The 461373-nt window shown below is 35.8% G+C and carries 323 protein-coding genes, 7 tRNA genes and 2 riboswitches (2 of these 332 only partly in view); of the genes, 118 read left to right on the plus strand and 212 right to left on the minus strand.

The window, feature by feature from the left end:
- From ACO05S_RS01635 to ACO05S_RS01695, 13 genes are all read right to left on the minus strand, one after another.
- On the minus strand, positions 1-1101 hold the 5' portion of the coding sequence (locus tag ACO05S_RS01635) for a glycosyltransferase family 2 protein (RefSeq protein ID WP_421919805.1). It extends 87 nt beyond the left edge of the window; the window shows 1101 of its 1188 coding nt (coding positions 1-1101); the start codon lies at positions 1099-1101; its stop codon lies off the left edge, out of view.
- A gap of 55 nt (positions 1102-1156) precedes the next feature.
- Positions 1157-2299 (minus strand): glycosyltransferase family 4 protein, encoded by a 1143-nt coding sequence (locus ACO05S_RS01640; RefSeq protein ID WP_421919806.1) that lies wholly within the window; start codon positions 2297-2299, stop codon positions 1157-1159.
- A gap of 50 nt (positions 2300-2349) precedes the next feature.
- Positions 2350-3555, minus strand: a complete 1206-nt coding sequence (locus ACO05S_RS01645) for a glycosyltransferase (protein ID WP_421919807.1) — start codon at positions 3553-3555, stop codon at positions 2350-2352.
- A 26-nt stretch (positions 3556-3581) separates the two neighbouring features.
- A complete protein-coding gene (locus ACO05S_RS01650; protein ID WP_421919808.1) occupies positions 3582-4769 on the minus strand; it encodes a glycosyltransferase in 1188 nt (395 codons plus the stop codon).
- 47 nt (positions 4770-4816) lie between these two features.
- Positions 4817-5752, minus strand: a complete 936-nt coding sequence (locus ACO05S_RS01655) for a phosphoribosyltransferase family protein (protein WP_421919809.1) — start codon at positions 5750-5752, stop codon at positions 4817-4819.
- Between the two features lie 106 nt (positions 5753-5858).
- On the minus strand, positions 5859-7343 hold the full coding sequence (locus tag ACO05S_RS01660; RefSeq protein WP_421921269.1) for an O-antigen ligase family protein: 1485 nt from the start codon (positions 7341-7343) through the stop codon (positions 5859-5861).
- Between the two features lie 22 nt (positions 7344-7365).
- The gene (locus ACO05S_RS01665) at positions 7366-8511 is read right to left on the minus strand and encodes a polysaccharide pyruvyl transferase family protein (protein ID WP_421919810.1); all 1146 of its coding nucleotides are present in this window, start codon (positions 8509-8511) and stop codon (positions 7366-7368) included.
- A gap of 31 nt (positions 8512-8542) precedes the next feature.
- Positions 8543-9541 (minus strand): nitroreductase family protein, encoded by a 999-nt coding sequence (locus ACO05S_RS01670; protein WP_421919811.1) that lies wholly within the window; start codon positions 9539-9541, stop codon positions 8543-8545.
- A gap of 44 nt (positions 9542-9585) precedes the next feature.
- Positions 9586-11118 (minus strand): oligosaccharide flippase family protein, encoded by a 1533-nt coding sequence (locus tag ACO05S_RS01675; protein ID WP_421919812.1) that lies wholly within the window; start codon positions 11116-11118, stop codon positions 9586-9588.
- Between the two features lie 20 nt (positions 11119-11138).
- Positions 11139-13355 carry a GumC family protein gene (locus ACO05S_RS01680; RefSeq protein ID WP_421919813.1) on the minus strand — a complete coding sequence of 739 codons (2217 nt, stop codon included), beginning with the start codon at positions 13353-13355 and terminating at the stop codon, positions 11139-11141.
- A gap of 5 nt (positions 13356-13360) precedes the next feature.
- Positions 13361-14107 (minus strand): TolC family protein, encoded by a 747-nt coding sequence (locus ACO05S_RS01685; protein WP_421919814.1) that lies wholly within the window; start codon positions 14105-14107, stop codon positions 13361-13363.
- 9 nt (positions 14108-14116) lie between these two features.
- Positions 14117-15307, minus strand: coding sequence for a sugar transferase (locus ACO05S_RS01690; protein WP_421919815.1), 1191 nt, complete (start codon positions 15305-15307; stop codon positions 14117-14119).
- Positions 15308-15314: 7 nt separating this feature from the next.
- On the minus strand, positions 15315-15677 hold the full coding sequence (locus ACO05S_RS01695; RefSeq protein ID WP_421919816.1) for a response regulator: 363 nt from the start codon (positions 15675-15677) through the stop codon (positions 15315-15317).
- Positions 15678-16146: 469 nt separating this feature from the next.
- On the opposite strand from ACO05S_RS01695, the gene ACO05S_RS01700 reads away from it, so the two are divergent.
- The 4 genes from ACO05S_RS01700 (at position 16147) to ACO05S_RS01715 (ending at position 24498) form a co-directional block, all read left to right on the plus strand.
- A complete protein-coding gene (locus tag ACO05S_RS01700; protein WP_421919817.1) occupies positions 16147-16650 on the plus strand; it encodes a hypothetical protein in 504 nt (167 codons plus the stop codon).
- Between the two features lie 1957 nt (positions 16651-18607).
- A complete protein-coding gene (locus ACO05S_RS01705) occupies positions 18608-21049 on the plus strand; it encodes a tellurite resistance TerB C-terminal domain-containing protein (RefSeq protein WP_421919818.1) in 2442 nt (813 codons plus the stop codon).
- Between the two features lie 3 nt (positions 21050-21052).
- Positions 21053-22366: an ATP-binding protein gene (locus ACO05S_RS01710; protein ID WP_421919819.1), complete on the plus strand. Its 1314-nt coding sequence runs from the start codon at positions 21053-21055 to the stop codon at positions 22364-22366.
- Positions 22366-24498: a DEAD/DEAH box helicase gene (locus ACO05S_RS01715; protein ID WP_421919820.1), complete on the plus strand. Its 2133-nt coding sequence runs from the start codon at positions 22366-22368 to the stop codon at positions 24496-24498. The genes ACO05S_RS01710 and ACO05S_RS01715 overlap by 1 nt, the downstream gene beginning before the upstream one ends.
- A gap of 248 nt (positions 24499-24746) precedes the next feature.
- On the opposite strand, the gene ltrA (ACO05S_RS01720) is transcribed toward ACO05S_RS01715, so the two are convergent.
- Complete coding sequence (gene ltrA / locus ACO05S_RS01720; RefSeq protein ID WP_421919640.1) at positions 24747-26063, minus strand: group II intron reverse transcriptase/maturase; 1317 nt, start codon at positions 26061-26063, stop codon at positions 24747-24749.
- 729 nt (positions 26064-26792) lie between these two features.
- Here ltrA (ACO05S_RS01720) and ACO05S_RS01725 point away from each other — a divergent pair.
- The 5 genes from ACO05S_RS01725 (at position 26793) to ACO05S_RS01745 (ending at position 34035) form a co-directional block, all read left to right on the plus strand.
- A complete protein-coding gene (locus ACO05S_RS01725) occupies positions 26793-27308 on the plus strand; it encodes an RDD family protein (RefSeq protein ID WP_421919821.1) in 516 nt (171 codons plus the stop codon).
- A 944-nt stretch (positions 27309-28252) separates the two neighbouring features.
- A complete protein-coding gene (locus ACO05S_RS01730; protein WP_421919822.1) occupies positions 28253-28618 on the plus strand; it encodes a hypothetical protein in 366 nt (121 codons plus the stop codon).
- A gap of 808 nt (positions 28619-29426) precedes the next feature.
- Complete coding sequence (locus ACO05S_RS01735) at positions 29427-30713, plus strand: CPBP family intramembrane glutamic endopeptidase (protein WP_421919823.1); 1287 nt, start codon at positions 29427-29429, stop codon at positions 30711-30713.
- 1017 nt (positions 30714-31730) lie between these two features.
- On the plus strand, positions 31731-32324 hold the full coding sequence (locus tag ACO05S_RS01740; RefSeq protein ID WP_421919824.1) for a hypothetical protein: 594 nt from the start codon (positions 31731-31733) through the stop codon (positions 32322-32324).
- Between the two features lie 829 nt (positions 32325-33153).
- A complete protein-coding gene (locus ACO05S_RS01745) occupies positions 33154-34035 on the plus strand; it encodes a hypothetical protein (protein ID WP_421919825.1) in 882 nt (293 codons plus the stop codon).
- A gap of 57 nt (positions 34036-34092) precedes the next feature.
- Here ACO05S_RS01745 and ltrA (ACO05S_RS01750) read toward each other — a convergent pair whose 3' ends face one another.
- Entirely contained in the window at positions 34093-35409 is a 1317-nt protein-coding gene (ltrA, locus tag ACO05S_RS01750) for a group II intron reverse transcriptase/maturase (RefSeq protein ID WP_421919826.1), read from the minus strand.
- Positions 35410-36103: 694 nt separating this feature from the next.
- Here ltrA (ACO05S_RS01750) and ACO05S_RS01755 point away from each other — a divergent pair.
- Complete coding sequence (locus tag ACO05S_RS01755; protein ID WP_421919827.1) at positions 36104-36514, plus strand: hypothetical protein; 411 nt, start codon at positions 36104-36106, stop codon at positions 36512-36514.
- A gap of 115 nt (positions 36515-36629) precedes the next feature.
- Here the strand turns inward: ACO05S_RS01755 and ltrA (ACO05S_RS01760) are convergent, their stop codons facing one another.
- Positions 36630-37946 (minus strand): group II intron reverse transcriptase/maturase, encoded by a 1317-nt coding sequence (ltrA, locus tag ACO05S_RS01760; protein WP_421919828.1) that lies wholly within the window; start codon positions 37944-37946, stop codon positions 36630-36632.
- A 764-nt stretch (positions 37947-38710) separates the two neighbouring features.
- Here ltrA (ACO05S_RS01760) and ACO05S_RS01765 point away from each other — a divergent pair.
- From ACO05S_RS01765 to ACO05S_RS01775, 3 genes are all read left to right on the plus strand, one after another.
- Positions 38711-39271, plus strand: a complete 561-nt coding sequence (locus ACO05S_RS01765) for a GNAT family N-acetyltransferase (protein WP_421919829.1) — start codon at positions 38711-38713, stop codon at positions 39269-39271.
- Positions 39272-40158: 887 nt separating this feature from the next.
- Entirely contained in the window at positions 40159-41031 is an 873-nt protein-coding gene (locus tag ACO05S_RS01770; protein WP_421919830.1) for a KilA-N domain-containing protein, read from the plus strand.
- A 307-nt stretch (positions 41032-41338) separates the two neighbouring features.
- Positions 41339-42367 (plus strand): hypothetical protein, encoded by a 1029-nt coding sequence (locus ACO05S_RS01775; RefSeq protein WP_421919831.1) that lies wholly within the window; start codon positions 41339-41341, stop codon positions 42365-42367.
- 277 nt (positions 42368-42644) lie between these two features.
- Here the strand turns inward: ACO05S_RS01775 and ACO05S_RS01780 are convergent, their stop codons facing one another.
- Positions 42645-42935 carry a tetratricopeptide repeat protein gene (locus tag ACO05S_RS01780; RefSeq protein WP_421919832.1) on the minus strand — a complete coding sequence of 97 codons (291 nt, stop codon included), beginning with the start codon at positions 42933-42935 and terminating at the stop codon, positions 42645-42647.
- 329 nt (positions 42936-43264) lie between these two features.
- On the opposite strand from ACO05S_RS01780, the gene ACO05S_RS01785 reads away from it, so the two are divergent.
- Positions 43265-43858, plus strand: a complete 594-nt coding sequence (locus ACO05S_RS01785; RefSeq protein WP_421919833.1) for a flavin reductase family protein — start codon at positions 43265-43267, stop codon at positions 43856-43858.
- Between the two features lie 56 nt (positions 43859-43914).
- Here the strand turns inward: ACO05S_RS01785 and ACO05S_RS01790 are convergent, their stop codons facing one another.
- The 3 genes from ACO05S_RS01790 to ACO05S_RS01800 form a co-directional block, all read right to left on the minus strand.
- Positions 43915-44376, minus strand: coding sequence for a DUF4293 domain-containing protein (locus tag ACO05S_RS01790; protein ID WP_421919834.1), 462 nt, complete (start codon positions 44374-44376; stop codon positions 43915-43917).
- Positions 44377-44574: 198 nt separating this feature from the next.
- On the minus strand, positions 44575-47010 hold the full coding sequence (locus ACO05S_RS01795; RefSeq protein ID WP_421919835.1) for a DUF5916 domain-containing protein: 2436 nt from the start codon (positions 47008-47010) through the stop codon (positions 44575-44577).
- A 223-nt stretch (positions 47011-47233) separates the two neighbouring features.
- The gene (locus ACO05S_RS01800; RefSeq protein ID WP_421919836.1) at positions 47234-48046 is read right to left on the minus strand and encodes a prohibitin family protein; all 813 of its coding nucleotides are present in this window, start codon (positions 48044-48046) and stop codon (positions 47234-47236) included.
- Between the two features lie 327 nt (positions 48047-48373).
- Here ACO05S_RS01800 and ACO05S_RS01805 point away from each other — a divergent pair, with 327 nt between their 5' ends.
- Positions 48374-49246, plus strand: coding sequence for a nucleoside phosphorylase (locus tag ACO05S_RS01805; RefSeq protein ID WP_421919837.1), 873 nt, complete (start codon positions 48374-48376; stop codon positions 49244-49246).
- Between the two features lie 92 nt (positions 49247-49338).
- A complete protein-coding gene (locus ACO05S_RS01810) occupies positions 49339-50190 on the plus strand; it encodes a transglutaminase family protein (RefSeq protein WP_421919838.1) in 852 nt (283 codons plus the stop codon).
- 104 nt (positions 50191-50294) lie between these two features.
- Here ACO05S_RS01810 and rny read toward each other — a convergent pair whose 3' ends face one another.
- The 3 genes from rny to ACO05S_RS01825 all read right to left on the minus strand — a co-directional run bounded on the left by rny (position 50295) and on the right by ACO05S_RS01825 (position 52595).
- Complete coding sequence (gene rny, locus ACO05S_RS01815; RefSeq protein ID WP_421919839.1) at positions 50295-51827, minus strand: ribonuclease Y; 1533 nt, start codon at positions 51825-51827, stop codon at positions 50295-50297.
- A gap of 174 nt (positions 51828-52001) precedes the next feature.
- The gene (locus ACO05S_RS01820; RefSeq protein WP_421919840.1) at positions 52002-52292 is read right to left on the minus strand and encodes a cell division protein ZapA; all 291 of its coding nucleotides are present in this window, start codon (positions 52290-52292) and stop codon (positions 52002-52004) included.
- 9 nt (positions 52293-52301) lie between these two features.
- A complete protein-coding gene (locus tag ACO05S_RS01825; protein ID WP_421919841.1) occupies positions 52302-52595 on the minus strand; it encodes a hypothetical protein in 294 nt (97 codons plus the stop codon).
- A gap of 137 nt (positions 52596-52732) precedes the next feature.
- Between ACO05S_RS01825 and ACO05S_RS01830 the strand changes: the two genes are divergently transcribed.
- The 3 genes from ACO05S_RS01830 to rplS all read left to right on the plus strand — a co-directional run bounded on the left by ACO05S_RS01830 (position 52733) and on the right by rplS (position 56886).
- Positions 52733-54460, plus strand: coding sequence for a M23 family metallopeptidase (locus ACO05S_RS01830; protein ID WP_421919842.1), 1728 nt, complete (start codon positions 52733-52735; stop codon positions 54458-54460).
- A 139-nt stretch (positions 54461-54599) separates the two neighbouring features.
- Positions 54600-56318, plus strand: a complete 1719-nt coding sequence (locus tag ACO05S_RS01835) for a dipeptidase (protein WP_421919843.1) — start codon at positions 54600-54602, stop codon at positions 56316-56318.
- Between the two features lie 220 nt (positions 56319-56538).
- Entirely contained in the window at positions 56539-56886 is a 348-nt protein-coding gene (rplS, locus tag ACO05S_RS01840; RefSeq protein ID WP_421919844.1) for a 50S ribosomal protein L19, read from the plus strand.
- 106 nt (positions 56887-56992) lie between these two features.
- Here the strand turns inward: rplS and ACO05S_RS01845 are convergent, their stop codons facing one another.
- The 16 genes from ACO05S_RS01845 to folP form a co-directional block, all read right to left on the minus strand.
- On the minus strand, positions 56993-58513 hold the full coding sequence (locus tag ACO05S_RS01845) for a carboxypeptidase regulatory-like domain-containing protein (protein WP_421919845.1): 1521 nt from the start codon (positions 58511-58513) through the stop codon (positions 56993-56995).
- Positions 58514-58528: 15 nt separating this feature from the next.
- Positions 58529-58930, minus strand: a complete 402-nt coding sequence (locus ACO05S_RS01850) for a hypothetical protein (RefSeq protein ID WP_421919846.1) — start codon at positions 58928-58930, stop codon at positions 58529-58531.
- A gap of 758 nt (positions 58931-59688) precedes the next feature.
- Positions 59689-61329: a hypothetical protein gene (locus ACO05S_RS01855; protein WP_421919847.1), complete on the minus strand. Its 1641-nt coding sequence runs from the start codon at positions 61327-61329 to the stop codon at positions 59689-59691.
- Positions 61330-61677: 348 nt separating this feature from the next.
- Positions 61678-63318: a hypothetical protein gene (locus ACO05S_RS01860; protein ID WP_421919848.1), complete on the minus strand. Its 1641-nt coding sequence runs from the start codon at positions 63316-63318 to the stop codon at positions 61678-61680.
- Positions 63319-63695: 377 nt separating this feature from the next.
- Positions 63696-65132 carry a CsgG/HfaB family protein gene (locus ACO05S_RS01865; RefSeq protein ID WP_421919849.1) on the minus strand — a complete coding sequence of 479 codons (1437 nt, stop codon included), beginning with the start codon at positions 65130-65132 and terminating at the stop codon, positions 63696-63698.
- A 46-nt stretch (positions 65133-65178) separates the two neighbouring features.
- A complete protein-coding gene (locus tag ACO05S_RS01870) occupies positions 65179-65601 on the minus strand; it encodes a curli production assembly/transport component CsgF (protein WP_421919850.1) in 423 nt (140 codons plus the stop codon).
- Positions 65602-65617: 16 nt separating this feature from the next.
- A complete protein-coding gene (locus ACO05S_RS01875; protein WP_421919851.1) occupies positions 65618-66196 on the minus strand; it encodes a CsgE family curli-type amyloid fiber assembly protein in 579 nt (192 codons plus the stop codon).
- A gap of 112 nt (positions 66197-66308) precedes the next feature.
- Positions 66309-67328, minus strand: coding sequence for a PorP/SprF family type IX secretion system membrane protein (locus tag ACO05S_RS01880; protein WP_421919852.1), 1020 nt, complete (start codon positions 67326-67328; stop codon positions 66309-66311).
- A gap of 1 nt (position 67329) precedes the next feature.
- Entirely contained in the window at positions 67330-72060 is a 4731-nt protein-coding gene (locus ACO05S_RS01885) for a gliding motility-associated C-terminal domain-containing protein (RefSeq protein WP_421919853.1), read from the minus strand.
- Positions 72061-72287: 227 nt separating this feature from the next.
- Positions 72288-72476, minus strand: a complete 189-nt coding sequence (locus ACO05S_RS01890) for a helix-turn-helix domain-containing protein (RefSeq protein WP_054720643.1) — start codon at positions 72474-72476, stop codon at positions 72288-72290.
- Between the two features lie 153 nt (positions 72477-72629).
- Entirely contained in the window at positions 72630-72995 is a 366-nt protein-coding gene (locus tag ACO05S_RS01895; protein ID WP_421919854.1) for a hypothetical protein, read from the minus strand.
- A 396-nt stretch (positions 72996-73391) separates the two neighbouring features.
- Positions 73392-74780 (minus strand): sigma-54-dependent transcriptional regulator, encoded by a 1389-nt coding sequence (locus tag ACO05S_RS01900; RefSeq protein WP_421919855.1) that lies wholly within the window; start codon positions 74778-74780, stop codon positions 73392-73394.
- 35 nt (positions 74781-74815) lie between these two features.
- Positions 74816-77263: a response regulator gene (locus ACO05S_RS01905; RefSeq protein WP_421919856.1), complete on the minus strand. Its 2448-nt coding sequence runs from the start codon at positions 77261-77263 to the stop codon at positions 74816-74818.
- A gap of 217 nt (positions 77264-77480) precedes the next feature.
- Positions 77481-78335, minus strand: a complete 855-nt coding sequence (locus ACO05S_RS01910; protein WP_421919857.1) for a TIGR01777 family oxidoreductase — start codon at positions 78333-78335, stop codon at positions 77481-77483.
- A 103-nt stretch (positions 78336-78438) separates the two neighbouring features.
- On the minus strand, positions 78439-79230 hold the full coding sequence (gene cdaA / locus ACO05S_RS01915; protein WP_421919858.1) for a diadenylate cyclase CdaA: 792 nt from the start codon (positions 79228-79230) through the stop codon (positions 78439-78441).
- A 35-nt stretch (positions 79231-79265) separates the two neighbouring features.
- On the minus strand, positions 79266-80108 hold the full coding sequence (gene folP, locus ACO05S_RS01920) for a dihydropteroate synthase (RefSeq protein WP_421919859.1): 843 nt from the start codon (positions 80106-80108) through the stop codon (positions 79266-79268).
- A 139-nt stretch (positions 80109-80247) separates the two neighbouring features.
- Between folP and ACO05S_RS01925 the strand changes: the two genes are divergently transcribed.
- The 5 genes from ACO05S_RS01925 to ACO05S_RS01945 all read left to right on the plus strand — a co-directional run bounded on the left by ACO05S_RS01925 (position 80248) and on the right by ACO05S_RS01945 (position 88550).
- Complete coding sequence (locus tag ACO05S_RS01925) at positions 80248-80790, plus strand: DUF1599 domain-containing protein (protein WP_421919860.1); 543 nt, start codon at positions 80248-80250, stop codon at positions 80788-80790.
- Between the two features lie 12 nt (positions 80791-80802).
- On the plus strand, positions 80803-82041 hold the full coding sequence (locus tag ACO05S_RS01930) for a BT_3928 family protein (RefSeq protein ID WP_421919861.1): 1239 nt from the start codon (positions 80803-80805) through the stop codon (positions 82039-82041).
- 8 nt (positions 82042-82049) lie between these two features.
- Positions 82050-82805 (plus strand): triose-phosphate isomerase, encoded by a 756-nt coding sequence (tpiA, locus tag ACO05S_RS01935; RefSeq protein WP_421919862.1) that lies wholly within the window; start codon positions 82050-82052, stop codon positions 82803-82805.
- Between the two features lie 265 nt (positions 82806-83070).
- Positions 83071-83907, plus strand: coding sequence for a 50S ribosomal protein L11 methyltransferase (gene prmA / locus ACO05S_RS01940; RefSeq protein WP_421919863.1), 837 nt, complete (start codon positions 83071-83073; stop codon positions 83905-83907).
- 167 nt (positions 83908-84074) lie between these two features.
- On the plus strand, positions 84075-88550 hold the full coding sequence (locus tag ACO05S_RS01945) for a hypothetical protein (RefSeq protein WP_421919864.1): 4476 nt from the start codon (positions 84075-84077) through the stop codon (positions 88548-88550).
- Positions 88551-89208: 658 nt separating this feature from the next.
- Here the strand turns inward: ACO05S_RS01945 and ACO05S_RS01950 are convergent.
- Positions 89209-89514, minus strand: coding sequence for a YwbE family protein (locus ACO05S_RS01950; RefSeq protein ID WP_421919865.1), 306 nt, complete (start codon positions 89512-89514; stop codon positions 89209-89211).
- A 163-nt stretch (positions 89515-89677) separates the two neighbouring features.
- Here ACO05S_RS01950 and ACO05S_RS01955 point away from each other — a divergent pair, with 163 nt between their 5' ends.
- On the plus strand, positions 89678-90331 hold the full coding sequence (locus ACO05S_RS01955; protein ID WP_421919866.1) for a hypothetical protein: 654 nt from the start codon (positions 89678-89680) through the stop codon (positions 90329-90331).
- Between the two features lie 48 nt (positions 90332-90379).
- Positions 90380-93745 (plus strand): hypothetical protein, encoded by a 3366-nt coding sequence (locus tag ACO05S_RS01960; RefSeq protein WP_421919867.1) that lies wholly within the window; start codon positions 90380-90382, stop codon positions 93743-93745.
- Between the two features lie 306 nt (positions 93746-94051).
- Here ACO05S_RS01960 and ACO05S_RS01965 read toward each other — a convergent pair whose 3' ends face one another.
- On the minus strand, positions 94052-94438 hold the full coding sequence (locus tag ACO05S_RS01965; protein ID WP_421919868.1) for a hypothetical protein: 387 nt from the start codon (positions 94436-94438) through the stop codon (positions 94052-94054).
- A 2250-nt stretch (positions 94439-96688) separates the two neighbouring features.
- Between ACO05S_RS01965 and ACO05S_RS01970 the strand changes: the two genes are divergently transcribed.
- From ACO05S_RS01970 to ACO05S_RS01980, 3 genes are all read left to right on the plus strand, one after another.
- Positions 96689-96931, plus strand: a complete 243-nt coding sequence (locus ACO05S_RS01970) for a putative signal transducing protein (RefSeq protein ID WP_421919869.1) — start codon at positions 96689-96691, stop codon at positions 96929-96931.
- 244 nt (positions 96932-97175) lie between these two features.
- Positions 97176-99272: a polyphosphate kinase 1 gene (gene ppk1 / locus ACO05S_RS01975; RefSeq protein WP_421919870.1), complete on the plus strand. Its 2097-nt coding sequence runs from the start codon at positions 97176-97178 to the stop codon at positions 99270-99272.
- A 29-nt stretch (positions 99273-99301) separates the two neighbouring features.
- Positions 99302-99802: a SixA phosphatase family protein gene (locus tag ACO05S_RS01980; protein WP_421919871.1), complete on the plus strand. Its 501-nt coding sequence runs from the start codon at positions 99302-99304 to the stop codon at positions 99800-99802.
- 210 nt (positions 99803-100012) lie between these two features.
- Here ACO05S_RS01980 and ACO05S_RS01985 read toward each other — a convergent pair whose 3' ends face one another.
- From ACO05S_RS01985 to ACO05S_RS01995, 3 genes are all read right to left on the minus strand, one after another.
- Positions 100013-102376, minus strand: a complete 2364-nt coding sequence (locus ACO05S_RS01985) for a DNA topoisomerase 3 (RefSeq protein WP_421919872.1) — start codon at positions 102374-102376, stop codon at positions 100013-100015.
- 218 nt (positions 102377-102594) lie between these two features.
- Positions 102595-106209, minus strand: coding sequence for a BamA/TamA family outer membrane protein (locus ACO05S_RS01990; RefSeq protein WP_421919873.1), 3615 nt, complete (start codon positions 106207-106209; stop codon positions 102595-102597).
- A gap of 89 nt (positions 106210-106298) precedes the next feature.
- Positions 106299-107234 (minus strand): SdiA-regulated domain-containing protein, encoded by a 936-nt coding sequence (locus ACO05S_RS01995; RefSeq protein ID WP_421919874.1) that lies wholly within the window; start codon positions 107232-107234, stop codon positions 106299-106301.
- A 172-nt stretch (positions 107235-107406) separates the two neighbouring features.
- Between ACO05S_RS01995 and ACO05S_RS02000 the strand changes: the two genes are divergently transcribed.
- The 5 genes from ACO05S_RS02000 to ACO05S_RS02020 all read left to right on the plus strand — a co-directional run bounded on the left by ACO05S_RS02000 (position 107407) and on the right by ACO05S_RS02020 (position 112555).
- Positions 107407-108600, plus strand: a complete 1194-nt coding sequence (locus ACO05S_RS02000) for a Pycsar system effector family protein (protein WP_421919875.1) — start codon at positions 107407-107409, stop codon at positions 108598-108600.
- Between the two features lie 187 nt (positions 108601-108787).
- Positions 108788-109489, plus strand: a complete 702-nt coding sequence (locus ACO05S_RS02005; RefSeq protein ID WP_421919876.1) for a 16S rRNA (uracil(1498)-N(3))-methyltransferase — start codon at positions 108788-108790, stop codon at positions 109487-109489.
- Position 109490: 1 nt separating this feature from the next.
- Positions 109491-110153 (plus strand): DUF4159 domain-containing protein, encoded by a 663-nt coding sequence (locus tag ACO05S_RS02010; RefSeq protein ID WP_421919877.1) that lies wholly within the window; start codon positions 109491-109493, stop codon positions 110151-110153.
- Between the two features lie 399 nt (positions 110154-110552).
- Positions 110553-111755 (plus strand): 6-phosphofructokinase, encoded by a 1203-nt coding sequence (locus ACO05S_RS02015; protein ID WP_421919878.1) that lies wholly within the window; start codon positions 110553-110555, stop codon positions 111753-111755.
- A gap of 164 nt (positions 111756-111919) precedes the next feature.
- Entirely contained in the window at positions 111920-112555 is a 636-nt protein-coding gene (locus ACO05S_RS02020) for a hypothetical protein (RefSeq protein ID WP_421919879.1), read from the plus strand.
- A gap of 1049 nt (positions 112556-113604) precedes the next feature.
- On the opposite strand, the gene ACO05S_RS02025 is transcribed toward ACO05S_RS02020, so the two are convergent.
- The 6 genes from ACO05S_RS02025 to ACO05S_RS02050 all read right to left on the minus strand — a co-directional run bounded on the left by ACO05S_RS02025 (position 113605) and on the right by ACO05S_RS02050 (position 121909).
- On the minus strand, positions 113605-115017 hold the full coding sequence (locus ACO05S_RS02025; RefSeq protein ID WP_421919880.1) for a cadherin-like domain-containing protein: 1413 nt from the start codon (positions 115015-115017) through the stop codon (positions 113605-113607).
- An 11-nt stretch (positions 115018-115028) separates the two neighbouring features.
- The gene (locus ACO05S_RS02030) at positions 115029-116897 is read right to left on the minus strand and encodes a TonB-dependent receptor (protein ID WP_421919881.1); all 1869 of its coding nucleotides are present in this window, start codon (positions 116895-116897) and stop codon (positions 115029-115031) included.
- Positions 116898-116991: 94 nt separating this feature from the next.
- Positions 116992-117199, minus strand: a riboswitch (cobalamin riboswitch).
- A gap of 133 nt (positions 117200-117332) precedes the next feature.
- On the minus strand, positions 117333-118382 hold the full coding sequence (locus tag ACO05S_RS02035; RefSeq protein ID WP_421919882.1) for an ABC transporter ATP-binding protein: 1050 nt from the start codon (positions 118380-118382) through the stop codon (positions 117333-117335).
- Positions 118375-119427, minus strand: a complete 1053-nt coding sequence (locus tag ACO05S_RS02040; RefSeq protein ID WP_421919883.1) for an iron chelate uptake ABC transporter family permease subunit — start codon at positions 119425-119427, stop codon at positions 118375-118377. The genes ACO05S_RS02035 and ACO05S_RS02040 overlap by 8 nt, the downstream gene beginning before the upstream one ends.
- Before the next feature lie 3 nt (positions 119428-119430).
- A complete protein-coding gene (locus ACO05S_RS02045) occupies positions 119431-120612 on the minus strand; it encodes an ABC transporter substrate-binding protein (RefSeq protein WP_421919884.1) in 1182 nt (393 codons plus the stop codon).
- 87 nt (positions 120613-120699) lie between these two features.
- Positions 120700-120836: riboswitch (cobalamin riboswitch) on the minus strand.
- 59 nt (positions 120837-120895) lie between these two features.
- Positions 120896-121909 carry a hypothetical protein gene (locus tag ACO05S_RS02050; protein WP_421919885.1) on the minus strand — a complete coding sequence of 338 codons (1014 nt, stop codon included), beginning with the start codon at positions 121907-121909 and terminating at the stop codon, positions 120896-120898.
- Positions 121910-122272: 363 nt separating this feature from the next.
- Here ACO05S_RS02050 and ACO05S_RS02055 point away from each other — a divergent pair, with 363 nt between their 5' ends.
- The gene (locus ACO05S_RS02055) at positions 122273-122872 is read left to right on the plus strand and encodes a T9SS C-terminal target domain-containing protein (protein ID WP_421919886.1); all 600 of its coding nucleotides are present in this window, start codon (positions 122273-122275) and stop codon (positions 122870-122872) included.
- A 205-nt stretch (positions 122873-123077) separates the two neighbouring features.
- Positions 123078-123431 carry a hypothetical protein gene (locus tag ACO05S_RS02060; protein ID WP_421919887.1) on the plus strand — a complete coding sequence of 118 codons (354 nt, stop codon included), beginning with the start codon at positions 123078-123080 and terminating at the stop codon, positions 123429-123431.
- Positions 123432-123989: 558 nt separating this feature from the next.
- Here ACO05S_RS02060 and ACO05S_RS02065 read toward each other — a convergent pair.
- The 3 genes from ACO05S_RS02065 to ACO05S_RS02075 all read right to left on the minus strand — a co-directional run bounded on the left by ACO05S_RS02065 (position 123990) and on the right by ACO05S_RS02075 (position 129528).
- A complete protein-coding gene (locus ACO05S_RS02065; RefSeq protein WP_421919888.1) occupies positions 123990-124616 on the minus strand; it encodes a hypothetical protein in 627 nt (208 codons plus the stop codon).
- A 180-nt stretch (positions 124617-124796) separates the two neighbouring features.
- The gene (locus ACO05S_RS02070; RefSeq protein ID WP_421919889.1) at positions 124797-126890 is read right to left on the minus strand and encodes an LruC domain-containing protein; all 2094 of its coding nucleotides are present in this window, start codon (positions 126888-126890) and stop codon (positions 124797-124799) included.
- A gap of 157 nt (positions 126891-127047) precedes the next feature.
- Positions 127048-129528, minus strand: coding sequence for an AsmA-like C-terminal region-containing protein (locus ACO05S_RS02075; RefSeq protein ID WP_421919890.1), 2481 nt, complete (start codon positions 129526-129528; stop codon positions 127048-127050).
- 251 nt (positions 129529-129779) lie between these two features.
- On the opposite strand from ACO05S_RS02075, the gene ACO05S_RS02080 reads away from it, so the two are divergent.
- Together ACO05S_RS02080 and ACO05S_RS02085 are read left to right on the plus strand one after the other, a co-directional pair.
- Positions 129780-129853 (plus strand) — tRNA-Arg (locus ACO05S_RS02080).
- 795 nt (positions 129854-130648) lie between these two features.
- Positions 130649-130722 (plus strand) — tRNA-Arg (locus ACO05S_RS02085).
- A gap of 1010 nt (positions 130723-131732) precedes the next feature.
- Here the strand turns inward: ACO05S_RS02085 and ACO05S_RS02090 are convergent.
- From ACO05S_RS02090 to ACO05S_RS02165, 16 genes are all read right to left on the minus strand, one after another.
- Positions 131733-133130, minus strand: coding sequence for a RagB/SusD family nutrient uptake outer membrane protein (locus ACO05S_RS02090; protein ID WP_421919891.1), 1398 nt, complete (start codon positions 133128-133130; stop codon positions 131733-131735).
- 12 nt (positions 133131-133142) lie between these two features.
- Complete coding sequence (locus tag ACO05S_RS02095) at positions 133143-136751, minus strand: SusC/RagA family TonB-linked outer membrane protein (RefSeq protein WP_421919892.1); 3609 nt, start codon at positions 136749-136751, stop codon at positions 133143-133145.
- A 131-nt stretch (positions 136752-136882) separates the two neighbouring features.
- Complete coding sequence (locus ACO05S_RS02100) at positions 136883-138070, minus strand: FecR family protein (protein ID WP_421919893.1); 1188 nt, start codon at positions 138068-138070, stop codon at positions 136883-136885.
- Positions 138071-138328: 258 nt separating this feature from the next.
- Entirely contained in the window at positions 138329-138880 is a 552-nt protein-coding gene (locus tag ACO05S_RS02105) for an RNA polymerase sigma factor (RefSeq protein ID WP_421919894.1), read from the minus strand.
- A gap of 1174 nt (positions 138881-140054) precedes the next feature.
- The gene (locus tag ACO05S_RS02110) at positions 140055-141233 is read right to left on the minus strand and encodes a thioredoxin-like domain-containing protein (RefSeq protein WP_421919895.1); all 1179 of its coding nucleotides are present in this window, start codon (positions 141231-141233) and stop codon (positions 140055-140057) included.
- A 136-nt stretch (positions 141234-141369) separates the two neighbouring features.
- Complete coding sequence (locus ACO05S_RS02115; protein ID WP_421919896.1) at positions 141370-142953, minus strand: hypothetical protein; 1584 nt, start codon at positions 142951-142953, stop codon at positions 141370-141372.
- Between the two features lie 463 nt (positions 142954-143416).
- Positions 143417-145978, minus strand: a complete 2562-nt coding sequence (locus ACO05S_RS02120) for a thioredoxin domain-containing protein (RefSeq protein ID WP_421919897.1) — start codon at positions 145976-145978, stop codon at positions 143417-143419.
- Between the two features lie 145 nt (positions 145979-146123).
- Positions 146124-147524: a TlpA family protein disulfide reductase gene (locus tag ACO05S_RS02125; RefSeq protein WP_421919898.1), complete on the minus strand. Its 1401-nt coding sequence runs from the start codon at positions 147522-147524 to the stop codon at positions 146124-146126.
- Between the two features lie 243 nt (positions 147525-147767).
- On the minus strand, positions 147768-149420 hold the full coding sequence (locus ACO05S_RS02130) for a DUF4369 domain-containing protein (protein WP_421919899.1): 1653 nt from the start codon (positions 149418-149420) through the stop codon (positions 147768-147770).
- A gap of 191 nt (positions 149421-149611) precedes the next feature.
- On the minus strand, positions 149612-151954 hold the full coding sequence (locus tag ACO05S_RS02135; RefSeq protein WP_421919900.1) for a Gldg family protein: 2343 nt from the start codon (positions 151952-151954) through the stop codon (positions 149612-149614).
- Positions 151955-152052: 98 nt separating this feature from the next.
- Positions 152053-152982, minus strand: a complete 930-nt coding sequence (locus ACO05S_RS02140; protein WP_421918811.1) for an ABC transporter ATP-binding protein — start codon at positions 152980-152982, stop codon at positions 152053-152055.
- A 120-nt stretch (positions 152983-153102) separates the two neighbouring features.
- Complete coding sequence (locus ACO05S_RS02145) at positions 153103-155361, minus strand: Gldg family protein (protein WP_421919901.1); 2259 nt, start codon at positions 155359-155361, stop codon at positions 153103-153105.
- A 276-nt stretch (positions 155362-155637) separates the two neighbouring features.
- Entirely contained in the window at positions 155638-157026 is a 1389-nt protein-coding gene (locus ACO05S_RS02150) for a RagB/SusD family nutrient uptake outer membrane protein (protein WP_421919902.1), read from the minus strand.
- An 11-nt stretch (positions 157027-157037) separates the two neighbouring features.
- Positions 157038-160664 carry a SusC/RagA family TonB-linked outer membrane protein gene (locus tag ACO05S_RS02155; RefSeq protein ID WP_421919903.1) on the minus strand — a complete coding sequence of 1209 codons (3627 nt, stop codon included), beginning with the start codon at positions 160662-160664 and terminating at the stop codon, positions 157038-157040.
- A gap of 212 nt (positions 160665-160876) precedes the next feature.
- Entirely contained in the window at positions 160877-162031 is a 1155-nt protein-coding gene (locus ACO05S_RS02160) for a FecR family protein (RefSeq protein WP_421919904.1), read from the minus strand.
- Between the two features lie 346 nt (positions 162032-162377).
- Positions 162378-162929, minus strand: coding sequence for an RNA polymerase sigma-70 factor (locus tag ACO05S_RS02165; RefSeq protein WP_421919905.1), 552 nt, complete (start codon positions 162927-162929; stop codon positions 162378-162380).
- Positions 162930-163707: 778 nt separating this feature from the next.
- Here ACO05S_RS02165 and ACO05S_RS02170 point away from each other — a divergent pair.
- Positions 163708-164406 carry a DNA-binding domain-containing protein gene (locus ACO05S_RS02170; protein WP_421919906.1) on the plus strand — a complete coding sequence of 233 codons (699 nt, stop codon included), beginning with the start codon at positions 163708-163710 and terminating at the stop codon, positions 164404-164406.
- Positions 164407-165007: 601 nt separating this feature from the next.
- On the plus strand, positions 165008-168271 hold the full coding sequence (locus tag ACO05S_RS02175; protein WP_421919907.1) for a S41 family peptidase: 3264 nt from the start codon (positions 165008-165010) through the stop codon (positions 168269-168271).
- A 217-nt stretch (positions 168272-168488) separates the two neighbouring features.
- On the opposite strand, the gene ACO05S_RS02180 is transcribed toward ACO05S_RS02175, so the two are convergent.
- From ACO05S_RS02180 to ACO05S_RS02190, 3 genes are read right to left on the minus strand one after another with little or no spacing between them, the layout of a single operon-like run.
- Complete coding sequence (locus tag ACO05S_RS02180) at positions 168489-170624, minus strand: OmpA family protein (protein ID WP_421919908.1); 2136 nt, start codon at positions 170622-170624, stop codon at positions 168489-168491.
- Between the two features lie 19 nt (positions 170625-170643).
- Positions 170644-171588 (minus strand): type IX secretion system membrane protein PorP/SprF, encoded by a 945-nt coding sequence (locus ACO05S_RS02185; RefSeq protein ID WP_421919909.1) that lies wholly within the window; start codon positions 171586-171588, stop codon positions 170644-170646.
- An 11-nt stretch (positions 171589-171599) separates the two neighbouring features.
- Positions 171600-188075, minus strand: a complete 16476-nt coding sequence (locus tag ACO05S_RS02190) for an Ig-like domain-containing protein (RefSeq protein ID WP_421919910.1) — start codon at positions 188073-188075, stop codon at positions 171600-171602.
- 734 nt (positions 188076-188809) lie between these two features.
- Here ACO05S_RS02190 and ACO05S_RS02195 point away from each other — a divergent pair.
- Complete coding sequence (locus ACO05S_RS02195; protein ID WP_421919911.1) at positions 188810-190300, plus strand: acyl-CoA dehydrogenase family protein; 1491 nt, start codon at positions 188810-188812, stop codon at positions 190298-190300.
- Between the two features lie 666 nt (positions 190301-190966).
- Here ACO05S_RS02195 and ACO05S_RS02200 read toward each other — a convergent pair.
- Both ACO05S_RS02200 and ACO05S_RS02205 read right to left on the minus strand, forming a co-directional pair.
- Complete coding sequence (locus tag ACO05S_RS02200; RefSeq protein WP_421919912.1) at positions 190967-192310, minus strand: hypothetical protein; 1344 nt, start codon at positions 192308-192310, stop codon at positions 190967-190969.
- The gene (locus ACO05S_RS02205; RefSeq protein WP_421919913.1) at positions 192304-192867 is read right to left on the minus strand and encodes an RNA polymerase sigma factor; all 564 of its coding nucleotides are present in this window, start codon (positions 192865-192867) and stop codon (positions 192304-192306) included. The genes ACO05S_RS02200 and ACO05S_RS02205 overlap by 7 nt, the downstream gene beginning before the upstream one ends.
- Positions 192868-193160: 293 nt before the next feature.
- On the opposite strand from ACO05S_RS02205, the gene ACO05S_RS02210 reads away from it, so the two are divergent.
- Positions 193161-193880, plus strand: coding sequence for a hypothetical protein (locus ACO05S_RS02210; protein WP_421919914.1), 720 nt, complete (start codon positions 193161-193163; stop codon positions 193878-193880).
- Between the two features lie 165 nt (positions 193881-194045).
- On the opposite strand, the gene ACO05S_RS02215 is transcribed toward ACO05S_RS02210, so the two are convergent.
- From ACO05S_RS02215 to ACO05S_RS02250, 8 genes are all read right to left on the minus strand, one after another.
- On the minus strand, positions 194046-196202 hold the full coding sequence (locus ACO05S_RS02215) for a DUF748 domain-containing protein (RefSeq protein WP_421919915.1): 2157 nt from the start codon (positions 196200-196202) through the stop codon (positions 194046-194048).
- 185 nt (positions 196203-196387) lie between these two features.
- Complete coding sequence (locus ACO05S_RS02220; RefSeq protein ID WP_421921270.1) at positions 196388-197665, minus strand: IS4 family transposase; 1278 nt, start codon at positions 197663-197665, stop codon at positions 196388-196390.
- 161 nt (positions 197666-197826) lie between these two features.
- Positions 197827-198648, minus strand: coding sequence for a mechanosensitive ion channel family protein (locus ACO05S_RS02225; RefSeq protein WP_421919916.1), 822 nt, complete (start codon positions 198646-198648; stop codon positions 197827-197829).
- A gap of 343 nt (positions 198649-198991) precedes the next feature.
- A complete protein-coding gene (locus ACO05S_RS02230; RefSeq protein WP_421919917.1) occupies positions 198992-200758 on the minus strand; it encodes a DEAD/DEAH box helicase in 1767 nt (588 codons plus the stop codon).
- Positions 200759-201060: 302 nt separating this feature from the next.
- Positions 201061-201723 (minus strand): hypothetical protein, encoded by a 663-nt coding sequence (locus ACO05S_RS02235; RefSeq protein WP_421919918.1) that lies wholly within the window; start codon positions 201721-201723, stop codon positions 201061-201063.
- Positions 201724-201967: 244 nt separating this feature from the next.
- Positions 201968-203104, minus strand: a complete 1137-nt coding sequence (locus ACO05S_RS02240) for a helix-turn-helix domain-containing protein (RefSeq protein WP_421919919.1) — start codon at positions 203102-203104, stop codon at positions 201968-201970.
- A 323-nt stretch (positions 203105-203427) separates the two neighbouring features.
- Positions 203428-203820 (minus strand): hypothetical protein, encoded by a 393-nt coding sequence (locus ACO05S_RS02245; RefSeq protein ID WP_421919920.1) that lies wholly within the window; start codon positions 203818-203820, stop codon positions 203428-203430.
- A 156-nt stretch (positions 203821-203976) separates the two neighbouring features.
- Positions 203977-204666: a hypothetical protein gene (locus tag ACO05S_RS02250; protein ID WP_421919921.1), complete on the minus strand. Its 690-nt coding sequence runs from the start codon at positions 204664-204666 to the stop codon at positions 203977-203979.
- Between the two features lie 386 nt (positions 204667-205052).
- Between ACO05S_RS02250 and ACO05S_RS02255 the strand changes: the two genes are divergently transcribed.
- Positions 205053-206279 (plus strand): carboxypeptidase-like regulatory domain-containing protein, encoded by a 1227-nt coding sequence (locus ACO05S_RS02255; protein WP_421919922.1) that lies wholly within the window; start codon positions 205053-205055, stop codon positions 206277-206279.
- A 276-nt stretch (positions 206280-206555) separates the two neighbouring features.
- Here the strand turns inward: ACO05S_RS02255 and ACO05S_RS02260 are convergent, their stop codons facing one another.
- From ACO05S_RS02260 to nusB, 8 genes are all read right to left on the minus strand, one after another.
- Positions 206556-206939, minus strand: coding sequence for a GNAT family N-acetyltransferase (locus ACO05S_RS02260; protein ID WP_421919923.1), 384 nt, complete (start codon positions 206937-206939; stop codon positions 206556-206558).
- A gap of 116 nt (positions 206940-207055) precedes the next feature.
- A complete protein-coding gene (locus tag ACO05S_RS02265) occupies positions 207056-207472 on the minus strand; it encodes a DUF5606 domain-containing protein (protein ID WP_421919924.1) in 417 nt (138 codons plus the stop codon).
- 91 nt (positions 207473-207563) lie between these two features.
- Positions 207564-208283 (minus strand): TerB family tellurite resistance protein, encoded by a 720-nt coding sequence (locus ACO05S_RS02270; protein WP_421919925.1) that lies wholly within the window; start codon positions 208281-208283, stop codon positions 207564-207566.
- Positions 208284-208415: 132 nt separating this feature from the next.
- The gene (gene coaE / locus ACO05S_RS02275) at positions 208416-209000 is read right to left on the minus strand and encodes a dephospho-CoA kinase (protein WP_421919926.1); all 585 of its coding nucleotides are present in this window, start codon (positions 208998-209000) and stop codon (positions 208416-208418) included.
- Between the two features lie 9 nt (positions 209001-209009).
- Entirely contained in the window at positions 209010-210023 is a 1014-nt protein-coding gene (locus ACO05S_RS02280) for a CdaR family protein (protein WP_421919927.1), read from the minus strand.
- A gap of 51 nt (positions 210024-210074) precedes the next feature.
- The gene (gene yajC / locus ACO05S_RS02285; protein WP_421919928.1) at positions 210075-210392 is read right to left on the minus strand and encodes a preprotein translocase subunit YajC; all 318 of its coding nucleotides are present in this window, start codon (positions 210390-210392) and stop codon (positions 210075-210077) included.
- Positions 210393-210455: 63 nt separating this feature from the next.
- Complete coding sequence (locus ACO05S_RS02290; protein ID WP_421919929.1) at positions 210456-210911, minus strand: DUF1573 domain-containing protein; 456 nt, start codon at positions 210909-210911, stop codon at positions 210456-210458.
- 122 nt (positions 210912-211033) lie between these two features.
- Positions 211034-211984, minus strand: coding sequence for a transcription antitermination factor NusB (gene nusB / locus ACO05S_RS02295; protein WP_421919930.1), 951 nt, complete (start codon positions 211982-211984; stop codon positions 211034-211036).
- A 286-nt stretch (positions 211985-212270) separates the two neighbouring features.
- On the opposite strand from nusB, the gene ACO05S_RS02300 reads away from it, so the two are divergent.
- From ACO05S_RS02300 to ACO05S_RS02310, 3 genes are all read left to right on the plus strand, one after another.
- Positions 212271-212666 (plus strand): DUF3276 family protein, encoded by a 396-nt coding sequence (locus ACO05S_RS02300; RefSeq protein WP_421919931.1) that lies wholly within the window; start codon positions 212271-212273, stop codon positions 212664-212666.
- Between the two features lie 355 nt (positions 212667-213021).
- Positions 213022-215532 (plus strand): ferrous iron transport protein B, encoded by a 2511-nt coding sequence (feoB, locus tag ACO05S_RS02305; protein WP_421919932.1) that lies wholly within the window; start codon positions 213022-213024, stop codon positions 215530-215532.
- Positions 215529-215732, plus strand: coding sequence for a FeoB-associated Cys-rich membrane protein (locus ACO05S_RS02310; protein WP_421919933.1), 204 nt, complete (start codon positions 215529-215531; stop codon positions 215730-215732). The genes feoB and ACO05S_RS02310 overlap by 4 nt, the downstream gene beginning before the upstream one ends.
- Positions 215733-215843: 111 nt before the next feature.
- On the opposite strand, the gene ACO05S_RS02315 is transcribed toward ACO05S_RS02310, so the two are convergent.
- Positions 215844-216845 carry an ornithine carbamoyltransferase gene (locus tag ACO05S_RS02315; RefSeq protein ID WP_421919934.1) on the minus strand — a complete coding sequence of 334 codons (1002 nt, stop codon included), beginning with the start codon at positions 216843-216845 and terminating at the stop codon, positions 215844-215846.
- 94 nt (positions 216846-216939) lie between these two features.
- Positions 216940-217896: a carbamate kinase gene (gene arcC, locus ACO05S_RS02320; RefSeq protein WP_421919935.1), complete on the minus strand. Its 957-nt coding sequence runs from the start codon at positions 217894-217896 to the stop codon at positions 216940-216942.
- Between the two features lie 433 nt (positions 217897-218329).
- On the opposite strand from arcC, the gene ACO05S_RS02325 reads away from it, so the two are divergent.
- The 6 genes from ACO05S_RS02325 to ACO05S_RS02350 all read left to right on the plus strand — a co-directional run bounded on the left by ACO05S_RS02325 (position 218330) and on the right by ACO05S_RS02350 (position 225201).
- Positions 218330-219010: a hypothetical protein gene (locus ACO05S_RS02325; protein ID WP_421919936.1), complete on the plus strand. Its 681-nt coding sequence runs from the start codon at positions 218330-218332 to the stop codon at positions 219008-219010.
- Positions 219011-219138: 128 nt separating this feature from the next.
- Positions 219139-221538 (plus strand): DNA translocase FtsK 4TM domain-containing protein, encoded by a 2400-nt coding sequence (locus tag ACO05S_RS02330; RefSeq protein WP_421919937.1) that lies wholly within the window; start codon positions 219139-219141, stop codon positions 221536-221538.
- 52 nt (positions 221539-221590) lie between these two features.
- On the plus strand, positions 221591-222232 hold the full coding sequence (locus ACO05S_RS02335; protein WP_421919938.1) for a LolA family protein: 642 nt from the start codon (positions 221591-221593) through the stop codon (positions 222230-222232).
- A gap of 454 nt (positions 222233-222686) precedes the next feature.
- Complete coding sequence (locus tag ACO05S_RS02340) at positions 222687-223871, plus strand: DUF4105 domain-containing protein (RefSeq protein ID WP_421919939.1); 1185 nt, start codon at positions 222687-222689, stop codon at positions 223869-223871.
- Entirely contained in the window at positions 223871-224626 is a 756-nt protein-coding gene (locus tag ACO05S_RS02345) for an acyl-[acyl-carrier-protein] thioesterase (protein ID WP_421919940.1), read from the plus strand. Before ACO05S_RS02340 ends, ACO05S_RS02345 begins: the two co-directional genes overlap by 1 nt.
- Before the next feature lie 11 nt (positions 224627-224637).
- Positions 224638-225201, plus strand: a complete 564-nt coding sequence (locus ACO05S_RS02350) for a hypothetical protein (protein WP_421919941.1) — start codon at positions 224638-224640, stop codon at positions 225199-225201.
- A 51-nt stretch (positions 225202-225252) separates the two neighbouring features.
- On the opposite strand, the gene pyk is transcribed toward ACO05S_RS02350, so the two are convergent.
- Together pyk and aroQ are read right to left on the minus strand one after the other, a co-directional pair.
- Entirely contained in the window at positions 225253-226668 is a 1416-nt protein-coding gene (gene pyk, locus ACO05S_RS02355) for a pyruvate kinase (protein WP_421919942.1), read from the minus strand.
- 126 nt (positions 226669-226794) lie between these two features.
- Entirely contained in the window at positions 226795-227220 is a 426-nt protein-coding gene (aroQ, locus tag ACO05S_RS02360; RefSeq protein WP_421919943.1) for a type II 3-dehydroquinate dehydratase, read from the minus strand.
- 185 nt (positions 227221-227405) lie between these two features.
- Between aroQ and xerD the strand changes: the two genes are divergently transcribed.
- Both xerD and ACO05S_RS02370 read left to right on the plus strand, forming a co-directional pair.
- Positions 227406-228311, plus strand: a complete 906-nt coding sequence (gene xerD / locus ACO05S_RS02365; RefSeq protein ID WP_421919944.1) for a site-specific tyrosine recombinase XerD — start codon at positions 227406-227408, stop codon at positions 228309-228311.
- 405 nt (positions 228312-228716) lie between these two features.
- A complete protein-coding gene (locus tag ACO05S_RS02370; RefSeq protein WP_421919945.1) occupies positions 228717-230375 on the plus strand; it encodes a phosphoenolpyruvate carboxykinase (ATP) in 1659 nt (552 codons plus the stop codon).
- 33 nt (positions 230376-230408) lie between these two features.
- Here ACO05S_RS02370 and ACO05S_RS02375 read toward each other — a convergent pair whose 3' ends face one another.
- Together ACO05S_RS02375 and ACO05S_RS02380 are read right to left on the minus strand one after the other, a co-directional pair.
- Complete coding sequence (locus tag ACO05S_RS02375) at positions 230409-231134, minus strand: NRDE family protein (RefSeq protein ID WP_421919946.1); 726 nt, start codon at positions 231132-231134, stop codon at positions 230409-230411.
- Positions 231122-231643: a hypothetical protein gene (locus ACO05S_RS02380; RefSeq protein WP_421919947.1), complete on the minus strand. Its 522-nt coding sequence runs from the start codon at positions 231641-231643 to the stop codon at positions 231122-231124. Before ACO05S_RS02380 ends, ACO05S_RS02375 begins: the two co-directional genes overlap by 13 nt.
- A gap of 151 nt (positions 231644-231794) precedes the next feature.
- On the opposite strand from ACO05S_RS02380, the gene ACO05S_RS02385 reads away from it, so the two are divergent.
- A complete protein-coding gene (locus tag ACO05S_RS02385) occupies positions 231795-232829 on the plus strand; it encodes a hypothetical protein (RefSeq protein ID WP_421919948.1) in 1035 nt (344 codons plus the stop codon).
- A gap of 62 nt (positions 232830-232891) precedes the next feature.
- On the opposite strand, the gene ACO05S_RS02390 is transcribed toward ACO05S_RS02385, so the two are convergent.
- The 7 genes from ACO05S_RS02390 to ACO05S_RS02420 form a co-directional block, all read right to left on the minus strand.
- Positions 232892-233512 (minus strand): rhodanese-like domain-containing protein, encoded by a 621-nt coding sequence (locus ACO05S_RS02390; protein ID WP_421919949.1) that lies wholly within the window; start codon positions 233510-233512, stop codon positions 232892-232894.
- 27 nt (positions 233513-233539) lie between these two features.
- The gene (locus tag ACO05S_RS02395; RefSeq protein ID WP_421919950.1) at positions 233540-234130 is read right to left on the minus strand and encodes a YeeE/YedE thiosulfate transporter family protein; all 591 of its coding nucleotides are present in this window, start codon (positions 234128-234130) and stop codon (positions 233540-233542) included.
- Positions 234131-234208: 78 nt separating this feature from the next.
- Positions 234209-234730 carry a YeeE/YedE thiosulfate transporter family protein gene (locus ACO05S_RS02400; RefSeq protein WP_421919951.1) on the minus strand — a complete coding sequence of 174 codons (522 nt, stop codon included), beginning with the start codon at positions 234728-234730 and terminating at the stop codon, positions 234209-234211.
- 36 nt (positions 234731-234766) lie between these two features.
- Positions 234767-235708, minus strand: a complete 942-nt coding sequence (gene nrfD / locus ACO05S_RS02405) for an NrfD/PsrC family molybdoenzyme membrane anchor subunit (protein ID WP_421919952.1) — start codon at positions 235706-235708, stop codon at positions 234767-234769.
- 13 nt (positions 235709-235721) lie between these two features.
- On the minus strand, positions 235722-236255 hold the full coding sequence (locus ACO05S_RS02410) for a 4Fe-4S dicluster domain-containing protein (protein ID WP_421919953.1): 534 nt from the start codon (positions 236253-236255) through the stop codon (positions 235722-235724).
- A 3-nt stretch (positions 236256-236258) separates the two neighbouring features.
- Positions 236259-238496 carry a molybdopterin-containing oxidoreductase family protein gene (locus ACO05S_RS02415; RefSeq protein ID WP_421919954.1) on the minus strand — a complete coding sequence of 746 codons (2238 nt, stop codon included), beginning with the start codon at positions 238494-238496 and terminating at the stop codon, positions 236259-236261.
- 586 nt (positions 238497-239082) lie between these two features.
- Positions 239083-239661 (minus strand): molybdenum cofactor guanylyltransferase, encoded by a 579-nt coding sequence (locus ACO05S_RS02420; protein WP_421919955.1) that lies wholly within the window; start codon positions 239659-239661, stop codon positions 239083-239085.
- Positions 239662-239778: 117 nt separating this feature from the next.
- On the opposite strand from ACO05S_RS02420, the gene msrA reads away from it, so the two are divergent.
- Together msrA and ACO05S_RS02430 are read left to right on the plus strand one after the other, a co-directional pair.
- Positions 239779-240396, plus strand: a complete 618-nt coding sequence (msrA, locus tag ACO05S_RS02425; RefSeq protein WP_421919956.1) for a peptide-methionine (S)-S-oxide reductase MsrA — start codon at positions 239779-239781, stop codon at positions 240394-240396.
- A 254-nt stretch (positions 240397-240650) separates the two neighbouring features.
- Complete coding sequence (locus tag ACO05S_RS02430; RefSeq protein ID WP_421919957.1) at positions 240651-241328, plus strand: hypothetical protein; 678 nt, start codon at positions 240651-240653, stop codon at positions 241326-241328.
- On the opposite strand, the gene ACO05S_RS02435 is transcribed toward ACO05S_RS02430, so the two are convergent.
- The 4 genes from ACO05S_RS02435 to ACO05S_RS02450 all read right to left on the minus strand — a co-directional run bounded on the left by ACO05S_RS02435 (position 241286) and on the right by ACO05S_RS02450 (position 244869).
- Entirely contained in the window at positions 241286-242362 is a 1077-nt protein-coding gene (locus ACO05S_RS02435; RefSeq protein WP_421919958.1) for an AMP-binding protein, read from the minus strand. The genes ACO05S_RS02430 and ACO05S_RS02435 overlap by 43 nt on opposite strands.
- Complete coding sequence (locus tag ACO05S_RS02440) at positions 242362-243405, minus strand: o-succinylbenzoate synthase (protein ID WP_421919959.1); 1044 nt, start codon at positions 243403-243405, stop codon at positions 242362-242364. The genes ACO05S_RS02435 and ACO05S_RS02440 overlap by 1 nt, the downstream gene beginning before the upstream one ends.
- Before the next feature lie 20 nt (positions 243406-243425).
- Complete coding sequence (locus ACO05S_RS02445; protein ID WP_421919960.1) at positions 243426-244328, minus strand: 1,4-dihydroxy-2-naphthoate polyprenyltransferase; 903 nt, start codon at positions 244326-244328, stop codon at positions 243426-243428.
- Positions 244329-244500: 172 nt separating this feature from the next.
- The gene (locus ACO05S_RS02450) at positions 244501-244869 is read right to left on the minus strand and encodes a twin-arginine translocation signal domain-containing protein (RefSeq protein ID WP_421919961.1); all 369 of its coding nucleotides are present in this window, start codon (positions 244867-244869) and stop codon (positions 244501-244503) included.
- A gap of 461 nt (positions 244870-245330) precedes the next feature.
- Between ACO05S_RS02450 and ACO05S_RS02455 the strand changes: the two genes are divergently transcribed.
- The 3 genes from ACO05S_RS02455 (at position 245331) to ACO05S_RS02465 (ending at position 248039) form a co-directional block, all read left to right on the plus strand.
- Positions 245331-245906, plus strand: coding sequence for an HD domain-containing protein (locus tag ACO05S_RS02455; RefSeq protein ID WP_421919962.1), 576 nt, complete (start codon positions 245331-245333; stop codon positions 245904-245906).
- Between the two features lie 58 nt (positions 245907-245964).
- The gene (locus ACO05S_RS02460; RefSeq protein WP_421919963.1) at positions 245965-246426 is read left to right on the plus strand and encodes a hypothetical protein; all 462 of its coding nucleotides are present in this window, start codon (positions 245965-245967) and stop codon (positions 246424-246426) included.
- Between the two features lie 851 nt (positions 246427-247277).
- Positions 247278-248039, plus strand: a complete 762-nt coding sequence (locus ACO05S_RS02465) for a hypothetical protein (protein WP_421919964.1) — start codon at positions 247278-247280, stop codon at positions 248037-248039.
- Positions 248040-248115: 76 nt separating this feature from the next.
- Here the strand turns inward: ACO05S_RS02465 and ACO05S_RS02470 are convergent, their stop codons facing one another.
- From ACO05S_RS02470 to ACO05S_RS02500, 7 genes are all read right to left on the minus strand, one after another.
- The gene (locus ACO05S_RS02470; protein WP_421919965.1) at positions 248116-248310 is read right to left on the minus strand and encodes a hypothetical protein; all 195 of its coding nucleotides are present in this window, start codon (positions 248308-248310) and stop codon (positions 248116-248118) included.
- Positions 248311-248412: 102 nt separating this feature from the next.
- Positions 248413-248904, minus strand: coding sequence for a GNAT family N-acetyltransferase (locus tag ACO05S_RS02475; protein WP_421919966.1), 492 nt, complete (start codon positions 248902-248904; stop codon positions 248413-248415).
- A gap of 89 nt (positions 248905-248993) precedes the next feature.
- Entirely contained in the window at positions 248994-249818 is an 825-nt protein-coding gene (gene menB / locus ACO05S_RS02480) for a 1,4-dihydroxy-2-naphthoyl-CoA synthase (protein WP_421919967.1), read from the minus strand.
- Complete coding sequence (gene menD, locus ACO05S_RS02485) at positions 249815-251512, minus strand: 2-succinyl-5-enolpyruvyl-6-hydroxy-3-cyclohexene-1-carboxylic-acid synthase (RefSeq protein ID WP_421919968.1); 1698 nt, start codon at positions 251510-251512, stop codon at positions 249815-249817. Before menD ends, menB begins: the two co-directional genes overlap by 4 nt.
- A gap of 426 nt (positions 251513-251938) precedes the next feature.
- Complete coding sequence (locus tag ACO05S_RS02490) at positions 251939-253042, minus strand: isochorismate synthase (protein ID WP_421919969.1); 1104 nt, start codon at positions 253040-253042, stop codon at positions 251939-251941.
- A 3-nt stretch (positions 253043-253045) separates the two neighbouring features.
- Positions 253046-253462: a PaaI family thioesterase gene (locus tag ACO05S_RS02495; RefSeq protein WP_421919970.1), complete on the minus strand. Its 417-nt coding sequence runs from the start codon at positions 253460-253462 to the stop codon at positions 253046-253048.
- A 317-nt stretch (positions 253463-253779) separates the two neighbouring features.
- Positions 253780-253971 (minus strand): cold-shock protein, encoded by a 192-nt coding sequence (locus tag ACO05S_RS02500; RefSeq protein ID WP_421919971.1) that lies wholly within the window; start codon positions 253969-253971, stop codon positions 253780-253782.
- A 465-nt stretch (positions 253972-254436) separates the two neighbouring features.
- Between ACO05S_RS02500 and ACO05S_RS02505 the strand changes: the two genes are divergently transcribed.
- Complete coding sequence (locus ACO05S_RS02505) at positions 254437-254808, plus strand: DUF3795 domain-containing protein (protein ID WP_421919972.1); 372 nt, start codon at positions 254437-254439, stop codon at positions 254806-254808.
- Positions 254809-254887: 79 nt separating this feature from the next.
- Here ACO05S_RS02505 and ACO05S_RS02510 read toward each other — a convergent pair whose 3' ends face one another.
- Both ACO05S_RS02510 and ACO05S_RS02515 read right to left on the minus strand, forming a co-directional pair.
- Entirely contained in the window at positions 254888-256237 is a 1350-nt protein-coding gene (locus tag ACO05S_RS02510; RefSeq protein WP_421919973.1) for a sensor histidine kinase, read from the minus strand.
- A complete protein-coding gene (locus ACO05S_RS02515) occupies positions 256227-257597 on the minus strand; it encodes a sigma-54-dependent transcriptional regulator (protein WP_421919974.1) in 1371 nt (456 codons plus the stop codon). Before ACO05S_RS02515 ends, ACO05S_RS02510 begins: the two co-directional genes overlap by 11 nt.
- A 174-nt stretch (positions 257598-257771) precedes the next feature.
- Here ACO05S_RS02515 and ACO05S_RS02520 point away from each other — a divergent pair, with 174 nt between their 5' ends.
- The 3 genes from ACO05S_RS02520 to ACO05S_RS02530 are packed head-to-tail and all read left to right on the plus strand — an operon-like array spanning position 257772 to position 263238.
- Complete coding sequence (locus ACO05S_RS02520; RefSeq protein ID WP_421919975.1) at positions 257772-258482, plus strand: ABC transporter ATP-binding protein; 711 nt, start codon at positions 257772-257774, stop codon at positions 258480-258482.
- A 32-nt stretch (positions 258483-258514) separates the two neighbouring features.
- Positions 258515-260872: an ABC transporter permease gene (locus tag ACO05S_RS02525; RefSeq protein ID WP_421919976.1), complete on the plus strand. Its 2358-nt coding sequence runs from the start codon at positions 258515-258517 to the stop codon at positions 260870-260872.
- An 11-nt stretch (positions 260873-260883) separates the two neighbouring features.
- On the plus strand, positions 260884-263238 hold the full coding sequence (locus tag ACO05S_RS02530; protein WP_421919977.1) for an ABC transporter permease: 2355 nt from the start codon (positions 260884-260886) through the stop codon (positions 263236-263238).
- Positions 263239-263287: 49 nt separating this feature from the next.
- On the opposite strand, the gene ACO05S_RS02535 is transcribed toward ACO05S_RS02530, so the two are convergent.
- Positions 263288-264448, minus strand: a complete 1161-nt coding sequence (locus ACO05S_RS02535; protein ID WP_421919978.1) for an adenylate kinase — start codon at positions 264446-264448, stop codon at positions 263288-263290.
- 291 nt (positions 264449-264739) lie between these two features.
- Here ACO05S_RS02535 and ACO05S_RS02540 point away from each other — a divergent pair, with 291 nt between their 5' ends.
- Both ACO05S_RS02540 and pdxH read left to right on the plus strand, forming a co-directional pair.
- Entirely contained in the window at positions 264740-265138 is a 399-nt protein-coding gene (locus tag ACO05S_RS02540; RefSeq protein WP_421919979.1) for a hypothetical protein, read from the plus strand.
- Between the two features lie 10 nt (positions 265139-265148).
- Entirely contained in the window at positions 265149-265793 is a 645-nt protein-coding gene (pdxH, locus tag ACO05S_RS02545) for a pyridoxamine 5'-phosphate oxidase (protein ID WP_421919980.1), read from the plus strand.
- 107 nt (positions 265794-265900) lie between these two features.
- On the opposite strand, the gene ACO05S_RS02550 is transcribed toward pdxH, so the two are convergent.
- A complete protein-coding gene (locus ACO05S_RS02550; RefSeq protein WP_421919981.1) occupies positions 265901-266899 on the minus strand; it encodes a carbohydrate kinase family protein in 999 nt (332 codons plus the stop codon).
- Between the two features lie 515 nt (positions 266900-267414).
- Here ACO05S_RS02550 and ACO05S_RS02555 point away from each other — a divergent pair.
- A complete protein-coding gene (locus tag ACO05S_RS02555) occupies positions 267415-270903 on the plus strand; it encodes a hypothetical protein (protein WP_421919982.1) in 3489 nt (1162 codons plus the stop codon).
- Positions 270904-271735: 832 nt separating this feature from the next.
- Here the strand turns inward: ACO05S_RS02555 and ACO05S_RS02560 are convergent.
- Positions 271736-274627 (minus strand): FAD-binding and (Fe-S)-binding domain-containing protein, encoded by a 2892-nt coding sequence (locus ACO05S_RS02560; protein ID WP_421919983.1) that lies wholly within the window; start codon positions 274625-274627, stop codon positions 271736-271738.
- A gap of 880 nt (positions 274628-275507) precedes the next feature.
- On the opposite strand from ACO05S_RS02560, the gene ACO05S_RS02565 reads away from it, so the two are divergent.
- From ACO05S_RS02565 to ACO05S_RS02575, 3 genes are all read left to right on the plus strand, one after another.
- The gene (locus ACO05S_RS02565; RefSeq protein ID WP_421919984.1) at positions 275508-275711 is read left to right on the plus strand and encodes a hypothetical protein; all 204 of its coding nucleotides are present in this window, start codon (positions 275508-275510) and stop codon (positions 275709-275711) included.
- Positions 275712-275717: 6 nt separating this feature from the next.
- The gene (locus ACO05S_RS02570; RefSeq protein ID WP_421919985.1) at positions 275718-276254 is read left to right on the plus strand and encodes a hypothetical protein; all 537 of its coding nucleotides are present in this window, start codon (positions 275718-275720) and stop codon (positions 276252-276254) included.
- Between the two features lie 499 nt (positions 276255-276753).
- Positions 276754-277350, plus strand: a complete 597-nt coding sequence (locus ACO05S_RS02575) for a rubredoxin-like domain-containing protein (RefSeq protein WP_421919986.1) — start codon at positions 276754-276756, stop codon at positions 277348-277350.
- A 329-nt stretch (positions 277351-277679) separates the two neighbouring features.
- On the opposite strand, the gene ACO05S_RS02580 is transcribed toward ACO05S_RS02575, so the two are convergent.
- The 5 genes from ACO05S_RS02580 to ACO05S_RS02600 all read right to left on the minus strand — a co-directional run bounded on the left by ACO05S_RS02580 (position 277680) and on the right by ACO05S_RS02600 (position 283485).
- On the minus strand, positions 277680-278195 hold the full coding sequence (locus ACO05S_RS02580) for an LUD domain-containing protein (protein ID WP_421919987.1): 516 nt from the start codon (positions 278193-278195) through the stop codon (positions 277680-277682).
- Between the two features lie 314 nt (positions 278196-278509).
- Positions 278510-279682, minus strand: coding sequence for an ATP-binding protein (locus ACO05S_RS02585; RefSeq protein WP_421919988.1), 1173 nt, complete (start codon positions 279680-279682; stop codon positions 278510-278512).
- A 126-nt stretch (positions 279683-279808) separates the two neighbouring features.
- Positions 279809-280453 (minus strand): porin family protein, encoded by a 645-nt coding sequence (locus ACO05S_RS02590; RefSeq protein ID WP_421919989.1) that lies wholly within the window; start codon positions 280451-280453, stop codon positions 279809-279811.
- Positions 280454-280832: 379 nt separating this feature from the next.
- Positions 280833-282038, minus strand: a complete 1206-nt coding sequence (locus ACO05S_RS02595; protein WP_421919990.1) for an aminopeptidase C — start codon at positions 282036-282038, stop codon at positions 280833-280835.
- A gap of 736 nt (positions 282039-282774) precedes the next feature.
- A complete protein-coding gene (locus tag ACO05S_RS02600; RefSeq protein WP_421919991.1) occupies positions 282775-283485 on the minus strand; it encodes an AAA family ATPase in 711 nt (236 codons plus the stop codon).
- A gap of 168 nt (positions 283486-283653) precedes the next feature.
- On the opposite strand from ACO05S_RS02600, the gene ACO05S_RS02605 reads away from it, so the two are divergent.
- The 3 genes from ACO05S_RS02605 to kdsA are packed head-to-tail and all read left to right on the plus strand — an operon-like array spanning position 283654 to position 287780.
- Positions 283654-285639: a tetratricopeptide repeat protein gene (locus tag ACO05S_RS02605; protein ID WP_421919992.1), complete on the plus strand. Its 1986-nt coding sequence runs from the start codon at positions 283654-283656 to the stop codon at positions 285637-285639.
- Between the two features lie 12 nt (positions 285640-285651).
- Positions 285652-286926 (plus strand): replication-associated recombination protein A, encoded by a 1275-nt coding sequence (locus tag ACO05S_RS02610; RefSeq protein WP_421919993.1) that lies wholly within the window; start codon positions 285652-285654, stop codon positions 286924-286926.
- Between the two features lie 35 nt (positions 286927-286961).
- Positions 286962-287780, plus strand: coding sequence for a 3-deoxy-8-phosphooctulonate synthase (gene kdsA / locus ACO05S_RS02615; RefSeq protein ID WP_421919994.1), 819 nt, complete (start codon positions 286962-286964; stop codon positions 287778-287780).
- Positions 287781-288281: 501 nt separating this feature from the next.
- Here kdsA and ACO05S_RS02620 read toward each other — a convergent pair.
- The 25 genes from ACO05S_RS02620 to ACO05S_RS02740 all read right to left on the minus strand — a co-directional run bounded on the left by ACO05S_RS02620 (position 288282) and on the right by ACO05S_RS02740 (position 320879).
- Positions 288282-290072 carry an NADH-dependent [FeFe] hydrogenase, group A6 gene (locus ACO05S_RS02620; RefSeq protein WP_421919995.1) on the minus strand — a complete coding sequence of 597 codons (1791 nt, stop codon included), beginning with the start codon at positions 290070-290072 and terminating at the stop codon, positions 288282-288284.
- Between the two features lie 46 nt (positions 290073-290118).
- On the minus strand, positions 290119-291306 hold the full coding sequence (locus ACO05S_RS02625) for an NADH-ubiquinone oxidoreductase-F iron-sulfur binding region domain-containing protein (RefSeq protein ID WP_421919996.1): 1188 nt from the start codon (positions 291304-291306) through the stop codon (positions 290119-290121).
- A 38-nt stretch (positions 291307-291344) separates the two neighbouring features.
- Entirely contained in the window at positions 291345-291812 is a 468-nt protein-coding gene (gene nuoE, locus ACO05S_RS02630) for an NADH-quinone oxidoreductase subunit NuoE (RefSeq protein ID WP_421919997.1), read from the minus strand.
- A 367-nt stretch (positions 291813-292179) separates the two neighbouring features.
- Complete coding sequence (locus ACO05S_RS02635) at positions 292180-292674, minus strand: threonine/serine exporter family protein (protein ID WP_421919998.1); 495 nt, start codon at positions 292672-292674, stop codon at positions 292180-292182.
- Positions 292675-292677: 3 nt separating this feature from the next.
- The gene (locus ACO05S_RS02640) at positions 292678-293451 is read right to left on the minus strand and encodes a threonine/serine ThrE exporter family protein (protein WP_421919999.1); all 774 of its coding nucleotides are present in this window, start codon (positions 293449-293451) and stop codon (positions 292678-292680) included.
- 839 nt (positions 293452-294290) lie between these two features.
- A complete protein-coding gene (locus tag ACO05S_RS02645; protein ID WP_421920000.1) occupies positions 294291-295853 on the minus strand; it encodes a S41 family peptidase in 1563 nt (520 codons plus the stop codon).
- Between the two features lie 324 nt (positions 295854-296177).
- Positions 296178-296942, minus strand: a complete 765-nt coding sequence (locus ACO05S_RS02650) for a peroxiredoxin-like family protein (protein WP_421920001.1) — start codon at positions 296940-296942, stop codon at positions 296178-296180.
- 631 nt (positions 296943-297573) lie between these two features.
- Positions 297574-298650, minus strand: coding sequence for a butyrate kinase (gene buk / locus ACO05S_RS02655; RefSeq protein WP_421920002.1), 1077 nt, complete (start codon positions 298648-298650; stop codon positions 297574-297576).
- 202 nt (positions 298651-298852) lie between these two features.
- A complete protein-coding gene (locus ACO05S_RS02660; protein ID WP_421920003.1) occupies positions 298853-300190 on the minus strand; it encodes a serine hydrolase domain-containing protein in 1338 nt (445 codons plus the stop codon).
- Between the two features lie 548 nt (positions 300191-300738).
- Entirely contained in the window at positions 300739-302046 is a 1308-nt protein-coding gene (locus ACO05S_RS02665) for an adenylate/guanylate cyclase domain-containing protein (protein ID WP_421920004.1), read from the minus strand.
- A gap of 11 nt (positions 302047-302057) precedes the next feature.
- On the minus strand, positions 302058-303347 hold the full coding sequence (locus ACO05S_RS02670; RefSeq protein WP_421920005.1) for a cyclic nucleotide-gated ion channel: 1290 nt from the start codon (positions 303345-303347) through the stop codon (positions 302058-302060).
- A 107-nt stretch (positions 303348-303454) separates the two neighbouring features.
- Positions 303455-304576 carry an ABC transporter permease gene (locus ACO05S_RS02675; protein ID WP_421920006.1) on the minus strand — a complete coding sequence of 374 codons (1122 nt, stop codon included), beginning with the start codon at positions 304574-304576 and terminating at the stop codon, positions 303455-303457.
- A 12-nt stretch (positions 304577-304588) separates the two neighbouring features.
- A complete protein-coding gene (locus tag ACO05S_RS02680; RefSeq protein WP_421920007.1) occupies positions 304589-305695 on the minus strand; it encodes an ABC transporter permease in 1107 nt (368 codons plus the stop codon).
- 17 nt (positions 305696-305712) lie between these two features.
- A complete protein-coding gene (locus tag ACO05S_RS02685) occupies positions 305713-306459 on the minus strand; it encodes an ABC transporter ATP-binding protein (RefSeq protein ID WP_421920008.1) in 747 nt (248 codons plus the stop codon).
- Positions 306452-307399 (minus strand): ABC transporter ATP-binding protein, encoded by a 948-nt coding sequence (locus tag ACO05S_RS02690; protein WP_421920009.1) that lies wholly within the window; start codon positions 307397-307399, stop codon positions 306452-306454. The genes ACO05S_RS02685 and ACO05S_RS02690 overlap by 8 nt, the downstream gene beginning before the upstream one ends.
- A complete protein-coding gene (locus ACO05S_RS02695; protein WP_421920010.1) occupies positions 307383-308267 on the minus strand; it encodes an HlyD family secretion protein in 885 nt (294 codons plus the stop codon). Before ACO05S_RS02695 ends, ACO05S_RS02690 begins: the two co-directional genes overlap by 17 nt.
- Before the next feature lie 5 nt (positions 308268-308272).
- Positions 308273-309574 (minus strand): TolC family protein, encoded by a 1302-nt coding sequence (locus ACO05S_RS02700; RefSeq protein WP_421920011.1) that lies wholly within the window; start codon positions 309572-309574, stop codon positions 308273-308275.
- 5 nt (positions 309575-309579) lie between these two features.
- The gene (locus tag ACO05S_RS02705) at positions 309580-310188 is read right to left on the minus strand and encodes a TetR/AcrR family transcriptional regulator (protein WP_421920012.1); all 609 of its coding nucleotides are present in this window, start codon (positions 310186-310188) and stop codon (positions 309580-309582) included.
- A 163-nt stretch (positions 310189-310351) separates the two neighbouring features.
- Positions 310352-312775, minus strand: coding sequence for an ABC transporter permease (locus ACO05S_RS02710; protein ID WP_421920013.1), 2424 nt, complete (start codon positions 312773-312775; stop codon positions 310352-310354).
- A 274-nt stretch (positions 312776-313049) separates the two neighbouring features.
- Positions 313050-314243 (minus strand): DUF1015 domain-containing protein, encoded by a 1194-nt coding sequence (locus ACO05S_RS02715; protein ID WP_421920014.1) that lies wholly within the window; start codon positions 314241-314243, stop codon positions 313050-313052.
- Between the two features lie 74 nt (positions 314244-314317).
- Positions 314318-314506 carry a four helix bundle protein gene (locus tag ACO05S_RS02720; protein ID WP_421920015.1) on the minus strand — a complete coding sequence of 63 codons (189 nt, stop codon included), beginning with the start codon at positions 314504-314506 and terminating at the stop codon, positions 314318-314320.
- A 62-nt stretch (positions 314507-314568) separates the two neighbouring features.
- Complete coding sequence (locus tag ACO05S_RS02725) at positions 314569-315489, minus strand: 3-phosphoglycerate dehydrogenase (protein ID WP_421920016.1); 921 nt, start codon at positions 315487-315489, stop codon at positions 314569-314571.
- A 174-nt stretch (positions 315490-315663) separates the two neighbouring features.
- Positions 315664-316740, minus strand: a complete 1077-nt coding sequence (serC, locus tag ACO05S_RS02730) for a 3-phosphoserine/phosphohydroxythreonine transaminase (RefSeq protein ID WP_421920017.1) — start codon at positions 316738-316740, stop codon at positions 315664-315666.
- A 1131-nt stretch (positions 316741-317871) separates the two neighbouring features.
- Positions 317872-318975 carry a glycine cleavage system aminomethyltransferase GcvT gene (gene gcvT, locus ACO05S_RS02735; protein WP_421920018.1) on the minus strand — a complete coding sequence of 368 codons (1104 nt, stop codon included), beginning with the start codon at positions 318973-318975 and terminating at the stop codon, positions 317872-317874.
- Positions 318976-319121: 146 nt separating this feature from the next.
- Entirely contained in the window at positions 319122-320879 is a 1758-nt protein-coding gene (locus tag ACO05S_RS02740; RefSeq protein WP_421920019.1) for a hypothetical protein, read from the minus strand.
- 282 nt (positions 320880-321161) lie between these two features.
- Here ACO05S_RS02740 and ACO05S_RS02745 point away from each other — a divergent pair, with 282 nt between their 5' ends.
- From ACO05S_RS02745 to ACO05S_RS02755, 3 genes are read left to right on the plus strand one after another with little or no spacing between them, the layout of a single operon-like run.
- Positions 321162-321617, plus strand: a complete 456-nt coding sequence (locus ACO05S_RS02745) for an Hpt domain-containing protein (RefSeq protein ID WP_421920020.1) — start codon at positions 321162-321164, stop codon at positions 321615-321617.
- Positions 321618-321632: 15 nt separating this feature from the next.
- On the plus strand, positions 321633-321980 hold the full coding sequence (locus ACO05S_RS02750; RefSeq protein WP_421920021.1) for an STAS domain-containing protein: 348 nt from the start codon (positions 321633-321635) through the stop codon (positions 321978-321980).
- Positions 321981-321989: 9 nt separating this feature from the next.
- Complete coding sequence (locus tag ACO05S_RS02755; RefSeq protein WP_421920022.1) at positions 321990-323552, plus strand: response regulator; 1563 nt, start codon at positions 321990-321992, stop codon at positions 323550-323552.
- Positions 323553-324201: 649 nt separating this feature from the next.
- On the opposite strand, the gene ACO05S_RS02760 is transcribed toward ACO05S_RS02755, so the two are convergent.
- The 8 genes from ACO05S_RS02760 to clpB form a co-directional block, all read right to left on the minus strand.
- The gene (locus ACO05S_RS02760) at positions 324202-325275 is read right to left on the minus strand and encodes a [citrate (pro-3S)-lyase] ligase (protein ID WP_421920023.1); all 1074 of its coding nucleotides are present in this window, start codon (positions 325273-325275) and stop codon (positions 324202-324204) included.
- A gap of 181 nt (positions 325276-325456) precedes the next feature.
- Positions 325457-326842 (minus strand): triphosphoribosyl-dephospho-CoA synthase, encoded by a 1386-nt coding sequence (locus ACO05S_RS02765; RefSeq protein ID WP_421920024.1) that lies wholly within the window; start codon positions 326840-326842, stop codon positions 325457-325459.
- Positions 326843-326928: 86 nt separating this feature from the next.
- A complete protein-coding gene (citF, locus tag ACO05S_RS02770) occupies positions 326929-328488 on the minus strand; it encodes a citrate lyase subunit alpha (RefSeq protein ID WP_421920025.1) in 1560 nt (519 codons plus the stop codon).
- Positions 328489-328556: 68 nt separating this feature from the next.
- The gene (locus tag ACO05S_RS02775) at positions 328557-329456 is read right to left on the minus strand and encodes an HpcH/HpaI aldolase/citrate lyase family protein (RefSeq protein ID WP_421920026.1); all 900 of its coding nucleotides are present in this window, start codon (positions 329454-329456) and stop codon (positions 328557-328559) included.
- A complete protein-coding gene (citD, locus tag ACO05S_RS02780) occupies positions 329456-329743 on the minus strand; it encodes a citrate lyase acyl carrier protein (RefSeq protein ID WP_421920027.1) in 288 nt (95 codons plus the stop codon). Before citD ends, ACO05S_RS02775 begins: the two co-directional genes overlap by 1 nt.
- 1368 nt (positions 329744-331111) lie before the next feature.
- The gene (locus ACO05S_RS02785) at positions 331112-332545 is read right to left on the minus strand and encodes an ADP-dependent glucokinase/phosphofructokinase (protein ID WP_421920028.1); all 1434 of its coding nucleotides are present in this window, start codon (positions 332543-332545) and stop codon (positions 331112-331114) included.
- 366 nt (positions 332546-332911) lie between these two features.
- Positions 332912-334222 (minus strand): SPFH domain-containing protein, encoded by a 1311-nt coding sequence (locus ACO05S_RS02790; RefSeq protein ID WP_421920029.1) that lies wholly within the window; start codon positions 334220-334222, stop codon positions 332912-332914.
- 192 nt (positions 334223-334414) lie between these two features.
- Complete coding sequence (gene clpB / locus ACO05S_RS02795) at positions 334415-337006, minus strand: ATP-dependent chaperone ClpB (RefSeq protein ID WP_421920030.1); 2592 nt, start codon at positions 337004-337006, stop codon at positions 334415-334417.
- 539 nt (positions 337007-337545) lie between these two features.
- Between clpB and ACO05S_RS02800 the strand changes: the two genes are divergently transcribed.
- On the plus strand, positions 337546-337959 hold the full coding sequence (locus ACO05S_RS02800; protein ID WP_421920031.1) for an OsmC family protein: 414 nt from the start codon (positions 337546-337548) through the stop codon (positions 337957-337959).
- A 174-nt stretch (positions 337960-338133) separates the two neighbouring features.
- Positions 338134-338715: a peroxiredoxin-like family protein gene (locus tag ACO05S_RS02805; protein ID WP_421920032.1), complete on the plus strand. Its 582-nt coding sequence runs from the start codon at positions 338134-338136 to the stop codon at positions 338713-338715.
- A gap of 262 nt (positions 338716-338977) precedes the next feature.
- Here ACO05S_RS02805 and ACO05S_RS02810 read toward each other — a convergent pair whose 3' ends face one another.
- From ACO05S_RS02810 to ACO05S_RS02845, 8 genes are all read right to left on the minus strand, one after another.
- The gene (locus ACO05S_RS02810) at positions 338978-340408 is read right to left on the minus strand and encodes a glycoside hydrolase family 47 protein (protein ID WP_421920033.1); all 1431 of its coding nucleotides are present in this window, start codon (positions 340406-340408) and stop codon (positions 338978-338980) included.
- 187 nt (positions 340409-340595) lie between these two features.
- The gene (locus tag ACO05S_RS02815) at positions 340596-343613 is read right to left on the minus strand and encodes a GH92 family glycosyl hydrolase (RefSeq protein ID WP_421920034.1); all 3018 of its coding nucleotides are present in this window, start codon (positions 343611-343613) and stop codon (positions 340596-340598) included.
- 285 nt (positions 343614-343898) lie between these two features.
- A complete protein-coding gene (locus ACO05S_RS02820; RefSeq protein WP_421920035.1) occupies positions 343899-346967 on the minus strand; it encodes an ATP-binding cassette domain-containing protein in 3069 nt (1022 codons plus the stop codon).
- 880 nt (positions 346968-347847) lie between these two features.
- Positions 347848-348654 (minus strand): hypothetical protein, encoded by an 807-nt coding sequence (locus ACO05S_RS02825; RefSeq protein ID WP_421920036.1) that lies wholly within the window; start codon positions 348652-348654, stop codon positions 347848-347850.
- Between the two features lie 145 nt (positions 348655-348799).
- Positions 348800-349408 carry a hypothetical protein gene (locus ACO05S_RS02830; protein ID WP_421920037.1) on the minus strand — a complete coding sequence of 203 codons (609 nt, stop codon included), beginning with the start codon at positions 349406-349408 and terminating at the stop codon, positions 348800-348802.
- A gap of 163 nt (positions 349409-349571) precedes the next feature.
- On the minus strand, positions 349572-349880 hold the full coding sequence (locus ACO05S_RS02835) for a hypothetical protein (RefSeq protein ID WP_421920038.1): 309 nt from the start codon (positions 349878-349880) through the stop codon (positions 349572-349574).
- A 30-nt stretch (positions 349881-349910) separates the two neighbouring features.
- Positions 349911-351077: a tetratricopeptide repeat protein gene (locus ACO05S_RS02840; RefSeq protein WP_421920039.1), complete on the minus strand. Its 1167-nt coding sequence runs from the start codon at positions 351075-351077 to the stop codon at positions 349911-349913.
- Positions 351078-351564: 487 nt separating this feature from the next.
- The gene (locus ACO05S_RS02845; protein ID WP_421920040.1) at positions 351565-352311 is read right to left on the minus strand and encodes a hypothetical protein; all 747 of its coding nucleotides are present in this window, start codon (positions 352309-352311) and stop codon (positions 351565-351567) included.
- Positions 352312-352792: 481 nt separating this feature from the next.
- Between ACO05S_RS02845 and ACO05S_RS02850 the strand changes: the two genes are divergently transcribed.
- From ACO05S_RS02850 to ACO05S_RS02880, 7 genes are all read left to right on the plus strand, one after another.
- A complete protein-coding gene (locus ACO05S_RS02850) occupies positions 352793-353617 on the plus strand; it encodes an FKBP-type peptidyl-prolyl cis-trans isomerase (RefSeq protein ID WP_421920041.1) in 825 nt (274 codons plus the stop codon).
- 288 nt (positions 353618-353905) lie between these two features.
- A complete protein-coding gene (locus ACO05S_RS02855) occupies positions 353906-354295 on the plus strand; it encodes a BlaI/MecI/CopY family transcriptional regulator (RefSeq protein ID WP_421920042.1) in 390 nt (129 codons plus the stop codon).
- 2 nt (positions 354296-354297) lie between these two features.
- Entirely contained in the window at positions 354298-356214 is a 1917-nt protein-coding gene (locus tag ACO05S_RS02860; RefSeq protein WP_421920043.1) for a M56 family metallopeptidase, read from the plus strand.
- Between the two features lie 315 nt (positions 356215-356529).
- Positions 356530-357816 (plus strand): cytochrome b N-terminal domain-containing protein, encoded by a 1287-nt coding sequence (locus tag ACO05S_RS02865; protein WP_421920044.1) that lies wholly within the window; start codon positions 356530-356532, stop codon positions 357814-357816.
- 17 nt (positions 357817-357833) lie between these two features.
- A complete protein-coding gene (locus tag ACO05S_RS02870; protein WP_421920045.1) occupies positions 357834-358292 on the plus strand; it encodes a ubiquinol-cytochrome c reductase iron-sulfur subunit in 459 nt (152 codons plus the stop codon).
- Positions 358293-360587: a multiheme c-type cytochrome gene (locus tag ACO05S_RS02875; RefSeq protein ID WP_421920046.1), complete on the plus strand. Its 2295-nt coding sequence runs from the start codon at positions 358293-358295 to the stop codon at positions 360585-360587.
- 11 nt (positions 360588-360598) lie between these two features.
- Positions 360599-361171: a DNA-3-methyladenine glycosylase I gene (locus ACO05S_RS02880; RefSeq protein ID WP_421920047.1), complete on the plus strand. Its 573-nt coding sequence runs from the start codon at positions 360599-360601 to the stop codon at positions 361169-361171.
- 89 nt (positions 361172-361260) lie between these two features.
- Here ACO05S_RS02880 and ACO05S_RS02885 read toward each other — a convergent pair whose 3' ends face one another.
- Positions 361261-363186 carry a TonB family protein gene (locus tag ACO05S_RS02885; protein WP_421920048.1) on the minus strand — a complete coding sequence of 642 codons (1926 nt, stop codon included), beginning with the start codon at positions 363184-363186 and terminating at the stop codon, positions 361261-361263.
- A 2-nt stretch (positions 363187-363188) separates the two neighbouring features.
- On the minus strand, positions 363189-363560 hold the full coding sequence (locus tag ACO05S_RS02890; protein ID WP_421920049.1) for a BlaI/MecI/CopY family transcriptional regulator: 372 nt from the start codon (positions 363558-363560) through the stop codon (positions 363189-363191).
- A 462-nt stretch (positions 363561-364022) separates the two neighbouring features.
- Here ACO05S_RS02890 and ACO05S_RS02895 point away from each other — a divergent pair, with 462 nt between their 5' ends.
- Both ACO05S_RS02895 and ACO05S_RS02900 read left to right on the plus strand, forming a co-directional pair.
- Positions 364023-364529 carry a hypothetical protein gene (locus ACO05S_RS02895; protein ID WP_421920050.1) on the plus strand — a complete coding sequence of 169 codons (507 nt, stop codon included), beginning with the start codon at positions 364023-364025 and terminating at the stop codon, positions 364527-364529.
- 142 nt (positions 364530-364671) lie between these two features.
- Positions 364672-366579 (plus strand): hypothetical protein, encoded by a 1908-nt coding sequence (locus ACO05S_RS02900; RefSeq protein WP_421920051.1) that lies wholly within the window; start codon positions 364672-364674, stop codon positions 366577-366579.
- A 48-nt stretch (positions 366580-366627) separates the two neighbouring features.
- Here the strand turns inward: ACO05S_RS02900 and ACO05S_RS02905 are convergent, their stop codons facing one another.
- Positions 366628-367959 (minus strand): MATE family efflux transporter, encoded by a 1332-nt coding sequence (locus ACO05S_RS02905; protein WP_421920052.1) that lies wholly within the window; start codon positions 367957-367959, stop codon positions 366628-366630.
- A gap of 57 nt (positions 367960-368016) precedes the next feature.
- The gene (locus ACO05S_RS02910; protein WP_421920053.1) at positions 368017-370089 is read right to left on the minus strand and encodes a DPP IV N-terminal domain-containing protein; all 2073 of its coding nucleotides are present in this window, start codon (positions 370087-370089) and stop codon (positions 368017-368019) included.
- Between the two features lie 328 nt (positions 370090-370417).
- Between ACO05S_RS02910 and ACO05S_RS02915 the strand changes: the two genes are divergently transcribed.
- From ACO05S_RS02915 to ACO05S_RS02925, 3 genes are read left to right on the plus strand one after another with little or no spacing between them, the layout of a single operon-like run.
- Positions 370418-371350, plus strand: coding sequence for a hypothetical protein (locus tag ACO05S_RS02915; RefSeq protein ID WP_421920054.1), 933 nt, complete (start codon positions 370418-370420; stop codon positions 371348-371350).
- Between the two features lie 19 nt (positions 371351-371369).
- On the plus strand, positions 371370-371783 hold the full coding sequence (locus tag ACO05S_RS02920) for a hypothetical protein (RefSeq protein WP_421920055.1): 414 nt from the start codon (positions 371370-371372) through the stop codon (positions 371781-371783).
- A 59-nt stretch (positions 371784-371842) separates the two neighbouring features.
- On the plus strand, positions 371843-374917 hold the full coding sequence (locus ACO05S_RS02925) for an ATP-binding cassette domain-containing protein (protein WP_421920056.1): 3075 nt from the start codon (positions 371843-371845) through the stop codon (positions 374915-374917).
- A gap of 149 nt (positions 374918-375066) precedes the next feature.
- Here the strand turns inward: ACO05S_RS02925 and ACO05S_RS02930 are convergent, their stop codons facing one another.
- The 4 genes from ACO05S_RS02930 to ACO05S_RS02945 all read right to left on the minus strand — a co-directional run bounded on the left by ACO05S_RS02930 (position 375067) and on the right by ACO05S_RS02945 (position 379471).
- The gene (locus ACO05S_RS02930) at positions 375067-375450 is read right to left on the minus strand and encodes a DUF1987 domain-containing protein (RefSeq protein ID WP_421920057.1); all 384 of its coding nucleotides are present in this window, start codon (positions 375448-375450) and stop codon (positions 375067-375069) included.
- Between the two features lie 20 nt (positions 375451-375470).
- Positions 375471-376010: a SiaB family protein kinase gene (locus tag ACO05S_RS02935; RefSeq protein ID WP_421920058.1), complete on the minus strand. Its 540-nt coding sequence runs from the start codon at positions 376008-376010 to the stop codon at positions 375471-375473.
- A gap of 482 nt (positions 376011-376492) precedes the next feature.
- Complete coding sequence (locus tag ACO05S_RS02940) at positions 376493-377665, minus strand: THUMP domain-containing class I SAM-dependent RNA methyltransferase (protein WP_421920059.1); 1173 nt, start codon at positions 377663-377665, stop codon at positions 376493-376495.
- A 192-nt stretch (positions 377666-377857) separates the two neighbouring features.
- Positions 377858-379471, minus strand: a complete 1614-nt coding sequence (locus tag ACO05S_RS02945) for a S41 family peptidase (protein ID WP_421920060.1) — start codon at positions 379469-379471, stop codon at positions 377858-377860.
- A 105-nt stretch (positions 379472-379576) separates the two neighbouring features.
- Between ACO05S_RS02945 and ACO05S_RS02950 the strand changes: the two genes are divergently transcribed.
- A complete protein-coding gene (locus ACO05S_RS02950; protein ID WP_421920061.1) occupies positions 379577-380326 on the plus strand; it encodes an Hpt domain-containing protein in 750 nt (249 codons plus the stop codon).
- Between the two features lie 46 nt (positions 380327-380372).
- Here the strand turns inward: ACO05S_RS02950 and guaA are convergent, their stop codons facing one another.
- The 5 genes from guaA to rpsA form a co-directional block, all read right to left on the minus strand.
- Positions 380373-381905, minus strand: coding sequence for a glutamine-hydrolyzing GMP synthase (gene guaA / locus ACO05S_RS02955; protein ID WP_421920062.1), 1533 nt, complete (start codon positions 381903-381905; stop codon positions 380373-380375).
- A 157-nt stretch (positions 381906-382062) separates the two neighbouring features.
- Entirely contained in the window at positions 382063-383310 is a 1248-nt protein-coding gene (locus tag ACO05S_RS02960) for a C1 family peptidase (RefSeq protein WP_421920063.1), read from the minus strand.
- 100 nt (positions 383311-383410) lie between these two features.
- The gene (locus ACO05S_RS02965; protein ID WP_421920064.1) at positions 383411-384337 is read right to left on the minus strand and encodes a ribonuclease Z; all 927 of its coding nucleotides are present in this window, start codon (positions 384335-384337) and stop codon (positions 383411-383413) included.
- Positions 384338-384340: 3 nt separating this feature from the next.
- On the minus strand, positions 384341-384700 hold the full coding sequence (locus ACO05S_RS02970) for an STAS domain-containing protein (protein ID WP_120240377.1): 360 nt from the start codon (positions 384698-384700) through the stop codon (positions 384341-384343).
- 19 nt (positions 384701-384719) lie between these two features.
- Positions 384720-386522 (minus strand): 30S ribosomal protein S1, encoded by a 1803-nt coding sequence (gene rpsA, locus ACO05S_RS02975; protein ID WP_421920065.1) that lies wholly within the window; start codon positions 386520-386522, stop codon positions 384720-384722.
- Between the two features lie 261 nt (positions 386523-386783).
- On the opposite strand from rpsA, the gene ACO05S_RS02980 reads away from it, so the two are divergent.
- The 10 genes from ACO05S_RS02980 (at position 386784) to ACO05S_RS03025 (ending at position 398016) form a co-directional block, all read left to right on the plus strand.
- Complete coding sequence (locus ACO05S_RS02980; RefSeq protein WP_421920066.1) at positions 386784-387356, plus strand: PhnA domain-containing protein; 573 nt, start codon at positions 386784-386786, stop codon at positions 387354-387356.
- 175 nt (positions 387357-387531) lie between these two features.
- Positions 387532-387822 (plus strand): hypothetical protein, encoded by a 291-nt coding sequence (locus ACO05S_RS02985; RefSeq protein ID WP_421920067.1) that lies wholly within the window; start codon positions 387532-387534, stop codon positions 387820-387822.
- A 750-nt stretch (positions 387823-388572) separates the two neighbouring features.
- Positions 388573-388983, plus strand: a complete 411-nt coding sequence (locus tag ACO05S_RS02990; RefSeq protein ID WP_421920068.1) for a hypothetical protein — start codon at positions 388573-388575, stop codon at positions 388981-388983.
- A gap of 1275 nt (positions 388984-390258) precedes the next feature.
- Positions 390259-391608: a UDP-glucose dehydrogenase family protein gene (locus ACO05S_RS02995; RefSeq protein ID WP_421920069.1), complete on the plus strand. Its 1350-nt coding sequence runs from the start codon at positions 390259-390261 to the stop codon at positions 391606-391608.
- Between the two features lie 54 nt (positions 391609-391662).
- Positions 391663-392607: a UDP-glucuronic acid decarboxylase family protein gene (locus ACO05S_RS03000; protein ID WP_421920070.1), complete on the plus strand. Its 945-nt coding sequence runs from the start codon at positions 391663-391665 to the stop codon at positions 392605-392607.
- Positions 392608-392660: 53 nt separating this feature from the next.
- Positions 392661-393530 carry a glucose-1-phosphate thymidylyltransferase RfbA gene (gene rfbA / locus ACO05S_RS03005; protein ID WP_421920071.1) on the plus strand — a complete coding sequence of 290 codons (870 nt, stop codon included), beginning with the start codon at positions 392661-392663 and terminating at the stop codon, positions 393528-393530.
- A 10-nt stretch (positions 393531-393540) separates the two neighbouring features.
- Complete coding sequence (gene rfbC / locus ACO05S_RS03010; RefSeq protein WP_421920072.1) at positions 393541-394101, plus strand: dTDP-4-dehydrorhamnose 3,5-epimerase; 561 nt, start codon at positions 393541-393543, stop codon at positions 394099-394101.
- 10 nt (positions 394102-394111) lie between these two features.
- The gene (gene rfbD / locus ACO05S_RS03015) at positions 394112-394984 is read left to right on the plus strand and encodes a dTDP-4-dehydrorhamnose reductase (protein ID WP_421920073.1); all 873 of its coding nucleotides are present in this window, start codon (positions 394112-394114) and stop codon (positions 394982-394984) included.
- Positions 394985-395004: 20 nt separating this feature from the next.
- Positions 395005-396750, plus strand: a complete 1746-nt coding sequence (locus ACO05S_RS03020) for a phospho-sugar mutase (RefSeq protein ID WP_421920074.1) — start codon at positions 395005-395007, stop codon at positions 396748-396750.
- A gap of 45 nt (positions 396751-396795) precedes the next feature.
- Complete coding sequence (locus ACO05S_RS03025) at positions 396796-398016, plus strand: response regulator (RefSeq protein ID WP_421920075.1); 1221 nt, start codon at positions 396796-396798, stop codon at positions 398014-398016.
- On the opposite strand, the gene ACO05S_RS03030 is transcribed toward ACO05S_RS03025, so the two are convergent.
- Entirely contained in the window at positions 398013-399446 is a 1434-nt protein-coding gene (locus ACO05S_RS03030) for an ATP-dependent DNA helicase (protein ID WP_421920076.1), read from the minus strand. The genes ACO05S_RS03025 and ACO05S_RS03030 overlap by 4 nt on opposite strands.
- 89 nt (positions 399447-399535) lie before the next feature.
- Here ACO05S_RS03030 and ACO05S_RS03035 point away from each other — a divergent pair, with 89 nt between their 5' ends.
- From ACO05S_RS03035 to ACO05S_RS03080, 10 genes are all read left to right on the plus strand, one after another.
- Entirely contained in the window at positions 399536-400177 is a 642-nt protein-coding gene (locus ACO05S_RS03035; RefSeq protein WP_421920077.1) for a hypothetical protein, read from the plus strand.
- An 11-nt stretch (positions 400178-400188) separates the two neighbouring features.
- Positions 400189-401037: a DUF3822 family protein gene (locus ACO05S_RS03040; RefSeq protein WP_421920078.1), complete on the plus strand. Its 849-nt coding sequence runs from the start codon at positions 400189-400191 to the stop codon at positions 401035-401037.
- Positions 401028-401567, plus strand: coding sequence for an RsmD family RNA methyltransferase (locus ACO05S_RS03045; protein WP_421920079.1), 540 nt, complete (start codon positions 401028-401030; stop codon positions 401565-401567). Before ACO05S_RS03040 ends, ACO05S_RS03045 begins: the two co-directional genes overlap by 10 nt.
- 164 nt (positions 401568-401731) lie before the next feature.
- Positions 401732-401805: transfer RNA gene (locus ACO05S_RS03050), tRNA-Asp, on the plus strand.
- Positions 401806-401837: 32 nt separating this feature from the next.
- Positions 401838-401914: transfer RNA gene (locus ACO05S_RS03055), tRNA-Asp, on the plus strand.
- A gap of 25 nt (positions 401915-401939) precedes the next feature.
- A tRNA-Asp gene (locus ACO05S_RS03060) sits at positions 401940-402013 on the plus strand.
- Between the two features lie 31 nt (positions 402014-402044).
- A tRNA-Asp gene (locus ACO05S_RS03065) sits at positions 402045-402121 on the plus strand.
- Between the two features lie 25 nt (positions 402122-402146).
- Positions 402147-402220, plus strand: a tRNA-Asp gene (locus tag ACO05S_RS03070).
- Positions 402221-402337: 117 nt separating this feature from the next.
- Positions 402338-403138 carry a DUF1338 domain-containing protein gene (locus ACO05S_RS03075; protein WP_421920080.1) on the plus strand — a complete coding sequence of 267 codons (801 nt, stop codon included), beginning with the start codon at positions 402338-402340 and terminating at the stop codon, positions 403136-403138.
- Positions 403139-403270: 132 nt separating this feature from the next.
- Positions 403271-405823: a M1 family metallopeptidase gene (locus ACO05S_RS03080; RefSeq protein WP_421920081.1), complete on the plus strand. Its 2553-nt coding sequence runs from the start codon at positions 403271-403273 to the stop codon at positions 405821-405823.
- A gap of 452 nt (positions 405824-406275) precedes the next feature.
- On the opposite strand, the gene ACO05S_RS03085 is transcribed toward ACO05S_RS03080, so the two are convergent.
- The 4 genes from ACO05S_RS03085 to ACO05S_RS03100 all read right to left on the minus strand — a co-directional run bounded on the left by ACO05S_RS03085 (position 406276) and on the right by ACO05S_RS03100 (position 410159).
- A complete protein-coding gene (locus ACO05S_RS03085; protein WP_421920082.1) occupies positions 406276-406719 on the minus strand; it encodes a DMT family transporter in 444 nt (147 codons plus the stop codon).
- 97 nt (positions 406720-406816) lie between these two features.
- Positions 406817-407530, minus strand: coding sequence for a pirin family protein (locus tag ACO05S_RS03090; RefSeq protein ID WP_421920083.1), 714 nt, complete (start codon positions 407528-407530; stop codon positions 406817-406819).
- A 420-nt stretch (positions 407531-407950) separates the two neighbouring features.
- The gene (locus ACO05S_RS03095; protein WP_421920084.1) at positions 407951-409174 is read right to left on the minus strand and encodes a PDZ domain-containing protein; all 1224 of its coding nucleotides are present in this window, start codon (positions 409172-409174) and stop codon (positions 407951-407953) included.
- A 229-nt stretch (positions 409175-409403) separates the two neighbouring features.
- Positions 409404-410159 carry a hypothetical protein gene (locus ACO05S_RS03100; RefSeq protein ID WP_421920085.1) on the minus strand — a complete coding sequence of 252 codons (756 nt, stop codon included), beginning with the start codon at positions 410157-410159 and terminating at the stop codon, positions 409404-409406.
- A gap of 324 nt (positions 410160-410483) precedes the next feature.
- Between ACO05S_RS03100 and ACO05S_RS03105 the strand changes: the two genes are divergently transcribed.
- On the plus strand, positions 410484-411275 hold the full coding sequence (locus ACO05S_RS03105; protein ID WP_421920086.1) for a transposase: 792 nt from the start codon (positions 410484-410486) through the stop codon (positions 411273-411275).
- A 256-nt stretch (positions 411276-411531) separates the two neighbouring features.
- Positions 411532-412281 carry a transposase gene (locus tag ACO05S_RS03110; protein WP_421921271.1) on the plus strand — a complete coding sequence of 250 codons (750 nt, stop codon included), beginning with the start codon at positions 411532-411534 and terminating at the stop codon, positions 412279-412281.
- A gap of 147 nt (positions 412282-412428) precedes the next feature.
- Here ACO05S_RS03110 and ACO05S_RS03115 read toward each other — a convergent pair whose 3' ends face one another.
- Positions 412429-413307: a KilA-N domain-containing protein gene (locus ACO05S_RS03115; RefSeq protein ID WP_421920087.1), complete on the minus strand. Its 879-nt coding sequence runs from the start codon at positions 413305-413307 to the stop codon at positions 412429-412431.
- A 388-nt stretch (positions 413308-413695) separates the two neighbouring features.
- Here ACO05S_RS03115 and ACO05S_RS03120 point away from each other — a divergent pair, with 388 nt between their 5' ends.
- Positions 413696-415222 (plus strand): IS1182 family transposase, encoded by a 1527-nt coding sequence (locus ACO05S_RS03120; RefSeq protein ID WP_421920088.1) that lies wholly within the window; start codon positions 413696-413698, stop codon positions 415220-415222.
- Positions 415223-415565: 343 nt separating this feature from the next.
- On the opposite strand, the gene ACO05S_RS03125 is transcribed toward ACO05S_RS03120, so the two are convergent.
- The 28 genes from ACO05S_RS03125 to ACO05S_RS03260 form a co-directional block, all read right to left on the minus strand.
- Positions 415566-416129 carry a hypothetical protein gene (locus ACO05S_RS03125; RefSeq protein WP_421920089.1) on the minus strand — a complete coding sequence of 188 codons (564 nt, stop codon included), beginning with the start codon at positions 416127-416129 and terminating at the stop codon, positions 415566-415568.
- 661 nt (positions 416130-416790) lie between these two features.
- Positions 416791-418641, minus strand: coding sequence for a YcaO-like family protein (locus tag ACO05S_RS03130; protein WP_421920090.1), 1851 nt, complete (start codon positions 418639-418641; stop codon positions 416791-416793).
- A gap of 59 nt (positions 418642-418700) precedes the next feature.
- Entirely contained in the window at positions 418701-421091 is a 2391-nt protein-coding gene (locus ACO05S_RS03135; protein ID WP_421920091.1) for an outer membrane beta-barrel protein, read from the minus strand.
- Positions 421081-422379, minus strand: a complete 1299-nt coding sequence (locus tag ACO05S_RS03140; RefSeq protein ID WP_421920092.1) for a radical SAM protein — start codon at positions 422377-422379, stop codon at positions 421081-421083. The genes ACO05S_RS03135 and ACO05S_RS03140 overlap by 11 nt, the downstream gene beginning before the upstream one ends.
- A gap of 214 nt (positions 422380-422593) precedes the next feature.
- Positions 422594-422773, minus strand: coding sequence for a hypothetical protein (locus tag ACO05S_RS03145; protein WP_421920093.1), 180 nt, complete (start codon positions 422771-422773; stop codon positions 422594-422596).
- Positions 422774-422938: 165 nt separating this feature from the next.
- The gene (locus ACO05S_RS03150) at positions 422939-423274 is read right to left on the minus strand and encodes a LytR/AlgR family response regulator transcription factor (protein WP_421920094.1); all 336 of its coding nucleotides are present in this window, start codon (positions 423272-423274) and stop codon (positions 422939-422941) included.
- Positions 423275-423583: 309 nt separating this feature from the next.
- Positions 423584-424630 (minus strand): hypothetical protein, encoded by a 1047-nt coding sequence (locus tag ACO05S_RS03155; RefSeq protein ID WP_421920095.1) that lies wholly within the window; start codon positions 424628-424630, stop codon positions 423584-423586.
- 247 nt (positions 424631-424877) lie between these two features.
- Positions 424878-425504 carry a hypothetical protein gene (locus ACO05S_RS03160; RefSeq protein ID WP_421920096.1) on the minus strand — a complete coding sequence of 209 codons (627 nt, stop codon included), beginning with the start codon at positions 425502-425504 and terminating at the stop codon, positions 424878-424880.
- Positions 425505-425671: 167 nt separating this feature from the next.
- Positions 425672-426835 carry a TolB family protein gene (locus tag ACO05S_RS03165; RefSeq protein WP_421920097.1) on the minus strand — a complete coding sequence of 388 codons (1164 nt, stop codon included), beginning with the start codon at positions 426833-426835 and terminating at the stop codon, positions 425672-425674.
- A 948-nt stretch (positions 426836-427783) separates the two neighbouring features.
- Positions 427784-428914 (minus strand): transglutaminase domain-containing protein, encoded by a 1131-nt coding sequence (locus ACO05S_RS03170; RefSeq protein ID WP_421920098.1) that lies wholly within the window; start codon positions 428912-428914, stop codon positions 427784-427786.
- A 269-nt stretch (positions 428915-429183) separates the two neighbouring features.
- On the minus strand, positions 429184-430140 hold the full coding sequence (locus ACO05S_RS03175; RefSeq protein WP_421920099.1) for a hypothetical protein: 957 nt from the start codon (positions 430138-430140) through the stop codon (positions 429184-429186).
- A gap of 129 nt (positions 430141-430269) precedes the next feature.
- Positions 430270-431589: an SPASM domain-containing protein gene (locus tag ACO05S_RS03180; protein ID WP_421920100.1), complete on the minus strand. Its 1320-nt coding sequence runs from the start codon at positions 431587-431589 to the stop codon at positions 430270-430272.
- A gap of 322 nt (positions 431590-431911) precedes the next feature.
- Positions 431912-432199: a hypothetical protein gene (locus ACO05S_RS03185; protein WP_421920101.1), complete on the minus strand. Its 288-nt coding sequence runs from the start codon at positions 432197-432199 to the stop codon at positions 431912-431914.
- On the minus strand, positions 432199-432582 hold the full coding sequence (locus ACO05S_RS03190) for a hypothetical protein (protein WP_421920102.1): 384 nt from the start codon (positions 432580-432582) through the stop codon (positions 432199-432201). The genes ACO05S_RS03185 and ACO05S_RS03190 overlap by 1 nt, the downstream gene beginning before the upstream one ends.
- A gap of 5 nt (positions 432583-432587) precedes the next feature.
- Positions 432588-432842, minus strand: coding sequence for a hypothetical protein (locus ACO05S_RS03195; protein ID WP_421920103.1), 255 nt, complete (start codon positions 432840-432842; stop codon positions 432588-432590).
- A 125-nt stretch (positions 432843-432967) separates the two neighbouring features.
- Positions 432968-434053: a tyrosine-type recombinase/integrase gene (locus ACO05S_RS03200; RefSeq protein WP_421920104.1), complete on the minus strand. Its 1086-nt coding sequence runs from the start codon at positions 434051-434053 to the stop codon at positions 432968-432970.
- Between the two features lie 1993 nt (positions 434054-436046).
- A complete protein-coding gene (locus ACO05S_RS03205) occupies positions 436047-438671 on the minus strand; it encodes an AAA family ATPase (RefSeq protein WP_421920105.1) in 2625 nt (874 codons plus the stop codon).
- A 369-nt stretch (positions 438672-439040) separates the two neighbouring features.
- Entirely contained in the window at positions 439041-439592 is a 552-nt protein-coding gene (locus ACO05S_RS03210) for a VanZ family protein (RefSeq protein WP_421920106.1), read from the minus strand.
- Positions 439593-439725: 133 nt separating this feature from the next.
- Positions 439726-440103 carry a nuclear transport factor 2 family protein gene (locus ACO05S_RS03215; RefSeq protein ID WP_421920107.1) on the minus strand — a complete coding sequence of 126 codons (378 nt, stop codon included), beginning with the start codon at positions 440101-440103 and terminating at the stop codon, positions 439726-439728.
- A gap of 107 nt (positions 440104-440210) precedes the next feature.
- Entirely contained in the window at positions 440211-440747 is a 537-nt protein-coding gene (locus ACO05S_RS03220; RefSeq protein WP_421920108.1) for a dihydrofolate reductase family protein, read from the minus strand.
- A 296-nt stretch (positions 440748-441043) separates the two neighbouring features.
- Positions 441044-442420, minus strand: coding sequence for an alpha-amylase family glycosyl hydrolase (locus ACO05S_RS03225; protein ID WP_421920109.1), 1377 nt, complete (start codon positions 442418-442420; stop codon positions 441044-441046).
- 162 nt (positions 442421-442582) lie between these two features.
- Positions 442583-444244 (minus strand): alpha-amylase family glycosyl hydrolase, encoded by a 1662-nt coding sequence (locus ACO05S_RS03230; RefSeq protein WP_421920110.1) that lies wholly within the window; start codon positions 444242-444244, stop codon positions 442583-442585.
- The gene (locus tag ACO05S_RS03235; RefSeq protein WP_421920111.1) at positions 444244-446652 is read right to left on the minus strand and encodes a TIM-barrel domain-containing protein; all 2409 of its coding nucleotides are present in this window, start codon (positions 446650-446652) and stop codon (positions 444244-444246) included. Before ACO05S_RS03235 ends, ACO05S_RS03230 begins: the two co-directional genes overlap by 1 nt.
- 30 nt (positions 446653-446682) lie before the next feature.
- Entirely contained in the window at positions 446683-448548 is a 1866-nt protein-coding gene (locus ACO05S_RS03240) for a glycoside hydrolase family 13 protein (RefSeq protein WP_421920112.1), read from the minus strand.
- Positions 448549-448720: 172 nt separating this feature from the next.
- Positions 448721-451033 carry a glycoside hydrolase family 65 protein gene (locus tag ACO05S_RS03245; RefSeq protein ID WP_421920113.1) on the minus strand — a complete coding sequence of 771 codons (2313 nt, stop codon included), beginning with the start codon at positions 451031-451033 and terminating at the stop codon, positions 448721-448723.
- A 73-nt stretch (positions 451034-451106) separates the two neighbouring features.
- Entirely contained in the window at positions 451107-451754 is a 648-nt protein-coding gene (pgmB, locus tag ACO05S_RS03250; RefSeq protein ID WP_421920114.1) for a beta-phosphoglucomutase, read from the minus strand.
- 23 nt (positions 451755-451777) lie between these two features.
- A complete protein-coding gene (locus ACO05S_RS03255; RefSeq protein WP_421920115.1) occupies positions 451778-453166 on the minus strand; it encodes an MFS transporter in 1389 nt (462 codons plus the stop codon).
- Positions 453167-453653: 487 nt separating this feature from the next.
- Positions 453654-454670 carry a LacI family DNA-binding transcriptional regulator gene (locus ACO05S_RS03260; protein WP_421920116.1) on the minus strand — a complete coding sequence of 339 codons (1017 nt, stop codon included), beginning with the start codon at positions 454668-454670 and terminating at the stop codon, positions 453654-453656.
- Positions 454671-455098: 428 nt separating this feature from the next.
- Between ACO05S_RS03260 and ACO05S_RS03265 the strand changes: the two genes are divergently transcribed.
- From ACO05S_RS03265 to ACO05S_RS03280, 4 genes are all read left to right on the plus strand, one after another.
- Entirely contained in the window at positions 455099-458107 is a 3009-nt protein-coding gene (locus ACO05S_RS03265) for a SusC/RagA family TonB-linked outer membrane protein (RefSeq protein WP_421920117.1), read from the plus strand.
- 15 nt (positions 458108-458122) lie between these two features.
- Positions 458123-459739: a RagB/SusD family nutrient uptake outer membrane protein gene (locus tag ACO05S_RS03270; protein ID WP_421920118.1), complete on the plus strand. Its 1617-nt coding sequence runs from the start codon at positions 458123-458125 to the stop codon at positions 459737-459739.
- An 18-nt stretch (positions 459740-459757) separates the two neighbouring features.
- Positions 459758-460870 carry a SusE domain-containing protein gene (locus ACO05S_RS03275; protein WP_421920119.1) on the plus strand — a complete coding sequence of 371 codons (1113 nt, stop codon included), beginning with the start codon at positions 459758-459760 and terminating at the stop codon, positions 460868-460870.
- A gap of 109 nt (positions 460871-460979) precedes the next feature.
- Positions 460980-461373, plus strand: the 5' end (the start) of a protein-coding gene (locus ACO05S_RS03280; RefSeq protein ID WP_421920120.1) for an alpha-amylase family glycosyl hydrolase. It continues 2660 nt past the right edge of the window; only the first 394 of its 3054 coding nucleotides appear in the window; its start codon is at positions 460980-460982; the stop codon falls past the right edge of the window.

The raw sequence follows: 461373 nt of genomic DNA on the forward strand, positions 1-461373 counted from the left end.
AAAAAAATAGTAAGGCACAAACAGAACTTTAATCTTGATTTTTCGATTTTCCAGAAACCAACCAATTAAGGCTGCGGAGTAAAAAATCAATTGCCCATAAAATAATAGTGTATAAATATTTTCGAGGTTCATTCCGGAATTGTATGCTAACACAAAATTAATTGGCAAAATCAATAAGAGTAATAAGGGAGTGAGTGTCCAACGCAATACTCTATGTGAAATATACTGAAAGGATAATCTACCGTATTTAAAAGGATTAAGCAAAGGAAATAAACGCACTACCGATTGAATTCCTCCTGCGGAGATTCTTACTTTGCGTTTTAACTCTTCTTTTACATTGGCCGAAGCCGTTTCAATGGCATATGCATTTGGATTATACTGAATGGTATATCCAGACATGGCAACACGCAATGAGATAATAAAATCGTCGAGTAAAGTGTCTTTTTCCACTTCTTGCCAAAGCTCGGTTCTAATTGCAAATAATTCTCCGGCAGCACCTACAACCGAATACCATTCAGCATCCCATTTTTTAAGAGTTGATTCGTATATCCAATACAAACCCTCTCCCGCTCCAGCGGCAGCATCTGCACCTTTTTGGTATATTCTCTTTTCTCCCGATACACATCCAACCTTTGGATTTTTAAACAGGTTCACGATTTCCTGAATAGATTCTTTTCCCAAGTTCGTATTGCCATCAGAGAAAATTACAATTGGAGTTTTTACAAATTGCATCCCACGATTCATGGCTCCAATTTTTCCACCACGTGCATCTTCATGATACACTTCCACCCCTTTGTATTTTCTGAGCAAATCAGGTGTTCCATCATCCGATCCATCTGTTACCCAAACTTGCTTTACTTTATCTTTCGGATAGTTTAAGCTATAGGAGTTCATAACCTTTTCGTCAACATAATCTTTTTCGTTATATGCAGCCACAAAAAGAGTTACATCCGGCTCATAATCATCATTACCAATAAAAACCTTTTTAAGGCCTAGTATTCTTCGAAGCTTAACAATAATGAACAACAAAATACCATATCCCAAATAGGAATAAAAGATAATAAACAAAGCAATCCAAAATAATATTTCTATAGTATTCATAAGTAGCAGATTAAATCAATTTATTCAGCATTACAACATTTAGTAAAAAAATTCATCATTTTCCTTCAGCATAAACTTCATGGTACAGTTTTAAGTACTCTTTCGCCATATTCTTCCAGGAGAAGAGTTTTGCTCTCTCAAGCCCTTTCCTGCGAAGCTCTTGCCTGTAAAAGTCATCTTTTAGGATTTTCACAATTCCGGCAGTTATTTCCTCACTTTTGTGCGGATTAACAATTAAAGCTGCATCTCCGGCAATTTCGGGCATCGATGATGTATCGGATGTAATCACCGGAACACCACATGCCATTCCTTCCAGAATTGGAATTCCAAAACTTTCTCTAAGCGAAGGGTATAAAAACACCTCACTCTGACTGATGATGGCTGGCAAATCAGTGTTTACAACATATCCAGTCAAATGAATATCTCCTCTAAGCTCAGGGTGGCCAATATCAGAAAGTATTTTTCTCAAAGCATTTTCTTCGTAATCCAGCATAACAAGCTTGTACTTTATGTGGCTTGATGCATTAAAATCAGCAAAAGCTTTTAGTACATTTGGTGTATTTTTTTTAGGATCGGTATTACCAAGGAAAAACAGAAATCGATCGGGAAGCTTATATTTTACCTGCGCTTCTGCCAATACTTTTGCATCGGTGATATGAACAAAATGCTCGCCTACCCCATTGTGAATGGCTACCAGATTATCACCCAATCCCATAAAATTCTTGATTCTGTCCTTTTCGTAATTGGAAACCGTTGCAACCCTTTTGCTTTTTCGAACCACAGTTGGAACAATCCATCGCCGATACATATTCCCTAACTTCTGATACCAAGTACCTGCCTTTTTAAAAACACTTACACTTTCGAGATAAATGATATCATGCAAAATGGTTATTAAAGGAACCGACGATTTTATTGGACCTGTATTGCTTGTACAATGCAATATATCACAGCCTTCTGCTTTAGCAGCCTTAGGCAATGCGAATTGTTCCCAAGTTGGATAAGGTCCTCCTGACAATTCTAAAATTTTAAAATTATCAGCTGCCGGAATGCAAGTATTGTCTGCATCTGGCTTTACAAATACCACATACTCATTCTCCTTATCAATCACTTGAAGATTTTTAATCAATTCAAGTGCAACCATATCCATACCATGTTTTTTCTTTCTGTATAGCCTTTGTCCTTCAATTCCAATTTTCATCTGTTTATCATTTTATTCCATTTGCTTGATGGAAGACATAAGATTTTGTTTTAATTATTTACACCATGTTCTGTATGGATAAATTTTTTGTTGGCTCCCTTTAGTTTAAAAAGGGAAGCAAACATGAGAAAAAATGCACGAGGCAAAGTTAAGATCGCTCTCAAAGTTCTTCTGGTATAAAATTTTTGTGGAATGCTTATTGCGAAAGCAAGTAGCACAAGAATCAACACATACATCCACTCCTGAATTGTGAAATGAAGAATACTTAAAGATTCAAAAAAGTACCAAATCACCAAGTAAAAAGCATTAAAGATCACTACCAAACCCAACAAAAGGATTCGTGGTGGCGATATCATTTGATATACCTTATCAAAGAAATCAACATTCCCTTTAAATAACAGGTGATATAGCCCCGGAAAGAAATATCGGGCAAAATAGATAAACTGAGCAGACAGCCATCTTTTTCTTTGTCTGGCAAAGACTTCAGATTTCTGCACTTTTTCATCCAAAACGATGGCATCATCCAAGTACTCAATCTTCTTTTTGTTTTTCAGGAGCTTTAATTCCAACTCCTTATCGAAACCTCCAATGGCATTTACCTTGCTCATGGTTTCTTTAAAGAACGAATAATCAAAGGCCATACCTGAACCAATTAATGCCGATGAGAATCCTAAAACCCGGTGGCCTTTTCTAAAGATATTATTATTAACCTCTTCGCTAATGGCATCAAGAATCGCGAAAGAAGTATTTAAGTTTTTCGCAGCACGATGCCCCTGAACAACCATATATCCGTTATCAAAAGATTGATTCACTTTTTGAATAAAATTCTTTTCCATTAGGTTATCGGCATCCAGTACCAATGCAACATCGTAATTGTCGCCAATGGTTTGCATAGCCTTATTCAAAGCTTTCGATTTGGTACTTACTTCGAAAGATACTTCTACCAATTTCACAGGCAATTCTTTTAGGCTTTCTATGGTCTGAGCCTGAAATGAGTCGGCTATAATCACAAGGTCATATTGATCTTTCGGATAATCCTGATTGAGTGCATCCTTTGCAACATCAACAATTACAGCATCTTCTTTGTAACCCGGAATGAGAACTGCAAACTTCCTTTTCTTAGTACTTTTTGCTGCCTTTTGTTGATAAGGGAAAATGCTGGCTAAAGCAAATATAAAAATATAAGCTGCTGAAAACCCAAGATAAATAAACAGAACTAATTCAAAAATGTATATTATGATATGTAAGATTTCCATTTCAAAAATTTAAATGTTATTATGTCTTAGCACCGGGCTAAATAATCATCAAGAACCTTTTCGAAATCTTTGGCTCTACTTTCCCAGGATGTTGCCTTGGCATACTCGATTCTACCACGAATTTTTCCAACACTATCTTCCTCAATTTCCTTTTGAATAGCTTCGCAAAACTCCTCTTTGGTCTTGGTAAAATTGGCCATTCCATCGAACTCAGGTAAATTTGCGAATGCAGTAAGCACAACCGGAACTCCCACCGATAAATATTCATTGATTTTTAACGGATAAATGTTCTTGGTATACTCTGTACATAAATATGGAATCAATCCAACATCGCATTTCTTCAACAAATCTGGCACCTCATGTGGTTTTACAGGAGGTAAAAATGTTACGTTTGGATATTTTGCCAATGCATCATAAATTTTAGGATTCATTAAGTCTCCTACAATCTCAAACTCACAATGATTTAGCTGCTGCACTGTATATTCAACAGTTTCAATATCAAACCGGTGATCCAAGCTACCAATATATCCAACCTTCTTCTTTTCAGCTTTATTCACATTTGCTTTAGCCGATCTATTAAATACATTAAAGTCTACACCATTCTTTACAACTTTCATTTTTTTATTCAGGTGTTTCATGGATTCAGCCAAAAAATCTGACGTGGTAATCACACCATCAACTTTCTTTGCAAAAGAATGATCCGCAATTTGAGCTCTTTTACCATAACGTCTTTCATCCGGCCCATCATAACAGTAATAAACATTCAACTTCTCCTTAAGTTTACCGAGCAGAGTATTCCCATAAATCGCATTGTAAGCGTTCAATGCAATTGGGTCGGTCATATTCAGTTTATTAATGGCTCGTTTTATAGAGCGTGCATAAAAAAAGGTATTGATCTTCAAGAAGAAATGATACAATTTTTCATTTTTGAAAAATGCAAAAGGAAGCAATGGAGGCAATACCAAATGGTTTACCTCTGTGTCGAAGGTCGATTGCTTTTTAATCAACCTACTCTTGATTCCCAACATTCTTTTAACAGGAGCCCTGCCTTTTCCCATCAGGGTAAAAATTAAATCTTTAATAGTAAATGGATATTCTACAAACAGCAATTGATTTGATCTTGCCAGCAAGGAAACCAATTGAACTGTCGACTTGGTATAAAAACCTTCCCAAGTTGTGTTGGATACACAAACAATATTTTTCTTGTTACTCATGGTCTAGAATTTGAAAGTTGATAAAAATCTCTTAAACAAGTAGCTTCTTAATTGCTTCTTATTTTATCACGAACTTTCAAGGCAATTTTTCTTAAAAACGGAAAGTATTTACCACTCTTAATATTGTATTTAAGAGATTGAGAATCAAATATCATTTCAAAATTCTCAGTACACAGAACTGGTTTCTTTGTCACACGATTAATTTCCAGAGCCTGTGTCAATGAACTCTCAATAAACAAATTGTATTGACCCTCTTTGTACGTATCAGCTTTATGACCAGCATGGTTATTAGCTCTTTGACGAGCTTCTTTATCAGGTAAATCAAGCATTACCAACTTGTTATACTTTACCTTATGAGCTTCGAGCCAAGCTTCGGTTTCTTTCCTGTATTTCTCCAATCGGGAGGTAACAATGGTTCCTATCTTTGCTCCTGGAATATACAATGGAGGTGCATTTAGTACAAAATCAATATATTTTTCTCCATCATCATTTTGGTCTTCAGTAGGATCAACACAAAGTACACCATCAATATCAAAGCAAGCTTTTTCGAGTGTTGTATGATTGAATACGTTCCATTGAAAATATCTTGGAAGAGGTACAGCTTCAAAATAGTAATCTACCATATTCTCTTTACCTGGCGCAACATATACTGCACAGTATTTCAAATCAAAATCTTTTGCAACTTCTTCTAATCTCTTTTTGCTTTTATTCATGGCTGAACCCGAAGCAATGCTATCATCCACAACCAAAACTTTCTTGATTTCTTTCATATCAAAAAACTGACTTCTTTCTCCGGCTTTGTAAATATGCCCTTTTAAGAAGGAATCAATATCTGTATAAGGTTTGTTAAGATATAGTGCCAGCAAGTTAGCTGGTAACATACCACTCCTGGGAATTCCTACAATTAAATCAAAATCGCGAGGCAGAACATTAAGTCGTTTAAGGATGATTTGATTAAGATCGGAGATGTTTCTATAATACATAGATTAAAATTTAAGTTCGTTTTCTAAGTAATTTTAAGTAATAGTCTTCTTTTTAAACGTTTAAGTCCAAATAAGGATTCAATAAGACAGTATTTTGTATTGATAATTATTTATTTCCTAACAAAGGAAATTCTTTTGCTTGCAATGCTAGTTTATCTTCTTCAAACTTTTGGGCTAAAAACAAGTAAGCCATACTTGAATAAATTAATAGTCCGGTAGGCATTTGCCCCAACACACCATTACCATACGAAGCAGCCATGATGCCAAAAAGTCCTGATACCAGTGCACTCATGATGCCAATTATTTCCTCATCCTTCAATTTAAACATGATAATGTACACCGATTTAGACAAGACGTAAAACAGAACAAACAAATGTAAGGTAAGACCAACAACTCCCTGTTCGGCCCAAATCATTACATACCAACTATCAGTAGGTGTTTGTGCCAGAAAGGTGTGAGGAGTAAAGCGCAACCCCCAGTTCCCTGCCGATCCAATTCCTCCACCTAATGGCCGGGACGCCAAGTAACCTTTTAGTTTTCTCTGATTTTCGAGACGAACCTGTAAGGAGGCATTGTTAGGATCAAAGGCAGTTCTCATTCTTCGAATCGTAGGATTTCCTTGGGCAATGGTTGTGTATTTGAAAAACACCAGTACACTAATCCCCATTATTGCTCCCATTACAATAATTTTAACCTGTTTTTTAAGAACAATGTAAAGAGCAAATCCCATAACTGGTACAGCTATAGCACCCCTGGTTCCTGAAATCATTAACCCATACAAGCCCAGAACTCCGGCAACAATGTAAAAGATTTTTAAACGTCGTGAGCGTTTTTGATTTAAGGCCAGAATTAAAAAAACCACCCCTGCATGACCTTGAGCAGCTCCAAACTGCCCTGCATCAGAATAGAATGAAAAGACTCTCAATTTCCCGAAAAGAACATGAGTGCTAGCATTACCAGCATCAAGCCAAGCCTGTTCAAATGGATCCACCCCAAAATTCTTTTGCATGATCCCTTTGAGGGTGCCCAGAATAGAAAGTATTGCCCATATTTTAAACAGTAACTCTAGATCTTTTTTCTTGTTGTAAAGAATAAAGATCAGTGGAACTGTAAACAGCATATACAAGGAAACACTGCGCATGGCATAGAACCATGCCACACGACTAGCAGCTTCCGGATTTACCAATTGTACCAGAGCATAACCATACCAAATGGCGGCCAAAAGAACGAGGTCATTCTTCCCGTTTTTCCATGGGATTTTATAAAAATAGCTTTTAAAAAATAAGGCCAAATAAATAAGTAAAAACTGTGCATCAATAGATAAGCCCAATGGAACACCTTTTACATATCTCACAATTCCAATAGCAAGAAAATTGAGTATGTAAATTCCTATAATGCCCACTTTTGGAATGGCAAAAATTAAATAGATGTAGCTCACGAGAATTGGCATGGCCAAAATTCCAATGCCTGATATCATGCCCCCTTTTGCTACCAGGTATCCCAGAAAGGCCATAATCAACAATACTCCAAAGAAAAACTGAGGTTTCTTCAGAATATCGCTACCATACTTTTTCTCGAAAACATTTTCCATATTAGCCAATTCACAAAGCGCTTTAATTTACATTTAGGGAGTTTTCTAAAAAATGAATAGCTTCTTTCTTTTTGTCCTCTAAAAGACTGTTTACCTTTTGATAATCTATTGGTGTTTTAATCATTTCAGTAATATTTTCCTGATATCCCAATACCAATCGATCCTCTAATCCCAATATCTTTAGCAATGAGCTAAATCGGGTAATCCCCCGTTTAGCATTACCAATAGCAATAAATGGCTTATTAAAAATAATTGAAAAAACTGTACCATGAAAAGAATCGGTTACAACAAATTCAGCATCCATAAAACCTCTCAACCAATTGGTTACCGGAGGACAAACACAATCTTCCAATCGGTTCTTGCCCAATTCCCGAAAGATCCCTTTTGGCATAATTGACACAGGCTTAATTCGCAATTCTTCCGCAGCCTCATCAACAATTTTCTTCTTGTCAGGACTTAGGTCTAAAATATAATTCAGTAATGTTCCCTGTAGTTTCGGAATGTTATCTTTTTCAACCAGTGCTATGTATTCTTCTTTATCAATTAACATGGTTGGATCAAGCGCAACCACCGACTCAACCTTTAGCTTATCACTACACAAACCTACAGCCGAATCTTCCCTTACCGAAATGCGATCGAACTTTTGTGCCAAACCAGCACAAGATTCGGTTTGTCGATCACTAAACTCCCACTTGTCTACCCCAAAAGAAGCCGCATAAGCAATTCTTTTTGCCTGTGAATTCTCTGGTAGAAATCCTAAAAAATGATTTTCCAATATTGGTGAATATTTTGGTCGCCATACCTGATCGCTGCCTGTAACAAAAGCCTGAAAACCATATTTGCCAATATTCTTAAAATCCCTTTCCGACATGAACAAGTCGGTAGTTTTTACATGTTCCCGAATGAAACGATCAGTATGCTGTCTGATAATCTTTTCCTCATCCTTGGTAGGCCATGTTCTGACTACAACATCTTTTCTGAAGACAATTTTCAGAATTGATCTTCTCACATAGGACAGCACCTTCATTTTAAGCGACATGGGTGCTGTATTTCTATTTATGGTATAGGAATCATGTCCCAGCTTTTTTAATGCAGATTGTAAGGCGTACGTTTGTAGAATTCCTCCGTAGTTCCAATTAAATGGCAGTGTGATGATACCTATTTTCATGATCTTCTGTTTTAGATTAAATCTGGTTTGATTAGTGCATTTTTGTAATTTCCTCAGCAGTTTTTCTGGGCGATGAGGCAATGGAGAATTCATCAGGCAGGTAACCACAAGCAATGATCATCAAAACCACTTCGTTGTGAGGAATATCAATAATTTCTCTTAGTTTCATATCCTTATCATCCGATACACTCCAATTCAGCGAACATGCTCCAATCTCCCGGTAATGCAATGCATTCAATAAAGTCATACTAAACAATCCTCCATTCAGATGATTTTCGAACCTTTCGTGCATATCCTTTGTAGTAGATACCACCGAACTTACAACAATTAATGTTTCGGCCAGATGACCGAAGCCCCTGTTTCCATTCTGAATTTCAAGAATTCCTTTTTTCTTTTCAGGTGACTTTACAACATGCACACGGTTGGGCTGACGGTTGCAAAAGGAGGGTGAACGCTGTGCAAGATTAATGCAATCATAAATAACCTCCATTGGAATCTCTTTTTCGGTATAATTTCTTACCGAATACCTTGACAAACAAAATTGTTCGAAAGGAGCATTCTTATCCTTAAAATAATCAGCTTTATTTGTTCTAATCTGCCTTTGCCCTTCCACTTTGGCATAACGTTCCCGAATTGCCACCAATCTAACCTGCAAATCATCATCTAATTTAAAACTGATTTCCTCATGATATTGAAGGTATTCCTTTAATACCGAAACAGACTGGATAAATTCCAAATCATTTGCCGGCAGCTTAAATTTCTCATATTTCTCTACTGTATCAATGAGACTCATCACCACCGCTTTTCCAAAACCCGGTCTGGGTTCAGGCATGGTCAATCCCTTCTCAACAATATGATAGGCCAAGGCCAAATCCCTTTTTACCTTTTCAATATCCGATTTGTTATACACTTTATCATATACACGCCTCTTTAAGTCATACATACTCGCCTTTTTTGCTGAATTCAGGTAATACAGATACAGCAGTTTTTGAGGTAACATATTTTTTAATTGTGCTTTCAATGCTTTCATTTCAAGTATATTTAAGTAGTGTCATTTTCTTTAAACAGTCTCTTTTATCTTGAAGTTGACCTTAATCTTTCCATCAAACTTTTTACAGGCTTATAAAGCAAATCTCTCTCATAATTGTTCATCGATGTGATCCAAAATACCGGAATATAAACTACCGAGAAGGAGCAGATTGCAATAGCCAGACTAATGGGTGTATCAAGCTGAACCTGTTTAATCGCCCAATAAGTAAGCAATCCTAACAGTGCTGGAGAAAAAGCCATTTTCCCTATCTCCTTCCAGAATTTTGGGATATCGATATCTTGTTTTTTAAAGTAGTAGATATTCATGATAATGATATGTCCAAGCACCAAACCTGAACAAATGGCCATACCACAACCAATGCCACCATAAGTATCTACTAACAAAAGTTGCATTGCTACACTAAAAATGGCAATACACAAGTACAATACCGCTCTAAATTTTAGTCTATTTCTGGCTTGCAGAATAGTAATTCCCAAATTTTGTATCAGTGGGATGGTTAGCGGAACAAACATAAGCAGCGCAATTACATAAGTGTCGGTATAATCTGCTCCCGCCCACAGAAAAATAAATTGCCTTCCGAACAAAATAAATCCTGCCAGGATAAAGGCCATTACAATAAACTGAATCCTACCCGTTCGAATAAACAAGTCGGATATTTCTCTATTGGATTTTGACTGGGAAACCATGGCGGTCACCTTAGGAAGAAATACCCCTGAGATGGCAGTTGAGAATCCCATATACATTTGTTCCAGCTGAATAGCAACTGCAAACATTGCAACTGCCGCCGTTCCCACATTGGCTCCCAATACCAGTTGTCCCGAACTCCAATAAAGGCGATCAATAATTGCATTCAGGAAGATGAAAAAAGAGTATCCGGCAAGCTCTTTAAAAAAACTCCAGTCGAACTTCCTGAAGCGAATCTTGACCCTTATTTTATTCCTGCAATACCACCAGTTTATTAGTTGAGTAGCTACATTAAAAACTGTAATTAACACCACCATACCTATGGCACGATATCCCATTTCCAGTAAGATAATCATGATTAATGGGTTCAGAATAATACGTGCAATTTGCACAACTTTCTGAAATACAAACTTTTCGTATGCGGTTACAATAGACCCAAAAATGCTTACAGGAAAGGTAAATACAAGATTAAAAACCATTAATAATACCAGAATGTGAACCTTTTCCAATTCATCTGGTGTTAAAGTATCTCCATATAACTTGTCAATGTTAAAATACAAACCCATTCCAAGAATGAGAACCACCAGTCCAATGAATGAGTACAATACCACAAACATCCCAAACATGGAATATTGCTCTTCCACTTTGCCCTCAGAACGGAATTTAGCAGTATAACGAATAATGGTATTCCCAAAACCCAAATCAAGAATGGTAAGATAGGCCACTACCGATGCAACCAATGAGTACAATCCGTACTCACTTTGTCCCATCATTCGCAACATGTATGGAGTATATAGCAAGCCTACAACATTACTTAAACCTATAACTACGTAGGATAATATGGCACCAACTTTTAATTGATTTATTTGCATAAATTCCTTTAAAATTTAGTTTAATAGAACTTCGTTTTGGTAAAAAACCTTAATCGAAGAACATTTTTAATCCCTCTTCTAAATTTGGAACGCTCTTTAGGTAAATCGCCTAAAATGTTTTCCATTTCATTAATTTGCACTCCATTAAGCACTACTTGCACCGAATCATCATCTCCTGCAACCGATAAGAAATCTTCAAATGAGTTTTTATCTGCCTTTGCCCATGCCCTGTTGGCTCTTACCACTAACATTGAATAGTCCGACTCTTTGACAAGATGTACCGGGTAGGAATTGTTTAAAATCCCGGGAATTTCAACAAAGGTATAGTCAAAATTCTCCTTACCCATCACATTTTCTCCTAATTCCTGAACTCCCTTTACCCTATGAAAATTAGGGGTGAATTCATAACTGTAACTCTCAAAATCGGTAGCTTTCTTCATCTGATTATGCGAGATATACTGTATTTTTAACCCAATATCATGCAATTTCTGAGCAATCTTGGTAAAAACAAAGGTTTTTCCCTCTCCTGCCTGATTGCTAAAGACAAGTATTTGCAGTGCTTTATTTTCACCTGCCACCGAAGGCTTCATCAGCAGTAACTTCCTATTGAGAACATCAAGTGTTTTATTTTTGATCACATTCAGTTTTAAGTGTTTGTTCTTAACTGCCAGGTTTGGGAACATAGCCAATACCTTTTTCCCAATAAAATCTTCTGCGCGAGGAATAGTCTTGATACTCGCATCTAAAATCTCCAATACAAGAATGATAAATGTAGGAATAACAAATCCAATCATGAAAGCAATAATCAGGAGAAATTTCCTCTTGCTAGCTCTTGCTTCGATCGGGTAAAATGGAGGTGAAACAATTTTAAGATTAGAATTCAGCTCGATATTCTGTTGTTTTAATTTGGCTTTATTCAAGCTCTCCAATAAAGAGAGATATTTCTGTTCCGCTACATTGATCTTTCGTTCGAGCCTTTTCATGGTAGCTCCTAAAGGGGCATAATACTCAAACAACTCTTCAAATTCTTTTTTAATTTGATCTCCCACCTGCAACTGTGCTTTCGAAGATTCAAATGCTATGACTTTCTCAAGCCATCGATTCAAGATTGAATGTCCCGTAACTCCATCTTTACTATTAATAATTTTGTATTGTTTATCCACCAGTTCTCTTAACTGTCCTTCAATATGCTCTGCCTCTTTTTGTAAAGCCAGAATCCCAACCGAATCTTCCTCATTTTTCTCATAACTCAGCAGGCTTCTATTGCTTTTAAGCCATAGCTTGTGGTTAACATCCGAAAGCTTTTTCCTAACATCCAACATCTGGCTACTAGTGATTCTCCTCTTTTCGTTAGCAGACATTTTACCTTCCAGCAAATCAATTACTGAAGCTTCGGCAGTATTCTTCATTTTAATCTCGGTATAATACAGATCAAAATGTTCTTTTTCCGAAGCAATGTGCCTTGTTTGCTCGTAGTAGTTAATGATATTATGAGCCTTATTGAACTCCACCAACTCCTCTTCCGCAACATTTAAATCTGCTTCGGCCTTTTCAATCTCGCGCAGGAAATAGCTCACCACTGCGTCGGATTGATTTACCTTGATATCAGAATATATCCTTACAAATACTTCATTGATCAACTCCAGAGTATTGGCACAAACGCCAGGATCATCAGAATTGTATGAGATCTTAACCATATCACTCGATTGGATACGAGAAACCTTTATCTCGGCCAGAATTCTTTTGCTGCTGTAATGCCTGTGATCCAAATGAATCAGCTTATAAATAAAGTTGGTATGGTTGGCATCTTTGTATGTTAATAAATTCAAATAGGTCTGTTCAGGATCATTTTTAACGATTAAAGCCTTCACATCGGCTGGCACCATTTCCATTAACTCGTCATAGTGTTTTTTGAGGATGATGTCTGGTGTAGGGTCATCCAATAGCATGTGCTTGGTAAACAAACGAAGCGCCACCTCTTCTATGGTAGTTTTCGTGCGTATCAGGTTGATGAAGTTATCGAAGGCAATACGAGTTCCGAATAGATCCAATTTCGATTCTTCAAGCGATACAATCGACGACCCGGTAGCAATACCAGTATAGATCCTGGTACTTGAATCGTACATTTTAGGTTGATCCTTTGTTAATACAAATACCAAACTCACCATTATAATGGGAGTTATCGCTAACACCAAAATGTGTTTTTGCAAGAGTCGTATGAAGAAGATAATATTCAAACCGATTAGTTTTTAAGAATGACTGGCTTTCCAACTATTTCGTTTAAAACCTGCATGGATGATATCAATTCTATTTTTGCACGTTCCAATTCCAGTTCAGCATTCATTTTTATGTCGTGTACTCGCGAAAATTCTGCAATATCTATTTTGCCACTTACATAATCTTTTTCTACGCTGTTTAAATGAATATTTAAAACACCAAAAGCCTTATTACGCACCTCAACACTCTTGTAACACTTTAGTACGTTATTGTATTGAACCACTACCAATTGTCTTAATTCACGCTCAATACTTTGTTGTTGATATCGGTACTTGTCCAATTCTGCTTTGGCCTGCTTTACATTGGTTCTGTCCACAATCTTACTCAATGGGATTTTTAAAGATACTCCTACACTATACCTTGTTTGTTCTGTTGTTGACGCTGCAGCTTCAGTATTTAAATCTTCCGAAATAAGCAGGTTATCAAACAAACCATATCTGGCGCTGGCCTCAAGGTCAAGGGTATTCATCCAATCGCGTCGTTCGGCTTTAATTCTAAGTTCACTAATCAATACTTGCGAATCGTGATATTTTAATAATGGAGAATTCTCTATTGCCATTTGCTGCATTTCGCCTAATGGAAGAAGCAAATCAGAAATCAATTCTCCGGCCATCACTTTTTTAACCACTTCCTGGTTATTCTGAGCAGACAAAATCGAATAGCTAAAAAAAGCAGAAGCTAAAATAAGAAGAAGGAGTTTTTTAAAGTACATATACAAAATTTACACGTTCTCCTTTTGGAAAACTGCTGGAATGGTTCTTAAAATAATCCACATGTCTTTCCAAAATGAATATTTACTATTGGCAATCTCAACATACTTGTTGTCGAGTCCTTTTCTTTCCTCGGGTGACATTTTTGATGTCTTTCCGCGAGCTTCAACCTGCCACAAGCCTGTTATTCCGGCAGGCCCGTTAAATCTATCCGTCCATTCATCAGTAGTCAACATTTCTGCTTCATACAGTGGCAATGGCCTATTTCCAACAATCGACATATCGCCACGAATAACATTGATTAACTGAGGCAATTCATCAATACTTAACTTTCGGATAATATGACCAACCTTTGTAATTCTTGGATCATTTTCGAACTTAACAAAGGCCTTATCTTGTTTTTGTTTCTGACGTTTTATGTGAGTTTGTTCTTCAATCTCCTCTTCATCACCAAACAAGATTGTCGAACCTTCAATCATAGTATCCTGCTGAATTACTTCCGTAAGATCTTCTCCTGTTTCTTCAGTTTTATACTGGTTCAAATGTTCCAATTCCTTTAATCGCTTATCTGCATCGGGATACATCGATCTTAATTTTAAAAAATTAAATATTCTATAACCCGTTCCAACACGTTTGGATATATAGTATACTTTTCCTTTTGATTCTATGCGTATTGCTGCAATAAATAATAACAGCAATGGAGATAATGCAATTAAAGCAAGACCTGCAAATACAATATCAAAGCTTCTTTTAAAGAATGGAGTTTTATAGATTTTAATTTTCTTATTTTTTTGGGGCATATTAAATTTCATGTGAACCTGCAAAACCTTAAGAAAATTAATTCGCTTTGTTATTGTTTCCGCATCAACTGGCTTTGCATAAACATCACTTATCTTTTGCTCCATCGCCCTTTTTATAATCTCAGGTTGCTTTTCAGTCACAAGCAAGAGATACGGTACTAAGCTTTTGGAATCATATTTTTCAACAAATACAGTATGAAAATCCAATCCATTTCTTCCTGGAAGGTCTAACTCACTTATAACACCATCCACATTGCCATTCTTCTCTATCCATTCCGATGCTTCCAGCGGATTAGTTTGATGTATCAAATCTATTCTTCCATTTAACTTGTCGAAATTAGAAAGTACAGATTCATCAGACCCGATATACATCAGTTTCATTTGTCTGTCTGAAGTTTTCATGATAATATTATTTAATCAAACGCTCGATTCTAATCATCAATTCTTCCGGATTAAAAGGTTTCATTATGTAATCCTCTGCTCCAAGTTTTAAGCATTCAACTCTGGTATTACTACTCTCCTGACTGCTAAGAACAATAATTGGAATATCATTAAAATATCCACTCTCTTTAATACGTTTGATTAATTCAATACCATTCATCTCTGGCATCTGAAGATCGGTTAGTATGATATCAGGTATGTTACCCGACTGCAACCAAGAAATTGCCTGCAACCCATCTTCCATTGTTGTAACTTCAAAAGAAGTTTGTAAAAAACGAACCATTAATTGGCTCATAGAAGGCTTGTCGTCTACAACTAATATTTTCTTCATAAGTAAATTTAATGGGCTCCTGTCACAGAGCAAAAGTCAATTTAATATAGTATAGTTTTTGGGCATTAACACTTATAGCATTAACCATCAATTCCGATTTACGCAAACTTGCCATTTTTGTTTCTTTTTTTTCGTATTGGATATTATATTTCTATAGAACAATACGATATAAAGAATCATTACAAACAAGAACAAGAAAACAAGAACAATGCAAAAATTCGTCAATAATTAAAAAAGGATAATCACAACCATTTAAAACTTAGCGTAATTTACAAAAGTAAATCGAAATCATTGTTAATGTAAGATTACTAAATTAAATCAATAAATAACAATCATAATTTCAATACAACCCATTAAATTAATTTTGCCCAGTAATTATACAATAACATCCTTGCTCTGCTTAATAAAATCATGTAACTTGTATATCGCATTAAGTATCTTCAATAATTTTTAACTAAATAGAATTGTGATGAATATGGACTTAACACATACAAATGAAAGGTTCACAGTTTTAAGCAAGTCAAGCGAGTTTTTAAATATTATTTTGAATAATATCAGCTCCTGTGTAATGCTGCTTGACAATGAACTTCGACTAAGAGCATTTAACGACCCATTAACTACTATTTTTTCCAATAAAAAAGATGAAGAATTACTTTACCGCAAATGTGGCGAGGTTCTTGGCTGTTCTTTTCAGATTAAAGAAGGAACCCCTTGCGGCAGTACTTCAAAGTGCAGCACCTGTGAATTAAGAGTTTCTGCACTCTTTTCGTATGTAGAAAACAAACCCATTATGAATGAACATTTGATTAAGTCATTTGTTGATTATGATGGAAAAAAAGAGGACAAGCATTTACAGTTTTCTACAAGATTATTCAAATATCAAAAAGAAAAATATATTCTAACGATAATTGAAGATATCACCGACCTAAAAAAACTTGAAATAGAAAAAAAGCTTCACAAAGGCACATTTTAAATTGAACTTGGAATAAAAATTACAGTTATACCATTTCTAAACCAAAAGTTTCTTTCTGTTTTTGATGTGCTCACTTTAAAAAGCGCAATGAAAAATTTACCACTAAGGGATAAGGAAGAAACTCACCAAGGCTCACAAAGCTTTTCTGCTAACGATTCCTTTGTTTTTGATGCTCTCACTTTAAGTTGAGGGTATCAATAATTTACCACTAAGGGTATCAATAATTTACCACCAAGGGATAAGGAAGGAACTCAACAAGGAACACAAAGCTTGTTTGCTAATGATTCCTTTCTTGATGCTCTCACTCTAAGTTGAGGGTATCATTATTAAAAGCACATAGAAATAATTTAACCCTAAGGGATAAGGAGGAAACTCAACAAGGCTCACAAAGCTTGTTTGCTAATGATTCCTTTCTTGATGCTCTCACTCTAAGTTGAGGGTATCAATAATTTACTAAAAAGGAATATGATAGGATTTTGGATGCTCTAGCTTTAAAAAGCGCAATGAAAAATTTACCACTCAGGAATAAGGAAGGAACTCACTAAGGGACACAAAGTTTTTTTGCTAATGGTTAATTTCTGTTTTGATGCTCTCACTTTAAGTTGAGGGTATCAATAATTTACCACCAAGGGATACAACAAGGACTCAAAGCTTGTCTGTTTTAGAAACCAAGCTGTCTAACAAATTTATTAACTGCCTTGATCGATTGACAATGGCATATTAAAATTCTCTAGGAGCATTGATCGAAAGGAAAAAGGCCTTTTGAATTTAAAAACGCACTTTGATCGACTGACAATGCCAAAATTAAATTCAAAATGGCCATTGTTCAAGTGACAATGGCCATTTTAAAATTCATACAGACATTGTTTAAGTGACAATCCGCTTTTTTAAGTTCAAAAACCGTTTTTCTCAAAAGTCAAAGCCCTAAAAGTTTTAAAAGCCCTTTTTCCTTTCGAACAATGGCCCTAGGGAATTTCATAAGGCATTGTCTTTTGAACAATGCGCCTAGAGAATTTCATAGGGCATTGTCTTTTGAACAACGCCCCTAGGGAATTTCATAGGGCGTTGTCTTTTGAACAATGTGCCTAAAGAATTTCATAGGGCATTGTCTTTTGAACAACGCCCCTAGAGAATTTCATAGGGCATTGTCTTTTGAACAATGCCCCTAGGGAATTTCATAGGGCGTTGTCTTTTGAACAACGCTCCTAGAGAATTTCATAGGGAATTTTCATAGGGCGTTGTCTTTTGAACAATGCTCCTAGAGAATTTCATAGGGCGTTGTCTTTTGAACAATGCTCCTAGGGAATTTCATAGGGCATTGTCTTTTGAACAATGCCCCTAGAGAATTTCATAGAGCCTTGTCTTTTGAACAATGCCCCTAGAGAATTTCTACAGTCATTTTCTCCGACAATGCTTTTTTGTTCTGTTTTCAATTGCCATACTGTTGCAAACCATCCAGACCTGAAGGTATGATATGTTTATTTTGATGCATCAAAATGGCATTGATCCGTGTTCAACAAACCCAATGCGAATTGTTACCTGTTGAATCGTGATAATATTGATTATAATTCTTAGATTTGGAATCGTGAATCAAAGATAAGTGCACAATACATACCAATATGGCGTGTATTGTGCACCTTTTTACTCTGAGATAAGAAAAATAAGTGCACCAGTGCACAAATTAATAGTTAGCTGCAAGTGAAAAGAACGAAACTGCAACATTGAAACCTGAGTATAAAATTTGAAAAAACGAATAGAAAATATTAGCTCATTGATTGAAGGTTGGTGCAAGAAAAAATTAGTTTTTGCCCGCCCGCTTCTGCCCTTCGGGACAGTTGGGGTAGCCGACGCACATTGCACACATTTGCAAATCGCACAAGCCGCCCCACAGACCAAAATTTGCAAAAGAGTGCAATTTTTGCCCTCGCACAATGCTCTGTTGAAAATTAGTGCCATCTTGATACTGACGTTCACTTTTCTAAGTATTCATGCACAAGACTCTTATGTATCAACAGCCGATTTGAATATGAGAAATGGTGCTGGGAAAAACTACAAATCAATTGTTGTATTATCAAAAGGAGACACAGTAACACTTCTTGACAATTCAGGAGATTATTGGGCAAAAATTCAATACCATGACAAAGTAGGATATTCAGCCAAACAATACCTTCAAAAAATTGAAATAATCGAAGAAACCAAAACTGAAAGTGGCAATGGGTTTGTTGTTTTTCTCGTTTGCCTGATAATTATTATTGTGACTTCAATAATTTTAAAGAAAACAGGAGAAAAATACCGTTACAAATCTACCGCAACGGTTTTGTCATTTTTCTTTGGTGCATTCGGATTTCAAAAGTTCTATTTGGGAGAGAAAAACAAAGGAGTTTACTCAATTTTATTTTGTTGGACTTTTATTCCATCGCTAATTGGATTAATTGATTTCATCAAATTAGCAGTAATGAAAGAGAAAAAGTTTAATGATTTATATAACTGGGGCAAAAGACCAACAGTAAAAGCTAAAAAGGAAGCCCAAGTACCACCTAAAAGACAATCATCTATTAAAGTGAAAATTGGTAATGAGGTAATTTCAAACCAATCAAAACAAAATTACGTGGACGAAACAATTATTGATGTAAACTCACAGAACCTTGATTTGTCGGTAGAGCAAAACTCGGATGAAAGTACTTCGCATCAACAGCCTCCTTATTGGGGACACACCTACGTATATTCATACGATGAAATAAAGCATGCAACTAAAGCACAAAAGCAGTTTTATGCGTATTTCAAGAATCAAGTTGCTAATGGAAAATACATTGATATACAGGGTAACACAAACTATGCTTTCATACTTTACTTTGATTTTTTAAATGAGTATGAGAATCATAGAGACATTAAACTGCTTGACGAGCAATTTAAGCTTCTTGGAGAAATTTGTCCAAAAACACGAAGTTATTCGCTTCGTTCATTGCAGGATGAATTAAGAAAAAGAAATGATGCTTATTCAGTTGATAAATTGAAGGATTTAGAGGAACCAACTTACCAATTTGAACATGGCTATTCTGATTACAATCCAGATTTATACAAACTCGGAAATCAATACAAAGACAAATTAGGTCTTAATAAACAAGAAATTAGATGGCTTAATAAATTCTACAACCCAACAAATGTTTTTCTTTCTATTGAGGGCTGCTGTATTGCCACGGCAATGCAATATGTAACGCTGTTAAAAGAACTTGAAAAACAACTAAAAAAGAAGGAAACTACTTTAGCTAAAGAAGTAACTTATTTCAAAGAAAAGTTAAAGGCAATCTACGTAAAGAGAAATTCTGATTGGGGGTATTATGATTCTGGTTATTTAGGAAATCAGGCTGAGTCGGAAGTTTATCTTACAATGTTTAAACGAGTTGAAAATTCTGTGCGCGAATCTTTTGGTCATAAAAGAAAGGTGTCAGGTGATTTCCCTTATGCTGACAAGAATTTATCTGAAGAGTTTGAAACAAAGCTTGGCAATTCTCTAAATGGCTTAATTGAAGTATTAAAAGACAATGTAGGAAAGCCCAATCTTGAAACTCAAATTGAGCTAAATGCACAAAACGTAAATAGATGGAGAATTGGGCTTGATGAACTAATTGTAGCATTTAAAAAGGAGAACATTGATAATTTTGTTGATGGAGTAATTCATTTGGAAGAAACAAACCAGAAGAATCCGAATATTGAAAATATCTTTTATCAGGCTTCTAAGTTCATTTCAAAATATGATAAGGTTCAATCTTTAAAATATTATGCGAAGTATATTTACTACGACCTAAAATCGAAGAAGTTTGACAATAAAGAACTTACAAAAACTGTTCAAAAATCCTTATTCAAGACGGAAGAACAAATCAATGATTTTAAGAAGATTATTGGTGATTTAATAGAAACAAACGATATTCAGACAGCTTTAGAAAAAATTTCAAAAATCTATATTCCCAAAAGGAAACGGATTCAACTTGACCGCTCTGAAATTCAAGAGGTAGAACAAAAACACGAAGGAACAGTAGAGTTGTTAAATGAGTATCTGGTTGATGAAAAGGTGAAGCCTGAAACAGAAATCAGCAATGAAAATGGCGAAGACATTGAAATCGCAATAATCGATTCTGAAGAAAATAATTCAGTTTTTATTTCCGAAATTAGCATGGGACAAGTTCAAGAGGAACTTGTGAAAATGATTATAAATAATTCGTACGAGATTCATCAAGACGAAGTTGATAAATATGCAACAGCAAACGGAATGTTCAAGAATCAATTAATTGACAGTATTAATGAAGCTTGTGAAGAACATTTGGACGGTGAAACATTAATTGAAGAGGATGATGAAAATTACATCATTGAAGAATCTTATTATAAAGAAATTGCAAAATAGATTATGGCGTTAAAAATTAAAGCAAAAGAAGCAACAGCAATTATTAATTCTCTTTCGGGAGGTGTTGTGCCTAGAATCGGAGTTCAACATATAACAGTTGGTAGACAATTAGAGATTGAAGCATTCACACAAGCTTTAGACGATGTGAAAAATGGTCATAGTATGGTAAAGTTTTGGATTGGCGACTTTGGCTCTGGTAAATCTTTCATGCTTCACTTGCTAAATACTGTTGCTACAAAGCAAAAGTTTGTTGTTGCAAATGCTGATTTTACGCCTGATAACAGACTTTATTCAAATGATGGTAAAGCTCTGGTATTGTATAGTGCCATTATGGATAATATCGCTATTCAAACAAAACCAGAAGGTGGTGCATTACCAACCTTGCTTGATAAGTGGATTGAACAAGTTGTTTCAAAAACAGCTCAGGTAAATAATATTCCTGTAACTGAAATTAGAGATGAGAAATATTTCAATTTGATTCAGGAAAATATAATGCAAACCGTAAATGAGGTAACTGAAACTGGTGGCTTTGACTTTGGTGTGGTTGTTATAAAATATTACGAGGGATACATAAAAAATGATGAGTTCCTTCGCCGAAGTGCTTTAAAATGGTTGAAAGGAGAATACAGAACTAAAACCGAAGCTCGTCAGGATTTAGGTGTTCGTGAAATTGTAAATGATTTGAATTATTACGATATGCTTAAAAACTTCTGTCGCTTATTTGTTAGCATGGGTTACAGCGGTTTTATGATTAACCTTGATGAAGCAATAAACCTTTACAAGATTTCAACAGCAAACATGCGAGCTAAGAACTATGAAAAAGTTCTTTCAATTTTTAATGATTGCTTTCAAGGGAAAGTATCAAACTTGTTTATCAATTTTGCTGGAACTAAAGACTTCTTGGAAAATGAGCGACGTGGTTTATTTAGCTACGATGCTCTTAAAACTAGATTAGAAACTAATAAGTTTGAAACTTCAGAACATAGAGATTTAGCACAACCTGTAATCAAACTTGTTCCGTTAAATCACAATGAAATATTCGTCCTTCTAAAAAAACTGAAAGAAATATTCGATACGAATTTTGATGTTAGCATAAACATAAATGATGACGACATTCATTTGTTTATGGAAGAAATGTTTAATAAACCAGGTGCTGATGAATTTCTAACACCAAGGGAAGTAATTCGTGATTTTCTCAACATCTTAAGTATTCTAAGACAAAATCCAGATGCTGATAAAAAGTCGCTAATCTCGGATATTGAAATTACTGACGAAAGACCAGAAGAAGCACTTGTTGATGGAATAGAAGAATTGTAATGTCGTATAACCTATTATCAGAACCAATTCGTAAATATATCCGTGATAAACGGTGGGAATCGTTGCGTCCAATTCAGGCAGCAGCAATTTCGAAAATAATTTCGTCTGATAATAACTACATTCTTGCATCACGAACAGCATCAGGAAAAACAGAGGCAGCATTTTTACCAATTCTATCTAAAGCCGATTTTAATGCGGTAGGTGTTCAGGTGCTTTACATTTCTCCATTAATTGCATTAATAAATGACCAGTTCTATCGAATTGAAGATTTGTGTAAAGATTTGGAGATTTCGGTTACGAAATGGCATGGAGAAGCAAAGAAATCTTTAAAAACCAACCTGATAAAGAATCCAAACGGCATTGTTTTAATAACTCCTGAATCATTGGAAGCAATGTTTGTTAATGCTCCCTACAATGTTTCAACGTTATTTGGCAATTTGAAATATATCGTAATTGATGAAATCCATTCATTTCTTGGCGTTGACAGAGGATTACAGTTAATGTCAATCCTTTCAAGAATACAACAGGTCAACAGAAACAAAATAACTACAATAGGTTTATCAGCTACCATTGGAGACGATAATTACATTGAGGCTAAACGAATCACAGGTGATATTGATTCAACAAAAATTCTTTTAGATAGAGCAAAAAAAGAAACGGAAGCTAAATTCAAATATTTTAAGAATAGCTCTGCCGAATTATCCTTGGATTTGCTAAAGGATTTATACAAGGAAACAGCTTCAAATAAAGTGTTGATTTTCCCAAATAGCCGAGGAAGAACTGAAGAGGTTGCTGTAAAACTTCGCAAAATCTCAGATAGAGTAAACGGACATAAGTTCTATTACTCCCACCACTCTTCGGTTGATAAGGAAATTCGTGAGGGTATTGAGCATTTTGCAAAAAGCAATGAGCGATTTAATTTCTGCATTTCTTGTACTTCAACATTAGAACTTGGGATAGATATTGGCACAGTTGATAAGATTGTACAAATTGATTCTACGCATTCAGTTGCTTCATTGGTTCAACGAATTGGGCGAAGTGGACGACGAGAAGGAGAAAAAAGCATTGTCAACTTATATGCTACAGATAAATGGAGTTTGTTGCAATCATTAGCTTGTTGGAATCTTTATAAGTCTGAGTTTTTAGAGCCGATTAACACAGCTCAAAAACCTTTTGATATTCTTTTACATCAGTTATTATCAGTTGTAAAGCAACTTTCTGGTTGTTCAAGAACAGAATTATTTAAACGACTAAGAATTAATCCAACATTTATAGAGATTTCTGAAACCGAAATACAAAGCTTGATTGATAAGTTCATAGAACTGGACTATTTAGAAAAGGTTGACCGTGAACTGATACTTGGTATTGAAGGTGAAAATATTGTAAATTCTCGTGAGTTTTATAGTGTTTTCAAAACCGAACCAAATTTTAAAGTAATTCATTCGGGTAAAAAGATTGGAGATATTCCATTCTCTCCGCAGGTAAGGATTGACGAAAATATTCTACTTGCTGCAAAGATTTGGAAGATAAAAGATATTGACTTTAAAGGTTCAAAAATCATTGTAATTCCAGCTCGCGATGGAAAGAAACCAAAATTCTTCGGCGGAGGTGGTAATATTCATAAGCAGATTCGGGAAGAAATGCTTAGAATACTAAAAAGCAATGAAAATTACACCGAATTAGATGATAGCAGTAGTGAAGTTATTACCGAAATGAGGCATGATTTTAAAGGGTTTGCTATCAATGACTTTAAATATGATTGCCCTTTAATTGAAAAAGAAGGAAAGCTTTTATTATACACATTTACAGGTTCAAAGATTAATAAAAGTTTGAATTTCTTGTTAGCGTTAACAGGTATTGAACCATCCATTGATGACCATAGTAGTTCTTTTGAACTAGTAATAGATAAATCTGTATTTAGAGAACTGGTAAAAGAAGTCAACACGAAATATGAAAAGATTAACGATTACTTGATAGCAGAACTTAAAGAGAATGAATCATTAATTGGATTTTCTAAATGGGGAGAATTTTTACCATTGGAATATCAAGCTGATATTGTAAAAGAAAGATATTATGATTTTGAAAATGCTATTGATTTGATAAATAATATGAACTTAATTGAAACCGAGTGATATGCAGCCCACACAGCCAAGCACATTTGCAATTCGCACAAGCCAACACACGTCCAAAAATTACAAAAGAGCTTGTCTGTCTGCCACCGCTTTTTTGCCGACCCTAAAAACTATTTTTTTCGGGAACAGCAGTGCTTCGATTGAGCGATTTAGTGATTGTAAAAGACTGATAATTAACTAATAATGAATGAATACCAGCAGCTAATCGAGTAGGCAGCCGCTAGGCCATTAGCCTAGCGGAGAACCTCTCACACCACTGTACGTACGGGTCTCGTATACAGCGGTTCGTTAAGTTGTGGGGAAATTTTCTTGTAAATGTCAAGCATTGATTCGTAGCCACGCTTCTTCAATCGATCAAGAGTAATTGTAGTTCCAAGTATTGGACTTCGAGCAATTGCCCAACCTCCCATTCGAGAACGAGACCATGCATAGGCTTGACCCTGTTCTATTCCTAAACGAATCAGGTTTTTCCTTTTTCGTTCAGGCTTTTTCCAATGATGCCAGATACAATATCTGAGCCTGTTACGAACCCATCCATCAACATCTTGAAGTTTAACCAGCATACTAGCCATTCGGAAGTTGTTTACCCAACCTCTTTGAACCTCAGCAAGTTTTTGAATACGTTCTTCAAAACTCATAGGAGTCGTTTTGCGGGTGATGGTTTTTAGCTTTTGCTTTAAGTTTTTCCAACTCTTTTTGGAAACTACCAATTGATATTTGCCTCGTTCCCCTTTCTTGTAGGTTGGTACAAAGCCAAACCCTAAAAGGATGAAGTGAACTGGTCGGCGAATTCCACTCTTTTCCCTGTTGATTTTTAATTTTAGCTTGTCTCTTAAAAACTTGTAAATCGAATTCCCAACTTGTCGGGCTTGCGATTTTGTTTTAAAATAAATGCTAAAATCATCCGCATAGCGTACAAAGCGTAAGTTCTGGCGTTCCAGTTCTCTGTCCAGTTCATGCAACATGATATTGGACAAAAGAGGACTTAGTGGACTACCTTGTGGTACTCCTTTTCTTCGTTTGACCAGTTTGCCTTCAATTAAAATCGGGGCTCGCAGCCATTTACGAATCAGGCGCATTGTTTCTCTGCATTTTATCTTTCGATAAAGTAACTGCAATAGGTAGCAGTGATCCACTTCATCAAAGAAAGTTTGCAGGTCGATATCTACAATATGCTGAAAGCCATCGTTAATATATCCCTGTGCTTTCATGACTGCCTGATGCAGACTTCGCTTTGGTCGAAATCCAAAACTATTGTCTGAGAATTCAAACTCGAATTTTGCCGTGATGATCTGCAATACCGCTTGCTGAAGCAAACGATCGGTTACGGTCGGAATACCCAATAAGCGCATCTTTCCGTTCCCTTTTGGAATCTCCACACCTAAAATCGCATGGGGCAAATACTTTCCTGTACGAACCTTTTCAGTCAGCTCATCCCGATTAATCGACATGAGGTCTGTAAGTTTGGTTACAGGCATATGATCAACACCTGCAGAACCGTGGTTCTTTTGAACCCCGTACATGGCTCGTAATAAGTTCTTGCCTGTTAGTATTTGCTCAATCATTTTAATTACTTTTTCCCTGTTCCGCTTAATGCAAGGCTAGAATCATAAGAAAGCTTCCTTGCAACATTTGGAACAACTTAACGTTCAACCCTTCACTATTTTGTGAGACCTCCATGGTTTCTATTCATGGCTCGTTACCAATAGCTAATATGGTATCTGCTGACTTCTCAGTACAACTAACCCGTAGTTCCTGAGATATCCCCCGGTAAGAGCATTTTCCTTCCTCCAATTCCTGCCTGATCTACTACTTTGGTGTTTCTCTAAAAAAGAGTTAGGACGTCGACATGATGTGCTGCCTTATCCAACCTCATAGCCTCATATCAGGTTCCTGTTCGTCAGTACCGGATTTTGTAGTCTCGCTTCCTTCAGTGCATACCTCACGGTAAACCACCTTGCGACTTACTAATGCTTCCCAGAGTCACCTCGGCACATAAGGGACTTACACCCTCTGGAAAATTAACATACTTATTGTTAGCTCTTTTGACTAAATATTTGCATATTTAAACTTTTTCAAGAGCTTACAAATAAGTGTGCTCTTGCTCATGCAGGGCACACACACGCGGTCATAAAACATTGGGAGTTAAGAGGTTAATTAAACCTCAGTTCTCGCATCAAAGTTTATTGTATTTTGATAGTGAAGCAGCTCCGAATTTCCCAACGTTTCATACCGCCATCCGTTAGCAAACATTTAATCACCATTAAATTGATTAATACTAAAAATTGAATAAAGTGAATGAAAATTTAAGAATCCGTCGAATTGTTAGTATGCTTTTAGATCATTTTATTATGTGTATGATAATAGTACCTCCAATGATAATGCTTGCAACAACTGGAGAAGGTAAAACAGAAGGACTAGACAATAAATATGGAGTATTTATATTCTACTTTTTTATTTTCATTTATCTAAATAAAGATTTTTTCCAAGGAAAGAGCATCGCGAAAAGAATATTAGGATATCAAATAGTTGACCGAAAACGATGTGTAACCGCAAATGAATTTCAATGCTTTATTAGGAATCTTACCATTTGTATAGCTTGGCCTTTAGAAGTAATAATTAGCTTATTCAATCCACAAAGAAGAATAGGAGATTTTCTTGCAAATACTATGGTTATTAAAACTGAAAAACAAAAAATTAAATTAATTATTACTGATATAAAAACTGCCAAATTAAAGCTGAATTATATTGGCATTATACTAATAGCAATAGTTTACTTTTATGGACTTAACCTGTTATTTATTGAATGAAAAACGATTTGCTAATCGAGTAGATGGCCAGTGAGCTAACAGCCCACTGGTACACCTCTCACACCACCGTACGTACGGGTCTCGTATACGGCGGTTCGTTAGGTATCAGTGTCATCGCTCTTTACACCAACAACACCTTTGCCCGATTTTAGAATAAGGCTAGACTCAAATAAATGAGAGCTTCCTTATTGAATTTAAGACAACCTAACGTTCAGCCCTTCGCTACTTTGTGAGACCTCCACAGTTTCTATTTGTGGCTCATTTCCCGTAACTACTATGGCTTCTGCTGACTTCTTGTCATAACCAACTCGTGGTTGACAAGATCTCCCCTGGTAAGAGCATTTTCCTTCCTCCAATTCCTGCCTGATCTACTACTTTGGTGTTTCTCTAAAAAAGAGTTAGGACGTCGACATGATGTGCTGCCTTATCCAACCTCATAGCCTCATATCAGGTTCCTGTTCGTCAGTACCGGATTTTGTAGTCTCGCTTCCTTCAGTGCATACCTCACGGTAAACCACCTTGCGACTTACTAATGCTTCCGAGAGTCACCTCGGCACATAAGGGACTTGCACCCTCTGGAAAATTAACATACTTATTGTTAGCTCTTTTGACTAAATATTTGCATATTTAAACTTTTTCAAGAGCTTACAAATAAGTGTGCTCTTGCTCATGCAGGGCACACACAAAAGTTAAAATTAAAGGGCGGTGACGCTCAACTAGATAATGTAACAAAAACAATAAGCGTAAGCGGTTTTGATAAGGCAGTAGTTTTAAATCGCCCTCAAATTTTAGCAAGACCGTTGTGTGCCATTAGTAAAAACGACCTATTGACAAAGACAATTCAAATAATATTTAAGCATTACTTAATTGGATTGACCGCCATAATAATTGGAACGTGGATAATTGGAGAAATCCCAAGATGGTACACGATAGAACGAGATCTTATGGAGTGGATTGTTTCCATTATATCTATTCCGTTAATCGGACTGTTCTTCTCATGGAGGACAAAGATCCGACTTCAACGAACTGAACGAAAACTGTATTTCTATTCGGTTCTGATTCTCTTCATGACTTGGATATTAACATTGTATTCAAAAGCGGTTTTCACGGGACTTTACGCGACTTTTGAAAAAGGACAAGAGCAAGTTCTTGAAGCTATTGCAGGATATACAATTTATCAGCTTTGGATTTATGGCGGACTCGGACTAATCCATGGTTTAGTAGGCGGAATATTATTGAATTACGACTTGAAAAATAATTTAGAAAGAATAAAAAACGGCACACAATCGAGTAGATGGCCAGTGAGCTAACAGCCCACTGGTACACCTCTCACACCACCGTACGTACGGGTCTCGTATACGGCGGTTCGTTAGGTATCAGTGTCATCGCTCTTTACACCAACAACACCTTTGCCCGATTTTAGAATAAGGCTAGACTCAAATAAATGAGAGCTTCCTTATTGAATTTAAGACAACCTAACGTTCAGCCCTTCGCTACTTTGTGAGACCTCCACAGTTTCTATTTGTGGCTCATTTCCCGTAACTACTATGGCTTCTGCTGACTTCTTGTCATAACCAACTTGTGGTTGACAAGATCTCCCCTGGTAAGAGCATTTTCCTTCCTCCAATTCCTGCCTGATCTACTACTTTGCTGTTTCTCTAAAAAAGAGTTAGGACGTCGACATGATGTGCTGCCTTATCCAAGCTCATAGCCTCATATCAGGTTCCTGTTCGTCAGTACCGGATTTTGTAGTCTCGCTTCCTTCAGTGCATACCTCACGGTAAACCACCTTGCGACTTACTAATGCTTCCCAGAGTCACCTCGGCACATAAGGGACTTACACCCTCTGGAAAATTAACATACTTATTGTTAGCTCTTTTGACTAAATATTTGCATATTTAAACTTTTTCAAGAGCTTACAAATAAGTGTACTCTTGCTCATGCAGGGCACACACACGCAATATACGTAAGCCGGGTGATGTGGGTAATTAAAACTTTTGTACATTTAATAAAAATTGTAACGGGTTGATAAGTAGGTGCTCCGAAATCCTGGCCTCCGCATATTGCCACCGTTAGGTGCCATTAGACAAAACGCTACGAACGACTTAAACTTTAAATATGATTAAACAAATCAAAGATTCTCTTAGGGAATTATTTTTATTTTTTAGAAACCCAGATGATAAACCCTCGAGTAATCAGACATTAAGAGAAAAATCCTTAAAACTATTTTTGATTTTAATATTAGACCTTGCGATTGCGAGTCTATTTGCATTAGTATTATCAGCACTTGAGAAACAAGGATTGTTCTCAATGGAAAACCATAAGATAATAGAACTCCTAAAGTCAATGCCCAAGGGCGTAGTTTTTATTTCCTTTATAATTTTTGTACCAATTATTGAAGAACTTATATTCAGATTATATCTGCGATATAAAAACAATTATCTTCTTCGATTGATTGTTTCACTTTTTTATGTGGCAGGAAAAAACAGGAAAGAACGTATTGAAAAACAAATAAAGAAAGTATGGTATAAAAAATATGGTTATATATTTTATTTCTCCGCAATTTTGTTTGGGTTTGTACATATTTTCAACTTTAATTCAGACAAAAACCTATTACTACTTTTTCCTATAATAACTGCTCCACAAATATTCCTTGGATTGTTTGCTGGCTATTTAAGAGTACGTTTTAATTTGATTTGGGGATATTTTTTACATGCCATTCATAATTTGGTATTGCTTCTACCATTTCTCCTAGCAGGTAATAGTATTGGGTTATTAAATACTGATACAAACGAATATTCCATAAAAATAGAGGAGGTTTTTCAAAAGGATAATAAACAAGTAGCAAAATATTTTCCTGATTCAGTTTATTTTCAAAATTATAAGTTAAAGGATATTATCGCATACACGTCAAAAATGGATAATTGGTTGATTGAAGGAAACAACCTGGGCAAAATGAATCAAATACTTAATGTAGGATTTAAGAATAAAATAGATTCTAATTCGGTTGATAGACAGATTATTGAAAATGAATTGATTAGCTTATATAATTTTAAAATAGAAAATAAAAATAGAATTGATAGTGTTTGGACTATATTTATAGAGGATTCCTTAAAGCTAAATCAATTTAAAACAGATTCCATTAAAGGAAATTATTGGAGTTATTCAAATGACAGTGCAATCATTCATAGAGTTAATTTTGCAGGAATAGCTTTAGCAATACAAAACTCCCAAAAAAAGAAAGTATTTCTAAAAGACAATATTGCAGGAAGATTTAACATTAGACTAAATACTAAGAACTTAAAAGACCTTAGAATGGAATTAGATTCAATTTATGGTGTTAGTTTAGTTGAATCCATAGCAACAATTGAATATTTGAATATGAATTTTGAAAACAAAGAATAACGGCACCTAATCGAGTAGATGGCCAGTGAGCTAACAGCCCACTGGTACACCTCTCACACCACCGTACGTACGGGTCTCGTATGCGGCGGTTCGTTAGGTATCAGTGTCATCGCTCTTTGCACCAACAACACCTTTGCCCGATTTTAGAATAAGGCTAGTGTAAAGAATGCTAATTCCCCGAACTAATTTTTTGACCTATTTTCCTTTCTACTGCGTTAAGCTTTTTCGCCGTAGCTAAGGCTATGCCTGTAAACCTTGCCTTGTAAAAAGAAAAATATTTTCAAAAACTTTAATTCGTTTTATTAACACTCTTCACACTAGACTCAAATAAATGAGAGCTTCCTTATTGAATTTAAGACAACCTAAGGTTCAGCCCTTCGCTACATTGTGAGACCTCCACAGTTTCTATTTGTGGCTCATTTCCCGTAACTACTATGGCTTCTGCTGACTTCTTGCCATAACCAACTCGTGGTTGACAAGATCTCCCCTGGTAAGAGCATTTTCCTTCCTCCAATTCCTGCCTGATCTACTACTTTGGTGTTTCTCTAAAAAAGAGTTAGGACGTCGACATGATGTGCTGCCTTATCCAAGCTCATAGCCTCATATCAGGTTCCTGTTCGTCAGTACCGGATTTTGTAGTCTCGCTTCCTTCAGTGCATACCTCACGGTAAACCACCTTGCGACTTACTAATGCTTCCCAGAGTCACCTCGGCACATAAGGGACTTACACCCTCTGGAAAATTAACATACTTATTGTTAGCTCGTTTGATCAAATATTTGCATATTTAAACTTTTTCAAGAGCTTACAGATAAATGTGCTCTTGCTCATGCAGGGCACACACAAAAGTTAAAATTAAAGGGCGGTGATGCTCAACCAGATAATGAAACAAAAACAATAAACGCAAGCGGTGCTTGATAAGGTGGCGGTGGAATATCGCCCTCAAATTTTAGCAAAACCGTTGTGTGCAATAAGTGCAAGGGATACTGAATTGATTTTAATTTTAAAATAACAATGATATGGCAATGAAAAAAAAATATTTAATTATTGGATTATTAATTATTCTTTCATCAAAGGGATTTTGTCAGTTTGATAATTATATAAATGGCTATGTAGTTAAAGAGTCAAGAGACACTATTTTTGGAAAACTTAAAGATATGAGTGAGGAAAGAAGTTGTTTCAAAATAAAATTCATAGATTCCAATGGTAATAAGGTGAAATTTAAGGATGCCGAAGTATATGCGTATAAGAGAGGAACTGAATTATATTTCAAAAAAAGTTATGAACGTCCCATCTCTATTAGTAATATGCTGGGTTTTATGAAACTCATAGATACTGGGAAAGTTAAGTTGTTTCAATTTAGTTACGTGGTACAAAATGCAGGCACAATGAATGCAAATGGAGTAATGACAGGAGGGAGAAGTAGTTATCGACAAGATTATTATATAGAAAAAAATAATAGACTTTTGCTAGTCAGAAAAATGGGATTTAAGAATACAATGACAGAATACTTTTCTGACAATTCAGAATTAGCTGATAAAATTAGAAGTAAAGATCTGAAATATAGGGATATAAAGGAAATAGTACGAATGTATAATAGGAGTAAAGAGTAAATATTACTGCACACAATCGAGTAGATGGCCAATGAGCTAACAGCCCACTGGTACACCTCTCACACCACCGTACGTACGGGTCTCGTATACGGCGGTTCGTTAGGTATCAGTGTCATCGCTCTTTACACCAACAACACCTTTGCCCGATTTTAGAATAAGGCTAGACTCAAATAAATGAGAGCTTCCTTATTGAATTTAAGACAACCTAACGTTCAGCCCTTCGCTACATTGTGAGACCTCCACAGTTTCTATTTGTGGCTCGTTACCAATAGCTAATATGGTATCTGCTGACTTCTCAGTACAACTAACCCGTAGTTCCTGAGATATCCCCCGGTAAGAGCATTTTCCTTCCTCCAATTCCTGCCTGATCTACTACTTTGGTGTTTCTCTAATAAAGAGTTAGGACGTCGACATGATGTGCTGCCTTATCCAAGCTCATAGCCTCATATCAGGTTCCTGTTCGTCAGTACCGGATTTTGTAGTCTCGCTTCCTTCAGTGCATACCTCACGGTAAACCACCTTGCGACTTACTAATGCTTCCCAGAGTCACCTCGGCACATAAGGGACTTACACCCTCTGGAAAATTAACATACTTATTGTTAGCTCTTTTGACTAAATATTTGCATATTTAAACTTTTTCAAGAGCTTACAAATAAGTGTGCTCTTGCTCATGCAGGGCACACACACGCAATATACGTAAGCCGGGGGATGTGGGTGTTTTAAACTTTTGTACATTTACTCAAAACTGTAACGGTTTGACAAGTTGGAGCTTCGAAACCCCGGCCTCCGCATATTGCCACCGTTACCCACAAGCAAAAGAAACAGAAATATGAGAAAACTATTGACATTAACATTAGGACTTTTGGCAATTACTGCATTTGGACAGAAAAGTGAAAAAGTTGACTTAAAATGGAAAATCAATCCAGACGAAACTTTAAGTTACCAAACAGTAATGACTGAAATTGACACATCAACTGTTGAATTTAATTTCGGTGGATTATTTGATGCATTATCAGATAGTACAAATGAAAATACAGATGAAGCCAAAAAATTATTTGAAGAATTAAACAAATCTTTTAAGAATATTGATTTTGTTACAAACCTAACAAATAAAGGAAATGGTATAATTGACATCGTATTACAAACAAGACCAAAAGAAAAGATTGAAGAAGTTAAGACTGACACACTTGATGATAAAATGGCGGAAATGATGAAAATGATGCAATCAATGAATCAAGGCGTAATGTTAAGAGGTTCTGTTTACGAAACAGGTGGAATTCATAGTTTTTGGGTGAAGATTAACCAAAAGAATTTGATTTCACTATTTTTTGAACTTCCACAAAAACCAGTTGAAATTGGAGATACTTGGGAGTTAGAAATCAATTTGATTGCCAATGACCAGAATTTTGAATGTGATTCTGCATATAAAGTAAATAAAGTGACATTGACAGACTTAAAAACAAAAAATAATGAAACGATTGCAGTGTTAAAATATGAAATTGTTGAGTTTGTAGATGGAACTTTTAATTCCCCGTCATTTATGGGAAAAGGAGGACCAACTAAAACAATGATGAAATTTACTCATCAAGCAATTGCAGAATTTTCTATTGAGAAAGGACGTTGGATTTCATATGACGGAATTATGGGAATAGAAGCAACTGGTTTTATGACATCAAATGTGAAAAAGAAATTTGCCTTGATAGAAGAATAAATGCCAGTGGGTAATCGAGTAGGCAGCCGCTAGGCCATTAGCCTAGCGGAGAACCTCTCACACCACTGTACGTACGGGTCTCGTATACAGCGGTTCGTTAAGTTGTGGGGAAATTTTCTTGTAAATGTCAAGCATTGATTCGTAGCCACGCTTCTTCAATCGGTCAAGAGTAATTGTAGTTCCAAGTATTGGACTTCGAGCAATTGCCCAACCTCCCATTCGAGAACGAGACCATGCATAGGCTTGACCCTGTTCTATTCCTAAACGAATCAGGTTTTTCCTTTTTCGTTCAGGCTTTTTCCAATGATGCCAGATACAATATCTGAGCCTGTTACGAACCCATCCATCAACATCTTGAAGTTTAACCAGCATACTAGCCATTCGGAAGTTGTTTACCCAACCTCTTTGAACCTCAGCAAGTTTTTGAATACGTTCTTCAAAACTCATAGGAGTCGTTTTGCGGGTGATGGTTTTTAGCTTTTGCTTTAAGTTTTTCCAACTCTTTTTGGAAACTACCAATTGATATTTGCCTCGTTCCCCTTTCTTGTAGGTTGGTACAAAGCCAAACCCTAAAAGGGTGAAGTGAACTGGTCGGCGAATTCCACTCTTTTCCCTGTTGATTTTTAATTTTAGCTTGTCTCTTAAAAACTTGTAAATCGAATTCCCAACTTGTCGGGCTTGCGATTTTGTTTTAAAATAAATGCTAAAATCATCCGCATAGCGTACAAAGCGTAAGTTCTGGAGTTCCAGTTCTCTGTCCAGTTCATGCAACATGATATTGGACAAAAGAGGACTTAGTGGACTACCTTGTGGTACTCCTTTTCTTCGTTTGACCAGTTTGCCTTCAATTAAAATCGGGGCTCGCAGCCATTTACGAATCAGGCGCATTGTTTCTCTGCATTTTATCTTTCGATAAAGTAACTGCAATAGGTAGCAGTGATCCACTTCATCAAAGAAAGTTTGCAGGTCGATATCTACAATATGCTGAAAGCCATCGTTAATATATCCCTGTGCTTTCATGACTGCCTGATGCAGACTTTGCTTTGGTCGAAATCCAAAACTATTGTCTGAGAATTCAAACTCGAATTTTGCCGTGATTATCTGCAATACCGCTTGCTGAAGCAAACGATCGGTTACGGTCGGAATACCCAATAAGCGCATCTTTCCGTTCCCTTTTGGAATCTCCACACCTAAAATCGCATGGGGCAAATACTTTCCTGTACGAACCTTTTCAGTCAGCTCATCCCGATTAATCGACATGAGGTCTGTAAGTTTGGTTACAGGCATATGATCAACACCTGCAGAACCGTGGTTCTTTTGAACCCCGTACATGGCTCGTAATAAGTTCTTGCCTGTTAGTATTTGCTCAATCATTTTAATTACTTTTTCCCTGTTCCGCTTAATGCAAGGCTAGAATCATAAGAAAGCTTCCTTGCAACATTTGGAACAACTTAACGTTCAACCCTTCACTATTTTGTGAGACCTCCATGGTTTCTATTCATGGCTCGTTACCAATAGCTAATATGGTATCTGCTGACTTCTCAGTACAACTAACCCGTAGTTCCTGAGATATCCCCCGGTAAGAGCATTTTCCTTCCTCCAATTCCTGCCTGATCTACTACTTTGGTGTTTCTCTAAAAAAGAGTTAGGACGTCGACATGATGTGCTGCCTTATCCAACCTCATAGCCTCATATCAGGTTCCTGTTCGTCAGTACCGGATTTTGTAATCTCGCTTCCTTCAGTGCATACCTCACGGTAAACCACCTTGCGACTTACTAATGCTTCCCAGAGTCACCTCGGCACATAAGGGACTTACACCCTCTGGAAAATTAACATACTTATTGTTAGCTCTTTTGACTAAATATTTGCATATTTAAACTTTTTCAAGAGCTTACAAATAAGTGTGCTCTTGCTCATGCAGGGCACACACAATGTATAATAATAATAGCCGAAATATTAGTAAATTCAAGGGTTGTAGCCCGCTTCAACCTTCTTGTAACTTGACAGGAAAGTGCCACGCAGTCGGCTACTATTCTTATACTCACCGTTGTGGTTCATTAAGACAAGATGGAACAAGAGAATAAAAAAACATATAAGTCGCCAGATAATAAACACATATTTGAATTCATATATGAGAGTGAAATTAGGTTTGGCCCAGCTTATTATAAACTACAACTAGACGGGAAGGTGATCTCCAAAAGAATCTTTGGATTTGAATTTAAGTGGCATCCCGAATCAAAATATCTTGCTTTAGAAGAGTGGTTAACTACTAGTTATCAAAAAGGTCCGATTACAAGCTTGACAATTGTCGATCTTGAAAAAAGACGTTTTGCAAGAATTTCAAAAGCGGAAAAAGGATTTATAAAGCCATTAAGATTTGAAGGAGACTTGGTAATTTTTGAGAAGGTGTTTCTTGCCGAAGGAAAGAAGTCTGAATATGAAATAAATTTAAAAGACATTGAAAATTGGGACAAGTAATATTCTACTATGAGATATCACTTAGAATAATTTGAAAAAGTGATAAGATCAAAAATAAAAACGAAACCACAATCGAGTAGGCAGCCGCTAGGCCATTAGCCTAGCGGAGAACCTCTCACACCACTGTACGTACGGGTCTCGTATACAGCGGTTCGTTAAGTTGTGGGGAAATTTTCTTGTAAATGTCAAGCATTGATTCGTAGCCACGCTTCTTCAATCGGTCAAGAGTAATTGTAGTTCCAAGTATTGGACTTCGAGCAATTGCCCAACCTCCCATTCGAGAACGAGACCATGCATAGGCTTGACCCTGTTCTATTCCTAAACGAATCAGGTTTTTCCTTTTTCGTTCAGGCTTTTTCCAATGATGCCAGATACAATATCTGAGCCTGTTACGAACCCATCCATCAACATCTTGAAGTTTAACCAGCATACTAGCCATTCGGAAGTTGTTTACCCAACCTCTTTGTAATTCTTTCAGTTTTTGAATACGTTCTTCAAAACTCATAGGAGTCGTTTTGCGGGTGATGGTTTTTAGCTTTTGCTTTAAGTTTTTCCAACTCTTTTTGGAAACTACCAATTGATATTTGCCTCGTTCCCCTTTCTTGTAGGTTGGTACAAAGCCAAACCCTAAAAGGATGAAGTGAACTGGTCGGCGAATTCCACTCTTTTCCCTGTTGATTTTTAATTTTAGCTTGTCTCTTAAAAACTTGTAAATCGAATTCCCAACTTGTCGGGCTTGCGATTTTGTTTTAAAATAAATGCTAAAATCATCCGCATAGCGTACAAAGCGTAAGTTCTGGAGTTCCAGTTCTCTGTCCAGTTCATGCAACATGATATTGGACAAAAGAGGACTTAGTGGACTACCTTGTGGTACTCCTTTTCTTCGTTTGACCAGTTTGCCTTCAATTAAAATCGGGGCTCGCAGCCATTTACGAATCAGGCGCATTGTTTCTCTGCATTTTATCTTTCGATAAAGTAACTGCAATAGGTAGCAGTGATCCACTTCATCAAAGAAAGTTTGCAGGTCGATATCTACAATATGCTGAAAGCCATCGTTAATATATCCCTGTGCTTTCATGACTGCCTGATGCAGACTTCGCTTTGGTCGAAATCCAAAACTATTGTCTGAGAATTCAAACTCGAATTTTGCCGTGATTATCTGCAATACCGCTTGCTGAAGCAAACGATCGGTTACGGTCGGAATACCCAATAAGCGCATCTTTCCGTTCCCTTTTGGAATCTCCACACCTAAAATCGCATGGGGCAAATACTTTCCTGTACGAACCTTTTCAGTCAGCTCATCCCGATTAATCGACATGAGGTCTGTAAGTTTGGTTACAGGCATATGATCAACACCTGCAGAACCGTGGTTCTTTTGAACCCCGTACATGGCTCGTAATAAGTTCTTGCCTGTTAGTATTTGCTCAATCATTTTAATTACTTTTTCCCTGTTCCGCTTAATGCAAGGCTAGAATCATAAGAAAGCTTCCTTGCAACATTTGGAACAACTTAACGTTCAACCCTTCACTATTTTGTGAGACCTCCATGGTTTCTATTCATGGCTCGTTACCAATAGCTAATATGGTATCTGCTGACTTCTCAGTACAACTAACCCGTAGTTCCTGAGATATCCCCCGGTAAGAGCATTTTCCTTCCTCCAATTCCTGCCTGATCTACTACTTTGGTGTTTCTCTAAAAAAGAGTTAGGACGTCGACATGATGTGCTGCCTTATCCAACCTCATAGCCTCATATCAGGTTCCTGTTCGTCAGTACCGGATTTTGTAGTCTCGCTTCCTTCAGTGCATACCTCACGGTAAACCACCTTGCGACTTACTAATGCTTCCCAGAGTCACCTCGGCACATAAGGGACTTGCACCCTCTGGAAAATCAACATACTTATTGTTAGCTCGTTTGATCAAATATTTGCATATTTAAACTTTTTCAAGAGCTTACAAATAAGTGTGCTCTTGCTCATGCAGGGCACACACAATTTGTAAACGTAATGCGAGCAAACGTGGAGTATGAAAGGGCTGTGGGTTTAAGTAGCCCCGCAAATTTAATTTCTTAACGAAATGAAATTTGTATTAAAGGTGTTTAAAAATTAAATTCGCTACTTAGTAAACCGTAAACGTAGAAAGCTTTAAGTTCGCACTACGCTTACAATAACGTTGTACACCATAAAAAAGACGAAAAAAATGAATGTTGAAATTAGACCATTGACCAAAGATTTAAAAGACGATTACTTGTCTCTTTTTGATAATATGATTCATAAAGAAAACCCTGAATGGTCAAAATGTTATTGTAATGACTATCATTTCCTCGGAGATGTCGAAACTTGTACACGTGATATGAGTCGCTCATTGATAATTAATCGCATAGATGAGAACGAGCTACAAGGTTATTTGGTTTTTGAGAATGGTAAACCGATTGGATGGTGTAATGCAAACAATAGATTAAATTATCAACGATTATTAAGAGATTTTGATTTGATCGATAATCCAAATGATAAAGTTTGCTCAGTTGTTTGTTTTTTAATCCACCCTGATTACAGAAGAAAGGGGATTTCTCAAAAGCTTCTTGAAAGAGTCATTGAGGATTATTCGAATACAGACTATGATTATCTTGAAGCATATCCGAGAAAAGGAAAATCGGGTGAAAATAATTTCAAAGGTCCTATGGAATTATATAAAAGAAACGAATTTCTAATGCACAAGGAGTATGATAATTATTATGTGATGAGAAAAAAACTAAAATAAATACGGTGTACAATCGAGTAGATGGCCAGTGAGCTAACAGCCCACTGGTACACCTCTCACACCACCGTACGTACGGGTCTCGTATACGGCGGTTCGTTAGGTATCAGTGTCATCGCTCTTTACACCAACAACACCTTTGCCCGATTTTAGAATAAGGCTAGACTCAAATAAATGAGAGCTTCCTTATTGAATTTAAGACAACCTAACGTTCAGCCCTTCGCTACTTTGTGAGACCTCCACAGTTTCTATTTGTGGCTCATTTCCCGTAACTACTATGGCTTCTGCTGACTTCTCAGTACAACTAACCCGTAGTTCCTGAGATATCCCCCGGTAAGAGCATTTTCCTTCCTCCAATTCCTGCCTGATCTACTACTTTGGTGTTTCTCTAAAAAAAGAGTTAGGACGTCGACATGATGTGCTGCCTTATCCAAGCTCATAGCCTCATATCAGGTTCCTGTTCGTCAGTACCGGATTTTGTAGTCTCGCTTCCTTCAGTGCATACCTCACGGTAAACCACCTTGCGACTTACTAATGCTTCCCAGAGTCACCTCGGCACATAAGGGACTTACACCCTCTGGAAAATTAACATACTTATTGTTAGCTCTTTTTACTAAATATTTGCATATTTAAACTTTTTCAAGAGCTTACAGATAAGTGTGCTCTTGCTCATGCAGGGCACACACAATGTGTATAATGCATAAGGGTTTCAGAGATTCTCAAAGGGTATCACCCGCATCATTTTTGGGTGGTAAGTTGATAGGTTTGAAGTCCGCAATCCCTTACGAAATAATACACTCAAGGTTGCCGTTCATCGCATAATGTAGTACAAATAATATAAGTTGGATCAGAATTGTATATTTGTACAAACGTTAATTCGATTAAACAACATGACAAGTAAATCTCAGATAGAAGTTGAAAATAAGCTGATTTCAATAGTTAAACAAGATGCGCAAGACTATATTAACTTGACTGATATGGTTCGAGATGAGGAAGGTTCTGACCATATTCGTAACTGGATGAGAAATCGCAATACAGTAGAGTTCATTGGATTATGGGAATCTTTAAATAATCCGAATTTTAAACATGTCGAATTCGACACCTTTAGAAAACAAGCAGGACTCAATAATTTCAATTTGACTCCTAAAAAGTGGATTAAAGCTACAAATGCAATTGGAATTATTTCAAAGTCCGGGAGATACGGAGGGACTTATGCTCACAAGGATTTAGCATTTGAGTTTGGTTCATGGATTAGCCCGATGTTTAAGCTATTGTTGATTAAGGAATATCAGCGATTAAAAGAAATTGAGAGTAATCAGTATAATCTTGAATGGAATGTTAAACGGATTCTAACTAAAACAAACTACCAAATTCATACTGATGCAATAAAAGATTGCATATTACCTGAGAAAAACTACGACAAGGATAAAGAATGGTTAATTTATGCAGAAGAAGCAGATTTGTTGAATGTTGCGTTATTCAAATGCACTGCGAAAGATTGGCGAGATGTGAATCCTGTTAAGGCAAAAAAAGGAATGAATATTCGTGATTTTGCTAGCATAAATGAATTGGTAGTTTTAGCAAACCTTGAGAATCTCAATTCGATTCTAATTCGCAATCAGATTGATAAGCGAGAAAGATTTGAACAATTAAGAGACATTGTTCAAGTACAATTAAAATCACTTGATGAAAAGGATTTTATGAAAGCTTTGAAAAAAGTATCAGAAGACATTTATATTGAGAACAAGAAGAAATTGGAATAAACAACGAAACAGCAATCGAGTAGGCAGCCGCTTGGCCATTAGCCTAGCGGAGAACCTCTCACACCAATGTACGTACGGGTCTCGTATACAGCGGTTCGTTAAGTTGTGGGGAAATTTTCTTGTAAATGTCAAGCATTGATTCGCAGCCCCGCTTCTTCAATCGATCAAGGGTCATTGTAGTTCCAAGTATTGGACTTTGAGCAATTGCCCAACCTCCCATGCGAGAACGAGACCATGCATAGGCTTGGTAAGGAAAAATAGATACTGAACTTTACCAAAAAATATTGAGAATTAAGAAAATAGCGCAATGAAAATCATAAAATGGAATAACATAAAAATTGAATTGGAAAGATTATTCAATTTTCGAAAAGAGAAATTTTTTTTATCAAAACTCATTGCAAATTTTGAAAAGTTAGCTGAAAAGGGAGAAAATATACCATTTAAAATAACGGAAATACGCAGAAAAGGATTTGAAGTTAAAGTTGCTGGATTATTTGGCTTTATTTCATTTAACCATATGCCTTGGAAATATGGAAACCATAATTATTGGAGTGCTGTTTATCCTTCAATAAAAGGAAAGGTCTTCTTTGCGAAAACACATCAATTCCGTAAAAAGCCACTGACAATCATCCTGGATGGAGAGGTTGCTCAGTTCAAAAAATACGGATTAAATGAAAGAGATAAATATAAGGGGATAATAATCAACAAAACAAAATATGGAGTATTTATAGATATTGGCTTTCATTTCAACTGGAACTGCGGATCAATTGTTGGAATGGTTCATAAATCAAATTTTGCTCCAGTCGAAATATTTGAAGTTTTACAAATCGGTGATACAATTGAATCATTCTTTTTGGGGAGTAACAATAAAGAACAACTTCTTTTTGGTGACAACAGCGTTTCAAAAGAATGGCTTAACGGAGAAGTTGAAAAATTGATTGGGGATATTTTACCTGTAAAGGTTGTCAAAAGCAATAGTGACAAAACGGATTATTTAGTAAATGGAAAATACAATGCAACATTACCGCCAAAGTCATCAATCTATCCTACAAAAAAGCAATTAATCAAAAACGCCATAAAGAATTTAAAAAATGGGGATGTAATACATTGTGAAGTTTTAAAAATTGATAAGCTCAATAATACATTGCAATTAAAATGGGATTTCGCACATGAAATTGACGCGATCATTTCAAGGACATATGATCAAGATAATGAATTAAAAAATCAAATAAATGAGTTTAAAAAAGGTAATAACTCAATCGAAAATATTGCAAACAAAGAGATAATTGAAAAATTAAGAAAAAATACATTTGGTAATCGACTAGATGACCAGTAAGCTAAAAACCTCACCAGAACACCTCTCCCACCGACTTCTCCTAAAGATCTCATATACAGCGGTTCGTTAAATTGCGGGAAATTTTCTTGTAAATGTCAAGCATTGATTCGTAGTCTCGCTTCTTCAATCGATCAAGGGTAATTATAGTTCCAAGTATTGGACTTTGAGCAATTGCCCAACCTCCCATTCCAGAACGAGACCATGCATAGGCTTGACCCTGTTCTACTCCTAAAACCTTACTTTTTTTTGACAGTCTCTTTTCTGTGTTGAGTTTGAATCAAGGATTATACAAATCCGGATTAAAGAAATTCATGATAGATTTTATCATCTCTATTTTAACATTGGCTTTTTTGTGATGGGGATCAAGGTCGGTTGTTAGCAAATACGCACTTAATGCATCAGTTAGTTTTCCCGTTCGGTGATAGAGCTCGCCAATTTGAAATTGAGCCTCAACATGATTTGGTTCAAATACCAAAACCGATTTGTATTTTGCAATTGCTGCATCAATTTTTTCAGCCTGGGCCAAATTTGCAGCTTCCACCATTAAATTTTCCAATTCCTTGCTCATATTCCAATCATTTACCACACTTTCTTTGGCGCAAATGTATACAATAGCCTTTATCAATCAAAGCATATCATCCCGATTATATCGGTTTTACAATCAAACGAGCATGATTAAAACAATTATTAAACATACAAGGCAATGATTATTTTAATCGAAGGTTTATAGTGGCATAGCTTCTCTTAAAAGCCTGATGGCACATTGAATAAATTTATAATCTATTGATTATATCTACCAGCCTCTCAATTTCGATCGGTTCATCATCAAGTCTCAATTGCACTATCGGATCTATTTTGTAAGTTTACAGGTCAAATCTAAAATCAAGCAAAACAACAATGACAAAACAACATTGGAAACCCGGAACCATGGTTTATCCCATACCAGCAGTAATGGTTAGTTGCGGATCGAAACCTGAAGATTATAATATCATTACCATTGCTTGGACAGGAACCATTTGCAGCGATCCTGCCATGTGTTACATATCAATACGAAAAAACAGACACTCCCACCATATCATTAAAGAATCAGGCGAATTTGTAATCAACCTAACAACAAAAGATTTAGCATTTGCTACTGATTGGTGTGGTGTAAAATCGGGCAAAGAATTCAACAAGTTCGAAGAAATGAAGCTTACTCCCGCTCCATCAAGAGAAATAGCGGCTCCCATTATCGAGGAATCGCCATTAAGCATTGAGTGCAAGCTTAAGAATATTGTAGAATTGGGGTCGCACGACATGTTTATTGCCGAAGTGGTAAATGTTCAGGCCGATGAAAGATTTATCAATCCCAAAACAGGAAAGTTTTTGCTTAGCAAAGCACGTCCTATTGCTTATTCGCATGGATATTACTTTGAGTTGGGAAAACTGATTGGTCAGTTTGGTCATTCGGTAATGAAAAAGAAGACAAGGGAAAACAAAAAGAAGAAATAACAAAATACCGGCCTTTTAAGCCGGTATTTCTATTTCATATTATCTGCATTTTCCGTTTATCGAATTCTATCTAAAGATCGAATCATCGCTTCATCTTTTCCAATATTTCTTAAAGCAAGATAACTTAAAATTAAGGCAACCAATGGAAATACATTGATTACACTGTAATTAGCAATCGCATCTAATTCTTTAAGCTGACTGTTAATGCTGTAATAAATCAATCCCGTCGATCCCAACATGCAGATCATATTAAAAATGGTTAAACGAATCTGAATCATCCTCTTTTTGTATAAGAAAATGCTTATCAAACCAATTAAAATGATTAAAGATAATAAAAATGCAATCGGATAAGCTACAAATAATGAAGGTGCACCCTCTTCAATTGATGGAATTCCCCTGTATAAAAACTCAAGGGTTTGACCCGAAGGATCTTTCAAGTGCGCCAACGGAAAAAAGAACATGAGTCCGATTAAAACTGCGCTTCCCAGCAAGTATAAAGTTTGTATTCTTTGTATCATACTTATATAATTTTTGTACAAATTTAATTTTAATAACAAAAGCAGCAAATTTTCATTTGCTGCTTTTAACCATCATTACTTAATACTAACTAATACACTTAATCCTCGACTAAAAAGAATTCCCCTAAAACTCTTCAAAACCATATTCATAAGCTTCTACGGCAAGTTAGGTTCCGTAAAATTTAAGTAGGTTTACCATTAACCTTTTCTCTTTAACGACACGTAGTCGATATAATATAGCACCCTCAGCGACACGCTATTAAATTGTGTCGCATCAAATGTGTTCTTTAAGTTATTTACAAATCGATGAGCCACTTTCTCATCACTATCAAAAATGGAATTTTTCCAAACCAAAGCCAATTCACTACCCGGAGCAAACCTCCAGGAGTATACCATATCAATATTAAAGCTATTGAAATTCACGTCATGATTCTCCTTATAATCAGAATCAGCCACCCTTCCATTGTTCTTTAGGGTATAAAAGTCCTCATACTCAGCCTTAGCCCAATAATGTCGGGCACGAAAAGACAAAGAACTTTTATTGTTGAAAATAAAATTGGCTCTTAGTCTATTTTCCAAATAGGATGTATTTCGCTCCCCAATAAACACCGTATATAAACCATCATTTTCCTCCCTACTAGCATAACCCAATTCATTAAGCGATCTATCCCATTCTAACTTATAATCCATAGTAAAACGATCGCTAAAGCGATATCTTGGTTCAATTTCGAGAGAGAATGTTTTTAATTCATCCGTTGATAATCTCTTCCCATAATCTCCACTTATATCAATGGCAAATTCTCTTCGATAATCAGATGAAAACCATCCGCCTATAAATGCTGAAGATCCTTTTCTCAAGCTCATTCCTGCAACTCTAGGCTCATTATAATCATATTGATGAAGAGGCCTAAAATTACCATAAATACCTACTGCTGTATGATCTTTAAACATTACACGAGTGTTATAGAAAATTGTAAATCGCGCATATCGCTTGGGCTCATATCTCGATTCGTGATGAAAACTAACTTTTGCACTGCGCTCCAGTATGATTCCTTTTGGCTCATGGTTTGAATAGTAAAAATTCAAATTGTTATTGATTTGATTGTTACGAGATAAGAATCCCATATCATTCGGATTGTAATCACCAGATATCATACGATGGTAAAAATCCCAGGTAAACTTGCCGCTTATTTTACCAAATTCAAGTTCATGATAGTGACCATTCTGATCATCTCCATCATCAATCATTCTTTTAGAAAATATTCCCTTCCCAACCAATCGATGAGTTCTTTTTCCATTTTTGAAAACAAATTCGGTTCCAGTAACATTTGCCATATAATCTATCTCTGGAACATACCGGTTTGTATTAAAGAAACTCAAATAAGATTCGTTCTTTAAACTCTTATCAAGTACCAACATATTATAATTGGTAAAAGCTTGCGTTTTTACTTTTCTCGAATCTCCGGTAAGCGTATCCTTAATAGTGGCATAGGTATTTCTAGTCATCGCATTTAATGCGCCAATTCCCAAACCATTCAAATTTCTGCCTGATACTTTACTTGCATTAATTATTTTAGATTCAACTGGATTTTCTGTTACAATCTCATTGACTCCCAAATCATCAGAAGCCATCCATTTATTCATTGGTCTTCCCCCAATTCTTCTTGAATAAAAAATATTCCCACGATTAAAGAGCTCAGTTGCTTCAGTAAAAAACTGCCGCTTCTCATCAAACTTGGTTTCGAATGGAGATAGGTTCAAAATTTCATCATCAGATTGTACTTGTCCAAAATCGGGAATCAGCATCATGTCTAAAGTATAGCTCTCGTTGATACCATATTTTAAATCCAAACCACCTCGATATTTATTTTCCCATTTCGATTCATCAGAAGATTTCTCGATATAAGTTGAAAAATAGGGTGTAAAAGATAAACGAACCGGAGGATTTACATTCTTTATTCCTTTTAATACTCCACTCTGGTTAATCCAACCATTCTCTTCCCTATCGATAAAATTCCAGGTTATCTTTTCACGTACTTTCTGTATGTTTCTAATTACATTCAATCCCCAAACCTGAACATCTTTCTTTGGGAATCGAAGAGCCGAATAAGGTATTTCAAATTCAGCACTCCATCCTGTTCCATTAATAGTGGTAGCACTTTTCCAAACTCCATCCCAACTTGAATCTTCTTGGTTATTTACCACTTTAGCATCCCACTGCACTCCTGCCGGAGTAATTGCAAACTCAAATGCATCCAAACCATTGTTAAATGGATCAATCAACACCAATATAAAATCAGCATTGTTCAATTCATCTCTTTTACTAAGTTCATTAAAAATGCTATCAGGATCCGAATCGTACATCATTACACCAACAAATAGTGCATCGTCGGTGTATGCAAATTTTACTTCTGTTTTATAATTAGTGGGACCTCCGTTATCTGGTTCATGCTGAACAAAATCAGTTGCGACAGGCACACCTTTCCAAATCTCATCATCGAGTTTACCGTCGATAATAGGCCTATTCGTTACACGCACTGAACGAATTTCCTTCTTTTTAAGATTAACACTGTATCCAGGCAATGCCATAATAGTTAACAATAATAATAAAATTAGTAGGGGTAATCTATTCATAGTTTGGTTTAGTAATAATGGTTCCGATAGCTCTATTTTAATTTGTTGCCCAACATCTCCTTATCATACAACATGCCAAGAAAATTTAAATGTTGTAAATCAGTCCATTTAGTTAAGTTTAAACTTTTCTAAACTGAACGATTTCGGCATGCTCATGTTCGATAATGAACACAAAAAAAAGCCGCCTGAACAATCAAGCGGCTTCAAAAAATATATCTTTAGCTTAGTTATTTCCAAGAATCAATGGCATTCCTTCTTTACCACTACCAATTACAACCACTTTAGCATTTGGAGATTCTGAAAGTGTAATTGTAGCTTCAATTCCGCGCATTTTTAAAAGCGCTGGAGTTAAACTACTGTTGATAATCTTATTCGCTCTGGCTTCCCCTTCAGCGGCAATTCTCTTTCTTTCGGCCTCACTCTTTTCTTTTTCCAGTTTAAACTGATATGCTAAAGCTTCCTGTTCTTGCTGAAGCTTACTTTCAATCGCTACTTTAATCTTTTCAGGCAAGTTAATCGAACGAATCAACAAAGCACGCATTTGAATATTATTATTCTTTAGAATCTGTGATGTTTCTTGAATGATTGCTTCTTCAACCTCTTTTCTCTTAGTAGAATAAATTTCTTCCGCAGTGTATCTACCTGCAACTTGTCGAACCGATGAACGAACTTCCGGAATGACCAACTGACTGATATAGTCCTTCCCAAAAATTTCGTGTAAATATCCAATTTTGTTATAAACAGGATTAAAACGGACAGAAACATCGATATTTACGGACAAACCATTTTTATCCAACACATCCATGGTTTCTTCACTTTTCTGCTCTCTTACATCATAAACATGCATATCATTCCAAGGTGCAATAATATGGAATCCAGGCATAAATACATTTTCCTTATCCAATCCACCTGAGAATTTTCTGAATATAACTCCTCGTTCACCTGGTTGAAGTGTTAAAAACATACTTGAGCCCGATAAAATTAGGACAACAGCAAAAAATGCCAAAACAATTAAAAAATAGGGTTGCTTCTTCATGATCTTGTATTTATAATTCAATTTTCAGTTAAATATAGTACAATAATACCAGTTTTATCATGAAATGAGCCCAAAATTGTTTTGAGAATTTTGAGTATAGTCAAGGAAAGAAAATAGTGACATAGCGATATTTTTTTCACGAATATTAACGCAAAAAGACAAAAGAAAGCGACTTATTTCATGGTAACACTGTTGTATTATTAAAATTTAGGAATTTGACAGATTCTTAACGTTAAGAAAACTTCCAATTTAGAGGAATACAATTTGTTAGTTTGTAGATTAAAAAATTATATCTAGATTCAGTTCTTTGCTATCAAATTTAAGAATATGGAAAAAATCAAATCATCAGAACTAATTATCAACCCCGACGGAAGTGTATTTCACTTACACCTTCGTCCCGAACATCTAGCCGATACGGTTATTTTGGTTGGAGATCCCGGAAGAGTAGAATTGGTTGCCAGCTTCTTTGATGAAGTGGAATGCACAATTTCTAATCGTGAATTTGCAACTACAACCGGAACCTATAAAGGGAAAAGGTTTTCGGTTTTATCAACTGGAATTGGTACCGATAACATCGATATCGTAGTTAATGAATTGGATGCCTTGGCTAATATCGATTTAGAAAACAGAACTATAAAAACTGAACACAAAAGTCTTAATCTTGTTAGAATTGGAACATCAGGTGCTTTACAAGCTAATATACCTGTTGATTCGTTCTTGCTTTCAAAAAGATCAATCGGCTTTGATGGCATGCTTAATTTTTATGCTGACCGTGACCATGTTTCAGATCTTGATTTTGAGAAGTCGTTCAAAGATTTTGTGAATTGGGACGAAAAACTGGCTTCACCATACGTTGTTCCGGCATCTAAAGATCTTATAAACCTGCTTGACGGAAACGATATGGTAAAAGGAGTAACTATTTCGGCAAACGGATTTTATGGTCCACAAGGCAGAATTTTGCGATTACAAACTCTCGATCCGGATTTGAATGATAAAATAGAAGAGTTCGATTTTAAAGGTGAACAAATTACAAATTATGAAATGGAAAGCTCAGCTATTTTTGGTTTGTCGGCAATGCTGGGACACAATGCTGCTGCGATTTGTGTAATCATTGCCAATCGCATCACCAAAGATGCGAGTAAGGATTACAAGCCAACTATAAAGCGCCTGATCAAAGTCGTTCTCGACAGACTTAGCTAGATCGGTTTTAGCCTAATTTTCATAGAAATAGCCCATAAGATTGTTTTTGCTTATGGGTTTTCTTATATTTAGCAGGGTCAAAACTTTAAGTTATGAATGAGAATAAACTCACTGCTCTATTATCCTTGTTAGACGATCCAACGCCGGAAATCTATAAAAGAATCGAAAATGAGTTGATTAACTTTCCTATTTCTATTATTCCTCAACTCGAAGATTACTGGCTGGACTCGAAAAGCACATTACTTCAGGAACGACTTGAGCAAGTCATCAATAAAATTCAGTTCTCCCAAGTAAAGAAAGAGCTGACAAACTGGGGTAAATCAGAATCACCCAACTTAATTGAAGGAGCCATTCTGGTAAATAAAAGTTGCAATCCATATCTGATTACTGAACCAATTCGGAAAGCAATCAAAAAAATTAAAAAAGATGTGTGGCTTGAATTAAACAACCATTTAACAGCATTAGAAAAAATAAAAATTCTCAATCATTTTTTCTACAACATCTACAATTATCAAACTCTATCACCTAATCAACCTACCAATTGGGATAGTGATATTAGAACAGTATTATCGCAAAAACAAGGTAACTATGTAATTATTTCAATTATTTATGCAGGAATTGCGCAAGAGTTAGGCATGCCCGTTTATGGCATACATTTGCCCGATAGTATACTTTTGTGTTATATCGACAAAATGGATGAATCATCGAAAAAGGAAGATGTCCTGTTCTACATAAACCCTATCGACAAGGGTAAAGTTTTTGGACGAACAGAACTACAGTTTTTAATTGAATCAAAAAAAATAGTAAATCGTCCAAAGTACTATAAAGCCGCAGGCAATACAAGCCTGATTAAAAGACTGGTAAAGCATAACATTAGTGTCTATGAAAAACTCAAACTCACTACCTACGTTCCCAATTTTAGGGATTTGTACAAATCGATTTAAATAGCTTGATAAAAATTCAAGGCACATTAAGATTACATCGAATTCACGACAAATAAAAACCCGTTTCAATTTGAAACGGTTTTTTTTGCGCTATTATTGCTCTACTATTTTGCGTAATTAATTGCACGTGTTTCGCGAATCACAGTAATCTTTACCTGTCCAGGATAAGTCATTTCATCCTGAATTTTTTGTGCGATATCAAGAGATAATGTTTCAGCTTCCTTATCAGATACCTTATCACTACCCACAATCACCCTTAGTTCGCGACCTGCCTGAATAGCATATGTCTTAAGCACTCCTGGATGAGATAACGCCAGATTTTCAAGATCTTTCAAACGCTTAATGTACGACTCTACAATCTCGCGACGTGCGCCAGGACGTGCTCCTGAAATGGCATCACAAGCCTGAATAATTGGAGAAATCATTGAAGTCATCTCAATTTCATCATGGTGAGCACCAATAGCATTACAAACATCAGGTTTCTCTTTGTACTTCTCAGCCAACTTCATACCTAAAATTGCATGTGGCAATTCTGGCTCATCATCTGGCACCTTGCCTATATCATGCAACAAACCAGCTCGTTTAGCACGCTTTGCATTTAAACCAAGCTCGGTTGCCATAATAGCACATAAATTAGCAGTCTCTCTGGCATGTTGCAATAAGTTTTGTCCGTAAGATGAACGATATTTCATTTTACCAACCAAACGAATCAACTCAGGATGCAACCCGTGAATACCCAAATCAATTGCCGTTCGTTTTCCTGTTTCCACAATTTCTTCCTCGATTTGTTTACGAACCTTGTTCACAACCTCCTCAATTCTTGCAGGGTGAATACGACCATCCGTTACCAACTGATGCAGAGCAAGTCTTGCAATTTCTCTTCGAACCGGATCGAAACCCGAAAGCACAATAGCTTCCGGAGTATCATCCACTATAATCTCGATTCCCGTAGCCGCTTCTAATGCACGAATATTACGTCCCTCACGTCCAATGATTCTACCTTTAATCTCATCAGATTCAATATGGAAAATAGTTACCGAATTTTCGATAGCCGTTTCCGTGGCTACTCTTTGAATGGTTTTTATCACTACCTTTTTTGCTTCCATATTAGCAGACATCTTTGCCTCTTCCATAATCTCATTCACATAAGACATGGCTTCGCTTTTTGCCTCCTCTTTTAACGAATCAATCAACATATTTTTAGCCTCATTTGCTGATAAGCCTGAAATTTCTTCTAACTGCTCATTTTGCTGTTTCTTAGCCTTTTCAAGCTCTACAGATTTCTTTTCAACCAAACCAATCTGGTGATTTAAATTTTCGCGAATCGCATCAGTCTCTTTCTTTTTACGCTGAAAATCATCAATTCTTTGGTTTAAAGTATTCTCTTTTTGCTTAATTTTATTTTCCGCTGCTAAAAGCCTATTGTTCTTAGAGTTTATTTGCTTTTCATGCTCGGTTTTTAATTGGAAAAACTTTTCTTTGGCTTGAAGAATTTTATCTTTTTTAATTACTTCAGCCTCAGTTTGTGCCTCTTGAATTATCTTTTCACTCTTTGATTTAAGAGCCTTTTGCAAAATAAAATATGCAAGTATCCCACCAATAACTAAAGCGAGAATTCCTATTATAGTTTCAATCATATCATAGAATATTAAGTCAATACTAATTTATATGTAAAATAACCCGCACCATTACTCGAACCAAATACCCAAGTGTGAAATAGATTCAAATGTTTTCAAATCCAGATCATCCAAAAGTTAAAAGTTCAAGAAATAATGCGGGTTATTACTTTACTTTATTTATAAGAACATTTGCTATTCTTTTTCCAAGAATTCACTCAGCTCACGCTCCATTGCTTTTAGCTCATTATAAACTGGAGCAACATCTGCTTTATTTTCCAATTCAATAAACTTAATAACATATTGCAAAGAAGCCATTGCAAGAAAGTCCTGAGTATCTTTATCTTTATATCTTTGTTTGTATTGCAAAACTTTCTCATTAATCATTTTTGCGGCTTTTCTGATCACCTCCTCTTGTTTGCGATCAATATTTAAAGGATAAGTTCTATCCGCAACATTAACTTTAATTGAAAGTTTGTTTTCCATAAACAAAATCTATCTGTTTAAAAGAGCAATACATTTATCAATCTCCCGCACAATTCGGTTAATTTTAAGCTTTGCTTCATGAGAATCTTCGCTATTTGAAGATAATGTTTTAGCAAGCTTCAATGTATCGTAATGATGCTCAAGCTCACTTTTTTTCCTCGAAAGAATTTCAACCTGCTCCATAAGCTCCATTTTCTCATGAATGAGCGATTCCTTTTCTTCCTTAGATTTCTGATACAACGAAATAAGTTCGTCTATGCGCTTTTTTAAACTTATTATTATTTCGTTCGATTCTTGATCCATCACTAAAATTTCTTTTACAAAATTAACATTGCTGAGAAGATTATCAAATTTATTAGTTTGTATTTTAGTTCAAGCTTCCGAAAAAAAAGCTTTTTTTGTAGTTTTGAGCGTCAATAGAAGCATAATATCAAAGCAACATGAAGTACTTTAAAACAAACATAATCACCATTTTATCATTCATATTTCTTGCAAGTTCAATTAAGTTTTATGCACAACCAAAAAAATATCCAAAAAATTACTTCCGATCACCTGTGGATTTTACCATTACACTTTCGGGGAACTTTGCTGAATTAAGAAACAATCATTTTCATTCGGGTATTGATATTAGAACTTTTACAAAGGGTAAAAAAATATATTCCATTGCTGACGGATTTGTTAGCAGAATAAAAGTTTCAGCAGGCGGTTATGGGAAAGCCATTTACATCGATCATCCTAATGGATATACCTCAGTATATGCTCATCTTGATCGATTCAATAAAGAAATTAATGAGTTTGTAAAAGTATATCAATACAATAAAAAAACGTTTGAATTCGATATTGATCTTAATAAAGATCGATTTCCGCTTAAAAAAGGAGACGTTATTGCCTTATCTGGCAATACTGGTTCTTCCTCTGGCCCACACCTTCATTTTGAAATTAGGGATACTAAATCAGAACATCCAATTAATCCACTTCTGTTTGGATTTAAAATTAAGGACACCACACCTCCGAAAATATTCAACCTGTATGTCTACCCAATGGATTCATTAAGCAGTGTAAACGGGAAAAATACCAGAAAGAGATTTCCTGTTATCTACTACAATAATGCCTTTCATCTTAAAGGAGATCCTAAAGTATTACTTTCGGGTAACATTGGTTTTGGATTGCAGGCAAACGACTATTTGGATAATACCTGGGGAAAATGTGGTATTTATAGTATGAAAGTATTGGTGAACGATTCTTTAATTGCAGATTATAGCTTCAACGAATTCTCCTTTGATGAATCACGCTACATCAATTCACACATGGATTATTCGTTGAATATGATTGAAAACAAAAGGATTCACAAGTGTTTTAAGGAGCCTAACAATAAGCTCACTGTATACAATTACTTTAGCAACCAAGGCGTCTATCATTTTAAAGTAGGTACAAAATATAAAATTGATTTTATTGCAGGGGACAACAAGAATAACATGTCCAAATTAAGAGTCTATGCTCAAGCAAAAGAGCAAATAAAACCATTTAAACAAAAGGAATACAGTCAATTGCTATCGGCTACAGATGAAAACTATTTCAAAACAGATAATCTTGAACTGAAATTTCCAGAAAATTCATTTTATTCGGATATCGAATTCAGATATTCACACAAGCCAGATACAATTTTATTATCAGACATTCACTCTGTTCACCTAAGCAATACTCCGGTGCATAAGTACTACACCATTGCAATTAAACCAAACAAAACTATCAGTGACGAAGACAAGTTGTTCATTGCTGCGCTTGAAAAAGATGGTAAGTTTTCTAATATTGGTGGAATTTACATCAATGGATGGGTAAAATCGAAAACCAGAGTGTTTGGAAACTTTGCCATTGTTGCGGATACCATTCCTCCTAGCATCAAATCCAAAACTAATTTTAATTTGAAAAACCTATCTTTACGGGAAAGAATATCATTCACAATTAAAGATCCATTATCGGGAATTAAATCATATAAAGGCATGATTGATGGGAAATGGGTTCTTTTCGAATTTGACGCCAAAAACAATCACCTGTTTTATACTTTTGACAAAAAAAGATTGATCCCAAACCGTAAACACGAATTGCAATTGGAGGTGCATGATAAGCTTGGTAATCAATCTAAGTTTAAAACAAGTTTTTTTTGGTAAATCAATCTGAATAACCCCTTAATTCATAAAAAAGCCATTCCGGATAAAGACTTTTATCAGCTTTAACTTTACTTTTTTTCCTATTTTTGTAGGAATCATGAAAAATTTATCGCAATTAAATTCACTTAAATATTTAAACATGAAGAAGATTTATGCAATTGCCTCACTTTTAATGGTAATTTTTGTCTTTTCGACAACAACTTCGCAAGCATGTACTAACTACCTAGTTACAAGAGGTGCCAGTACTGATGGTTCTAATATGATTACTTACGCTGCCGATTCGCATGTATTGTACGGAGAATTGTACTTTCGCCCTGCTACTGATTGGGCTGAGGGCACAATGATCGATATTTACGAATGGGATACTGGAAAATACTTGGGTAAAATCCCACAGGTTCCACACACATATTCCGTAATTGGAAACATGAATGAGTTTCAGTTGGCAATTGGCGAAACCACCTACGGAGGAAGAAAAGAACTTGGAACAGGTAAGCAAGAAGGTGCTATTATCGACTACGGAAGTCTTATATATTTAACTCTGCAGCGTGCTAAAAATGCTCGTGAAGCGATCAAGGTAATGACTGAATTGGTTGAAAACTATGGATACTATAGTTCAGGTGAATCATTTTCTATTTCTGATCCAAACGAAATTTGGATATTAGAAATGATTGGTAAAGGTAATGATGAAAAAGGTGCTGTTTGGGTAGCAAGAATGATTCCTGATGGATATATAAGTGGCCACGCCAACCAAGCAAGAATTACAACTTTTCCATTAGAAGGAAAAAATTCAATATCTTCTGATAGAATTGATAAAATCTTTCATCCAGAGATAACTAACGTTTATGCTAGAGATGTAATCTCTTTCGCAAAAGAAAAAGGTTACTTTCCAAAAGATGGAAAAAACAAAGAATTTAGTTTCTCTGACACATATGCTCCTGTAGATTTTGGTGCTGCCAGATTCTGCGAAATTCGCGTTTGGTCTTTCTTTAATGATGTAAAAAAAGGAATGGACAAGTATTTTAATTACTGTAAAGGTAAAGTTGAGCACGATGAAAAAGGTTATGCTACGAATCGTATGCCTCTTTGGATCAAGCCAGATAATAAAATTAATGTTCTTGAATTGATGAATCACATGAGAAATCACTTGGAAGGAACCGAATTGGATATGAGTAAAGACGTAGGTGCTGGTCCTTACGGAAACCCTTACCGTTGGAGACCACTTACCTGGAAAGTTAACGGTGTTACTTATTGTAACGAACGTGCAACTGCAACTCAGCAAACCGGATTTTCTTTTGTTGCTCAATCGAGAAATTGGTTACCAGATGCGGTTGGTGGAATCAACTGGTTTGGTGTTGATGATGCAGCATCATCTGTTTACTTCCCAATGTATTGCGGCAGTACAAGAGTTCCAAAATCATTTGTTGTAGGTAATGGTAAAATGATGGATTTCACCAATAAGTCTGCTTTCTGGGTATTCAATCAGGTGTCAAATTTTGCTTATACTCGCTACAACTCAATCCATCCTGAAATTGCTAAGAAGCAAAAAGCTTTAGAGAAGAAATATCTATCTTTTACCAAAATCATAGATCTTGCTGCTGAAGATATGTTTAAGAACAACAAAGCTGCTGCAATTGAGTTCTTAACCGACTTCTCGTGTAACCAAGGGGATAACCTAGCCGACGAATGGAGAAAGTTTTATGGATATCTATTTGCTAAATATATGGATGGTAACATTAAAGAAAAAGATGGCAACAAGCAAAATCCAAAAATCAAGCAACCAGGTTACAGCAAGGAATTTTACAAAACAATTGTGAAAACTACTGGAGACAAATTAAAAGTTTCTGGTACATCTCACTAAATTAGATATTTCAATTAAAGAGGAGCTGATAAGCTCCTTTTTTGTCTATGCTTAATTTAAACGTTAATATTATTTGTGAAAAACAAAAAAATCAAGCATAATTCTTTTGACCTTAGATATTTTTATTAATTTTGCGCCGAATTCGTGCGTAATCTCTGGCATAAATAGATATAGTTAATTTGCGAATATTGCGCCCGTTAAACCTTAATAAATTAAGACAATGGATTTAATTAAAGTTGCCGAAGAGGCGTTCAACACAGGTGTGGAAATTCCTGAATTCCAATCAGGTGATACTGTAAGTGTTTCTTACAAAATTAAAGAGGGAAATAAAGAAAGAACTCAGGTATTTAGAGGTGTTGTTATTCAAGTCAAAGGATCGGGATCCACTAAAACTTTCACGATCAGAAAAATGTCTGGTAATGTAGGCGTGGAAAGAATTATTCCATTCTCTTCTCCATTCATTGAGAAAATTGAAGTAAACAAAAGAGGTCGTGTTAGAAGAGCTCGAATTTACTATTTACGCGGACTTACTGGTAAGAAAGCAAGAATCAAAGAAAGAAGATTCTAACTCTTACTTTAAAAAATACAATAGCCTTCCCACTTGGAAGGCTTTTTTTATACAAAAAAGCATCTAAAAAAATCAGATGCCATCAATTATTTAAACAGAACATACATCACGGATTATACCAATCAGGCATCTCCCCATTGTATATTAATAATTCTCTATTATCACCATCCGCATCCATGATCCAAATTGTTTTTTTCTCTGTACCAGAGTTTGAAACATTCATGAAAATAATCTTCTCTCCTGTTTCTGAAAATCTTGCTTGAAGATCGTTACCAGTTTTATCATCTCCTGATAAATCTGTCCAACCTGTACCATTAATATTTATGCTATAAATCCTGGCATCACGTTGAATTCCTCTATCATCTTCATAAAGTGAATCCAAAGAAAAAATCACCTTGTCGCCTCCAAAGGAAAATTGTGGATTTGATATGGTTCCTTCCAAATTTGGAACAAGCACAGTCATATTACTGCCATCCGGATCCATTAAATAAATCTCATTATCATATGGCTTTTCTCCTTGTGCTAATGCCACAATCTTTTCTTCACTATGATTATCAAATTGATAAGTCCAATCCATTTGCGTAAACTCACGATTCTCAGGTGCATTAGCAATTTTACGCCAACCAGTGCCATCTCTATTTATCACAATTAATTCATTATAATATCCATATATAAGCTGATCACCTGTAGGTGACCAAACAAATCCACCACCATCGTTATGCTTTCCTGCAACAGGTCTATCATTGGTAACTTTAAACACATCCTTACCTTTCAAGTCCATTGTATAAATATGAAAAACCCCATTATTTATAGTAGAATAGGCTATTCTATTATGACTACCCGGCATTATTCTAGGGTGCAATTCGTCACCACCACCATAAGTTAACCTTACTAGGTGATTCTCCTGCAAATCCCATGAGTAAATATCTCGTGAATTAAGTGAATCTTTTACAAAAAGATATCCATTCGTTGGAAATTCTTCAGTCGTAAAATCCCATTTCTTCCCTTCTGTCTCATATCTATCCCTATTGCTAACATTAACTTTCCAACTGTAATTGGTTTCAAAATTTAAATTTTTAGCAATATAAGTAGTATCCATTAAATCTCTTACCAAAGTATCTCCCTCAGCTTCTCCATTTTTAAACAGAATCACCTCGTAAAAAAGGGTATCCCCTTTTACTGTTTCTCCATTATTCCAAACCAATTCAATTTGGGTAGAAACTTCTTTTGTTCCATTAACAGGCGAAACATAAACAGGTTCGTTTGGAACGACAGATGTTGGTGGGGCATCTTGTAAAACAAATTCCATTAATACATCCTGACCTTCACGGACATTTATACTAATACTTTGAGATGAATAATCCTCCTTTGCAGCTGTAACTGAATAGTCACCAATTAATACTTCACCTATTTTAAACTGGCCATCGGCGTTCGTAGTTACAGCTGTGGTTCCCGGACTTGTGGTAATACTTACACCTTCCAAAGGTGTATTTCCCTCAGATGCTGTTACAGTTCCACTAATTGATCCATATAAATCTGGCTCTACAGTATTTTCATTACACGATAAAATTAAAAAGGAAACTCCTATAAACAGGAATAACCCATAGAGTGTATAGAATTTTTTCATATTCTGGCAGCTATTTTAATTTTTCTTAATATACTCATTCTCTCCATGTAAAACAACCGAATCTTGAGCAACCAACTTCTTATTGTGATAAACAATCAATTTGATAACTAAGTGGTCTTTTTTATTCAAGTTCATTCTGGCTTCGGATAAAGATATAACTTTATTGGGTTTTGAAATGCACTTTCCTTTCTGACTTGTTGAAGAATTACCTGAAGGTCCAATTTTCTTCGTACTAAGAAGATAGTCAACTGTAATTGTTTGATTATCCAAGTTTTCAAATTTTGCAGAAACCCATAAGTTATTTGCCTTGCCTTCCATTTCAATCCACCCTATCATTTTATTTTGAACAGAAACTGTTCCGTGAAGGTTTATTTTCAGAAACAACAGACCAAACAGGACGATAGATCTTAATATCATTTAATTACTAGCTAATTTTCAATGAGTAAAAATATCCATTAGATACCTTAAAATCAACAACGAAACCGTTAAATTAATCTAAATAGCTGAAAAAATATATAATTTCCAGAAAAAATCTTAAAAAAGAAGGGGTATCCATAAGGACACCCCACAATTTAAACCTGCTCTATATTCACAAACCACTTTGTATTATAAATTTCATACCGCTAATATTAATTGCTTAACTTCATAAACAAATGTGCTTCGGTATAAATCTGAGTTAATTCATTGTTATTTCAAAATTGAGTAATTTCAAAGCTCTAAATTTTTCCAAAAAATTCTTGTTACAATAAATTGTCATATACTAGCTAATACTAGAGGAAATTTAGTTTCCATTTAGAACAGATTTTACAAAATTTAATTCTCCATTCTGAAAAATAAAAAACCGAAGGTTTCCTTCTGAACTACTTCTAAAATATTTTTACACCAATTAATTTATAGAATAAGTAACTACCTTTTCTTCACAATATTGAAAAACAATCAAACTTAATTCAATTTCTTATTGGAAACACAGAGATATCATATATTCGAATTCCAGTTTTGTAACAAAAAAATTGATTCATAATTCGAGTGACTAACGCTCTGACCAATTCCTGCAAAACTGAACTACGCAGCATATAAATATAAGGAATAAATAAGTAAGTAGTGCAGTGAGATTTTTAATCAGTAAAAATTCCCGCTAAAGCGGGAATTTTAATTTGATCAATAATTTCTTTTTATCATGGTGCAAATACAACACCAGCGTTTCCTTGCTGTGTTACCGCATAGTTTCCATTACCATTCTGAATTACCTGGCCAAAGTGTCCATTTCCAATTTGCTCAAGTAATGAAGTATTGTTATCACCAAACTGATAAGTCAAACCTGTATTATCTTCACCAGTCTGAAGAATAGTACCACTATTATACATTCCGTTCGTTTGAGCAACTACAGCAATGTTACGGTCTCCTTCTTGCAAAATGTCAGCTAAACTTTCTTCCTGGTCAAACTGGAATACCCAACCTCTGTTATCATCACCTCTTTGTTCAACGAAAGCATCTGATTTTTCACCTCCGAACTGTCCCACGAATGAGAAGTTTTGATCACCTTTCTGGAAAATGTCCGCTTTATTCTTTTTACCACCAATTTGATCAATAACCGCTAAGTTACCATGGTCTTTTTGTTTAATCTTAGCCTTATTCTTAGTACCATAAAGTTGTGAAATATAAGCTGCTTGATTGTCACCTCTTTGGATAATCTTAGCTTTGTCACCTGAGCCAAATTTTTGTGAAACATCAGCAAAATGACTAACACCCTTTTGATGCACATTTACAAAACCTTTACTTTCTCTAATTTGCTCAACAAACGCATAGTTACCTTCGCCATATTGAGTTGTAGTAGAAACATTATGATCCCCTCTAACTTGAACTGTTCGAGCTCGATTGAAATCTCCGTTTTGTTTAATTGTAGCAGAATTGTCTAGACCTCCTCTTTGGTAAGTAGAAGCTACATTGGCAAGACCATTTTGGTGAATAAACGCATAGTTTGAATAACCTCCTAATTGCATTATTCTGGCACGGTTGTAAGCATACAACTGAGTAACAACTGCAGTATTAAAACGCCCGAACAACTGAGATACACGTGACTTATTGCGCATTCCCCACTGGTTTACAAATGTATTGTTATAAGCACCTCTTCTTTGATACACACCCGATCGGTTTTGCGCACCATACTGTATCACTGTAGCATCAGTAAAAATAGGTAAAATCTGGGTAACATCTGAGAAATTGCGAGTCCCCATTTGTAAAACACTTGCATTACTCAATGCGCCTAATTGTAGAACATTACTAGTATTGTAGCGTCCAAATTGACCTACCGTAGCAACATTATTGTGATTAGCTTGCAAAATTGTTGACAAGTTTGCCAATCCCATTTGCATAACCGATGCAGCATTTAAAAAATCCAATTGATTTACATACGACATATTAAACCATCCTGCCTGACTAACACCAGCCATGTTAAGGAAGCCATTTTGAAGTACTTCGGAAATGTTATGCAATCCCATTTGGTCAACATATGCTGCATTAAGCATTCCAACTTGATCTACATAGGATACATTAAGAATTCCTAATTGCGAAACCATTGCAGCGTTAAATTCTCCCAACTGATTAATGCCAGAAATGTTCGCCAATCCATCTTGGTCAACTGTAGCATTATTCCACAATCCTAATTGATCCACATCACTCGAATTGAGCCATCCCACTTGGTTTACACCAGCTGTATTGTCAAAACCCAATTGGTCTACTGTTGAGTAGTTAACCTGCGAATATGCAGAAGAAACTGCAAAAACAACGGCAACTACTAGAAATAATAATTTTTTCATGGTTGATTTTTTTTAAAGGTTTTAAGTGAATTAAAATAAAATCTAATTAAAGTATAAAGAGCTCTGATAAGACCATGTAAATGAAAGGTTATTCCTTCCTGATCTCAAGACTAAATTATGAAAAAGCCTTTCCAAACACCTGTATTTTTACATGAACATCAAGCATCTCTTGATTAAATAGTGGTCTCACTAATCGAATTTTTACCGAGTCTAAAAAAGCATAAGAAAAATTAAACAAGTGCATAATTGATTTTCAATCAAATCACAAAACAAAACCGCCAAACTGCATCATTTTAGCAATTTGGCGGCTAGTTTTGTTATAAATCAATCAAATCAATTCATGATAATTTATGGATTTACACCAGCATTGTATTGAGTTACAATAGCAGTATTTCCATTACCAAATTGGGTAATTAAAGATGCATGTCCAAACCCTTCTTGATATACATCAGCATAATTATTACTTCCTACTTGAAGCGTTGCAGCTGCATTGTACTTACCTATTTGATTTGTTAATGCTACGTTACCCTCGCCCATTGCTTGAATTGTTAATGCATAGTTATGAGCACCATTTTGGTTGGTTAAAGCATAGCTATCATCTGAGTTATACTGACCAATAGCAGCAGAATTTTTGTATCCATCTTGTAGGATTCCAGCAAATGAGAAATCAGTATATGACTGCTCAATGTATGCCATATTTAATTCACCAATTTGTCCAATGCCTGCAAAAGAACCCACACCAAATTCTTGGTAAATTTCAGCATCATTATATTTTCCTTGCTGTCCAATATAAGCTTCATTAAAAGCACCTTCTAACTGTTCAATAGCAGCAATATTTCCTTTTCCATATTGCTCAACTTCTGCAGAATTAACAAATCCTCCAAACTGACCTACGTAAGCTTTATTCTTTTTACCCTGTTGGTACACATCAGCAGAATTTAACAAACCATACAATTGCTCTACTAATGCTTCGTTTTTCTTACCTTTTTGGCTAACTAATGCGCTATTGAATACACCTTTATTTTGGAATACTTCTGCAACATTACGACGACCTTTTTGATCTACATATGCAAAGTTAAAAATACCACCATATTGAAGTGTTAAAGCAGCATTTTCTTTCCCCATTTGAGAAATCATAGAGTTATTGAATAAACCACCGTGTTGCGTTGCACTAGCCTCATTCAATCTTCCGTGCTGATCAACATCAATTGTATTCAATAAACCACCGAATTGTCCAGTGTAAGCAAAGTTACCTAAACCTCCTTGGCGCACTAAAGCCAGATTAAACTCACCTTCTACTTGCTCAGCATAAGTGGTGTTAAAAATACCATTCTGACTAATTTCAACAGCATTTTCTTCACCCAACATCTGAAGAACATTAGCGTAATTACCAAAACCAATCTGGCTAACGATAGCTAGATTTTCTTTTGTAGATTCCTGAAGAACTGTAGCTCCGTTAAAAGTACCCCATTGGCTAACGAATGCCAAATCCTTCTTACCGTTAAGCTGATCAACATCAGACATATTTAACCAACCTCTTTGGAAAACGTCAGCATAAACGCCGTAGCTAAAAGCCTGATTAATATCAGAAATGTTCCAAACACCTGCTTGATCTAGGTAAGCCATGTTAGACATTCCACCAAATTGAGAAATGTAAGAAAGATTATAACCATATTGCTTAACATCTGCAAATTGGAATAATCCTAATTGAAATACTGAAGAGAAATTAGACATTGCTTGATCTACATACAGAGTATTTCCTATGCCAAATTGACTGGCCAAAGAAACATTTGCGATTCCTATTTGATCAATAGTAGCATTATTAAAAATACCCTCTTGATAAACATCACTAATGTTGAATAATCCCGTTTGAGTAACAGCAGCTCCATTAAGCCAACCGTATTGTTCAACATTTGATTGGTTGTTTTGAGCGACAGAATACGCCCCAGTTAAGATAACTGCTAAAAAGACAAATAAAATCTTTTTCATGGTTTGATTTTTTTTAAGGTTTAAAGTGAATTACAGGTTTCCCTGAGTGAATTGTTTAAAATAATTTTGTGCACTTAAATGGTGCGATTTGATGATTTACTTTTTATTCGAAAACTAAATTATAAAGGAATAATGAAAAACAATTATCAGTTTACATCAATAATCCCTTTTATCTGATGAATACTAACAAGATCTTGATCAAGTATATCAATGTTTTTAAATACACCCTAAATAGTTAAGTAAAGTTAAACAGAAGCCCACAAATACTACCAACAAACTTACATTGCTAGTTTATTACAAAAATTGATAAAAAAAACAGGCTAGAATTTAATCTAACCTGTTGATAACATTCTATTATTTTATTCAGAAAACTAAAGTTACTCTTTTGCTTTTTTCCGTATCCTTTGTTTTCTAGCTCTTTCTTTCTTCTTCCTATCCCAAAGTTTATCAAAGTAAAAATTCACCCCTATCTTCCCTTCCCAAAAATAGTCGTTGTAATTACCTTGCTGTAAACCATCCACCTTATCATTAAAAATATAATGGTTCAACACAGAAAAATTTAATCCAAAACGATCGTTGAGCAAGAATTCAACTCCTGCCCCATAGATTGCCTGTGTATTTATTGAATTGGATAAATCAAAAGTAAAAGCGGATTTGTTCTGCTCAGAAAATAAACCAAAACCTCCTTCTAAGTATGGTGTCCAGTTTTTATATGGCAACAAACGATATTTTGCAGTTATATCTATAGAATTAAATGTTTTTTGAAAATGCTCAGTAGTAGCCAAATCTCCTCTCGTTAGACTTGCTTTGAATTGCATAAACGATTGAGTATCATACAGCAGTGACACACCTCCACACGCTTCCATTTCTGTGTGACTATAGTCCCCCATATACAACCAAGAACCTCCTTCAATTCCCATTCCGAACTTGTGTCTTCGTTTGCTAACCAATTGATCGAAAAAATCTGATTCTTGATTAGCTTCCTTTTCTTCCACATAATTAGTAATTACTTCAGAACTTACCTCTTCTGGATTTTTCAAATCCCATAAGCCTTCTATAACTCCTTCTATGATTAAAGATTCAACAGCTTTTTCAATTGCCTCTTTTACTGCCATCTCAGATGGTTCATTATAAGTAAAACCAGTTTCAGCTTCTAATAGCCTTTTAAATTTCACATATCTAAACAAACTTGCATCAATCTTTTGTGAAAGAATCATTTTTGAAGTGTAAACTGTTTTTAGAATTCTACCGTTACTCGTTGAAATAGCGCGCAGATAAACAGTTACTCTATCTTGTCTATATTGACCTGAACCTCCAGCACTAAAATACATTAAACCTGCACCTCCTGTAATAACATTCGCATCATAACTAATTACACCACCCTCCAATACTATACCTGCAAACAGCAAAGGAGGTAACAATTGAGATTTATCATCATTCCCAGCGTAATTAGCACGACTAGACCTTATAATCTTCCTTTCATTCAGCAAGTTAGACAAACCTTCTCTTTCCAGGGGAATAAACCAGCCAGATTCTTCTATTGCCTTTAACAATATTGATGTAGTTCCTTGCGTAACCGCGGTAGACCAGTTTGCACCTGTGTCTGAAGGCTTATATTGCCCCGTTTGATCACGAAATTTATAGACCGCAGCAACAATTTTTTCTCGAGGTTCTGGCAAACCAACTAAATTTTTACGAACAGGAGTTTCTGCTCCAATTTCAGCACGTTGCTCGGTCAACGGTTGATTAAAATAGGGCACACATGCGCCAAAAAGAAAGCTTATCAGTAGACAAAAAGGTATATATTTTTGCATATAGAGAGATTTAAAGAAGTGTTTATTTGTTAGTTAGTGGAAAAAATCAATAGCTTGGGATTACGACATTTGTAAAGTTCCCGTTCCGTATGTCCTGAATATTAACTGTAACACCGCTAGCATCTTCCATAATATCCACCTGATAACTACCTAAATTATAGGATCCTGACTGCAAATCACCACCTTCGCCAAAAATTTGATTCACTAATTGACTTGATAGTTGATTCAATATTTGACGGTTTAAATTATCTTCAAAATCATCTAAAGGATCTGTTTGAAATCCATCTTCAGAAGTTGGATCTTTAATTTTATCTTGTTGCTTGGCAGAATTTATCAACCAGTTATAGTTATAAGGATTACCTCCAAAGTTTGAATTTATAGGTGTATAAACAAAATCTTGGGTCAAAGCCTCATTTGGCAAAGCCACTCCAAATAAAAAAAACACAATTATTGATTTTAAAAATTTCATATTCCTGAATTTAAGATTAAAAAATTCCAGATCCTGATTGATCATCACCATCAAGCTGGGATTTCATTTTTTCATAATTTAATAAATATCTTCCTGTCTGCTGTACAGCGTAAGTTGACATCTGTTCAAGGATATCATATCGCGGCTGCACTCTCTGCTTAAATACCTCATTGTTATTAACCAACACAGTAACCTGCGTAGCCAACCCCGGCAATACCATTTCCTTGATCGTAATGGTAAAGTTCTTGGCATTTTTCGGTGGAGCCCATCCAGAAAAAAACATGTCATAAAAATCTCGACCTACTTTGGTTATTGTTTCATCCATTATCAATCCATCGATTTCCATATCAAGCATGGAAGAATTGGAACCTGAATTACTTTTAACTGCATTATTCAATGCATCTTTTAATATCTCCAATGTCCTTAAGGAATCACTCTTAATATTCGATTTCTGAGCTTGTAAAGAAATCGAATTGAATACAAATACAACAAGCAACACAAATAAGAATCTTCCAAACACCAGAGTCTTCACAAACACCATATTTTTAGTCACGTTCACAATATATAAATATATAGTTTCTAATTCTAAATTCATAAACTTTTACACGACAAAAGACCTCTCTTATAAAACCTTAACTTTTGTTAATCAGACAAATAAACCTAAACAGACAACTAAAATTCTTTGATCATTCATCTTTTTTATTCCATTAAAATTTTGGACACTTAATTGCCCTGATCCTTCTTTTCTTTTTGAAATAATGCGAACCAGAACAAGAAGTACGAGTTTTTCCTAACAAATAAGTTAGCGAAATCTCGTGTGCTCCAGAATTGGTTTTTACCAATTTTGAAACCACATAATCGTATGAATATCCAATTCGAACGCGATCAGTTTGATAGCCGATCAAAATAATAAATGCATCCAAATCGAATGACAAATTCTGCCGAAACCACGCTCCCACTACCCAATTTATACGAGAAAAATAAAGTCCGTAATTGATTTGTTCAAAATCCTGCTGCTTCTGATAGAGAATATTCGGTGATAATGCATTATCACTCTTCATTAAACCTCTCGAGTACCCAATTGGAATTAGTGAACCTGCATGAATAGTATATTTTCGAGGTAAAATCGCAGTGTATTGATCCTTATGGAATGCCTCATCGGGTTCAGACATGTGATCGGCTACTGCCCCAAAATAGAAATTCTTATAATTTGCAACAAGACCAAAGGAAAAGTCAAAATATGAATGAGACAAACTTGCCGGCCGCACTTCTCGTCCAGGGTAAATAACTCCATATAAAGGATCAATCATATCTGAAAACACCAGAGTTTCCCAATCAAGCTTTTTTTGCACATATGTTGCTTTTAAACCTGCATTTATCGAAAAGTTCCTATCAATATTTAATGAGTATGAATACATTCCGGAAACCATTGTAGTTTTTATTGTACCATCTCCCTGATTATCCTGAACTACTAATAATCCAATCCCTCCATTTATAATATCACTATACTGATCAAATGAGATGGTATATGTTACAAATGGATTATTATTCTGTGGCCACTGATTGCGATAAGAAATTGAAGCTATCGGCGCAAATTCTGATCCTGCCAAAGCAGGATTCAGGTATAGCCTATTGGCATAAAACTGGGAAAATTCAATATCCTGTGCTTTCGCAGACAATGCAAGCATCAGCCAAAATATGATATGAACAATTCTCCATTTTATCATCTTATCTTATTAAAGATACTGAGCCATCTTGTTTTGATTTCCCATTAATAATCAAGATCCATACATATACACCGGAATTAACCAGTTTTCCTTTATAGGTTCCATCCCAACCAACACCTAAATCTGTAAATTCATAGATTAATTCTCCCCAGCGATTGTAGATGTACATTTCTATCTCTTCTCCTGCGAAATCACCAGTAATTATTGGATCAAAAGAATCGTTTAATCCATCACCATTTGGTGTGAAAGCATTTGGAACAAATATTCTATATCGATCTATATATACCATTATTTCATCTTCACCAGTGCAGCCATTTAAATCTGTAAATACCACTGAATATAAACCTTCTTCCGTAACCGTGTATGCAGAAGAAGTTGCTCCATCCTGCCACAAATAAGTTCCTGGCAAAAACCTGATTTCAACTGTTGGTGACAAAATCTTATTTTCTGTATAAAAAATAGTGGTATCTGCTCCCAAATTAAATATTGGCCGATCGTGAACGACGAAGCTTACCTGTGAATTGTTAAAACACATTCCATCCGTAACCTCAGTATAAAAAACCAATCCATTTGTTATTTGGTTCGATAGTGGATTATTCAGAGTATCAGTCAAGTCAATATCCTCGTACCATGAAATAATAGAACCTCCTGGTGATATTCCAGATTCCAATCCTTTTAAATCATAGTTATTAACGATTCCTATTTCAGCTTCTTCTTCACAGAGCTCGATGAGTAAATTATTCGCAACTGGTAACGAATTAACGTAAAAATTTAGTCTCGCAATATTTTCACAGGAATTAATATTAGTGATTAATGCATAATAAGAACTTTGATTTGATACGGTTTGGCTTATTGGATTATTCACAGGAATGGTCCTTCTATCATCCTCGAACCATTGAATTGTTACATTAGTATCTTGAATCAATTCGCTTTCGTAGTTCGTTAAATTAACAGCACTGGCTACAAAAGTGCCAAAAGTTTCCTCACATAGATTCGTCGTAACATTAAAGGTTTCGGGTAAAGCAGTTATGGTAAAATCCAATTCTGCAAAGCTTTCACAATTTCCATCCCATATTCTAGCATAATAAATATCGCCATCAGAAACTTGAACATTTCCTGTATTCACTACAGGATTTAAATATGATGAATCGGAGTACCAGACAAGAGAAATTCCTGAACTCGTTGTTATATCAACTTCATATAAGCTTAAGTCCACTCCTCTATGCATTCCTGTATTAAAAATATCCTCACACAACACTACAGAATGATCTTGAGATTGTGGCAATGCATTAATTGTAAAATCAATTTGACCTACATTACTTTCTACTCCAAAACTAACTCTACAATAGAAATCATCTCCATCATTAACAGTAGTACTTGATGGAGTTGGAACAGAAAGGGTTAGCGCAGAATCGAAAAACCACTCTTTTATTGTTCCGGGATCATTATTAACGGCAGATTCTAGCTGTGTTAAGTTATATGCCGTTACCGAACCAGCACCTTGAGTTCCTTCGCATAACTGTATTTGCAAATCGCTTGCTTCAGGCAATTGCCTTACGTTAAAGGTAATACTTCCTGTGTTTTGACAAAATGTGCCTTGAACTAATGTATAAAACTCATCATTATCAACTGCACTCACATTATCGGGAGTTAAAACCAAACTACTTAAACCTGCATCATTATACCAAGTAACCGTATTGGCAGTTCCTCCATTAACATTTGTATTATAATTTAAAAGGTTTATTCCTGTTGCCAGACCAGTACCAAAACTATCCTCCCATACATCTTGAACAACATCAAAAGCAGTTGGTAAAGACCTTATAGTATAGGTCACTATAGCAACATTTGTATTTGCCCCATCGTCAACAACCGCAAAATATCTTACTCCATTATTGGCAGTAAAATTGGTAGGATCAGCAATTGGATTGGTAGGCAATCCATTGGGCTCTGTTGGCCAATCGAAATACCAGCTAAATGTATCGCCATTTCCATCATTAATCTGATTCTCGAGTAAACTTAAATCAACAATTGCAGTGCCACTACCTATAATATCCTCACAAATTTCGGGAAATACATCTCTCGCTACAGGTGTATTTAAAACTACAAACTGTATGGTTGCAACATTAGTACAAGTTGCATTGGCAACCAATACATAGAAAATATCACCATCGATTACATCTTGTGCATTCGGATTGGGAACCAAATTATTTAAAGCTGCATCGAGAAACCAATTAACACTATTAGGCTGACCTCCTGTAATTGCACTGTTATAAAAAGTAAGATCAACAGCCAAAGCTGTCATCGAACCCGGAACATCTTCAAATTCTGTAATTGTTTGATTATTTGCAATTGGTAAAGGCAAAACTGTGTAAGTAACAACAGCGGTATTTGATTCTCCTCCACTTTCAACCAACACATGAAACTGTTGACCATTACTAACCACTACATTTGTTGGATTTGCAAGCAAATTTGCTAAAGCAGCATCATTATACCAAGTTACAGTACTGCTGGCTCCACCGTTTATTGCTCCATTTAATAAGGTTAAATCAACATTTGAGGCTGCTCCACTTCCTGCAACATCTTCGCAAATAATAATATTTTGATCATTTGCGATAGGCGATGATCGCACTACAAATTCTACACTACCTCTGTTGGTACAAGTTCCATTATCAATAAAAGCATAAAAAACATCACCATCATTTACAGTTATATTTCCAGCTCCGGTAACCATATTTGTAAAGGATGCATCATCATACCAAATCACAGGACTACCATTAGAAACTTGATTATCATAAGTTGTTAAATCAACACCCGAAGCAGTTCCACTTCCAAAAGTATCTTCCCATAGTTGAATGGTAATATCATTCCCCTCTGGCAAACTCTCAATGGTATAAGTAACTGTTGCTACACTTGATCTTGTTGCGGTAGTCACTTCTGCATAAAAAATCTCACCATTTGAAACAACTCTATTATTTGGATTTGAGACAGGGTTAGATAATCCTACATCATGAAACCATGTAACAGGTACTGAATTGCCATTAGTTACAGCATTTTCAAGTAAAGTCAGATCTATATTTGATGCAATTCCTGTATTGTAATTATCCTCACAAAGCACAGGATTCTGATCAACAGCTTCAGGCAAAGCATTAACGGTTATAGTTACAACTGCAACACTTGCACAGATTCCATCGTTAACCTCAACCCAATATTGTTGTCCATTGGTTGCACTCACACTTGTTGGATCGGGAACTAAAGTAGTTGTGCTTACATCTGAATACCAGGCATAAGTAATTCCCCCACCACCATTTACTGAGCCTTCAAGAGATGTTAGATCAATGCCTGATGCAATTCCACCTCCAATCACGTCTTCCCATACAGTAAGAGCCTGATCATTAGCATCGGGAAGAGCTCTAATTGTAATTTCCTGTGTAACATTATCGGTTCCACCTGATATTAAATTCACCTCAAGATTTACATTGTAAGTTCCTGCTGCCGGGAATATATGACTAACAGTAAAAGGATTAGTATTTGTGGTTAATGGTGATGAGCCATCTCCAAAATCCCATGTAGCGTTTGCAATATTTGTAATATCAGAAGTGATTGTAAATTCTGTATTATCACCTTCACAATCGTATTGATAAGCAAATTCCAAACTAAATATACTTGTTACAAAGTTTGGTAATCCGAGCCAGCATCTTCGTCCTGCCAAATTCTTAGAATCAGCTACCCAATTGCATCCTGCACCAACAACATCTGGATTATTAATTACATCCAGGTTCAAACTCCCTGCACTGGCTGAATTATTAGTTTTGGCCATATAAATTCGATTATCAGGTGCAAGCTGCAAAGAACCATAGAACCATGCACCACTACCTATTAATTGAGCGGAAGAATTAATAGTAGCTTCGTTGTTTGAGGTAATATTAAACTGAAACATTTCTCCAAGTGTATATAAACTGATATACAACAACTCTCCAGAAGGTGAGAATTCAATCCCATAAGGTGAAATGTAACTACTTATCTGAATCGGGTTGGAAACCTGACCATTGGCAGTATTAAAATCAAAAAGTTCAACCATATCTTCAGTATATACAGCAACAGCCAATTTACTTCCATCTGGAGATGTTTTCATATATCCAATAGCTGACCTTCTACTGCTATTGTGTCGAACCCCTACCGTACTGGTTACTGCTGCCGACACACCAGTTGCACTCAAATGATACGCTAAAAAGTTTCTACTATTCCATTGATGAGCAAGGATCCAATAGTCACTGCCATTGGCATGCTTTACCGCTGTTATTTTTTCGCACACTTCATTGCCAAAGAGAACTGCGTTTTTGGTGGTGACTTGACCTAAGCCACCATTCATAGACATATCAACTATGGAATATCTTAGACCATTTCTTAAGTTATTCTGATGAGCATCAACTGTAAAAATGTAATATAGAACACCACTTCCAGGCTGTTGCACAATAATGGAAGATTGAGTAGCAGATACATTCCCGTCCAATCCATCCCCATTAACCATTTGTAAATGATTTCTATTGTAGACCGTAATTCCGTCAGTATAAAATAACAAATCACCATGCGCATTGCATACTGTAGCGCAGCCCTCTTCTGTATTTAATGCACCATCAGTAATTGAAGATGCAGGATCCACATTGAAATTTAAGCCTGCATTCTCACCAAAGTACCAAACACCTGCACGCCCCTGAGCAAAGCATATTGACAAAGAAGTGCATATTAAAAATATTGATATGTATATTTTCAAGGGCATAGGCTTCAGCGGACTTAGCGTTTGTTTATTTTAAACTTTGATCTTCTAACACTTACACTCAATTTATAAAAAAAATGTTCGACATAAACTCAATGTACTAACGAAAAAAAATCAGGTATATTTCCATATTTTGAATTTTTACCTGATTTTTAATATTAGTTAAACGATTATCGCTAAAAAAATTAACTTAGCCCTAAATAATCAAACAGCTTTGATTTAACGTTAGCAGTTAAAGGTCTTTTTCCGTTAAGAATGTATGACAAGTATACATCAGTAATACCAATTATTTTGGCTACTTTTTTCTTCTTGTCATCAAGAATTCTAAGTCTCTCTTTAATTCTTACCAAATCGTCTTGTACTTCTTGTGTCATAACTATAATTTTAAAATTTATATAATCGAGTAATAAGGTTTGTTAAAGTTATTAACTTGGGTGGAGTAAGCAAAATTACTTACTCCCTCACCAAGCTAATTTTCTGCAAATTTTAACCAAAACATGGTCAGGTTTTAAAGTGAATAGAGCAAATTAGTTCGGACTATAATCTAATCCTGAACCAATAGCTTTTTTTAAATCGAACAATCTCAATTGTTTTTGCAATAAATCATAGTTCGTATATAAAGTTTTACGGTTTCTGATTTTTGTACTCTGTTCGTCACGATCAACAGTAATTACAACTTTCGTTTTCTTAAAATTTTCATTTATATATTTCAATAAGTCTAAGTTTGAAAGGGCTTTTAAAGGAATAATAACCAGATCTATTGAAGTTTGAGTCACAATCAATTCTGTTTCAAATTGGTCATCAGCAAAATATGCACAAGCATCCAAACTGTGAATGTATTCTTTCAATTCTCCAATTAGCAACCTGTTCTCTTTTATAAATAAGATATTCATCATTTTTCCTCTTGAGGGAAGAATTTATACTTTATTTCCTTCCAATATTAAGAATCAGTTTATTTTAGATACCACTACCATTTCAAAGCAAATGCCAAAACATCTAACTTGCTAGTAAATTGACAGTTAATACGAAGAGTGTCAATTTACAACATGTAAGAGCATCTCCATATTCGGATATAAAAGTTTAACAAACCTAAAACAAAACACCAAGCGCCTGTATTTCTTTAACTTCTGATTTTCTTAGAACCTCCTCCATTTTCGGATATTAATTTAGAGTTCCTTTATTTCCGCTCAGTAAAGTCTTGATTTTATAGATTTTACAAAACATCTTTCCATATAAAAAGTGGACATCTCCGATAATGGATGTGAAGAAAATCCAAAGCATCCCAGATTTTACTTTTCTATTTTGTGCTTTTTAATTCTCCGATCAAGGGATTGCCAAGTTATATTTAAAAGATCAGCAGCTTTTGATTTATTATTATTAGATTTCTCCAAAGCTTTTATAATACAGTTCTTCTCAACCATTTCTAAATCTAATATTTCTGCGGTAGGATAATGGTAATGATTTGATTCCTCTTCTTGCACATGATTCATTTGAAAATGATATAAATTTAATTTGCTGGAGTCACAAATAATTACCGCTCGCTCCACCATATTTTTCAATTCCCTAACATTTCCAGGAAATTCATAGGCCAATAACTTTCGAACTACCGCCTCATCAACTTCACTTATATTTTTTCCCATTACTCTATTAAAGTAATTAACAAAGTAATCTAGCAAAAGAGGAATGTCTTCCCTTCTATTTCGTAGTGGTTCCAAATGAATTACAAAGGAACTTATTCGGTGATAAAGATCTAACCTAAACCCTTTTTCATTACTTAACTCCTCTAAATTCTGATTCGTTGCTGCTATAATCCTTGTATCGAAAGGAATTTCAATATTAGACCCTACTTTTCTAATTTTCCGATCTTCCAACACACGCAAAAACTTTGTTTGTAAATTCAGCTGCATATCCCCAATTTCATCCAGAAACAAACTTCCTTTGTTTGCTGCTTCGAACCAACCTGTTTTGGTATCCGAAGCTCCCGTAAAAGCACCTTTCGTATGCCCAAAAAACTCACTTTCAAACAAAGTTTCAGGAATAGCACTGCAGTTAACAGCATAAAAGCAGTTCTCCTTTCTGCTACTTAAATAGTGAATTGCTCTTGCTACCAATTCTTTTCCTGTTCCACTTTCTCCTGTTATAAGAACAGAGGTATTTTCAGTCTTTGCTACTTTACCAATTAAATTAATTAGATTTTTCATGTGGCTACTCTCTCCGACAATTTCGTAACCCATTGCCTCATAAAATTCTTTCGATATTATGGAATAGTTGCGCTTAACCTCTTGCAAACTTTTATTTAGACTAACGAACTTCTTAGTTCGTTCGATCGAATGTTCGACATCTCTTAATCGAAATGGTTTGGTAAAAAAGTCAGATGCTCCTAATCTCATTGAATGAATAACCGAATCCATCTCACTATAACCACTAATCATGATTACTTCAATATCCGGATACTCTTTCTTGATTTTTTCAAGGACTTCCAACCCATTCATTTCAGGCAAGTTTACATCAACAATTGCGATATGAATCTCATTACGATCCATAATTTGGAACGCTTCAGAAGGTGTTCTTGCTTTAAAAATCTTAAAGTTTGGATCATCCAAGAACTCACTAATTTCATCTCGAACCAGTTGTTCGTCGTCCAAAATCAGAATTCTTAGGTTATTTATGGTTATCATAGTGGTTTTTAGAATAATTAAAGTTGCTTAATATATCATTTATCTTCTTTTTGTACGAATGGAAAAATTAATTTCATTTCGGTAAATTCATTTTCTTTACTTCTCACCTTAATCTCACCGTTCATCTTCTGCACTATATTTTTACTTATATATAAACTCAAACCAGAGTTTATTCCTTCATTCTTTGTTGAGAAAAATGGTTCAAATATGTAGTTCATATCTTTTGGCTTAATACCTTCCCCAAAATCTTTAATAGAAACAACAACATCACCTTTTTCAAGCTTAGTCTTTATTTGAATTCCTTCTTCATTAACTTCTTTTGCATTGCTCTTTTTCAATTTTTCTCCAATAGAATCAAATGAATTATTTAGGATATCAACGATAACTTTTTGTAATTTATATTTATTACCACAAATAAATAAAGAGTCTGGATCAACTTTTAATTGTATATCAACTTTTGAATGCTTGTATTGCTTTTTTATAAATTCAACAGCATCCCTTACTACATTATTCACATTAACAGAATCTTCAGAACTTTCATTCTTTGCAGAATTAAAAATCCCTATTTGAGATAAGTAAGTTTTTATTCTATCTATATCCTTAAATATTTGCGTACACTTATCTTTTAAATACTCCTTTTCAACTGTAGCTTTGGATAATCTCAATAAAATATTATCAATTACCATAGATATACTAGACAGTGGTTGGTTAATCTCGTTTACAACACCACTTGCCATTTTACCAAGAGTTTCCAATTCCGATTTTTGCGCTAATAATTTACGCTGATATTCATTAACCAAAAGTTCATGATTAACCTTATCTTGCAATGCCAAAGCATTTTTTGCCAACATTTTTTCATTTTCTTTAAGATCAGAAATTACAGCATGAAAATCTTGGTTTTTAGCATTAACACTTTTTAGTTGCGGCAACTCATTCATTAGTAATCGTATACCTCCACCATTGGTATTTTGATACGAAAACGCTAATAGAATTACTTTTTTCTGTTTTCCTGTTTCTGATTGAACACTCAAGACATCTAAAGCAAAACCTCTCTTTTGAGTCGAAAAATCAAAAAGTTCTTTTGCTTTTCCCTTTTGTAAATCGGGAATAAAATTGAAAAAATTTTGATTTACAACACCCTTTATTCTTTGACAATCAAGTAGCTTACACCCAAAATCATTTATAAAAACAACTTCATTTTTCTTATTTAAATCTATCAATGCTCTATCATGATATTCATCTCGATCCAAACCTAGAGTATCTCTAAAAGCATTTTCCAACTCGATATCCCTAGTTATATCCCAAGCAACTCCTGTATAAATAAAAATATCTAATTTTGAATTGTATTCTGCATTTAGTTCCACATGGACATGTCGTATTTTTTTGTCTTTTGTAAATATTCTATGCTTAAACTCAAGCTTCTTACTCTTCTTTGTTATAGAACTAAAAACCTTATCAAATGCTATTAGATCTTCAGGGTGGTTTTTATTTTTAATACACTCTACAACATTATCAATTTCTTTCTCCGAGATCTCATAAATACGATAAAACTCACTTGATCCTTTAAAAATTTCAGAATACGAATCCCATTCAAAACTTCCAACTTTTGTAAGCTTTTGAATTTTACGAACCATTAGCTCCTTCTTGATAAGGGAATCTTTTAATATTTTTTTTTCAGAAACATCCCTTCCCACTATGTAATAATGCATACTACCAAAATCGATCTGCTTAAATATCGACCATTCAAACCATTTTTGATCAGACAAATGATTATTAATTGGTTTTTCAACAATTATTGATTTTTCCTTGCCACTCATTTGAGAAATTGCAGTAGACATCTGATCAAACAACTGTTTACTAATATCAGCCAAACCGTTAACTAAAACCCCATCAAGTGTATAATCAAAAAAATCTGTAAACGCTTTGTTAGCAAACTCTATCTTTAAGCTATCATCAATTTTTAAAATCAACTCACTTTGCCCCTCAATAATTGTTTTGTAATTCGTGGCAAGATTTTTAAGTCTATTCTCAAAAAGCTCCTTATCTCTTAATGCAGAATTTAACTTCTCATTCTGTAATTCTTTCTCTTTTATATTCTTAAACAGATCTAAGAAAATATTAACCTTGTTCTTAAGAATAGCAAAATTAAATGGCTTCATTATAAAATCAGCACATCCACATTCATAACCTCTTTGTTCGCTTTCTTTATCGAGATAAAAAGCAGTTAAAAATATAATAGGAGTTGAGTTATTCTTAACACCTAAACGGATTTTCTCTGCAAGAGCAAATCCATCGATTTGTGGCATTTGAATATCCAAAATAATGAGGGCGTATTCTTTCTCTTCTATCTTTTGAATTGCTTCTAGTGGTGATTGAATCAGTTCAAGTTTCGTATCCAATTTTCCCAATACAACTTTAAGAAGATCCAAATTCTCCAACCTATCATCCACTACCAACACTTCTGGAGTAAAATTTAATCCCATACACAACTGATTAATCTTAATTACAGCATCTTACCTAAAAGTCATTCAGACTCAAACATTCTAAGTTACAAAAACTCACAAATTGTTTAACCAAAATTAAAACGATTCTAGATAAAAATCAATGCTATTGTGATTAATGAACCTTTATCCTCGCCGAGGAGCAACATTTAATTGGTCAACTATCCGAAAACGGCTATTAATTTACTCAACTAAAAACCTAGGTAAGAGCAAGAAGAGCCTCTTTTAATGTTAAGTATTTATATATAAATCCTTCATTTTTCAGGCGTTCAGGTATAACTTTTTGACCATTTAACAGAACAGTAGAAGCTTCACCAAGTGCAATATGCAGAACAAAAGCTGGTATATGACAAAATGCAGGGCGATTTATGCCTTTAGCAAGCATATTTGTAAAATCATGGTTCGTAACAAGGTCAGGGGCTACAAGGTTATATAAACCCTTCGAATTTGCATCTATTACAAAAGCATATGCTCTCAACAAATCTTCAATATGAATGAAGGGGAACATTTGTTTTCCTGATCCTAATTTACCTCCCAAGCCTATTTTGAAAAAAGGTAAGCTTTTTTTAAAAGCTCCTCCAGAATCACTTAAAACAACTCCCAACCTAAAAATTACGGTGCTGACATTTAGCTGTTGGATTTCCATTGCAGCTTCCTCCCATTTTTTACAAATCTGACCTAAAAAATCATCAATATAGGCTTTACTTTGCTCAGTGTGCAGATCACGATTATTGTAGATTCCTACAGCAGATGTACAAATAAACTGTTTTGGTTTATTTTCCATTAAAGCAACCGCTTCATATAATTTTCTTGTCGTTTCAATTCTACTTTCTTGTAGTGTTTTTTTTCTTTTCTTGGTCCATCTTGAAAGTATTGAAGCTCCGGAAAGATGGATAATAACATCTATCCCTTGCAGGAAATTGGCCAAGATTTTTGCCCTACCATATAATAGTTTACGAGGAATTCGTACAATATCAGCTTCTTTTTCATTCACCAAGTATTCGCACAAATGCGTACCTACCAAACCATTACTTCCCGAAATTGCAATTTTCATCTGTGTATAATTTTTATCGATTTATCAGATGGAAGCCAAATGATAAAAATAATCATTACCGTGTATGTGAAATTAACGATTTTAATCATGCTTGTTTCTTATTCTACACTATAAACCCTGAGTAGTCTCCTGCTAAAAACTTTTTTAAATCAGTTCCATTGATACGTACTTTTATGTTTCCTCCCATAACATAGGAAATATTTCCCGTTTCCTCGGAAACCGTAATCACATGAGCATCCGTAGCCTGACTCATACCAATTGCAGCCCGATGTCTCAAACCAAGGCTTCCCGGAATATTAGTACTATCGGTAACAGGTAAAATACAACGGGCTGCCAATATACGATTGTTGGCAATAATCACAGCTCCATCATGAAGCGGAGAGTTTTTGAAAAAGATAGATTCAAGTAAGGTTCCTGACACCCTTGAATTCACAATTTTTCCAGTATCAGCGTAAGCATGTAAATCGGTATTTTTGGCAATTACTATTAAGGCTCCTGTTTTGGATTTTGACATGTGTTCACAGGCAGCTGCAATAGAATTAATTTCCTGTTCTTCAAAACCTGCATCATCCGTCGCAAACCAATTTTCCAAACTAAACTTCTGATTGACATTATATCTGGAACCCAGCAATAATAAAAACTTTCTGATTTCAGGTTGAAACACAATAATTAAAGCAATTACTCCAACCCCAATAAACTGTCCAAGAATGGAACTTAATAACTCCATATTAAGAGCTCGCACAAACATCCACGTTAAGTAAAACAAAAACAACCCAACAAAGATATTGATGGCTACTGTTCCTCGTATCAATAAATAAACTTGATACAAAAGCAAAGCAACTAAAAGAATATCCAGAATATCAAAAAGCCCAAGAGTGATAAAAGCAGTAATCATATGTATAAATTCAGTCTTTTAACAAAATTACGATTTTATAGGAAACTATATTGTTGTGATTTGATCATTTCATGGAGTCTTACACACTCAACTGCCTCCTTCACATCATGCACTCGCAGAATACTAGCTCCATTCTCAAGGCTAATCATGTTTAAGGCAGTTGTTCCATTCAAACTAGTGTCAGGTGTTCCACCAAGATATTTATAGATCATCGATTTTCTTGACAGGCCAGCTAATATTGGAAGATTTAAATCCGAAAATTCTATCAATCGTGCAAGAATTTCGTAGTTGTGCTCTAAAGTCTTTCCAAATCCAAATCCCGGATCAAGAATAACATCTTTCACTCCATACATACTAAGCTTTCCAATTCTCTCCGTAAAAAATTTCTTAATCTCAGCAATTAAATCATCGTAATACGGATTCTGCTGCATACTTTGAGGTGTTCCTTTTATATGCATCATGATATAAGGAACCTTTAATTCTCCAACGGCATGGAACATTTCATCATCCAAAGTTCCTCCTGAGATATCGTTTATTATGCAAGCTCCAAATTCATTAACAATTTTTTTTGCAATACTTGATCGAAAAGTATCAATTGATAGTATTGCCTGAGGGAACTCATTTCTAATCGATTTAACGGCAGGAGCCAACCTGCAGTACTCTTCAACTTCGCTAACATCATTGGCACCAGGTCGTGTTGAGAAAGCTCCAATATCAATAATATCTGCGTCTTCAGATAGAATTTCCTCAGCTCTTTTTAAAATGGCCTTTTCATTGGTATAATTACCACCATCAAAAAAGGAGTCTGGAGTAATATTTAAAATTCCCATTACCAAAGGAGTTTCAAAATTTATTGAATGATTACCACACTTAATCATAGGAATATCGCTGTTAAAACAATTAGTTTTTTAATTTTGCATAACCGATTTGAATGATCAAATCCTATAGCAAAAGTAAAATAAAATACCATGGCTTCGCCTTTATTAGTATTTTTACGGGTAAATTTCTAAGTAAACTATGAATAACACAGACCAACAGTACAATCATATTATTGAAACCTGCACAGATATTTTCCAAAAAAAAATGCAAGATTACGGAACTGCCTGGAGAATACTTCGCCCAAGTTCCATGACCGATCAAATCTACATTAAAGCTCAACGCATAAGAAGCATTGAAACCAAAGGAACTAGTAAAATCGACGATGATATTCGTTCAGAATTTATTGGTATTGTGAATTATGCAATTATGGGAATCATCCAGTTGGAACTAGGAACTTCTGATAAAGAAATGAAGCATGATAAAGCATTGGAACTGTATCAAAAATACTTTAAAGAAGCAAAAGAGTTAATGGAAGCAAAAAACCATGATTACGATGAAGCTTGGAGAAGCATGAGGGTAAGTTCTTTCACTGATTTGATTCTGATGAAAATCAATCGTACCAAACAGATCGAAGATAATCAGGGTAAAACTTTAATTTCAGAAGGAATTGATGCCAACTATTTCGATATGATTAATTATTCGGTTTTTGGTCTGATCAAAATTGAATTTGAAAACGCCTAATAAACAAAGCAAATGAGTTTAATTCGATTTTTCAGCCGCCTGATTGTTGGTTTAATTTTCATTTTTAGTGGATTTGTTAAAGCTGTGGATCCAATGGGATCCACATATAAATTCACCGATTATTTTACTGCCTTTGGATTAGATACACTTACTTCTCTCGCCTTTCCTTTGGCAATCTTTTTATCAACATTAGAATTTGCCGTTGGTATGGCACTTGTTTTCGATGCAAGAAAGCAACTCTCTGCTTGGGGAGCAATGATCTTCATGGGAATCTTCACGCCATTAACTCTGGTTCTGGCAATTACCAACCCCGTTACCGATTGCGGATGTTTTGGTGATGCTTTAATTCTAAGCAATTGGGAAACCTTTGGCAAAAATGTTATTATACTTACTCTTACACTAATTTTGTTTTTTGGAAGAAAACAAAAAGAGAGATCATATCCATTATGGGAACAAAACTTACTTGTATTTTTATCAATAGTTTTTCCAATCTGGATTTCTGTCTACTCATACAATCATTTGCCAATTATTGATTTCAGATCCTATCATATTGGAGCAAACATTAATGATGGAATGATGATTCCTGAAAATGCCCCTGTTGATGAATACAAAAGTATTCTTAAATACGAAAAAGATGGACTAGTTAAAGAATTCGACGAAACCAATTACCCTTGGCAAGACAGCACATGGACATTTGTTGACTCAGAACAAATACTGATAAAAGAAGGATTTACTCCTCCAATTCACGATTTTTCGATTTCAAACGAGACTGAAGGAGATATTACAGATCAAGTATTACATGATGAGAATTATACATTTATTTTGGTTTCAAAAGAAATTGATAAACTTAATGAAAAAAGTCTTCCTGGAATTAAGGACTTATGGCTATATGCATTAGAAAAAGGCTATTCTTTTATCGCATTAACTGCATCTAGCATGGAAGAGTGCAACGAATTCAAAACAAATCATGAAATGCCCATTGAATTCTACAATACAGATGAAATTCAATTGAAGACCATCGTTAGAGCCAACCCCGGACTTGTACTGATTAAAAATGGAACCATACTAAACAAGTGGCACTATAATGACTTCCCTGCAGCCAAAGAGCTAAAAGGAGATTTAGCCGCTTATTCAATTACAAAACATCAAAAATTAAATATCAAACTAGTATTTATTAGTATTATTTCAACTTTGCTGCTGTTCATCTGCTTGTTCTTATTGCTTAGCAGAAAAACAAAAGCAAGAAAATGATTACAATTATGAGAAGAAAAATTGTTGCAGGAAACTGGAAAATGAACAATACTCTTGAAGAAGGTATTGAGTTGGCTGGACAAATTAATGATCTTGTTGAAAACACCGAGATCAAAGATGTAAATATTGTTATTGGTACTCCATTTATTCACCTTACAGAAGTGAATAAAATTGTTGGTGAAAAAATTGCAGTTGCTGCTCAAAACTGTGCTGACGAAAAAAGCGGTGCATACACAGGCGAAACCTCAGCTTCAATGATCAAATCAACAGGAAGCAAATATGTAATCCTTGGTCACTCAGAAAGAAGAACATATTACGGTGAGACCAACGAAATTTTAGTGAAGAAAGTAAACCAGACTCTTGAAAATGGGCTGGCTCCAATTTTCTGTATTGGTGAAGTTTTGGAAGAACGCGAAGCTGAAAAACATTTCGAAGTTGTAAAGAGCCAAATCGCAGAAGGATTATTCCACTTGTCAGCTGAAGAATTCGGAAAAGTAGTATTGGCATACGAGCCGGTTTGGGCAATTGGTACAGGTGTTACTGCTTCTTCTGACCAAGCTCAGGAAATACACGCTTTTATCCGTAAAACTGTAGTGCAGCAATACGGCGAAGAAGTTGCAAACAACACTTCTATTCTTTACGGAGGTAGCTGCAAGCCTTCTAACGCAAAAGAATTGTTCGAAAACGAAGATGTGGATGGTGGTTTAATTGGTGGTGCTTCTCTTAAAGCAGAAGACTTCATGGGAATTATTACTGCATTCTAAAAAAATAATACAATACTTATATAACCGCAGATTAAGCGGATATGCACGAATATAAATCACTACTTGGTTCAAGTTTTCCAATGATAAACCAATTCGTGATAATTTGTGACATTTGTGGTTGATAATGCGCTTGCAAAGCAAGCTATTCGAAGTCGTATCGAATTGTATTTAAAAATTTACAAGGCCGACACAGTGAAATGTATCGGCTTTTGTTTTTTCTGGACTTAAAACATAACTTGCAATAACAAATAAGCTAATTAAACAGATGGACTATATAGAACTTAAATGTCAAATTACTCCCTTCGATGAAGATATTGCTGATATTCTAATTGCCGAACTTGGAGAAATTGATTTCGAAAGCTTTACCCAAACCGATGATACTGTTGAAGCATTCATTCAAGCACCTCTTTTCGACATGGAAAGAGTGGAAGAATTAACGGTTAATCTCTTACCAAACCATAACATTAACTATTCACACCAAACCATCGAATCGCAAGATTGGAATGCCGTATGGGAATCAAATTTTCAACCGGTAATTATCTCCGACCAAGTGGTGATACGCGCATCGTTCCATACTGATACACCCCAGGTTCCCTATGATATCGTAATTGATCCTAAAATGTCATTCGGTACAGGTCACCACTCTACCACTTCGCTAATGGTACAAACCATCCTGGAAACAGAAATTGAAGGCAAAAGAGTGTTGGATATGGGATGCGGAACGAGCCTGCTAGCTATTTTAGCATCGAAAAGAAATGCAGTAAGAGTTGATGCCATTGACATCGATGAATGGCCTTATAAAAACTCATTGGAAAACATCAAGAATAACAAAGTCAAGAACATATCGGTATTCTTAGGTGATGCAGCACTATTAAAAGGCAAAACTTACGATGTGGTTCTAGCCAATATCAACCGAAACATCTTGGTAAATGACATGAAACATTACGTTGCCTGTTTGCCTCAAAAAGGTGAGCTGATAATGAGTGGTTTCTACACTGAAGATTTACCTCATATCCAAAAAAAAGCTGAGGAAAATGACTTAAAATACATCAGCCACAAAGTTGATAAAAATTGGGTGGCAGTGAAATACATCAAGAAATAAGTAAAAGAATATCTGTAGTGCCTAAAATACCTATAGTACCCTTTTCACTTAAAGTATTTTAGGCACTTTATGTGTAGCTAACTTTTCCCCTGATTCGAATTGCATTTTTCTATTTAATTCTTGTTAAATTGCCTTACTAAATTCCTGATCTGGCAAAAACAAAACCTATGCTTACAAGTCTTCGTTCTCTATTACTACTATCTGTCATTTTTGGTTCATTCAACTTGTACGGACAGTCGATAAAATCCTTTCCTCACGATTCTCTTGAGTTTCAGGAAGGTTTTTTGAAATTTATGAATCATCCCAGCAAGAAAAAGGAAAGTAAAGCATTTGCCGAGAAGTTTCCTCAATTTTGGTTTTCTTCCCAAATCACTCCAAAGGAAAGAAAAAAGATATATGAGGTAAGTGATATTTTGCTGCAAAAAAGAGCTCGCTCTTTCCCCGATTTTTATAACTATTTTAAAACACTAATGCTATTCCAGCAGCAAAACAGAAGCGCAAGCGACTTTGACAACTGGCATTCCGGTTTTTTGAAACACATCCGCAATAAAAAAACAAAGCTGAGCAAGAGCAAGGATTTTTTAATGCAAACTCAACATCTCCTTCAGGACAGCGTCATCAACAAATCACATGCTGTGGAATGGAAAGCAAAAAATGCTCAATTCAGGTACTTATTCGATGAAAAACTAAGCATTGAATTTAAGCAAGCAGATTTACTTTGCATTGCTCAACGAGACACATCCAAAATCTACAACACAAGTGGAATTTATGATCCTTTCGCAAAGATCTGGAACGGAAATTCAGGAAAAATAAGCTGGGAACGTGCCGGCAAAGACATAAATCAGGAATATGCCAGATTTGACCACTATCAACTAAATACTTCCAAATCAACATTCTCAATTGATAGCGTAGAATATTTTAATCCAAGTCTGTCTTCGGAATCCATTCATGGCAATTTAATCGAGAAAACCACCAAAGCCAAAACCGCTAAGCAAGCCCTGTACCCTCGTTTCGAATCGTTCGGACACGAAATCAAAATCAACCAGATATATGAGCATGTAAACTACAAAGGCGGTGTTGCCATTCATGGTGCAAAATTTATTGGCAAGGGAAGTGCTGAATATCCTTCTGAAATTGAGATATCAAGAAACGACACCTTATTTTTGATTGCCAAATCGGAACACTTTGCTTTTCGCGAGAATCAAATCGCCGCTAAGGATACCAAAATCGATATTTTAATTGATACATGCAAAATTCATCACCCAGGTTTATTGTTTAAATACTTCCCTAAAAAGAAGGAGCTAAACCTGTTCCGCAGTCGTGAAGGAATTTCTCAAAGTCCATATTTTAACAATTATCACAATTTGATTATGGATTTTGGGATGTTGGTTTGGCGATTGAACGAAAACATGATGCATTTTACCAGCATGAAAGGAGCAACCAAACGACAAGCCCATTTCGAATCGATGAATTATTTTAGGATGAACCGATTCATGCGAATCCAGGGAATGGATAAACAAAATCCCTTAGTATTGCTTCGAAAGTTCGCCGACTATATGTATGTAGAAACTTTTACAGCTCAAGAATACGCCGATTACATTAAAAAACCATTAAACCAGGTTCGCCAACAATTGTTTGCTCTGTCCTTTCATGGCTTTGTAAACTACAACCTGATTACCGATGAAGTTACCCTTCAGAAACGTCTGAACGATTACATTTTAAGCGGAATGGGACGCCAGGATTATGATGTAATTAAATTTACCACACAAACCGACGACAAAGAGGCTGACGCTATTTATTTTATTGGAAGCTCCAACCTTCAAATAAACGGTGTGCGTCAGATTTCGGTGAGCGACTCTCAGAACGTTGTAATTTTCCCTAAGTATCGCCGTATTGTATTAAAAAAGAATCGCGACTTTGAATTCAATGGAAGAATAATGGCAGGCTTGATCGACCTGCATGGTAAAGACTTCGACTTCTTATACGATAACTTTAAGGTTGACCTAAAATCTATTGACTCTTTGCAAATGAATGTTGTGGTAGATTCACTTAGTAATTTTGGAAAAAGATATACCAACCAATTGGGGAGTGTAATCGAAAACATATCGGGTGATTTACTGATTGATGATCCGAACAACAAGTCGGGGAACAAGAATTTTGCCGACTATCCTATTTTTAACAGTGTTGATTCCAGTTTCGTTTACTACGACAAACCTCACATTCAAAGTGGAGTGTACAAACGCGATAATTTCTTTTTCAAGGTAGACCCTTACTCCATTACGAATATCAATAATTTTGATCGTTCCGATATTGAGCTGGCAGGCACTTTTGTTTCCGATAGCATTTTTCCGATTTTTAGAGAGTCTTTAACCATTCGCGATGACAACTCGCTCGGATTTGAACACCTTACACCTCAAAATGGATTTCTCGCCTACAACAAAGGTCTTTTTAATGATACAATCTTCCTCTCAAACCAAGGATTAAAAGGCAGTGGAGTATTAAATTACCTTGTTTCAGAAACAAGATCATCAGATTTTATTTTTAGGCCTGAGGAAATGCATACCAATGCCGAAAGCTTTGAACTGAAGGAACACGATACAAAAATGAATAATCCGGAAGTAAACGGAAAACAAATTTACGTGCAGTGGTTACCTTACAAAAATGAAATGTACGTTAAAAGTAGTGCCTTGCCACTTGATATGTACAAGAAACTGGCAAGCTTGTCAGGCACTCTTAAAATTACTCCCGGCGGTATCACCGGATCGGGAAATATGGAATTGGTAAATGCAAAGATTAAATCGGATTATTTTACTTACAATCGCAAAAACATATTGGCTGATTCGGCAAGTTTTAAAATTCTAAATGCCGATTCAACCGGATACTCTTTCGAGACTGAATCAGTAAAAGCAAATATCGATTTTGTAAGCCGTACGGGTTCATTCAAAAACACAAAAAAGGACAAGAAAAGTATTTTTCCCGATAATCGTTACATGAGTTACATCAACAGTTTCAAGTGGTATATGGATGATCAGATTATTGATTTAGGGAAAGAAGATGAAACCATACTGACAAAGCTTTGGCAAGAAGGAAAAATCAATGATTTAGATAAAACTTCCCTCAATCAGTTTGTTTCCATCGATCCCAAACAAGATTCGCTTAGCTTTGTTACCCCACTGGCACAATACGATGCCATAAAAAATACCATTTCCGCAAAATTTGTGAGGAGTTTGAATATTGCCGATGCAAAACTCTATCCCGATAGCGGAAATGTTATCATTGCAAAAGGAGGAAGAATGGAAACATTCAGAAATGCTGAAATAATTGCCGACACCATTAACAAATTCCACAAAATTTACAATGCAACCATTAATGTAAATGGCAAAAATTCTTATTCAGGATCGGGAACTTATACCTACAAAACTGTCGACGATAAAGAACAGATAATCACTTTTGATGTAATCGATGTGGATTCTACAGGTCAAACCATTGCCAAGGGAAATATCGCTGCCGAAAAATCATTTACACTAAGCCCGCATTTCGATTACAAAGGAAAAGTGAAATTGGAAGCAAGGGATTCTGCCCTGTATTTCGATGGACAAGCACACATACACAACAAATGCGGTGAGATTAAGGACTACTGGTTGGATTTTAAATCGAAAATTGACCCTAAAGAGATATTGATTCCAATAGAACATCATGCAATAGACGATGACAGATTGAAACTTTACAACTCCTTCTTCCTGACCAACGATTCGATCCACATCTATTCATCATTCCTGTCGCGAAGAATTTTTTATACCGATAACGTACTGCTCGACACCAAAGGATACCTGCGCTACAACGAAAAATTGCAGGCCTATCAAATTGCTGAGAAAGACAAATTAAGAGATCACAATACCAAAGGGAGCATGATCACCTTCTATCAAAACAACTGCAACATGAAGGGAGAAGGCAAGGTGAACTTGGGAGCCAAATTGGGTCAGATCAAGCAAGTTGCTTCGGGAAATATAGAGCACGATTTAAGCAGCAACATGCTTACACTTGACCTGGTTTATGGTATAGATTTCTTCTTTAACGATCAGGCTTTAAAAATTATGGAGAATACCTTTATGATGGCCAACTTGCCCCTTAATAAACCCAACAGACAAACTTACACTCGAAAACTGACCGAACTTATGGGCAGCAGAGAAAAGGCCGAAAAAGCAATGTCCGAACGCGACATAAATGGCATTTACAAAACATTACCCAAAGAATTGCAGCACACCATCTATTTTAATAATCTTGATTTTATTTGGGACAAAGAAGCCAAAGCCTACCAGTCGATTGGCGATATCGGCATTGGTAACATCAACGGGAAACAAATAAATAAAACCGTAAAAGGAAAAGTTGAACTCGATAAAAAGAGAAGTGGCAATCGCCTAAGCCTGTATTTGGAAATCGATAAATCAACCTGGTTTTTCTTCGAGTATCATCATGGGGTGATGTTTGCACGCTCATCAGACAATGAGTTTAACACCATTATTAGTGAAACCAAAGAAGACAAGCGTAAGCTAAAAGATCCGCTAAAAAAGAATCCTTATTCGTACATTATCACAGAACGCTCGAAAAAGACCAAATTTTTGAAGCGAATGAATTTTAAATAAACAAACACGAAGGACACTTATAGGTATTCACGAAGTTTTATAAAATAAAAGCGCCAAATTCCAATAGAATTTGGCGTTTTATTATGACATAACCATACATATTACAATCTAGCAGCTCGATTGCGTTTAAAATAACGTGAGTTCGACGTAAAATATTTGACCCAATCCTGTTAGTTTAACAACCATCCGGAATTTTTTCGTGGGAGGCTCTCGTAGGTACCTACGACAGGTCCTCGTAGGCACTTACGACAGGTCCTCGTAGGTACTTACGACAGACCCTCGTAGGTACTTACGATAGACCCTCGTAGATACCTATGGTAGTTTCGCAGGTATTAAAACTGATTTCGACTAAAAACATTCGCTACTGAAAATCAGCTGTATTCAAGATTTACTATAAAAAACCTGAAAGAATATCGGGATATTTTGAAGAATCTTTAAAGTAAAGATTAGGTGAAGATGAGTTTTCAAAGAATGCAACTGGTTTTGACGTAAATCTCCTAAAAATCAATACAAACTTTAACAACATTATTAATCGAACTAAGATTAGCACAAAGAAAAGCCAGTAAAAATACTGGCTTTACAAAATATCAATATGATCATATAAACTGTAATACATGCAAGCTTTCTCCCTAAAAAAAAATTATTCATTGTGCTTAAACTACTTTACAATCTCCTTCACACGCCCTACTTCTCCACTTTCCAATCGCACTTTAATGCCATGCGGGTGAATGGATGAATTGGTCAGCAAGTCCTTCACAATTCCTTCGGTTAGTTTACCTGATTTTTGATCTTCTTTCAAAACAATTTTCACCCTCAATCCAGGCCTGATATTCTCTCTTTTATCTCCTTCTTTCATAAACTTGTTTTTATGTTTGTCTTTAGCACAAATGTAATGCGATTTTCCGAAACTATCATATGGCACTTGTCCCATTAGAGAGAAGACGGATTCCATTCCCTTTTTCATTTCTCTTATTTCTCATCACATATAAAACCAAGGCTATCCCTTTCATCTAGCAATAATATATTTTTTTATTGAAAAAATGCTGTATTGCATAACAATTAAAAATATTTTTTAGTTAATTTCACATTTTTATTTAGCAAACAGAATAATACTTAAAGCACCGGATATGGGAAAATTTACTTTATATGATTTTTTATCATTTGTTCTGCCAGGAGGTACTTTTATAGGGATCCTTTATCTTAGCTTAAACATTCCAGATCTAAGTATTACTCAAAAGGAATTATTTATCATCCCTTTTTTGGTTGTCTCCTATTTATTGGGTCACCTTTTTAGTTTGCTCGGGCAAAAAATAGAACAAGTAAGCTTTCATAAACATGCTTTTTGGATGGACTATTTAAAGAACAATCCAGAAATGGCAAAAGAAATTAACAGACTATCTATTAACAAACTAAAGAGCACAAGCTTTATAAATAAGGATGGTACTATTCTTAAAAATGAGTCAGAAAAAGCCTATGATAATATCTATTCCTTTTTAGAATTGGAAGAAAAAGATTCTAAAATAAAAACCTTAATGGCTCAATATGGATTCTTTAGAAACACATCAGGAGTTTGGCTCCTTTTATTAATCATTCAAATATTTTTATTCGCTTTTGATCTGCTCATTGCCAATGAACCAAGTCGATCTGCAATACCCGATTGCTTATTAATCTTCGCATTTCTAATTGCATTTCTTGCTTCAGTCAGCCTAATGAGGCAGCGCAAAAAAATGGCAATGAAATTTGTTTATAAAAGCTTTGTAGTTTACACAAACATAGAATAAGAGTATATACAATAAATAAAATAAACTTCTATTATAATTTGTTTAAAAATGAAAAAAACATTCAACCCTAAAAACAGACCTTTAAAAAAAGAAATTAACATTAATGATTTGTTCACCGGAGCAAAAACACCTGAATATGCCGTATTCTACAATATTGCATACTGGTGGATGAGTGATTTTTTAAAATCATTATATGAAGCTAGAATAAGAAAAGCGAAAGACGAAAATCAAAATGATGATTATTCAAAGTACATCTACAGATTTATGCAGGAAGAAGACAACCCCACCCTTTCGGATGCTGATTACCTGAAACTGAAAGATTACCTTTGGAAAGGATATCTTTTTGCTAAAAACTCTACCAAAATTGATGTTAGCGAAAAGGACAAAAGAATGATACACCTGATGGTTGAAAAATTATCGGACATTCGTAATTTTCATTCTCACTACTACCATGAAAACTCAAATTTAGAATGCGAAAAAGAATTCTGTAACTGGATTGACTATCTTCATGATTATGCTTTGGATCAATTGCTAAAAGAATATCCTAAAGAAGTAGAAAAATATAAGGATAAGCTTAAAAAATCAGTCTCAAGAAACTCAAATCACAACTACACACCTTCGCTATTTGATACACACAATCACAAGAATTTTATTTCTCAAAATGGCCGAGACTTCTTTTTAAGTTTCTTTTTAAAAAGAGGAGAAATTTCACGTTTTATGCAACAGCGTTCTGGCTGTAAAAGAAACGACAAGCCCGAATTTAAGCTTAAGCACTTACTTTACAGATATTACACGCATCGCGATGGTGCCAGCAAAAATCGTTACAGTATCGAAAACACTGTGTTCTCACAACTAAATCCGGAATCGCAAACCGAAATCATTCACGCTCGTCATCTGTATAAAATGATTTCCTACTTGCGTGATGTACCGGTTGAAATAATTGACACCAAGTTGTTTCCACTCTTTTTAAGAGGAGAAGAAGTTAAAAATTCGGAGCAGATTATCGATTTCATATACCGAAATGATTTATTAAGCAATTGCGAATTTGGAACCATAAACAACAAATCGGGCGAAACCATTAATAACATAGTAGGCTTTACCTATTTTGGCAGCGATTACGAATTCGAAATCAAACTAAGTGCCCTGCACAAACTCCTATTGGATGTAATTCGCAATCCCGAACGTGAAAAAGACTTCTATAACAGCTTGCTTACATTCTCGCAATTTAGAGATGAATTCCCCGAAAAGCTCGACCAGTTTATTAATGGCTTGGTGCAAGAATACGAGATGCAGGAATATTATACTTTTAAACTAAAGGCCAACAATAAAACAAGAGGAAAGCTTTGGCAGATTATTGATAAGGTAAACAACAACAAAAGAATTGCTTACAAGGACAAAAGCGAATTGTTGCATTTGATTAAAAATGATGCCATCGAACTCATCTATCACAATTTTTATTTCGAATTAGACCGAAAACCAAGAAGGGAAAGCCAATTTATGCAGTTTGCGGTAAATTATTTGATAGACCATAAAGTGGTTCCGGAATGGGAATGGCTGATGGAAAAGTTCGAAACCAAAGAAATAAAGTCAGAGCAGAATGAGAAAAGCCAAATCAAAAGAATTAAATCATACAACAATTGCATTCCCGAAGGGTATCGCTTAAGCATGCGCAAGAACCAGGTGTTGGTAAGATTAAAAAGCGAACCCAACCACCTGTTTGGAATTGGTGAAACCTGCATGCGCAATTTAATTTTTGCCCATTTTAACGATAAACCAATTGAGAATATCTTAGGTAGATTTGTAAAAGATCTAAAGCAAATTCAAACTGCCGGACAAGAGCAAAACGAGATTCCCTATGAGAATCTGAAGCTGTTGTGCAGCAAAACCATGCCAAAATATTTAAGGCTAATGATGCGCGACAAAGAGGTTTTGGATAAGGAAAACTTGCCACATGCCACACAAAAAGCCCACGAAAGGATTGAAAGACTGGTAAGCTATTTTGAAAGCATTATTAATGGAGATATCCTATTAAACAAGAAGGAAATCAACACTCAATTGATTCGTTGTTACAAATATTTCGATTGGAAATATCCGCACAATAGCGAATTTAAATTCCTGCGACAAAACGAATATCAACTAATGAGTATTTACCATTACTCATTGGCCAAACCAAATACAAAAGATTACCAATTAAGAAAGCTAAGGAGAAAATTGTTTACCGACATTCGTGCACATTTGCCCAACGAGCTAAATACAATTCTTGAAGGCAACATTACTTTACAGGGCTTGCTTGATGATGTTTTAAACGCCACGGTGAGCAAACTTAAAAAGTGGAGCAATAATTTATCCGGCATGGATTCTGATGCTAAAAAAGCTTGCTTAAATAAACTTGGCATTAAAACCCCAATGAATCCTGTTCCCGATGCCAACATTAAGCACAATCTTGAACAGATGAAGAATTTGCCACTTTTGGTGCACCCTGCATTGGTAATGAAAGCATTTCGTTTTGAGCAGCATTCGCATTGGTTTTCAGATTTTAGAGATAATGCCACCAACAGCAAAGGGTTGATAACTGAGAATTACCAATTTGAAGCATACCTTGATCTTATGTTTGGAGATACCGAAAAACAAGCCAATAAAAAATGGAAGGCTTGCGAGCATAAAATTGTGGGCAAGGTAAACCAATTGAAAACTTTAGATACGTTTGTATGGAAAATGGCTCAGGTTTACCTGAAAAATTCAGGTTCGGGATTCATGAAAGAAATTGTCCGAGTATTAATCAACAAAACAGATGATTCTTTCCAACTGAACGAACTGCACAATACTACAATTCCTGTTGCTACAGGCGAAACCACCGATGGCACAGCCTACCGTGTAAATGTAAAATTCAAACAACTGAGCGATTTTATGCTGATAACCGGTCAACCGCTTCGAAAGTTGGTTGCCCAGTTATTCAGACGTTACCAAACTGCAGACCAGTTGGCAAGAAATGGCATCGAAGAAAAAGGTGGACGCTATCAAATCGACTACTCCTTAATCAAACAGGAGATGGATCGGGTTTACTTCGAATCTTTAATGTGTACCGATTACATTCTGCAATGGGAGAAAAGTGTTGTAGACAAGATCACCGAATCAAGCAAAAAAGAACTAATAGAAAATGTCCAAAAAACCAAAGCTTTCTTAAGTTTCAGAGAAGTTTGCAAGGCTGCTAATCTGTCGGAAGAGGATGAAAATGACTTATGCGAACTGCGCAACCACGCCATGCACGCTAGAATTCCCGAAAGCTTTAGCTATCATGATAAACTAAAGGAGGCCAGGATAATCTCCATGCTGCAAATTAGCGATGAAACACGCAAAAAGTACCAGAAAAAAGATGCTTACTACGAGGCATTGACCTCAATGACAAAATCTTAATGGCAATACGGTGTAATAGGTTTCTTTTTGAGAGCTAGTAACACCGTACTCAAAGGTGTAATAGGTTTCTTTTTGAGAGCTAGTTGCAAAGTTCGGCAATTTGGTGTAATAGGTTTCTTTTTGAGAGCTAGTAACACCTTAGCAATCTCCCTGTAATAGGTTTCTTTTTCTAGTAACACCGAGTATGACAAAGGTTTAACAATTGAAACAGGTGTAATAGGTTTCTTTTTGAGAGCTTAGTAACACCAGTAGGAAACTCACCTTCTTTAGGTGCAATAGGTTTCTTTTTGAAAGCTAGTAACACCTTTAAGATGTTGAATATTCGTTTTTATCCGGTGTAATAGGTTTCTTGTTGAGAGCTAGTAACACCAGCGAGCCATGCGACTTGTCTTCTTGCAACGGTGGAATAGGTTTCTTTTTGAAAACCAGTAACTCCATACTGATTTGTGGAAACTTACCTTCTGTAGGTGCAATAGGTTTCTTTTTGAAAGCTAGTAACACCCTAAGGCATGCAATTAAAGAACTGAAAAAGGTGCAATCGGTTTCTTGTTGAGAACTGGTAACACCCCTATAGCTAAGAGGATGTAATCCTGTTAAGGTGAATAAGTTTCTTTTTGAAGGCCAGAACACCTTAATGACTATAGTGTATTTTCCATTATCGGGCGTAATAGGCTTCTTTTTGAGAGCCAGCAACAACAGGTGGGTTTTGCATATTATTTTGGCAGATGGTGTAATCAGTTTCTTTTTTGAGTGCTAGCAACATCTCTGACATTAGTTTAACCGATTTTATTTCAGATGCAACAGGTTTCTTTTTGAAAGCCGTAAGCACCTGTGGTTCCTGAGATAATTCTTACGAACGGGTGCAATAGGTTTCATGTTGAGAGCTAGTAACACCTTTTGAGATTCTTAAGGCCAATCGTTATGGTGTAATCGCTTTCTTTTGAGAGTTGGAAACATCCATGGTTTGAATTTTAGTGATTGAAACAATGGTGTGATAAATTTCTTTTTTAGAGATGGAAATACCAATATCTACAGTTTAGGTGCGAGAACCCGAGGTGCAGTAGGCTTCTTTTTGAAAGCAACAAACACCTCATTATCTCTCCTCGATAAAACACAATGGGTGTGGCAGGCTTCTTATTGAAGGTAATGAATACCCTGTGGTAGAAAACAATGATCACTTCAATGGTGCATTAGGCTTCTTTTCGAAAGCAATTAACACCCTTGTAGTTTCATTTCGGTAAGGGGTACGGTGTAGCAGACTACTTTTTGAAAGTTAACAACACCAATTCTGAGAGATCTTGTTAATGGTAAATGGTGTTGCCGTCCTCTTTTTGCAGGCTAAAAACACCGTTGTAGTTTCATAACAAAAAAGTATCGGTAGGTGTAACAGGTGTCTTTTCGAACCCAAATAACACCCACGCTTAAGAAATAGAGGATTTAGATAAGATGGTGTGGTCGGTTTCTTGTTGAGAACCGGTAACACCTTTGGTTTCGGCTATAAATTTTTATACTGAGGTGTGCTTGGTTTCTTGTTGAAGTACAATAACACCTTTCGACCTTGGTTAGAAATCATACCAAGTGGCGCAGCAAACCTGTTATTCAAGGCCATTAGCACCATAGATTATACTCAAACTAAGGCAAATTAAAGTAAACTGGGTGTAGCTGGTTTCTTTTTGAAACTACAAACACCTCCCATATTCGATATGCTGCTTTGTGAAAGGGTGTAATTGGTTCCTTGTTGAGGATTAATAACACCCACTCATCGGACTTAATCATCATTTTGATGCTGTAGCAGATTTCTTTTTGAAAACCAGAAACAGCTTAAACCGTTTTCTTGCAATTCATTTTATAGGTGCGAAAAGCTTCATTTTGAGAGCAAATTACACCGTTTTATTATAAATTGACTGTTCACTTGTTTTGAGAATTTTGAGATGATATGCTGATACTGGCTTTTCGGATTAAAAATCCTTAGCTCATTAAGCCCTGATTGCAAATCAAGACTAGCGAGATTAAAAATTCTGAGCTCATATAGCCGTAATTGTAAATCAGGACTAGCAAGTTTTTTTCGGATTAAAAATCCCTGGCTCATTAAGCCCTGATTGCAAATCAGGAATAGCGAGCGATTAAAGATTTTGAGCTGATATAGCCGTAATTGTAAAGCAAGACTAACAAGTTTTTTCGGATTAAAAATCCTTAGCTCATTAAGCCCTGATTGCAAATCAGGAATAGCGAGATTAAAGATTTTGAGCTGATATAGCCGTAATTGTAAATCAGGACTAGCAAGTTTTTTTCGGATTAAAAATCCCTAGCTCATTAAGCCCTGATTACAAATCAGGACTAGCAAGATTAAAAATTCTGAGCTCATATAGCCGTAATTGTAAATCAGGACTAGCAAGTTTTTTTCGGATTAAAAATCCCTGGCTCATTAAGCCCTGATTGCAAATCAGGAATAGCGAGATAGATCATGTCAAAAAATATTTTGGGAAGCACACACAGTTCAGTTTTTATTCACTACTGTTTAAATTTTATAATACCTTGAGTTCGACGTAAAATTCTATCCACAGAAAGTTATATTTGCGATAGATTTGCATTAAAAATTTGGAAAGAATAGCGGGCTATCTTGAGGAATTTTTAATGTGAAGATGTCGTAAAGAGAACTTTCCATTATGTGTTTGCCTGCTTTCGGCATAAATTTCCTCAAATCTTCTTGAAATATCCCGATATTCATTCGAAAATTTGAGGAAATTTCTACTCAAAATCAGATCAAACTGTGAACGAATTTTACGTCGAACTCACGTTATAGTCATATCATGCATCAACAAATAAATAACTTTGGGTACGAGATGAAAAATAAACCTCCTATAAACATATTTTTTACGATCATTTTACTTGATTTTATGCCATATAAATTTATTTTTATAGGCTTAACTAAAATCAATCGTTATGAATGAAACAGAAAACAAACTAATAGAAGTTTATGCAGGTTTATCTTGGGAAGTTGAAATGCTAAAATCCATACTCGAAGATCATGAGATTAAAGCATTTGTTAAGGACGAATTTATTGGAACCCTGGCTCCTCATTATACAGCCGGTGGTGTTGGTGCAGTAAAACTTTGTATTTCGAGTGCCGATTTAGATAGAGCCAAACCTCTTGTCGAGAAATTTTTAAAGAACAAGGACGAATAAAATTCTTAGCCAGGTATTACATAAAAGTTCCACAACAAATACAGAATCGACACTATCCGATTTTTAAAGTTTGGATTATGCCGACAATGATAAATACAGACAAGCCAATGCCCTGTTATTGCAGCAAAATTTAATTTTTTACACCATCATTTTTTCCTCTAAGCTTCACCAATTCGTAATAAAAAGAAGTAAAAAATTGACTATTTTTAGTGCCGTATATGTACAAAATAAGCAATATAAACACATGCCAAAATATCAATTCCTTAACCGAGATTTAAGTTGGTTATCTTTTAACAAAAGAGTGTTAGAGGTAGCCACAAACCGGGATTTGCCCTTATTCGAAAGAATAAAATTTCTTGCCATTTACTCTTCCAATCTCGATGAGTTTTATCGGGTTCGCGTTGGAACCTACAAAAGATTTATTGAATTGCCACCTGAGGACAAGAAGAGCTTAAGAGAGGATCCGGATCTTGTATTAAAAGAAATCAATACCGAGGTTGACAGACAACAAATTCAATTTGGTAAAATATTTAGAGATGATATTGTTCCCGAACTTCGTGCCAATAATATTATCCTTGTGCAGGATGAAGAGTTAGGCGAGGAACACCACCAGTTTGTGAAAGACTTCTTTTTAGAAAATATTCTGCCTCATGCACAGCCCATGTTGCTGTTGAAACAACAGATCAAACCTTTTCTTCAGAACAACTCGATTTACCTGGCTGTAAAACTTTTCAAACGACGCAGTAAAAAAGAGGCTGATGTAAATCCGGTAAATCAACGTGCGCGATATGCAATCATCAAAGTGCCATGTCATCATTTCCCTCGTTTTATAGAGCTTCCTGAGATTGACGGAAAGCATTATATCATGTTCCTTGATGACATTGTAAAACTAAGAATGAAGGTTCTTTTTCCCGGATATAAAATTGAGTCAAGCTTTAGCTTTAAACTAAGTCGTGATGCCGATTTATTGATTGAGGATGAATATTCGGGCGATTTAATTGACATGATTGAGCGAAGCCTTAAGAAGCGTGAAACAGGTTCACCTTCGCGTTTCCTTTACGATGAATCGATTCCTCCTGTATTTCTTCGATTTTTGAAAGACTCTTTTGATTTGTTGCCCAATGACATGGTTAAAGGTGGAAGATATCATAACTTTCAGGATTTCTTTGCGTTTCCAAATCCAAAATATCCTGAATTGGAATTGGAGCCTTATTACCCCATGAGTGTAGAGGAATTGAAAGGTGGAACCAAATCAATATTCAAAACCATACGCAAGAAAGATCGCATTCTGCATTTTCCATACCAGTCGTATAAATATGTAATTCGATTCTTGAACGAAGCTGCCTTAGATCCTAAAGTGGAAGAAATTAAAGCCACTCAGTATCGTGTGGCCGATAATTCGGCAGTTGTTAATGCCTTGATTAATGCAGCTCACAATGGAAAAAAAGTAACTGTTTTTGTCGAAGTAAAAGCACGTTTTGATGAAGAGACTAACCTCCGCTCGGCTCGTGAAATGCGTAAGGCTGGTATCAAAATTATTTACAGTATTCCCGGTCTAAAAGTTCATGCAAAAATTGCCTTGATAATCCGTAAGGATGACAAGAGAGATTACGCATTTTTAAGCACTGGTAACTTTAACGAAAAAACGGCTAAAATATATGCCGATCATGGTTTCTTTACCTCCGATAAAGTAATGATTCAGGAATTGAAACAACTGTTTGATTATTTAGAAAACAAGACGCCCGGCTACGTTTTTAGTAAGCTACTGATTGGACAGTTCAATTTAAAAAAGGAATTGATCCGCTTGATTGATCAGGAAATTGAAAACGTTAAAAATGGCAAAGAAGGATACATTCTTTTAAAGATGAATGGCTTGCAAGAGCGAGAAATGATTAAAAAGCTATACGAGGCCAGCGAGAAAGGAGTTAAAATCGATTTGATTTTGCGTGGCATTTGCTGCTTAAAGCCAGATCAGCCCTATTCAAAAAACATCAGGGTGGTTCGAATTGTTGACCAATTTCTGGAACATGCTCGTGCATTTTATTTTTATAATAATGGAGAAGAATTGTTGTATCTTTCTTCTGCCGATTGGATGAACCGAAACTTGCAGCGCAGAATTGAGTGTGCATTCCCAATTCATGACGAAGATATTAAGGCGGAAATTATTCATATTTTAAAGTTGCAATTGGCCGACAATGTAAGTGCCCGTGTCTTAAATGGTACATTAGATAATATTCCTGTACAAAGATTAGATGAGGAACCTGAAGTAAGATCGCAAATTGCCATTGCTGAGTTCTTAAAAGAAAAGGAAAAAGTAGAAAAAGAATCAATAAGCGATTAGAATTTAATTAGTAACAAAACAACAAAAAAATGAAACGTTTATTCTTGGTTCGACATGCCAAAACAGAATTAATTCGATACGACATAACCGACTTTCAAAGAAATTTGAAAGAACGTGGAATTAACGATTCAAATTTAATTGCCAAAAAGTTACTGCTTAAAGAAGCCATTCCCGAATTGATGATATCAAGTACGGCAAACCGGGCAATTCAAACCGCTCGATTGTTTGCCGAAAATTTTAATTATCAGCAAGAATTTATCGTTCGGCTAGATGAACTTTACGAAGGTTTTACTACGCAAGAGTTTCTTGATATGGTTGAAAAGCATGCTAAAATTCATGAGTCGGTGATGATATTTGGACACAATCCAAGTATTGAGTACCTGGCCTTTAATTTAAGTGAAGAATTCTACGAATATGTTCCCACTTGCACGGTTATCGGTATCGAATTCGATGTGGAAGACTGGAAAGACATAGAGGCTCGATCGGGGAAAGTTTTCTTGTACGAGTATCCAAAGAAATACAAACAGTGATCGGTGATCTAAACACAAAGAAAATTGTAATGTCATGCTCCGACTATAAGCAAGCTGTAATTGTCGGGGTATGACTTATACCACGATTAGTATGAAATGAGGCTATCATTAATAAACCATTGATACCCTCACGCAAGTGAGAGCATCAAGCGTCTTTAAAATACTTAAGCAGGATTAACGTGAACTGAAGCTCATTCTTTCGACCTGTCTCTACTGTTCTCCGAAAACAATTTTCCCCTGATTGTCGAGGATCAATTTTCCGTTGACTTTCTCTTTTGTTTGAGGATGGATGAATCCTTTGATTAAACCCGTTTTTTGCTGCTTTACCAACGACTTGATTTGTGCTTCGCTTAGCTTTTTCTCCATAAACACAAATGGTACAACAAACTTGCAACCATTCTTATAATTCGAGCAGCCAAATGCAGCATTTCCTTTTAGCAGTGTACCCGATTTACACGCAGGGCAAGTAAGAACCTCTTTTTCTTCTTCCAGAAAACTGATGCTAAAATCCGGATCGAGAACCAGATTTCCATTTACTTTTTTGCCATCAACAGTAAATCCAATAATCTTTGGTGTTTTTCCTTTCAATACCAAAGCTTCAACCTGTTTATCGGTTAGTTTTTTACCGCTAAACTCGAGAGGCACTCGCATTTCACAACCATTTTTCCAATTGGTACATCCCCAAAGCGATTTTCCTTTAACGATTTTCCCCTCTTTACATTTCGGACAAGTCAGTTCAGTAGGAGTTGATTTTTTCTGTTTGGTTTCGGCTTTCTTCTGCTCCTTTTCTCTCTGCTCATCAATCACCTCAATGGCATTAATATTCTTTCGGGATTTTACATCCCAAACAATGCCCACTACCATATTCTTTAGCTCGGCCATAAATTGGTTCACCTCAAAATTCCCCAATTCAATATCCTTCAACTTCTTCTCCCATTGCCCTGTAAGCTCTGCCGATTTTAACAACTCATTCTGAATGGTATCTATCAACTGGATGCCCGTAATGGTTGCCACCAATCGTTTCTTTTCTTTTTTAATGTAGCGGCGTTTAAACAAGGTTTCAATGATATTGGCACGAGTAGATGGACGACCAATCCCGTTTTCCTTCATCAGCTCTCTCAACTCATCATCATCCACCTGTTTGCCAGCCGTTTCCATGGCACGCAACAAAGTTGCTTCTGAGTAATATTTAGGAGGCTGAGTTTGCTTTTCGGCCAAATCCGGCTGATGTTCACCTGTTTCGCCTTTTACAAAAGCAGGCAGAATCACTCCCTCGCCCACATTGCTGTCTTTGGCATACAACACACGCCAGCCCGCTTCAACAATCTGTTTTCCTGTTGCTTTAAAATCGATATCGGTAACCTTACCCATAACGGTTGTATTGCTGACTTTACAATCAGGATAGAAAACAGAAATGAATCTCCTGGTCACCAAATCGTACACCTGCTTTTCTTCATATTTAATTCCCGAAGGATTCACACCTGTTGGAATAATCGCATGATGATCGGTCACCTTTTTATCATCAAACACTTTTTTCGATTTCCTGATTTTCTCTTTTAAAAGCGGATCAATAAAATCTTTGTAAGGGGTAAGTTTCTTTAAAATTCCAGGTACTTTTTTATAGATATCATCCGAAAGGTAAGTTGTATCTACCCTTGGGTAAGTGGTCAATTTCTTCTCGTACAAAGACTGAATGATTCTTAAGGTATCCTCGGCCGACAAGTTAAATTTACGGTTACAGTCCACCTGCAAGGACGTTAAATCATACAAACGCGGAGGCTGCTCTTTCCCACTCTTTTTTTCAACGGATACAATTTCGAAAGGCTCAGACTTAATTTGATCCAAAAAGGCAACACCTTCTTCTTTTTTATCGAATCGCCCTCTTGTTGCTGCAAAGCTTACATCCCGATAAACGGTTTTCAGCTCCCAATAAGTTTGTGGTACAAAATTATCAATTTCCTTTTGACGATTAACAATCAATGCCAAAGTAGGCGTTTGCACCCTGCCAATTGACAGAACCGATTTTCCGTTTGCATATTTCAAAGTATACAATCGGGTTGCATTAATTCCTAGCAACCAATCGCCAATGGCTCTCGACGATCCGGCAGCATACAACTTATCAAAATCGCTTCCTTCTCTTAAATTCTGGAATCCTTCTCGAATGGCCTCTTCGGTAAGGGATGAAATCCACAAACGCTTAACGGGTACATTGCATTTTGCCTTGTGCAATACCCAACGCTGAATCACCTCTCCCTCTATACCAGCATCACCACAATTTATTACTTCTTCAGCTTTGGAGATCAATTTTTCAAGAATATCAAATTGTTTTTGAACACCAGTATCAGGAATGATCCTAATTCCAAAACGCGGTGGAATAATTGGCAAATCGTTCATGTGCCAATATTTCCAATTCATGTTGTATTCATGCGGTTCTTTTAGTGTGCACAGATGCCCAAAAGTCCAGGATATTTGATATCCATTGCCTTCGTAATAACCATCTTTTTTTGATTTTGCCCCTAGAATTAAGGCAATTTCGCGTGCTACACTAGGTTTCTCCGCAATACAAACTTTCATATTATTAAAGTTATTAGATGTTAATTCAATTTTTGAGTTAAAAGTATTTAAAGTTATAAGTGCCTAAATTTAAAAACCAAAAAAATTTAATGATTACAATTGGTTTTAATCCATGTATTACATTTTTCACCTTCCTGGCAATACATTTTAAAAATATGAATCTTAAACAATTCCACTTTAAGTATTTTAGGCACTTTAAGTACTACAAGTACTTACTTTTAGAACATATATTTAAACTCGAGAGAGAAAATATTCTCCTCTTCCGACATGCCATAATTAGCAGTTAGTACCATCAATTTATATGGTGAAATCCAAAAACCTCCACCATATCCATGGTGCCATTTGTTTGAGTCTTCCCCATCAAGCCAAACCCGGCCAAAATCGTTAAAGCCCAATATACCTAGTTCTCCTCCAAATAAATATGATTTAAATTTGGCTAGCCTCAATCTAAAATCGGTATTCTGATACACCATATCATCACCAGCAAATCTATCCTGTTTGTAAGCGCGTAAGTTCGATTTTAAACCCAGCTTATTTGCCTGATAAAATGAATAACCACTGGTATTGTGAGCCGCTCCAAATCGAACTGCAAGTATACTGCGTTGAGGCCTGCCAAGACTAGTATAAAACCTTAAATCGGTTTCCATCTTTTGGAAATTATGGTCATTCTTTTTCAGCCCTTTGTAAAAACTCCAGGAGTTCGACCAATACATTCCTCGCACAGGAATTACTTTATTATCACGAGTATCCCATTCGTGTTTAATTTTTATTCCAAAATATTTTCGGGTATTAAAGTCGGTTAGCACATCCAAATCATTATCAGGATTACTCAAATCAGTTACAAAACGATCAGGAGTTGCCTTTAATTTCAATTGTTCGAAGAATGGCCCGAAAGAAATATTCTGATTAGCTCCAATCCTTTTCCTAAGTTTTAAAGCCAATTCAGTTCTTCCCATTCTAATTCTGTTGTATTCCTTATCGTCCAATTCGGGGTTATTAGTTTCGTTACCCAATCCGTAATAGAAGCCTTGAAAATTTGGTGTATTGTAATCAACATCTGCCAATAAATCCAGTGAACCAATAACATCTGTCATTTCGCCTGAATATTTAACTTGAACCGAAGGATACATGAATGCATAATTCACCAAAAACTTATGCAAAGATCCATAAGGTTCTTTTCTAAAGCTCTGTTTTTTGATATTAAATCCCGCTCCAAGCGTTAATCCATCATCGCTAACATAGTTTAGGTTGGCTGCAGGACTCACAATATCATATTTAAACGATTTACGATTGTAAACATTCACACTCTCATGATTCGACAGTCGATTCCTGTAGGCTCCATTCCCTTTTATCTTGGTCTTTGGCTTATCGTAGACAGCCACATTTGATTTTCTGGTGCCATCAATTTTGAATTTATCCTTTCCGGTTCCACCTACAATCCTTAGCTTAACTCCTTTTGATTGTTTGCCGTCAATATCAAATTCATCCTTGCCACCCAATCCATAAATTCGTACCTCTTTGGTTTCTCCTTTAATAAATTTACGTTCGTATAGCTTTTCTTTCTTATTCCCTTTTTTGCTTAAGCGGCGAACCTTTATGCGTAAGTTTCCATCCTCATCCCATTCAGCATCAAAATCCTCTGTTCCATTTGTACCAACCACATCTACTTCTTTTGCCAGATAGTTATAAAACTCTAATGACATTTCCGGCAACAGGTCTCTTCTTGATTTTAGTTTTGCTACAATATCATTAGCAGAAATGGCATATACCTCTTTAGGCAGGTCTTTTACTGCTTGTTCAATTACCTCGTTGGTCAATTTTTGCTTTAAGTCTTTGGCCATTTCGAGCCAATCTTGTTTGTTTTTCGATTGAAGAAAGTTGCGATCGAAATAACGAGCATTAAAGCCTAATCCAACTACATTTTCGGGAATGGAATCGAAAATCTGGAATTTAGGCATTGCCCATTTTCTTCTAATCAACCAAGGAATTTTTCCGTCGCTATAAAAGAACACCTGATCACGATCGCGAGGGATTGGCCTTGCAATAATTTTATCACCTTTTTCAAATGTTGCCCATCGCCATTGGTCATCATGTCTATCCCAATCATTCAAAAAGATATCGAACAATCGGGCGCGCAAAACTGCGGTTTCATCAATCATCAAATCAGAGTTCTTGAATCTTTTCTCAATCAACTTATCCGTTCCGATCACATTTTTTGTATTGCCAAAATTATCAGCATCCGACATGTCATCATTCGGGCGTTCTTCGAATAGGTACAATTCATTTTTAAAATCATCCCGATAGATCCCAAAGCGAGGATCATCAGGCACATAAACAATTTTAGGATTGGTGTGATAAACTCCGGCGGCTTCGGCAAGTTTAGGAACAGCAATAGCGGCATATGGATACGACTCTGAAATACCATCCTGTACAATATTCGCTGCAAATGTCCCTCTTAATAAAGGCGGTATTGCTTTTTCGGTATACTTTTCTACCGAACGCAATACATACTGCTTTCCATCTTCGGCTTCCAATCGCAACGATCTGGTTTGTTGTCCGCCACCCCGCTTTAAAATTTTTAACCCTCCTTTTTCTGTTCCAATGTCAAAAACAGGAACCTGAATTGGTGTCTCCCATTCTTTACGATAGTTGTTCCCCAGAACATTCCTTTTAAACTTACTATTGGTAGAATACAAATCGCTCGCAGCAATCGTTAAGGTGCTATCTGCAAAATTTAAATCTTTATATTTTATAGCTAAATCTTGCGGACTTGACATTGCTTTGGTAAATAATTTTTTTTGGAAAGCCAAATGTGCTTTTTCAGTTCCATTTTTACCCACCGACCACATTTCAAGCCAAACTTCGTTGTTTGAATAAAAATTCAATTTGGTAAAACCGATTTCGCGAAGAGCCAAATCCATCTTCTTCTCCGACACGTATTCCGTTTTGCTTCCTGAACCGGTCACTACAAAATAAGAATCATCTCTTTCAGCAAATTGAAGGCTATTGTCATGAGCCGAAACGGTAATGATATTCTCATATTCTCTACCCAGTTTTCGAGCCATATATCTCATTTGCTTGTAAAATGGATAGGCAAAATCCTGCGATGTTCCAAATAGCTTACGATACAGCTGAACAGGGCCAACAAATGGAAAGTTTCCTGCATGTTTACCGCCACTATATATTGGATGATGCGATGCAAATACGATTTTCTTATCCTTATTCCTTTTTAACACATCGCTTAACAGAATCAAGAAATCAGATGAATTTTCCAAACCGCATTCTGCTTCCGGCTTGTCGGCAGCATGCAGCCACCATTGCGAATCAACAATAATCAGCACCACATCATCACCAATCTCAATTTCTACGGGTCCGGGGCATCCACCTGATGGTAAAAACACATCTCCTTTTCCAATATAATCTTCAATGTAAGTTTCCAAGTTCATAATGGCTTCCCAACCATGCTTATGTCCCTGATTCCACTCTTTTTCTCCGGGAACAAAAAAACTTTCTCCATTGAAATTTTTCGCCAATTCCAATAGTTTAATCAGGTTGTGATCACCGGAATTAATATCTTCAATTTCCTGTTTTGAATATTCTTTTGATATGCTATTGCCCAAAAAAACAAGGGTAGCTTTATCCTCATCTTTATACAGTTGATTTTGTAGCATTTTTAGGTTGGCGTCTACAATATTTGCTTCACCAACGTCACCAATAAAGAATAAGGAATGTATCAGTAAGTCTGAACTTGGAGCTTTATCCGTTTGCTTGCTTTGTGCTTGAATCACAAACACAAAACACATCAGGCAATAAAGTGCAATTAGCTTTTTCATGCTTTTAATTTTATTGAATCAAATACTTAAGAGTTTATCGATAAAAAACTCTAAAAACAAATTTAAACAGTTTCCCGTATGATATCGAATTATTGTTTGTAACTGTATTTTAAAAGAATTGCTTTTTTTCCTCTTCCCTCGTTTGAAATAAACATGGTACCATCGGGAGCAAAACAAATACCTTCCGGTTGACGAAAGATTTTGCGTTTTAATTTTACAATGGTTTTAACTTCACCTTTGGGGTTTAACACAAGCAACAATTTACCTACCGAAGCAAGCACATATAAATTTTTTGTTATTGGATGTATCGCTATGGCCGAAGGTTGAAAAGTAATATCACCTTCCGATGGATTAATCTTTTCCAATAATTTTACCGAGAAGTTTGAGTAGGAATCAAATTCCAGTATTTTGCGAATTTGTTCCTGATCGATCAGATATTTAGGCTCATTCGACAATTTCTTTTTTTGAATGGAATACTCATAAATGGCACGCTTGCCGTGATATTTTTGTTTCTCGATTGAAGGCTTGCCTTTACAAGCCACCAATAAGGAATTGGTTTTAGGATCATAAGCTAATCCCTCCGTATCATTTCCAGCATGCAGTTGAGTCGAATTTTTTTCAGAACTGATCCTGCTCTTATCTTTAAAATGATCAACCTTAAAAATTTTGCCATCAGAACGCAATACATAAACCACCGAATCTATCAACTCAATACCTTCATAATCGCCGGGGTAATCGAAATGATACTTTTTTGTTACCTCTTTCTTTTTGTGGTTATACTTGTAAATAATACCTTCCTCATCATTTACACATAAAATAGAGTTTTCGCTATAGTAGGTCAGTCCTGATATTTCTCTTAAATCATCCTTGAGTTCGCATTTTTTATCAGGCTCGTAAATATCATAAGGGAATTTGTCATAAGTATCCGATAAATATATCATTTTCTGATCTTTTTTTTGGGCGCAAGCCTCAAGAAAAAAAACAATACCAAACATACTAATAAGGGCATGAAATGTTTTATTCATATCAAGAATTTAACTTTTAAAAATGGGATCATAAAATTAACAAATAAGCCTCAATTACCAATAAAAAATGATCATTCGAGGCATTTCTATTCTTTTAACAGACTGTTTTCACCTTTAATGGTTATCTTTATTCAGTCAAAAAATGAATCTCAAGAACTGAAAAATTCCAAATATGAATATGATCCAAGAAGCTGAAAAATATGTTACTAATCTTATTGAGGATGCAATTAAACCATTGTATACTTATCACAATTTAGAGCATACTCAGAACGTGGTGAAAAATGCTGCAAAGATAGCTTCAGAACTAGAATTCAGTGAGGAGCAAAGCGAAATTTTAGTTTTAGCGGCCTGGTTTCACGATTCAGGTTATTATGAAGACTATGCCAATCATGAGGAATTAAGTGCCCGCAATGCAAAAGTTTTTTTAGAAGAACAAAATTATCCTCAGGAAAAAATGGATCAGGTTATTCAGGCCATTATGCATACAAAAATACCTCATCCTCCGTGTGAAAAACCAATTTGCAATGCACTGTGCGATGCTGACCTGTATCATTTGGCTTCGAAAAATTACATGAAAAGCTCGGAGCAATTGCGCTTAGAAAAGCAAGCACTATCTAAACAAGAAATTCCACCTAAAGAATATTGGGAAGACACTTTGATTTTTTTACAAAATCACAAATACAAAACCAAATACGGTAAAAAGGTATTTGGAAAAAAGAAGGAGCAAAATTACCAAAAAGTGGTTGCTAAAATCAAAGGCTACCACGAAAAAGAAATCCAAAAGCTAAACGAAAAAGTTAGTAAACTTGAGAGCCAGAATGTAAAATTGAAAATGCCTCAGCGTGGTATTGAAACCATGTTTAAGGTAACTGCCCGAAATCAGATTAACCTGAGTTCGATTGCTGATAGCAAAGCCAACCTAATGATCTCTGTCAACTCTATTATTATCTCGGCCATCTTTTTCATTTTCAAAAACATTATGGAAGTGCCACACTTTATTATTCCATGTATGATTCTGCTAATTGTGTGTTTGATTACCATCACCTATTCGGTTATGGCCACTCGCCCAATTGTTACCGATGGTAAATTTTCGGAAGAAGATGTAAAGCAAAAAAGAGTAAACCTATTGTTCTTTGGGAACTTTCACAATATGGATCTGGGCGTTTATTCCAGGGCATTAAAGGGAATGATGACTGATTACGATGAGTTGTATGACAGCCTGATTAAGGATCAGTACTATTTGGGTAAGGTGTTGGGTAAAAAATACCGTTTTTTAAGAATCTCCTATACCATATTTATGTATGGCTTGATTTTTTCGGTTGCAGCATTCATTTTAGCAGCAATCTATCAGCCATTAATGTGGTAATTATATGCATTCAAAAGCTAAGATTTCAACTCATTCGTTTAATAATTTTACCAGTGTAAGACCGCTAAGCTTAAGGCTCTTTTAGGGCTGAGGCAAACTGAAATTCAATACATAAAAATTACGCTGGAACAGCCTTTTTAAATCAACAAAAACTAAATTTGCAGCCCAATAATTAGTACAGATCAATATGAATTTATTTTACACTCCGGATATAAAAGATCGATATTATCAGCTCGATGAACTTGAGTCGAAACATTGTGTTCGCGTTTTACGCTTAAAAGAAGAAGACGAAATCCATTTGATTGATGGAAAAGGAACTCTTTTTACCGCTAAAGTTATTGATGCACATCCCAAACGATGCACGGTTGAATGTATCGAAAAGAAAGAGGAATTTGGCAAATTGGATTATGAACTGCACCTGGCACTTGCTCCTACTAAAAACATCGACAGAACGGAGTGGTTTCTTGAGAAATGCACCGAAATAGGAAGCAGTGAATTTACGCCACTTTTAAGTTCTCGTTCGGAAAGAAAAGTTGTGAAATATGATCGTTTGTTTAAAGTAATCACTTCAGCGGTAAAGCAATCGTTAAAAGCATATCATCCAAAATTAAACGAACTAACAAAGTTTTCGGATTTGGTTACATCTGATTTCAATGGTGAGAAATTCATTGCACATTGCAATCCGGGAGAAAAAACTCATTTGAAACAATTGTGCAAGGCCAAATCGAAATGTTTGATTCTAATTGGTCCCGAAGGAGATTTTAGTCCTGAAGAGGTGGAACTTGCAAAAGCGAATGGATTCAAAGAAATATCGCTGGGCGAAAGTCGTTTAAGAACTGAAACTGCTGGTGTTGTAGCCTGCAATATTGTTAGTCTTGCAAATTACTAGAATGAAAATCAACCATTACATATTTTTCACATTTCTACTTCTGTTAGCTTGTTTCGCGCAAGCTCAAAACACAACTGTTAGAATTGGCTTGTTAAAATACAATGGCGGTGGCGATTGGTATGCAAACCCAAGCTCTTTGCCCAACTTGATTCAGTTTTGCAATGAAAATAAAATTGCAAACATACAAGCAGAGCCAATAAGCGTAGAAGTTGGCAGTCCCGAGATATTTTCTCTTCCTTTTCTGCATTTAACCGGACATGGTAACATTGTTCTTAATCATCAAGAGATCATTAACCTTAGAAAATATTTAATGGCTGGTGGTTTTTTGCATGTTGATGACAACTACGGGCTTAATGCATATTTCAGAAGGGAAATTAAAAAAGTATTTCCCAATGAGGAATTGGTTGAACTGCCCTACTCCCATCCAATCTATCATCAGATATATGAATTCCCAACTGGCTTACCAAAAATTCATGAACACGATGGAAAGGCTCCTCAGGGGTTTGGACTTTTCCACAAAGGAAGGCTGGTTTGTTTTTATACTTACGAGACCGATTTAGGTGATGGATGGGAAGACACCAGCGTTCACAACGACACCGAAGAAAAGCACCAGCAAGCCTTACAAATGGGTGCAAATATTATTTCGTTTGCCTTTAGTAATTAACGTGAGTTCGACGTAAAATTCGTTCACAGTTTGATCTGATTTTGAGTAGAAATTTTATCAAATATTCGCAGGAATATCGGGATATTTCAAGAAGATTTGAGGAAATTTATGCCGAAAGCAGGCAAACACATAATGGAAAGTTCTCTTTACGACATCTTCACATTAAAAATTCCTCAGAATAGCCCGCTATTCTTTCCTAATTTTTAATGCAAATCTATCCCAAATATAACTTTCTGTGGATAGAATTTTACCTCTAACTCACGTTATTTAGATTAATTCTCAATTAACTGATTCTCTTTTAATTCTATATTAATACTGAGCACTCCGTTTGAATTTTTATTAACAAAACGATAACTTATAGTGATTTTAATTTGATATCAATCACTAAAATTTATTGCTATGAAAAATAATAATTCCAATAGAGGAATAATAGGCATCTTAACAGGTGGTGGCGATGTACCAGGATTGAACCCTGCAATTCGTGCCGTAACCATTCGAGCGCTAAGAGAAGGATATAAAGTAATCGGTATTAGAAAAGGCTGGCGAGGCCTGATTGATATTGTTAGAGATGAAAAAGCCGATAATAGTGAAAACTTTGAGCTGCTTACCGAGGAGTTGGTAAACAAGGTGGGTCGTACCGGCGGTACTTTCCTGCACACATCAAGAGTAAATCCTTCGAAAACTGCAAGAGAAAGAGTTCCTGCACATTTAAAAGAAAAATACGACCAAGATGTTAATGATTTAACCGAAGAAGTTCTGGCAAATCTTGATTTCTTGAATATTGATTATCTCATTCCGATTGGTGGTGATGACACCCTAAGTTATGGTGTTCGATTATACCAGGAAGGTTTTAAAGTAATTGCAATTCCAAAAACCATGGATAATGATGTACCGGGTACCGATTATTGTATTGGCTTTAGTACATGTATTACCCGAACCATATCCTTAACCCATAGCTTAAGAACATCTGCCGGATCGCATGAAAGATTGCTTGTACTTGAAGTTTTTGGACGTTATGCAGGCTTTACCGCAATTCTGCCAACCCTGGCGGGTGCAGCAAATCGCTGTGTTATTCCTGAGCATAACTTCGATATTGAGCGACTTACTGAATTAATGATTCAGGACAGATTCTCGAATCCAAGCAGATACTCGGTAGTACTGATCTCGGAAGGAGCTGCTTTTTCAGGAGAAGAAATGATTTTTCAGGACAATGAAATGGATGACTACGGACACAAAAAACTTGGCGGAATTGGTGATCGTGTAAGTGAGCAAATGAAAGTTCTTTCTCCAAAATTTAATAACTCCAAACCAATTAATGTGATCAATCAAAAGCTAGGTTATATGGTTCGCTGTGGCGATCCGGATGCCATTGATTCAATTGTGCCAATGGCTTTTGGCAATTTGGCATTGGATTTAATTATAAAAGGAATTCATGGTCGTTTAATTACTCTTCGTAACGGAAGGTATGATAACGCACCCATAGATATTGTTACCAGTTCTAAAAAATTGGTTGATGTAGATCGTTATTACAACATCGACAGGCTACGACCAAAGTACAATAGCTTTGAACTACAACCACTATTCTTAATGACCGGTTTGTAATTCCACAAGATATTTGTTTACATTTGAAAAGCCTTTCGAAAACCGATTCGAAAGGCTTTTACTTTAGTTAGTGACTAAAGTATTTAAAGTGCCTTAATTACTTATTAAAATAGGCACTTATAACTTTCAATTCTTTTTGATTATTGATATAAAACCAAACAACTATGCTAGAGATTAACATTTTAGGGATTCCTATTTTAGAATGGATTGGGTACTTAGCCTCAGTTCTTGTGCTGGTATCATTAAGTATGACATCGATTATTAAACTTCGATGGTACAATTTGGCAGGTGCTATTCTTTTTTCAAGCTACGGATTTTTAATTGGCTCATTGCCTGTAGGAATTATGAACTTTCTGATTGTTTGTGCAAATATCTACAACCTAAGAAAAATGTATGTCCAAAAAGAAGATTTTAAGGTAATCGAGATAAAAGAAAATGATGAATTACTGATGCATTTTCTGGAATACTATAAGAATGACATAGCTGGATTCTATCCCGGTTTTGAAAAGGGAGAAAACCAGCTCGGAATTTTTGTTTTAAGAAATATGGCCGTTGCCGGGATCTTTATTGGCAGTCAGGAAGAAAATGAATTGAGAATCGATTTGGACTATGCACTACCCCAATACAGAGACTTTAAAGTTGGTGATTACTTGTATAAAAGCCTAAAGCAAACACTTGGCAAGCACGATATCAGGTCGGTTTATTGTTACTCTACCCAAATGCTGAAATACATGGAAAAGATGGGATTTAAATTAGAGAAGAAGGATGACCATCCAATCTTGAGAAAGAGTTTGAACTAAGCTTAAATCATTCTAAAACGAATAGGATTGATATGGATTTCTCCTATTCGTTGTTAACAATTTAGATGAGATAATTGTAGAGTCATGGGCAAGCAATTATCAACAAGACCGAAAATCGGAATACCGCAAAAGCAAAGAGAAAATCAATACAGAAGAATGATATCAGTTTTATAATGAAGTGAGTTTTAAATTGTTTTTTAGGGATTTTGAATTTAATCGATACAAAGAATACGGCTCCTAATTGTGTTTTCAATTCGCAGGCCAAGAGGGAATTTCCCAAAACCCTGTAATTTCCTTTATCATGAACGGTTTGTATTCTGTGCCTCGAAAGCCAGGGAGGAACAAAATCAGACGCATTCTGTGCCTCGAAAGCCAGGGAGGCACAAAATCAGACGCATTCTGTGCCTCGAAAGCCAGGGAGGCATCAAAATCAGACGCATTCTGTGCCTCGAAAACCAGGGAGGCACAAAATCAGACGCATTCTGTGCCTCGAAAACCAGGGAGGCATCAAAATCAGACGCATTCTGTGCCTCGAAAACCAGGGAGGCACAAAATCAGACGCATTCTGTGCCTCGAAAACCAGGGAGGCACAAAATCAGACGCATTCTGTGCCTCGAAAACCAGGGAGGCATCAAAATCAGACGCATTCTGTGCCTCGAAAACCAGGGAGGCACAAAATCAGACGCAATCTGTGCCTCGAAAGCCAGGGAGGCACAAAATCAGACGCAATCTGTGCCTCGAAAACCAGGGAGGCACAAAGTCAGACGTACAAATCGACACTTTTGATTTAGAAATGCTATCGCTTAAACAAAAAAGCTTGACCCGGAATGAGTCAAGCTTTTATGATTTATTTAACGTGAGTTCCACGTAAAATTCTATCCACAGAAAGTTATATTTGCGATAGATTTGCATTAAAAATTCCTCAAATCTTCTTGAAATATCCCGATATTCCTTCGAAAATTTGAGAAAATTTCTACTCAAAATCAGATCAAACTGTGAACGAATTTTACCTCGAACTCACGTTATTTAATCTTAAAAGTCAATACTTCTTAGTAACTAAAAATAGTTGAGTTTGGAAAATATCCAACTGTAAAGCTCTTTTGTTCTGTTCCTGCATTATCGTACACATAAACTGTACCTGCAGTTGTAGCATCAGCAGCTTCGCACAACCACAAGTTATCACTTACCGGATTAACATCTATACCATAGAAAGTAGCATCAATAAACTTGCTGGTAGGTAATGTTGTATCTGTAATATTCATTGCATAAACTGCATCTGACATAAAATACACAACATCTTTTGCTTTATTGATTGCAATATTTTTAATACCTGAAGTCGAAAGGTTAGTCAACCCATAAGAAGTAACTTCACTATTTGCAGTATTTATTTTAGATATTCCAGCATCGTCAATACCAACAACATTCCAATTTTCATCATAAGAGGTAACACCTGCACAATATACCCAAACATCACCATTGGCATCAACTACCATATCCTTAGGACAGGATTTAACACTTATGGTTTCAATAACCTGATCTGTTTCAGTATCAATAACAGTCACTGTCTTGTCATCATTCGACCAACCTCCACTGTTGGCAACATATAACTTATCATTAGAAACTACCATTTTCTCAGGACCAGCACCAACAGAAATTTGTCCTGTTGTAGCCATTGTATTCAAATCAATTACATAAATTTCATTGTTTTGTTTTACTTGATTTGGATAAGTTCCAGTAACTCCATTACCGTTAGCAACATAAGCCTTATCTCCTACCAAAGTGATTTCGCGTGGATATGAAAAACCATCAATTGTTGCGTGATGAGTAAAATCAGATTTAGTCACAACTTCAACATAACCAGCACCGCTTCCTGTTGTAACGGCGATAAAAGCATAATCATCATTCACTGCCATCGACTGTGGCAATTCTCCCAAAGGAATACCATTTGCCGCAGCAAAATAATTATTGGTAAGCTCATCGTTTCGATTGATCATAGTCACCGCTCCTGTTCCTCCAAAGCTTCCTTCATTCAACACATAAAAGAAGCTTATTTGTTTCTCTCCAATACTAATATTAAAGATGCCAGTTAATACATTGTCACCATCAGTAACTGAGAAAGAAAATTCATCCGTTAAAGTTTGGCTTCCATTGTGTACATATACAATTTTTGATGCTGCCACATCAGCTTGAGTAAATTGATCAATAGCTGTTGTCACATCATTTACATTGGCAATAATACCATTTTCGGTTGCCACAGTTACTGTATAAACAATATCAATATCTTCAGTATCTGTATCAACTACATTTAATTCTGATGCAGTAATTGCAACAGTTGCACCATTCTCAATAACAACACCATTGTTTACCGACAGGCTTGGCATTTCATTATCATCATCCGAACAGGATACAAATAAAGAACTTGCAATTAACAAGCCTAAACTAAATTTTAAAAATTTTTTCATTTTTAATAGTATTAGAAAATTACATTCACCCCTAAATAAAATGCTCGACCTGGCATGGGGTAATACTTAACCAGCTCATAAGATTTATCTAAAATATTCTCGATTCTTCCAGTTATTTTAAACTTTGCAAAGTCGGTTTTAAATCGATATCCTCCATTCACATCAAGGAGAAAGTTTCCATCAACCTTCTGCTCTTGCCAATTTTTTGTATGCGACCGGAAGGTAGCTATAACTCCTGCATTCCAATTTTTGGAAATATAATCGCTCAAAACCTTTGTAATATGGTGTGGTCGATAAGCCAATGTTTGTTTATATTTACCACTGGCTTTATCGTTGTTATACGCATCATTATAAGCGTATTTTATGGATGTACGAAGCCTGTCATTCCCAATTCTTAGCATATGATTTATTTCCAGTTCCAAGCCTCTGCTTATCATTTGTCCGGTATTTAAAGGACTCCAGTACGATCCGGTTGGTTGCCACGAGATTGCATTCTTGTTCTTTGATTGATATAGTCCTAAATCTGCATTCAATTGACCGTATTTTGTTTCCAATGATAACAAAGCCAATCCAAACTCAGCATTCCACCCTTCTTCTGCTTTGATATTGATATTTCCGCCCGGCACCCAATATCTCTCGTTAAAAGTTGGTCTTCGAAAATGATTACTAGCCTTTGCCCTAACATCTAAAAAGTGAGGCACAATATGCCACAAAGAACTAAACGAATACATTTCCGGTGGATTAATCTCAGTATTCCATTCTTTTCCAAAAGTAAAAATGAAAGTTCCAAAATCCGGCGAATACTTTCCTGCAACAGTTACCCTTGATTCATTTTCCTCTTTCTCGTAATTATTCGTCTTTCCTTTTAACCAAGAATACTTAGCATTTACATCTACACTTAATTTTCGGGTTAAGTAGTAACGAATGTTAGCATCGTTCAACACCCTTTCGGATGAAATTTCAGATAAAAATCCGCTCGTATACTTTAAATAATCATACAGATAAGCCGATTTGGCTTCCATTCTAAACTTCCCAAGCAAGGTTTTCCATCCCAAGTAAATCTTTAGTGAAGAATCTCTTTGCTGCTGATTGCTTTTGGGTTCGCCAATTCCCATTGTACCGGCAATATTTTTTTTCTTGGCCTGATACCAGGCTCCCAAATCAATATAGTGCTTGTTCAGTTTAATATGCAGGTCGTGAATTGTACCGTAAACACGATTTTGGTTATTATTTAATCTCTCGGTTGGCGAACCAAAATCATATTTGTCCACATAAGAGAAATCATTTTCACCATATTGAAAAAATGCCTGGGCAGTATAGGATATCCACTTGTTTGAATATTTCCCATGAAGTTTTGTTCTGTAATTCGAAAAGCTACCTATTTCGTTCATTAAGCCAATGGACGATTGATCCTCCCATGTTGGAGTATTTGAAAGTTCAATGGCACCTCCTAATGTACCACTTCCATACAATGAAGCATTTGCCCCATAAACCACTCGGATGTTATTAAAACTACCAGCTCCTATAAGAGATAAATCTGCCGAACCTGTAGTAAGCGAATTAACGGGAATACCATTCCAATTTACTGATGTGTGGGTAGAAGAATTTCCTCGAATGGTAATCGTTGACAGACCACCTAGAGAACCATTTGAAGAGACATTTACCAAAGCCACTTTCTGTAATAAGCCCGCCAAATCTTTACCATCATAGCTTTGTAAAGCTATAGAGTCAACTTTAATCGTTTTCTCGGTTGATGAAAAATGATCTAATCTGGGTGCAACAATATCTATGGCATTAACATGTACCGTATCTATAACATTTGTTCGAGCCTGAACACCAAAACCCCAAAAAATCAACAAAAAAACTAAATTCCACTTCATCCTATAAATTGATAAAGAAGAAAATATTGGGATCACAACAGTTTGAAATACTAAAATCCTATCGCTTTCCAAACACCTTCTCCGAATGTTTTGAAAAATTGTATGCAAACTGGCAGGTCTTCTGGCTTGCTCGACTTTTTTTAACCTTCCCAACAGGCAGTTGCCTGTCAGTGGTATTGCAGTAAAAAAAGCTTATTTTCGAGCTTACAGCTACGGGAACAGCTCCGGATTTTAACCGGATTCCCTTTTCATCCCACTCCTTAAGCTAAAGGGTACTGGGAACCAATTGCGCTGCAAATGTATGAAAAAAAACAATTACGATCCGCAATTCCTAATTGTTTTCTTACACAATTTCTCAGGCTTCATATGTAGTTAAAAATGCGGACAATTTAGAATAAAAACCCATTACCAATCAGCACTTCGGTTTAAAAAAACTTATTCATTTTTTTCGAAATTCGACTTTATGAGCTCTAGTAATTTCTGAATGCTATTGCAAGTAAGAATGCTTCCATCCTGATGCACTTCCCACTCCATGGTTTCATCCAATAAGTTTACACAACAAGCTTCCACTTTTTCGCAGGTTACCTGATAACCTTCACGTGAGAGCGCACGTTGTGTCCAGAATCCCATCACATCATTACCTAAAACCTGGATGATCTGTTTTTTCTGGTAGTTCATGATAAAATTTCCTGTTTTCCTGTCGAAGTTAAAAGAATCATTATGAAATGTATCTTCGATACTACCATTTAAAACCAAATCCTCGGGAGCACCAACTTTTACAGGCATATTTCTTGCCATCAGCCAAATTAGGTCGGCAGCTTGCAATGCCAAATCCAATTCATGGGTCGATAGTAAAATTGCTTTGTTCGTTTCTCTGGCAAGACGATGAAGCAAACGCATTATTTCTACCCGGTTAGGCAGGTCGAGATGAGCAGTAGGTTCGTCAAGCATAATTAATGGTGTGTCCTGCGCCAGGGCCTTGGCAATCATTACTCGTTGCCGCTCACCATCACTCAATTGATTGATAAAATGATTGGCATAGTGAAGCAATCCTACTTGTTCAAGAGCCCATTTTATTTTCTGGTTATCTGCATCCGATAATTTGCCCATCCATGAAGTGTATGGATGTCTTCCCAAGGAAACCACATGGTAAACAGTTAAGTTACCAACATTTATACGCTCGGTAAGCACAATACTTAAGAGCTGTGCAATTTCTTTGAAATTTCGATCACGAATTGGAACTCCTTCTACTAAAGTTTTGCCTGCCAATGGTGCTTGTATACCGGCAATTGTTCGCATTAAGGTTGATTTTCCAGCTCCGTTTGGCCCAAGTAAACAAACCATTTCTCCTCTGCGTATGGTAAGGTTGATATCAGAAAGCAAACACAGCACATCCTTCTTTGACTGTTTGTAGCCAATGGATAAATCCTTTGTTACCAGAATATTTTGATTTTCATTCACCTCTTTCATATCTATTCTATCCACCAAAAGATGCTTTTACATTTCTACTTCTAACAATGACCCAAATTACAACTGGTCCTCCAAATAGTGCGGTTACCGAGTTAATTGGTAATGTACTCTGGTTGCCTGGTAATTGAGAAAAAATATCACATATTAACATGATGGCCGCTCCAATCAAAACTACTGCCGGCATTAAAACTTTATGACTTGCCGTTCGAAAAATGGAGCGTGCAATATGAGGAATCGCAACTCCAATAAAAGCAATTGGACCTGTAAATGCAGTTAAAGTACCAGCAATAAGCGCTGTACTTATAATTACGGCTATTCTTACCTTTCTTACTGATATTCCCACGCCGCGAGCATAATTCTCTCCTAGTAGTAAGGCATCCATTGGTTTTATCAGAAAAAAAGCCAAAATTAAGCCTGCAAACACAATTGGCCCCATTACTTTCATTTCTGTCCAACCTACTCCGGCCAACGATCCAAATGTCCATACAATGAAACTTTGTATTTGCTCAGGATCGCTAAAATATTGCAGTATATTAACTATTGCACCTGTAATACTGCCAAACATGATACCAATAATTAAAAGGGATACACTATCTGATATACGAATTGAAGCAAGTGCTACCAATAAAAACACCAAGGATGCACCTGCTACTGCAGCAACTACAAGAGCCCAACTTCCAAGGAATCCTGAAACAACACCAAAAAAGGCAGGTACAATAGCCGAAGTCATTACCATAAGAGCAACTCCCAAACTTGCACCAGAGCTAATTCCCAATACAAAAGGTCCGGCTAATGGATTTCGAAACAAGGTTTGCATCATTAAACCCGTTACCGACAGTCCGGCACCAACAAAAATCGCTGTTAATGCTTTCGGTAATCTAAAGTTAATTACAATGTAGTTCCAGGAATTTTTAACATCTCCACCTGCTAAAATGGCAAATACTTTTTCGAAAGGAATATTCACCGAACCAAAAATCAAATCCAAAAGTAAAAGTCCAATGATAAGAAGGCACAATGCGCCAAATAATATCGATACAAGTTTCCCTTTTTGCGAAATCATATCTTACTTCAATTTTTGGAAAAAATGCAATTCGTAATTAGGCAACAATTCAGGATGTAAAATCTTTATCACATCCTTAAATACAATGTCAGGTTGCATCACTCCAGATTCATACCAATCATTTGCCCCACTCTCCTTCATCCTTTTGGTATAGCAATAAACTTGTTTGGTTTTAAAGGGTTTAAACAAGCTATATCTTTTATCCAAACCAGAAAGGTCTTCCATTGTTCTACATTGTCCCGGCCCAAACCATATATCTGCGTCATGTTGCTTGTCAAACACTGTCTCAAAACTTAAAGGCATACTACCTCTGCTACTGTCAGAAAACCAATAATAATCAGCTTTACCATCGCGTAACAATTGTGCCATGTACGATTGCCCACCCGGCATATACCAAGTTCCTTTAAAATTATAGCCAGACAATATGCTAGGTCCAGTTTCTGCATTCGTAACCAAAGCTTTTAAATCGTTGTAGTTTTTATCAATTTTCTCGAAATACTGATTGGCTTCGGCCTCCTTATTAAAAAAGGCAGCAATAAACTTTGCCCATTCGGCACGAGCCAAAGGGGAAGATTCCATCCATTCGATATTATAAGCAACAGGCAATCCAGCTTGCATTAATTTGGTTTCTTTTTCCGTAATCTTCATAAATCCAGCAACCATAACCAAATCAGGATCAAGTTCAACAATCTTTTCAAAATTCAGAGTCTCAGCATGACCAACAGCTTGAATTTTTCCTTCTTTCGATTTTTTATCGAGATCTTGATCATATATCCTATCAGGCAAAGAAACGGCAACAATTTTATCATCCACTTTCAGAAACTTTAAAATCCCAATTTGAGTACTTGATAAGGCTGCAATGCTTTTAACGGGAACTTCTACCAACAATCCGTCTGTAGGAATATTCGGTACCTCCTCTCCTCTGTTTTTTAAATAATATTTCTGAAAAATCTTACCAGGATTCCATGGATCCCAAACAATTATCTCCTTTAAATTATTCTCAAGAATCTTGATTTCGAATCCTTTTGCGTATTTCAGTTTTGTTTGCTGATAAAAGGACGTATCAACAGCACTGGGTTTCGAATTCTTTGAAGTTTGCTTTTTTTGCTCTCCCGATTGGCATGCAACAAAACCTAAAACAGTAAGGAGCAACAAGTTTAGGCCGATCTTTTTTAATAAGTTCATTTTTCCACAAGTTATTGTGGGGAAGGATAATCAGAAAATACAATTCTCAAAAATCATACTCTCGTTACTCAGTTCCCCGAAGTCACGAAATAAGTTATCAACCGGGCAGGTATTCCGACTTACCCTCTTTCAAGGAAGGATTACGGCTGCGGGGACAGCTTTGGATTCACACCAAATTCCCTTTTCATTCTAAATAGCTAGAAACCCAATTGCTGCAAAGCTATGCAATATTTTGAAACTTCATGAAGTTTTAGCATCACTTATAGAATTTGATTTTGTTTATCTACTTCAAACTGTTTTGCTGTACTTCTAATTTTTCTGTGAATTCATCCAAACTTTTTGTGATAAGTTCGTGAACCACTATCTCAGGTTGAATTTCTGTAATAATATCTTTTACCCGTTCGGTTTTAAAAGGCAAATGCTGATCGATTTGCAAAACATGATTACGAGCTGCCAAATATTTTTCGGGATGAGTTAATTTTTCCCAATTCTCAGGAAAACCATTTTGTATTTGTTGTAACTGATATTCTCCCGACAAACTACAATTCAAGTGTAAACTTTTAATTTTATCTTGCACACCTTTCGACAATCTTGATATTCTATCCAACACAAAATCGATTGCCTCATCCTCGCAACGCAGCGCAGGATTTGTATTCATTAAATGTCCTGTATCAAGTAGAATATTCCAATTACTGAACTCCAGCCTTGCTGCAAAATCATCTATCTCAGCAGGAAATAACAGATCCAAACCTGGCCACCACAAATTTTCAATTGCAATGCTAACAGGAGGCTCACCATGCTTAAACTCTTTTGCCGTTCTATTCAACATTTCGGCTAAGCAGGAGCAAACTTCAATGTTTCTATAAGTATAATCACGAGTAAAAGTATGATCCAATTCAATATGAGCAGCATGAATAACCGCATGTGATGGATGAAATAAGCTAGCATACTCCCACATTTCTTTTTGCGTTTGTACCATTTCTGCGGCATTTCTACCTCCACAATAGAATTTCAAGTATTCAGGCTTTACTTCAGGAAAATAACTTTTTACCGCTTTCTCTCCTTTTCGCCAAACATCTAACCATGTGAGCCAAAAAGGCAAATGAATTGATTTTACAATTTCTCGGGGAATTTCATCTGATGGGTGATCATATCCTATTAACAACTCCACTCCATCAAGCTTTCGTTGGTTAATGTATTCTTTTAATCCCTCCCATCTATTATCAAATCTTTCTATATCGGAAGGATGAACAGAAAAGTCGATTAAGTTTTGATAGCTCATATTTATATTTTGCATCAAAAATAGCTTTAATTGACTATTTCCATACCCGTATTTTCAATCAATTTTTATCTGTTCTTTATCAGATCAAGCAAAAAAATGACGTTTTGCCGCTTTTTGCCAAACTCCGTAAACGTTATCATAAATACCAAAAACGAAAAATACATGTTATTAATGACAAATTTCTTTATTAAACCAATGTAACGCAAACAATTTCGGGGCTTTCCGCAACCGTTGGAAGTTCTTTTTTTTGTTATTTTTCTACTTTTCGAAGATTTTATTTAGATTATTTCTCTTAATAATCCATAGATTTACAATGTCAGCATGAGAGAAAAAACAAGAGCTGATTTTATTAACATTTAATTATTAAATCTTATTACAATGAGAACAAAAAATGTAAATCTAAAAGGAATCGTATTAGGAGTAATACTATTCTTAGGCGCAAGTTCAAGCTTTGCCACTGGTAAAATTAAAATTAACACCTACTTGGATACCGATTTATCTATTGTATCCATCATCAATCCAACAGAGACTGAATTAAAGATGAGAATTTATGACAATGATGGGAACTTGTACTACTCAAAAAAAGTAAAAAGTACTACAACCGATCAAAAACTTTTTGATTTCTCGTATTTGGAAGATGGCCTTTACAAAATCGTATTAACAGGTGCAGAAAAAAGAATCGAAAAAGAGTTTAGTGTAGAAGGAAGTAAGCTAAAAGTAGAAAAAAACAATCCGCTAAATGAAAGAACTTTATTTAGGTCAGAAAAAAACAATCTATTTGTAAGTTTCCTTTCTTTCGAAAACAAAAAATTCAACCTGTCGATTACAGACGAATTTGGTAACGAAGTTTTTGATCAGTCATATACTTCCGCTCCAACTTTCTCAAAAAAGTTTAATGTTACAGCTCTACCTGAAGGAGAATATAAAGTACGTTTAATCTCGAATAATAAAGAATACAACTATGCCTTCAGAAAATAGTGAGCAAAGTGGTTCCAGTGACCAGATGATGCTTATAAATCAAAAATTTTTAATAAGTGTATCCCTTAAAAACTAGAGATACACTTTTTTTATTTATTTCAGAATCGAAAATTTACTTCCTGCCGATCTAATCATACTGCTTGATTTGCAAATCACACCTATAAAAGATATCTTCAAGCTCCCTTAATTTAAATAGATCAGAAAAATGAAAAAACTATTATTTGTAATCGCTATCTGCGGTTTCGTATTAAGCTCTTGCGGAAACAAAACCAAAACAGCTAATTCAGAGGACAAAGCTTGTTGTTGTAAAGAAAAAACTGAAACCACTGCGGATCTTAAAAAAGGATGTGCCAATGGATGTACTCACGGTGCAAAAACAGAGTGTTCTGCCGAAGCCAGTGCTGAGCACAAAGGCGAATGTTGTAAAGACAAAAATACTGGCAAGTGTGAATGCAAAGAAGGAACTTGCAACTCTAAATGCGACAAGGAATCTTGTACTTGCAATCACAAATCAGAAGCAAAAGCTGATATCAAAAAAGAAACTAACAAAGAGTCATAAGAACTCTTAGTATTATACTGCTTGGGTCGTAGAGTATTTCTGCGACCTTTTTTAATCCCTAAAAATATCACGACATTAACAGACTTATACCTGCTCAATTATGAGCCTTAACTTTTGGGGGAAATAAATAAAAATATCGACTTTAGAATAAATTGAAAATGTGCATGCATACTAGAGATCTGATAAGACTACAAGCATTAATTAATTTGGAATGTGTAAAAATAAAACTTTTTTTAAAACCTTTTTGAAACATGTGGCGTAGAACATGCAAAACGATTTCCGTTTTTAATTTAAGGTTTAAAGTGAATAGATAGAAGAGGATGGAGTGGTTACCATCCTCTTTTGTATTTATATCCTCTCTAAATTTCGCCTAAGCCAATTTCTCCCATAAAATTAGTTTCCAACAACTTAAGCTACTTTCAGTTTAATTATTATTAATTATTCTATTTGTCGATATAAGTTTTATTCATATATTGCAGCTGAATTTTCCATGGAAAGTTCAGGTTTTAAAGTGAATATGAAGAAGGACGGAGTGGTTACCGTCCTTTTTTGTTGACCTTAATTTGCCAGTTTCCCCCTCACAAAACCAAATTTCAAACAGACTCCTAGGCCTACAATAAATGCATCTTTGTTATAAATCAGATTGGTATGAATTCCTATTCCAAAATGTCTGAAAAAAGCAATTTCCAATTCAGGTTTTAGAATAAGGCTCATACTTTCAGCTTTGCTGAATTGCCAATTATAATTTCCAACAAAAAGATTTCCTATTACTCCGGAATCGACCTTCTTGTAATCAAATGGTTTTCTAAACTTCGAATATGCAAATCCAGCTCTAAGATTCCACCTTCCCTTCTTGCTTCCCTTGTATGGAAAAACCATTCCTCCCAAAAAAGCTATAGATTCCAGCCTCTCGTTGGGATAATTTTCACCAAATGTAAATAAGTCAACCAATCCTCCACTGTAGTCGTTCGGCAAAGCCGGATCTTTTCTTTCAAATCGATGATAGGTAAAATGGAATGAAAGTTTGTTGTTGTGAATGTAATCTAATGAGATATCACCTCCATAAAAGTTTCCCAGCGCATTAGATAAACCAATATAAAGATTGTGACTTGTAGTTTTGCTTTCCTGTGCCAAAAGAGGATGCCCAATTAATATTAGGCCGGCAATTAGAATATTTAGTTTCATAAGTTTGGTGTAGACATTTAATTATAAATAAAATTCAACATTATGACCAAAAAAAAAGAGGTTGTCTTAAAAGGATTTTGTATTCGGGTAGGTATCTGTAAGATTTTTCAAACACTCAACTCACCAACACATAAATCTACTTTTAAGACAGCCTCTTCCTTTCTACTATTTGTTTAAAGATTATTTGGAATAAATATTGTTCGAATTTCTATACCCACTTTCATCCAAATACCAGTCTTTCCTTTGTTCTCCATTACTGCTAGCCCAGGTATCAAAATGATTATAAGCATTTAATATACTCCTCTTCTCGATTGGATAATCAAAGTTTACTGGCAAATTAATTGCCCATGGCAAGTATTGATCCGAGATGTAGTATTTTCCTGTATTTATATCTCCATCATCGTCATAAGTACCAAATATAGATGGATCAGCCAAATCGGTAGGAGCATAATTTGGCATGTGAATTTCACTACCCCTGTTCTTATTAATTATGATGAATGGATTATATGGAGGAGTTCCAAAATCATCGAAATCAATTGGTTCAGCTATTTTAATTATCAACTCCATTGTTTCCGGTTCAGAATAAGGCTGAGAAGGGATCGTATTAACACCAAAGCCACCTCCGGGATTTTCTGTAATACTGTATGGATTATCGAAACAAATAATACTTGCTTTAGTCTGACCATTCTCTGTTCCATTTGAAGCAATACTTAAAAAGCCCTCTGTGATTTCTTGACCTGTAACCGAGCTAATTAAATTTGGCTCAATATTTAGTGAAAAGCCAAATGCATTCCTAAATGATGCCCCAATTGCCCTTACTTGCAATTTAGCCTGCAACTCTACCAGCTTGTTATTTGAATTTGTTATCTGATTAAAGTTATAGGCTACTACCAAATCGTTAAAGTCGTAATCTCCTCTGCTAGGCCAAAGATCTTCGAATGCTAAAGTTGCAAAATCACCCTCGGCTACATAGTAGTTGTTAAAAGATTTTGTTGGATCTTCAGGGAAATCGTCAAAATTATCATTTACTCCATCCTGATCCGTATCAGTAGGAGAAGCTATAGGTTGATATTTATCCGTTTGAACCGCTGTAAAAGGACTAACAGTTGTATAAAAAACTGCATCGTTAAAATCATTATCACATGAGCCAACATTTCTGGCGATATCTTCAAAACCTAAAACAAGCAATTCTCTATCTTCATCGTACAACAGCACATTGTGCTTTTGCAGATCTTCATTACCCTCAATATTAAGGTTGATATTAGAATAATGAACATATGAGCCGGTACCCAGGCTGCCCGTATTTCTATTCCAACCATTCGCAATTAAAAACCACCCAACAGTTCTGTTAGCAGGAAACAAGGTAGTATATTCATTGTTTTCTTTATCTAAAAAAAGAAGTTGGACTTTGTTTCCGGATTCTAAAGTATTTTCTTCATAAGAAACGTTTGGATATATAATTGTTAAATCTTCAATCTCATCAACAGATTGAGGTGGATTATCATTTGGATACGTGTAATATCCCAAAGAATTTTTCCAACCAGCCCCTTCGTGAACAAAAGTCACCCATACTTCGGCATCATCAATCAAAATAACATTAGCGTCATCGCTATTGGTTAAATATTGCGGGTGTGTTTGGGTTAGTGGCGCCCCTTCGGGTAAAGAAGCATTAATATCATTTAAAAAATCGTCATCAAGTTCGTCATTATCAGCTTCCAAATAGTTTGGGCTTCCATTATTTTGCCAAGAACCTAAAACGTAATAGTTGCCCTCTTTCTCTACAGCAGGCACCTCAGTAACTTTTACTTGAGATTTTGTGGCACTTTTAGTCTGCGATCTCGATCCAATTTCTATATCAATTACATCATCGGTTAATGCAAGTCCGGTAATTCCGGGCAGACCCACCTGGTAAGTAAGAACGTAAATACTATCGACAATCGTTGCCGGGTTAATCTTACACTTTACTTCTCCATCTTTGTTGCTAACTCCTTTAAATAATCTTGTTTTTTCGGAAGAGGATTTAATAACACCAAATTCATCAAGAGGATTTGAACTAAAAATTTCTAAATAAACTCCTGCGAATGCCTCATTTTTTTGATTTGTAGTTAGAATGCTTAGGGTATATTCTTTAACCGTTTTAAAATCGAAATCGGCATATTTCCCTTTTCCTTGGGGTGGTTCAATTGTATCGTTGTCCGAATCCAGACATGCATTTAAACACATGCTTACACAAATGGCGAAAGCACACCATAAGGCTAATTTAAATAATTTCATAAGTCAATAGTAGTTTTAAATGTTAAACTTTAACAGTACTTAATTACGATTGCCGACATTAAAAGTTTCTCATTTGAAGCAATTTATACGGCTGAAAAAAATAAAAAAGCGAATAATCGCAATGATTAGCCGCTTTTGTAGTCTATCAAATTTATTTCTATTTAAATAACTTCTTTAAAAGATCTTTCCCTTTCTTCTGCAGTTCTTTTTTTGCTTTTCTTTCCAACTCTTTAGCTACCGCTTTTTGGGCTTGTTTAATTGCCTTACTCAAATCCGGTTTTACCACAGGCTTATCAACTGTTCCGGTAATTTTAACCGCAACGTCAAAAGCAGGCACATTGTCTAAACCGGGAACCTGAGCAAACATTTTATTAATATCACTACCCAAATCTTCCTTCGGCAACTTCATATCCATGGTAAAATCAAGTCTGCCATCAACCGATTGAGTTCCATAAATTGTAGCTTGATTTCCTGCAACTTTTGTAGTAAAAGGTTTTACAACTACATTACCATCATTAATTTCGAACTCCATATCAAACTTACTCACCGAAATTCGTTTGTACTCATCATTCTTAAGAGCTGTAGCCAAGGCATCAAAGGCTTTATTATCCTTTATCAACAAACCACGAGAATGTAAAGAACCTTTGCCATTAAGAGTAGTCGAAATTGGATTCATTTCTTCATCAAGCAGTCCTGTAATACTCATATCCGATGAAACTTTACCTTCGCAATTCATTGCTATAGGCATCATCGTTTTAATCATGCTTAATGAGTGGTAAGCATTATTGATATCAAAATTATTGATGTCTAAAGCAAAATCAATTTCAGGCTTCTTGGGGTCGATGGTTTTATACATCCCATTCATGGTCATCTGCCCCTTTAGCATATTCATTGAAAGGTTAGTCAATTTAGCTGCTGCATCTTTTACAACAATCAATCCCTTCACATCTTTAATATCCATTTTATCAAAACGGATGGTTTTAAAGTTTGAACTCAGGCGTAAATCCAGATTTGATGGAATTTCGATCACTGCTAAAGGCAGGGTGTCCCCCGGATTCTCGACTTCCTTCACCTCTTCAGTCATAAATTCATTCAAATTCATCATTCTTGAATTCATATTAAAATTTCCTTTTAGTACTTTGCCTTTCATGGCATAAGGAATATAATTCTCAATTTTTCCTCTTAATTGGATATCTGATGCACCGATTCTTGAATCGAAAGAGCTTAAGCTGATGTATCGAGGAGTAAAATCAAGCACTGATTTTATAATTTTAACCCCTTGCGGAAAATCAGGAGTTGAGAATACAAAATTGTTTAAAACTACATTTCCTTTTGTCATAAACTTCTCATATTCTTCTTTTTCGATTACGGAATACCTTCCTTCAAACACAACATCCGAAGTAACTTTACCTGCAATCTTTACACTATCTAATGGAATGGCATGCTTAATTTTCTCAAAATCGATAATTCCTTTAAACAATCCACTAAGTTGGGGATCCGACATTGGAGTTTTTACATGAAGCTCAGCATCAAAAGGATTGTTGGCTATCTCAAAATGGAAAGAATTTACATCAGTGGTCAGCAAGTCTAAATTACCTCCCGGATGGTTCACCTGAGCATCAATTTGAATATTTTGAACCGACTCAGGTAAATCAGCATATTTTAAACTTGCATTATCTACTTTTAAGCTTGCCCCAAATGCAGGATAAGATTCTTCTCTATATTCCCCTTTTGCAAATGCACTTAGATCGTATTGTCCTGTTGTTTGCACTCCCTCAAGATTAGATTTGAAATCATCAGGTACCATGGCTAATAGCGATTTAAAATCTGTTTTATCAGCTTTCAACAACAAATCCATACTGTAGCCGTCATCCAGCATGCCAACCTGGCCATCAATTCCAAAATGAAGATCGTTTATGGTCAACTGATTTTCCATGAACTTGAAAATCATTTTCTCTAAATCAGCAGCAATATCAGCATTTAAATCAACAGAGGCATGATTTAAATACCTGTTTCCCTCATAATCAAAACTAATGCCCTCCAGCAAGCTAATAACATTCAGGTTTGTTGATTTAGCAGAGAAATCACCTCTTAAGTTCAAATCCAAATCTGCCACAGCAAATACGGTTTTTAAAGAAGCATCATCATACATTAAGCTAAAATTTTCAATTCGAACCTCGTCGAAAATTACTTTAAAGTCTGATGCTTCGCCTGTTTCTTCCTCAACAGTTTCTTCTTCTGTTGATTTTACGATGTCCCAATTGGCTTTTCCGCTTTCCAATACCTTTGCCAACACTTTAGAATTTTCCAGGACAATTGCACCCACTTCAATTTGTGAGCCCGTCAGAACTGAGGATAAATCAACAGCTGTGTACAAACTACTAACAAATGCCAATGTATCCGATTCAAATTCGTTTTTGCCAACAACACTTACATTTTGCAATTTAAGATACAGATTAGGGAAATTTTTTATCATGGAAAGGGATAAATCGCCAACCTCAACCTTAGCATCAAGGGCATTGTTTAATTCGACTTTTACTTTATCAAATATCTGATCTTTAAAAAAGTAAGGCAAGATGATTAACAAAGCTAAAAGGAGCACAATAATGGCTCCAAAAATTTTCAGAAACTTCTTCATTATAAAAGTTAATTTGGTTTTACATAACAAAAGTAGAAAATACTATAGAAATTCCAGCTTTTGATGATCAGAAAATCAATTAAAAGTAAAATTAAACTTTTTTTAAGTGATTACTTTAGTCTATCTGAAAGATTTAGAGTTTTTTAAGATTTAATAAAGTCTAAGTAAGCCTCTTTTTATTAAAAAAAGCCTAAAACACTTGCATTACATTTCAATTTTTCCCTATATTTGCAGCGCCTTTAAGGAAAAACGGACGCGTAGCATAACTGGATAGTGCACTTGGTTACGGCCCAAGAGGTTGGGGGTTCGAATCCCTCCGTGTTCACAGCAGGACTTATCAGATTTGATGAGTCCTTTTTTTATGTGTAAAATTAAAGTACCAAAAGCGGGATCATGGATCAGGATAAAAAGGGATCAAGCGGAAAACTTGTGGGTCTTTCAAGCAATCATGCATAAATTTTAGTTAATCTGTAAAGAAAGCTGGTGTCTGGATCATGATAAAAATATACCAATATTTTCGGTAAGACATTTCCCTCCCTAGTGTCGAGCCTTTTCCCTCGAGGCAGGGAAAAACTAAGATACGTACGATAAAAAACCTTTCCCTTAGGCGAGGGAAAAGTTTAGACATGTATAATCAAAAAATCAGTTTTAACATAGCCAAACAGTTATGATGACTTTTAGTGATTTTCCTAAAAGAATTATAGGGGTAAAACTGGCATTTGATTAACAATTCACCGAATCAATTAAGCCAACTGAAACAATCCATCTCGCATATTTATTGGGTTTAAAATCCTATCCTAAGCCAATCAGAAGGAACTAAACTAATCCCGCCTTGTTCAATAGAATACACTCAAAAAACAAAGGTAAATCTATTTAACGTGAGTTCGACGTAAAATTCTATCCACAGAAAGTTATATTTGGGATAGATTTGCATTAAAAATTTGGAAAGAATAGCGGGCTATTTTGAGGAATTTGTACAATGCCCTATTGTCCTATTCATCTTTGGATTTTAAAGACCCGATTGTAAAATCAAAAACTGATTTTCTGCTATTTTTTACAGGGATCACTTGCAAATGACCTTTAAAAATACCTATATTTGCACCGCCTTTTTAAGGAAAACGGACGCGTAGCATAACTGGATAGTGCACTTGGTTACGGCCCAAGAGGTTGGGGGTTCGAATCCCTCCGTGTTCACAAGATGATTCATCAGTTTTGATGAATTTTTTTGCCTTTGAATTTATGCCTTTTTTTTGCAAAAGGAATCGTAACTAACCTACTGCCTTATATTTTTCTGGCTTGCCAACACTGTAGTATTTCCCTTGTATATTTTCTTTGACAATCTGATAAGCAGATATCGGAATGTAACTAACCCATGGTGGAATATCTTAACCAACTTCCCATTTAATGGAATCAATTAAAATGTATTGATGAAGAAGAGAAAATTAAAGATTATTGGTGTACTTATTGATCCCCCACTTGGCAAATATGTGTTTGAAGATATGTTGGGTGCGTATTGGGAAATTGTGCGATAAAAGCCAACTGGTATAATATCATGACTAACGTCAAAAATTAGTTCTTGATATTCAGTTATTTATATTTTTATCAAATTTATTATTTTCTTCCCATTTCAGCTAACCATTTTTACGTTCGCTTGAGGAATTAATCAGCTCTAAAAGATTAGATATTTTTATTCCTCATCTAATCTGTCGGTGCCTGATGTGGGGAATGATGCCTAACGGCGGATATATTGGCATTTTGTTGGGTGAAATTACAAAGCCAAAAGAAGAAATCCGGTGTTTAGAGAGGTTGAATACAAACTCTTTACAATAAAAAAAACCACAGATCGAAATCAATCTGTGGTTATCTAAATTATATCAGTATTATTATGTAACGTGAGTTCGACGTAAAATTCTATCTACAGAAAGTTATATTTGCGATAGATTTGCATTAAAAATTTGGAAAGAATAGCGGGCTATTTTGAGGAATTTTTAATGTGAAGATGTCGTAAAGAGAACTTTCCATTATGTGTTTGCCTGTTTTCGGCATAAATTTCCTCAAATCTTCTTGAAATATCCCGATATTCCTGCGAATATTTGAGAAAATTTCTACTCAAAATCAGTGCAAACTGTGAACGAATTTTACCTCGAACTCACGTTATAAAATAAGTCACACTATTTGCATGCCATTATCTGGTTTAAAGAGTACTATCTTGGACTTTGTTCAATTTCCGGAGCTTTAGTGATAGTATATCGTGCAATTGGAACAATCCAGCGATTGTTGTTTGGTTCCAATGTTGCAGCCACCTCTCCATTAATAACTCTTGTTAAAGTAATATTGGCATTATCTAAAGCGTTGTAGCGTTTTAGGTCAAACAAACGTACGCCTTTGTCAGCCAATTCTCGTCTTCTTTCATCTTTTACAAAAGCCAAGGTAGTAGCAGCATCAGGTAAGTCTGTAGTAGTTAAAACCACATAATTTCCTGTTGTGTATCTATTTACTCTTAATGTATTCAAATGGTCAATTGCATTTTCGAAGCTACCTACACGTGCCTCACACTCAGCACTTATCAGGTACATTTCACCAACTGAAGGTCCAATATAAGAAAGCTCATTACCATAAGATCCTTCTTCAAAAATAGTCTCGCCGGTTCTCCAGTCACTCGAAAAACGCACATTTGGTCTAATATCTTCAGCATCGTACATAGCCAAAAGTTCATCCGAAACATAATAATCAGTCCACATAGAACTTCCGCCATGATCTTTTAAAAAGATCATTTCCTCATTCAGGTAGTTTGGCGGCATTGAACCCAATGTATTATAATCAATTAAATTACTCTTAAGAGCAAGGCAGTTGTTTGCTGCTGTAAGTGCCGCCTCGTAATTCCCCATTTGCAGGTAAACCTTTGCTTGTACAGCGTAAGCTCCCGCTTGGGTAGCTTGCCAATTTTTCTCAGGGAAAGTACTTTCCAATGCATTGCTTGCCAAGGCTTCGTTCAAGTCCTGAATGATATGATCGTAAACAGCCTGAACAGATTCTCTTGGAGTTTGTTCTGACATGACTGAACTGGTGCGGATTGGCACCCCTAGATCGCTGGCCGCTGTTGCCGCATCGTATTGTTTCGAGTATAGATTAACCGCTGCAAAATAAGCAAATGCACGATGTACTTTTAGTTCTGCAATCAGTTGCTGCTTGTCAGCCTCAGATCCGTCCGTATCGGGATCTTCCAGCTTCTCAATATACAAATGACTTTGCTGAATATGGTTGTATATATAAAGCCAAATATCATCGACTTCGTTATCATTACCAAAATTCTCTGCCCAAACAATTGCATCGTAATATTTTCGGCCATTCGTATTTTGATAATCTTCATACATACCATCAAGTATTTTGATATCATCGGTCATTGCACGGTCAATATCATAAATATTAACCCAACCTCCCGAACCACCATAGACATTACCATTTCTCGAATCCATTAGTAGGCGGAAGTCTTCAACAGCGTCCGGAACGATTACTCCGTAAGGTTTAATATCCAGGTACTCATCCTTGTCGCAGGACCATAATACCCCCACTAAAACAAATAAATATATTATTTTTCTCATTTTTAATTCAGTTTAAAAGTTAACTTTTAGATTAAACGAATACATTGCTTTACCACCTTTACGGGTATTCCCGTAATTATTGTAATCAGGATCAATATCCTTGTCTGTTGCTTTCCAAAGAATTCCAAGATTACGCGCATTTGCACCTATAGTAATACCTTTGATAAAGTTATTTTCAAAAAGTTTTTTATCGAATTGGTAAGTTAATCCAATAGAACGCAAACGGATGTGAGAAGCATCTTCCACCAAATGATTAGAATATCTTTCATAAAGACGACCATTTCCATTAGAAGTAGTTAAAGCAGGCACATCGGTAAATGCCTCATCACCTGGCTCTCTCCATCTCAACGCTGCATCTTCGTGTATATTTCCACCATACATAAGTGCTCTAGATGCTGTTGTAGAACTAAATGTATTCCTGAAGAATTTATGACCCAATTTGTACGAAAGTAATACATCAAGAGAAAATCCTTTGTAGCTAACTGAATTGCGGTAAGAACCGAAAAATTTAGGCGTTGCATCACCAATATATTCCAAGTCGTCTTTTGTTGCCAATTCATCATTAACACCTACAATATTGCCATCTTTATCGTACACCTGGGCTTCACCTGTTTCAGAAAGTCCAGCCCATTTAAAGGCAAACAATTTACTTGATGAGTAGCCTTCCTGCTCCCAACCTCGACCTGCCCAGCCTGAAACACTTTCACCACCGCCATCAAATTTTTCTATCTTATTTTTATTATGGCTCATATTCATGCTCATGTTCCATCTTAGATCCTTTCTTGACAAGACATTGTAATTCAGCGACAATTCAAAACCTTTATTGGATATTTCAGCATAGTTTCTACCCATAGTCCTAACCCCAGAGGTTGGATTCATATCGACAGCTCCCATCACATCATCCGAGTAGCGATTGTAATATTCTATCGACCCTGACAGACGATTATTAAACAATGCAAAATCAACACCTGCATTAAAAGTTGTTGTTTTCTCCCAACGCAATTCCTCGTTTTCAAAAGTACGTACACTTGCATAAGGTAGGTTCGTGTATCGGTCGTTCCACTTCGAAACAGTCAAGAAAGGCGAAGAACCTCTATCTATACGACCACCAATACCATAACTTACTCTAAGATCCAAGCGGTTAAGGAAAGGTAAATCCATAAAGCTTTCATCTCCCATGCGCCACTTCAATCCGGTTGACCATAATGGCACATTACGGTATTTACTTGAAGATCCAAATAAATTTGAGTCATCTAAACGCCAACTACCTGTTACAGTATACTTTTCTTTGAAGGTATAAGCAGCATTGGTAAAAGTAGAAACGTACCTGTCTCTATCCAATTTTAAATCAGCAAAGTCTGATCCATAAACTCCCCTATTGGTTCTTCCTCTCCAATCAATATAGTCTCCAACTTTATTGTAAGTTATATAAGAAACAGCTTGTGGATCGTAGCCCATTAACTCCTCAAATGTGCGCTCTTCTACTTTTTCTTCTGACATTTCCATACCAGCAATTGCCGTTACAAAATGTTCTTTATCAGCATCAAGATAACCCGAATAGTTAAGTACCCCGCGGTAAGCATTCGACCATCTGGATGCAGATTCTCCTTCCAAGTTATTACCTAGTGGAAAGAAAGTTTCACCAGTATATTGTACTCCAGCCCATGGTCTGCTTGGATCAATAGGTTCGTAAATGGCTGATCTATTAATCCTATCCCTTACAAAGTATGATTTTTCACTTTGAAATACTCGTCTTTCGCTATAACCGTGTTGGTAATTATAGCTTAATTCAGCTTTTAAGCCTTTTATCAGGTCGATATCCAGTTTTGCCTGGAATACATTGTTTCGAACCTTACGAGTATCATCACTTAACTCAAACTCCTCTTTAATGTTGTAATGGTAGTCGTATGGTCGCCCGTCTGCCATCCATTGATCCACAAACATTGGGTGGTGACGATAAGTCATATTTACATAATCTCCGTTATCGTCCAATATTCTATCGTAAGGCTGAAAAACTGACTCCGGCATTGGTCCATTGTTTTGGCTATCTGCTTTTGAATAGCTTAACTTAGTGCTAAACTTTACACCTTTTGCAAGCTGTGCTGACAGATTAAGCAATGCCGAATATTCCTGATTACCTTGCCCCTTTTCAGACTTCATTTCGTCTCTGTATTTTAAGGATGCATAGTATTGATATTTATCGCTACCCTGACTTACAGAAACAGCATACTGTTGCTGAGTGTATCTTCTTAAAAACAGGTCGGCGTATTCTTTTTGAAAATCATTTTTCTTCAACTCATTAATAATGGCATCGGCTTCTCCTTGGGTGATTGCCCCTTGTGCCAAATCGTAATAAGTTTGAGATGCTGTACTGTTTGCTCTGGTATTATATTTTGATGGAGCCCTTAGTCTTCCTGAATTGGCATACCATTCTTCCAATTCAAGGTAGGTATCCATCGACATTCTGTAGTCATCTTTTAAATCAGGAACATCCTTAAATGTTACTGAAGAAGTGAAGGTAACATTTGGCTTTTTCGACTTAACACCTTTTTTGGTGGTAATTACAATTACACCATTTGCCGCTTGCGATCCCCAGATAGAAGCAGCAGCAGCATCTTTCAGCACTGTAAAACTCTCAATATCTGTGGGACTTATGTTCTTCAGTATCTGATAAACATCATCTTGATTTATAGTTGATTCTGTACCACCGGAAATCCCGTTTATTGGAAATCCGTCGACTACCACCAATGGCATGTATTGGTTTACATCATTGCGCCCGGCAAAGTTATTGATACCCCTCAATACAATATTGGGAGTCGCGCCTTCGTTATTATAAGTAGGTTCCTCCATAAGCAAACCAGGCACTTCACCTTCTATAAGCACTAACACGTTGTCAGCAGTTTTTTGCTCCAACATGTTTTCTACGTTAACATTTTTAAACGAACCTGTAGCCCGTTCAGCAGAAATAGTTTCGTAACCAGTTACCATTACCTCCGTAATTTGTTCACTATCTGGCAATAAACTTACATTCTGCAATACTTGTCCTGAAATTCTAATTTCTTGAGATAACATCCCCACAAAAGAATATATCAAAACAACATTATCATCTTCCAGTTCCAAACTGTAATTCCCTTCAATATCGGTAGCAACACCCATAGTGGTACCTTTAATTACAATAGATACTCCTGGCAGAGGATTTCCATCTTCATCAGTTACTTTACCTTTAATGGTTTTCTTTTCCTGAACTTCAATGGTTTCAGAATCAGGTTCATTTTTTGTAAGAATTACAAAATCCTCAACGATTTCGTATTTTACAGGGGTTTGTGTGCAAATCTCATCCAACACTTCTTCAAGACTGGCAGATATCATATCCAACTTAAGCATAGCATCATCATCTATTTCACTCTCATTGTACATGAAATAAGTGCCGGTTTGCTCATTTAAATCCTCTAACACATCCGCTAAAGACGCATTAACTTTCACACTAACTTGTTGTCCGAGAAGAACAGATGCAGTAAGTTGCAAGCTGCTAATAAGAATTAAAACCAAACTTAGTTTCACAAAAAGCATGGCTTTAAAAATGGTAGGTGATATACACCTCCACATAAGGTTTTTTTTCATAACTTTGTGGTCTAGAGTTAATATTACCATTGTATCATCAATGGTTCGTTATTTATTTGTTAAAACAGGAAATGTGGCCGCATTTCCTGTTTTTATGTACTTATCGATGGCCGTCGAAAAGCACAATATCTTTATTCTGATTTTCCTACAATAATTTTATCATCTTTTATGGCAAATTGCACATCTGCCACTTTTTCAATCAAATCCAATGTAAAATCCAGCGTTTTACTTTTTTTGGCTGCACCGGTAAACCTATAATCACGAAATCTGTAATCCGTGAAGAAAAAGTCAACATTGTACCATCGACTTAACTGGTGACAAATCTCCTCTAATGACTGATCCTTAAATCGAAACACTCCGTCTTTCCATGAAGTAAACAATGCAGCATTTACTTTTTCTACCTTAAATTTATTATCACCTCTCTTAAGTATCGCCTGAAAACCTGGCTTCAGCAATTCTTTATTGCCCAAACAACTTATTTCTATACTTCCTTCAACCAAAGTAGTTGCAATATATTCTTCATCATCGTATGAGCTTAAATTAAAACTTGTTCCTAACACCTTTATTTCTGTATCATGCGATTCGATAATAAATGGCTTATCCGGATTGTGTGCTACTTCGAAATAAGCTTCACCTGTTAGGGTAATCTTTCTTACATTTCCTACAAACTTTACGGGAAATTTCAAACTCGATTTCGAGTTCAACCAAACTTTGGTACCATCAGCTAAAACCACCGAATACTCACCACCTCGTGGTATGTCTATTTGATTGAATATAACCTCGTTGTTTACAGAAGAACTATTGTCATATACCAATTCACTAGTCTCATTTTTCTGAATTAAAGTTCCATCGGTTTCTACAAAGATACTATCGGTGCTTTCTTCCAAAACAACCTTTTGCCCTCCTTGAAGTGTTAAAACAGCTTTTTTAGATCCTACAGAAGATATCTCAGTAAAATTGTAATCTTTGGCAAAATCATATTCGTTTCTGTGGTGCTTGATCATGAAATAACTTCCGACTAGCAGGACTACCACCGCTGCTGCATAAGGCAACCATATTTTCAATCTAAAGGTTTTGGTTTTCTTTTTAGATTTCGATAATGATTTGTTGATAATTAGCCAAGCTTCCTCATTCCTAATATGATCCAGGTTACCAAAAGTTCCGCTCTCTTTAAACAGAGCCAAATATTTGGCAAATTCTTCCGAATGGATGTCATCTTCTTTCAACCACTCTTTTAGCCTTTGCATACCTGCTTCAGAAATACTTCTTTGCTGGTATTCTTGAATTAGATTTAATATACGCTCCTGCGAATCGTTCATTTCTTCCATTATTTAAAGGTATAAGTGTGTTTTCTTAAAATGGGTGACAAATATTTAAAGATTTTTTAATTTTTATTCTAAAATAGCATATAGTAGAGAATTAGAAAAGTTGATATCAACCACTCTTACTCTCGTAAATTATTAAATCAAAAAGACAGGTAGTATTATTTTGCTTGTTTCTCGAAATATAAGCAGACAAGGAAAGCTATAGTCTCAAAATTTAAAGCTGATTATTGTAGAAGGTATACCGGAAATAATCTAAACCCAGAAAAACATCAATAACACATCCAAATTGCTGCGAAGATACTTTAGTGCTCTTTTATAATGGGTTTTAACGGTGTTAATTGAGATATTTAAATCTTTAGCTACTTCGGCATATTTCATCTTATCGAATGCTATGGCCTCTAAAACAGCTTTGCATTGCGAAGGTAGTTTATCAACCTCCTGGTACAGTTTTTCTTTTCTTTCCTCCACATCCTGAATTTCGAATTTATCTTCTATGATTTCGAAAGCTCTATTTTCTATTTCTTCAAAGCGAATTCGATTATCCTTTTTGATTTGATTGATTGAATTGTTTCGAACAATGCTATAAAGATATGATTTTAAGGAGCCTGTAAATGCTATCATTCTCTCCTTTTCCCATAAATTGATAAAAGCTTCCTGTACGACATCTTCTGCCTTTTCGTAGGAATCGAAATATTTATAGGCAAAAACACAGAGTGGAATGTAGTACATATCAAACAACATACGAAGCCCTGACTGGTCGCCATTCTTTAATTTCCGTATGATAATTTTTTCGCGTAATTCCATATTTTAATTGGCAAAAATAGAAAAGCTTGTGATAATTTAAAAAATGATTGTAAAACACAATAGAAGTTAATACTTATTCCTTACCATTAAAAACAAAACAATTACAAAATTGTTATCGCTTGATGTTTAATGAAGAACAAATTATTTTTTGCTTTTCTATACCCAAAACCAATTCTGTCAAAGTAATTAATATGTTCGCAAGAAGTTATAGATCTCTATTTTTCGGATTAAAATCCTATGCTCCAAAAGCCCTGATTGCAAATCAGGACTAGCAAAAACCTTTATAAATACAGACCCCGATAAGGTTTTTACTCGCCATTGGGGAATTTTTCAGCCTCCCTTAAGTCGGGAAGTATCTCAATTTGATTTTTTACCCATCCCTTCGGTCAAATTTCAAACTCAATTTGAAAAAAGCACCCAATAATTGGCTTCCCAATGCATCCCCTGAGTTCATTTTCTATCTCAATCGAAAAAAGTACAATCTCAATTTATTGTTTTACTATCACCATTGAAAAAAGTAGGATCTCAATTCGATTTTTTATGCCAATAATTGATCAAATAGATATTCCACTTGGTATTTTCTCTGTTTCAATTGCCTATTTTATGCTCTCAATTACTACCCCACATTACAATATGCAAAAAGGAGCAAGCCACCTTACCTGCTTGCTCCTTACCAACTAATCAAACGAAATACTTTCCTAAACATATTGCTATAGAAAGTATCCCTAAACCAAATCGTTAAATTTGAAAAAACAGAAACTCTTATTTAGGTATAAAGGAGCAGCCACTCCCAATTGTGGCCCCTCCAAACTAACCAACTAAACTAATTTTATCAACTCTCGGAATGATTTTGAGTGAATAATAATTATAAGCATTCATGTTGGTTATTATCTTTATTAAACTATAGCTACAATTCCTCTATATCCGATAAAATGAACCGTTGAATACGGTAACTTAACTAGTGTAAAGAATGCTAATTCCCCGAACTAATTTTTTGACCTATTTTCCTTTCTACTGCGTTAAGCTTTTTCGCCGTAGCTACGGCTATGCCAGTAAACCTTGCCTTGTAAAAAGAAAAATATTTTCAAAAACTTTAATTCGTTTTATTAACACTCTTCACACTAGCTCTTGCAAATTGCTCGCCATCATTTGCATACAATTGTTCAATTTTATCTCACTTCTTCCCTAATTTCACCAGGTAATTCACAAACTCTTCGCTATATCCATTATGATGTTTGATGATGTTCCTGTCCTTGTCCAGCAGGAAAAAATCAGGGATACCTGTTATGCGGTAGCGTTGTTTATTTAAACTGCTATTACCTTTTAAATCAGAAACAATGATCCATTTCAAGCCTTCTTTTTGGGTGCTCTTTATTATCGATTCTTTATCAGTATCTGTATAAAATGACACAATTTCTACTTTATCTTTTATATCATCGTAATGGGGTAAAATGGCCTTATTAAAAACTTTACACCATCCACAGTTTACCCCGGTAAAATCGATGAGTACGTAATCTGTTTTGAGCTCGGCAATTTTAAAAGGTTTTCCATCCATGGTAAAGGTTTCTTCAAGCTCAATGTATTTCTCACCTACTGCTGCAGGTTTGTTAAACAATAACTCGTATAAAGCTTTCGCTGTTGAAGTATTCTGGATTTCGGGTGACATTTTTTTATACAAAGCTTTTAATTCTTCATCAGGAATGGAAAAGCTTATTATACCTAAACTTTTGTATTTTTTCGCCTGCTCATTTTTCTGAATATAAGAGAATAAGAGATCTAGTGCAGCATACGAATTGGCATGTTGTTTTGCAAAGTTTCTTTGTGCTTCCATTATTCGCTTGTTGGCTTCAGCTGCCTCTTTACGTATGCTATCAGACTCTTCCTTGCTAGGTTTTGGATCCATTCTCCAGAGATTGCTAGAGGCATCAGATAGTTTTCGATCATTGGCAGTACTTTTTAAATAATGATTATAAATGTTATTCTCATTAGAGTTACTTTCAAAGCAAGCGTAGTTGAAATTCTCATAATCTGTTTCAATTTTGTATTCTACATTTTCCATGTAGAAAACAGTGTGCTTGTCAACAAGTTGTTTGGTATCTTTCGTAACAAATACCCTGATAATGGCTTTAGTAGGCTCCTCCACCTTACCACTAAAAAAGAATTTACCTTTTTTAGCATAACAGGTATCAAGAGCTAAGTTGTTCTTATAGTCAGAAAGAATAAGAACTTGTCCATCTTCAATACCCTTAATTTTACCCTTTACAACGAATCCATCTGATAAGGCTTGTTTGTTTTGATTACATGCCACCAGAATTGAACTAATAGCGATAAGGATAAACAGTAGTTTTTTCATTATTGAAATATTTAGTTAAACATTGTGATTTAGCTCTATAAAAAGCAATGGAATATTATAATAAAATTTGTATTCATACCACACCAGTTCGCTTGTGTGGTATGAATGGGGTATAATCCTTAAATCAATTTAGTATCTAGATCGACACACACTTTACAATCCCTTTTTTTGGAGAGGCTAGGTATAGGTTATCCTTAGCGTCAACAATCATTGGAATATAACTACAACCTTCAACCAACTCTTGAATTCCTTCAATTTGTTTGGCTCCTTCATTACTAAACACCTTCACTCGTGTTGGATCTTTCTCTACAGTTACAATGGCACCATTTGATAAGTAGGCCACACTTACCGGGTTACAACAACCATGAAAATCGCTTAACGACTTACCTCTTCTTCCGAATGCTAACAGTTGCTTACCACTTAAATCGTAGGCCTGAACACGGAAAGCTCCAAGATTCGCTACCAATACTTCGTTCTTATTATTTACGCTGAAATCTAAAATTCCACAACATGGTCGCATTCCTTCTAATGCCGCTTCTCTGGCTCCAGTTTCCAAATTAAAAACTGCTATTATTTTACTTTTAAGGTCAGCTACTAATAGTTTATTATTCGCTATTCTTGCCCCGCTAGCGTATTTAAGCGCACCTAAATCCAATACTTTCTTAGGCTCACCATTCTTTCCGATTACATGACATTTATACCCAACTGTTTCAACATTAGTCATGGCTCTCCCTCTGTATTTTGTAGTCACTTCCTTTTGTACGGGCACCATCAGGTAAATATTGTCAGAAGCATCAATGGCCATGGTAGATGGTACAGCCTTTAGTTCAGGTTTAAAGCTATTTAATTTTTTGCCTGTTGGATCGATGATGTTAAGCATTCCGTCTTTTGCCAGAGCACAAAGGTTATTGTTGTTCATCACCCCCAGGTAAATTATATCTAAATAAGACGAGCCCTTATATGATTTTTCCACTTTGTATGAAACATTACTGGCTGTAATTACCTCTGAAATATCCACATCAAGCGAATTCTTTATATATTCCTTCATCTTTTGAATGTGATGACTATTCAAGTTAGGATCTACCAAATCCAATAACTCCTGCATTCCTTTAGCGTTTTCTCCACGTGACAAATCCTCAAGAAGGATTGCAGAATATAACGCTTTAGGGTGTTTTTTAACAAAATCCAGTTTAATATCATATATTAACCGCCCTTTTTTCTCTACTAATTGTGTCCATTCTACACTTCCAATCTTTGCATTTTCAGTCATGTTTTCATAAGGACGCATGAGCTCTTTTACTTTTTTATAATGTTCAACTTCAACACTTCCTTTAAGGCTGATATCCTCAACCTCATTTCTCTTTGTTACCACTCCATTGAACTCGAATTCCTTTTCAACCATCTTTCCTTCGTAAGTGGTGATACCGTTGTCAATTATAAAATGAATGATTGCATTTGTAGGACCTTTACAATTGAATCTGGCAATTTTTGGTCCATCTAAAGCAGGGCCACTGATGCTGAATTGATCCGCCTTAACTTCGACTTCATAAGATTTTTGCTCTCTATCTATGCCTGTCATTACACTCAAAATTATCTTTCCATCCCCAAATCCTTCAATTTTACCATTCAGGGTCCATCCTTCGTTTTTCTCAGATTGCTTACACGACACCACAGTTAAAAGTGCCAACATAATTACTACTAAGTTTTTTAATTGTTTCATTTTGTTTGTATTGTTATTTGTTAAAATATATTTGGGTTATTAAAAATTAAAGTCAGGCACAAGATATAATAACGTGAGTTCGACGCAAAATTCGTTCACAGTTTGATCTGATTTTGAATAGAAATTTTCTCAAATTTTCGAAGGAATATCGGGATATTTCAAGAAGATTTGAGGAAATTTATGCCGAAAGCAGGCAAACACATAATGGAAAGTTCTCTTTACGACATCTTCACATTAAAAATTCCTCAAAATAGCCCGCTATTCTTTCCAAATTTTTAATGCAAATCTATCCCTAATATAACTTTCTGTGGATAGAATTTTAAGTCGAACTCACGTTATAATAAGAAAGGCGTAAAAGTTATAAATCATTGTATTATATTCCAATCATTACTCCATTTACGCCTTTCCAACTCTATTTACTTCACTATACAAATTCTATTTAGTGAAACCCAATAAGTATCTCCTACATCTGCTCAATCTCTTCTATAAATTCAGTTACAAAATCTGGCAATCCTTTTTTAGACTTGTTGAACCTCTTATCAGCTTCTTCCTTGTATTTTTCTAAATATTCCAAAGCTTTTTTCTTGTTGCCATCCGCTTTGTATAAAAGCACAAGGCCTTTATAGGCATGATCGGTGAAGTTTTCCTCGTATTCTTTTTCCAACTGCGTAAATTCTTTAATCAGTTTTTTACACATTTTTGTTCCATTAAACACATCATTTTCATCAATATCCTTAGCCATTTGTAACATATAGAAGCTCATTCTACCGTTGTTTTCCTTCGCTACTTCGCCATCCAGCCTTTTCTTCTGTGCGCTATACCACTTATCTGTATCGGCTTTTGCCAAATAATGCATGGCATATAGCTTCTCTTTGTCTTGAATTTTTGTGGCTTTTTTCACTTGTTCAATGGCCTTATCAACATCTTCAATGCTATTACATTCTTTGGCCACTTTCACCAAGTAAAAGTATGCAGGATCACGCATTGTACGCTCCAGACTCATTGGGTGCACACCTGTCTTTTCAATTATTTCATCCCAGTTGTTATAAATAAACTGATAGGCTTCATCTTCCCATTCCAGTTTTGTGGACCAAGTGACCATTTTAAACACCTTAGGGTCGTACAATTGCTCCACCTCAATGCTTTTCGTATAGGCTGCGCCAATTTTATAAATCTCATCCATCATTCGCTTCTTGCCCAGCTCTTCACATAACTGGAACATGAAATCCAGGTCACGCTCGCCCTCATCATATCGTTTTTGCAGTGCTGCTAATTGCCTGGAGGGGTCTACGGCAATCTTAGCATCGTTAATTAAACCATCTGCATTTGTAAAGCCACCTATTCGATACATTACATCACCATTGGCATTTAAAAACATCAAGGTTGGGTAAGATTTTATTTTGTACTTTTTAGCATACTCAATTCCTTCCCCTTTTTCAGCGTCAATCTTAAGACTTACAAAACGTGAGTTAAAATAATCACCTACTTTTTTCTGTGGGAAAACTTCTTTGCTTAAGCGTTTACAAGGGCCGCACCATTCGGTATAGGTATCAACAAACACCAGTTTGTTTTCTTTTTTGGCTTTGGCAAATGCTTCAGCTAGAGTTCCGTGCTCAAAACGGATGCCTTGTGGTAATTCACTGTCCGCCTTAAGTAATTGATCCAGTAATGGTCTTATTTCTTCCGAGCTTGGACGTGGTGCATTAATTTCTACAATTTTACCTTCTTTATCCAGTAAAATAAATCGTGGAATACCTTGTACCTTATAGGCTTTTGCAAATTCCTGGTCGCCATTGGCATGCAATTGAATACCACCCATGTTCTTTTCCTTCACCATGGCTTTCCATTTTTCAACATCTTCTGGTTTATCACTTGAGATGCTTACAAAATGAATGTCTTTTCCAGCGTACTCGTGCTCTAGCTTTTGCAAGAAAGGAATTTCCTTTTTACATGGCCCACACCAGGTAGCCCATAGGTCGATATACACAAATTTACCTTTTAAGCTTTCCAATGATACCATTTTACCGTTTACATCAGGGTAATTAAAAGGTGCCGATGGTGCTCCTTTTTCCAAGCCTTTGTACTCTGCCAAAAACTTATTAAAATAGTCTTTAGCTCGTGGGTCAGGATAAGTTGCGAATAAAATTTTCTGCATTTCTTCCGTTCCTTCAATACCATGCTTTTGAACATACTCCATCACATAAGGAGCAATTATATCGTATTTCACAGGTCCATTAAAACCGGCTACTTTTTCTACTGCTTTTGTGGTATATTCCAATGGGCTTAAATCACCTCGGTCATACGAAAACAAAACAGCAGCTTTCATAAAATCCATATAGGTTTTTAATCCCATTAATACAGGCTGATCAACGATCAATGATTCCAATTTTTCATAGTAGGCATCATCCTGATAATAGTTCTGACTTGCTCTCATTTTTGAAAAGATGTACCATAATAATCCATTCCCTGTGTCATATTTTGTATATAATTTCACCACAGGTTTGTGCTCTGCAGGTATAGTTGTTGCATCAACTTCATTTTCGTAATGCTTAATAAGCTCATCAAAACGATCAGCTCTGGCTTTGCCTGTCAACGACATCTCTTCTTCTTTAAATGGTAAACCAAAGAAGGCACTGTTTTCCTTTTGGAACTTTACCAAATACTTGTTGATTCCACCATCATTACATGTCACTTCACAAGGGTAAGTTAAGTGGTTAGGCGCTCCTTTCATTTCCCCACTTAAATCCATTTCCACGCTTACATCATTACCCGGTGTTAAATACAAATACAACCAGCATGAACTACCAAAATAAGAAAGGCGGGCCCATGAAGCTTTGGTCACATCCAGCTCAAGTGTAGCCACTTTTTCAGCATTTGGAGTTAAGTTGTGTTGTTTACCCAAAGCAACCAATTGCAACTGCCCTCTTTCATAACCTTTAAATGTAAATTTTACATTTGTCTTTTCGGCATAAGCTCCTATGGTGAATAGTACCATAAGGAGTGTTCCTATTATTTGTTTTTTCATACTTATTAGATTTTTAGATGTTTAGACAATAGACCTTTAGAATTATACATATCCATCAGTCTATTGTCTAGACATCATATTTTATTACTTTCCACAACTGCTGCACGAGTATGGTAGTTATCGTACTCGTGCAGCAAGCTTAATATTACAAACCCTCTAAAGAATTCAAAAGTGGTCGTATTTCTTCTGATGACGGGCGTGGTGCTTTCATTTTAAGTGCCCGCCCTTCTTTGTCAATAAGTATAAAGTGTGGTATTCCCTGCACAATATAAGCGTTGGAAAAACCTTCATCTCCATTGGCAAAAAGCTGAATGCCTCCCATGCCTTTTTCCTTCACCATGGTTTTCCACTTTTCAATATCCTTTGGTCGGTCTTTCGATATACTTACAAAGTGGATATTTTTTCCGGCATATTCATGTTCCAGCTCTTTTAAAAACGGGATTTCCTTTTTACAAGGACCGCACCAGGTTGCCCACATGTCAATGTAAACGTATTTTCCTCGCAGGCTTTTTAAGGACACCATATTGCCATTAACATCTACATAATTAAAGTCGGGCGAAATATCCCCTTCACTTATGTGAGAAGCTCTGGCAAATACACCTTCAAGTTCCTTTTTATACACTTCGTTGGTTACATTATCGGCAAATAGTTTTTGTAACTCTTCAGTACCCTTTATACCTCTGCTTGCAATATATCCGGCAGTAAACTGAAAAACCATTCGTTCCCTAATTAGCTTCGATTCGAACTTCAAGGCTCTTTTTGTCACTTTTAAAGCACGCTCATAGCCTTCTGCACCTTCTACTCCAGCTATTTCACCCAAAAGCATCGAAAAGTATTCTGAATAGAGATAAAGTGTCTTGTACAACTTTTCATCTTCTTTTGCAAGGGAATTCAATAGTTGGTAATACGCATCACCTCCTTCAAACTGATTCCCGGCCTCTTTAACAAGTTGAGGGATGCACATTAGTCCATACATATTAAAGAAAGTCAAATAGTTGCTTACTTCTTTTTTTACCTCATCGGAAAAATTGGTTTTAGCTAATTCGTCCTGTATATTCTTTTCAATTGCATGAAATCTTTCCACTATATTGGCACCCTTATTATCGATATCTTCCTGCGTAAAGGGAGCATAATAATCTTTTGAATAGGCCTTCTGATAATCCAGCAAAAACTGGTTAATACCCCCATCGTTACAGGTAATAGTTGTAGGTTGAGAAACTCTTCCGGGCCAACCAATTTTGGCTCTATTATTTTCCCCTTCGATCGTTAACTCGGTACCGGGCGACACATAAAACCGAATGTGATTCATACCCCAGGCGTTTCTGAAAGTAATAAATTGTGGTTCCGTAATATCCAGTTCCAATGTACCCTTGCCTTTGTTATCTTCACTTTCCGGGAGGATTTTAATTAATTCATCCCCCAGCATAATAACTCCGGGACCTCGTACATCATCACCTGTTACATTTACGTTTACAACTACTTGTGCTGTTAATGTTTGTAAGGCTATACCCATAACCAACAAACTGATTGCTATTAATTTTTTCATCCGTTTAAAATTTTCAAGTTGTCAATATTTTACTTTAAAATTTGAGAACGGATGGAACCGCTCCGCTCTCACATAAACTTTTTTAATCATCCTTTTTTCTGTAGTTATGATTAAATAAGTTCATGTTCGTTTCATTGTATTTATTTTTAGTTGGTACTCCTAATTTCTTAATAACCACCCGAGGGGACTCGCGCGTTAGCAAGCGAGGAACACGATAATAATTTTACTCGCGCTGTAGCAAGCTTAGTTTGCACTTGCTAATTCTTTAGCACCTTGTGCGGCAACACATTTCACCACGCCTTTTTCCGGTGAAGCCAGGTAAATATTATCCTTACTATCTACTGCAATAGGAATATGCAAACAACCTTTTACCAGCTCATAAACGCCATCAACCAATCTTGCGCCGCTCTTGCTGTAGACCTTAATCCGTGTAGGAGTCTTTTCAACGGTCACGATAGCGCCGGTTGATAAGGAAGCCACACTTACCGGGTTACAGCAACCCACAAACTCATCTATTGACTGACCGCGTTGCCCAAAGTCGAACTTGTGCTTACCCTCAGGTGAATATCCTGTTACTCTGAAAGCTCCCAAATTACCCACAATAAACTCACCTTTTTCGTTAATATCAAAATCCAAAATACCACAACATGCCCTTAGGCCTTCTATTTCTTTGAGCAGTTTTCCTGTTTCTCTGTCAAATATGCATATCTTAGGATTGTCGTAGCAATTCGACACCAATAGCTGTTTCCCTCTGATTTTAGCCCCTGAAGGTCTTGTAAAGCCTTTTAAAGGAAATTCCCTTAGTTTATTTCCTTTTATATCATAAACAATACATAGGGATTCTCCATAAGTATGTCTTTCCATCATACGACCGCGAACCTTCACCTTTTTCTTAATTTTCACAAAGAAATTTACATAGATATTGTCATTTTCATCAGCAGCAATTGATGTGACATCTTGCTTATAGGTTGTAGCAAACTCACCCAAAATCTTTCCTTTTGTATCAAATATCACAACCTTTCCATCTGATGTAACACCACAAATTCTATCATTCTTCATGCTTGCTAAATAAGCCAGATTACCCAAATGTTTGCCTTTAAAAGACTTATCTAACTGGTAAGCAATATCGGGTACATCAGCCAGGTAAGTTTTCACATCCACATCTGTCTCTTTTTTACTGGCAATGCGGCCCTCAATCACCTTTAAGGCAGGCTGAGTTTTTCTGAAATCCGGCTCGAAATTATTTAAGATACCTTCTGCGTATGCTGCATTTTTTCTGTCTAATAATCCTGGTACCAAAAACACCGAAAGTTCAGAGGCAGGATGTTCCTGTATGTACTTTATTTTAAACTCTTCCTCTTTTTTCTTTTTGATTACTTCTCCAGGATCGACAAATTTGTTACGAATTTCGTGACGTTCGGCCTCAGGACGATTTTGATCCCTGAACTTCTTGACTGCCTCTTCCAATCCGGGAACAAAGCTATATTCGGCCATTTGCTTATTAAAAGTTTTCAAATCTTTATCGAACTGACTCCCCTCAATAACAGTAGCTTTTAGATTATTAACATCTACTTTCATATTGACTTTTTCTTTGCCAATATAAAACTCGATTGATTTTCTATAATTCGTTTTATCAAATCTTACATTTGTTCTTCGGGGCATAAAATAATCTGCCTCGTATGAAAATTTTCCATTTTCAATTCGTGCACTGTCTCGCAACCATTCCCCTTTTTTTAATTCATTGTAAAAAGAGAAATAGACCATGCCTTCGCTTTTCCCGGTGATTTCACCGCTGATAACGAATTTTTCATTAGTGCTTGTTTCTTTCTTCTTTGAAGGATTACAAGCTGCCATTACTACTACTGAAAGTAGAAGTATGAGATATTGTTTTTTCATGTGTCTAAAATTTGTTTACAATTATCACTCCTTGTCTCGATTTTATCGGGATGGAACTCTCAAGAAATTTTAATCATTACCCTGTGTGTAATTTTTAAGATTAATATTTACATGTTCGTTTCATTTTTTTAGAATTTATAGACTTAAGCATCAAGTTTGTTTCTTGATACTTAAGTCTTGTTTCTTTAAAATTAATTCCTCATTCTCTTCAGTAACATTCTACCACCAAAGAATACAAACAGACCTGGTACAAATCCATACAACAATAAGTTTAGCCAAATAATGTTTTCCCAGGCTATGGTAGTTCGAAGGTCCTTGTCTTCAGGACGTGGAATATCCAGCGGATAATCGCCACCGGTCAACCATTTTGACAGATAAGACATGAAGCTTGCATTGGCAACACGGATTCCTTTCGGAGCCTGATAACGCCTTGCATTGCTCAGAAATTCAGCATCCGAGGCAATCAGCACTTTCTGGCTTTTGTTCTTCACCTTTCTTTCCAATTGAACAGCGATTGGTAAACTTGCCTTTTTATCGCCTTCAGCTTCGTTGTAGGTAATTTCTCCAAACTCGTTTGGTCCTGTTGCATCCATCCAGGTTTCCTTGCCTTTTGAGCTAAGTAGGACAAAGGATTTAAAGCCCTTGTTTTCATCCAGCTTTAAAGCAGTGGCTTTAATTACCTGTACATCCGGCTTAAACAAAAGGCTTTCTTTGAACTCACCTTGCGGTTCTGCCAGGTTAAAATCAGCCGGATAGTTTGGATTATCGTTTACCAACATACCGGGCAGGTATTCCACACCAAATTCTGCCACAATCGGGTTCATCACCTTTTCGTTGCCACGACCTGAGGCAATGATCAGATGCCCCCCTTTATCAGCATACTTTTTAAGATTGGCTAGTTCCTGATCTGAGAATTCTGATTTGGGTTCTGCAATCATCAGTACATCCACATCCGAAGGCACTTCCTGAGTAAGACTTAAGCTCACCACATCAAAACCATTGTTTTTTAAGGCATATCGTTCATCGGCTGATGAAATGGCCAAATCGTAATTTTCAGGGTAGTTTACCTTTTGATAATAAGCTCTTCGGGCTCTCGCTACCTTTTCATTCACATCGATTCCTCTTTCCTGGTGGCCTTCTACAAAGGCGATCTTATAGGACTTAGCAACCAGTCTTTTGAATGCTGCTGTTGTTTGTGCCTGATCAGGCCAGCCAATCATATCATCAAACTGATACTTTAACAAGCTTTTCTTCCCCTTGCTTTCCAATATTCTGAAATGGAAATTGGCATAATTTTTAAGGATATCATCACTTAATCCCAACTCATCGATATGGTGAATGTCACTCTTATCCATTTTTATTAATTTGGACATATAATCGATGGTCTCTTCCAAACTAATGCGTTTGCCAAACATGACATTATCTTGATAAGCCTCCAATTGTAATGGATTGTAGTAGTACACATAGTCCATTTCAATTTGTGGATATTCCAGGTAGTATTTATGGAAAAAAGCTTTGGCAGTAACATGATCTTTAGGCATTAAACCATAGGTGTCTTCCCCAAACAAATTCACATAAGTAGTAATTTTAATGGGTTGATCCTTCAAATCTGCCAAAGCCTCTTTACTTACCGGGCTTAATACATTTATTTGTGTGGCACTCATATCCTTGTACCAAAGCAATGCAGGCTTGGTAGTGGTATAGATTACCCCCATGGCAAATACAAGCAAAGCTGTCATTTTTGCACGGGTCATCCACTTGGCCGTACTTGTTTGGCGCTTTAGCACCATTCTAAGGAAAGCCCAGGATACAAACAGGATGATCAATACCACAAAATAGAGCAGGGACTGTGAAGTGACCAAACCTCTATAGGCATATTCCATTTGTTGCGATGGTGCAATCCAGTACATAATAACATTGACAACGGGTACTTCATCTACCAGGCCATACAGCAAATCCAAGCCATATACCAGGGCAATGGTGGCTACAGCATCCACAATGGGGTAAGCTGAAAAGGTGGAAATAAATACCCCAATGGCAGCAATTAAAGCTGCAAACAGGTATAAATGGATAAAGACACTCATTAGCCGTCCAAAATCGAGGTGCTCAACTGTAAAGTTCCCGATAAATATACCCAGCAAGGATATGGACATCAGCATGCTTACAAACACCATTACACCAATGTATTTTCCCACTACAATGGACCCCAGTTTAATGGGCGAAGAATACAGGAGTTTAATGGAACCACTGCTTGCCTCGCGGCTGATAACTCCCATGCTAATTAAGGGAATTAAGACCATTAACAAATCACGCGTGTATGCAAAATAAGTACGGTGTTTTCCGGTAAATATCCACTCGGTAATTGACCTGCCTGCATCCGAATTACGCATGCCCATCATTTCTGCAATGTGCTTAAGAGTAGGAATAATTTCGTAGGCTGTAAAAATACTAAAGCCCACCAGCACCAACCATGCCAATGGCGAATAGAACAAGTTGTTCAATTCGAGTTTTGCTATTCTTATTGTTGTTTTCATTTTTTTAAAGCTTCAAGCTTCAAGCTCCAAGCTCCAAGCTTTGTGCAAGCAGATGTATTTCTGGCTTGCGGCTTGTGGCTTGTAACTTGTAGCAATTATTACTTCTTTACCTTCCCCGATAAGTGTGCAAAAATTAAATCAAGCGATTGCTTTTCGATGGCTACTTCTTTAAGTTTCCAATCGTTTTTCACACTCTGGCTAATGATTTCTTCCGATACGTTTTTATGGAAATCGAACTTCACACGGAACTGGTTTCCGTTTTTAGGCTCTACTTCCAGCACCCCGTCAATGGCTTTTAATGCATCGATAGATGGTGGGTTGCCCATTTCTACAAACAAGGTATCCGGCTCTACGTAATCGTTAAAGGCATCAATACTATCAGAGAATACCAGTTTTCCTTGCTCGATCATTTTAACCGTTTTACAAATCATCTGTACCTCAGGTAAAATATGCGTACAAAGAATAACGGCACGATCCTGTGCAATTTCTCGAATTAACTCACGAATCTCAGCAATGTTGTTTGGATCCAGACCTACGGTTGGCTCATCGAAAATAACCAGCTTTGGTTTGTGGATAATGGCCTGTGCAATACCCACACGCTGCTGGTAACCTCCCGATAGGTTACGAATTAGTCTTTTGCGCATGTGCAGCAAACCACATTTTTCCATGGCTGCTTCCAAGGCTGCCGGAATTTCTTTCTCCGGCACAAAACGTAGGTGTGCCGTATGCTTTAAATATTCTTCTACGGCTAAATCAGGATACACCGGCGGCTTTTGTGGTAAGAAACCAATGTTCTTTTTGGCTTCTTCCGGGTTTTTACGCAGGTCGATCCCATTAATAAATACCTCTCCCTCGCTTTGGTTCAAAACACCACAAAGAATATTCATGGTGGTTGATTTACCTGCTCCATTGGATCCTAATAATCCAAGGATTTCGTTGGAGTGCATTTCTATATTGATGTCGCGAATAGCCCAGTTTTTAGTATAGCGGTGCGACAGGTTTTTGATTTCTAATATTTTGTTTGACATGACTTTAATAGTTGATTTGTTTAACTGTTTATTTGTTGATTTGAAAGCTATCCCGATAGTCATCGGGATGTGCATTTGTAAATGCGTAGTTCGTTTCACTCCTACACATTAACAACTGCATCACATCCTTCTTCTTCTCCAGAAAATGAATCCGCCAATAAATAATAAGGCAAATGGGAAAATCCAGATATACACAATCTTATATACCTTCTCTTTGGCATTGCTCATGATTATCGTGTTGTCGCTTCCTTTAATGGTTTCGAACAACAATGGATATTCACCGGCAGTGAACCATCGGAAAATGTTTTTATAGAAAAGTGTGTTTGCTGTAAAAGGATCTCTGGTACTCTTATTTTTCAGGATCACTTTATCGGCGGCAAAATCGGCATCTCCAACTACAATAATTTTCTGTTGCTTGCCATTTTGAGCACGTTCCAATGCCAAGGCCACGGTAAAGCTTTCCTTTTGATCTTGATCGGCCAGACTTGAGTTTTGGTCATTAGTGCTTAGCAATGGAATCACCTTAAAACCATCCTTTTCTTTATAAGTAAGCGGAGAAGCTCCAGGCAATTCTATTTCATCCATGCCGTAATCGATAAGCAGGCCCGGGGCATTTTTATTGACTGTTCCCAAACATACTTCGCTCACACGCCCCGTATGGTCGCTTACAATGGAAGTATTCTGAACTTCCACATTAATCAGGCTTAAAACAGGATTGATGAAAGCACTGTTTTTGCCTTCAGCCGCAATAACAAGATTCCCTCCTTTATCGATGTAGGATTTAATTTTCGAAAGTTCTTCCTCGCTATAAGACTGCATAGGATCCAGAATCATCAGGATATCCGTATCCTCCTTAATATCTCCTTTTGTAATATCCTGGCTGTTTACCTTGAAGCCATTATTTACCAGTGCTGAACGGTGGGTCGATACTTTTGCCATACGGTTCCAGTCCTGCTCCCAGGCACGTTCAATGTTTCTTTCTTTGTGGCCTGTAATAAAGCTCACCTGGTAAGGCGAATGCACAAGCGTTTTAAAAGCAGTGGCCCATTCAATCTCAGTTGCAAATAAGGAACGATCATCACGATCTCGCATAAAAAAGGCCTGTTGGTCTTTGTAAACAAAATTATGCAGAACGCTATAAGCCATATCATACCTGCCCAAAACTTCCTGTTCCTTTGCATCCAGCTCTTTAATGTCTTTAATATCGTCCATGTCCAAACCTTTGTAATAGGCAACCAGTTCTGCTTTTTTACGAGGGCTGTAATTCTTAAACTCCCCTTTGAACTGATCGCTTCTTACAGGAGAATAAAAAATTTGGTATTCGAATTTGGTATCGCGCAAAAAGCGTGTGTAACTACCATAATATTGTCTTTCATACCCTTTCCGTCTTTCTGGTCGGACCCAAATGTTGTTAACGTGTGCAAAAAACTTGACCTTAAGCTGGTCTTCCTTTAGCTGTGCCAATATTTCCTGTGTACCCGGGTGGGCCGTGTGCAGCTTTGTTTCGGTCATATCGCCATATACCTTTAACTTAGGCATGGCAGCTATGCCAATGCACACAATGGCAATACACAGGTAGGCTGCCGATTGCAAGCGTATTTTTTGTTTTCCCTTTTTATTTTGGCGGTCGGCATGCAGTTTATTCACCGTAAAGGCCAGGAATAAAACCGATACAATGATAAAGTAAAAAATATTGGTACTTACCAGGTAGCCCTGTAGTGCCGGTGTGGTATGGTTTGAAATGGATAACCAATACAGTATGTCTCTTAATACGGGTACGTCTTGTGCCAATCCTCCAAGAAAATCAAGCACAAATAAAAAGGCGATGGTTGCAAGGCCTGAAATAATCTGGTAACGCGACAGGGACGACATAAACAAACCGATGGCCGAGTAAGTAGCAATCAGTAAAAAGAAGCCAATTAAACCGGCTATGGTAACACCCGTATCCATATCAGGAATAAATAAGCCTGCTCCAATAATGGCTATTGCCATAACCAATACAATAGCCAGACTAAATATCAGCATGGCCAGGTATTTACCCACAACAATATTCCTGATTTTTAAAGGTGAGGAATACAAGAGCTTAATGGTTCCGCTGTTCATCTCATTACTGATAAAGCCCATGGTCAATATGGGTACAAACAGGAACATAAGCTCCTTCATTTTAAAGAAATAACCCCAGCGATCCTGAGTAAACAAGCGATTCGTGTTAAGGCTCATCAGATCAGGAACCTGTTTGAACGTTCGGTGTAAAGACTCTAAGCCATCGGTAAAACTAATACCGGAGTAAAGCGCAAAAACCATCAGCACCACCCAGGATATGGGCGAATACATCAGATTGAGCAGCTGCAGTTTTGCAATTTTTAGTGTAATTTTCATTATTATTTAGCTATTAGTTGTTAGTTATTGGCTGTTAGATCTTGGCTATTAGCTATTAGCCCTCTTACTGCTGCAACTAACTTTTATTTGTTCTATTGATTCTGTTTTACCAGTCTCTTCGAATTTTTCTCAAAACTCATATTCTTTCTTCAATTATTGGGTTAACACCAGGTTAAACTGAGTTAATTAAGGTTAATACGGATTGCAATCATACAACAAGAGGAGCACTTGTAGGTGCTCCTCTTACATCTGTAATTATTTTAATAATTCAAGCGTTTATCTCGGACTCTGTTCAATTCCAGGAGCATTTTCCCTAATTATTTTCGCAATAGGTACTATTAATCGGTTATTATTAACAGGTTTGTACTCTATTCCTTCAATAGTCTTTACAAGATTTATCGAATCTCCTTCTCCTTCTGCCAAGTATCTTTTAATGTCAAATAATCGCATACCCTGATAAGCCATTTCCCTTCTTCTTTCTTCTTTAACAAATGCAAGGGTTGTAGCTGCATCCGGTAACTGAGTTATCGTTAAGTTACTATACGTTCCTGTAGCATAGCGCGTTACCCTAAGAGTATTTAAATCATCAATTGCTTTTTGAAACTCCGCACCGTTATTCATTCTTGAATAACATTCTGCGCGTATAAGGTACATCTCAGGCACTGAAGGACCTATATAATTCATAGATCCTTTCCAATCTCTTACCCTGTCAAAAAAATAATCACCTAAAGATTCTTCCAATTGATAACGCACCGATAAACGCAAATCATTACTCGCATCATAAAGAGCAATTAAATCATCCGATGCATAGGTTTCTAGAAGTGCGGGACATCCAGATGTCTTTTGTTTTAGGAGTATTACTTCGGCATTTTCGTAGTTTCGAGTATCTGGATTCATGACATTATGATCGATTAATGTATTGTATATACTCAGGCATTTATCCGCAGCATCCAATGCCTCAGGGTAGTTCATCATCTGCAACTTTACCCTGGCCAATAATGCATATGCTGCCGCCTCTGAAGGCTGCCAATTAATATTAGTAAGCGATGTTTCAAGTGCTTTACTATCAATAGCAGCGTTTAAATCTTGAAGTATTAACTCGTACACCTCTGCAACAGTAGCTCTTGAAGAGGCACCGGAAAATTCAGAACTTAACCTTATAGGAACCCCTTGAGTATTGGCCGCAGTACTTTTTTCATATTGAGCAGAGTAAAGGTTAACCAGTGAAAAATAGGCAAAAGCCCGATGTACCTTAGCTTCAGATATCAATTTATCTTTTGCTGCCTGGCTGCCAACTGCATCTTCAATATACTGTAGTATAACATTGTTGTTTAGCACATGCCTATACAATATTAAATACTCATTATCCTCTTCTGTATCATAACCAAATTGTTCATTCCACATTAAAGCATCGTAATATCTAGATGTATTATCCGTAAAATAATTAGTATAAGTTCCATCAGGTACTTTTACATTATCCGACAAATAACAATCTATTTCATAAGATGTTATATTGTCATTTCTTTCATTTAATAGTAAACGAAAATCTTCTACAGTTTCTGGTATAATTTTACCATAGGGAGCAATGTCCAATAACTCATCCCTGTCACATGCCGCAAATGCAATCAGGAAAACAAACAAATATATAATTCTAATTTTATTCATCGCATTTCAGATTAAAAATTAACTTTTAAATTCATAGAATAGGTTGCCCTGTTTTTATAGGTATAAGCTCTATTACCATAGTCAGGATCTATATCTTTATCAGTGGCTTTCCAAAGCAAGCCCAGATTACGTCCGTTAACACCTATAGTAACTCCCTTTATAAAAGTATTGGCAAGCAACTTACTGTCTAACTTATAGCTTAAACCAATGGATTGAATACGTATATGCGAAGCTTTCTCATACATATGCCCACCATATGAGATAAAGGTATTAGTATTTCCTCCTATCGAAAGGGAAGGAACATCAGTAGTTTTTTCATCACCTGGTTTCGTCCAGCGTTTTGCTACATCTTCGTGCAAGTTAGAACGATAATATTGCGGAATTAAAGTTGATCTTTTAAAAACATGCCCAAGTTTATAGGTTAATAAAACATCAAGACTTAAACCTTTATAGCTCACCCTATTTCTGTAATTACCAAAAAACTTAGGTGTCAGCTGTCCTACATATTCTAATCCATCTTTTGTAGGCTTCTTACTATCTTGCCAACCTACTATTTCATCGTTTTCGTTATATACCTGCACTGTTCCATCCTCCGGTGATAAACCTGCCCAACGATAGCCATAAACATCTGACAAACCATGTCCTTCTAGCGGAGAACTACTACTGATATAAGAAGATAAGGTTTCTCCTCCTTCATATTTTTCAACTTTATTAACGTTATGATTTACCAACACACCCATATTCCAATTGATATTGCTATTTTGAATGATGCGATAATTCAAACTTAAGTCGAATCCTTTATTTGAGATTTCACCATAATTCAGCGTAACTTTCGATAATCCATAGGTTCTGTCAACAGATGAACGGCCCAATACATCGGAGGTATATTTTTTATAATATTCAAATGACCCAGTTAGCCTATTGTTGAACATGGCAAAATCAAAGCCAGCATTTAGCGTAGCTGTTTTCTCCCAACGTAGCTCCTCATTAGGATAAGTAGAAAATCGCGCAATATTAACTTCAGGTCTTTTAGTATCATTAGCTGGTGTAATCGTTAAGAAAGGTGAAGAACTTTTATCAATTCTACCTCCAGTACCATAACTCACCCTAAGGTCAAGTCGATTAAGGAAAGATACATTCATAAAATCTTCATCTGCCAAACGCCATTTAAACCCGGTAGACCATAAAGGCACATTTCGGTATTTATCCGATGAACCAAACAGATTAGAATCGTCTAATCGCCAGCTAGCTGTTAGTGTGTATTTTTCTCTAAAAGTATACCCCACATTGGTATAATTAGATAAATAGCGATTATGATCCCGATTAATACGTATACTACTTCGTAAATCATTCATTCTACGACCCCTCCAGCTTTGATATTTATTAGTAGGATCCAGTCTTCTATCGATATCTGTATAAGTTAATGCTTGTGGATCATAGTTATGTACGCTTTCATTCTCTCGTCCATTGTAATACTCGTCCCTATAATCTATCCCCACAATGGCTGTAACAAAGTGTTTCTTATTCGAGTCAATGTATCCTGTAAAGTTTAAAAGTCCCCTGTAGGTATTTGACCAAGACGCATAAGAGTTCCCTTCAAGAAGTCCACCATTGGGTGGAATCATAAAACTGCCAGTTGGCACTGGCTTAAAACTACCTGGCACTCTCTTATAAAAAGCAGAATTTACCACTGAGTTTCTTACTTCCCATGTTTCCTCATTATAATATTCCCTTTTTGTAGTTTGTCCGTGCTGGTAATCATAGCTAAGCTCTGCCTTTAAACCTTTAAAAATATCAATATCCAGTCGAGCTTGAAAATCTGTATTTCTTACTTCTGAGCTATTATCCTTGTTATCTAGTTCCCTTTTAAGATTATAATCCCAATCGAAAGGTAAATAGGCTTCCAACTCCTGGTATACTTCATCTCTAACATTTTGATGAACATGGTAATTCATTGAAGTATAATCGCCATTATCGTCCAATATCCTACTATAAAGAGGAAATCTTGAGATAGCACCTATACCATTGTTCTGAACGTCGCGCTTGCTAAAGCCAATTTTAGAACTTAATTTAACACCCTTTAGCAATTCTGTTGATAAGTTAATAAGGGTTCCATAGTTTTGATTGCCATCGCCTTTATTAAAGCTTTTTTCGTCCTGATAGTTTAATCCTATGCGGTACTGATACTTATCATTACCCTGACTAACTGATAAGCTGTATTGCTGTTGTGTATGGTTTCTTAAAAACAAATCACTATACTCTTTGATATAATCGTTTTGTTTCAGATTATTTATTTTATCAGCTAACTCAGCCTCGGTTAAATCGCCATTGTTATAATCGTAATAGGCCTGTATTCCTTCCTTATTTATAAAACTTAACCCCCTTGATCCGGGATAAACTCGACCTTCTTCGGCATACCATTCATCCATTATAAGGTTATCATCTATAGAACCTAAATACGCATCGGAATAATTTGGTTTTTCACGAAAAGAGAAGGATGAATTAAAGCTGATTTGTGGCTTATCTGTTTTTTTACCTTTTTTGGTAGTAATTACAATAACCCCATTGGCTGCCTGCGCTCCCCAGATAGAAGCTGCTGCTGCATCTTTCAGCACCGAAATGTTTTCAATATCGGCAGGGTTAATTTTTTCAATGGTATTAGTAACAAAATCACCACCATAATCTCCCTCTCCAGAAATACCATTAATCGGGAAACCATCCACAACAACCAAAGGAGCATGATCATCAACATCACTATCACCAAGATTAAAGTTGTTTAAACCTCGTAAAGAAATACGCGCTGGCGTACCATTTCCCATATTTTCATATAATAAACCAGGCACTTCACCTTCTAATATATCCAATGCATTTGCCGTGGTTTTTTGCTCTAATAATGCATCCACTTTTACATTCTCGAATGCACCAGTGGCTCGTTCAGATGAGATGGTTTGATAACCCGTAACTACAACTTCGTCCATTGTTTCGGTATCAGCCAAAAGGCTTACATTCTGTGCAATTTGTCCCTTGTAAGCAATTTCCTGTGGCAACATACCAACAAATGAGAATACCAAAACAGCATTTTCGTTTTCTAATTCTAAAGAGTAATTCCCATCAATATCAGTTGCCACGCCAATAGTCGATCCTTTAATTACTATAGATACACCTGGCAACGGCACCCCATCTTTATCGGTAACTTTACCTTTTATGGTTTTCTTTTCTTGTTGTTCACCAGCCTGCTCCGTCTGGATTTTGGCTTTCTGTTTTAGCACTTCGCGAGGAAACAAAACAATCATCTTGTCCTCAACACGGTAATCAAGGTTTGTATTTTTAAGTACTTCGTACAATACTTCGTCTAAAGATGCTGCATCAAAGTTGATATCGACATCCTCTAGTTCTTTTACGTACTCGTAATCGTAAATAAAGTCGTAATCGCACTGATGCTTAATTTCTTCCAAAACTTCTTCAACACTAGCCGATTTCATTTCAATGCTCAATGAAGTTTGCGAAAACAAATCATTGGCTTGCACGTTTATGATTCCGAGTAAAAATAGAAATACGCTTAGTTTCATGCTTAAGAGTATTTTTCGCAGTGGAGTGAATGCATACTCCTTACTGCCGGTAACACAATTTTTTTTCATAAATTTGAAATTGGGTTAGACATTTAGTTTAACTTATCACAATTGAGTCGTAAGACTCGGGTTTGCGGGGAACGGTCCAGGTTCCCCGTTTTTTTTATATCCACCAGCCAAAGCGGGTGGTATTTCAGGGCACAAGATCTTGTGCCCCTAAAATTTGTATTTCTTATTCATTTAGACGCAAAATCTTGCATCTCTACCATTCTACTTTTCAACTATTTTACTTTTCGGCTTACAATGAGGTAATCATCCTCCAGATCCAATTCTATTGGTGAAATCTCTTCAATCAGACTGATGAACTTGTAAATATCTTCATACCTGTCGGTTACACCGGAAATTCTACGTTTCAATACTGCCTCATCATCACAAATCACCTTTACACCATACCAACGAGACATTTTTCTTAGTACACTCTCCATAGGTTCACGATTAAAAACAAACTTTCCATTTACCCATGCAGTGTAGATATTGGTTTTTACTTCACGTACCTGCACTTCTCCAGTTTCTGTATTCATTCCTGATTGTTCTCCAGGGGCAAGAAGCACCTCTTCATCCATCATACCAAATCTTACTTTTCCTTCAACCAAAGTGGTCTGTATTTCAGCTTCGTCCTTGTAAGCCATCACATTAAATCGGGTTCCCAACACTTCCACTTCCGATCCGTTGCTCAATAAAACTATAAATGGTCTTTCTTCATTTTTAGTCACCTCGAAATAGGCTTCCCCACTTATTAGTCTCACCTCACGCTTTCCTTTTCCAAACCTCTCGGGAAACTCTATTTTTGTTTGTGCATTTAGCCAAATTTTGGTTCCATCGGACAAACTTGCAGAATACTCACCTTGAGTTGGTGTTGTAATGGTATTGTAGTGCAATACCTCATCAGCTACATCTCCCTTCTGATATACCAGTACATTATCGACATTACTCGCCAATTTTTCCTTTCCTGATTTAATATCTCTTCCCTGGTAATCTTCCAAATAAATTATCTCTCCATTCGATAACTCCAGAGTGGCCTTCGGGCTTCCTGCTTCAACCACTACTTGATTTTTACCCCAATACACTTCATTCAATACGTAGGTAGTAGCTAATAATGGCAATACAATCAAAGCCACCCATTTCATCACAGTCCTCAATCGAATTACTTTCGTTCTTAATTCGGGAATGTTATTGGTAATTTTATTCCAGGATTTTTCCGGATCAATTTTATCATATAGCTCATGTTTCTTTTGAATCTGTTTAGAATCAGAAGCCAACCGGTAAGTCCTTTCATTTTTCGATTTCCATTCATGAAGATATTGCTGTTCAGCAGCAGTCAAGTCACCCACTTTTTCTTTGGAAATTAATGTTGCAATCTTGAATATCTTATTCATAGCATAGGTGTGATTTTCTTATATAAAGACAGAATAGTCAATTTTTAATTAATTTATTAATCAAACATTTATATTCTTTTAAGATATATTTCTTTCTTAATTCTATTAAGAGACAAGGAAGTTATAAAAAGGTGTTAGTTGTTTTTTCGTTTTCTTTAAAAAATTGCTAATTATTGGGGTTCGGCATATTCATTTTGAAGGGAATCAGGTTTGCGCAGCCTTATTAAAAATGAGCTCTTTAGCCAATTGAAGAGATAGCTGTTCACCCATAACAAAATAATTTACCTGTTGAGCTTCTTTTAAAACCTTACCAGTATGGGAATGAAACAATCTAATTCTACAAAACTTACAAGTTCAGTTCCAATAAAATGGCTAACAAATAAGCATGTTTTCCTAATTTTTCGCGAAGAACCTTATACGCATTAAGCTTATGAGATTTAACCGTATTAACTGTTAAGCCCATAATGTCGGCTATCTCTTGGTTCTTTAGACCAAGAAGGCTATACCTAATAATTTGTTGGCGTTGCTTGGGTAGTTCAGCAATAAACATATAAAGCAATCGAGAAACTTCTTCGGATAAAACCTGATCCAGAAAGAATTCTTCTGTTTCCAATTTGGGCAAGGACTCTGCAATGTATTTGTTTTTAACCTGCTCATGCTTGATATTGTTTAAACACTTGTTACGAACGGCTCGATACAGATAAACCTTAAGCGCAATATCGTTATGATACTCATCCTGCTTCTCCCATAATCTCATAAAAACTTCCTGCACCAAGTCCTCGCTCAATTCTGTGTTGAACAAGAAGGTGTTGGCAAAACCTACAAGGCTTGCAAAATACCGATCGAAGATTTTTCGAAAAGTGTCTCCGGATAGTTTTATTTTATTGGATTCGGTCAAGGTGGTTGTAGGTTTTAATTTCGCTTACAAAATAAATAGTTTTATTCGATTCATAAAAATATCGTATCCAAATTATGCTTAAATCGTATTTCACAAAACAAAACTCATAGGATCAGGAGTAATTAAACTCGTACTGCCTAAGCTTAAAATCAATTGTGTAACTTCTGGTTGTGTTATGCATGCACCTGCACAACATTTTCAACCCCCAAAAAGCATATTGTATCAGGGTTTTTATACAATTTGGGCGTTTTTGCGCAAGCCTATCCGGCAATACCATTAATAAAGGTTTTCAATGTGTTCCTCATCTTGCTAATCATGCGTTCGGCTCTTGTTTAAAATAACGTGAGTTCGACGTAAAATTCTTATAAAACATCTTCTGCTTATAATTATTTGCACCTATCAGACAGAAGACAACAAATTAAAATAATCATACATATATGAGTAATAATTATTTTAATCATGCTCCTTACATAATGGGGTATCATTCTTCTCGAGCGTTAAATAATGTTAATTTTAATGATCTTGACAAACTTTGCATGCCTGAAGGTTTAATTTTCCTTAATATTTATTTACCTTCGGTTTTTCTTTTAAGATTTTTAGAGGGAGTTTCTCTCCGGATCTTATAAAAATAACGGAACCCAGCGACCTTTCTTCAGACTTTGTATGAATTAGACAACAGCAAAGAATGAATTGGCCGAAGGGTTCCCAGTAATAATCAATCGCAATTCTAATACAAATTACGTAAAGATGCAATTGCGATTACAAAAAATTTAGTATTATGGCTTTACGCTATGGTTTAGCACCAAACTATTTAACAGACGACCCAAATGATTTTATGGGCGTAGTAACTAACAACGAAACAGTAACTGTTGAATCTATTGTTGAACAAATGATTGGCAAAGGATCGACAGTTACAAAGGCCGAAGCTCTTTCGGTGATTGAAGAATTTGAGTATACAGTGGTAGAGGCAGTAAAAAACGGCAACAGTGTACACACTAAACTGTTTAAAATTACACCAAGTGTTGCAGGCGTGTTTACCGACCAAAGTGATGGTTTCGATCCTTCGCGACATGCAATTCGCTTGAACCTAAATGCCGGTAGCAGATTAACAAAGGCAATCTCTGAAATCGAGTTACGCAAGGTTGAAATCTCTTCTCCACAGCCGGTTCTTCAACAATTTGTTGACCTAAAAAACAATGTGGTGAACGAATCTTTCACTCCAGGACAGATTGCCTCAATTCGTGGTTCTCTTCTTAAGTTCAATTCTGAAGATCCTAAGCAGGGTATTTTCTTTATCGCTAACGATGGAACAGAAACTCGTGCTGAGAATGTAGTGAAAAACAAACCTTCGGAGTTGTTGTTTTTTGTACCTGAAAGTTTGACAAGTGGCAGTTTTAAAATTGAGGTTCGTGTAATTTTACATGATTCTAAAAAACTAAGAACAGGTCAGTTCGCTTATGATTTAACCAGTGTTTAAATGGTAAATCCAAATTGAATAGAAGAGTCGGTATTGTAATGCCGACTCTTTTTTTTATCATTTAAAGTTCGGGTAGTATAGCCCGAACTGTTTGGGCAGTATAGCCCGAACTGTTTGGGCAGTATAGCCCGAACTGTTTGGGTAGTGTAGCCCGAACTGTTTGGGCAAGTGTAGCCCGAACTGTTCGGGTCAGTGTAGCTTCTATTTTATTTAATCAAGTTAAACTAGTGTAAAGAATGCTAATTCCCCGAACTAATTTTTTGACCTATTTTCCTTTCTACTGCGTTAAGCTTTTTCGCCGTAGCTACGGCTATGCCTGTAAACCTTGCCTTGTAAAAAGAAAAATATTTTCAAAAACTTTAATTCGTTTTATTAACACTCTTCACACTAGCATTTAACAAGCTTTAGTATCTGAATACAAAAGCAAAAGGAGCAAGCCCCCTTACCTGCTTGCTCGCTAACAACCAATCAAATAAAACCGGATTCTTTCTATTGAATTAAATCTCAGGTTTAAAATTTTACTTATTTTTACCCACTCTCTAAGAAAATTTGACAAACCGATGCATTTGCATCATTTTTAAACCACAAGTACTATTGTAAAATGAAGAATTTATTTGTTTTCTTATTTGCTGTATTATGTAACTCCTATACTTTTGCCAATGGCAATTCTGAATGGATACGATATGCAGCAATTTCGCCTGACGGCGAACAGATTGTATTTACAAACCGAGGAGATTTGTATTTGGTATCGAGTAAAGGTGGCGAGGCTCGCCCATTAACCTTTCATAAAGCACACGACTACATGCCTGTATGGAGTCATGACGGTAGCAAAATTGCTTTTGCATCGAACCGTTTTGGAAACTTTGATGTGTACATTATGGATGCAGATGGTGGTGCTGCTACCCGTTTGACTTATCATTCGAACGACGAAGTTCCGTACACTTTCACCCGCGATAATAAAAATGTATTGTTTGGTGGTATTCGATTAGATGATGCTATGCACCGACAATATCCTCATCGATCGCAGACTGAATTGTATCAGGTTCCTGCCAAGGGTGGCAGAGTTGATCAGGTTTTTACGATTCCTGCCGAAGATGTGCAAATCAGTAAAGATGGAAAGCAGTTCATTTATCATGATGTAAAAGGCGGCGAAGACAAATTCCGTAAGCATCATGTTTCTGCTGTTACCAGAGATATCTGGACCTATGATGTAGAGAATGACAAGCATAAAATGATTAGTTCTTTCGAAGGTGAGGACAGAAATCCTGTGTATGCTCCTGATGAGAAAAGCATTTACTATTTGAGCGAAGAAAGCGGATGTTTTAATGTACACAAATTGGATCTTGCCTCTCCGAATCAAAACAAACAGATAACTTCATTTAAAATGCATCCGGTTCGTTACCTAAGTATAGCGAATAAGGGAACACTTTGCTACACTCACAATGGTGAATTGTTTACCATGTACAACGGAAAACAAGAGAAGGTAGAAGTAAATATTCGCACTGAGGACAAGGCCAATAACGAGCAAATTATCTCGGTTCGTGGCAATGTAAACGAAATGGCTATCTCGCCTGACGGAAAAGAAGTTGCTTACATTGTTAGAGGTGAAGTTTTTGTATCATCGGTAGAAGGAAAAATGACAAAAAGAATTACCACTACCCCAGCTGCCGAAGAATTTGTAAGTTTTTCTCCTGACGGAAAAAGCATTCTTTATGCGAGCGAACGCAATGCTAAATGGGGAATCTACGCAAGTAAAAAAGTTAACGATACAGAACCATACTTTTATGCTTCAACCTTACTTAAGGAAGAGCCGATAATTGTAAACAACAACGAAAACTACCAGCCAATATACTCGCCCGATGGAAAAGAGATTGCTTTTATTGAGAACAGACGCTCTTTAAAGGTATTTAATATCAAAAGCAAAAAGATCCGTACCATTATGAATGGTGACCAACTGTATTACATGGGAGAAGGTGATCAGTATTTTGCGTGGAGTCCTGATAGCAAATGGTTGCTGGTTGACTACTCTCCTGTTTTGGGCAATGACGAAGTTGTATTGATTTCGGCTAATGGAAAACAGAAAATGATCAACCTTACGGAAAGTGGATATGGCGACAGCTATGCAAAATGGGTGAACAAAGGGAAGCAAATGCTTTGGTTCAGTGATCGTCATGGTTTACGTTCGTATGCTAACAGCGGATCAAAACAGATGGATGTGTACACCATGTTCTTTACCAAAGATTCCTGGGATCGTTTTAACATGAGTAAAGACGACTATGCTCTTTTGAAAGAGATTGAGAAGAAGGAAAAAGAGAAAAAAGAAAAGGCTAAAAAGGCCGAAGATAAAGACAAGAAAAAGTCGAAGAAAGATAAAGACAAAAAGGCCGAAGCCAAAAAAGACAGCCTGCTTACTTTCGATTGGGATGGCATGAAAGATCGCAAAAAGAGGTTAACTATTCACTCTTCGAAATTGAGCGATGCGGTTCTTTCAAAAGATGGTGAAACTCTTTACTACATTGCAAAATTTGATAAAGATTATAGCATCTGGAGCACCAAACTTCGTACAAAAGAAACCAAAAAATTGATTCCTGTTGGATCGAAAGGTGGAAGTTTGGTTTGGGATAAGAAAATGAAAACGCTATTCTTACTATCAAACGGAACAATATCGAAAGTAAATTTAGCTGCCAAAACGAAAAAAGCCATTTCGGTAAATAGCGAAATGATTTTGGATGTTGAAGCAGAGCGTCAGCAAATGTTCGATCATGTTTACAGTCGTAACAAAGGCATGTTCTACATTTCGGATTATCATGGAGTGGATTGGGATGCCTTAAGAGATAATTATGAGCCGAAATTGAAATCAATCAGCAACGATTTTGAATTTACTGAATTGCTATCGGAGATGTTGGGTGAGTTAAATGTATCTCATTCCGGAGCTCGCTACTACGGTGGCATTCGCAATGGTGATAAAACCGCTTCATTAGGTATTTTCATTGATTACAAGCACAAAGGTGATGGCATTAAGATTAGCGAAATTATTAAAGATGGCCCATTGGACAAGAAAAAGTTCAATATAAGTGCCGGTATGATTATCGAGCAGATTGATGGTATTAAGATTGGTAAAGATGATGATTTTGCCAAGTTCTTAAATCGTAAAGCCGGAATATTTACGGCACTTCATATTTTCGATCCATCTACTAAAAAATACCAGGATATTACTGTAAAACCAATTTCTACCAGCGCTGAATCTGACTTGATTTACAAGCGTTGGGTGAAGAAAAACGAGGAAGAGGTTGACCGTTTGAGTAATGGTAAGCTGGCCTATGTTCACATCCCGGGAATGAACGATGGAGCTTACCGCAACACCTACGAAAAAGTGATGGGTAAATACTACGATCGCGACGGCATTATTATCGATACTCGTTTTAATGGCGGTGGCGATTTGGTGGGTGATATTACCATGTTTCTTACCGGCGAAACCTTTATGGAATATGCCATTGAGGATCGTACAATTGGTTATGAACCATCTTACCGTTGGACCAAGCCATCTGTTGCTATGGTAAACGAATCGAATTATAGTGATGGACACTGCTTTTCATGCGCATACAAAGATTTGGGTATTGGTAAAATGATTGGTATGCCTGTTCCCGGAACTTGTAGTTTCGCTGGCTGGGAAATGCTTCAGAACGACAGAGTTCTGTGGGGATCGATTCCTGTAAGTGCGAAAAACAAAGCCGGAGAATGGTTAGAGAACAATCAGACTGTTCCTGATATTCAGGTAAAGAATATGCCGGAAACCATCACCAAAGGTGAAGATGAACAGTTAGAAGCTGCTGTGAAGGCTTTGCTGGAGGAATGTACTGAATAAGGTATTTATAGTCCTAATAAACAAAGGGTAATAAAGGTGCAGTGCACCGTAGTATAAAAAAGATTAGCCGCTGAGAAATATTCCTCAACGGCTAATCTTTTTTATATCACCTCATCCTATCCTTCTTCTTGAGGAGAAGAGCACACGAACTTAATTTCTTGAAGACCATCCCCCTTCGTCTTTAGGAGAAGGGGTTAGGGGTTGAGGTAGATATATTCTACAACTCCAATACCTTTACCTCGGTTCTACGGTTGGCCTGATGTTCAGCTTTGCTACATTTTACCCCATTAGAACAGTGATTAATTAGTTTGGTTTCTCCATATCCTTTGGCCACAATTCGATCTTTAGAGATTCCATTTTCGATGATGTAATTCACAGCAGATTTTGCTCTTCGATCTGACAATGCCATATTATAGGCATCACTACCACGAGAATCGGTGTGGGAACTTAACTCAATCTTCAATGTTGGATTATCGTTCAAAATGATAACCAATTTATCAAGCTCAATTGCTGCATCCGGTCGAATATTCGATTTATCCAGGTCGTAGAAAATATTATCTAAAACGAATACTTTTCCAACCTGAACCTTATCAACTTCTTCTTCCACATAAATGCGATTACCAGTAATATCGAAGGTGCTAATCTGGTTTGATTTTGCCAGGATATCCTCTTTATGGTATTCAATCAGGTATTCATTATCTCTTTCCAATGCACTGATGATATTTCCTTCGGTATTTGTAATCAAATCGATTAGTTCGTTTGATCCTTTCTTTTTGATGGTAACACTAACCCCTTCGACAGGAGAACGATCACCTTTATAAACCACCAATCCGTCCAATTGCAGTGTATTGTCAGGAGCCTGATATATTTTTCGATAAGCTTCTGTTTGATCCATTAAATCAAGCGCCAACACCTCTTCTGTGCCATCAGTAAATTGCTGTTTTACTGATAACAATTTAAAATCCTGAACATCATTAATGGTAAAATTGAATTTTCCATTTTCTTCGGTTTCGATTTCATTTACCAGCTTACCACTCTTATCCATTAAGGAAACTTTGGTAAAGCCTAAAATCTCATTGGTTTCTGAATTGAAGACCTGCCCTTTTATTGTTCTGCCCAAAATTTCGAATCGATAAATATCATCGAAAGTCTCTCCTTTTTCTCTGTTTGATGAAAGATAACCTTTACCTTCTTTCAAAATCAAAGCAAAATCATCTTTTGAGGTATTAATAGGTGATCCAAGGTTTACTATTTCTCCATTTTTCAAATCATCAATCCAGAAAATATCTAATCCACCTAATCCAGCATGACCTTTTGATGCAAAATACAAGATATTATTATCGGTAATAAATGGAAACATTTCGTTCTCTTTGGTGTTCACCCGATTACCTGCATTAATGGGTTCAGACCATGCATCTCCTTTTTTCTCCGAAATATAAATATCCGTTCCACCTATTCCGCCCGGACGATCAGAAATGAAATACAGTTTTTTACCGTCTTTAGAAAGACTTGGATGACCAGTTGAATATCCATCAAGATTAACCGACATTAATTTAGGTGTTGACCATTTATTACCTGTTTTCTTGCTAAAGTACAACTGTATGCTAACCACACCTTTATCGTTTCTTTTGGCTTTTTTTGAATCAGATACAAAATTACGAGTCAGATACATTTCATCACCAGCCTCATTAAAACAAACCGGACCATCGTGAAACTTGGTTCCCAATTCGTTTGATAACAATTCAGTCTTCTTTAAATCTCCGTTTTGTAATGGATTAGATGTGTATAACCGCAAGTAGTTCTGCTCATTCCAACGATAGTTTCGCTTAATCAAACTTGGTTTTGCCTTTGCGGATGAGAAAACAATTTTATTCTTGTAAAAAGCTGTTCCAAAATCAGAAGCTTCGCAATTGGCCGAAATTGGAGCTATTGAATACCTACTCTCCGCTCCTTTTAATTCTGAAATATAATCCAAATCGATTTCTTTTAAACCTGTATTGGCTAGCTCTTCATATCGTTCCAAGTAATGCTTTGCCTGCTCATACTTTTCGTTGGCTTGCAAAGCTCTGGCATAACTTAAATAATCCACTGCCTTAACATCACTTGTCTTCATCACTTTGGCATACCACTCCTCAGTTTTCACCGAGTTGTTCAGCATTTGGTAGGAAGTAGCCAATTGCTTTACCAAATATTCATTCAGACTATCTTTCTGCCAAAGAATCTCATACAATTCAATGGCATCCTGATAGGCAAATGATTTAAAATACTTGTCTGCTTTCGATAATATTTGCGCCTGCGACTGAACACAAATCAGTAAAAACATCAGACACAGTGTATATGTAACTTTCTTCATCGTTCTATTCAATCTTGGGTTAAAAATATCTAGGTGTCATTATTTTCTTCTTGTTGAACTGGAAGTCGAATGCAACCATTATTTCATGCGTTCCATTGTTGTATCTTCTCAGTTCTGACTCCGTTAAGTCAAAAGCATAACCAACACGTAACTGATCGGATAATTGATAATGTATCATGAAACTCATTGAGTCGTCAACTCGGTAAGATGCACCCAACCATAGTTGATCGTAGAAAATAAAATTGGCTGATAAGTCAACCGAAATTGGTGCATTCCAAACAATTTTAGATAAAACCGAAGGCTTTAATTTGATATAGTCGTTTAGATCAAAGAGTGCACCTGTTGTTACAAAATAATGACGTTCCTTGTATCCCAAACTGCTTGTATTGATTCCATCATTATCGTAGTTATTTTTCAGCATTCTTGGAATAGCAGCCCCTAAATAAAATCGATCTGTGTAGTAATACAGTCCTAAACCAAAATTCAAGATGAACTTCTCCTCGAAATTCTGCGAGAAAGTACCATCGTTTTGCTGATCCAAAGTAAGGTTCATTAAATCAATCTGAATCATATCAAAACCACCTTTTAAACCCATTGAAAGAGTTCCTTTCTCACTAATTTTTAGATGATATGCAAAATCTGTATAAAAACTATTTTGCTTTACCGGTCCCAATTCATCGTTAATAAATGAAAAACCAGCACCAATGTCATACTTTGTGATTGGTGCACTTAAGGTTAAGGTACGCGATTTTGGTGCTCCATCGAAACCAACCCATTGTTCGCGAGCTAAGAACATTGCACTCATCATATCGGTGCTTCCGGCATAAGCCGGATTCACCGTTAATGGATTGTGCATGTATTGAGTATACATTGGATCTTGCTGTGCCTTTGCTTGATTCACAAAAGGCAAAACCAGCACAAACAAGACAATATATTTTAGAGTTTTAAAAGTATTTCTATTCATTGTTTTCTTTTTTAGTAGTTGATGTAGACGAATCCTTTAATTGGCTTTTCACCATTACCTAAATCGATGATGTAATAATATGTTCCTTCAGGAATTACTTCCGAACCAACTTTCATGCTGCTTTCAGCTCTACCATCCCAATCGTTCAGGTAACCGGTTGCTTCAAAAATCTTATTCCCCCAGCGGTTAAAGATCATTAATCGAGAATTTGGGAAATCTTTGATTCCTTTAATTATGAATCGGTCATTGGTTCCATCACCGTTAGGCGAAAATCCTTCAGGAATTGAAACATACTCCCCACAATCATCATAAGCATCAATGTAATCAGGAATTCCATCTCCATCACAGTCATCATCCCCTTCTTCCGAGTCTGGATAACCGTCATTATCACTATCTGAATCCAAGTAATCAGGAATTCCGTCCCCATCTGTATCTATTGGTTCATCAGTACATGGATCAAAAATCTGAGCTTCATCCTTATCTGAGATTCCATCATTATCACTATCCAAATCCAGGTAGTTCAAATCAGAATCGCCATCGGTATTTAAAGTCAAGGTTTCAATGGCATCAGGAATACTGTCTTCATCGATATCGCTTACACCAATTTCGATAGTGACTGTTGCCTCGTCGCATAAGCCTTCAGGATCGCAAACCCGATAGCTAAACTGATCGGTCTGACAATAAGCTCCCAGATCGGCAATGTAAGTAATGCTTCCATCATCATTTACAATAACATCACCTAATTCGGGATTAGATATGATGTCAACTCCCAGTTCATCGCCATCGGCATCCGAATCGTTATCTTTTACAATGATAATGATCTCTTCATTGTCTCTTGTATCGATAAAATCATCAATTGCAACAGGAGCATCGTTTACGCCTACAATGGTGATCACAACGGTGGCAGTATTACTATCTGTGTTTTCATCGTTCATCACGTAAGTGAAGCTTACCTGGCTTGTTTCACCAGTATTCAGGTATTCGAATTCTCCATTCGGATCGAAGTTATAAGAACCATCGGCATTCAGAACAATTGTTCCTCCACCATTCAGGTTGATTAGGCTTCCTAAATCTGCTGCATTCCCATTGATTCTTACTACTGTCAAATCATCCAAATCAATATCCGTGTCGTTTGGCAATACATTACCGCTAACACTCGTATTCTCATCAGTTGAATTTGTATCGTCGATTGCAACAGGAGCATCGTTCACCGGATTTACGGTAATGCTTACTGTTGCTGTCGATTGGTCGCCGTTTTCATCTTCAATGGTATAAGTAAATGTATCGATACCATTAAAGTTTTCATCTGGTGTGTAGGTGTATGAACCATCGGAAATCATTGCAACCATTCCATTTGCAGGATCAGTCATGTCCACTACCTGAACCGGTAGATCTCCCAGATCGGTATCATTTGTCAATACATTTCCACTCACCCTTGTATCCTCGTCGGTTACATTCACATCATTCACTGCAACTGGTAAATCGTTCACCGAATTTAAGGTAATCGTAACCGTTGCGGTTGATTGCTCACCATCAACATCCTCTATGGTATACTCGAAAGCATCGGTTCCAAAGAAGTCGGCATTTGGTGTGTAAACAAAAGTACCGTCAGCATTTACCGTAACACTTCCGTTTGCCGGATTTGTGTTGGAAACCACTGCTACAGGTGCATCACCCAAATGGATATCGTTATCCATTAAGAAACCACTCTCCGAACTGTCTTCGTCAATTTCAAAATTATCGTTGATAGCAATTGGTGTGTCGTTCACAGGATTTACGGTAATCGTTACAGTTGCTGTGTCCTGATCACCATCTTCATCTTCCAGTGTATAGGTAAATGTATCGGTTCCAAAGAAATCAGCATTTGGTGTATAGGTGTATGTTCCATCCGAGTTCACCACTACTGTTCCGTTAGCCGGATCGGTATTTGAAACTACAACAACCGGTGTATTGATAAAGTCTTCGTCGTTGGCAAACAAATTGCCCGATGAAGTTTCATCCTCGTTGATGATATCAGAATCGTCGTTTGCAATTGGATCGTAATCCAATGGATCAACCCAGATACTTACTGTAGCAGTAGACTCATCACCATCCATATCACGTAAAGTGTAGGTGAAAGAATCGTTGCCAAAATAAGAAGGATTTGGCGTGTATGTGAATGTACCATCAGCATTGATAAGTAATGTACCGTGCGATGGATCTGTATTGGCTGAAATTATTACCGGTACATCAACCAATCTTTCATCGTTATCGAATACATTCCCGCTAATCGACGAGTCTTCTTTTAACCACAAGCTATCGTCAACAGCCAATGGCGTGTCATCGGTCGGGTTCACAGTAATTGTAACAATTGCCGTGTCCTGATCGCCATCCACATCTTCTATGGTATACTCGAAAGTATCCGTTCCAAAGAAGTCTGCATTTGGTGTGTAGGTGTAGGTGCCATCTGCGTTTACAGTTACACTTCCGTTTGCCGGATTTGTATTGGATACAACTGTTACAGGAGCATCGCCCAAATCAGTATCATTGGTCAATACATTTCCATTTACCGAAGCATCTTCCTCAACAAGATTGGTATCATCAACGGCTACCGGAGTATCGTTGGTCGCATTTACGGCAATGGTAACTGTGGCAGTAGACTGCTCTCCATCCACATCTTCTATGGTATACTCGAAAGTGTCCGTTCCAAAGAAATCGGCATTTGGTGTATACGTATAAGTACCATCGGTATTTACCCTTACACTTCCGTTTGATGGATTGGTATTCGATACTACGCTTACCGGTGCATCGCCCAAATCTGTATCATTGGTCAGTACATTGCCGTTCACTGCTGTATCCTCATTGGTTGTATTGCTGTCGTCAACGGCTACCGGGGTGTCGTTGGTCGCATTTACAGTAATGGTAACTGTGGCAGTTGACTGCTCTCCATCCACATCTTCTATGGTATACTCGAAAGTGTCCGTTCCAAAGAAATCGGCATTTGGTGTATACGTATAAGTACCATCGGTATTTACCCTTACACTTCCGTTTGATGGATTGGTATTGGATACTACGCTTACCGGTGCATCGCCCAAATCTGTATCATTGGTCAGTACATTGCCGTTCACTGCTGTATCCTCATTGGTTGTATTGCTGTCGTCAACGGCTACCGGAGTATCGTTGGTCGCATTTACAGTAATGGTAAGTGTGGCAGTTGACTGCTCTCCATCCACATCTTCTATGGTATACTCGAAAGTATCCGTTCCAAAGAAATCGGTATTTGGGGTGTAGGTATAAGTGCCATCGGCATTTACGGTTACACTTCCGTTTGATGGATTGGTATTCGATACAACGCTTACCGGTGCATCACCCAAATCTGTATCATTGGTCAGTACATTGCCGTTCACTGCTGTATCCTCATTGGTTGTATTGCTGTCGTCAACGGCTACCGGAGTATCGTTGGTCGCATTTACAGTAATGGTAAGTGTGGCAGTTGACTGCTCTCCATCCACATCTTCTATGGTATACTCGAAAGTATCCGTTCCAAAGAAATCTGTATTTGGAGTGTACGTATAAGTGCCATCGGTATTTACGGTTACACTTCCGTTTGATGGATTGGTATTCGATACAACGCTTACCGGTGCATCTCCAAGGTCAGTATCGTTGGTCAATACATTGCCGTTTACTGCTGTATCCTCATTGGTTGTATTGCTGTCTTCAACGGCTACCGGGGTGTCGTTGGTCGCATTTACAGTAATGGTAACTGTGGCAGTTGACTGCTCTCCATCCACATCTTCTATGGTATACTCGAAAGTATCCGTCCCAAAGAAATCCGCATTTGGTGTATACGTATAAGTACCATCGGTATTTACCCTTACACTTCCGTTTGATGGATTGGTATTCGATACTACGCTTACCGGTGCATCGCCCAAATCTGTATCATTGGTCAGTACATTGCCGTTCACTGCTGTATCCTCATTGGTTGTATTGCTGTCGTCAACGGCTACCGGGGTGTCGTTGGTCGCATTTACAGTAATGGTAACTGTGGCAGTTGACTGCTCTCCATCTACATCTTCTATGGTATACTCGAAAGTATCTGTCCCAAAGAAATCGGTATTTGGGGTGTACGTATAAGTGCCATCGGCATTTACGGTTACACTTCCGTTTGATGGATTGGTATTGGATACAACGCTTACCGGTGCATCTCCAAGGTCAGTATCGTTGGTCAATACATTGCCGTTTACTGCTGTATCCTCATTGGTTGTATTGCTGTCGTCAACGGCTACCGGAGTATCGTTGGTCGCATTTACAGTAATGGTAACTGTGGCAGTAGACTGCTCTCCATCCACATCTTCTATGGTATACTCGAAAGTATCCGTCCCAAAGAAATCGGTATTTGGGGTGTAGGTATAAGTGCCATCGGCATTTACGGTTACACTTCCGTTTGATGGATTGGTATTCGATACAACGCTTACCGGTGCATCACCCAAATCAGTATCGTTGGTCAATACATTGCCGTTTACTGCTGTATCCTCATTGGTTGTATTGCTGTCGTCAACGGCTACCGGGGTGTCGTTGGTCGCATTTACAGTAATGGTAACTGTGGCAGTTGACTGCTCTCCATCCACATCTTCTATGGTATACTCGAAAGTATCCGTTCCAAAGAAATCCGCATTTGGTGTGTACGTATAAGTGCCATCGGCATTTACGGTTACACTTCCGTTTGATGGATTGGTATTCGATACAACTGTTACTGGTGCATCTCCAAGGTCAGTATCGTTGGTCAATACATTGCCGTTTACTGCTGTATCCTCATTGGTTGTATTGCTGTCGTCAACGGCTACCGGAGTATCGTTGGTCGCATTTACAGTAATGGTAACTGTGGCAGTTGACTGCTCTCCATCCACATCTTCTATGGTATACTCGAAAGTATCTGTTCCAAAGAAATCCGCATTTGGGGTGTACGTATAAGTACCATCGGTATTTACTGTTACACTTCCGTTTGATGGATTGGTATTCGATACTACGCTTACCGGTGCATCGCCCAAATCTGTATCATTGGTCAGTACATTGCCGTTTACTGCTGTATCCTCATTGGTTGTATTGCTGTCGTCAACGGCTACCGGAGTATCGTTGGTCGCATTTACAGTAATGGTAACTGTGGCAGTTGACTGCTCTCCATCTACATCTTCTATGGTATACTCGAAAGTATCTGTTCCAAAGAAATCAGTATTTGGGGTGTACGTATAAGTACCATCGGCATTTACGGTTACACTTCCGTTTGATGGATTGGTATTCGATACAACTGTTACTGGTGCATCTCCAAGGTCAGTATCGTTGGTCAATACATTGCCGTTTACTGCTGTATCCTCATTGGTTGTATTACTGTCGTCAACGGCTACCGGAGTATCGTTGGTCGCATTTACAGTAATGGTAACTGTGGCAGTTGACTGCTCTCCATCTACATCTTCTATGGTATACTGGAAAGTATCTGTTCCAAAGAAATCAGTATTTGGGGTGTACGTATAAGTGCCATCGGCATTTACTGTTACACTTCCGTTTGATGGATTGGTATTCGATACAACGCTTACCGGTACATCGCCCAAATCAGTATCATTGGTCAGTACATTGCCGTTTACTGCTGTATCCTCATTGGTTGTATTGCTGTCGTCAACGGCTACCGGGGTGTCGTTGGTCGCATTTACAGTAATGGTAACTGTGGCAGTTGACTGCTCTCCATCCACATCTTCTATGGTATACTCGAAAGTATCTGTTCCAAAGAAATCCGCATTTGGGGTGTACGTATAAGTGCCATCGGCATTTACCATTACACTTCCGTTTGATGGATTGGTATTCGATACAACGCTTACCGGTGCATCACCCAAATCAGTATCGTTGGTCAATACATTGCCGTTTACTGCTGTATCCTCATTGGTTGTATTGCTGTCGTCAACGGCTACCGGGGTGTCGTTGGTCGCATTTACAGTAATGGTAACTGTGGCAGTTGACTGCTCTCCATCCACATCTTCTATGGTATACTCGAAAGTATCCGTTCCAAAGAAATCCGCATTTGGTGTGTACGTATAAGTGCCATCGGCATTTACGGTTACACTTCCGTTTGATGGATTGGTATTCGATACAACTGTTACTGGTGCATCTCCAAGGTCAGTATCGTTGGTCAATACATTGCCGTTTACTGCTGTATCCTCATTGGTTGTATTACTGTCGTCAACGGCTACCGGAGTATCGTTGGTCGCATTTACAGTAATGGTAACTGTGGCAGTTGACTGCTCTCCATCTACATCTTCTATGGTATACTGGAAAGTATCTGTTCCAAAGAAATCAGTATTTGGGGTGTACGTATAAGTACCATCGGCATTTACGGTTACACTTCCGTTTGATGGATTGGTATTCGATACAACGCTTACTGGTGCATCGCCCAAATCAGTATCATTGGTCAGTACATTGCCGTTCACTGCTGTATCCTCATTGGTTGTATTGCTGTCGTCAACGGCTACCGGGGTGTCGTTGGTCGCATTTACGCTAATGGTAACTGTGGCTGTTGACTGCTCTCCATCTACATCTTCTATGGTATACTCGAAAGTGTCCGTTCCAAAGAAATCTGCATTTGGTGTATACGTATAAGTACCATCGGCATTTACGGTTACACTTCCGTTTGATGGATTGGTATTGGATACAACGCTTACCGGTGCATCGCCCAAATCAGTATCATTGGTCAGTACATTGCCGCTTACTGCCGTATCCTCATTGGTTGTATTGCTGTCGTCAACGGCTACCGGAGTATCGTTGGTCGCATTTACAGTAATGGTAACTGTGGCAGTTGACTGCTCTCCATCTACATCTTCTATGGTATACTGGAAAGTATCTGTTCCAAAGAAATCAGTATTTGGGGTGTACGTATAAGTACCATCGGCATTTACGGTTACACTTCCGTTTGATGGATTGGTATTCGATACAACGCTTACTGGTGCATCGCCCAAATCAGTATCATTGGTCAGTACATTGCCGTTCACTGCTGTATCCTCATTGGTTGTATTGCTGTCGTCAACGGCTACCGGGGTGTCGTTGGTCGCATTTACGCTAATGGTAACTGTGGCTGTTGACTGCTCTCCATCTACATCTTCTATGGTATACTCGAAAGTGTCCGTTCCAAAGAAATCTGCATTTGGTGTATACGTATAAGTACCATCGGCATTTACGGTTACACTTCCGTTTGATGGATTGGTATTGGATACAACGCTTACCGGTGCATCGCCCAAATCAGTATCATTGGTCAGTACATTGCCGCTTACTGCCGTATCCTCATTGGTTGTATTGCTGTCGTCAACGGCTACCGGAGTATCGTTCACCGACTTAACCGTAATGGTAACAGTTGCCTGATCGCATCCTTGAGTTAACGGACTTGTTGCATCGTCGCATACCTGGTAGGTGAAACTCACAGTACCAAAGTAATCTGCATCTGCATCGTAAGTAAAGGTTCCATCAGAATTCAAGGCGATGGTTCCGTTTGTATCCGCTGTTCCGCCATCTACCATGCTGTAGGTAAAGTTGGCTGGGTCGCTGTCTACATCCGAATCGATTCCATTGTGGTTATCTGATTTCAGGTTGCCTGATAACTGGATATCTTCGTTGGTTTCGAAGTTATCATCTTTGGCTACCGGCGGATCGTTTACTGGATTTATTGTTATGGTGAAAGTCTGAGTGATTGAAGTATCATCACCTCCATCTCCGACTCCTCCGTCATCTGTGATATTAACGCTTACCACTGCTGAACCAAAGGCATCATCGGTAGGTGTAAAACTTAAGTTTCCACTTGCATCGATAGCTGGTTGAACTGCAAATAGTGCGTTATTATCGTTGCTGACATGAATGCTTAGTATCTGAGTATTTTCATTTGAAGCTCCTTCGAATTGATTGATCAATTGTCCGTTCACCGTTGCTGCTCCACTGTCCTCATCTACCTCAACATCTTTTGGCGTTTTAAACGCAAATGTTGGTTCATCATTCACAGGAGTAATGTGGATGGTCATTGTATAACTTGATACACTGTAATCTTCTCCATCGTATACTTTGAATCCAAATGAATCGTAATTATTACCATTCTCATCGGCATTTGGAATGAATTTCAGCTTAGAAATATCTGCTGCTGCAATTTGCAAGCCTGTTGCAACAGGACTTCCATTGTATTCAAGAGTTCCTGTACTTTCTTCACTTGTAATCTCGATTCCTGCAAAGGCTGTCTCAACATCATTGTATGAATCTGAAAAATCTGAAACTGCAAAAGTATAGGTCACATCTTCCAGTTCTGTTACCTCTTCGTTGGCAGCTGTTGGAATATCATTAATGGAGATAACTGTAATTGTGAATTGCTGAGAATCTGATTCATTATCTCCTCCATTTTCAGTTCCTCCATCATCAGTAATATAAACTGTAACCGTTGATACACCGTGTGCGTTTGGTGCCGGGGTAAATGTTAGGGTTCCTGCTGAATTAATGGCAGGATTTACTGCAAACAAGCCAGAATTTGTATGGCTCACATCTAAAGTCAGAGTTTGACCAGTTTCGTTCGTTGCCCCTGCATATTGAGTTGCAACCTGTCCAACTACAGATTTGGTACCGCTATCTTCATTTACCCTTACATTGGCATTTGTTTTAAATGTAAATGAAGGTTCATCGTTTACCGAATTTACAGTAATGGTCATTGTGTATTCCAAATCTGAATAATCAGTTCCATCATAAACTTTGAATTTAAAGCTTGAGTATGATGCACCATGTTCATCTGGATTAGGAATAAACTTTAGCAAATTATTATCCAGATCAGTAAGAGTGATCACCTGATCTTTAATAACATCACTACCATTGTAATCAAGATCACCAACTGTTTCAACTTCTGTGATTTGAATTTGAGTCATTGCTTCACTTTCCACATCGCTATAATTACGAGAAAAATCACTTGATGCGAAAGTGTATGTAATGTCTTCGTTCGTACTTACTGCTTCGTTGTCTGCTACCGGATGATCATTTACTGCCTTAATGGTAATGGTAAAAGTTTCAGGAAGAGAAGCATTAACACCTCCATATTCCGTTCCTCCATTATCCTTCAATACAACTGTAACAGTAGCCGTTCCAAATTTGTTGGCTGCTGTAGTAAATGTAAGTTTACCATTGTTGTCGATTGCGGGTTGAACACTGAACAATGCATTGTTATTGTTGACCACATCAAAATTCAATGTTTGTGATGATTCATTTGGAGGACCTTCACTCATCGAAATTGCATGATTGTTACTTTCGTATAAACCATGATCTTCGTCAATTGAGACATCCGGATCAGCAGTTAATGCAAAAGTTGGAATATCATTCACTGGAGTCACATTAACTGTCATCGTATATACCGATGTACTGTAATCTTCTCCATCGAATACAGTAAAGTCGAAAGTTGCATAGGCTGCTCCATTTTCATGAGGATCGGTAGAGAATGTCAGGTCTGCAATATCGGTTAAGTCCAGGGCTTGATTCAGTATAACATCCGAAACTCCCACCTTCAGGTAACCCGCTGTTTCCAGTCCAACAATTTTAATTCCTGCGAAAGCACTGTTCTCCGAGAAATAATTATCGGAATACGACTTAGAGAAGTGTGCAGCTGTAAAATCATGAGTTTGATCTTCCAGTTTTGTTACCGACTCATCATCTGCAGTTGGCGCATCGTTTACCGAACTGATGCTTAGAGAAACTGTTGACTCTGCTGAATAATCAGTTCCATCGTGACCGGTCCATTTGAATGAATCGCTACCAAACCAATGCTGATCTGGCTTGTAAATTAAATTCCCCAATTCGCTATATGGAACTTCAGCTCCTGAAGTCACTGTTGTGGAACCATATTTTAAGCTACCATGATCAGGTGTATCCGTCACTTTAATTTTTCCAAAGATGTCATTTACATCAACATCTGCATAGTTTCCTAACAAAGCATCTGTAAAATCTGTGGTGGCAAATACCACATCGTTGTCCTCGTTAACGGCAGCTTTTGAAAAGTCGGATACCGTTGGAGCCGAGTTGATATAGGTAAAGCTGAAAGTAGCATTACTGCTTGCATATTCTGTTCCGTCGAAACCATTCCAAACCAGGTTTACTATTCCGTTTGCACCCGCATTTGGAGTAAATACCAAGCCATTTAAAAGTGCAGCATAAGTATATTCCCCGATTGTTAGGTCAACGCCATCAAGAGTAAATTTCCCAATACTTGCAGTAGGCAGACTAATGATATTAATCTTCTCGAACTGGCTATCTGTTGCATTTGCATCCGAATAGTGATTTTCAAAATCTAATCTTGTGAAGGTAATCACAACATCTTCCAATTGATCCCCTTTGTCGAAATCGCTAACAACAGGTTTGGTATTATTGTGAGTGATTGTTACTGTTGCATTTGCATCTGCATACTCAGCACCATCTGAACCATTCCATTGGAAAGAAGAATGTCCTTCGTAACCAGGATCTGGATCAAACACCAAACCTGTACCATTATCGATATTAGCTACAGCAATGATATTATTAGTTCCAATTGCAACCGGCACTCCATTATGCAAGAGTGTACCATTTGAAGGAAGGTTAACAATAGTGATCTCCTCCAGATCATCATTTTTAGGTTCGGTATATGGCTTATCGACATCAGAAAACTTGGCTTCGAAATTTGCGCGTGTAATCTGAACATCATTATCCTCAACCGCAGTTTTGTTGATATCAGCAACAACAGGTTTATCTTGAATTGGATTGATGGTAAGGTTTACAGTTCCATTGGCATTAGAATTGGATGAACCATCATTTCCTCTCCATTTGAAGTTATCTGTGCCATTGTAATTGGCATCTGGAATGTATACCAGTTTACTAATATCAGCACTTGGGATATTTTGCTCATCTGCAACAGGATTTCCATCTAATTCTAAATCTCCATTTAATGGTAATCTTTTAATTTTCACATAAGTCAACACATCATGCGCATCATCATCCGTGAATTGATCATCAAAATCAGAGAATGTGAAACTAGCCTGAGTATCCTCATCAATTGCAGCTTTATTTACTGTTCCTGAGAATGGCTTTGTATTCACATAGGTAAAACTAAATGTAGCTGATCCTGTTGACCATTCTGTTCCATCAAAAGCATCCCATTCCAGAGATATCGTTCCATTGTAACCACCAACTGGTGTTGCTGGTGTGAAAGTGATATCATTTATAAGATCTGCATAATCAATTTCCTGATTTACAATTAATGCTCCGCTGTTGAACTCGAAACTACCTCCATTAGACACGAAAGATACAATTTTGATCTTATCAAATGGATCATCATTCACATCTGAATCTGAATGATTATTTGTGAAATCAGCTTGTTTGATACTTACCACTGCATCCTCCTGGATTGAATTTCCCAGGTTCTCATCAGTTAGAATACATTTTGTATTAAAATAGTTAATCGTAACTGTAGCAGGAATTGCAGCATATTCAGCTCCATCAGAAGCATTCCAGGTAAAAATTGCATCGCCTACATAGCCATCTGCCGGTTCGAAAATTAAATCGTGACTTGTTAACTCAGTTTTCGTAATTTCCTGGTCTGCAGTAATTGCACTACCATTCAATTTTAATACACCCATTGCAGCTGAAGGCAAAATGGTCACCTTCATCTTTTGGAAGTCAGGATACAAGTTCGCAGGAACATCTGCCAAACCATCATTATCTACATCGTAATCCACATCAGAGAAGTGATTTACAAAATCAGACAGTTGAATTGAATAATTCACGTCCTTATTTTGAGAATCGGAAAAGCTTGTAATAACAGGAGCATCTTCTACCTGGTTTACGCTAATGGTAATTGTAGCATCTGCAACAGCATAGTCATACCCATCGTAAGCATTATAGTCGAAAGTAGTTTCACCATTCCAGTTTTCATCCGGTTTAAACTTCAGGTTTGGAAGGTCGGCATAAACCACCTCGATATCTGTGCTTGTAATTTTTACTGAACCGTTGTATAAATCACCATGATCCGGCAAACTAAGAATCTTCACTTTCACCAATGGAGTTTGCATCGGATCCAATGAAGTATCGTAATGTGAATCGAAGTTGGTCTGACCAATAAGAATATCAGTATCCTCATCTCCACTAACAGTAAAGTCGCTCACAACCGGTGGGTTGTTAAGTACATTCACTGTTTTGATGATATTGTCGGCACATCCCTCGCTGTTTTGAACAGCCAAATTCACTTCAAATTCATTTCCTATGGTATTATAGGTAATGGTAGGATTTTGAGTATTAGCATTATCAGGAGTTCCTTGTTCAAATGTCCAATACCATGTATCAATTACACCATCATTTGCACCTCCAATTTTAGAAGTTGAACGATCTGCAAAATCAATTGTATTGCCTCTTAATACAGGAGAACTTGTTATTAAGAAATCAGCTTCAACTTTGTAAATACTGAAATCAACGGTGGTTGACTTCACACACTGGCTATTATCGGTTACTGTTAAAGTTATTGTAGCAGTAGAGCCTGCATCCAACGAATTAAATGTATGTGTTTGACTCTGCGAGTTAGACTCCAGTCCATCACCAAAATCCCAATGGTATGAGAATATTGATCCGTCACCATTGGTAGAACTTGCTGATCCGTTGTAAATAACTGCCTCACCTGGACAAACTTTATTATTTTGAACTGAAGCTTCTGTAGTTGAGATCAATACATTAGTCAAGTTATTTGGAGAAACAACACTTACAAAATCAGGTTTTGTTAATGTTGCAGTACAACCAAAACTGGTTGTTACCGTTAAGCTAACATCATAAGTACCTGCTGTAGCATAAGTATATTTAGGATGCTGTAGGTTGGAATCTTCCACACCATCTTCATCAAAATCCCACGACCAGGAATCAATTTGGTATCTATTATCAGTTAAAGTAGATAAATCCGAAAATTGGAATTCTACGTTTTCACAAATATTATCACCTGAAGATTTGCTAAAATCTACAAGAGGAGGAGTACTTGTATTAATACGTCCTAGATCTTCGCGAATATATGAGAAGGATCCACATGTTCCATCATCAGTAAGGATAAGGATTGGTAGTTTTGTACCCGCTGCCGTATAATTATAAGTTATAGACTTACTTGCAGTACCTGCAGCAACACTTTCTTTGCGAGTTACACCAATTCCATAATCCCATGTCAGCTCAGTAACATCCTTCATGTTTGCAGCCTCAAAGGTCACCTCATGATTTGGATCTGCACAGCCATTTAAATTATCATAAGAGAAATTACCAACCGGTCCGGCTACTTTTACCGTTTGCGTACTTGTTTTAACACAACCTCCGGTTAATGTAACAGTTAAAGTCACATTATAAGAACCTGGTTCAACGTAAAAATGAAGAGCTTCTCTTGATGTTGCAGTTTCTCCATCACCAAAATCCCAATGGTAAGAAGACACCATTGAATCATTATCCTTGGCGCGGAATGTTGTGCCTGCCGGTGCACATCCAAGAATTGTCTCATCAGCAATAAAACTACCATCACCATCCACAATTGTAATTTCTTTTGAAATTTCATCGGGACAACCTAAAGAACTTGTAACTCTTTGCTTTATTGTGAATGTTCCCGCTGATGAAAAAACAAAAGTTTGATTTGAAGATGAAGAGGTACTAATCTCATAAATGCCATCGCCATCCAAATCCCATTCGTATTGGGTAATAGTTGCTGTACCATTTACAATACTTGCAGTATTATCGAATGTAACAATTTCTCCAGCACAATAAATTTCTTCCTCTGTTTCAAATCCAGCAGTTAAATTAGGAACAATAACCGAGTTGTTTTCTGAAACCGTATTTGAACAAGCATTTTCATCGCTTACTTTTAAGCTAACTCTAAAATTGTTCTCACTAGTATAAGTATGTGTTGGGTTCTCAAGCGCAGAGGCACTTCCATCACCAAAATTCCATTCGTAAGTATTTTTAGAATAATCAGCAGGATCGCCATCATGCTGCGAAGTGGTATTTGTGAATGTAATCTCCTGATTTAAACATGCTTCAACCGGATCTTTTGAAAAAGAAGCCACAGGACCATTTATACTTAAAAATCCTGTTTTCACTACAGAGTATTTACAACCTCTTTGCTCTGTAACAGTTAACTTTACATCGTACGCATCAGGACTAGCATACGTATAGCTTGGATTTAAATCGCTAGATTCTATAGAACCATTATTATCGAAATCCCAGGCAACAGAAGAAATACTGAAATTAGCAGAAGAATTTGCAGCTATCTGATTAGTAAAACTAATCTCAGCCGGATGACAATCAACCGTTTTATCTGTAATAAATTCCGGATTCGAGCTTGTAACATATACATTTTTAGTAATCTCATCTGTACATCCGGTTTCAGGATTAAATACAGTTAAACTTACCACATAATCACCAGGATCATTATAGGTATGTGAAGGACTCACTGTTTCCAAAGTAACTCCATCACCAAAATCCCAGGTATAAACTGTACCTGCAGCATCGGAATCACTAATATTTGTAAAGTTCACCGTTGCTGGCACACTACAATGAACGTTTTTATCAATGGTAAATCTGGCAACTGGCTGATTAATAATAATATTATTCAGTGTGAAAGGGTCTGATGGGCATCCATTATCATATGCAACAACAGTAAGTGAGTGACTACCATCATCTGTAAAGTTGTGATTTACAATTTGGGGCGAAATACCATCTGAAAAATTTAAAGCATGATTACTTCCATTTGAAAAATTCCAGTACAAACTATCTGCTAATCCTGTAAATGTAGCTGTAAATTGTACCGCACTTTGTTTACAGTCACTGGAAGGATAAGTAACATTAGAAAGAATCGGTTTTTCTCCTACCCTGATAATATTAGTTTCAGTTTTAGTTAGAGAACATCCATTTGTAGTAGTAACTGTTAAACCAACAGAATATTCCCCTCTTGAATTATAGGTATGAGAAGGATTTTGTCCCGTTCCAGCTGCCGATCCATTTTCAAAGGTCCAGTCCCAATTCGTAACAGGATCATTTGTTGCATCAGAATACACTCCGGAAAAACCCACAACCAAACCTTCACAACCGTTAGTAGGGGCAGAAACTGTAAAGTCCAAGGTCTTTTCCTCTACCATAACAAAATCAGTAAATTCAACTGAACAGCCTCCATCAGTAGTTACTGTTAATTTTACCCGATGAGAACCTGCACTTGTAAAATTATAATCCGGATTTTTAATATTACTATCCTCTATGCCATCTCCATTAAAGTCCCACGACCATGACACAACACTACCAATAGTTGTAGTTGAAGCATCTGTAAAAGTCACATTATAATCAGGAGGACAGGCAGAAGTTGCCTCATATGTAAATGAAGGGGTAACACCGGTAATTGTAATTGTTTTGATCACTTCCATTTCACAGCCATCAGAGTGAGTTACGGTAACACTCACTTCATGATCACCCGTAGTTTCGAATGTTGTACTTGGATTCTTAAGATTTGAATCTTCTATATCATCATTATTAAAATCCCAGGACCAAGCGACTGCACTTGCCGAAGAGGCATCGGTAAAACTAACATTTTGACCTACACATGACCCGCTATACGTGAAATCACTGGAATTTCCATCGTTAAATTGTATTTGCTTAATAAGCTCAGAAGATAAACATCCGGCATCTGATTGTAAGGTCAAAGAAATGTCAAATGTTCCTGTACTTGAAAAGGTATGAGTATAAGCCTGACTTTTAGCTTCAATGCTTCCGTCATTATTAATATCCCATTGGTACTCACTTATATTACCATTAGATATGGTCGCTGTAGCTTCCAAAGCTACGTCACCCAATCCGCAAGAATTTTGTTTGGTGATAGAAAAATCGCCCGAAGGAGTAGCGTTTACAGAAAACACTGCTGGTTCATATATTGTTCCTTCACATCCATATTCGTCGGATACCAAAAGCAAAACTCCATATTCATTAGCACCTAAGTCCGGCAATGACAATACAGGATCATTTTCTGTAACTCCTGGTATTTTTCCTTGAAAATCCCACTGATAAGATGTAATGGCTCCCGCACTAACACCTCCAATGGGTGTGCCATCAATATCATATGGGGCAACATTTACATCATTAGCCGTGGCTGTTAAAACTACATCCATCGGTTCGCAACCAGAAACAACTGAAGGCGAAAAATCAGGTTCAGGATTTGGATAAATTGTAATTGTCTGTGATGTGACAGGTCCATCGTTTACCGATAATGTTACCGTATAAACACCAGGTCCGGGATAATTCGCAGAAGGAGTTTTTCCTTGTGCAGGATCTGTGGTTGTCAAATAATTTGAGTTCCCAAAGTTCCATTCCCACTTCGTTACCGTTTCGGTAGATGTATCGGTAAATGTAGCTGTTCCATTTCCACAATGACTGGATAATGAAATTGAAAAACTTGCCGTTTGTGCCTTTACTAGTAATGGCAAAAATAAAATTCCTAGCAATAGGAATTTCTTTCCAAACGTCCTAAGTAGACATAAGAGATTGGGTAAAATTTTACTCATAAATGGTAGATTAGAATTAATGACTATAGTGTATCTCCAAAAAATATCAGTCGAAAATTAACATTTATTAACATTGCATGTTTTTAGATAAGTTTAATTTTTACGAAACAGCTAAATTACTTGACTAACAAAAACACTTACTGATCATCAAAATAACTATTGTTAATAAGCTCCACTGACTTACACTTCAAATTCAACGCAACTTAACCATTAATAAAAAAGTCTCAGATTATACACAAGGCTGGAAATAACAAAAATAATTCATACATAATATACAAATAGCTTTGTACTAGAGAGAGGTTTTATTAACATTCTGAGAAAGTGAGCTCCTTCTTTGTAGATTTGTAATTATCCACTCACAATTACATGAAACATGCCCTGATTTGCATCTCTATTTTGATTGGTTTGGATATATCATGCACAAAAAAATAAAGTAATGTCTTTCAAAAGCAATTACTTTATTTAAAGTACAGACCTATACTTTGCCCCTCAATTTGACAGTTTAGGCATTCAATTTAAAATAACAAAACTCCATATTTAGGTTTTTTCTTCTAAATAGTAAATAAAAACAGCAAAAAAGACCAATAAGTCCTTTATAAAATCTATTTTTATCTCGTCTAAATTAAATTAGACTATTAAATAATAGAATTAACAAGATGACTAAGAACTTTTCTGAATACTTACAGGAATTTGAGCAAACCCTAAAATCGGTGTTCTACGAACGTGATGATATTAATAAGTTTAGCTTGAATCGAGGATTTCCTCCTTTAGTGATTCGTGAAATCATGTCCAAATCACCTTTATCGGTTGCAATACCTCAAAACTTCGGAGGCAGAGGAGCTAAAGTAAAAGAGTGTTTAGGAATTCTTTCTTCGGCTGCATACGAGTCGTTACCATTGGCATTAACATTAGGAATCAATATTGCGCTTTTTCTGGAACCTGTTGCAAAATATGCCAACAATACGGTTAAAGGTGGTATTTTCAAACGCTTTCTGGAAAAGCAGCAAATGGGTGGCTTAATGATTACTGAACCTGATTTTGGTAGTGATGCATTAAACATGCAAACTCATTACACGAAAAAAGATGATTTGTACCACATTAAAGGCACCAAGCATTGGCAAGGATTAACCGGTTTAGCTGATTTCTGGCTGATTACATCCCGACAAAAACAGAATCAAGGCAAATTGAAACGAGACATCGACTTTTTTATTTGTGATGTTACACAAGAAAATCAAAAAGTTGTTGTGGAAGAATATTTCGATAATCTGGGTTTATATATGATTCCCTATGGAACCAATAAACTAGACGTTAAAATTCCAAAGGAATTCAAACTAACGCCTGAAAGTACTGGTGTTAAAATGATGTTGGATATTTTGCATCGAAGCAGAATGCAATTCCCTGGTATGGGATTAGGCTTCATTAAACGACTGATGGATGAAGCGATCAATCAGTGTAAAACCAGAGTTGTTGGTGGCAAAAGTCTGTTTTCTTTTGATCAGGTTCAACATCAAATATCAAAAATGCAAAGTGCCTATACCATTTGCTCTGCACTTTGTGTTAGAAGTAGTGAAAAAAGTGGATTGGAGAATAATTTGGCCAGCGATGGTGTTGAAGCAAACAGTATTAAAACCATTGTAACTGACCTGATGCAGGAATCAGCACAAACATTGGTGCAACTATCGGGTGCAAAAGCATACAGACTAAGCCATATTGGAGGACGTGGTATTGTTGACAGCAGACCTTTTCAAATCTTTGAAGGAGCAAACGAAATGCTTTACACTCAAATATCGGATATGATATTGAAATTGATGAAGAAGAAAAAAGAAAGCAATCTTTTCCAATTCCTAAAAGATTTCAGCCTTACTGATAAAGCTTCGGAATATTTTAAAAAGGAAATTAATTTTTCAATTGATTTTAATTTACCACAACGCAAACAAGTGGATTTGGGAAAGGCCTTGAGTAGAATTGTATCGGCCGGATTTGTAATTAATCTCGAAGAAAAGGGGTTCAGAAAAGATTTGATCACGAACTGCATCAATTCCTTACAGCAAGATATAAGTAACTTGATTAATTCTTTTCAGCTTAATAAAAGTGTATTAAGCATCGAAAATTATGAGGATGGAAGTTCGTGGCTTGAAATAACATAAAGTTGCTAAAACTGTCCCGAAAAGGGTCTTCCAGAATTCATGCATTTGTGTTATGCTTTTGCCATGTTCTTTTATATAGTTTGTCTACTAAGATGCCAGTGCTAACACCCCAATGTTAGTTGAGCATATTTTGTTCTTAGCAAAAAGGCTTTTTCTAATTGTAGCAAAGGCTAACTTCCAAATCTTATATTGGTGACAGAAGCCAAGCATATAAGATCAAATTTAGGAGTCTTAGCCCTATGTTCTTGCTAGAAATTGGATATTTGAATAATTTTTAGGGGCGCTACTCCTTACATCTAAACAAATTCCCAAAATCATATTTCTACAAAAACACTCCAAGCCAAAGCCAGAGAGGTATTAGTCTGTTTAGTTGTGTATAATTCGAAAGCGAAGCCCCTCAGAGAGTAATACCAGCATTAGCATAAACCTACCGTCACTAAAAAATCAAAAAGCTGGTAGCAGTAATATCAGTTTTGAATCAAAACGACTGAAAATTTGTTCTACCGCTTATACTTGACAATTTGGATGATAACATTGCCCAAAAAAGTAGAAGTTGCAAGCTTAATAAGCTTCGAGTAAAAATACTGTCACTGTTTGCACTGACTTTGAGTAGAATTCTTTACATATTATTAAACCAAGTCATTAACTGCTCACATGTCTGTTTATCTAGAAATTATAACGAATGCCTGTTTGAATTCCAATTGAGTATGGTTTGTAGTTAAACTGACTGCTCTTGTTTATTGAATTCAGATAATACTTGAAACTTGGTTCCAGACCAATATGAATTTTTGAACTCAGCTTGTATTCGAATCCCAATCCGAATAAGGAACTAAAGTTGGTTGTTCTTAGGTTATCAATTTTACCAATTTTTTGCTTCGATCTGGAAGAACGATACACTCCATTATCTATGATCCAGTTGGCTCCCAATCCTCCATTTAAATATACGCCCAATCGTTTTTGATACAAGTTGTATCGTAATAAAATCGGCACTTCAATTGTTTCAAAAGATTGCATTAACTCCTCTGAGGAACCCTTAGTAGATGCCACTAAATATTCGCTTTTACCAGCATTTTGCTGATTAATTCGAGTATAATTAATATTTCCGGCTGATGAATTTGCCGGTAGTACTTTAAAAGCCGAATTAAACTCATCATTTGGCGTCCCGTCCAATGCATTAGTAGGTGAAAAGGCAAGCTGTTGGTTACCCCTCCCAAAATCCTGCCCCATTCGATTATACATGAATCCTGTTTGGATAGCAAGTTTATTGCCAAGAGCATAGCTAACTTTAATTCCTCCTCCAATACTCACAATTCCACTATTCACGTTCGAAGCTGATTCCTCGTTAGAATAAGCTGAGGAAAGCTGGCCAATTATTGCCCAACGATTTTGCCTCAACTCCTCTTTATTGGCCAATTCAATTGCCATTAGATTATACATCACAATCTCATCTTCACTACTTAAATGTACAGCTGATGATTTATTAGCTCCTAAATATTGCAGACCTTCTTTAATTTCGTTAACACTATTACCTAAGCCACCAAAACGCGATGGAATAGAATATATTAAAGGTATTTTTTGAAATTGATTTTCATTTATTTCAAAAGCAGAATGTGCACTAGTCTGCTGCTCTTTGCTTGGTAGTTTATTTGAAGCAATTAAATCTTGATCATCTTTTTCCAATTTATCCCCACTATTTTGGGCTATTCCATTATTTTCTATGCTAGTTCTATTCTTAACATCCCTATTTACATCGGATGAATGATCACTTATTTGTTGCCAAGGCAAATTACCAGGCTCAGGAATAAACAAATCTCGATTTGCGATAGCAATAAACAATAAAACCGATGCAGCCAAAGCTGCAGAAACAAAAATGATTACTCCTCTCCTTTTTCTTTTGGCAGCAGCCAGATTTTCGCTAATCGCATTCCAAACTTCAGGTTTAGGCTCAATGCTCACACCTTTCAATCCATCAGCAAACAGACTATCTATATGTTTGTTCTCATCTAGCATATTTTGAGTTTGTTCTCTTTTTTACTTAAAAAAACGCTAACCTTCTGTTTTAATATCGCTCTTCCTCGAGCCAGGTTAGATTTAGAAGTACCAACACTGATATTCATCACTTCAGCAATCTCGTTATGTGTGTATCCATCCAAAACATATAAGCTAAACACCATTTGATATCTAGCGGGTAATCCTTGAATCATATTTAACAAGACATCCAAGGGAATATCTGCATTTTGGATTGCATCTTCCGTTTCTGGATCAGCTTGCCAAAACTCATCAACCACCTGTATTTTTTTTGATTTGCGATATTTCTCCAAAGCTGTATTAACCATTATCCTACGAATCCAACCTTCGAAAGATCCTTTAAATTTGTACGATTTAATACTTTGGAAAACCTTTATAAAACCATCTTGCAAAGTATCTTCGGCTTCGCTTAAATCATTGGAATACCTCATACATACACCCATCATTTTGGGTGCAAACTTTCTGTAAAGTAATTCTTGCGCTTTAGATTTACCTTTCGAGCAGTCTTTAATTATCTTTTCTAATTCTTGGTTTTCCAAAGTGGCTATCGTCTTAAGCTATCCTGATTCACTAAATAGTTGTATAAAGTGTGATACGGTTGCGTTAAAATTACAACTTTTTCATCCTACTGCTAAATATGGTGATTTCGATGCAAAGACCTATTGATTCATAAGTTCTTACAAATTATTCCAAAAAAAGTAGATCAGAATGAGCAACCTTTTAAAGCACTTAGCATCATGAATGTGTAAAAGTTAAGAGACAAACCCGGGAAATTGTCTCAACAACATACCAGTTAAGAAATATCAGCAATGCTGATGAAAAAGATCAAAAAATGAAAAACTTAAAATTTATAAAGGCGTTTTTAATTTTAGTATTAGGCTTTGTGTCATGCGATAATAATGATTACGACAATACTCCGGATTTACAAGCAATTGCAGACGTTTTTGTTCGATGTACAAAAGTTGATAATGATACAGTGTATGCACCTGTCTTTTATACCTATTCAAACTTTTTAATGGCAAGTGTTCATGCCGAAGGTCCAAATGATAGTGATATTGACACAGATTTAAGTCAGTACAACATCAAAAAGGTGTTCAGATCTGTTCCTTCGGAAAATGACTTTACAAGCGACGACATTGAAAATGGAATTTACCAGTTCGAAATTACAGCCGATGATCTTCAAGTTTACACCATTACTGATAAATTAAGAGAGGAAAGGCTTGATCCGGTAGAAATCACAGAATTTAAGTATAACAAAAACCTTCATTCGTTTGATATCGATTGGGAGAATGTGGAAGATAGAGATGTTTATGTAGTAAAAATTCACGACCAAATCGATGGAGAAGTCATTTATGTATCAGATCAATTGATTTCATCCAATCACAAAATCATTACCGGATCGAATAAATCAAATAATTGGTCAGATTTTACCACTGTTGAAGGAGAAACCTATGTAGTTGGAGTTTATGCATACAAGTTTGAAGTCTCGAATGCAGCTTCCGGATATGATATCAACTGTGAATCGGTTGAGTATCGTGAAATTGAATGGTAGGATACCTTTTCTCTTCCAGAAAAATGGCCATTGCAGGCCATTCTGCCAAGCACTTAAATTTTACCAATTCTATCAGCAAGATTAATTTTCAACTAAAAAGAACTCGCTAACCTTTTAGGAAAGCGAGTTTTTATTTGTTGCAGGTAAATGTTGCCAGTTATCCTTTTACTGGATAGATACCTCTACCCTATATTTTGGTTTCTTCTGCTGATCAGACATATTTCTTAGGTCGGCAGTTTTAACTATAAAATTGCCCTGTGAAATATTCAAACTATCAGTCAAATATTGCGTAATCGCAACATTTCTCTCGATAAGCAAGGAGTCGAGCAATACATTTGCTTTTGCAGCACCAATTCTTTCCAAACACAAATCCATTATTAAAACCGTATGATCAATACTGTCCTTCATTAAATAGGATTTAAATGCAAGATTCTCATTTGCCCAATCTTGCCATTTTTCTGCTCTCAAATCCGGAAAACCTTTAGAGTTAGACTTACAATAATCTTTAACACATTTTTGTAAAGCCAGATAATCTCTTTCCATGTTTAAGTTGGTTTCCTGTGTAAAAGTAAAAACCAATCCAGGTTTTTTTTCTAGAATTGCAGAAATATCCCTTAAAGTTGATTTTTCTTTTTCTCCAATCGTGACAAGAGAATATTGCAAAGGAATGATCTCTATATTCTTCGGATTGGTTCCGCTTATACTCCCCAGTATGCCAAATGGTTTTGTTGCGGTTTTCACAAGAAAATTCAATAAAGTTTTCCCAATTATTTTGCCAATTTTAAAATCTGGTTCCTTAGGATTACCCGATACTGGCAAATCAATCTCGATGTTATCATTTTGATCTTTCAATAAATACAAAGCCAATCTAAGTGGTACCTTAATTGTATTAGGATCATTGGTTTTCTTTCCAAAATCAATTTCAGAAATTTTAATATTGTTTTGATTCTCCAATTGATTTGCTGTCATCTCAATACTGCAATCATAGTTTAGGGTTCCTTGCGTAATTGGCCTGGCCATATAAAACTCCGTATATGGAGAAAAGCTCATCAATTCCAATCCCTTTAATTTAGCTTTTAAACTAAAATCATAAACTTCTTGCAGACTGAATTTCATATCACCTTTCAGTTCTCCCTGGTTATTTAAACGCATAAAGTAGGACAATGCCACCCCCTTGGTGTTCGCGGCAATTGTACCAATATTCATAGCAATATCTTTTATATCGTACACAAAATCCCGATTTAATGTTTTATCCGAGAATTGAACAAAACCACTATTCACAACAATGCTGTCTACCGAATAAAACAGATTGGACTTTTCGGCTATGGTATCATTTTCTACCTCTACTGAATCTAAAGACATCACTGGTTCCAAAACTCTATCAAAGTTTGTATCATCCTTAAACAAAGTGGCATATATTTCAGGCTTTTGCACCTCAAGTTTAGCTATTTCGAAATGAGAAGTCCCCAAATTTAAAGAATCGAATTTCACATTTGTTGCTTGGGTTGCAAGAAACTTATTCCCATCAAAATCATGAATGATAAGATTCTGAACACTTGCATTTCCTTGAATATAAACATCCATAAAGTCTTTCAGGCTTCCATTTATGGAAAGACATGTATTCAATCGGCCTTCCAAGCTCGAAATTTTCATATAATCCTTTACATAAGTCATAAAAGGCGCAATATTTACTTCTTTTACATTCAGGTTTACCTTATATCTATCACTGGCGTGATCGACATTTGCAATGATACCAACATGGCCATCGCCACCTACTGAGAAATCAACGCCCATTTTTGAGTTCTGATTGTTCCACGCAAGCAACGGCAAATCCAGATTAATATTTTTCAAGTCCAGAAGATTGTCCTTCTCTTTATCGAAGTAAGCAACATATCCATTTTTGATTTTAATATTATAAATTGAAAATTTTGTAGTAGCATTCTTATCTTGAATTTCGGAATTATCAACAGTTTGAACATCGCTGGCAAGCATATCGTCGAAGTTGAATCCGATACGATCCTGAATCAGCGAAACATCAAGGCCGTCAAGATAAATCTGCGAAAGCGAGTATTCCCCTTTAATGAGTTTCCATGGTGAGACATTAAAATACAGCTCCTTACATGAAACAAATTTATCTACTCCGTTATCTTCATACAAATCTAAATTATTGATTTGAGCAGAAAGCTTTATATAATTAAAATGCAATTCTGCAATTTCAAGTTTTCTTCCTATTAATTCTTCCGAATGATTTACTACATAGTTCTTTACTATAGAAGACAGAAAAAAGAACAGAATAAACATCACCATTGATATTGATATCATAAGGATATGTTTCCTGAATAAACTCTTCATTTATTTATTTTTTCTATCGGTGAGTATCCATTAATTAGCATAATTAGATTTTATTACATTGAGAAATAAAATCTAAATCATAAATTTCACAATTCCCGTTGATTATCAGACAAAAAAAGGAGGCTCACGCCCAATGTCATTAAGTTAAGGTCACTTCACAATGCATTGCGTTGGTTTTTAGTGACCTTTGGTTTAACTCTATTTCTGTATTTATCCTTATGCCTTTCAAAACTTCGATTGGGTCTTATTGGAATCAGATGCTTTCTGAAAATATCTTTAAGTTCTGAAAAAACGGTGTCTATATCTTTGTTTGAAAGAAACAATTCTACAATTCGATCTTTCAAGAATCCATAGGATAAATTACTGTTTACTTTGTATTTATACTTTGTTGTTTGATTTTCCTGTAATTCATCATTCAATTCTGTTACCATCAGAGTTTGAATATTTGAGATGAATAGAGCTGCATAAAAATCTTGCAGAATGCACTGATTTGAATAACCTGAAAACAATTCTACTTTTATCTTATTCTTTAATTCATCATAGAAATTTTCTACTCCCCATCGTTTAAAATACAAATCCTTGAAAATTCCCGTAGGATAGTTTTTACTGCATAATAAAGTTGTCATTAACAGTTCTGTTGTTCCATCAGCGAGATCTACTCTAATTAAGCGTACTTTTATCGAATCATTTTTGGAGTAAGTTTTATTCTTTAACGATACATTTTTGCCCGGCTTCATATCAATGATGCTTGAATATTTACCACTTGCAATAAACTTTTGTGTTGCAGCATTAAAGCTAACTTTTGCTCGGATTAAACAATCAATTTCTAATTGTAAGTGTTCATAAATCAAATCGAAAGAAGGATATCCTCTATCATAAATAACCAAATCATTGCTTTGAGTAGTTTGTAAATGGTCTATTGCTAATGATTTTTCGCCTGTCGACAAAGCTCCTAACTTTCCATCAATCACGTAATTGTTTAGTACGTCATATAAAACAGACAATCGGGCTTGAGCCACAGTTGTTTTGGTTTGATTTTTTGTAGCGCCATAAATGGATCTTAACTCTTTTGTATCAGGCAAAGATATTCTGGTTCCATCAACAGCTAATAACCGAAAGCCTTTCCAGAGTTTTACAGACTCATCATTATCGGTATAAAATTCATGAGTTAACACCTGAGAAAGTTCCTTAAAAACACGAGGATCAATTTTCTTTCGGCTCTGCACAAAGGCACTTTTCGAAAATGATCTTATATTGATATTCTTAACGAAACTATAAATCTCTATGGCAAGACTTTTTCTTAAAAAATTCATCATGAAGACTAATGTGGTTGAGAATGTTAAGACTCTATCTCGGGTAAAATCCTTTTCATTCATTCGAAACTGAAACTTTAATTGTTCCGAAAATAAATGTTCTCGTATTTTTTCTACAATAAATTTAGTAGTTTTTTTTCATCATAATAACTCTCTGAATACTATATAAATATAGCAAAAAAATGCCTAAAAACCTTGCTATTTATGCTGTTATTCAGCATTTTACATCCTTAACTTAATGACATTGGGCTCACGCCTCCTTATATTATATGCCTAGGTTTCTAATGATTGTACACATGAACATCTCTTTGTGGGAAAGGAATTCCGACAGCATTCTTATCAAATTCCTTCTTAACTGTTTCTTGCATGTAGAAAAACACATCCCAATAATCAGCTGCATTTACCCAAGCTCTTACCACAAAATTAACCGAACTATCGGCCAATTCTGATACAGCTATAAAATGAGCAGGATCTTTTAATACTTTTTGATGATTTGACAACAAGCCTTCTAAAATTCCTTTTGCCTTATCTATATCATCAGTATAACCAATACCAAATGTCATATCAACTCTGCGAGTGGGTTGAGTGGAATAATTAATCATCGACCCAGTTGACAAGCCTCCATTGGGAATAATAATGGTTTTATTATCCAGCGAAAGCATTATGGTATTAAAAAGCTGAATTTCTTTAACTACCCCCAAATACCCCTGAGCTTCCAGTAAGTCGCCCACTTTAAACGGCTTAAAAATTAAAATCATCACACCACCTGCGAAATTTTGCAATGTTCCTGACAAAGCCATACCAACTGCCAAACCTGCTGCACCCAATATCGCAATAAAAGAAGTCATCTCAACACCAATCATACCAACAACAGCAATCAACAACATGATTTTCAATAGAATTGATAGCATCCCAATTATGAATGGCTTTAAAGTCTCATCCAATTGATTTTTTTCCATCAATTTCTTTACCCCTTTGGTAATCCCTTTGATGATCCACAAACCGATGATTAGAGTAATAATAGCCAACAATAATTTTGGTGCATATTCCAAAGCCATTAGCCACAACTGATCTGATTTCTCAGCAATCTTATCCATATCCATATTAAATAGGTTTTATAAAGTTTAATAATCTTTTTGCTTGTCAAACAAAAGAATTTAAGCATAATAAAATCCCTTTCGGGATTTAACACCTAAATCGACAATAAACTAAATTTAAATAAAAATTGGCACTAATTAAAACCAACAGATCAATAATAATTCTTGATTTATTTACTAATAAAGCATTTGTTTTTTACTTTACCTTAAACAACATATACTACACAATCACCTAATTATCATCTCCCTTCAATTGTCAGGTATCAGCCACAAGATCAAAACAATCATTATCGTGAGTGTTTAATAATTATTTTAATCATGCTCGTTTCATCACATAAAAAAAAGAGACTTACGCCTCTTTTCTTCTTCTATCAGAAAATCTTTTTCCATCGCCTTTTCCTCTGCGCTCTTTCGAGAAATCTTTTCTGTATCCTCTGTCGCTTCGATCTCTGCGATCTCCTCTACCTCTTTCTCCTCCTCGTGAGCGTCCTTTTCTATTGCTACTCTCTGAAGGCCTGTCACCCGATACTTCGATTCTTATTTTTCTGCCACCAATAAGGGCACCGGCAAAACCTTTAATAATCTCATCGGTAAAAGCTTTATCAACATCAAAAAATGAGAAAACACCTTTCAGATCCACTCTTCCCACATTCTTTCCACGTACACCACATTGTTTGTGAATCAGGTTCAACAAGCGTGGTACATCAATGCCGTCTTTCTTTCCGATATTGATAAACATCCGATCCTCACCCTTATTGCCATCTCGCTTGTTTCTGCGCTGAGTGGTTGATTTCAGGTTCAGATCGTCTGCATTCTTATAGTATTCCCAGAATCGATTAAACTCCAAAGAAACAAAGCGTTTAATCAAATCTTCACGACTCAGGCTCTCCAACTCTTCGTTGATTCCATCAACAAATGGTTCAATCTCTTCTTCTTCCACTTCAACTTCGTTAACACGACGCATGAAGTTCATTAATTGTCTTTCGCAAACTTCTTTTCCTACCGGGATTTTCACCTGTTCGAAATCAGTTTTTAACCTTCTCGAAAGATCTTTTACCTTACGCTCCTCTCTTGGAGTAACCAAAGCAATTGAGATCCCTTTCTTGCCTGCACGAGCTGTACGACCACTTCGGTGGGTATAGAATTCCAACTCGTCGGGCAAATTGTAATGAATTACGTGAGAAAGATCGTCAACATCGATACCGCGAGCAGCAACATCGGTAGCAACCAATAATTGCAATGAGCGGTTTTTGAAATTACGCATTACCCTGTCGCGCTGAACTTGGGTTAAATCACCATGTAAAGCATCGGCATTGTAACCGTCTTTCATTAACAATTCGGCTACTTCCTGTGTTTCCTTGCGGGTTCTGCAGAAAATAATTCCATAAATATCAGGGTAAAAATCAACAACACGTTTCAATACATTGTAACGGTCGCGATTGTTCAACATGTAATATTGATGAGAAATATTCTTGTTGGTTGTATTTGCTTTTCCTACGGTTACCTCGGTAGGATCGGTCATATAGTTCTTAGAGATTCGTCGAACTTCAGCTGGCATAGTTGCAGAAAACAACCATGTCACTTTGTCTTCGGATGTAGAAGACAAGATTGCATCTATATCTTCCTTAAATCCCATGTTCAACATTTCATCTGCCTCATCAAGAATTAAATATTCAATAGCAGATAAGTTCACAGCCTTCCTTCTAATAAGATCAAGAAGACGCCCTGGGGTAGCTACAATTACATGTGCTCCTCTTTTCAATTTTCGAATCTGTTCTTCGATACTTGCACCCCCGTACACATTCACAACGTTCAGATTTAAGATATTCTTCGAGAATGTCTTAAGATCGTCTGCAATTTGGATTCCCAATTCTCTTGTTGGAGATAGAATCAAAGCTTGCGGTGTTTTTACCTGAGGCTCAATAAGCTCAAGCAAAGGTAAACCGAAAGCCGCCGTTTTTCCTGTTCCTGTCTGAGCCAAACCTACAAAATCAGATCTTCCGTCTAGAAGAACCGGGATGGCTTGTTCTTGGATAGGAGTTGGGGTTTCGAAGCCTAATTCGGAAATAGCTTCTAGTATGGCCTCTGAAAGACCAAGATTTTCAAATGAATTCATTCTATAAATTTTATGAGCGGCAAAGTTAGCAATTAAAATAGGAAGTAATGCCTAATTGCATGTAGAATAAATCATTTTAATTGAAATGAGTTAATTTCCTGATTCTAAATTAGTAAGTAGAACAAAATTAATCGATGAAATACACCTGTTTTATTTATTGAAATTGCGGTACACAATAAGCTGAGTTCCGAAGTTTTCCAAATCCAATATCAATATTCAGCACATCCTATTCAGATAAAATTTGATGATTACATTTACCGGTAAATCAGATAAAAAAAATGATTTAACAGTTAAAGTAGGCACTAGAACGGTTTAATCTGCGTGTTTGCATTTTGAATGAGAAGTAAACTAGCTGGTAATAAACCAATGCCAATACACAATGATCCAAGCAGGCTAATAATTTCGATTCCTGGGTTTATTAATAGTATAGAGCCTATAAGTATCAGAACAGCTTGCCACTTGGGCAAATAGTTTCCTCTGATTAAGCCTATGCATTGAACAGCAAAGCCTATTGGCAAAAGAGGTAAAGCCAATGTAATTTTTAACATACCTGCTTTTTCATACAAAGCTTTAAAAGCGGGAAACATCTGTTGAAATTCTGACTCCGGCAAACTATCTATTCCTGCAACAGATAAACAAAATGCACCTTTACTACCTACCATACTGATACAACCCAACAAAGCCATCATTCCGCCCAGCATCCCCCATTGGTAAGCTTTTGAATGAATTGTATTTATAAAACTAAAAATCATAATAATTAAAAATGGTGCACTTACATACTCCAATAAATTCCCAATTTGTTGCGAAATATTATTGTGAATTTCAGATATCCATTCCTGCGCATTCTTCGACAATTCAAAGCTAAACAGGTCAGAATGCAATGAGCTTCCAATTATAAAAAGCGTTGAAAACGCAATAAAGCTGCAACCTGTTATTATCCTCTTGATTCGATCCAATTTATTCATTTTTTTACTTTTTCGTTTTGTGAAATCATTTATTAACAAATACACTAGTGACACATGACCTTTCTTCTACATCTGTAATCATCCTTAAAATCTCTTTTTGATGAACAAAAATTTCAGGAATTGTTTTATTGACATAACTCATAACTCAAAAATTTTTAATGATTCTTGAGCAAAAGTATAAGACTAAAGAAAGGCGATCGTCTCATCCACAAAACCGGGATGTCTCAAATGTGTGGGAAGCTGACTAATAGCGACTTAAGACTTGTTCTTTTTTAAACTCGGATGGAGAAATACCAGTGTCTTTTTTAAAAATACGGTTAAAAGTTGATTTCGAATTAAATCCACAATCAAGTGCAATACCTAATAATGAAAAGTTCTCGGCATCACCATTTTTTATCCGTTTTTTAAAAGCTTCAACACGGAATGAGTTAATGTAGTCGTAGAAGCTTTTATGAACATGTGTGTTTAGAGTCTGAGTAATATGATGCTGTGGTATATTGAGTTCAGATGAAAGTTCTGCCAAACTAAGATTAGCTTTAAGATAAAGCTCTTTACTCATCATAGCATTTTGCAGGCTGGCATGAATTGCCTTCATTTTTTCTGTATTCAATCCTGATTTTAAATAAGTCTTAAGCTGATCCTGTTCAGGTAAATCATTGCTTTTTATTTTATTCTCGCCAATTTTATTTGTTTTGAGGTCCTCGCTATCATCAAGCATTTGAGAAAATATAACTTGTTGTTTGAATCCATGATAAGCCAGATATGAAACAAATAATGGTATGCACAAAAAGAATACATTCAATGGCAAATAAATATTGAAAAAACGGTTTAAAATCACCGCTACAATTACCACAAACCAAATTACTACCAAAACTTTAACGAGCCTGCTTATCCATGCAAGGTTGATTTTTTCTATATACGAAAACTGTTCGATAATCACATCGTTGTGTTTTTTTAATTGCAACAAGGATAAAACACAGTATGCCATACCAGATATTACTCCTGAGATCGCTAGTATCTTCTGAAACCAAACACTCTGATATAAAAAAACACTAAGAAAGGCCAAAGCAACAAAGGGAATAAAATGAATAATATCAATCACTTCCTGTTTTTGTGTTTTTCGAGATTTTACACAAATGTACAGGAACAAAAACGGACCGTATAAAAGGGGAATATTTGTTGGAAGTACTTTAAATAAGATTTGACCTTCAAGATTTAAGTTTAGAAGTATTAGAAAACTATGAACAGCAAAAAACGATAGCCATATTGTCATTATTAAGTCGGCAGAGTTTCTTTTGTTTTTAGATGAAAACAAACCAGCCAAAACAAGTGATTGGATGATAGCAAAAATTAAAAATCCATTTATAACACTCAAATTCATTTCATCCAATTTACACTTTTACACTTAGCCTTTTTTGATACATACCCTCTTCTACAAAATCTAACTTACTTTTAATCATATTGCACAAATTAAAAGCAAGCCAAAAAAGAATACATTCTTGCAACTGTAAAGTTTTTATTATATCCATAATCAGGCTCTTGCAAAACCTTCTTATTATTCTTTTACCACATAATATAACCGTAATATCATGACACGAGTATTGTTTGGTGGTGATGCTGGCATTAATTGCCTAATAGGCTATATTGATCAATAAAAAAACGACCTCGCAAAGGAAACGGTATATATGTGTATTGGTTGAACTTTTATTTCACAAGCATAAAAACTACTTCTGATTTAATTACAGATGGTAATTCAATTTTACGAAGCTCTAAGCTTCTCATCCAACCTGCAATTTCATTTTCTCTTAAGCTGTATAATACCTCACGAAATTCATCAATCTGATCGTCGTTGTAGTCGTTCTCCTCGTAATTTTTGTAAGCATCTAATTCTTCGTCTTCGTAATAGATGATCTCCTCAGACATTTTATTCAGGATGTCGGTTTCGCAAATTTCATGCGCACCACAACATTCTTCCATTGGTTCCACTTTTTGCTCCTCTTCAACCTCCCCTTTAAGAGCCCTTAGTTTTTGTCCAATCCAGGTAGAAAAGAATGCAATTGCGGCAATCACAACCAATGATATCAATAAAACTTCCATGCCTGCAAATCTAAAAATTAAGATCTATTAAATCAAGATATATAGATATACTTTTAACAGAAGGCTTTCCTTTCTGCATATGCAGAATAACAAAACCATGCATCTCCAAATCTTATACAGTGATTCATGTTTTATATTTTTTAGGACATTTACATACTATTTCTTTCCTGTTGCCTTTTCGTATTGTTTCTCGAATAGATTTCTTTGATTGGTCATGAATTCAAGCTCCTCTTCCAATCTATTTTTCTCTTTACGAAGCCATCCCAGCTTGCCATCCTTTTCTTTAATTTGCTCCATTAAGGCTTTAATTTCTTGCTCTTTTGCGGCAACAGCTTCGTTCGATTTTTGCTTCTCAGTTTCGAGTTTTTTCTTGTCCCATTTAGCCTCAACACCAGCCTCTTTTATATCTTGTGCCAATTTGGTAGAATCGGATTTTAAGCTTTTTATTTGCCTTTTAAGATTAGCAATGGCTCCTTCGTTGCTACTATTCTGATTAATCAGATCGTGGTATTTACCCAAAGTTTCTTGTAGTCGCAACTTTAAGGCGGTAGTATCCGATGCCAGTCCCATTAATTCGGTACTCAACTCATCAATTTCAGTATTTTTTTTTGCATTGCTTTCTGCCATGCTATTTTTCATTTCGTTAAACTCAGCTAAAGTTTTATCCAGCTTAGAGTTTAACTCATTGATTTGCTTTTTCTTTTTCGAATTTTCTTTGTCCAAGGCCGATACTTTTGCATCACTTCGACGCTTTGCGTACTCAAGTTCTTCATATTTCTTTTTAGAAACAACACATGAAGTAAGCATCAAAGATGCCAAAGACAGAACAAGCAATTTACTTTTCATCTGGTTATATTTTTAATTTCGTAGCTAATTAATGAATCACTCAAACAGAATTACAAGCGAAGATATTTTTTATTCAACAAAAAATAAACATTTCCAGATAAAATTAACATTTTTTAAAGGGATAATCTCCTAATTCTCTTTTCTAGCATCTATATTAACATATCTTTGTATGTATTTCGAGATTATCCAATGGATTTATGGTTTCCATTTAAGCTCTGTAGGAGCGATAATTTAAAAGCACAAGGGCAAAGCCCTGTAAATAATATAAAATATAATCAAGCCAAAAGGGGCGAGACAAATATAAAGTACTATAAAAATAGATTTGGCAAAAAAATTGCTAAATGAGAAAAGTGAAGTTAATATCTAAAAAATCAATCCTACATATCATGCAAAGATTTAAATTAATAATTATAATGCTTTGTGCATTCTCACTTACGAGTTTTTCGCAGGAAAATGACAGCAAACAAAACAATTCGAGTATTATTAAAATTGTTGGAAAGCTTAGCAATAAACAAAACAATGAACCCATTCCATTTGCAAATGTTGGTGTAATTGGATCGTACATTGGTGCTGCATCGAATTTAGACGGGATTTTTGAATTTAAGATTCCAGGCAAATATCGCGAAAGAATGATTCAGGCTTCAGCAGTTGGGTTTTCTACATTTACAGCTAAGGTTGCCGATTGTGTATCGCAAGACACCCTCCAGATTGTATTAACACCTAAAAATTATAGCATTAAAGAGGTTGAGGTAATGGCAGAATCACTTGTTTTGCAAAAAAGAATAAAAACAGCTTTAGAGCGAATTCCCGACAATTATCTTCAAACGCCTTTCAACTACGATGTTTATTATAAATCGGAGAGATTTGAAAATAAAAAACTGAATAGATTGCGTGAAGCTGCAGTAAGAATTTACGATGACAAAGGTTATCAGCGTGCCGATGCTTACCAGGTTTTTAAAGAGCGCAGCTACAAGTTTCTTCAGGTGAGAAAAAACTTTGAACCAGCTTCTTTAGCCGATGGATCAACATTTTTGGATGAATTGCTAGAGATGGATATCGTAAGAAGTCGTGGCAATATTTTAAATGGTAACCATGTTGGCTTTTACGATTTAAAATTGGATCAGATTACAGAATATGAAAATGATTCGATATGGGTAATTAGCTACAAAAGTAAACGACCGATGCTAAGCAATACAGGAGATTACTATGCCAAAAGCTATTCAGGTAAGTTATACATCAAAACCAACGATTACGCGGTTATTAAGAACGAAACTAAGGTTGTTGCTACCAACTATTCTCCCCAAGGAAGAAGTTTTTATGTGAATGAAAATCGTCAAAAATGGAAGCCTTTAAAAATTGAGTATGATTTTAGCGTTACCTACAAGCAGCATTCCGGCAGATATTATTTGAGCTATGTAAATTACAAACGTCATCACAAACTGAAAGAAAAAGAAACTGGTATTTCAAAATCGCTTGATATCAATACAGAAATGTTAATTACTAAGATAAACACCGAAAATCCGGAAGTAATTGAAAAAAGAGCTTATTATGAGAATATGCCGTACGACAAAAAATTCTGGGAATCGTACAATATCATTTTCGATGGGAAATAGTCAATTTATTTAGAGACGCAAGATCTTACACCTCTATCTTTCAGTTCATACTAAAAAAACTTAGTTCGACAAAAAATATTGTCACAATTTGCACTGATTTTCTGTGGCAAACATTTTTAATCGAACTAAGTTTAATACAGCAGCTTAAAATCCGATTCAATCCCTCACAACTGCATAAACCATCTGATCCATAAAATGTCCATTTTTATAAATGGCTGATTTCTGTACAGATTCAAGCTCAAATCCTGCTTTTCCCAAAAAACAATACAAGAGGCTTTATTCTCTGAGAATACATAAACGAACAATTGGGATATTTTGAAAGGCTAATTCAACCATCTCTTTCACCACATTGGTCATTATTCCCTTATTCCAATATTCCTCACCCAACCAATATCCTAATTCAGCCGATTTTCGATAAACATCCTTTTGGCTTTCCACCCCAATTGCACCAATCACCACATCTTTAAGTGTAATTGCCAAATTATAGGAATCAATATTTCTGTTTGCAAAATAGATCCAATGCACAGCATCAGTGTAAGTGTATGGTTTAGGAAAACTATCCTTCAAGAATCTGGCTACAGCCGAATTGTCGGCGTATTTTACCAAACTATCTTCATCACTTTTTTGCCATTTTCGTAGCACTATATTAACCGATTCCATAACAAAGAATTTAAATTGATATGACTTACAACAATTAACTAGTTCTGGAAAATTTTAGTTCAGCAAAAAAAACGCCTTAAAAAATTAAGACGGTTTGTAATTATTTAGACTGAGCTCTAGTCTTCGGCACTTTCAACTTCTTCCTCTTTGTCAAGATTCTCGAGCAAGTTATTTTCTTGCAAAAGATTGTACCATTGGAATACTTTCTTCATATCTGACACATACACTCTATCTTCGTCGTAATTGGGTAAAATTTCTTCCATATATCCTTTCAATTCATTTCCTGAGGCTTTATGGCTAATTGCTTTTCCTCCGTTTTCTTTCTCTTTAATGCTTTTAAAAACGTCAGCCAAAGGCACATCTCCTTCATCGGTGAAAATTGCGATATCTTCCAAAGCACTAATTTTTGAAGTTGCATAAGCTGGCATTCTCTTCTTGTCAACCAACGATTCAACGATTATTGCATTTTTTGCATTCGACACCATTTTAAAAAGACCTGAATGTCCTGATATTGCTAATATTCCTTTCAACATAGTTTCATTTTTTAATTTTGGAAGCACAAATTTATAATTCCATTGTATTATATAAAATTATTTGGCTAAAAATAGTTGGGTTGATTTCAAATTAAGCAAAACCTCGCTCCTTTTTAATTTTCTCGAAGGCTTCGTTCACCTTCTGAAATTTTTCTTTAGCAGCCTCCTGAACATCTTCTCCCAGGTAACTAACCTTATCAGGATGATATTTTACAGCCATTTTTTTGTACGCCTTCTTGATTTCGTCATCCGTTGCATCCTTTGTTAATCCAAGAATCTTATAACTTGAATCTGTATCCTGAACAAACATGGACTTTATGGAAGAATAATCATTTCCTTGAATCCCCAAATAGTAAGATATTTTATCAATGAGGGCTTGCTCTGCACTCGAAACAGATCCGTCAGCCTGTGCAATCCCAAACAAGAAATGCATCAACTGCAATCTGGACGAATAATCAAGATTTGCTTGTACTTGTCTGCAAACGTCTTCAACCGGAATGTTTTGTTTTAAGATATCTTTCAACATTCCTACCGCCTCGGTAGCTCTTCCAACACCAAAGCTTTTCACCAAATTGGCTTTTACGTAATCCAGTTCCGAGCGAAGCACTTTACCGTCGGCTTTCATAACTCCCCCCGCAAGTACTAACAAACTCATAAGAAAATCCCCCTGACGTGTTTGACCTGCAACCCTCCCGCTTTCAATTTCAATTGTATCAAAAGCTGATCCTACAAGGTATCCAATCACCCCACCAAGTGGTCCTAAAAAAGCCCAACCCAATCCTCCGGCTATCCATTTTCCATATTTACCCATAAGTGGCAATTCATTTTAATCATTAAAGAAATCTGGTAAATTATCCCAGAAAGCCCTAAAGATAGTATTATTAAGAATGATTAACAGATTTATCGCAAAACCTTAACAAAGTTTAACAGCTTGGATTCACGGTCATGATAAAATCAGCAATTCATCATGAATTTTCATGATTTGAGGAAGAATTAGCTCTGAATTGTTATAAATCACAAAATCCGATTTTTCTATTTTATCACTTTCGCTAAGCTGATTTTTCATTCGTCCTTTAACCGCTTTAGCATCCATACCATCGCGTTTCATCACACGTTGAATTCTTATTTCTTCATCCGCTGTAACGCAAATTATCTTATCGAAGTTTTTATACAAGCCTGTATCGAATAGTATTGCTGATTCCTGAATTACAAATGGCGATTGCTGTTTTTCGCTCCATTCTTGAAAATGCTTTCTAACAACGGGATGAACAATCGCATTCACATCTTGAAGTGCATGGGGGTTATTAAAAATAAGACCTGAAAGATATTTTCGATTTAGTGATAAATCATGATGGTAAACCTCTGTGCCAAATTTTTCGATCAACTGATTTCTGATTTCATTACTTTGCACCATTAGATGCTTGGCCTCCATATCAGAAACATATACAGGAATCTGCAACAATTTAAATACTTCGGCCACCATAGATTTTCCGGTGCCAATTCCGCCAGTTAAACCAATTTTAAGCATGGTATATTCTTATTGCATCGAGTTGCGTTTCTCAATCAGGAACGTAACAGCTTGAGGATAAAATCTCACATTGGAAACAAAATCGGGATTGCACTTAAGCTCTACCTTTAATTTATTTCCATCCCCACGCACAGCGTCCAAATAATCAACTCTTGCATCAAAATGATCCTCAGTAATATTTTCATATTTATTTAGCCCCACAAAGTAAGATAGTTTCACATCCGCAGGAAACAATCTCAACAAAACAGAATCAGGTAAATTATCTACTTTAATTGGTATGTTTTTATTTGCCTCTGTAAATCGCTCAACTGGTATACTCACTTTAATCTTTTTAGGAGAATAACTAAGTCCTTCAATCTTGATGAAGTCAATTTGCTTCTCAACACTTTTGTTCAAGCCAGATAATTTTAACTGCTCAGTTTTAGCAGCATGCACCGAATCGAGCATGGATTGGGGACCGTTTACCAATACGCTATCAAACTCGGGAAGAACTGCACCAGCTTGCATAAACTGTTGCTCGAAATTTAGATTTAAATCTAGAATTACGGGTATTTTTTTTTCCAAAATTGGAGAAAATTCAAATTTGATTGTATCGGGACTGATAGTTTCCAAACGAATACCAGTGGAAAGTTCTTGTTGAATTCTGCCTTGAATATTTGAAGTAAGCAAATTATAGGTAATCTGTGAGCTTCCTTCAATTCTATTGTTGGTATAGTTGTTTACGTCGAAAGGATTTGATAAAAAAGCTGTGCTAAATTTGTAACGAAACAGATCAAAACCATAGGCATTTACACGCAAATGTAATTTTTCGGGAAGATCATTGGTCAACACCTTGTCCTTGGGAAAATTCATATAATACACCGGATAATTAATACTTGTTGTATATTCTTTACTCAGCGCATTCAAAAACCAAAATATAGTTGATAAACCAACAAAGAACAAATACACCAAGAGTTTTTTGTTCGATGTTATTTTTTCTTTGTTAAAATATCCTTTTAGTTTCTGAAGATCAATCTTTTTCAAGGTTCTTAAAGTTTAGAAAAGCTGTGCCCTATTTAGGCACAGCTAGATAAATTATTTTTGAGCAACGTCACCCATATCTTTAACAACCGCAGCTTTATCAACTTTTAAACGGTTTTGACCTTCAACTTCCATAATAATCGTACGTTCCTGAATCTCTAGTACTTTTCCGTAAATACCTCCAGTAGTTACAATTTTATCACCCTTTTTCAATTCTTCGCGAAATTTTCTTAATTCTTTCTGTTTTTTCATCTGAGGACGAATCATGAAGAAATAAAAAACTACGATAATTAACGCAAGCATAATGAAAGAGCCATAAGGGTTTTGACCTTCTGCAGGCTGAGTCATCAATAAGATGTTTAGCATATTCATTTCAATCCAAATTTAATGGTCTTTCGACCGATTTATTTTAAAAATTACAAATCATTCAAATAGTTATTCCACATCAGCTGTTATAATCAGCTTTTTCTTTTTTTGTAATGTATTGCTGTAAATGGTAATTGTCTTGTATTGTTTACCATGTCGTCCTTTTGAATTGAACTCAATGGTAATTTTCGATTCCTCACCTACTTTAATAGGCTTTTTCTTCCATTGAAAACTAGCACACCCGCATCCACTTTCAATATTTCTAATGATCAGGTCATTTTCTCCTACATTTTTAAAGTAGAAATCACAAACCCCGATTTCTCCTTCCGAAATCTTCCCAAATTTATGTAATTCTTTAGTAAACTCAAACTTAGGATACTTGCCTGATTTTATTTTTTTTGATTGCTTAAGATGATTCGAATTAGCCTGCTTCGAAGAGTTTCCGACACAAGCAAAAATCAGCAAAGAAAGTAATAAAACGGATAATCCTAAACGACTACTATATTTAAATTTAATCTCTTTCATACATTGATTTTCGGATCTCGAAAGTACAAAAAAATCGACTAATTTATTCATATTGGATCATGTAACATGAAAATGCGCAATCCTAAAGAACTGCGCATTTTAATTATCGGTTAAAATTCAGACTACACTTCTCCAACAAGCCCTCTTCCAACTTTCTTAACTTTGCCGTTTTCTTTTAACTCTTTCACCAACTTGTCAAGTATACCATTTATAAAATTACTTGAATTAGATGTGCTATAATATTTGGCTATTTCAAGATATTCGTTAAAACTAACCTTCACTGGCACATTTGGAAACTCTTTCAGTTCAGTAAGCGCTAACTCCATAATAAGGATATCCATAAATGCAATTCGATCCAGATCCCAATTTTTTGTGTTCGTTTGAATCATCTCCATATGCTCGGTATGATTTAAGATTGTTTTACGGAAAAGTGTTTTCACGTAATCTTCATCCTCATCATCTTTAAAGAGAGACATAATTGAGTGGTACTTATCATCATTTTCCTTAAATCCTTTAATGGTTTTGATTACCATACTGATGACAAATTCAACTTCATCATTCCAGTAAATACTTTTCTCTTCGATTAAGGAATAAAAATCTTCATCAGCCGCCACTAAAGTCTGAAAAAATTTCTCCACAAACTTTTTATCATCCTGATGCGAAGACTCTTCTTCATTCATGTAATTAATATACAAATCAGATTTAACCAACTTATCAAATAACAATCTAATGTAATCTTCCTGATCCGTCCAAGTAATGGTATTAGATTCAGCATAGCTTTTCAATTGGATATTCTCAGCCAATTGTCTGATCACTTTGTTATCGATAAACTTGGTATTGGGATTAAGATCCTCTTGTGTAGGAATAATTTTAGCTTTAGCTGCTTCAATCCTTTTCTCTGAAACAAATGCCAGTTCTACAATCAGTAGAAGCAAATAATGATACAAATCGTAAGCTTTTCCAATACTGAAAAATAATTCCTTTTCAGCTTTTGCAATTGTGCGATCCTGATTCTTATAGTACGCATACAACAATTGCAGTACTTTAACTCGAAGCAATCTTCTACTAATCATATCCTTAAAGAACTTTTACAAATTTGTTATTGTGGCTGCAAAATTAGACTTTTTTTGTAAGTCAGCAAGTAAATCTCAAAAAAACAGATTCAAAAATAAAAGACCAAAGCGTCCTATTTTTAACATATAACAAGGAACGCTAAGTCTATAATACCCAACTTAAAAGGTTTGCATACTGAATTTAAATTACTCTTATTCGATAATAAATTGCTAACTCTTAGCAATTAGTACTCAGATTTTTTTATTTTTGGAAATAATAAACAGAATAAATAAAAATTTATTTGAAATGGAAGGTTACGACAATAAAGGAGGATATGAAAAAAAAAAGCGCAACGAAATATTTTCGACTGCGGTTAAGGCTGGAAAAAGAACGTACTTCTTTGATGTAAAGGCAACAAGGAAAAACGACTATTACTTAACAATTACTGAAAGCAAAAAACGTTTCGATAAAGAAGGAAATTATTCTTACGAAAAGCACAAAATATTCCTATACAAAGAAGATTTCGAGAAATTCTCTGAAGGACTTTTTGATGCTCTTGATTTTATCAAGTCTGCCGATGGTGAGTCAAAAGAGGTTGAAGAAATTTTCGTAACCAACGAAGAAAATACAAACTCAGAGTTAATTAATGGCCTAGAAACTGAAGCCTACTCAAATGTTGAGTTTGAAGATTTATCAGAATAAAAATCAACTCCCCGTACAGAAAAAGCTGCTTAAATCAAAGCAGCTTTTTTTTGATTCTTTAAATATCGTATTAATTAATAAAGCAAAACCGTTACTTTTGCGCAAGGACATATTTTTATTAAGTCCAGTAAACAACAAACAAGCATACCACACCAAATATTTATTAGCTATTACAGCAAGAAGTTTATTATAAAATACCTATTAGTAGGGATTGCGAATCATGAATTTTTCCTATACGTTTGACCACACGTTTAGGAAGGGTGTTATTGATTTTGTATTGGCTTTGTAAGAATCACTAAGCTTACAGGTCAATTGGATTGTTTGCAGAATATTGTTTTAAGGAAATTAAGAACGAATGAAGCTATCTGAGTTAACAGATAATCAAAAAGGAATAATTACAAAAGTAAATGGGCACGGTGCATTTCGCAAAAGAATTACCGAAATGGGCTTTATAAAAGGTAAAAAAGTTACTGTTATTAAAAATGCCCCTTTAAAGGATCCCGTTGAATACGAAATAATGGGATATGAAGTTTCCTTGCGAAGAAGTGAAGCATCTCTTATTGAAATCATTACTGAAAAAGATTCATGTAAAGTTAAGATTTCTGAATTTGAAGGAGTCTTCAGTGATGAGACTTTAAAAATATCAACAAAAGAAAAAGGAAAAAAAATAAATGTTGCACTGGTAGGCAACCCCAACTCGGGTAAAACAACACTATTTAATCATGCTTCAGGATCCAAGGAACATGTGGGCAATTATAGCGGCGTAACAGTTGATTCCAAACAGGCTAAGGTAAAACAAAACGGATATCATTTTGATGTTACCGATTTACCTGGAACTTATTCCTTAACTGCTTATACACCCGAAGAACTATTTGTCCGAAAGTACATATTAAATGAGCGTCCTGATGTTGTAATTAATGTTGTAGATGCTTCGAACCTTGAGAGAAACCTATATTTAACAACTCAGCTAATTGATATGGATATAAAGGTAATTGTTGCCTTAAACATGTATGATGAGTTGAATAAAATTGGAGATGAATTTGATTACATGGTATTATCAAAAATGCTTGGAATCCCTTTTATTCCTACAATAGGTTCCAAAGGAAAGGGAACAAAAGAGCTTTTCGACAAAGTGATTGATGTTTATGAAGAAAAAGATCCTATTGTTCGCCATATTCACATTAATTATGGAAAAAACGTAGAGAGTGCTATCGGAAAAATTCAAAATCATATAAATAAAGATGAACGATTATCATCAAGCATGTCGCCTAGATTCCTTGCGATTAAATTATTGGAAAACGACCACAGTGCAAAACATATCATACAGCATAGTGATTACCACTTTGATTTAAAAGAACAAGCAAAAAAAGAGAGAAGCAAAATTGAAAAAGAGTTTGGCGAGGACTGTGAAACCGTTATTACCGATTCGAAATATGGTTTTATTGAAGGAGCTTTAAAAGAAACCTACAAAGAAAGTCCATCGAAAAGGCGAAGAAAATCAACACTCATTGATTCTTTTATCACTCATAAGCTATTTGGCTTTCCGATATTTCTGTTCTTTATGTACCTCACATTCTTTGCCACATTTAATCTTGGCGAATACCCAATGGGTTGGATAGAATTAGGTGTTGACGGACTTGGTAATCTGGTTGACAGTTTAATGCCCGAAGGTCCATTAAAAGACCTAATAATTGATGGAATTATTGGCGGAGTTGGCGGTGTAATTGTTTTTCTGCCTAATATTTTAATCCTGTTTTTCTTTATATCCTTTATGGAAGACACAGGGTACATGGCACGAGCTGCATTTATTATGGACAAATTAATGCATCAGCTAGGCTTACACGGCAAATCATTTATTCCATTGGTTATGGGATTTGGATGTAATGTACCCGCCATGATGGCGACCAGAACATTAGAAAACAGAAACGACAGAATTCTTACCATGATGATTATTCCTTTTATGTCGTGCAGTGCTCGTTTACCCGTTTACATCCTAATTATTGGTACATTTTTCCCTGCGAACGCCACACTTGTTCTTTTTGGCATTTATTTGCTAGGAATTGTTTTGGCTGTTTTGTTTGCAAAAATTTTTAAAGCCAGCTTCTTTAAATCAAAAGAAGCTCCATTTGTTATGGAGTTGCCTCCATACAGAATGCCTACTCTTAAAGCCACAATAAGACACATGTGGAGTAAAGGAGTTGAGTATCTCAAAAAAATGGGTGGAGTAATTCTGATTGCATCTGTTATTATTTGGGCATTGGGATACTTTCCAATGGAAGTTGAGTATTCTAAAGATTACGATCAGCTAATTGCACAAACTAAGGCAAATCTGGACACAAAGATAAAAGGAGCATATCCTTCTGAAATAAAGCTCTGCCAGCAAGAAAGCGATGCTACCATTGCCAATTTAAAAAACAACAAACTGGAAGAAAAACAAGAAAAATCTTACATAGGGAGAATTGGCCAATTTGTAGCTCCGGTGGTTCATCCTCTAGGCTTTGACTGGAAAATGTCAGTTAGTATTCTAACTGGTATTGCTGCAAAAGAAGTTGTTGTAAGTACAATGAGTGTGCTTTACCAGGAAGGTGAAGGCAGCGACGAATCTAGTGAAGGGTTGAGAAATAAATTAAGAGAACAAGAATTTACAGGATCTTATCGAACCGGAGAAAAGGTTTTTAATAACCTATCCGCTCTTTCATTTCTGATTTTTATTTTAATTTATTTTCCATGTGTAGCCGTTGTGGCAGCAATTGGTAAAGAAGCAAATTGGAAGTGGGCAGCATTTGTTGTATTTTATACCACCACATTGGCTTGGATGGTTTCATTTGCAGTGTATCAATTAGGAAATTTAATCTTTCAACTATGAATTTGCAGTTAATTTTAACATATCTAATCATATTATATGCAGTTGCATACACCTGTTATCAGTTTGTACGTTTAATTCGAAAACAGAAAAAATCAGCTTGTGGTGGTGGAAGTTGCAGTGGTTGTGATTTTAAAAAGGAACTAAATAAGAAAGGAATTCAATTTGCAAAAGACACAAACCTAACATATCTTAAAAATTGAAAACCATTTAAAAGCTATACTTTATTACACTACTAATGAAAAAATATATCATAACACATAAAAAAAGGAACAGACACATCTGCTCCTTTTTTATATTACGAATTAAAGTTGCTATGCTCCCAATGTAGCAACCATAACAGCTTTAATAGTATGTAAACGGTTTTCTGCTTCATCAAATACAATAGACGCTGAAGATTCGAAAACATCCTCAGTAACTTCGATACCATCCATACCAAACTTCTGGTAAACTTCTTCACCAACCTTAGTTTCTCTGTTGTGGTAAGCAGGAAGACAGTGCATAAATTTACACTTTTCATTACCGGTCATAGCCATTGTTTCTTTATTTACCTGATATGGTTTCAACAAGTCAATTCTCTCCTTCCAAACTTCATCTGGCTCACCCATTGATACCCAAACATCAGTATATAAGAAATCACAACCTTTAACACCTTCTTCAGTGTTATCAGTAACAGTAACCTTCGCACGCGTTTCTTTAGCAATTTCAAGACATTGAGCAACCAATTCTTCTTCCGGGTGAAGATTTTTAGGTCCAACAATTCTTACATCCATACCCATTTTAGCAGCACCTACCATTAATGAGTTAGCCATATTGTTTCTAGCATCACCTAAATAAGCGAAAGAAACTTGGTGTAATGGTTTGTCACAATGTTCCATCATTGTAAGGAAATCAGCTAATATTTGTGTTGGGTGAAATTCATCAGTTAAACCATTCCATACAGGAACACCAGCATGCTTAGCTAACTCTTCAACAACAGTTTGACCAAATCCACGGTACTCAATACCATCATACATACGACCTAAAACACGTGCAGTATCAGCCATAGATTCTTTAACACCAATCTGAGATCCAGAAGGTCCCAAATAAGTTACATGAGCTCCCTGATCGTAAGCTGCTGTTTCGAAGGCACAACGCGTACGAGTAGAAGACTTCTCAAAAATCAAAGCAATGTTCTTACCTTTCATGGTTTGAACCTCGTTACCAGCATATTTAGCTCTTTTTAAATCTCTTGCAAGATCCAACATGTACTGAATTTCTTTTGGAGAAAAATCCAAAAGCTTCAAAAAACTTCTGTTTTTAAGATTGAAAGCCATTGTTATAATTTTTTATAGGTATAAACAAATATTCGTCAAAAGTAGAATCTTGAACCAACATAACAAAGTAAAGAAACAAGATTCTTAGTTTATTTTAGTTTTCGTACTCCATTGTAATTTTACTACCATACTTTCTGTCTTCAAGCTTAGTAGCTTCAGTAATTACTGACTTCTTACCTCCATTCTGAATAAACTCAAGACAAGCCCTGATTTTTGGGGCCATACTACCTTCTGCAAACTGTCCATCTTTCAGTAATTCAACAGTATCTTCGTAGTTCAAGAATTCAAGAACCTCTTCGTTTGGCTGCTTGAAATTTTTGTAGATATATGGCACATCAGTCAGAATATAAAACTCATCAGCTTTAATTCTTGCACCAATCAATGCAGAAGCCAAGTCTTTATCAATTACTCCTTCAACAGGACAAATTTGCCCTTCAACATCCTCATAGACAGGCACACCACCACCACCAACAGTAATAACGATATTGCCTTCACGAGCAAGTTTTGATACAATCTCCTCGTTCATCACACGCATTGGTTTTGGCGAAGGAACAACTCTTCTCCATCCTCCATCAGCTTTTACTTCTTCTTTAAAAATCCAACCCTTATCAGCATTCAATACATCAGCCTCCTCTTTGGTATATATTTTCCCTACACGTTTAGTTGGATTTTCAAATGCTGGATCATCTTTATCGACCACGACTTGTGTAACCAAAGTAATTACATCCTTCTTGATACCATGCTTCTTTAGGATATTTCTTAAGTTACGTTCAATCATGTATCCAATTCCGCCCTGCGAATCGGCAACATCAATATCCAAGGGCATTTGAGGAATATTGTACAATTGCTCTCCTGCGTCATTTCTCATTAGAATATTTCCAACTTGTGGACCATTACCATGAGCCAAAACAATATCATATCCTTCTTTGATAAGAAAAATCAAATTTTCTAAAGTATCTGTTGTATTTTCATTTTGCTCTTCAACAGTACCTTTCTGATTGCCTCGAAGCAAGGCATTACCTCCTAAAGCTACAACTGCTAATTTATTCATTACTTTTTGCTTTATGTTTTTCTTGTTAGTTTGCAAAACTAAAAAAATAAATTACAAAATAAGAAATTTTCCATTTTTTTGATTTTTTTTCAGACTCTGTTTTTCAAGGCATTACAGACGCATTTACTTTACTGTTTAATAGTAAAACTCCTAAAATCATGAAATTCAAACTGAACTGAAACCCAAACAACACTCGTTTGCAAACATCCAATTAAACACTGCTGTTATGTTTAGATATTACTCCTTTCTAATTTTAAACGCTTCTACATTAATTTCAGATTTAGAACCAAAAATATCCATGTTCGTAAAATTTTTCAATCTCTTAAGAAAACAAGGCTTATTTTTTAACATTTATTCTAGGATGTTTTCCTACATTTAGGCAATCTTGATGAACTAGAGACGCATTATTATTTATATCTAACCCAATTACTTTATGAGGCTAAGTGTAATCATATTTTTATCAGTACTAATCTTAAATTCTTGCAATAATAGATCAGGAAACCAAAAAAATGTTGATGAAGGAATAATTAAATACAATGTGAGTTACTTAGCCTGTGAAAAAGAAAACCCAATCGTTGCTCTTCTGCCCAATAATGTAGAATTGCGTTTTAAAGAAAATAACATCAGCCTGACCTCGGTAGGTTATTTAGGATTCTTTAGTACCAAGTTCATTTCAAATTTCGATTGCGAAAAAAGTCATATTCTGCTAAAGGTTTTAGATAAGAAATATAATTACGAGTTCCCAAAGGACGAAGTAGCCTTTATTTACAATCAATTACCTCCTGTAAAGATTAAGCATTTGGATGAAACCAAAACAATTGCAGGTTACGATTGTAAAGTGGCAAAGCTTTTTTTCAAAGATCAAACAATAAACCCTATTAAAGTTTCGTATACAGAAGAAATTGGTCTTGCTGATCCAAACAGAAATACCCCTCTTCATGAAATAAAAGGTGTTTTGTTGGAATTTGAAACTACCATGAATAAAATTAAAACAAGGTTTACTGCTGAAAATGTCAGTCTGGAAGTAATCAATCCGGAAGAATTTGTTGTTCCAAAAGATTATATAATCTCAGATAAAGCCACGTTAAAAAAATATCTTGTAGATTTCAATTAGTTATAAATGATTTAGCACAAAATTATCTTTCGAGTACGGTTTAAGTTGAGGATTTACGAGCCATTTTTATTACTTTTACATAAATTTCGCAACAGCGTGACACACTGAACACCCTGAAAAATAAACGGATGGCTGCAAAAAAAAAATCAAATACCAAAACTAAATCCAGAAGAAAAATATTTTCAAAACCTAAATTTTTAACTGACGAAAGAACACGCTTTATTATAGGAATTGGGCTTTCACTTTTTACCATCTACACAAGTCTGGCCTTTGTATCTTTTTTCTTTACAGGAGGTGCTGATCAAAGTAAACTTGATATCAGATGGCTTGAGCTGATTACTGATTCTGAGATTCGGGTTGAAAATTGGACAGGTAAAACAGGAGCATATCTCTCAAATTTATTCATCAACAAAGGATTTGGGATTGCATCATTTGCTTTTCTGTATGTGATGCTCGTTCTTTCATTGCGCACTTGGGGAGTAAAAATCCAATCACTTAGAAAAAGCATTCTATATACTGTACTTTTTAGTATATGGTTCTCTATTGGAATGGCATTTGTCTTTGTTGACTCTACAAGCGATTCTTTTCTTTTTCTTGGTGGGGTTCATGGTTTTTTTATTAGCGAATGGCTGGTATCAATTGTCGGAAGCGTTGGAACCTTATTCCTTTTAATATTAGCTCTGCTATGCATATTAACATTCGGTTTTAAAAACACAGTTGTTTTCTTTAAAAGATTAGTGAAAAGAAAAGCAAAATCAGAAACACCAATCCAGAAAGGTGGAAAACTCGAAGAAATCAACGAGGAAAATTCAAAGCAGTTAAATACAGATGAACAATCAATAGAAGAACAAGTTAATTTCGAACCTGAAGTAATTTTAACAAGCGAACCAGAAATTCAATCAGATCCTATAGATGAGTCGGAATCAGAGAAAGCAACAAATGACGATGATGTAGAATTAAAAATCGAAACCATACGTGCCCAAGAGGAGACTGTTCCGATTAATCAAGAACCACTGGAGGATTTTGACCCAACTCTGGATCTTTCCCGATACAAGTTTCCGACAATCGACTTGTTGGAAGATCACCAAATAAACAATTCGGTGGTGAGCAAAGAAGAATTGGAATCCAATAAGAATAAAATTGTTGAAACCCTTCGTCACTATAAGATTGAGATTGTACAAATTAAGGCTACAATTGGTCCAACTGTAACCTTATACGAAATTGTTCCGGCACCTGGCGTTCGCATTTCCAAAATCAAAAATCTGGAAGATGATATTGCTTTAAGCTTATCGGCACTTGGCATTCGTATTATTGCACCAATTCCAGGAAAGGGAACTATTGGTATTGAAGTTCCGAACAGAACTCCTGAAATTGTATCGATGAAAAATATTATTGCTTCGAAAAAATTCCAGGAATCAAAATTTGCCCTTCCTGTTGCATTAGGAAGAACCATTTCTAACGAAACTTATACCCTAGATCTGACCAAGATGCCACACCTTTTGGTTGCCGGTGCTACCGGACAAGGTAAATCGGTTGGGTTAAATGCAATTATTACTTCCTTGCTATATAAAAAGCACCCTTCTCAATTGAAATTTGTTTTGATCGATCCCAAAAAGGTTGAATTAAGCATTTATTCTACTATTGAGAAACATTTTCTGGCCAAACTCCCTGATGAAGAGGAGCCAATCATTACAGATATTCACAAAGTTATCACTACACTAAATTCTTTATGTATTGAAATGGACTCTCGTTATGATCTTCTAAAAAAAGCACATGCGAGAAATATCAAGGAATATAATGCAAAGTTTGTCAAAAGGAAGTTAAATCCAGAAAATGGACACAGATACTTGCCTTATATTGTTGTTATAATTGATGAATTTGCCGATTTAATAATGACTGCTGGTAAAGAAGTTGAAGCACCAATAGCAAGAATTGCACAGCTTGCTCGTGCAATTGGAATCCATATGATTATTGCAACACAAAGACCTTCTACCAATATCATTACGGGTGTCATTAAAGCCAACTTCCCTGCGCGAATAGCCTTTAAGGTGGCCTCAATGATTGACTCAAGAACGATTTTAGATAGTCCGGGAGCCAACCAACTAATAGGACGAGGTGATATGTTGGTTTCAATAAGTAGCGATTTGGTGCGTGTACAATGTGCGTTTGTTGATACTCCGGAAGTAGAGGCAATTGCTGATTTTATTAAAGATCAGCAATCCTACCCTACTGCTTTAATGTTACCTGAATATGTTGGGGAATCGTCGGAAAGCAGCTCCGGAGACATTGACCTTCAAAAACGGGATGCCTTATTCGAAGAAGCTGCCCGATTGGTGGTAAGTTCGCAACAAGGTTCAACATCTGGAATACAAAGAAGATTCTCAATAGGTTACAACCGCGCTGGAAGAATTGTAGATCAATTAGAAGCTGCCGGAATCGTTGGACCATTTGAAGGAAGTAAAGCTCGCCAGGTACTAGTTCAAGATGAATATTCTTTAGAACAATTACTGAATAACATTTCGAATTAGGTATGGCACAATAATTGAATAAAAAATCGAAAAAATAATAAAATCAGAAAAAATGAAAAACTTTTTTTGTTTCCTCTTATTAGGACTTATTAGTCTAAACCTGGCAGCACAAGATGCAAAAGCCAAAGCTATACTAGATAAAGTATCAGAAATCAACAAGCAATACAAAAGCATTAAAGCTGAGTTTATCTTTTCTATGGATAACGAAGAAGAGGATATTCATGAAATTTCGGAGGGAAGCATCCTGCTTAAAGAAAACAAGTATAAGTTACAATTAATGGGTGTTGACACTTATTTCGATGGCACAACAATGTATTCTCATATTATTGATGCCGAAGAGGTAAGCATTAAAGAGCCTGACGAAGACGAAGACGAATCTTTGAATCCTGCAAAAATCTTTTCGATTTACGAAAATGGTTTTACCTTTAAATATGTAAATGAAATAAATGAAAATGGTGTGAAACTGCATGTTATCGACTTGTTTCCTTCTGATACAGAACGTGGTTTTACACACATCAGATTAAAAATCGATAAAACTACAAATCAAATTAAAGCATTAAAATCGGTTGGGAAAGATGGAAATAATGTGAGCATTACTCTTAAAAAACTAACTCCTAATGTTACATTAAGCGATATGGATTTTGTTTTTGATACTGCTGCAAATCCTGATGTTGATATTAATGATATGAGATAAAATATTGTTCTTTCCAGAAGTGAATGAATCCTCTGTTTGCACAGGGGATTTTTGTGTCCATTTGATGTGATATCTATACCAATTAAAATGGTTGATAATAATTCAAGATCGCTATACCATTTCTATAACAAAAGTTTCGATGTACCTCTTGTTAAAATTGCAAGCTTGCATACTTGATTTGACAATTTTCTCATCTAAAAGAAAGCCTCGGAAGAAGTAAAAGTTAAGACCTGAGGGGCTCATTCGAAATGAGGCTCTCAACAGTAAACCACTATTAGCAATGAGGGAGGGTAAAATCCGCCGACAAAATACTCAAAACGAAAATGATCAAATCCATGCATAAAAATGATCTCGACGGGTTGAGAGGGCAAATTTCCATTGGCAATTTGCTCATATTAGGTCATGTAAAATATTGGTATTTTGTCTATCTTCGATGCGATAAATATTCATCCTTATGCAAAGATTTAAATTTTTTATATGCCTACTTTTAATTGGTATTGTTTCGATATCAAATACACAGGCAAAGCAACTTTCCGAACAATCAGCAGTAAGTCTGCTAACCTGTTCGCCAGGCGAAGAGTTGTATTCTCATTTTGGTCATTCGGCCTTGCGATTTCATGATCCTTTAAACAAAATTGATCTTGTTTTTAATTATGGGACATTTAATTTTAACACCCCAAATTTTTATATGAAATTTGCTCGCGGCAAGCTAAAATATCGCTTGGCTTTTTCTTCGTATCAGCAATTTCTGCCCGAATATATCGTATCGGGACAAGGTGTAACGGAGCAAATCCTAAATTTGGATCTTGATTCGAGAAGGAAACTTTTTCAAGCTGTTATAGAAAATTACAAGCCAGAAAACAGATATTACCATTACGATTTTTTATTCGACAACTGTTCTACACGAATACGAGATATCATTGAAGCCAATATAAATGGTAAGATCATTTACAAAGAAAATACAGATAAACCAAAAAATTTCTGGAATTTGCTCGATCATTTTATGGAACAAAGTCGATGGATTTATCTTGGCATTCATTTAATTCTGGGCTCACCATGCGATATAGATGCAAGTCCCTACCAGTATATGTTTTTACCTGATAATATGATGTATGCTTTTGCCGATGCTACTGTTTTAAATATGGATGAGAGGGTTCCGCTGGTTAGCCATACCAAAGAAGTTTTAAAACCTACCTTGGATTATAAAATGACTGAATGGTACAAACGACCTGGTTTTATCTTCGGATTATTTTCTCTAATTATTTTATTAATAAGCATTCGCACACTTACAAGTAAGCGCAATTATTTTATCATCGATCATGTTTTTTTCGGCGCAACAGGCATAGTTGGTTGGGTAATTGTTTTTCTGTGGTTTTTTACCGATCATCAGGCCACAGGACCAAACTGGAACATACTTTGGGCCTTGCCATTCTTTTTTCCTGTATCCAATATCTTACTGATAATGAAAAACATAACGTCCTACATTTTCTTCTATACAAGTTCGATACTGTTATTAATAATTCTGGCCACATGGCCTATCATTCCACAATCATTACCCAATGAGATTTTACCAATTGTGACCTTATTATTCATACGTTCGATCTATATCATCAAAAAATTAAAAATCAATTTGGTTTAATGGATACTCTGGAAATCAATCAAAAAAAATTTACTAAAACATTCAGAATAGGCTCTTTCGATACTGATTTTAATGGAAGAGCAAAGCTTACATCCATATGCAATTACTTACAAGAAATTGCTGGAATGCATGCTGACGCATTAAATTGGGGAATCGATAAATTGATGAAGCAAGATTTATCATGGGTTTTAACCCGCTTAAAAGTTAAAGTGCTAAAATACCCGAAATGGACAGATGAGATAAGCGTGGAAACCTGGCCAACAGGCATAGAGGGATTATTTGGAAACAGAGATTTTAAAATATTTGATCGCTCAGGAAATACAATTATACTGGCAAGTTCCTCCTGGTTAATCATCAACATTAAAACCAAACGCCCTGCTCGCCCTCACTCAATCATTGAAAATGCCAAATTCGAAAACTCCGAAAAAGTTTTTGAAACACCTTTACAAAAGCTGATTACAAAAGTAGATGGAAAACCCAAGATTAAAGTAGGCGTTCAATATAGTGATATTGATATCAATCAGCATGTAAATAACGTAAAATACATCAAATGGATAATTGATTCCTGTCCTTTGGAGCGATTAAAATCTGAATCAATAAATGAGTTGGAAATCAATTTCCTTCATGAAGCCAAATACAATGATCAATTATATGTGTACAACAATTGCAATGGAGACAGCTCTGAATCTCATTTTGAAATTAGAAATGATGACGATAAAATAGAGCATTGCAGATCAACTATCAAATGGAAATAATATAATACAACATGCAACAATTTTTATCCGGATTCGAATTCGCTTTTTCATATCTCATATCATTATCTTATTTTGATCATTTTTTAATTCTATTTCTATTTGGAATCGTTTTTCAATTTAAAGATTTAAAAAATATACTTTCCCTTTTCCTGGCCATTTGTATTGGAACCATTGCTGGATTTTTATTAGCCATTTTTAAAGTAACATTCTTTTCGATTGCAACAATTAAATTGGCAACGGCATTTGCCTTTCTTACTGTCGGAGTTCATCACATAATTTCCAATAGTTTATCAGCAAATGCAATTCGTTATAATTTCTTTGCTGCAATAGGGTTAGTAACAGGTACCGGCATTTGCTTTCACTACGTAAAAGGTTTTGGAAGAAGTATTCAATTTCTCCACACATCAGGTTATGGTCTTGGAATATTAGCTGCCTATTTCTTGATTTCTTTAGCAGGATTATTAATATCATCCTTAATTATTGTAGTTTTTAAAACCGACCGAAGAAGTTTTAACCTAGGCATTTCGGGCATAGGAATAGGCATCGCTTTGGTTCTGATCTATATGAGATATTAAAAAAAATGCGAATCGTTATGATTCGCATTTTTTTTAGATATTTTAAAATCCTTATACTTTATCTGTTAACTGATTTACTTTGCTTATTTCCATAAAGGAAACTCCTTTCGATGGACCAAAACTTCCACCGATAATAATCACCATATCCTCACCGGTAAAATATTTCTTCTCCATCAAAGAGTACATCGATTGCTTCACATACTCATCCCTACTTGCCAATAATTTTCTGTAGCCTGCTTCAACACCATAAGATAAAGCCAATTCTCGCACAACTCTTTTCGAATAACACAAAGCATAAACAGGAGAAGTTCCCCGATAGGCAGATAAATAACGCCCCGTCCTTCCTGTTAAGGTATCCGTAACAATGGCTTTAACAGGCAGCAATTGCGATGATTTAACTGCCGAACGAGCTAAAATAGCTGTAAGTTCCTGATTACTCGGCACAAAATTCTTTCTTGTATCAGGATACAATTCCTTTTCAACTTCAATTGCCACTTCGGTCATTGTACGAACCGATTCAACCGGATAATCGCCATAAGCAGTTTCTCCACTAAGCATTATTGCATCTGTTCTATTGTAAATTGCATTTGCAATATCACTTACTTCGGCTCGAGTTGGCCTAGGATTGTTAATCATGGAATGAAGCATTTGAGTTGCAATAATTACAGGTTTCTTGCACTCCATGCACTTTCTCATCATTTTTCTTTGAATCACAGGCAATTTCTGGGCAGGAATCTCAATGGCCAAATCTCCCCTGGCAACCATTACACCATATGCATGATCCAGAATTTCATCAAGATTATCAACCCCTTCCTGATTTTCAATTTTGGCAATAATTTTAATCTTAGAATCATATTTATCCAAAATCTTTTGGATTTCGATAACATCTTCCTTGTTTCTAACAAATGAATGCGCAATAAAATCGATATCCTGCTCAATGGCAAATCCAATAAAAGCCCTGTCTTTTTTTGTTAAAGAAGGAAGATTAATAGAAACACCAGGAACATTTACACTTTTTCTATTCTTAATTATCCCTTCGTTTTGAGCCTCTACTCTAAGAAATTTAACATTTTTCTCAACTACCAATAATTCCAGTTCTCCATCATCAATTAAGATTTTTTTCCCAACTTCTAAATCATCAACAAATTTATCGTAGCTAACCAATAAACAATTCTCCAACTCTTCGTCTCCTTGCTTACCTTTCATGTTAAGACGATCTCCACACTTTAGAAAAATCTCTTCATTAACATCAACAGTTCTTATCTCAGGACCTTTTGTATCAATAAGCAATGCTATCCTTTCAGATACTTCTCTCACATTATCAATTACTTTTTGAGCATCGGCATGTGTTTGATGGGCTGTATTAAGCCTTACCACATTCATTCCCTCTTCAAAAAGTTGGGTAAGAAACTCAACATCACACTTTTTATCCGAAATGGTTGCAATAATTTTTGTGTGCTTTTTCATAGAAACTCTTTCATTATTAGTTTTGGCATCACAAAGATAGTCAATATTACCACATAGGTGTTGGCAAAAGCGCAAAAGGAAAATTCATCAACCTAAAAAAAATCTTTTATCACACACAAAGCAAGTTTAATCCAAATGGGCTAACAATGCTTCTATTCCTAACCGATAGGAGTCCAATCCAAATCCGGCAATGGAGCCTATACAATCTTTACCTATAAAAGAGGTAGATCTATAAGACTCTCTCTTATGAAGATTCGATATATGCACTTCAATTACAGGGGTTTTAACAGCAGCAATTGCATCTCCTAAAGCTACAGAAGTATGCGTATAAGCACCCGCATTCAGAATAATCCCATCATAAGTAAAACCTATCCGATGTATCTCATCAATTAGTTCTCCTTCAATATTTGATTGAAAGTACTCAAGATTAATTTTTCCGTACATCATCATTAATTCTTCAAAGTATTTTTCAAACGAAACCTCTCCATATATAGATTTTTCGCGCACTCCAAGCAAATTTAGGTTGGGTCCATTAATTATCAAAAAATTCATCTTATCAAAAAAAATAAAGTTTAAACATAAAAAGCTTACACAAAATTTGTAACCTTACGTAATATTTTTTTAAATTGCACACTAGAATTATCATAAGGATTTTGTACCTTTGTTTGGTGTAGTAAAACTACAAATTATAAAGCAAATTATTACAACTATAATTACATACTAAAAACTGGATAAAAATGAAATGGACAACAACAATTGAGAATTTTAAGACCTATCTTACTCTAGAGAAGTCATTGTCTAAGAACTCGGTAGACGCTTACATTAACGACATTACCAAGTTAACCACTTTCTTTAGAGAAAAGAATATTGAGGTTGCACCAGAGGAGGTAGTTCTTCAACATTTAAAAGATTTTGTGTCTTGGATTAATGATGCAGGTACTAGTCCTCGTACCCAAGCTCGTGTAATTTCGGGTATTAAAGCTTTCTTCAAGTATTTATTGCTAGAAGAAATCATTGAAAAGAATCCAACCGCTTTACTTGAAGCTCCAAAAATTGGTCGTAAGCTTCCTGACACTTTAACAACAGATGAGATTGATATTTTGGTTAAAGCTGTTGACATGAATAAAGCAGAAGGACAAAGAAACCGTGCAATTCTTGAAACCCTATATTCTTGTGGACTTAGAGTTTCAGAATTAATTGATTTAAGAGTTTCTAACCTTCATTTCCGTATGGGATTTATTAAAATTCATGGAAAAGGTAACAAAGAGCGTTTAATTCCAGTAGGAAAAAAAGCTAAAAAAGAAATTAAATTATACCTTAGAAGTTATCGTGGTAAATTAAATATCGATAAGGATAGTGAAGATATCTTATTCTTAAACAGAAGAGGTCGTAAATTATCTCGTGTGATGATCTTTACTATTATCAAGAATCTTTCTAAGAAAGTTGGTTTAAAGAAAAATGTTTCTCCTCACACTTTCCGCCACTCTTTTGCTTCTCATCTGGTTGAAGGTGGAGCTGATTTGAGAGCTGTTCAGGAAATGTTAGGACATGAATCAATTCTAACAACTGAAATTTACACTCATCTGGATAGAGAATATTTGAAAGAAACAATCAAAAATTTCCATCCTAGATCAAAAGACTAAATAGTTTTCCGTTTCCTTATGGAAAGATGAAATAATTGTCATTTTTAGACCTCCAAGGATATTCTTTGGAGGTTTTTTTATAACTTTTATTTCGAATTCTTCTTGAATCACTTCCTCTCGATAGAACAACTTATATAATCATAACAGAACCCTATTTAGACCGAAGTAATTTTGCGCAAACGTTTGTAAAACATAGGAAAGACGCTCTGTTTTTAAACAAAAAAAGAGGGGAAAAATGAAATAAGAAGATTCTCTAGAGCCCCTTAGATCAATTTTCCCCACGGTAAAATTAGGAAAACTTACTGAGAAATAATACATTAAAAATGACAAAAAATATTTACATAGTAGGATTTGTTCATATATAGTTATATTTTTGGTGCTCCAAACCAAATATTAAATGTCACAATGAACGCTATTGAAGTTAATATGATTAACGATTTAAAAGAAACATTAAAAAAGCATTCTAACATTCAAGAGAATCTTAAAAGAGAATCTCTAATTGCTCAAGCAGTAGAAAACAAAGAAGCTGTTTTAACCAAGAATGGTGCACTTGCAACCTGGACACCTCCACATTCAACAGGTAGAAGTCCTAAGGATACATACATTGTAAAACATCCTCAAAACCAATTTAATATAGACTGGTCATCAGCCAATAATATCGACATGAATCCGCAAACGTTTTCGATGATATTTGAAGACGCTTTGAAGATGATTAAAAGCAAAAAGACGGTTTATATTACGGACAGAGTAATTGGTGCTGATTCGAAGTATGCATTGCCAGTAAAAACCATTACTGACAAAAGTTTAAGCCAGGTATTCATCGACAATATGTTTAGGCCTGTCCCAAACGATTTGGAAAAATCGGTATTCGCAAATGATGAGTTTCACTTAATTGCTCTTCCAAATGATAAGTTAAATAAAGATCGTTACAAAGGATTGGTTAGAGAACTTCCTAATGGAGAAACATCGGACATTTGTGTTGTTGTTGACTTTGATCAGAAGATTGGTATCGTTATTGGTTCGTCGTATATGGGAGCTATGAAGAAGTTGATGTTTACTGTAATGAACTATTATCTTCCTTTTAAAGGTGTTCTGCCATTACATTGTTCGGCAAACGAAGGAAAAGGAGGAGATTCTGCCCTACTCCTTGGTCTTTCGGGAACAGGCAAAACAACTCTATCAGCAGATCCAAACAGAGCACTTTTAGGTGATGATGAGCATGGCTGGAGTGATGATGGTATTTTCAACTTTGAAAATGGTTGTTACGCTAAAATGATTAATATCAAACCTGAAAATGAACCTGAAATCTACGAAGCCGTTATGCATGATGATGATTTCACCAAGCACGGTGCGATTATTGAAAATGCAATGATTTATCCAAATGGCGAGTTCGATTTCTTCGATGATAGGTTTACTCCTAACTCAAGGGCAAGTTATCCTCTTTGTTTCCTAAAAAATATAAAGGAAAGTTCTGTTTCAGGAAATCCCAAAACCATCTTGTTCTTAACCGCTGATGCTTATGGTGTTTTGCCCCCTATTTCAAAATTAACCAAAGAGCAAGCTATGCTTTGGTTTCTAATGGGATACACTTCAAAACTTGCAGGTACTGAAACCGGAGTAACTGAACCTCAGGCTACTTTTTCTCGTTTCTTCGGACAGCCTTTTATGCCCTGTAATCCCAATATTTATGCAGAAATGTTAGGTGATAAAATGGAAAAACACAATACAAATGTATTTTTAATTAACACTGGCTGGAGCGGAGGTTCTTACGGAACTGGCTCAAGAATTAAACTAAAATACACGAGAGCAATGGTGGATGCTGCCTTAAGTGGCAAGTTAAACGACGTTGAGTATAACGAAAATAAATTGTTCCACCTAAATGTTCCTGCCAGTTGTGAAAATGTGCCAACTAAAATACTTAACCCGATTAACACTTGGGCGAACAAAGACGATTACAAGAAAACGGCTGAAAATCTAGCCGGAAAATTTTCTGTAGATTTCGATCAATCTTATGGACAACATAATATCCCAAATGAGATTGTTTCGCAATGTCCTGGAAAATAATAACACTTCTTTTCTCATTTATAAAAAAGAGTCTCACTTGAGGCTCTTTTCTTTTCCGAAATATCTTTCTGTGACTTCATTTTTATCAAGATCTTCGTACATCATTCTGACTTCCGAATTATCCAGGACAATTTGAGTGATGCTAGTCGTTTTTATCTTTCCCTTTCTATTCATTACAAGGCCATTGTAGGCATCTTCTTTCCCTGCATTCTTGTGAAAGCGAAGTATACACTCTGAATTCAAATCCTTTTCGATGTTAAAATCTGTAAACCATTTTTTTCTCATTTCTTGAGCTAATTTATCATACAGAGTTGATGAAGACCAGATTTCAGTTTTTTTAGCATCAAGTTTTTTGTAATGAATCGAGCTACCATCCCATCTGATTTCTTCCAGGCTCAATTTATTTTCATAGCCTAACACAAGCATTGTGAATGGCTCAATTCCCTGGAATTGAAACTTTAATACAAATTCACTCACACTCTTGTAATTGGCATATTCCAATACAAGCAAGCCCCTACTCATTTTATATGGAGGATTGTGTTTGTGTTTTGCAAATGCACCATTCAACAAACAAATGCTATATTTTTTACTACATAACATCCAAGTTCCTTGACTCGTCTTATCCTTTGGGAAGATGTACTCAATATTATTATAAAAATATGAATCCGGAGGTAAAGCATTTCTTTTGGGGTCTTCATCTCTGTTCGTGGTAAAAACGAAATTATTTTCCCCTAGTGGTATATATGTTAATGTGCACATAAATCGTCTCTGTACCTAATTGTTGAATATGCAATACCAAAGTGTTTATCAAGTTTAATTTCAGGAAATTCCTTTTGAATTGCAATTCTTATAATTGCCATATGATGTATCGCATGTTCGATATTATAAATCAATTCTCTCTCAAGGTTAGTTGGTACCGAAACACTTTTTTTCTGAACATTATCATAGCTTACAATCAATTCAAGTGCCTTAGATTCCATATTAATTTTAAACCAAGTTCGAGCCCGGTTAAGGCGCTGTATTGCCAAAGCCAAATTGGTTTCCGTCTCAGAACAGTGGGTTCGATTGTCGTAACTTACCGGTTTATCTTCTTCACTTGCTTCTATTAAAATATCATAAAATTCAATAATGTGTCGCAAGTGTTTACCAATGGTATTTTTCGACAATAAATCCAACTTCATCGAATAATGACTTACATGGATGTTCTCGCATAAATGAATAAGTTGTCGCAAGATTTCAAGATTAGCTGATACAATTTGCTTTTGCATAGATATGATAGAAATGGTTACCAGCACAAGATATCAAATTACCAATATATATCATACTTTAACAATTACTTATTTGATTTTAGTGAACCACATTTTATAAACAAGAATTTATTACCTTAACGCATCCTTTAACTCTTTAGCCAGACAATTTATGAGTAGAAAAATTAAATTCCCTTTTGCTATATCTAAATGGTTTCATTTTGAATTTTGGCCATTTTGGTTCTTTTATTTACCAATGTTTTTCTATGGATTTTATCTGGCAATCAAAGCCAGATCACTTGCTTACTTTACTCCGGCAAATCCATCCATGCGATTTGGAGGAGCTTTTGGTATGGATAAAATGGGAATATTACATTTACTGGATAAAAAATATATTCCAAAGGGCTTTGTGGTGCACTCCTCCTTGCTGCAAAAAGAATTAAAAGATTTAATGACTGAGCACGACATAGATTTTCCTATTGTTTGCAAACCTAATGTTGGAGAAAGAGGTATTGGAGTTGAAAAAATAGATGATGAAACGGATGTTGAATCGTTCCTGAAAGACAAGAATGAAGAGATTTTGGTTCAGGAATTTATTGATTTTCCTATAGAACTAGGAGTTTTTTATCATCGCTTTCCAATTTCAGAAAAAGATGGGATAACATCTGTTGTAAGAAAAGAATTTTTAAGTATCACCGGCAATGGAAAGCTAAAGTTTTCGGAACTTGTAAAGGCAAACATCAGAGCAAATAGCAGAATATCCTACCTAAAGAACAAGTATAAATCAAAATGGAATCAGATTATTCCTTCGGGTATTAGCTATAAATTGGAACCCATCGGAAATCACAACAGAGGAACAAAATTTTTGGATGGCAACAAGCTGATTAATGACAAATTAGTATCGGTTTTCAGAGAAATATCAAAACCCTTGGATGGTTATAATTATGGTAGATTTGATTTGAAAGTAAACAGCATAGAAGATCTGTATGAAGGAAAGAACATTAAAGTGATTGAACTGAACGGTACAAACTCGGAACCTGCACATATTTATGATCCTGATTTCCCTTTGTTTAAAGCTTATAAAGAAATTATTAAACACATGAGACTGATTTACGACATCAGCATGGAAAACAGACAATTAGGCATACAACCCAACACTTTTAAGGAAATAATGACTGCGCTTTACAAGAGAAGTTTCCAAAAATGAGAGGATTTCATGTAATGAATATTTCCTCTCTTTTGAATTTATGTAGCGTAATTAAAATCAATTTAACACCCCCCAGTAGCACGCTTTTTCTTTTTGCGTTTTTTGATAATAGGTTTTGGTTTCTTCATCGTGCTGTTATTATTTAAAACGGTATTTCCCCCTCCCAAAGCTGCACTTGCTCCTTTTCTAAAGTCGTATTTTGCGATTTCATCGTCTGCCATAACAGATTTCGGTGCCTGAGGATTCAATATGGTTTCGACCCAGTAGTTTAAACCACCCTGCATTACAAAATTGTTCTCATAACCTAACTGTCGGGTAAGCATCCAAGCTTCGTTTGCTTTTAGGCTCCCATTCGAATAAAATACATTTATCTTCACTCCCTGATCGATATACTCTTCATATTCATCAGAAAGAATCTGAGTTAAAGGAATATTGATGGCTCCTGGCAAGCTGTATTTTTCAAATTCTGCCTGACTACGTACATCAATCAACTGAAGACCAGGGTCTTTTTGAATCAACATATCGGCAATTTCATCTGTACTAACAAACTGAGTTCCATCTTTTACTTCATCAAGTAATTCTTCGGCAGTTAATTTAAACTGCTTGGTAGTATTTTCTGGTATAGCTGCTATTATAATTCCCAATGGAACAAAAACCGAAGCTAATATTAATCTCATTTTCATTTTGATGATCTTTTAAACCGTTAATTTTTAGTACTCTTCGCGTGGAAATTTTTTCTCTGCCCACTCGCCGACCCAGAACATTGCAAATGCCATAATAATTAATGCCAGGGCAAACACTCCTCTTGGAATATCTAAAAGTTCATTCATTGTAGGAGTACCAATAAAGTTTGCTTTATACATTTCTTCAAACAATGGATATCCTTCAGTAAAAAATACAATCCCTAAAGTTAATCCACCAATAAAAGCCAAAGCATCTAACTTGCCAATTGAGATTGCACAGAATGCTGTCCCTGGGCAAAATCCACCCATTATAAAACCAGCCCCCATTACTACTCCACCAACAATAGCCGAAGTTATATAAGTTGGATTGATGTACACAAAATCCAAATCGATCCAACCAAAAAGACTGAAAAACAATAAGCCTACCATTGCTGTTATTGCAGCGGTAAAGAATACTTTTAGAACTGTTGTATCGTATCCGTAGAACATGCCTGCTAATTTTCTACTCGACGAGAATCCACTTCCTTCCAACACAAAACCAAAACCAATTCCAATTAAAAATGCAATTAACAAATTGGTATCCGGTGAAATTATTTCATTAACAATTAATGGTGCCATATTTTTAAAGTTACAAGGTAAAAGTAAAAAAGGTATAAGTAATTACCTCAATCATTTTCCCAATTACAATTCAATTGATTATATCCAGTTTTTTCTAAAGAAATACGCAAGCATAAAAGCTGTGCCGAAAATTGCAGCCATGGTTAAAAATCCTCCAACCGAAAGTACAGCCATACCGCTTAAGGCTGATCCACTGGTACAACCCCGTCCTAGTTGAGATCCAAATCCAAAAAAAACTCCACCCAGAACGGCAAAAATAATTCTTCTTTTTGAGCTAATTTTTGGAGAGTGTTCAACTTTAAATTTCAATCTTCCTGCTAGTGCTCCTGATAAAAAACCTCCTACCAATACTCCCAACAGCTGAAATACCAACCATGATTTCATCGGCTTTGGGTGTGTTTCATTGTACTCCTTGTAAAACCTTGTATTTTCGGCATGAGTTGGAGCTACCGTATTTACAGTGGATACAACTGCACTTTTAATTGCTCCACTCGCTCCCAATCCACGACCAGAAACGAAATTTGCCGCCAAAAGAACAAGCCCCAACAATACGCCTCCGATATACGGATTAAAATATTTTGTTTTTTTCACTTCGCTCATTGTTATAGTGTTTTTTAAAGTTTTTCGATATTTATATTAATAAAGCCATCGGCTTGCCTGACCTGCATAAGAGATAATAAATCGAAGCATTATGCTTCCGAACAATACCAGTACCACTGGAATTACAAGCGGAATTTTAAACCCTTTTAATTCCATTCCTTCAAGAATTGCAGGAAGTATCATTCCCAGAAATACAACGAAAATCCAGAATGGTACAGTATATTCACCGCCTAAAAATAAATTTGCTGCATCTATTTGAACTTGAGTACTTGCCAGAAACCCCATAAACATATGGATGATCAAAAACAATTCAATCCCAATTATTATTAAATCCAATTGTGCAAACCTTTTGCGTTCTGCCTTGTTTTTCGACATCCAAATTACAACTGCAGCTCCCGCTGATAAGCCTGATGCCAAGAACAGTGGACCAAGAATTGACGTATTCCATAAAGGACGAGCATTAAAAGCTGAGAACAGAATTCCAGTATAAATTCCAAGAATTGCCGAAGATATCAACATGATCCACGCAAGTGTTCTCTTGTGCTTCTTACAAAATGCTAACAATTCCTCAATTATCTCTAACTTCCAGTTCCATTTGGGAAATATCTCTTTAATATGAATCGCCGTCCATATCATTGATAATGGCGTAACAAGCATTAAGATCCATGCTCCCCATGACATTGGCGATTCCAAACGGATACTTGTATACAACCTCCAGAAATATGCCTTGTGATGCAAATCCAGAAACAAGGCAAGCAATCCAAGTATTAATGCTATGGGAGCAATTACAGGTGCGATTTGAACTGCCGTTTTGTATTCATTTTCTTTATTTCGAATGGTATATAATGCTGCAAAAAACAGTAAACCAGCAGCCAAACCTCCTAAAAACAGATAAGTTGGAACCTCCCAATGCCAAATATGTAAGTGAGGATCGATTAAAGGATTATTTCTTCCGCTTATAATAATTTCTTCTCTCATTTCTACAGATTAATTAGATTAGGAAATACAAGTGAGGTTTTGTACCTGCCTCAGGAATTAAGGTTTTGTACTTTCTTTTCCTCAAGATTTTAGAGACTTCGCTTCGAGTATCATCCAAATCGCCAAAATACATGCATCTGGTTGGACAAACTGCCACACAAGCGGGTTGCATTCCATTCCTGACTCTATGCAGACAAAAAGTACACTTGTCTACATATCCCTTGGGATGCACAAAACGAGCATCGTACGGGCAAGAGGTAATGCATGCACTACAACCTATACATTTGTTTTCTGTGACCAGCACAATTCCTCCTTCTGAATAATGACTTGCTCCGGTAGGACAGCAACGAACACAAGGTGAGTTTTCACAATGATTGCATCGTTCAGAACGTAATTCCATTTCCAATTGAGGATAAGTTCCATCCATTACTTCAACTACCCAATCGCGGCAATACCCGATAGGCACATCGTTTTCGGTTTGACAAGCTACTACACAGTCGCTGCAACCTACACACTTTTTAGTATCAATAGCCATTGCATATCTCATAGCCTAAACCTCCGATTTTTTGATATCTGTTCTAAATGTTACAAAATTTCCTCTCATTCCGGTTCCTCCCATTATAGGATCAACCATTACATTCGTTATCATTTGAGTATCACTTACACCTTTACCAAAGCAACGTTTCATACGCTTATCGGCATGACCGAAACCGTGTACCATATAAACTGAGTCGAAACGAATTCTTTCTGTTACACGAACTTTTATTGGAAAGTCTGAAACAACACCATCCTGATTTTCCAGATATACATACTGTCCGTTACTTAAGTACCATTCCTTTGCCACCTTTGGATTAACCCAACAGGTGTTTTCATCCATTAAATCGGTTAGATTAGGATTATTAGCCGTACGACTAAATGTATGCATTGGAGCCCTTCCGTAAATTAGTCGGTAATATCCTTCGCTTGGTTCCGGATGTGCAGTATAAATCGGCATTGGATCGAAACCTTCTTCTTCCAATGCAGTTGAGTACAATTCAATTTTCCCGGTATTTGTATTAAACTCTACATCTTCTCCATCTGCAAAATACAAATCGTCGTATTCACGCTGCAAACGTTTTACTCCAACTCTTTGCATTTCCTCCAGCGAAGTTCCAACTTGTTTCAGTTCCCAATCTATTTCCTCCTCAATGTTTTCGAAAGGAAAATAATCCTGTAGATCTAATTTTTTCGCTAACTCTCTGGCCATCCAGTAAGCTGGTTTCGTATTGTATAATGGGTTAACCGCTGGCATTCTTAATGCGATACTAGGCTCTCTTCCCTGCGATATTCTGAGTGCATCATATCTTTCCAGGTAAGTACATTCAGGTAAAACCACATCAGCATAGCCCGTAATTTCCATAGGCATGGTATCAACCACTACCATTAAGTCGAGCTCCTGTATTGCTTTCAGTGTTTTTTGCTGATCCGGTAGCGTATTAAGCAGGTTTGTTCCATTCACAATCCAAGCTTTAATGGCATAATCCATATCAGGACTTGGTATGGAAGCATCGCAAACACCAGATGCTAAGGCCAAATCTGCTAAGTTGTATTTACCACCCATTGCGTTGCGCCAGTTTTTCTTTGGCTTTGGAAATTCAGGCTGTTTGAAATGTGGAACTTCTGCTGTCTCTGCTTGATAAAAACCTCCACGTCTTCCCCAACTACCCAATAAAGCATTTAAAATCGCAACTGCACGCAATCGTTGAGTATCATCTCCATACCAGGTAACATGCCGTCCGGGATGAACAATTACAGCAGGAGCTGCATTAGCCATTTCTCTTGCTGTTTCTTTAATTTGCTGAGGTTTTATTGTTGTTACACCATATGCCCATTCGGGAGTATACTGCTGAACATGCGCCTTTAGTTGTTCAAATCCGAAAGTGTATTTTTCTACGTAATCCTTATCGTACAATTCTTCGTTGATGATCACATTCATCCATGCAAGCAAAAGAGCATTATCAGTAGCTGGTTTAATTGGCAGCCAATGTTTAGATTTGCTGGCAACGGTTGAGAATCTTGGATCAACGGTTATAATGGCAGCACCTTTATCAATGGCATCAGACATTTCCTGTACCTGTCCGTTGTGCATATTCTCACCTAAATGCGAACCAATTAGTACCAAACATTTAGTATCTCTGATATCGGTATTTTCAGGAGAATTTAGTCCTTGCCCGAAAGTAGCAATAAAAGCGACTTCACGAGGCCCCCGGCATTGAGCATAGGAAGGAGCCGTGATATTATTAGAGCCAAATGCTTTTAACAGTTTTCCGAAATACTTCCCTCCTGAACCGTGAGTAAATAAAGCCGTACTTTCAGGGCCATGTTCCTTTTTAATTTGCTTCATTCTTGAAGCAATGTATTCAAATGCCTCATCCCAGCTAGCTTCACGATAAGTTTGACTCCCTCTCTTTCCGGTACGAATTAATGGAGCTTTCAAACGATCCTCATCGTAAAACATACCTACTCCACCAGTACCTCGGGGACAAAATCGTCCATTGCAGTTGGGATCCAATTCATTTCCGATAATCTTCTTAATCTTCCCTTTGTCATCCTTATAAACCCATCCGGCACACTTCCAAAAGCATACTTCGCAATAGGTTGGAGTTCTGGTAAAATCGTAAGGCCCTTTGAAAAAAGACTTGTTATGATCTAGCAGGTTATTCGCCAAAGAATCAATAACTCCTCCGCCAAATATTGCACCTGCCGCACTTAAGGAGCTAATCTTAATAAACTCTCTTCTGCTCTTCATTTTGTGATATCTTTTTTAACACATCAACACATCTAGAAAACTATATCTATGCATGTAAACATATATCAAAAGAGTAACAGACAATATGCTCTACAACATTTTTCCTCGGATTTGTAATTGATCTAAACAAGCTAAGAAGTCTAAATCCTTTGATTTTAAGAGACATATAACTATTTAGATTTTCACTAAATTACATTCAAACCTCTTGCTCTTCGGCAGCAGACAACAAGATTCCTTAATATACCAATACACTATTTAACGTGAGTTCGACGTAAAATTCTATCCACAGAAAGTTATATTTGCGATAGACTTGCATTAAAAATTTGGAAAGAATAGCGGGCTATTTTGAGGAATTTTTAATGTGAAGATGTCGTAAAGAGAACTTTCCATTATGTGTTTGCCTGCTTTCGGCATAAATTTCCTCAAATCTTCTTGAAATATCCCGATATTCCTTCGAAAATTTGATAAAATTTCTACTCAAAATCAGTGCAAACTGTGAACGAATTTTACCTCGAACTCACGTTATTTACATTTCGATAGAAATTTTACTGTCTAATCACTCTTGCAACAGAAAGAAAAAAACAAATTACAAATTCCGTAATTCATCTGCTGAGTTTACATTTGATAAAATCGTTGGAGAATAATAATCCAAACCTTTTAAAACATTGAATTCAACATGCGGAATCAAGGATAATAATTTCATCATTTTATAATTCCCCTTTACCAGTTCTTTTTCGATTACTGAAAAGCTTGTGCTTTTAAATATTGAAACCAATGGCTGTTTCTTTCCAAATTCATCAACCGCATAAATAAGATCTGATGTTCCGATGTTTTTAAGCAAATCCTGATACAAGGAGCTTGTTACATTAGGCACATCGCAAGAAATTACAAAATAATAATCAGCCTTAACTTCTTTCATACAAGAATAAATTCCCCCAATCGGCCCACAATTCATTATCTCATCCTTAATTACCCGAAAATTTAAATAATGGTAGAAATCGGAATTGGAACTAACAAGCAATTCATCGCAAATGTTTTTAAGACAATCCACCGAGTATTCGATTAAGGCCTTGCCTTTCCATTCTACCAAGCCTTTCTCTGTTCCCATTCTGGAACTTTTCCCTCCACAAAGAATTATGCCAAGCTTTTTTGTCCTTTGAACCATATCCAAATATAAACAAGAAAGCCTAAGTTCAAGCTTCTGCTTTAAGATCTTTTAACTTTGAAATCAGTAATTCAAACACTATCTTTAGAATCATTATAAATTAAAAAACCGGAAAGTATGAAAAAATCAATCATTCTTATTTTCATTTTGGTTTCCGGAGTAATTTTCGGGAAAACAAATATGAGTGCAGAAAATCAATCAAAAAAAATGGAAACAGCAAGTTTTGGTGCCGGATGCTTTTGGTGTGTGGAAGCTATATTTCAAGAGTTGAAAGGTGTTAAGAAAGTAGAATCGGGATATATGGGTGGTGAGACTAAAAATCCTACCTATAAAGAAGTTTGTACGGGCGAAACAGGACATGCCGAAATTTGCCAAATCACATACGATGCTAATATGATTAGTTTTGAGGAACTTCTTGAAGTATTTTGGCAAACACACAATCCCACTACTTTGAACAGACAAGGTGCTGATGTTGGCACACAATACAGATCTGCAATTTTTTATCATTCGGAAGAACAAAAAGAACTTGCCGAAAAATACAAAAGGAAATTGAATGAATCGGGGGCTTGGGATGATCCTATTGTAACTGAAATTTCTCCTTCATCAAAATTTTATATTGCTGAAAACTATCATCAGGATTATTTCAAAAACAATTCTAATCAGCCATACTGTAATTTTGTGATTAAACCAAAAATGGAAAAGTTTAAAAAAGTATTCAAAAGCAAACTAAGGTAATTTTGGAGCTCTAAAAAAGTAGTTTTTCTGAATTCCAATGCTATTCTATTTAAAGGAGGGATTGAAGAGTCAAGCTTAAAACACGCAAAGGTTTTAATTCCTCCAATCTAACTTATTTTCCTGACAGGTTTTGCACACGTTTTCGAAGTTCATTTTTTTCATTCTTATCAAATCAAATAATTTCTTAACATCCAAATTAGAAACCAGATAAAGGGTTTGTTGTACTTTTATTATCGACAATTAAAAAATACAACATGAAAAAATTCACACACTTACTATTATTGTTCATGTTCACTTTACCTGCTATGGGTTCAAGTGGATATGAACAGAAAAAACAATTTCCCAATTTTGGAATAATACAATATTTCGCACCAACTAAAGACTTAACTCATTCTATTAATAAGCCTTTGATTTATTTGAATCAAGATTTTCTTCCTGGGAGCATTGTAACCCAAGATAACCAAATTATTAAGCCTGGTGGTTTACGTTATAACATTACCGAAGATGTTATCGAATGTCTTATCAACGAACAGTACGGTCGCATTTCATCACCTAAAAAGTTGCATAAAGTGGAGATAGATGGCATTTCGTATGTATACAAACATTTCCCTTATAAGGATAATTATATGAGTGGTTACTTGCAAAAAATACATTCTGGTGCTAAAAACATTTACGTAAAATACATCTTTAAACAAGCCAAGAATTATAGCGATGATTGGTTTAAGAAAATATTTTACGTAGAGGATGAAGAAAGTGGACTCAAAAAAGTGAATTCTCTTAGATCAGAGATAAATCGCATTTTCAGAGGCAAAGAGAATCTTGCAAATGCTTATATGAAAGAGAATAATTACAACTGGAAAAATGCTAATGATTTGATTCAATTGTTTAATTATATGGATAAACTTAATGCTGACAATGTAGCCTCGCGCTGAATCTTTCCGGTTTGTGTTCTTTTAAAATCAGACACATAAAATATTTCACGAGCCTGTTCATATTTGTTGAGCAGGCTTTTTACTTTCTGAAAAATCTCCTGCTTCAGGTTTGCATCAGCTTTCTTGGATTCTATCAGAAGTACCACTTTTTCGCCCAAATGCTGATCCGGAATCCCCGCAATAAAAAAATCCTGATCTATGGCATTCTCCAACTTCCTCTCAATCTGCTCGGGAAACAACTTGATACCACCAGAATTGATCACATTATCGAACCTTCCCTGCCATTCGAACTGATTGGCTTCTTTCAAGTCTACCACATCATTTGTAGCTAAGCTTTTACTTAAAATGGCCGGTGCATTTATTTGTAAACAACTCCGATGATCTACTGAAAATAAAGCATCGCCCATGGCCTTATAGTTGGTCGACTTATCTGGCCCGTTTAATGCACGAATGGCCACATGTGAAACGGTTTCGGTCATTCCATAGCCAATAAAACACTTGCACGATACCTCCTGCAATTTATTTTCCAAACTTTGATCAACAGCACCGCCGCCAATTAATAATTTCCGAACTTGTTGCAAACCGCACTTTAAGTTCAAGCTATTTTTTACCTGCAAAGGAATCATGGCTGCAAAATCAATATCAAAATCAAGAGTCTTTAATGGATGTCCATCCGGTGCAACCGGAATCAGGTTCAATTGCCACTCGAAAGCACGTACAATCATCATTTTACCAGCAATATAGTTCGAAGACAAACAAAAGAGAGCAGTCTGATCCACTTTAAAATTGAAAAACTCTCCCGTAAGTTTAGCCGAGTTCCTCATTTTTTGCTTTGATAAATTTATTTTCTTAGGCACACTTGTTGAACCGGAAGTTTTGGCTTTTACATGATCTGTATCATCCAACCACTCTAAAATAAACTTACAATAATCCTTCTCCCACTCATTGGTCGAATTGGCAATCCGATTTCTACAATAAGTCAAAAGCTCTTTTTCATTGTAGTATTTTCCGTTGATTGTAAGTTCTCTGTTCATTATATTTTATCCCAGCCTAAATTCGTATCGTACTTTAAAAATCCATTATCGATAATCAATGGAGAAGCAATATTGTTGGTATACAGCTGTCCGGTTCCCAATCCTTGAGGCATAGAATTGTTCAAAGTATAAGTCCATTGGGCGATTGCATTCAATCCAATATTCGATTCCAATGCTGAAGTAATCCACCAGGGAATATTCCTATCATTTGCCAGATCAATCCATTCTTGCGATCCTTTAATCCCACCAACTAAACTTGGCTTTAAAATGATATACTGAGGAGCTATTTTATCCAACAAATCAGCTTTAGCAGGTACATCATAAACTCCAATTAATTCCTCATCCAACGCAATTGGCAAAGGAGTATTGGCACACAATTCAGCCATTTCTTTTACCTGCCCTTGCTTTATGGGCTGCTCTATTGAATGCAAATCGAATTGCGCCAAAGCCTTCAATTTTTCCAATGCTGAATCGGGAGAAAAAGCACCATTGGCATCAACACGAAGCTCAATCTTATCTTTATCGAAGTCTTTACGGATAGATTCCAACAATCTTAGCTCTTCCTTAAAATTGATGGTCCCAATTTTCATCTTGATGCAATCAAATCCGGTCTCTAATTTCTGTTCAATCTGTTCTTTCATAAAAGCAGGATCGCCCATCCAAATCAATCCATTAATGGGAATTTTATCGGTACCACAGCTAAAATCAGAAGGAAACAAGATTTTGGAACCTTTGGCTTTAAAATCCAAAAATGCAGTTTCCAATCCAAAATAAATCGATGGCCATTCAAGTAATCCTCCTTCCAAATAGTACCAGTAATCTGCAATCTGATCGCAAAGCTCTTGCAGCTTCTCTTCATAACCTTCCCGATCATCCGGACTTAAACCTTTAATCATTGAGCATTCGCCAATCCCAATCATTTCGGGATGATTATCGTCCCACAAACGAATAAACCAAGAGTCTTTTTCGGTTAAAATTCCTCGCGAAGTTCCACTTGGCCGTTTAAATTTTAGAGGATAATGGATGTAATCTGCTTTAAGCATTTTTTAGGCTTTTGGGTAATTTAAAGTAGTAAGCCCAAGCCAAAACTCAAGCTAAACAAGAGTGTTGATAAGGCTAATTTTTTTAGTTCCGGATCTAATTCCTGCGCTACTTTGTTTTTTGCTACAACATAAATGTGTTTCAATAGTAATGGCAAGCTAATCAAAAATAGTAACTGGTAAATTGAATTCCAGTGTATTAAAACATATGCACAAGCCGAAAGAATTGCAAATCCGATTAAAAACAAATGATATTTTTTTGCTTTTTCCGAACCAATTTTTACTACCAAGGTTCTTTTTCCGCTATTCGAATCATTTTCGATATCGCGCATGTTATTCAGGTTTAATACACCTACACTAAGCAATCCTACCGATGTTGCCGGCAATAAAATGCTCCAGTTTACATCTCCGGTGTGCAAAAAATAGCAGCCCACAACCCCGGTTAAACCAAAAAACAGGAATACAAACAGATCGCCAAAACCATTATATCCGTATGGATTATTACCAACTGTATAATTTATGGCAGCAGCTATGGCAAGCAATCCAAGACCTAACATGACAAATGCCTGAGTATAACTTAACAATTGCAAGGCTTCCCAAAGCAAGAATAAACCTGCTGTTAAGGACAACAGAGCAAACACAAATACCATTCGAATCATTTCCTTTTTCGAAATTACTCCACTTTGCACTGCCCTTTCCGGTCCAAGCCGATTTTCATTGTCTGCACCACTTACAGAATCACCTAAATCATTGGCTAAATTCGACAATATCTGTAAAAACAAAGTTGTTAAACTTGCCAAAAGAAATATTTTAATACTAAATTTTCCATCGGCAGCAGCCAATAAACTTCCAAGAAAAATATTAGAAAGTGCCAAAGGCAAAGTTCTTAGTCTGAATGCATGAACCCATGCTTTCGTTTTGCTCATAGGTAAAATTGAATTGATCAAGCTGTAAATTTAATAATTTTGGACAGACAAGCCACAATGGGGAAAGCTGTCATTCTGCCTCTACTCGCTTTCACAAAAAAAGCGATGCAATGCACCGCTCTTATGGTACAAACCTGAAATGCCAGGTATCTACCACCATTGATATGAAAAGTTATGCTTCTAATTCGGGAGTAATGGCATTGGCAAATTTCTTCGATAATTCGAAATATCTTTCCTTAAAATCATCGTGTTTGATGTATTCTTTGATCTGATTTTGCCAACCATCAGCTTCTTCCGATAATTCCATGATTCTTTTTTTATTCGCAATATTCTCGCTGTTCTTTTTCTCTTCCTCAACAACTTGGATGTATTGATTTACCCACTTTTCGTATCGAGTAAGAAAAGCTTCACGATCTTCGGGCTTTGAGTATTTGTTTACATTAACATCAGCCAAAACCTCACTATCAATCAAAGCTACAGCTCCTGCGGTTAACCCCAGTTTCTGTAAAAAACTTCTTCTGTTTGTATTTTGATTACTCATATTTTTCTATTTCAGACTAACAGGTCTTAAAACTACTATTTAAAATCAGTTTAAACAAGAATTCTTTGCAGATTTGTTACTCCAAATTGAATGAACACCATTTATTCCTAATTTATAACTCATAATTATTCACTATTTTCAAGCTCAGATCTATTTAACGTGAGTTCGCCGAAAAATTCTATCCACAGAAAGTTATATTTGCGATAGATTTGCATTAAAAATTTGGAAAGAATAGCGGGCTATTTTGAGGAATTTTTAATGTGAAGATGTCGTAAAGAGAACTTTCCATTAGGTGTTTGCCTGCTTTCGGCATATATTTTATCAAATCTTCTTGAAATATCCCGATATTCCTTCGAAAATTTGAGAAAATTTCTACTCAAAATCAGATCAAACTGTGAACGAATTTTACCTCGAACTCACGTTATTTACTGATGATTGTTCACCGATAACCGAAAACTGCCATGCCTCACATTCCAACACGCAAAGAAGCATACGAACTGCTTACCACATACACCAAAAACCCCGGATTGATTATTCATGCCAAAGCCGTTGAAGCATGTATGAGATATTATGCCCGAAAACATGGCGAGGATGAAGAAAAATGGGGAATTATAGGATTGGTTCACGATATGGATTGGGAACAATTCCCGCAAGAGCATACCCAAAGGACACGTAAAATTCTGGAAGCAGTCAATTGGCCCGAGGAATACATTCGTGCTATCGAGAGCCACGCATATTTAACCTGTACCAATGTTGTTCCGCAATCTTTGTTAGAGAAAACCATTTACGCCGTTGATGAATTAACTGGATTAATAAGAACCACAGCCTTGATTCGTCCATCGAAATCGGTTTTGGATGTGAAAGTAAAATCGGTAAAACGAAACTGGAAAAACAAACGCTTTGCCGCCGGTGTAGACCGAACAGTAATTGAACGTGGAGCCGAAATGCTTGGAATGGAAATTCCTGATTTAATTCATGATTGCATTGAAGCTATGAAGGAAGTGGCGGAGGAATTGGAGTTAAAGGGGAATTTGTAAGCTTAACTACAAGGCACGAATCCACAAATTGATTCCATTTAATGAAAACACTCAAATCATGCGACTTTTAACCTTCATACTATGGATTATTGCAACAGGCCTGGTTCTTTTGGATAAGACTACGCCTTTGGAAATTACCAATATAAAATTCTACTATTGTTTACTTCTTATTTCAATCACACTTCTAGCAAGTACAATTTTAAGATTTTGGTTAAAACTAAAAGGAGAAATACTAATCATGTCAATCACAATAAGTACTGCATTGCTTTTTTCTATTGCATATGCATTTACTTGGCGTTTGGAATGGAAAACTGAAACAATACTCTACAAAAATCTTCATCTTCAAAACCGAAGCATCGAATTTCAAAGAAAGGATCTTGGTGCCTTGGGATCTATTTCAAGAACCATAGATCGAATAATCATGATACCATATTTTGAATGGAACAAAGAAATATCAATAAACAAGATTGATACTGTAAGTTGGGAGATTGTCGATATTGAAGCAAGCAAAACGTGCTAAGTAAAGACTAGTGTAAAGAATGCTAATTCCCCGAACTAATTTTTTGACCTATTTTCCTTTCTACTGCGTTAAGCTTTTTCGCCGTAGCTAAGGCTATGCCTGTAAACCTTGCCTTGTAAAAAGAAAAATATTTTCAAAAACTTTAATTCGTTTTATTAACACTCTTCACACTAGTTGTAAGGCATTTAAAAAGCAAATACTTCTTATGTCCCCCTTCAATAGAAATAAGCATGCTATCAATATACAAGCTCATACCAGAAGGAAAACAATTGTTCAATCTTGTTTTTTCTTAAATCTGGGTTTCTGAGAGGATTTTCGTTGTAAAATGGATTGATCTGGATTTCTGAGCAAAAATTACCTTGTTTTTTTCGAAATCTGAGTTTCTAAGCGTTTTTACAAGGTATTTTCGAGAAATCTGACTTTCTGAAAGCAAATTTTATTGCAAAATGGATTGATCTGGATTTCTGAAAGGATTTTATCTTGTAATTTTTAAAATCTGAATTTCTCACTCCCATTTTCAAGGAAATTTTCGTTTCTCTGGATTTCTCACTCCAAATTCACTTGTAAAATTCATGATCGGAGTTTCTGAGCCGAAAATTCCTTGTTTTTACTCAAATCTGAGTTTCGCACTCCCATTTTCAATCTGAATTTTTATTCTTCTTGTTTTTTAGTGAAAATCTATTTTGTTAATACAAAAATCAATCAATTTAGCAATTATATGTTAAAATAACCACACTACACCACAAAAGTTTACCATTTTAAATATTTTATAGATTTTTCTTGCTTATTCAAATTCATTTTTATTAAGTTCACACTGCCCAACTTAAAAATAACTCTTAAATTTATCTTAAATGGATACAAAATTATTAAGCACCTGCACAGGAGGTGAAGCTCATGATGCCAGTAGTAACAGCCGTTCGGTTCTTTCTAAAATTGATTTTAGCGCAGACACAAACTTAACTGCAATTGTTACAAAGCTTGAATCAAAAGAAACAAGTCTGCTAAATTCCATCGGGATTGAAACAAAATCGGAATATACCGCTGAAGTATCGGCTCTGGATTCAATTTTTGATGACAGGGTGATCTGTTTAAAAATGTTTGTTGATTCTAACATGCATATGCAAGATCCTGTATTGATAAACAAAGCAAACAAAATTTGGAGCAAGATTGAAGCCAATGATCTTTACATGTACAAGCTGGGATATGAAGAACAAATGACCAATGCATTATCCATGTTTACCGAATTGGATCAGGAGGAATATCAAACCATGATGGCTGATCTATTGGGTGTAAAAGAGAGCTATGTTTTGTGCAAAACGGCTTATACCGATTTGCAAAATATGTATCGCCAAGGTCAGGAAGTAAAAGCTTTAAAAAAACAAATCATTCCTTCGAGTGTGATTAAAAAAGATGTAGTGGAAATTATCAACGACAAATTGCTTCCATATCTGGGCGTATTGGTAGACAACCATCCTGAAACATATGCCGATGCATTTGCAAAGATCAATCACTACATCGATTTAATCAATCAAAAAATCAGGACTCGCAGAAGTAAAGCTAATACCGAAGAAGATCCTGGTAGCGAAGAAAAACCTAGTAACAAAGCGGAATAAGTCATAAATTTTAGATGTTTTTAGGTAGAGGCAAGGCTGAAGGGTCTTGTCTCTTTTTTGTATGCAATTTTTCGAGTTAATTGCCTTTAATTTCTATCAATATTCGATCAAATTCGTCCATAAAAGCTTCAACCAAATGATACTGCTTATTTGTATTCTTATCAATAAAAACGATGCCTTCATCATTGCCAAACCTTATTGATGCTAATTTCAAAAATACAGACTTAATCAGAAGCGCACCAATAAAGTTCAATATCTGATGTTTTGTCATTCGATACAAACTCTTTTCCCCCCTTTCATTAATCTTACATTTCATATAGTAACGTGAGTTCGACGTAAAATCAATTGTTAATTCGTAATTCCAAACTTGTAATTAAATCTCTCTCCCATAATAAACATGCGAACACCACTCTCCATCCACATTGGCAATATTGGGCAAACAAGCCCAACGCTCGAAGCCAAATTTTTCCAATAATTTGATACTTGCCATGTTGGGTTCCAGCAAAATGGCAAACAGGTGTTTAATATGGTATTGAGATGCTTGTTTGATGGCAAAATCCATTAGTTGGCTGCCCATGCCTTTTCCTTGGTGATCATCGTGCAGATAATAGCTCACTTCAAGCGCAGTTTGCAGGGCTCTTCTTCCCTGTCGGTAGGGCGAGTAGCACATCCAGCCAATGATCACTTTGTTTTCTTCCATTACAAATACGGGATACTTATTGGGGATGTGAGAAGTGAACCATTTTTCACGTTCCTCCATGCTGATTTCTTCCAAATCGGCAGTGCAGTATCTTTTGCGAACAGCCTGATTGTAGATCTCGTTAATGGCTGGTAAGTCTTTTGGGGTGGCTAGTCGGATTTGCATGTTGCATACTGTCGTAGGGACTGACATATCATGTCCGATAATTAAATAAAATAAGGACACGCCATGGCGTGTCCCTACAGTTATATCATTTACCCTGGAAATTTTGGAAACTTCTGGAATTCGGGATCGCGTTTCTCCAAGAATGCATTTTTCCCTTCCTGTGCCTCTTCCATCAGGTAATACATCATGGTTGCATCACCGGCAAACTCCATTAAACCACGTTGTCCGTCCAATTCAGCATTCAATCCACGCTTAATCATACGAATGGCCATTGGGCTGCGCATCATAATGGTTTTACACCAGTCTACAGTTTCATCTTCCAATTTTTCCAATGGCACCACAGTGTTCACCATTCCCATATCTTCAGCCTCTTTGGCAGAGTACTGCTTGCAAAGGAACCAAATTTCACGAGCTTTCTTCTGGCCTACGTGGCGAGCCAAATAGTTCGAACCAAAACCGGCATCAAAACTACCCACCTTAGGACCAGTCTGACCGAATTTTGCATTGTCAGAAGCAATGGTCAAGTCGCAAACCACGTGAAGAACGTGACCGCCACCAATGGCATATCCGTTAACCATAGCAATTACCGGCTTAGGAAGCGATCGGATCGCCTTGTGCAAATCCAATACATTTAAACGAGGCACACCATGCTCATCCACATATCCACCCACACCTTTTACATTTTGGTCGCCACCCGAACAGAAAGCCTTATCGCCTGTTCCTGTTAACACAACAACACCAATATCGCTACGCTCGCGGCAAATGTCCATAGCATCCAACATATCAAAGTTGGTTTGCGGACGAAATGCATTGTACACCTCAGGACGATTGATGGTAATTTTTGCAATTCCTTCGAAAAATTCGAATTTAATATCTTCGTATTCCTTAATGGTAGTCCAGTTTCTAGTTGTCATACCTTCTGTTTTATGGTTTTAAAATAATTGATTAACACTCGATCGTTTATCGTTCTTGGGGTTTTAATCTCCAGAACGGCAGCTCTTTTATTGGCTGCATAGAATTCAGGCAAAATGCTTTCTACCTCGTTTTTATTTTCTGCATAAAAATAATCCAATCCGTAGGTTTCTGCCAGCTTATCTGCACGGTATTCCTGCACGGTCTCAAAATATTCTTCCAACTCCTCCACTCCCGACGGACCGGATATGAATCTAAAGATTCCTCCTCCTCCATTGTTGATGAGAATGATTTTCAGGTTTGGACTCAGATATTTGTTCCACAATCCGTTTGAATCGTAGAAAAAACTGATGTCACCGGTAATTAGTGTAGTGATTTTGCCATTCACAAAGGCTGCTCCCACCGCTGTTGATGTACAGCCATCTATCCCACTGGTACCTCGATTCGAGTTATAGGTAATTTGATCGGATGTCTTGAACAATTGGGCATATCTTACCACCGAAGAGTTTGCCAACTGTAAATTTCCCCCTTCCGGGATTTCTTTTAAAATCTTCTCAAAAGCCTTCATATCACTCCATTGCAAGCTGTCAAGATATGCCTCATGAATTCCAGCAACCGCCAAATCTCTCTCTTTCCAGAGATTTGCATATCCACTTTGTGTATGATTTAAGGCTGGCAACAACTGACGGAAAAATGCCAATGGCGAAACATCAATATGAGAAGTCAGATTCTTAAAAGTATCAATAAAATGATCCTCTTTCCCTACAAACCAATGTTCCTTTGGGCGATATTCGCGAAGGAATGCTTTGATCATTTTCGAAACCAACGGGCCACCAAAATTGATCAGCAAATCGGGCTGAAACGCCTTTTTTTCCTCCCCTTTAATGGAACAGATCACCCGATCGATACAAGGCAGAAATTCCTCTCCATGCAAATTGGCAACCGATTCGGTCATTACCGCTACATTTGGCTTTTTTGCCAATTGTTTCAGCAATTGGTTTAGCTCAGCTTGCCGATGCAGCAAGCCTGCCAGTACCAATATCTTTTTGTTCGAATTGAATACCTCTGCCAACTCCTCAACACCATCCTTGCTCAATTCATCTACCGAACTCACTTTACGGATAACCCTTTCATCCATGTCCGGATATTGTTTTACACCATACAAAGGCTCGCGCAAAGGAAAATTGATATGAACAGGGCCTATTCTTCCTGATTGTGCACGCGACAATGCTTCATTGGCCATGCGATTCAGATACCAGCAATCGTCAGGATTATTGGCATCCAATGGCAATTGGTAGCTGCCTTTAACAAAACCTTTGAAAACATCAGGTTGCGGTATGGCCTGACTATCATCTTGTCCAATCCATTCTGTGGGACGATCGGCTGAGATCAGCACCAAAGGCAAACGTTGGTAGTAGGCCTCAGCAACAGCAGGTCCGTAATTCAACAATGCTGTACCCGATGTACAAACCAAACCAACAGGTTTTCTGATTTGCTGGGCAATCCCCAAAGCAAAGTAAGCGGCACTGCGCTCATCTACAATCACCAAACTTTTAACTCGCTGATCTTTTGCAAAAGAAATGCTAAGTGGCGCATTTCTGGAGCCAGGCGAAACAATTACATATTCCATTCCTTTTGCCCAACAGATATCAATCAGTTCTTTCACTCCCTTGATATCCGAATAATTTCGCTCCATATTTTTTTGTGTGTTTCTTTTATCGTTATGCATCCTATATCCATAGGCTAAAAGCAAATAGGTTAAAGCTAAAAGCTCGTTTGAATACGGAAAACACTTTTACCTTTCTCCCTGCAGCTCTTAGATTAGTAAAGCCAAATTTAAAACAAATTCGCTTATTTAACGTGAGTTCGACGTAAAATTCGTTCACAGTTTGATCTGCTTTTGAGTAGAAATTTTCTCAAATTTTCGAAGGAATATCGGGATATTTCAAGAAGATTTGAGGAAATTTATGCCGAAAGCAGGCAAACCCATAATGGAAAGTTCTCTTTACGACATCTTCACATTAAAAATTCCTCAAAATAGCACGCTATTCTTTCCAAATTTTTAATGCAAATCTATCCCAAATATAACTTTCTGTGGATAGAATTTTACGTCGAACTCACGTTATTTAATTACTTTAAGCAAGGTTTGCGCCTTAAAACAGGTTTCCATCCACTCCTTTTCGGGGTCAGAATCAGCAGTAATTCCACCTCCAACAAATAGAGTCATACAGTTTTGCAGAACCTTCATACTTCGCAAATTCACAAACAAAGAAAGTTTTCCGTTGGCATAAACAGGCCCCAAATAACCTGCATAGTATTCCCTATTGTGTTGCTCCACTTTACGGATTAAATCCATTGCTTTTTCTTTTGGCAATCCACACACTGCTGGTGTAGGATGCAAAGCATGAGCAAAACTGGAAATCTGATCGAAACTTAAATTCGTGTTAGCCTTATATGCTGTTTTTAGATGAACAAGGTTTCCTGCTTGTGCCGAATAAGGTCCTTGTTTTTTGAAATTCTCAATCTGGTAGGTATGGAATAGTTCCTCAATGTATTCACTAACATAGGCTTGTTCCTGAATCTCTTTACTCTCCCATTCGACAGCATCCACCGCCCTTTCGCCTAGTTTTTGAGTTCCTGCAAGTGCTACCGTTTCAATAGTTTCTCCATCTGAATTTAAAAATCGTTCGGGACTTGCACCAATCCACAAACCGATACCGGGAATATCAAGCATGGAAACAAAAGCATCGGGGTAGGTCGAATTTAACTTTAGAAAAATTACTGCAGCATCCTTACGACCTTTGTCATTCAGAACCTGTATTCTGGAAAGAATCACCTTGTCTAGCTGCTTATCTTTCAACTCAACAATCATCTTATCAATCTGATCAAAGTAATCGGCTTTCGAACTTTCGTAAAACAATGAGTTTTCATTAACCTGATCAGGAAAATCTGATAAATCAGGAAAATGAGAAGAACTTGAACGAAGCTTAATATCCGGAGAAATGAAGTACGATGAACAAGAACCATCTGTATCAAAAGGAGCAAATACAAAGCCTTCCTTCCCTTTTAAATCTGATAAGTTGCAAAACTTAGATGGAACTGTTTGAATTCCAATTTTGATTTCCTCATCTCCAGGCAAAGCATAAGCATAAAACGAAAGTCGTTTTTGTATACACTGCTCTAAAAAAAATTGTATTGATTTTTCTTTGTCCTCCAATTGATTCATTCTTTACTTGTTAATGATCACATTGGTTATTCGGCAAATCGATACAAGTTTCTCTTGCTCGTTTACAACATTCACCTCAACGATATGAGTCATTCTGCCTTTATGCACAAACTTTGCCTTAGCGGTAATCTTTCCTTTGCGCAAGCTTCGGATATGGTTGGCATTAATCTCCATACCTTTCACATCGTAACTTTTTAAATCGGTATGAATAACGGATAATGCGCTCCCAACAGATTCAGCCAATGCCAAAGTTGCTCCTCCGTGTAATATCTTCATTGGTTGCCAATGATTCGAAGTCACCTCCATTTCGGCTACCAAATAATCATCGCCCATTTCTGTGTACTTTATTCCCAAATGCTCCATTAAAGTTTCGGAACACATTTGATTTAAAGTCGCTAATGCCTCGGTATTTTTAATCATTCTACAAAAATAATGTTTTCGTTAAGACTTCATGAATTATTTCAATCAAGTTAAAAATACTTAAAGTTGTAATTGTCTTAAGTTGAAAAGCTGTATTCCTCTCTCACTTGTTACTCTCCAAAGCTCATTTAACATCTTTTTTTGCACTTTAAGTACGTTAGGCATTTTAAGTATTTAAGGCACTTGTTTAGATCATAACAAATATCGAATTAATTGCTGTTGCCATTTCAAACTTAACATATGAGTTGCTTCCCTATAGAGCCAAAAAAAGCTCAATTAAATTGAGCTTTACCTTAGGAAAAATATCTTAATATAAATTAGCCAATTTTTACATTAACTGCATTTAATCCTTTTTTTCCTTCTACAACATCATAAGTTACGTTATCTCCTTGGTCGATTTTGTCGATCAAACCTGTAACATGAACAAAAATGTCTTCTTGTGTTTCACTGTTTTTAATAAAACCAAAACCTTTAGTCTCATTAAAGAATTTTACTGTACCTGTAGGCATTACTTAAAAATTTAAAATTATTACGTAGTAAATGTACGTAAATTGATTTAATAACTAAGCAAATATCTGATTATTTTCAATTTTATTAAAAAAGATTTAGCCTAAGATATACATTACATGATATTCAGTATGATATAAGAAGAGTTTTCAAAGGTCAAACCTTATAATAACGTGAGTTCTACGTAAAATTCTATCCACAGAAAGTTATATTTGGGATAGAATCTTAAGTCGAACTCACGTTCTTTAATTCTGTTTTTATTTTATTCCATTTGCCAGATGGAAACCACAGGATCAAAATAATCATGCTCTTCTCATAATAAAACTGGTATTAATCGAACTCGGCTTAGCACATCAGAATGATTCCGAAATGAATGTATAGCCGCTAATTTAGAAGTATTATAGGCATTTTTTCGAAACTCCAAGACATCATTTTAAGTATCTTTAGGAGAACGAATTTTTAGGTCGATGAACAGAATTAAGGATAAAGATAGAATCTCATATTGCGGAGTTAACTGCTCAACATGTCCTGTGTATGTTGCTACTCAAAAGCAACAGGAAAAAGTTAAGATCCGCATTGCGAAACTTTGGTCAGACGAGGATCATGAATACGAAGCATGCGACATTACCTGTAAAGGATGCCATGAACCTTGGGGGAAAAAATTTCACCATTGTATTGAATGTAAAGTTAGAGAGTGTGCAAGGCAAAAAATTTACGAAACTTGCGCCGAGTGTGGAGAATATCCTTGCAATAAACTAATCGAATTAAACAATACCCTAGACAAGAAAATTGCAAGAATCAATCTGGATGATTTAAGAAAAAATAATAAAGCTGGTTAATTCCAGCTTTTTTATTGCTTGTATAATAAAGGATGATCGAACCACTCGCCAACTGCTTTAAGGAAAAGATCCTTTGCAACTAAAACTGCAATGTAAATTCAGTACACCTATTGGGTTCAGAACGAACTGAAATGGATCCACTGTGCAAACTCATAATCTGTCTCGATAAATTGAGTCCAATTCCGGAACCCTTTTTCTTGGTTGTAAAAAATGGTGTAAAAACATTCTCTATTACATCTTCAGGAATTCCTGCACCATTATCTCGAATCATGATAAAATTAACCGGCTTGGCTTCTCCCGTGGAAATTGACAAGGTCTTATTCTCCGTTTCTTTCATTGCATCAATCGAATTTCTAACCAAATTAATCAACACCTGGGTAATCAATTTCTCATCGGCAATTAACTCCTGGTCCTTACTCTGAAGATGATAAGTAAATTCTATCTGCTCAGCTTTCAACTCTTCTTTAAACAGGGTTTCAATTTGCATGAAAAGTTTCTCCATCGGAATCAACTCGAAATGTGGCTTAGGCAAATGAGTTAAATTTTTGTATTCATCAACAAAAGCCAAAAGTCCCTTACTTCTTTTTCGAATCGTGCTTAAGCCCATTATGGTATTTGAAATTGTTCCCTCATCAATCCAATCATCTTTTGATTTCTCCTCATGGTTCTGATACAGCTCAATCAAACTACCGGATAACATAGAAATTGGACTAACCGAATTTGTAATTTCATGTGCAAAAACACGAATCAACTTGTGCATGGCATCCATTTCTCCTTTGTCAACTGCATTTTTGATATCCTGGAAAGCAACTACTTTTAAGTGTTCATCTTCCAGCCTAAAACTTGTAGCTTTAACTGCTAACTTTAAAATCCTGTTTTTAACCAGGTAATTCCTCAACTTTTGCTTGCCCGATTTTGTTCTTTTCAAAAAATCAGGAAACTCCTGATCGATACATTCCAAATCGGATATATTCGAAAAATCCTCAACCAAAAACAATTCCTTAAATGCTGAATTGCACAACTTCACATTCCCCTTTGAATCAAAAGCAAGAAGTCCGATACCAACCAATTCAAGAGTATGCTGAAAGAATATCAGATCCTTTTCCTTCTCTATTTTAACTTTACCAAAGGCATTAATGATGTGATTAAAACTTTGATGCAAATTCTTAAAGGCCTTGTCCTTTTTTTGCTCATTAAAAACCAAAGTTGAATCCTGATATTGAAAAGCATCAAAAAAACGAGACAAATCCCTGTTGGTTTTATTCACATAGTGCAATAAATAAACAATTTGTAACACCCAAAGTACAGCTAAACTGTAGGTGGTAACCACCATATATTCTCTTGAATGAACAAACCGAAACAGCACTGGCGTAAGGGATATTAAAATCACCTGCACTATTATTCCGATGTAAAACCGCCTATAAATCATACTTTTTGATTTTGTCGTAAAGGGTTGAACGATTAATTCCTAACTCTTTTGAAGCCATACTCATATTCCCTCCGGTAAACTGAATGGCTTTCTTAATCAATACTCGTTCATTTTCTATTAGATTAAAACTATCCGGCATCACTTCAGTTTTTTTAAGTGATTCCCCTATGATAACGTCCTCAGCATTTAGTTTTGTCGAATCATTTAAGATTACAGTTTTCTCGATAATATGTTGCAACTCTCTAATATTACCTGGCCATGCATGTTTCTCCAGCTTTGTCAGTGCTGATTTATTCATCTGCATGCTTTCCTTAGCATATTGCTTTGTAAATTTTTCAAGGTAAAATTGCGACAACTCTGCTATATCTTCTGATCGTTCTTTCAATGATGGTAATTCTAATGTTATGGTATTTATGCGATAAAGCAAGTCTTCTCTAAACAATCCATCGGCAACCATTTTAAGCAAGTTGCAATTTGTTGCAGCAACAATTCTAACATCAATTTGTACTGAAGTACTACCACCTACCGGAGTCACTTCCTTTCGTTGAATGGCAGTCAACAATTTCATCTGTAAGTGTAAGGGAACATTTCCAATTTCATCTAAAAACAAAGTTCCTCCTGATGCCAATTCGAACCTTCCCATTCGGTCTTCTTTGGCATCGGTAAAAGCACCCTTCTTGTGTCCAAACAATTCACTTTCGAACAAGGATTCTGAAATTGCCCCCAAATCAACATGAACAAATATTTGATCACTCCTGGTCGAACGCAAGTGAACTTCACGTGCAACTACCTCTTTCCCCGTTCCATTTTCTCCAGTTATGAGCACATTGGCATCGGTAGCAGCAACTTTATCTACTGTGTGAAAAACCTCCTGCATTCTTGGCGATTTTCCAATAACGAAACTTTTATTTTTGTTGATTTCCTGGTTTAACCTTTTCTGCTTCGACTTCAAACTCTTTATTTCCATTTTCGAACAACGAAGCTTGAAAGCCGATAAAAGAGTTGACAAAATATGTTTCTCGTCCCATGATTTCTGCACAAAATCAACTGCTCCCTCTTTCATTGCCTTTACAGCCAACTCAATATCACCATAGGCAGTAATAAATACAACACAGGCATTTTTATCGTAGTCTAAAACCTGCTTTAACCAATACAAGCCTTCATTTCCCGAATTGATTCCTGCACGAAAGTTCATATCAAGCATAATCACATCGTATTCTTCTTCGCGTAGTTTCGACAAAAGTATATTGGGATTATTAATGGTATCTACCCTTTCGAAATGCGCTTGTAAGAATAGTTGAAAAGCAAATAGCAACTCTTCGTTATCGTCAACAATTAGCAGTTTCCCTTGTTTAGGCATAAGTAGAAATTTAAATAAATGTTAAAGTTAGCATATTGTAGGCATTGACAACAGGGAGTGTTGGAATTTCCAACACAATAAAATTAGCTAAAATCACAAAACACTGAATATCAAATCATATTTTATTTGGCACATAAGTTGGCATCAACCAAACGTATCTTTAAAACTAAAAAAATGATTGTTACTAAAAACTTGTGTAAAATATTCAGAACGGAAGAAGTTGAAACTTCAGCATTAAACAATGTAAATCTAAACATTCAAAATGGTGAATTTGTAGCCATTATGGGGCCTTCGGGTTGCGGTAAATCCACACTTTTAAATATCATTGGCTTGCTTGATAATCCAAGCAATGGCCAGTACATTTTTAATGAAATTAATGTCTCTAAAAAATCGGAGAAACAAAGAACACAATTTAGAAAAGGTAATATTGGATTTATATTTCAAAGTTTTAATCTGATTGATGAATTGACAGTTTTTGAAAATGTTGAGCTACCTCTGATCTATATGGGATTGACAACATCAAAAAGAAAAACAAAGGTTAACGAGGTGCTGCAAAGAATGAACATTTCTCACCGAGCCAAGCATTATCCTCAGCAATTATCGGGCGGTCAACAACAACGCGTTGCAATTGCCAGAGCTGTAGTTTCTGATCCAAAACTTATATTGGCCGATGAGCCTACCGGTAATCTAGACTCAAATAATGGAACTGAAGTAATGAAATTGCTGCAAGAGCTGAATCAATCCGGAACCACTGTTGTTATGGTAACTCACTCAAACAGCGATTCAGAATATGCCAATAGAGTGATTCATTTGTTTGATGGTAAAATTGTATCAGAGAATAAACATCAGCAAAATCCAAAAGATCTTATCAATGAAGAATTATAATTCTTACTTTTAATCCAAACAAACTTTACAATATGTTCTTGTATAAACTCAAACTCGCAATAAGAAGCTTTGCAAAGGATAAGCTTAACACTTTCATTAATATATTTGGATTAGCTGTTGGAATGGCAGCTGTGATCCTGATCTCTGTTTTCATTCAATATGAATTGAGTTACGATAAGTTCAACTCCAAATACGATCGTATTTATCGCCTTGTTTCTCAATTGGGAAAAGAAACAGCACGTGATCATGCCATTTGTCGAAGAATAAACCACGAGGAATACAAGAGGAACATTCCCGGACTAGAAGAAATCACCCAATTATACAATGGGTGGAATTGTGAAATTCATCATAAAGATGAGAGGTTCTTCAAATTCAAATTTTATTTTGCAGATGACAATTTTACCAAGGTTTTTGATATTGATTTCCTGCATGGTAATCCTGAGAATGCATTGGAAGACTCTAAAAGTGTTGTTCTGTCTGAAAAAGCCGCTAAAACCATCTTTGGTAAAACGGATGTAATCGGAGCTTTAATTAAGGTTAACGGAATTGACTGCACCATTTCTGGTGTTACCAAAAATCTTCCTAAAAACTCACACTATAATTTTGATGTATTGGCACCACTAGAATATGTTTATCCTATTCACTCAAAATCGGGTCTTGAATTTTTTACCTATGCATTGGTAAAAGAAGGTGCGGATCAGGAAACTTGCTTAAATCATGTATTGAAGGAATACCGCAAGAATCTTGATGGATTTCAACAATATGGTTACAAAACAGGAGCCTATTTTCAAAAACTAAGCGATGTTCACCTGCGTTCTGCAAACTTGCATAGCATTGGTCCACAAGGGAATATCGATGTAGTATTCATCTATATTTTTCTGGCCATTTTAATTCTTTCCATTGCCATCATCAATTTCATCAATATCATGACGGTTCAATATGAAGGCAGAATCAAGGAAATTGGCATGAGAAAAACCATAGGTGCAACCCGTTGGCAGTTAATCAAATTATTTGTGGGTAAATCAGTACTTCTCACCTTTTTTGCTTTGATTTTGGGCATTATCTTGGCAGAGATCTTCCTTCCACACTTTAGGCAACTGGTGTACAGAGATCTTACCCTGGCTTACTCTTCTAACTTACTTTTAAGCATTGGCTTACCTGCTTTAGCTTTGGCAGTAGGTTTTTTATCAGGCGTTTACCCTGCAATATTTATCTCTCGCCCATCTCCTTCTGTTGCATTACAAGGTGGTGGTTTAAAAATGAATGGAAAAAACATACTCACCAAAGTATTGGTCATTTTTCAATTCACCGTTTCAATCACTTTAATTGCTTCTTTATTTGTTCTGAACCAACAGGTAAATTATTTAAAAAATGCAAATTTAGGTTTCAATCCTGAAAAAGTTTTAGCCATTGAGAACATGAATGCAAAAATTAACCAGTCCTATTTCTCCATAAAGGAAGAATTACTAAAGCTACCTTTAATCAGGTTTGTATCTGCTTCTGATCATATTCCAGGAGGTGGAACCAGTGGACAAGCATTTACTGTTATGGGTGAAGAAGAGAACAAACAAAAATCTTTCAACTCATACAGAATACAACCTGACTATTTCAAGACCTCAGGAATTGAAATTAGCCAGGGACGAAGCTTTAAGGAGACAGGTAAAATGCATGAAAAGGGCATTATCATTAATGAAACAGGTGCAAAATTATTGAAACAGAAAGACGTAATAGGCTTAAATGTTGAATACAAAGGCCACGCACAGGAAATCATAGGTGTGGTAAAAGATTTCCACTTTCAATCGCTACGCAATCAAGTAGAACCATTAATGTTTACCCACAATAGCTATGGCATGATTAGTGACATCTTGATTCGTTACCAAGGAGATGAACTACAACAGGTATTGGAAGAGGTTACCAATGTAATTCGCAAATTCGATCCGGGCTATGTATTAGATTATACCATCATTAAGGAGTTTAACAGAGGTAAATACAGGGCCGAAGAAAGATCAATGACATTTATTGGCTATTCATCCATCATATCATTGGTATTGGCACTACTGGGACTTTACGCCTTATCCCTTTTCATGGTACAAAAGAGAACCAAAGAAATCGGTATCAGAAAAGTAAATGGGGCAAGCATGTGGCAAATTACTTCTCTTTTGTTCTCCACTTTCTCGAAATGGTTGAGCATTGCATTTGTAATAGCAGTTCCTATTTCTTACTTCATCATGAAGAACTGGCTGGAACAGTTTGCCTATCATATCAATATCGATCCTATTTTATTCCTCATCGCTGGTATGATTACAGCCTTATTTGCCCTATTAACAGTAGGCAGACAAACCTGGAAAGCAGCAAATCAAAATCCTGTAGAATCTTTGCGATACGAATAATACAGCAAAATATGTTCTGGTATAAACTTAAACTATCCATTCGAAGTCTTGCGAACGACAAAATCAACTCGTTCATCAATATTTTTGGATTAGCTGTTGGAATGGCTGCGGTTATTCTAATTTCAATTTATGTGCAGCATGAATTGAGTTACGATAAGTTCAATAAAAAGTATGAACGTACATTTAAGCTTTTGTCATTGATGAATGACGCAGGTAAGGAACTGGTTCCTCATGAAATTTGTTTTAGGCTTACACCTGATAATTTTTCCAATCAACATCCCGAAATTGAAGAATTGACTCAACTTTTATTAGGATTTCGTCAAGATGTCAAAGTAGATGATAAAACATTTAATGGAATAGCATGCTTAAATTCCGACACAAATATTCACAAAATTTTTAGCTTTGAAGTAATTGCGGGAAATCCAAAACAAGTTTTCACATCTTCAAATTCAGTCGTAATAACAAAATCAACGGCACAAAAATTATTTGGAAAAACTGATGTTGTTGGTAAAGATCTGAAAATACATGGCTCTGATTTAGTAGTATCCTCAGTAATTGAGGATTTACCGAAAACATCTCATTTTGAATTTGAAGTTTTGTTACCTTTTACTGCTTTTCCAAATAGGGCAAATTCTACGAGTGTAAATTATCACACCTATATTTTATTTAAAGATCATATCAACTTACCCGAAGCACTATCTAAAACCAAAAGTGCATATGCGAAAATAATGAATGATGCATTTGGGGAATATGGTGAAAAAACGGATGCTCGTCTGCAAAATTTAACAGACATACACTTACGATCGGATTATTATACGGATTTGAAACCATCAGGTGATATTAATACTGTTTATGTGCATATTTTATTGGCTTGCTTAATTCTTATTGTAGCCATAATCAATTTCATCAATATAATAACCGTACAGTATGAAGGAAAAATCAATCAAATTGGTGTGAAAAAAGCTTTAGGAGCAGAAAGAATTCATTTGATCAAAGATTTTCTTGGAAAAAGCCTATTTATGGCTTCCATTGCCTTAGTAATAGGAATAATAATTTCGGAAATACTATTACCACATTTCGCCAACCTAATGAATAGAAATTTACAAATTGACTACCTCAACAATCAACTTTTATTCATTGGACTTCCTATTTTAGCTTTATCAGTCGGTATAATATCTGGCTTATATCCTTCAATTGTTATAAGCAAATACAACCCTTCCCTACTTGTTAGAGGAATTAGTTCTGGAAAAGGAAATGTTTTTTCTAAATCTCTTGTAATTTTTCAATTTGTTACATCTATTGTATTAGTAAGTGCAGTAGTAATATCTCAGCAACAAATATATTACATGAAAAAAGCTGATTTAGGATATAATACTGAACAAGTGATTGCAATCAATAATTTAAGTAAGAAACAAAGGCAATCCTACGAAGCCATAAAACAAGAACTTCTAAAAAATCCAAAAATTCAAAATGTCAGTGCTAGTGATCACTTTCCAAATGGAGAAGGATCTGGACAAATGTTTGTTTTAGATGGCTTAAGCGATGATCACTACAAAACCTTAAATGAGTACAGAGTACATCCAGATTATTTTAAAACACTTGGAATTGAATTTGTAGAAGGAAAACCTTTTGAAGAAGCTAACTTTGAAACCAAAAATGGGATCATAATAAATGAAACGGCAGCAAAATATCTCGATACAAAATCTCCATTAGGCTCTATTGTGCATTTTCATGGAGAAAAATATGAAATTCAAGGTATTGTTAAAGATTTCCATAATTTCTCGTTAAAAGATAAAATTGCACCATTGATGTTCAGTAAGAGTTGGTATATGCAGCTTATTTTAATCAAGATAAAAGGCAAGGATATTACAAATACAATTGATGAGGTAAAAAAAACATTTAATTCATTTGATCCAGAACAGGTTAACTTTCATGTTTTTATTGATGATAGGTGTCGAAACCAATATCAGAAAGAAGAGCGTTCACATATTTTAATCTTATCCTCATCAGCTCTTTCAATTTTACTTGCTTTATTAGGATTATATGCCTTAACATTATTTATGGTTCAAAAAAGAACTAAAGAGATTGGCATCAGAAAAGTTAGTGGCGCCAGCATGTGGCAAATAACCTCTCTGTTATTCTCAACATTTGGTAAGTGGCTACTAATTGCATTTGTGATTGCTATTCCGATTGCATGGTATATTATGCAATATTGGCTGGAAGGTTTTGCATATCGAATAGAAATAGGTATTCTACCATTTATAATTGCAGGAATTGTAACAGGTGCATTTGCGCTTCTAACTGTTGGAAGACAAACCTGGAAGGCAGCAAATCAGAATCCTATAGAATCACTACGATACGAATAAAAAAATCCCCAAGGCACTCACCTTGGGGATTACTTTTTCTATTTCATTCTTACTGAATATCAGATTTAATTTCCTTGGCAATTCGTTCAAAAACCTCATCAAACTCTCCCACTCCATCAATCTTTAACACAGCATGCAACTGGTTGTATTTTTCTATTACCGGCACAGTTTTTTGTTCGTGCTCCTGAAGTCGCTTCACAATCTTCGAAGTTTCGGTATCGTATGGCATGCACCTATCGGTTTTGCTTCTTGCATCTAATCTGTTGATCAATTCCAAGGTGGGCACTTCTATTTCTATTACTTTTGAAATCGATGATCCATGTTTTTTCAGTAAACCATCTAAAATGTATGATTGAACCAAAGTTCTTGGAAAGCCTTTAAAAATAAATCCCTTTACCCCATTCGAATTTTCAATTTTCTTCTCGATCAATTGAACTACAATCTCATCGGGCACCAATTCCCCATTTTCATACAATTGTATAATTCTCTTGCCAATTTCCGACCCGCTCTTGATCTCATGATCCAACATTTGACCTGTTGCAACATATTCCAAGCCAAATGTTTTCGCAAGGGCAATTCCCTGTGAACCTCTTCCCGATCCCGGATATCCAAACAGCACCACATTGTACAAACTCTTCGCCAACTCTGCATTTATTATTTTTTGGATCTCCAGATTTACCTTGTCGATGGACTGGTTTCCATTCACACCATAATAAATTCCTTTGTCCTTATAAAATTGAAGAATGGGCAATGTTTTATCATTGTACTCTCTTAATCGGTTCCTAATTACCACCTCATTGTCATCTGATCGTCCCGAGGTTTTGCCCCTATTTAATAATCTTGTAACCGATATTTCTTCAGCCACTTCTAAACTAATCAAACAATTAAGAGAAGTATTCAATTTAATCATCAGGCCTTCCAAAATATAGGTTTGGATATAGGTACGAGGAAATCCATCAAACAAGAATCCATTAGCATCAGGATTTTCGGTGATGGTTTTCTCGATAATTTGCACAATGATTTCATCGGATACCAAACCTCCGGATGCTATGATATTTTGCGCCTGTAAACCCAGTTTTGTCTTTTCTTTGATCTCTTTTCTTAAAAGATCTCCTGTAGAGATATAAAAGAGATTGTATTTTTTGATTAGAAATTCTGACTGTGTTCCTTTCCCTGCTCCGGGTGGACCAAATAAAGCAATATTAAGCATAAGTATATTTTTAGTAGGTTAGAATAAATCAATTTAACTTACAATGTAGCACATATATGGCTTAAGTTCAAGAGCTTTTTCGATTAGCCCCAGTTCAATTAAAAATATCCGCCTCTTCAGGAAAACATTAATCCGCAATTAAAACCTATATTTTTTTATCCTAAATCAAAAAAACAAAAAGGCATTTCTACATTTTTGCAGCATGCTATTTTGTTTAAGACAAGATATTATTCTATTTGGAATTGTTTTAATTAAAGAAGATATTCGCATAAAAGAACAAGAGATCGGAACATGAGTAAGAGAAGGTTAACAGGAGAAGAACTTCACGAACTGGGAATTAAGTGGGTATACAAACACATTAAGGATGAATTTGAAGTACTTTCTGTAAATATTGAGTTTGATAAAAATCCACAGATACTGGCAAAGAAAAACGACGAATTACACTTTATTGTGGTAAAAACCAGTACTTATCCCGATGTGGGCTCATTAAGTTCGGTTGCAGCAGAAGAAATCATAAAACATGCCGATAAACACAAAGCCAAAATATTGTTTGCCCACGTTGGTGTTGCTAATGCTGATTCGCAAGATGAAAATGGAATGCAATTCCCCGAAAAAGATGGACAATACTACATCAACTTTTCCGGATTAAGCATAGAACCAAATATTCTGCTTGATCCAACAAACAATTAATTCAACAGTCATGAACATGAAAGAGGAATTCAAGCAAATTAGACACGAGTATGGCAAGAAAACATTACTTGAATCTGATGTGAATCAAAATCCATTTGAGCAATTCAAAATTTGGTTTTCCGAAGCCATAAAAAGCAACTTGCCTGATGCTAATGCCATGTGTTTATCTACAGTAAGTGCAGACAGCAGACCCTCTTCAAGAATTTTACTGCTAAAAGATTTTGATGATAGTGGTTTTTGTTTTTTTACCAACTACAACAGCCGTAAAGGAATCGAAATCGAAAACAATCCATATGGAAACATGGTGTTTTTTTGGCCTGAATTAGAACGACAAATCCGCATTGAGGGAAAGATCGAGAAACTGGACACAAAAAAATCTGATATCTATTTTAATGAAAGACCATTAGGGAGTAGAATTGCAGCTACTGTTTCTCCACAAAGTAAAGTGCTTAAAAATCGAGAAGAATTAGATCAAATGATGCAAAAATTTGCAGAACAGAATGGCGAGAATTTTACAAGGCCAGATTATTGGGGTGGTTATAAGCTCGTACCTTACTTGTTTGAGTTCTGGCAAGGACGAGAAAACCGCCTTAACGACAGAATTGAATACAATCTTGAAAAAAACAACTGGATACAACAAAGACTTGCCCCCTAAAATGACCCCCTTGATCATTGTTATTCTTTCGTTGGTATAATTATTCAAAAAAAAGAGTTTTTACAGGGTTACTTTATGCGTTTTTAGCGAATAAAACTATGAGAACACTACCCTTTAGTAGTTTTCTCTTTCAGTAAATTGTATGTAGTAAATTCGCCCTTCCTAGTCCTGGAAGGGTGTTTTTGTTTCCTGTATCTCTCTGCAAATTCTTCCGAAATATAATTATCATATCCCATACATACATGTTGCGATAACTCAACCGCAAGAGTTACCATTTCCGTAATATGCTCTTGTTTCAGATTCTTTATTCCATCTTTACGGATATTGGCAGCCATAATATAATAGGCTATGGAGGCATTGAAAGTATCACCGGCGCCAACCGTACTTATCGGATTAATTTGAGGAACTTCATATCCATATTCCCGATCAGCACAAACAACAACTCCATTTTTATTAGCTGTATAAACCAAAAGTGCTGAGGAGAAATCCTTCATCCAGTTTTTGGCTTCCGAAAGGGTATTTGCATTACAGATCAATTGAAAATCTTCATTAGAAGCCTTTACAATATTAGCCATTGCCATATTTTCCTTTATAAACGGAAGCACATCCTGCAATAAACTTAAATGCTGCTCCCTAAAATTCGGATCATAGATTATAATGGCACCCTTTTTTCTACATTCCTCCAAAAAAAGAATCAGATCGTTTCTAAATTCATGTTTTATTGCTAAAAAAGATCCAAAAAGTATGATATCATCTCTTTTTACATCCTTAGGGAAAGTAATGCACGACTTCATACCCTTTCTGGTTTTATAGAATACATAGTCGGCATTCTTTTGCTCATCCAAAAAAGCCAAGGCAAGATTTGAATTGGTATCAGAAAATCGAGATATGTTATGGATCCCAACCGAGTTCTGTTCCAAAAATTTAATGATATGAACCCCTACACGATCTTCTCCCAATTCACTTATAAAAGACACATTTACTCCCAACCGACCTAAACTAACCGAAGAATTTAGAAATGAGCCTCCTGGTCGGGGTGTAACTGACATATCGCTTTCAAAAACCAAATCCAAAACACAATCTCCAATGGTATATACTTTTCTCATTATTAATTTCTCTTTAAAGATTGCTACTAAAATAAGACTATAAATTTACCTGAGTTCGATACAAAGATTTTATTGATTTTATTCTAAAAAAATCATGAATCATAACAGTATTACCCATTTTAGAATGGAATATCTGGATCTCAGATCAGAAAAACACTCTTATTTTTTAAGAACACAATTCCGGCAATCCATTTTTCATCAGTGTATGGCTATTTCCATTAGTAAAATTATAACCCCCAAGATCAAAATAATCATTACCATGTTCGTTAAATAATTATTTTAATCATGCTCGTTTCGAATTCTCTAAAAATTATTTAATTTAGACTTATTCTATATAACGAATGAACTATCAAGATTAAATCGTTTTCGATTCATGCAATTATCATAGTCAAAAATCAGCAGGGGTAAATTAAATAGATTAGAACAATAGTGTGGAATGCAGGAATTTTTGACAAGCAAAAAAATAAAGTATTTTTGATTCCATCATTCCCTAAGCAAACAAAAATTGGAGAAATATGCAAAGTAAAAAACCAAGCGAAATTAAAAAGAAGGTTAAGGGAGATCAAAAGGATCTAATCCGATATATCAACCTTCAATTGGCTTCTATGGGTCAACCCATTTTTCAGGGAGAATCCCCGGAAGGGAAAAAGCAATTATCTGATACAAAATTTATCGAATTAACGGATAGCTTAATTCAAAACTACCGGGCAAAATCACGTTTATTGGCAGATCATCTGTGCCCTGCTGACCAACGTATACAAGACTTTTTAAATGATTATTTAAAAGATGTAGATGAGGATACAGCTCAAATCCCTACAGATACATTTATACTTGATCAGCCTGATATTGCAAGAGAATTAAGCTTGCCTCCCAATAAGGATGAACACATTACAGAACTTTTAAGTTCTTACAGGATTAAACAAGGTGTACTTCACAATCCTAAACACGACAGAAGAACTACCAAAGGTTCATTCCATATTGTTGATGGTAGCCTTCCGGTACCTCTAGACAAGATTGAAGTACCTAAAATCGCATTTTCAAGATTCATAAAAGCAGCTCTTAATCCCCCTGCTGAAACAAAACGTTTACCATTTACTGCTGCGCAGGAAGACAAGGCTGAAATGATGGTTTCTCTATTACTTCGCCCTATTGTATGTCCCGAAGTAAAAGGTGTTATCAGTCAGAAAACCATGGAGGTTCGATTCTTTGCTCCTGGTAGTTTGGTAAGTAATCTGGACTTTGTTGAATCAATTTTCGGAAATGCTGGCGATCCAAATATTCCTGCCAACGATGCTGGTTTAGATATTGAACACTGGACGGGTCATACAGGATGCATTATTTTGGCTCCTCACCTGACCAAACTTACTAAAAAAGAGTTGGGATTACCTCATTACGATAATGCAACTGAGCGTCAGAAAAAAGATGGTGTTTGTTGGATCAAGGAAGACGAACTTTACAACAATGGTTCTGCATTTAAATTAACTTGCCGCAGCGAAAACGGTGTGGTAATTACATTAATTGCTGATAACTATTTCGGATATTCAAAAAAAGAAATCAAAACGCAAATCAGTTTCTCGGCTAACCTTTACGGATTAGCAGAAGAAGAACATGCTGGTGGTGCCATTGCATTCCCCAGAAAGAACTTAGGTGATAGCTTTAGCGGATCGCTGTTCATGAAAAGCGTTTTGAAAAAGCAATATAGCTACGATGATGTAGTACAAGAATTTGGATCTACAATGGATGTATATCCCGAAGGTTTTGCAACTGATAAAGAGTATCCAAACATTTACTATATCAACGAAAATGCAAACATCGATCTTTACCAAAGCAAAGTAAGCTGGGAAAAAGATGGAAAAGAGCAAAGCATCAGATTGTTACCGGATCATTACTATGTGCATCCATCAGGATACAAATTGCATATGGAGAAACACCCATCTGCGCCTTCGTGGAGATTGGTTAGTACTGCATCCGAAGGAACATTCTGTCACAAGCCTTGTACTGTATCGGGTGGTGGTAAGTCAGAGATTTCAAAATCACTTTTAAATGCTATTATTTACAGCTCTTTCTATGTGCAAGACATGGAGAAAGATTTCAACTTAGCTGATAAAGTAATCAATCATGATTATACTCAACGCTGGAAAAATCATCCAGACAGAAAGGAACCTTCAAGATCATTGCTAAGCTCTGATCGTTCGTTAGGATCTGTGGTGAAACTATTAACGCCATCGAAATATTATACCGCTGAGTACAATAACTTCCTGAACACCATTCCTGATCATGTAAAAGCATTGGTACTGTTTGTGAAGAGATTTTATCGTCCGGAACGTACCGATAGCAATTGGAGAGATTACTTCTCGGTTGACGTAATCAATGGTAGAAAAGGACACGAACTGTTATTTAACAACCGCAAGATCGTAGCCAGTTACCTGCGTGTAGGGTTTGCCGATGACAACTCATGGTATTTGAACAAATTGCGTCAGGACTTTATTGCTGCTGCTAAAATTCAAATGGAGGATGACATTACAGCATCGGTTGTACTTCCTGCTAATCGTTTGAATCATTTAAACGAAGCATACGATAATCAAAGCGTTAAGATTACCACCAACTGTGAGAAGAGATTCTTCCAGCGTCCTGATGAAGCCATTCACAGAGGTTACGATAAAGAAGCAGAGGCCGATCTATCCATGAGAAATAACTTTACATCCAACTACGAGCCTTTGACAACAGAAGATGGTAAAGATTTAATTGCCGACGCAATTGGATTTGATTTATACACCAAACCAATTCAAGAAGTAATTAAGCAAGGAGCCGACAGTAAAAAAGCAAATTACTTTATCTCTCCTTCTCACCCTAGAATTGTTAACGGTGCGCCATCAAAAAATCCAAGATACCTGCAAATCAGACCTGATTTGGTAAATCCTATTGACGACCGCTTGGCTGATGTTGGTATTCGCTTAGCCAGAAGAATTCCATTAAATCAGGCTGTACATCATCCTGTAAATGCAGTTCTTCCAGGGCGCAGAAACAACCCGGCAGAAAAAGAAGCCGGTATTCGTGCATTGAGTGTTTACAATCCAATTCACTACCAAGAGTTGCCCGAGTTGTTTATGGACTTTATTTGTAGTTTAACTGGTAAGTCACCATCAACAACAGGAGCTGGTACCGAAGGTGCTTTAACAAAAGGTCCTTTTAACATGTTGTCGCCAACTTCTGATTTGAACAATGCCTTGCTTTCATATATCCTTACGGGATATCAGGGATTCTCATCGGCTGCAGGTTATGTAGGAAACGAAAACCGATTCGACCATGATGTTTCCTTATTGATTCCTGAATTGTGGTGTCGTTTGAAAGAGGAGAACCGAAATCCACAATTGTTGATTAAAGAAGGATCATTGGAGAAATTAGATGATTTCGAATATGAAGGAGAAAAAATCTATGCTTCTCGTTTGGGATATCGCATTACCGAAGAATTCTTGTTCCGCTATATGAACCGTATTTTCGACGAACCTCAAAATGTATTCAACGAAAGAATGTTGAAGCCAGAGATTCAGGATATGGAATCATATGTTGACGGAATTAAAAATATCTGCGAAGCACAAGAAAAAGTAGCCATAAACTACTTTAACGATAATAGTGTTGAAGCAGCTATTCCTCCTTTAAAGATTCTTTTAAGCATCATGGCTTACGGAGAATACGAAGGCAAAGAGATCTCAGATCCTGAATTGCGTAAACAATTCGATCGCGATGTGGTTATCAATTCTGATTGGTACAAAGAAAGATTGAAACGCAAGCAGCAAATTGATATCGATTTTTACGAGAAACAACTTGAATATGTCAAGTCGTTTATGGCTAAAAAATTGAACTCTGAATGGACCGAGGATTTAAGCCTTACCGATAGATATGAAAAAGCGAAGAAGGATTTAGAGCATGTTAAAACTGCTGAATATCTTGAAAGTTTAGTGGGTACAATTGGTGCCGATCCACTTTTTAGAAGAGAAGAATAATTTAAATTCGATAAGAAAATGAAAAGGGCGACTCATTAATTTGGGTTGCCTTTTTTAATTAACGTGAGTTCGACGTAAAATTCGTTCACAGTTTGATCTGATTTTGAGTAGAAATTTTCTCAAATTTTCGAAGGAATATCGGGATATTTCAAGAAGATTTGAGGAAATGTATGCCGAAAGCAGGCAAACACATAATGGAAAGTTCTCTTTACGACATCTTCACATTAAAAATTCCTCTAAATAGCCCGCTATTCTTTCCAAATTTTTAATGCAAATCTATCCCAAATATAACTTTCTGTGGATAGAATTTTACGTCGAACTCACGTTAATTAATAATGTAGATAAATAGGATGCGCTAATCTCTTTCTCTTCTCGACTCTTCGACTTTAAAAAAAGAGCCCGTGATATAGGGGAATCACGGGCAACAATTCTAAAGGGTTAATTAACCTACTAACCAACCTTTCGGTTGAACCTTTAACCAATTCCTAACTCTCATCAGGAATCAGAGTTTAAAGATAGAAGATTTTTTGGTATTTTAATATTTAATTGTCAGATAATGAGCCATTAAATAGATTCAACACAAAGCATAAGTGAATAATCCTGTTTTATAACACAACTGTAAAACAATCACATACAAAAACACTTGTTGGCATAATAAGCAGTGCATAAAAATGCATATTTCGCAAAATAATACAAGCAAAACCTTTAAATCCAACAAAAATATATGGCAAATTTATTTCGTTTTTATAACTCGGGGGATAGAATCGCGTCAATCGCATTCAAGATTATAATTGGCGATATGCACAAAACTTTCGTTGATTCTTATAAAAGATCAAAGAAAACATCTTCTTTCTGCTTTAATATCCATTTTTTTTTTAACATTCACACTTTGGTTGATTCCATCACTTGCTCGATCTACCAAGTAAATAATCGACATGTAGGGCACACCTGAATTGGTACTCAATCCGATTTCGCAAGTACGGCTATTGGAATATCCTGCCACAACCTTCGCCTCTTCGATAACAGGATGAAGCTTGCGAAGCGCATATCGATTTACCTCGGGGTAATTAAAACCCCTGTCGCCAGCAAAACCACAACATCCCACTTCTTCGGGAAGAATAACACTCGAAACACAAGCTTCTGCTACAGCTTTTAATTTAGCCGTTAAACCCATTTTGGTGGTTGTACAGCTTGGATGCACCGCAACTACTTCGTCAATTTTGCAAAACCTTAACTTATCCATTATAAAATCATGAATAAACTCAACAGGTTCGTATAGTTTTAATGATTTTGTCATTACTCTTCTCATGCGATACAAGCAAGGCGAAGTATCACATAAAACAGGATATCTACCATTTTCCGAAGCTTTTAACAATGCCGATTCCAATTCGGATGATTTCTGGTCGGCATGCTTTATTAATCCTTTACTTTCCCAAGGAGTACCACAGCATAGTGAACTCATTTTTTCAGGATAGATTACTTCGTAACCCGCTTTCTCCATTAATTTTTGAGTAACCATATGCAAAGGCTCTTGGTATGGATCTCCTTTAGCCGGTCCCATGGTTTGAGCAATACAGGATGGAAAATAAACTACTTTTAAAGGATTTTCGGGATAAATTGCTTTTGGTTTTGGTCCATTTATCCCTTTGGGCATTGCAGGAGTCCATAAAGGAATATTGTTTCCACTTAATTTTCTGAATCCTCCGGCCACATTAGCCAATAAAGAAGATCCCATTACATTATGAGCAGCATTCACAACTTTTAAACCGGTTCGAATGGCAGAACCTACTACCGAAAAGTGATTGGCAATCGTTCCACTAATTTTTTGAGCCCGGGGGGTATCCACATTTACCGACCGAAGGTATTTAATGTATTTACCCGTATCAATATCTACAGGACAAGAAGTTGCACACAAGCCGTCTCCTGCACAAGTCTGTTCGCCCAGATAAACAAATCCTTTCTTCAACTTCTTAAGCAAATCAGGGTTTTCGCCCGTACTTTCCAAACGCTTTATTTCGCGTTGTACAACAATTCGCTGACGTGCCGAAAGCGAAAAACCAGACGTCAAACAATTCACCTCACAAAAACCACATTCAATACACTTGTCAACAATATCATGAACAGGAGTTAAGCTTTTAAAATCTTTAATATAGCAGTCGCTATCATCATTAAGAATCACCCCGGGATTTAGTAAATTCTTAGGATCAAAAAGTTGTTTTACCTCTTTCATCAACTCGTAAGCTTCTTCGCCCCATTCATGTTTTACAAAAGGAGCCATGTTTCGACCTGTACCATGCTCTGCCTTTAACGAACCATCATATTTATCAACAACCAAATGTGCCACTTCCTTCATAAAATTCACATACTGCTCCCGTTCCTCCCGCTTATCGAAATTTTGGTTGAAAATAAAATGCAAATTACCCTCTAAAGCATGTCCATATATCACACCATCCTTATACCCATGTTTTGCAATCAATTTTTGCAATTCGGCTGCAGCCTCTGGCAAATCATTAATATGGAAAGCAACATCCTCGATAATACAAGTTGTGCCAGTTTCACGCAATCCGCCAACCGCAGGAAAAACACCTTTTCGGATATGCCAATATTTTGAATATTCCTCAGGCTTATCGGTAAACTCAATTGGCTTAAGCGTTTCGAATAAGGAGAGTAGCTTTTTTATTTCCTTGCAATTGTCATCCAATTCCTTCTGGCTATGCGCCAAAGTTTCCACCAATATTGCAGTGGCTCCATCAGGTAAATCTTTTATAAACGCCGGAATTCCCACAGAATCTTCCACAGCACGCAAAGCAATGCGATCCAGTATTTCGGCACCATGAACAGGCCCTGATTTCATGACCACCACCGATTGACAAGCAGTTACAATATCAGGGAAATAAATCATTGCACTCGCCTTGTGCTTGTGATTTATTACAGTTTTCATGTTCAATTCAGACATAAAGGCCAGGGTTCCTTCGGATCCAACCATCAAATTCACAATAATCTGGAAAGGATCATCATAATCGATAAAAGGATTGATACTTAAACCAGTAGTATTTTTAATGCTGTATTTGTAACGAATTCTTTTAGCCAAAGCTTTATTCGCCCTCACACGATCACGAATTTCTTCGATTCTGCGAATAAAATCGCCACAAGAATTCATAAAATCCTTTCGGCTTTGCTCATCGCCGGTATCCAGAATTGTTCCATCAACAAACACCAAACGAGCCGAACGAATTGTTTTGTAAGCATTTTCGTGTGTACCACAATTCATTCCCGAGGCATTATTCATTACAATGCCACCAATCATTGCAGAATTGATTGAAGCAGGATCGGGCCCCAACTTCCTCCCATAAGGCGCCAAAAGCTGGTTAATTCGGGCGCCAACCAAACCAGGCTGCATACGCACCTCTTCCCCATTTTTCAAGATTGTGCATTCTTCCCAATGTTTTCCCGCAAAAATTAGTATCGAATCAGTAATTGTCTGCCCGGCCAAACTGGTGCCTGCGGCTCTAAAAGTAACGGGTAAGCCATATTTATTGGCTAAAGAAAGAGCCTTTGTTAGCTCTTTCTCATTCTTAGCACGTATCGTAATTTTAGGAGTCAACCGATAGAAACCCGCATCTGTACCATAAGCCAAATTTCTAATTTCATCGGTATATATTCTTGATTTTTCAATGTCTGATTTGATCTCTTCGTAAAACTTCTTATAATTCCCTTCCAACATAGCCCTCATTTTTTTTACTCAAGCTTCCCAAATCACATTGGTAACTTGTATGACAAATGTAGTTTTTTTTCTCAAATTACTTATCCAACTCAAGCAAAACTTTTTCTATCCGCAACTTAGCTCTATAAAACATTAACAACTAGCAACAAACACATTACAAGCATTCAAACCATATAAACACAGTTTAAAACCATCCTTTAAACATGTGCTAATTTGCCATGATAACTACGAATAAAACCTACAGAAAGAAGTACTACCAATACAATGAGTGCCAAGAGTTTGTGCATTATTATTGATTTGCTGATGTCAGTATTCTGATACCAGTATCAAATCATGAAAAATTAAGCATATTCTATTTTTAATCGATCTCGGGTAATACCTAAATAATATAGGTTTACTATAACTGTTCATATATGATTTATATACCTTCTTAAATCCTTGATTTGTAAAAATAAAATGCAATCATTAATACTATTCGTATAATTTTTTAATTTATCATCCTATATTTTCATTACAATTAACTTTTTAATGATTCACAACACCATTTGTTTTGCGATTTTTTATTCGGTAGCAGATCAATTAAGATACTGAACGCTAATCCAATTAAGCTCAATAAGCCCATCGTTTTTCTAAGCGCTTAAAATACACCAAAGACTGTATTATAATCAAAATAAAATAATTGAAGAATAAAAAATCTGCTATTATTTATCTATAATCAGAATTATCAGTTAACATTCAGTAACACAATACCTTTGCAAAAATTAACAAAAATATTTTTAAAAAATATTTTTGATATTAACATATAATACATAATTTAATGAGCCGAAAATAAAACTAATCTTAACAGGCCGTATTTGTTACGGCCATAAAAACACAAAAAATGACAGAAACAAGCAACAACACAAAAACTATCGAAGAATTGGTAATGGAAATTCCAGTTGAGGAAATTACACAACCTACTATTCCAGTAGATGTTGTAATAAAAGAAGCAGGTAAATTGCACGCATTTGCAACCGAAGACAAAGAGGCTTTGCTTGCCAAAGGTGCTACAGAAGATATGATTGATGATATTAGTGTAAGATGAAGATTTTTGCTAGCCAAGCAAAACATTTGGCTTTCTGTATATGAATCCTCAATAAAAAACACCAAAGAATGGAGTCAAAAGATTGAAGAAGCCAGACTTTTACATCGCGAATTACAATACGATTTTCAGTTTGCATTAAGAAAGGATCGTGATGCATTGCGAGTTTTGCAAATTACTTTGGATGGCGATCGCGATTCTGATACTATAGTAGATTTAGGGAGTTACCCTCAACTTGCCTTAAAATATCCAAACGAACTAGAGGCAATCAAGTTCGATCAAAGTAAATTAGATAAAGCAAATGTGCTGGTAGAAGAATTACTGGCTTTGCAAGAGAAAGTAGATGGTGTACAAAACAGCACTGAAAGACCCGAGAAACAAATGCGTGACAGAGCATACACCTACCTAAAACAATTGGTAGATGAAGTTCGCGCTTACGGCAAGTATACTTTCTGGAACAAAGAAGAAAAACAAAGAAGGTACGCGAGTGAGTATGCAAGACAAAAAAATGAACGTAACAAGAAAGATGAAGAACATGTAAACTAGCTGAACACCCTAAATCTGTCGGTCTTTTTACTACAGGAGGGTGATTTTCGCTACAGGTGAGCATTTTTCGCTACAGGAGGGTAAATTTCGCTACAGGTGAGAATTTTTTGCTACAGGAGTATAAAATTTGGCTACAGAGGCCTCTTTTTCGCTACAGACGTGCATCTTTTCGCTACAGGCGTATACTTTTTCGCTACAGGCGTGCAAAATTCGCTACAGGCGTATAAAAATCGCCCTAAAGACACACAGCATTTTAACAAAAGAAGCATCATTACTCAATTATATACAACTAAACTAAATCAAACACCTCAAGCTTTTTGGCTTGGGGTGTTTTTACTAATTTATGATCTTGGGAATGCCTAGATGCTAGGGCTAACGCCCCTAAATTTAATAAATGAATACATCGCTGGTTAATTTATATTTAGTCCAATTGGCATTTTTACATCTTATTCTGCATGAATTGGTAAATTTGGGATTCTAAATCTCAAAAATAAGCAAGATGATAAATAAAGAGGAAAAACTTTATATCTGTAAGCCATGTGGCTATGTAATGAAGGAAAGCGAACTGCAAGATATCTGCCCTGCTTGTGGTTTGCCCAAAAAGGTGTTCGAACAATACAAAGAAAGAATGTCGCCGGGGCGCAGAAAAATATTACATCTCGACTTGCATCCGATTGCTGTTCATTTTCCTCAAACCACGCTGGTTTTTGCATTACAAGCTTTATTAATCAACCTTTTCTTCCCCAACTTTTATCCTGAAACTTTGTTAGGTACTGCAAAATTCACCGCAGTTATCTTCCCATTTACCGTATTGGGAGCTTTCCTTAGCGGTTTAATCGACGGAAAATTGCGTTTTAAATCACTTACAACTCCTATCCTAAAAAAGAAAATAATCTACAGCACACTTATGCTGATTGCATCAATCTTTACACCCCTTTTGGCATGGAAAGGCATTGACGATCTGGAAACGAAGATATTATTATTGATTTGTGGTAGCATTGCCCTTGTTTGCGGTATTGTGTTGGGTCATGTAGGTAAGCGATTGATGAATATTGGTATGGGTGGCGCTGTTAAAATTTGGGGCAGAAAGTTTTAATCGTCAATTAATCCTATGGAATAACAAAGCCTCCTTTTCAAGAGGCTTTTTTTATTTTTATAACGTGAGTTCAACGTAAAATTCTATCCACAGAAAGTTATATTTGCGATAGATTTGCATTAAAAATTTGGAAAGAATAGCGGGCTATTTTGAGGAATTTTTAATGTGAAGATGTCGTAAAGAGAACTTTCCATTATGTGTTTGCCTGCTTTCGGCATAAATTACCTCAAATCTTCTTGAAATATCCCGATATTCCTTCGAAAATTTGAGAAAATTTCTACTCAAAATCAGTGCAAACTGTGAACGAATTTTACCTCGAACTCACGTTATTATAAATCTTCAATCACATAAACCATTGTTTTTCTGGTTTCTGATGATAAGTTTAATCCTTTGTTGTTTCCTGAGCTGGTAAGACTTGCAATGCCTCGTCCAACATCTTTGGCTTCTTTGCCCTTTATCAATTCCAAATCATTTGCAGAATGTAAAATTTTACTTGCGGGCACAAGTATGTGTAAGGTTTCTGCAAGGAAAATGGTCAACAATTGATCCGCATCTTGTGTATCCAGAATTAATTTTCCCGTATCAGCAATTGCATATTCTGCCTCAATAATCGCATTTCTGGCATTGCTGATCTCGAAAGATTGTTTATGCAAGTCGATACTCCTGAGTCGAATAAAATCAAACTGCACATTCTCTTTGCTTGCTGCTTCAATAAATAATTCCTGATCAACTTTAAGAGAATCGTTACCCAAGTGGATTGAATTCGCCAAAAATGAATCCAAAAGGTCCTTTCTATTATCCATTAAAATTGAATCTTGACTTTGTGTAAATGTTCTGACTTCCATGCCTTTTAGATTTTGATTAAGAATATCATCCAAAAGGCAAAAGCAATGCCAAAAAAACAAATACAAAAGTTAAGAAATCAACACTTTATATATATGATTGATTTTCTTGACTTTAAAGCAAATCAACAAATCAGCTAACATGCTCTATCACATACAAAATGCTACACTTTCGTGTGATATTTACGCTTTTGTGGTAATATTCACAGTTTTAAGTGTGACAATTCTCCCCGATTGTGGATTTTTTTCACAATTTAAGATTACTTAACACCTATCAGACTGTCTTTAAATGTTGATTAAATAACGTGAGTTCGACGTTAAATAGCGATTGTAAAAATAAACCGACTTCCTTTTCCCGCTTCGCTCACTACCTTTATCTTGCCTCCATGTCTTTCGACAAATTCTTTACACAGAATTAAGCCCAGTCCTGTCCCGGTTTCGTTTTCGGTGCCATTCTGGGTAACTTTTTCATCAATTCTAAACAATTTTTGGATCTTCTCCTGAGGCATCCCAATGCCATTATCAGCAACTGTAATCTCGATAAACTGATTCAATATTCGTGAGCTAATCACAATTTCGCCACCTCGAGGGGTGAATTTAATGGCATTGCTAATCAAGTTACGAACCACAGCATTCAGCATGTTCTCATCAACATTTGCCGAAAGATCTTCCTGAATATTGGCGCTAAGTGATATTTCTTTCTGCTCGGCACTTCCTGTAAGTAAATTAACCACTTCATTCACCAAGTTCCACAAATCTATCTGTTTGGGCTTAAACGAGATATCACCAGTTTGCATTCGAGCCCATTCCAACAAATTTTCAAGCAATCTGTATCCCCTTCTGGCAGATTGGTTAATGATTTTATGAAAGTTTGCAAGCTGTTCTTGGCTTAAATCATTGGAATCGTTTACCAGAAAATCTGACGCACCTATTAAAGAAGCAAAAGGATTTTTTAAATCGTGAGCAATGATAGAAAAGAATTTATCTTTTGTGGCATTCAAACTCTCCAACTCTTTTCTTTGCCTTTCTATCATGACTTTTTGGCGAGTCAATTCTTCTTCCAACTGATCTTTAACCATCATCCTTTTTCTAATGTTCTGCAAAGGAATAAGAACATTGTCGATAATCTTGATCCCAAACTTCTGCTCAAGTTCACGCAAATTAGCCTGTGTACATTCCAATAAAATGGTATCTGTTTTAGCTTTGGCTGAGGCCGATCTTGTATCCGACTCGATTAATGCATACTCTCCAAAACTTCTTGTTTCCTCCAGCTCGATAAACACATGATCATTATCGTGAATTTGCACACAACCTTCGGCTATTACATATACCGCACCTCCCGGATCGCCAATGGTGAAAATAATCTCACCGGCAGCCACTTTCCTAAGGCTAACAATTTTCGATAAATAATGAAAGATCTCAGGATCTTGTTCCGACAAGAAATCCAGCCTTAATAAAAGTTCGGTTTTTGTCTGTAAGCTTAGAGTCATTTTATATTTACGATTTGGTGGTCTGTAAATTTATTTCTTTCTCAGTTAAATAAATAAAAATCTGAAAATAAAGACAAAAAAAAACTGCTGATAAATTCAGCAGTTTCAATTCTTTAAGTATCCTGATTAGAATAATTTAAATCCTAATGTTACATTGAACATTTTATTTTTCTTAAGGAATTCTGATGAAACATCACTAAGTCCAAATTCATAGTCAACATCTAAAGTTAGTTTCCAAACGTCAACACCTGCTCCTACTTTAGCATTCCAAACTGCACCTTCAAAATCTTCATCAACTTCACCCAATGTGCTCTTAAAGCTATCATCAATCTTAAAAGATGCAACTGGACCAGCAAATGTTCTCAGCTTGAAGGCTGGAAGCTTAACTAATTTATAGCCTAATAACATAGGTACATCCAAACTCTTTCTCTTAACATCAAGACTAAGTCCATCAACTTCAATTTCACTCTTACGTGAAACATAGTTCAACTCTGGCTGCAAATACCATTTGTTTAAATTAATTCTCAAAAATGCACCAAGCATCATTCCATTATCAGCTTTATCTTTTATGGTAGTAGCTGATGGAAATTCAGAATCGATTTTAGTACTTACCAAACCAGCATGTAAACCTAAATTTACAGGAGATGAAACTTGAGCGAATAATGCAGAGCTGAATAAACAGACAACTGCTAATAAGATTAATTTTTTCATAGCTATATTATTTTCATTTTTACGAAGTACTAATTTAAGAGTTTTTTTGACATTCATCATTAAACTGAAATTATTAAACGTGAGTTCGACGTAAAATTCGTTCACAGTTTGATCTGATTTTGAGTAGAAATTTTCTCAAATTTTCGAAGGAATATCGGGATATTTCAAGAAGATTTGAGGAAATTTATGCCGAAAGCAGGCAAACACATAATGGAAAGTTCTCTTTACGACATCTTCACATTAAAAATTCCTCAAAATAGCCCGCTATTTTTTCCAAATTTTTAATGCAAATCTATCCCAAATATAACTTTCTATGGATAGAATTTTACCGCGAACTCACGTTATTAATGTTTTAAATTAAAACACTCACCCCACCCAATTACAATCGGGCACAAAAAACCCGACCAAAAGTCGGGCTTAATATCTTATTATGATAGTATTACAAACCTAATTTCTTTTTCATTGTTTTCGACAAAGCATCTTTGTGAATCATGAAAGACATTGTTTTATAAGCTACAAATGGGTAGGAAGCATAAAAGTAACCGTTGTACTTATTGCTGTCATCGGCCCACGAGTTTTTCACAATAAAGAACTTATTATCCTTCTGATCTTTAGCAATACCCACAATGTGCATTCCATGATCGTCAGTTGTTGAGTAGTTATCGAAGGCAAGCTGACGCATTTCCTGGGTAATTACTTTTTCTTTAACCGGACCTGCATTACCACTCAATTTATCCGCTTTTTCAGTGTCAGAAAGTGATTCCCACTTCGAAATTTCAGAATCAGACATGTTCTTGGTTTCTGTTTCAGGAACAATTGCAATACCTTTTCGGTACATAAAGCCTTTTTCGCTAACATCAGAAGCCCAACCAATGGTATAGCCATCCATGATCGCTTTTTCCATAATTTCCATCATTTCATCCAATGGTACATTGTATACCTCATCCCACAACCAGTTATCCGGAACTTCGATAATGAATTTTTCATAAAATGGGTGATGAGTGTAAGATGAAATCTCGATATAATCATCAGCATTTAATCCAACATATTCATTCGCAAAAGACTTTGGAGTATACTCTTTTCCTGCATACTCAAACTTTTCAGGTTTTGCCCCTAAGTAAGAGTCAAGAATACCATCGAAACCTTTGTGCCATGCAGGAGTTAATTTCTTGTTTTTGTTTTTGATAACAGCCGAAACATAGTCATTTAATACCGCATCCAACTCACCATGAGTATGTCCTTCTTCACCATAGTTCAATCCTTTGTAAACTCCTTCGGGAACTAAACCATAGTTTTTTAACACATAAGTTACATCGTGAAATGCACCACCGCCTCCAAAGTTAAAGTTTCCGTGCATTCTTACATGTTTCTTTGCCTTATCTGAATAACAGTTATACACTACGAACATTTCCGAAAAATCCACCTCAGGTTTACCCATTCTAATCATTTCAGATTCAAGAAATGACAATCCTGAAAAAGACCAACAAGTACCGGATCTGTGCTGATCTTTTACTGATGTTGCAGGCAGTCTTTTAACATCAGTAAACTGATAAGCTTCTTTTTTCTTCACTTTTTTTTCACTAGCTGATGCTGAAAATACCAACCCAGCTGCTAAAAGTCCAACACTTAAAAATTTTAATTTCATCTTCTTATAATTTTATTTTCTATCAGATGCAACTCTCCATCAATTGTAATTCTGCCACTTTAATGGCAGGTTAAAATTCATGTTCGTTCCATTTGGTTGTAGATGTGTGTTCACCTGATAAACTTATTTCAGTTTCTCAAACATTGATCCATCAACCCCCTAATCAATCGATGATCAATTTTAAATGAACATATCACTTGATTTGTATCATTTCACTCAAACGGTTGCAAAAATAACAAAACCAAATCCTTAAACAAGAACTAATGTCAGTTTAACAATTATTTTAGGCATTAACCGGAGTTCGATTAAAACTATTCGCCACTATAAGTCAGATTTATTCATGATTTGCCTTAAAAACCCGAAAGAATATCAGAATATTTTGAAGAATTTTTAAAGTAAAGATTGTGTGAAGATGAGTTTTCAAAGATTTTAACTGCTATTGGAATAAATTTCCTCAAATCTTCTTGAAATATCCCGATATTCCTTCGAAAATTTGATAAAATTTCTACTCAAAATCAGATCAAACTGTGAACGAATTTTACCTCGAACTCACGTTAATTTAAGAAGATTTCTAACCGAAATCAGTGCAAACTGTAACAATATTTTTAGTCGAAATCAGGCAATTATACAAGTATTATAATCTTGGTTTTGATTAAAACTGTATTACATTCATCCCAAAAAAATGAGAACATCTGATTATACATGCTCTCATTTTCTTTTTGTAATAATTAGAAATCTAACCCATAACAATTTGTTTTCCTAATACCCCTTTCTTCTCTATTAAAGCGAGGCATGAATTTACGATATCCTCCTCAGCTAAGTTTTTGGAGTTATAGATTACATCGAAAACAGTATTTGGCAATGGTTCTTTATTGAAGTAGTTTCTTAAAACTTCTCTTTTTTGATCAATCTCCTCGGCATATTGAAGCATTTCTTCCATACTTAGATTGTAGATTTTTTGCAGTTGAGTGGCTCTCCACTCCAAAGGTGCTTGCAATTTAATATGGAACGATTTCTCAATCTCTTTAGTAAGTACCACGCCACCTCTGCCAATAATCACACAATTCCCTTTGCAAGCAAAAGAACGTACCACTTCGGCAATTGTCTTTTTAATTTTCCTGTCGCTTTGGTAATATTTACTAGACAATGCTGCCAAGATCTCATCCCAAGTCGTCTTCTCTTTTGAATTAAAAACATATTCAATTTTTGCAGGATCCAAGTTTAATTCCTTTGCCGATTGCTCCAGAATTTCTTTGGTTAAAACAGTCCATCTCTTTTTGGTTTTAACGCTTAATTTGGCAGCCAAACTATTTGCAATGTTAATAGCTGTGCATCCACATTCGCGTGAGATGGTAACAATAGGTCCTTCACAAAATGATTTCTCTTTAGGCTCAATAATTTTGGATTCGAACCTTTTCTCCATGTATTTTAATAAAACATTGTCCATATCCACCTCCTAATTAGTTAGTTCAACACTTTATAATTTAAGCTATTTTGCTCACAAATGAAAATGAATGGCTTGGATCTTGTTAGAATAGAGTGATTCTTTAAAAGAAGAGTTCTTTAATTTTATAAATTTGTAATTCATAAATAAAGCATACCAAAATAGAATACTATGCGCAATAATTTTCTTCTGGGTATTTTCACCCTCTTGATATCATTACATCCCATTCTATCCAAGGCTCAGCTAAACACCAATAATATTTTCGATAAAGGTCGAAATGCAATTTATTTTGATGATTATACCGAAGCCATTAACAAGTTTAATGATATTATCAGAGTAAAATCTTACTTGCCTGAACCGTATTTCTTTCGAGGTCTTGCAAAATCGCACCTTGAAGATTATAATGGTGCGATTGTGGATTATACAAAGGCCATTGAGTTAAATCCAAATTATACTTTTGCATTTTTATATCGGGGAATTGCTAAAAATGCACTCAAAAGATTTGAAGATGCCTTAAACGATTTTGACAGAGCATTGGAATTCAAACCTAACATGGCTGACATATATTTTAGCAAAGCCAATAGTTTACTATCCCTTAAACAATATAAAAAAGCAGAAAAAAATTACTCAAAAGCAATTTATATTGATCCTGAAATAATGGGTGCATATCTCAATCGTTCAATAGCACGTGAAAATCTGGATGATATTGATGGAGCAATAAAAGATTGCAATAAAGCAATTCAATTAAACAACTTCTCGGCTCATGCGTTTGGTAACAGAGGTTACCTTAAATTTAAAAAAGAAGATTACGATGAAGCTATTAAAGACTATAACCGGGCTTTAAAAATTGAGCCGGAAAACACAAGAGTTCTTATGGCCAGAGCTTTTACAAATTACAAAATGAAAGATTTAAAGGGTACAATGAAAGATTACAATAAAGTACTCGAAATTGATCCGAATAATGCACACTGCTACTACAACAGAGCTTTACTAAAATCAGAAATTGGTGATTACAATTCAGCCATCGAAGATTTTAATAGTGTATTGGAAATGAACCCTGATAACATGTTGATTTATTTCAATCGAGGATTTGTGAAAACCGACATTGGTGATTTATATGGAGCCATGGCTGATTTTAGCACTGCCATTAGAATTTATCCTGATTTTGCAAAAGCATATCTGGCAAGAGCATCGGTAAAACGTGATTTAAATGATGAAAAAGGCGCAATGAAAGATCGCTATCAGGCACTCCAAATCATCGACAGATATAAGAAAATGAAAAACGATGGTAAAATGTCGGCATTTGTTGATACAACCGAAAACTTTCAGCGTTTAATTGATTTGAACTCAAGGGAATCATTTACAGAAGAAGTTATTAAAGGAAAAGTGCAAAATAAGCGCGTAAACATTGAGTTGGAAGACAATTTTCACATAACACATTTAAGCATGGATAGCTTAAGGGCTGGTAAAATTCAGTATTACGACCAAACGATTATGAAGTACAACCAGAAACAAAATTATCATCCAGCTTTTGCCATCTCCAATCACAACAAGAGGTATCCAAAATCATTGGTTGACAAACTAATTAAGATTGCCGAGGATGAAATTAAAACTGATCATGTAAAAGCTTATTTCTATCGAGGGACTTATCATTTAATGGATAAAAAATACAACAATGCCATTGATGATTTTAACAAGGTATTAGAACAAGATCGAAACATGGTTTTCGCCTATTTCAACAGAGCCAATGCCCTTGTTGCCATGACTGATTACATTCAATCTGTTGGAACAGGAAATGAATCTGTTGTAAGTTTAAGACCCGATGAAACAAAAAGCAAAAATGAAGTTATCGTTGATTATTCAAGTGCAATAAAAGATTACACCAAAGTAATTCAGTTAGATCCATCATTTGGATTTGCCATATTTAATCGTGCAAATGCCTATGCAAAATCTAAACAATTAAAAAAAGCAATTGCTGATTATGATTGGGCTTTACAGCTGGATTCCAACTTTAAAGAAGCATACTACAATAGAGGTTTGATCTACTTGTTTTTAGACAACAAAGCTTTGGCTTATGAAGATTTGAGCAAGGCCGGTGAGCTTGGACTAACAGATGCTTACAACGTAATTAAACGTTATTGTAACAAACCTGACTAAAGAAATAAAAGAATGACTCCAAATCAACCTTTGGCAGAACGACTTAGACCAAAAGATTTATCGAATTATCTTGGACAAAAACATTTGGTTGGCGATAAAGCTGTATTGCGTAAAATGATTGAATCAGGTAATATCTCCTCTTTCATTTTATGGGGTCCCCCCGGAGTTGGCAAAACGACTCTCGCAAAAATCATTGCAAATCAGCTTAATCGCCCGTTTTATACTTTATCAGCAGTTAATTCTGGTGTTAAAGATGTTCGCGAGGTAATTTCAAAAGCCGAAAGCCAAAGATTCTTTTCTGCTCCTAACCCTATTCTATTTATCGATGAAATCCATAGGTTTAGTAAATCACAGCAAGATTCTTTGCTTGGAGCTGTTGAAAATGGAACGGTTACCTTAATTGGTGCAACCACAGAAAATCCTTCTTTCGAAGTAATCTCCCCTCTTCTTTCAAGATGTCAGGTATATGTATTAAAAGCGCAAGAAAAAGCGGAGCTTGAATTCCTAATTGATCATGCAATTGAAAATGACAGCTATTTAAAAGAAAGAAACATTGAAGTTGCAGAGAAAGATGCTCTACTTAAGTTTTCCGGTGGCGATGCTCGAAAACTTCTCAACATTTTGGAATTGGTTATCAATTCGCAAACCAGCGACAAAATAATCATTACAAACCAATTGGTTACCAAAGAGCTACAGGAAAATCCTTCGATGTACGATAAGGATGGAGAACAACATTACGACATTGCCTCTGCCTTAATTAAATCGATACGAGGAAGTGATCCCGATGCTGCTGTATATTGGCTGGCCAGAATGATTGAAGGAGGCGAAGATCCTAAATTCATTGCACGACGATTGGTTATTTCGGCCAGTGAAGATATTGGCTTGGCAAATCCTAATGCCTTATTGCTTGCCAATGCATGCTTTCAAGCTGTAAATTTGGTAGGAATGCCCGAATCCAGAATTATTTTGTCCGAAGCAGCTATATATCTGGCTACTTCGCCTAAAAGCAATGCTTCTTATCTTGCCATCAAAAAAGCACAGTCCTTGGTAAGGGAAACTGGTAATTTGGCAGTTCCTTTACATTTAAGAAATGCACCAACCCAGCTTATGAAGAAGTTGGATTATGGCAAGAATTATAAATATTCACACGATTACCCGGGTAACTTTGTGGTGCAGCAATATTTACCTAACGAAATAAAAGATCAAAGACTATATACTCCTCAACAAAATGCTCAAGAGGCAAAAATTTGGGAGAGATTAAAATATTGGTGGAAGAATCGATTCTAAAATTGTTTACTTTTGCCCTGAAAAAAACGAATATCATGATAGAAAATATCCCAAATATTAAACATGCCGATAGCGGTAACTTTTTTCTTTTGGCCGGACCTTGTGCTATTGAGGGCGAAGAAATCGCTATGAGAATAGCAGAAAGAGTTGTTGAAATTACCAATAAGCTTGAAATTCCTTACATCTTTAAAGGCTCTTACAGAAAGGCTAATCGTTCCAGATTGGATTCTTTTTCTGGAATTGGCGATGAAAAAGCATTGAAAATCCTAAAGAAAGTAAGCGATACCTTTGGTGTTCCAACGGTTACCGACATTCACAGCGCTGAAGAGGCTGCCATGGCTGCCGAATATGTTGATGTTTTGCAAATTCCTGCATTCCTATGCCGTCAAACCGATTTGTTAGTAGCAGCTGCAAAAACAGGCAAGTTTGTAAATATCAAAAAAGGTCAGTTCTTAGCAGCCGAGTCAATGAAGTTTGCTGTAAACAAAGTACGCGAATCGGGAAACGAAAAAGTGGTTCTTACCGACAGAGGCAATATGTTTGGATATCAGGACATGATTGTAGATTACCGAGGTATTCCTGTAATGCAAGAAAACAATTGTCCTGTGGTATTAGACATCACGCACTCTTTGCAACAGCCAAATCAGGCAGGAGGAGTAACCGGTGGACGTCCGGAACTAATTGAAACAGTTGCAAAAGCTGGTATTGCTGTTGGTGCTGATGGTATCTTTATCGAAACTCATCCTGATCCTGCCAATGCAAAATCGGATGGAGCAAACATGCTGCACTTGGATTATTTGGAAGATTTACTTACCAAACTTGTTGCGATCAGAAAAACGATCAATCAATTCTAATATCAGTATTTCCACGACATAGGTTACATTCTATTGTACTTTTGAGTTTATTCTTCGTTAAAAAATTATATACAGAAACAAGGAATGCCTTCAGATGGAGTGAAAGCCTAAATAACGTGAGTTCGACGTAAAATTCTATCCACAGAAAGTTATATTTGCGATAGATTTGCATTAAAAATTTGGAAAGAATAGCGGGCTATTTTGAGGAATTTTTAATGTGAAGATGTCGTAAAGAGAACTTTCCATTATGTGTTTGCCTGCTTTCGGCATAAATTTCCTCAAATCTTCTTGAAATATCCCGATATTCCTTCGAAAATTTGAGAAAATTTCTACTCAAAATCAGATCAAACTGTGAACGAATTTTACCTCGAACTCACGTTAAATATCAAATTGAACCAGAGAATATACAAAACAAAAGATCCGGCTAAAACCGGATCTTTCTTTAAATACAGAATTGCATTTTTTATTAATCTGAGTTAGATTAAAATTTTTGAATTCAGCTTAGTACTGTTCACGTTTTACATAGCTTGTATGAAGCAGTTTATGAGATTTATGACTTAAAGGTTCTTCTAAGAAATCTCTATAGATCTGAACAATTTCAGGATTCTCATGAGATTTTCTTATAGGCAAATCAGAATCTTCATCATAGATCGCCTTCATTCTCTTGAGTCGAACCTCATCGTCAACCGGATATGGTTGGCCTCCTCCACCAAGGCAACCTCCCGGACAAGCCATTATTTCTACGAAGTGATAGAATCTTTCTCCATTCTTAATATCATCCATTAATCGATGAGCATTTTCCAATCCGTTGGTAATGGCACATTTCAATTCTACTCCTTCCAGGAACTTCCAATCATCAACAGTTCCTTCGATTTTTATAGAAGCCTCTTTTACTCCATCAAGACCACGAACAGGAAGAATATCAAGATTTTCGAATGGAACTTCTCGTCCGGTAATGATTTCATAAGCTGTTCGAAGAGCCGCTTCCATAACACCACCTGTTGCTCCAAAAATAATACCGGCACCCGAACCTGTTCCCATAATTGAATCGTAGGATTCATCATTTAATTTTTCAAATTCGATACCTGCTTGTCGAATCATTACAGCCAATTCGCGAGTAGTTAGAACGTAATCCACATCCTTATAACCACTATCCTTCATTTCAGGACGATTGGCTTCGTACTTTTTAGCGGTACATGGCATAATAGATACCGAAACAATATTTTGAGGTTCGATACCAATATTTTTAGCGTAATAAGTTTTTGCCAATGCACCAAACATTTGTTGTGGCGACTTACAAGTTGAAAGATTCGGCAAATACTCAGGGTATTTATGCTCGATGTATTTCACCCAACCAGGAGAACAAGAAGTTGCCATTGGCAATGCAACATCAGGATCATCTTCCACCAATGCTCTCTTTAATCTTGTTAATAACTCAGTACCTTCTTCCATAATGGTAAGATCGGCTGTAAAATCGGTATCCAAAACAGAATCGAAACCTAAACGACGAAGAGCAGAAACCATTTTACCCGTTACACGAGTACCAGCGCCAAATCCTAGTTCTTCTCCAAGGCCAATTCGTACAGCCGGAGCCGTTTGTACCACCACATGTGTTTCAGGATCAGCAATGGCATCCCAAACTTTTTCTACATATGATTTTTCGGTTAAAGCACCTGTAGGACAATGAACGATACATTGACCACAATTGGTGCATACTACCTCATCAAGAGCTCTGTCGAATACTGTGGAGATTTTCATCTCGGAACCTTTGTGCGCTACTGCAATGGCACCTACACTTTGTATTTCGGCACATGTGCGAACGCAACGCTGACAACGAATACATTTCGAATCATCTTTTTCGATGGCTGGAGAAATTCTATCCACAGTGTAATTCTTATCAGGCACCAAATCAATAAAATCCTGATTGGTAATTTGATATTCTGCTGCAAGTTCCTGTAATTCACAATGCCCGTTACGATAGCATTTGGTACACTCTTCATTGTGTTCGGTAAGCAATAACTCAATAATATGCTTGCGACAGTTTCGAACTTTTAATGTATTGGTATTGATCTCCATACCTTCTGAAACAGGCATGGCGCATGATGCTACAAGTTTGTTATTTCCAACTTGTTCTACTACACAAACCCTGCAGTTACCTGCAACGCAAAGGTCTTTGTGATAGCATAAAGTTGGTATTTTAATATGGAGTTTTTCAGCTGCTTCGAGAATGGTTTTTCCCTCTTCTACACTAACAGCTATTCCATTGATTGTTAAATTTACCATGTTTGACATATCAAAATTCTTTTTAATGGTTTAAATAATTTGGAATTAGCTCTAACTAGTAAATCATCTCCTCACGGAAATTTTCTACAATTGAAGAGAATGAATTAGCCACTGACTGGCCCAAACCACATTTTGCGGTCAGCTTCATTGTATCAGTTAGTTTAAGTAAATGATCTAAATAAGAGGCTGGTTTTTCGCCACGCTTCACGGCCTTAATACCTTTTAAAAGCTGTTGACAACCCACTCTGCATGGGGTACATTGTCCACAAGATTCCTCCTCGAAGAAATCCAAATAGTTATTCAGCACATTATACATGGAACGAGAGCTGTTAAAAATCATCATCGATCCTCCTGTAGGCAAAGAAATACCCGTTAGTTTTCCTTGATATCCAATTGTTGTTTTTACAAAACGCTTGCGAGGCACAAGAAAACCTGATGCCCCACCAACTTGTACTGCCTTTGTATCACCATCACCAAAATCTTCTACAAAGTCTTGAACAGTCATACCAAGTTCAAGCTCGTAAATTCCAGGTATTGGAGTATCGCCTGAAACCGAAAATACTTTTGAACCGCGAGAGTCTTTTACTCCCAATTCGCGGAATTTTTTTGCACCATATTTTAAAATCGTATATGAATGTGCCAATGTTTCAACATTGTTGATTACAGTTGGCTTGTCCATATAACCTTTCTCTGTTGGAAATGGAGGCTTATTTCTAGGCTCCCCACGTTTGCCTTCCATAGATTCGAATAAAGCACTCTCCTCACCACAGATATATGCACCACTTCCCATGAAAATATCCACACGAAAATCCAAACCTAGTTCATCCAATATATCATGAAACTTTCTTAATTCCTTTTTAAGGTCAGGAACCAAGAATCTGTATTCTCCTCTTAAATAAATGTAGCCTTTTTTTGCGCCAATAATTTTTGCACAAACAGCCATACCCGATAGCACTTTATGAGGAACTCTGGTAAGAATTTCCCTGTCTTTAAAAGTTCCGGGTTCGCCTTCGTCGGCATTACAAATCACAAATTTTTCTTCTTCTTTTTGCTCGGCAGTTAATTTCCACTTTAAACCTGTTGGAAATCCTGCTCCCCCTCTACCCTTGAGACCGGAATTAACCATCTCATTTATTACTTCTTGATTGGACCTTGCCAATGCATTTCTTAGAATCTCTTTACAATCTTGCTCATTTTTAAAGATAAGATCGATTCTATGAAGATGTTTTTTAGTTGTTGTCATACCTCAGGGTATTTAGAATGTTAGTTTGCTTTCAAATATTAATTTTCTTCCCGATACTCACGTAGAATATCAACTACCGATTCCGGTGTTAATTCGGTATAAACCTCATCGTTAACCAACATTGCCGGAGCCTTGTGACACCATCCTAAACAGTTGGTTTGAAGAATGGTAAATTTTTTATCCACGGTAGTTTCGCCCACCTTAATTTTTAAGAAGTTCTCTATTGCTTGTATGATTTGGTTTTTACCTTTCATTGCACAAGTAATTGTTTTGCATACTCGAATTACATACTTACCGCGTGTTTCTGTGTCCAGAAACGAATAAAAAGTAGCCGTTCCGTAAACATCAGCAGCAGGTATGCTCATCTCTTTGGCAATCTTTAATATTGCCTCTTCGGATAGGTATCTTTCCTGATCGATTACTCCCTGAAGAATTGGAAGTAAATTATTGCGATCCGTACCATGTTTGGCAACTAAATCATGCACTAATTTCTCTTGAAAATCCATACACTGTAGTTTTAAGGGTTAATATTAATAGAGTTTCACTTTGAATATAAAAAAATTAAAGAAAATTTTCTCTATTAGTTCAAAAAACCTTAATTGCCAATCCTTTACCAAACCACAAAAAAACAAAGCTTAACTTAACAAGTCCGCAACTTCTAAACACTAGCAAACAAAAGGCATTTAGAAATTTTTCCTTATAAATTTTTTTTAATACGTTCAACATAAAGTGCCGTACAACACATTTAATTTGAATTTAGACTTCTTTTAAAGAAGTAAATAACATGACAAAACTCATTAAAAAAGCCTTCAGCAGATTTGCGAAGGCTTTATTTTTTAATGCTTTAAGCTTTTACTCCGGTATTACCATATTTTAAAATTTATCCTTTTGAATATAGTGCACTGAGTTTTTTCTAAATAGAAGGTATGGCGAACTAATCCCGATTGCCAAAAAACACAATATAAATAATGCTTTTATTCCATTGGAACAGATATCTGAAAGCAAATTGACAAATTCCGTTTCGCTGAACTCATTACTATCAACAAGTTTTACAAAACCAATCATCATACGGTACAGAAAAATTCCTGGCACCATTGGTATTACAGACGGAATTGCGATGGTTAAAGGTGGCTTTTTAATGTAAAGTGCAAAATAATAGCTTAAAAACCCGACAAATATTGCACCCAAAAAGGATGTAATAATCATATCCAAATCGAAAAGCAATCCTCCAATTTTAATAAAAATGCCAACAGCACCTAGAAAAAAAATCGTTAACAAAGAAGAACGATCCGTATTAAATAGAATGGCAAAACCAATTGCCGCAGTTCCTCCGGCCAAAGCTTTTAATGCCAAGTATATATAGTCCATATTTTAGAAATTGAATATTAGTATTGAACAAATCATCCCTATTGCGATCATAAAGGAAATCACCAAACCATTGATAAGCCGAATCATCCCATTCAACAGGTTTCCATCAATAAAATCGGTAAACGAATTGATTAATGGAACTCCCGGAATAAGAAACAATACTGAAGTTGCAAATCCCTGCTCTAAGCCCGCTTCCGGCAAAAAAAACCTGAAAGTCCCAGCTGTTAGGGTTGCTCCAAATGCTGCCAAATACACACACATATATGGGTTCAAATGAATCCGTGTTGCTTCCTGCCTTACAAAAAGACCAATAAATGTGGCTATAAAGCAAATAGCCATTGAAAAAGGATTTCCTCCTGTAAGAAAACAAAAACTGGAGCCAGCCAAGGAAACAGCACTTAAAACAATAATTCTATGATAGTGTGGAGTATTGGCAAGTGTGTTGAGCTCACTGTTAATGCGGCTCAATTCCCATCTACAGCTTTCGACACTCATGCTCATTCTGCTGATGCCAGAAACAATTTTGAAATTAACCCCAGGAGAGGCGGTTCGTTTTACGCTGTTAAAAACAGGCTCTTCTTGTTGGTTTAATAGTGTTAAAATGATGGCTCTATGAGTAATTAGTACATTAACATGCATGTTAAAAGAGCATGCAATTCGTTGCAAAATTATTCTAATACGAGCAGTACAAGCGCCTGAACTTTGCAACATTGAACCAATTCTCAGTAAAATCATCCCAATTTCCTGAATATCGTTTTTATTCTGATTGGTTTTCATAGAGTATATAATAGAACATTTGTATTTAAAATTAAAAAGCCGACATATACATAAAACGCTAGTAATAGATTGCATTATCGAAATTGCCCGATTGAAGTAAATTGTACCAATTTGTTTCTAAAATGTAGTAAGTTGCTTTGCACTTAGAATACTTTTTAAAAAACTCCCGAATCGATTTTGATACAGGTTATGGCTTGTTACATGCGAAGGGCATAATTATTAAAAGGATGCAATTGGTATTATTTATACGTTTTTTGGCTTTCAATAAACCGACCACAAATTTAATGTATTTTACACTTTGTTATCAATTTTTGTCCTTTATAAAATTCCAGATTTTGCCAGAAGAAAAATAAGCTATCTGTTATCTAAAAAAGTACCTGATTCGAACCGACCAAGCTTGCAGAAACACCTAGGGCTTTCCGATTTCAGGCGGAAGCGATTTTTAATCCCAAAAACCCTTTCCGATTTCAGGCGGAAGCGATTTTTAATCCCAAAAACCCTTTCCGATTTCAGGCGGAAGCGATTTTTAATCCCAAAAACCCCCTCCGATTTCAGGCGGAAGCGATTTTTAATCCCAAAAACCCCCTCCGATTTCAGGCGGAAGCGATTTTTAATCCCAAAAACCCCCTCCGATTTCAGGCAGAAGCGATTTTTAATCCCAAAAACCCTCTCCGATTTCAGGCGGAAGCGATTTTTAATCCCAAAAACCCCCTCCGATTTCAGGCGGAAGCGATTTTTAATCCTAAAAACCCTCTCCGATTTCAGGCTGAGGCGATTTTTAATCCCAAAAACCCCCTCCGATTTCAGGCGGAGGAGGTTCCTGGCAATACTGTTATTTATTAGTTACCAGTCATTTCAAGTATTTTCAACAGCTCTGAATTCGGATCAAAGTCATATTTCTTATAGTCCTCCCAGTTCATTTCATGATCCGGTCTTAGTATTTGCGCTGATTGTGAATTTTCCTCGAATAATATTTGCTTAGAATTTGAGAGACTTCCGCGTATTTTTGTCTCTGGTAAGCTTACATTTGTTGTTTCCATAAATGCAATACCGGCCTGTCTTGAAGCCACTCCAAAAATTGTTGTTCTTCCAAGTCTTTTTAAGAAATAGATAAAATGATATGCAGCACTAAAAGTCTTGGCCGAACATAAAACAAAAATTTTAACATCAGTCATCGGTTTAGTTTTTTTCAAATATTCAGCCCCAAACCCATTGTAACCACTTCTGACCATTTTCTTTTTCTGCTCAAAAGATAAATTTGGATTTATATTACCGAAACTACCAAATGTGTAATCTCCGATTTTAAAGTTTGAGTAGTAGGTTTGATTAAAATCTTCAATTGTGCTAAATCCTATTTTTTGCAGATATAATGGAGAAATTCTTCTTATCATTTCAGCACCAAAATCAAAGTTTAAATACTTTTTACCATAAAGAACATATAATAATGGATTTACAATAGGTGTCATCCCTCCACTATTTTCTCGTAAATCAATGATAAGGTATTTTGAGTTCTTTTCTCTCATTTCTTTCGACAACTTATAAAACTGCTCGTAAAGTGAAGGGATTCTTAAGATATCTTGTTCAATATCTCCGGATTGTTTTTCGTTTAAATAGTTATATGCCCAATTTAAATTGCCCTGAATCCAGTCTGGAGAATTTTTGTAGGTATTTTGTACAACTTCTCGACTCAAAATACTATTCCAAGCTAAATATCCAATGTTCTTATTTTTACCAATCATCGAATAATAGAGTAAGCCATTATCGTTTTCGAACTCAATCTTTGATTTTTTATCAAGATATTTCACCTGCTCAGTTTTGTATGAAATTATTTCGGAATCACCATTGTTAAACTTTAATTTTAAGCTGTTTGAACTTTCAAAAAATTTAAGAGAGAGTTGATAATCTGCAATGATTTTAATTAGGTTGTAATATTCTCCCGAAATGTTTTCTGATGGCAAAAACGATTTTGCTTTTTTTCTCCAAGTATCAATTTCTATGTCATTAATTTGAACAATTGGTTTTCCAATCAGGTTTTTATATTCCTTGATTGTATTATTAATAAAAACTTTGTCAGATGAAACTTTAAATTGCATTGGAAAATATTTTTGCTCAATATTCTCAGATTTGTTAAAATACAAGTTCGTATGACCATCATTTAATTTTGAAAGAAACTGATTTATTAAAATAACAAACTCGTCATTTGTTAATGAATCGGTAATTCTATTTTTGAATTTTTCCTTTTCTTTAAAAAAGCCAATTCTTCCACCAAATCCGGTATATGGATCAGGATGCGTTTCAATCAGTTTTTCTATGAAATATTCAAAATCGGACAAATATGGATTCTCCTGTCCATTTGATATTGTGCTTATTAAAAGCAGAAGAATTATCAGATAATTTCTCATTTATGTGGTGTCTTTTTTTAATGCCAAGAAAGAGTAGATCGTCCACTCAAATTATTGTGACTACAAGTAACGATAATAGCAGTTTTTATTATGAAACGAGCAAGATCAAAATAATTATTAAACATACATGTTAATAATTATTTTGATCTTGCTCGTTTCATAGGTAACACCAGTAGTAAAATGGATTTATTTTCCAAAAACGCATTTGAGCAGTTCCTTATAAACCGGAATGAACAATTTCTTATATTGTTCTGGCTGCTTAGTTGCTATGTCACAAACACTTATTTATTGTGCATGCTTTAGTATATTCTATTAATATCTTATTTAATGATTCTTTAAGAAATTGGTTAATTCAGAAGGCTCAGCTCTATTTCGATAGTCTGCATCCAAAAAAGCATATACAATTTCACCTTTTTGGTTAATTATATAGGTTGCAGCTAATGGAAGTTCATTAGATTGATCTCCGTTATGATCATTTAGTTTAAATGCTTGATTGTACATTTCTGCTACTTCTTGTGTAAGTTGAAAAACAATACCATACTCTTTGGCAACTTTATTTCCGACATCACTTAAAACTTCGAACTGTAAATTTTGCTTTTCCGAAGTACTAATCGATTCATCAGGCAATTCGGGTGTTAAAGCGATTAAATTGGCCCCATGTGCTTTAAAATTTGATAATTCTTCCTGCAATGCATGAAGTGTTAAATTGCAATAAGGACACCAGTTACCACGATACCAAGTCAACACAACTTTCCCCTTTTTTAAGTAGTCCGATAAATTCACAGGCTCTCCCAAGGCATTGTTTAAGGTAAAATCAGGTGCTTTGTCACCTACCTGTTTCGCTGTGCTTTCGATCCCGGTTTTTTCAACCGATTCTATGCCTTCCTTGTAAGCTCTTTTTATGTGGTCGTCCGCTTTAAGTGCAAAGGCTGTTTTTATCTCCTCCAATTTCAACTTAAGTGAAGTATTGCCTTGTTTTTTCATATCACTTTCTTTATTCATTTCAACATTATCATTCGATTTTTTTCCATGATTACAAGATATAATCAGGAAACTAAGAAAAACCATAGTTAAGATTTTAATCTTCATTTTAATTCAGTTTTTTAGGATTTATAAATTGGCTGCAACTTTAAATTGATCAATTTACTGTCTTTGATATATGATCAAAAAATAGCTCCTTAATTTTCCGTTTCTTTATTCCTCAAAATTGTAGATTCAGTTCTTCCACTTTTCCGACTAAGGTGAAATATATGATTTTTTATTCTATTAACTCACTTTTGTTTTGAAGATCAATAAACCTTTACAAGTAAAGATTAGCGTATTATTAAATCAATACTAAGGTTTATTAGAATTGTAACGCACAATGTTCTGCACTATGAGTAGTTGCGTGCTTTAACACTACACTATGCAAAGTGTTTGATGTACCAATCTTGTAATGAAGCAGGTAATTACCTAAGTTCAACTAAAAATATTGATATAGTTTGCACTGATTTTGAGTTGAGTCAAGGTAAAAAAATGGAATCATTTCATTAGCTACGGCAATATTTTTAACAAAGAATAAACTCAACAGCACAAAAGGGAGGAGGCTTATTTCACTGGTAATACTGTTACTTCACCAATTCAAAATAATTTGGGAAATCCTTTCGTTTTCATTTGCGCTTAAACACAAAAAAGCCTTCGCAAATACCGAAGGCTATCTAAATGCTATGTATAATAAGATTTATACGTACTCTTTTGGTTCTATTTCGTTTCTAAGAACCATATATCCATTCATTGCAAGTGCTTTCATTTCATCCTCGCCAGGGTAAACCACCACCGGAGCGATAAACGAAACCATATCTTTAATGTAATTCACCAAATCAGGATTGTGAGCAATACCACCTGTTAACAAGATGCCTTCCACCTCTCCTTTTAGAACTGTAGCCATTTCGCCAATCGATTTTGCAACCTGATACGACATTGCATCTTGTATCAATTTAGCCTTGGCATCGCCATCTTTGGCTTTCAACTCCACCTGGTAAGCATCGTTGGTACCCAAATGAGCAACCAATCCTCCTTCTCCTTTGATTTTCTTTTTGATATCATCGAGAGTATAGTCTCCGCTAAAACACATTTTAGCCAATGCTCCTGTTGGCAAAGTCCCCGAGCGTTCTGGCGAGAATGGCCCTTCTCCATCTAATGCATTGTTAACATCCACAACTTTTCCTTTAAGGTGAGCACCTACAGAAATACCGCCGCCCAAGTGTGCTACAATGATATTGATATCTTCGTATTTTTTATCGATAGACTGAGCAAATGCACGTCCAATTGCTTTTTGATTTAATGCATGAAAAATGGATACTCTTTGAAAATCAGGATGACCTGATACTCTGGCTACTTCAATCATTTCGTCAACCACAACAGGATCGGCAATATACGCCTTTGCTTTGGGTAAGGATTGTGCTATGTTATCTGCAATCAATCCTCCTAAATTACTGGCATGCTCTCCAAGAATACCTACTCTAAGATCTTCTTTCAAACGATCATTAACTTCATAAATACCAGATTCAATTGGCTTTACCAAGCCACCACGGCCAACTACAGCTTCAATTAGATCAATTTGAATTTCTGCGTCAACCATTTCTTTCATGATAATATTCTTACGAAATTCGAATTGCTCTGTAATTAAATTGAATTCTGCCAATTCTTCTGCGCTATGCTTGATATTTTTCAAGAAAACCGATTTATCACCTTGAAATACAGCAATTTTTGTAGATGTAGATCCCGGGTTAATTGCTAAGATTCTGCGAGTTTCCATTCGTTAAATAGTATATTAGTGTTTCAGTTGTAATTTATGGAGTGCAAAACCAACAAGTCAAATTAGAAATTAATAGGTTTTACACTAATTATGCGTGCAAATTTACAATTAAATTTGATTTTAAGTTACAATTTAAAAGCAATTCCTTACAAATACTTCTTGTTTATTGCATGTATGATATAAAAAAAGCTGATTTTATTAATCAGCTCCAATCTTCATATGTAGGTAATTTTTTTAAAGCCATTCGATCTGGCCGGGCTTCAAAATGATTAAACAAATCACGGTCTGGCCATTCTTTTACCGATCGTAGCACTCGCCTCATTAAAACACTTAGGTCTTTTGTAAAATCCGATCCTCGCCAGGTAGATGAGTTTGTAACAATCACAAAACTATATCCTCCAACTTGGTGTTTCATTAAAGCCGAAGAACCTGCCAATGAACCTGTTCTCCACCAAGTATTTGTTCTGGTTCCTTTCCAACCAATCGGACTAAAACCATTTTTGTTTGGCGCAGTCATATCAGAAATGCTTTTCTTGCTTAATATATCGGGATATCTGTCATCTCCATCTATTGCCAAAAGAAATTTCATTAACTCGGCAGCAGAAGCTACCCAAGCTCCAGCACCACCTAATGCTTCGATATTGTTTCCACCATTCGATTTAAAAACTGTTTTTCCTGAGCCATCAAAAGCAGATACTTTAATTGCATTCGACTGTTCGTAATACTTCACCTCGTTGGCATAATGGTCTTTCTCAAGGCTTTTCCCAAGATGCATATCAAAGATTCCAGCCGGATTCAGAACCTGATTCTTTACATACTCTTCATAGTCTTGACCCGACACTTTTTCCACTACCTTTTCCAATATCACATATCCCAAGTTGGAATAAGCTCCTCTACTTCCGGGCGTAAAATGCAATCTTCTTGATAAAGCAAATTGAATGGTCGTTTCGGCCGAGATTGGTGGATCAAGCTTCATTTTTTTTGCAATGGCCAATGGCAAGAACATAGGATCGCCGTACTTACTAGTATATCCTGCAGTATGTCTTAACAAATGCTCAACAGTAATTCTTTTTGTTCGTCTATCCTTTATATTGGAATAAATTGAATCATTTAAGATTCCATGTTCACCAAATACATAATCATCCAATTGCAGTTTCCCTTCTTCTTGCAGTTTCATAATTGCAGTGGCAGTAATCAGTTTTGATACACTTGCAATTCTAAAAATATGCGAAGGCTCAACCTTAATTCCTTTTTCAAGATCGGCATAACCAAAACCTTTGGCATAAAGTAGCTTTTGATCTTTTACAACAGCAAGAGTTGCACCAGCCACCTCCCATTTCTTTAAAAATCTATTGATTAAGCGCTCAGCACGCTCCATTTCAACACAATCAGATAAATTATTTGATATTCTGTGTGATACTGCCTCGATGCTACTATCGAAGGCCACAGCCTCGATTCCTTGTTTGGAGAAACTAAAATTCCGATCGAAAAAGACCAGAAGCAACACAATTAGGAAAGAAAATATTCTTCTTATTACCATTCACTAAAAATTCTTTCAACATGCTCTTCCAAGCTCACAACCCATTCAACCACAAGCTAACATGTTCTTTTCTACTTAATTCGCTACAAAAATGTTTATAATTTCTTTAAATTCCATTCTAAATTAGAATCAATTAAGAATCTAAGGCATTTTATTCATTTATCACAAATGAATGCACTTTTGCATACAATAATCAAACATTCACTTATTAAGCCGCCGTAAATATAGCAATTAAAAATCAGTAGTAATATCAGTATTAGCATAAAATAAGTAATATTTAACGTGAGTTCGACGTAAAATTCGTTCACAGTTTGATCTGATTTTGAGTAGAAATTTTCTCAAATTTTCGAAGGAATATCGGGATATTTCAAGAAGATTTGAGGAAATTTATGCCGAAAGCAGGCAAACACATAATGGAAAGTTCTCTTTACGACATCTTCACATTAAAAATTCCTCACAATAGCCCGCTATTCTTTCCAAATTTTTAATGCAAATCTATCGCAAATATAACTTTCTGTGGATAGAATTTTACATCGAACTCACGTTATTTACTCTTGGGAACATGAGCAATTTTCTTTCACTTGGTAAATTTGTATTTCATCATCAAAACCTTTCAGCTTAACTTCTCCTAAATCCTTAAAACATCCTTTACAATTAAGCATCTCCACAAATTGGCTACTAACCAGAAATTGTGTTTTAAAATTTTTGTTTAGTTGTTCGATTCGTGATGCCATGATAACATTCTTACCAGCAATTGAAAACTGCTTTCTTATTTCATTGCCAATGTTTCCTGTAATTACTTCGCCTGAATGCAAGCCTATTCCAATTCTTGTGGTTCCTCCATTGCTATCGGTAGGCAAATTGTTTATAACATCGATAATTTCCAGACCTGCATTTAAAGAGTCTTTGGCATGTTTCTCATTCTTTACAGCAATTCCAAATGATGCCATAAATCCATCTCCCAATATCTGGTGAATGATGCCATTATGCTTCTCGATAATTCTTATTAACGGATCGAAAATTGCATTTTGAAATGCTATGGTTTCTTCCGGACTTTGATGATCAGCCAAGACAGTAAAGTTTCGGATATCTAAAAACATAATTGATCCAACTACCTTGTGTCCAACCTTTTCATTACGATGCACAATCAACTCATTGGCAACATCTTTCGACAATTGCTGCCCAAGCAAGGATTCAATCTCTTTCTGCTCTTCGATACTGCTCAAGTAATTCTTTACCCTTTTTTTAATTTCGCTTGCTACTACACCTGCCACCAATCCTGCTGCAAACAAGCCAAAACTTCGCATGGCATATATTTCCTTCAGCTGCACAATATCATCTTTTGGTTGAAGGTATTCAATTCCCCAAAATGATACCAGAAAATAGCCAAGGCCAGCAAGCAAACCTGCACCTGCCGAAACTTTAAACTCTAGATGCATTGCCGATAACATGAGAAGCAAAAAATAAAACAACAGTCCATCGTATTCCAATATTAGTAAAGAATAATCGTACTTAACTGCATGATACAGCACAATAGCAGGTAAACCAAACTCAAACAAAATATTTAAAATCAAAATCCATTTGGGTACTTTAATATTGTTTTGTATTGCATACGTCAATCGAAAATATACTAGTAATTCGAAAACACAGAACAACAACCACCAAAAAACCAGCCCCCCAACAAATTGACTCTTATTTAAAAAGTTACGCAATAGATTAGGAGCCAAATAATGCAGCACCGGCAGTAGTAACGAACTAAAGATAAAAAGACCCAAAATAATACCTACTCTCTTGCGTTCAATGCGAAGAAATTCGGGATGCAGCGATTCACTAGAATGATCATGAAAAAGATACATGGTGCTAAATTTTAATTTCTGGTTAGATATATCTTTCTTCTCTTGATTGAGATTTTAATCTTAATTTGTAAGCTATGTCCGGATACTTTTTCCAGAACTTTATCGAACTCTTTTTTCTGTAACTCATATAAATCGGAATAGCCTATCGACTGTACCGTAGCGGTTCTCGTAGTATTTTTAAATAAGGCTATTTCACCCATAAAATCACCTTTCTTTAGAATCGTTAACTGTTTAGTTTCATCAGCTGATAATGCTTGTAAAGTCCCTTTTTGAACAAAAAACATTGAATTGGCCAAATCTCCGGCTCTAAACAGATAGTCGCCGGGAGTTAACACCATTGGACTAAGATATTGAGCAATTTCTCTAATAAAATGATCATCAACAGAATCAAACAGTGGAATATCTTGAATTGCACTTTTTTTAAACTCAAATAGCAAATCATTTTTTAACTTTATTGGCAAAGAATCCATTAATTCCGTTTCATCATATCCAAGCTTCTCTTTCCATTCATAAGTATAATAATTGCTAATTCTCTCCTCCAAATTCTTTGGGATTTTATGGTAATGTATCAAAGCACGAAGCTTCTCTATATTTTCTAAAAATCTCTGTTCTGCGGGATTCTTTTTTGTAAAGATACCAACTAGGGAAGCCACAAATAGTGCCAGTACTCCTACACCCAATATTTGAAGCAATATGGTAAATAGCATTTCCAGATTGCCATGCGGAACAATATCACCATATCCAACCGATGTTAAGGTGGTTACAACCCAATACAAGGCCTGCACATAATTATCGGTGTTGGATAAATCCTGCTCCAATCCATGAATCCAAATCCAGATACACGACAGCCAATGTGTAAAAAGAAAGAATCCTAAAATCATGAACCAAAATGAGATTCTTGAGGCAAAGCGAAGGTTTCTGATCTGAAAATATCGAGCCGTTCGAATTACCCTTACCCATTTGAACCAGCGAAACAATTGAAACCATGGATGCGAGAACAAAACTGCATATGGCAAAATTGCCAATACATCTGCAATAAAATATTTCCAAGACTCATAGGTATCCCAGTATACATCCTTTAGCTTAGAATGGCATTTTATGCCCTTGTATCTTGTGATATTGATGATTAAATCCAAAAAAAACAGTAAAGATATAATTAAATCAAGCGTTTTGTACCAACTCAGACTTCTCAAATTAAAAAGGAAATCCAAAGGTATTAATCCCACCTGTAGTAATACCACAAGAATGATTATTATTCTCCAGCCAGAATCATAAATCGACTTTAAGTAATTATCAGACATTAGAACTAGGTTTTTCTCAAAGTAAATTGAAATGCTATATTTTATTCAGCAAAAATAGATAAAAGCTCTCTATAAATCGGCAAATGATCTGGAGCATTCCATCCTTATTATGCTACTTTTCTGTATCGATTTACCGCAATACCAATAGAGGCAATTGCAAACACTCCCAAAATGAGTACATCTTTTGCGATATCCATAAAGCCAGATCCTTTAAGTAAAATCATACGAATGATCTTAATGAAATAGGCTATCGGATTAAAATAGTTCAACTTTTGTCCCCAGTCTGGCATACTCTCTACTGGCGTAAACAAGCCACTCATAAGCAGAAATATTACCACAAAAAACCAAGCTATAAACATGGCTTGCTGTTGTGTACTAGTTTGGGTCGAAATCAACAATCCCAAACCTAAAATACCAATTAAATACACAAATGCTACCAGGAAAATAAGCCCAACCGAACCTAAAAACGGGATTTTAAAGACATATGTAGCTATGTACAAACCAATTGCCAGTTCAAATAAACCGATTACCAAAAAAGGTATCAGCTTAGCCATTAAAAACTGAGACTTTCTAACCGGAGTAACATGGATCTGCTCAATGGTTCCAATTTCCTTCTCTCGTACCACGTTCATTGCCGACAGAAACAAACCTACCACTGTAACCAGCAATACCAAAAGTCCTGGTAGCATATAAGGAATATATTTCATTTCGGGGTTGTACTGATGCAAGTAGGTGGATTGAACAAGTAGTGCGGAAGCATCTGCAACCAAAACTTGCAGATCAGTAATAATTTTTGAATTGTAATCCTGAATTACTGAGTTTATGTAGGCATTATACAATCCCGCAGAGCTTGCATTTATGGCATTGACCAAGACCTGAATACTGGAGTTCTTTTTAAGATCTATTTTCTCACCAAATCCCTTGTCAAAAACAAGAATGGCATCAACCTGATCTTTATACAACTCTTTCTCTGCCTCTTCCACCGAGAAATCAATTTCCTTAATTGTAAAGAATGGAGATCCATTGAATTTTGAAATCAATTGTCGTGAATGAGTCGAAAGATCCTTATCTACAACATATAAATTTGTATTCTTCATGTCATAAGTTGCTGCAAACGACAAAATACAAAGCTGAACAATGGGCATTACAAAAATGATGGGCAACATGCTTTTGTTGCGAAAAATCTGTAAAAATTCTTTTTGTAACAGGTGTTTTAGTATCCTCATCATAAACTTCTTCTTTTATTGTAACCTAAGTTTAAACTTCTTAAGGCTTAGAATGATAAAGCCAATAGTCATTGAAAACAAAACCAAGGTTTCCTTCCAAACATATTCAAAGCCGACACCCTTTAGCATGATGTTCTTTAAAATCACTATGAAATACTTTGGTGGAATGATATAACTAATGATCTGCAATAACATCGGCATATTTCGAATGGGAAATATAAATCCCGACAAAATAACTGTTGGCAACATTAGCACAAACATGGAAAGCATCATGGCAACTTGCTGACTTTTAGCAACGGTAGATATAAAGATCCCTATAGATAAAGCCAGAAATATGAACAGAATGCTTTCGGCCATTAGCAGAACAAAACTCCCCAGAATTGGCACATCAAAAACAAAATATCCCATACCAATAATCATTAGAGCATTGATAAATGATAAAGCCAGATATGGCGTTACCTTACCCAAAATAATTTGCAAAGGATTTAATGGCGATACCAATAAAATTTCCATGGTTCCCAATTCCTTTTCCCTTGCTATGGATATGGATGTCATCATGGCCGACACCAACATTAAAATGGTAGCCATAATCCCGGGAATAAACATGAACACACTCTCAAGGTTAGAGTTAAAATACATTCTCGACTTTAGCTGAACCGAAAATGGCAAGTGCCGTCCTTTGTTAATTTCCACATTGTAATTTTGCAGAACTCCCTGTAGATAGTTCACCTCCAAATTAGCTGTATTGGGATCTGAAGCGTCAGTTAGAATTTGCACATTTGCTTTTGATTTTTTGATCAGGTTTTTACCAAAATCAGGTTCAAAAACCAAAATCAATTTCACTTCCCCTCTTCTAAAAAAGACATCTGCCTGATCCAAATCCTGTAGATTATCGCTCAGTTGAAAATAGCCCGATGACTTAATCTTATTGATTATTTCAGCAGTATATTCATCCTTTGAATGATCCAGCACCGCCATTTTTACATCTTTCAGATCTGTATTAATTACATATCCAAAAAGCATGATCTGTACAATGGGCATTCCAAAGAGAATCAGCATAGATCGCTTATCGCGGAAAATATGATAGAATTCCTTTTTTAAAAATCCGAAAAATCGATTCATTCTTTTTTATATTTAATCTACTCCACATTTTTAGCCTTTCTGGCCAAACTCAAAAATACCTCATCCATATCCGAAGCTTTAAATTGTTCTTTCAATTTGCTTGGTGTGTCCAAGGCTTCAATTCTACCATCGACCATTATCGAAACCCTGTCACAATATTCAGCTTCATCCATATAGTGTGTAGTTACGAAAATGGTAATTCCAGCTCTTGAAGCCTCATAAATTAAATCCCAAAACTGTCTTCTGGTTACTGGATCCACGCCTCCGGTAGGTTCATCGAGAAATACGATTTCAGGATTGTGAAAAATGGCAACCGAAAATGCGAGCTTTTGTTTCCATCCAAGCGGAAGTGAACTGATGCGTTTATTTCGTGAGTGCTGCAAGTCAAGCTGATCTAGCAGGGTCTTAGCTTTTGTATTGATTTCCTCTTTCGACAGACCATATATTCCACCATAGAATCGAATATTTTCAAATACAGTCAGATCTTCGTAGAGTGAGAACTTCTGGCTCATGTATCCGATATTCCTTTTCAACTGCTCGCGCTCTTTGTAAACATCAAAACCAGCAACACTTATCTCACCCGAACTAGGATAGGACAAGCCACAAAGTATTTTTATAGCTGTTGTTTTTCCTGCTCCATTGGCTCCCAAAAATCCAAATATCTCACCTCTTGATACTTCGAAGGACAAGTTATTATTGGCAGTAAACTCCCCAAATTTCTTGCAGAGGTTTCTCACCCGAATCACTTTCACATTCCTATTCATACTCTTCGCTTTTTACACTTAATCTCATAAAACAGTCCTCAATCCCAGGTTTAATCTTCTTTGTCTCTAATTGCAATCGTCCTTTACTTTTAAGATATTTTTCGATTTCTGTTATTGAAAAATCATTTCGCAGATCGGTATAGTGTAAACTTTGTCCGAATAAAAAAACAGATCCTGTAAACTCAAATTCTCTTAAATCCAACAAGCTTTGATAGTTATCATCACTTTTTACGGCATACAGATCTTTTCCAAACTGATCCACAATTTGAGATGGTGTATTTACTTGCAATATTTCACCATCTTTAATCAAGGCAACCCTTTCGCACATATTGGCTTCATCCATATAAGGTGTTGCCACCACAATAGTAATCCCTTTCGATTTTAAATTTTTCAACATCTGCCAGAATTCATTCCTCGAAACTGCATCAACTCCCGTTGTAGGCTCATCCAGCAAAAGAACTTTGGGCTGATGAATTAAGGCGCAGCATAGTGCCAACTTCTGCTTCATTCCTCCCGAAAGCTTTCCTGCAAGCCTATCTTTAAAAGGTTCTATTTGCATCCATATGTCATGAATCATATCCATATTATCCTCGATATGCGTATTAAAAACGCTCGCAAAAAATTCCAAATTTTCAATCACACTAAGGTCTTGATAGAGTGAGAATTTCCCAGGCATATACCCCAGAAGCTTCCTGATCATTTTGTACTTTTTTACAACATCGGTTTCACAAAGAATGATATTTCCCGAGTCGGGCAACAATAAGGTTGCCAGCAATCTAAAAAGTGTAGTCTTCCCTGCTCCATCAGGACCAATAATTCCGAATAATTCTCCTGATTTTATATCTAAAGTGATATTTTTAAGAGCTTGAACCTCATAGTAAGATTTCGACAAGTTATTGATTTGAATACCAGCCTCCATAGCTTTACAATTTAATTTCACCTGGCATGCCAATTTTTAGGCGTCCGTCATTAATAACTCTAATTTTAACTGCATAAACCAACTTTACGCGTTCTTCTTTGGTTTGAATAATTTTAGGTGTAAACTCCGACTGCGAAGAAATCCAGGATACCATTCCTCTCATACTTTCGTTATCTGTTTTATTTTTGTCGATAATCACATCAACACTTTGTCCTATTTCAAGCATAGGCAACTGATCTCCACTAACATAAACCCTAAGATCCATAATTCTTAAATCGGCAAGTTTAAACAAAGGAGTTCCAACATTTACCATTTCGTATGGCTCTCTGTATTTTTCCAATACTGTTGCAGCTTTAGGAACAATAATTTTACTCTTTTCAATAAAATCCTTTAAGGATTTTATTTGATTATCCAGACTCTCCAAATTCCCCAAAACCTTAGCATTCTCGGTTTGAACAGATTTAATCTGCTTTTCTACCACCTGTATATTTCCATTGATATCGTCCAACTCTTTTGTCGAAACTGCACCATCAGCAAACATCTGGTCAATTCGTTTTTTATCCTTTTTTAAGATCGATATTTGCTCCTGGTACACCTCAATTCTTGATAAAATATTTTGAATGCCTGATGCAGTTGCCTTTCGTTGGGCTTTTAGTTGTTCTTTCTGCAAATGAAGTTGAATCGTATCGATATATCCAACCATAGTAGACTCTGTAAACTCTTCCCCTTCAATAATTTTCATTGCCATTATTTTACCTGCATTTTCAGCCGAAATAATATAATCAACGGCCTCAAAATTACCATAGGCATCAGATTGATGATTCCCATTTCCACAGGCAATAAATAAGATTGCAAGAACCATTACCAGTACTATATTTAAATATTTCATTTTGCTCAGATTTTTGATTTTGTTATGCCTAAAATTCTTTTGTACTCACTGATAGCCTGGCTCAACTGAATTTCATGATATTTTCTATTCAATTTGGCCTGTATCTCTTTGTTTAAATCTTCCAAATAATCACTTGAGGTGATTACACCATTATCAAGCCGTGAAGAAGAACTTTGTGTAACTTCCTCCTGAAGACTTATGATCGCATCATCCTGCTCAAGTAGAATTTTAAATTTTGATATGTTATTGATTTCCTTTCTGAGCTCAACTTTTTGAATTTTCCGGAAGCTTGATAACTGAGTTGCTACCAAATCTTTCTGAAATTGATATTTTCTCTGGCTTCGTTTACTTGATTTCCAATCAAAAATATTCCAACTCAATTTTGCTCCAAGCATATAATAACTATCAAAATTGTCGTTTAACTGATTGTAACCAGGTTGACCGTATCCTAGTTGTCCAAATGCGGTAATCACTGGAAGCCTGTCCTTCTTTGTGATTTTTATCTTTTCATCCAGCAGCAAATTTTGACCTTTATACCATTTATATTCAGGTCTATCTTCTGGGATTTCATTCTGTGCAACAAACAAATCCACCTCTTCTTTAGTAAAAGGATCTGTAATTTTAAATTCATCCGCTCTTCCCATCAACTCTGCAAGCGTTTCCAAACCAGTCCTTTCAACAAATTTAATTTCATTGATCTGCTGATCGATGGAAAGCAATTCAGACTCTAAAACCTTGGCATTAAAAGCAGCTATAACACCATTTTTAACAGCAGAATGAACCTGCATTAACCTGGCATCTACACTTTTTCTTTTCTCTAATAAAACCAGATGACTTTGCCTTAATAACAGCACGGTAAAAAAGGCATCATTCACAGTCTTTCGAAGTTCATACATCCTAACTTCCAGATCAATTACTTCAATGTCTGTAGAAAGTTGCTCCAACTTGATTCTACTTTTTGTCCGCTCTCCGTTGTAAATTAACTGTTCAACATCCAAATTCAGAGAAAACTGATCTTTAGGAGTTCCAAATGAACCTGATCCAGAAAGCGGACTAGTAATTACATCTGATTGGTAACTCATTTTACCATTTGCATAAAGTTTTGGCAGAAAATCAGTTCTGAGATTCTCAATATTTAATCCCGACTTTTTAATCAATACATCTTTGCCCTTAATCAAAGGATAATTTTGTTGTACTTCCTCATGAATTTGCTCTAAACTCAGTTGGCTTTGCTGCCCAAAACCCAAAGTGATAAAAGCAAAATAAATCAGGAGCGATGCACAACTTTTGTATACTATCATCTTCATCCTGACTACATTTTAATGGATTGAATAACAAAATCAGCAACATTATCAGCTCGATGTTTTAAGACTTCAGACACATCTTCGTTGGCATACAATAGTTCACCGGCTATCGGACGGCTGATAATAGGGAATATGCATAAACTCAAGATATTCCAAAGTAATTCCCTGGGATCAATCGGTCTTATTATGCCATCCCGAATGGATTGTTCGACCTGTACCCTGGTTTTTTCTTTCGCTTCAACAATGCCTTCAAATTTCATCAAACGCAGAAAGCGATCGGGATTGGCACTAGCTTCGTTTAAAACGAAAATTGGAATAAACGGATATTCATTTAAAACTGTATAGTAATGATGACAAAGATCCCTAATTTTTGTAAACAGCTCCGAATCATCTGCCAAAAAAAACGCTACTGGTCTCAACAGCTTATGAATTGCACCTTCAAAAACCTGTTCAAAAAGTTTTTCTTTATTCCGATAATAGTAGTGAAGTAAAGCCTTATTCATTCCAGCTTCATCAGCAATTTCCTGCATTCTTGCACCTGCCAATCCTTTGCTTGCAAATATTTTTTTTGCAGCCTCAAGGATTTGCTTTTGTGTTTCTTCTGATTTCTCTCTCATACTTACATTTTAATCATTTATACCATCGCATAAAACTAACCATTAGGTTTAACCAAATGGTTAATGCAAATATAGAACATTAATACATACTTATAAAAGTTTTTTGTACTTTTTTAACCGATTGGTTAAAAAAGTACAATTCATTTCTTTTTAAGTATTTATACTATTCGTAACGCAATGATTTAATAGGATTTGTATTGGCTACTTTTACCGAATGTCCACTAACGGTTACGATTGCCAGAACTAAAGACAACAACAAAGCTACCAGAAAGTAGTACCATGGAAAATCTATTCGGTAAATAAAATTAGACAACCACTTGTGCATTGCATAAAAGCTAATTGGCCAAGCAATTAGATTCGCAAGAATGACATTCATGCATAAATTTTTACTCAAGAGTACAACCAAATTCATCTCTGTACTGCCCAGTACTTTTCTAATTCCAATTTCCTTTACTCTTTGTTGCATTTCGAAGGAAACCAAACCTAATAATCCTAACATTGCAATAATAAAAGCCAAAACGGTAAAGGATGTTAAGATATTAGCCACTCTTAGTTCTCCCTTAAACAAGGTATTGAAATCTTCATCCAGAAAGAAGTACTCAAAAGGTTCGCCTTTGGTCATTTTCATCCAAGTCTTTTTTACCAGTTTCATCCCCTCCATCACATTATCGGGCTTTAGTTTTACCAACATATACCTTTGATTGTAATTTGGAGTATAAGTCAAAAACATTGGAAGAATCTTATCTCTCATCGATTCAAAATGGAAGTTTTTTACAACGCCGACAATTTCTATTGGCGTTCTCTCATTTTCGGAAAAGCTGGGTCGATAAACATATCTTCCAATAGGACGATCGGCATAACCTAATGCATGTATAGCTGCTTCGTTTGCAATAAATACAGAGGTATCAGCCAGCCTGCTTCTATCAAAATTTCTTCCAGCCTTTACTTTAAGGTTAAGTAAATCAATAAAATTCTCATCCACATGCATCAGCCTAAAATTGATCATATCTTCATTACTCGCTCCCTCGCTGTACATCGAATAACCATTTGTTCCTCTTCCAGGAACCATTCCTGAGAATGAAACATTCTTAACACCTGAATATTTAAAAAGTATTTCCTTGATTGTTTCTTTCTCATCTGCATCGAATGTGTAAGCCCTGTCAACAACCAGTACTCTTTCTTTTTCGAAGCCAAGTTTCTTGGTCTGCATAAAATCAACTTGTTCCTTAATTACAAAGGCAGATACTAAAATACCAATGGCAACGGTAAACTGAAAAACCACCAATGAGGCTCGAATCTTTTTACCAAGCTTTCCTTTTCGGACTTCACCCTTTAGTACGCTCATCACCCTAAATCCTGACAAGGACAAAGCTGTATATGTTCCGGAGAATAGAACCACAAAAAAGATTACGGCAGCAACAAAAAACATATATTGCGGTTGCCAAAGTAATGCTGATGACAATTGCTTTTTAGCAATCATATTAAACGAAGGCAACATCATTTCAATTAAGAAGTAGGAAAGAATACCTGCAAAAATGGTCATGATAAATGTTTCCGCATAGAATTGCAGCATTAGCATTTCCCTGCTACTTCCAAAGACTTTTCGCACTCCAACTTCATTGGCCCTGGTAAAGGATCTTGCAGTAGTTAGATTTAAAAAGTTCACACAAGCCAAAAGAAGTATAAAAAATGCAATCGCAGAAAAAATGTATACATACTTGATATCGCTAATAGGCTCTATCTGACCATCTGTGTTTGAATACAGATAGATCCTTTCCAACGGTTCCAAATAGTAATTGAATTCATTGCCCATTTTTTTCCATTCATTAAAATCAATCCCAAGAACACTTTTTAGTTTCGGTCCCATATATTTTAGCAGAAAGCCTGAAAACTTTGACTCCAACTCTTTATAATCGCTTCCTGGCTCTAATAAAAAATATGCCTGCATGTAATCGCTAAACCAATTATCTTCATCTTCCGGACTTATGGTATTGTTACACACTAAATTATAATGAAAATGAGAATTTAATGGAAGATCCTCAACAACACCTGTAACTGTATAAAGGTTTTCTTCGCCCATTCTTAGTATTTTGCCAAGCGGATTGATTTCGCCGAAATACTTCTTCGCAGTTGTTTCGGTAAGCACAATGTTTCTCGACCCATGCAGAGCTGTCTGTGGATCCCCATAGATAAATGGCCTATCAAATACTTGAAAAAAAGTAGAATCTGTTTTTAAGAGCTTATCTTCTACAAACTGCTTCTCCTCATAAGCAAAAAGCACATTATTTCTAAAATGTGTTCTCACTGCATATTTTACTTCTGGAAAATCAGCTTGTGCAGTTGGGGAAAAAGGTGCACAAATAGTATTACCAACAAATCCTCTTTCTCCCATTTTTATTTTAACCGCAACTCGATAGATGTCTTCAGAATTCTTATAGAACTTGTCGTAACTCAACTCATCCTTAACAAAGAGATAAATTAGAAAGACACATGCAAGCCCGATGGCGAGACCAACAACATTAATAAACGAATACTGCTTATACTTCATCATGTTGCGGAATGCAACCTTAAAAAAATTAAGAATCATCACACTATAGATTAGGTTATACCCAAACTTTTCAATTCCGATGCCACCATTGATATACTTCTGATATTGCACCTCTTACGTCACTTATTAGAATTTCATCTTTGTTCGATATCGCACATGTATCTTTCGATTACGGACAAAAAAAGAGGGACGCTTTCGCATCCCTCTCCTAAATATATGTTTTGACTTGTATTAGTCTAATTTGTGAATTAATAAACCAGAACGAAGCTTAGGTTCGAACCAAGTAGTTTTTGGAGGCATGATGTTACCTGTATCAGCAATATCTATTAACTGATATATCTATTAACTGCTGAGCAATTGCCATAGATACTGCATACAATGCAAATGCAGCTTTCATATTACCGCTGTCAACACGCTTTTTTAATTCACCTAATCCACGGATACCACCAACGAATTCAGCACGTGTAGTCGTACGAAGATCTTTGATATCAAGAAGATTATCAAGAACGTGGTTAGAAAGGATCGTTACATCAAGAACACCAATTGGATCCTTATCATCGTAAGTTCCTTCTTTAGCGTTCATTTTGTACCACTTTCCTTCTAAATACATAGAGAATTCGTGAAGCTTAGCTGGCTTGTAAATTTCTTCACCCATACACTCTACTTCGAAAGTAGCTTCCAATTTAGCCAAGAATTCTTCAGCAGTCATACCGTTCAAATCCTTCACTACACGGTTGTAGTCAATAATTTTCAATTGGTTATCTGGGAAGTGAACAGCCATAAAGTAGTTGTACTCTTCATCTCCAGTGTGATTTGGGTTCTTAGCAGCAAACTCATCACCAATACGAGCAGCAGCTGCTGTTCTGTGGTGACCATCAGCTACATAAGTTGCAGGAACTTTAGTTGCGAATAATTCTTCCAACTCTTTGTTAGTAGCTGCATCATTTACTGGCCAGAAATGGTGACCGAAACCATCTTCTGCAACGAAATCGTAAGTAGCTTCTTCGTTTTTAACGATGTTTTCAACGATAGCATCGATTTCAGGTACTGCTTTGTACGAGAAGAACACTGGCTCCAGGTTAGCTTTAGTATAACGAGTAAGAATCATACGATCTTCCTCTTTATCCGGACGAGTTAACTCGTGCTTTTTAATTACACCTGTTTTGTAATCTTCGCAAGCTGCATTAGCAACGATACCGTACTGAGTACGTCCGTCCATTGTTTGAGCATAGATATAGAATTTAGCTTCTTCATCTTGCTTCAACCAACCTTTTTCTTGCCACAAGTTAAAGTTTGAAACTGATTTTTCATACACTTCTTCAGAGTGAACATCAGTTCCTGCAGGACAATCAATCTCTGCTCTTGTAATGTGTAATAAAGAACAATCTTTACCTTCAGCCATTTGAGCAGCCTCTTCTGAATTCATTACGTCATATGGAAGACATGCTAAATCTTTAGCGATATCTTGAGTAGGGCGCAAGCCTCTGAATGGTTTTACTATAGCCATCGTTAATATGTTTTTGTTGTGTTGTTAAATTTTGTGTATTTGTGAATGAGTGATTTCGTGAATTTGTAATATAGTTATTTTGCATTAAGCTTCCTCTCTAAATATTTCTTATAACCAGATGCCATTTTAGACAAGTCAGTCAATATTTTTCGAACCTCATTATACTGATCTTGATCAATATAATTTTGCTGAAATGCTATTTCAGAACACACCAAACATTCGCGAATAGAACCTTTTGATGTTTTAAGATATTTTAAAGACAATGGTATTGTTTCTCCATGTCCTTTTCCAATATTACAAATTCACTAAATCACAAAATCACGATTTAGTTTACCTTAAAAGTAGTATCTCCTTTTTCGATACAGTTCACAATTTGATTTGCTCCGGCAATACCAGCATTGATATTTGCTTCAGCAGTTTGTGCACCCATCTTTTTAGGCGTAAAGAAGAAGCGGCCATCAAATTTAGCAGCAATTTCATCTTTACAATCAGGAGCGATATCAGAAATGTATGCGAAATCTTTACGATCATCCATCAATTTCATCAATCCTTCTTCATCAATTACTTCTTTACGAGCTGTGTTTACAAGGATACCCCCTTCTGGCATCTTGTTCAACAAGTCATAGTTAATTGATTTTTTAGTTTTATCATTAGCAGGGATGTGCAAAGAAATATAGCTACAAGAGCTATATAATTCTTCTACAGATTCAACAACTTTTACACCATCAGCTTCGATTGCTTCTTTAGCTACAAACGGATCGAAAGCATACACTTCCATACCAAAACCTTTAGCAATTTTGCCTACGTAACGACCAACGTTACCATAAGCATGGATACCGATTTTTTTCCCTCTTAACTCTACCCCAGCTTTACCATTGTATCCATTTCTTGCCATGAATACCATCATTCCCAACACCAACTCAGCAACAGCGTTTGAATTCTGTCCTGGAGTATTCATTGCTACAATTCCTTTTTCAGTACAAGCTTCAAGGTCGATATTATCGTATCCGGCACCTGCTCGAACGATAACCTTTAGATTTTTAGCAGCTTCAACAACTTCACGTGTTGCTTTATCACTTCGGATAATCATAGCATCCACATCAGCTACAGCAGCCAATAGGTCAGCCTTATCAGTATAAGATTCCAACAAAGCCAACTCGTAACCTGCGCCTTCTACAACTTCTCTGATACCATTAACGGCGGCAGGAGCAAAAGGCTTTTCGGTTGCAATTAATACTTTTGTCATTTTATTTGAAATTTTAGAATTATAAAAATAAAATGTCATTGCCAGCCAAATCGAAGTAATCTCAGCTTTTAGCCTTTAGTTTTTGGCTATTAGCTTAAAATCACTTTAGTCGTTCCTCATGCATTTGAATGACGAAAAGCAGGATGAATTAACTTCCTGCTCATCAAAATTATATTATTTTACGTGTAACGCTTCAAATTCTTTCATGCAGTCAACCAATGCCTGTACACTTGCTTTTGGCAATGCATTGTAGGTAGAAGCACGGAAACCACCTACTGAACGGTGACCTTTAATACCTGACATGCCTTTAGAAGTAGCGAATTCGAAGAAGTCTTTTTCCAATTCTTTATACTCATCAGTCATCACAAAACAGATATTCATAAGAGAACGATCTTCCTCGTTAACAACAGTACCTTTAAACATTGGGTTGCGATCGATCTCATTATAAAGAACCGCAGCTTTTTCTTCGTTCATTTTCTGCATGGCAGAAACACCACCTTGTTCCTTGATCCACTTCAAAGTTTGAAGAGCAGCAAATACTGGAACTACCGGAGGAGTATTGAACATTGAACCTTTATCAATATGAGTTCTATAATCCAACATTGTTGGAATCTGACGATCAACTTTACCTAAAAGTTCATCTTTTACGATTACAAAAGTTACACCAGCAGGAGCAAGGTTCTTTTGAGCACCACCATAAATCAGTGCATACTTGGATACATCAACCGGACGAGAGAAGATATCCGAAGACATATCAGCTACCAAAGGAACATTTATATCCATGTCTTCTTTAATCTCGGTACCATAAATGGTATTATTGGTTGTAATGTGGAAATAATCTGCATCAGCAGGAATTTCATAAGCTTTTGGAATAAAGTTGTAAACTGCATCCTTAGAAGAAGCAACCTCAACTACTTCACCAAATAATTTAGCTTCTTTCTGAGCTTTGTTCGCCCAAGCACCTGTGTTAAGGTAAGCAGCTTTTTTTCCCATCAAGTTATAAGGAATCATGCAGAATTGAGTAGATGCACCACCACCTAGGAACAATACTGAGTAACCTTCAGGAATATCTAACAATTCCTTGAACAAAGCTTGAGCCTCATCCATTACAGCTACAAATTCTTTGCTACGGTGAGAAACTTCCATAACAGAAAGTCCTGTACCAGCAAAATTTTTGATCGCTTCAGCGGTTTTATCTACTGTAAAATCTGGAAGGATTGAAGGGCCTGCAGAAAAGTTGTGTACTTTCATTTTTCAAACGTTTTAATTTTTTGTGTTATTCCATATCCTGAGGCAAATTTGCAAATAATAATTTATTTAGAAATGATTTTAGTTCTTAATTTCTATGTTTTTCAACAAAAAAATAATCATTCCTACCCCCTTCATATAGATTAATAATTACAGCCTGAAAAACAACAATTTAACCCCAAAAAATCATTTTATTTTTATTCTCATTTAACCAAGTTGATGGCAATATTTTCAATTCCAGATACATTCTGAAAGGACAACACGAGATTTATCACCTCATGAAAGCACAAAAACTGTCAATTTCACCTCTCTAACCGCTCACAAAAAAGAGAAACAATCGTAAGAATTTATGTTATAATTCTCTTTTTACTTTCAAAAAAAGAGGGTGTCCAAAAAATGGATTACCTTATTTAACGTGAGTTCGACGTAAAATTCTATCCACAGAAAGTTATATTTGCGATAGATTTGCATTAAAAATTTGGAAAGAATAGCGGGCTATTTTGAGGAATTTTTAATGTGAAGATGTCGTAAAGAGAACTTTCCATTATGTGTTCATAAATTTCCTCAAATCTTCTTGAAATATCCCGATATTCCTTCCAAAATTTGATAAAACTTCTACTCAAAATCAGATCAAACTGTGAACGAATTTTACCTCGAACTCACGTTATTTACCAAAAAACCTTCCGGCAATGACTCTGAAGTAAAAAGTACCAATTAACGGGGCTTTTGCAATAACTAAATTGGGTTTTCAACATAGAAGATTAATACCTGCAAGCGCTTGTCCTTAATACCTACGAGGGTCTGTCGTAAGTACCTACGAGGACCTGTCGTAAGTACCTACGAGGGTCTGTCGTAGGTACCTACGAGAGGCTCCCACGAAAAATCCGGATAGCGATAAAACTATCCGGATTGTTTTAAATAATCTCCTTCTATGTTGTGCGGTTTTATCCTTAAGCCAAGGACGAGATTCAACCGGAGCCTGACTCCAATTAATAAAGTAATTCTTTTAAGCTATAGATTACATTGTTGCTTCTATTCCATCCTCTTTGAAATCCTGAATATCATCAATGAACCTATCTGCGGGGTCTTGCCATTTGTTCCAAAACTTTCCGTTTAATATCTCGAAATTAAAAACTATCCTTTGTAAAAAGGAATCTTAGTAATTTTTGCTTTTAATGCTTTTTTACGAACACGAATAAAGATTTCAGTATCTGCTTTGTAAAATCCTTCCTTTACATATCCCATACCAATTGCCTTATCAACCATTGGCGCCATAGTTCCAGAAGTAACTTCTCCAATTTCATTTCCTTCAGCATCTTCAATTTTATAACCTTGACGAGGAATACCTCTATCAATCATCTCAAAACCTTTTAACCTGCGCTTTGGTTTTTCTTCTTTTTGTTTTTCGAAGAAATCACGATCGATAAAATCATTTCCATCAACAAATTTGGTAATCCAACCTAAACCTGCTTCTATCGGAGTGTGAGTATCATCGATATCATTTCCATACAAACAGAAACCTACTTCAAGTCTTAAAGTATCGCGGGCAGCTAATCCAATTGGCTGAAGACCGAACTCTTTTCCTGCTTCCATTACAGCATTCCAAAGTTTCTCACCATCCTGATTGGCTACATAAATTTCGCACCCACCAGAACCTGTATAACCTGTTGTAGACAAAATAGCGTTTTCAATTCCTGCAACGGTAGCTTTCTTAAAAGTATAATATTCCATATCTTCAATAGGAACATCAACAATTTTTTGCATCGCTTTAAGGGCCAATGGACCTTGAACTGCAAGCTGGCAAATTTCATCAGAAGCGTTATACAATTCCTTGCCTACTTCCAATCCCATTTCTTCGGCATTCTTACAACACCAGTTCCAGTCTTTTTCGATATTTGCAGCATTAACTACCAAAAGATAGGTTTCTTCGTCAATTCTGTATACCAACAAATCATCTACAATTCCACCTCCTCCGTTAGGGAAACAGCTGTATTGAACTTTACCGTCAGATAAAGCTGCAACATCATTTGTTGTAAGTTTTTGGACAAAGCTAAAAGCCTTAGGACCTTTAACCCAAAATTCTCCCATATGAGATACATCAAAAACACCTAGTTTTTCACGAACACATACGTGTTCATCTTTAACTCCAGTGTATTCAATAGGCATATTATAGCCTGCAAATGGTGCCATTTTTGCACCTAGTTCTTCATGAAAACTAGTGAAAGCTGTTCTTTTCATTGTATTTTGTATTTAAGGCAATTCCAGACCCCTAATAATAATCAGAGTCTGTATTAATTACCAAAGAATAAACTTAGTGAATTATGTATGTGTTATTGTTAGTGCAAATGTAGAAAATTTTCTTAGATATCAACTGAATCAACAAATTACTTTACTCCCCCTGTTTTCTTCGCAATTCCCAAGCGATAACCTCCTTTAAATATCACAACAAAAGCATCAAAAACCCCACATGCATCGCGATGCTCAGCTGCCTCTTCGAATGTTGCAAAGCCTCCAATCGTATACTTATGCCAACCTTCTACATACAAGTGCTCTATAACATCTCCCCCTTTATATCGCTTAAATAAATCAGTAGGCTCCATCTCTCTTTTGCATGCTGCAATCTGCACCCTGTAAACAAAATCTTCTTGCACCAACTCCTTTTTCATTTTGACTTCTTCAATTCGTTCGGGCTGTTTCTTTACAGGAATATCAGAGATAACTCTGGGCTTAGCCTTTAAGGGAGCAAGCATTTTTTCATTCTTCAAATCATTTGGAACCTCTTGAATACTTATTTGCCCTGTCAAGCTAACAGGCTCTTCCATTTTTTTAAGTATTTCCTTTTCGCGGTAGATATCAAAGCCTCCTGCTCCTCCCGATCTCTCTGAGGCAAAGTAGAATCGACCTTGTTCATCTTCAAAGTAGGTAATATCATTATCGGTACTGTTAACTGGGAAGCCCATATTTTGAGGTCTGCCCCATACTCCACCTTCTGTTCTTACACATTTAAAGATATCGTAACCTCCCATTGTATTGTGCCCTTTGGAACTAAAATATAATGTTGAAGCATCCTCACTTACAAAAACATCACTTTCATCATATTCAGTATTGATTTCTCCACCAAGGTTTAATGGTTTAGACCACTTTCCCGATTCATTTTTAAGAGAATAATAGATATCACACTCTCCAAATCCTCCCTTTCTATCACTTACAAAATATACCTCTTTATTATCATTACAGAAACAGACCGAACTTTCTCTGGATTTGTTCTCATTAATGAATTTTAACGCCCTGCCTTTTGTCCATTTATTTTTATCAACATTCAAATCATAAACATCACCATTCCCTACGGCACCGGAATAAATCACATAATCGTCTTTGTTAGTATACATTAATCCAACATTCGATTTATTGGGAGTATTTACAAAAATATTACTTAAAGACTTTTCCTTATTCAGCTTAAATATCTTTTCGTAATACTTCTGATCTACCGATGATCTTGCACTTTTCTCATCGCCTCGTCTGGAACTAAAATAAATTACATCTCCTTTTGATATCGGATTGAACTCATCATAGATAGTGTTAATTTTATCCCCAAGTAATTCAACCTGAAGATCTGAATTAGCGTTCAGTAATTTCTTACCATTTTTGCACTCGGCAATTTTTTTCTCACTTAAAAGAATCAAATCCTGCTTGTCTTGGAATTTATTTTGCCCAATTAATTCAATATTGATTTTATACTGTACGATAGCGTCATCAAATTGATTAAGGTATTGATACGCCATTCCTAACAAGAAATGAATGTCCTTACTTACATCCGGATGAAGCTTTTGAGCTGACTGTAAAAATGGCAATGCTTTGTTTCTTGGTCCTGATATCAAGTAACAAACACCAATATTATAATTCAATTCGGGATTTTCACTATTTACCTGATAGGCATCCAACAACAATGATATCACTTTATGTAAATACCCGTCACCTTTTTGGAAAATCTCCAAAGCTGTTGTAATGTTTTTGTATCCGATTTTTCTTTCCTTCTTCCCATCCACAAATTCAGATTTCCTAACATCTATTAGAGTTTGAGCAGGTAGGTTTGTAGAACACACAAATAAATATGCCAAGAGAATAATACATTTCAAATTCATAAAGATCAGCAGTTAGTTAATATGGTTTTTCTTACTAATTATATGGTCTAAATTTCATATTTTCTAATACTGATTATAAATTAAAATGTTTCCTTTCCCGATTAAAGTATTCTTAAACATTCTATAAATCAAAGAAGGTTATGCCCTTATTGATTGTTAAACCAGATAGGTAATTTGAAAATAAATTAGTATCATTGCAATATTATATGTAGTAAAACTGTGCATATTCACTGGGCTTTAAAAAAAGCTTGTAGATTTTTTTAAATTATTTTACCCTGTAAAATGACTCAAGGAGAACAACTCACCAATTTGTCCTATTTAAAGGAAATGTCGGGAAATGACAACAGTATTATCGAAGAAATGATTGGAATATTTATTGAGCAAATTCCTGAATTTATACAAGATCTTACCGTAAATTTTGAATCGAAAAACTGGGAAGGGTTGGGAGCTGTTGCCCATAAAGCAAAATCATCGGTTAGAACTATGGGAATGGATAGTATTGGAGATTGTTTGGAACAGTTAGAGCATTTCTCGAAAGGAAACCTTAAATTTGAGCTACAGATCAAAAAAGAAAAAGGAATAGACTTAAGTCCTGATGAAAAGAAGAATTGGAGCAATGTGATGCACGAAACCACAAACGATATGGAATTAAAGCACATCCCGGATTTGATAGAAATCTTTCTTTCCAATTGTCCACTGGCCGTTGAAGAACTTAAATCAAGCCTAAAACAACTTTAAACCATTATAATAGCCATGAATATTGAAACCAAACACATCGATTCTGTTACAATAATGAAACTTTGTGAAACAAATCGTTTATATGCTTTAAATGCTGGCATTGCAAAAGATAAAATGAACGAAGTTTTAACCCAACCACAAACAAGGCTTGTTGTTGATTTTGAAGACATCAATTTTATTGATAGCTCAGGTTTTGGAGCTTTAATTTCTGCCCTAAAAACATCAAAGGAACACCAAAGCAAAATTAAATTTTGTAATATCAATAAAGACGTAATGGAATTAATTGAATTAATGCAATTAGATTCTATTTTTGAGATTTTACAGGATCCTACCGCTTGTGTAAACAGCTTCTCGGCAGAATAGTTAGCCATCATGGCCAAGGCCTCACCTCACATACTCGTTGTTGATGATGATGTTGTCATTCTTAAGTTTGTAGAGTTTACCTTAAAGAGTTTAAGCTACAAAACAACATTAGCAAGGAATGGTATTGAGGCCATTGACAAGGCCAAAACCGAACATTTTGATTTGATAATCTCTGACCTTTTCATGCCGGTAATGGATGGCAATGAATTGGTTCGTTATTTTAGAAACACCCCTGAATACAAGCATACACCCTTTATTTTCCTATCGGGAAATAACGAAGAGGAAACTTGGATTAAGAATTTAAATGATGGTGCTGATGATTTTATTACCAAACCAATAAAGCAAAAGGTATTTTTATCTAAAATCAATTCGCACTTAAAACGGGCATTTCTTCGTAAAGAAATATTAGCAGGAAAAGAAAAGTCGGATATCAGCTACGATAAAGGTTCGATAATTTACTGCGCCAATAGAATAAAGCCATTTCCTATTCCGCGTAAACTTGTAAAAACCAACATTAAGCTTGTTTATACGGATTCTGATTTTTTTATGGCTTTGCAGGCTTCCAACAATTGGGGGATTATAATTGACGATGCTGCCATGTGGGCTATGTCAATTCTGGAAAAAATTATTGAAATCAGCTCAGATCATGTTCCTGTGAGCATACTGATCTCCGAACCGGAAAATACGGAATTTATGGATCAGCTCCTAAAGCAAAAGATCAGTACTTTTCTCTACAAAAGTTTGAATACAAAACTAATTGTCCATCAAATCAACTCCGACATCCAAAGAGAGCATGAACTTAAGAACAAATATCTTAATGCATTAAATACCGCGGCAAAAAGATCGCCTATTCGATTTGAGAATGAGTTTTCGGACGAAATAAATGGTTTTCACATACGCATTCTACATGAACCCTACGACAAACTTCCTGGTGGTGATTACTATGAAATTATAAATGTGGACGAACACCGCAAGATATTTGTTCTTGGTGATGTAATGGGTAAAAAATGGGATGCTTGGTTCTTTGTTCCTGCCTACATTGCATACATTCGAAGTACAATCAATTTTTTCCTGAACCGCCAGGAGTTCGACTTCGTTGAATCTCCTGGAAAATTTCTGGACATCATCAACCAGTATATCTTCAAGGATATGCAACTTACAGAAGTTTTTACTACCCTAAGTGTGATATCAATCTGCACCAAGAAGAATATGATAAGTGTAGCTTCGGCCGGCGCTCTTCGTCCATATTATTATAACAAATCAGAGGATAGCATTTCTCAATTAAATATTGTAGGTACCTTACTTGGTGTGATCAAATCCACCAAATATCAAAGTTTGGTGCATGAATTTAACAAAGGCGACAAGGTTTTGTTTTACACCGATGGCTACACCGAAGCCATTAACGATAAAAACAATGAAATGATCGGAGATGATGCATTATTTCACGCTTTAAACAAGTATAAAATAGATGAGAATTTAGAACCTCAAACAATTGAAGAAGAACTTACCAGAACCTACAATGTCTCAAAATTTGATGATGACAGGACACTACTTTTGGTTCAAAGAAGTTAGGTTTCTCTTTTTGCAATCACTTTTTTAGCAAATTTGCTACATTCTTAAAGAGACTGATTTTGTGCTAATACTGGTATTTTTCGGATTATAAATCCTAAACTCCTAAGCCTTGATTGCAAATCAGGACTAAAACGGTAAATTATATCAAAATACAAAATTTGGAAGCACATTTACTGGTAAATGAAACTCTTATAGTAGGATGGAGTTGAAGGATTTTGATATTTTGGCTCAAACTTGTGAAAATACTTAGTCAAACCCAGTTGTAGACTATTAACGATTTGTCCTAAGAAAGAAAAACCAAATGCCTTATCGCATTATTACAATAATGTAAAATCACTAAAAAATCCAGACAACTGCCTGGATTTATTTAACGTGAGTTCGACGTAAAATTCTATCCACAGAAAGTTATATTTGCGATAGATTTGCATTAAAAATTTGGAAAGAATAGCGGGCTATTTTGAGAAATTTTTAATGTGAAGATGTCGTAAAGAGAACTTTCCATTATGTGTTTGCCTGCTTTCGGCATAAATTTCCTCAAATCTTCTTGAAATATCCCGATATTCCTTCGAAAATTTGAGAAAATTTCTACTCAAAATCAGATCAAACTCTTAACGAATTTTACGTCGAACTCACGTTATTTAATATCAATTTAATGTCTTGTGACTGTATTCTTAATTTTTGTCCGTACTTCAATGGATTCATCCGAGAGTAAGAAATTCTTGGTTGAATTCGGAAGAAATTCCAGAACATCCTCGAGTCTATCCTCACGAATTGCTTGTCTTACTTTAGATGCGGAAATGTAATTCCCATCTCCACCGCAAGTAATTCTGGGAATTTCAAGCAAATCGACACCATTTGAGGGTAAATATTTAATCATGGCTTCGTTATAGGCTGCCGTTATCGGCGAATACATTTCCGTGCCAACATATCTTTTGTTAATGTTCAGAACAGGTACAATGTAACGCAAGAAAGTGATTACATCGAGTTCAGCTTGCTTGGCAGCAATGTCACTTTCCTTTTCCTGTTTGAGGAAGTACGATGGAAAAATTGTACCTGAAACCACATAATTTCCTCCTTTAACCATCACAAGGTTTTCTATACTGCCAAGTTCTTCTTTTATCAATCGCCATCTTATATCAAAGGTAAAAGATGAACGATCTTCCTCGACAATAAATAGATATACCAATCTATTTTCTTTGCAAGCTTTCTCGATTAGGTATTTGTGTCCTTTGGTAAACGGATTACAATTAACCACCACAGCTGCAATATCTCCAACACTTATTTCCTGTTTGATCGAACGCAAATAATTCTGATAGGTTTGAATGTTTTCGTAGCCAAATTCCAAAACAGAAAACAATGGCTCTGCAGTAGCAATCTCAGTAAAACCCAAACCTTTAAATACTTCTAAATTTCGGGGCTTGGTGTAAACAAAAATATGTTTGTGTTTCTGAATTACGATATCAATTAGGTGTGTAACAATTTGTGCAAAAGCAGCTCCTTCCCTAAATTTTGGTGCTACGGCCACATACTTTAAAACTCTTCCTTTGTAAGATCCCGTTCCAATAACTTCATCGTTTAAGTTATAAAGTATCATTGTGTAATCAACTTCATGCTGATTAAAATCGAACCCCAATGGTTCCAGAAACCTTGCCACCAATTTTATATCAAAGGGGTTTCTCAAATCCAAAGATTCTTCTCTGTAATCAGTATTCTCTACTCCCATTTTTTCGTTAGATTAAGTGTTTGTTAGTGTTTGATAGTGTGTTATATGAAAGATCAATATTATTGGATTTTGGCACAAATTCAATGTTATTGCCATATGTTTTAGAGATATATTAAAAACCATAAATCATGACAAATGTTATTTGTTTTATTGTGCAGATTTGTTATTGCTAAGATTAATTCTAATGTTTATTAGCTGTAAAGATAAAATAAGAAAGCGCTAACAAATCAGCTGACCCTCCCGGAGATATGTGATTCTTATCACAGTAAGTGATCAAATCCTGGTATAGAAATTCAAATTTCTCATCATTAAAATGTACAAAGGCATTTTGTGCCTTTTGTTTTAATTCTTCAAGTATCTCAACTCCTTTTCGATACAAAATATTACTATCATCATTATTAGCAATCAATGCCAGTAAGGCATGAGTTAAAGAACTATTCAAAGTTTTATCACTTACTTGATTGACATTAAGCAAATGCAATTCCAAAACCGGGATTGCATGCTTAAATACACAAGGCAAGCCCGCTTGAACTTCACCTCGAATGCCCATGCCTTTTTTTCCATATTTTTCAAAACAAATCTCCCCATGTGTTTGATTTTCATTGAGTATTTTTCGTCCCAACTCGCGTTCGACAAGATCACCGTTTAATACTTGAATCAGATTCACAAAAGCCCGATAGCTAAATTTTTGATTTGAGATTAGATACGCACTTATAAAAAGAGAAAAAACCAATAAGAAAATGGCTCCTTTATGGGTATTAATTCCTTTGCTTGCTCGAAACATATCATCCTCCATTAACAAACCAATGCGACGCAATTCAGGAATTGCTTTTTTTAAATCACCATCGGTAAACGTATAGCCATATTCGGCAATATCCCTAAAATAAACCGATAAAACCGATGCCGAATTAAGGAAAGTAGCAAAATCCATATCATCATGAGATCCATTTGAAAAACGATCAACCAAGCCTGGTTTTGGAGTAAGTGCCACCTCATACAAAAGGGAGTTTAATGCCTTTGAAGCAAGATCTTTACAGGTTCGTTCTCTATCAAGATTATTTAAATAAACATCAATATCAGAATCAATTTTATTACGAATATCATGGTAAGGATGATTTTTTTCGCGCATGCAAACCAGCGCAGGCTTTTCGTTACAGAAGTAACAAAGCTTGGCCTTACCTGAAGAAACCGGCTCTCCGCTTACATTTGTGATATCAACATCAAGCAATCGCCCTAAAGGGTGAGATTCTTCAAACTGTTCGGAGATCTGTTTCACCTCTTCTATTGCATAATTTTCTTCGAGAAGAGGAGTAAGAAAAAAATCGCCAGCCTCATCAGTAGCACAATATTCTGCCGATACATCCACCAATATCCTGTGTGATAACAAATGACGCGTTAGTTCTGATAACACCATTTTAAAACACAAATGGATTTTCTCATTAGATTTCGGATAGCCAGGAATATTAAGATTCAGGCTTAAGGAAGCCCTCCCCGAATTCGAAATCTCAGCTCGCAAAGCAGCTCTTTTGTCTCTGGCAGCTAATATTTTTCCTAACACTTCCTCCATTCTGTTTTTAATCTAAATATCTATCTAAAATTACACCCTAAAAGTGAAATCACAATTAGGGTGTATTTTCTTTATATCCCAATCTCTTAGGAGAGATTTTCAACATTATAAATTACATCAATGATGGTTCCATCGCGGTATTCAACCAGAGCAACAATCTTCTCTCCCAACTTCTTTTCGGCTGGAATCCCTGTCATACTATCAACTTCATCCTTAAGATTTCGAATGTCAATCACCTTAAGTCCGGCTTTTATAAGAGCCGCAGCAAGATTTGGTTTTGATGGGTTAACACATACCCCTCTTTCAGTTACAATAACATCAACACTCTCGCCGGGGGTAACCACAGTATGAACTCTATCCTTAACAATTGGTAGCCGACCACGGAACGAAGGGCAAACTACAACTGTTAGATTTGCTCCTGAAGCCGTATCGGAATGTCCACCTGATGCACCACGAATTTCACCTGATGAACCGGTAATTACATTTACATTAAAATCAACATCAACTTCCAAAGCACCAAGAACAACAACATCAAGCTTGTTGGTCATCGACCCACAGTTGTTTGGATTTGCATACTGATCGCAACTAATTTCGATATGATTTGGATTGTTCAATACCGAAGTACTTACCGCTGCATCGAAAGATTGCACATCGAAAATAGCCTGAAACAATCCTTCTTCCAGCATATCAACACCATAAGAAGTAACACCACCAATCATAAAGCTACCTTTGATCTCCTTGCGTTTCATATCTTCCCGAAGGAATTTAGCAACAGCAAGCGATGCTCCCCCAGCACCAACCTGGAACGACATTCCATCTTTAAATAGGCCTGAGTGCTCAATTACATTAGCAGCAATACGAGCAATACGCAAATCCATCGGCGATTTGGTAATACGCGTTGTACCCGATGCAATTTTACTTGCATCACCAATACTATCAACCTTTACCACATAATCAATAAAGTGTTGGCGAATGGTACTTGGCAGACAAGGATAATCAACCAAATTATCGGTTACAACAATTACATTTTTTGAGTATCTTGCATCGATATCTGCATAACCCATGGAACCAAATGCAGAAGGTCCGTGAGAACCTGTTGAGTTACCTTCCTCATCGGAAGCCGAGGCAGCCAATACCGATAAATCAGGCTTAATTCTTCCTGTTAAAAAATCGCGTACTCGTCCACCATGAGAGTGAATAATTGCAGGATATTTTAATTTCCCCATCGAAATGATCTCACCAAGTCTACCACGAATCCCCGAAGAAAAAATCTTGGTAATCATTCCTTTCTCAACGTAAGGAACCAATCCATCGTGAGCCGAAGTTAGAGATGACGAAGCCAAAGTGATATCTTTGATTCCCATTTCATCAAGAATCTTAATGGTTTGCATCAAAACACCGTCACCGCCACGCAGGTGATGGTGACATGTAAGAGTCATACCATCGAATGGCTTACACTTTTTAATTGCAGCCTCTAAACTATCGCAAAGTTTAGAAGTATGTGGTTTTTTTGCTTTAAGTGTTCTGGAAATATTTGTAGCCGGAGCTTCATCTTCAATAATGCTTTTCCAAACACCACGGAATGGCTTAAGTTCGCCAAATCCTTCTATATATTCAGGAATTTCAACTCCTAATGCATTTTTCATCAGTTTATAATTTCTTTACAGTTTCATTTTGTGTTTGTATTGCTATCAGTTGTAAAACAGAACAGCTGTTAACTCACAAGCGATTCTTCGATTTCTTTTAAATCAATATTAGCATATTCCAGCACAGTAATGGCTCTCTGAACAACCGGAGCATCTACCATTTTTCCATCAATGGCAAATACACCAATGCCTGCATTTTTATTTCGGATATATTCTGAATAAACTCTGTATGCTTTGCGCACCTCCTTTTCGGTTGGATTAAAAACTTCATGTACAGCATCCACCTGACGAGGATTAATTAATGCTTTTCCTGCAAAACCAATCTTCTTTATGTATTCTGTTTCTTCACGCAGCCCTTCTTCATCATTTACATCTGCAAAAACCGTATCAAGAACATCTAATCCGTATGCCTTTCCCGCCATAACAATGCGCTTACGTGCATAATCAATACCAACACCATCGGGAGTTTTTACAATTCCCATATCAGCAGTTAAATCCTGACCACCAATAGTAAGTGCATCAATTCTTGAATCAGCAGCTGCAATATCATAAACGTTGGCAACACCTTTTGCTGTTTCGATCATTACATGAATGGTCATCGTTGGATTCTTAATACCATGCTCTTTCTCAATTCTTCGAACCTCTTTCATGAAATCCTTAACATCCTGTACTGTTTCTGTTTTAGGAAATCTGATGTTATCAGGTTGCAATGGCACAATCTCCTCCAAATCGGCAATACCAAACGGAGTGTTCATATTATTTACACGAACACAGACCTCTGTATCGTAGAACTCGACAGTTTTAATCATATTGCGCACCAGTATTCTTGCTGCATCCTTTTGGTTCAATGCCACGGCATCCTCTAAATCTAATAAAACGGCATCGCATCCATATACTCCGGCTTGTTGAATCATTGCGGGATTATTTCCCGGAATGTACAACATCGATCTTCTTTTCTTCCTTGTCATTACATAGTACCCTCCTGAATACCTAAAGAACGTTTAACAGCAGCTTCAACTCTTGCTTTAATTGTTGGTGTAAGAGCTCCTTTATCTTTTGCAATTAAGTGAACATCTTGGATATCCAACTCATCTAATACCTGATTAATCGTAGTTTTGATATCCTCTTCGAACTGCAATATTACAGTGGAAGAAATATCAATTTGGCGGCCGGTTTTCTCTGAAATAGGTTCGATCAAGACCATTATATCGCTTGATTCGAAAGTTCCGGCTTGCGCTTTAAACTTGGGTGTCATTGTTAATGAAATTAGTTTAAATTATTCCGTAAGGATTTTTATAATTGATCATGCAAATTTTAATGTCTTTGAATAGAAATCAAAGCACTTTTAAAGATTTTTGTAGTTAATTACCTACTGTTATAAAACACAATCTGGAAACGATTGCATATCAAGACATTACCACCAAGCAAAATTGTGTAAGCACTTATATTTCTTACTACTTACTTGCTTTATAAGTATTGAATAAAGAAAGTTTATCTATCCTTATCCAACATTAAACAAAAAACTGCTTTAATTCCTCTAATCTTGCAGTTAGTCAATTTAAAAAATAGGAGTCAAAAAATAAGACTCCGCAAATGCGAAGTCTTAATTGTTAGTGATTAGTAAGTGGTTAGAATTTACAAAGCCAATAAAAAGAAAATCAATCGTGTGACTAATAAATTCTTAAATGGCAATTGTATCGTACTTTTTTAATACGACACAATAAAGTATATTTTTTTTAATTACGCAAACGTTTTCTTAAAAAATGATTTTTCAGCTTTTTATTTTTACAAATTCTTAAAAGCATCCTTGCTTGGTTAGTTTTAATTACAGATATATTTCTTCTAATGATTCTGGAACCAAGTTGATATCCTATCAGTATCTAAAAATTACACAAGCAGGATTAAAAATGCTGCAATAATCTATATCTCTATTTCTTTGCCTTAACACAGAAAAAGCACTTGAAGGCTCATTTCTTAATAAATCTGATAATAAGTTGAGTTCGTCATAAGATTTTGGATTCAAATCGCTTATACAAAAATATTAATCGAACTCAGCTTATTTCCAACAAAACGATTAATACATTTCACTTAGCGATTAATCTTTAATAAGGCTACCTCATAGCCTCATATCAGGTTCCTGTTCGTCAGTACCGGATTTTGTAGTCTCGCTTCCTTCAGTGCATACCTCACGGTAAACCACCTTGCGACTTACTAATGCTTCCCAGAGTCACCTCGGCACATAAGGGACTTACACCCTCTGGAAAATTAACATACTTAAGCTCTTTTGACTAAATATTTGCATATTTAAACTTTTTCAAGAGCTTACAAATAAGTGTGCTCTTGCTCATGCAGGGCACACACAAAACGATTAATACATTTCACTTAGCGATTAATCTTTAATTAAACCCAATATTAAGTGGCACTCCCTATATTCGCAATACATTTAAAAAATTGAAAGGTTTTAGATTAGTTTAGAATATATAATGTTAGAGTTAGCTTGAACTGTTCCACACATGCAGTTCAAAATGAAAATGAAGATAGCCCCGGAACCAACCTGGGGCTATTTTCCTTAATAAAGAATTAAAAGTTGTAATTACTGAACTACATTGACATTAATTTGAACCTATACTGCTGCAACCAATGATACCGACGAAATGGTATCACCCATTCCTACCAAACTAACTGGTTTTTCGATTAATATTGTTGGAACTGCAATTAATTCAATTACTTCGTTCGAAAAGATACCCGTAGAAAGGAAGTCATTCTCTCCAAAAATATCTCTTACAGTATTGCTTAATCCATAAAGTTCATTCAAGCCACGATCCGACACCTCATTACCTTTAGCCCACATTAATACATCCTTGCTGTTAATAGCTCCCGTACCCGCCTTTGCAGCAGCAACCATCGATGCTAACTGCATACCATTTCTGTTCTGAAGTGGAGATATTTTAAAATCCTTTTGCTGAAGAGTTACATATAATCCATACATATGCAACTGCATTCTCGTACATTTGGTATACTCATACACCTTTAGCATGCCTTTAAACAGATTGGAAGCATTGGTTTCCTGATTACACTCTTCTGCCAATTCTTCCTCTCCGATCACTTCCAGAATATCAATCAATTCTCTCTCATTAAATCCTATACTATCTACATCCTGCACCAAACTTTCGATAAGGTACTTTCTTACCAACTTATCCTGTGTGGAAGCGACCTCAAGATGCAATAAGCTATCAGCGCACGACTTTCTCCATTCTGCAATCAAACTTTTCGATAAGTCAATGCGCTCAACTCCATTTGTTCCATCAGCTAAAGTTTCACTTAGCATCTGGTAGCCAGATAAAATAATATATTGCGGATTGATGTCCTCCTTCATCATCCTTTTGCTAAAATTATCATCGATATAAAGCTTGAAGTTTAAAGGATCGTAAGTTGCAATGAACCTATTTGCTTTTGGACAGATGCAAGTTTCATTACCAATTGTAAGAGAATCTCCCTTTTCAAATTCAATAATCCAGTGGATTAGGGCATTATCATTTGTCCTATCCACCAAGGATGCTTGTTGCAACTCACCCTTTTCGTCGGTTGTTAACAAATTGGGCAAATCAAGAAACAGTTGCGCTTGCTCTTTGGGAGCCGAAGCACAATGCACATATACATTTTGAACGCCACAAACAGCCATGGCATTTGCAACAATACCACCTTGTCCTCCCATTTGCAATTTATCGTAGCCAACCTGTTTGTTCAGCCAATAAAAAACATCAACTTCTTCAATTAACCACTCCTCAGCAATTCCACCTTTAAAGCAGTGAAGAATACCTCTTATTGCATCCTCGTTTTTACTGATTGCCTTTTCTTTCTCAGATAAAATTAAATTTGTGTCAAGCCCATTGCTTTCAACCAACTTCTCTATATCTTTTCCTCTTACCTTAATAACGGCATCAACATTTGCATTAAAGGCACTAATTAAACCTTTTACTTCTCCCATCCTATCCAATTGATCGGGAGCTGTGCAATAGTTTTTAAGCCATTTAGTTTTTAATTCACTATTCGACATTTAAGATTTTTTATATTATTATTCCAATTTTTAAACGCATCGTTTAACAAGCAATTTAATGGAATAATTTTCAAATAATTATAACAGATGTAATTTTTGTTCAATTTAATTTCGCAATCGTTCGCAGAGTTTAGGCCGTCTTATTATGCAGTGAGTCTACAATTGTTTTGATAATTTTAAGTTTAGCAATTCAAAAAAATATAGGCATGGCCTTATGCTACGGCTATCTTTTTTTAAGGAAGATTAAATTCAAAAAGATAAAAGAATAACGGGCATTGCATGGTAATACTGTTATTAAATAAAAAAGCCCTCGCAATATATAATTACGAAGACTTTTTTTGAATTTTAAACTCGGAGGTAAAAGTATTATTTCTTTAATTTTGTATCCATCAATTGATTTGCCATAGCAGCTCCAATTAATGATTCAAGAGGTGTTTTTCCATTCTTGCCATCATTGCCGGTAATCATTACATCCGGGAATCTAATTTTGGCTATTTCTTTAGCAACACCAATTGCAATTTCTTTTTCTATCTGTGCTCTTTCTTGTGGTGTTAAACCTGCAGATACTAACTTCGCATTCTGATACGATTCAGCATCAGCAGCAACCTTTTTGGCTGCAGACTTCAGCTTCTCGGTTTCAAGCGCAATGGCGGCAAGGCGTTTATTTGTTTCTTCTTGTTTTAATTTTGTTTCAATGGAAATAAGCGCTTTTACCTGTTCCTTTTCCTGGGCTACACGTTCGGCTGCTTTATCTCTCTCTCCTTCTGCTACAATACGAGCTTGTGCATCTTTCGCTGTCTTGATTTTCTGTTGTTCCAATTGTCTTTTTGCCGACTCGTCGCGTTGTGCTTCTAATCGTTTTTTAAATACTGCTTCAAGGATAACATCATCAACAATTACCTGAGCTACAATAATGTTATTCTCATTAATATCATGAGGGATACGAATGAATTTTCCATTTTCATCTTTTCTCTTCTTAACCTCGTAGCGTGTTTGAATCTCTTTAATTTCACGATTACTGTCTTCAATTGATGATACAATGGTATCGCGATACTCAAGCTTCTCAACACTATAAGCACCATCTTTTAGCTGATCTTCGATAGCTACCCTAAAGTCGGATGCAGAACCAGAAATGTAATCCTGTGCTGCAAACATGTATCCAGTATTCGACACAACCTCTCGAACCGTAGGGATTAATGTGTTGTATGCTAAATTTTGTAAGGATCTAAACTCAATTGCCATTTCAATGAAAGATTCTTTATCGGTTGGTAACTGGAAACGAGTTGATAATTTAGCTGAAGCTGTAACCTGATCGATAAATCGAATCGGAATTGGATTCATCACCCCCTCAATATCATCATTCTTCTCGCCTTTACTTACAACTTTTACATCGATATACTTTTGCCAAGGGATAATTTTTGCAAATCCTCTCCACTTAATTCCCTCTGTCATTACTGCATTTTTGCTTCCATTAGGATAAACAACAAAGTACTGATATCCAGGTTCTGCCCAAAAAAATAGAAATGGCAAAAGTAGCATAATAACACCTGTTCCAATTACTCCGAGAGAGAATTTGGCTGTAAGCTTCGCAAAAGTTTGTGACTTACTTACTAACAATGGTTTCAAAAACAGCATTGCCAATCCTGCTAATACGATAATAATTCCTAGTACAATCATAAATTAATTTGGTTTAATTGATTATTAAAATTCAAGCACCAAAGTATAATTTATAATCGACAATATTGGTGTTTTTATGTTCGTTTTCGATTAAGACGATTTCTACACCGTGAAATTTGATTTTTTACATGATATTTTTTAACCATTCTTATAACAATGGTAGGCCATGATGTTTTCAAATTGATAAAACCCCTATATACTCCTAAACACCAAACCTTCATTATCTGCATCTACGAATATCTTTTGGTTGGCTGTAATTTTTTCGGATAGTATCTGCTTCGACAGTTCATTTAAAACTTGTTTTTGCAACACTCGTTTAATTGGCCTGGCACCAAATTGTGGATCAAACCCAAGCTTTCCCAGGTATTCAACTGCCGATTCACTTAAATTAATAATAATATCATTTTTAGTTAGCATTTTCTGAACAGCCATAAACTGCAACTGCACAATTCTTTTAACCTGCTCTCTATCCAGAGGAGTAAACACTATTGTTTCATCAATTCTGTTCAAAAACTCGGGTCGAATACTTTTCTTCAAAAGTTCCAGCACCTCAGTTCTGGCCTGCCACAACATTTCACCTTTATTGCTTTCATTCATCCTCTCAATTTTCTCTTGAATCAGATGAGATCCAACATTCGAGGTCATGATTACAATTGTATTTTTAAAATCAACTACCCTTCCCTTGTTGTCTGTTAGTCTTCCATCATCCAGTACTTGCAGAAGAATATTAAAAACATCGGAATGCGCCTTTTCTATTTCGTCTAATAACACAACAGAATAAGGTTTTCTTCTAACCGCTTCTGTTAGTTGTCCACCCTCATCATAACCAACATATCCCGGAGGAGCACCAATTAACCTCGAAACCGAATGGCGCTCCTGATATTCCGACATATCGATACGGGTCATCTGGTTTTCATCATCGAACAAGAATTCAGCCAATGCTTTAGCAAGTTCGGTTTTCCCAACCCCTGTTGTACCCAGAAATATAAATGATCCAATGGGTCTTTTTGAATCCTGCAATCCGGCTCGGCTTCTGCGCACAGCATCAGAAATAGCAGTGATCGCTTCCTCTTGCCCTACAACTCTTTTGTGTAGCTCTTCCTCCAGCGACAACAACTTTTGCCTCTCGCTCTTCAGCATCCTGCTAACAGGAATACCTGTCCAACGCGAAACAACCTCAGCAATATCATCATTTTTAACTTCTTCTTTGATCAGAGCATCAGAATTCTGATTCTGCTTAAGCTTGTCATTTAGACGATCAATTTCTTCTGCAACTTCTTTCAACTTGCCATATCGAATTTCTGCTACCCTTCCATAATCTCCCTCACGTTCGGCTTTTTCGGCATCATATTTAAGAGCCTCCATCAACTCCTTGTTCTTTTGAATTCCTTCGATCACTTCACGTTCAGCCTCCCATTTGGCTCGATATTTTAACCGTTCATCGTTTAATTCTGCAATTTCCCTGGCCAACTCATCTTGCTTTTTCGAATCTCCTTCACGCTGAATGGCCAATTTTTCAATTTCCAATTGCTTGATTTTTCTCTCAATCTCGTCTAATTCTTCAGGCAAGGAGTTCATTTCCAAACGAAGTTTTGCAGCTGCCTCATCAATCAGATCAATTGCCTTATCCGGAAGGAAACGATCCGAAATATAACGTTGAGACAATTCTACTGCTGCAATAATTGCTTCATCTCGAATTTGAACCTTATGATGATTTTCGTAGCGTTCCTTTAATCCTCGAAGAATAGAAATGGCACTAAGCGTATCAGGTTCATCAACCATGACTTTCTGAAAACGACGTTCTAGTGCTTTGTCCTTTTCGAAATACTTTTGATACTCACTCAAAGTGGTTGCACCAATTGCACGCAAATCGCCACGAGCCAAAGCTGGTTTTAAGATATTGGCAGCATCCATAGCCCCTTCTCCTTTTCCCGCTCCTACCAAGGTGTGAATTTCATCGATGAAGAGTACAAGCTCCCCATCCGATTCAACAACCTCTTTCACTACCGATTTCAAACGCTCTTCAAACTCTCCTTTGTATTTAGCTCCGGCTACCAATGCCCCCATATCCAAAGAAAATATCTTCTTATTCTTTAGGTTTTCAGGAACATCACCTTTAATTATGCGATGAGCCAACCCTTCAGCTATAGCTGTTTTTCCAACTCCCGGCTCACCAATCAGTATAGGATTATTTTTGGTTCTACGCGATAAAATTTGTAGAATTCTTCTTATTTCCTCATCCCTTCCAATTACTGGATCCAATTTCCCATTTCTTGCTCTTTCGTTTAGATCCACCGCAAAACGACTCAACGAATTAAAGGTATCCTCAGCGGTTTGAGAATCAACTTTTGCACCTTTTCGTAAATCTTTAATTGCAGCAGAAAGATCCTTTTCGGTAATCCCATTATCCTTAAAAAGTTGAGCAATCTGATCCTTCCCGCTTAAAAGGGAAAGCATTATATGCTCTATGGAAACAAACTGATCGCCCATTTTACCTGAGACACTTACTGCATTTTGCAACACAGCACTCGACTCTCTCGACAAGAAAGGTTCGCCTCCAGTTACCGTAGGCAAAGATTCAAGAATTTTGTCAAGAACCGCATTGAAATTCTGTAGGTTGACACCCAGTTTATTCATTAAAAATACAGCTAGATTTTCGCCTTCCGCCATGATCCCTTTCAACAAGTGAGCAGTTTCGATGGCCTGTTGCTGATTTCCCTGAGCAATCTGAAATGCTTTTTCGATTGCCTTTTGCGATTTAATTGTGAAATTATTGAAGTTCATATTGCATTTGATTTTTAGTCCTTTTTATACTCCATCCGTTTTCAATTCATTTGCCATTTCTTAAAAACTGAAACATTGTCCGCTTACATGCAAAATATACTGTCAACTTGTCATGCCATTGTGGGTTTTCCTGAATAATTTTCATCCGTTTATAATCTTTTCCATTTGTTAGATGAAAGCCGCAAGATCAAAATAATCATTATCTCATGTGTCTTTAACAATGCTCGTTTCATACTACACCAAATTAATTTTAAACAAACCCAATACATCAGAATGCATTTGAACCGAGCTTGATAAAAAATATGCGTCCCAAGAAATCAGTTTTATACCAGCTTTGCTTTAAAAAACCTGAAAGAATATCGAGATATTTTGAACAAATTTTAATCTAAAGACTGGGTGAAGGTGATTTTGCGAAGCATTTTACAAGTTTGGGCATAAATTATTTCAAAGTCCCTGCAAACTGTGAGTATATTTTTAATCGAACTCGGGTTTGTATATATTTACCATGTAAAATTTAAACACACTCAAAAAAATACAATATGAAAGCAACAACAACTTGGACAAAAGGAATGTCATCGATAATTACAAACAACAGAGGTCACGAAATTACTATAGATCTGCCGGAAGCAAAAGGTGGAGACGATCTTGGTGCAACAGCCTTTGAAGTTTGCCTGATGAGCTACTCGGGATGTGTAAACACCATTTTTAATGTTGTGGCCAAAAAGATGCGCATTGAATTTAATTCCTTAATTGTAGATACAATCGGATCACAAAAAGACGGAGCACCTACTTTCACTGATCTTGAAGTTGAACTAAAAATTGATTCTAAAGCCAGCGATAACAAAATCGAGAAGTGTCTTCAGCAAACCTTAAAAATGTGTCCTGTTGGGGTTCTTTTCCACCAAGCTGGTGTAAAAACAACTTATAAAATCGAGAAATTTCAAAAAGCGTAAACCTGCTTTACAACTCATAATTCATTAAACCCCTTGCCATTTGGTAAGGGGTATTTTTTGAATTCATTTTTAGCTTAAGCTTTTAACACATCTTTAACACCTGTTAGAACGTCTTACCGCTAACACTAAAAAAATAAAAGACTAATTTGTGTTTTATTTAAAAATTGATAAATCATGAAAAAGTTAATTGGATTATTAATACTACTAATCAGTTTTACAAGCTACGGTCAAAGAGAAAATAGTACGGTTAAAGTTGGCGATAAAGCACCAATGTTTAAGGCAAAAGATCAGCATGGAAATGTTGTGAAAAGTTCTGATATTTTAAAAAATGAGCAATTGATTGTTGTGTTCTACCGAGGCCAATGGTGCCCATTGTGTAACAAACACCTTTCTCACCTTCAAGATCATGTTGAAGATTTTAAACAAGCAGGTGCGCAATTGCTTGCAATATCTCCTGAAGTTCCGGTAAACGTAAGCAAAACAGTAAAAAAAACAAATGCCCATTACCCCATTTTGTATGACAAAGACAGTAAAATTATGAAAGAATATGCTGTTGAATTTATGCTCCCTGAAAATCTGCAAAAGAAATACAAAGGGTATGGAATAGATTTAACTGTAGCAAATGGAAACAACGACCAATTACTACCCGTACCCGCGACTTACATCATTGGAAAAAACGGAAAAGTGAAATACGTTCACTACGATCCTGATTACAAGAACAGATCAAATGCCGAAGATATTTTGAAGCATTTGTAACCACCTAAATTCGATTCTAATTTTTGAATTCTGAATACCAATTAAGTGCAGAAATACAAATGTAAAAGGCCGAAAGGAGCGCCAAGTCTAATAAAACCAAGCACTGGGAAAAGCAAAAATCCAGACCTGAGAGTCTCATTCAAAATGAGACTCTCAATGGTTTATACCCTCACTCAAGAAAAAGCATCAAACACCTTTGAGATGATAGACTTGTTCTCGTTGCAAGATTTGTATTGATTTGTATGCCAGCAAAATTCTTTTTTTACTCCAATCCCAGATTCGTTTTTACCTTCGCAGAATCAAAAGAATTTTTAGCAAAAGGATGAGCCTCTGTATTAAAAACATAATCATCTAAATTAAATACGCCGGTTTCTTTTGTGAAAGTCAGGTACAAGTACTTTAATGTTTCTGCAAAAAAGAATGTTGGCATATAATCTTTTTTCTCCATGGTTCTCACATCTTCAACTGATGAAAAAGCTATTTCGGTTCTACAATATTTTTTGATATCCGACCAATACTGATCAACCATGTTGTAAAACTTTTTCTTGCCAGTAATGTGATACAAGTAATAAGCCGACTCGATAATTTCAGGATTTAGATCATATACAGGATATGTAGGTTCTTCTTGTTGATAATCGTAAATCATTGGTTCCAATCCGTATTTATTCCAAAGTTTGTTCCATGTATCCTGAGTTTTTTCAGCTCTTCTCAAATCTCCATTTAAAGCAAGAATAGATTGGAAAAATGCGTCATACAAAGTAACCACCTTCGCCAACTGACGTCCCGTATGTGGATCGATACAATCTCGTTTGGCAGTATTCATATTAACACGACCATACCACAAAGTTTCTTCCGATTCATCAGCAACATAATTATTAATGGCCTTAATACTTTCATCCCACATTTTTTGCGAATCTTTATCTCCAAACAACAGCATACTTTTGTACAGATACTCATAGTATGAATCGGCTCCCGAACAAATGTGAGAATGATCATTTAACCACTCACCAGTCTCCACATCAATTAAATCGGCCACAAGATTAATGTCAGAGCGGCGCTCCCAAATGGCCATATTTGCTTTCTTAGCAGTTTGATAATAAATCGGGTCTCCGGTATAATAACTTAATATCCCCAACTCAAGCATATAAGAAGCTGCTTCGGCCAAGTTAATCTTGCTCCCCTTTGTTTCCCCCGTTTTTAGGTTTACCCAGTAATAAGGCAATCCTGTAGGCGAATCAAAGGCTTTTAGCATTCTCTTCCCAAAATCCTCAGCCTTTAATAAAAGCTTTGGATCGTATGTATATTCATACATCGCAAGTAAACCACCCATAATTCGGATATTTACCTCAAAAGTTTTCACGAACAAATCTTTGTCCCAACTAATACTATCAATCACATATTTCTCAACTTCTTTAGCCTGCTCGTCCAACCCCATTACTTTCATTGTACTATAGGCATCAATTGGTGAAATATGCAAGGATTCTTTATACCAATTCTGATAAGATTTAGATAAAGGCAGTAACACATCATGCCCCCATGCATATTTTTTGTATGCCTCCCAGCTTCGCACAAATTCCATTTTTACTTCTTCGGCCAAAGGATTCATCTTTATTTCGTCCTTTTTAGCTTGTTTGGCTTGACAAGCTGAAATAACCAAAGCAATCATTCCGATTAAATAACTTAGCTTTTTCATGATATTTAAACTTTTCTTAGTTGTGGTATATTCCAAACAATTGGAGACTCGTTTTTAATAAAAACTGGTAATAAATCAGATTACAATAATCATAAACCAATCGAGCTGAGAATTTAAATTTTGCCGATTAAATTTTATTTAATTCCCAATTAATTCCGGAAAGATCAAAATATTTGATGTTAATCAGTTAATTGATTAGGATTTCATCCACAAAAATCCAATGCTTTCTACCTCCTGCCATATGCCAATCGGGAATTGGCCCATTCTTAAATTTCACTTTAATGAATCTACATTTTACTGCTTGGAATTGAATTGATGGTCTTACAATAAATCTGCGTTCATCTTCGGGAGAGTCCATGCTAATATTTTTTATCAAATGATAGTTTTCCTGATCGTTAGAAACGTAAACTTCAATCTTATTAGGATTAAAAATCCATGCCCCCGGATAAATTAAAATTCCTGGTTTAACTTCTGAAATACTTCTTGTTGTACCAAGATCAATATCAACATTCATATCCTTTAAGTCAATCCCGGTCCAGAAACCATCGTTAAAAGTGGTCGAACCAAATCCTCCATCCAATAACAAAACACCTGTTTTATTCCCATAGCCAATATCATTGCCTTCAACAGTTACTTTTGGATAACCAGTCTCGGCATTAAATGGGATTCCCTTTAAATACTGTACTATAAAAGTTCCACTTTCTTTCAAGCCTTTTTTAAATGCTTTAGCCTTTACCATCGCATCTTTTCGAATTTGTACAGGATGTTCATATTTTTGAGATTTCAGATTCGGTTCAGATCCATCGATGGTATATCTAATTTCAGCTCCTTCAGTATTGCATAACAGCTCAACCCATTTACTTTTTTCGAAACTAAAGGTAGAGTCATTGCTGTAAGGCATTAACACCTGTTTTTCTTCATGAAGCTTATAATCATCCAAGGATTTCATCCCGTACATTTCTTCCAAATCAGCCTTAGCATTACCCCAATTCTTATTGGGTTGATTGCCCATTTCAAAAACCAATTCTCCTCCATTTTTTATTTGTTGATATGTGATAAATGGCTTAGTGTATTCTTCACCATTAAATTTTGCAGATTGTATGTAAACATTCTGATCGGAATTGTTTTTTGCTACAACTGTAAACACATTGCCATTTTCAAGATTGATACTAGCTTTTTGATATGCGGGCGAACCAACCTGATACTGGTTGCTTCCCGGACAAACCGGATAAAAACCTAATGCGCCAAAAATATACCAAGACGACATTTGGCCTAAATCATCATTATTATTTAAACCTGCCGGATGATCATGATAAAAACGAGTAAGTATTTCTCTTACTCTTTTTTGAGTTTTCCACGGCTGGCCAGCATGAACATACAAATAAGGCATCTGGTGCGATGGCTCATCACCATGCCCATATTTGCCAATAAAACCAGAAATATCTACATGCTGCGAACCTCCAATCTCTGTTGTATCTGTAAATATTTCGTCCAACCATGAAGCAAACTTGTGGTATCCTCCATGCAAGCGAATTAAATAGCCCATATCATGCGGTACATATGAAGAATATCCCCAAATGTTTCCGGATACATAGTTATGCACCAGTCCGTCCCATTTGCTCATATCCACCTCAACCAATTTCCCATTCTGAAGTTTTGGCAGCAGATAGCCCGACTTCCTATCAAACAAATTTCTATATCCTTTCGATCTTTGCCTGAACAAGTGCATATCATCATTTTTAGCAAGCTTACGAGCTACTTGACTGATACACCAATCGTAATAATTGTATTCTGTTGTTTTCGAAACAGAGCTACCAATTTTGCCTGGTACAAAATCCATTTTGATATAGTAGTTCATTCCATTAACATCGTAGGTATTGCTATGCTTTTCCAGATTGAAAGCAGCTGCTCTCATTGCATTATAAGCCGCCTGATAATCAATGCCGGGTATATCTTTCATTATGGCATCGGTTATTACAGAAACGGTGCTATAACCAATCATACAAACATTATCGTGTCCCAAACATTCCCACACAGGCAATCCCACCTTCGAATCGGAATGCCTTGATGCAAGAGAGTTCACAAAATCTGTAGTCTTTTCTTGCTCAATAATTGCCATTAGTGGATGAACAGCACGATAAGTATCCCATGTAGAAAAATTACTATACTGGTTAAAATCTGAGTGATAAACTTCTCCTTCCACAACATATTCGCCCGTAACATCAGATATTAAGTTTGGAGAAATCATGGAATGATAAAGAGCTGTATAAAAATTCCTTTTATCGGATATTTTATCGGTTTCGATATGCACTTTATTCATTTTTTCTTCCCACAAATTCTTAGCTTTAGCCCATACCTGATCAAAAGTAATACCTACTGCCTCGGCATCAAAGTTTGCCTTGGCTCCTGCGTAGCTTACGTGCGATAGTGCCACTTTCACATTCACTTTTTCTCCTACTTCCAACTTAAAGCTTACAAAAGCTTTTACTTTTCTGTTGGTAACTTTCGAAAGCGATTTTTGAATAGTATCATTAATGGCTACTCCACTTTTTTCGAATGGTTTAGAAAATTTAGCATAGAAATACACCTTTCTGTCTCCTCCTTCTCCATTGCAATGTTTCCAACCACGAATCTCGGTATCCGACAAAATTTCCACTTCTGTTTCCATCACATTTTCCATGATGTTGTGTGTAGGATCAATGATTACATTGCCTTGTCCGGCAGAATTAAAAGTGTACCTGTGAAATCCAACTCTTGGCGTACAAGTCAATTCTACTTTCACATTGTAATCATCCAAAACAACCGAATAATATCCGGCAGTAGCTTCTTCCCTATCGTGCGAAAACCTCGAACGAAAACCACTGTCAGGATCTTCTTCTGTACCCGGTTTAATTTTTAGCTGACCATAAGTTGGCATCAACAGAATATCGCCTAAAGCTGCCAACCCAGCACCACTGATATGAGTATGTGCAAAACCTTTTAAAATTGTGTCGCTATAGTGGTAGCCCGAACACCAATCCCATTCTTTAAAATCGTTGCTGGGACTAAGCTGAACCATTCCAAAAGGCAATGTTGCACCCGGAAAAGTATGGGCGTGTCCATCAGTTCCAATCATAGGATCAACAAATTGGATTAAATTTTCATTTTGCGCATACATTTGTAATGCGATAATTACACTTAGAAGAATTAGGATGTATTTTTTCATCAGTTTAATTTTTTTCAGTTGTAAGATGGAAGCCACAAGATCAAAAATATCATTACCCCGTATGTTTAATCATGCTCGTTTCATAAGAAGATGATTCTTTGATTTGCTGCAACGCAAGAAAACAATTAAAAGCAGTGATCACAATTGGTATATTGAGAACGACATTTAAATCGGATCTGCAATACAAAAAAAAGATCGAGAGGTTAAAAAAGGGATTAATTCAAGATTAATCCCTTACATATTTTATTAGCGAAAGTTCAACTAAAATATACTTACTGTTTGCTCTTATTTCTGACGTTTTCTTCTAATTCTAAAGTGTCCTTCAGGCAAGATGGTAACCCATAAAATTTCAACCAACAACAGGAACCTGCGCAGCACATCAAAATACAAGGCAAAATAAAATAGGATTGTTGTTAACCAAATTATACTCAAATTGAACCAAAAAGTATCAATTAAGTAATCCCCTACCCGTTTTTGTGAGGCAAACAAATGAGCACGTCCATTTTTACTCGCGGGCGTTTTAAAAACCGGATCTTTTAGCTGTATTAGTTCGTCTTTGTAGCTAATTAGCTTATTTATTTCTCTTCGGTTAAGAGCTATTTGCTCTATGGCCTCGTTGTGATAGGTGTTTTTTAACTCAAGGATCTTTTTAGGGTCACCCAATTCATCAATAACCTCATCATAGGCTTTATCGCGAAGATTCGATTCTTCGTTGAACTCCTTCCATCCTGCTTGTTTTACATGCTCAAGCCAAATATTAATTTTCTCCGAAGAATCTCTTAAAGCTTGCTTCGACAATTCAAAATCATATGGAAATAAATAAATATCTGATAACTTAAGCAACTCATTTTTGAAAATCCGATAATTTTTATCATTGTTCGTCCTTAGCCAGGCTTTGTAATTTTCCTTCATTTCAGGTATTAAAAAACTCGACCTGAATGATGCTTCACTCATTGCTTTCTCGTAAGGAAAAAACAGTTTTTCAAATTCGTTGTCCTTAAACTGCTCAACCACCAAAGCTTCGTATGCCCATCTCGATGTCATTAAATCGCCAACCGCCGGAACATATTTTTTTGAGGTAATTGCAGGATGCAGTTTATTAAAATTCACAATCACGCCTGAAAACAATAATTGTGGAACCAAAATAAAAGGAATCGAAACATATACAGCCACCACTGAATTTAAGCCAGCCGATAAATTCAGGCCAATTAAATTGGCACAAGCCGAACTGGTATATAATATCAACCAGTATACCCATGTAAGGCCTTTAATTTCAAGTATCGAATTGGCCAGGATTACAAACAAGAAAGTTTGAACAGCAGAAATTACCAATAAAACAATCACCTTTGAGTTTAAATAACTAAACCTGCTCAAATTCAAAAACTGCTCTCGCTTAATCATTCGTCTGTCGTGCAATAACTCTTCGGCAGAAATAATAAGACCCAAAAACAGCGCTACCACAACAGCCATAAAAATAAAGGAAGGTAAATTTTCATTCTTCGAAAAAACATAAATCATTTGATCTGAATCGGTACCGCTAATATATTTGGTAAAATACCCTAAAATTACGGCTAACAATGGCGCTTCCAATAAAGTTATCAGTAGGTATTGCTTGTTACTTAGTTTCGACTTGATATCCCTTAACAAATAAATTTTCAGCTGATCCCATCGCTTGGGAATGCTGAAATAATTCTTCGGAATCAATTTCTTTCTTTTGGGTTTCTGTACTTTATTGTTTTTCTCGATATTCTCCTTATACAATTCGTACCAATCGTCGGAACTTCGCTTGCGCTTACGTATCTGCTTGCCATACTCATTCATCATTCTGGCCTCAATAATACGTAAAATCTGTTCCGAGTTCACATTACCACATGTCAAGCACTCACTCTCATCAGCTTTAACGTAATGCGATTGGGTTTTAAAATAAACAACGGCATCAATTGGATTCCCAAAATAAATTACCTTTCCGCCTTGATCCATCATTACCAGCTTATCTAAAAGCTTAAAAATATCGGATGAAGGTTGATGAATATTGCAAATTACCAGTTTACCTTTTAAAACCTGACGTTTTAACAGTAGCATTACCTTTTCGGAGTCCATACTCGATAATCCCGAAGTAGGCTCATCTACAAACAATACCGATGGTTCGCGCATTAACTCCAATGCAATATTTAATCGCTTTCTTTGACCACCGCTTAGCACTTTATTAATAGGATCTCCCACTTTAAGATCTCTGGCCTCAACCAAATCAAAATCTTCAATGGTATTGTCAATGATCTCTTCAATCTTTTCGTCCGGAGTATCGTCGAAACAAAGCTTAGCATTAAAATACAGATTCTCATAAACCGTTAACTCCTCTACCAAAAGATCATCTTGAGGAACGTAACCAATTACCCCTTGCAATTTTTCTTTGTCGAGATGCAAATCATAACCATTGATGTAGATGTTACCCTGACGCAGGGTCAAGTTTCCATTCAGCACATTCAAGAGAGTTGATTTACCTGTTCCCGAGCCCCCCATAACACCAACCAATTGACCCGAGTTCATTTCTAAACTTACCGGATGAATCCCATTATTTGAACCAGGAAATTTGAATTCTATATTTTTTGCAACAAACTGTAAATCACTTAGGTTTTTTTTCTCGATAAATATCGAAGCGATTTGCGAGTAGTAGATCGGATCAATTCGGGGAGATCGGATCACCGAACCATATGACAACATGTAAGCTCGGTTAACCTTTACGTTATGACCATTAAGGAAAAGGTTGTACTCGCCAAGATATTTCATTAAGAATGTATTGGTACTTTCCAAATGCAGAATAAATATCCTTCCACGAAGTTTAGAACTATAAATATGCTTTACCACCTCATGATTCCAATCTGAATTGTTATCGATTAAAAGCAAATGTTCGTTAAACGGAATCGACAGCTCGTCTCCAACCATGAACTGCCTGCTCAACTCAAACTCGCTTTTGGGAATGTTAAAGGTTTTGGATACCGTTTTTACCAAGTCCAATTCTTCATGACCTGCATATTCTGTTTCACCAATAAACTCGAGCAATTGCAGCATAATCCACACCTTTTGCTCCTGTTCAACCTCCGCCAATAACTTTTGGCAAACATGTTCAACCTGCGGATGCTTATTAATAAAACAAATCTCCCCATTTTCATCGCAATGAGAATCTTTCATATACTTCGCAAAATCCTGTAGATATTTCTCTGTCCATTCATTACTAAACTGCTTCTGAAGCCAAACTTCTACAACATCCCTTGCAGCCGTTTCAAATCCCATCTTTTGTTCGTCAACAATGATGGCAAAAAGACGCATTAAAGCTTTCAGTAAAGATTCATTCATGGTTCAATTTTAAAATTTGTTCTGGATTTTGACAAGGCACAAATTTAGATAAATAATACGAGCTATGGAAACTACTATTTTAAAGAGATTTTTACGATAAGCTTAAAAAAATCAATCCATATTCTTCTCTCCGAATTTAAAAATTGAATTGAAATTCTTGCCGAACAGCCCGCCAACAAATTCCAAAAGCTCCATAACCAATCGCCATGCTTTTTAAGCTGAGTTCGACTAAAAATATTCATGTTCTTTTGTCGTAAAACTGGCTCAAGCCGATATCGCACAGGCTCATTTAAGCTTTTTTAACACTTGTTATCAGGTCTTAACTTATTCTTACCATATCTTTGTAATGTACTACAAAAGATAGTATTTTTCATAGATTAAAGATTTAGGTTAGTAATTAGTGGTTAGAGAGAATCCCGGATGCCCGTTCGGGATTTTTCGTGTTTATACCTATTCTACCAATCCAATCTCTCAGAGCTTCCTTAGCAGATATTTTTGAATCGAAATCGGCTTAATTTGAAATGAGTTTTAAAGTGCTTTTCGGATTTTAGGCTATTTTAACAATTACTGATTTCGCTTAACGGTTTTACACGCTAAATTTGTTCCATACAAAAGAGATCGTAGTTATTTTCATAAATTAGGTTTTAGGCTTAAAGAAAATCCCAGACCTTGCGGTCTGGGGTTTTTCTATTCATATATGCACACACAAATAAATTATAATTATTTAACACCCCTTTAATGCAGATAGATTTCAAGAGCAATATATTTGTAGTGTAGAAAAACCTCAAGAGTTTTTTTCATAGATTAGTGATTTAGGTTACATTTAGTGGTTAGATTAAAATCCGGGTGGGGACCCGGATTTTTTTATTTCTTTTTGCTATCAATTGATTTGTACATGGATATGATCGTCATGTCGCACCGATTGGCAACCATGAAACCTCACTCTATCATCTTTAATATTTAGTCTTTGCTTTAAATGCGGTTCAATAAACATTTTGGTCATTAATCTTTGGCTCAAAATTGCTTCCACCAATCCTTTAGTTCCTTTTTCGGAAAATTGCAGATCCGAGTTGATCCTGCCAAATGTAACATATTTAGGATAATCATACTGAAAATAACCCCGTTTTAAGCACTCGTTGCATTGATCAATCTCACCTGCCTTGGCTTCTTCAAATACTCCATACCCACTTACCGACTTACTTTTGTTAGCAATTATTCCATTCTGATCTTCATAGACCAAACTAAAGTCAATCTTACAGCCATCGTTATGACTTAAATGCGGAATTAGTGGAAATCCATCACAAAAAGGAAAACATGCATCCAAATACCGAGCTTGTATCATCGGATTTTCATGTTTCAGTTTATTCGAAATTGCTTGAATAAATTGCTGAGTTTCTGATGACACATAGTTACGATTTAGAATTACTGTTGCATAGCTTGCAGGCTTTAAATTTGAATTATCCTTAATCTTCTCCCTTCCAAACCAAGGTGCTACAAAAGGAACTAGCAAAATAATTGTAAATGCATAAAGCAAGACGAAAAACAAAAACCTTTTACCCCAAAAAGCCACTCTGATTCTATTACATAGAAAAAGACTAATAATGTAAACTAAGCCTCCTACCTGAGTTACAATTGTAAGAACCAGAAATAGTACAAAATGAGCAATATATTTTATAGTTCTCTTCATTCTTTTATTTGAGTGGGTTGTAACTAAATTAATTTATCTAAAAATAGATCCTATCGAAAAAGATCCTAACTGGAAGACATCAACAGCTCGGACTATACATTTTGTTTCATATCTAAAACGTGTATCATTAAATCTTCTACACAAATTAACATCCCATTGCTATTTCAAACTTAATTATCTTCTCAGTATACTTAGAGGTGCCTAAATTTGATAATCTAATTCTTAATTCAATTTTACTTGTAATTGTTCCAATACCACATGGATATTCTTTTACCGAACTTACATTCTTGACCAATTCTGCCCATTTTTCCCCACAATGATTCATCACAGCGTTCTTAAATTCATCAATATCAACATGAATAAACTTATCCATTTGTTCCTCTGATATTGAATTTGCTGTATAATTAAGTCCATTATAATGTGCAATCTGTTCCCAGTCTGAAGTATAATGTTTCCAATTTAGCATATCACAATGTGGTCCTTCGTTCATTATTGTAATGCTATTCTCAAATCGCTGATAGACTGCAATCGTATTATAATTACAACCAATAATACTCATTGAATTTCCACTTAGCATTTCTCCTAATTCAGGATAAACGACCACAGTATCAGTCTGAATTTTACTTAATTCTTCTTCTTCGTCCCAAACATCAATATCATCAATTATCAAGGTAAACTCCTTGAATCTTATTGAAATTCCATTTTTAGCCATCGTATCGACCTGCTTTATTTCTTTTTCAGCTTTTAAAACCAATCTCTACTGGTTTTGAATTTGGTATTTCCGCCTTTGCTTCCAATTGGATTTTCTGTTTACAAGAGCAAAAAATGATCAATGCAGTAATTAGATAATATTTCATTTTTAAACTATTAATGACAGTCTATTTTAAATTCAACTTCTAAGAATCACAACTTCCCTACTAAAACCCTTTCCCAAAGAAACTGGATATGTCAAAATAAATATCCATAGTTTTTCCCGAGGCTGTTTTTATTGTAATAATGTCGTAAGGTTTTCTTTTTTCATGCACCAACATTTGACCTTGTGCTTTACTTCCTGGATAATTCTTCCTGATCCATTGGTATTCGTGACTAACTGATTTTACCACAACAGCTGTTTTAGCTGTTAACCCATCTTGTTCCGATGTCGTTAGTTTTGCTGATGTAGAACAAGAAACCAGTAAAATAAATGAAAATAGAATGCTTAAAAGAATGGATGTTTTTTGTTTCATGATATTTATTTAGGTTATGGATATCTTAAATTACTTCCCACAATACTTCTTAACAGCTTCCAAAACCATCCTATTTTTATCACCTAAGGAAACAGCTTTATTCAGGTCTTCGCATATTTTCTTTAACTCAGTTTCAGGAATGGCAGTATTTTTTGATGCCATTAATTGAACGTCCCTAGTTTTGGATAAGGTTCTGCCCTTAGCCAATTCGTGTCGGCGGATTCTGGCAAAAGCTCTATTCGAGTATGCATAAGTAAAGTAAGGTTCAATCTCAAGCGTTTTATCGAAATCAATAATTGCCTCTTCGAATTTCATATTGTTTAATTTCGCTGTTGCTCTGGCAAAATAACCATCGGCCCAATTGGGTTTAATTTCTATACATTTGGAGTATTTTTTTATTGCGGCTTTAAAGTTGCCTTGTTTATATAAAGCTTGCGCCTGATTGTACAAATCGTAAACCTTACTCGTATTCTTATCTTTCTTACAAACACCATTAACACAGGTAATTTTACCTCTTATTTCTCCTGTTGAATAGTAAGAAATCGATACACCATCCATTTTACCATTATCATTAAAAGTAGCTCTTTGCTTTAGCTTTCCATTAGGATGATACATTTCCCAAACTCCTACCTTCTTTCCGCTTATAAATTTTCCCTTTTGCATTAAAGTTCCATCCTCGTAAAATCTTTGTTCTACACCATTCGAGGTGCCATTTTCATATTCGTTAATATCTGATACCTTTCCGTTTGGATGATAACGCAATCTTTCTCCCGTTAACCTCCCTTTAAACAATGTTCCTTCTCCCTTAATTTTTCCTGAAAGGTAATAGTCGATAAACTTTCCTGTATAAGCCGAATTACTATTTTTAAGATACCACCCATCCTTTTTTCGGATCATCTGTTTTATAGTTGGAATTTTTTTTATGCTGTCGGGTCGGCTAGCATACTCCTTGGTAAACAAATACACCAATGCATCAAAATCAGAATAGCCGGCCTGGTTAATCAAGTCTTTATTTTTTACCACATTAACCCGATCTATTTCACTTTTCGATAAGGAAGCAAATCCTTCTTTAGGCTCTTTAAAAACAGGAATTGAATCAACAATATACAGCACCTTTTCAAACTGATTTTGACCGTATCCAAATGCACAATTAAATACCAAAACTATAAACAGCAAATATTTTATCATTCTTCCCATTTTCTTTGATTAACACCCGAGCTCTAAATGTACCAAATCCTAGTCAGCATTCCCTTATCATTTTATACAACTTTTGCCAGAATTGTTACAAATAAGAGCTTGCCACTTCAATCTATCAGTCATTTTGTTTCTAATTTTTCTGTTCTAGTCATTATTTTGATGTTGCGAGTTTTCCATATTTTTTTCACGATTCAATTCGCATGGGTTCGTAAGTGATTCGTATTGGTCGGTAGGTGATTCGTATGGCATTTGTAGTGATCTTTATGCCATTTTGGCTGATTCGCATAGGCTTGTAGGTGATTCGTATGCCATTTGGGCTGATTCGCATGGGTATGTAGGTGACTCGGACGGGTATGTAGGTGATTCGCATCGGTATTTACTGTACTACAGAGCTTTTTGATTTACATATTATAAAGACAAAAAAACTCCGCATAGAGCGGAGTTCATTTTCGCAGTAGTATTTTACGCCGAACTCATGTTATTTAGCTTAATCAAGTGTTTCAACATCTTCGACTTTGCGAGCCGTGCTGTTTTTCTTCTTCCAGTACTTACTCGTGTATCCCTTTAGTTTTTTAGGATCGTTGCGAAAAAGAAATTTGCCTGCTGCACGAATATCATCAACAGCTTCTTTTAAGTAAGTATAGGCTTTGTCGCGCAATACTTTGGTATCGCTGCCACGCTGGCGACTACCATTTGCAACAGCCAATGCATCGGCACCCTTAACGGCAATATCAGCAGCTGTATCGAGCTTGCTTATATCAAAATTAATGGCCGTTAAAGCTTCTGTATTTCCTTTTCCTACTACCGAAAGGTCGTTTAAGTCCTGAATGGTATCAGAATTTGTACGGCCTTCGGCAATATCAGCGATTGCCGACAGGGCACTCTCATCTTTGCGAAATGCGTAGCGAAATGTGTGTATCAGCTCCGATTTTAACTCATTTGCCTGCTCCTGAATGTCAGCCCACGTATCCTCGGCCTCGTTGGTTTTGTGCTGATCATCAACCCACAGCGACTGCACTTGGCGACATGCACCAATTCTGACCTGCAAATCGTCAACTTGCTCTTCGCTTACATTAATGGTAGCAAGTTCGGCAGTATCGATTTTGGCACAACGCGCCATATCCTCTGCCTCTTGCAAATAAATGTTTACGGGCATTGTAATTGCTACTATACTTTCATCTTTTATAGCCTCAATTTTATCTTTTAAGGCTGCGTACTGATCCGTATTACTCATTTGTTATCAGTTTTTATTATTAAATATTTATCGTATTAACTCCCTCAAAAGGAAGTCATCAGAGTTTGGCCTTTGTAATGCATATTCCGCAAAGCATACATCCTGTGTAGAAAAGGCAATTATTTTTATAAATAATATTGTTATCAATTACAATTTTACCAATAAAAAATAAAGCTAAATATTTTTCGACACAATAATGTTAAAAAATCTTAAAAAAGAAAAGCATTTAGTTAGTAAAAACAACAGTTTACCATGTTTCGATATGCTGAATCGATATCATTTTACATTCACTTACAGACATTTATATGTTGCTATGATAACGGGAATTACAAAAATATTATAGCTGCCTATACTTATTGGCATTTTCATTTTTTCATTCAAAATTGTAAATTCGCTTCGCATGTAAAATCAGATCGGACAGAAAAGAATGGTTTTGCAGACAAGAACATTAAATTTTAATCCCAAATAAAATATTTAAGTGATGAAGAAAAGTAGTCTTATTATTGCTTTTTTAGCTGTTATTGTATGTTTTAGTGCATGTAAAAAAGTGCCAAGAGCTGGCAAAATGAAATTTGCAAACAGTGTTGATAGCTTGAGCTATGCATTGGGTTATATCGAGGCCAATAACTTTAAAAAGAATTTTAGTCAACTCCCCTTCGAAATGGACTCTGTTGCCTTTGTTCATTTTGCAAGAGCAATTGCCAAAACAAAACTAAGCGAAACCTATGTTGATTTCAGAAACAATCAGTTTAACGGTTTAAATGATAAAGCCTTTTACAAAGGATTTTTGAACGAGTTGGCCTATGGCAAATCATATTTCTCGGAAATGAGTGCCGACATGTATTTAAGGAAGATTTTTAATCAGCAAAAAGCGATAAAAGATTCGATTAGGGCAGAAACCGGAAAAGTCAACCTGGCAAAAGGACAAAAGTTTTTGGAGGAAAATAAAGCTCGCAAAGAGGTTATCGAAACCCAAAGCGGTTTGCAATACGAAATCATTACAAAAGGCAATGGAAAAATTGCTGATAAAAAAGACCGTGTAAAATGTGTGTATCACGGTACCCTATTGGATGGTACTGTTTTTGACAGCTCGAAAGAGCGTGGCGACACTACCGCATTTGGTGTTAATCGTGTAATTAAAGGTTGGAGCGAAGCCCTGCAGTTAATGCCCGAAGGATCGGAATGGAAATTATACATTCCTTCTGATTTGGCTTACGGCGAAAGAGGAAGTAAGAAAATTGGTCCAAACGAGACTTTGATTTTCGATATCAACCTGGTTGAGGTGATTGAGAAAAAGAAAAAATAAGAGTTAAATCATTTGAATTTGATAAAGGGATGCCGATTGGTATCCCTTTTTTTTATTGTGTTCGAATCAAAAGCTGAAAGTTGCTTCTTATGCTTAAGCCAGAAGGCCCTGACTTTTCCCAACTCTTCCAAACTTTTTAAGACGCATCCAAACTTTTCAAAATTTTTCCTGACTTTTCCAGACTTTCCCACTATCATTTACTATTTAAATAAAACTTTTACTATAAATATAGTAGCGTATAAAAAACATTCTACTATATTTGTAGTAGAATTTTAATCAAAATCGCATATGGACATCAAATCTCTTACCAAAGCAGAAGAACAGATCATGCAGATATTATGGCAGTTACAAGAAGGAACGGTAAAAGAAGTTATCGAGAATTTTAAGGACTCGAAGCCTGCATACACAACGGTAGCAACAGTTTTAAGTGTACTTGAAAAGAAAGGATTTGTGAAACATCGCAAAATTGGCAACACAAAATTGTTTACCCCGCAGGTAAGCAAAACTGATTACACAAAAGTTCAGTTCAGCTCTCTGTTAAGAAATTATTTTAATGGTTCGTTTCCAAAAATGGCAAGCTTTTTTGCTCGCGAAAATGATTTGGATATTTCCGACTTGGAAAATATTATGAAACAAGCCGAAGAAGAAATGAGGCAAGATCACAGTAAAAAAGAATAGTCATGAATGTTTATTTGGATTTTTTACTCAAAGCATCGATTAGCATGAGCATCATGTACGCTCTGTATTGGTTGTTGCTTCGCAATATGACACATTTTAAGGCAAATCGTATTTTCCTTATTGCAAGCGTGATATTGGCGGTTGTTTGTGCTGCATTTCCGGTTCGATACGAGGTATTAACCACTGCTCCGCAAGTAATGCAGGATTCAGAGCTTGCCGATCTGTTTCAAAGAAATATGCAAGACCCGCTTGCAGAACAAACTCAGGGTTTTGATATTGATATTTGGGGGATACTTTTGGGAATTTACTGCATTGGATTGCTGGTAGTTTTGCTGCAGTTAATCATACAAACATGGAAACCCTTGCAGATTATTCTTCGAACAACTCCTGTTAAAGTAGACAATTACTTGTTGCATGAGAATACAACTTTTAAAATGCCATTCTCATTTTTTAACAGGATATTAATTCATCCGGAATATTTTAAGCAAAACGAGATAAATGACATTTTAGCTCACGAAAAAGTGCACATTCAAGAGCGTCATTGGATCGATTTGCTCATTATAGAGCTGTTAACAGTGTTATTTTGGTTCAACCCATTTATATGGTTGTTTGAACGCGCAATTAAACAAAACCATGAATACCTGGCCGACAATGGTGTACTATCCCGGGGCCAATCACCTGTCAGGTATCAGGCTTTATTAATTAATCAGCTTATGGGCACTAAGGTTATTGGTCTGGCCAATTACTTGAACTTTGCCCTCGGCCCAACCCGATTTAAAATGATGACAAAAGAAAAAACATCGAAACGTAAATTGTATCGAATGATTTGGCTGCTGCCAGTTTTGGCGGTATTGATGTACTCGTTTGCTCAGCCCAATTACAAGTTGCAAGAACAAAACAGCAAGGCAAAAAGCACTACGATTAAGGTTCCTAAAGGCGAAGAATTCTTTTTAACTCTTAAAGATGGAAGCAAGGTTTATTTGCAGGAGAATTCAACTTTTGAATTTCCACAAAACTTTAATAACACAAAGAGAGTTGTTAAGCTTACAGGAGAAGCCTATTTTGAAGTTGCAAAATCTGAGGCATCCTTTATTGTAACAAGCACCGATGGCGAAACCATTTCGGCACTGGATGCAAACAAGGAAACAAAGACGGCAATTTCGACCAACAGCAATGCTACCTATAGTCTTTCCGATGCAGAAAAAGAGGAGTATGTAGATGTAAGCTCGGGGACTAAAGAACCTGTTGATGAAAATACCAAGCAAGCTACCGTATTATTAAAAGGTACGGTTAAGGATAAAACAGGGAGTGCCATACCTGGTGTATCAATTGTTATTAGAGGAACAACGATGGGTACTGTATCCGATTTGTCGGGCTCTTACGAGTTAAAATTACCCGAGAAAGATGAATTAGAATTGATTGTTTCTTTTGTGGGATATCAAAACTTATCATTTGTGATTGATAGAAACTCATCGCAGCAAGGAAGGATAAATAAAGATTTTGTTTTAACCCGTAAGGTGATAATGATCTCGAATGAAGACTTAAAGAAACAAGGCGATGTGCCACCGCCACCAATTCCTAAAAAGTTCCAATCTGACGAAACTAAATTTGTGATTGTTGAAAGCATGCCCAAATACCCTAGGGGATATGTTGGATTGGCTCAACATGTAAAGCGTCAAAAAGCAAATCTTAAAGAAAAATTCTTTTTCAAAAGCAAGAAATTAGAAGGCAGTGCAACAGTTGGATTTACTGTAAATCCCTCGGGAGAGGTAAGCAATATCCAGATCTTAAAAAAATCGAACGATGTTGCAGCTGAAGCGGCTAAGATAATTGCTTCGAAAATGGAGAAGTGGAAAGCTGGTTCCCAAAGAGGTAAAAAAGTTCCTGTGGACTTTGCCTTGGAACTGGATTTTGAATAATTCTACCAAAAAGGGATGCCAATGGTGTCCCTTTTTTAATGATGAACACCATCCGAAATATTTCACTTTATAAAATTCAAAAAAAATACTTTCGATTATTAAATGTTCCCTATCAAGAAAACACCTGTAATTAACACATTTGCCTTTCACTGGCCATTCAACTCTTCAAGTGTTCGGCTGTTCGACTATAAAACATTGCTCCTACTATTTTACCTACCCCTACCAACCAGTTAAGCTCATTATTGTTTCTCTTTCTTTCAGTTTAGCAGCATTTTCGTTTTCTTTGTAGTCTTACATTAAAATCGGATTCTGGTAATGACGAATAAGGATAATGAACAGAGAGAGCCCTCATCTCTGGAAAAGTTTATATTGCATCTTCATCCAAAGAAAGTTGACAGCAGGGCAATAAAGTTCAATCGAACTTTTGGTTTGGGAGGAATGTTAGCATTATTGTTTGTTATTGTTTCATTAACCGGATTGGTTCTTCGATTTTCGTACATCCCCACTGTTGAACAAGCTTATGATTCTATATCGGGTCTTAAAGATCACACCCTTTTTGGACAATTCATCCGAAATTTGCATCACTTGTCGGCCAAACTAATGGTAATTGCCTCTTTCCTTCACTTAGCAAGAGTTTACTACTCGCAAAGTATCTACCAAAAAAGAGCTGAAAACTGGGTTTATGGCCTATTGCTGTTCTTTTTAGTACTTGCCTCAAGCTTTACAGGATATCTATTACCCTGGGATCAATTGGCCTACTGGGCTGTAACGGTAATCACTCAAATTGTTGAATACATTCCATTGGTGGGAAAATCCTTAGCCCATCTTCTTCGCGGCAGCGATACGGTTGATGGAAACACATTGATTAATTTTTACACACTACATACAGGCATTATACCATTACTTTTTGTTGTATTAATGAGCGTACATTTTTGGTTGGTACGAAAAGCAGGTGGAGTTGCATTACCAAAAACCGAGAACAAACAAAATGTGGATGTTATCCCTAATCTGCTTTGGAAAGAAATAATGGTAGCCAGTATTTTAATTGGAGCTTTGTTTATTGTAGCAGTTTTTTATGAGGCTCCTTTACTTGATCAGGCAAATCCCTTAAAAAGTCCGAATCCAAGTAAAGCGCCCTGGTATTTTCTTGGAGCACAGGAGTTGCTATTACATTTGCATCCCTTTTTTAGCGCTGTAATTATTCCTTTATCAGCAATATTATACTTTTTTGGTCTTCCCTATTTCAAATACAAAAATGTAAACATAGGAGTTTGGTTTAATTCGGCACTAGGTAAAAAAATCTGTATACAAGCTAGTATTACAGGCTTTGTTTTTACTTTCGTTTTAATCTATGTTTTCGATCATTTTCTGCATTTTGATATCTGGTTATCAAACATACCAGGTGTAATTTCGACAGGATTAATACCTTTTCTTTTTTATGCAATGCCTGTTGCCGGATATCTATTTTTCTGGCATAAAAAACACAAGGCAAATAATACTGAAATTATAATGGCTTGCACAAGCATATTACTTGCATCGTATATTTGCATGACACTTATTTCATTACTGCTTAGAGCTGAAGGAATGCAACTTATATTTTAATTTTTGAATAGAGAGCGATGAAAGTGAACCGAAGAAAATTCATTAAAAGATTATTAGCAGTTGCAGCATCTATTGAAGCATTTTTCTTGCTAAAAGATGGTGTTAGCAAAATAGATACTTCATCAACAAAAGAGTTATTTAATGCCGGAAGAGCTGATTCTTTTGATAAAAATAAGTTATACCCATTTTCAACCGGTAAATTCTTCCTTAAAAGATTCGAGGATGGTGGATTTCTAGCCATGTCGGTAAAATGTACACATTTGGGTTGTGTGGTAAATACAAATTCCAAAACCGGGGGATTTAATTGTCCTTGCCATGCTTCACAATTCAATCAATTTGGCGAAGTACTTTCGGCACCAGCAACACGACCATTGGATATCTTTCCAATAAAAATAGAAAACGGAGAGGTATTGGTAGATACAAGAAAGCCTGTAAAAAGATCAAGCTTTAACAAATCGCAATTAACTTACGCATAAATGGAAAATCGAAAAAGAACAGAAAAAATCAGCTTTTTTGGCATACTGGTAGCATTGCTTTCGATTCCATTGTATATGATATTGAAAACTTACGGAGCCGATCAAAATGTATCACACGAAGCTAACTATGTTGGAAAGGAAACTTGTATTGAGTGTCATTTAAACGAATACAACGATTGGGTAGGTTCCGATCATGATAAAGCCATGGATCATGCCAATGATTCTACCGTATTGGGAGATTTTAATAACAAAACGGTGAAGTACAATGGAATGACACACAAATTGTATAAAAGAGACAATCGCTTTTTTGCTTTAACTGATGGCGAGGACGGAAGTTTGCAAGAGTTTGAAATCAAATATGTATTTGGTCACTATCCGCTTCAACAATACTTGGTAGAATTTGAAGGAGGAAGACTGCAAACCCTGGCTTTAACATGGAACTCAAAAGATAGTGTTTGGTACCATATGGCTACAGCTGTGTATAAAGATGAAATTATTGAACATGATAACTGGTTACACTGGACCAATCAGGCTCAGAACTGGAATGGGATGTGTGCCGATTGTCACTCAACCAATCTGGTAAAAGGTTATGATCCAAAAACTGACACCTACCACACTACTTGGAGCGAAATAGATGTGAGCTGCGAAGCATGTCATGGTCCGGCATCGAAACATTTGGAGTGGGCCAACAAAGCTGAATACGCCCGCGAAACTGATAATAATTTTGGTTTGGTAGTAAAAACCAGTGGTATAGACAACAAAGAGTATGTTGATCTTTGCGTTCGTTGCCATTCTCGTCGGGGTACCTTATCCGATTTTCATCATTCTGCTGATTTGTACAATCACAACATTCCGCAACTGCCTACAGGTGAAGATTATTTTATTGACGGACAAATTTTGGATGAAGACTATGTGTATGGATCGTTTACGCAAAGTAAAATGTACATGCGCGATGTAAAATGTAACGACTGCCACAATGTTCACAGCACAAAACGCTTGTTTGACGATAACCGATTGTGTACCCAATGTCACAGAGCCGATGATTACGATACCTACAATCATCACTTTCACAAATCGAAAGGTGAAGCAGGAAAAGCAGTTATTGCTGATGATGGTGTAAAGTTCGAAGTTGGCGAAGGCACACGATGCATCAACTGCCATATGCCAGCTCGCTTTTATATGGGACCCGATTACAGAAACGATCACAGCTTTAGAATTCCACGTCCTGATTTAACCGAGAAGCTGGGAACGCCCAATGCATGCAACCAATGTCATGCCGATAAATCAACAAAATGGGCAATTGATTACGTAAACAAATGGCATGGAATTAGTCGTCCGGCGCAATACGGAACGGTTTTTAAAGAAGCACAAACCGGCAGCCAGGAAGGATTTGATGGCCTGGTGAATATTTACAATGACGAAGTTTACCCTGAAATTGTTCGCGCAACTGCAATTTATTTGCTTGGCACCCACTATCAAACAAAAAGCAAAAAAATCCTTTTTGATGCTTTAAATAGCTTTAATGGTCACATTCGATACAACGCCATACACAATTTGCTTATGGATGATGAGCAATCGTTCAAAAAAGTATTGGAAATGCTAAAGGATCCTTCCAAAGCCATTCGAATAGATTGTGCAACAAAGCTAAGTACGATAAGCAAAGATCAAATTCCTCAGAAATATCATCAACAACTTAAAATAGCTGAGAAAGAATACTTGGAGACCCTTGAATTCAACGCCGATTTTCCATATGGTAAATTTAATCTGGCCAATTTCTATTACAATAAAAAACAGGTTGATAAAGCAGAAGAGTTTTACAAAAAAGCCATTGAGCAAGATGACTTATTGCATCCTGTAAAAATCAACTTGGCGATTTTATATAACGAAAAAGGCGAGTACAATAAGGCTGAGATTTTATTGAAAGATTACCTGAAAAATGTTCCGGAAGATGGTGCCACCACATTCACTTATGCACTATTCCTATCGGAGCGCAAGCGTTACGACGAGTCGATGAAATATTTGCTTAAGGCAGCTAAATTATCTCCCGATAATCCTCGAATATTCTATAATGTGGCCATGATGTATGATTTTAGAAATGACAAACAGCAAGCTGTAAGTTACCTGCAATCTGCCATCAATATCAATCCTGAAGACCCAAATTATTACATTGCATTGTTGAACCTTCACACGAAATATCAACAAACAAGACAAGCAAAAAGTCTGGCAAAGAAAATTTTAAATAAATTTCCCGATATTAACGACAGAGCTAATCTTGAAGCAATTCTTAATCAGTAATCAATTATTATATGAAAAGTTCAGATAAGTGCAGATGCAAATGGGCTGGTGATGACCCTCTTTATTGCGAGTATCATGATAAAGAATGGGGGGTTCCACTACATGATGATCAACTCTTGTTTGAATTTTTGATATTGGAAGGAGCTCAAGCTGGATTAAGCTGGATTACTGTGCTGCGTAAACGTGAGAACTACAGAAAGGCTTTCGATCATTTCGATCCTAATATTGTTGCCCAATACAAGGATGAAAAAGTGGAAGAACTGCTTCAAAATGAAGGAATCATCAGAAACAAACTGAAAATTAATTCTGCCATTAAAAATGCAAAAGCATTTCTTGAGGTTCAGAAAGAATTCGGCAGTTTTGATCAATACATTTGGAGTTTCACAAACGGAAAAACCATTAAAAATTCATGGAAAGATCTATCGGAAGTTCCGGCTGTAAGCGAGGAAGCCACTACAATGAGCAAAGCTTTAAAGAAGAGAGGTTTCAATTTTGTAGGACCAACCATTTGTTATGCTTTTATGCAGGCTACAGGCATGGTTAACGATCATACCACCGACTGTTTTAGGTATCACGAAGTATAAAAGGGGGCTACTATCCATTCGGAATAAGCCCCCTTAGGTTACAAATCTATTGTGTAATAAAAACTAATCCTTCTTTACATCTTCAATTATTATTCGTCCTTCTTTACCTCTCTTAAATCAAACTCAATTGGCAATGTGTAAGCAACAGAAACCAGCTTCCCTCTTTGCTTTCCTGGCTTCCATTTTGGCATCAATCTTACCAATCGCATAGCTTCTTTATCAATCGAAGGATCCACTCCTCTTGCAATTTTTATTTGCTCAATCTCTCCTTCTTCATTTACTATAAAACTAACCAACACCTTTCCTTCAATTCCTTTTTTCTTGGCATTATTAGGATACTTGATGTTCTTGGTAATGAACTTTTTTAATTCCAGTTCACCTCCTGGAAATTCCGGCATTTCCTCTACCAGAATAAAGTATTTTTTACCATCAGCTACAGAAGACTTATATTCTTTTTTAGCCTTGGTACTTTTATCACTCACCCCAAATGCTACCGGAAGTGTACAAGAAACATTCACTTTTTTTCCTCTTTGTTCTCCTGGAGTCCAGTCAGGTAAAGCTTCAATCACTCTTTTTGCTTCCTGATTTAAAGAGGGCTCTACCCCACGAATAACTCTAACCTTATCAACTTTTCCTTCTTTTGTAACAATAAAAGTTACAAATACCCGACCTGTAATACCTTCTTCCTTGGCAAGTTTAGGGTACACAACCGATTCTTTGATATGCTTTTTTAATGCAAGCTTTCCCCCGGGAAACTCTGGCATTTTCTCAACAATCACAAAAATTTGTTCTCCATCAACTTTATGCATTGCCGGTGCAGGTTTCCAATCTTTACGATTGGTAGTTTGCTTTAGCGTCTTCATCTTAATTTTCAGAAAATGGTTTTTATTCTCTATCCCATTTAAAACAAAATCGTGAACAGTCATTTTTTTGGGTTCCACCCCAACAAAGTATACCATAACATTAGCATCCTTCGATGCTTGTAATTCGAATTCACCTTTAATGTTAGTAATCGTACCTGACCTTGTCTCTTCAACAAGAACAGTTGCACCTGGTATGGGTTTACCATCTTCTGCTAATACTACCCCTGAGATCTTCACCTCATCATTTTTCTGAACTTCTTTTACATCAACCTCCTGTGCTTGTACTTCAACAACTTTCATATTAAATGCTAGTACAGCAATTACCACCGGAATCATTAGTAATAATTTATAGCGCCTGTAATTCGGACCTTTTTCTTTTGACATCATAATCATTCTTTTTTTGTTTATGGAGTAGTTAAAATTATTGGCCAGGCCAACAAGCTCTGCTCCCATTATTTGATTAATTAAAATTGCCTGATATTGTCCGATGCCGAAACCGCGCGCTATTACTCCGTCATCAGCCAATAATTCGTGCGTTTGTTTTATTGCAATCTGAAAAAGCCATACAAATGGATTAAACCAAAATACGATACATAATACCTCAATCAAAAGCAGATCGATCCAATGCTTTTGTTTTGCATGTACTTTTTCGTGTGTAAGAATATTCTTTAAACTGTCTTCTTCATACTCTTCTTTACTAATAACTATATATCCAAAAAAGCTGAACGCAGGTATCTTTTTATCCATAAACACAATCCTACACTCATCTTCAGTAATAAAGTCTTTCCCTTTAATCATTATCCATATTTCCCACGCCTTAATGCAACTTCTTAAAAATAATACCAGCATTATCATTAGGTATGCACCCAATATGAATAAAGGATAATTCCATTGCTTATCATCAGCAAATTCCGATTCAGGAATAAAACTTCCAACAAGAAATTCAGAAGTAATCGCAGAGTCAACAGTTTCAACAATAACTGTATATGGAATCTTTATAAGAGGAAGAACTAAAGATAATACCAAACTCGATAAGAGATAAATTCGAATCTCGTTAAAGTATCTCTCGTCCTTTAAAAACAAGAAATAAACCAGATAGAACAATGCTAATATTCCAGATGATTGTAAAAAGTATTCAAGAAACTCATTCATATCTACTTCTCTTTTTCAATTTGATCTTTGGCAATCTTTATCATTTCCTCTAATTCCTGAATACTTAGTTTATTATCTTTTGCAAAAAAAGAAGCCATTCGGGAAAATGAGCCATTAAAATAGTTTTTCACCAGAGCACCGGCTTTAAAACCTGAATAATCATCTTTCGAGATTTTAACAGCAAACAAATGTGATTTTCCTGCTGGTATTTTATCCGTAAAACCCTTCTTCTGAAGCGTATTCATAACGGTTGCAACAGTTGTGTAGGCGGGTTTTGGCTCGGGAAAATGAGACACAACCTCTCTTACGCTAGCCTTATTCAAATCCCACAAAATCTGCATCACTTGCTCTTCTGCTTTAGTCAACTCATTCATTTTTCTTTTACTTTTAGATTAATCTACTACAAACTTAGTACTAAATATTTAGTAGACAAGTTTTATTACTAATTTTTTAGTAGATAAAATATTTTTCAAACAAAGTATTGGTTAATGCTACCTCTTTTTTGCTTTGAATAAACGCAAAGTTCTTAATACAATTTATTAGGCATTTAATAACAAAACTGGCATAATTTCGTCGAACTCATGTTATTTTACTAACTAACGTGAGTTCGACGTAAAATTCTATCCACAGAAAGTTATATTTGCAATAGATTTGCATTAAAAATTTGGAAAGAATAGCGAGCTATTTTGAGGAATTTTTAATGTGAAGATGTCGTAAAGAGAACTTTCCATTATGTGTTTGCCTGTTTTCGGCATAAATTTCCTCAAATCTTCTTGAAATATCCCGATATTCCTTAGAAAATTTGAGAAAATTTCTACTCAAAATCAGATCAAACTGTGAACGAATTTTACCTCGAACTCTCGTTAAACTATGCAGAAAATAAAAACATGGAAATATTTGAAATGGCTAAAGGATCGTTCTCTGTTTGGGATCGCATTCGAAAAGAACTCTCTTTATTGGTTTTACTACTGGCAATAATCTTTTTCTTTGTTGGCCTAAATAAAGTTTACTTCGCATCGGTAATTTTAATGTATGCATTTTTGCTAATGCTAAAACGCAACAGGATTATTACCAAGCTAAGTTTTAATGATACAAAAGAAGAACTTTGTATTGAATACTATTATTTCATCTTTATAAAAAGCAAAGAAGAAATTCCTTATTCGAAACTAAGTTTTAAACTAGGTTTGAAACGATTTGGGTTTGGATCTGCAAGGCAAACCTTAGAGTTATTTAAAGGAAAAATTCTTACGGCTGAATTACAAAAAGACGGCAAATGGAAATGGTCCGAAGAAAAAACCAATGCAATTTTCGATAAATTAACATCAATACAAAACATCAACTAAGCCAATTAGTTTAAGGTATAATTCTTGATACACCATTATAGATCAACATCAATTTATTTATCTTTGATATCAATTTGTAAACATTAAAAACAATAGTCTTATTCGAATTTTAGCAAAATATTGTTCTATAATAGCCATATTAATGTGCTATTTTTCTTCTGCCAATGCTCAGCAGAAGATTCGAATAGACAGCCTTTCAAAAACCAAAAAATCTATCGAACTACCTGATAGTACTATAATCATATCGCGCGACACAATTGTTTTTTTAATGGATACGGTTATTGAGCGGAAACAAGATGCCAAAAAAAATGGAAGTAAGTTTTATCATGCCATTCAACGTGGAGCCTACAAGCGAAAATTTACGAAAGAACTGTACAAGTTAATTTTTGTTGCGCCCGATAAAATGTCGCCAACCGACACTTTAAAGACTGAACGAAGCGAAACTGCCTTTATCATTTACCAAGGAAAAACCATCAGAAATATTGAGGTAAGAGTTTTAGAACCTTTCGGCTCTAGCCTTCTGGATACAAGCAAAGTTGCAAAAACCTGGATTGAAAGAACGGGAAACAAGCTTCATCACACAAGTAGACGCGGACATTTAAAAAAAATGTTGCATATAGAACAGGGAGATATACTTGATGCGTACACCTTGGCTGATAACGAAAGATTAATCAGACAACTAAATTACATAAAGGATGCATACTTCAGAGTAATCCCTGTAAAAGGGTCGAACAAGTATGTTGACCTGCAACTTTGGGTGAAGGATCAGTTCTCTTGGGGTGCTAATGTAGATTTAGGGTCTAGATTATCTACTGAATTTGAAATTTATAGCCGAAATCTTTATGGATTAGGTCATGAATTTAGCAATACATTCCATTACGAAACCGATGAAGATCAAAAGTTTGGATATACGGGCAGCTATACGATTCGGAATATTAAAAGGAGTTATATCGATGCCAGCTTTAGCTATGAAAACACATACGAAAAATCAGTTGTTGGAATCAGTTTTGACAGAGATTTTGAAACCTACAATACAAAACGAGCTGGTGGTTTTAGTATATCTAAAAACTTTAGGTCGAATAAAATTATGGATGACGACCCCATAAGAAATGAAGTTCCTCTTGATTTTACCTACAGTAATCTTTGGTATGGACGTGCAATTAAACTGAATTCAAAAAGTTTATTTGCAAGACGCAAAATGTTCTTTACAGGACGAGTAGCCGCAAGAAAATTTTTCGAAAGACCCCTAACCACTCCTACATTAAACCAGTTCTTTCATAACAACATTTTATACTTGGGTGGCATTAGCATTAGTAAAACTCAATTTTATAAAAGTAATCTGATCTATAACTTTGGTAGAACAGAAGATATCCCATACGGATACTTGGCACAAATGAATTTTGGATATGAGGATAGAGAGTATTCACATCGTTATTATCTTGGTTTCGATTTTCAGAATGCCACCTATGTCAGAAAAACCAGAAGCTACCTTTTTAATCGAATTGCCATTGGCGGTTTTTTTAACTCCAGACGCTTTGAGCAAGGTAGTTTAATTGCTCAATCGAAATTCTTTAGTCGAATTAGAAAATTAGGAGCTTTAAGGTTTCGTAACTTTGGAGACTTAAAATACACATTAGGCATTAGAAGGTTTCCTGAGGAGATTATCACGATTAACAACAGGTATGGTATTCGTGGGTTTAAAAGCCAAGAGGTTACTGGCAAACAAAAACTAACTTTAAACCTAGAGACAGTAACATTTACACCTTACACGATAGGTGAATTTAAATTTGCATATTATACATTTGGCGACTTAGGAATTATTGGTAGCAACCAGAAACATATTTTTAAGGGTGATTATTACTACGGACTAGGTTTTGGTATTCGATTACACAACGAGAATCTGGTTTTTAAAACCATACAATTGCGTTTGGCTTTTTACCCAAAAGTTCCAAGTGATTTTCATTCGGCAGTATTCCGTTTATCTGGCGAAGAGCGTCCTCGATTTAATGATTTTAACGTTGGTCAGCCTGAGGTGATTCCCTACGAGTAAGCTACGGTCCCAAATTTTGTGTATTACTGGTATAAACGATAAAACAATCTATACCTTGCTGCCTTTCCAGTTGGCAAATCTTAAATACAACCAAGATCCACAAGCCAAAAAAACAACATAAAAGTATTCCGAAATCCAAACACCGGAAATGGACAATTTAAATACCTCAATTAAAGTATAAACGCCTCCTAAATAACAAGCCAAAACCACAATTTCAATCAACATGGCATGAAAGGTATTGCCTGTTCCCGAAACCCCCTGAAATAATGTTATCCCAATAGGAAATAGGAGTGCAGCCCCAAAAATTACATATAAAACTGGCTTGGTTGCTGCAATCAAGCCTACTTCTTCGGTATATATGGATATCACCAATTCAGGACTTATCATACTGATTCCTACCAAAGCAAAAACAGCCAAAAATGACAACTTTATTGTTCGAAAGATAATCGGAATTACCTCATTTGATTCTCCTTCTCCCAAAACCTGACTCACCAAGGTATTTGCCGCCGATGCAAATGCCCACACTGGTACCATAATCAATACATAAATGCTTCTGATGATATTTGATATGGCCAACTCTCTTTCTCCCATTTTTTCCACAAAAAGAAAGAAAACAAACCAACAAGAAAGAGCCAGAAAATTTTGAATCATCATTGGAAATGATACCTTCAACAGTCGCACATACAATTCTTTATCAATCTTTGGAAAAGAGAATAGCTTGTATTTGCGCATTGGAGTTTTTCTAAAAGTAAAAAGCAAGAAAAACACCAATACACATGCCTCGGCTATTACCGATGCCAATGCTGCTCCTTTAATTCCCATTTCGGGCATACCAAATTTCCCAAAAATTAAGGCATAGTCGAAAAATATATTAATCACAGCCATAAAAGCTGTACTCCAACTAATTACTTTTGTTTTGGCTATGCCGATATAAAAAGCTCTAAACAGAAGGTTCACACACGCAAACAAAATCCCCCAAGCACGAACCGAAATGTAATCGGTACTGGCATGAAAAATGGCATTGGATTTAACGATTCCCTTAAGTATTGCAGGTGCCTGAATCAGCATAAAACCTAATAAAACTAAGGCCAGAATCAATAAAAAATAAAAAGCATGATCGAAGGTCTTTCCTATCCTTGCATAATTACCTTCACCATATCTGCGAGCGATTACAATTTGGGTTCCCAAACCAAATCCCCAACCTAGCATTACCACTGCAAAATAAAAAATAGTTGCAATCGCCGCGGCGCCTAAGGCAATTTCGCTTAGGTGTCCAAGAAAGGCAGTATCGGTTAAAGCAATGATATTTTGTGCAACACTTCCTATAATGATTGGGTAAGCAATCTTCCAAATGTTTTTGTAATCAGTCTGTATTCTCACGATGGAAAAGAGTAAAAAAAAACCGACTCCTTACAAAGTCGGCGAAAATTAATTTTTTTATTTCAGATAATCATCAAAATAGTTGCTGACTTTCTGCTTTAAATGAATTCTATCGCGACCTCGAACATTGTGCTCTGCTCTAGGATAAGGGAAGTAATCAACCTGAACATTGTACTTCACGCATTCGCGAATAAAATTCAAACTGTGTTGCCACAATACGGTATTGTCAATGGCTCCCTGACAAATTAAAAGCTTCCCTTTTAAATCTTTTGCTTTCGCAATTAAAGATGTTTTTGCATATCCCTCTGGATTTTCTATAGGAGTATCCATGTATCTCTCACCATACATTACTTCATACCATTTCCAATCGATCACAGGGCCACCAGCAACAGCAACTTTAAATACATCAGGATGGTTGGTTATTAAGGAAATGGTCATAAATCCACCATAACTCCAACCATGAACCCCAATTCTATCAGCATCAACATATGGTAATGATTTTAGGAAGTCAATGCCTTTCATTTGATCTGCCATTTCGCACTGACCGCACTGACGGTGAATAACAGTTTCAAATTCTTTTCCTCGGTTTGCAGAACCTCTGTTATCTAAAATGTAAAGCAGGTATCCGTTTTGAGCCATGTACTGCTCCCATAAACTAGCTCCTCCTAAAAATCGATTGGTTACCAACTGTGCGTGCGGCCCTCCATACACATAAACCACAACCGGATATTTTTTATTTGGATCAAAATCTGCTGGTTTCACCATTCGGTAATGCAAATCGGTTTGCCCATCTGCCGCTTTAATGGTTCCCAAAGAAATCTCACCCAAATTGTAATCCTTTAATTTGTTTTCTGCTATTAGCAATTCCTTCACAAATTTGTCGCGAGTATCGGCAACATTTATAATTCTTGGAACATTCAAACTGCTGAAATTGTCAAGAATATACTTGCCATCCACACTTACCTGAACATCATGATATCCCGCATCTTTTGTCAGGCGGTATCTTTTACCGGTTTTTAAATTTAGTTTATAGGCATGCCTTTCGATAGGACTTACTTCGGTAGATACATAAAACATGTACTTTTCATCCTTATCGAAACCTAAAATTTCAGTGATTTCCCAATCACCAGAGGTAAGCTGTTTAATCAATTTGCCTTCGGTATTGTATAGGTATGCATGATTAAAACCATCACGGTTATTGGTTTGATAAATAAATTGATTTGCTTTCTTATTAAGGAATATAAGTTGGTGCGATGGTTCTACCCAACGATCATCTTTTTCTTCGAATAGAGTGGCAACAAATTTACCAGTAGCAGCTTCGTATTGATTTAATTTTGCATGGTTAGAAGCACGATTCAAAACCTGGATATAGATGTACTTGTTTTCTGCTCCCCACGAAATATTGGTAAGATATTGATCATCCCCAAAATCATTGGGTTTAATCCAGCTGGTCTTTTGGGTATCGAGATTATAAACTCCAAGGCTCACCACTTCGCTGTCCATTCCGGCCATTGGGTATTTAATTTCTCTCAGATCACCAACCCTTGTATTAATATCAACCAAAGGAAAAGAAGTTACTTTGCTTTCATCTTTGCGATAAAAAGCCAGCTGTTTTCCGTTTGGAGACCAGAAAATTCCACCATCAATTCCATACTCTCTCCTACTTACGTCTTGACCATTCACCAAGTTCTTGTCAGTATCAGTAGTCACAGCAATTTCTTCTCCCTGTGCTCCAGCAATGTACAAGTTGTTATCAATGGTATAAGCTACCATATTCGATGCCTCGCAATAATCCTTGTTCTCGGCTTTTGTATTCACTCTTAGATTTAACAACACTTTTTGGGCAACAAAATCATAATGAATCAAAGCTCCAACTGAATTAAACTCAATAACGTTTTCGGCCTGCCACGAAAAACGAGGGATTCTTCGAAGCGATTTCACATTTTGTGCCTCTAAACCTTTATTTAAATCTTCCAATTTTAATAAAACCGAAGCATCACCTCCGGGTTTTGCCAGCATAATTTTATCCTTATCCACATAAGTGTATTCATTTGCCTCTCCCCTCCACGACAATTGAGATAGATTTTTAGGATAGAATTGTTGCCATTGCCCCAAAATAGCATCCTCCATCGACAACTTTTTTGTTTGCCCTTCTGCGTTAAGCAACAGACCACAATTAACTAATAAATAGACTAAAAGGAATATTCTTTTCATCATCATTTGTTTGTTGTTAAGTATCTTATTAAAAATATTAGCTTTCAAATGTATCCTTTTTAGTATAAATCCAGTAATAATGTAAGAATAAATTAATCAGGATGACTACCAATTGACTTGGATTTAATTTAAATCAGCTTGAAAAAACTACTAAAATGATTTACCAATCGTTTTCATGAATCTGAAAATTGCGAAGTAAATATTGTTTTTTCAAAATTGGTGCAACTAATTTAAGAAAAACGAAATGCCAAAGAAGAGAATCCTCAGTAGTATTAAATTAATCTTATTACTTGTTTTTGCAGCACTTGCTTCCTATTTAGTACTACAGCCTTCCAAAACAAATAACAAAGAAACAGAAATAGAGCAAGAAACCGAAGATGCCATTATAGCTGATGCCGAAAAATCAGGAAACATTTTTAAATACAACAATATCCTGTTTAGCATACCATCTCCTTACCAAATTTCCTTATTGCTTCAGGAATCAGGCATTTCATACAATAAAGATCTACTCAATTCAACAAAGAAATCTGGCGACTACGTCGATAATTTCAGTAAGGCAGTTAACTTTGGCGTTTACGGATCAGATCTAGGATACATCAATATCTACAAGCAAACACAAGATGCTGCAAGTTACTTCGCCGTTTTAAAAATATTATCACAAGAAATTGGTTTGTACAATGCCATGGATAAACGAACTGTAGAAAGAATTGAAAAAAATATTGAAAACAGGGATTCGCTATTGGTAATTGTAAGCAATACCTACCGAAAAATAGACCACTACTTAAAAGCAAATAACAGAGAGAATACAGGTGCTTTGATTTTGGCAGGAGGTTGGATTGAATCTGTTTATCTACTCACCCAGCAAATTAAAGTTCATCCAAGCAAGGAGTTAAGTAATAGAATTTCGGAACAAAAGCGCCCATTGGACAACCTGATTAAACTCTTGGTTCCTTATTCAAACGAATCAAAGGATTATTATTTTTTGGTTGACAAGTTAATTGATCTGGCTTACACCTTCGACCAAATTGAAGAACAATACCAATATAAAGCTCCTATAACTGATGCAAGCAAGAAGTTAACCATTGTAAAGAGCAAATCGGAATTGATTATGAATAAGGATCAACTGGATGAAATCACCGAAAAAGTTTCTGTAATTCGCAAGCACATTATTAAATAAACTGAGAAAATTTACACTTATGAAACTGAGATATACCATTCTATTCTTTATTCTTACCATTGCTAGTGTTTCCAAGGCACAAACTGACCTTACTCTGGAAAATTGTACCAAGCATCTGGGTACCGCATTCATCTCTGACGGACAGCAATACAAAGCTCTGTTAGCAGGTGGCGAAATCGCAGAGTTTCATACTACTTTTTATGCGGGGAATCATTATAGAATTGCAGCTTCTACAGGCACAAAAGAGGACAACGTAATCTTCTCAGTTTATGATCAAGAAAATCATTTGATCTTTACCAATAGAGATCACAAGAACTCTCCTTACTGGGATTTTAAATTTGAAGATACCATAAATTGCACCATAGAAGCAAAATTAAACCAAAAGAATGTAAGTTCTGGTTTGGTAATCATTTTAATCGGATTCAAACAATAATCAACACAAACTACACTTAAATAAGGTTGACAACCTCTACTTTATAAGCCTACCATTCCATGAGTGAAAGAATATTAAAAGCTTTAATGCAACTCTTTGCCATCATTGCGCACCCTAAAAGTTCCGCAACCGAAAGGCGCAGAATGGTATCTAAATATCTAAAGCAGCATCTGGATCATGATACCGCTGAAGAATACCTGACTTTTTTTGATGAGCATTACGAAGAGAACCAGAGAAGAACAACAAGAAAATCAAAAATAAAGAAATATACCTCGGCAAGTTCGGTTCGTGTACTTCGAATTTGCACCGAAATTAATGAAGAGCTTATCATCAGGCAAAAGGTAATTGTACTGATTCAGCTTCTTGAATTCCTAAACTCGGAAGATGAGATCAGCAAACAAGAATTTGCCTTTATTGAAACGGTTGCCGATACTTTTAATCTTCCAAAAGAAGGCTCTGAGCGACTTCGAAACTTTGTTTTAAATGATTTCGAACAGATAAAACTATCGAGCCGATTGCTTACCATAAGCAATGCCAAAACCAATTATGAAGTTGGACAGCATTACTATTCACGTGGTCTAATTGGAAAAATTAAGATTCTAAAATTACAAACTGTTGACATGTTTGTGATGCGATTTAAGGGAATCGATGAACTGTTTATGAACGGACAATCATTAAATCCGGGAAAAGTTCATGTACTAAGCCAAGGTTCGTCAATCCGTAATCCAAAAATTGATCCGATTTACTTTAGTGATATTGTTAGCACCTTTTACAGGGATATCAATCAGAAAAGAGTAGTTTTCGAGGCCAAAAATATAGAATATCGTTTTAAAGAAGATAATATAGGCATTCACGATCTTTCTTTTAAAGAAGAATCGGGTAAAATGGTTGGCATTATTGGTTCAAGTGGAGCAGGTAAAACAACCTTATTAAATGTATTAAACGGATCGGCACAGCCTAACCTGGGGAATGTTTTAATTAATGGCTACGATATTTCGACGGACAAATCACAACTGGAAGGAGTAGTTGGTCATGTCTCACAAGATGATTTGCTGATTGAATCGCTAACTGTATTTGAAAACCTCTATTTCAATGCCAAGCTGTGTTTCGATAAATACAGTAGTTTTCAGTTGATCCGTTTGGTATTGAAACTATTAAAAGATTTGGGTTTATATGAAGCCCGAAATTTAAAAGTTGGGAATCCTTTAGATAAAAAGATTAGTGGTGGTCAGCGAAAAAGGTTAAACATTGCATTAGAACTTATTCGCGAACCTTCTGTTTTATTTCTTGATGAACCAACATCAGGTCTTTCATCCAGGGATTCGGCTAAAATTATGGATCTATTGAAGAACTTGGCTTTAAAAGGCAAGTTAATCTTTGTAGTAATCCATCAACCGGCATCCGATATTTTTAAAATGTTCGATCGCCTGTTGATTCTTGACACTGGCGGTTACATGATTTTTAATGGAAATCCTCTCGATTCCATTACTTATTTTAAATCGCAAACTTTAAGAGCAAATCGAACCGAAAGCGAGTGCAATACCTGTGGGAATGTTAATGCTGATCAAATCTTTAACATTGTTGAATCAGAAGTATTGGATGAATATGGAAATCCAACGCAAGTTAGAAAAGTTTCCCCAGTTCAATGGTACCATAGATTTAAGGACTATGAACGAAGTACTAAGGAAATAGAAAATACAGAGGAGCTTCCTCCTGTAAGTTTTAAAATTCCTTCCGCTTTCAAGCAGTTTTGGGTGTTTACCAAACGCGACATAATTTCAAAATTTGCCAACCAACAATACTTGTTCATTAACCTATTCGAAACACCATTGCTGGCCTTAATCCTGTCATACATCATCAAGTACTATAATATTGATGCAGGCAACGAGTTAGGTTATACATTCAGCAACAACAGTAATTTACCGGTATACCTTTTTATGGCTGTTATCGTGGCTCTTTTTATTGGTTTAACCTTAAGCGCCGAAGAGATCATTAAGGATAGAAAAATCTTGAAACGAGAAAGGTTCTTAAATCTAAGTAAGGCAGGATATTTAATCTCCAAGATTGCAATTCTATTCACCATTTCGGCATTTCAGGCATTCCTGTTTACACTGATAGGGAATTCAATTCTTGAAATTAAAGGCATGTTCTTTGAATATTGGCTTGCCCTATATAGTGTATGGTGTTTTGCCAATATGCTTGGTTTAATTATCTCAGATAGCTTTAAAACGGTAATTACCATTTATATTTTAATTCCGTTTATCCTGATTCCTCAGTTAATTCTAAGTGGAATAATTGTTAAATTTGACAAGTTAAATCCAAATATTTCCGCTCCGAACTCTATTCCATGGTATGGTGAAATCATTGCAGCGCGATGGGCTTACGAAGCGCTTGCAGTAAAGCAGTTTAAGGACAATAAATACAATGCTAACTTCTACGTTTACGATAAGTTAATGAGCAAAGCTGATTATCGTAAAAACTATTGGTTACCCATCTTAAAGAATAAACTGAATGAGAGTGAGAGGTATTTAAATAAACCTGAAAAGCTAAATAAACTTACATCGAACCTTATTCTATTAAAGAATGAATTAGCACTTGAAGATCTGAATAAGCTGGCATTTCACTTCGAAAGAATGGATTATTTAACTCCGGTTCAACTGGATGATATCACCATTAAGGAACTTCGAACCTATTTCGATAAATTGAATCGATACTATATCAATCTCTATAATATATCGAACATAAAAAAAGATGAGTATCTATTGGAGATACAAAAACAGTATATCAACAAACAGGAGTTTGTAAAAGTGAAAAAGGAGTATTCAAATGAAAGGTTGACCGAATTTGTTCGGAATAACAATGATATTGAAAGAATTATTGAGTATCATAACAAGTTGTATCAAAAAATTGATCCAATATATCGTGACCCTGATTGCAAATTGCTAAAGGCTCACTTTTATGCGCCACAGAAGTGTTTATTTGGCAAGTATTACGATACTTATTGGGTAAATATTATTGTAATTTGGTTTTCAAGTATCAGCTTGTATTTCGTATTGTATTTTGGCTTGCTTAATAAAGCATTAGGTCTGTTTGAACAAAGAATAAAAAAGAAAAAGTACAGTACTAAACATTAATTAAAGCATAAAAACTGCAGGATAACTAAAGTTTTCATCGGTTTATAATTTTCCTTCAATTGCCACTGATAAGCCGCAAGAGCAAAATAATCATTACCGTATAGATTTAATAATTATTTTAATCATGCTCGTTTCATATTAATCATTTCTTATTCATCGTCATCTTCAATCATGAAGAACGGAATCTTAACAATAGATTGGTAATCCTCACCTGCCTCCAGCATATCTTCATCATCAATTTCATAATGCCAGTTAATCACAACCTTTTTACCTCGTTTGTAAATTGATTCCAACTTTTTAAAAACATCCAAAATGCATTTCGAAGAGCTGGTATTAAAATACTCCAACTTAATGGTAACATCTGTTTCTTCTTGAGGAGCATTAATATATGAATCCAGCCATTCCATAACTGGTTTATAAAAATCAAGTGAGTTCTCCGGAATCGAACGACCTTCAATTAGAAACGCTCCATTAGAACCATCAAGATTAATACTTGGAGTTTTAGGGCTACCTTCTATAACTAGTGAATTCATGAAAGTTTTGCTTTTAAAGTTTAAATTACAACATCGATAGATAGAAATAGATAATCAGAATTGTATTCTATAAATTGATATTCCATATTATTGCCACTTTTCCTGGCTATTTCTACCATTCCTAACCCGCCGCCTCCTTTTTCGGAGAAGTGCTCATTATTTAGTATAATTCGATACAAGTTTCTTGTTTCTTCGGATGACAATGTATTGATTTGATCAATCCTGTCACGAATCAGCTTCAACCCATCAATCCTTATAAAGTTTCCTACACTGATTCGATACTGCATTCCTTCATCTCTAAGAATCAACACACCAAACTTCGTATAATCCTCATCGATATCAGGTGGAACTTCTCCATGATGGTGAAGATTTTGCACCAACTCGATTAAAACATTAAAAATTTTTTTGAAAACTTTGGGAGACTCATCTTTCGCCTTAAGAATTCGCTCAATTGAGCTTAAAATCAGCGTTACATCTTCATCTTCAACCCTGCCCTTGTAATCAAAAATAGCATCTTCATCTATTTTTTCATCATACCATTGGTTAAGATCAAAGCTCATAGAATTAAGAATTAGGGTTAATCGGAAACAAAAATAACAAATTATCTTAGAGTTAAAACAGAAGCAGGATCAAAATTCCAGCTCACTTCTTATTTAATACCAGTATTACTAAATAATGAGGCTCATCCTTTTGTCCTTTTGAGTTTATTCTTAGTTTAAAAATAACGCCGTAACTATTACTATGACTCTATTTTTTTGCCTTGACTAAACTCAAAATTCTTAAAAACAATTTAAGATCCACTGCTCATAACTTGGGGGTAATCTAGAATCTAATCACCGTTTGATTTGATCTTGAGTCGAAAAATTTGAAAACACTTAAGTAAATTTATACTCCAAATATCCAAGACCTCAAATGATAATTCTCTCCATAAACTTGATATCATAACAATTCCATAAATCAATAGGCTATTATATGGAATTATTAATACAGATCTATCGCAATATAGATTTTTCTGCAGATGAAGGTTTAAGTCAAACTCATCTTATTTCTCTTTCTTGTAAATATCTTTCTTTTTCCCTTCGAACATGGCATACTTCTGGAACTTACACTCCAATGCTCCATTATACAAAGTCACTTTACGCGACGGACGCAAACCTACACTATCAAAACACTCTTTACCATAACTAAGAATCCACGCATCATACCCTGTAAAATTGTGCTTTAACCTCTCTCCAATCATTGCATATAGACCTTCAAGATCTTTTGGCTTTAATCTTTCACCATAAGGAGGATTCGTAATTAACAAACCTTTTTCTGTCGGAGGTACAAATTGTTGAAATGGGGTAACATTCAACTTGATTTTCCTTCTTAAACCAGCGTTGCGAATGTTCTCTTCAGCAATTTCCATTGCCTTATCAGATATATCGGCACCTATAATTTTTCCTTGGTAATCAACTTCAGTTTCTTCGTTGTAGATATCATCCCATAGATCTTCATCAAAATCATTCCATTTTTGGAAACCAAACTCTTTGCGATACAATCCCGGGGGAATATTATATGCAATTAATGCTGCTTCTATCAGAATTGTTCCTGAACCACACATTGGATCAATAAAATTGATTTTCTTATCCCAATCCGAAAGCAAAACAAGACCAGCAGCCAACACCTCATTAAGTGGCGCAGCTGTTTCAGCAATCCTATATCCACGTTTGTGTAAAGATTCACCCGAACTATCCAATGAAACAGTACAAGTATTTCTATCGATATGAATGTTAATACGCAACGATGGGTTTATCATACGTACCGAAGGACGATCTCCAGTTGCATAAAAAAACTGATCTACAATGGCGTCTTTCACACGATAAGTTACAAATTTCGAATGCTTAAAATCATCTGAACTTATGGTGCTGTCAATGGCAATTGTTTCCTTGTTCCCGATGTACTCACTCCAATCAACCTCCTGAATTCCCTTGTACAATTCATCAGTATCATGAGCTGTGAACTTATGAATGGGTTTAATAACTCGAGTTGCGGTTCGTAAATGTAAATTTGCTTTATACAATAAGGATTTATCACCAACAAAACTAACTGCACGTTTTAAAACTCTAATCTCCTCTGCACCTAATTGCTCTATTTCATTTGACAACACTTCCTCTAAACCATGAAAGGTTTTTGCGATAAGTCTAAATTTCCCAGAGTCTGTTTTTTCAACCATCTTATTTATTCTTCGTCTGAACTATTTCAATAATCGAATCAACGAAATCGTCATTTCTGAACCTGTTTGAAGCATATTGCTTTGATTCGATTTTCGGCTACAAAATTAATCTTTACCACCTAAAAACATAGGGTTTTAATAAGATATTCCAAAAAAAAGCCGAAAGGGATACTTTCGGCTCATTATCATCAATTATTCCTTGATTAATTGACGATCATAAAGTTTGGGATTCTTAAGAACCTCAATTGCTTTCAGAACAAACTCATTCTCACTGTTTACAATCTTATAATACTCTGCACTTTCCCACAAGTCTCTAGCCAACAAAGCCTTTATATACAGCTTTATATCATCTACAACCGCATTGTAATCTTCTTCAGTTTTTTCAATACCTTCCTTTTCTCCAATAGCCACTATTTGTTTCATCATCTCGTCGCTTACCTCAAAGTTCTTCTGAAAGTTTTCAAACTTAGGATATTTCTTTTTCAATGTTTCCAGGTTCTGATCCATGTAATTCACCACAAATGGATAAATGACATTTTTACGGTTCATTAGGTTGAAGTATTTGTAATTTGCAGTTGTATCTAACGGAACGAATATATCTGGCATAATTCCGCCCCCACCATAAACCGTTCTATTTTTTACCAGCGTACTATATTTAAGCGAATCAGGAAAATGAATACTATCTGCACTAATCATCTCCCCCGAATTGTAACGCTTAATGATATCCAAATGATAATCTTCCAAGCCATTTTCGTATGGCTTTTGGATACATCTTCCAGTTGGGGTATAATAATGTGCTGTTGTTAATCTGATCATCGATCCATCAGAAAGCGGAAATTGTCGTTGTACTAATCCTTTTCCAAAAGTTCTGCGACCCAAAATCACACCTCTATCCCAATCCTGTACAGCACCCGAAACAATTTCTGATGCTGATGCCGAACCTTCATCCAGTAAAATAACAATTCTTCCATCTTTAAAAATCCCTTTATCAGTAGAGATATTCTCTCTTCTTGGTGTTGTAAGACCTTTTGTATAAACAATTAGCTTTTCTGCATCCAAAAACTGGTCAACTATCTCAATGGCGGCTGTCATAAATCCACCCCCGTTTCCTCGCAGGTCTAGAATCAGATCCTGCATCTTATGATCTTTTAAGCCAGTTAAAGCCTTTAAAAACTCATCGGCAGTTGTAAGCGCAAAACGATTGAGTTTGATATATCCAATCTGCTTATTAATCATATAAGCTGCATCCAAACTGTGAATTGGAATCTTGTCGCGAGTAATCACAAACTCCAGTAATTCTTTCTCTTTCTTGCGCTTCACTTTTAAGTTTACAATCGTACCTTTCTCTCCTCTTAAACGTTTGTGAACATCGGAATTTTTCATTCCAATAGCCGCAACACTTTCATTATCTATTTCCAGAATTCTATCGCCAGCGCGAAGTCCTACCTTTTCAGAGGGGCCTCCTGGAATAGTTGCTACAACCATTAATGTATCGCGTAGCAAATTAAATTGAATACCAATACCACTAAAACTTCCTTGTAAAGGTTCATTCATTTCTTTAATCTCGTCCTTGCTAATATAAATCGAGTGAGGATCAAGCTCTGCCAACACTTTTATAATTGCATCTTCGGTTAATTTTTCCACATTAACTGTATCAACATAAAATGCTTCAACCAAAGCCAATAAATTCTGGTATTTAATTGCTTGATGTTTTACCGATTGAGCTTTAAGTGTTCCACAAATTGCAAAAACACCCAAAAATAAAAGCGTAAAACCATTCCTCAATTTTTTTTTCAAACTACTCATATAAATTATGCTTTTTAATAAATTTTGCCCAAATTGATTCTACTTTGCTGAACCAGACGAAAGATACAATCTTTTTAAGAATTACAGGCATCGAATTCAACAAACATGAAACATAAAGCCAATATTTTATTACTTGGATTTAACCAAGCTTTAAGCATAGAATCATTACCTGAAATTTTCTTCTCAAGATGCAACTCTATTGAGGATTTAATGGAATTGGTTATCTCCAATGATTACAATCTTGTAATAAGCAAATTTAATGTTGCCGATAAAGATGCCTTAAAGATTCATGAGTGTTTGGAATCGATAAAAAACTACTATGCTGATTCAACACCCAAAAACTTTAAACTGCTTATTTTAACTTCAGACGAGAAAGAAGATGCTTTTTGCAAAGCAAACAAACTGTTGTACTTCCCTGAGGTGATGAACTTAAAGTCCTTAATCCTTAAGCTGATCGAGTTGCCCCGTGAGCCCAAACGAATTAACAAAGACCTTACCATTATTGATTTTAAAGAGCTTTTTATTCGGGTTGACAACAACAGGGCTTTTATAAAAGAGGTGATTGAAAAATTCTTTAGTATCAAAGAATCCCGTATTGCAGAAATTCAAATCCCACTAGAAAATGGAGACTACAAAAAAGCGAAAGATTCTGCCCATAAGCTGAAAGGTGTTTTGGCTAACTTTTCGATGTTGGAAGCCAAATCTACTATCATCGAATTGGAGCAAATTATTTTATCCAAGAACATAAACCTTTCAATCAGCAAACTAAACGAATTGGTGCAGAAGATTGATCAGGCAAAGGAATATTACTTGTCCAATCAAGATCAATTTAAAATTTCGCAAAAAAAACGGTAGCGCCTAATACTCTACCGTTATGTCCTAAGCACATAAATGATTTGATTTATTCCCACTCAATTGTTGCAGGCGGCTTGGAGCTTACATCATAAACTACCCTGTTCACCCCTTTAACATTATTAATGATCTTATTCGAAGTTTTTGCAAGAAATTCATATGGCAAATGAGACCAATCAGCTGTCATACCATCAGTGGAGCCAACTGCTCGTAAAGCAACAACACTCTCGTAAGTGCGTTCATCACCCATTACTCCAACTGATTGAACTGGCAATAACATTGCACCTGCTTGCCAAACTTCATTGTACAATCCATCTTCTTTCAACCCTGAAACGAAAATATCATCAACCTCCTGAAGAATTCTAACTTTTTCAGCAGTAATATCGCCAAGAATACGAATTCCCAGACCTGGTCCCGGGAAAGGATGACGATTGATGAATTTATCTTCTAGTCCCATGCTTCTACCGACTCTTCTCACCTCATCTTTAAACAATAGCTTTAAAGGTTCTACCACTTTTAGCTTCATATAGTCTGGTAAACCACCTACATTATGGTGTGATTTAATAGTTTGCGAAGGTCCCCCTGTAACTGAAACAGATTCGATAACATCAGGATAAATTGTTCCTTGTCCCAACCATTTGGCATTTTCTACTTTGTGAGATTCTTTGTCAAACACCTCAACAAAAGCATTCCCAATAATTTTACGCTTAGCTTCAGGTTCAGTAACACCTTTTAGAGCATCAATAAATTTATCACCTGCATCCACTCCTGTTACATTTAAACCAAGAGATTCATATTTCTTTAAAACGTTAGGGAACTCATTCTTACGTAATAGACCATTATCAACAAAAATACAGTATAGATTTTTGCCAATTGCCTTGTGCAATAGCATAGCTGCAACTGTTGAGTCAACACCTCCTGATAATCCAAGTATTACGCGATCCTCACCCAATTGCTCTTTCAACTCAGTAACAGTTGTTTCAACAAATGCATCCGGAGTCCAATCTTGTGAACATCCGCAAATATTAACAATAAAGTTGGCTAACAAAACAACTCCTTCTGTACTGTGATAAACCTCAGGGTGAAACTGAATACCATAAGTTGTTTCCCCTTCAATTGCAAAAGCAGCATTTTCTACATCAGAAGTACTTGCTGTTACTTTATAGTTCGCAGGCATTCTTTCGATGGTATCTCCATGCGACATCCAAACCTGGGAATTTATGCTAATCCCTTTTAATAAATCACAAGAGTTGTCAACCAAAGTTAAATTCGCACGACCATATTCTCTTTTGTTTGATGCCATTACTTCACCACCAAAATAGTGAGCTAAATGCTGCGCACCATAACAAACCCCAAGCAAAGGGAGTTTGCCTTTTATTTCCGACAAATTCGGAATTGGAGCTTTTTCGTCTCTAACAGAGAATGGACTTCCCGAAAGAATCACACCTTTAATTGATTGATCGATTACCGGCGGATTGTTGTAGGGGTGAATTTCACAGTAAACATTTAATTCACGAACACGTCTGGCAATTAACTGTGTATATTGTGAGCCAAAATCTAAAATTAGAATTTTTTCCTGCATAAATCTATAAATTGGGGTTGTTCAGATATCTTATTTGGCGTACAAAGATACACAAATTTGCGACTTTAAAATGCCTTTAACAGGAATTCAAAAAACTAACCTGAAATACTGTTATAATACTAAATAACCCCTGAGGAAATCCTCAAGGGTTGTCATTTTATTTAAACTTTTTTAGTAAATCCTTTACCGCATCCTTGTGAACGGTATAGCCCATCATTTTAAGCTTTACGTAGTCTTCATGGAAGAAATAGTAACCAAACTCAGCAGAGTTTTCATCGATATTGCGAGATCCTGAACTTGAATCCTTAATCAGGTACCAATCTTTTCCATTTTTATTTACATAATATCCCACCAAATGCATTCCATGATCATCGGTAGTTGATCCATTTGAGAAACGGAACTGACGTGCATCTTCATTGATGTATTCCGAAGGGATATCGAAACTTGGCACCATAGCACAATTTGTTGTTCTAAGGAAACCTGCTTCCGAAACATCACCGCCAATACTCATGGTGTAACCATTTCGAATGGCTTTTTTGATTGATTTCATGTAATCATCCAGAGGTACATTATAATACTCTTCGGAATGCCACCAGTTATCCGGCACTTTATACTCTACCTGCTGCCAGTATGGCTCTTGCTTGTATGATAGAATTTCAACGTAATCATCAGGATTTAACTTCAAATAATCCTTTAAGTATGTTTTAGAAGTATACTCTTTTCCATCGATGGTAAATGTAGTTGGAGGAGTTCCCATATAGTGATTCATGATTGCTTTGATAGTAGAAATTGCTTCTTCCTGGTTCCAGGCATTGCTTTTTTTCAATCCTTTTAGGTAAGCTTTCATTTCATGGTACATCTTTTCGTGAGTATGAAATTTACGACCATTCAACAATCCCGAATATTCACTTTGAGGTAGTGCTCCGTAAATCTTCCACATTCTTGATACCGAATTTCCTTCCGAACCCTGCGAAAACATGGAGTTTCCTCTCTCTTGAACAAAACGGCGAGCCTTTTCAATGTACTCGCAATACACTGTATACAGCTCAGAAATATCTACCTTTTTTTTATACAACCGATATACTTCTGACTCGTAAAAAGAGGTAGTTGAAAAACACCAGCAAGTACCAGTATTCCCTTGTGAAATTGTAGGGTTTGCCCATTCAGTATTGTCCTTATACAATTCTATTTTATTTGGCAGATCATAGGAGCTTTGATCCATAAAGAATCTCTTATCCACTTCTTTCCTTTCCAATTTAGTATCAACCATGCGGATATCTTTCAAAATTGAATTCTGATAATAGCCAGCTTCATACTCTTTAAATTGTGATTTGTCTTGTTTTTTTTGAGCAATAAGCGATGAACTTATAGCAACTGCCATAAGAACGATTAATATTTTTTTCATGTTTAACAGTTTTAGTATCAAATACAATAGTCTGATTTGATGATTTCAGTTAGCAATATTATCAAAATGCTAAATTATAAAAAATTTGAATGCTTTTTCTTTAGCGATCAAGTTCTATAGTGAACTTCTTACCATCTTCAGCCAAGCTGGTATTTTCAAAAACAGTTTGCGCTTCTTTTAAATGTTCATCCAAAGTTTTAAAGCGAGTTGAAAAATGTCCGATGATCAACTTCTTCACCTCTGCTTCATTGGCTATTTCTGCCGCTTGTTCGGAGGTAGAATGATAGGTAGCCTTCGCAAGCTTTGCTTCTGTTTTTAAAAAAGTTGCTTCGTGGTACAGCAAATCCACATTTTTAATGATTGGAATAATCTTCTTATATGGAGCGGTATCCGTACAAAAAGCATACGAGCGTGTTGGTAAAGGATCTTTGGTTAGTTGCTTGTTGGGTATTACATCACCACTTTCAGTTACAAAATCCTTCCCCATTTTTAAAGACTGGCGACAACGAATGGGAATATTGTATTGATCTAACAAATCTGCAAGCAAGGTACGAGGTCTTTCTTTTTCTTTAACTAAAAAACCGGCACAAGGCATTGCTCCATGTTTTAATGGAAAAGATTGTACAAATACTTTATCATCCTCAAAAAGAGTTTGTGTCTCTTGACCAAAAATCGTGTGAAAATAAATATTGTATTGCTTTTTGGTTTCAAGAATTTCCAACTGAAAAGTAATTAACTTCTCCAGCTTGCGATGCCCATATATATGTAGGTCGGATTTTCGCCCTTGAAGAGCGTAGGTAGAAAGCAAGCCGATTAGTCCAAATATATGATCGCCATGTGTATGTGATATAAAGATATGATTGATGCGGCTCATGGGAACCTTGAACCGCTTCATTTGAATTTGTGTACCTTCGCCACAGTCAATTAAAAAGAACCGCTCAAGCACATTGAGCACTTGAGCGGTTGGATATCTTTTGGTTGTTGGTAAAGCAGAGTTACTGCCTAAGATTGTTACTTCAAATTTCACCAATTACTTGTTTAATTCAATTTGAGCTTTCATAGTAGAAACAGCCTCATCCATATTGTAAGCAATGTTAAGAACTGAATCCAACTGTGAAATGGAAACCAATCTTTCAACAGCGGGCTGCAAGCCATACAGAACAAATGTTCCGTTTGCATTTTTACACAACCTATTTGCTACAAGAATCGCACTAAGACCAGAAGAATCACAATAAGTACAAGGAGTTAAATCCAAAAGGATATTTTTTTCACCATTTCCAGAAATTAAAACCAATTCTGATTTTAAAGCAGGAGCAATATGAGTATCCAGTTTGTCTTTCAATACCTGCACTAAAGTATATCCATCTTTCTTGTCAATCTTGAAGTCCATAGTTACCTTATTTTTTTGATTATTCAGCGTCTTTACCACCTTCTAATTGCGATTTAAGAGCAGCTAATTCTGATATATCACCTAAGGTAGTCTTTTCTAGTGAATCTTTCACTTTTTTAACACCTTTTTTAGTTGATTTTGCAGCTTCTTTTTTCGCAGCAGTTTCTTCCGCTTTTTTCACATCTTCGAAAGTTCTTGAGTGTGAAAGTATAATTCTCTTGGCAGCTTTCGAGAACTCAATTACTTTAAATTGTAATTTCTCTTCCACTTTAGCTTGAGCACCATCCTCTTTCACCAAGTGACGTGGAGTAGCGAATCCTTCAACACCATAAGGAAGAGCAATAACAGCTCCTTTTTCGAATACCTCAACGATAGTACCTTCGTGAATAGAATCAGTTGTAAAGATGGTCTCGAATACATCCCATGGATTTTCTTCCAATTGCTTATGTCCTAAGCTTAATCTTCTGTTTTCTTTGTCAATTTCAAGAACCTTAACTTCGATTTCAGCTCCAACTTGAGTGAATTCAGCTGGGTGCTTCACTTTCTTAGTCCAAGAAAGATCAGAGATATGGATTAATCCGTCAACACCTTCTTCAATTTCAACAAATACACCAAAGTTGGTGAAGTTACGAACTTTAGCAGTGTGCTTAGAGTTAACAGCATATTTAGTGTCAATCTCAGCCCATGGATCAGCTTTTAATTGCTTGATACCAAGAGACATTTTTCTCTCTTCGCGATCCAAAGTTAAGATTTGAGCTTCTACTTCGTCTCCAACTTTCATGAAATCCTGAGCAGATCTTAGGTGCTGTGACCATGACATTTCAGAAACGTGAATTAAACCTTCAACACCTGTAGCGATTTCAACGAATGCACCGTAATCAGCCATTACAACTACTTTACCTTTTACAGTATCACCAACTTTCAACTCTGCATCAAGAGCATCCCATGGGTGTGGAGTAAGTTGCTTAAGACCTAGAGCAATACGTTTCTTATCATCATCAAAGTCAAGAATTACAACATTCAATTTCTGATCAAGCTCAACAATTTCGCTTGGGTGAGTTACTCTACCCCAAGAAAGATCTGTAATGTGAATCAAACCGTCAACTCCACCCAAGTCGATAAATACACCGTATGAAGTGATGTTTTTAACAGTTCCTTCCAATACCTGACCTTTTTCAAGCTTAGCAATAATTTCTTTCTTCTGTTGTTCCAGTTCAGCTTCGATAAGAGCCTTGTGCGATACAACAACATTTTTGAATTCGTGATTGATTTTAACCACTTTGAATTCCATTGTTTTACCAACATAAACATCGTAGTCGCGAATTGGCTTAACGTCGATTTGTGAACCTGGCAAGAAAGCCTCGATTCCGAATACATCAACGATCATACCCCCTTTTGTACGACACTTGATAAAACCTTTGATAATTTCGTCATTTTCAAGAGCTGAATTAACTCTATCCCATGAACGTAAAGCGCGAGCTTTTTTGTGTGAAAGAACCAACTGTCCTTTTTTGTCTTCTTGCGACTCAACGTAAACTTCAACAGAATCGCCAACCTTTAATTCCTGGTTGTAACGAAATTCGTTTAAGCTTATAATACCATCTGATTTGTAACCAATGTTGATTACAACTTCTCTTTTGTTTAAAGAAATAACTGTACCGTCAATTACTTCTTTTTCGGCAACTGTTGATAAAGTCTTATCATACATTGCTTCTAATTCGGTTCTCTTTTCACCTGCAAAACCTTCGTCGTTAGTGAAAGCATCCCAATCAAATTCTGCTTCTGATGCAGAATTGTCAACTTTTTTGTTTTCTTCAACCATGTGTTAAACTACTGATTTACTAATAAATTAGACATTATATATAAAATTCCGTGCAAAAGTATAAATTATTCCTTAAGAACGTACAAGTTACGACATTTTTTTGGCAAAATCCTGCGATAAAACATGTATCCAGATAGGTTCTAACCAATTTAGAATAAGATTTCCGACACTACATTCTAGCATTCAATTCAAACTTTAATTTTTAGATTACCTTTGCAAAAAATCCACAATAACAAGAATTAAATAAAGATTAATAACAATATGAATATCGAGAAGGAATTACTAACTCGTTCGGCGATTTGCGAACTGTGTGGATCGGAAGACAAGCTAAGTCCGTATGAAGTAGCACCATCAAATGGTTCTATTGATGAACATATTTTGGTTTGTGCTACTTGCAAAGAACAAGTGGAAGACAAAGATAAAATGGATGCCAATCACTGGCGTTGTTTGAATGATAGCATGTGGAGTACCATCCCTGCAGTACAGGTAATGGCATGGAGAATGTTAAACCGTCTAAAAACAGAAGGCTGGCCACAAGATTTATTAGACATGCTTTATTTGGACGAAGAAACCACGGCTTGGGCAAAAGCAACCGGCGAAGATGAAGATGAGGAAGACAAAGTAAAACACATTGACAGCAATGGCGTTGAGCTACAACCTGGCGATAGCGTGGTATTGATTAAAGACCTTAAAGTTTCGGGAGCCGGTTTTACTGCAAAACGCGGCGCAGCAGTACGAAGAATATCTTTGGTTGCCGATGATCCAACTCATATTGAAGGACGTGTAGAAGGACAGCAAATCTATATACTTACCAAGTATGTGAAGAAAATATAATAACCTGTGTTCGATTAAAAAGATCCGCCACAAAAAGTCAGCTTAAGTAAAAACAGGAACTTTGTATGAGTTTCTGTTTTTTTTAGTTTCTGTTTATAGTTTTTCCCATTTGCCAAATGGAAGCCGCAAGATCAAAATAATCATTAGCGTGTAGGTTTAATAATAATTTTGAATCATGCTCCTTTCATGCCATAAAAAATTTTACCACAAAGGAATCAGGAAGGAATTCAGCAAGAAACACAAAGGCTTTTTACTAATGCTGATAAATGCACGTAGGGATTTGAAACCACCAACAGACTTTCTGAGCGATGGAATACCCGTTCAGTGGTTCAAAAGCCTGAACCTGCTTCGTGATGATTTTGCAAATGCCTCAGGGAACAACAGAACTTTAAAGTTAACCTATATCTTTTGTTTTAGAGGGGTAGAAATTATTTTGGTGATGAATTGTAAAAACCAAGCCATTTAAAAATTTTATTATACTCCTTGTTCAAGTAGCAATGCCACTTGTAAATTTAAGATAGTATAAAACTCGATTGACAATGGCATATTAAAATTTTTAGGAGCGTTGATCGAAAGGAAAAAGGCCTTTTGAATTTAAAAACGCACTTTGATCGACTGACAATGCCAAAATCAAATTCAAAATGGCCATTGTTCAAGTGACAATGTCATTTTAAAATTCATACAGACATTGTTTAAGTGACAATCCGCTTTTTTTAAGTTCAAAAACCGCTTTTCTCAAAAGACAAAGCCCTAAAAATTTAAAAAGCCCTTTTTCCTTTCGAACAATGGCTCTAGGGAATTTCATAGGGCGTTGTCACTTGATCAATGGCCCTAGAGAATTTCATAGGGCATTGTCACTTGCACAACACCCCTAGAGAATTTCATAGGGCATTGTCTCTTGAACAATGTGCTTGGGAAATTTCTACAGTTATTTTCTCCGACAATGCTTTTTTGTTCTGTTTTCAATTGCCATACTTTTGTAAATCATCCAGACCTAAAGGCATGATATGCTTATTTTGAGGCATCTAAATTGAATTGATCTGCTTTTAACAAACCCAATGTGAGTTCTTACTTGTTAAATCGTGATAATATTGATTATAATTCTTAGATTTGGAATCGTGATCAAGCTGTAAAATCATAAGCCAGTGATGGATTCCTACTGCTAAACGATGTTGCCATTCATTTTGGAGTATACTCATGTTTTAAAAATGACTAAATGAATAAAAAAGAAAAACTACTTGCATTGATCCCTGCTTTATGGGTAAGTTTATTTGATACTATAATAACGATTTTAGGCCAATCGAATGAATATTGGAATGGAAATTTGAGTATGGCGAATGAAGGAAATCCCATTGGAAACTTTATGATGAAAAACCATGTTTCGGGAATATTTATAGTTTGTGGACTTTGGATGATCTTGATCGGAATTTTAGGCTACTATCTACCTAGAAAAGCATCTCGAATTTTCCTATTATTTGTTTTACTAGCGCATAGTTGGGGAGCTTCTAGTTGGATTTCAATGAAATTTGGATTTTGGCCTATAATGGTTTTTATTTTATTTAATGCGATTCTGTTTTATAAAATTGAAGATATTATTGGTAAAAAAAATGTAGCAATCAGAATTTGAACTGGAATCAGCTTGTTTTATAACAAATAGTTAAATTCACATCCCTATTGGAAAAAAGAATTTATACGAACAATGATAACTCTGATCAAACAACGAAATGACTATCGAGGAGATGGCCAGTGAGCTAAAAGCCTATTGGTGCACCTCTCCCACCACCTAAGTACGGGTCTGGCATACTAAGGTTCGTTAATCATCAATATTAAGCTCTTTTCACCTTAACAGCTATGCTCTGATTTATGAATAGGCTAGATTCCTAAGAAAGTTTCCCCATTTAATTTCGAACAAATTAACGCTCAGCCATTGTAACCATAAATGCAAGCGATTGGCAAACCAAACTCACTAAGGTGCTTAATGATTTTAAAAATTTCCACACCAGTAGAAAGGAAATACAAGCACAAAGAGAGCACACCAACAGCCTTTATACTATAAAAGCTCTAAAAAAATCAAGCTTTTGTTTAAATACATCGATAACATGGCAGATTTAAATGTTGATCAGTCATGAATTGACGCCTGTTCTGAAATAAACGAATTAATCGCCAGTTAAATCAAAAGGAGAAAAACCAGAAACAAAAAAAAAGGAAGAAGCTGAAAACACTTAGCAATAGCTGATAATAGTTAACGTGAGTTCGACGTAAAATTCTATCCACAGAAAGTTATATTTGCGATAGATTTGCATTTAAAATTTGGAAAGAATAGCGGGCTATTTTGAGGAATTTTTAATGTGAAGATGTCGTAAAGAGAACTTTCCATTATGTGTTTGCCTGCTATCGGCATAAATTTCCTCAAATCTTCTTGAAATATCCCGATATTCCTTCGAAAATTTGATAAAATTTCTACTCAAAATCAGTGCAAACTGTGAACGAATTTTACCTCGAACTCACGTTAGTTAATACAAGTAATTATCGTTTGCAGAAGGAGGGTATCAAAGAGTTTTTGTATACCCTCATTCAATGTATCAAAAAAACAAGATTCGATTCAAAATCAGTGCAAACTGCAAAAATGATAGAATTGAATTCAGTCTTGTAATGCCAGCATTGGCATGAAATAAGTCTCAAAAAGCAAGCAAGAAATGAAATATGGATGTATTTAAAATCCTCAACAATATAATTTTTAACCAATTAGAAGAAACCATTCAATAAATCTTCCGTAAGAAAATAAGATAAATGAAACGAAGAGAAAAAGCTTCTTTCAAAAGGCTATTACTTAAATTTATTTTGACTTATTTTACGGCAACATAACTTAAGCCGTAAAAAAATCACTTAAAAAGTTATCTATATGAACATTACTATTGTTGGTACAGGTTACGTTGGTCTTGTTTCAGGAACCTGTTTTGCAGAAACCGGGATTACCGTTACTTGTGTAGATGTTAATCAGAAAAAAATTGACAATCTTAACAAAGGAATTATTCCTATTTACGAACCAGGCTTAACTCCAATGGTGGAACGCAACATGGAGAAAGGTCGCTTATTCTTCTCGACCAGCTTAAAAGATAGTATCGCCGAAGCAGATTCAGCCTTTATTGCTGTTGGAACACCACCTGACGAAGATGGAAGTGCCGACTTACAATATGTACTTGGCGTTGCCAGAGAAATTGGTAAACACATGCAACACTACTTGGTTGTTGTTACCAAAAGTACTGTGCCAATTGGTACTGCAAAAAAAGTTAAAGCAGCCATACAGGAAGAACTTGACAATCGCAATTCTGATTTAACTTTTGATGTAGCATCGAATCCGGAGTTTTTGAAGGAAGGTGCAGCCATTAACGATTTCTTAAAACCTGACCGTGTTGTGATTGGAACCGAATCGGAAAAGGCTCAAAAGGTAATGAAGAGACTATACAAGCCTTTCTTAATGAATAACCATCCGGTTATTTTTATGGATATCCCATCGGCAGAGATGACTAAATATGCTGCAAACTCTATGCTTGCCACAAAAATATCATTCATGAATGACATTGCTAACCTGTGCGAAATTGTTGGCGCTGATGTAAACAATGTTAGAAAAGGAATTGGTTCCGATTCGCGAATTGGAAATAAATTTATATATCCCGGAACAGGATATGGCGGTTCTTGCTTCCCTAAAGATGTTCAGGCTTTGGTTAAAACTTCGGAACAGGAAGGACATCCGCTTGAAATTTTAAAGGCCGTTGAGTTTGTGAACAATCGACAAAAAAGTGTACTGTACAAAAAAGTAATGTCGCACTTCGAAGGGGATCTTAAAGGCACAAAGTTTGGTATTTGGGGACTTTCGTTTAAACCAAACACCGATGATATGCGCGAGGCTCCTGCTTTGGTTGTAATTGACAAATTACTGAAAGAAGGTGCAGAAATTGTTGTTTACGACCCAGTAGCTATGGAAGAGTGTGAAAGACGAATTGGAAACACTGTTCAGTATGCAAAAGATCAATACGAAGCATTAATTGATGCGGATGCATTAATTGTTGTAACCGAATGGAACGAATTTAAAGTGCCTAATTTCCGTGTAATGGAAAAACTATTGAAAAACAAAATTATTTTCGACGGAAGAAACATTTACGATATTGAAGAAATGAAAGACAATGATTACATTTATTACTCGATTGGTAGAGAAGTAATCGGCGTAAATGATAAAGTTTTTACTAAATAATTTCAATTCATCAATTCCTCCCGGCATCGGGAGGAATTTAACTATACCATACACATGAAAAGAATACTTGTTACGGGAGGTGCCGGATTTATCGGATCACACCTTTGCGAACGATTATTAAATGAAGGGAATGATGTAATTTGCCTGGACAATTATTTTACAGGCGCCAAAGCAAACATCGCTCACCTTCTCGATAATCCATATTTTGAATTGGTTCGGCATGATGTAACCTCTTCTTATTTTGCCGAAGTTGACGAAATCTACAATCTCGCCTGTCCGGCCTCACCTGTTCACTACCAATACAACCCAATAAAAACGATTAAAACGTCAGTAATGGGAGCCATTAACATGCTAGGTCTTGCAAAGCGTGTTAAAGCAAGAATACTGCAGGCATCAACCAGCGAAGTTTATGGCGATCCTGAAATTCATCCCCAAACCGAAGATTATTGGGGAAATGTAAATCCTATAGGTATTCGTTCCTGCTACGACGAAGGAAAGCGTTGTGCCGAAACTTTGTTTATGGATTATCACAACCAAAACAATGTGGATATTAAAATCATTCGTATTTTCAATACCTATGGCCCTAATATGAATCCTGACGATGGTCGTGTTGTTTCCAACTTTATAGTTCAGGCCTTGCAAAACGAGGATATCACCATTTTTGGAGATGGCTCTCAAACACGAAGCTTTCAATATGTCGACGATTTGGTAGAAGGCATGTCAAGAATGATGTCTACACGACACAATTTTACAGGTCCTGTTAACCTCGGAAATCCTAATGAGTTTACCATATTGGAATTAGCTCAAAACGTAATTGAATTGACCAACTCCAAATCCAAAATTGTCAATCTTCCACTTCCTCAGGACGATCCTACACAAAGACAGCCTGATATTAGCCTTGCAAAAAAAGAACTTGACAATTGGGAACCTAAAGTTCAATTAACTGAAGGATTAAGAAAAACAATCTCATATTTTGATACACTATTGAAACAGAGATAAATCATTAAAAATGATGACCCAAATCGCACTCATAAATTTACATCAGTAGGCACATGAAAGGAATTATACTTGCCGGAGGCTCAGGCACTCGTCTGTACCCAATTACCAAAAGTATATCGAAACAAATTATCCCGATTTACGACAAACCGATGATTTATTATCCTTTGTCTGTTTTAATGCTTGCCAGGATCAAAGAAATATTAATCATTTCTACTCCAAAGGATTTGCCTTTATACAAAGATTTATTTAGCGATGGAAGTCAGTACGGTTTGGATCTTTCTTACGCTGAGCAGCCTTCGCCCGATGGATTGGCGCAAGCTTTTATTATTGGCGAAGAGTTTATCGGAGACAGTTCGGTTTGCATGATTTTAGGAGATAACCTTTACTATGGTTATGAATTTAGCAGACAGCTGGAAAAATCAGCAAAATTAACCGATGGTGCCTTGGTTTTTGGCTATCATGTTAACGATCCGGAAAGATATGGTGTAGCTGAATTTGATGAGAATGGTCTTGTTAAAAGCATAGAAGAAAAGCCCGAAAAACCAAAGTCGAACTATGCAGTAACAGGTTTATATTTCTATGATAATACCGTAGTTGAAAAAGCTAAATCCTTGAAGCCATCGAAACGTGGTGAACTTGAAATTACTGATTTGAATGAAATCTATCTAAAAGAAAATAAGCTTTGCCTAAAAGTTTTAGGCAGAGGAATGGCCTGGCTCGACACTGGTACGCACGAAAGTATGTTACAAGCCTCTAATTTTATTGCTACCATTGAGCAAAGACAAGGATTAAAGGTGGCCTGTATAGAAGAAATTGCTTACCGAAATGGCTTTATCGATAAAGAACAGTTACTAAAATTGGCTGAGCCATTACTCAAAAACCAGTATGGTCAGTATTTAGTTCGAATTACAAAAGAGGTCTAAACAAACACTTATGGAAATTATAAAAACCGAAATCCCTGACCTTTTAATCATTCAACCAAAAGTTTTTGAAGATGAACGAGGATACTTTTTTGAGAGCTACAACAAGAAAGAATTCTTAAAACATGATCTTGATTTACATTTTATACAAGACAACGAATCAAAATCAGGTTATGGAGTAATCAGAGGCCTACATTACCAATTGGCTCCTTACTCTCAAACCAAATTGGTTCGAGTTATTGAAGGTAAAGTTTTTGATGTAGCAGTTGACTTAAGAGAAGGATCGCCAACCTTTGGAAAATGGAGAGGCATTGAATTATCGGCCGAAAATAAAATTCAATTCCTTATTCCACGTGGATTTGCACATGGTTTTTCAGTATTAAGCAAAACGGCTACCTTTGTATACAAGTGTGATAATTTTTATAATCCCGAAGCTGAACGAGGCCTTAATTATAACGATCCTTATTTAAATATTGATTGGAGAATTGAACCTGACAAAGCAATTATCTCTCCAAAAGACAAAGTGATGCCAAACTTTACCGAAGCAGAGAAAAACTTCAAATTTGGAAAATAAATCGTCAAGCATGACAAACATCTTAGTAACCGGAAGCAACGGACAGTTGGGGTCTGAAATAAAAGAAATATCAGAAAAGTATCCGCTGTTTCATTTCATTTTTACCGATGTTGAAGAATTAGATATCACTTCGTTTGAAGCCACTGAAAAGTTTATTGCTGATAAAAATATCAGTTTCCTGATTAACTGCGCCGCCTGCACAAATGTAGACAGAGCAGAAGAACAAATAGAAGCCGCTAAACTTCTTAATGCGGATGCGGTTAAAAATCTGGCTTTACTCTCTAATCAACATCAAATTGTTCCAATTCACATATCAACCGATTACGTTTTTTCCGGTCAGGGGTATAAACCATATACCGAAGACGAAACCACAAAACCCCAGAGTGTATATGGCAGTACAAAGCTTCAGGGTGAATTGATGTTGCAAAAACACTGCCCAAATCATATTACCATACGAACATCATGGTTGTATTCTCCTTTCGGGAAAAACTTTCTGAAAACGATGTTGAATTTAGGAAAAGAAAGAACTGAATTAAATGTGGTTGTGGATCAGATTGGCACCCCTACTTATGCCTACGATTTGGCTGATTGCATTCTTCAAATCATAGAGAAAATTAAAAGCAATAAAGATTTTAAGGATTTTGGCACATATCACTATTCCAACGAAGGCGTTTGCAGTTGGTTCGATTTTGCTACAGAAATTCAGCTAATTGCTAAAAATAAGTGCACAATTCACACCACAGATAGCGAAGAATTTAGCACTTTAGCCAAAAGACCCCACTTTAGCGTCTTGAATAAATCAAAAATTAAAAATACTTTTGATCTGGATATTCCACATTGGAGGGAGAGGATATATCATTGCATCAAACGAATTAAAAGTTAACCAAAGAAATATTTTCGGAAATGGAAAAAGCGGAAATTTTAGACAATGTAATTGCAAAAGCCAATAGTTGGTTAGAAGGAAATTACGATCAGGTAACCAAAGATGAAGTAAAAACTCTTCTTAATCAAGAAGACAGAACTGGACTAATCGATTCTTTTTACAAAGACTTGGAGTTTGGAACAGGTGGTTTAAGAGGAAAAATGGGGCCTGGAACCAACCGTATGAACATTTATACTGTTGGTGCTGCTACTCAAGGTTTAGCAAATTACCTTAACAAGTCATTCCCGAACAAAGAACAGATATCTGTTTGTATTGGATATGACTGTCGCAACAACAGCAAACTATTCTCAGATACTGTAGCAAATATTTTCTCTGCCAATGGTATTAAAGCGTATATTTTCGAAGACTTACGTCCTACTCCAGAAATGTCGTTTGCGATTCGTCATTTGGGTTGTCAGTCTGGAGTAATCATTACAGCTTCGCACAATCCAAAGGAATATAACGGATACAAAGCCTATTGGGAAGATGGTTCTCAATTGGTTCCTCCACACGATAAAAATGTTATCGACGAAGTAAAAGCTGTAAAAGTTGAGGACATCAAATTCGAGGGAAATCCGGAATTAATTGAAGTTCTTGGTGCCGAAATGGACAAACTATACCTTGACACGGTTAAAACTTTAAGCTTATCCCCTGAAGCAATTAAGAATCAAAAAGATTTAAAAATTGTATTTACACCTTTACATGGTACTACCGTAAAATTGGTTCCGGATTCGCTTGCAAATTACGGATTCGAAAATGTAGTTCACATTCCGGAGCAAGATGTTGTCGATGGCAACTTCCCAACAGTTTGGTCGGCAAACCCCGAAGAACCGGAAGCATTAAAAATGGCTGTTGATAAGGCAGAAGAAATTAATGCAGACTTGGTTATGGCATGTGACCCAGACGGAGACAGACTAGGAATTTCTGTAAAAAATGACAAAGGTGAATGGGAAATCATTAATGGTAACCAAACCGCTTTAATATTTACATATTATTTAATAAGAAGAAGGCGCGAATTGGGTTTACTAACAGGAAATGACTATGTTGTTAAAACCATTGTGACTACAGAACTTTTTAAAGATGTAGCTGAGAAAAACAATGTTGAGTGTTTCGATGCCTACACCGGCTTTAAGTGGATTGCTGATGTGATGCGCAAAAACCCTGAAAAAAATTACGTTGGTGGTGGCGAAGAGTCGTTCGGATATATGCCAGGGGACTTTACCCGCGATAAAGATGCCGTTTCAGCTTGTAGTGTAATGGCAGAAATTGCAGCATGGGCAAAAGATCAAGGCAAAAATCTATTCGATATTCTAAAAGAGATTTACCTGGAGTATGGCTTCTCGAAAGAAAAAATGATCTATATTGTTCGTGAAGGATTGCAAGGATCTCAAGAAATTGCACAAATGATGCATGATTACAGATTCAACACACCAAAAGAAATAAATGGATCTCCACTGGTTTTGGTAAAAGATTACACTACCAGAAAAGCTACAAATCCTATAACAGGAGAAGCTTCAGATCTTGATTTTGAAACTACTGCCGATGTACTTCAATTTTATCTTGAAGATGGAACAAAGATATCTGTTCGTCCATCGGGAACAGAACCAAAAATTAAATACTATTTCGAGGTAAGAGAAGAATTGCCTTCTATTGAAGAATTCTATGCAACTGAAGAAAAGGCAAACAAAAAAATTCAAGGAATTATCGATTCTTTGAAATTAAACTAATATTTTTAGGGTGGCATAATTGCTACCCTACGCTTATTTTTATCTATGGATACCAAAAAAACTATTCTATCTGTTGACGACTCACCCATCAACAATAAGTTGATTGAGGCATATTTTAGACGTGATTATGAAGTAATTTCTAAGGAAAGTGGCCCGCAGGCACTTGTCTGGCTCGAAAGTAATAATCCTGATGTTATTTTACTTGACATCATGATGCCCATAATGGATGGAATAGAAGTTCTTGAGCGTATCCAAGCAAACGAAAGGCTTAAAGACATTCCCGTAATCATGGTTACTGCGAAAACCGAAATGGAAAGCATCAAGGCAACTCTTAACCTGGGTGCCCAGGATTACGTAAAAAAACCGATCGATTTTACAGAATTACAAACCAAGGTTCTTATCGCTTTTCAAATTAATCAACAAAAACAGGAAATCACCAAATACAAATCCTACTACGACATTCACCAAGGAATGATTCATGCACAGCGCATACAAAGATCGATACTGCCAGATTCTGAACATTTTAGAAGATTGTATCCCAAATCATTTATTATTAATCTGCCTAAACACGTTATAGGAGGCGATTTTTATTGGATACAACAAAACTATCACAAAAATAGTATTGCTGTATTTGATTGCACCGGCCATGGTGTACCTGCTGCCATGTTAACCGTTATGGGACAAATGGAGTTACACACCTTATCTCAGAATGGTAACGAAATACAAGCCGATCAGATTTTTCCTTTACTAAGTAGGAAATTCAGTTGCGTTCTTAATACATCAGGTGATACCTATACGCAATACGATGGCATGGATGGTATTTTCTGTTCCATCTATCCACAAGAAAGCATTGTTGAGTTTGTAGGTGCCAAAAGATCTCTTGTGCTAATAAGAAAAAATAATACACAGTTGATTGTAAACAACGAAGATACTGAGGCTAAAATCAGTAATAACCAATTCTCACTTTTCGAAATTGCAGGAGATAGAAATTCAATTGGAAAAGAGTCAGAATTCGTAGAGTTTTCTGTTAACAAGATTAAATTTCAAACAGGAGACAGGATTTTCCTATATAGCGATGGTATTACCGACCAGCTAGGTGGCGATCAGCAAAAAAGATTGAAACGTAAACAATTTTTTGAAAAACTCCTGGAAGTTCAGAATAAATCTATCAACCTTCAAAAATCAGATATTTTTAACTGGCTTGAGAAGTGGAAAAATAGCAACGAGCAAACCGACGATATATTAGTTATTGGCATAGAACTTTAAAACTCGGGTTCGTCGGGGAAAAATTCTTTCTTAAAATTAACAAGGTACAATTTCTCTGTCGCTCTGGTTAAAGATGTATACAACCACCTGTAATATTCTTTATTCAGTAATTCATCGGTTAGATATCCTTGATCTACAAACACTGCCTTCCATTGTCCACCCTGAGCCTTATGACAGGTAACTGCATAAGCAAATTTAACTTGTAAGGCATTAAAGAATTTATTGTTGCGAACCTTTTCATAGCGCTTCTTTTTTGCTCGTATATCCGCATAGTCTTCGGCAATTGTAAAGAATAATTTTTTGGTTGCCTCGTATCCAAGCGATGCTGTTTCTATGTCCAATGAATCCAGCATTATCATGGTATCCAATTCCACACCATTGTAATCCGGAAATTTAATCGTTACTTCGGCATATCTGTATCCATAAAGCTCGATATGATTGTGAATTTTAACAATTTCCACAATATCACCATTGGCAATAAAATCCATATCTTCAATATCATGAGCCCAGAAATAATTATTTTTTACCACCATAAGGAGATCCCCATTGGAAATCTCTTCTTCTCGATACATGACAGTGTTTCGAATTCCTTGATTAAAACGGTTCGCCCTTTTATTCGATCGGCTAATTACAATTGTATCTTCAACTCCATATTTATAGTGTGCTGATGACAATTCTTCAATAAGCTCTCCCCCTCCAATTCTGCATATATCAGGATAATTACGAGTAAGTAAAACAGGGTAGCCTTCCTCATCATTGCTTAGCATTTTTCTCAACCCAGTTGCATTCATAAGAATACCTGAATTTTCATTTTGTCGTACTACCTGCTTTAAGATGAATTCCTCTATATCGAAGTGGTAACAAGCCCTCAATTCTTCCGGATCAAGTGCCGGACTTATATCCAATCCAACCGGTGGCAACTGTGCAGAATCTCCAATTAATATTAATCGACAATTTTTTCCTGAATAAACATACTCAATCAAATCATCAAGCAAACAACCAGAACCAAAAACAGAAATATCGGGAGAGTAATTTGAAATCATCGAGGCCTCGTCCACAATAAAAATGGTATTGGTATTTAAATTTTTGTCTTTCACAAAAACAGCATCAGCATCAGCAAGAGATTTTTGTCGGTATATTTTTTTATGAATGGTAAAAGCAGGCCTTTTTGCATATTGTCCTAACACTTTTGCAGCTCTTCCGGTAGGAGCTAAAAGCACAGAATTTATTTTTAATTCGTTCAATGTTGAAGTAAGAGCACTTACCAAAGTCGTTTTACCAGTTCCTGCGTACCCTTTTAACAAAAATATTTTTTGATTCTTTAGCTGCGTAACAAAATCCGCTAAACCAACTATAGCCTTAGTTTGATCGCTTGTTGGAGCAAAATTAAGGTGTTCGATGACCTTCTCAGCTATATGATTTTTTAGCATTTCACTTAAATTTTACGGATATAAAAATAGCCAAATAGATTTTTTTTTTAAATTTGCAGACAAACTTACACAAACTAATAAGAATAAAAATGAAAAAAGTCTTTCAAATCTTACTTTTTATAGCAATCGTTGCACTGGCTTATTTAAGTTACCAAAGTATTAACAAGCCACTAGAATTTCGTAAAATTAAAGCGCAGCGTTACGATCGAATTATTGATCAATTACAAGATATCCGTAAAGCGCAGGTTGCTTATAAAGATGTTAATGGTAAGTATACAGGAAGTTTCGATACTTTAATCAATTTTATCAAAACAGATTCTATGCCATTGGTAAAATCGGAAGGTACATTAACTGACGAGCAATACGACGCTGGTATGACTGAAAAAGAAGCGGTAAAGAAAGGTTTCATCATTCGTGATACCATTATGATTGCAGCTCTTGACACTATTTTCGGTAAAGATTATCCAATCGAAAACTTAAAATATGTACCTTTCACCAAAGGGAAACATCAATTTAAAATGGGTGCTGGCATCATCGTTACTGGTTCTCAGGTAAAAGTTCAGGTTTTTGAAGCGAAAGTATCCAACATGATTATTTTCGAAGATATTAAAAATGAATATCTTGATGAATTAAAGGAAGAAAACGGAAACCGTATTCGATTGAACAAATATCCTGGTTTGATGGTTGGCTCTCTTGAAGAAGCAAATAATAACTCTGGTAACTGGGAGTAAACATACTCTTTATGAACGATCTTGTATTTGTTGATTCAACATTTGATAAAAACAAATCAAAAGAATATATATTATCCATCCGAGTTAGCTCGGATGGATTTTCTTTTTCTATTCTTGATGCAACTAATACCTGCATCGCATTAGAACGCTTCAAAGAGTTTAAACAAAGCTCAGGCGCAGATAGCTCTGATTCATTCAAAGAACTCATTCGAAACAGTGAACTACTAAATTTATCTTTTAAGAAAGTATTCGTTTTATGGGTTTCAAATCAATCAGTTTTAATACCCAATCAGTTTTTTAGTAACGAATTTGTATTCGAAAGCTATCAGTTATGCCATACCTTGACTCAAGAAGATGAATTGCACTGGAACAATATAAAAGCACTTGATAGTTGGAATGTTTTCGCTGTACCGATAAGGTTTAAGGATATACTTGTAAAACAATTTACAGTAGTAGAATTTTTTCATCATTCCACTCCATTTTACGCCTCGGCAATAAAAGAGGAAATTTCAGATAAGCATCCTAACGTTTATGTGAACTTACAAAAGGAGTTCTTCCATATTATAATTCCTGATAGAAATGGAAAGCATTTTATAAATAGTTTTGCATATAGAGAGGATTGCGATTTGGCTTACTACATCTTAAATGTTTACAAACAACAAAAACTGAATAACGAAAGAAGCAGGCTAATAATTGATGGCTTGGTACAAGATGAATGTAAAGTTATTCAGTTGTTAAAAAAGTATTTGGCAAAATTAGAAGTCAGGCTATTACCATCAAAACTTAGAATTAAAGATGAAATTCCGACCAAGGAATACAATCAATTCATTAACCTTTTAAAATTAAGCGAGTGCGAATAGTAAGCGGAACTCATAAAGGAAGAAGAATAACCCCTGATAAAAATTTCAAGGCTCGCCCAACTACCGATTTTGCGAAAGAAAATCTGTTTAATGTCTTAAATAACATCATAGACCTTGAAGAACTAAGCGTACTTGACCTATTTGCAGGAACAGGTGGAATTAGCTATGAATTTGCCTCCAGAGGAGCTGAAAAGGTGATTTGCGTAGAGCTTAACCATCGTCATTTTACTTTTATCCAGAAAACAGTTCAAGAACTAAGTTTCGATCAGGTTTTACCAATAAAATCGGATGTATTTCGATTTGTGAAATCTTGTCATCAAAAATTTGATATGATTTTTGCTGACCCTCCGTTCGATTTAAAGACCATTGATACGATTCCTGATCTTATTTTCGAGAAAGAGCTGCTAAAGGAAGAAGGAATTTTTATTCTTGAACACGGATCGAAAAATGACTTTTCATCTCACCCTAACTTCACAGAAAAAAGAACCTACGGGAGTGTAAACTTTAGTTTTTTTGAATACAAATTATAAGACCGGCTCTGCCAAGCAAAAAAAGATGAACATTTTTATTAAAACGTAATATACTCAAAACCGCTATATTACTGAGATAACTACAGTTCTACCGTAAAAAAAATGTAACTAAATATTGCAAGTAAAAAAACTTGCATTATCTTTGCATCGCTATCAAAAAAAACGGTCTGGTAGTTCAGTTGGTTAGAATACATGCCTGTCACGCATGGGGTCGCGAGTTCGAGTCTCGTCCAGACCGCTAAAAAGAGAAAGGTTCTTTAAAAAGATTTTGGTCCGGTAGTTCAGTTGGTTAGAATACATGCCTGTCACGCATGGGGTCGCGAGTTCGAGTCTCGTCCGGACCGCCAAAACATTAGTTCTTAAAATCATTTTGGTCTGGTAGTTCAGTTGGTTAGAATACATGCCTGTCACGCATGGGGTCGCGAGTTCGAGTCTCGTCCAGACCGCCCAAAAAAGAAACGTTCTTTAAAAGATTTTGGTCCGGTAGTTCAGTTGGTTAGAATACATGCCTGTCACGCATGGGGTCGCGAGTTCGAGTCTCGTCCGGACCGCCAAAACACTAGTTCTTAAAAACATTTTGGTCTGGTAGTTCAGTTGGTTAGAATACATGCCTGTCACGCATGGGGTCGCGAGTTCGAGTCTCGTCCAGACCGCTAAAATAAAAAGCCTTCGATTCTTTTGAGTCGAAGGCTTTTTATTGCCATTCATTTTATTTTAGTTGCCAAGATTTTATTTTGTATCTTAATTCAGTCAAAATAAAAATCACAAATATGCAACAAGAACTTTTTAACGAACTTTGGAAAAGATATACGGCTCAGAATCCATCTGCTCAAGCCATTCATGATTTATTCACAGATGAAGGAGAAGTGGTTATAAACGATCATGTGGCATTTCGTACTTTTGATGATCCCAGGATGAACATCCAGGTATTGGCAAAGAAATTTTTAAAGGCAGGATATGAATATTCTGGCGAATACAAATTTGAGGACAAGCATTTAAATGCAGTTCATCTAGAACATCCCACCGAAGAGGCTCCAAGGGTTTTTATTTCAGAATTAATTCTAGCTGAATTTTCAGTTGAGTTTCAGAATATCATTAAAAACCGATTGAACTCAATAGGAAATGCCTATTATTCCGATCCCGATTTGATATTTAAAGGCAGTGTTTGGGAAAAACCCTCTTTCGAGATTTACCAAAAGCTCAGAAAAGAATCAGAATATGGCGCTTGGCTATATGTTCATGGATTTAGAGTAAACCACTTTACCGTTAGTATTAATGCTTTAAAAAAGTATGATACCATTGAGAAAGTAAATCAGTTTTTAAAAGACAACGGATATCCAATGAACACCTCCGGTGGAGAGATTAAAGGCTCGCCGGAAGTATTCCTGCAACAATCTTCAACCCTTTCTGAAATTATTAAGGTAGAATTTGAGGAAGGAGTTTACGATATCCCAGCTTGTTTTTATGAGTTTGCCATACGACATACAAATGAATCAGGCGAACTGTTCACTGGATTTATAGCAGCAAATGCCAATAAGATTTTCGATAGCACAAACTTTCGAAAAGCATAATTCATCAAGCACGAATATCACAAAGCAAAATCAAATTAAGGATTTTGCTTTTTTATTTTAATCCCACAAAAGACACTAGATATTAAAACACTATAATACTATCTTTGTGCAGATAATCTAACACCCCAAAAAATGAACAAACAACTAACACTATTGGTTCTTATTTGTGCCATTTTATCAGCATGTAGTAAGGATCAACCCATCCCTGTTGAGACAGGTGTATCTAAAACTCTTGCTGATTTCCGACAAAAGAACATTACCAATTTGGAATATCAACTACAGTTTGATATCCCGGAAGGAAAATCAGAAGAAATTCCCGGTAAAAACAAAATTACTTTTGATTTAAAATCGACTAATCAGGATCTTCAGATAGATTTTCGTGAAAATGCTGAGTTTATAAAATCAGTGAAAACAAATGGTAAAGAATCAAATTATTCTTTCGAATCGGAGCATGTTATTATTCCCAAAGAGGAATTAAAAGAAGGTCGGAATAAAATCGAACTTGAATTCATAACCGGAAATACTTCCTTAAACCGAAATGATGAATTCTTGTACACCTTATTTGTACCCGATAGAGCGCGAACTGCATTTCCATGTTTCGATCAGCCTAATTTAAAAGCCAAATTTGAACTTAGCTTAAGTGTTCCTTCTCATTGGAAAGCCATGGGCAATGGTAAACTAAATCAAACCAAAGAAAAAGGAGAAAGAAGCATTTATGAGTTTGCCAAAACCAAGCCTCTACCAACCTATTTGTTTTCTTTTGTTGCCGGTAAGTTCGAAACAATTACTCGTGAGCACAATGGCCGAAAACATACCATGTATCATCGCGAAACAGATCCTGAAAAATTAGCCAACAATACCGATGAGATATTCAGAATGCTATTTGAGGCGTTGGATTGGCTGGAAGAATACACCAATGTTCCGTATCCTTTTGCAAAATATGATATTGTTGTGATTCCATCCTTCCAATATGGAGGAATGGAACATACTGGTGCAACTTTGTATAATGCATCACGCATGTTTTTGGATAAAAATGCAACTAAAAACCGTTTATTGGCTCGTGCAAATTTAATTGCTCACGAAACGTCACACATGTGGTTTGGCGATTTGGTAACCATGAAATGGTTCGATCAGGTATGGCTGAAAGAGATATTTGCAAATTTCCTTGCCGATAAAATTACCAACCCAAGTTTTGCAGATATGAACCACGATTTAAAGTTCCAGATGGCTCATTTCCCAAGATCTTACAGCGTTGACAGAACCTCGGGATCTAATCCAATCAACCAGGTACTACCAAATTTAAAAGATGCAGGAACCATGTATGGTGGCATTATCTATCACAAATCTCCAATTGTGATGAACATGCTGGAGAATATCATCGGAAAAGATGCTTTGAAAAAAGGATTACAAATCTACATGAAGAACTATGCCTATGGCAATGCCAGCTGGGAAGACTTGATTGCCATTTTAGACGCTTCAACTCCATTTGATTTAACACAATGGAGCAAGGTTTGGTTCGACAAGGCAGGAAGACCTCAGCTAAGTGCAAATATCAGTGTTAAAGATGATAAAATTGCTGAGCTTAAAATCACTCAAAAAGATGCCAATGGAAATGATGGTGACTGGACACAGGATTTGCATCTATTTTTTGGATACAAAAATGAAAGTAAAAGGGTTGATGTAAAAATGGACAAAGCTGAAGTTCTGGTTGAGGAAGCAAAAGGATTGGATGTACCTGAATTCATTATCCCAAATGCCAAAGGTGATGCCTATGGCTTTTTTAGATTAGATGAAATTACCAAACAATACCTATTAAAGAATCTTGATGGTATAAAAGATGATTTGGTAAGAGGTATTGCATTAATCAATCTATATGAAAATTTACGGGAAGGATTTGTGAACGGAAATGAATTCGTATTGGCAATTGAGAAGCATATTTCAATGGAAGAAAACAGTTTGAACCTAGAGCGCATGCTATCCTATCTTAAATCGGCATATTGGATTGATCTTAGCCCTGTTGAAAGAAAGAAAATTGGCAAGCAACTGGAAGATACACTGTGGATAAGACTGAGCAATGAAAAGAGTATGAGTAAAAAGTCGAGCTTGTATTCGGCACTAAGCAGCATTGCAGAAACACCAGAAAGATTATCACAACTTTATAAAGTTTGGAAAGAAGAAATAGCAATTGGTGGCTTTAGTTTATCGGAAACCAAAGCAACTGCCTTGGCTTGCAATCTGGCGATTAAAATGCCCGAAAAAGCAGAAGAATTAATCCAAACACAAAGCAAGAGGATCAAAAACCCTGATCGTAGAAAGAAAATGAACTACCTTGCTCCCAGCCTTTCTGCAGACCCTCAAGTTCGCAAAGCATTTTTTGAGAGTCTGAAAAATGAAGAAAACAGACAGATTGAGCGTTGGACTTTGGAAGGATTAAGGTATTTGAACCATCCTTTGAGAGAACAAGAATCTTTAATTTATTTGCCACAAGCCCTTGAATTGTTGCAAGAAATTCAGGTAACAGGAGATATTTTCTTCCCATACAATTGGTTAAGCGCAAGCTACAGCGGACTACAATCTAAAGAAGCAGGTGATATTACGCGTAAGTTTTTTGAAGAAAGACCTGATTATCCTGAGAATCTGAAATTGAAAATATTACAGACAGCAGATGTTGTATTGAAGAAGTAGAATGAATATCTTAAAATAAACAGTGAGGGTGTCCAAAAAATGGATTCCCTCTTTTTGTTTAGTAAAGAAAACCTTCAGGCAATAACTCTGAGGTAAAAAGTACCAATTAACAGGGCTTTTGTAATAAGTAAATTTGATTATCAATACAGAAGGTTAATACCTACGAGGGTCTGTCGTAAGTACCTACAAGGGTCTGTCGTAAGTACCTACGAGGGCCTGTCGTAGGTACCTACGAGAGGCTCCCACGAAAAACCCGGATAGCGATAAAACTATCCGGATTGTTTTGAATAATCACCTTATAGGTTGTAAAGCATTGATTACCAACCCAAGTAAAAGCATCAAAAGTCTTTGAAATTGCAAGGCATGAAAAAGAGAATTAAATATCAATCATTTTGATTTTGCGGCTTACATCTGACAAATGGAATAAAATTATAAACAGATGAAATGATCTATTAAAATTTCTGTATCACCAAAACCCCGGCAAGTATTAATAAAACACCAAATATTCGACCCCAATTAACAGGTTGCACCTGAATCCCTAACAATCCAAAATGATCAATCACCAAAGAAAAGGCCAATTGCCCCAATATGATTAAAGCAAAACTTAAGGCTGACCCCAATCGGGGTACCAAAAAAATGATGGATGATACAAACACAGCTCCTATTGATCCACCGATCCAAGCATACAAAGGAGCTTCCTTGGCAGCTTGCAACAAATTATTCGGTGTTCGCATACCCAGCACCACAACAAGCAAGATACACCCTCCTACCACAAAGTTTACCAATGCAGCCATTAAGGGAGCTTTAAGGAAGGAACCCAACTTGGCATTCAAACTTGCTTGTATTGGCATTAAACATCCCAATAAAAAAACCCATATCATCAGAAAATATCTCATAGCTTTCATTTTCCTGTAAAAATAATTAAATCTACGAGCTATGTCTGTCTAAATTATACCTGTTTTATTATGAGTTCAAGCTTAAATCGGAATGCTACTATTGTTTCATAGGTACTTCCATTAATAGGATTTTTGAGCCTTTTTCAGCCTTAATCTCTATGGCCGAAGTTTCCCAAACACCCATTCCATCGCGTGCCTGTAATTCCTGATTTCCAAGCATAGCATTCCCCTCAATTACAAAAGCATAAACACCATTATCTTTTGAATGCAGCTGATAAGAACAGGTAGTAGTATCGTTAAATTCACCCAAACTAAACCATGCATCTTGATGAATCCAAACTCCCTGATCGCTTGCCGAGGGTGATAAGATTTGATTCAACTGATTCTGCTTGGATATGTCAGCAATAGAAATCTGATGGTATCTGGGTTCCACTGCTTGTTTGTTTGGAATAATCCAAATCTGAAGAAATTTTACTTCCTGATCATGGTTTTTATTGTATTCGCTGTGATAAACACCTGTTCCCGCACTCATCAGCTGAATGTCTCCGGCTTTAATCCTTGCGATATTGCCCATACTATCTTTATGTTCCAATTCGCCTTCTAAGGGAATTGAAATGATCTCCATATTTTCATGCGGATGCGTTCCAAATCCCTTTCCGCCAGCAACACTGTCGTCGTTAATCACTCTTAAAACTCCAAATTGCATTCTTTCGGGATTATAATAGTTCGCAAAACTAAAAGTATGGTAAGAGTTTAACCATCCATGACTGGCATGTCCTCTGGTGTTGGCTTTGTGCAGTACTGTTTTCATTGCTTCAAATTTTTATTGTTATATTCAATCAACAAACAAGATCCTTTAAATGTTCGCTTTTAAAAATATGACTAATCATATCGATAAAGAGTCAATTCCTGAAAGCTTTTAGTAAAATAACAAATCCTTCCAGTATTATTTGGCATCATTGGAAAAAGCCTGAAGAAAAAAGGAAAAACCTGATTCGTTTAGGAGTAAAACAAGGTAAAGCTTATGCATGGTCTGGTACTCGTATGGGAAGGTTGGGCAATTGCTCAGATTCCTATTCTTGGAAGTACAATTACTCTTGATCGATTGAAGATGCGGGGCTACGAATCAATGCTTGATGCCCACAAGAACATTTCCCCACAATTTAACGAACCGCTGTATACGAGGCTCGTGCATACCGTGGTGTGAGAGGTTCTCCGCTAGGCTAATGGCCTAGCGGCTGCCTACTCGATTAGCGGTTGTTATTACTGGTTTCAAGTTAAAATTAAGTTCAATCAATTCATTACTTCTTTTAACTCTTAAATTAACTTCATCTGTTTTCTTAAAAAATGATTCTTGTCTTTCGTAGTTTATTTCTTCAACACTTATACCGTTCACAGAAAGGATTTTATCATCTATCATTAATCCACTTTTCTCAGCTGTCGAAGATGAATAAAGACCTGTAACAATCCAAGATTTTAATGTTTGACCTCTGTCAATAAAAGAAAAGCCTAATCTTGATGATTCAAATATATCTTTATACTTTTTATTAGGTCGCAAATACAAATCGTTATTGATAAAGTCAATGTAAACATCAAAACGTTCATAAATTTCATTCCCCAATAAACCTAAATGTTTTTCCGATGCCATAGCTCCAGAAGTATCAACACTACAATCCATTACTACATTGCTAAAACTAAAGTTCCCAATATTTAGTTGGCTTGCAAAAAAGTCATAGCTTGAAGATTCTCCACCAATTCCGCCATACTTAGTAAAGTATGCAACTTTATCCTCAATTTTGTCCTGAAGTTTATATTTATCTGAAACGAAACTTGTAAGACTTACTGTTCCTCCTGAACCAAAATCTAATTGATATTCTCCCGATATATTAATAGAATCATTAACGATTACTTCAAGCGGTATGTACAATCGATTATCCCTTTTTGTCAATTCTATTTTAGACCAGCCTTGAAGATTAATAGAGTCAATACTTGAGTAAATTTTCATATACTCATTTTCATAGTTGATTTCCAAAATTGAGTTATAAAAGTATTCCATTCCCAAAATACCATCAGCTATATCTCCAAGTATCGGTTTTAATTGAAGAACTGGCACAATTGAAGTTTTATAAAGGTTCGAACCAAAACTGAACTCAACAGTATCTACAACAACCTCTACTTTCTGTGGTGTACTTCCTGCTCCTGGTAAATCAGCAGTAAAGGTATTTTCATATTTAAAACCATTTTCTGCATAATATGTACTATCATAATACAAATTCGAGCCACCAGTATCAAATACATAGTTTCCTTTTATACTATCTGCTTCACCTTTAATATATAAATGTCCTTTATAAGCAATTGGGAATGCACCTTTGGGAATTTCATTGTCTTTTTTTTGTTTACAACTTACAAAAATCAAAAGTCCAATGAGGAATGCTATTACTAATCTATGTCTCATATCTGTGTGTCTTCTTTTAATAACCGCTAACGTTTGGCTAGATGAAGCGTATGGCGATTTTACGAATCAAACCTTCCAAAACCCCACTGAGCCAAATCTTTTATTTGTTTTTAACTTTTCATTATTAAAGCCAAATCAAAGATTTGGCGGTGTTCAGTTACCTTGCTTAACCTCCAAGTGCTCACGAACGCCATATGCTTTATACTAGTGTGTTGTAGTGCGTTTTTTATTAATTCCATAGCCTTAACATGAAAGGTTTTATTATTTCTAATTTTCCATTTACACTTTCTAATGGAATTATTTCAGTACTTGTAAAATTTATTTTCTCGTCAGTCTCACTATTTCTAAACCCGATTATTTTTATTGACTTAATCTTTCCAAAACTCGACACTACTCTTATTTTTGTTTCTGGACAGTAGTATCCAACATGTCCTTCATATTGTATGGCTTCCGCCATAACTTCTTTTTTTAAATCTACTGATGTTAACTCAACATCAAATGTTCGTTCGGGTGATTTTGTAAATCGGACATTATATGTTTCGTCATTATCAAAGTAATACCAACAATTTATTTCTTCAATCGTTGGCTTATAGATGTATGAACCAATTCCTAATATTAATAATACTGCAATTAAAATAAGTTTCTTATAGAGCTTATTTATAAACTTGCTCTCAATTTTAACTGAGAATAAAAGTCCAGCACCTAATACAAATGGAATTAAGCCTATTAACATTTTTTCATAATTGCTTGGGTCAAAAAGAATTATAAATCCAATTGTTTCAGCACTAAAAATAATCCACAAGCAAGCGGTAATAAAGAAAATTATTCCTGATTTTACACTTTTAATAATCCCCATTACAATTGCCAAAATTGTCAATATTGTCAAGAAAGGAAAGTCAAGTCCAATTGAAAACAATTTGGAATATGCTATCAGTAATCCCCATAAGACTAATATAATTGATAAGATATATTTCAGAATTTTCATATACTTAACTTTATTCTTGTATAATGTTACGTTACGCAAAATGCACTACAACGGACGCGGCTATGAAGCATAAATGAATTTTAACCAGAAAATACTTCCAAACTTCACTAAGCCAAACGTTGTATTTGTTTTTATCTTTTTTATTTCAAAAGCCAAATCAACGATTTGGCGCTGCTCATCGAAGCTGCGAACCAACCAAAATGAGGCAACTAACTTATGCTTTATTAGCCTTTGTGCCTGTTGCACAACTCTTGATAACTTGTTTATAAAACTAACAATAATAACTTTACTTAGCAATGATAATAGCTTAACTTGTAAATAAAAATGCAAGGAAAGAAACTTTACCAAGAGAAGTTATTTTCCAGCTTTCAACTCTCCGGAAGAGTTCCTGAAAATAATTTCTATCGAAGATTAAGATCCGTTTTAGATTTATCCTTTTTATACAAAAAGACTCAAGCTTACTACGGGAAATGTGGACAGAAGAGCATTGATCCTGTTGTTTTTTATAAACTCTGTTTAGTTGGGTATTTAGAAAATATCATAAGTGACAGACAGTTAATTGAACACTGCTCCATGCGATTGGATATCCTATTTTTCTTAGGATTTGATATCGATGAGCAATTGCCATGGCACAGTACTTTAAGCAGAACAAGACAACTGTTTCCCGAAAAGATATTTGAAGAGGTTTTTACTCATATTTTAAGCATGTGTGTAGACAAGGGAATGGTTGCAGGTCATACTCAGGCCATGGATTCAGCACCAATAAAAGCCAATGCCAGCATGGATAGTTTGGAACTGAAAGTTCCTGAAGAACAGCTGGAGGCTTATCTTCAAAAAGCTCGCTACCAGAGTAGAGAAGACAGGAAGCCTAAAAAGAATAAGGCTTCTCGCAATCAGCAAATCATTACAGCCGATAAAAGAGAATTGCAGGAAATAAAATCCCGCAATCGTAATTGGCAAAAGAATCAGGATCAACGTCCGGGAGCTGCCAACAAAGGAGCCAAATATACCAGTAATAAAACCCATTACAGTCCAACCGATCCCGATGCAAGAATCAGCGTAAAACCTGGCAAAGCCAGAAAGCTGAATTATCTAAATAACGTGAGTTCGACGTAAAATTCGTTCACAGTTTGATCTGATTTTGAGTAGAAATTTTCTCAAATTTTCGAAGGAATATCGGGATATTTCAAGAAGATTTGAGGAAATTTATGCCGAAAGCAGGCAAACACATAATGGAAAGTTCTCTTTACGACATCTTCACATTAAAAATTCCTCAAAATAGCCCGCTATTCTTTCCAAATTTTTAATGCAAATCTATCCCAAATAGAACTTTCTGTGGATAGAATGTTACGTCGAACTCACGTTAAATAATATCAGTGTTGATACTGCCAATCATGTGATCACCGATGTAAAAGCCTACCATGCTGATAAAAAAGACAATCAATACTTGCAGGATGCCACAAAGCGTTTAAAGCGAAGACTTAAAAATCAAGGCTTGTTGTGGACAACCCTTCTTGCCGATGCCGGTTACAGTAGCGGAGAAAACTATGCTTTTCTGGAAATGGAAAACATTATCAGCTACATACCTCCACACGGAACTTACAAGGGCGGTCCCGAAGGATTTACTTTCTGTAAAGAGGAAAACTACTGGATTTGTCCCATGGGAAAGAAAGTTACTTTTCGAAAAACAAAAATGGTAACCAACTCTCTTCAGAATCATTATCTGACCAAACGAAGCGATTGCAAAAACTGTCCTATCAAGAAGAAATGCCTGGGCAAAAGTCACGAAAAACGCATCGCAATAACTGTGTATGTAGAACAGTATAAACGCAACAACAAAAGGGTGAAGAGCAAGTTCGGCAGATACATGAAAGGCAAACGGCAATCTACAGTCGAGCCTGTTTTCGGAACCTTAACACAATTTATGGGACTTCGAAAAATCAACACTATAGGAATTGCCCAGGCCAATAAGGTAATGCACATGTCTGCAACAGCCTATAACCTTAAAAAACTAATGAAATTTATGAATAAAACAGCTGAAACAATGACAAATCAGGCCATTGTTCTGTTTCATTCCCTGAAGAAGTGTATTGGCTTAATTAGAGTTGATTTAAGCACTTAATAATTTAAAGCACAAGCAAAAAACACAGAAAAAACAAAGCCTTAAAAGCTTGCAAATCCGCATACTTTTATGGCTTTTATCTTATTTTTTAGAAATATTACTTGGTTGTGCAACGGTTACCATTGTTAGCGTTTCGTTGTTGCCCATTTATTCAAGCTTTTTCTTTTGCTCGACATACACATTATCATCCAGTTTCTTTAAAGCTTTCATAAAATCTTTCTCGTTTAAAACTGATAGTTGATATCGAGCAATTTCCTTAAGTTTAAGGTATCTGTTAAATTTGTCTACTTTTTCTTTAATCATTTGAGCATTTAGTGTCTCAAGGTTAGACAAAATAGCCAATTCATTTATGCTTGCAATGTCCCTAATATTCATCGATTTCTTTGTCAAACCAGGATTTGCTTCTCTCCAGTCTTTTGCAGTACAATTAAATAGGGCAACATTTAATAGATCGGCTTCCTCGGCATAAACTAACCATTCCTTGTCTTTTTCATAGTTCTTGTCTGGTAAAATAAAGTTTTTAACTGCATCTGTATGGATATGGTAATTTGTTTTACTCAATATGCGTTTTACATTCCATTCAAGGTTATATTGATTGGTCTCAATTTCTTTTAATCGTTGGTATTCCGTAATTAAATAAAGCTTAAAAGTTGGGCTTATCCATGAGGCAAATTCAAATGCAATGTCTTTGTGTGCATAAGTGCCACCATATCTGCCCGATTTTGAAATTATTCCGATACCATTTGTTGATTCAATCCATTTTTTAGGTGTGAGAGTAAAACTATTTGAACCTGACTCATTTTTAAAGGCATCGAATTCGATGCTTTTAAAATCTGGATTTCTTAGCTGTTCCCAAAGTCCAAGAAACTCAATTGTGTTTCTTGTTCTCATCCAGTTTTGTATGATATAATTTGTTCTATCAGAATCACGGAACTTTGCCATATCTGTTAATGATATATACTCGTCCTCATTTTGCTTATAAAGAACAATTTCAATATTGTTTACGTTCAGTTTTGTTTTTGCCATGTCGAATCAACTTTACAAGCTTCTAAAATACATTTAATTCTCATATTATCTACCGTCTTGTACTTTACGTGTTCAATTGTGATTAACGTCAAATCTTAAATTTCATATTCCCTTTTAAATTTGCACGTTAGCTCAAGAATTTAATCTTGCCTTTTGCGAGATGTGGGGAATGAACGCTAATGGTCTTGCTAAAATTTGAGGGCGATTTACAACTGCCTCCTTATCAAAACCGCTCTGCGTTTAATGTTTTTGTTGTATTATCAATTTGAGCGTCACCGCCCTTTAATTTTAACTTTTGTGCCTGTTGCACAACTCTTGATAACTTGTTAATAAAACTAACAATAATAACTTTACTTAGCAATGATAATAGCTTAACTTGTAAATAAAAATGCAAGGAAAGAAACTTTACCAAGAGAAGTTATTTTCCAGCTTTCAACTCTCCGGAAGAGTTCCTGAAAATAATTTCTATCGAAGATTAAGATCCGTTTTAGATTTATCCTTTTTATACAAAAAGACTCAAGCTTACTACGGGAAATGTGGACAGAAGAGCATTGATCCTGTTGTTTTTTATAAACTCTGTTTAGTTGGGTATTTAGAAAATATCATAAGTGACAGACAGTTAATTGAACACTGCTCCATGCGATTGGATATCCTATTTTTCTTAGGATTTGATATCGATGAGCAATTGCCATGGCACAGTACTTTAAGCAGAACAAGACAACTGTTTCCCGAAAAGATATTTGAAGAGGTTTTTACTCATATTTTAAGCATGTGTGTAGACAAGGGAATGGTTGCAGGTCATACTCAGGCCATGGATTCAGCACCAATAAAAGCCAATGCCAGCATGGATAGTTTGGAACTGAAAGTTCCTGAAGAACAGCTGGAGGCTTATCTTCAAAAAGCTCGCTACCAGAGTAGAGAAGACAGGAAGCCTAAAAAGAATAAGGCTTCTCGCAATCAGCAAATCATTACAGCCGATAAAAGAGAATTGCAGGAAATAAAATCCCGCAATCGTAATTGGCAAAAGAATCAGGATCAACGTCCGGGAGCTGCCAACAAAGGAGCCAAGTATACCAGTAACAAAACCCATTACAGCCCAACCGATCCCGATGCAAGAATCAGCGTAAAACCTGGCAAAGCCAGAAAGCTGAATTATCTAAATAATATCAGTGTTGATACTGCCAATCATGTGATCACCGATGTAAAAGCCTACCATGCTGATAAAAAAGACAATCAATACTTGCAGGATGCCACAAAGCGTTTAAAGCGAAGACTTAAAAATCAAGGCTTGTTGTGGACAACCCTTCTTGCCGATGCCGGTTACAGTAGCGGAGAAAACTATGCTTTTCTGGAAATGGAAAACATTATCAGCTACATACCTCCACACGGAACTTACAAGGGCGGTCCCGAAGGATTTACTTTCTGTAAAGAGGAAAACTACTGGATTTGTCCCATGGGAAAGAAAGTTACTTTTCGAAAAACAAAAATGGTAACCAACTCTCTTCAGAATCATTATCTGACCAAACGAAGCGATTGCAAAAACTGTCCTATCAAGAAGAAATACCTGGGCAAAAGTCACGAAAAACGCATCGCAATAACTGTGTATGTAGAACAGTATAAACGCAACAACAAAAGGGTGAAGAGCAAGTTCGGCAGATACATGAAAGGCAAACGGCAATCTACAGTCGAGCCTGTATTCGGAACCTTAACACAATTTATGGGACTTCGAAAAATCAACACTATAGGAATTGCCCAGGCCAATAAGGTAATGCACATGTCTGCAACAGCCTATAACCTTAAAAAACTAATGAAATTTATGAATAAAACAGCTGAAACAATGACAAATCAGGCCATTGTTCTGTTTCATTCCCTGAAGAAGTGTATTGGCTTAATTAGAGTTGATTTAAGCACTTAATAATTTAAAGCACAAGCAAAAAACACAGAAAAAACAAAGCCTTAAAAGCTTGCAAATCCGCATACTTTTATGGCTTTTATCTTATTTTTTAGAAATATTACTTGGTTGTGCAACGGTTACTTTTGTTAGCAACTGGGCATCCTCTGTGATCTGGTTTTAGTGTCTACCACAAGCTAGAACTGAACAGAGATATCAACGGAGAACTAATTTATTTTGTGGGATAGGCAATCAGCCTGGAGGGTTGAAATTGGGTTGGGGTTTGTAAGCTTTTTGGCAAGCTATCTGAGATTGATTTCTCGTTGAGCTTGCCAATGTGCTTACAAATAGGGTTGGCTTTTGTGTGTTAGTTTCTAACTATTTTACCTAAAGCTTCTAATAGTTGTGGATTATCTTCTAAACCAATCTTGGCAACGGCGTAGAATTCGCTCATCCAATCATCTATCTTGTAAAAGGCTGCATCCTTTGCTTTTATTGCGTCTTGAGATTCACCTTTTTCTTTAAGGTAGAGTGAGCGTGCAGCTTCTAGATCAATAATCAAGGTGTTGGCTGCAGTTAAATCTTCAAGAGAGACCTTTAAACGAGTTAATTTACCTTGAATACCAGCATCTGTTGATGCGACGCTATAAAATTTCTTAGCAGCTTCAAGCCATTTAATGTATGTACGTGGCATAGCACCCGAAATAGCTAATTTATCTGCTGTTAATGAATCGTTACGGAATACAACCTTTGCTTTTTTGCGATGAACATTGAAAGTATCCTCAAGCTTTGTTCTGATATTTAAGAAATCTGCATAAGCTGCAGTGGTTTCATCATCTTCGGTTTTGTTGTCGTCGTAAGCTTGACGGGTTTCTGCCAAAATCGCTTTACCTTCTCCGATTACGACTGAATCGAAACCTAAATCAGCCATTACTGCTGATATTTGAGTTTGGTTTTCAGCATTATCCAATGCGATACGATATTGTTCTATTAGGGTTATATAATACCTAGACTATACTAAAAGATAATGATTATAAACCATGCTGGCGATGATTGTTATATTCAATTTTTCTTCTGAATATACCTTGCTTGTTATTCTATTGATAAAAGCTGCTAGTAACTACTGAGTAGTTATTTTTTTAGACTTATCTTTTACATCGGCTTTTCCTTTATAAATATTACTACAGAAGTAAGCAGTAACATCCACCTCTAAGCTTGAATAATCGAGCCCCCATGTGCTACAGTGGTAACAAATGAGTTTGGAGATTTATAATCATTCCTTAATTCATTGGAACTAAAGAATTAGCTACTCACCCGAATAAAATCTTTAGGGGTAAAATAAACGGGAAAGAGCAGGGATTGCCACCTTCTTCTAGCGTTTAGTGTATACTGACTATCTAATAGGCAGGTTGTTCTAAAATATTAAATTACGTCACATCACATTGGTCTACCTACTACACCTTTCCAAAAGCTAATTTAAGAGGCAAGCCTCATTGTGCTTAACACAGAACATGCTTTTAAAGCGTTATGAAAATCTTAGGTATTCAAATTTTCTCTCATACTCCGAGACAAGTCTCGAGATATTATATTTATTAATTAAAGTTAAATACTTTTGCTAAATTCATTTGATCTACAGGTTGAGTCTTATGTTTGGTTTCAATATTTTTAAATATTGAGGCTGCTTTAAAATATTTAAAGTCTTTTATAATGCATTTTTTGCTATCAAAACACCAATTTAAATTATATGCCTTAAATATATTATCGGCATCAAACATATCTTCTATAACCTCGTTAGCTACTTCAAAGCCATATATTTTAGAGAGGTAGTATTTAATTTCATTATTACTCTCTCCATTTTTCAATAATGCTAAATAATCTTTACATGCGTAGAAATATAAATAATCCTGTACTTCTTTATCTTTTAGGTAATACTTTAAATGTAAATATGCTTTATCAATATTACTCAATTTGTAGTTTGCCATACTTAAAAACAGGTCGAGGGTTAAATCGGTAGCATCTGCATCTGTATTATGTGTAAGGAAGTTTTCAAAATTTAAATATCCTTCTTTTATTGCAATATAGTTTGTTTCTAAAGTTGAGACCAAAAAAGTTAAATCATCTTTTGATAATGATGAAACATTATTAATATCGCTAGTTAATGAATATAGTTTATTGAAAATTGAGTAATCTGATTTTTTTCTTTTGTCCTGACTTAAACCTGGGGCTACAATATAATACGAATGGAAACCGAGAAAGGACACATCCCTTATAAATAATTGAGAATCTAGCTCGCTTATAAGCTGTAATAAATGTTTTAAGTCTAATTTATTACTCCTTCCATAGTTAAAATCCAGACCTGTAAACGTATAGGAGAAATCGCAACTCAAAATAGAATCTGGCCATTGTCCAGTTGCATTGTTAAATATATTAGTCAAATTAATATGCTCAGCATCTGCTCTATTCAATTCTTTGTATTTTCCTTCTATAAAATCGCCATAGTCACATTTGTCAATTAATCTTATTCCTTTAAAACTTTGATGTAGTTCTGTTAAACACCTTTCTAAGGCAGTTATAGGCCATAAGTCCGAGCCAACTTTAACATTATATTTCCTTGTGTTTTTATCAATTACAATAACACCAATAACGGGTAGTTTTTTACCTAACGAAAAATCTTTAATAATTATTTCTAAACCTTTTTCCTCAAGCTTTTTTATAGAATTATAGATAGGATATTCTTCAAAATAATCATGTGGTATAGTTGGAGGTGTAATTTTATTAATATGTATTTCTTGCGCAGTATATCTTTCCAAAATTTCAGATATACCTTGAACTAATGCCTCTTCAGGAGAATTTCCTGCACACATTCCAGTTGACCCAGTTCCCTGAACAAGCAAATCAATTGGTAAGTAGTCAGTTTTATTTAATCGTTGATTATAAAAGGGGATAGAAATAACTTTCTTATATCCTAGAGTATTTATAATAAAATCCTTTAGTTCATCTTTATTTTTTATTGAGAATGACTTACAGAGCATTTCGTAATTATCATCAACAATTTTAGTTGTTTCAATTATTTTCTCTTGAGGACAAAATATGAAATCTAACTCTTTATTCTCTTTTTTTAATTGTTCTTTAAATGTACAATCTCTTTCGAAGTATTTTGAAAAAAAGAACGAATTTTCTAAGAGCATATTGTTTTGAAGTCTTTCCATAAATTCTGCATAAGCACTAGCATATGCATATTCTAAACTAATTCCTTTACCATTTGTACCTATTTTAAACTCGCTTAAGTTATCGTTAGCAATTTCTATTCGACAAGTAAAATAGTCACCATCTTTTTTATATTGTTCGGTTACGAATATTCCAATATCATTTAATACAGATCGAATTTTATTAATAGTTACTAAGGGTTTTACTTCTTTATATGGTTTTAATAATTTTAGCATATTATTTTTTGAGGTTATAAATCAGATAATTTTAAAAGGGGATAGTAGGCTCAGATAAATTACAACCTTCTTTTTTCATCAACATTAGAAGATTTAGAAGATCGAGGAGTCCTACTAAACCAGTTTCCCAATCTCCATGAAACAACTAACTTCAACAATTGGGTGTCGAGATAATTTTTGTATATCTGTTTCACACCACCACTGCTATAATAATATTCTGGATTCGCTGATTTTAAAACATCTCCTGCAAAAAGGCGAAGCTCAAAGCCTCTCGATCGGTTAATATAATTAAGACCTGCGTCTAATCTATAATAATTATGCATGTTTCTGTAATTGTATAATCCTGGTAATCGTTCCTCCATATTTAAAACAAACTGAAAATTCTTATTTATAAAGATTGTATTATTTATAATTAGAGTACTACCCATGCCCGAGGAGTTTTTAAACTCTTTCCTATTTGTATTATATTCGGAATAATAAATATCAGCCTGTATAACTGTTTCTAGAGTGTTTTTAAATTTCAAGAATTTATAAACATTAAGCCCAAAGCTATTCTCATTCATAAAATTATCAGCTTGTTGTATTTGGTTTCTTATATTAAGTGGATCGAGAACTACGTAATTACCAATTTTATCAGTCTGCCCCATGTAATATAATTTAGTGATGAAAGTAGAGTTAATAGTATAGGAGAATTCTAAATTGCTAATATCTGAAGGTTTCAGATATGGATTTCCTACGGCATAATCATATTTACTTATATACCATTTAAACGGATCGAGATACTTATATGGTGGTCTTTCTAATCGTTTGGCATAGCTAAGAGATATTCTGCTTCCGTTATTTAATTTATGTGAAAAGTAAAGGGAAGGGAAGAATTTTATGTATTTGTTTGTATTTATTTTATCCAGAACTATCGATTTAACTTTGGTATTGGTAAATTCTGATCTTATTCCTCCTTTGAAATACCAATTAGAAATGTTTTTTTCCATACTATAATAAATTGACTGCACATTTTCGGTATAGTTGTACTTATTATGCAGCAAAGGCTCAGTAAAATTGGGCTCTTTGTAAAGTGAGGAAAATTTACTTTCCGAATTCGTATTAATAAACGATAGTTTAACACCTGTTTTAATATTCCAGTTCATTACAGGAAAGGAGAAATCTAATTTAGATGTAAGAATATTATAATTCTGATCTCCTTCGGTATAATAATTTTCTGTTGTTTGCTTTGTATTTTCAACCTGCGCAAAAGAAGAAAATGCTCTTTTATTTCCAGAATAATTATTAAGATATGCAATGCTGGAAGTAAAGTATGATTTGTTGTCAGCAAACAAATGTTTAAAAAATAGTTCGGTACTATAGGTGTACTTATTATTTATGGTTTTACCATTGGAGTATAATACAGAATCGATCTTATTAACGATGTTATTACTAAAACTAGTATAGTTTTCCATATCATCAATTGTTTCCTCATTGAATATTGGAGCCTGAAAATCAACAAAAATAGTAGACCTATCATTAAAATTATAACCTAAGCTTGTTTGTATATCGGTACTTGAAGAATTCCATTTTTTAGGATTAAAAGAAGCCGTTGTTTGCTGTGGAAAATAATTATAATATTCACTCTGATTCAGATATGTATAACTTCCATTTGAAATGTTCCCTTCAAAAAAGAATTTTCTGCCAATATAATTTACATACGTTGATAGCATATATGAAGTATAAGAATTTTTAATGCCACCAGCCTTAAAAAACTCCTTCCATCCTGGTTGTATATTTTTATCAGTATTTATTTTAATGATCCCCATATTCCCTTCTGCATCATATTCTGCCGGTGGTGTTGACATTATTTCCACACTTTTAATAATATCAGGAGGAAAAGAATTAAGATAACTGACTAGGGATTGTCCGGATAATCGTACAAGCCTATCGTTTATATAAATCTTTACGAATGACTTACCGAAAATATTTATAGATTCATCTGAAACATTAAGAGTTGGCAATTGCTTTAATAGGTCAGCGGTTTCTTTTCCTTCAGTATTAATATTTCCTTTAATATTAACTATATAGCCATCAGCCTTAGGCTGAATTAAATCTCTTTGACCAAGTATAGTAACTTCATTGATGAACAAAGAATCTTGTTTGAGAATAATATTGATAACTGTATCATTTTTAAAATTCAATTTCCTTATGCTAGGGGCGTATCCCAGTCTATTTAACATTAATTCGCAATCGCCCTTTAGGGTAGACTTCAATGAATAATAACCCAGTGAATCACTTATAGATGATTGATGATATTTTGAATCGAACAGCAGTTGAATACTTGCTAATTCTATAGGATCACCATTTATATTTGTTACACTTCCATTTATATAAACTTGAGAATATAATTCAGCAAATGACGAAGTAAAAATGAGGATAAGTAATAATTTTATAGTTTTAATTTTCATTCTCTAAAAAATTGATATTTTCACCACTGATAATAACAGGATAAAGTTGTATATATAGTTTAATTATTGACTTCCAATAAATATCATAAGTTTTACATAAGTATTCAGATGGTTGATTAGTGTTTTTATTCTCTAACCACTTTATAGCAAAACAAGATCCACAACATAAATATTTCATCCAACAATCTTTACAAGCCTCATAACTATCAACTGGCTTAGCATACCAATCATTCGCTATAATTTTTTCATAGTCTATCCCTTTATATATGTTGCCAACCGATAATTCTTTCGAACTTGTTTGATATGAACAAGGATAAATACCACCTTCAATATCCATATAAAACCCACCTCTTGAACCTACACATGCAATATTTGCAGCATCACCAAGGTGAATTCTTTTAATATCATTTATTATTTTATCTGAATATATTTTATGATCGTCTTCAATTAAGTCTCTATATTTTGCGATTACAAATTCCATCTGAACTGCAAAATTATTAAGATCATCAATATTGGGTGAAAAATGATCATTGAACGAATTAGTGACTATAGTGAACTTAAACGTGATTTTATTTTCTTCAAAGAATGAAAAAACATCTACAAGATTTTTATTATCTGGTAGCACAACAGTTTTACAAGAAAACTCAATATTATTTTCTCTTAATAAATTGATATTTTTATAAACATCTTTAAAACTACCTTTTCCATTTGAATATACTCTTGATAAATCATTAATTCTCTCACTACCATCAAGACTAATATTAATTTCAAACCTATGTTGTTTAAAAAAATCAACCATTTCTTGTGTTAAAATTGTACCATTTGTAGTTAAATCAAATGAGTAATTTTCTAAGCCATTTTCTTCACAAAGTTTTGGCAATTGTTCTATTAATTTAAAATTAAGTGTAGGTTCACCTGCCCCAGCAAAGTAGAAAGTTATATTGCGGTTATTTTCTTTCTTTAAGAAATTTAATATATCTAAAAATTTCTCTTTACTCAACACTTTTCGCTTCTTAGATGAAGCCGATATGAAGCAGTATGTGCAATCCAGATTACAACCATTTGTTAAGTCAATACCAATTGTATCTATCTTTTTGCTTTTAAGAAATTCTGCCTTTAATGGTCGGCTTTCATTTTTATACTTGTTAGGATTAGATATTTCTTTTTTTGATTTTATTTCCTGAAATACATTTTCAACGTCCTCAATTTGACCTATTTTGACAACTTCAAAATCATCAACACAAAATATGTATGTTGAATTATCAATATCAAATTTTTTATATGTCATATTCATTCTTTAAACAATAAGGATTTCTCAAAAGTTATTGTAAGGTTATGATATTGATCAATGAATATGATTCGCTAAAACTATATGATAGATACCAAACAATAACACTGCCATTTTGTAGTTAATAAAAAAAAGTTTCCTCACTAAAAAAACACTTTATCATTTAATGATAATTGTAATTCATAGTGAGGAAATAAATTTGTTAATCGATTAGCTAGAAGGCTGCGGTCGCACCACAACCACCACATAGGCGATCTGTGCTTGCGCCATCACTTATTTTACTGGCCTCATTTCTGGTACCCCCTTTAATTTTTTTTAGCATCTCACCATTCAAAGAATGGTACTTGCTATCATTCAATTTTGTACTTTCTACTTTTTTTGAAACTTTTTTCATTTCACTTGATTTTTTAGTTAAATATAAATTTACTTAGTGACTATTGCAGCTGCTTTAGTAAATGCGAACATAGGAAAATATTATATACTAATAGTCAAGTTGTATTAAGTTTCCTGTGATTGGTTTTGTTTATCTTGTGAACGGTGTAAATATAATTTTGATCGATTATAATAATTTGTATTTTTTCACAAAATCATTAACTCTTCTTCTTGAAACAGATATTTCTTTTTTATTTGTCATTTGTATTATAGGTTTAGGCTTTTTATAGAATGTCACAACATATCTAAGATTGACAAGGGTGTTCCGGCTAACTCTGAAAAAATCATTTTTTGTTAATTCCACTTCAAAACTGCTTAAAGATTTGCAGCAATACAGATGTGAATTATCTGTTTTAACAATAGTTAGTAAATAATCCTCACAAATGATGTGAGAAATAGTGTCAATCTTAATTCTATTGATTTTATCCTTATTTTCAATAATTAAAAATCCATTTTTAGTCATACTAATTTTTTTTTCGTGTGTTAGTCAAAAGCAAATGTGTTGTAAATTTCTGGGGTTAGAATGTGTGTCGGCAATTTGCAACTCTTTTGGTGTGTGCAATCCTTTGCCGCTAACGGTCAGGCTATGAAGCGTAAGTGATTTTTAACCGTACTCACCTTCAAACTTCACGAAGCCAAAGCGTTGTATTTGTTTTTATCTTTTCAATTCAAAAGCCAAATCAACGATTTGGCGCTGGTTGCCGAAGCTGCGAACCAACCAAAAATCAGTCGGCTCACTTATGATTTATTAGCCATTGTTGCCAGCAGTAATTTATATGTTCCGATTAATTTGTTGCCCTCCATAAATACAACCTATTGCTTCAAAAACAACTTCATGCTCAATCTCATTTTTCCAGCCTTTCTTACTCAGTTCTGTTTTAATTTCACTTTCAGTCTTATTTTTAGCCATGTTGTATATTGCAAAATTTATCACATCATCAGGCACTCTGTCAATTGTATATCCAATTATGATTTTTAATACATTGATGTATGCTATCAGATAGCTAAATCCAATCTGAAAAACCCATATTGCTATCTGTCCAACTGTACCAATATTGATGCCCTTTAATAAAAAACCTTGTTTCAGTCTTTCACTTATAAATGTACCAAACGTTAATTCTGTGTATTCCTTTTGAAAATGTAAAAATTGAAAGAACTGGTTAGACAGGAAAAGTAAGATGATTGAACCTAGTATAACCATTTTTATATTCTTAAAATCAGTATAGCCACTAAGAGGTAGAAAAATCTTTAACGAATAAGACAATATTAAACCAACTAAGACCTCAAATAAGAATAAAACATAAAGTCCATTAAGAGATAATAATGATATAATATAACCTAGGCCTAATGCCAATAATAAATAACCTATTATAAGTGAAGGAATAAATGGTTCTTTGTATTTTAAAGGCGGTGTTAATTTTTCAGGTATTACATAATCGTCCCAATTGTCTTTGGCAATTGCTTTTTCTTCTATTTGTTTTATTTCTTCTGCAGTAATTGAATCTAGGATACTATCAAAAGTTTCAATGAAAGTTTTAACCCTTTTGTGATTATTACCCATATCCCAAATCCCATTCTCAGACTTGCTTTGAATTTTAATCTTTTTCGCATCAGTAACACTAATTGATATTTTTTCTTTAACACTCCCAAAGTCATTACACCTTAACCCATTAAGTTCAGAATCATTTTCATAGATTAATTCCCAGTCCAATTTTTCATATGCTTTTTTAGCAATTTCAATATAAGCTCTTGTACTTATCTTAGGAGTAACTTCTTCAATATACTTTGGACTAAATCCAAATGAGTGTTTGTAATTCATAATACTACTCAAATTTTTATATTACGTTTTGCTCGTTTATTGCTGGCAACGTTCAGGCTATGAAGCGTAAGTGATATTAACTGTACTCACTTCCAAATTTCACAAAGCCAAAGCGTTGTATTTGTTTTTATCTTTTTCATTACAAAAGCCAAATCAACGATTTGGCGATGCTTGCCGAAACTGCGAACCGACCAAAATTAGCCTGCTCACTTATGCTTTATTAGCCATTGTTGGCAGCATGTGCTTTTTATCTCCATTCTTCAAATTTCTCCAGAGTAAAGTCTTCAAAACTATAATATTCCTCATACTCTTTTATTTCTGCTGGAAATTCTTCAATTGCCATTTCTCCAGTTAAATATCTATCATTTTGAGGGTCATAAATAATTCCGTCTACAAGTTCAGCTAAAATAGCTCCAAAGAATAAGCTAATTCTCAACTCACTTTTGTTTGCTGATTGCCAATTCAAAGTCAAAACTTTATTACACACTGATAATTTTTCATCAATATTTTTGTTGGCAACATAATGGTCTTGTATATTGTCTTTGTTTCTAAGTCCTAAGAGTTTTGCGAAAATGCTAGTCTTTGGGGATTGTGAACTATCGTTTTTAATTTCGTTTAGTTCTTCAATGTAATCATAGTTGTCAAAATACAGTTCGAAGCCTGTCATAATAGACTCTCCAAACTTGTCGTAATGACTTGAATGTCCTTTTTCTAGATTAAGTTTTATTGGGCAAAATCCGGTGTCATTATGTTCGTCCAATTTGAAGTCAGGATGAAACTCAATTTCCATAGCAAAGTCTTTAAACCGGCTCTTCATTTCTGATAGAAGGTCTGAAGATATTTTATTGGTGAATATGTTTAAGTCCATTCCCATTATTTGCTGTTTTTGCGTTTTTGCATTGCTGCCAACGGTTAGTGTATGATTTCGTAAGGGATTGCGGGCTTCAAACTTATCAAGTTACCACCCAAAATTGATGCGGGTGATACTGCTAGAAAACCTCTAAAACCCTTATGAATTATACACAATGTTGGGCACCGTAATTAATTCTCCACTATAATTCTAACCGTATTTTTCGTTTCGTTTGAATATTCATCAACGGCTGTAAAAATCAAATCAAATTCACCAGTCTCATTTGGATTCAAAGTTAAAGTCATTTTTTTGTTATTAAATTTAGCCCAATCAAACTTCTCATTTTTGAGCTTAATTTCCACCTTCTCATTATCAATATCTTTAAAGTAATCTGTTGGAATTGATAACTTTATTTCCTGTCCAATCTTTATCGTTTTTGCTGAGACTGGTTTAAAAACAAATGGTTTGAATACATTTTGAGTATTTACCCAGTAAATATCCGACTCTGCATATCCTGTTTCATCAAAGATTTGCTTAGTAAAAAATAGAAACTGATTATCTATAGATACAAATGGTCGCCTCTCCCAATCTGCTGTATTGATGGTAGAATCTAGCAATGCTGGTTGAGTCCAATTATCCCTATAATCTCGATAACTAATAAATAAATCTGGTCCATTCTCATTTGTAGCGTATCTACTAAATATGATATACTTCTCATCAGGGTCGATAAAAATGCTTTCTTCATCACGAACAGAACAAATTGAATCTAATCGTTCAACATTTTTGTATTCACCATTTACAGGTGATGAGCAATATAAATCAGCTAATCCATTCCCGTCTCTGTTTGATGAAAAATAAATGGTTCTATTTACACTCATACAAGCTGTTGATTCTCTAGTTAAAGTACTTATGGGATTATCTATTTTCTCAGGTTGCTCCCAAGAGCCATTAATGTTTTTTAATAACCATATATCTGTAAAACCATTGTTTGTATCTGGTCTACTTTGAGCGTATAGCAATGATTTTCCATCAGGTGAAAAATAAGGAAGATATACACTTTGATTATTTAACGGCTCAAAAATTTCAGGCTCAGTCCATTCACTTTCACTTTTCTTAGAATAGTAGATGGTTCCACTAAAGTCATCTTTATTAAAAAATCCAAATGCTAATTCTTGTGAATTTGGTGTAAATGATATTCCGTGCTCAAATCTACCTTTGACTGAGATGATATCTTGAGCAAATATTTCAGGAGTAGTTCCTGGTTCAAGTTGTCCAAAATAGTCAACAGTTATTGTATTTGTATTACAACTTATCAATCCGAGGATAAATATAAATGGTAGTATTCTTTTAATCATAGTTTAATATTTGCAGTGTCGTTTTTTTATGGTGCCCAACGGCCTGCCGTATGGAGCGTAAAGGAATTTAACCTAACTAACTTACCAAATCGAGCAGAGCCAAAGCGTTGTATTTGTTTTTAACTTTTCATTATAAAGCCAAATCAGCGATTTGGCGTTGTTTGCCGAAGCCACGAAACGACCAAGATGCGCTGCACCCTTTATGCTCTATTACGGTTTGTTGGCAATTGTTTTTTTCTGTTTTCAATGTAGGTGGAATTTGTCCCATAAACTATGTCCATGTGATTGTCCAAAAAAGTCACCATGCCAATTATATATTGGTAATTCCAACATAAGCATTAAAATTATATAACCGATTACTATTTTATAGCTTCTATCTTTTATAACGTTTTTGTATTCAGCGTTACGTCTGATTGTTTTTACTATAAACACTGTAGTCCATATTAAACCAAACAACCAAATGGTCAGTCCGATTAAATATATTGTACTGCGCGGATGAAACATGAAATCCAGATATTCCTTTAAGTTTAGAATCAAATAAAAGTCCATGTAATGCCGTAAAACATTGATAAATTGAAATATAATCAAGTACGTAATAAGGACATTTATATTTTTAGAATACTTTATGTGAGTCCTGGCAGGAAGAACAAATAAACAAATTAAACCTAGTGATAATGTCAACATTCCAAAGTTGTCAAGCAACCAATTTTGCTTAAACATCAATGCTAATCCAGAAGCAATGAGTACAATACTTATAAATATTTGAATCAATATTCTCTTAATCATTCTACGTTATGCTTAAATAATTGCCAACGGTTAGTATATGGAAAGTAGGCGATTTCGAAGCACTGAACTTTCGGCTAAGTACTAAGTTTGATACAAGCTACAAGTCTTCATTTTACAACTTTTCGCCTATTTTTTATATACATTGTTCTCTGCTGGCTATTTTCATTTTTCTATTTCCCAAAATTCATCTGGATTGTTGGTAATATATGTTTTATAAGTCATTTTTGATTTCTTGTTTTTATTTATTTCTACTAAGGGTTCTTGATTTATTCCGTCAAGGGGTAACAATTGAATATACTCTACAGTTTTACCCTTTTTCTTTGTCTCATAATTGTAGGTTGAATGAATAGGTACTTCCAGTCTATAAAGGTTTTTTGCCATATATTGGTATAAATAACCTTCCTTTGTTTGGCTATTTTGTCTATTCCAATTTGCTTCAGGATTTAAAATAAGCGGTTGGTCATTTATTAATCGTTCTCTGACTTCTTGTAGTCCTAATAATTCCCCCGTTTCATCCATTACATAAGCCGCAAAAGTGGGATCTAACCATATCCACTTGTTAAGTTGTTTAGAATATACCGTATTTATCACGTGGCAGTCTTGAAATTCCAATGGTCTTGGCATACAGGTGACCATTCTTGACTTATAACCCAATGATAAATAACATTCGTTTAAAATTACAGCCATCATCCTACAGTTAATTCCGCGATTTTCAGCTTTACAGACCTTTACTAAATCAATAGCATTTTTTAATGTGGGATTGTTGCTTCCCCCATCGTGCCTAACAATATCGTGTACCCAATACATAATATTCAATAGTTTTGATACTTCATTACCACCACCTGCAATTGAATCAAGATTAAATTCTTTTCTGATTTGTTTTAAGTGAATGTTGCTACTATCTAAATAAGTGAATTTTGGTATTTCTCGCATCTGCTCATTATCGTATTTGTCTGCTTTTTTCAATATTTTCAAGTAGGAATCCCTATATTTAATTTGTGTGTATGCGGAATCCTTTTTGTTGAGTAAGATTACAAAGTCAAATTTGGTTTTTTCATCAATTGTAATACTTATAGAATCAATATCTGTGTAAAATGTCACCTTTTTCCCTATGTCACTAACTTCATATACATCAGGGTTGAGTTCAGGCATGATTGTCCATTGATTCTTATTCAGTATTTCTCCCACTTTGATATCAACTGATTTAGAGTTTGCTTGAATGATAGGAATTGAGTTTTGGGAAAACCCAAATACCGTAATCAACAAAAAACTAATTGCAATTAAATGTTTCATATTATCTCTTTTTATTCCTTATAGACAGGTTTAAAACTTATTTGTTACATTTTTTTCTGTGATCCGCTTGCAGAGAACGTCAAATTGTATGGTGCGTAGGGCATTAGAAAGCACGTTCCTGTCAAACCGCTAAGTAGCCGGAGCGCAGGTTTGACACCTGCAATTTGACTAACCGTCGAAGCTGTGCTTCGGCGGGGTTGAAGAAAGCGCAAATGTCTCAAATACAGCATATCCGCCCTATGCACTATACAAAATGTTGGCAACCGTACTTATTCTAATTTATCTAGAACATTGTTAATAGCAAAATCTCTATTTCTTGCTAATGAGTTAAATGATTCTATAATAATTTGTTTGTCTACACTTAGTCGTTCGTATGTTTCAAGTGTTTCAGGAAAAAGATTTATATAGTCTGCTATAAATACACTTAGAAAAAAGAAACAATACTTTAAATTAAAAGCTGTCAAGGATTTGAATTCTTCATTTTGACGAGAAAACATTTGTTCAAATTGAAAAACAGCAACTTGAGAAGGATGGGTATATAATGAAAAGTATGTATAGCAATTTTCCGCTATATCTTCTTTTATTTCCATTACATTACACAGTTCTTGCCATGACGTGTAGCATTTAATTTTATTTCCATTAAATACTATGCGAAAATCTTTTTGCTCAATACGAGAATCAATTTTTTCTTTACTCTTTTGTTCTAAGTTTTTGTATGTCTCAAATCCTTTAATTTGTGCTGTTAAAGCATCAATTTCTTTTTTTTCTTCTTCAAGTCTTTCTATACCTTCTTCTCCTTCAATACTAGATTCAAACTTCTGTCTATAGTTAAGCCCAGAGATTGACCATAGGTTATAAATAATTACCATTTCTTCGGACGACTTAGTTTGTCTGAACATTAGATTAAACAAAGCAGTTGTCTCAAATATATTCCTAACCAATGATGATATTATTGTTGGGTCAACTATTTCATTTAATTTTCCTCCTTCTGGAGAAGTATAGCCGACACCTTCTAATAGCTTTTTTAAATGTGTCAATTTAGTAAACATCATCTGATTAATCATGAATGCATCCTTTTCTGCATATGTAGATACTGGTTTGTTAATATGGTCATTAATAATGTTCCATAAATGCTCAAGGAAGATTTCTGCCACCTCTATTCCATCTTCAATTGTCTTTAGAAATGTTAGTCTTGCTTGTTTAATTCTTAATTCGTTTGTGGTCATAGTGTATTGCTGTTTTGTATGGTTGCCAACGGTTAGTATATGGCATGTAGGCGGTTGCGGACTCCAAACCTATCAAACCGAGATGAATTTGAAGCGGGCTGAAACCGTTGGATTTTACTACTGTCCCGCCTATTTGCTATATACATTGTTACCCGCTTTTTTTATTTCTTCAGGTTGATAAAATTTTAAATTATTCCTAAATATCTTTATCAAAAATTGATTATTGACTAAAAAATCAATATCACTTTCGTCAATTTCAAAGTTCTTTATTAATTCTTTGTCCAATTGTGGTTCTTTTAGGCTATCCAATATGTGGGATAAACTTTCTGTTCCAATAATCACTTGTGAATTTGGAAGTGAAAACCCGAACTCATTATCAATTTTTCTAATCCTCAAATCTGGATTTGTTACAAAGAAAATCTCATTAGACTTATCAAAAATTATATGGTCAGTACTCTTATTTGCCTTACAACCTCCCCAACAATAAGTTAAATCATCACAGTCTCGGCATTTTTCATTTAACCAATCTAAATCTCGATATTTTGATACTTGTATATTGTTCCAAATCTTTGGTAATGGTTCATTAAGAATATTACCTATTGATGAACCAAACTCTGGACATAAAAACACATTTCCTTCTCCGTCAATATCTACAAAATCAAATCCAGCCGAACAAAACATCGCATATTCTTTCAGATGCTCTGGTAAAATACATGGTGGTATAGGAACACCTCCTTTAATTTCAATATTATTACCAGCTTTTTTAATTTGCTCCACTGTTTCCAGCATAAATATTACTTCTTGCTTATTTAGATACGGAGCATCAGATTTTTCAGAAGCATGGTTGATTGCTCTATTAATTACAATTGGAACACCAGGAAATCTTGAAATTATGAATAATAATGTTTCTTCAAGATAGAGAAGATTATATGTTGAAACAGTCACATTAATACATATATTGAACCCCGAAAAATATAATTTCTTAATCGTTTCAATTTGCTTTAGAAAAGCTCCCTTCTTACCAACAATTATATCATGAATTTTACCAATGCCATGCATCGAAAAAGATGCACCAGAAAAAGTATTTTGTATTTTTTCAATTATTTTAAGGTCTGCATTCCACAATAATTCGCCATTTGAGATAAAACTTGCTCTTATTCCATTTTCTTGCAATCTTTCTCCAAGAAGCAACCAATCCTTTATTAGTGTAATTTCGCCTCCATATAAAGTTACTTCCGAAATATTCGAACTTATAAGTTTTTCTAATACTAATTCAATCTTTGATAAATCAATTTTTTCTTTTGACTGATAGCAAAAGACACAATTCCAGTTACATTGTTTAAGTAGTGAAAAATGAGCAACCCTTGGGACTTCTATATTTTTTACTGTATTTATCATTTTTGATAGATGTTTAAAAGAGAGAGAAAAATTCATTTCTCCCTCTTTCATTTTTGGAATTACCTACAAGGACATGGTTGTCCAGTGTGTTTAGAATGAAGAACAACTTTTTTTGTTTTTTCAGTCTTAACAATTGCACCACCTTGTAGAACTCCTTTTACAAGTTTGCTTTGATTTGAATTTTTCATTTAACCTCCTTTTTTAATGATTATTAAATTCTCTCGCTTAAATTGCGGGTAACGGTAAATTGTATGAGTAGTGGCAGATTGCGTAATACTTTCCTATCCAACCGCAATGCAGTTTGAGCGAGCTACAAGCCTTGATATTTAACACTTTACCTGCCATTACTTATACAAAATGTTGTACACCGTAATTATTCTTCTTTTGGTTTATGAGTTTTATTATTAATCAAGTACCATGTATCTTCAGATAACCAACCTTGTTTATTGTCTGTTATTTCTGAAACTATAAATCTAGTTTTTCCAGTGTAAGAGTTTATGGCTCTTGCGATTTCATCTGCAGAGTACTCAGAGATAATATAAAAACTATTCGGCATGTCATATCGCCATGTATATACTTCTGGAATATTATCCATACAGTTCTTAACCTCGTCTCTTGTTCCTAAATTGTCAGAATAGACAAATAAATATGCTTTTCTCATTATTTCTCTCCTCCCGTATTTTCAATTTGTCCTAATTCTGGATTAACAATCGCATTAACCTCTTCTGCATCTATCAAGGTTGGCTTGTCTTGTCCCTTTACCTGAATCAAATCCAATGAGCGTTTCTTTAACTGATATTCCTCTGATTGTAATTTATCTCTATCAAAAAGCATCAAAAACAAAAATCCCAATATTGCTGTCAAAACTGGTGCAATTATCAAAATCACTAACCAAGTCGGAGTATTTTCAATAAATGGCACCGCTATTAAACTTGGTATTGTAATTATAGCACATAACCAAAGAATTGGATTTAGAGCACTTTTTACAGACAGTTTTCCGCCCGACTCTATTACTTTTGCCGCAATATTTTCTTTACCTATCATAATGCTTAGTCTTCTTTTTCAATTTGTTCAATCGACTCTATTAGTTTTTCAATCTGCTGTTCCACCGCAGGTCTTAGGTCAATATCAGGAAGTGATGCTATATCTAGCATGTGTAAAACATGATGTAAAGCAAATCTATATCCTGTTTTCATTTCATCACTTGTATTAAAATTATTGTAATGAAAAATCAGCAATTTAACGAGGTTTAATTCTTTTTCACCAAGTTTTTCAACTCTTTGTTTTAAATTATCAGTTATCATATCGGTTTCTTGTTTTATGGTGTACAACTATTAATTTGTGCACTGGTGCACTTATTTTTCTTATCTCAGAGTAAAAAGGTGCACAATACACGCCATATTGGTATGTATTGTGCACCTTTTGTTTTTTATGTGGTATCCCATATATCGTCGAGAGGATTAATAATATTCCTTATTTCTTTATTAGAAACATGTGTGTAAATTTCAGTAGTTTTCGTTGAGCCATGCCCTAATAAAACTTGTATATATCTTAAATCTACACCTTGTTCTAATAGATGTGTTGCAAACGAATGACGCAACATGTGGGGTGTAATTCTTCTATTAATCCCTGCACTTTTACTTGCTCGTAACAAAATTTTTCGAATGCTGCTTGCAATGTATTGTGTATTTGGTTTCTGCCCTTCAAAAAGCCATGTTTTTGGTTTATATTCTTTGTAATATACTCTTAATTCTTCAAGCAGTTTTGTAGACAAAATTGAATACCTATCCTTTTTTCCTTTTGATTGGGCAATTCTAATTTGTTTACGCTCACCGATAATATCACTAATTTTTAAATTAATCAATTCCGACCTTCTTAATCCGGCCGAGTAAATTAATGACAAAATACACTTGTGCTTTCTGTTTTTACATTTATTCAGTACTGATAATACTTCATTCTTGCTTAATACTTTTGGTAGGATAATCTGTTTTATAGGCCTTTCAATTTGGTAGTATTCACTTTTACGATTAAGTACCTTTTCAAAATAGAATTTAATTGCATTGATCAATTGATTTTGCCTGCTGATTGAAATTTTATCATTAACAACTCTGCCATGCAAGTAATCGTTTATTTCTGAAGGACTCAAAGTACTAATATCTTTATCCATAAAGGCCATCTGAAATTCTTTCATGTATTTTGAATAGGTTCTAATGGTACTTTCGCTATATCTCAACCTTTCTAACCTTTCTAAATAGCCCTTAGGAAGAACCAGATCAGGTTTTTTATGCTCTTTATTTTCTATTAGAACAATTTCGGCAATAGGTGAAAGTAAATCCTTGAATTTTTTAAAGTCGAAGCCTTTTCGCACTAACCACCAGCATTTTTTTGTTCTACTCCAACGGGCATAAAATTCCTGTTTCAATACATTGCTAACTTTTGTATCGAAGTCAAATTTAAGCCAAACCACTCTTTGTTTGTGGTGCTCTCCGCCCGTTAAATATATTTTTGATTTCAACCAGATATTTTTTATGATCCTCAAATGTACAAAATGATATTAACATATGAAGCATTACACCTGCATTATTCAATCGTTCTGTCTGCAAGTTTATTTGTTTGTAATAGATATTTAGGAGTGAATAAGCAATAAATAGAATAAATACCAACTTTATGGTTTGTGTTGTTTTTAGATCTAAGAAAAAAGCAGTCTTTTTAAAAGCTTAAAACACTTCGAATTTTGCTATAGGTCGGTATTATCATACCGAATTCAAGCCGTTTTGTTTACGATTTGCAAGCAGTGTTTATTATCGTAACGTGAGTTCGATGTAAAATTCGTTCACAGTTTGATCTGATTTTGAGTAGAAATTTTATCAAATTTTAGAAGGAATATCGGGATATTTCAAGAAGATTTGAGGAAATTTATGCCTAAAGCAGGCAAACACATAATGGAAAGTTCTCTTTACGACATCTTACATTAAAAATTCCTCAAAACAGCCCGCTATTCTTTCAAATTTTTAATGCAAATCTATCCCAAATATAACTTTCTGTGGATAGAATTTTACGTCGAACTCACGTTAAATAATTTAATATGCGGATCTACCAGTAATTACATTCAAAAAATAATTTGGCGACTACATTAATCGGTAAATCCATTCAAAAAAAAGTTTGGCGAGCCCATTTATCGGTAAATCCTTTCAAAACACTTTCTGACAAGCCTGTCTATCTGTAAATGCAATTAAAAAAAAGTTTGGCGAGCACATTTACCGGTAAATCATATCAAAAAATAATTTGGCAAGCACATTTACTGGTAAATCCTTTCAAAACACTTTCTGACAAGCCTGTCTATCTGTAAATGCAATTAAAAAAAAGTTTGGCGAGCACATTTACCGGTAAATCATATCAAAAAATAATTTGGCAAGCACATTTACTGGTAAATCCTTTAAAAACACTTTCTGACAAGCCTGTCTATCGGTAAATGCAATTAAAAAAAAGTTTGGCGAGCACATTTACCGGTAAATCATATCAAAAAATAATTTGGCAAGCACATTTACTGGTAAATCCTTTCAAAACACTTTCTGACAAGCCTGTCTATCTGTAAATGCAATTAAAAAAAAGTTTGGCGAGCACATTTACCGGTAAATCATATCAAAAAATAATTTGGCAAGCACATTTACTGGTAAATCCTTTCAAAACACTTTCTGACAAGCCTGTCTATCGGTAAATCCATTTAAAAAAAAGTTTGGCGAGCACATTTACCGGTAAATCATATCAAAAAATAATTTGGCAAGCACATTTACTGGTAAATCCTTTCAAAACACTTTCTGACAAGCCTGTCTATCGGTAAATCCATTTAAAAAAAAGTTTGGCGAGCACATTTACCGGTAAATCATATCAAAAAATAATTTGGCAAGCACATTTACTGGTAAATCCTTTCAAAACACTTTCTGACAAGCCTGTCTATCGGTAAATCCATTTAAAAAAAAGTTTGGCGAGCACATTTACCGGTAAATCATATCAAAAAATAATTTGGCAAGCACATTTACTGGTAAATCCTTTCAAAACACTTTCTGACAAGCCTGTCTATCTGTAAATGCAATTAAAAAAAAGTTTGGCGAGCACATTTACTGGTAAATCCTTTAAAAAATAATTGGTAAAATCGGTTTTGTTCATAGAGACGCCAAATTGGGCGTCTCTATAACCTCATAAGGTAGATTGGGTATTTTTTTTATCCTGTGGAGAAGCAGGGCAGAGCGTCTTTACGTACTTTATTAAAGATTATTATTTATTCAGTATTGTAGTGTCTGTTGTATAACGTACCGTATTGAGCCCAACGGTGAACTGTATGGTGAGTAGGGCATTAGAAATCACTGACTTTTCAAGCCGCTAAGTAGCCGAAGCGCAGGTTTGACACCTGCTGTTTGGACTCGCCGTCGAAGCTGCGCTTCGGCGGTGCTGTAGAAAGCACCCAAGCCTCAAATACTCGCTTTCCGCCCTATGCACTATACAGAGTGTTATGGGCTGGGCTTTTTTGGTTCTTTTCTCTTGTCCTTTATTTCTTTGTTAATTGTATTAAATCTTTGTATCTCTTTGTTAAGATTTTCTACAGTTGGTTTTTTGAATGCATATTTGTCACTATGTGAATGCCCCTCCATATACCTACAACACTGATAAAAACTATCAAGTACTTTATCTTTTATTTCTGCATCAAAAACGACATCACCTAAGCTGTCTACACTTACTCTTTCTTCAAATCTTTGTACAACTCCGCTGAACAAACCAAATACTACTAATGTCTCATAACTTGTTCTTAAAGCAGCAAAACCATTTTTGATTTTATCCTCTCTTTGTTCAGGAGGAGTTTTTTTTGCTTCATCATAATAACTCTGTGCTTTTCCTGATGTTTTATATCCCTTCTCAAACGAAGGTGTATTCCTTAACCAAATTGTTCCAGGCTGATTACCACCAACATTTTCAATCCAATGGCAGTCATTAGAAATATTAAGTTCCTTACAATGACCAATCAAAGAAGAAACGAATACCAAATCGTGAGTAAAGATGATGACTTGCTTTTTAGATGATTCTTTTGCAAGACGTTCGGCTATTTCGCTTTTTCGATTCTCATCTAAAGAAGTAACAGGGTCGTCAAAAACAATCCCTCTATTTACTTCAGACAATTGCATTTCAGCAAGAAAATCGGCAATAGCTATAACTTTTTGTTCTCCTTCGCTTAGAACGGTGTTTGGGTTTTTCCCTTTTAATTTTAGTTGTCTAAATGATTTACCTGCAGAGCCTGTATGGTTAATGTCAATTCCAAAATTTCCATTAAGTTTATTACATTCTTCATTGAAAACATCAATGTACTTTTGATTGAAATATCTTTCAGATAACATTTTTTCTGAACTTGTTATTTTACGCTTAGCAAAATTTGCTTTCGCTGCCTTTTTAAGCCAAACTTGCTTTTTGACATAGGTTTCAAATTTAGCTAAGTGAGTATTGAATTTTTCTTTGTGTTCTAAAAGTGTTTTAGCTTTAAGTAAATCAGCTAACTGCTTTGCCTGTTCACCTTCCGTAATAACTTTAATAGATTCGTCAATAGCTGCTTCAATAGTACTGTGTTGTGCTGTGCTGATTTTTATTTCCGTTCTAACATTTGCTGTTTTGTTTTGAATATCGGAAACAATGTTTTGAGCGAGTATTTTCTGTTCCGAAAGTTTTCTCTTTAATTCGTCTAACTCATTAGGGTATTTTTCAGACAGCCAAACAGTAAGAGTATTGTCTTGCGGAAATAAGTCAAAGTTTAGTTTCTCAAACGCTTGCTTTACTTTTTCGAGTGATTCTTTTGCCTTCTTTGCGTTTTCTTCGGCTACACTTTTAATGAATTGCCAGTAATTGGAAATTAGTTTTTCTGCATCCTTTGAAAGTGGTTGTTGACAAAGTATGCAGTTGTCTCCATTCTCGGGATAAACTGCATTTTCAGGATTCTGTTTTTGAGCAAACGCTTCGGCTGCTACGATAAAATTTTTCCATTCCTCTGTCCCAATTCCTTCAATTTTATCGGTTTTAAAGTTTTCAATTCCTTCGGCTTTGGCTGCTGCTTTTTTTGTGACACAGCCTTTAATTGCATCATGAATATTTGTTAGATAGTTTTCTTCAAAATATTTATTTAGGGTTTCTATTGTAGTTTTGTTATCACCTAATTGCTTTTTGATTGCTTCAAGATTCTTTAATTCTTTTTCTTTCCCTTTTGAAGCTAAAAGAAGCTCATCATATTGTTTCTGGATTCTTTCTTTTTCTGCTTTATCCTCATCCGAAAAAGGAGTGTGTCTTTTCAGGTCGTCAATGTTTGTTAGAGCATTTAGATTCTGAACAATGGCTTTAATTTCTGATTCCCCATCAAATAAAGCAGAAAGGTCATCTACTGTGTTTCCTGAATTTTTGGCAGCAATGTCAGTATTTAGCTTTTGTTCAACACGATTAATCGCATTTGTATATTCAGCAAAGAAACTTAATCCTGCTGGACGAAACTCAAATTCATTTTTTTCAGCAAGTTGTTTAAATAATCCTTTGCCGTCAAAAACCGCAAACTGTCCAAACTCCGCATTATCCTTTTGCGCATATGATAACGGAATAATAGTATTATTAGTTGTAAATGTGAATTCTGCGTTTACAGGTTTGTGGCCATTTTCAATATGAACATTCTGTAAGATTTCTTCTGGTGCTTTTGAGTAAAAAGTCTTTTTAAATAATCTGATATAGCCAGATTTTCCAGAACCATTTGCTCCGTATATGATTGTAAGTTTTGGGTTAAAATCAATAGTCTGACCTTCAGTTAAGGCATTAACACCTTGAACATTTTCAAGTTTTGATAGAAGTAAATCTGTTTTATAATCTCCTGTGTTTGCAGTACTGTAGCTAATTACAATTTCAGGTTTTTCGGTTTCTTCTTTTAGTTTAAGTTGTTCAAGAAGAAATGAATATGAAGTATCAATGTCGTCATCGGAGATATCATTACCCGACAAAATCTTTACGGCAAGATATTTTGACCAATAAGGTAATTCATTAGCAAAATTTTTTACCTCAGTTTCAAGAGTTTTTACTTGTTGCTCTACTTCTGATATTTCATTTATATTTTTCATTCTCTATTGTGTCGTAGGTTTCTTTTTGCCTTGCCCATAACTATTAATTTGTGCACTGGTGCACTTATTTTTCTTATCTCAGAGTAAAAAGGTGCACAATACATCCCAATATGGCTTGTATTGTACTCTTATTATGAATCACGATTGTAAATCTAAGAATTATAATCAATATACCCATAATTAGAATGTCGATATGAAACGAGCATCATTAAAATAAATATTAGGCATTCACGGTAATGATTTTGATCTTGTGGCTTCCATCCGGCAAATGAAATACGACCTTTTTTGATCAAAAGAATGCAGACAGGTCGGAAAATATCTGACTGCTTACAGATCTGTTAGCATTTGAATTTAGCTTTTACCTCTGGATTAGCGCAATGCCGTTTTCTTACGGATCCATTCCCAGAGCAGAATCGCTCCCACTGCTATTCCGGCCGCTAATCCATTAAACAGAAAATCGGCCATGTCGAAAACTCTATTTGGAATAATTACCTGAACACATTCGTCGAACACTCCAATAAGGAAAGAAATCACCAAAGTGAGAATGGCGATATGAAATTTTTTATATTGATTGCGATAGCGCTCTGTTAAAGCACGGTGTATAAATACGGTTAATACCGAATATTCAATTAAATGAGAACGTTCCGCCAGTCCGAGGCGCAGAAACAACATCATTAAAACAGCAATAATTCCTAAAATGGTAACGGTATCGTTTTTTTCGTTGGTACGGCGGAAGGTATGCAAAATTACAGTGGTGCCAACAATAATCAAGCATAATATAAATATGAGAGCTTCCATATTTTCGGCTCCCAATTCTTGTAACAATGGGTATCCAAATACCAAACTGGTTAAAATGGCTATCCAAACCAGCAATACATACAACCATTGTTTTTTTTCTTGTGATGATTTAAATATTGACATACTTAAGTAGTGTAAATTTATCGTAAGATAGTACCCTAAAGTTTTCAAGTCAAGAGTTGGGGCAAACTTTGCAGCAAAAGAATTAAACCCTGCAATGTTTTAGCCATTAGCCTGGCTTTCGATTTGCAGATTTTTAACTGCGATCCACAATTTTACTAATCTTGGTATCTGTAAACATGAACTCCGATTGCCCTTCGATAAGTATACAATCACCGGCTTTCATCCCATTTGGTAAATCAATTGCCAATATGCCTTCATAGGCAATCTTCACAATAATTTTATCAATCTGGATATCCCATTCTTTAATTGTTTGTGTTCGCTTACTGAAATACTTTCTTGCATCTTGGGCTTGCAATCTAAATTCATCAATTCCTTCGGTTTTTACATTGCAGATACCTTCCGAAAAATTCTCAAAAACAACATCCTCGTGAAGAAGAATAAGCATTGATTCAATCTCGAATTGATTATAAGCATGAATGTATTCCTCTATCATTTTCTTTTGCTGATCCATAATATTTGAGTTAAGATGTGAAGTATGAATCTACAAAACAATAAGGGAGACTGCAAAATTTTAATAAGATGTAGTTCATAAGCCAATAAGTGCTGATGAAATCTCTTTTATCGTCTGCGTTTGTATCTGTTTTGCACAATGTTATTCAGATATACTTTCGATTCCAATAATTCAAATTCTTGTTCTTTAATTAAATCCCGAAACAAAGGAACTCCGCCACCAAGCAATATTGGTAAAGTTGAAACAATTAGCTCATCAATTCGATCTTCATTTAAAAAGGACTGAATGGTTTTTCCTCCATCGATGTACAAACTTTCGAAACCTTTACTATGAATCATTTCTAAAATATCACTTAGCTTGCCATTCACCAGTTCTACCTTGCCCTGATATTTTTCAGGCAATTCCCTCATTGAGTTGCTAATCACAAATACTGGCTGGATATAAGGCCAATCAATATCGAAACTGCAAACCGTATTAAAAGTGTTGTGTCCCATAACAATGGCATCTACCTTTTCTATAAAAGAGCGATATCCCAAATCCAATTGATTGGGATTTGGAATCATATCCAACCAGTCCAACTCATTCTTACGATTGGCAATATAACCATCTATACTTTGTGCGATAAAAACCAGATTCTGTTTCATTTGTATCGGAATTCCGGAAAACTTAAAAATATAAATTCGAATTGGGTTAATTTACTGATTTTCCTAAATTGATGGGAAGACTAACAATCATCGAGTTTTTTTATTCTTTAGAGCACTTCAACTTCTTAATTCTTCGCAACATCTAAGCAATTACTAGTTCTATCACTGGTATTATAATTTACATACACCATTTTAGAAAAGATCACAGGTCTGATTCGAAAACCTCTTCCGTCTGAAATTTGAGCCCCCTTTTCAAGTCTTCTTCGGCTGGATCGTGGAGCTCGAATTCAGGCTGATTACTTCAAATATACTCTGTATTCCCATGGCTTTAAGTCCAACTCAAGATTTGCAGCCAAATCATGTTTGTTAGCATCTTTATAACAAGCATAGTTTCCTGCATTTGCACCCATTTCAAGAGTAGCTTTACTAGCTTCTTTGCTAAGGTTCAAAATTACAACAACTTTGTTTCCTTCAACCTCACGAGAGAATGCTAAAATCTTCTCATTCTGATCTGATGGAATACGAACCAGTTTTCCTCCTTTTACACCATTCCAAAGCGCTTTATTGTTCTTTTTTAAGGCAATTAATTTCTTATAGAATTCAGCCATTTCTAGATTCGACCAATCGATCTCATCTTTCTCGAAGAATTTCAAACGCTTGTTCAAACCAGCTTCCTGACCACTATAAATTAATGGCATACCCGGCATTGTGAAAGTTAGCACGGCAAAAGTTTTTGCACCTTCACCCATTCTTTCTTCGGTAGTGCCATTCCATGAGTTTTCATCGTGATTGGCAGTAAAGTTCATGGTATAAGAATCAGCAGGGAAAATGGTATCTACTTTCGCAAAGAAAGCTTCCATATCATTGGCCGTTTTCTCACCTTTGGCAACCTGGTTCATAATATGGTGGAAATCCCAACCATAACCCATATCAAAGGCATTTACCAATAGTTCATGACCACCATCTTCGGCCAACATGAAAACAGGCTTAATGGCATCCAATTCTAGTCTTGCTTTTTCCCAGAATTCAGTTGGAACCATTCCTGCAACATCACATCGGTAGCCATCAATATCTGCTTCTGTAATCCAGAATTTCAACGACTCGGTCATGTACTTACGCATGTCTTCGTTTTCGTAATTCAAATCAGCTGTATCGGTCCAATCGGTTCCTTCCGGAATTACAATTTCACCTTCTTCATTCTGAGTATACCAATCTTTGTGCTCTTCCATAATTACATTATCCCAACCTGTGTGATTTGCCACCCAGTCAAGAATAACATACATTCCCATTTCGTGTGCCTTGTTTACAAGATTTTTAAGGTCTTCCATGCTACCGAATTCAGGATTTACAGCCTGGTAATCCTTAACGGCATAGTAGCTACCCATGCTCCCTTTTCTGTTCTTTTCCGAAATTGGGTAAATTGGCATCAACCATAGAATATCAACACCCATTTCCTTTAAACGTGGCATGTGCTCAACAAAAGCATTAATGGTTCCTTCAGGAGTATACTGGCGAATGTTTACCTCATAAATATTCGCATTTCTGCTCCACTCTACAGGCTTTTCAACCTTCTTGTCCTCAACTACAGTTTTTTTTGCTGGTTTATTCTGACAAGACGCCAAAATTCCAACAACTAACAATAGACCTAAAACAGTTTGAAATACTCTTTTCATTTCAATAATTTGATTAGTTAGTTTGATAAAGTTCACTTATTAAACGCTAAGACGCCAAGACGCTAAAATATTCTTCTTTGATATCCTCTCTTAGAGTTTATAACCAGTAACCTTTCTTAATTATTATTTTATCCTTTGTGTCTTGATGCCTTTGCGTTTATTTTATCTACTTGGCATTAATTCCAATAATAAAATATCGAATTCAGTATCAATGCTTATTTTTCCATTCTTAACCTTTGTTTCTTTTCCAGAATATGCATCTCTAAGCTTTGTTCCATTTTCCAATTCTGTAAGGTGAACTTCTTTTACGCCTTTGTCCAAATCCAAAGCAACAAAAATTTGATCCTGATATTCTCCTTTACTATATGATCTGCGGAAAACATAAGGGCTCTCTGAAATCATTTTGTGCACACCAGCACCAACTGAAGGGTGATTCACGCGGAACTGACCTAATTTTTGCCAGTGACTTAAAATGGCTTGTGTTTCAGCATTGTTCTCAATATCCTCCCAATTCATGAATGAACGAAGGTTTGCATCACCTACTGCTTCTTCTACCAACAATGGTCTTGCCGATTCATCGCCATAGTACACTTGCGAAGTTCCAGGTGACAATAGTAGTTTGGTGGCAGATTCGAATGTTCTTTCTCTTTTCTGATCAAATGGACTGCCATCATCATGTGATGTCAGGTAGTTTAACACACCATATCCTTTTAAGTCACCATTCAGGATATCGGAATACATAGCGAAAAGTTCTTCGTATGATGATTGAGCATTGTACTTAAACTCAAAGTTGATCAGGTCGGTAAAACCATTGGCGTAGTAGTTTACTTTTTTGTCTCCAAAATCGAAAGCAAACTTATGGCTGATATTGTAATTGTATACCTCACCTACTGTATAGAATTTATTATCATCCAACACCTTGTCGGGATTGTTTTTCTTCCAAAGAGCAAATGCATATTCACACTCTTTACGGAATTCTTTCCAAACCGATTCTTCGGTATGTTTTACCGTATCAACACGGTAACCATCAATCCCAAAATCGATGATGTAATCGCACAACCATTTGATGATATAATTTTTAGGAGTGCGAGGATATCCTGTACGTGCAAAAAACTCATCAAGCTCTTTCATCTCCTGCTCATATCTTCCTTCATTCTTCCATTTCTGGGCCAATGTTGCCGGAATACCAACTTCCTTATTGCTTTCGGTTTTAATATCCGGAAGGTTCTTAACCAAAGTACACTCAATGGTGTTTTTGTAGCTATCGTAGGTACATTGTGGCTCGGTTCTTACCCAATCGTTTTCCCAAACCGGATCTTTCCCAGTAACCGGACCAGTATGATTGATCACAGCATCCATTACCACACGAATTCCATTGGCATGAGCTGTTTCAACCAATTCTTTCAGATCTTCCATGCTTCCAAAGTTTGGATCCAAAGCTGTCCAGTCTTTTGCCCAATATCCGTGGAAACCATAGGTATTTCCTGTTCCTTCGTCAACCGCGCCATGAATTTGCTCGGTAACCGGGGTAAACCAAATGGCATTAATTCCCAAATCGGTAAAATATCCATCTTTAATTTTCTGAATAATTCCCCTGATATCGCCACCTTCGAAACCACGTAGTTTTCCTGTTGGCAAATTTCTTTCAAAATTCACATCGTTATCCGTTGTTCCATTATTAAAACGGTCGGTTAACATGAAATATAAATTGGCTCCACCCCAAACAAAAGGAATCTTTTGCTGCTCTACCTTCTTATCAACTTTTGCACAAGCGGATAATAAAATTACCACCAATGCAAAAACGCTGAATACTTTCCCTTTCATTATCTCTCTAGTTTTATAGTAATTGACTGATTTTTTCCCGCTATAAGCTCTCCCGTAAATCGAAGAGTTTTTGTTTGCTTATCCCAGGTAAAATCGACTTTTTTACCATCAACACTCACTTTCTTTGGTTGTCTTTCTATGTTGTGAATTGTGTGAGTAATTTTTTTATCTATGGTTTGATAATTTCTTCCTAATTCGGTAGCAATTTCAATTGTAAGTCTACTCGATTCATAAGTTGAATTGAATCTTAACATTTCATATTCACCTTTCTCGTAAGCTCCTGGAGTTTCTCCATTATCGTTGTACAATTTGCCTTTGCTTTTCTTTACCGATGCATCGTGATAGTAATGCAAATCCATATTTTTAAGAGAGTAACCATTGCTGTTCTTCATTCCCTGAACCATGGGTATAAACGATCCTCCACGCACAAAAACAGGTATATTTTCTTCTCTTGTTTTGATGGTATAAGATTTACCTCCCTGGTATTTTTTACCGCTAACAAAATCGAACCAAACAGAATTTTTAGGCATGTAAACCTCTTTGCTTTTTAAACCAGCATCTGTAATTGTAGACACCAAAAATGCATCGCCCCACAAATAGGTATCTGAAATGTGTAACAAATCTTGGTTGTCTTCTTCCTCGAAAAATAATGGTCGCATTAAAGGCAAGCCTGTTTGATTGTTTTCGAATGCCATGGTATAGATATACGGCATCAGACGATAACGCAGCTCAATCGATTTTTTTGCCAATGCTTTAGTTTTATGTTCTCTAAATACAGGTTCGGAAGCAACTTCCTCTTGTGCATGCGGACGAAATATTGGTTGAAAAACTCCATATTGTAACCAACGAGTATACAATTCATCATCAAGATTTGCACCGGCAAAACCACCTAAATCGGAATGCATATAGGAAATTCCCTGTAATCCCATTTGTAATGAGATTTCAGTTTGTGGCTTAAGACCATCCCAACTTCTGCTAACATCACCAGTCCATGGTACCATACCATAACGCTGAGAACCTACAGCTCCGGCACGCATCAGAATAAATGGTCGTTGCTTAGGGAAATCTTTCTGATATCCATCGTAAACCAATTTGGCCCAGTAATGACCATAGATATTGTGAACCTCGTCGGCTGGACCATTTACATGTAGTAATTCGGCTGGATGTACTTCCGGTTCACCCAGATCTCCCCACCAACCGGCAACACCTTTATCGGCCAATCCTTTGTAGATATTCCAAAACCAGTCGATTGCCTTTGGCTTAAATACATCAACCAAACCTGTATTTCCAAAGAAAAAATCATATTTATATGGATTTCCCAATGAATCAGTTCCCAGAACTTCTTCGCGAACTGCTTCGTCCCAACGATCCGAAGTTGTTAAGATAAATGGTTCTGTAATCAGAATTGTTTTCACACCACGATCGTTTAAATCAGCGATCATTTTCTCCGGATTTGGGAATGAATCCCTGTCAAAGGCCAGATTTCCCATTTCATCAGTAACCGTTTTTCCAAACCAGTACAAATCCAAAATAATGGCATCAACCGGAATAGAATCTTTCAGGAAGTGATCGATGGTTTCTACAGTTTCTCTTTGCGAATGATATCCAAATCGACTCGAGAAGTTTCCCAATGCCCAACGTGGCAACATCGGCTGACGACCTGTAAGTTCCGTAAACTGAAAGGTGAAATCTTCCCATGTATCGGCAGCAATCACCTGGTATACTTTTCTGCCACTAATGCTTTCGTAGCGAAGGGTATTGTTCTTTTGACTGTCCAAATCTAGAAACCCGATTGGTGCATTGTCGAAATGAAGAGCATATTTCTTAGATGAAACGGCAACAGGCATGGTATAATTCATCAGTTCTGAATGCGTTCCATATCCATAGTGTGCACGATTGTACAACTGAAGACGATTTCCCCTGCGGTTCATGCCCAATACACGAGCTCCACCGCCAAATAATACCTCATCTTTATCTATCGTAAAATCGATATTTTCAGTACTATCTGTTTTGGTATAACCATCCTTTTCGGATATCAGTTTTTTTCCTTTATAAAGGTATTGAATCGAAAATGGCGACTTTGATATTTCCACCACAAGTCCTTTCGACATATAAGCCAAAGTTCCATCTTTTTCAACCAAAGTAAGGCCTTCCACTTCCGGATTCATCACCACAGAATGAGATACCCCTTTTTCTTCTCCATTCGGTATAAATGCAGTCTCTACAATCTTATCGTTGTAAAACTGAATTTCATATTTACCATCATTGGTTTGAACTTCTAAAACCTTTCCTTTTAATTGAGATGAACGAAATTCTCTTGTACTATTTTGAGCAAAAACAGTGGTTGATATTGCAAACAATGCAATACAAGCGAATAATCTCAATCCTAATCCATGTAATACTTTCATACCCTAACTCAAATGCCCTCAGGCTTCTATTTAATTCTTTAATTCCAATATCATTGATGAGTTTCCTTTCACCTCCAATTTCCCACCGGAAAATTGAATGCTCTGTTCACTCAAAATATCGTATCCTTTTGCAAAGTCTTTTATTCCTTCCGAAAAGCGATCTAAACTTAACTCCTGCTTTTTATCTCCATTATTTATTACCACCATCACTGTCTTTTCATCATTATGTCTGAAATAGACATACACATCATTCTCTGGGATATAATGGGTAAGTTTGCCGCTGTGAATCACAAGATTGATCTTTCGCCACTGTAGCAATTTTTGCAGAAACCTGAAGGCTTCATTCTCCTTTTTGCTTCGACCTTCGGCAGTAAAAGCATTTCTTTCATCTCCATCCCAGCCACCTGGAAAATCGATTCTCATTTTTCCATCGCCATCACTTTTCTTCCCTTCCATTAGTATTTCTATACCTGCGTAAATCTGGGGTATTCCCCTGGTAGTCATTAGGAAAGTGTTCATTAGTTTAAACTTATCAAGATCACCCTTCAGTGTAGTCATAATTCTTTGGGTATCATGATTCTCTGAAAAAATCAGGATATTGTTCAAATCTTTGTATAAATAATCTGCCGCAAGGCTCTTATACAAACGAACTACGCCATTTTCCCACTCCTGAGGCTCCAGGAATGCTTTTTCCATGGCAAAGAACAATTGAAAATCCATAACGCAAGGCAGATTGGAATTGTATCCATCAGCATTCAAAGCATCTTTTTGCCAATAGGCTATATCTGCCGCATTCTTGTACCAGGTCTCACCGACAATATTCAAATGAGGATACTCGTTAAGCAGAGCTTTTCCCCATTTGGACATTCCCTGCGGATCGTTGTACGGATGCGTGTCCATTCTTATGCCATCCAAATCGGCATACTCTACCCACCAAATACTGTTCTGTATCAAATAGGTCATCAGCAATTCATTTTGCTGGTTAAGATCCGGCATGCTAATATCAAACCATCCATCCGAAAATTTAAGTTTATCCACCTGTGAAGCATGTGGATCCAGTAAAGTAGATTTGCGGTGATTGGAGTTGGTATATTCATCGTGCTGATGCACCCAATCATCCTGCGGAAGATCTTTCATCCACCAATGTGCGCTTGCACAATGGTTAAAGACCATATCTTTAATGAGTTTAATTCCTCTTTTTTTGCACTCTTTCGATAACTCAAGGTAGGCTTCATTGCCACCGTATCGTGCATCGATATTGTAGTAATCGGAAATGGCATAGGTATGGTATGAGCCTCTTTCTTCGTTATCTTCCAATAAAGGAGTGCTCCACAATGCCGTAATTCCTAAATCTTGTAAATAGTCAAGCTGATTGATGATCCCTTCTATGTCGCCACCATGACGTCCATCATAATGTTCTCTGTTCAGCTTTTCTGCCAGGCTGTCAACAGAATCGTTTGCGGGATTTCCATTGGCAAATCGATCCGGCATAAGCAAGTACATAACATCCGAGGAGTTGAAGCCTTCGCGCTTTGCAGAATTCTCTCTTCTCTCCTTCAGTTCATACTGGTAAACAATTTCTTTGCCTTTAAAGTTGGTAAAGGTAATTTCAAATTTTCCTGCTTTCGCAGATTTGTCAATCAATAAATCGACAAACAAATAGTTATTGTTCTCAACATTGTGCACTGCTTTCACACTCACGCCAGGGTAGTTAAGCCCAGGCTGATAGTCTCCTATTCCCTGTCCGTAAATTAACAATTGCAGGTTTGGATTTTCCATTCCAACCCACCAAAATCCAGGTTCCAATTTCTCTATTTTGGTCTTTGCTGCAATGGTGCTAAGACTAAAAAAGGAAAAGAACAGAATCGGAATAATTGATTTTTTAACAGTGCCCATGATCAGTAATTCTCAAATTACACCGATTTGCTTTTAAAAAGCTTCAAAACTTCGTTTCCTCGTTTTGTACCGTTAAAAGTCGATCGGTATTATGCCAAACTTTATTATTTAATTAAAATGGTATAAAAATCAGGACGGCAAAGCTGCCATCCTGAATTGATATAACTATTAATTAAGCGTGTTCTACCACTAAGCTACTTTCTTTTTCAACTTTGTATTCATCATCTTGAATAAAGATGTTAATGGTTTCACCTTCTTCATTGATAACTCCTACTCCATCTTCTGAAACTCTCACATTTAACAAGTTACCTCTAAATCGAACTTTAAATGAGTATGATTTCCATTCTTTTGGAAGCATTGGTTTGAACACCAACTGTCCATTTACAACTCTCATACCACCAAAACCTTCAACAATTGACATCCAGGTCCCGGCCATACTTGTAATGTGAAGTCCTTCGTGAACTTCCTTGTTGTAATCGTCCAAATCCAAACGTGAAGTTCTTAGGTACAAATTGTAAGCTCTTTCTTCATCACCAATTGTTGCAGCCAAAATTGAGTGAATACATGGTGATAATGATGACTCATGAACTGTTCTTGGTTCGTAGAAATCATAGTTCTTTCTAATAGTTTCCAAATCGTACTGATCTTCGAACAAATAGATACCTTGCAAAACATCAGCTTGTTTGATGAAACATGAACGCAAAATTCTATCCCATGACCAATGTTGATTTATCGGACGAATTGCAGGATCAAGATCAGCAGCCAAAATTTGCTCCTTGTCCATAAATCCATCTTGCTGAAGGTAAACACCAGTTTCCTCATCAACAGGATAATACATATTTTCAATAATATCATTCCATTTAGCAGTTTCGTTAGCGAAATCGAAGTTTAGGTTCTTCATAATTTCTTCGAAACGTGCAGGATTGGTTTCTTTCACATGTGCCATTGCCTCTTGTGAATATTTCATACACCATGTTGCAATGGTATTTGTGTACCAATTGTTATTGATATTATTTTCGTATTCGTTAGGACCTGTAACCCCTAACATTACGTATTTCTTTTTCGCCTGAGAATAGGATACACGCTGACTCCAGAATCTTGAGATTCCAATCAGCACATCTAATCCATACTCTTCTAAATATTTTTTATCGTCGGTATGACGGATATAGTTATAGATCGCGAAAGCAATTGCACCATTTCGGTGAATTTCTTCGAATGTTATTTCCCATTCGTTGTGACACTCTTCACCATTCATTGTGACCATTGGATACAAAGCAGCACCGTTGGTAAAACCAAGTTTCTCAGCATTTTCAATGGCTTTTTTCAACTGCTTATGTCTATAAATCAGTAAATTGCGTGTTACATCAGGCTTAGATGTACTTAAATAGAATGGTACACAGTATGCTTCAGTATCCCAATAAGTTGATCCTCCATATTTTTCACCGGTGAATCCTTTAGGACCAATATTTAGTCTTTCATCTTCACCAGTATAAGTTTGATTCATCTGGAAAATATTGAAACGAATAGCTTGTTGCGCTGCAACATCACCTTCAATTACAATATCACTATGATCCCACTTGTTTGCCCATGCATTTACATGTTCTTCCAATAAAGCACCATATCCTTTAGCTTGAGCAGCTTCTACAACAGATATAGCATCGGAAGAGATCTCTGTTTTGCTGTGATTCAAAGAGCTAAGAACTGCAGCATATTTGTAAATCGAGTATTCTACATCCTGCTCTGCCTCAAACTCAACAGTGTTGGCAACATATTTTTCATCTTTGGTAATTCCCGGACTTAGTTCCTGCTTCTGACCATCCTTAAACACATCATATTTCATGCTCATACAAACATGAAAATCAAGCTTTTTAGTTGCTGCAGTAATGTAGGCTTCACCTTTCATCGATTTTGCCTGTAGCACATTCCAAAACTGTTCGTCGTAGTTCGAGTCTTCGTTAGAAACATCTGCATCAACATATGGGGTGAAAGCGATTTTTCCATCAAAATTCAATGGTGTAACCGAGTAACGAATTGCTCCTACTTCGGAAGTAACAATACTTAAAAATCTTTTGGCTTCAACCTTAATCTTGTTACCGTTCGAGAAGGTAGCAATAAAACTACGCTCCAAAACACCTTCCTTCATATTTAAAGTGCGAACAAAATCGCTCACTTCACATTTGGCAAGGTCAAGCATTTCACCATTAATATTTATATCGATACCAATCCAGTTTGGCGCATTCAATACCTTGGCAAAATATTCAGGATATCCATTTTTCCACCAGCCTACTCTAGTTTTATCAGGATAGTAAACACCTGCTACATAAGTTCCTTGTAAGGTTTCGCCAGAGTAATGTTCCTCGAACATAGCTCTCTGCCCCATGTTTCCATTACCCAAGCTGAATATACTTTCTGATGCGCGGTGGTTTTCAGGATTAAAGCCTTCCTCAATGATACACCACTCATCATGCTTTAAATACTCGTTCATGTTTGATTTTCTTTTAATTAACTTTAACAGCAATCTCTCAAAACTATTATTGCCACATGTTAATTGATTATCATTAAAAGTTTAATTGAGCCATTGAAAAACCCACGAATCCAGAAACAACAATATTTGCCTTTCCTAACACATCAGGTGATCCGATACCAACACATTTCATATTACCATTTATAGCAGCCTCAACACCAGCTTCTGCATCTTCAAAAACAATACATTCTGATGGAGAAACACCTAGCAATTCCGCTCCTTTCAAGAAAACTTCAGGATCTGGTTTTGCATTGCTTACATGTGTTCCATCTACAACTGCATCGAAATAATCAGTTAGTTCTAACTGATTTAAAATGGTCATAGCGTTTTTACTGGCTGAACCTAAGGCTATTTTAATCCCCTTTTCCTTAAGTTCATTAAAGAAATCCTTTACACCTGGAAGTATTTCATCAGGAGTCATCTTAAGAATGAACTCCACATAATTTTTATTTTTCTTATCCGCCAGTTCAAGTTTTGTTTTTTCATCCAATTCAACTCCACCAATTTCTAGTAGGATATCCAATGAAGTCATACGGCTAACGCCTTTTAACCTTTCATTATCCTCTTCGGTAAAATCGAATCCCAATTCATTTGCTAAACTCTTCCATGCGATGTAATGATACTTCGCCGTATCAACAACCACACCATCTAAATCGAAGATGCATGCACTAATCTTTCCCATCAGTTTTTATAAATTGTTTTTTATTAAGATTTACTTTGCTTAACAAAGGCAACCGCAATTGCCCCAAGTAACATTGAAACTCCACAAATAATCATGATATAAATTGCTTCACCACTAAAAAGTCTCCTAAGAATTTCACCAGCTACAATACCACTAATAATCTGAGGACCTGCGATCGTAAAATTGAAAATGCCCATATAAACACCCATTTTATCAGCAGGTAATGAGTCTGACAATATAGAATAAGGCATTGCAAGAATTGCAGCCCATGCGATTCCAATTCCAATCATTGGAAGCATCCAAAACACTGCACTCGAAGGAACATCTACTTGAGTAATTAGTAGATTTAAATGAACCATTTCCCCTCCAGAGAATAAAAATGTTGATAAATATCCAATTCCTCCAACAAATAAAGCAATTGAATAAACTGTCTTTCGACCAAATTTATTAGCCAACCGCGACATAACAATTGAGAACAATGCTGCGAATAGACTATACCCAGCAAATAAAATTCCAACCCAATCACCTGCATCCTGAAAAGATTCTGATACTACATCGTCTATTGAACATCCCCATGAATGCTGAGCCAATGCATAAGTTGTATAAACCCACATCAGATATAAGGCAAACCACGAAAAAAACTGAACAACTGCTAGTTGCATCATGGTTTTTGGTGTTTCTTTTAGAAGTTTTAAGAATCCCTTCAAGGTACCTTTTTCTTTCTTCTCTGTTCTAACTTCCAACCCTTTATACTTAGCATATTCTTCAGGTGGATATTCTTTTGTTCTGAAAACAGTCCAAACAACAGACAGAAGTAACATTCCTCCTCCAATATAAAAAGACCATATTACAGAAGCTGGAACACCACCATCTGCATCTACATTGCTTACTCCTAAAACATTTGTTAATACAAATGGCAATATTGAACCTAATACTGCTCCCGTATTAATAAGAAGACTTTGAATTGAATACCCTGCATTTCGTTGTTCTTCCGGAGTCATATCAGCAACTAAAGCTCTAAATGGTTGCATTGTTATATTGAACGATCCATCCATTAAAGCAAACATCACCGCTCCGAAAACTAATGGAGGCATTATTTTAACAGCTAATCCTGCATTAGGCATAAAGAACATAGCTAGTGCTGCAATAATTGCTCCACCCAAAATGTAAGGTCCTCTACGACCAAATCTATTCCAAGTGCGATCACTTGCTCCTCCTACAATAGGCTGAACAATTAATCCCATAACAGGAGCTGCTAACCAAAAAAGAGAAAGGTGATGTAAATCTGCACCTAAATTGGACAATACACGACTGACATTTGCACCCTGCAATGCAAAACCCATTTGGATTCCTAAAAATCCAAAGCTTACATTCCAGATTTGCCAAAAGCTTAAACGAGGTTGTTTCTTCATCTGATCGATATTAATTCTTCTTACTATTATTAGAAGTTTGATTTCAATTTAAACTGTCAATTCAATCAACAATTTACATCCCAATATAAGGATAATAGAACCAAAAGAAATGAATCATTCTCCGCAGTGCTGATAGCTCAACACAGTTAAGACCAACAAAGTTTTAAAATTCAAAAAACGAAAAATGGATTTTGACCATTTCATTTCCTTCAATTATCCGGAAACGAGATCATATTTATTAAGGAAGTATATTATTTAAAGTCGGAAAGAGGTTTCCCTCAGGGACAAAAGTAAGGAAAACCATTGAATCTGTCAAAAAGTTTAGAAATTCACACCGCTAAAAGTCAATAAAAACAAGTTCCAACTCCTATTTCAAACGATTGCAACAAATTTCAAAAAAAGATTATTTTTTATACTAATAACCAGAGTTCCACTAAAAAAGGAGTTGATAATTTTCAACTCCCTATACCATATTATATATCTTTTATTAGTTCTTTGTGGATCCTCTTACGATCAAATTGGTTTTTACAACCTTGGTAACCGGCTCATAATCCATATCTGCTTCATGAATACGTTTCACTAACAATTCACATGCTCTTAATCCAACTTCGTATCCATGTTGCTCTAAAGTTGTCAATGCCGGATCTGAAGTACGAGAAACCACACCATCGGTAAATCCAATTATCGAAATATCATCAGGTACCTTAAGTCCTATTTTTTTTATCACTGATAAAGATCCTGCCGCAGTAAGTTCATTAACAGCAAATATTGCATCTGGTGGTTTAGGAAGTCTTAATAGCTCAGGCGTCTTTTCAATAGCCTCCTCAAAACTGTCACATTTTATGATTAAGCTTTCATCAATTGGAATCTTGTGTTTCAGTAATGCTTGTCTGTAACCTTTTTGTCGGTTTTGCCCCAAAAGCATCTGCTGCGGGGCTGATAAGTGTGCTATTCTTTTACATCCTATATTAATTAGATATTCTACAGCCGAAAAAGCACCTGCAAAATCATCTACAATTACATTATCCGATGACAACTCATTACAAACCCTATCAAAAAAAACAATCGGTATCCCATTATCTCTCAACTCTTTAAAATGACTAAAATCATTTGTTTCTTTTGACATGGAAACCAAAACCCCATCAACTCTACTCGACAATAAGGCATGAACATTCGCCATCTCTCTCTTGTAAGATTCATTAGACTGAAACATCATAACATTATATCCTGCTTCATGGGCTATTTCTTCAATTCCACTAATAACTGATGAAAAGAAATGATGAACAATTTCAGGAATAATAACTCCGATAATATTGGTCTTACTATGTCTTAAACTAAGAGCTACAGCATTGGGCTTGTAGTGCCACTTTTTAGCCAGTTCATTTACAGCTTCCTTGGTTTTAGCACTAATGTCAGGATGATCTTTTAATGCTCGTGACACAGTAGAGGCAGAAATGCCTAATTCTTTAGCGATGTCTTTAATTGTAACTTGGCCGCTTCTCATAAATATTTTTGTGAATTATTAAATCAGAGAGTCTTCAGCAAGTCTAATGTTATCAAAGCATTAATAAATATATGATTTATCTACATCAGGAATTGCTGCAACGACTGTAAATATAGGAAAAATTAAACAATATGGCAGTTTAAACTATTTTTATTAAGCATTAAACTAACATATCGACATAACTACATATCAAACGTTTGCGGCAACGATTGCGGTGATTTATTTGCACTTAATTATCAATCATTTAACTCTTGCTTTTCGCATTCCATATCTTTGGTAAGAGAAAAAGTAAGGCTAACTTAAGGTTAAGGTCATTCTGAGTACAATAGAGGAAGCTAAAGAGTCGGAAACTTGAGTTCATATTTCTATTTATAGAATGAATGTATCTAACCTATAACTAATTTCTAATTTATCTTAAATTTCTATTTATGAAGCTTAACATTAGTATGCTAAGAAAACTGCTTCTTATGCTTGTAACGGTTTTTTCTTTTTCCGTTTTGCAAGCACAAGAAAAAGTAGTTAGTGGTGCAGTAACCGATGCAAACGATGGCATGGGTATACCTGGTGTTTCTGTTGTAGTTAAAGGTACCACAGTTGGTACAACTACCGATATCGACGGAAAATACACACTCACAATTGATGTAAATTCTACATTGGTATTTTCTTTTGTAGGATATAAAACACAAGAAATCCTGATTGGTGAGCAATCTCAAATCAATGTAATTTTAGGTGTTGAAACCGAAAACCTTTCCGAGGTTGTGGTGATTGGTTATGGACAAGTGAAAAAAGAAGATGCTACAGGCTCAATTAGTGCCATTAAATCCGATGACTTCAATAAAGGAGCTATTTCCTCTCCACAAGAATTATTGATAGGAAAAACTTCTGGTGTTCAAATTACAACTTCTGGCGGTGAACCTGGAGCTGAATCAACCATAAGAATTAGAGGAGGAGCTTCACTTACAGCAACCAATGACCCTTTATTTGTTATTGATGGAGTGCCAGTTTCTTCGGATGGCGTTATGGGCATGTCTAATCCATTGGCTACCATTAACCCGGATGATATTGAAACTTTTACCGTTTTAAAAGATGCTTCGGCAACTGCAATTTATGGATCTCGTGCCTCAAATGGTGTAATTATTATTACAACTAAAAAAGGCACAGAAGGACAAGCTCTATCAGTTAATTATTCCGGTAAATTCTCACTTGGTTTTATCAATGATAAAATAGATGTGTATGATGCCAATCAATACAGCGAATTGGTAAATAATCTTTACGGTCCTGATTCAAGCAATCCTATTCCTGAAGCACTATCTGTATTGGGAAGTGCTAATACTGACTGGCAAGATGAGATTTATCAAACTGCTGTTGGCCATGATCACAACATAAGCTTCCAAGGAGGATTGGATTTTCTACCTTACCGTTTATCATACGGATATAATAATCAAGAAGGTCTATTAAAGACATCAAAACAGGAACGCCATACGGTAAGTTTAAATCTTACTCCTACGTTTTTTGATAATCATTTAAAAACAAAGCTTAGCGCCAAGGGGTCATTTGTTAAAAATAAGTTTGCAGACAAAGGAGCAGTTGGTGCTGCAGTTGGCATGGATCCAACGCAGCCTGTTCGCACCACTTACTCTGGTACAGAACAATGGGGTGCTTACTGGCAATGGATTGATCCTGACAATGGCTTACCTCAGGATTTCGCACCTACCAACCCATTATCGCTTTTAAATCAAAGAAATGATGAATCAGAAGTGAAGAGAGCTATTGTTAATTTTAGTGCTGATTATAAATTCCACTTCTTACCTGAAATGAACGCTGTACTTAACTTAGGATTAGATTACTCAGATAGTAATCAGAATAGAGTAATTACTCCAGATGCAGCATGGTTGTATGAAGATGAAAATATCAGAGGTGAGTATTTTGAAGAAGATCAAGAGAAAACAAATCAGGTTCTAGACTTTTATCTGAAATACGGAAAGTCTATAAACGATCACAAATTTGATGTTATGGCAGGTTACTCTTGGCAATATTTTAAAAATGAAGGTTATAAATTTCAAAATGACTTCTTCAATGTTAGAGAAACCCCAACTGAAGACAGACCAAATGCAGGCGAAAATTATCTAATCTCCTATTATGGTAGATTTAATTATTCCTTTAAAAATAAATATTTGCTAACAGGTACAGTTCGTCGAGATGGAACTTCTCGTTTTGCTGATGGAAATCGTTGGGGAACATTCCCGGCTCTGGCTTTAGCTTGGAAGGCAAGCGAAGAAAGCTTCTTGAAAGACATTGAAATTATCAGTAACCTAAAAATTCGTTTAGGATGGGGTATCACAGGTCAGCAAGGTTTAAAAAATGATAACTTCTATATTGGTTATGGTACTTATACATTGTCAGACAATGGTGCAATGTATGTTTTAGGCGACCAATGGTTTAACACATACCGCCCTAACGCTTACAACCCGAACCTTAAATGGGAAGAAACGACAAATACTAACCTTGGGATTGATTTTACTTTGTTAAACAATAGGATTAGTGGTTCTATCGATTATTACTATAGAGAAACTACTGACCTACTAAATATGATTACAGTTGCTGCGGGAACTTCTTTGTCAGATAGAATTATATCTAATGTTGGTAGCCTGGAGAATCAAGGTATTGAAATCAACCTGGTAGGTAGAATCATATCCAAGCCAGATTTATTTTGGGAAGTTGGAGGAAACTTAACTTACAATAAAAATGAAATTACGAAGCTAACAGCGGTGAATGACCCTAGTTACGTTGGTGTACCTTCTGGTGATTTAGGCTCTGGAAACTTTATTCAAATGAATTCTGTAGGACACGCAGTAAATTCCTTCTACGTTTATGAGCAAGTTTATAGTCAGAATGGTAATCCTCTTGAAGGTGTTTATGTAGACCAAAATGGTGATGGTATAATCAACGCTGACGATAGAGTTTTTAAAGGTAGTTCAATTCCTGATTACTTAATTGGTATAAATTCAAGCCTTAAATATAAAAATTGGGACTTAAGTGTAAGTGGACGTTTCCAGCTTGGGGCTCAGATTTATAATAGAGTAAAAGCAGGAGGAGCAAATATGCTAAATGTTTACAATCCAACGACACGTGCGTTATCAAATAAACTAACTGCAGCCTCAGAAACCAATTTCCTATTCACAGACGAACAGAGAGCATTCTCATCTCACTGGATAGAAGATGCAGATTTCTTCCGCCTAGACAACTTGTCTATTGGCTATAATTTTGAATCAGTATTGGGTATTGAAGGATCGTATTTAAGATTATCTCTTACCGGACAGAATTTATTCACAATTTCTGATTACTCTGGTCTTGACCCAGAAGTATTTAATGGTATCGATAATGATATTTTCCCTCGTCCTACAACAATATTATTCGGAGTGAATTTTGGATTTTAATAAAAGCCGTATAAAATGAAAAAGTTTATATTATATGTATTTGTTCTTGCAGGTGTTTTTGCTGCTTGCGAGGATGATTTAAATGTAGAACCAATCGACCCTAATTTGGTTTTTGGTAATGAAGTTTACTCAAGCTTTGAAGGCTATCAGAGAGTACTCGCTAAGATTTATGGTAGCTACAATGTGTCAGGACAATTTGGTGATAACAATGAAAGTGACTTAAGTACAATCTCTGATGGTGGTATGTCAGCATACCTTCGTAACTACTGGAACTTCCAAACATTACCAACTGGTGAAGCTATGAATGCCTGGAATGATAATGGTCTGGTTTCTTTGCAAAATGGGAATTGGTCTGCCGATAATCAATATGTAGCAGGTATGTATTATCGCCTATATTATATGATTGCCTTAACCAATGAGTTTCTAAGAGAATCTGCAGGAGGCAGTGTCGCTGAACAAAACCAGGAAGCCATAACACAAATGCGTGCTGAAGCTAGATTGATTAGAGCTATTGCATACTATCATGGAATTGACCTATATGGACATATGAGTATCATTGAAGAAAATTCTACAGAGCAATATCCGACTCCGGTTGAACCCACAGAGCTTTTTAATTGGATTGTTTCTCAGTTAGAAAATGAAATCATACCTGATTTACCCACAGCTGGTACAGGAGAATACGGAAGAATGGATGCAGGTACTGCCTATATGGTTCTTGCCAAAATGTATCTAAATGCCGTTAACTTCTCAGGTGTTGAGAACCCTGTTCAAGGTAAAAATAGCTATGATGAGGTAGTGAAATATACCGAACTAGTAAATGCTGCATATTCTTTAGATGATAATTACCTAAAATTATTCTCAATTGATAATCATGAAGCAACTGGAATTATTTTTGGACTTGCTCTTGATGCATCAAGAACACAAGGATTCTCTGCTACTCAGTATATCATGTCAGCTGGAACTAATGGTGCCTTAGGAACATTTGTTGGTAACCCATCAAGTAACTGGGGTGGAAACCATGCAACACGCTCTATTTATGATAAGTTTCAAATGAGAGCTACAGGTGATATGAGAGGTAAAACTCAAAACATTTCTGAAACTTTGGAGCATACTACAACTTTGGTTATTAATGCTGGTTTAGATATGGACAATCCTCTGGATTTTACACAAGGTTTAAATGTTACTAAATTTAAAAATAAAAGTACTGATGGATTAACAAATGGATCAGATCCATACTTTGTAGATACTGATTTTCCAATGTTCCGTTTAGCTGATTCATACTTAATGTATGCCGAAGCTGTTCTTAGAGGTGGCAACGGAGAAATATCTAAAGCCCTTGGCTATGTAAACGATATTATTGAACGAGCTTATGGAAATGCAAACAATAACATTTCCAATGCTGAATTAACTCTTGATTTTCTGCTTGAGGAAAGAGGTAGAGAGTTGTATTGGGAAGGATATAGACGTCAGGACTTAATTCGCTTTGGAAAATTCACCTCTTCAGATTATCTATGGCCATGGAAAGGTGGTGTAATGAATGGACGAGCTATTGATTCACACCGAGTTGTTTATCCAATTCCTGCATCAGAACTGGCTTCGAATCCAAATGCAGAACAAAACACAGGCTACTAACCTTTTACAAAAACAGATATGAAGAATATATATAAGATATTCATGCTTTTTGTTGTAATCTTGACTACGCTGTCATCGTGTTCAGAAGACAAGGAGCTTGAAATGATAATGAACCCTGAAGATGTAAATGCGCCATCAATAACGGCACCATCAGCAGGAGAGCAAATTGAACTTTCTCTTGATAATAAAGATGAACTTGCCATGGTCATTCGCTGGAATCGTCCAGATTATGGGGTGGATATAAAAATTGACTTTACGGTTGATATTGATGTTAACAACGGGGATTTTAGTGAACCTATTAATTTAGCAATTACTACTTCGGATTCGCTGGCTTTAACACAAGCAGAATTAAATGAAAAGATTCTTGCATTAGGATTATCAGTTGGAGAAATGAGTGACTTCGATATTCGAATCAAATCTACAGTCAACTATCAAATCCCTGAGGGATACAGCAAAATTGTTACCATTAGTGCGACTCCTTATTCAACAATATTCCCTTCAATTTACATGATTGGAGCAGGAGTTGGAGGATGGGATCCGGCATTAGCTGTAGAGGTAGCTTCGACAGGAGAACCTCAAAAGTACTATACCAAAGCTTATTTTGATTCAGATGGAGATGGTAACTTTAGATTTTTCACTGCTCCTGACTGGGGATCTTCTTATGGAGGATGGGATAAGTTAACAAATTACCCTACTGATCTACTTCAACCAAAAGCTGGTGATGGAGATCCAAACTTCGAATTCATTGGAACAACTGGATGGTATGAGATATGGGTTGACACAAATAGTGGATCTATTGACATGAAGGCAACTACTGAACCTTGGCTTTACTTAACAGGTGACGCTACTCACGGGTGGAACTGGGATAATCCAACTAAAATTAAATGGGTTGGCCATGAAACCTGGGAAGGCGATGTAACTTTCACTCAGAACAATTTCTTTAGATTTTTCGAACAAGCTGATTGGGGACCTATAGGATACGGTCATGACATCCTAACAAATTATGATACTAGCATCATTATTGTTGCTGAAGGTCATGGAGACCCAAACTATCAATTTGTTGCAGCTTCGGGTAGCTATCATGTGGTGGTAAACAAAAGAGAAGCTTCTGTTGTAATTACTGCTAATTAGTAATACACAAATATATTATGAAAGGCCACCAATTAGGGTGGCCTTTTTCAAACCCTAACTTACGAATATTGACAAGTTAGTATATTCTCCCTTTTATAGCAGTATTACTATGAAAAAATTTTACACATATATCCTTCTCGTTTTGCTATTGCTGCCTACAATAGTAAAAGCTCAAATTACAACCAGTCCGGAGTTTCCTATTGTCAATACAGAAATCACAATTACATTCGATTCTTCTAAGGAATCCAGATTGGGCACCTTTTCGGGAGATCTTTATGCACATACTGGTGTAATGATCGAAGGAAAATCAGATTGGCAACATGTAATTGGATCGTGGGGAGATAATTCGGCTCAGCCACAATTAACCAATAACAACGATGGAACTTACACTTTGGTAATTACACCAAACATCACCGATTTTTATTCGGTTTCTGATGGCGAAGTAGTAAGACAAATGGCTTTTGTATTTCGTTCTGCAGATGGCAGTCAACAAAGCAATGACC

Origin of the sequence: Marinifilum sp., assembly GCF_965230805.1 — a bacterium.
Taxonomy (GTDB): Bacteria; Bacteroidota; Bacteroidia; order Bacteroidales; family Marinifilaceae; genus Marinifilum.

Bases quoted from the DNA above. Each gene is read 5' to 3' on its own strand.
- ACO05S_RS01640 (WP_421919806.1), bottom strand. From the start codon at position 2,299: ATGAAAATTGGAATTGAAGGACAAAGGCTATACAGAAAGAAAAAACAT.
- ACO05S_RS01645 (WP_421919807.1), bottom strand. From the start codon at position 3,555: ATGGAAATCTTACATATCATAATATACATTTTTGAATTAGTTCTGTTT.
- ACO05S_RS01650 (WP_421919808.1), bottom strand. From the start codon at position 4,769: ATGAGTAACAAGAAAAATATTGTTTGTGTATCCAACACAACTTGGGAA.
- ACO05S_RS01655 (WP_421919809.1), bottom strand. From the start codon at position 5,752: ATGTATTATAGAAACATCTCCGATCTTAATCAAATCATCCTTAAACGA.
- ACO05S_RS01660 (WP_421921269.1), bottom strand. From the start codon at position 7,343: ATGGAAAATGTTTTCGAGAAAAAGTATGGTAGCGATATTCTGAAGAAA.
- ACO05S_RS01665 (WP_421919810.1), bottom strand. From the start codon at position 8,511: ATGAAAATAGGTATCATCACACTGCCATTTAATTGGAACTACGGAGGA.
- ACO05S_RS01670 (WP_421919811.1), bottom strand. From the start codon at position 9,541: ATGAAAGCATTGAAAGCACAATTAAAAAATATGTTACCTCAAAAACTG.
- ACO05S_RS01675 (WP_421919812.1), bottom strand. From the start codon at position 11,118: ATGCAAATAAATCAATTAAAAGTTGGTGCCATATTATCCTACGTAGTT.
- ACO05S_RS01685 (WP_421919814.1), bottom strand. From the start codon at position 14,107: ATGTACTTTAAAAAACTCCTTCTTCTTATTTTAGCTTCTGCTTTTTTT.
- ACO05S_RS01690 (WP_421919815.1), bottom strand. From the start codon at position 15,307: ATGAAAACTTCAGACAGACAAATGAAACTGATGTATATCGGGTCTGAT.
- ACO05S_RS01695 (WP_421919816.1), bottom strand. From the start codon at position 15,677: ATGAAGAAAATATTAGTTGTAGACGACAAGCCTTCTATGAGCCAATTA.
- ACO05S_RS01700 (WP_421919817.1), top strand. From the start codon at position 16,147: ATGAATATGGACTTAACACATACAAATGAAAGGTTCACAGTTTTAAGC.
- ACO05S_RS01710 (WP_421919819.1), top strand. From the start codon at position 21,053: ATGGCGTTAAAAATTAAAGCAAAAGAAGCAACAGCAATTATTAATTCT.
- ACO05S_RS01715 (WP_421919820.1), top strand. From the start codon at position 22,366: ATGTCGTATAACCTATTATCAGAACCAATTCGTAAATATATCCGTGAT.
- ltrA (WP_421919640.1), bottom strand. From the start codon at position 26,063: ATGATTGAGCAAATACTAACAGGCAAGAACTTATTACGAGCCATGTAC.
- ACO05S_RS01730 (WP_421919822.1), top strand. From the start codon at position 28,253: ATGGAGTGGATTGTTTCCATTATATCTATTCCGTTAATCGGACTGTTC.
- ACO05S_RS01735 (WP_421919823.1), top strand. From the start codon at position 29,427: ATGATTAAACAAATCAAAGATTCTCTTAGGGAATTATTTTTATTTTTT.
- ACO05S_RS01740 (WP_421919824.1), top strand. From the start codon at position 31,731: ATGGCAATGAAAAAAAAATATTTAATTATTGGATTATTAATTATTCTT.
- ACO05S_RS01745 (WP_421919825.1), top strand. From the start codon at position 33,154: ATGAGAAAACTATTGACATTAACATTAGGACTTTTGGCAATTACTGCA.
- ltrA (WP_421919826.1), bottom strand. From the start codon at position 35,409: ATGATTGAGCAAATACTAACAGGCAAGAACTTATTACGAGCCATGTAC.
- ACO05S_RS01755 (WP_421919827.1), top strand. From the start codon at position 36,104: ATGGAACAAGAGAATAAAAAAACATATAAGTCGCCAGATAATAAACAC.
- ltrA (WP_421919828.1), bottom strand. From the start codon at position 37,946: ATGATTGAGCAAATACTAACAGGCAAGAACTTATTACGAGCCATGTAC.
- ACO05S_RS01765 (WP_421919829.1), top strand. From the start codon at position 38,711: ATGAATGTTGAAATTAGACCATTGACCAAAGATTTAAAAGACGATTAC.
- ACO05S_RS01770 (WP_421919830.1), top strand. From the start codon at position 40,159: ATGACAAGTAAATCTCAGATAGAAGTTGAAAATAAGCTGATTTCAATA.
- ACO05S_RS01775 (WP_421919831.1), top strand. From the start codon at position 41,339: ATGAAAATCATAAAATGGAATAACATAAAAATTGAATTGGAAAGATTA.
- ACO05S_RS01780 (WP_421919832.1), bottom strand. From the start codon at position 42,935: ATGAGCAAGGAATTGGAAAATTTAATGGTGGAAGCTGCAAATTTGGCC.
- ACO05S_RS01785 (WP_421919833.1), top strand. From the start codon at position 43,265: ATGACAAAACAACATTGGAAACCCGGAACCATGGTTTATCCCATACCA.
- ACO05S_RS01790 (WP_421919834.1), bottom strand. From the start codon at position 44,376: ATGATACAAAGAATACAAACTTTATACTTGCTGGGAAGCGCAGTTTTA.
- ACO05S_RS01795 (WP_421919835.1), bottom strand. From the start codon at position 47,010: ATGAATAGATTACCCCTACTAATTTTATTATTATTGTTAACTATTATG.
- ACO05S_RS01800 (WP_421919836.1), bottom strand. From the start codon at position 48,046: ATGAAGAAGCAACCCTATTTTTTAATTGTTTTGGCATTTTTTGCTGTT.
- ACO05S_RS01805 (WP_421919837.1), top strand. From the start codon at position 48,374: ATGGAAAAAATCAAATCATCAGAACTAATTATCAACCCCGACGGAAGT.
- ACO05S_RS01810 (WP_421919838.1), top strand. From the start codon at position 49,339: ATGAATGAGAATAAACTCACTGCTCTATTATCCTTGTTAGACGATCCA.
- rny (WP_421919839.1), bottom strand. From the start codon at position 51,827: ATGATTGAAACTATAATAGGAATTCTCGCTTTAGTTATTGGTGGGATA.
- ACO05S_RS01820 (WP_421919840.1), bottom strand. From the start codon at position 52,292: ATGGAAAACAAACTTTCAATTAAAGTTAATGTTGCGGATAGAACTTAT.
- ACO05S_RS01825 (WP_421919841.1), bottom strand. From the start codon at position 52,595: ATGGATCAAGAATCGAACGAAATAATAATAAGTTTAAAAAAGCGCATA.
- ACO05S_RS01830 (WP_421919842.1), top strand. From the start codon at position 52,733: ATGAAGTACTTTAAAACAAACATAATCACCATTTTATCATTCATATTT.
- ACO05S_RS01835 (WP_421919843.1), top strand. From the start codon at position 54,600: ATGAAGAAGATTTATGCAATTGCCTCACTTTTAATGGTAATTTTTGTC.
- rplS (WP_421919844.1), top strand. From the start codon at position 56,539: ATGGATTTAATTAAAGTTGCCGAAGAGGCGTTCAACACAGGTGTGGAA.
- ACO05S_RS01845 (WP_421919845.1), bottom strand. From the start codon at position 58,513: ATGAAAAAATTCTATACACTCTATGGGTTATTCCTGTTTATAGGAGTT.
- ACO05S_RS01850 (WP_421919846.1), bottom strand. From the start codon at position 58,930: ATGATATTAAGATCTATCGTCCTGTTTGGTCTGTTGTTTCTGAAAATA.
- ACO05S_RS01855 (WP_421919847.1), bottom strand. From the start codon at position 61,329: ATGAAAAAATTATTATTTCTAGTAGTTGCCGTTGTTTTTGCAGTTTCT.
- ACO05S_RS01860 (WP_421919848.1), bottom strand. From the start codon at position 63,318: ATGAAAAAGATTTTATTTGTCTTTTTAGCAGTTATCTTAACTGGGGCG.
- ACO05S_RS01865 (WP_421919849.1), bottom strand. From the start codon at position 65,132: ATGCAAAAATATATACCTTTTTGTCTACTGATAAGCTTTCTTTTTGGC.
- ACO05S_RS01870 (WP_421919850.1), bottom strand. From the start codon at position 65,601: ATGAAATTTTTAAAATCAATAATTGTGTTTTTTTTATTTGGAGTGGCT.
- ACO05S_RS01875 (WP_421919851.1), bottom strand. From the start codon at position 66,196: ATGAATTTAGAATTAGAAACTATATATTTATATATTGTGAACGTGACT.
- ACO05S_RS01880 (WP_421919852.1), bottom strand. From the start codon at position 67,328: ATGATAAAATGGAGAATTGTTCATATCATATTTTGGCTGATGCTTGCA.
- ACO05S_RS01890 (WP_054720643.1), bottom strand. From the start codon at position 72,476: ATGACACAAGAAGTACAAGACGATTTGGTAAGAATTAAAGAGAGACTT.
- ACO05S_RS01895 (WP_421919854.1), bottom strand. From the start codon at position 72,995: ATGAATATCTTATTTATAAAAGAGAACAGGTTGCTAATTGGAGAATTG.
- ACO05S_RS01900 (WP_421919855.1), bottom strand. From the start codon at position 74,780: ATGATAACCATAAATAACCTAAGAATTCTGATTTTGGACGACGAACAA.
- ACO05S_RS01905 (WP_421919856.1), bottom strand. From the start codon at position 77,263: ATGGGATTAAATTTTACTCCAGAAGTGTTGGTAGTGGATGATAGGTTG.
- ACO05S_RS01910 (WP_421919857.1), bottom strand. From the start codon at position 78,335: ATGAAAATTGCAATTTCGGGAAGTAATGGTTTGGTAGGTACGCATTTG.
- cdaA (WP_421919858.1), bottom strand. From the start codon at position 79,230: ATGATTACTGCTTTTATCACTCTTGGGCTTTTTGATATTCTGGATATT.
- folP (WP_421919859.1), bottom strand. From the start codon at position 80,108: ATGATTAAGTGTGGTAATCATTCAATAAATTTTGAAACTCCTTTGGTA.
- ACO05S_RS01925 (WP_421919860.1), top strand. From the start codon at position 80,248: ATGAATAACACAGACCAACAGTACAATCATATTATTGAAACCTGCACA.
- ACO05S_RS01930 (WP_421919861.1), top strand. From the start codon at position 80,803: ATGAGTTTAATTCGATTTTTCAGCCGCCTGATTGTTGGTTTAATTTTC.
- tpiA (WP_421919862.1), top strand. From the start codon at position 82,050: ATGAGAAGAAAAATTGTTGCAGGAAACTGGAAAATGAACAATACTCTT.
- prmA (WP_421919863.1), top strand. From the start codon at position 83,071: ATGGACTATATAGAACTTAAATGTCAAATTACTCCCTTCGATGAAGAT.
- ACO05S_RS01945 (WP_421919864.1), top strand. From the start codon at position 84,075: ATGCTTACAAGTCTTCGTTCTCTATTACTACTATCTGTCATTTTTGGT.
- ACO05S_RS01950 (WP_421919865.1), bottom strand. From the start codon at position 89,514: ATGAAAAAGGGAATGGAATCCGTCTTCTCTCTAATGGGACAAGTGCCA.
- ACO05S_RS01955 (WP_421919866.1), top strand. From the start codon at position 89,678: ATGGGAAAATTTACTTTATATGATTTTTTATCATTTGTTCTGCCAGGA.
- ACO05S_RS01960 (WP_421919867.1), top strand. From the start codon at position 90,380: ATGAAAAAAACATTCAACCCTAAAAACAGACCTTTAAAAAAAGAAATT.
- ACO05S_RS01970 (WP_421919869.1), top strand. From the start codon at position 96,689: ATGAATGAAACAGAAAACAAACTAATAGAAGTTTATGCAGGTTTATCT.
- ppk1 (WP_421919870.1), top strand. From the start codon at position 97,176: ATGCCAAAATATCAATTCCTTAACCGAGATTTAAGTTGGTTATCTTTT.
- ACO05S_RS01980 (WP_421919871.1), top strand. From the start codon at position 99,302: ATGAAACGTTTATTCTTGGTTCGACATGCCAAAACAGAATTAATTCGA.
- ACO05S_RS01985 (WP_421919872.1), bottom strand. From the start codon at position 102,376: ATGAAAGTTTGTATTGCGGAGAAACCTAGTGTAGCACGCGAAATTGCC.
- ACO05S_RS01990 (WP_421919873.1), bottom strand. From the start codon at position 106,209: ATGAAAAAGCTAATTGCACTTTATTGCCTGATGTGTTTTGTGTTTGTG.
- ACO05S_RS01995 (WP_421919874.1), bottom strand. From the start codon at position 107,234: ATGAATAAAACATTTCATGCCCTTATTAGTATGTTTGGTATTGTTTTT.
- ACO05S_RS02000 (WP_421919875.1), top strand. From the start codon at position 107,407: ATGAATATGATCCAAGAAGCTGAAAAATATGTTACTAATCTTATTGAG.
- ACO05S_RS02005 (WP_421919876.1), top strand. From the start codon at position 108,788: ATGAATTTATTTTACACTCCGGATATAAAAGATCGATATTATCAGCTC.
- ACO05S_RS02010 (WP_421919877.1), top strand. From the start codon at position 109,491: ATGAAAATCAACCATTACATATTTTTCACATTTCTACTTCTGTTAGCT.
- ACO05S_RS02015 (WP_421919878.1), top strand. From the start codon at position 110,553: ATGAAAAATAATAATTCCAATAGAGGAATAATAGGCATCTTAACAGGT.
- ACO05S_RS02020 (WP_421919879.1), top strand. From the start codon at position 111,920: ATGCTAGAGATTAACATTTTAGGGATTCCTATTTTAGAATGGATTGGG.
- ACO05S_RS02025 (WP_421919880.1), bottom strand. From the start codon at position 115,017: ATGAAAAAATTTTTAAAATTTAGTTTAGGCTTGTTAATTGCAAGTTCT.
- ACO05S_RS02030 (WP_421919881.1), bottom strand. From the start codon at position 116,897: ATGAAGTGGAATTTAGTTTTTTTGTTGATTTTTTGGGGTTTTGGTGTT.
- ACO05S_RS02040 (WP_421919883.1), bottom strand. From the start codon at position 119,427: ATGATTTCGCAAAAAGGGAAACTTGTATCGATATTATTTGGCGCATTG.
- ACO05S_RS02045 (WP_421919884.1), bottom strand. From the start codon at position 120,612: ATGAACTTATTAAAAAAGATCGGCCTAAACTTGTTGCTCCTTACTGTT.
- ACO05S_RS02050 (WP_421919885.1), bottom strand. From the start codon at position 121,909: ATGCAAAATATAAATATGAGCTATCAAAACTTAATCGACTTTTCTGTT.
- ACO05S_RS02055 (WP_421919886.1), top strand. From the start codon at position 122,273: ATGAGAACAAAAAATGTAAATCTAAAAGGAATCGTATTAGGAGTAATA.
- ACO05S_RS02060 (WP_421919887.1), top strand. From the start codon at position 123,078: ATGAAAAAACTATTATTTGTAATCGCTATCTGCGGTTTCGTATTAAGC.
- ACO05S_RS02065 (WP_421919888.1), bottom strand. From the start codon at position 124,616: ATGAAACTAAATATTCTAATTGCCGGCCTAATATTAATTGGGCATCCT.
- ACO05S_RS02070 (WP_421919889.1), bottom strand. From the start codon at position 126,890: ATGAAATTATTTAAATTAGCCTTATGGTGTGCTTTCGCCATTTGTGTA.
- ACO05S_RS02075 (WP_421919890.1), bottom strand. From the start codon at position 129,528: ATGAAGAAGTTTCTGAAAATTTTTGGAGCCATTATTGTGCTCCTTTTA.
- ACO05S_RS02090 (WP_421919891.1), bottom strand. From the start codon at position 133,130: ATGAGAAAAATAATATATTTATTTGTTTTAGTGGGGGTATTATGGTCC.
- ACO05S_RS02095 (WP_421919892.1), bottom strand. From the start codon at position 136,751: ATGAAAAAAAACCTTATGTGGAGGTGTATATCACCTACCATTTTTAAA.
- ACO05S_RS02100 (WP_421919893.1), bottom strand. From the start codon at position 138,070: ATGAACGATTCGCAGGAGCGTATATTAAATCTAATTCAAGAATACCAG.
- ACO05S_RS02105 (WP_421919894.1), bottom strand. From the start codon at position 138,880: ATGGAATTACGCGAAAAAATTATCATACGGAAATTAAAGAATGGCGAC.
- ACO05S_RS02110 (WP_421919895.1), bottom strand. From the start codon at position 141,233: ATGAAAAAACTACTGTTTATCCTTATCGCTATTAGTTCAATTCTGGTG.
- ACO05S_RS02115 (WP_421919896.1), bottom strand. From the start codon at position 142,953: ATGAAACAATTAAAAAACTTAGTAGTAATTATGTTGGCACTTTTAACT.
- ACO05S_RS02120 (WP_421919897.1), bottom strand. From the start codon at position 145,978: ATGAAAAAACAAATAATAGGAACACTCCTTATGGTACTATTCACCATA.
- ACO05S_RS02125 (WP_421919898.1), bottom strand. From the start codon at position 147,524: ATGAAAAAATTAATAGCAATCAGTTTGTTGGTTATGGGTATAGCCTTA.
- ACO05S_RS02130 (WP_421919899.1), bottom strand. From the start codon at position 149,420: ATGAAAAAACAATATCTCATACTTCTACTTTCAGTAGTAGTAATGGCA.
- ACO05S_RS02135 (WP_421919900.1), bottom strand. From the start codon at position 151,954: ATGAAAACAACAATAAGAATAGCAAAACTCGAATTGAACAACTTGTTC.
- ACO05S_RS02140 (WP_421918811.1), bottom strand. From the start codon at position 152,982: ATGTCAAACAAAATATTAGAAATCAAAAACCTGTCGCACCGCTATACT.
- ACO05S_RS02145 (WP_421919901.1), bottom strand. From the start codon at position 155,361: ATGAAAATTACACTAAAAATTGCAAAACTGCAGCTGCTCAATCTGATG.
- ACO05S_RS02150 (WP_421919902.1), bottom strand. From the start codon at position 157,026: ATGAATAAAATTAGAATTATATATTTGTTTGTTTTCCTGATTGCATTT.
- ACO05S_RS02155 (WP_421919903.1), bottom strand. From the start codon at position 160,664: ATGAAAAAAAATTGTGTTACCGGCAGTAAGGAGTATGCATTCACTCCA.
- ACO05S_RS02160 (WP_421919904.1), bottom strand. From the start codon at position 162,031: ATGAATAAGATATTCAAGATTGCAACATTAATTTCCAAAGAAAAAGTG.
- ACO05S_RS02170 (WP_421919906.1), top strand. From the start codon at position 163,708: ATGGCTTTACGCTATGGTTTAGCACCAAACTATTTAACAGACGACCCA.
- ACO05S_RS02175 (WP_421919907.1), top strand. From the start codon at position 165,008: ATGAAGAATTTATTTGTTTTCTTATTTGCTGTATTATGTAACTCCTAT.
- ACO05S_RS02180 (WP_421919908.1), bottom strand. From the start codon at position 170,624: ATGAAGAAAGTTACATATACACTGTGTCTGATGTTTTTACTGATTTGT.
- ACO05S_RS02185 (WP_421919909.1), bottom strand. From the start codon at position 171,588: ATGAATAGAAATACTTTTAAAACTCTAAAATATATTGTCTTGTTTGTG.
- ACO05S_RS02195 (WP_421919911.1), top strand. From the start codon at position 188,810: ATGACTAAGAACTTTTCTGAATACTTACAGGAATTTGAGCAAACCCTA.
- ACO05S_RS02200 (WP_421919912.1), bottom strand. From the start codon at position 192,310: ATGCTAGATGAGAACAAACATATAGATAGTCTGTTTGCTGATGGATTG.
- ACO05S_RS02210 (WP_421919914.1), top strand. From the start codon at position 193,161: ATGAAAAACTTAAAATTTATAAAGGCGTTTTTAATTTTAGTATTAGGC.
- ACO05S_RS02215 (WP_421919915.1), bottom strand. From the start codon at position 196,202: ATGATATCAATATCAATGGTGATGTTTATTCTGTTCTTTTTTCTGTCT.
- ACO05S_RS02225 (WP_421919916.1), bottom strand. From the start codon at position 198,648: ATGGATATGGATAAGATTGCTGAGAAATCAGATCAGTTGTGGCTAATG.
- ACO05S_RS02230 (WP_421919917.1), bottom strand. From the start codon at position 200,758: ATGAATTCATTTGAAAATCTTGGTCTTTCAGAGGCCATACTAGAAGCT.
- ACO05S_RS02235 (WP_421919918.1), bottom strand. From the start codon at position 201,723: ATGAATAAATTGGATCGAATCAAGAGGATAATAACAGGTTGCAGCTTT.
- ACO05S_RS02240 (WP_421919919.1), bottom strand. From the start codon at position 203,104: ATGAATTTGAGTGTTATAAATGGATTTTTAATTTTTGCTATCATCCAA.
- ACO05S_RS02245 (WP_421919920.1), bottom strand. From the start codon at position 203,820: ATGGAAGTTTTATTGATATCATTGGTTGTGATTGCCGCAATTGCATTC.
- ACO05S_RS02250 (WP_421919921.1), bottom strand. From the start codon at position 204,666: ATGAAAAGTAAATTGCTTGTTCTGTCTTTGGCATCTTTGATGCTTACT.
- ACO05S_RS02255 (WP_421919922.1), top strand. From the start codon at position 205,053: ATGCAAAGATTTAAATTAATAATTATAATGCTTTGTGCATTCTCACTT.
- ACO05S_RS02260 (WP_421919923.1), bottom strand. From the start codon at position 206,939: ATGGAATCGGTTAATATAGTGCTACGAAAATGGCAAAAAAGTGATGAA.
- ACO05S_RS02265 (WP_421919924.1), bottom strand. From the start codon at position 207,472: ATGTTGAAAGGAATATTAGCAATATCAGGACATTCAGGTCTTTTTAAA.
- ACO05S_RS02270 (WP_421919925.1), bottom strand. From the start codon at position 208,283: ATGGGTAAATATGGAAAATGGATAGCCGGAGGATTGGGTTGGGCTTTT.
- coaE (WP_421919926.1), bottom strand. From the start codon at position 209,000: ATGCTTAAAATTGGTTTAACTGGCGGAATTGGCACCGGAAAATCTATG.
- yajC (WP_421919928.1), bottom strand. From the start codon at position 210,392: ATGAATATGCTAAACATCTTATTGATGACTCAGCCTGCAGAAGGTCAA.
- ACO05S_RS02290 (WP_421919929.1), bottom strand. From the start codon at position 210,911: ATGAAAGAGATTAAATTTAAATATAGTAGTCGTTTAGGATTATCCGTT.
- nusB (WP_421919930.1), bottom strand. From the start codon at position 211,984: ATGATTAGTAGAAGATTGCTTCGAGTTAAAGTACTGCAATTGTTGTAT.
- ACO05S_RS02300 (WP_421919931.1), top strand. From the start codon at position 212,271: ATGGAAGGTTACGACAATAAAGGAGGATATGAAAAAAAAAAGCGCAAC.
- feoB (WP_421919932.1), top strand. From the start codon at position 213,022: ATGAAGCTATCTGAGTTAACAGATAATCAAAAAGGAATAATTACAAAA.
- ACO05S_RS02310 (WP_421919933.1), top strand. From the start codon at position 215,529: ATGAATTTGCAGTTAATTTTAACATATCTAATCATATTATATGCAGTT.
- ACO05S_RS02315 (WP_421919934.1), bottom strand. From the start codon at position 216,845: ATGGCTTTCAATCTTAAAAACAGAAGTTTTTTGAAGCTTTTGGATTTT.
- arcC (WP_421919935.1), bottom strand. From the start codon at position 217,896: ATGAATAAATTAGCAGTTGTAGCTTTAGGAGGTAATGCCTTGCTTCGA.
- ACO05S_RS02325 (WP_421919936.1), top strand. From the start codon at position 218,330: ATGAGGCTAAGTGTAATCATATTTTTATCAGTACTAATCTTAAATTCT.
- ACO05S_RS02330 (WP_421919937.1), top strand. From the start codon at position 219,139: ATGGCTGCAAAAAAAAAATCAAATACCAAAACTAAATCCAGAAGAAAA.
- ACO05S_RS02335 (WP_421919938.1), top strand. From the start codon at position 221,591: ATGAAAAACTTTTTTTGTTTCCTCTTATTAGGACTTATTAGTCTAAAC.
- ACO05S_RS02340 (WP_421919939.1), top strand. From the start codon at position 222,687: ATGCAAAGATTTAAATTTTTTATATGCCTACTTTTAATTGGTATTGTT.
- ACO05S_RS02345 (WP_421919940.1), top strand. From the start codon at position 223,871: ATGGATACTCTGGAAATCAATCAAAAAAAATTTACTAAAACATTCAGA.
- ACO05S_RS02350 (WP_421919941.1), top strand. From the start codon at position 224,638: ATGCAACAATTTTTATCCGGATTCGAATTCGCTTTTTCATATCTCATA.
- pyk (WP_421919942.1), bottom strand. From the start codon at position 226,668: ATGAAAAAGCACACAAAAATTATTGCAACCATTTCGGATAAAAAGTGT.
- aroQ (WP_421919943.1), bottom strand. From the start codon at position 227,220: ATGAATTTTTTGATAATTAATGGACCCAACCTAAATTTGCTTGGAGTG.
- xerD (WP_421919944.1), top strand. From the start codon at position 227,406: ATGAAATGGACAACAACAATTGAGAATTTTAAGACCTATCTTACTCTA.
- ACO05S_RS02370 (WP_421919945.1), top strand. From the start codon at position 228,717: ATGAACGCTATTGAAGTTAATATGATTAACGATTTAAAAGAAACATTA.
- ACO05S_RS02375 (WP_421919946.1), bottom strand. From the start codon at position 231,134: ATGTGCACATTAACATATATACCACTAGGGGAAAATAATTTCGTTTTT.
- ACO05S_RS02380 (WP_421919947.1), bottom strand. From the start codon at position 231,643: ATGCAAAAGCAAATTGTATCAGCTAATCTTGAAATCTTGCGACAACTT.
- ACO05S_RS02385 (WP_421919948.1), top strand. From the start codon at position 231,795: ATGAGTAGAAAAATTAAATTCCCTTTTGCTATATCTAAATGGTTTCAT.
- ACO05S_RS02390 (WP_421919949.1), bottom strand. From the start codon at position 233,512: ATGAAAATGAGATTAATATTAGCTTCGGTTTTTGTTCCATTGGGAATT.
- ACO05S_RS02395 (WP_421919950.1), bottom strand. From the start codon at position 234,130: ATGGCACCATTAATTGTTAATGAAATAATTTCACCGGATACCAATTTG.
- ACO05S_RS02400 (WP_421919951.1), bottom strand. From the start codon at position 234,730: ATGAGCGAAGTGAAAAAAACAAAATATTTTAATCCGTATATCGGAGGC.
- nrfD (WP_421919952.1), bottom strand. From the start codon at position 235,708: ATGAGAGAAGAAATTATTATAAGCGGAAGAAATAATCCTTTAATCGAT.
- ACO05S_RS02410 (WP_421919953.1), bottom strand. From the start codon at position 236,255: ATGAGATATGCAATGGCTATTGATACTAAAAAGTGTGTAGGTTGCAGC.
- ACO05S_RS02415 (WP_421919954.1), bottom strand. From the start codon at position 238,496: ATGAAGAGCAGAAGAGAGTTTATTAAGATTAGCTCCTTAAGTGCGGCA.
- ACO05S_RS02420 (WP_421919955.1), bottom strand. From the start codon at position 239,661: ATGGTTCAAAGGACAAAAAAGCTTGGCATAATTCTTTGTGGAGGGAAA.
- msrA (WP_421919956.1), top strand. From the start codon at position 239,779: ATGAAAAAATCAATCATTCTTATTTTCATTTTGGTTTCCGGAGTAATT.
- ACO05S_RS02430 (WP_421919957.1), top strand. From the start codon at position 240,651: ATGAAAAAATTCACACACTTACTATTATTGTTCATGTTCACTTTACCT.
- ACO05S_RS02435 (WP_421919958.1), bottom strand. From the start codon at position 242,362: ATGAACAGAGAACTTACAATCAACGGAAAATACTACAATGAAAAAGAG.
- ACO05S_RS02440 (WP_421919959.1), bottom strand. From the start codon at position 243,405: ATGCTTAAAGCAGATTACATCCATTATCCTCTAAAATTTAAACGGCCA.
- ACO05S_RS02445 (WP_421919960.1), bottom strand. From the start codon at position 244,328: ATGAGCAAAACGAAAGCATGGGTTCATGCATTCAGACTAAGAACTTTG.
- ACO05S_RS02450 (WP_421919961.1), bottom strand. From the start codon at position 244,869: ATGAGTAATCAAAATACAAACAGAAGAAGTTTTTTACAGAAACTGGGG.
- ACO05S_RS02455 (WP_421919962.1), top strand. From the start codon at position 245,331: ATGCCTCACATTCCAACACGCAAAGAAGCATACGAACTGCTTACCACA.
- ACO05S_RS02460 (WP_421919963.1), top strand. From the start codon at position 245,965: ATGCGACTTTTAACCTTCATACTATGGATTATTGCAACAGGCCTGGTT.
- ACO05S_RS02465 (WP_421919964.1), top strand. From the start codon at position 247,278: ATGGATACAAAATTATTAAGCACCTGCACAGGAGGTGAAGCTCATGAT.
- ACO05S_RS02470 (WP_421919965.1), bottom strand. From the start codon at position 248,310: ATGACAAAACATCAGATATTGAACTTTATTGGTGCGCTTCTGATTAAG.
- ACO05S_RS02475 (WP_421919966.1), bottom strand. From the start codon at position 248,904: ATGCAAATCCGACTAGCCACCCCAAAAGACTTACCAGCCATTAACGAG.
- menB (WP_421919967.1), bottom strand. From the start codon at position 249,818: ATGACAACTAGAAACTGGACTACCATTAAGGAATACGAAGATATTAAA.
- menD (WP_421919968.1), bottom strand. From the start codon at position 251,512: ATGGAGCGAAATTATTCGGATATCAAGGGAGTGAAAGAACTGATTGAT.
- ACO05S_RS02490 (WP_421919969.1), bottom strand. From the start codon at position 253,042: ATGAATCAATTGGAGGACAAAGAAAAATCAATACAATTTTTTTTAGAG.
- ACO05S_RS02495 (WP_421919970.1), bottom strand. From the start codon at position 253,462: ATGATTAAAAATACCGAGGCATTAGCGACTTTAAATCAAATGTGTTCC.
- ACO05S_RS02500 (WP_421919971.1), bottom strand. From the start codon at position 253,971: ATGCCTACAGGTACAGTAAAATTCTTTAATGAGACTAAAGGTTTTGGT.
- ACO05S_RS02505 (WP_421919972.1), top strand. From the start codon at position 254,437: ATGAACAGAATTAAGGATAAAGATAGAATCTCATATTGCGGAGTTAAC.
- ACO05S_RS02510 (WP_421919973.1), bottom strand. From the start codon at position 256,237: ATGATTTATAGGCGGTTTTACATCGGAATAATAGTGCAGGTGATTTTA.
- ACO05S_RS02515 (WP_421919974.1), bottom strand. From the start codon at position 257,597: ATGCCTAAACAAGGGAAACTGCTAATTGTTGACGATAACGAAGAGTTG.
- ACO05S_RS02520 (WP_421919975.1), top strand. From the start codon at position 257,772: ATGATTGTTACTAAAAACTTGTGTAAAATATTCAGAACGGAAGAAGTT.
- ACO05S_RS02525 (WP_421919976.1), top strand. From the start codon at position 258,515: ATGTTCTTGTATAAACTCAAACTCGCAATAAGAAGCTTTGCAAAGGAT.
- ACO05S_RS02530 (WP_421919977.1), top strand. From the start codon at position 260,884: ATGTTCTGGTATAAACTTAAACTATCCATTCGAAGTCTTGCGAACGAC.
- ACO05S_RS02535 (WP_421919978.1), bottom strand. From the start codon at position 264,448: ATGCTTAATATTGCTTTATTTGGTCCACCCGGAGCAGGGAAAGGAACA.
- ACO05S_RS02540 (WP_421919979.1), top strand. From the start codon at position 264,740: ATGAGTAAGAGAAGGTTAACAGGAGAAGAACTTCACGAACTGGGAATT.
- pdxH (WP_421919980.1), top strand. From the start codon at position 265,149: ATGAACATGAAAGAGGAATTCAAGCAAATTAGACACGAGTATGGCAAG.
- ACO05S_RS02550 (WP_421919981.1), bottom strand. From the start codon at position 266,899: ATGAGAAAAGTATATACCATTGGAGATTGTGTTTTGGATTTGGTTTTT.
- ACO05S_RS02555 (WP_421919982.1), top strand. From the start codon at position 267,415: ATGCAAAGTAAAAAACCAAGCGAAATTAAAAAGAAGGTTAAGGGAGAT.
- ACO05S_RS02560 (WP_421919983.1), bottom strand. From the start codon at position 274,627: ATGTTGGAAGGGAATTATAAGAAGTTTTACGAAGAGATCAAATCAGAC.
- ACO05S_RS02565 (WP_421919984.1), top strand. From the start codon at position 275,508: ATGACAGAAACAAGCAACAACACAAAAACTATCGAAGAATTGGTAATG.
- ACO05S_RS02575 (WP_421919986.1), top strand. From the start codon at position 276,754: ATGATAAATAAAGAGGAAAAACTTTATATCTGTAAGCCATGTGGCTAT.
- ACO05S_RS02580 (WP_421919987.1), bottom strand. From the start codon at position 278,195: ATGGAAGTCAGAACATTTACACAAAGTCAAGATTCAATTTTAATGGAT.
- ACO05S_RS02585 (WP_421919988.1), bottom strand. From the start codon at position 279,682: ATGACTCTAAGCTTACAGACAAAAACCGAACTTTTATTAAGGCTGGAT.
- ACO05S_RS02590 (WP_421919989.1), bottom strand. From the start codon at position 280,453: ATGATGAATGTCAAAAAAACTCTTAAATTAGTACTTCGTAAAAATGAA.
- ACO05S_RS02595 (WP_421919990.1), bottom strand. From the start codon at position 282,038: ATGAAATTAAAATTTTTAAGTGTTGGACTTTTAGCAGCTGGGTTGGTA.
- ACO05S_RS02600 (WP_421919991.1), bottom strand. From the start codon at position 283,485: ATGGACAATGTTTTATTAAAATACATGGAGAAAAGGTTCGAATCCAAA.
- ACO05S_RS02605 (WP_421919992.1), top strand. From the start codon at position 283,654: ATGCGCAATAATTTTCTTCTGGGTATTTTCACCCTCTTGATATCATTA.
- ACO05S_RS02610 (WP_421919993.1), top strand. From the start codon at position 285,652: ATGACTCCAAATCAACCTTTGGCAGAACGACTTAGACCAAAAGATTTA.
- kdsA (WP_421919994.1), top strand. From the start codon at position 286,962: ATGATAGAAAATATCCCAAATATTAAACATGCCGATAGCGGTAACTTT.
- ACO05S_RS02620 (WP_421919995.1), bottom strand. From the start codon at position 290,072: ATGTCAAACATGGTAAATTTAACAATCAATGGAATAGCTGTTAGTGTA.
- ACO05S_RS02625 (WP_421919996.1), bottom strand. From the start codon at position 291,306: ATGACAACAACTAAAAAACATCTTCATAGAATCGATCTTATCTTTAAA.
- nuoE (WP_421919997.1), bottom strand. From the start codon at position 291,812: ATGGATTTTCAAGAGAAATTAGTGCATGATTTAGTTGCCAAACATGGT.
- ACO05S_RS02635 (WP_421919998.1), bottom strand. From the start codon at position 292,674: ATGGACTATATATACTTGGCATTAAAAGCTTTGGCCGGAGGAACTGCG.
- ACO05S_RS02640 (WP_421919999.1), bottom strand. From the start codon at position 293,451: ATGAAAACCAATCAGAATAAAAACGATATTCAGGAAATTGGGATGATT.
- ACO05S_RS02645 (WP_421920000.1), bottom strand. From the start codon at position 295,853: ATGAGAAATTATCTGATAATTCTTCTGCTTTTAATAAGCACAATATCA.
- ACO05S_RS02650 (WP_421920001.1), bottom strand. From the start codon at position 296,942: ATGAAGATTAAAATCTTAACTATGGTTTTTCTTAGTTTCCTGATTATA.
- buk (WP_421920002.1), bottom strand. From the start codon at position 298,650: ATGGAAACTCGCAGAATCTTAGCAATTAACCCGGGATCTACATCTACA.
- ACO05S_RS02660 (WP_421920003.1), bottom strand. From the start codon at position 300,190: ATGGTAATAAGAAGAATATTTTCTTTCCTAATTGTGTTGCTTCTGGTC.
- ACO05S_RS02665 (WP_421920004.1), bottom strand. From the start codon at position 302,046: ATGTATCTTTTTCATGATCATTCTAGTGAATCGCTGCATCCCGAATTT.
- ACO05S_RS02670 (WP_421920005.1), bottom strand. From the start codon at position 303,347: ATGTCTGATAATTACTTAAAGTCGATTTATGATTCTGGCTGGAGAATA.
- ACO05S_RS02675 (WP_421920006.1), bottom strand. From the start codon at position 304,576: ATGATGAGGATACTAAAACACCTGTTACAAAAAGAATTTTTACAGATT.
- ACO05S_RS02680 (WP_421920007.1), bottom strand. From the start codon at position 305,695: ATGAATCGATTTTTCGGATTTTTAAAAAAGGAATTCTATCATATTTTC.
- ACO05S_RS02685 (WP_421920008.1), bottom strand. From the start codon at position 306,459: ATGAATAGGAATGTGAAAGTGATTCGGGTGAGAAACCTCTGCAAGAAA.
- ACO05S_RS02695 (WP_421920010.1), bottom strand. From the start codon at position 308,267: ATGAAATATTTAAATATAGTACTGGTAATGGTTCTTGCAATCTTATTT.
- ACO05S_RS02700 (WP_421920011.1), bottom strand. From the start codon at position 309,574: ATGAAGATGATAGTATACAAAAGTTGTGCATCGCTCCTGATTTATTTT.
- ACO05S_RS02705 (WP_421920012.1), bottom strand. From the start codon at position 310,188: ATGAGAGAGAAATCAGAAGAAACACAAAAGCAAATCCTTGAGGCTGCA.
- ACO05S_RS02710 (WP_421920013.1), bottom strand. From the start codon at position 312,775: ATGATTCTTAATTTTTTTAAGGTTGCATTCCGCAACATGATGAAGTAT.
- ACO05S_RS02715 (WP_421920014.1), bottom strand. From the start codon at position 314,243: ATGGCTATAGTAAAACCATTCAGAGGCTTGCGCCCTACTCAAGATATC.
- ACO05S_RS02725 (WP_421920016.1), bottom strand. From the start codon at position 315,489: ATGACAAAAGTATTAATTGCAACCGAAAAGCCTTTTGCTCCTGCCGCC.
- serC (WP_421920017.1), bottom strand. From the start codon at position 316,740: ATGAAAGTACACAACTTTTCTGCAGGCCCTTCAATCCTTCCAGATTTT.
- gcvT (WP_421920018.1), bottom strand. From the start codon at position 318,975: ATGAAAAGAACAGCTTTCACTAGTTTTCATGAAGAACTAGGTGCAAAA.
- ACO05S_RS02740 (WP_421920019.1), bottom strand. From the start codon at position 320,879: ATGAATTTGAAATGTATTATTCTCTTGGCATATTTATTTGTGTGTTCT.
- ACO05S_RS02745 (WP_421920020.1), top strand. From the start codon at position 321,162: ATGACTCAAGGAGAACAACTCACCAATTTGTCCTATTTAAAGGAAATG.
- ACO05S_RS02750 (WP_421920021.1), top strand. From the start codon at position 321,633: ATGAATATTGAAACCAAACACATCGATTCTGTTACAATAATGAAACTT.
- ACO05S_RS02755 (WP_421920022.1), top strand. From the start codon at position 321,990: ATGGCCAAGGCCTCACCTCACATACTCGTTGTTGATGATGATGTTGTC.
- ACO05S_RS02760 (WP_421920023.1), bottom strand. From the start codon at position 325,275: ATGGGAGTAGAGAATACTGATTACAGAGAAGAATCTTTGGATTTGAGA.
- ACO05S_RS02765 (WP_421920024.1), bottom strand. From the start codon at position 326,842: ATGGAGGAAGTGTTAGGAAAAATATTAGCTGCCAGAGACAAAAGAGCT.
- citF (WP_421920025.1), bottom strand. From the start codon at position 328,488: ATGAAAAATGCATTAGGAGTTGAAATTCCTGAATATATAGAAGGATTT.
- ACO05S_RS02775 (WP_421920026.1), bottom strand. From the start codon at position 329,456: ATGACAAGGAAGAAAAGAAGATCGATGTTGTACATTCCGGGAAATAAT.
- citD (WP_421920027.1), bottom strand. From the start codon at position 329,743: ATGACACCCAAGTTTAAAGCGCAAGCCGGAACTTTCGAATCAAGCGAT.
- ACO05S_RS02785 (WP_421920028.1), bottom strand. From the start codon at position 332,545: ATGTCGAATAGTGAATTAAAAACTAAATGGCTTAAAAACTATTGCACA.
- ACO05S_RS02790 (WP_421920029.1), bottom strand. From the start codon at position 334,222: ATGATTGTACTAGGAATTATTATCGTATTAGCAGGATTGGCAATGCTG.
- clpB (WP_421920030.1), bottom strand. From the start codon at position 337,006: ATGAACTTCAATAATTTCACAATTAAATCGCAAAAGGCAATCGAAAAA.
- ACO05S_RS02800 (WP_421920031.1), top strand. From the start codon at position 337,546: ATGAAAGCAACAACAACTTGGACAAAAGGAATGTCATCGATAATTACA.
- ACO05S_RS02805 (WP_421920032.1), top strand. From the start codon at position 338,134: ATGAAAAAGTTAATTGGATTATTAATACTACTAATCAGTTTTACAAGC.
- ACO05S_RS02810 (WP_421920033.1), bottom strand. From the start codon at position 340,408: ATGAAAAAGCTAAGTTATTTAATCGGAATGATTGCTTTGGTTATTTCA.
- ACO05S_RS02815 (WP_421920034.1), bottom strand. From the start codon at position 343,613: ATGAAAAAATACATCCTAATTCTTCTAAGTGTAATTATCGCATTACAA.
- ACO05S_RS02820 (WP_421920035.1), bottom strand. From the start codon at position 346,967: ATGAATGAATCTTTACTGAAAGCTTTAATGCGTCTTTTTGCCATCATT.
- ACO05S_RS02825 (WP_421920036.1), bottom strand. From the start codon at position 348,654: ATGAAGAGAACTATAAAATATATTGCTCATTTTGTACTATTTCTGGTT.
- ACO05S_RS02835 (WP_421920038.1), bottom strand. From the start codon at position 349,880: ATGAAACAAAAAACATCCATTCTTTTAAGCATTCTATTTTCATTTATT.
- ACO05S_RS02840 (WP_421920039.1), bottom strand. From the start codon at position 351,077: ATGGGAAGAATGATAAAATATTTGCTGTTTATAGTTTTGGTATTTAAT.
- ACO05S_RS02845 (WP_421920040.1), bottom strand. From the start codon at position 352,311: ATGAGTAATACGGATCAGTACGCAGCCTTAAAAGATAAAATTGAGGCT.
- ACO05S_RS02850 (WP_421920041.1), top strand. From the start codon at position 352,793: ATGAAGAAAAGTAGTCTTATTATTGCTTTTTTAGCTGTTATTGTATGT.
- ACO05S_RS02855 (WP_421920042.1), top strand. From the start codon at position 353,906: ATGGACATCAAATCTCTTACCAAAGCAGAAGAACAGATCATGCAGATA.
- ACO05S_RS02860 (WP_421920043.1), top strand. From the start codon at position 354,298: ATGAATGTTTATTTGGATTTTTTACTCAAAGCATCGATTAGCATGAGC.
- ACO05S_RS02865 (WP_421920044.1), top strand. From the start codon at position 356,530: ATGACGAATAAGGATAATGAACAGAGAGAGCCCTCATCTCTGGAAAAG.
- ACO05S_RS02870 (WP_421920045.1), top strand. From the start codon at position 357,834: ATGAAAGTGAACCGAAGAAAATTCATTAAAAGATTATTAGCAGTTGCA.
- ACO05S_RS02875 (WP_421920046.1), top strand. From the start codon at position 358,293: ATGGAAAATCGAAAAAGAACAGAAAAAATCAGCTTTTTTGGCATACTG.
- ACO05S_RS02880 (WP_421920047.1), top strand. From the start codon at position 360,599: ATGAAAAGTTCAGATAAGTGCAGATGCAAATGGGCTGGTGATGACCCT.
- ACO05S_RS02885 (WP_421920048.1), bottom strand. From the start codon at position 363,186: ATGAATGAGTTTCTTGAATACTTTTTACAATCATCTGGAATATTAGCA.
- ACO05S_RS02890 (WP_421920049.1), bottom strand. From the start codon at position 363,560: ATGAATGAGTTGACTAAAGCAGAAGAGCAAGTGATGCAGATTTTGTGG.
- ACO05S_RS02900 (WP_421920051.1), top strand. From the start codon at position 364,672: ATGTGCTATTTTTCTTCTGCCAATGCTCAGCAGAAGATTCGAATAGAC.
- ACO05S_RS02910 (WP_421920053.1), bottom strand. From the start codon at position 370,089: ATGGAGGATGCTATTTTGGGGCAATGGCAACAATTCTATCCTAAAAAT.
- ACO05S_RS02915 (WP_421920054.1), top strand. From the start codon at position 370,418: ATGCCAAAGAAGAGAATCCTCAGTAGTATTAAATTAATCTTATTACTT.
- ACO05S_RS02920 (WP_421920055.1), top strand. From the start codon at position 371,370: ATGAAACTGAGATATACCATTCTATTCTTTATTCTTACCATTGCTAGT.
- ACO05S_RS02925 (WP_421920056.1), top strand. From the start codon at position 371,843: ATGAGTGAAAGAATATTAAAAGCTTTAATGCAACTCTTTGCCATCATT.
- ACO05S_RS02930 (WP_421920057.1), bottom strand. From the start codon at position 375,450: ATGAATTCACTAGTTATAGAAGGTAGCCCTAAAACTCCAAGTATTAAT.
- ACO05S_RS02935 (WP_421920058.1), bottom strand. From the start codon at position 376,010: ATGAGCTTTGATCTTAACCAATGGTATGATGAAAAAATAGATGAAGAT.
- ACO05S_RS02940 (WP_421920059.1), bottom strand. From the start codon at position 377,665: ATGGTTGAAAAAACAGACTCTGGGAAATTTAGACTTATCGCAAAAACC.
- ACO05S_RS02945 (WP_421920060.1), bottom strand. From the start codon at position 379,471: ATGAGTAGTTTGAAAAAAAAATTGAGGAATGGTTTTACGCTTTTATTT.
- ACO05S_RS02950 (WP_421920061.1), top strand. From the start codon at position 379,577: ATGAAACATAAAGCCAATATTTTATTACTTGGATTTAACCAAGCTTTA.
- guaA (WP_421920062.1), bottom strand. From the start codon at position 381,905: ATGCAGGAAAAAATTCTAATTTTAGATTTTGGCTCACAATATACACAG.
- ACO05S_RS02960 (WP_421920063.1), bottom strand. From the start codon at position 383,310: ATGAAAAAAATATTAATCGTTCTTATGGCAGTTGCTATAAGTTCATCG.
- ACO05S_RS02970 (WP_120240377.1), bottom strand. From the start codon at position 384,700: ATGGACTTCAAGATTGACAAGAAAGATGGATATACTTTAGTGCAGGTA.
- rpsA (WP_421920065.1), bottom strand. From the start codon at position 386,522: ATGGTTGAAGAAAACAAAAAAGTTGACAATTCTGCATCAGAAGCAGAA.
- ACO05S_RS02980 (WP_421920066.1), top strand. From the start codon at position 386,784: ATGAATATCGAGAAGGAATTACTAACTCGTTCGGCGATTTGCGAACTG.
- ACO05S_RS02985 (WP_421920067.1), top strand. From the start codon at position 387,532: ATGCTCCTTTCATGCCATAAAAAATTTTACCACAAAGGAATCAGGAAG.
- ACO05S_RS02990 (WP_421920068.1), top strand. From the start codon at position 388,573: ATGAATAAAAAAGAAAAACTACTTGCATTGATCCCTGCTTTATGGGTA.
- ACO05S_RS02995 (WP_421920069.1), top strand. From the start codon at position 390,259: ATGAACATTACTATTGTTGGTACAGGTTACGTTGGTCTTGTTTCAGGA.
- ACO05S_RS03000 (WP_421920070.1), top strand. From the start codon at position 391,663: ATGAAAAGAATACTTGTTACGGGAGGTGCCGGATTTATCGGATCACAC.
- rfbA (WP_421920071.1), top strand. From the start codon at position 392,661: ATGAAAGGAATTATACTTGCCGGAGGCTCAGGCACTCGTCTGTACCCA.
- rfbC (WP_421920072.1), top strand. From the start codon at position 393,541: ATGGAAATTATAAAAACCGAAATCCCTGACCTTTTAATCATTCAACCA.
- rfbD (WP_421920073.1), top strand. From the start codon at position 394,112: ATGACAAACATCTTAGTAACCGGAAGCAACGGACAGTTGGGGTCTGAA.
- ACO05S_RS03020 (WP_421920074.1), top strand. From the start codon at position 395,005: ATGGAAAAAGCGGAAATTTTAGACAATGTAATTGCAAAAGCCAATAGT.
- ACO05S_RS03025 (WP_421920075.1), top strand. From the start codon at position 396,796: ATGGATACCAAAAAAACTATTCTATCTGTTGACGACTCACCCATCAAC.
- ACO05S_RS03030 (WP_421920076.1), bottom strand. From the start codon at position 399,446: ATGCTAAAAAATCATATAGCTGAGAAGGTCATCGAACACCTTAATTTT.
- ACO05S_RS03035 (WP_421920077.1), top strand. From the start codon at position 399,536: ATGAAAAAAGTCTTTCAAATCTTACTTTTTATAGCAATCGTTGCACTG.
- ACO05S_RS03040 (WP_421920078.1), top strand. From the start codon at position 400,189: ATGAACGATCTTGTATTTGTTGATTCAACATTTGATAAAAACAAATCA.
- ACO05S_RS03075 (WP_421920080.1), top strand. From the start codon at position 402,338: ATGCAACAAGAACTTTTTAACGAACTTTGGAAAAGATATACGGCTCAG.
- ACO05S_RS03080 (WP_421920081.1), top strand. From the start codon at position 403,271: ATGAACAAACAACTAACACTATTGGTTCTTATTTGTGCCATTTTATCA.
- ACO05S_RS03085 (WP_421920082.1), bottom strand. From the start codon at position 406,719: ATGAGATATTTTCTGATGATATGGGTTTTTTTATTGGGATGTTTAATG.
- ACO05S_RS03090 (WP_421920083.1), bottom strand. From the start codon at position 407,530: ATGAAAACAGTACTGCACAAAGCCAACACCAGAGGACATGCCAGTCAT.
- ACO05S_RS03095 (WP_421920084.1), bottom strand. From the start codon at position 409,174: ATGAGACATAGATTAGTAATAGCATTCCTCATTGGACTTTTGATTTTT.
- ACO05S_RS03100 (WP_421920085.1), bottom strand. From the start codon at position 410,159: ATGAAAATTCTGAAATATATCTTATCAATTATATTAGTCTTATGGGGA.
- ACO05S_RS03105 (WP_421920086.1), top strand. From the start codon at position 410,484: ATGCAAGGAAAGAAACTTTACCAAGAGAAGTTATTTTCCAGCTTTCAA.
- ACO05S_RS03115 (WP_421920087.1), bottom strand. From the start codon at position 413,307: ATGGCAAAAACAAAACTGAACGTAAACAATATTGAAATTGTTCTTTAT.
- ACO05S_RS03120 (WP_421920088.1), top strand. From the start codon at position 413,696: ATGCAAGGAAAGAAACTTTACCAAGAGAAGTTATTTTCCAGCTTTCAA.
- ACO05S_RS03125 (WP_421920089.1), bottom strand. From the start codon at position 416,129: ATGGCTGATTTAGGTTTCGATTCAGTCGTAATCGGAGAAGGTAAAGCG.
- ACO05S_RS03130 (WP_421920090.1), bottom strand. From the start codon at position 418,641: ATGCTAAAATTATTAAAACCATATAAAGAAGTAAAACCCTTAGTAACT.
- ACO05S_RS03135 (WP_421920091.1), bottom strand. From the start codon at position 421,091: ATGAAAATTAAAACTATAAAATTATTACTTATCCTCATTTTTACTTCG.
- ACO05S_RS03140 (WP_421920092.1), bottom strand. From the start codon at position 422,379: ATGACATATAAAAAATTTGATATTGATAATTCAACATACATATTTTGT.
- ACO05S_RS03145 (WP_421920093.1), bottom strand. From the start codon at position 422,773: ATGAAAAAAGTTTCAAAAAAAGTAGAAAGTACAAAATTGAATGATAGC.
- ACO05S_RS03150 (WP_421920094.1), bottom strand. From the start codon at position 423,274: ATGACTAAAAATGGATTTTTAATTATTGAAAATAAGGATAAAATCAAT.
- ACO05S_RS03155 (WP_421920095.1), bottom strand. From the start codon at position 424,630: ATGAATTACAAACACTCATTTGGATTTAGTCCAAAGTATATTGAAGAA.
- ACO05S_RS03160 (WP_421920096.1), bottom strand. From the start codon at position 425,504: ATGGGAATGGACTTAAACATATTCACCAATAAAATATCTTCAGACCTT.
- ACO05S_RS03165 (WP_421920097.1), bottom strand. From the start codon at position 426,835: ATGATTAAAAGAATACTACCATTTATATTTATCCTCGGATTGATAAGT.
- ACO05S_RS03170 (WP_421920098.1), bottom strand. From the start codon at position 428,914: ATGAAACATTTAATTGCAATTAGTTTTTTGTTGATTACGGTATTTGGG.
- ACO05S_RS03175 (WP_421920099.1), bottom strand. From the start codon at position 430,140: ATGACCACAAACGAATTAAGAATTAAACAAGCAAGACTAACATTTCTA.
- ACO05S_RS03180 (WP_421920100.1), bottom strand. From the start codon at position 431,589: ATGAAAGAGGGAGAAATGAATTTTTCTCTCTCTTTTAAACATCTATCA.
- ACO05S_RS03185 (WP_421920101.1), bottom strand. From the start codon at position 432,199: ATGAGAAAAGCATATTTATTTGTCTATTCTGACAATTTAGGAACAAGA.
- ACO05S_RS03190 (WP_421920102.1), bottom strand. From the start codon at position 432,582: ATGATAGGTAAAGAAAATATTGCGGCAAAAGTAATAGAGTCGGGCGGA.
- ACO05S_RS03195 (WP_421920103.1), bottom strand. From the start codon at position 432,842: ATGATAACTGATAATTTAAAACAAAGAGTTGAAAAACTTGGTGAAAAA.
- ACO05S_RS03205 (WP_421920105.1), bottom strand. From the start codon at position 438,671: ATGAAAAATATAAATGAAATATCAGAAGTAGAGCAACAAGTAAAAACT.
- ACO05S_RS03210 (WP_421920106.1), bottom strand. From the start codon at position 439,592: ATGTCAATATTTAAATCATCACAAGAAAAAAAACAATGGTTGTATGTA.
- ACO05S_RS03215 (WP_421920107.1), bottom strand. From the start codon at position 440,103: ATGGATCAGCAAAAGAAAATGATAGAGGAATACATTCATGCTTATAAT.
- ACO05S_RS03220 (WP_421920108.1), bottom strand. From the start codon at position 440,747: ATGAAACAGAATCTGGTTTTTATCGCACAAAGTATAGATGGTTATATT.
- ACO05S_RS03225 (WP_421920109.1), bottom strand. From the start codon at position 442,420: ATGAAAAGAGTATTTCAAACTGTTTTAGGTCTATTGTTAGTTGTTGGA.
- ACO05S_RS03230 (WP_421920110.1), bottom strand. From the start codon at position 444,244: ATGAAAGGGAAAGTATTCAGCGTTTTTGCATTGGTGGTAATTTTATTA.
- ACO05S_RS03235 (WP_421920111.1), bottom strand. From the start codon at position 446,652: ATGAAAGTATTACATGGATTAGGATTGAGATTATTCGCTTGTATTGCA.
- ACO05S_RS03240 (WP_421920112.1), bottom strand. From the start codon at position 448,548: ATGGGCACTGTTAAAAAATCAATTATTCCGATTCTGTTCTTTTCCTTT.
- ACO05S_RS03245 (WP_421920113.1), bottom strand. From the start codon at position 451,033: ATGAACGAGTATTTAAAGCATGATGAGTGGTGTATCATTGAGGAAGGC.
- pgmB (WP_421920114.1), bottom strand. From the start codon at position 451,754: ATGGGAAAGATTAGTGCATGCATCTTCGATTTAGATGGTGTGGTTGTT.
- ACO05S_RS03255 (WP_421920115.1), bottom strand. From the start codon at position 453,166: ATGAAGAAACAACCTCGTTTAAGCTTTTGGCAAATCTGGAATGTAAGC.
- ACO05S_RS03260 (WP_421920116.1), bottom strand. From the start codon at position 454,670: ATGAGAAGCGGCCAAGTTACAATTAAAGACATCGCTAAAGAATTAGGC.
- ACO05S_RS03265 (WP_421920117.1), top strand. From the start codon at position 455,099: ATGAAGCTTAACATTAGTATGCTAAGAAAACTGCTTCTTATGCTTGTA.
- ACO05S_RS03270 (WP_421920118.1), top strand. From the start codon at position 458,123: ATGAAAAAGTTTATATTATATGTATTTGTTCTTGCAGGTGTTTTTGCT.
- ACO05S_RS03275 (WP_421920119.1), top strand. From the start codon at position 459,758: ATGAAGAATATATATAAGATATTCATGCTTTTTGTTGTAATCTTGACT.